Annotated in this window: 448 protein-coding genes, 33 pseudogenes, 4 riboswitches and 1 other annotated feature (1 of these 486 only partly in view); of the genes and pseudogenes, 129 read left to right on the forward strand and 352 right to left on the reverse strand. The window is 34.6% G+C overall.

Features of this window, described 5'->3' with window-relative positions; genetic code table 11:
- Positions 1 to 245 precede the first annotated feature (245 nt).
- From BGI23_RS14615 to BGI23_RS14670, 12 genes are all read right to left on the reverse strand, one after another.
- Complete coding sequence (locus tag BGI23_RS14615; protein WP_070806361.1) at positions 246 to 1,994, reverse strand: adenine deaminase C-terminal domain-containing protein; 1,749 nt, start codon at positions 1,992 to 1,994, stop codon at positions 246 to 248.
- A 639-nt stretch (positions 1,995 to 2,633) separates the two neighbouring features.
- Positions 2,634 to 3,272: a LysE family translocator gene (locus tag BGI23_RS14620; RefSeq protein ID WP_070806362.1), complete on the reverse strand. Its 639-nt coding sequence runs from the start codon at positions 3,270 to 3,272 to the stop codon at positions 2,634 to 2,636.
- Positions 3,265 to 4,026, reverse strand: coding sequence for a YqcI/YcgG family protein (locus tag BGI23_RS14625; RefSeq protein WP_070806363.1), 762 nt, complete (start codon positions 4,024 to 4,026; stop codon positions 3,265 to 3,267). Before BGI23_RS14625 ends, BGI23_RS14620 begins: the two co-directional genes overlap by 8 nt.
- A gap of 23 nt (positions 4,027 to 4,049) precedes the next feature.
- Positions 4,050 to 4,526, reverse strand: a complete 477-nt coding sequence (locus BGI23_RS14630; protein WP_070806364.1) for a YbaK/EbsC family protein — start codon at positions 4,524 to 4,526, stop codon at positions 4,050 to 4,052.
- 616 nt (positions 4,527 to 5,142) lie between these two features.
- Entirely contained in the window at positions 5,143 to 6,309 is a 1,167-nt protein-coding gene (locus tag BGI23_RS14635) for a serine hydrolase domain-containing protein (protein WP_070806365.1), read from the reverse strand.
- Positions 6,310 to 6,637: 328 nt separating this feature from the next.
- On the reverse strand, positions 6,638 to 7,144 hold the full coding sequence (locus BGI23_RS14640) for a DUF3902 family protein (RefSeq protein ID WP_000805739.1): 507 nt from the start codon (positions 7,142 to 7,144) through the stop codon (positions 6,638 to 6,640).
- 258 nt (positions 7,145 to 7,402) lie between these two features.
- Positions 7,403 to 8,128 carry a hypothetical protein gene (locus BGI23_RS14645; protein ID WP_070806366.1) on the reverse strand — a complete coding sequence of 242 codons (726 nt, stop codon included), beginning with the start codon at positions 8,126 to 8,128 and terminating at the stop codon, positions 7,403 to 7,405.
- A 15-nt stretch (positions 8,129 to 8,143) separates the two neighbouring features.
- Positions 8,144 to 9,253, reverse strand: a complete 1,110-nt coding sequence (locus tag BGI23_RS14650) for a DUF58 domain-containing protein (RefSeq protein WP_070806367.1) — start codon at positions 9,251 to 9,253, stop codon at positions 8,144 to 8,146.
- Positions 9,250 to 10,182: an AAA family ATPase gene (locus BGI23_RS14655; protein ID WP_070806368.1), complete on the reverse strand. Its 933-nt coding sequence runs from the start codon at positions 10,180 to 10,182 to the stop codon at positions 9,250 to 9,252. The genes BGI23_RS14650 and BGI23_RS14655 overlap by 4 nt, the downstream gene beginning before the upstream one ends.
- A 147-nt stretch (positions 10,183 to 10,329) precedes the next feature.
- Positions 10,330 to 10,623: a putative quinol monooxygenase gene (locus BGI23_RS14660; RefSeq protein ID WP_070806369.1), complete on the reverse strand. Its 294-nt coding sequence runs from the start codon at positions 10,621 to 10,623 to the stop codon at positions 10,330 to 10,332.
- Positions 10,624 to 10,662: 39 nt separating this feature from the next.
- Entirely contained in the window at positions 10,663 to 11,301 is a 639-nt protein-coding gene (locus BGI23_RS14665) for a nitroreductase family protein (protein WP_070806370.1), read from the reverse strand.
- An 18-nt stretch (positions 11,302 to 11,319) separates the two neighbouring features.
- A complete protein-coding gene (locus tag BGI23_RS14670) occupies positions 11,320 to 11,748 on the reverse strand; it encodes a MarR family winged helix-turn-helix transcriptional regulator (protein WP_000204166.1) in 429 nt (142 codons plus the stop codon).
- A gap of 264 nt (positions 11,749 to 12,012) precedes the next feature.
- Between BGI23_RS14670 and BGI23_RS14675 the strand changes: the two genes are divergently transcribed.
- Positions 12,013 to 13,956 (forward strand): elongation factor G, encoded by a 1,944-nt coding sequence (locus tag BGI23_RS14675; RefSeq protein WP_070806371.1) that lies wholly within the window; start codon positions 12,013 to 12,015, stop codon positions 13,954 to 13,956.
- Positions 13,957 to 14,001: 45 nt separating this feature from the next.
- On the opposite strand, the gene BGI23_RS14680 is transcribed toward BGI23_RS14675, so the two are convergent.
- Both BGI23_RS14680 and BGI23_RS14685 read right to left on the reverse strand, forming a co-directional pair.
- Complete coding sequence (locus tag BGI23_RS14680) at positions 14,002 to 14,646, reverse strand: alpha/beta hydrolase (protein ID WP_070806372.1); 645 nt, start codon at positions 14,644 to 14,646, stop codon at positions 14,002 to 14,004.
- 21 nt (positions 14,647 to 14,667) lie between these two features.
- Positions 14,668 to 15,135, reverse strand: a complete 468-nt coding sequence (locus tag BGI23_RS14685) for an NUDIX hydrolase (RefSeq protein ID WP_070806373.1) — start codon at positions 15,133 to 15,135, stop codon at positions 14,668 to 14,670.
- 191 nt (positions 15,136 to 15,326) lie between these two features.
- Between BGI23_RS14685 and BGI23_RS14690 the strand changes: the two genes are divergently transcribed.
- Positions 15,327 to 16,118, forward strand: a complete 792-nt coding sequence (locus BGI23_RS14690) for a DUF4240 domain-containing protein (RefSeq protein ID WP_070806374.1) — start codon at positions 15,327 to 15,329, stop codon at positions 16,116 to 16,118.
- A 65-nt stretch (positions 16,119 to 16,183) separates the two neighbouring features.
- Here the strand turns inward: BGI23_RS14690 and BGI23_RS14695 are convergent, their stop codons facing one another.
- The 10 genes from BGI23_RS14695 to BGI23_RS14740 all read right to left on the reverse strand — a co-directional run bounded on the left by BGI23_RS14695 (position 16,184) and on the right by BGI23_RS14740 (position 24,360).
- Positions 16,184 to 16,615, reverse strand: a complete 432-nt coding sequence (locus BGI23_RS14695) for an SMI1/KNR4 family protein (protein WP_070806375.1) — start codon at positions 16,613 to 16,615, stop codon at positions 16,184 to 16,186.
- 54 nt (positions 16,616 to 16,669) lie between these two features.
- Positions 16,670 to 17,695, reverse strand: coding sequence for an SDR family oxidoreductase (locus BGI23_RS14700; RefSeq protein WP_070806376.1), 1,026 nt, complete (start codon positions 17,693 to 17,695; stop codon positions 16,670 to 16,672).
- A 187-nt stretch (positions 17,696 to 17,882) separates the two neighbouring features.
- Positions 17,883 to 18,548 (reverse strand): ABC transporter ATP-binding protein, encoded by a 666-nt coding sequence (locus BGI23_RS14705; protein ID WP_070806377.1) that lies wholly within the window; start codon positions 18,546 to 18,548, stop codon positions 17,883 to 17,885.
- Positions 18,548 to 19,813 (reverse strand): ABC transporter permease, encoded by a 1,266-nt coding sequence (locus tag BGI23_RS14710; RefSeq protein WP_172801691.1) that lies wholly within the window; start codon positions 19,811 to 19,813, stop codon positions 18,548 to 18,550. Before BGI23_RS14710 ends, BGI23_RS14705 begins: the two co-directional genes overlap by 1 nt.
- A 2-nt stretch (positions 19,814 to 19,815) precedes the next feature.
- Positions 19,816 to 20,901, reverse strand: coding sequence for an ABC transporter permease (locus tag BGI23_RS14715; RefSeq protein ID WP_070806379.1), 1,086 nt, complete (start codon positions 20,899 to 20,901; stop codon positions 19,816 to 19,818).
- Between the two features lie 65 nt (positions 20,902 to 20,966).
- Positions 20,967 to 21,335: a hypothetical protein gene (locus BGI23_RS14720; protein WP_000838686.1), complete on the reverse strand. Its 369-nt coding sequence runs from the start codon at positions 21,333 to 21,335 to the stop codon at positions 20,967 to 20,969.
- A gap of 206 nt (positions 21,336 to 21,541) precedes the next feature.
- Positions 21,542 to 22,489 (reverse strand): serine hydrolase domain-containing protein, encoded by a 948-nt coding sequence (locus BGI23_RS14725; protein WP_070806380.1) that lies wholly within the window; start codon positions 22,487 to 22,489, stop codon positions 21,542 to 21,544.
- Between the two features lie 24 nt (positions 22,490 to 22,513).
- A complete protein-coding gene (locus tag BGI23_RS14730) occupies positions 22,514 to 23,416 on the reverse strand; it encodes an AraC family transcriptional regulator (protein WP_070806381.1) in 903 nt (300 codons plus the stop codon).
- A gap of 48 nt (positions 23,417 to 23,464) precedes the next feature.
- Positions 23,465 to 23,935, reverse strand: a complete 471-nt coding sequence (locus BGI23_RS14735) for a GNAT family N-acetyltransferase (protein WP_070806382.1) — start codon at positions 23,933 to 23,935, stop codon at positions 23,465 to 23,467.
- A gap of 17 nt (positions 23,936 to 23,952) precedes the next feature.
- Positions 23,953 to 24,360 (reverse strand): DUF3980 domain-containing protein, encoded by a 408-nt coding sequence (locus BGI23_RS14740; RefSeq protein WP_070806383.1) that lies wholly within the window; start codon positions 24,358 to 24,360, stop codon positions 23,953 to 23,955.
- A 96-nt stretch (positions 24,361 to 24,456) separates the two neighbouring features.
- Between BGI23_RS14740 and BGI23_RS14745 the strand changes: the two genes are divergently transcribed.
- Positions 24,457 to 24,924, forward strand: a complete 468-nt coding sequence (locus BGI23_RS14745; RefSeq protein ID WP_070806384.1) for an NUDIX hydrolase — start codon at positions 24,457 to 24,459, stop codon at positions 24,922 to 24,924.
- Between the two features lie 18 nt (positions 24,925 to 24,942).
- On the opposite strand, the gene BGI23_RS14750 is transcribed toward BGI23_RS14745, so the two are convergent.
- A complete protein-coding gene (locus tag BGI23_RS14750) occupies positions 24,943 to 25,854 on the reverse strand; it encodes a DMT family transporter (RefSeq protein WP_070806385.1) in 912 nt (303 codons plus the stop codon).
- 126 nt (positions 25,855 to 25,980) lie between these two features.
- Between BGI23_RS14750 and pdxR the strand changes: the two genes are divergently transcribed.
- Together pdxR and BGI23_RS14760 are read left to right on the forward strand one after the other, a co-directional pair.
- A complete protein-coding gene (gene pdxR, locus BGI23_RS14755) occupies positions 25,981 to 27,423 on the forward strand; it encodes a MocR-like pyridoxine biosynthesis transcription factor PdxR (RefSeq protein ID WP_070806386.1) in 1,443 nt (480 codons plus the stop codon).
- 80 nt (positions 27,424 to 27,503) lie between these two features.
- Positions 27,504 to 27,944 (forward strand): YaiI/YqxD family protein, encoded by a 441-nt coding sequence (locus tag BGI23_RS14760; protein ID WP_070806387.1) that lies wholly within the window; start codon positions 27,504 to 27,506, stop codon positions 27,942 to 27,944.
- Between the two features lie 76 nt (positions 27,945 to 28,020).
- On the opposite strand, the gene BGI23_RS14765 is transcribed toward BGI23_RS14760, so the two are convergent.
- From BGI23_RS14765 to BGI23_RS14790, 6 genes and pseudogenes are all read right to left on the reverse strand, one after another.
- Positions 28,021 to 28,335, reverse strand: a complete 315-nt coding sequence (locus tag BGI23_RS14765; protein ID WP_000368864.1) for a DUF3892 domain-containing protein — start codon at positions 28,333 to 28,335, stop codon at positions 28,021 to 28,023.
- A 79-nt stretch (positions 28,336 to 28,414) separates the two neighbouring features.
- Complete coding sequence (locus BGI23_RS14770) at positions 28,415 to 29,239, reverse strand: DUF2785 domain-containing protein (RefSeq protein WP_070806388.1); 825 nt, start codon at positions 29,237 to 29,239, stop codon at positions 28,415 to 28,417.
- Between the two features lie 128 nt (positions 29,240 to 29,367).
- A complete protein-coding gene (locus tag BGI23_RS14775; protein ID WP_070806389.1) occupies positions 29,368 to 30,039 on the reverse strand; it encodes a nucleoside/nucleotide kinase family protein in 672 nt (223 codons plus the stop codon).
- A 173-nt stretch (positions 30,040 to 30,212) separates the two neighbouring features.
- Positions 30,213 to 30,956, reverse strand: coding sequence for a metallophosphoesterase family protein (locus tag BGI23_RS14780; protein ID WP_000357648.1), 744 nt, complete (start codon positions 30,954 to 30,956; stop codon positions 30,213 to 30,215).
- Positions 30,957 to 30,969: 13 nt separating this feature from the next.
- Positions 30,970 to 31,883: pseudogene (locus BGI23_RS14785) on the reverse strand (aminoglycoside phosphotransferase family protein).
- Between the two features lie 14 nt (positions 31,884 to 31,897).
- Positions 31,898 to 32,695 (reverse strand): VOC family protein, encoded by a 798-nt coding sequence (locus BGI23_RS14790; RefSeq protein ID WP_070806390.1) that lies wholly within the window; start codon positions 32,693 to 32,695, stop codon positions 31,898 to 31,900.
- Positions 32,696 to 32,901: 206 nt separating this feature from the next.
- On the opposite strand from BGI23_RS14790, the gene BGI23_RS14795 reads away from it, so the two are divergent.
- A complete protein-coding gene (locus BGI23_RS14795; protein ID WP_070806391.1) occupies positions 32,902 to 33,804 on the forward strand; it encodes a sulfite exporter TauE/SafE family protein in 903 nt (300 codons plus the stop codon).
- Between the two features lie 19 nt (positions 33,805 to 33,823).
- On the opposite strand, the gene BGI23_RS14800 is transcribed toward BGI23_RS14795, so the two are convergent.
- Positions 33,824 to 34,285 (reverse strand): GNAT family N-acetyltransferase, encoded by a 462-nt coding sequence (locus BGI23_RS14800; RefSeq protein ID WP_070806392.1) that lies wholly within the window; start codon positions 34,283 to 34,285, stop codon positions 33,824 to 33,826.
- Between the two features lie 323 nt (positions 34,286 to 34,608).
- A riboswitch (Lysine riboswitch) is annotated at positions 34,609 to 34,801 on the forward strand.
- 112 nt (positions 34,802 to 34,913) lie between these two features.
- Here BGI23_RS14800 and BGI23_RS14805 point away from each other — a divergent pair.
- The 3 genes from BGI23_RS14805 to BGI23_RS14815 all read left to right on the forward strand — a co-directional run bounded on the left by BGI23_RS14805 (position 34,914) and on the right by BGI23_RS14815 (position 37,603).
- Entirely contained in the window at positions 34,914 to 36,380 is a 1,467-nt protein-coding gene (locus tag BGI23_RS14805) for an amino acid permease (RefSeq protein ID WP_070806393.1), read from the forward strand.
- Between the two features lie 113 nt (positions 36,381 to 36,493).
- Positions 36,494 to 36,799, forward strand: a complete 306-nt coding sequence (locus BGI23_RS14810) for an iron-sulfur cluster biosynthesis family protein (protein ID WP_070806394.1) — start codon at positions 36,494 to 36,496, stop codon at positions 36,797 to 36,799.
- A 33-nt stretch (positions 36,800 to 36,832) separates the two neighbouring features.
- Complete coding sequence (locus BGI23_RS14815; RefSeq protein ID WP_070806395.1) at positions 36,833 to 37,603, forward strand: DNA alkylation repair protein; 771 nt, start codon at positions 36,833 to 36,835, stop codon at positions 37,601 to 37,603.
- A 163-nt stretch (positions 37,604 to 37,766) separates the two neighbouring features.
- Here BGI23_RS14815 and BGI23_RS14820 read toward each other — a convergent pair whose 3' ends face one another.
- Positions 37,767 to 38,540 carry a MerR family transcriptional regulator gene (locus BGI23_RS14820; protein ID WP_070806396.1) on the reverse strand — a complete coding sequence of 258 codons (774 nt, stop codon included), beginning with the start codon at positions 38,538 to 38,540 and terminating at the stop codon, positions 37,767 to 37,769.
- A 328-nt stretch (positions 38,541 to 38,868) separates the two neighbouring features.
- Here BGI23_RS14820 and BGI23_RS14825 point away from each other — a divergent pair, with 328 nt between their 5' ends.
- Positions 38,869 to 39,630: a class I SAM-dependent methyltransferase gene (locus BGI23_RS14825; protein WP_070806397.1), complete on the forward strand. Its 762-nt coding sequence runs from the start codon at positions 38,869 to 38,871 to the stop codon at positions 39,628 to 39,630.
- 53 nt (positions 39,631 to 39,683) lie between these two features.
- On the opposite strand, the gene BGI23_RS28160 is transcribed toward BGI23_RS14825, so the two are convergent.
- From BGI23_RS28160 to BGI23_RS14845, 6 genes are all read right to left on the reverse strand, one after another.
- A complete protein-coding gene (locus BGI23_RS28160) occupies positions 39,684 to 40,820 on the reverse strand; it encodes a hypothetical protein (protein ID WP_070806398.1) in 1,137 nt (378 codons plus the stop codon).
- Positions 40,821 to 40,890: 70 nt separating this feature from the next.
- Positions 40,891 to 41,715: a YiiX/YebB-like N1pC/P60 family cysteine hydrolase gene (locus tag BGI23_RS14835; RefSeq protein WP_242066935.1), complete on the reverse strand. Its 825-nt coding sequence runs from the start codon at positions 41,713 to 41,715 to the stop codon at positions 40,891 to 40,893.
- A gap of 258 nt (positions 41,716 to 41,973) precedes the next feature.
- Positions 41,974 to 42,168 (reverse strand): hypothetical protein, encoded by a 195-nt coding sequence (locus BGI23_RS27525; protein WP_083322741.1) that lies wholly within the window; start codon positions 42,166 to 42,168, stop codon positions 41,974 to 41,976.
- Between the two features lie 166 nt (positions 42,169 to 42,334).
- Entirely contained in the window at positions 42,335 to 42,487 is a 153-nt protein-coding gene (locus BGI23_RS28165; protein WP_154696891.1) for a hypothetical protein, read from the reverse strand.
- A gap of 213 nt (positions 42,488 to 42,700) precedes the next feature.
- Positions 42,701 to 43,558 (reverse strand): DUF1259 domain-containing protein, encoded by an 858-nt coding sequence (locus BGI23_RS14840; RefSeq protein WP_083322742.1) that lies wholly within the window; start codon positions 43,556 to 43,558, stop codon positions 42,701 to 42,703.
- A 308-nt stretch (positions 43,559 to 43,866) separates the two neighbouring features.
- Positions 43,867 to 44,391 (reverse strand): NUDIX hydrolase, encoded by a 525-nt coding sequence (locus tag BGI23_RS14845; RefSeq protein ID WP_070806399.1) that lies wholly within the window; start codon positions 44,389 to 44,391, stop codon positions 43,867 to 43,869.
- Positions 44,392 to 44,585: 194 nt separating this feature from the next.
- Between BGI23_RS14845 and BGI23_RS14850 the strand changes: the two genes are divergently transcribed.
- Complete coding sequence (locus BGI23_RS14850; RefSeq protein WP_083322743.1) at positions 44,586 to 45,218, forward strand: CmcI family methyltransferase; 633 nt, start codon at positions 44,586 to 44,588, stop codon at positions 45,216 to 45,218.
- Positions 45,219 to 45,250: 32 nt separating this feature from the next.
- On the opposite strand, the gene lepB (BGI23_RS14855) is transcribed toward BGI23_RS14850, so the two are convergent.
- Both lepB (BGI23_RS14855) and BGI23_RS14860 read right to left on the reverse strand, forming a co-directional pair.
- Positions 45,251 to 45,772, reverse strand: coding sequence for a signal peptidase I (lepB, locus tag BGI23_RS14855; protein ID WP_070806400.1), 522 nt, complete (start codon positions 45,770 to 45,772; stop codon positions 45,251 to 45,253).
- A gap of 81 nt (positions 45,773 to 45,853) precedes the next feature.
- Positions 45,854 to 48,010 (reverse strand): peptidoglycan D,D-transpeptidase FtsI family protein, encoded by a 2,157-nt coding sequence (locus tag BGI23_RS14860; RefSeq protein ID WP_070806401.1) that lies wholly within the window; start codon positions 48,008 to 48,010, stop codon positions 45,854 to 45,856.
- Between the two features lie 279 nt (positions 48,011 to 48,289).
- On the opposite strand from BGI23_RS14860, the gene BGI23_RS14865 reads away from it, so the two are divergent.
- Positions 48,290 to 48,868 (forward strand): hypothetical protein, encoded by a 579-nt coding sequence (locus BGI23_RS14865; protein WP_070806402.1) that lies wholly within the window; start codon positions 48,290 to 48,292, stop codon positions 48,866 to 48,868.
- 47 nt (positions 48,869 to 48,915) lie between these two features.
- Here the strand turns inward: BGI23_RS14865 and BGI23_RS14870 are convergent, their stop codons facing one another.
- The 12 genes from BGI23_RS14870 to BGI23_RS14925 all read right to left on the reverse strand — a co-directional run bounded on the left by BGI23_RS14870 (position 48,916) and on the right by BGI23_RS14925 (position 59,170).
- Entirely contained in the window at positions 48,916 to 49,644 is a 729-nt protein-coding gene (locus tag BGI23_RS14870; protein WP_070806403.1) for an NAD-dependent protein deacylase, read from the reverse strand.
- Between the two features lie 75 nt (positions 49,645 to 49,719).
- Positions 49,720 to 50,367, reverse strand: a complete 648-nt coding sequence (gene pcp, locus BGI23_RS14875) for a pyroglutamyl-peptidase I (protein ID WP_070806404.1) — start codon at positions 50,365 to 50,367, stop codon at positions 49,720 to 49,722.
- Between the two features lie 16 nt (positions 50,368 to 50,383).
- Positions 50,384 to 51,346: a DUF979 domain-containing protein gene (locus BGI23_RS14880; protein WP_070806405.1), complete on the reverse strand. Its 963-nt coding sequence runs from the start codon at positions 51,344 to 51,346 to the stop codon at positions 50,384 to 50,386.
- 1 nt (position 51,347) lies between these two features.
- Positions 51,348 to 52,043 (reverse strand): DUF969 domain-containing protein, encoded by a 696-nt coding sequence (locus BGI23_RS14885; protein ID WP_000239802.1) that lies wholly within the window; start codon positions 52,041 to 52,043, stop codon positions 51,348 to 51,350.
- 23 nt (positions 52,044 to 52,066) lie between these two features.
- Entirely contained in the window at positions 52,067 to 52,828 is a 762-nt protein-coding gene (gene pxpA, locus BGI23_RS14890) for a 5-oxoprolinase subunit PxpA (protein ID WP_070806406.1), read from the reverse strand.
- A gap of 18 nt (positions 52,829 to 52,846) precedes the next feature.
- On the reverse strand, positions 52,847 to 53,836 hold the full coding sequence (locus BGI23_RS14895) for a 5-oxoprolinase subunit C family protein (RefSeq protein WP_070806407.1): 990 nt from the start codon (positions 53,834 to 53,836) through the stop codon (positions 52,847 to 52,849).
- Complete coding sequence (gene pxpB, locus BGI23_RS14900; protein ID WP_070806408.1) at positions 53,827 to 54,540, reverse strand: 5-oxoprolinase subunit PxpB; 714 nt, start codon at positions 54,538 to 54,540, stop codon at positions 53,827 to 53,829. The genes BGI23_RS14895 and pxpB overlap by 10 nt, the downstream gene beginning before the upstream one ends.
- Positions 54,541 to 54,554: 14 nt before the next feature.
- A complete protein-coding gene (locus tag BGI23_RS14905; RefSeq protein WP_070806409.1) occupies positions 54,555 to 55,307 on the reverse strand; it encodes an IclR family transcriptional regulator in 753 nt (250 codons plus the stop codon).
- A gap of 258 nt (positions 55,308 to 55,565) precedes the next feature.
- Positions 55,566 to 56,117, reverse strand: a complete 552-nt coding sequence (gene lepB, locus BGI23_RS14910; protein WP_000662493.1) for a signal peptidase I — start codon at positions 56,115 to 56,117, stop codon at positions 55,566 to 55,568.
- 23 nt (positions 56,118 to 56,140) lie between these two features.
- Positions 56,141 to 56,818: a copper homeostasis protein CutC gene (locus BGI23_RS14915; protein ID WP_000895095.1), complete on the reverse strand. Its 678-nt coding sequence runs from the start codon at positions 56,816 to 56,818 to the stop codon at positions 56,141 to 56,143.
- Between the two features lie 314 nt (positions 56,819 to 57,132).
- Complete coding sequence (gene spoIIP, locus BGI23_RS14920; RefSeq protein ID WP_061531413.1) at positions 57,133 to 58,263, reverse strand: stage II sporulation protein P; 1,131 nt, start codon at positions 58,261 to 58,263, stop codon at positions 57,133 to 57,135.
- A 202-nt stretch (positions 58,264 to 58,465) separates the two neighbouring features.
- Positions 58,466 to 59,170 (reverse strand): ArsR/SmtB family transcription factor, encoded by a 705-nt coding sequence (locus BGI23_RS14925; RefSeq protein WP_070806410.1) that lies wholly within the window; start codon positions 59,168 to 59,170, stop codon positions 58,466 to 58,468.
- Positions 59,171 to 59,239: 69 nt separating this feature from the next.
- Between BGI23_RS14925 and BGI23_RS14930 the strand changes: the two genes are divergently transcribed.
- Both BGI23_RS14930 and BGI23_RS14935 read left to right on the forward strand, forming a co-directional pair.
- Positions 59,240 to 59,710, forward strand: coding sequence for a DinB family protein (locus BGI23_RS14930; protein ID WP_000991278.1), 471 nt, complete (start codon positions 59,240 to 59,242; stop codon positions 59,708 to 59,710).
- 141 nt (positions 59,711 to 59,851) lie between these two features.
- Positions 59,852 to 60,210: pseudogene (locus BGI23_RS14935) on the forward strand (nuclear transport factor 2 family protein).
- Positions 60,211 to 60,344: 134 nt separating this feature from the next.
- On the opposite strand, the gene BGI23_RS14940 reads toward BGI23_RS14935, so the two are convergent.
- The 4 genes from BGI23_RS14940 to BGI23_RS14955 form a co-directional block, all read right to left on the reverse strand.
- Positions 60,345 to 61,493, reverse strand: coding sequence for an acyl-CoA dehydrogenase family protein (locus tag BGI23_RS14940; protein ID WP_070806411.1), 1,149 nt, complete (start codon positions 61,491 to 61,493; stop codon positions 60,345 to 60,347).
- Positions 61,494 to 61,645: 152 nt separating this feature from the next.
- Positions 61,646 to 62,278 (reverse strand): YdcF family protein, encoded by a 633-nt coding sequence (locus BGI23_RS14945; protein ID WP_000662223.1) that lies wholly within the window; start codon positions 62,276 to 62,278, stop codon positions 61,646 to 61,648.
- Positions 62,279 to 62,608: 330 nt separating this feature from the next.
- A complete protein-coding gene (locus BGI23_RS14950; protein ID WP_000425201.1) occupies positions 62,609 to 63,196 on the reverse strand; it encodes a GNAT family N-acetyltransferase in 588 nt (195 codons plus the stop codon).
- Positions 63,197 to 63,798: 602 nt separating this feature from the next.
- Positions 63,799 to 65,127 carry a YjiH family protein gene (locus BGI23_RS14955; RefSeq protein WP_070806412.1) on the reverse strand — a complete coding sequence of 443 codons (1,329 nt, stop codon included), beginning with the start codon at positions 65,125 to 65,127 and terminating at the stop codon, positions 63,799 to 63,801.
- A 243-nt stretch (positions 65,128 to 65,370) separates the two neighbouring features.
- Between BGI23_RS14955 and BGI23_RS14960 the strand changes: the two genes are divergently transcribed.
- Complete coding sequence (locus BGI23_RS14960) at positions 65,371 to 67,185, forward strand: S-layer homology domain-containing protein (RefSeq protein WP_070806413.1); 1,815 nt, start codon at positions 65,371 to 65,373, stop codon at positions 67,183 to 67,185.
- Between the two features lie 51 nt (positions 67,186 to 67,236).
- Here the strand turns inward: BGI23_RS14960 and BGI23_RS28970 are convergent.
- From BGI23_RS28970 to BGI23_RS14985, 5 genes and pseudogenes are all read right to left on the reverse strand, one after another.
- A pseudogene (locus BGI23_RS28970) lies at positions 67,237 to 67,449 on the reverse strand (aminoglycoside phosphotransferase); the annotation flags it as partial.
- 146 nt (positions 67,450 to 67,595) lie between these two features.
- Complete coding sequence (locus BGI23_RS14970) at positions 67,596 to 68,114, reverse strand: GNAT family N-acetyltransferase (RefSeq protein ID WP_000440840.1); 519 nt, start codon at positions 68,112 to 68,114, stop codon at positions 67,596 to 67,598.
- A 26-nt stretch (positions 68,115 to 68,140) separates the two neighbouring features.
- Positions 68,141 to 68,602 (reverse strand): DUF2691 family protein, encoded by a 462-nt coding sequence (locus tag BGI23_RS14975; RefSeq protein WP_000820159.1) that lies wholly within the window; start codon positions 68,600 to 68,602, stop codon positions 68,141 to 68,143.
- Positions 68,603 to 68,736: 134 nt separating this feature from the next.
- Positions 68,737 to 69,171 carry a ferritin-like domain-containing protein gene (locus BGI23_RS14980; protein WP_044793000.1) on the reverse strand — a complete coding sequence of 145 codons (435 nt, stop codon included), beginning with the start codon at positions 69,169 to 69,171 and terminating at the stop codon, positions 68,737 to 68,739.
- Positions 69,172 to 69,330: 159 nt separating this feature from the next.
- Positions 69,331 to 70,512: a YhgE/Pip domain-containing protein gene (locus BGI23_RS14985; protein WP_070806414.1), complete on the reverse strand. Its 1,182-nt coding sequence runs from the start codon at positions 70,510 to 70,512 to the stop codon at positions 69,331 to 69,333.
- 171 nt (positions 70,513 to 70,683) lie between these two features.
- Here BGI23_RS14985 and BGI23_RS14990 point away from each other — a divergent pair, with 171 nt between their 5' ends.
- Positions 70,684 to 71,301, forward strand: coding sequence for a TetR/AcrR family transcriptional regulator (locus BGI23_RS14990; protein WP_070806415.1), 618 nt, complete (start codon positions 70,684 to 70,686; stop codon positions 71,299 to 71,301).
- A gap of 55 nt (positions 71,302 to 71,356) precedes the next feature.
- Here BGI23_RS14990 and ppsA read toward each other — a convergent pair whose 3' ends face one another.
- Both ppsA and BGI23_RS15000 read right to left on the reverse strand, forming a co-directional pair.
- Positions 71,357 to 73,963, reverse strand: a complete 2,607-nt coding sequence (ppsA, locus tag BGI23_RS14995; protein WP_070806416.1) for a phosphoenolpyruvate synthase — start codon at positions 73,961 to 73,963, stop codon at positions 71,357 to 71,359.
- A gap of 152 nt (positions 73,964 to 74,115) precedes the next feature.
- Positions 74,116 to 75,318, reverse strand: coding sequence for a macrolide family glycosyltransferase (locus BGI23_RS15000; protein ID WP_070806417.1), 1,203 nt, complete (start codon positions 75,316 to 75,318; stop codon positions 74,116 to 74,118).
- Positions 75,319 to 75,653: 335 nt separating this feature from the next.
- Between BGI23_RS15000 and BGI23_RS15005 the strand changes: the two genes are divergently transcribed.
- The gene (locus BGI23_RS15005; RefSeq protein ID WP_070806418.1) at positions 75,654 to 76,511 is read left to right on the forward strand and encodes an MBL fold metallo-hydrolase; all 858 of its coding nucleotides are present in this window, start codon (positions 75,654 to 75,656) and stop codon (positions 76,509 to 76,511) included.
- A gap of 471 nt (positions 76,512 to 76,982) precedes the next feature.
- Here BGI23_RS15005 and BGI23_RS15010 read toward each other — a convergent pair whose 3' ends face one another.
- The 3 genes from BGI23_RS15010 to cotF form a co-directional block, all read right to left on the reverse strand.
- The gene (locus BGI23_RS15010; RefSeq protein ID WP_070806419.1) at positions 76,983 to 77,780 is read right to left on the reverse strand and encodes a cytochrome c oxidase assembly protein; all 798 of its coding nucleotides are present in this window, start codon (positions 77,778 to 77,780) and stop codon (positions 76,983 to 76,985) included.
- Positions 77,770 to 78,276, reverse strand: coding sequence for a DUF2243 domain-containing protein (locus BGI23_RS15015; RefSeq protein ID WP_000256787.1), 507 nt, complete (start codon positions 78,274 to 78,276; stop codon positions 77,770 to 77,772). The genes BGI23_RS15010 and BGI23_RS15015 overlap by 11 nt, the downstream gene beginning before the upstream one ends.
- A gap of 341 nt (positions 78,277 to 78,617) precedes the next feature.
- Positions 78,618 to 79,097 carry a spore coat protein CotF gene (gene cotF, locus BGI23_RS15020; protein ID WP_065484273.1) on the reverse strand — a complete coding sequence of 160 codons (480 nt, stop codon included), beginning with the start codon at positions 79,095 to 79,097 and terminating at the stop codon, positions 78,618 to 78,620.
- Between the two features lie 649 nt (positions 79,098 to 79,746).
- Between cotF and BGI23_RS15025 the strand changes: the two genes are divergently transcribed.
- Together BGI23_RS15025 and BGI23_RS15030 are read left to right on the forward strand one after the other, a co-directional pair.
- Positions 79,747 to 80,505: a YqcI/YcgG family protein gene (locus tag BGI23_RS15025; protein ID WP_070806420.1), complete on the forward strand. Its 759-nt coding sequence runs from the start codon at positions 79,747 to 79,749 to the stop codon at positions 80,503 to 80,505.
- A 91-nt stretch (positions 80,506 to 80,596) separates the two neighbouring features.
- Complete coding sequence (locus BGI23_RS15030; RefSeq protein WP_070806421.1) at positions 80,597 to 81,223, forward strand: LysE family transporter; 627 nt, start codon at positions 80,597 to 80,599, stop codon at positions 81,221 to 81,223.
- Positions 81,224 to 81,275: 52 nt separating this feature from the next.
- Here BGI23_RS15030 and BGI23_RS15035 read toward each other — a convergent pair whose 3' ends face one another.
- The 3 genes from BGI23_RS15035 to BGI23_RS15045 form a co-directional block, all read right to left on the reverse strand.
- Positions 81,276 to 82,619 (reverse strand): amino acid permease, encoded by a 1,344-nt coding sequence (locus BGI23_RS15035; protein ID WP_070806422.1) that lies wholly within the window; start codon positions 82,617 to 82,619, stop codon positions 81,276 to 81,278.
- Between the two features lie 14 nt (positions 82,620 to 82,633).
- Positions 82,634 to 82,786 (reverse strand): hypothetical protein, encoded by a 153-nt coding sequence (locus tag BGI23_RS28450; protein ID WP_000872949.1) that lies wholly within the window; start codon positions 82,784 to 82,786, stop codon positions 82,634 to 82,636.
- 208 nt (positions 82,787 to 82,994) lie between these two features.
- Positions 82,995 to 83,207 carry an alpha/beta-type small acid-soluble spore protein gene (locus tag BGI23_RS15045; protein ID WP_000069660.1) on the reverse strand — a complete coding sequence of 71 codons (213 nt, stop codon included), beginning with the start codon at positions 83,205 to 83,207 and terminating at the stop codon, positions 82,995 to 82,997.
- Between the two features lie 274 nt (positions 83,208 to 83,481).
- Between BGI23_RS15045 and BGI23_RS15050 the strand changes: the two genes are divergently transcribed.
- Positions 83,482 to 83,958, forward strand: coding sequence for a YndM family protein (locus BGI23_RS15050; RefSeq protein ID WP_070806423.1), 477 nt, complete (start codon positions 83,482 to 83,484; stop codon positions 83,956 to 83,958).
- A gap of 35 nt (positions 83,959 to 83,993) precedes the next feature.
- Here the strand turns inward: BGI23_RS15050 and BGI23_RS15055 are convergent, their stop codons facing one another.
- Positions 83,994 to 84,509, reverse strand: coding sequence for a DUF3231 family protein (locus BGI23_RS15055; RefSeq protein ID WP_000512122.1), 516 nt, complete (start codon positions 84,507 to 84,509; stop codon positions 83,994 to 83,996).
- Positions 84,510 to 84,797: 288 nt separating this feature from the next.
- Positions 84,798 to 85,010, reverse strand: a complete 213-nt coding sequence (gene sasP / locus BGI23_RS15060; protein ID WP_000002841.1) for a small acid-soluble spore protein, SasP family — start codon at positions 85,008 to 85,010, stop codon at positions 84,798 to 84,800.
- Positions 85,011 to 85,257: 247 nt separating this feature from the next.
- Here sasP and BGI23_RS15065 point away from each other — a divergent pair, with 247 nt between their 5' ends.
- Together BGI23_RS15065 and BGI23_RS15070 are read left to right on the forward strand one after the other, a co-directional pair.
- A complete protein-coding gene (locus tag BGI23_RS15065) occupies positions 85,258 to 86,391 on the forward strand; it encodes a zinc-dependent alcohol dehydrogenase (protein WP_070806424.1) in 1,134 nt (377 codons plus the stop codon).
- A gap of 235 nt (positions 86,392 to 86,626) precedes the next feature.
- Entirely contained in the window at positions 86,627 to 87,481 is an 855-nt protein-coding gene (locus BGI23_RS15070) for a manganese catalase family protein (protein WP_070806425.1), read from the forward strand.
- Between the two features lie 257 nt (positions 87,482 to 87,738).
- Here the strand turns inward: BGI23_RS15070 and aspA are convergent, their stop codons facing one another.
- Positions 87,739 to 89,169: an aspartate ammonia-lyase gene (aspA, locus tag BGI23_RS15075; protein WP_070806426.1), complete on the reverse strand. Its 1,431-nt coding sequence runs from the start codon at positions 89,167 to 89,169 to the stop codon at positions 87,739 to 87,741.
- A gap of 53 nt (positions 89,170 to 89,222) precedes the next feature.
- Positions 89,223 to 90,227, reverse strand: coding sequence for an asparaginase (gene ansA, locus BGI23_RS15080; protein ID WP_070806427.1), 1,005 nt, complete (start codon positions 90,225 to 90,227; stop codon positions 89,223 to 89,225).
- A gap of 183 nt (positions 90,228 to 90,410) precedes the next feature.
- Here ansA and ansR point away from each other — a divergent pair, with 183 nt between their 5' ends.
- On the forward strand, positions 90,411 to 90,788 hold the full coding sequence (gene ansR / locus BGI23_RS15085; RefSeq protein ID WP_070806428.1) for an HTH-type transcriptional regulator AnsR: 378 nt from the start codon (positions 90,411 to 90,413) through the stop codon (positions 90,786 to 90,788).
- A 313-nt stretch (positions 90,789 to 91,101) separates the two neighbouring features.
- A complete protein-coding gene (locus BGI23_RS28975; RefSeq protein ID WP_083322746.1) occupies positions 91,102 to 91,233 on the forward strand; it encodes an IS3 family transposase in 132 nt (43 codons plus the stop codon).
- A gap of 98 nt (positions 91,234 to 91,331) precedes the next feature.
- Here the strand turns inward: BGI23_RS28975 and BGI23_RS15090 are convergent, their stop codons facing one another.
- From BGI23_RS15090 to BGI23_RS15140, 12 genes and pseudogenes are all read right to left on the reverse strand, one after another.
- Positions 91,332 to 91,973 (reverse strand): nucleotide excision repair endonuclease, encoded by a 642-nt coding sequence (locus tag BGI23_RS15090; RefSeq protein ID WP_070806429.1) that lies wholly within the window; start codon positions 91,971 to 91,973, stop codon positions 91,332 to 91,334.
- A 166-nt stretch (positions 91,974 to 92,139) separates the two neighbouring features.
- Positions 92,140 to 93,555, reverse strand: coding sequence for an amino acid permease (locus BGI23_RS15095; RefSeq protein ID WP_070806430.1), 1,416 nt, complete (start codon positions 93,553 to 93,555; stop codon positions 92,140 to 92,142).
- Between the two features lie 133 nt (positions 93,556 to 93,688).
- Positions 93,689 to 94,507, reverse strand: a complete 819-nt coding sequence (gene proC / locus BGI23_RS15100; protein ID WP_070806431.1) for a pyrroline-5-carboxylate reductase — start codon at positions 94,505 to 94,507, stop codon at positions 93,689 to 93,691.
- Positions 94,508 to 94,820: 313 nt separating this feature from the next.
- Positions 94,821 to 95,168 carry a DoxX family protein gene (locus BGI23_RS15105; RefSeq protein WP_070806432.1) on the reverse strand — a complete coding sequence of 116 codons (348 nt, stop codon included), beginning with the start codon at positions 95,166 to 95,168 and terminating at the stop codon, positions 94,821 to 94,823.
- A gap of 39 nt (positions 95,169 to 95,207) precedes the next feature.
- Positions 95,208 to 95,357, reverse strand: a pseudogene (locus tag BGI23_RS28170) (DUF4046 domain-containing protein); the annotation flags it as partial.
- A gap of 235 nt (positions 95,358 to 95,592) precedes the next feature.
- On the reverse strand, positions 95,593 to 96,786 hold the full coding sequence (locus BGI23_RS15110; protein WP_070806433.1) for a Ger(x)C family spore germination protein: 1,194 nt from the start codon (positions 96,784 to 96,786) through the stop codon (positions 95,593 to 95,595).
- On the reverse strand, positions 96,783 to 97,874 hold the full coding sequence (locus BGI23_RS15115; protein WP_070806434.1) for a spore germination protein: 1,092 nt from the start codon (positions 97,872 to 97,874) through the stop codon (positions 96,783 to 96,785). Before BGI23_RS15115 ends, BGI23_RS15110 begins: the two co-directional genes overlap by 4 nt.
- 26 nt (positions 97,875 to 97,900) lie before the next feature.
- Positions 97,901 to 99,475 (reverse strand): spore germination protein, encoded by a 1,575-nt coding sequence (locus tag BGI23_RS15120; RefSeq protein WP_070806435.1) that lies wholly within the window; start codon positions 99,473 to 99,475, stop codon positions 97,901 to 97,903.
- 680 nt (positions 99,476 to 100,155) lie between these two features.
- Positions 100,156 to 101,100: a response regulator gene (locus tag BGI23_RS15125; protein WP_070806436.1), complete on the reverse strand. Its 945-nt coding sequence runs from the start codon at positions 101,098 to 101,100 to the stop codon at positions 100,156 to 100,158.
- A gap of 4 nt (positions 101,101 to 101,104) precedes the next feature.
- Complete coding sequence (locus tag BGI23_RS15130) at positions 101,105 to 102,421, reverse strand: ATP-binding protein (RefSeq protein WP_070806437.1); 1,317 nt, start codon at positions 102,419 to 102,421, stop codon at positions 101,105 to 101,107.
- 233 nt (positions 102,422 to 102,654) lie between these two features.
- Complete coding sequence (gene glsA, locus BGI23_RS15135) at positions 102,655 to 103,635, reverse strand: glutaminase GlsA (RefSeq protein ID WP_070806438.1); 981 nt, start codon at positions 103,633 to 103,635, stop codon at positions 102,655 to 102,657.
- Positions 103,636 to 103,759: 124 nt separating this feature from the next.
- The gene (locus tag BGI23_RS15140) at positions 103,760 to 105,184 is read right to left on the reverse strand and encodes an alanine/glycine:cation symporter family protein (RefSeq protein ID WP_070806439.1); all 1,425 of its coding nucleotides are present in this window, start codon (positions 105,182 to 105,184) and stop codon (positions 103,760 to 103,762) included.
- Between the two features lie 957 nt (positions 105,185 to 106,141).
- Between BGI23_RS15140 and BGI23_RS15145 the strand changes: the two genes are divergently transcribed.
- Complete coding sequence (locus BGI23_RS15145; RefSeq protein ID WP_070806440.1) at positions 106,142 to 107,293, forward strand: SLC13 family permease; 1,152 nt, start codon at positions 106,142 to 106,144, stop codon at positions 107,291 to 107,293.
- 261 nt (positions 107,294 to 107,554) lie between these two features.
- Here BGI23_RS15145 and BGI23_RS15150 read toward each other — a convergent pair.
- A pseudogene (locus tag BGI23_RS15150) lies at positions 107,555 to 107,814 on the reverse strand (cytochrome P450).
- A 341-nt stretch (positions 107,815 to 108,155) separates the two neighbouring features.
- Complete coding sequence (locus BGI23_RS15155; protein WP_070806441.1) at positions 108,156 to 109,313, reverse strand: serine hydrolase domain-containing protein; 1,158 nt, start codon at positions 109,311 to 109,313, stop codon at positions 108,156 to 108,158.
- A gap of 611 nt (positions 109,314 to 109,924) precedes the next feature.
- Here BGI23_RS15155 and BGI23_RS15160 point away from each other — a divergent pair.
- Positions 109,925 to 111,502 carry an FAD-dependent oxidoreductase gene (locus BGI23_RS15160; RefSeq protein WP_070806442.1) on the forward strand — a complete coding sequence of 526 codons (1,578 nt, stop codon included), beginning with the start codon at positions 109,925 to 109,927 and terminating at the stop codon, positions 111,500 to 111,502.
- A 310-nt stretch (positions 111,503 to 111,812) separates the two neighbouring features.
- Here the strand turns inward: BGI23_RS15160 and BGI23_RS15165 are convergent, their stop codons facing one another.
- The 11 genes and pseudogenes from BGI23_RS15165 to BGI23_RS15205 all read right to left on the reverse strand — a co-directional run bounded on the left by BGI23_RS15165 (position 111,813) and on the right by BGI23_RS15205 (position 124,323).
- Positions 111,813 to 113,141, reverse strand: coding sequence for an MATE family efflux transporter (locus BGI23_RS15165; RefSeq protein WP_255369091.1), 1,329 nt, complete (start codon positions 113,139 to 113,141; stop codon positions 111,813 to 111,815).
- An 883-nt stretch (positions 113,142 to 114,024) separates the two neighbouring features.
- Positions 114,025 to 114,132, reverse strand: a pseudogene (locus tag BGI23_RS27560) (small, acid-soluble spore protein, alpha/beta type); the annotation flags it as partial.
- A 114-nt stretch (positions 114,133 to 114,246) separates the two neighbouring features.
- Positions 114,247 to 115,833: a glutamate/serine transporter AimA gene (locus BGI23_RS15170; protein ID WP_070806444.1), complete on the reverse strand. Its 1,587-nt coding sequence runs from the start codon at positions 115,831 to 115,833 to the stop codon at positions 114,247 to 114,249.
- 821 nt (positions 115,834 to 116,654) lie between these two features.
- Positions 116,655 to 116,774 (reverse strand): annotated as a pseudogene (locus BGI23_RS28720) (transcriptional regulator); the annotation flags it as partial.
- A gap of 176 nt (positions 116,775 to 116,950) precedes the next feature.
- Positions 116,951 to 118,540 (reverse strand): bifunctional metallophosphatase/5'-nucleotidase, encoded by a 1,590-nt coding sequence (locus BGI23_RS15180; RefSeq protein ID WP_070806445.1) that lies wholly within the window; start codon positions 118,538 to 118,540, stop codon positions 116,951 to 116,953.
- A 550-nt stretch (positions 118,541 to 119,090) separates the two neighbouring features.
- Positions 119,091 to 120,731, reverse strand: coding sequence for a catalase (locus tag BGI23_RS15185; protein ID WP_000392241.1), 1,641 nt, complete (start codon positions 120,729 to 120,731; stop codon positions 119,091 to 119,093).
- 113 nt (positions 120,732 to 120,844) lie between these two features.
- A pseudogene (locus BGI23_RS27565) lies at positions 120,845 to 121,099 on the reverse strand (alpha/beta fold hydrolase); the annotation flags it as partial.
- A gap of 75 nt (positions 121,100 to 121,174) precedes the next feature.
- Positions 121,175 to 122,125: a magnesium transporter CorA family protein gene (locus BGI23_RS15190; protein WP_070806446.1), complete on the reverse strand. Its 951-nt coding sequence runs from the start codon at positions 122,123 to 122,125 to the stop codon at positions 121,175 to 121,177.
- Positions 122,126 to 122,399: 274 nt separating this feature from the next.
- Positions 122,400 to 123,425 carry a ParM/StbA family protein gene (locus BGI23_RS15195; RefSeq protein ID WP_070806447.1) on the reverse strand — a complete coding sequence of 342 codons (1,026 nt, stop codon included), beginning with the start codon at positions 123,423 to 123,425 and terminating at the stop codon, positions 122,400 to 122,402.
- A gap of 35 nt (positions 123,426 to 123,460) precedes the next feature.
- Positions 123,461 to 123,862 (reverse strand): hypothetical protein, encoded by a 402-nt coding sequence (locus tag BGI23_RS15200; RefSeq protein WP_000683223.1) that lies wholly within the window; start codon positions 123,860 to 123,862, stop codon positions 123,461 to 123,463.
- 74 nt (positions 123,863 to 123,936) lie between these two features.
- On the reverse strand, positions 123,937 to 124,323 hold the full coding sequence (locus tag BGI23_RS15205; protein ID WP_070806448.1) for a YflT domain-containing protein: 387 nt from the start codon (positions 124,321 to 124,323) through the stop codon (positions 123,937 to 123,939).
- Between the two features lie 446 nt (positions 124,324 to 124,769).
- On the opposite strand from BGI23_RS15205, the gene BGI23_RS15210 reads away from it, so the two are divergent.
- Complete coding sequence (locus tag BGI23_RS15210; protein WP_070806449.1) at positions 124,770 to 125,135, forward strand: YxeA family protein; 366 nt, start codon at positions 124,770 to 124,772, stop codon at positions 125,133 to 125,135.
- Between the two features lie 35 nt (positions 125,136 to 125,170).
- Here BGI23_RS15210 and BGI23_RS15215 read toward each other — a convergent pair whose 3' ends face one another.
- The 12 genes and pseudogenes from BGI23_RS15215 to BGI23_RS28730 all read right to left on the reverse strand — a co-directional run.
- Positions 125,171 to 125,881 carry an alpha/beta hydrolase gene (locus BGI23_RS15215; protein WP_070806450.1) on the reverse strand — a complete coding sequence of 237 codons (711 nt, stop codon included), beginning with the start codon at positions 125,879 to 125,881 and terminating at the stop codon, positions 125,171 to 125,173.
- A 103-nt stretch (positions 125,882 to 125,984) separates the two neighbouring features.
- The gene (locus tag BGI23_RS15220) at positions 125,985 to 126,440 is read right to left on the reverse strand and encodes a TspO/MBR family protein (RefSeq protein ID WP_070806451.1); all 456 of its coding nucleotides are present in this window, start codon (positions 126,438 to 126,440) and stop codon (positions 125,985 to 125,987) included.
- Between the two features lie 112 nt (positions 126,441 to 126,552).
- Positions 126,553 to 127,983, reverse strand: coding sequence for a cryptochrome/photolyase family protein (locus BGI23_RS15225; protein WP_044793055.1), 1,431 nt, complete (start codon positions 127,981 to 127,983; stop codon positions 126,553 to 126,555).
- A gap of 110 nt (positions 127,984 to 128,093) precedes the next feature.
- Positions 128,094 to 128,675 carry a PadR family transcriptional regulator gene (locus tag BGI23_RS15230; protein ID WP_070806452.1) on the reverse strand — a complete coding sequence of 194 codons (582 nt, stop codon included), beginning with the start codon at positions 128,673 to 128,675 and terminating at the stop codon, positions 128,094 to 128,096.
- Positions 128,676 to 128,751: 76 nt separating this feature from the next.
- Positions 128,752 to 130,275 carry an MDR family MFS transporter gene (locus BGI23_RS15235; protein WP_070806453.1) on the reverse strand — a complete coding sequence of 508 codons (1,524 nt, stop codon included), beginning with the start codon at positions 130,273 to 130,275 and terminating at the stop codon, positions 128,752 to 128,754.
- Between the two features lie 215 nt (positions 130,276 to 130,490).
- Positions 130,491 to 131,708, reverse strand: coding sequence for an NAD(P)/FAD-dependent oxidoreductase (locus tag BGI23_RS15240; RefSeq protein WP_070806454.1), 1,218 nt, complete (start codon positions 131,706 to 131,708; stop codon positions 130,491 to 130,493).
- A 175-nt stretch (positions 131,709 to 131,883) separates the two neighbouring features.
- Positions 131,884 to 132,909 carry an alpha/beta hydrolase gene (locus BGI23_RS15245; protein WP_000153200.1) on the reverse strand — a complete coding sequence of 342 codons (1,026 nt, stop codon included), beginning with the start codon at positions 132,907 to 132,909 and terminating at the stop codon, positions 131,884 to 131,886.
- Between the two features lie 409 nt (positions 132,910 to 133,318).
- A complete protein-coding gene (locus BGI23_RS15250; RefSeq protein WP_000991947.1) occupies positions 133,319 to 133,840 on the reverse strand; it encodes a carbonic anhydrase in 522 nt (173 codons plus the stop codon).
- Between the two features lie 72 nt (positions 133,841 to 133,912).
- On the reverse strand, positions 133,913 to 136,537 hold the full coding sequence (locus tag BGI23_RS15255) for a DUF2309 domain-containing protein (RefSeq protein ID WP_070806455.1): 2,625 nt from the start codon (positions 136,535 to 136,537) through the stop codon (positions 133,913 to 133,915).
- Positions 136,537 to 138,069 carry an NADH dehydrogenase subunit 5 gene (locus BGI23_RS15260; RefSeq protein WP_070806456.1) on the reverse strand — a complete coding sequence of 511 codons (1,533 nt, stop codon included), beginning with the start codon at positions 138,067 to 138,069 and terminating at the stop codon, positions 136,537 to 136,539. Before BGI23_RS15260 ends, BGI23_RS15255 begins: the two co-directional genes overlap by 1 nt.
- Before the next feature lie 617 nt (positions 138,070 to 138,686).
- The gene (locus BGI23_RS15265; RefSeq protein WP_000798157.1) at positions 138,687 to 139,049 is read right to left on the reverse strand and encodes a Na-translocating system protein MpsC family protein; all 363 of its coding nucleotides are present in this window, start codon (positions 139,047 to 139,049) and stop codon (positions 138,687 to 138,689) included.
- Positions 139,050 to 139,402: 353 nt separating this feature from the next.
- Positions 139,403 to 139,518: pseudogene (locus BGI23_RS28730) on the reverse strand (polysaccharide deacetylase family protein); the annotation flags it as partial.
- A 97-nt stretch (positions 139,519 to 139,615) separates the two neighbouring features.
- Here BGI23_RS28730 and satA point away from each other — a divergent pair.
- Positions 139,616 to 140,173, forward strand: a complete 558-nt coding sequence (gene satA / locus BGI23_RS15270; protein ID WP_070806457.1) for a streptothricin N-acetyltransferase SatA — start codon at positions 139,616 to 139,618, stop codon at positions 140,171 to 140,173.
- Between the two features lie 80 nt (positions 140,174 to 140,253).
- On the opposite strand, the gene menA is transcribed toward satA, so the two are convergent.
- From menA to BGI23_RS15345, 14 genes and pseudogenes are all read right to left on the reverse strand, one after another.
- Positions 140,254 to 141,165 (reverse strand): 1,4-dihydroxy-2-naphthoate polyprenyltransferase, encoded by a 912-nt coding sequence (gene menA / locus BGI23_RS15275; RefSeq protein ID WP_070806458.1) that lies wholly within the window; start codon positions 141,163 to 141,165, stop codon positions 140,254 to 140,256.
- 304 nt (positions 141,166 to 141,469) lie between these two features.
- The gene (locus tag BGI23_RS15280; RefSeq protein ID WP_070806459.1) at positions 141,470 to 142,465 is read right to left on the reverse strand and encodes a CgeB family protein; all 996 of its coding nucleotides are present in this window, start codon (positions 142,463 to 142,465) and stop codon (positions 141,470 to 141,472) included.
- Positions 142,466 to 142,749: 284 nt separating this feature from the next.
- On the reverse strand, positions 142,750 to 143,349 hold the full coding sequence (locus BGI23_RS15285; protein WP_070806460.1) for a DJ-1/PfpI family protein: 600 nt from the start codon (positions 143,347 to 143,349) through the stop codon (positions 142,750 to 142,752).
- Positions 143,350 to 143,404: 55 nt separating this feature from the next.
- Positions 143,405 to 144,388: a phosphotransferase gene (locus BGI23_RS15290; RefSeq protein ID WP_070806461.1), complete on the reverse strand. Its 984-nt coding sequence runs from the start codon at positions 144,386 to 144,388 to the stop codon at positions 143,405 to 143,407.
- A 56-nt stretch (positions 144,389 to 144,444) separates the two neighbouring features.
- Complete coding sequence (locus BGI23_RS15295) at positions 144,445 to 145,275, reverse strand: GNAT family N-acetyltransferase (protein WP_070806462.1); 831 nt, start codon at positions 145,273 to 145,275, stop codon at positions 144,445 to 144,447.
- A 138-nt stretch (positions 145,276 to 145,413) separates the two neighbouring features.
- Complete coding sequence (gene arsC, locus BGI23_RS15300; protein WP_070806463.1) at positions 145,414 to 145,818, reverse strand: arsenate reductase (thioredoxin); 405 nt, start codon at positions 145,816 to 145,818, stop codon at positions 145,414 to 145,416.
- Positions 145,819 to 145,843: 25 nt separating this feature from the next.
- Positions 145,844 to 146,884, reverse strand: a complete 1,041-nt coding sequence (gene arsB, locus BGI23_RS15305) for an ACR3 family arsenite efflux transporter (RefSeq protein WP_070806464.1) — start codon at positions 146,882 to 146,884, stop codon at positions 145,844 to 145,846.
- Between the two features lie 18 nt (positions 146,885 to 146,902).
- Positions 146,903 to 147,340 carry an ArsI/CadI family heavy metal resistance metalloenzyme gene (locus BGI23_RS15310; RefSeq protein WP_070806465.1) on the reverse strand — a complete coding sequence of 146 codons (438 nt, stop codon included), beginning with the start codon at positions 147,338 to 147,340 and terminating at the stop codon, positions 146,903 to 146,905.
- A 60-nt stretch (positions 147,341 to 147,400) separates the two neighbouring features.
- A complete protein-coding gene (gene arsR / locus BGI23_RS15315) occupies positions 147,401 to 147,706 on the reverse strand; it encodes an arsenical resistance operon transcriptional regulator ArsR (protein ID WP_070806466.1) in 306 nt (101 codons plus the stop codon).
- 447 nt (positions 147,707 to 148,153) lie between these two features.
- A complete protein-coding gene (locus BGI23_RS15320; RefSeq protein WP_070806467.1) occupies positions 148,154 to 148,831 on the reverse strand; it encodes a DUF1266 domain-containing protein in 678 nt (225 codons plus the stop codon).
- Between the two features lie 12 nt (positions 148,832 to 148,843).
- Entirely contained in the window at positions 148,844 to 150,124 is a 1,281-nt protein-coding gene (locus BGI23_RS15325) for a J domain-containing protein (RefSeq protein WP_046947398.1), read from the reverse strand.
- Positions 150,124 to 151,824, reverse strand: coding sequence for a molecular chaperone HscC (gene hscC / locus BGI23_RS15330; protein ID WP_070806468.1), 1,701 nt, complete (start codon positions 151,822 to 151,824; stop codon positions 150,124 to 150,126). Before hscC ends, BGI23_RS15325 begins: the two co-directional genes overlap by 1 nt.
- A gap of 507 nt (positions 151,825 to 152,331) precedes the next feature.
- Positions 152,332 to 152,915, reverse strand: a pseudogene (locus BGI23_RS28980) (MFS transporter); the annotation flags it as partial.
- Positions 152,916 to 153,072: 157 nt separating this feature from the next.
- Entirely contained in the window at positions 153,073 to 153,837 is a 765-nt protein-coding gene (locus tag BGI23_RS15345) for an SDR family oxidoreductase (RefSeq protein WP_070806470.1), read from the reverse strand.
- A 167-nt stretch (positions 153,838 to 154,004) separates the two neighbouring features.
- Here BGI23_RS15345 and BGI23_RS15350 point away from each other — a divergent pair, with 167 nt between their 5' ends.
- Complete coding sequence (locus tag BGI23_RS15350) at positions 154,005 to 154,445, forward strand: Lrp/AsnC family transcriptional regulator (protein ID WP_001178576.1); 441 nt, start codon at positions 154,005 to 154,007, stop codon at positions 154,443 to 154,445.
- 65 nt (positions 154,446 to 154,510) lie between these two features.
- On the opposite strand, the gene BGI23_RS15355 is transcribed toward BGI23_RS15350, so the two are convergent.
- Positions 154,511 to 155,716 carry a M20 family metallopeptidase gene (locus BGI23_RS15355; RefSeq protein WP_070806471.1) on the reverse strand — a complete coding sequence of 402 codons (1,206 nt, stop codon included), beginning with the start codon at positions 155,714 to 155,716 and terminating at the stop codon, positions 154,511 to 154,513.
- 88 nt (positions 155,717 to 155,804) lie between these two features.
- A riboswitch (SAM riboswitch) is annotated at positions 155,805 to 155,906 on the reverse strand.
- Between the two features lie 75 nt (positions 155,907 to 155,981).
- Positions 155,982 to 158,291 (reverse strand): AAA domain-containing protein, encoded by a 2,310-nt coding sequence (locus BGI23_RS15360; protein WP_070806472.1) that lies wholly within the window; start codon positions 158,289 to 158,291, stop codon positions 155,982 to 155,984.
- 111 nt (positions 158,292 to 158,402) lie between these two features.
- Here BGI23_RS15360 and BGI23_RS15365 point away from each other — a divergent pair, with 111 nt between their 5' ends.
- Positions 158,403 to 158,795 (forward strand): VOC family protein, encoded by a 393-nt coding sequence (locus BGI23_RS15365; protein WP_070806473.1) that lies wholly within the window; start codon positions 158,403 to 158,405, stop codon positions 158,793 to 158,795.
- 291 nt (positions 158,796 to 159,086) lie between these two features.
- On the opposite strand, the pseudogene BGI23_RS27575 reads toward BGI23_RS15365, so the two are convergent.
- From BGI23_RS27575 to BGI23_RS15415, 10 genes and pseudogenes are all read right to left on the reverse strand, one after another.
- Positions 159,087 to 159,266: pseudogene (locus BGI23_RS27575) on the reverse strand (IS4 family transposase); the annotation flags it as partial.
- Between the two features lie 139 nt (positions 159,267 to 159,405).
- Positions 159,406 to 159,879 (reverse strand): DUF1203 domain-containing protein, encoded by a 474-nt coding sequence (locus BGI23_RS15375; RefSeq protein WP_001245411.1) that lies wholly within the window; start codon positions 159,877 to 159,879, stop codon positions 159,406 to 159,408.
- A 263-nt stretch (positions 159,880 to 160,142) separates the two neighbouring features.
- Positions 160,143 to 160,739, reverse strand: coding sequence for a bifunctional transcriptional activator/DNA repair enzyme AdaA (locus BGI23_RS15380; RefSeq protein ID WP_000654824.1), 597 nt, complete (start codon positions 160,737 to 160,739; stop codon positions 160,143 to 160,145).
- The gene (locus tag BGI23_RS15385) at positions 160,723 to 162,009 is read right to left on the reverse strand and encodes an APC family permease (protein ID WP_070806475.1); all 1,287 of its coding nucleotides are present in this window, start codon (positions 162,007 to 162,009) and stop codon (positions 160,723 to 160,725) included. The genes BGI23_RS15380 and BGI23_RS15385 overlap by 17 nt, the downstream gene beginning before the upstream one ends.
- 415 nt (positions 162,010 to 162,424) lie before the next feature.
- A complete protein-coding gene (locus tag BGI23_RS15390; protein ID WP_070806476.1) occupies positions 162,425 to 164,500 on the reverse strand; it encodes a serine hydrolase domain-containing protein in 2,076 nt (691 codons plus the stop codon).
- A 696-nt stretch (positions 164,501 to 165,196) separates the two neighbouring features.
- On the reverse strand, positions 165,197 to 165,502 hold the full coding sequence (locus tag BGI23_RS15395; protein ID WP_061402481.1) for a monooxygenase: 306 nt from the start codon (positions 165,500 to 165,502) through the stop codon (positions 165,197 to 165,199).
- Between the two features lie 180 nt (positions 165,503 to 165,682).
- Positions 165,683 to 166,060: a DoxX family protein gene (locus BGI23_RS15400; RefSeq protein ID WP_070806477.1), complete on the reverse strand. Its 378-nt coding sequence runs from the start codon at positions 166,058 to 166,060 to the stop codon at positions 165,683 to 165,685.
- A 185-nt stretch (positions 166,061 to 166,245) separates the two neighbouring features.
- Positions 166,246 to 166,665, reverse strand: coding sequence for a MarR family winged helix-turn-helix transcriptional regulator (locus BGI23_RS15405; protein ID WP_070806478.1), 420 nt, complete (start codon positions 166,663 to 166,665; stop codon positions 166,246 to 166,248).
- A gap of 278 nt (positions 166,666 to 166,943) precedes the next feature.
- Complete coding sequence (gene cypD / locus BGI23_RS15410; protein WP_070806479.1) at positions 166,944 to 170,141, reverse strand: bifunctional P-450/NADPH--P450 reductase; 3,198 nt, start codon at positions 170,139 to 170,141, stop codon at positions 166,944 to 166,946.
- A 567-nt stretch (positions 170,142 to 170,708) separates the two neighbouring features.
- Complete coding sequence (locus BGI23_RS15415; RefSeq protein WP_070806480.1) at positions 170,709 to 172,187, reverse strand: DHA2 family efflux MFS transporter permease subunit; 1,479 nt, start codon at positions 172,185 to 172,187, stop codon at positions 170,709 to 170,711.
- A 445-nt stretch (positions 172,188 to 172,632) separates the two neighbouring features.
- On the opposite strand from BGI23_RS15415, the gene BGI23_RS15420 reads away from it, so the two are divergent.
- Positions 172,633 to 173,235: a hypothetical protein gene (locus BGI23_RS15420; protein WP_070806481.1), complete on the forward strand. Its 603-nt coding sequence runs from the start codon at positions 172,633 to 172,635 to the stop codon at positions 173,233 to 173,235.
- 237 nt (positions 173,236 to 173,472) lie between these two features.
- Here BGI23_RS15420 and BGI23_RS15425 read toward each other — a convergent pair whose 3' ends face one another.
- Together BGI23_RS15425 and BGI23_RS28175 are read right to left on the reverse strand one after the other, a co-directional pair.
- Positions 173,473 to 174,012, reverse strand: coding sequence for a hypothetical protein (locus tag BGI23_RS15425; protein ID WP_001100681.1), 540 nt, complete (start codon positions 174,010 to 174,012; stop codon positions 173,473 to 173,475).
- Between the two features lie 325 nt (positions 174,013 to 174,337).
- Positions 174,338 to 174,502: a hypothetical protein gene (locus BGI23_RS28175; protein WP_157441037.1), complete on the reverse strand. Its 165-nt coding sequence runs from the start codon at positions 174,500 to 174,502 to the stop codon at positions 174,338 to 174,340.
- Between the two features lie 401 nt (positions 174,503 to 174,903).
- Between BGI23_RS28175 and BGI23_RS28735 the strand changes: the two are divergent.
- From BGI23_RS28735 to BGI23_RS28860, 3 genes and pseudogenes are all read left to right on the forward strand, one after another.
- Positions 174,904 to 175,262 (forward strand): annotated as a pseudogene (locus BGI23_RS28735) (hypothetical protein).
- A 96-nt stretch (positions 175,263 to 175,358) separates the two neighbouring features.
- Positions 175,359 to 175,736, forward strand: coding sequence for a hypothetical protein (locus tag BGI23_RS15435; protein WP_070806482.1), 378 nt, complete (start codon positions 175,359 to 175,361; stop codon positions 175,734 to 175,736).
- Between the two features lie 16 nt (positions 175,737 to 175,752).
- Positions 175,753 to 175,851 (forward strand): annotated as a pseudogene (locus BGI23_RS28860) (ATP-binding protein); the annotation flags it as partial.
- A 181-nt stretch (positions 175,852 to 176,032) separates the two neighbouring features.
- On the opposite strand, the gene BGI23_RS15440 reads toward BGI23_RS28860, so the two are convergent.
- The 3 genes from BGI23_RS15440 to BGI23_RS15450 form a co-directional block, all read right to left on the reverse strand.
- On the reverse strand, positions 176,033 to 176,248 hold the full coding sequence (locus tag BGI23_RS15440) for a hypothetical protein (RefSeq protein WP_001104097.1): 216 nt from the start codon (positions 176,246 to 176,248) through the stop codon (positions 176,033 to 176,035).
- A gap of 371 nt (positions 176,249 to 176,619) precedes the next feature.
- A complete protein-coding gene (locus BGI23_RS15445) occupies positions 176,620 to 178,065 on the reverse strand; it encodes a L,D-transpeptidase family protein (protein ID WP_070806483.1) in 1,446 nt (481 codons plus the stop codon).
- A gap of 870 nt (positions 178,066 to 178,935) precedes the next feature.
- Complete coding sequence (locus tag BGI23_RS15450) at positions 178,936 to 179,358, reverse strand: YhfM domain-containing protein (protein ID WP_070806484.1); 423 nt, start codon at positions 179,356 to 179,358, stop codon at positions 178,936 to 178,938.
- A 151-nt stretch (positions 179,359 to 179,509) separates the two neighbouring features.
- Between BGI23_RS15450 and BGI23_RS28740 the strand changes: the two genes are divergently transcribed.
- A complete protein-coding gene (locus BGI23_RS28740; RefSeq protein WP_240332532.1) occupies positions 179,510 to 179,749 on the forward strand; it encodes a hypothetical protein in 240 nt (79 codons plus the stop codon).
- Positions 179,750 to 179,917: 168 nt separating this feature from the next.
- Here BGI23_RS28740 and cuyA read toward each other — a convergent pair whose 3' ends face one another.
- From cuyA to BGI23_RS27595, 13 genes and pseudogenes are all read right to left on the reverse strand, one after another.
- Positions 179,918 to 180,913 (reverse strand): D-cysteate sulfo-lyase, encoded by a 996-nt coding sequence (gene cuyA / locus BGI23_RS15465; RefSeq protein ID WP_070806485.1) that lies wholly within the window; start codon positions 180,911 to 180,913, stop codon positions 179,918 to 179,920.
- A gap of 329 nt (positions 180,914 to 181,242) precedes the next feature.
- A complete protein-coding gene (locus BGI23_RS15475; RefSeq protein WP_070806486.1) occupies positions 181,243 to 182,475 on the reverse strand; it encodes a DUF4073 domain-containing protein in 1,233 nt (410 codons plus the stop codon).
- Between the two features lie 593 nt (positions 182,476 to 183,068).
- Positions 183,069 to 184,214, reverse strand: a complete 1,146-nt coding sequence (locus BGI23_RS15480; RefSeq protein WP_044793106.1) for a hypothetical protein — start codon at positions 184,212 to 184,214, stop codon at positions 183,069 to 183,071.
- Complete coding sequence (locus BGI23_RS15485; protein WP_070806487.1) at positions 184,211 to 185,548, reverse strand: F390 synthetase-related protein; 1,338 nt, start codon at positions 185,546 to 185,548, stop codon at positions 184,211 to 184,213. Before BGI23_RS15485 ends, BGI23_RS15480 begins: the two co-directional genes overlap by 4 nt.
- On the reverse strand, positions 185,541 to 186,392 hold the full coding sequence (locus BGI23_RS15490) for an MBL fold metallo-hydrolase (RefSeq protein WP_000695247.1): 852 nt from the start codon (positions 186,390 to 186,392) through the stop codon (positions 185,541 to 185,543). The genes BGI23_RS15485 and BGI23_RS15490 overlap by 8 nt, the downstream gene beginning before the upstream one ends.
- Complete coding sequence (locus BGI23_RS15495) at positions 186,389 to 187,375, reverse strand: NAD-dependent epimerase/dehydratase family protein (protein WP_000783223.1); 987 nt, start codon at positions 187,373 to 187,375, stop codon at positions 186,389 to 186,391. The genes BGI23_RS15490 and BGI23_RS15495 overlap by 4 nt, the downstream gene beginning before the upstream one ends.
- Positions 187,372 to 188,535: an ATP-grasp domain-containing protein gene (locus BGI23_RS15500; protein ID WP_070806488.1), complete on the reverse strand. Its 1,164-nt coding sequence runs from the start codon at positions 188,533 to 188,535 to the stop codon at positions 187,372 to 187,374. Before BGI23_RS15500 ends, BGI23_RS15495 begins: the two co-directional genes overlap by 4 nt.
- Positions 188,525 to 189,514 carry a beta-ketoacyl-ACP synthase III gene (locus BGI23_RS15505; protein WP_070806489.1) on the reverse strand — a complete coding sequence of 330 codons (990 nt, stop codon included), beginning with the start codon at positions 189,512 to 189,514 and terminating at the stop codon, positions 188,525 to 188,527. Before BGI23_RS15505 ends, BGI23_RS15500 begins: the two co-directional genes overlap by 11 nt.
- A gap of 498 nt (positions 189,515 to 190,012) precedes the next feature.
- A complete protein-coding gene (locus BGI23_RS15510) occupies positions 190,013 to 190,846 on the reverse strand; it encodes a CPBP family intramembrane glutamic endopeptidase (RefSeq protein ID WP_001078407.1) in 834 nt (277 codons plus the stop codon).
- Positions 190,847 to 190,955: 109 nt separating this feature from the next.
- Entirely contained in the window at positions 190,956 to 191,750 is a 795-nt protein-coding gene (locus BGI23_RS15515) for a MerR family transcriptional regulator (RefSeq protein ID WP_070806490.1), read from the reverse strand.
- Positions 191,751 to 191,896: 146 nt separating this feature from the next.
- Positions 191,897 to 192,811, reverse strand: a complete 915-nt coding sequence (locus BGI23_RS15520) for a class I SAM-dependent methyltransferase (protein WP_157441038.1) — start codon at positions 192,809 to 192,811, stop codon at positions 191,897 to 191,899.
- A gap of 158 nt (positions 192,812 to 192,969) precedes the next feature.
- Entirely contained in the window at positions 192,970 to 194,127 is a 1,158-nt protein-coding gene (locus BGI23_RS15525; RefSeq protein ID WP_070806492.1) for an RNA-guided endonuclease InsQ/TnpB family protein, read from the reverse strand.
- Positions 194,124 to 194,723 (reverse strand): annotated as a pseudogene (locus BGI23_RS27595) (IS607 family transposase). The gene BGI23_RS15525 and the pseudogene BGI23_RS27595 overlap by 4 nt, the downstream one beginning before the upstream one ends.
- A 267-nt stretch (positions 194,724 to 194,990) precedes the next feature.
- On the opposite strand from BGI23_RS27595, the gene BGI23_RS15540 reads away from it, so the two are divergent.
- Both BGI23_RS15540 and BGI23_RS15545 read left to right on the forward strand, forming a co-directional pair.
- Positions 194,991 to 195,572: an ATP-binding protein gene (locus BGI23_RS15540; RefSeq protein ID WP_000819856.1), complete on the forward strand. Its 582-nt coding sequence runs from the start codon at positions 194,991 to 194,993 to the stop codon at positions 195,570 to 195,572.
- Positions 195,573 to 195,722: 150 nt separating this feature from the next.
- Positions 195,723 to 196,841 carry an LPXTG cell wall anchor domain-containing protein gene (locus BGI23_RS15545; RefSeq protein WP_070806494.1) on the forward strand — a complete coding sequence of 373 codons (1,119 nt, stop codon included), beginning with the start codon at positions 195,723 to 195,725 and terminating at the stop codon, positions 196,839 to 196,841.
- Positions 196,842 to 196,906: 65 nt separating this feature from the next.
- On the opposite strand, the gene BGI23_RS15550 is transcribed toward BGI23_RS15545, so the two are convergent.
- Complete coding sequence (locus BGI23_RS15550; protein ID WP_000202597.1) at positions 196,907 to 197,578, reverse strand: ABC transporter ATP-binding protein; 672 nt, start codon at positions 197,576 to 197,578, stop codon at positions 196,907 to 196,909.
- Positions 197,578 to 198,642, reverse strand: a complete 1,065-nt coding sequence (locus BGI23_RS15555; protein ID WP_070806495.1) for an ABC transporter permease — start codon at positions 198,640 to 198,642, stop codon at positions 197,578 to 197,580. Before BGI23_RS15555 ends, BGI23_RS15550 begins: the two co-directional genes overlap by 1 nt.
- Positions 198,643 to 198,827: 185 nt before the next feature.
- On the opposite strand from BGI23_RS15555, the gene BGI23_RS15560 reads away from it, so the two are divergent.
- Both BGI23_RS15560 and BGI23_RS15565 read left to right on the forward strand, forming a co-directional pair.
- On the forward strand, positions 198,828 to 199,451 hold the full coding sequence (locus BGI23_RS15560; protein WP_070807315.1) for an ArsR/SmtB family transcription factor: 624 nt from the start codon (positions 198,828 to 198,830) through the stop codon (positions 199,449 to 199,451).
- A gap of 217 nt (positions 199,452 to 199,668) precedes the next feature.
- On the forward strand, positions 199,669 to 200,928 hold the full coding sequence (locus BGI23_RS15565) for an MFS transporter (protein ID WP_070806496.1): 1,260 nt from the start codon (positions 199,669 to 199,671) through the stop codon (positions 200,926 to 200,928).
- 186 nt (positions 200,929 to 201,114) lie between these two features.
- Here the strand turns inward: BGI23_RS15565 and BGI23_RS15575 are convergent, their stop codons facing one another.
- The 3 genes from BGI23_RS15575 to BGI23_RS15585 all read right to left on the reverse strand — a co-directional run bounded on the left by BGI23_RS15575 (position 201,115) and on the right by BGI23_RS15585 (position 203,916).
- Entirely contained in the window at positions 201,115 to 202,491 is a 1,377-nt protein-coding gene (locus BGI23_RS15575) for a sensor histidine kinase (RefSeq protein WP_070806497.1), read from the reverse strand.
- A 1-nt stretch (position 202,492) separates the two neighbouring features.
- Positions 202,493 to 203,170: a response regulator transcription factor gene (locus BGI23_RS15580; protein WP_000781975.1), complete on the reverse strand. Its 678-nt coding sequence runs from the start codon at positions 203,168 to 203,170 to the stop codon at positions 202,493 to 202,495.
- A gap of 80 nt (positions 203,171 to 203,250) precedes the next feature.
- Positions 203,251 to 203,916 carry a YczE/YyaS/YitT family protein gene (locus tag BGI23_RS15585; protein WP_070806498.1) on the reverse strand — a complete coding sequence of 222 codons (666 nt, stop codon included), beginning with the start codon at positions 203,914 to 203,916 and terminating at the stop codon, positions 203,251 to 203,253.
- Positions 203,917 to 204,030: 114 nt separating this feature from the next.
- Here BGI23_RS15585 and BGI23_RS15590 point away from each other — a divergent pair, with 114 nt between their 5' ends.
- The 3 genes and pseudogenes from BGI23_RS15590 to BGI23_RS15600 all read left to right on the forward strand — a co-directional run bounded on the left by BGI23_RS15590 (position 204,031) and on the right by BGI23_RS15600 (position 205,672).
- A complete protein-coding gene (locus BGI23_RS15590) occupies positions 204,031 to 204,483 on the forward strand; it encodes a MarR family winged helix-turn-helix transcriptional regulator (protein WP_070806499.1) in 453 nt (150 codons plus the stop codon).
- A gap of 25 nt (positions 204,484 to 204,508) precedes the next feature.
- Positions 204,509 to 205,027 carry a spermidine/spermine N(1)-acetyltransferase gene (gene paiA, locus BGI23_RS15595; protein WP_070806500.1) on the forward strand — a complete coding sequence of 173 codons (519 nt, stop codon included), beginning with the start codon at positions 204,509 to 204,511 and terminating at the stop codon, positions 205,025 to 205,027.
- A gap of 22 nt (positions 205,028 to 205,049) precedes the next feature.
- Positions 205,050 to 205,672: pseudogene (locus BGI23_RS15600) on the forward strand (FMN-binding negative transcriptional regulator).
- A 195-nt stretch (positions 205,673 to 205,867) separates the two neighbouring features.
- Here BGI23_RS15600 and BGI23_RS15605 read toward each other — a convergent pair.
- Together BGI23_RS15605 and BGI23_RS15610 are read right to left on the reverse strand one after the other, a co-directional pair.
- Entirely contained in the window at positions 205,868 to 206,707 is an 840-nt protein-coding gene (locus BGI23_RS15605) for a YitT family protein (protein ID WP_070806501.1), read from the reverse strand.
- Positions 206,708 to 207,041: 334 nt separating this feature from the next.
- Positions 207,042 to 207,683, reverse strand: a complete 642-nt coding sequence (locus BGI23_RS15610; protein ID WP_070806502.1) for an ATP F0F1 synthase subunit alpha — start codon at positions 207,681 to 207,683, stop codon at positions 207,042 to 207,044.
- A gap of 448 nt (positions 207,684 to 208,131) precedes the next feature.
- Here BGI23_RS15610 and BGI23_RS15615 point away from each other — a divergent pair, with 448 nt between their 5' ends.
- The 5 genes from BGI23_RS15615 to BGI23_RS15635 all read left to right on the forward strand — a co-directional run bounded on the left by BGI23_RS15615 (position 208,132) and on the right by BGI23_RS15635 (position 212,327).
- Positions 208,132 to 208,602 (forward strand): hypothetical protein, encoded by a 471-nt coding sequence (locus BGI23_RS15615; RefSeq protein ID WP_070806503.1) that lies wholly within the window; start codon positions 208,132 to 208,134, stop codon positions 208,600 to 208,602.
- A gap of 285 nt (positions 208,603 to 208,887) precedes the next feature.
- Entirely contained in the window at positions 208,888 to 209,991 is a 1,104-nt protein-coding gene (locus BGI23_RS15620; protein ID WP_070806504.1) for a tetratricopeptide repeat protein, read from the forward strand.
- Positions 209,988 to 210,257 (forward strand): hypothetical protein, encoded by a 270-nt coding sequence (locus tag BGI23_RS15625; RefSeq protein ID WP_070806505.1) that lies wholly within the window; start codon positions 209,988 to 209,990, stop codon positions 210,255 to 210,257. Before BGI23_RS15620 ends, BGI23_RS15625 begins: the two co-directional genes overlap by 4 nt.
- A gap of 567 nt (positions 210,258 to 210,824) precedes the next feature.
- Positions 210,825 to 211,856: a S66 family peptidase gene (locus tag BGI23_RS15630; protein WP_070806506.1), complete on the forward strand. Its 1,032-nt coding sequence runs from the start codon at positions 210,825 to 210,827 to the stop codon at positions 211,854 to 211,856.
- A 75-nt stretch (positions 211,857 to 211,931) separates the two neighbouring features.
- Positions 211,932 to 212,327 carry a DUF3224 domain-containing protein gene (locus tag BGI23_RS15635; RefSeq protein ID WP_070806507.1) on the forward strand — a complete coding sequence of 132 codons (396 nt, stop codon included), beginning with the start codon at positions 211,932 to 211,934 and terminating at the stop codon, positions 212,325 to 212,327.
- A 485-nt stretch (positions 212,328 to 212,812) separates the two neighbouring features.
- Here the strand turns inward: BGI23_RS15635 and BGI23_RS15640 are convergent, their stop codons facing one another.
- Positions 212,813 to 213,682 (reverse strand): LysR family transcriptional regulator, encoded by an 870-nt coding sequence (locus BGI23_RS15640; RefSeq protein ID WP_070806508.1) that lies wholly within the window; start codon positions 213,680 to 213,682, stop codon positions 212,813 to 212,815.
- 138 nt (positions 213,683 to 213,820) lie between these two features.
- On the opposite strand from BGI23_RS15640, the gene BGI23_RS15645 reads away from it, so the two are divergent.
- Positions 213,821 to 214,396, forward strand: coding sequence for a LysE family transporter (locus BGI23_RS15645; RefSeq protein WP_070806509.1), 576 nt, complete (start codon positions 213,821 to 213,823; stop codon positions 214,394 to 214,396).
- A gap of 251 nt (positions 214,397 to 214,647) precedes the next feature.
- Here BGI23_RS15645 and BGI23_RS15650 read toward each other — a convergent pair whose 3' ends face one another.
- From BGI23_RS15650 to BGI23_RS15690, 8 genes are all read right to left on the reverse strand, one after another.
- Positions 214,648 to 215,022, reverse strand: coding sequence for a hotdog family protein (locus BGI23_RS15650; protein WP_070806510.1), 375 nt, complete (start codon positions 215,020 to 215,022; stop codon positions 214,648 to 214,650).
- Positions 215,023 to 215,109: 87 nt separating this feature from the next.
- Positions 215,110 to 216,357, reverse strand: coding sequence for a DUF1015 domain-containing protein (locus BGI23_RS15655; RefSeq protein WP_070806511.1), 1,248 nt, complete (start codon positions 216,355 to 216,357; stop codon positions 215,110 to 215,112).
- Positions 216,358 to 216,370: 13 nt separating this feature from the next.
- Positions 216,371 to 217,543 (reverse strand): 3-phosphoglycerate dehydrogenase family protein, encoded by a 1,173-nt coding sequence (locus BGI23_RS15660; protein WP_000490258.1) that lies wholly within the window; start codon positions 217,541 to 217,543, stop codon positions 216,371 to 216,373.
- 12 nt (positions 217,544 to 217,555) lie between these two features.
- Positions 217,556 to 218,638 carry a 3-phosphoserine/phosphohydroxythreonine transaminase gene (serC, locus tag BGI23_RS15665; protein ID WP_014481714.1) on the reverse strand — a complete coding sequence of 361 codons (1,083 nt, stop codon included), beginning with the start codon at positions 218,636 to 218,638 and terminating at the stop codon, positions 217,556 to 217,558.
- Positions 218,639 to 218,845: 207 nt separating this feature from the next.
- Positions 218,846 to 219,037, reverse strand: a complete 192-nt coding sequence (locus BGI23_RS15670) for a DUF378 domain-containing protein (RefSeq protein WP_000670803.1) — start codon at positions 219,035 to 219,037, stop codon at positions 218,846 to 218,848.
- Between the two features lie 89 nt (positions 219,038 to 219,126).
- The gene (locus tag BGI23_RS15675) at positions 219,127 to 220,194 is read right to left on the reverse strand and encodes a glycoside hydrolase family 113 (protein ID WP_000739779.1); all 1,068 of its coding nucleotides are present in this window, start codon (positions 220,192 to 220,194) and stop codon (positions 219,127 to 219,129) included.
- 201 nt (positions 220,195 to 220,395) lie between these two features.
- Positions 220,396 to 220,635: a cupin domain-containing protein gene (locus BGI23_RS15680; protein ID WP_000997182.1), complete on the reverse strand. Its 240-nt coding sequence runs from the start codon at positions 220,633 to 220,635 to the stop codon at positions 220,396 to 220,398.
- Between the two features lie 293 nt (positions 220,636 to 220,928).
- The gene (locus BGI23_RS15690; RefSeq protein ID WP_070806512.1) at positions 220,929 to 221,756 is read right to left on the reverse strand and encodes a helix-turn-helix transcriptional regulator; all 828 of its coding nucleotides are present in this window, start codon (positions 221,754 to 221,756) and stop codon (positions 220,929 to 220,931) included.
- Positions 221,757 to 221,988: 232 nt separating this feature from the next.
- Between BGI23_RS15690 and BGI23_RS15695 the strand changes: the two genes are divergently transcribed.
- Positions 221,989 to 222,186, forward strand: coding sequence for a hypothetical protein (locus BGI23_RS15695; RefSeq protein WP_000977599.1), 198 nt, complete (start codon positions 221,989 to 221,991; stop codon positions 222,184 to 222,186).
- Between the two features lie 113 nt (positions 222,187 to 222,299).
- On the opposite strand, the gene BGI23_RS15700 is transcribed toward BGI23_RS15695, so the two are convergent.
- The 4 genes and pseudogenes from BGI23_RS15700 to BGI23_RS15715 all read right to left on the reverse strand — a co-directional run bounded on the left by BGI23_RS15700 (position 222,300) and on the right by BGI23_RS15715 (position 231,139).
- Positions 222,300 to 224,690 (reverse strand): penicillin acylase family protein, encoded by a 2,391-nt coding sequence (locus tag BGI23_RS15700; RefSeq protein ID WP_000454365.1) that lies wholly within the window; start codon positions 224,688 to 224,690, stop codon positions 222,300 to 222,302.
- 99 nt (positions 224,691 to 224,789) lie between these two features.
- The gene (locus tag BGI23_RS15705; protein ID WP_070806513.1) at positions 224,790 to 228,209 is read right to left on the reverse strand and encodes a DUF4132 domain-containing protein; all 3,420 of its coding nucleotides are present in this window, start codon (positions 228,207 to 228,209) and stop codon (positions 224,790 to 224,792) included.
- 110 nt (positions 228,210 to 228,319) lie between these two features.
- Entirely contained in the window at positions 228,320 to 229,072 is a 753-nt protein-coding gene (locus BGI23_RS15710; RefSeq protein ID WP_044793143.1) for a DnaD domain-containing protein, read from the reverse strand.
- A gap of 290 nt (positions 229,073 to 229,362) precedes the next feature.
- Positions 229,363 to 231,139: pseudogene (locus BGI23_RS15715) on the reverse strand (S-layer homology domain-containing protein).
- A 610-nt stretch (positions 231,140 to 231,749) separates the two neighbouring features.
- Between BGI23_RS15715 and BGI23_RS15725 the strand changes: the two are divergent.
- Positions 231,750 to 232,190 (forward strand): DUF7832 domain-containing protein, encoded by a 441-nt coding sequence (locus BGI23_RS15725; protein ID WP_070806516.1) that lies wholly within the window; start codon positions 231,750 to 231,752, stop codon positions 232,188 to 232,190.
- A gap of 81 nt (positions 232,191 to 232,271) precedes the next feature.
- Here the strand turns inward: BGI23_RS15725 and BGI23_RS15730 are convergent, their stop codons facing one another.
- Positions 232,272 to 232,730, reverse strand: a complete 459-nt coding sequence (locus tag BGI23_RS15730; protein WP_070806517.1) for a hypothetical protein — start codon at positions 232,728 to 232,730, stop codon at positions 232,272 to 232,274.
- A gap of 285 nt (positions 232,731 to 233,015) precedes the next feature.
- Here BGI23_RS15730 and BGI23_RS15735 point away from each other — a divergent pair, with 285 nt between their 5' ends.
- Positions 233,016 to 233,723 (forward strand): DNA alkylation repair protein, encoded by a 708-nt coding sequence (locus BGI23_RS15735; protein WP_070806518.1) that lies wholly within the window; start codon positions 233,016 to 233,018, stop codon positions 233,721 to 233,723.
- Between the two features lie 79 nt (positions 233,724 to 233,802).
- On the opposite strand, the gene BGI23_RS15740 is transcribed toward BGI23_RS15735, so the two are convergent.
- A complete protein-coding gene (locus BGI23_RS15740; RefSeq protein ID WP_001071912.1) occupies positions 233,803 to 234,135 on the reverse strand; it encodes a DUF3895 domain-containing protein in 333 nt (110 codons plus the stop codon).
- A 357-nt stretch (positions 234,136 to 234,492) separates the two neighbouring features.
- On the opposite strand from BGI23_RS15740, the gene BGI23_RS15745 reads away from it, so the two are divergent.
- Positions 234,493 to 235,575 (forward strand): S-layer homology domain-containing protein, encoded by a 1,083-nt coding sequence (locus BGI23_RS15745; protein WP_070806519.1) that lies wholly within the window; start codon positions 234,493 to 234,495, stop codon positions 235,573 to 235,575.
- Positions 235,576 to 235,693: 118 nt separating this feature from the next.
- On the opposite strand, the gene BGI23_RS15750 is transcribed toward BGI23_RS15745, so the two are convergent.
- Entirely contained in the window at positions 235,694 to 236,152 is a 459-nt protein-coding gene (locus tag BGI23_RS15750) for a VOC family protein (protein WP_070806520.1), read from the reverse strand.
- Positions 236,153 to 236,416: 264 nt separating this feature from the next.
- On the opposite strand from BGI23_RS15750, the gene BGI23_RS15755 reads away from it, so the two are divergent.
- A complete protein-coding gene (locus BGI23_RS15755; RefSeq protein WP_000323209.1) occupies positions 236,417 to 236,827 on the forward strand; it encodes a DUF4279 domain-containing protein in 411 nt (136 codons plus the stop codon).
- 565 nt (positions 236,828 to 237,392) lie between these two features.
- On the opposite strand, the gene BGI23_RS15760 is transcribed toward BGI23_RS15755, so the two are convergent.
- The 4 genes from BGI23_RS15760 to phaZ all read right to left on the reverse strand — a co-directional run bounded on the left by BGI23_RS15760 (position 237,393) and on the right by phaZ (position 240,099).
- Positions 237,393 to 237,593 (reverse strand): NETI motif-containing protein, encoded by a 201-nt coding sequence (locus BGI23_RS15760; RefSeq protein ID WP_000166303.1) that lies wholly within the window; start codon positions 237,591 to 237,593, stop codon positions 237,393 to 237,395.
- A complete protein-coding gene (locus BGI23_RS15765; RefSeq protein WP_070806521.1) occupies positions 237,577 to 238,773 on the reverse strand; it encodes an MFS transporter in 1,197 nt (398 codons plus the stop codon). The genes BGI23_RS15760 and BGI23_RS15765 overlap by 17 nt, the downstream gene beginning before the upstream one ends.
- A gap of 114 nt (positions 238,774 to 238,887) precedes the next feature.
- The gene (locus BGI23_RS15770) at positions 238,888 to 239,121 is read right to left on the reverse strand and encodes a hypothetical protein (RefSeq protein WP_044793152.1); all 234 of its coding nucleotides are present in this window, start codon (positions 239,119 to 239,121) and stop codon (positions 238,888 to 238,890) included.
- Between the two features lie 60 nt (positions 239,122 to 239,181).
- Positions 239,182 to 240,099 (reverse strand): intracellular short-chain-length polyhydroxyalkanoate depolymerase, encoded by a 918-nt coding sequence (gene phaZ / locus BGI23_RS15775; protein WP_130983719.1) that lies wholly within the window; start codon positions 240,097 to 240,099, stop codon positions 239,182 to 239,184.
- A 174-nt stretch (positions 240,100 to 240,273) separates the two neighbouring features.
- Between phaZ and BGI23_RS15780 the strand changes: the two genes are divergently transcribed.
- The 3 genes from BGI23_RS15780 to BGI23_RS15790 all read left to right on the forward strand — a co-directional run bounded on the left by BGI23_RS15780 (position 240,274) and on the right by BGI23_RS15790 (position 243,265).
- Positions 240,274 to 240,690, forward strand: a complete 417-nt coding sequence (locus BGI23_RS15780) for a MarR family winged helix-turn-helix transcriptional regulator (protein WP_000343680.1) — start codon at positions 240,274 to 240,276, stop codon at positions 240,688 to 240,690.
- Between the two features lie 15 nt (positions 240,691 to 240,705).
- Positions 240,706 to 241,905: an MFS transporter gene (locus tag BGI23_RS15785; protein WP_001190334.1), complete on the forward strand. Its 1,200-nt coding sequence runs from the start codon at positions 240,706 to 240,708 to the stop codon at positions 241,903 to 241,905.
- A gap of 100 nt (positions 241,906 to 242,005) precedes the next feature.
- On the forward strand, positions 242,006 to 243,265 hold the full coding sequence (locus tag BGI23_RS15790) for a serine hydrolase domain-containing protein (protein WP_044793154.1): 1,260 nt from the start codon (positions 242,006 to 242,008) through the stop codon (positions 243,263 to 243,265).
- A gap of 420 nt (positions 243,266 to 243,685) precedes the next feature.
- Here the strand turns inward: BGI23_RS15790 and alo are convergent, their stop codons facing one another.
- Entirely contained in the window at positions 243,686 to 245,224 is a 1,539-nt protein-coding gene (gene alo, locus BGI23_RS15795) for an anthrolysin O/cereolysin O family cholesterol-dependent cytolysin Alo (RefSeq protein ID WP_070806522.1), read from the reverse strand.
- A 408-nt stretch (positions 245,225 to 245,632) separates the two neighbouring features.
- Between alo and BGI23_RS15805 the strand changes: the two genes are divergently transcribed.
- Positions 245,633 to 246,979 (forward strand): short-chain fatty acid transporter, encoded by a 1,347-nt coding sequence (locus BGI23_RS15805; RefSeq protein ID WP_046198436.1) that lies wholly within the window; start codon positions 245,633 to 245,635, stop codon positions 246,977 to 246,979.
- A gap of 40 nt (positions 246,980 to 247,019) precedes the next feature.
- Here BGI23_RS15805 and BGI23_RS15810 read toward each other — a convergent pair whose 3' ends face one another.
- From BGI23_RS15810 to BGI23_RS15825, 4 genes are all read right to left on the reverse strand, one after another.
- Positions 247,020 to 247,376: a group-specific protein gene (locus BGI23_RS15810; protein ID WP_070806523.1), complete on the reverse strand. Its 357-nt coding sequence runs from the start codon at positions 247,374 to 247,376 to the stop codon at positions 247,020 to 247,022.
- Entirely contained in the window at positions 247,373 to 247,948 is a 576-nt protein-coding gene (locus tag BGI23_RS15815; protein WP_001101678.1) for an NAD(P)H-dependent oxidoreductase, read from the reverse strand. The genes BGI23_RS15810 and BGI23_RS15815 overlap by 4 nt, the downstream gene beginning before the upstream one ends.
- A 23-nt stretch (positions 247,949 to 247,971) precedes the next feature.
- Complete coding sequence (locus BGI23_RS15820) at positions 247,972 to 248,361, reverse strand: SWIM zinc finger family protein (protein ID WP_044793163.1); 390 nt, start codon at positions 248,359 to 248,361, stop codon at positions 247,972 to 247,974.
- Positions 248,362 to 248,613: 252 nt separating this feature from the next.
- The gene (locus BGI23_RS15825; protein WP_000171478.1) at positions 248,614 to 248,871 is read right to left on the reverse strand and encodes a hypothetical protein; all 258 of its coding nucleotides are present in this window, start codon (positions 248,869 to 248,871) and stop codon (positions 248,614 to 248,616) included.
- A gap of 100 nt (positions 248,872 to 248,971) precedes the next feature.
- Positions 248,972 to 249,070: riboswitch (SAM riboswitch) on the reverse strand.
- A gap of 122 nt (positions 249,071 to 249,192) precedes the next feature.
- Here BGI23_RS15825 and BGI23_RS15830 point away from each other — a divergent pair.
- A complete protein-coding gene (locus BGI23_RS15830; RefSeq protein WP_000545001.1) occupies positions 249,193 to 249,384 on the forward strand; it encodes a hypothetical protein in 192 nt (63 codons plus the stop codon).
- A gap of 32 nt (positions 249,385 to 249,416) precedes the next feature.
- Here the strand turns inward: BGI23_RS15830 and BGI23_RS15835 are convergent, their stop codons facing one another.
- From BGI23_RS15835 to rraA, 7 genes are all read right to left on the reverse strand, one after another.
- Entirely contained in the window at positions 249,417 to 250,139 is a 723-nt protein-coding gene (locus tag BGI23_RS15835; protein WP_070806524.1) for a YwiC-like family protein, read from the reverse strand.
- Positions 250,140 to 250,322: 183 nt separating this feature from the next.
- The gene (locus BGI23_RS15840; RefSeq protein ID WP_000044896.1) at positions 250,323 to 251,024 is read right to left on the reverse strand and encodes an ECF transporter S component; all 702 of its coding nucleotides are present in this window, start codon (positions 251,022 to 251,024) and stop codon (positions 250,323 to 250,325) included.
- Positions 250,997 to 252,658 (reverse strand): ABC transporter ATP-binding protein, encoded by a 1,662-nt coding sequence (locus BGI23_RS15845; protein WP_070806525.1) that lies wholly within the window; start codon positions 252,656 to 252,658, stop codon positions 250,997 to 250,999. The genes BGI23_RS15840 and BGI23_RS15845 overlap by 28 nt, the downstream gene beginning before the upstream one ends.
- A complete protein-coding gene (locus tag BGI23_RS15850) occupies positions 252,631 to 253,509 on the reverse strand; it encodes an energy-coupling factor transporter transmembrane component T (protein WP_011733105.1) in 879 nt (292 codons plus the stop codon). Before BGI23_RS15850 ends, BGI23_RS15845 begins: the two co-directional genes overlap by 28 nt.
- 22 nt (positions 253,510 to 253,531) lie before the next feature.
- Positions 253,532 to 254,365 carry a DUF4430 domain-containing protein gene (locus BGI23_RS15855; protein WP_000048878.1) on the reverse strand — a complete coding sequence of 278 codons (834 nt, stop codon included), beginning with the start codon at positions 254,363 to 254,365 and terminating at the stop codon, positions 253,532 to 253,534.
- A gap of 57 nt (positions 254,366 to 254,422) precedes the next feature.
- Complete coding sequence (locus BGI23_RS15860) at positions 254,423 to 256,120, reverse strand: DUF4430 domain-containing protein (RefSeq protein ID WP_070806526.1); 1,698 nt, start codon at positions 256,118 to 256,120, stop codon at positions 254,423 to 254,425.
- 338 nt (positions 256,121 to 256,458) lie between these two features.
- Complete coding sequence (gene rraA, locus BGI23_RS15865) at positions 256,459 to 256,938, reverse strand: ribonuclease E activity regulator RraA (RefSeq protein ID WP_044793175.1); 480 nt, start codon at positions 256,936 to 256,938, stop codon at positions 256,459 to 256,461.
- A 200-nt stretch (positions 256,939 to 257,138) separates the two neighbouring features.
- On the opposite strand from rraA, the gene BGI23_RS15870 reads away from it, so the two are divergent.
- Positions 257,139 to 258,569: a YfcC family protein gene (locus BGI23_RS15870; protein WP_061184649.1), complete on the forward strand. Its 1,431-nt coding sequence runs from the start codon at positions 257,139 to 257,141 to the stop codon at positions 258,567 to 258,569.
- Between the two features lie 100 nt (positions 258,570 to 258,669).
- On the opposite strand, the gene BGI23_RS15875 is transcribed toward BGI23_RS15870, so the two are convergent.
- Positions 258,670 to 259,128, reverse strand: a complete 459-nt coding sequence (locus BGI23_RS15875; RefSeq protein ID WP_000415699.1) for a DUF2262 domain-containing protein — start codon at positions 259,126 to 259,128, stop codon at positions 258,670 to 258,672.
- Positions 259,129 to 259,395: 267 nt separating this feature from the next.
- Positions 259,396 to 259,770, reverse strand: coding sequence for a hypothetical protein (locus tag BGI23_RS15880; protein WP_012644490.1), 375 nt, complete (start codon positions 259,768 to 259,770; stop codon positions 259,396 to 259,398).
- A 440-nt stretch (positions 259,771 to 260,210) separates the two neighbouring features.
- On the opposite strand from BGI23_RS15880, the gene BGI23_RS28455 reads away from it, so the two are divergent.
- From BGI23_RS28455 to BGI23_RS15890, 3 genes are all read left to right on the forward strand, one after another.
- Positions 260,211 to 260,354: a hypothetical protein gene (locus BGI23_RS28455; RefSeq protein ID WP_172801693.1), complete on the forward strand. Its 144-nt coding sequence runs from the start codon at positions 260,211 to 260,213 to the stop codon at positions 260,352 to 260,354.
- 64 nt (positions 260,355 to 260,418) lie between these two features.
- Positions 260,419 to 261,177, forward strand: a complete 759-nt coding sequence (locus tag BGI23_RS15885; protein WP_000581356.1) for a MerR family transcriptional regulator — start codon at positions 260,419 to 260,421, stop codon at positions 261,175 to 261,177.
- Between the two features lie 13 nt (positions 261,178 to 261,190).
- Positions 261,191 to 261,847, forward strand: a complete 657-nt coding sequence (locus tag BGI23_RS15890) for a GAP family protein (protein ID WP_070806527.1) — start codon at positions 261,191 to 261,193, stop codon at positions 261,845 to 261,847.
- Positions 261,848 to 261,933: 86 nt separating this feature from the next.
- Here BGI23_RS15890 and BGI23_RS15895 read toward each other — a convergent pair whose 3' ends face one another.
- The 3 genes from BGI23_RS15895 to ybaK all read right to left on the reverse strand — a co-directional run bounded on the left by BGI23_RS15895 (position 261,934) and on the right by ybaK (position 265,027).
- Positions 261,934 to 262,950, reverse strand: coding sequence for an alpha/beta hydrolase family protein (locus BGI23_RS15895; RefSeq protein ID WP_070806528.1), 1,017 nt, complete (start codon positions 262,948 to 262,950; stop codon positions 261,934 to 261,936).
- Between the two features lie 12 nt (positions 262,951 to 262,962).
- Entirely contained in the window at positions 262,963 to 264,087 is a 1,125-nt protein-coding gene (locus tag BGI23_RS15900; RefSeq protein ID WP_070806529.1) for a helix-turn-helix domain-containing protein, read from the reverse strand.
- Positions 264,088 to 264,550: 463 nt separating this feature from the next.
- Positions 264,551 to 265,027: a Cys-tRNA(Pro) deacylase gene (gene ybaK, locus BGI23_RS15905; protein WP_044793177.1), complete on the reverse strand. Its 477-nt coding sequence runs from the start codon at positions 265,025 to 265,027 to the stop codon at positions 264,551 to 264,553.
- A 339-nt stretch (positions 265,028 to 265,366) separates the two neighbouring features.
- Between ybaK and BGI23_RS15910 the strand changes: the two genes are divergently transcribed.
- Entirely contained in the window at positions 265,367 to 266,677 is a 1,311-nt protein-coding gene (locus BGI23_RS15910) for a histidine--tRNA ligase (RefSeq protein WP_070806530.1), read from the forward strand.
- Between the two features lie 74 nt (positions 266,678 to 266,751).
- Here the strand turns inward: BGI23_RS15910 and BGI23_RS15915 are convergent, their stop codons facing one another.
- Both BGI23_RS15915 and BGI23_RS15920 read right to left on the reverse strand, forming a co-directional pair.
- Positions 266,752 to 267,231: a hypothetical protein gene (locus tag BGI23_RS15915; protein WP_070806531.1), complete on the reverse strand. Its 480-nt coding sequence runs from the start codon at positions 267,229 to 267,231 to the stop codon at positions 266,752 to 266,754.
- A 311-nt stretch (positions 267,232 to 267,542) separates the two neighbouring features.
- The gene (locus BGI23_RS15920) at positions 267,543 to 267,926 is read right to left on the reverse strand and encodes a winged helix-turn-helix transcriptional regulator (RefSeq protein WP_000340652.1); all 384 of its coding nucleotides are present in this window, start codon (positions 267,924 to 267,926) and stop codon (positions 267,543 to 267,545) included.
- A 109-nt stretch (positions 267,927 to 268,035) separates the two neighbouring features.
- On the opposite strand from BGI23_RS15920, the gene BGI23_RS15925 reads away from it, so the two are divergent.
- On the forward strand, positions 268,036 to 268,734 hold the full coding sequence (locus BGI23_RS15925; RefSeq protein ID WP_138321556.1) for an NAD(P)H-dependent oxidoreductase: 699 nt from the start codon (positions 268,036 to 268,038) through the stop codon (positions 268,732 to 268,734).
- Positions 268,735 to 268,884: 150 nt separating this feature from the next.
- Complete coding sequence (locus tag BGI23_RS15930; RefSeq protein ID WP_001997837.1) at positions 268,885 to 269,166, forward strand: DUF1292 domain-containing protein; 282 nt, start codon at positions 268,885 to 268,887, stop codon at positions 269,164 to 269,166.
- A gap of 47 nt (positions 269,167 to 269,213) precedes the next feature.
- Here BGI23_RS15930 and BGI23_RS15935 read toward each other — a convergent pair whose 3' ends face one another.
- The 6 genes from BGI23_RS15935 to BGI23_RS15960 form a co-directional block, all read right to left on the reverse strand.
- Positions 269,214 to 270,284 carry a pyruvate kinase gene (locus tag BGI23_RS15935; protein WP_083322755.1) on the reverse strand — a complete coding sequence of 357 codons (1,071 nt, stop codon included), beginning with the start codon at positions 270,282 to 270,284 and terminating at the stop codon, positions 269,214 to 269,216.
- An 81-nt stretch (positions 270,285 to 270,365) separates the two neighbouring features.
- Entirely contained in the window at positions 270,366 to 271,076 is a 711-nt protein-coding gene (locus BGI23_RS15940) for a hypothetical protein (protein WP_044793186.1), read from the reverse strand.
- 338 nt (positions 271,077 to 271,414) lie between these two features.
- Positions 271,415 to 272,173, reverse strand: coding sequence for an SDR family oxidoreductase (locus BGI23_RS15945; RefSeq protein WP_000716986.1), 759 nt, complete (start codon positions 272,171 to 272,173; stop codon positions 271,415 to 271,417).
- Positions 272,174 to 272,229: 56 nt separating this feature from the next.
- Positions 272,230 to 273,888 carry a putative ABC transporter permease subunit gene (locus BGI23_RS15950; RefSeq protein ID WP_070806533.1) on the reverse strand — a complete coding sequence of 553 codons (1,659 nt, stop codon included), beginning with the start codon at positions 273,886 to 273,888 and terminating at the stop codon, positions 272,230 to 272,232.
- Entirely contained in the window at positions 273,881 to 274,606 is a 726-nt protein-coding gene (locus tag BGI23_RS15955; protein WP_000570194.1) for an ABC transporter ATP-binding protein, read from the reverse strand. Before BGI23_RS15955 ends, BGI23_RS15950 begins: the two co-directional genes overlap by 8 nt.
- An 86-nt stretch (positions 274,607 to 274,692) precedes the next feature.
- Positions 274,693 to 274,887 carry a hypothetical protein gene (locus BGI23_RS15960; RefSeq protein WP_070806534.1) on the reverse strand — a complete coding sequence of 65 codons (195 nt, stop codon included), beginning with the start codon at positions 274,885 to 274,887 and terminating at the stop codon, positions 274,693 to 274,695.
- Between the two features lie 179 nt (positions 274,888 to 275,066).
- Between BGI23_RS15960 and BGI23_RS15965 the strand changes: the two genes are divergently transcribed.
- Entirely contained in the window at positions 275,067 to 275,426 is a 360-nt protein-coding gene (locus tag BGI23_RS15965; RefSeq protein ID WP_070806535.1) for a DUF3796 domain-containing protein, read from the forward strand.
- Positions 275,414 to 275,617 carry a helix-turn-helix transcriptional regulator gene (locus BGI23_RS15970; RefSeq protein WP_000896291.1) on the forward strand — a complete coding sequence of 68 codons (204 nt, stop codon included), beginning with the start codon at positions 275,414 to 275,416 and terminating at the stop codon, positions 275,615 to 275,617. Before BGI23_RS15965 ends, BGI23_RS15970 begins: the two co-directional genes overlap by 13 nt.
- Positions 275,618 to 275,664: 47 nt before the next feature.
- Here the strand turns inward: BGI23_RS15970 and BGI23_RS15975 are convergent, their stop codons facing one another.
- From BGI23_RS15975 to BGI23_RS27615, 4 genes and pseudogenes are all read right to left on the reverse strand, one after another.
- The gene (locus BGI23_RS15975; protein WP_070806536.1) at positions 275,665 to 276,627 is read right to left on the reverse strand and encodes a tubby C-terminal domain-like protein; all 963 of its coding nucleotides are present in this window, start codon (positions 276,625 to 276,627) and stop codon (positions 275,665 to 275,667) included.
- Between the two features lie 132 nt (positions 276,628 to 276,759).
- Positions 276,760 to 277,470: a YjjG family noncanonical pyrimidine nucleotidase gene (locus BGI23_RS15980; RefSeq protein WP_070806537.1), complete on the reverse strand. Its 711-nt coding sequence runs from the start codon at positions 277,468 to 277,470 to the stop codon at positions 276,760 to 276,762.
- A 155-nt stretch (positions 277,471 to 277,625) separates the two neighbouring features.
- A complete protein-coding gene (locus tag BGI23_RS15985) occupies positions 277,626 to 278,783 on the reverse strand; it encodes an RNA-guided endonuclease InsQ/TnpB family protein (protein ID WP_070806538.1) in 1,158 nt (385 codons plus the stop codon).
- A pseudogene (locus BGI23_RS27615) lies at positions 278,780 to 279,382 on the reverse strand (IS607 family transposase). The gene BGI23_RS15985 and the pseudogene BGI23_RS27615 overlap by 4 nt, the downstream one beginning before the upstream one ends.
- A gap of 390 nt (positions 279,383 to 279,772) precedes the next feature.
- Between BGI23_RS27615 and BGI23_RS16000 the strand changes: the two are divergent.
- Entirely contained in the window at positions 279,773 to 280,198 is a 426-nt protein-coding gene (locus tag BGI23_RS16000; RefSeq protein WP_070806540.1) for a DUF1648 domain-containing protein, read from the forward strand.
- Positions 280,199 to 280,236: 38 nt separating this feature from the next.
- Here BGI23_RS16000 and BGI23_RS16005 read toward each other — a convergent pair whose 3' ends face one another.
- Together BGI23_RS16005 and BGI23_RS16010 are read right to left on the reverse strand one after the other, a co-directional pair.
- Positions 280,237 to 281,259: a tyrosine-protein phosphatase gene (locus tag BGI23_RS16005; protein ID WP_070806541.1), complete on the reverse strand. Its 1,023-nt coding sequence runs from the start codon at positions 281,257 to 281,259 to the stop codon at positions 280,237 to 280,239.
- A 179-nt stretch (positions 281,260 to 281,438) separates the two neighbouring features.
- Entirely contained in the window at positions 281,439 to 282,161 is a 723-nt protein-coding gene (locus BGI23_RS16010; RefSeq protein ID WP_070806542.1) for a GNAT family N-acetyltransferase, read from the reverse strand.
- A gap of 123 nt (positions 282,162 to 282,284) precedes the next feature.
- On the opposite strand from BGI23_RS16010, the gene BGI23_RS16015 reads away from it, so the two are divergent.
- Both BGI23_RS16015 and BGI23_RS16020 read left to right on the forward strand, forming a co-directional pair.
- Complete coding sequence (locus BGI23_RS16015) at positions 282,285 to 283,124, forward strand: DUF2785 domain-containing protein (RefSeq protein WP_044793198.1); 840 nt, start codon at positions 282,285 to 282,287, stop codon at positions 283,122 to 283,124.
- Between the two features lie 17 nt (positions 283,125 to 283,141).
- Positions 283,142 to 283,591 carry an NUDIX hydrolase gene (locus BGI23_RS16020; protein ID WP_048556794.1) on the forward strand — a complete coding sequence of 150 codons (450 nt, stop codon included), beginning with the start codon at positions 283,142 to 283,144 and terminating at the stop codon, positions 283,589 to 283,591.
- Positions 283,592 to 283,650: 59 nt separating this feature from the next.
- Here BGI23_RS16020 and BGI23_RS16025 read toward each other — a convergent pair whose 3' ends face one another.
- The 5 genes and pseudogenes from BGI23_RS16025 to BGI23_RS16040 all read right to left on the reverse strand — a co-directional run bounded on the left by BGI23_RS16025 (position 283,651) and on the right by BGI23_RS16040 (position 287,316).
- On the reverse strand, positions 283,651 to 284,031 hold the full coding sequence (locus BGI23_RS16025) for a VOC family protein (RefSeq protein ID WP_000687562.1): 381 nt from the start codon (positions 284,029 to 284,031) through the stop codon (positions 283,651 to 283,653).
- Positions 284,032 to 284,092: 61 nt separating this feature from the next.
- Entirely contained in the window at positions 284,093 to 285,121 is a 1,029-nt protein-coding gene (locus BGI23_RS16030) for an ROK family transcriptional regulator (protein ID WP_000003022.1), read from the reverse strand.
- Between the two features lie 136 nt (positions 285,122 to 285,257).
- A pseudogene (locus tag BGI23_RS27625) lies at positions 285,258 to 285,376 on the reverse strand (MFS transporter); the annotation flags it as partial.
- A 167-nt stretch (positions 285,377 to 285,543) separates the two neighbouring features.
- A complete protein-coding gene (locus BGI23_RS16035) occupies positions 285,544 to 286,107 on the reverse strand; it encodes a maltose O-acetyltransferase (protein ID WP_070806543.1) in 564 nt (187 codons plus the stop codon).
- A gap of 210 nt (positions 286,108 to 286,317) precedes the next feature.
- Positions 286,318 to 287,316: a tryptophan--tRNA ligase gene (locus BGI23_RS16040; RefSeq protein WP_070806544.1), complete on the reverse strand. Its 999-nt coding sequence runs from the start codon at positions 287,314 to 287,316 to the stop codon at positions 286,318 to 286,320.
- 43 nt (positions 287,317 to 287,359) lie between these two features.
- Positions 287,360 to 287,569 (reverse strand) — a binding site (T-box leader).
- A gap of 153 nt (positions 287,570 to 287,722) precedes the next feature.
- On the opposite strand from BGI23_RS16040, the pseudogene BGI23_RS16045 reads away from it, so the two are divergent.
- Positions 287,723 to 288,039 (forward strand): annotated as a pseudogene (locus BGI23_RS16045) (1-deoxy-D-xylulose-5-phosphate reductoisomerase); the annotation flags it as partial.
- Between the two features lie 29 nt (positions 288,040 to 288,068).
- Here BGI23_RS16045 and BGI23_RS16050 read toward each other — a convergent pair.
- The gene (locus BGI23_RS16050) at positions 288,069 to 289,190 is read right to left on the reverse strand and encodes an AI-2E family transporter (RefSeq protein WP_000416969.1); all 1,122 of its coding nucleotides are present in this window, start codon (positions 289,188 to 289,190) and stop codon (positions 288,069 to 288,071) included.
- A 63-nt stretch (positions 289,191 to 289,253) separates the two neighbouring features.
- Positions 289,254 to 289,502 carry a GlsB/YeaQ/YmgE family stress response membrane protein gene (locus tag BGI23_RS16055; protein WP_000539717.1) on the reverse strand — a complete coding sequence of 83 codons (249 nt, stop codon included), beginning with the start codon at positions 289,500 to 289,502 and terminating at the stop codon, positions 289,254 to 289,256.
- A 137-nt stretch (positions 289,503 to 289,639) separates the two neighbouring features.
- Between BGI23_RS16055 and BGI23_RS16060 the strand changes: the two genes are divergently transcribed.
- The gene (locus BGI23_RS16060) at positions 289,640 to 290,101 is read left to right on the forward strand and encodes a GNAT family N-acetyltransferase (RefSeq protein ID WP_070806546.1); all 462 of its coding nucleotides are present in this window, start codon (positions 289,640 to 289,642) and stop codon (positions 290,099 to 290,101) included.
- 38 nt (positions 290,102 to 290,139) lie between these two features.
- Positions 290,140 to 290,282, forward strand: a riboswitch (cyclic di-AMP (ydaO/yuaA leader).
- A 98-nt stretch (positions 290,283 to 290,380) separates the two neighbouring features.
- The gene (locus BGI23_RS28460) at positions 290,381 to 290,524 is read left to right on the forward strand and encodes a hypothetical protein (protein ID WP_000945244.1); all 144 of its coding nucleotides are present in this window, start codon (positions 290,381 to 290,383) and stop codon (positions 290,522 to 290,524) included.
- Between the two features lie 55 nt (positions 290,525 to 290,579).
- On the opposite strand, the gene BGI23_RS16070 is transcribed toward BGI23_RS28460, so the two are convergent.
- Positions 290,580 to 291,335: a class I SAM-dependent methyltransferase gene (locus BGI23_RS16070; RefSeq protein WP_070806547.1), complete on the reverse strand. Its 756-nt coding sequence runs from the start codon at positions 291,333 to 291,335 to the stop codon at positions 290,580 to 290,582.
- 40 nt (positions 291,336 to 291,375) lie between these two features.
- The gene (locus BGI23_RS16075; protein ID WP_044793208.1) at positions 291,376 to 291,918 is read right to left on the reverse strand and encodes a CGNR zinc finger domain-containing protein; all 543 of its coding nucleotides are present in this window, start codon (positions 291,916 to 291,918) and stop codon (positions 291,376 to 291,378) included.
- 112 nt (positions 291,919 to 292,030) lie between these two features.
- On the opposite strand from BGI23_RS16075, the gene BGI23_RS16080 reads away from it, so the two are divergent.
- The 3 genes from BGI23_RS16080 to BGI23_RS16090 all read left to right on the forward strand — a co-directional run bounded on the left by BGI23_RS16080 (position 292,031) and on the right by BGI23_RS16090 (position 294,079).
- Positions 292,031 to 293,218, forward strand: a complete 1,188-nt coding sequence (locus tag BGI23_RS16080) for an MDR family MFS transporter (protein WP_000834876.1) — start codon at positions 292,031 to 292,033, stop codon at positions 293,216 to 293,218.
- Between the two features lie 167 nt (positions 293,219 to 293,385).
- Complete coding sequence (locus tag BGI23_RS16085; RefSeq protein ID WP_070806548.1) at positions 293,386 to 293,763, forward strand: hypothetical protein; 378 nt, start codon at positions 293,386 to 293,388, stop codon at positions 293,761 to 293,763.
- Positions 293,764 to 293,839: 76 nt separating this feature from the next.
- Positions 293,840 to 294,079: a DUF3923 family protein gene (locus BGI23_RS16090; RefSeq protein WP_000747689.1), complete on the forward strand. Its 240-nt coding sequence runs from the start codon at positions 293,840 to 293,842 to the stop codon at positions 294,077 to 294,079.
- 104 nt (positions 294,080 to 294,183) lie between these two features.
- Here BGI23_RS16090 and BGI23_RS16095 read toward each other — a convergent pair whose 3' ends face one another.
- From BGI23_RS16095 to BGI23_RS16110, 4 genes are all read right to left on the reverse strand, one after another.
- Complete coding sequence (locus BGI23_RS16095) at positions 294,184 to 294,732, reverse strand: DUF2179 domain-containing protein (RefSeq protein ID WP_000938438.1); 549 nt, start codon at positions 294,730 to 294,732, stop codon at positions 294,184 to 294,186.
- A gap of 198 nt (positions 294,733 to 294,930) precedes the next feature.
- Positions 294,931 to 295,344, reverse strand: a complete 414-nt coding sequence (locus BGI23_RS16100; protein ID WP_070806549.1) for an ATP synthase subunit I — start codon at positions 295,342 to 295,344, stop codon at positions 294,931 to 294,933.
- A 52-nt stretch (positions 295,345 to 295,396) separates the two neighbouring features.
- Positions 295,397 to 296,725 (reverse strand): hemolysin family protein, encoded by a 1,329-nt coding sequence (locus BGI23_RS16105; protein ID WP_000402271.1) that lies wholly within the window; start codon positions 296,723 to 296,725, stop codon positions 295,397 to 295,399.
- A gap of 119 nt (positions 296,726 to 296,844) precedes the next feature.
- A complete protein-coding gene (locus BGI23_RS16110; protein WP_000285640.1) occupies positions 296,845 to 297,252 on the reverse strand; it encodes a MerR family transcriptional regulator in 408 nt (135 codons plus the stop codon).
- A 276-nt stretch (positions 297,253 to 297,528) separates the two neighbouring features.
- Between BGI23_RS16110 and BGI23_RS16115 the strand changes: the two genes are divergently transcribed.
- From BGI23_RS16115 to BGI23_RS16135, 5 genes are all read left to right on the forward strand, one after another.
- On the forward strand, positions 297,529 to 298,323 hold the full coding sequence (locus BGI23_RS16115) for a glycosyltransferase family 2 protein (RefSeq protein ID WP_001997813.1): 795 nt from the start codon (positions 297,529 to 297,531) through the stop codon (positions 298,321 to 298,323).
- Positions 298,324 to 298,437: 114 nt separating this feature from the next.
- Positions 298,438 to 299,205, forward strand: coding sequence for a glucose-1-phosphate cytidylyltransferase (rfbF, locus tag BGI23_RS16120; RefSeq protein ID WP_000648792.1), 768 nt, complete (start codon positions 298,438 to 298,440; stop codon positions 299,203 to 299,205).
- A 1-nt stretch (position 299,206) separates the two neighbouring features.
- The gene (gene rfbG / locus BGI23_RS16125) at positions 299,207 to 300,262 is read left to right on the forward strand and encodes a CDP-glucose 4,6-dehydratase (protein WP_070806550.1); all 1,056 of its coding nucleotides are present in this window, start codon (positions 299,207 to 299,209) and stop codon (positions 300,260 to 300,262) included.
- Positions 300,263 to 300,274: 12 nt separating this feature from the next.
- Positions 300,275 to 301,498, forward strand: a complete 1,224-nt coding sequence (locus BGI23_RS16130) for a class I SAM-dependent methyltransferase (protein WP_000435755.1) — start codon at positions 300,275 to 300,277, stop codon at positions 301,496 to 301,498.
- The gene (locus BGI23_RS16135) at positions 301,495 to 302,418 is read left to right on the forward strand and encodes an NAD-dependent epimerase/dehydratase family protein (RefSeq protein ID WP_070806551.1); all 924 of its coding nucleotides are present in this window, start codon (positions 301,495 to 301,497) and stop codon (positions 302,416 to 302,418) included. Before BGI23_RS16130 ends, BGI23_RS16135 begins: the two co-directional genes overlap by 4 nt.
- Here BGI23_RS16135 and BGI23_RS16140 read toward each other — a convergent pair.
- Both BGI23_RS16140 and BGI23_RS16145 read right to left on the reverse strand, forming a co-directional pair.
- Positions 302,387 to 303,184: a glycosyltransferase family 2 protein gene (locus tag BGI23_RS16140; RefSeq protein WP_014481720.1), complete on the reverse strand. Its 798-nt coding sequence runs from the start codon at positions 303,182 to 303,184 to the stop codon at positions 302,387 to 302,389. The genes BGI23_RS16135 and BGI23_RS16140 overlap by 32 nt on opposite strands.
- A gap of 38 nt (positions 303,185 to 303,222) precedes the next feature.
- A complete protein-coding gene (locus BGI23_RS16145) occupies positions 303,223 to 303,597 on the reverse strand; it encodes an SH3 domain-containing protein (RefSeq protein WP_070806552.1) in 375 nt (124 codons plus the stop codon).
- A 201-nt stretch (positions 303,598 to 303,798) separates the two neighbouring features.
- Here BGI23_RS16145 and BGI23_RS16150 point away from each other — a divergent pair, with 201 nt between their 5' ends.
- Positions 303,799 to 304,683 carry a DMT family transporter gene (locus tag BGI23_RS16150; protein ID WP_070806553.1) on the forward strand — a complete coding sequence of 295 codons (885 nt, stop codon included), beginning with the start codon at positions 303,799 to 303,801 and terminating at the stop codon, positions 304,681 to 304,683.
- A gap of 45 nt (positions 304,684 to 304,728) precedes the next feature.
- Here BGI23_RS16150 and BGI23_RS16155 read toward each other — a convergent pair whose 3' ends face one another.
- Complete coding sequence (locus BGI23_RS16155) at positions 304,729 to 305,550, reverse strand: pentapeptide repeat-containing protein (protein ID WP_070806554.1); 822 nt, start codon at positions 305,548 to 305,550, stop codon at positions 304,729 to 304,731.
- Positions 305,551 to 305,745: 195 nt separating this feature from the next.
- Here BGI23_RS16155 and BGI23_RS16160 point away from each other — a divergent pair, with 195 nt between their 5' ends.
- Positions 305,746 to 305,922, forward strand: a complete 177-nt coding sequence (locus BGI23_RS16160) for a DUF1272 domain-containing protein (protein ID WP_001207874.1) — start codon at positions 305,746 to 305,748, stop codon at positions 305,920 to 305,922.
- Positions 305,923 to 306,082: 160 nt separating this feature from the next.
- Here the strand turns inward: BGI23_RS16160 and BGI23_RS16165 are convergent, their stop codons facing one another.
- The 8 genes and pseudogenes from BGI23_RS16165 to BGI23_RS27630 form a co-directional block, all read right to left on the reverse strand.
- Positions 306,083 to 307,144: a lactonase family protein gene (locus tag BGI23_RS16165; protein WP_157441061.1), complete on the reverse strand. Its 1,062-nt coding sequence runs from the start codon at positions 307,142 to 307,144 to the stop codon at positions 306,083 to 306,085.
- 127 nt (positions 307,145 to 307,271) lie between these two features.
- Positions 307,272 to 308,813, reverse strand: a complete 1,542-nt coding sequence (gene gntK, locus BGI23_RS16170) for a gluconokinase (RefSeq protein WP_070806556.1) — start codon at positions 308,811 to 308,813, stop codon at positions 307,272 to 307,274.
- Between the two features lie 130 nt (positions 308,814 to 308,943).
- A complete protein-coding gene (gene gntP / locus BGI23_RS16175) occupies positions 308,944 to 310,269 on the reverse strand; it encodes a gluconate permease GntP (RefSeq protein WP_070806557.1) in 1,326 nt (441 codons plus the stop codon).
- Between the two features lie 389 nt (positions 310,270 to 310,658).
- Positions 310,659 to 311,327, reverse strand: coding sequence for a fructose-6-phosphate aldolase (gene fsa, locus BGI23_RS16180; RefSeq protein WP_000667676.1), 669 nt, complete (start codon positions 311,325 to 311,327; stop codon positions 310,659 to 310,661).
- A gap of 51 nt (positions 311,328 to 311,378) precedes the next feature.
- A complete protein-coding gene (gene gnd / locus BGI23_RS16185; protein WP_001195912.1) occupies positions 311,379 to 312,272 on the reverse strand; it encodes a phosphogluconate dehydrogenase (NAD(+)-dependent, decarboxylating) in 894 nt (297 codons plus the stop codon).
- Positions 312,273 to 312,376: 104 nt separating this feature from the next.
- Entirely contained in the window at positions 312,377 to 314,371 is a 1,995-nt protein-coding gene (tkt, locus tag BGI23_RS16190; protein WP_070806558.1) for a transketolase, read from the reverse strand.
- A gap of 39 nt (positions 314,372 to 314,410) precedes the next feature.
- On the reverse strand, positions 314,411 to 315,895 hold the full coding sequence (gene zwf / locus BGI23_RS16195; RefSeq protein WP_000445343.1) for a glucose-6-phosphate dehydrogenase: 1,485 nt from the start codon (positions 315,893 to 315,895) through the stop codon (positions 314,411 to 314,413).
- A gap of 350 nt (positions 315,896 to 316,245) precedes the next feature.
- Positions 316,246 to 316,323 (reverse strand): annotated as a pseudogene (locus BGI23_RS27630) (glucose-6-phosphate dehydrogenase); the annotation flags it as partial.
- On the opposite strand from BGI23_RS27630, the pseudogene BGI23_RS27635 reads away from it, so the two are divergent.
- Positions 316,318 to 316,440, forward strand: a pseudogene (locus BGI23_RS27635) (zinc-binding dehydrogenase); the annotation flags it as partial. The pseudogenes BGI23_RS27630 and BGI23_RS27635 sit on opposite strands and share 6 nt — an antisense overlap.
- A 219-nt stretch (positions 316,441 to 316,659) precedes the next feature.
- Here the strand turns inward: BGI23_RS27635 and BGI23_RS16200 are convergent.
- From BGI23_RS16200 to spxA, 9 genes and pseudogenes are all read right to left on the reverse strand, one after another.
- Complete coding sequence (locus BGI23_RS16200; RefSeq protein ID WP_000158945.1) at positions 316,660 to 317,259, reverse strand: nitroreductase family protein; 600 nt, start codon at positions 317,257 to 317,259, stop codon at positions 316,660 to 316,662.
- Positions 317,260 to 317,742: 483 nt separating this feature from the next.
- Complete coding sequence (locus tag BGI23_RS16205) at positions 317,743 to 318,252, reverse strand: heme-degrading domain-containing protein (protein ID WP_138321501.1); 510 nt, start codon at positions 318,250 to 318,252, stop codon at positions 317,743 to 317,745.
- Positions 318,253 to 318,494: 242 nt separating this feature from the next.
- Positions 318,495 to 318,946, reverse strand: a pseudogene (locus BGI23_RS16210) (STAS/SEC14 domain-containing protein).
- A gap of 141 nt (positions 318,947 to 319,087) precedes the next feature.
- A complete protein-coding gene (locus tag BGI23_RS16215) occupies positions 319,088 to 320,407 on the reverse strand; it encodes an aromatic amino acid transport family protein (RefSeq protein WP_001014189.1) in 1,320 nt (439 codons plus the stop codon).
- A 1,010-nt stretch (positions 320,408 to 321,417) separates the two neighbouring features.
- The gene (locus tag BGI23_RS16220; RefSeq protein ID WP_070806559.1) at positions 321,418 to 322,101 is read right to left on the reverse strand and encodes a DUF3888 domain-containing protein; all 684 of its coding nucleotides are present in this window, start codon (positions 322,099 to 322,101) and stop codon (positions 321,418 to 321,420) included.
- Positions 322,102 to 322,195: 94 nt separating this feature from the next.
- The gene (locus tag BGI23_RS16225; protein WP_000987462.1) at positions 322,196 to 322,531 is read right to left on the reverse strand and encodes an IDEAL domain-containing protein; all 336 of its coding nucleotides are present in this window, start codon (positions 322,529 to 322,531) and stop codon (positions 322,196 to 322,198) included.
- 127 nt (positions 322,532 to 322,658) lie between these two features.
- Complete coding sequence (saiR, locus tag BGI23_RS16230) at positions 322,659 to 323,072, reverse strand: Rrf2-family transcriptional regulator SaiR (RefSeq protein WP_000093220.1); 414 nt, start codon at positions 323,070 to 323,072, stop codon at positions 322,659 to 322,661.
- Between the two features lie 160 nt (positions 323,073 to 323,232).
- Positions 323,233 to 323,367 carry a BA3454 family stress response protein gene (locus BGI23_RS16235; RefSeq protein ID WP_000573532.1) on the reverse strand — a complete coding sequence of 45 codons (135 nt, stop codon included), beginning with the start codon at positions 323,365 to 323,367 and terminating at the stop codon, positions 323,233 to 323,235.
- A gap of 47 nt (positions 323,368 to 323,414) precedes the next feature.
- The gene (spxA, locus tag BGI23_RS16240) at positions 323,415 to 323,810 is read right to left on the reverse strand and encodes a transcriptional regulator SpxA (RefSeq protein WP_044793224.1); all 396 of its coding nucleotides are present in this window, start codon (positions 323,808 to 323,810) and stop codon (positions 323,415 to 323,417) included.
- 287 nt (positions 323,811 to 324,097) lie between these two features.
- Here spxA and BGI23_RS29065 point away from each other — a divergent pair.
- Positions 324,098 to 324,163, forward strand: a pseudogene (locus tag BGI23_RS29065) (winged helix-turn-helix transcriptional regulator); the annotation flags it as partial.
- Positions 324,164 to 324,283: 120 nt separating this feature from the next.
- On the opposite strand, the gene BGI23_RS16250 reads toward BGI23_RS29065, so the two are convergent.
- Positions 324,284 to 325,021, reverse strand: coding sequence for a GntR family transcriptional regulator (locus BGI23_RS16250; RefSeq protein WP_000146301.1), 738 nt, complete (start codon positions 325,019 to 325,021; stop codon positions 324,284 to 324,286).
- Positions 325,022 to 325,053: 32 nt separating this feature from the next.
- Positions 325,054 to 326,115 carry an oxidoreductase gene (locus BGI23_RS16255; protein WP_070806560.1) on the reverse strand — a complete coding sequence of 354 codons (1,062 nt, stop codon included), beginning with the start codon at positions 326,113 to 326,115 and terminating at the stop codon, positions 325,054 to 325,056.
- Positions 326,116 to 326,248: 133 nt separating this feature from the next.
- Between BGI23_RS16255 and BGI23_RS16260 the strand changes: the two genes are divergently transcribed.
- Positions 326,249 to 326,665 carry an SRPBCC family protein gene (locus BGI23_RS16260; RefSeq protein WP_070806561.1) on the forward strand — a complete coding sequence of 139 codons (417 nt, stop codon included), beginning with the start codon at positions 326,249 to 326,251 and terminating at the stop codon, positions 326,663 to 326,665.
- Positions 326,666 to 326,709: 44 nt separating this feature from the next.
- Here the strand turns inward: BGI23_RS16260 and BGI23_RS16265 are convergent, their stop codons facing one another.
- From BGI23_RS16265 to BGI23_RS16280, 4 genes are read right to left on the reverse strand one after another with little or no spacing between them, the layout of a single operon-like run.
- On the reverse strand, positions 326,710 to 327,276 hold the full coding sequence (locus BGI23_RS16265) for an SGNH/GDSL hydrolase family protein (protein ID WP_070806562.1): 567 nt from the start codon (positions 327,274 to 327,276) through the stop codon (positions 326,710 to 326,712).
- 17 nt (positions 327,277 to 327,293) lie between these two features.
- Positions 327,294 to 328,121: an MBL fold metallo-hydrolase gene (locus tag BGI23_RS16270; protein ID WP_083322758.1), complete on the reverse strand. Its 828-nt coding sequence runs from the start codon at positions 328,119 to 328,121 to the stop codon at positions 327,294 to 327,296.
- 26 nt (positions 328,122 to 328,147) lie between these two features.
- A complete protein-coding gene (locus tag BGI23_RS16275; RefSeq protein ID WP_070806564.1) occupies positions 328,148 to 328,705 on the reverse strand; it encodes a DUF7010 family protein in 558 nt (185 codons plus the stop codon).
- 27 nt (positions 328,706 to 328,732) lie between these two features.
- Complete coding sequence (locus BGI23_RS16280; RefSeq protein ID WP_070806565.1) at positions 328,733 to 329,581, reverse strand: aminoglycoside phosphotransferase family protein; 849 nt, start codon at positions 329,579 to 329,581, stop codon at positions 328,733 to 328,735.
- Positions 329,582 to 329,756: 175 nt separating this feature from the next.
- Between BGI23_RS16280 and BGI23_RS16285 the strand changes: the two genes are divergently transcribed.
- On the forward strand, positions 329,757 to 329,966 hold the full coding sequence (locus tag BGI23_RS16285) for a hypothetical protein (protein ID WP_000801653.1): 210 nt from the start codon (positions 329,757 to 329,759) through the stop codon (positions 329,964 to 329,966).
- Positions 329,967 to 330,145: 179 nt separating this feature from the next.
- Here BGI23_RS16285 and BGI23_RS16290 read toward each other — a convergent pair whose 3' ends face one another.
- The 6 genes from BGI23_RS16290 to BGI23_RS16315 form a co-directional block, all read right to left on the reverse strand.
- Positions 330,146 to 331,045 carry a PhzF family phenazine biosynthesis isomerase gene (locus tag BGI23_RS16290; protein ID WP_070806566.1) on the reverse strand — a complete coding sequence of 300 codons (900 nt, stop codon included), beginning with the start codon at positions 331,043 to 331,045 and terminating at the stop codon, positions 330,146 to 330,148.
- An 11-nt stretch (positions 331,046 to 331,056) separates the two neighbouring features.
- Entirely contained in the window at positions 331,057 to 331,833 is a 777-nt protein-coding gene (locus BGI23_RS16295) for a GNAT family N-acetyltransferase (protein ID WP_070806567.1), read from the reverse strand.
- Positions 331,830 to 332,534, reverse strand: a complete 705-nt coding sequence (locus BGI23_RS16300; RefSeq protein ID WP_001264489.1) for an SDR family NAD(P)-dependent oxidoreductase — start codon at positions 332,532 to 332,534, stop codon at positions 331,830 to 331,832. The genes BGI23_RS16295 and BGI23_RS16300 overlap by 4 nt, the downstream gene beginning before the upstream one ends.
- Positions 332,531 to 333,094 carry a GNAT family N-acetyltransferase gene (locus BGI23_RS16305; protein ID WP_070806568.1) on the reverse strand — a complete coding sequence of 188 codons (564 nt, stop codon included), beginning with the start codon at positions 333,092 to 333,094 and terminating at the stop codon, positions 332,531 to 332,533. The genes BGI23_RS16300 and BGI23_RS16305 overlap by 4 nt, the downstream gene beginning before the upstream one ends.
- Positions 333,095 to 333,238: 144 nt before the next feature.
- Positions 333,239 to 334,732 (reverse strand): class I adenylate-forming enzyme family protein, encoded by a 1,494-nt coding sequence (locus BGI23_RS16310; protein WP_083322858.1) that lies wholly within the window; start codon positions 334,730 to 334,732, stop codon positions 333,239 to 333,241.
- Positions 334,733 to 334,875: 143 nt separating this feature from the next.
- Positions 334,876 to 335,409, reverse strand: a complete 534-nt coding sequence (locus tag BGI23_RS16315) for an NAD(P)H-dependent oxidoreductase (RefSeq protein WP_070807316.1) — start codon at positions 335,407 to 335,409, stop codon at positions 334,876 to 334,878.
- Between the two features lie 124 nt (positions 335,410 to 335,533).
- On the opposite strand from BGI23_RS16315, the gene BGI23_RS16320 reads away from it, so the two are divergent.
- The gene (locus BGI23_RS16320) at positions 335,534 to 335,857 is read left to right on the forward strand and encodes a winged helix-turn-helix transcriptional regulator (RefSeq protein ID WP_001072984.1); all 324 of its coding nucleotides are present in this window, start codon (positions 335,534 to 335,536) and stop codon (positions 335,855 to 335,857) included.
- Between the two features lie 193 nt (positions 335,858 to 336,050).
- Here BGI23_RS16320 and BGI23_RS28185 read toward each other — a convergent pair.
- Positions 336,051 to 336,851: pseudogene (locus BGI23_RS28185) on the reverse strand (ABC transporter ATP-binding protein).
- A gap of 355 nt (positions 336,852 to 337,206) precedes the next feature.
- Here BGI23_RS28185 and BGI23_RS16335 point away from each other — a divergent pair.
- Positions 337,207 to 338,409 carry an ankyrin repeat domain-containing protein gene (locus BGI23_RS16335; RefSeq protein ID WP_070806571.1) on the forward strand — a complete coding sequence of 401 codons (1,203 nt, stop codon included), beginning with the start codon at positions 337,207 to 337,209 and terminating at the stop codon, positions 338,407 to 338,409.
- A gap of 159 nt (positions 338,410 to 338,568) precedes the next feature.
- Here BGI23_RS16335 and BGI23_RS16340 read toward each other — a convergent pair whose 3' ends face one another.
- The 6 genes from BGI23_RS16340 to BGI23_RS16365 all read right to left on the reverse strand — a co-directional run bounded on the left by BGI23_RS16340 (position 338,569) and on the right by BGI23_RS16365 (position 346,997).
- Entirely contained in the window at positions 338,569 to 338,844 is a 276-nt protein-coding gene (locus BGI23_RS16340) for an ArsR/SmtB family transcription factor (protein ID WP_000662958.1), read from the reverse strand.
- A 230-nt stretch (positions 338,845 to 339,074) separates the two neighbouring features.
- Positions 339,075 to 342,422, reverse strand: a complete 3,348-nt coding sequence (locus tag BGI23_RS16345) for a trifunctional glycoside hydrolase family 18/polysaccharide deacetylase/glycosyltransferase family 2 protein (protein ID WP_070806572.1) — start codon at positions 342,420 to 342,422, stop codon at positions 339,075 to 339,077.
- 177 nt (positions 342,423 to 342,599) lie between these two features.
- Entirely contained in the window at positions 342,600 to 343,973 is a 1,374-nt protein-coding gene (locus tag BGI23_RS16350) for an anti-sigma factor domain-containing protein (RefSeq protein ID WP_083322762.1), read from the reverse strand.
- Positions 343,963 to 344,685 carry an RNA polymerase sigma factor SigI gene (gene sigI, locus BGI23_RS16355; RefSeq protein WP_014481722.1) on the reverse strand — a complete coding sequence of 241 codons (723 nt, stop codon included), beginning with the start codon at positions 344,683 to 344,685 and terminating at the stop codon, positions 343,963 to 343,965. Before sigI ends, BGI23_RS16350 begins: the two co-directional genes overlap by 11 nt.
- 554 nt (positions 344,686 to 345,239) lie before the next feature.
- Positions 345,240 to 346,001 (reverse strand): glycosyltransferase family 2 protein, encoded by a 762-nt coding sequence (locus tag BGI23_RS16360; protein WP_000136097.1) that lies wholly within the window; start codon positions 345,999 to 346,001, stop codon positions 345,240 to 345,242.
- Positions 346,002 to 346,343: 342 nt separating this feature from the next.
- A complete protein-coding gene (locus BGI23_RS16365; protein ID WP_070806573.1) occupies positions 346,344 to 346,997 on the reverse strand; it encodes a CPBP family intramembrane glutamic endopeptidase in 654 nt (217 codons plus the stop codon).
- Between the two features lie 671 nt (positions 346,998 to 347,668).
- On the opposite strand from BGI23_RS16365, the gene BGI23_RS16370 reads away from it, so the two are divergent.
- Positions 347,669 to 348,259, forward strand: coding sequence for a TetR/AcrR family transcriptional regulator (locus tag BGI23_RS16370; RefSeq protein WP_070806574.1), 591 nt, complete (start codon positions 347,669 to 347,671; stop codon positions 348,257 to 348,259).
- Between the two features lie 244 nt (positions 348,260 to 348,503).
- Here BGI23_RS16370 and BGI23_RS16375 read toward each other — a convergent pair whose 3' ends face one another.
- A complete protein-coding gene (locus BGI23_RS16375; RefSeq protein WP_001036213.1) occupies positions 348,504 to 348,761 on the reverse strand; it encodes a DUF3963 domain-containing protein in 258 nt (85 codons plus the stop codon).
- Between the two features lie 146 nt (positions 348,762 to 348,907).
- Positions 348,908 to 349,387, reverse strand: a complete 480-nt coding sequence (locus BGI23_RS16380) for a GyrI-like domain-containing protein (RefSeq protein WP_000801044.1) — start codon at positions 349,385 to 349,387, stop codon at positions 348,908 to 348,910.
- Positions 349,388 to 349,497: 110 nt separating this feature from the next.
- Between BGI23_RS16380 and BGI23_RS16385 the strand changes: the two genes are divergently transcribed.
- Positions 349,498 to 350,460 (forward strand): helix-turn-helix transcriptional regulator, encoded by a 963-nt coding sequence (locus tag BGI23_RS16385; RefSeq protein ID WP_070806575.1) that lies wholly within the window; start codon positions 349,498 to 349,500, stop codon positions 350,458 to 350,460.
- A 187-nt stretch (positions 350,461 to 350,647) separates the two neighbouring features.
- Here BGI23_RS16385 and BGI23_RS16390 read toward each other — a convergent pair whose 3' ends face one another.
- The 10 genes and pseudogenes from BGI23_RS16390 to hcp form a co-directional block, all read right to left on the reverse strand.
- Positions 350,648 to 351,019 carry a DUF805 domain-containing protein gene (locus BGI23_RS16390; protein WP_070806576.1) on the reverse strand — a complete coding sequence of 124 codons (372 nt, stop codon included), beginning with the start codon at positions 351,017 to 351,019 and terminating at the stop codon, positions 350,648 to 350,650.
- Positions 351,020 to 351,300: 281 nt separating this feature from the next.
- Positions 351,301 to 351,519: pseudogene (locus tag BGI23_RS16395) on the reverse strand (ABC transporter permease); the annotation flags it as partial.
- Positions 351,520 to 351,670: 151 nt separating this feature from the next.
- On the reverse strand, positions 351,671 to 352,036 hold the full coding sequence (locus tag BGI23_RS16400; protein ID WP_002003208.1) for a hypothetical protein: 366 nt from the start codon (positions 352,034 to 352,036) through the stop codon (positions 351,671 to 351,673).
- Between the two features lie 114 nt (positions 352,037 to 352,150).
- Positions 352,151 to 352,423, reverse strand: a complete 273-nt coding sequence (locus tag BGI23_RS16405) for a DUF4176 domain-containing protein (protein WP_070806578.1) — start codon at positions 352,421 to 352,423, stop codon at positions 352,151 to 352,153.
- Positions 352,424 to 352,437: 14 nt separating this feature from the next.
- Positions 352,438 to 352,629 (reverse strand): hypothetical protein, encoded by a 192-nt coding sequence (locus tag BGI23_RS16410; RefSeq protein ID WP_070806579.1) that lies wholly within the window; start codon positions 352,627 to 352,629, stop codon positions 352,438 to 352,440.
- A gap of 315 nt (positions 352,630 to 352,944) precedes the next feature.
- Positions 352,945 to 353,694 (reverse strand): ABC transporter permease, encoded by a 750-nt coding sequence (locus BGI23_RS16415; RefSeq protein ID WP_070806580.1) that lies wholly within the window; start codon positions 353,692 to 353,694, stop codon positions 352,945 to 352,947.
- A complete protein-coding gene (locus BGI23_RS16420; protein ID WP_070806581.1) occupies positions 353,695 to 354,456 on the reverse strand; it encodes an ABC transporter ATP-binding protein in 762 nt (253 codons plus the stop codon). It lies immediately after the preceding gene.
- A gap of 155 nt (positions 354,457 to 354,611) precedes the next feature.
- Positions 354,612 to 354,953, reverse strand: a complete 342-nt coding sequence (locus BGI23_RS16425) for a DUF1048 domain-containing protein (RefSeq protein ID WP_000889650.1) — start codon at positions 354,951 to 354,953, stop codon at positions 354,612 to 354,614.
- 75 nt (positions 354,954 to 355,028) lie between these two features.
- On the reverse strand, positions 355,029 to 355,349 hold the full coding sequence (locus BGI23_RS16430; protein WP_000429483.1) for a PadR family transcriptional regulator: 321 nt from the start codon (positions 355,347 to 355,349) through the stop codon (positions 355,029 to 355,031).
- 423 nt (positions 355,350 to 355,772) lie between these two features.
- Positions 355,773 to 357,059, reverse strand: coding sequence for a hydroxylamine reductase (gene hcp, locus BGI23_RS16435; RefSeq protein ID WP_070806582.1), 1,287 nt, complete (start codon positions 357,057 to 357,059; stop codon positions 355,773 to 355,775).
- Positions 357,060 to 357,503: 444 nt separating this feature from the next.
- Between hcp and BGI23_RS16445 the strand changes: the two genes are divergently transcribed.
- Positions 357,504 to 358,616, forward strand: a complete 1,113-nt coding sequence (locus tag BGI23_RS16445) for an RNA-guided endonuclease TnpB family protein (RefSeq protein ID WP_001126010.1) — start codon at positions 357,504 to 357,506, stop codon at positions 358,614 to 358,616.
- 137 nt (positions 358,617 to 358,753) lie between these two features.
- Positions 358,754 to 359,056 (forward strand): annotated as a pseudogene (locus BGI23_RS16450) (hypothetical protein); the annotation flags it as partial.
- 431 nt (positions 359,057 to 359,487) lie between these two features.
- Here BGI23_RS16450 and bla2 read toward each other — a convergent pair.
- From bla2 to BGI23_RS16465, 3 genes are all read right to left on the reverse strand, one after another.
- Positions 359,488 to 360,258 carry a BcII family subclass B1 metallo-beta-lactamase gene (gene bla2 / locus BGI23_RS16455; RefSeq protein WP_070806584.1) on the reverse strand — a complete coding sequence of 257 codons (771 nt, stop codon included), beginning with the start codon at positions 360,256 to 360,258 and terminating at the stop codon, positions 359,488 to 359,490.
- A 138-nt stretch (positions 360,259 to 360,396) separates the two neighbouring features.
- Positions 360,397 to 361,134, reverse strand: coding sequence for a glycoside hydrolase family 25 protein (locus tag BGI23_RS16460; RefSeq protein ID WP_070806585.1), 738 nt, complete (start codon positions 361,132 to 361,134; stop codon positions 360,397 to 360,399).
- A gap of 34 nt (positions 361,135 to 361,168) precedes the next feature.
- Positions 361,169 to 361,450: a MazG nucleotide pyrophosphohydrolase domain-containing protein gene (locus tag BGI23_RS16465; RefSeq protein ID WP_001028121.1), complete on the reverse strand. Its 282-nt coding sequence runs from the start codon at positions 361,448 to 361,450 to the stop codon at positions 361,169 to 361,171.
- A 117-nt stretch (positions 361,451 to 361,567) separates the two neighbouring features.
- Between BGI23_RS16465 and BGI23_RS16470 the strand changes: the two genes are divergently transcribed.
- Complete coding sequence (locus BGI23_RS16470) at positions 361,568 to 361,858, forward strand: DUF3784 domain-containing protein (RefSeq protein ID WP_000171750.1); 291 nt, start codon at positions 361,568 to 361,570, stop codon at positions 361,856 to 361,858.
- Positions 361,859 to 361,887: 29 nt separating this feature from the next.
- Here BGI23_RS16470 and BGI23_RS16475 read toward each other — a convergent pair whose 3' ends face one another.
- Positions 361,888 to 362,169, reverse strand: coding sequence for a hypothetical protein (locus BGI23_RS16475; RefSeq protein ID WP_000397697.1), 282 nt, complete (start codon positions 362,167 to 362,169; stop codon positions 361,888 to 361,890).
- 132 nt (positions 362,170 to 362,301) lie between these two features.
- Between BGI23_RS16475 and BGI23_RS16480 the strand changes: the two genes are divergently transcribed.
- Together BGI23_RS16480 and BGI23_RS16485 are read left to right on the forward strand one after the other, a co-directional pair.
- Entirely contained in the window at positions 362,302 to 362,496 is a 195-nt protein-coding gene (locus BGI23_RS16480) for a hypothetical protein (RefSeq protein ID WP_070806586.1), read from the forward strand.
- Positions 362,497 to 362,606: 110 nt separating this feature from the next.
- The gene (locus BGI23_RS16485) at positions 362,607 to 363,644 is read left to right on the forward strand and encodes a serine hydrolase domain-containing protein (RefSeq protein WP_070806587.1); all 1,038 of its coding nucleotides are present in this window, start codon (positions 362,607 to 362,609) and stop codon (positions 363,642 to 363,644) included.
- Between the two features lie 36 nt (positions 363,645 to 363,680).
- On the opposite strand, the gene BGI23_RS16490 is transcribed toward BGI23_RS16485, so the two are convergent.
- The 4 genes from BGI23_RS16490 to yeiL form a co-directional block, all read right to left on the reverse strand.
- Positions 363,681 to 363,929 (reverse strand): hypothetical protein, encoded by a 249-nt coding sequence (locus BGI23_RS16490; RefSeq protein WP_000666946.1) that lies wholly within the window; start codon positions 363,927 to 363,929, stop codon positions 363,681 to 363,683.
- A gap of 266 nt (positions 363,930 to 364,195) precedes the next feature.
- Complete coding sequence (locus tag BGI23_RS16495) at positions 364,196 to 365,239, reverse strand: flavin-containing monooxygenase (protein ID WP_070806588.1); 1,044 nt, start codon at positions 365,237 to 365,239, stop codon at positions 364,196 to 364,198.
- Between the two features lie 139 nt (positions 365,240 to 365,378).
- A complete protein-coding gene (locus tag BGI23_RS16500; protein WP_070806589.1) occupies positions 365,379 to 366,110 on the reverse strand; it encodes a metallophosphoesterase family protein in 732 nt (243 codons plus the stop codon).
- A gap of 21 nt (positions 366,111 to 366,131) precedes the next feature.
- Complete coding sequence (yeiL, locus tag BGI23_RS16505) at positions 366,132 to 366,824, reverse strand: transcriptional regulator YeiL (protein WP_070806590.1); 693 nt, start codon at positions 366,822 to 366,824, stop codon at positions 366,132 to 366,134.
- Between the two features lie 108 nt (positions 366,825 to 366,932).
- Here yeiL and BGI23_RS16510 point away from each other — a divergent pair, with 108 nt between their 5' ends.
- The 3 genes from BGI23_RS16510 to BGI23_RS16520 all read left to right on the forward strand — a co-directional run bounded on the left by BGI23_RS16510 (position 366,933) and on the right by BGI23_RS16520 (position 368,441).
- Positions 366,933 to 367,379 (forward strand): DMT family transporter, encoded by a 447-nt coding sequence (locus BGI23_RS16510; RefSeq protein ID WP_061130361.1) that lies wholly within the window; start codon positions 366,933 to 366,935, stop codon positions 367,377 to 367,379.
- Between the two features lie 13 nt (positions 367,380 to 367,392).
- Positions 367,393 to 367,857, forward strand: a complete 465-nt coding sequence (locus BGI23_RS16515) for a DMT family transporter (protein WP_070806591.1) — start codon at positions 367,393 to 367,395, stop codon at positions 367,855 to 367,857.
- 89 nt (positions 367,858 to 367,946) lie between these two features.
- Positions 367,947 to 368,441 (forward strand): hypothetical protein, encoded by a 495-nt coding sequence (locus tag BGI23_RS16520; protein ID WP_070806592.1) that lies wholly within the window; start codon positions 367,947 to 367,949, stop codon positions 368,439 to 368,441.
- 40 nt (positions 368,442 to 368,481) lie between these two features.
- On the opposite strand, the gene aiiA is transcribed toward BGI23_RS16520, so the two are convergent.
- From aiiA to BGI23_RS16540, 4 genes are all read right to left on the reverse strand, one after another.
- Positions 368,482 to 369,234: a quorum-quenching N-acyl homoserine lactonase AiiA gene (gene aiiA / locus BGI23_RS16525; protein ID WP_070806593.1), complete on the reverse strand. Its 753-nt coding sequence runs from the start codon at positions 369,232 to 369,234 to the stop codon at positions 368,482 to 368,484.
- 333 nt (positions 369,235 to 369,567) lie between these two features.
- The gene (locus BGI23_RS16530) at positions 369,568 to 370,431 is read right to left on the reverse strand and encodes a DUF4097 family beta strand repeat-containing protein (protein ID WP_070806594.1); all 864 of its coding nucleotides are present in this window, start codon (positions 370,429 to 370,431) and stop codon (positions 369,568 to 369,570) included.
- Complete coding sequence (locus BGI23_RS16535) at positions 370,421 to 370,984, reverse strand: HAAS signaling domain-containing protein (protein ID WP_070806595.1); 564 nt, start codon at positions 370,982 to 370,984, stop codon at positions 370,421 to 370,423. The genes BGI23_RS16530 and BGI23_RS16535 overlap by 11 nt, the downstream gene beginning before the upstream one ends.
- Complete coding sequence (locus tag BGI23_RS16540; RefSeq protein WP_001969260.1) at positions 370,971 to 371,300, reverse strand: PadR family transcriptional regulator; 330 nt, start codon at positions 371,298 to 371,300, stop codon at positions 370,971 to 370,973. Before BGI23_RS16540 ends, BGI23_RS16535 begins: the two co-directional genes overlap by 14 nt.
- A 310-nt stretch (positions 371,301 to 371,610) precedes the next feature.
- On the opposite strand from BGI23_RS16540, the gene BGI23_RS16545 reads away from it, so the two are divergent.
- Entirely contained in the window at positions 371,611 to 372,630 is a 1,020-nt protein-coding gene (locus BGI23_RS16545) for a zinc-binding alcohol dehydrogenase family protein (RefSeq protein ID WP_070806596.1), read from the forward strand.
- A gap of 48 nt (positions 372,631 to 372,678) precedes the next feature.
- On the opposite strand, the gene BGI23_RS16550 is transcribed toward BGI23_RS16545, so the two are convergent.
- Together BGI23_RS16550 and BGI23_RS16555 are read right to left on the reverse strand one after the other, a co-directional pair.
- A complete protein-coding gene (locus tag BGI23_RS16550) occupies positions 372,679 to 374,070 on the reverse strand; it encodes an amino acid permease (protein WP_070806597.1) in 1,392 nt (463 codons plus the stop codon).
- A 578-nt stretch (positions 374,071 to 374,648) separates the two neighbouring features.
- Positions 374,649 to 375,848, reverse strand: coding sequence for a multidrug effflux MFS transporter (locus BGI23_RS16555; protein WP_070806598.1), 1,200 nt, complete (start codon positions 375,846 to 375,848; stop codon positions 374,649 to 374,651).
- A gap of 362 nt (positions 375,849 to 376,210) precedes the next feature.
- Here BGI23_RS16555 and BGI23_RS16560 point away from each other — a divergent pair, with 362 nt between their 5' ends.
- A complete protein-coding gene (locus BGI23_RS16560) occupies positions 376,211 to 376,777 on the forward strand; it encodes a DUF5823 family protein (protein ID WP_070806599.1) in 567 nt (188 codons plus the stop codon).
- A 43-nt stretch (positions 376,778 to 376,820) separates the two neighbouring features.
- Here the strand turns inward: BGI23_RS16560 and BGI23_RS16565 are convergent, their stop codons facing one another.
- Positions 376,821 to 377,045 (reverse strand): hemolysin XhlA family protein, encoded by a 225-nt coding sequence (locus tag BGI23_RS16565; protein WP_000390460.1) that lies wholly within the window; start codon positions 377,043 to 377,045, stop codon positions 376,821 to 376,823.
- A gap of 317 nt (positions 377,046 to 377,362) precedes the next feature.
- Entirely contained in the window at positions 377,363 to 377,641 is a 279-nt protein-coding gene (locus tag BGI23_RS16570; protein ID WP_000865007.1) for a hypothetical protein, read from the reverse strand.
- 814 nt (positions 377,642 to 378,455) lie between these two features.
- On the opposite strand from BGI23_RS16570, the gene BGI23_RS16575 reads away from it, so the two are divergent.
- A complete protein-coding gene (locus BGI23_RS16575) occupies positions 378,456 to 379,199 on the forward strand; it encodes an SDR family NAD(P)-dependent oxidoreductase (RefSeq protein ID WP_070806600.1) in 744 nt (247 codons plus the stop codon).
- 112 nt (positions 379,200 to 379,311) lie between these two features.
- Here the strand turns inward: BGI23_RS16575 and bshB2 are convergent, their stop codons facing one another.
- Together bshB2 and BGI23_RS16585 are read right to left on the reverse strand one after the other, a co-directional pair.
- Positions 379,312 to 379,974 carry a bacillithiol biosynthesis deacetylase BshB2 gene (gene bshB2 / locus BGI23_RS16580; RefSeq protein ID WP_070806601.1) on the reverse strand — a complete coding sequence of 221 codons (663 nt, stop codon included), beginning with the start codon at positions 379,972 to 379,974 and terminating at the stop codon, positions 379,312 to 379,314.
- 15 nt (positions 379,975 to 379,989) lie between these two features.
- Positions 379,990 to 380,340, reverse strand: coding sequence for a YojF family protein (locus tag BGI23_RS16585; RefSeq protein ID WP_000407038.1), 351 nt, complete (start codon positions 380,338 to 380,340; stop codon positions 379,990 to 379,992).
- Between the two features lie 262 nt (positions 380,341 to 380,602).
- Between BGI23_RS16585 and BGI23_RS16590 the strand changes: the two genes are divergently transcribed.
- Positions 380,603 to 381,928, forward strand: a complete 1,326-nt coding sequence (locus BGI23_RS16590; protein WP_070806602.1) for an ArsB/NhaD family transporter — start codon at positions 380,603 to 380,605, stop codon at positions 381,926 to 381,928.
- Positions 381,929 to 381,999: 71 nt separating this feature from the next.
- On the opposite strand, the gene BGI23_RS16595 is transcribed toward BGI23_RS16590, so the two are convergent.
- The 5 genes from BGI23_RS16595 to BGI23_RS16615 form a co-directional block, all read right to left on the reverse strand.
- Complete coding sequence (locus BGI23_RS16595; RefSeq protein WP_001047304.1) at positions 382,000 to 382,227, reverse strand: coiled-coil domain-containing protein; 228 nt, start codon at positions 382,225 to 382,227, stop codon at positions 382,000 to 382,002.
- 99 nt (positions 382,228 to 382,326) lie between these two features.
- On the reverse strand, positions 382,327 to 382,878 hold the full coding sequence (locus BGI23_RS16600) for a GNAT family N-acetyltransferase (RefSeq protein WP_070806603.1): 552 nt from the start codon (positions 382,876 to 382,878) through the stop codon (positions 382,327 to 382,329).
- Between the two features lie 205 nt (positions 382,879 to 383,083).
- Positions 383,084 to 383,992, reverse strand: coding sequence for an iron-hydroxamate ABC transporter substrate-binding protein (locus BGI23_RS16605; protein ID WP_044793293.1), 909 nt, complete (start codon positions 383,990 to 383,992; stop codon positions 383,084 to 383,086).
- A 21-nt stretch (positions 383,993 to 384,013) separates the two neighbouring features.
- Complete coding sequence (locus tag BGI23_RS16610; RefSeq protein WP_070806604.1) at positions 384,014 to 385,030, reverse strand: FecCD family ABC transporter permease; 1,017 nt, start codon at positions 385,028 to 385,030, stop codon at positions 384,014 to 384,016.
- Positions 385,031 to 386,065, reverse strand: a complete 1,035-nt coding sequence (locus BGI23_RS16615; RefSeq protein WP_070806605.1) for a FecCD family ABC transporter permease — start codon at positions 386,063 to 386,065, stop codon at positions 385,031 to 385,033.
- A gap of 267 nt (positions 386,066 to 386,332) precedes the next feature.
- Between BGI23_RS16615 and BGI23_RS16620 the strand changes: the two genes are divergently transcribed.
- The gene (locus BGI23_RS16620) at positions 386,333 to 387,097 is read left to right on the forward strand and encodes a DUF817 domain-containing protein (RefSeq protein WP_070806606.1); all 765 of its coding nucleotides are present in this window, start codon (positions 386,333 to 386,335) and stop codon (positions 387,095 to 387,097) included.
- 124 nt (positions 387,098 to 387,221) lie between these two features.
- Here the strand turns inward: BGI23_RS16620 and BGI23_RS16625 are convergent, their stop codons facing one another.
- Together BGI23_RS16625 and BGI23_RS16630 are read right to left on the reverse strand one after the other, a co-directional pair.
- Complete coding sequence (locus BGI23_RS16625; RefSeq protein WP_070806607.1) at positions 387,222 to 388,259, reverse strand: DUF4003 domain-containing protein; 1,038 nt, start codon at positions 388,257 to 388,259, stop codon at positions 387,222 to 387,224.
- Between the two features lie 241 nt (positions 388,260 to 388,500).
- Entirely contained in the window at positions 388,501 to 388,956 is a 456-nt protein-coding gene (locus tag BGI23_RS16630) for a DinB family protein (protein WP_048550319.1), read from the reverse strand.
- Positions 388,957 to 389,148: 192 nt separating this feature from the next.
- On the opposite strand from BGI23_RS16630, the gene BGI23_RS16635 reads away from it, so the two are divergent.
- On the forward strand, positions 389,149 to 389,637 hold the full coding sequence (locus tag BGI23_RS16635) for a DinB family protein (protein WP_000902397.1): 489 nt from the start codon (positions 389,149 to 389,151) through the stop codon (positions 389,635 to 389,637).
- 205 nt (positions 389,638 to 389,842) lie between these two features.
- Here BGI23_RS16635 and BGI23_RS28190 read toward each other — a convergent pair.
- A pseudogene (locus BGI23_RS28190) lies at positions 389,843 to 390,181 on the reverse strand (CPBP family glutamic-type intramembrane protease); the annotation flags it as partial.
- 3 nt (positions 390,182 to 390,184) lie between these two features.
- Positions 390,185 to 390,379, reverse strand: a pseudogene (locus BGI23_RS28555) (LysR family transcriptional regulator); the annotation flags it as partial.
- 123 nt (positions 390,380 to 390,502) lie between these two features.
- On the opposite strand from BGI23_RS28555, the gene BGI23_RS16645 reads away from it, so the two are divergent.
- Complete coding sequence (locus BGI23_RS16645) at positions 390,503 to 391,468, forward strand: quinone oxidoreductase family protein (protein ID WP_070806609.1); 966 nt, start codon at positions 390,503 to 390,505, stop codon at positions 391,466 to 391,468.
- A gap of 65 nt (positions 391,469 to 391,533) precedes the next feature.
- On the opposite strand, the gene BGI23_RS16650 is transcribed toward BGI23_RS16645, so the two are convergent.
- The 3 genes from BGI23_RS16650 to BGI23_RS16660 form a co-directional block, all read right to left on the reverse strand.
- Positions 391,534 to 392,238 (reverse strand): histidine phosphatase family protein, encoded by a 705-nt coding sequence (locus BGI23_RS16650; protein WP_070806610.1) that lies wholly within the window; start codon positions 392,236 to 392,238, stop codon positions 391,534 to 391,536.
- A gap of 162 nt (positions 392,239 to 392,400) precedes the next feature.
- Positions 392,401 to 392,925, reverse strand: a complete 525-nt coding sequence (locus BGI23_RS16655) for a GNAT family N-acetyltransferase (protein ID WP_070806611.1) — start codon at positions 392,923 to 392,925, stop codon at positions 392,401 to 392,403.
- Positions 392,926 to 392,931: 6 nt separating this feature from the next.
- Positions 392,932 to 394,833, reverse strand: coding sequence for an endonuclease MutS2 (locus tag BGI23_RS16660; RefSeq protein ID WP_070806612.1), 1,902 nt, complete (start codon positions 394,831 to 394,833; stop codon positions 392,932 to 392,934).
- Positions 394,834 to 395,369: 536 nt separating this feature from the next.
- Between BGI23_RS16660 and BGI23_RS16665 the strand changes: the two genes are divergently transcribed.
- Both BGI23_RS16665 and pepF read left to right on the forward strand, forming a co-directional pair.
- Positions 395,370 to 396,161 carry an arylamine N-acetyltransferase family protein gene (locus tag BGI23_RS16665; RefSeq protein ID WP_070806613.1) on the forward strand — a complete coding sequence of 264 codons (792 nt, stop codon included), beginning with the start codon at positions 395,370 to 395,372 and terminating at the stop codon, positions 396,159 to 396,161.
- Positions 396,162 to 396,277: 116 nt separating this feature from the next.
- Positions 396,278 to 398,065 carry an oligoendopeptidase F gene (gene pepF, locus BGI23_RS16670; RefSeq protein ID WP_070806614.1) on the forward strand — a complete coding sequence of 596 codons (1,788 nt, stop codon included), beginning with the start codon at positions 396,278 to 396,280 and terminating at the stop codon, positions 398,063 to 398,065.
- 35 nt (positions 398,066 to 398,100) lie between these two features.
- Here pepF and BGI23_RS16675 read toward each other — a convergent pair whose 3' ends face one another.
- The gene (locus BGI23_RS16675) at positions 398,101 to 399,234 is read right to left on the reverse strand and encodes a serine hydrolase domain-containing protein (RefSeq protein ID WP_070806615.1); all 1,134 of its coding nucleotides are present in this window, start codon (positions 399,232 to 399,234) and stop codon (positions 398,101 to 398,103) included.
- Between the two features lie 258 nt (positions 399,235 to 399,492).
- Between BGI23_RS16675 and BGI23_RS28985 the strand changes: the two are divergent.
- A pseudogene (locus BGI23_RS28985) lies at positions 399,493 to 399,702 on the forward strand (hypothetical protein).
- 99 nt (positions 399,703 to 399,801) lie between these two features.
- Here the strand turns inward: BGI23_RS28985 and BGI23_RS16685 are convergent.
- Positions 399,802 to 401,022 (reverse strand): MFS transporter, encoded by a 1,221-nt coding sequence (locus tag BGI23_RS16685; protein ID WP_070806616.1) that lies wholly within the window; start codon positions 401,020 to 401,022, stop codon positions 399,802 to 399,804.
- A 106-nt stretch (positions 401,023 to 401,128) separates the two neighbouring features.
- On the opposite strand from BGI23_RS16685, the gene BGI23_RS16690 reads away from it, so the two are divergent.
- The 3 genes and pseudogenes from BGI23_RS16690 to BGI23_RS16700 all read left to right on the forward strand — a co-directional run bounded on the left by BGI23_RS16690 (position 401,129) and on the right by BGI23_RS16700 (position 403,252).
- The gene (locus BGI23_RS16690) at positions 401,129 to 401,980 is read left to right on the forward strand and encodes a LysR family transcriptional regulator (protein WP_070806617.1); all 852 of its coding nucleotides are present in this window, start codon (positions 401,129 to 401,131) and stop codon (positions 401,978 to 401,980) included.
- Positions 401,973 to 402,481, forward strand: a pseudogene (locus BGI23_RS16695) (DUF3916 domain-containing protein). The gene BGI23_RS16690 and the pseudogene BGI23_RS16695 overlap by 8 nt, the downstream one beginning before the upstream one ends.
- 93 nt (positions 402,482 to 402,574) lie before the next feature.
- Positions 402,575 to 403,252: a YdcF family protein gene (locus tag BGI23_RS16700; protein ID WP_070806618.1), complete on the forward strand. Its 678-nt coding sequence runs from the start codon at positions 402,575 to 402,577 to the stop codon at positions 403,250 to 403,252.
- A 43-nt stretch (positions 403,253 to 403,295) separates the two neighbouring features.
- Here the strand turns inward: BGI23_RS16700 and BGI23_RS16705 are convergent, their stop codons facing one another.
- The 5 genes and pseudogenes from BGI23_RS16705 to BGI23_RS16725 all read right to left on the reverse strand — a co-directional run bounded on the left by BGI23_RS16705 (position 403,296) and on the right by BGI23_RS16725 (position 408,395).
- Positions 403,296 to 404,240 carry a glycerophosphodiester phosphodiesterase gene (locus BGI23_RS16705; RefSeq protein ID WP_070806619.1) on the reverse strand — a complete coding sequence of 315 codons (945 nt, stop codon included), beginning with the start codon at positions 404,238 to 404,240 and terminating at the stop codon, positions 403,296 to 403,298.
- Positions 404,241 to 404,771: 531 nt separating this feature from the next.
- On the reverse strand, positions 404,772 to 405,563 hold the full coding sequence (locus BGI23_RS16710; RefSeq protein WP_070806620.1) for a hypothetical protein: 792 nt from the start codon (positions 405,561 to 405,563) through the stop codon (positions 404,772 to 404,774).
- Positions 405,538 to 406,191, reverse strand: coding sequence for a hypothetical protein (locus BGI23_RS16715; RefSeq protein WP_070806621.1), 654 nt, complete (start codon positions 406,189 to 406,191; stop codon positions 405,538 to 405,540). The genes BGI23_RS16710 and BGI23_RS16715 overlap by 26 nt, the downstream gene beginning before the upstream one ends.
- Positions 406,192 to 406,207: 16 nt before the next feature.
- Positions 406,208 to 406,555 (reverse strand): annotated as a pseudogene (locus BGI23_RS16720) (WXG100 family type VII secretion target); the annotation flags it as partial.
- A 220-nt stretch (positions 406,556 to 406,775) separates the two neighbouring features.
- Positions 406,776 to 408,395: an FAD-dependent oxidoreductase gene (locus BGI23_RS16725; protein ID WP_070806622.1), complete on the reverse strand. Its 1,620-nt coding sequence runs from the start codon at positions 408,393 to 408,395 to the stop codon at positions 406,776 to 406,778.
- A 466-nt stretch (positions 408,396 to 408,861) separates the two neighbouring features.
- Here BGI23_RS16725 and BGI23_RS16730 point away from each other — a divergent pair, with 466 nt between their 5' ends.
- From BGI23_RS16730 to BGI23_RS27665, 5 genes are all read left to right on the forward strand, one after another.
- Positions 408,862 to 409,266: an ArsR/SmtB family transcription factor gene (locus tag BGI23_RS16730; RefSeq protein ID WP_070806623.1), complete on the forward strand. Its 405-nt coding sequence runs from the start codon at positions 408,862 to 408,864 to the stop codon at positions 409,264 to 409,266.
- 110 nt (positions 409,267 to 409,376) lie between these two features.
- Positions 409,377 to 410,375 (forward strand): NADP-dependent oxidoreductase, encoded by a 999-nt coding sequence (locus BGI23_RS16735; RefSeq protein ID WP_070806624.1) that lies wholly within the window; start codon positions 409,377 to 409,379, stop codon positions 410,373 to 410,375.
- A gap of 178 nt (positions 410,376 to 410,553) precedes the next feature.
- Positions 410,554 to 412,020, forward strand: coding sequence for a protein adenylyltransferase SelO (locus BGI23_RS16740; RefSeq protein WP_070806625.1), 1,467 nt, complete (start codon positions 410,554 to 410,556; stop codon positions 412,018 to 412,020).
- 255 nt (positions 412,021 to 412,275) lie between these two features.
- Positions 412,276 to 413,370, forward strand: coding sequence for a response regulator aspartate phosphatase (locus BGI23_RS16745; RefSeq protein WP_070806626.1), 1,095 nt, complete (start codon positions 412,276 to 412,278; stop codon positions 413,368 to 413,370).
- Positions 413,370 to 413,507: a Phr family secreted Rap phosphatase inhibitor gene (locus BGI23_RS27665; RefSeq protein ID WP_000719639.1), complete on the forward strand. Its 138-nt coding sequence runs from the start codon at positions 413,370 to 413,372 to the stop codon at positions 413,505 to 413,507. Before BGI23_RS16745 ends, BGI23_RS27665 begins: the two co-directional genes overlap by 1 nt.
- Before the next feature lie 74 nt (positions 413,508 to 413,581).
- Here the strand turns inward: BGI23_RS27665 and BGI23_RS16750 are convergent, their stop codons facing one another.
- The 6 genes from BGI23_RS16750 to BGI23_RS16775 all read right to left on the reverse strand — a co-directional run bounded on the left by BGI23_RS16750 (position 413,582) and on the right by BGI23_RS16775 (position 418,159).
- Entirely contained in the window at positions 413,582 to 414,181 is a 600-nt protein-coding gene (locus BGI23_RS16750; RefSeq protein ID WP_070806627.1) for an FMN-binding negative transcriptional regulator, read from the reverse strand.
- A 134-nt stretch (positions 414,182 to 414,315) separates the two neighbouring features.
- Positions 414,316 to 414,843, reverse strand: coding sequence for a GrpB family protein (locus tag BGI23_RS16755; protein WP_070806628.1), 528 nt, complete (start codon positions 414,841 to 414,843; stop codon positions 414,316 to 414,318).
- Between the two features lie 23 nt (positions 414,844 to 414,866).
- Entirely contained in the window at positions 414,867 to 415,214 is a 348-nt protein-coding gene (locus BGI23_RS16760; protein ID WP_070806629.1) for a DUF4260 domain-containing protein, read from the reverse strand.
- 12 nt (positions 415,215 to 415,226) lie between these two features.
- Positions 415,227 to 416,195 carry a bile acid:sodium symporter family protein gene (locus tag BGI23_RS16765; protein WP_070806630.1) on the reverse strand — a complete coding sequence of 323 codons (969 nt, stop codon included), beginning with the start codon at positions 416,193 to 416,195 and terminating at the stop codon, positions 415,227 to 415,229.
- Positions 416,196 to 416,199: 4 nt separating this feature from the next.
- Positions 416,200 to 417,591 (reverse strand): FAD-binding oxidoreductase, encoded by a 1,392-nt coding sequence (locus tag BGI23_RS16770; protein ID WP_070806631.1) that lies wholly within the window; start codon positions 417,589 to 417,591, stop codon positions 416,200 to 416,202.
- A gap of 169 nt (positions 417,592 to 417,760) precedes the next feature.
- Complete coding sequence (locus BGI23_RS16775) at positions 417,761 to 418,159, reverse strand: DUF2871 family protein (protein ID WP_000737903.1); 399 nt, start codon at positions 418,157 to 418,159, stop codon at positions 417,761 to 417,763.
- A 257-nt stretch (positions 418,160 to 418,416) separates the two neighbouring features.
- On the opposite strand from BGI23_RS16775, the gene BGI23_RS16780 reads away from it, so the two are divergent.
- The gene (locus tag BGI23_RS16780) at positions 418,417 to 418,920 is read left to right on the forward strand and encodes a GNAT family N-acetyltransferase (protein ID WP_070806632.1); all 504 of its coding nucleotides are present in this window, start codon (positions 418,417 to 418,419) and stop codon (positions 418,918 to 418,920) included.
- A gap of 93 nt (positions 418,921 to 419,013) precedes the next feature.
- On the opposite strand, the pseudogene BGI23_RS27670 reads toward BGI23_RS16780, so the two are convergent.
- Positions 419,014 to 419,390, reverse strand: a pseudogene (locus tag BGI23_RS27670) (Tn3 family transposase); the annotation flags it as partial.
- A 47-nt stretch (positions 419,391 to 419,437) separates the two neighbouring features.
- Positions 419,438 to 419,740: a hypothetical protein gene (locus BGI23_RS16790; RefSeq protein ID WP_070806633.1), complete on the reverse strand. Its 303-nt coding sequence runs from the start codon at positions 419,738 to 419,740 to the stop codon at positions 419,438 to 419,440.
- Between the two features lie 358 nt (positions 419,741 to 420,098).
- Here BGI23_RS16790 and BGI23_RS27675 point away from each other — a divergent pair, with 358 nt between their 5' ends.
- The 3 genes from BGI23_RS27675 (at position 420,099) to BGI23_RS16800 (ending at position 421,015) form a co-directional block, all read left to right on the forward strand.
- Complete coding sequence (locus tag BGI23_RS27675) at positions 420,099 to 420,485, forward strand: transposase (RefSeq protein WP_172801694.1); 387 nt, start codon at positions 420,099 to 420,101, stop codon at positions 420,483 to 420,485.
- A gap of 4 nt (positions 420,486 to 420,489) precedes the next feature.
- Positions 420,490 to 420,708 (forward strand): transposase, encoded by a 219-nt coding sequence (locus BGI23_RS28990; RefSeq protein ID WP_369805088.1) that lies wholly within the window; start codon positions 420,490 to 420,492, stop codon positions 420,706 to 420,708.
- Positions 420,709 to 420,829: 121 nt separating this feature from the next.
- Positions 420,830 to 421,015 carry a hypothetical protein gene (locus BGI23_RS16800; protein ID WP_044793338.1) on the forward strand — a complete coding sequence of 62 codons (186 nt, stop codon included), beginning with the start codon at positions 420,830 to 420,832 and terminating at the stop codon, positions 421,013 to 421,015.
- A 39-nt stretch (positions 421,016 to 421,054) separates the two neighbouring features.
- Here the strand turns inward: BGI23_RS16800 and colA are convergent, their stop codons facing one another.
- Together colA and BGI23_RS16810 are read right to left on the reverse strand one after the other, a co-directional pair.
- The gene (colA, locus tag BGI23_RS16805; protein ID WP_070806635.1) at positions 421,055 to 423,970 is read right to left on the reverse strand and encodes a collagenase ColA; all 2,916 of its coding nucleotides are present in this window, start codon (positions 423,968 to 423,970) and stop codon (positions 421,055 to 421,057) included.
- 203 nt (positions 423,971 to 424,173) lie between these two features.
- Positions 424,174 to 424,851 (reverse strand): MgtC/SapB family protein, encoded by a 678-nt coding sequence (locus tag BGI23_RS16810; protein ID WP_001992971.1) that lies wholly within the window; start codon positions 424,849 to 424,851, stop codon positions 424,174 to 424,176.
- Between the two features lie 290 nt (positions 424,852 to 425,141).
- Between BGI23_RS16810 and BGI23_RS16815 the strand changes: the two genes are divergently transcribed.
- Both BGI23_RS16815 and BGI23_RS16820 read left to right on the forward strand, forming a co-directional pair.
- Positions 425,142 to 425,660 carry a GNAT family N-acetyltransferase gene (locus BGI23_RS16815; RefSeq protein ID WP_070806636.1) on the forward strand — a complete coding sequence of 173 codons (519 nt, stop codon included), beginning with the start codon at positions 425,142 to 425,144 and terminating at the stop codon, positions 425,658 to 425,660.
- The gene (locus tag BGI23_RS16820) at positions 425,657 to 426,574 is read left to right on the forward strand and encodes a GNAT family acetyltransferase (protein ID WP_070806637.1); all 918 of its coding nucleotides are present in this window, start codon (positions 425,657 to 425,659) and stop codon (positions 426,572 to 426,574) included. The genes BGI23_RS16815 and BGI23_RS16820 overlap by 4 nt, the downstream gene beginning before the upstream one ends.
- Before the next feature lie 21 nt (positions 426,575 to 426,595).
- Here BGI23_RS16820 and BGI23_RS16825 read toward each other — a convergent pair whose 3' ends face one another.
- The gene (locus BGI23_RS16825) at positions 426,596 to 427,504 is read right to left on the reverse strand and encodes a VOC family protein (RefSeq protein ID WP_070806638.1); all 909 of its coding nucleotides are present in this window, start codon (positions 427,502 to 427,504) and stop codon (positions 426,596 to 426,598) included.
- Positions 427,505 to 427,693: 189 nt separating this feature from the next.
- Positions 427,694 to 428,605, reverse strand: coding sequence for a VanW family protein (locus tag BGI23_RS16830; RefSeq protein WP_000488988.1), 912 nt, complete (start codon positions 428,603 to 428,605; stop codon positions 427,694 to 427,696).
- A gap of 376 nt (positions 428,606 to 428,981) precedes the next feature.
- Here BGI23_RS16830 and BGI23_RS16835 point away from each other — a divergent pair, with 376 nt between their 5' ends.
- Together BGI23_RS16835 and BGI23_RS16840 are read left to right on the forward strand one after the other, a co-directional pair.
- Positions 428,982 to 429,308, forward strand: coding sequence for a hypothetical protein (locus BGI23_RS16835; RefSeq protein ID WP_070806639.1), 327 nt, complete (start codon positions 428,982 to 428,984; stop codon positions 429,306 to 429,308).
- Between the two features lie 117 nt (positions 429,309 to 429,425).
- The gene (locus BGI23_RS16840) at positions 429,426 to 430,517 is read left to right on the forward strand and encodes a DUF3900 domain-containing protein (RefSeq protein ID WP_044793344.1); all 1,092 of its coding nucleotides are present in this window, start codon (positions 429,426 to 429,428) and stop codon (positions 430,515 to 430,517) included.
- Positions 430,518 to 430,756: 239 nt separating this feature from the next.
- Here the strand turns inward: BGI23_RS16840 and BGI23_RS16845 are convergent, their stop codons facing one another.
- The 8 genes from BGI23_RS16845 to BGI23_RS16880 all read right to left on the reverse strand — a co-directional run bounded on the left by BGI23_RS16845 (position 430,757) and on the right by BGI23_RS16880 (position 435,869).
- Positions 430,757 to 431,104 carry a hypothetical protein gene (locus tag BGI23_RS16845; protein WP_070806640.1) on the reverse strand — a complete coding sequence of 116 codons (348 nt, stop codon included), beginning with the start codon at positions 431,102 to 431,104 and terminating at the stop codon, positions 430,757 to 430,759.
- A 371-nt stretch (positions 431,105 to 431,475) separates the two neighbouring features.
- On the reverse strand, positions 431,476 to 432,321 hold the full coding sequence (locus tag BGI23_RS16850; RefSeq protein ID WP_070806641.1) for an exonuclease: 846 nt from the start codon (positions 432,319 to 432,321) through the stop codon (positions 431,476 to 431,478).
- Positions 432,322 to 432,510: 189 nt separating this feature from the next.
- A complete protein-coding gene (gene cspB, locus BGI23_RS16855) occupies positions 432,511 to 432,711 on the reverse strand; it encodes a cold shock-like protein CspB (protein WP_001179150.1) in 201 nt (66 codons plus the stop codon).
- A gap of 215 nt (positions 432,712 to 432,926) precedes the next feature.
- Positions 432,927 to 433,826, reverse strand: coding sequence for a WD40/YVTN/BNR-like repeat-containing protein (locus BGI23_RS16860; protein ID WP_044793350.1), 900 nt, complete (start codon positions 433,824 to 433,826; stop codon positions 432,927 to 432,929).
- 16 nt (positions 433,827 to 433,842) lie between these two features.
- The gene (locus BGI23_RS16865) at positions 433,843 to 434,286 is read right to left on the reverse strand and encodes a flavodoxin (protein ID WP_001062763.1); all 444 of its coding nucleotides are present in this window, start codon (positions 434,284 to 434,286) and stop codon (positions 433,843 to 433,845) included.
- 142 nt (positions 434,287 to 434,428) lie between these two features.
- Positions 434,429 to 435,049, reverse strand: a complete 621-nt coding sequence (locus BGI23_RS16870; RefSeq protein ID WP_000070938.1) for an acetate uptake transporter — start codon at positions 435,047 to 435,049, stop codon at positions 434,429 to 434,431.
- 86 nt (positions 435,050 to 435,135) lie between these two features.
- Entirely contained in the window at positions 435,136 to 435,531 is a 396-nt protein-coding gene (locus BGI23_RS16875) for an NUDIX hydrolase (protein ID WP_070806642.1), read from the reverse strand.
- A complete protein-coding gene (locus BGI23_RS16880) occupies positions 435,528 to 435,869 on the reverse strand; it encodes an ASCH domain-containing protein (protein ID WP_070806643.1) in 342 nt (113 codons plus the stop codon). Before BGI23_RS16880 ends, BGI23_RS16875 begins: the two co-directional genes overlap by 4 nt.
- A gap of 110 nt (positions 435,870 to 435,979) precedes the next feature.
- On the opposite strand from BGI23_RS16880, the gene BGI23_RS16885 reads away from it, so the two are divergent.
- Positions 435,980 to 436,537, forward strand: a complete 558-nt coding sequence (locus tag BGI23_RS16885; RefSeq protein WP_070806644.1) for a CatB-related O-acetyltransferase — start codon at positions 435,980 to 435,982, stop codon at positions 436,535 to 436,537.
- A 47-nt stretch (positions 436,538 to 436,584) separates the two neighbouring features.
- Here the strand turns inward: BGI23_RS16885 and BGI23_RS16890 are convergent, their stop codons facing one another.
- The gene (locus BGI23_RS16890) at positions 436,585 to 444,057 is read right to left on the reverse strand and encodes a DUF7507 domain-containing protein (RefSeq protein WP_070806645.1); all 7,473 of its coding nucleotides are present in this window, start codon (positions 444,055 to 444,057) and stop codon (positions 436,585 to 436,587) included.
- Positions 444,058 to 444,173: 116 nt separating this feature from the next.
- On the opposite strand from BGI23_RS16890, the gene BGI23_RS16895 reads away from it, so the two are divergent.
- The gene (locus tag BGI23_RS16895; protein ID WP_070806646.1) at positions 444,174 to 444,923 is read left to right on the forward strand and encodes a (S)-benzoin forming benzil reductase; all 750 of its coding nucleotides are present in this window, start codon (positions 444,174 to 444,176) and stop codon (positions 444,921 to 444,923) included.
- A gap of 35 nt (positions 444,924 to 444,958) precedes the next feature.
- Here BGI23_RS16895 and BGI23_RS16900 read toward each other — a convergent pair whose 3' ends face one another.
- From BGI23_RS16900 to BGI23_RS16925, 6 genes are all read right to left on the reverse strand, one after another.
- Positions 444,959 to 445,792 carry a GNAT family N-acetyltransferase gene (locus tag BGI23_RS16900; RefSeq protein ID WP_000615394.1) on the reverse strand — a complete coding sequence of 278 codons (834 nt, stop codon included), beginning with the start codon at positions 445,790 to 445,792 and terminating at the stop codon, positions 444,959 to 444,961.
- A 67-nt stretch (positions 445,793 to 445,859) separates the two neighbouring features.
- A complete protein-coding gene (gene argH, locus BGI23_RS16905) occupies positions 445,860 to 447,368 on the reverse strand; it encodes an argininosuccinate lyase (RefSeq protein WP_070806647.1) in 1,509 nt (502 codons plus the stop codon).
- A gap of 101 nt (positions 447,369 to 447,469) precedes the next feature.
- The gene (locus BGI23_RS16910; protein WP_000751358.1) at positions 447,470 to 448,579 is read right to left on the reverse strand and encodes a serine hydrolase; all 1,110 of its coding nucleotides are present in this window, start codon (positions 448,577 to 448,579) and stop codon (positions 447,470 to 447,472) included.
- A 117-nt stretch (positions 448,580 to 448,696) separates the two neighbouring features.
- Entirely contained in the window at positions 448,697 to 449,644 is a 948-nt protein-coding gene (locus tag BGI23_RS16915) for a nucleoside hydrolase (protein ID WP_155005152.1), read from the reverse strand.
- 106 nt (positions 449,645 to 449,750) lie between these two features.
- A complete protein-coding gene (gene panF / locus BGI23_RS16920) occupies positions 449,751 to 451,184 on the reverse strand; it encodes a sodium/pantothenate symporter (RefSeq protein WP_001104830.1) in 1,434 nt (477 codons plus the stop codon).
- A 3-nt stretch (positions 451,185 to 451,187) separates the two neighbouring features.
- Complete coding sequence (locus BGI23_RS16925; protein ID WP_000800722.1) at positions 451,188 to 451,466, reverse strand: YhdT family protein; 279 nt, start codon at positions 451,464 to 451,466, stop codon at positions 451,188 to 451,190.
- A gap of 272 nt (positions 451,467 to 451,738) precedes the next feature.
- On the opposite strand from BGI23_RS16925, the gene dhaS reads away from it, so the two are divergent.
- Positions 451,739 to 453,223 (forward strand): aldehyde dehydrogenase DhaS, encoded by a 1,485-nt coding sequence (gene dhaS, locus BGI23_RS16930; protein WP_042514765.1) that lies wholly within the window; start codon positions 451,739 to 451,741, stop codon positions 453,221 to 453,223.
- A gap of 50 nt (positions 453,224 to 453,273) precedes the next feature.
- Here the strand turns inward: dhaS and fabG are convergent, their stop codons facing one another.
- Entirely contained in the window at positions 453,274 to 454,014 is a 741-nt protein-coding gene (gene fabG, locus BGI23_RS16935) for a 3-oxoacyl-ACP reductase FabG (RefSeq protein ID WP_000395021.1), read from the reverse strand.
- 282 nt (positions 454,015 to 454,296) lie between these two features.
- On the opposite strand from fabG, the gene BGI23_RS16940 reads away from it, so the two are divergent.
- Positions 454,297 to 454,446: a YfhD family protein gene (locus BGI23_RS16940; protein WP_001035808.1), complete on the forward strand. Its 150-nt coding sequence runs from the start codon at positions 454,297 to 454,299 to the stop codon at positions 454,444 to 454,446.
- Positions 454,447 to 454,517: 71 nt separating this feature from the next.
- On the opposite strand, the gene BGI23_RS16945 is transcribed toward BGI23_RS16940, so the two are convergent.
- The 10 genes and pseudogenes from BGI23_RS16945 to moeA form a co-directional block, all read right to left on the reverse strand.
- Positions 454,518 to 456,371, reverse strand: coding sequence for a terpene cyclase/mutase family protein (locus tag BGI23_RS16945; protein WP_070806648.1), 1,854 nt, complete (start codon positions 456,369 to 456,371; stop codon positions 454,518 to 454,520).
- 99 nt (positions 456,372 to 456,470) lie between these two features.
- On the reverse strand, positions 456,471 to 456,896 hold the full coding sequence (locus BGI23_RS16950; protein WP_000447815.1) for a divergent PAP2 family protein: 426 nt from the start codon (positions 456,894 to 456,896) through the stop codon (positions 456,471 to 456,473).
- 77 nt (positions 456,897 to 456,973) lie between these two features.
- Positions 456,974 to 457,915: an EamA family transporter RarD gene (gene rarD, locus BGI23_RS16955; protein WP_070806649.1), complete on the reverse strand. Its 942-nt coding sequence runs from the start codon at positions 457,913 to 457,915 to the stop codon at positions 456,974 to 456,976.
- Positions 457,916 to 458,007: 92 nt separating this feature from the next.
- Complete coding sequence (locus BGI23_RS16960; RefSeq protein WP_000871341.1) at positions 458,008 to 458,256, reverse strand: DUF1294 domain-containing protein; 249 nt, start codon at positions 458,254 to 458,256, stop codon at positions 458,008 to 458,010.
- Between the two features lie 159 nt (positions 458,257 to 458,415).
- Positions 458,416 to 458,813 (reverse strand): annotated as a pseudogene (locus tag BGI23_RS16965) (hypothetical protein).
- Positions 458,814 to 458,855: 42 nt separating this feature from the next.
- A complete protein-coding gene (locus BGI23_RS16970; protein ID WP_070806650.1) occupies positions 458,856 to 459,080 on the reverse strand; it encodes a group-specific protein in 225 nt (74 codons plus the stop codon).
- A gap of 14 nt (positions 459,081 to 459,094) precedes the next feature.
- Complete coding sequence (locus tag BGI23_RS16975) at positions 459,095 to 460,144, reverse strand: P-loop NTPase (protein WP_070806651.1); 1,050 nt, start codon at positions 460,142 to 460,144, stop codon at positions 459,095 to 459,097.
- 131 nt (positions 460,145 to 460,275) lie between these two features.
- Positions 460,276 to 460,512, reverse strand: coding sequence for a molybdopterin converting factor subunit 1 (gene moaD / locus BGI23_RS16980; RefSeq protein WP_000628476.1), 237 nt, complete (start codon positions 460,510 to 460,512; stop codon positions 460,276 to 460,278).
- 4 nt (positions 460,513 to 460,516) lie between these two features.
- Complete coding sequence (gene moaE / locus BGI23_RS16985; RefSeq protein WP_000531873.1) at positions 460,517 to 460,981, reverse strand: molybdopterin synthase catalytic subunit MoaE; 465 nt, start codon at positions 460,979 to 460,981, stop codon at positions 460,517 to 460,519.
- Positions 460,962 to 461,373 carry the 3' portion of a molybdopterin molybdotransferase MoeA gene (gene moeA, locus BGI23_RS16990; RefSeq protein WP_048550204.1) on the reverse strand. Its footprint extends 896 nt past the window's final position, so the window shows 412 of its 1,308 coding nt (coding positions 897-1,308); its start codon lies beyond the right edge, outside the window; its stop codon occupies positions 460,962 to 460,964. Before moeA ends, moaE begins: the two co-directional genes overlap by 20 nt.

The following is a 461,373-nucleotide window of genomic DNA, read 5'->3' on the forward strand; positions in this document are numbered from 1 at the left end:
CAGCTATTCAAATTGTTTTAGCATTAAAATAATGAGTGGTAAAATAAGTAATATCCACATATTAATCCATCAATTCCTATGTGTCAAGTATGTTTTAAATATATATTTTCCTAATTTATCTATTTGCTCTCGTTTAAGGTTATTTTTGAGATTATTTATATGTAACCCCATTTATAACAATACATCTAAAATATAAAACTCCCCCACTTTACATAACTACTGTAGCGGAGGAGTTCTTTCTAATATCACTTTATCAAATTCACCGGCGAAGCAACTACCTTTCCACTTTTCACATCATATAGCCCTATAGGCGTTACCCGTATAAAAGGCAAGTGCGTCGCAGAAAAGAATAAAATTGTAAATGCTGGATCATCATACGCGTAGCCACGCTCTTGTAGTAATTTCACCATCTGTTTCTCTTCCTGTATTAATTCACTCATTTTTAAATTAGACATAATTCCGAGCAATGGTAATGCGATTTCATGTAATACTTCATTCTTCTCAGCTATTACCATTCCCCCGCCAAGCTCTTTTACTCTATGAAAAGCTATAAGCATATCTTCTTTTCTTTTTCCGATAAGAATGATGTCACCTGTACCAGAATAAGAGCTAGCAAGCCCACCTAGTTCTTTCGCAAAACCTTTCACAACTGTATTTACTCGCCAACTGCCATTACGAGCAATCATCATAAGGAAACATTCATCATGATCTGTGGACAATTCATCACAGTCTATGTTGATTTCACTAATATATGGTTTTGTAATAACGTTATTTAATAAGTGTATACCCGTTTTATTAGAGAAAATCATATCCTCTTTTTCTATGGACCAATCTAATGATAATGGAGTTACTTTACATTTACCCCAGTCTATATGTAATCCTTCATACGTATTTACACCGTCACGCTTCACCCATTTCCCCTTTGCAATAACGCTCGCTGGTACTGGATTTTCTTTACTTTCTAAAATATTGATATTAGCAATTCTACCTGTCGCGATTGAACCATGTATATGCTCCATATTATAATAACGAGCAATATTATAACTTGCCATATGATATGCATCTATTACTGGAACACCTTGCTTTATAGCAGTAGTAATCATTACATTCGTCATTCCGTTTTCATAAAAGGACGGATGAGAACCATCTGTTGTGAAAATGAATCTATCAAATTGCTTCACACCTAATTCCAGTAATTCCTTCAGTAAAACTTCTAAATCTGGTCGGATCGAAGAGTTTCTAAGAGGAACAGTGTAACCTTGCATAAAACGTGTTAACGCCTCTTGACCCGTCATCGCTTCATGATCACAGTCTGTACCTAACAGTTTTAATTTTACTAACGTTGCTTCAGATGCTCCTGGGAAATGTCCTTCTACTTTTTTCCGTAATCGCTTTGTTTCCTGCACCCAAGTTAACATTTCATCATCGCCATGTAATAATTTTGGCCATGCTGTTAACTCTCCTCCTTGAAGAACTGCTTCATGCTGTAGCCACTCTATTATTTCTTCACTATTAAATAAAGATTCCCCATTTTGCAATTCAGTTTGTCCATCAAAACGGCACCACCAATACATACTAGCTGGAATCTTTGTAAATTCATCTAATAAATAAAATGATTCTTCACGCTTTAATGTGAACAATAAAGTCAAATTATCATTAATAAAAGTTGTTGTCCCAAATTGCATCGCATGGTTCGCTAACGTCTCTGGATTATATAATTGATACGGATGTGCATGCGGCTCTATGTAACTAGGAACGACATACTTTCCATCACAATCAATAACTTCACATTCATGTAGTTGCTCTGGTATTTTTTCACCTACATATATAATACGATCATCATAAATCCAAATATTCGCTTGCATCCATTCACGTATATAGGAATTTAAGTATGTTGCATTCTTTAATAATTTGTGTGGACTTCTTGTACCGTCTATTATTTCAACATGTTCTCGCAATTGCTTGTTACTCCATCTAAACTGATTTTGTCCCAATGTATTTCACTCCAATGCTATATTAGTTAAGTCGAGAAATAATTAATCAAATAAATCATTTTTCATTCAAGCCCACTCAATACGTACCCCTATTATATTTAATAATTAAAAAAATAACAATTTTCAGAATAACATTCGTTTTATTGTTCACTTCTTCCTCATTTGAACATGAACATTTCTGTGAAGTTGTTTTACTGGATTTGAAAGAATAATGAATATTTCGTAAGAGCAAAAACGTGTCACCTTAATACGATGGCACGTTTTGTATTTTACATTATGATTAGTTTATACTATTTCGGAGCTGATTGATAAAGGCATAGGCTGCATTTGAAAACACTTGATTCTTTTTCCATATAATATTTAAGTTTGCTTCTAATTTAGGTTGTAATGGTTTAAAACAAAGTTTACTGCTTATATATTTATTTTATCACTCTTGTTAAAAATTTTATTTCTTCTTGTGAGAAGAGAATGTACCTATATATTTTTCTATAACGCAATAAAAAGACTTATAGAATGGTTCTATAAGTCTTTTACTATAAGGAATTAACCTATACTTATCAATTAACAAATTCAAAAACCAAAAGGTTCGCTATGAATAAAGTTCTAAAAAATAACTACCCACTCTAATTATCAATCATTTCATAATAGTCTATTAATCCCTCTTACTGCCTCGTAGCCAAAATATATTCCAAACAGAATTAAAACAATTCCTGCTACTATAGAAATCCATTTCATTACTGTATGATTAATAAATCTTCTACCAAAATGAATAGATGTAGCCATAAATATATCCCAAAGCATAATCCCAGCAAAAATGGCTGCACTATACCATAAAGCTTGTTCTTTTCCAATAGTATTCATAGCACTAGTTAGAACTGATCCATATATCCCTATCCAAAAAATAATATTTAATGGATTAGAAATTGCGATAGCAAACCCCGATAGAAAAGATTTTAAAGGATGTTCTTTTTCACCTGATGAAATATATTGAACTTGTTTAGTAGCTTCTTTCATGCTTTCATAGCCTAAATAAATCATCGTTACAAAACCAAAAATCCAAATAGAAAGTTGAGCAACTGGAGTTGTTAAATAAGTCGAAATACCAAAGTAAATTAAAAACATCATTACAACATCTGCTGACATTGCTCCAACTCCTACTAACCATGCACTCAAAAAACCATTTTTTATTCCTTTATTTATTTGAGCAACATTAATCGGACCGACTGGTGCAGACAACGAAATCCCTAATAATATATAACTAAATATCATGCTAATCATTTTTCTTCAACCCCGTAATAGGACATCTCATTACACTTTCTTCATTTGTTTCTGGTAACATATATTGTTTCCATTCAAAGGTTTCTTTTATTCCGTAATCCCCTATATCTGGATGCATTGGAATATCATCATATGCTAACAAACGTTTTCTAATCACTTTCCTTACTTGTTTCCCTTGTTTTGTATCACCTGTAATATCATCTAGAGTACCTCGAGGTTGTAACGTAATTTCAAGGCCTGTTCCTGTATATCTACTTTTTCTCTCAGAATATATTGGAGCCCTACAAACGACAAATATAGGTTCACCACCAAAACAAAATTCCCATTTAGCGTTATAAGGATCTATTGGTATTTCTGCATTCCATGGCTCCGGGTCATTTCTCATTAAAAATTGTAATACATTCCAAAATTGTTTTTTGTATTCTTCAGCCAGTAATTGTTTATTAGATGGTTTAAAAAATATTACTAAAGTAGTTCTCTTTGCAATTTGTTGATATGTTTTAATATATTCATAAATCCCATCTCTTAGTTTGAACAATTCATTTTCATCATAAGCCGATTTAGAAAATATATATCTAGACCAACCATGTTTCTCAGAATCTACTGCAAAATAACACGGAAATGGTTTAGATTGATCTAAAATGCTATCGTGAAAATTATTGTAAGATATAGTTTTCCACTCATCTAAAATCCCTTTATTTTGTTCTTCAATTATTCTCTTTTGATCGTATAAATACATTTTTGTAGTTGGCATTACTAAAATCCCCCCTAATATATTTATGATTTTTTCTCATATATTAAAATATTATTCTCAACAATATTTAAGATTTTATTTATACTTTTTGTAGGTATTTCAATTGTTACCTCAGGTATACCGGGAGATAACAAAAATTTATTATAGTTATAAATTTTTCGATCTATAATAAGTGTGATTTCATCTGAATAGCCAAATGGAGATACACACCCTGGAACACAAGAAGTTTTTTCTATTAACTCCTCGGCTGAACAAATAGAAATCCTTTTTCCAACCAAATCTTTCATAAGTTTTGAATCTAATTTTTCTCCTTCAACAGTTACAAATATGTAATAGTTATTTGATTTATCTTTTAAAAATAAACTTTTACTGGGCACACCTTCTAATTTAAACCTTTCTCTAATTTTTCTATCTGTTTCATAATCTAATATTGGCTCATATATATATTGTGTATACGATATAGCCGCTTCTTCTAACAGTTCTACTACTTGTTTATACATATTTATCCTTCCTTTGATTTCATTACAAAATTTGAAAAGATAGCCTTTTCTATTGCTGTTCCCGCTCCCTATTCTTTTTCACAATATATTCAATTATAGTTTACGACACAATTAATTTTGAAATAAAATACATATTTGTTATATAAATGGAACCAAAATACAAAACCTATATTAATCATTATTTTCATAATAGTCAATTATTTTGACACAAATCATAATTATCTATTTTTGTATACTTAATTCTATTTGTTATTAATTCATACGATAAAAGTACCTTATTATGTAAATTACGGAAATACATTTAAATATTTTTCAACAAAAATCAGAATTTGCTTATTATTAACTCCGAAATCTAAAACTACTTACCTTTGTATGTTGCAATATTTTAAAAATGTAAAAGTCACTATAAATAAGAAATATCAAATAAATATAATAGATTTATAGTAAAATGAAAAAATTTAAATACATCATTACTTTTCTTGTAACAGCACATAAAAAAACCGAATCATGGGAAGTAAATTGCTCATGAATCGGGATTTTTTAAGAGTATATTTTAATAACAATTAAATCACATACAAATCCTTATAAACCTCTATAGTAGAACTCTTTTCATCTATTATTTATTAAATTCAACTTGCATCATTTTATTAAACTGTGTAAGAATATCAACCGGACCTAAAGAGTTAACATTGACAGCAAATGTATGCTTGCCTCCAATTACTCCACCAGCAAAAGTCATATACCCAGGAATTTCTCCTCCGTGACCCCAAACTGAAACACCGTTTGGAAGTTTCGTCTCATAGATTCCAAGGCCATATGCATCACCAACCCCTTCTCCTTCTGTAGGAACTGTAGTAAGCATTTCTTTTAGCTCACGTTCCTTCAGTAACTTACCACCGAGTAAGGATGAAAAGAACTTATTTAAATCGTCTGCATTAGAAATCATATCTCCAGCTGAACTACCTATACTCGGGTTATAATACGTTACGTCTTTCAGCTCACTCGTTCCGTCAATTTTCAAATACCCTCGGGCATGATTATTTCCTGGAATAACAGTTGAATTCCCTGGTAAAAATGTATTTGATAAGTTTAGAGGTTCAATAATTCTCTTTTCAATTTCTTCCGCATAACTATTTCCGGTTATTTTTTCAATAAGCATTCCTAGTATTACGTATCCTGTGTTTGAATATGACCATCCTTTGCCTGGTGAAAAATCTTGTGGATAAGAAAGTCCAATTTTCACTATTTCTTCAGCTGTATACGATTTTCTTGTGTTCGTAAAGTCCGCATCTTTTGACTTTAAATATTCAGCTATACCACTCGTATGATTCAAAAGTTGACGTATCGTAATTTGATTGCCATCATATCCATTTCCTTGTACAAGACCCGGTAACCATTTTTCAATTGGATCGTCAAGTTGCACGCGATTTTCTCCTACTAATTGAAGAACAGTCGTAGCAGTAAAAGTCTTCGTCACACTAGCAATCCGAAAGCGATAATCTGATTTCATCGATTTCTTTGTACTTAAATCCGCCAAACCAGCAGTATAACTACTAATTCGTCCATTATTAAACGTCTTAGCTAATACCCCTGGCGCTCCAATTTGGATTGTTTCCTGCATGACCCTTTTCCAACCATTCCGATTCTTTTGATCATGTGCTTCTGACGAATTAGAAATATTTTGAGTAGACTCTGCTTTTACAGTAAAACCTGGTGTGAATACAGTGGTACCCGCTAATAAAACTGCCAAACTTGCTAACTTCATTGGATTACATTTTTTCATAAGATTCTCTCTCCCCTATTCATATCATTTTGATTCGAAATATACTTTTATCCTATATGATAAAACTCTCTTTTTTCTTATCCATTCCTTACAAAATACTTACGTTCAAAGTTTGATACGATCTGCTAAGAAAGAATTATGTATGAAAATAAAAAGGACATAAAAAATAAGGAAAGTTCCTTAACTTCCCCCGTTTTTATTTCACCTTAACTTAATTATTTTAAGATGATTCATTGTGTTCGTATTAGAATGAATCAAAAAAGAACGTGTTTACATAAAAAATGAAAACACGTTCTTTTTTATTTAAGCAATTAATCTATACTTACCTTTACCATCCTGCACTAGCGTTCATACCATTTCCGATAATAGAAAGTAATAGTGGCCATAATACTGGTCCTAACGTAAGAAATAAATTTAGCAGTATAAGTATTCTATATCTCCTAGGAATATGGTGATTTTTACGATTAACAAATACTAAAATCACTAATAATATTATCGTCATTACAAATAAAAGTAATACTAACAACCAATACCACACCATTAGACTGAGACTCCATGGCTGCAATAGCTCGTGTACAATACCAAAGGTGATTCCCAATACTGCAAAACTAAAAGTAGTAACTGTTGCTTTAATAAACAATTTACTTAATTTTTTATCGTATGTATACTTACAATATAAATCTATTAACACATATAAAGATAAAAATGCCATTAATACACCTACCCAAGACAATAACCAGTCTCCGCCTCCTCTAACTAATATAAACAGAAACCAACACATCCCTGCTGCAGAAAAAATAAAGGAAAGGAGTATGTTTTTCAATACCGGTTTCATTCTATTTTCACACCCTTACAAAAATTTAAACATAAATAATAATTTTTTATTTATATGCTACTCGTAATTATTTCATCTGTTTTTCATTCTATATTGATGAAATGAAGATAGCCTCACAAAAAATGTAACGAGCAATACTCTACTAAAGTAACCTTTTTCCATTGGTAGCGATATAAAAAAGTAAGTATACATTACCACGTAATTAAATATAAGTAAATAAAATTAATTTACAGTTAATTTTATTTACTTATATTAACTTCAAACCTTCCCGTCTCGCTCTATCCATTGCACAGTCTTTTCCACATCTAACTCCGTATACGTCTTTTCTCCATATCGGACAGACTCATATATCGGAATAATATCCCTCGTTCTACAAATTCTGCTTAACCATTGTTGCATCGTTTCATAGGACCTTCTCTGTTCGTGAAATGGTAAAGTTCTTTCCCATTCAACTAATGTTTTCCTTATCGTATCTTTAGGTAACGGCTGTTCAAACTGATGCTTCACTTTCTCGTTCTTTTCGGTTCTATCCGTATTTTCTTTTGTTATCGATTGTTTATCCTGTTGTATTTCTGATTTCGTTACCTTTTTTCTAACGGATTTATAAAGAAAATATATAATTATCCCTGCAATAACTACATAAAAAACTATACTAATCCATGAATTTGAAAGTATAGAAAATATGTGTCCCCATGAACTTTCCTTTTCAAAACCTTTAAATTTTTTACCTGTTGTCGTTCTCTCCCCATTATCTCCTACTTTTTTCTCTTCTAAAGGTGTTCCATAATCTTCAGTATCACCGTAGTTTATAGTTTCCTTATAATTTTTTTCAGATTTCTTTTCACTAAAAAAACGTTCTTTCACTATGTTTTGTACATACACAACACCTTGTGATAACGTTATCGCACTAACCGTAAAGAAAAATAACATTAAAACTCTAACACTCCACAACTTCACTTTCATATGCCGCGCTTTATTCACCATGACATAAGCCCCTTCTTATTCTTTCATTACAATCCATTTATTCGTTCTACTGTATTTCTTTGGTGAAGTACCAAGGATTAAAGGAATCGCATCCAGTTCCTTTCGCCGAAATCCAGCTGTGTAAAAATAAGAAGAAGTTATAGGTGTATCTTGATCCGATATTGAGGCAAGTACCTTTAATACATTTTGCAAATGTTTCCGATTATCACCATTTTTTATATGCAATAACCCGTTATCTTTTACACTATTGATCCATACTTCAAATGAACAGTTTTGCATAAGAAGTTGTTTACATATGCCTGCTGTTAATTCAATTAGTTCCTCTGTATCATTTCGCAAAGAAATACCACTTTTATTTTGCAAGTTGAGGTAAATCGCGTATTTATCTGATTGCGTTCGCTCGTACTTTTTCGCGGTTATCGTCCCTGTTTTCGCTGTTGCACTCCAGTGGATGGAACGAAAATCTTCATTTTCATAAGACTTTACCCCCATTACTTTCGTTTCATCATATAAGGGTGAAGACATCGCTTTTCGAAATCCTCGTGACCATTCTTGTAATTCAGGAACTTGTATTTTCGGAACAGCAGGTAAAACTAAATAAGACGGCGTATCAACTTGACTATATGTTATATGGTTCGTTATAAATCCAAAGAAATCGGTAATAACAATTTCAACTTCTTCCCATTTCACAATTCCTCTTTTTAACGCTACAGCTTGCAAATCAAATGAAACTGACTCCCTTCCTTTTACATTAAAGTTCATATAATAATTTGAACCTGTACTATGATTTTTGTTTATTTCATCATGATTCCAAGTTAGCTTATTTTCACATTTAAATCGAAATACGATATTAAGAATAGGAAATATCGACTTGTTTGAAATTTTAATTTTGCACATATTCGTTTCACCTATAAAAACGTTCGAATTCCCTTGACTGTATTCCCATTCAACACGAGAAACTTTACGCATGTACACATACATACCACCCATTAAAATTACATACAAAAATACGAGAGATAAAAGCAGTAGATTACTTGAAAATACACATAAAATAACGGCTACAACTGACATAACTCCCATTACGAAAGGCTCCGCTAAAGGTGTATACACAAGTTGTTGATTCATCGTACATTCTCCACCGGCACATTAATCGTATGAAGAATTTCTTTCATGATTTGTTCTTTTGTTGTTTTCATCTCCCCCTCAATCGTTAACGTTAAACGATGAGCGCAAATAGATGCAGCAAGTATCTTTATATCATCTGGTGTACAGTAATCTCTTTCATATAATATAGCCCGTGCTTGAATCGCTCTCATAAATGCCAACGTCCCCCGCGGGCTTACACCAATTTCAATTAACTCATGTTTACGAGTTGCCTCAATAATTTCAAGAAGATAATCTTGCACATCATTTCCTACTAATACTTCTCTTGCACGCTTTTGCATCATAATAATTTCTTCACTTGAAATAATAGAGTGTAACTTTTCTAACGGATCATTCATTTGAAACCGATTCATCATTTCCTTTTCAGCTTCTCTCGTCGGATAACCTTGTCGAATCGTAAGTAAAAACCGGTCTAATTGAGCATCTGGTAACGGAAATGTGCCCGCTGATTCGAGTGGATTTTGCGTTGCTATAACTAAAAAAGGTTCTGGTAATGAATGTGTCTGTTTCGCAATTGTAACAGTACGCTCTTCCATAACCTCAAGTAACGAAGATTGTGTTCTCGGTACAGCTCGATTAATTTCATCCACTAATACTATATTTGCAAAAATAGGACCTAGCCTCGTTTTAAAATCCGATTCCTTCACATTAAAATATTCAAGACCAATAACATCTCCGGGCAAAGTATCCGCTGTAAATTGGATTCTTTGAAATTTTGCGTCCACGCTTTTAGCCAAACTTTTCGCTAGTGTTGTTTTTCCTGTCCCCGGTACATCTTCTAATAAAATATGTCCTTTTGCTATAAGAGCAATGGCTGCCAGTTCAATTGATTCATCTTTTCCTATAATCACCTTCGAAATATTGTTAGTAATTTTCTTTAGTGTGCTCATATATTTACCTCCCGCCTTTGTTTATTCGGAAAATTAAGAATTATTATTTTCCAAATTATAACACATCACAGTAAAAGTAAATATATTCCTGTCATTATAAAAAAGATGACCTTAGCACTATAAGCTAAAGTCATCTTTTTCATTTTATTATTTTACTAACTCTCCATTATAAGCTTTTATATCAAGTGGAGCAGTTAACAACTGTTTTACTTTGCTAACGAAAGATGTGAAGTGTTCACTCGTATTATGACTCGCAACTGCCTCTTCATCTTTCCATACTTCTACCATCGTATACACATTTTCTTTTTCTACATCTTTATAAAGATCATAAGATACATTTCCACTTTCTTCTCTTGAACCATGAAGTAATGGTTGAACTTCTTCTAAAAATGTTTGTTGTTTCGCTGGATCTACTTGAAATGTTGCGTGAATAATAATCATGGTGTTTCCCCTCTCATATTTCACTTATTTCTTTTGAAATTACTTCCACTCAGCAACTTTTTCAACTGGAAGACGTACTGATTGGTAACCACTGTCAGCAGCTTTTCCGATTGAAATTAACATAACTGGTACGTAACGTTCTTTATCTAGTCCAAATGCTTCTGCGATTTGGTCTTTTTCAAATCCACCAATTGGACAAGTATCGTAACCGTGAGCACGAGCTGCTAGCATAAATTGCATTGCTACAAGACCACCGTCAATAAGTACAGTATCTTTCATTACTTCTGGTGTAACCATTGAGAAGTAAGCTGAAAGTTTTTTCATTTGGTCTTCTTTTACTTCTGCCGGCATGAAACCGCGCTCTACTGCTGTTCCGTAAATTTCTTCTGCGTTATCGAAGTTGTTTAAATCACCAAATAAAGCAATCATTGCTGAAGATGTTTCTACTTGAGATTGATTGAATTTCGCAAGTGGCGCAAGTGTTGCTTTCGCTTCGTCACTTTCAATCACTACGAATCTCCATGGTTGCATATTTACTGAAGATGGTGCAAGTGTTGCTTCTGTAAGAATTTCTGTCATTTCTTCTTTGCTAACTTTCACTGAAGGGTCGTACTTACGAATTGAACGACGTCCTGTTAAAATTTCGTTAAAATCATTTGTTTTTACTGAGTTAGTCATAGTTGTATTCTCCCTTTTTTATAATTCTTTTATATTTTCTTGAATGTGATTTAACATATTTAAAAGATTATCGCGTTCTTCCTCACTTAATCCTTTAAATGCAGATGCTGCAAAACGTTCTTTTTCCTCTTGAAACGCCTGAATTTTATTTCGTCCCTCTTCAGTGAGAGAAACTAACGTAATTCTGTTATCGTCTGGATTTTTACGTCTTACAATCATTCCGTTTGCTTCTAGCTGTTTTAAATGCCTCGTTATCGCAGCATTATCAATATTCACTTCTTGCTGAAGTGCTTTTTGACTAATTTCACCTACTTCAAATAATTGAAGTATAAGCTCTAATCGAGACTGGCTCATACCCGTACACCCTTCAAATTTCGAACTTACTTCTTTATTTAGAAAGTGTAATTTATATAAAATAATCGCTTCTTTTGAGCATGAACTTGTCAAATTAACCCTCCTTTACAATCAAAATAAAAACATTTGATGTATCAATAGTTGATATGTCAATTAATATAATCTATATCGATTTAGAATGCAAGCATTTTGTTTTCATTTTATTTTTTCCAAATTAAGACACTTTGTAGCGTTACAAAAAATGTAAATTACATTATAATAGTAATAATTTAAATGACTGGAGAGTGATTGTAATGCGGCAATACACAAATAGAAATGAGGAAATGAAAATGGAAAATGAAATGAGGATATTAATATATGACAACAATAAATATAGGGATTGTCGCGCATGTAGACGCTGGCAAGACGAGTTTGACTGAGCGTATTCTTTATGAAACGAATGTGATTCAAGAAATTGGCCGAGTTGATAGCGGAAGTACGCAAACTGACTCAATGGAATTAGAAAGACAACGCGGCATTACGATTAAAGCATCTGTCGTTTCTTTCTTTATTGATGATGTAAAAGTAAATGTCATTGATACACCTGGACACGCTGATTTTATAGCTGAAGTGGAGCGATCATTCCGCGTTTTAGACGGTGCAATTTTAGTTATTTCTGCCGTTGAAGGTGTGCAAGCACAAACAAAAATTTTAATGCGAACATTGCGGAAACTAAACATCCCGACTATTTTATTCGTTAATAAAATTGATCGTAGTGGCGCAAATACTGAAAAAGTTGTAAAGCAAATAAAAACGATTCTTTCAAATGAAACGTTCCCCTTCTATTCTGTCCAAAATGAAGGAACAAAGGAAGCTCGTATTATTGAATATAAATCATATGACGATTGTATAGAACGATTAGCACCATTTAATGAATCATTACTTGAGTCATTTGTAAATAACGAAATCGTAACGGACACACTATTACGAGAAGAACTTGAAAAACAAATACAACAAGCAAATCTGTATCCGATCTTCTTCGGTTCAGCACTGACGGGTATAGGAGTAACTGAACTACTTGAAAATATTCCATCCTTACTTCCAGCTAATAATCCGTCTCAAGATGAAGAATTGTCCGGTATTGTTTTTAAAATTGAACGTGAACCTTCTGGGGAAAAGATTGCATATGTAAGAGTTTTTTCTGGTCATTTACAAGTTAGAAAATATGTTAATATACAACGTGATGACGCTCTGGCACATAAAGAAAAGATTAAGAAAATATGCATGTTTCATAACGGAAATGCGGTTCAAGCTTCTATCGTTCCTAGCGGAGAATTTTGTAAAGTGTGGGGACTGAATAATATTAAAATTGGTGATATTATCGGTGAACGGACTGATTATATAAAAGATATTCACTTCGCTGAACCACAAATGGAAGCTGCTATTGAAGCATTACCAAAAAAACGAATTCATGATTTATACGCTGCACTTATGGAACTATGTGAAGAAGATCCACTCATTAAAGTGTGGAAAGACGATGTTCATAACGAACTATACATTCGCCTATTCGGTGAAGTACAAAAAGAAGTAATTGAAACGACACTTTTTGAGAAATATAATTTGCAGGTTACTTTTTCAAATACGCGAGTTGTATGTATTGAGAAGCCAATTGGCATTGGAAATTCCGTTGAAGTAATGGGTGAAAAAGCGAATCCATTTTACGCAACAGTCGGATTCAAAGTTGAACGTGGTGAACTTAATTCTGGAATAACATATAAGTTAGGTGTTGAACTTGGATCGCTTCCATTAGCATTTCATAAAGCAATTGAAGATACAGTATTTCAAACATTAAAACAAGGTTTGTACGGATGGGAAGTTACGGACATTATCGTCACGTTAACCCATACTGGTTATGCTAGTCCTGTTACAACAGCGAGTGACTTTAGAAACTTAACACCACTCGTTTTAATGAATGCTTTAAAGCAGGCTGAAACATGTGTATATGAACCAGTAAATGAGTTTGAATTAACTGTACCAGAGCATACAATTAGTACCGCAATGTATAAGCTCGCTGCTATTCCAGCGACTTTTGCAGAACCTATATTCAATAATGATTCCTACCAGTTAACAGGCTCATTACCTGTTGCGAAAACAGAACACTTTAAGCGAATGCTTCATTCATTTACAGAAGGAGAAGGTTTATTTACAACGAAGCCTGCTGGTTTCACAAAGATTACGGCTCCCTTCCCTACTCGAAAACGTGTTGATAATAATCCGCTGAATCGGAAGGATTATTTGCTGCATGTGCTTAAGGCTTATTAAAGTAAAAGAGGTGCAAATTGCACCTCTTTTGCATGTATTGATAGGTTAGTTTGTCCTAATAACTTCTTTAAGCTTTTCTATTATTTTCGCTATCGCTTTAATTGAATTCTCTGTTTCAAATTCGCCAACGTTTACAGAATGGTTAGCGTTTTTGACAACTTCGATCTGTAAATTCGTTTTATGTAACTGATCAATTTGATCTGCATTATATTGGTGATCTTTATCCCCAATAACTAAAAGCCCTTCGTGATGACTATGTAAAATAGAATCAAAAATAGATTCAAAAGTTAGTAAAGGTGTAAGCAATATCATTTTTGACTGCGTGAATTCTTCTCTCTTCATTAAATCATTTGCAATCGGAATGGTTCCGAGTGATTTCCCTAAAAACATCGTATCATTATATTGCTTATCTTTTAATACTTCCTTCATTATAGGATGAATATCACCCATCATTACTTTCGTTATTTCTTCCATTGGTTTATTCATTACTTGATCGTTATAAGAATAATGAATATGTACTACATCTATTTTATTTTCGAGCATAAGCATCGTCGCATAATAAAATAATGGTTTATCGTAATTGTATCCTGAACCTGAGAACATAAAGCATATCCTATTAGAACCTTTTTCGATATGTGTATATGGAATTACTTTGCTGTCTACATGAATCTCTTTTTTAATCCCCTTCACCTTTTTCTCCTCCGCATGCATTTACTTTTGTAAAACGATATGCTCTGTATGTACGAATACATCCTTTACTTTCTCTTTAATAAACGCTGGCTGTAAGTTATATGTATCTAACTCTTCTACCGGCACCCACTTAAAGAAATACGTTCTACCTTCTTCTTCCAAAATATATTGCTCTGCCCCATTTGCAGGTAATTGTTTTAGCTCTACTTCATAATAAAAACTAATTTCATGAAACTTTCGTTCAGAAAGTGTAAAGAAATTTTCTACCGACCATATTAATCTCTTCACCTCAATAGGAACGGCTAACTCTTCCGCAAGTTCTCGTTTTAACGCTTCTTCACTATTCTCTAGCATTTTCACTCTTCCGCCTGGTACGTACCAAAAATCTTCACCGTCACCTTGTAAAATGAGTATTTTATTATCCTGTTTACAAATTGCTCCGACTCGGTAGTTAAAACATGTTTCCTCTACTTTAAACGTAAGATCCATCTGTAATGCCCCCTTATATATTAAATATCGAATTATTAAAAAACTATTATATATGTACAAATAAGATTACTAAATTTGCCCACTTCATTCAATCATTTTCGAATTTTCCAAATCCTCATTTTCATCATTACAAGTGTATATACATATGTTACAATCACATTGCACACTAGAAAAACATGATGGGGGTACGAATGGAAACGTTATTAATCCAGCAAACTGAGAAATCAAATAAGTTTTGGAAAATCGTTGTGAAAGAAAAAGACTATGTTGTGTTTTACGGAAAAATCGGCACAGCTGGCAGTGTGAAAGCGAAAGAGTTTGAAACAGAAGAAGAATGTATGAAAGAAGCTAACAAACTAATTGCTTCCAAACGTAAAAAGGGATATACAGACCCGTGCCCTGGGGAAGATTACATAAAAGAAAAAACGATAACAGAAGAAGAATTTGGGGAACTATTTAATCGTGCCAAAACGAAAGGTGAAGACCAAGAAGAACAAATAGAATGGCTTACTTCCCACCTTGCTAAACGTACAGTACATGAAATTGTAGCTTTTGATACGCATATGCATCGTATATTAAAAGATTCCTATACCCCCCGTTTATGGGCAGCAGCCTATATTATTATGGGTGGCTGTTCAGATGATACTTTCGATTACTTCCGCGGATGGTTATTATATCAAGGGAAAGAGACATACGAATCTTGTATTGAAGAGCCAGAACGATTAATTCCTATTTTAGAAAATTTGAGTGAGTATGATGTTCCAGAAATAGAAGAACCTTCTTTATATTTCTGTTTCACTGTATATGCAGAAAAAACTGGTGACGAAGATGATACTTACTTTACACTTTACCATGTCTTATCTAGTGAAGAGTTTGATGATGTAGATTTTGAATTTGACTGGGATGAAAACGATGAAGAAGGTTTGAAGAAGATGTTTCCTAAGTTATGGGACATGTATGGGGAAGAACCAATTGAGTGGTAGGTTAATTATACGTAAAAAAGTGCCTTGTTTCTTTAGTAACAAGGCGTTTTTTCATGACACTATGTTTAAATAGTTATCTTCCCACTTTCCCACCACTTCATAAACGTTTCTAACGAAGGAGCAACCCAAGTTCTACTATCATTCTCATGATTCCATACATATATATCATCTCTTTGTACTATTCCATTCAAAATGGAATAACCAAACAAGTCACCATTTCCGCCATCAGCAAAAAATAATAAACAGTCAAAAGGCATATATAAATCCTTAAAATCAACTATATTTCTCATATTCATATTTTCAGTTTTAATTTTTGAAACAGACCAAATAAAGTCTCCATATTCACCTGCTATACCGTTTGTTTCTTGTAATAGCTGTGATAAGTCATTCGGTAATTCCACAAGTAAACATTTTTGTATTTCAATAAGCTCTTCCTTCGTAGCGGGATTTTTTAAGCTTAAGTTTGATGAAATACTATGAATGGTTTCTTTCCACATAACCTTTTCTCCTCCTTATGTGCAATCAACTATATTCAAAGAGCTCCTCTAAATTTATTGATACCATTTTTCTAACAATTCCTTCTCCCTTTCGCCTGAAATCCCTGCTTTTAATTCCCATTCCTCTATACTCTTCATCCACACATACACATCCATAACTGTATCTTCTAACCTTCTAAAAGTAAGCCCTGCTTTAATAGCACTATTGATACTAATAGAAAATCCACCTTTCCACGGCTTCGTTTCCCCTTCTAATGAAAAAGTTTCTGGAATCCATAAAGGCATTTCTGTCCAAGGCTGCACTTTATGTTCATTCATGAACGATTCCTCTATCCAAACGAATTCAGCATCACTATTCGTAACCTTTTTACACGTATTTAATAGCTCTTCCATCGTCAATTCATAATTTGGACCTGTAACATTGAATATACCTGCATTTTTGTTTTCTGCCATGTTTAGTCCCCAATTTGCGACGTCTTTTATATCAACTATCTGCACTGGACGGTCTTTTCTTCCTGGAACTAACACCTTACCTCCTTTTGCTATACGCTGAATCCAATATGGAAGCCGATCTGTATAATCAAACATTCCTGAAAGAAGTCCTGCTCTTACGTGTAAAACACGCCGAGGCCAATACTTCTCTGCTTCTTTTTCACATAATACTTTCAGCGCACCGTAATACTCATAAGGAGATACTTCACCATTTTCTACAGCCTTTATTTGCTCAGCCGTCGGTTCAGGTTGTAATATATAGTCTTCTTTTATATGATGCGGAATCCAATCTTTATATACGGAAAGGCTTGAGATGAATATATAGTGTTCAATATTATCTTTAAGCACTTCTCCAACATTTCTAATGTGATGTGGAGAAAACCCACATGTATCTACGACAACATCCCATTTTCGATTTTCTAAACTTGATACATCACCATTTCTGTCACCGATAAGCTGCTCCACTTCAGGAAAAATTTCTTTGTTTGTTCCACGGTTAAATAATGTAACTTCATGCCCTCTGTTCAAAGCCTTTTCTACAAATGCTCTTCCTAAAAATCGTGTACCACCTAGTATTAGAATTTTCATGGTTCTCCCCCATTCATCATTAAAAACCCTTTCTTTTGTTAAACGATTTTTTGCTACGGAAAGTTACGGGTGGGATGCAGATTTTCACTATATTTTTAGTTCTGTAAAATAAAAAGAAACCATTTTGAAAAGTTAATCATCATGGTTTCTAAAATAATATATAATTATTACCGGTCATTCTTTACCTTTACACAATCTCTCCATCAACTAACTCAATAATTCTATTACACTTATTCGCTACTTCCATATCATGCGTTACAATAATAATTGTTCGTCCTTCTTCATTCAGTTGTAATAGCAAATTCATAATTTCTTCTCCTGTTTTTCTATCTAAATTTCCGGTCGGTTCGTCAGCCAATATTAATTCTGGTTCACCTACTAACGCTCTTGCAATTGCGACGCGCTGCTGTTGTCCACCTGATAGCTCGTCCGGTGTTTTATACATATGTTCTTTTAAACCTACTTTTTCTAAATACAACTTCGCCTTAATTTTTCTTTCCCGTTGCTTTAGCTTTCTATATGTGAGTGGTAGCACTACATTATCCAGTACAGTATGTTCTTTTAACAATGCAAAATATTGAAAAATAAATCCAATCATTTCATTTCTTGTTTTATGAACTTGATTTGCTCTAATTTCAGTTAATGATTTTCCATTTAACGTATATTCACCCTCATTTGGCATATCAATTAACCCTATAACATTTAGTAATGTACTCTTCCCTGAGCCTGATCGCCCCATTACCGCTATAATTTCGCCCTTATTTATCGTTAAATTTATACCGTTTAACGCGAACGTATTGTGATTCTTATTACTATACACCTTCTTAATATCTTTTAGTTCAATTAACCCCATTATTCCATCCCACCTATTAATGTTTTCGGTTCAATTTTTCTAATAAATAAGAAGACAATTACATTCGAAACAATGATAATCAATAATAAGAAAAGAAATACTAAAAATAATATAGGCATGTCCAATTTAAAGTCTAATGCGGATACTGCTTTAAAATCCTTTGACATTTGCAGCAGATTACCATATCTCCATGAAAAGTAAGCTATTGACATTCCTAAGCCAGCTATTGCTACAATAATGTTTTCTATAACAATTTGAATAAACATTCCAAATTTACTTTCGCCAAAAACTATTTTTATACCAAATTCCCTCTTTCTCATCAAGATAGAAACGATAGTTGTTACTACCATTCCGACGATCGAGAATAGAATGAATAAGATTCCTACTATAAGTTGAGGTATTTCAGAATAACTATTAAGAGTAACATCTATATTTATTTCATCACCTAAATTTTTCAAATAAAACGTACCGCCGTTTCCTTTAAGTTGAATTGATTTTTCTAGTTTCTTTACATCTGCATCTTTTCGTAAATGCAAAACTGTACTTTGATGCAGTCTTAAAAACATCGCTTCATAATTTTCATATCTATCAGATGACATAGGCATTATCATTGCATAATCCAACTTCAAATAAACGTTCGTTGTATTATTATTTACGATAAATTTATTCTCTGGTAAAAAGCCTATAATTGTATATTGATTATTAATTGTATCCCCAACTTGAAAATATTTCTTAAAGTAAGAACCCATTAATACTTTTGTTTTTTCTTCACTATTTTTTGGAAAATCTTCATGCAAGAAACCCTCTTCAGGTTTTAAAGGTAAACCTAACAATTTATAGTAATTTTCATCAACAACAATTGTTTGAACAGTAGGTCTGTCATCGTGAAACGTTTTATGTTTCAAATCAGCAATCATACTATTTTGAAGTGGCCTATTACTTAATTCTATTTCAATTAAACTCTCCTCGTATGTACCATACGAAATCACATCTTTATTTTGATGAATTGTATTATAAACCGCTTGAATTTGCTCTTTATTAAATTGATCGCTTTGTAACCTATCTGTCGTCCTTTCAAAAGTAACTAAATATGTTTTATCCACATTTAATGCTGAGCTGGCTTTATCATTTAGATGGTGTAAATTATAAAATACATTAATTGAACTCGTTATAGTTGCTAATCCAAATGTAATCTGTATTAGAAGAAGTACGGAAAATAGAAATCTCTTTTTTAATGCTAGGAACGCACTTTTTATTCTCATCATTTTTACTCCTTTAACGCTTTAGCAGGTTCACTTTTAAGCACATATACAAATGGTATTACAGAGAGGATAAAAGCTATAGTAAGTGAAAAAAATACACACATTACAATATGAGTAGACTGTAAACTAATGCTATAACTTGTAAACTCTACAATATTTTCACTCAAAGTGCTAAAAATCCATTGTATGCATATTGCACAGGTTGATGCAGCGATTGCACATAAAAATAATTGACTAAATATAAAAATAAACAGATTTACATTACTTGCTCCCAAAGCTTTCCTTAACGACAGATTTTTTTTCTTCGTATAAATCCAATAATAACTTACTATTATACTGGTAATGAAAGCTATACAAAAAAGCCTAAATGGAAAACTAAGTAACTCTTTCACGGCTTTACTTGTGTTTTTTTCTTTCTCATAGTTCTCTTTTTCACTAATCACTTTGGCATTTATATCTTTATTGTTCTGTTTCATATGCTGTATGAAAGTTTCTATCTCTTCTTTAGGGTTTTCGTTAGAACGAACAATCATTTGGAATGTATTATCTTTTTGTATCATCTGTTTCACTTCATCTGGCATGTCATTTAGAGAGACGTAAATTTTAATATTATACTCATATCCAGTATTTTCTCCAGCTACGCCTTTAACTATATATTCCTTATTAAATAATTTTATTGTTTCCATATCCTTATAAATTTTCTTCCCCACTATTACACTATTTTTTTCATCTTGTCCCATCTGAGAACCTTTTAGCAAAGGTGGAGACCAATTTTTATTAAGGAGACCATTCATTGTTACTCGGCCGATATTTGGAATAGTAGTACGAATATCATTTGTAATAACACTAGCATTTTTAAAATCAGATTCTACTAACGTCTGAAACTGTTTGAAATTGATTTCCCCCATATTAGTAAGTTGAACGGAATAGTAATAATTAAAATAACCATTTTTTCTATCATAAAATTTCTCATCATAATAATCTTTCGTCGACATTGCTATAAGTATCGGCCATATTGTCAATACAAACGCAATAAATAACATAATGAATATTGTTTTGTTTACCACTATTTCTTTTAATACTAGATTCATATATCCTCCTCATTTTAAAAACCGTGAAAAAGGCATTTATCCTTTGTCACGGTTTTTGTTGATTGTTATCTAATTACCATTTCCTTAGAGGTATAGGCACTATCCCCTTTCATTACCCATTCATGACCCGAATAGCCAGTGGTAATTGGCCCTCTGGATGAAACTTTAACGTTCACACGATCTGTAATTTTAGCATTATTCTTTTCTACCTCTTTAGAAGACCCATCATCAAAGCTAGCCCTTACAGTCATCTTGTAAAAATGAGGTTCATTTGTTTGCGCAGTGTAGGCGTATCCTGTAGCCTTTCCTCCACTTCCGTCCCATTCCCCATAAGAATCCCAACTAATCGAAGCAAATGAAGCGGAAGAAACCATACCTAATAAACAAGCAGTAATCCCTGTAGTAGCTAAAGTTTTTTGAAGTAAGCTTTTCATATATCCTTAATCTCCTTTTTAAAATATTCACTTAAATATTTAAGTATTTTTAGGCCTTGTCCTCATTATACATAAAGAAAACAAGAAGATATTTAAAAATCCTAATATTTACATTATTTTACACAGAACTTACCTTCTCATGAACTTTCCTTCATAAAACAAAAAGATAGTATGAAACTCCCATTCACACCATCTTTTTGCTTCCGTTATTTATTTGATTCTGTATAAGGAAGAATATATTTCACAATCAATTCCCATCTATCCCTTACATTCGGTATGACTTCAGAAGCAATCACCACCACCAGTTCCTTCTCTGGAATACAACAAATCACATTCCCACCATCGCCCATTGCACAGTATGAAAAGATTCCAGCCTCTTCTCGTAACCACCATAAGTAACCATATTGATTTTGGTTCATTGTTGTCGATTCTTTTATCCATGGTGTTGATAGAATTTGTTTTCCATTATGAGTACCTTCATTCAAATACAGCTGTCCAAACTTAGCAATATCTTTAACCGTTAACGTTAGTCCCCAGCCGCCTGTCGAAATACCATTTGGATCATGAACCCATCCTTTTACATCTTTTCCGAATAAGTCATCAAATCCAAACGCTTTCATATTGTAGTTTGGAATTTCTCTCATACCGAGTGGCTGGAATAAGTATTCATTCGCAAATTCACGTGTATTTTTTCCTGTTACGCTCATTATGATTGCTGATAGTAAATGAGCTCCTGCAGATGAATATTTAAAAGATCCAATCTCTCCGCCTTGTCCAATTCTATTTAACGTATATTCTATCCAATCCTTTTGTGTACATAATTCTTCTAGCGATTCCTGCCAGTCTACGAAAGGATGTGGAGCTGTCATCGTAAGAAGATGCCCTACTGTTATTTCAGATGAATGAACGTTATATTCCGGAAAAAATTCTATTACTCTTTGATCAACGCTTTTTATATAACCTTTATCTATACATATCCCAATTAGCGCAGAGATTATCGTTTTTGTAACTGACGCTACATGAAATGTATCATTTGGTCCGTAATCGTTATAATATTTTTCAAAAATAATATTACCTTTCTGCACTACTAACATACCATTCATATTTTCATATTCTTCTTTTATAATCTGATCTAACTTTTCAGCAGTTTTCATTATTCCTTCCCCTTTAACCTATAATTAAAAAGGTTCGATAGGTACATATATATCAACTATATGTTTATGCTTTGGATGCTGCTTTGGATGCTGCTTTGGATCATTTCTATATACTTCAAAAGGATATGAGTCTCTTGGTTTATATCCGCTATTTGGTAGCCACTCACCATATATAAAGTCCCATGCTCTTTTATATTCATCTTGGAATATTTCAAAATGTCCTATTGCATACTTGCCTGAAGGTATTACCATTATTCCAATGTCGTTCGTTTCTATTGCAGATTCACCCGGAATTGTTATACATAAACTTGTTCTTAAATGATTGTCCTCCGTAAATTCATGATGATCGTGGTAAATGGTTAATACTTTCGTATCCTCAAATACATGATAGTTTTGCTTAGTTGCGTAATGAAATAGTTTCTCTATCATTTCCGGAAAAGCTATAGTTAACTCTTCATATGTACCGATATGTCTTATGTATGCGACGTTTATATTGTCTGCTGTTACAATTTCAACATTACCTCGAACCTTCTTACATTCATTGTATTGAGGAATTCCCCTTACGTCTTTGCAATTCTTGCTATTGTCGTTTCGATATTGAGACGGACTTACTCCGTAATAATTTTTGAATGTTCGGGAGAAAACTGCTGAATCTGTGAAACCAAAATGGTAAGCGATATCCGTAATCGTCATATCCGGGCGATATGTAAGTAGATTTGTTGCCCTTTCTAACTTCAAGCGATTCACATACCGAGATAACGGCTCGTCTACTGTTCCTTTAAAAATCCGATGAAAATGAAACTTTGAAAATCCTGCTACATCGGCTAGCTCTTCAATTGAAAGTGAATCATTTATGTGTGATTCTATATAATTTTGTACTTTGTATATGCGCTGTAAATACTCATTTCTATTTTGTTTACTCTCCATACTTCTAGCTCCTCACAACAAAAAGGCTAACTTTGTGCTAGCCTACTTTTACACATTTTTCAAAAATAAAACTCTACTACCGCCATTCCCGTCATAATTTGTATGTACCGATACACCCTCTATCTCATCATCCCCAGCCTCAATTTGAAAGCCAATCTCCTTATGAAACTGTATCGATTTTTTATTAACTGGTGATGTGATTGCTTTCACAACTTTACGGTTATTTGCACGAGCGACATCAAAGAAATAAGAATACAATGTCGATGCGATTCCTCTTCTTCTATACTTCGGATTTACCCCGATAAAATGAACGTACGCTTCCTCTTTATGCGTTTGCGAAAAGAATCCGCATAAGAAACCTAACGTTTCGCCATCTTCTTCAATGATAAAACTCGTTTCTTGAAAGTGAACGAAAAACAATTTTGGCAACATGGCAGCCATGTCTCTCCCGCCCCACCAATCATTTAAAACAGAATGAATCTTTACATAATCTTCCCCTTGGATGTTTCTTACTCGCATATGTTTCTCCCTCTCACTCACTTCATTTTTTCATAAATTTTAATGACTGTTTCTACTAATAGGATGAATACCCATATTCCGCAAAATACAAGAACAGACTGGAATAAAGAACCTAGCATAACAATACTTATTAAACCTAATTCTGGGCCTGAAATGGACATTTCATCAAATCCTATATTATGTATAAATGGACCGGTTGAAAAAGCCATAAAAATAGATGCTATTAAATAAATCACACTCATTATTTTTAATATTTTTATAGAAAGATACGAAGTTTGTTCTTGCTCCACTTGTGATAATTCGATTTCTCCACTCGCAATTCCTTTTTGCAAACAGTCTTCACATAAAAATTCTTCCTTAATTTTTTTACCACCATGCAATGCACCTGTAATTTCTTTACAGCGCGAACACTTTCGATTTATCATTTTGTTATCACTCCAACCTCGTAAGATTATACTTATACAATTTTATTTTTACCTTATTATCCCTTTTATGTATTTTATAGAGAGGTGACGTGTTTTATGATATCTAAACTTACTTTTGGCTGTAAAAAGCCTACTGAGCAATATGTATTACGACCTAGTTGTTATGCAATTATTTTTAACTCAACCTCTTCAAAGATTGCTATTATCCAAAAAGAAGAACGCTACTTTTTACCCGGAGGCGGTATGGAAGGTACCGAAACAAAAGATGAATGCTTACATCGTGAATCACTAGAGGAATTAGGATGGATAATTGAAGTTGAGCAGTATATCGGTAATGCAATGCGATATTTTTATGCTGAAAAGGAAGATACATATTATTTAAACGATGGGTTCTTTTATATTGTGAACATGGTACGGAAACAAACCGATAAGTGTGAAGAGGATCATATTTTAAAGTGGCTGTCTCCTTTACATGCTGTGGAACTTCTACTTCATGATCATCAAAAATGGGCAATTGAACAAGCGCTTTTATTACGAAATGAAAAAGGATCTCCTTCTATATGAAAGAGATCCTTTTTACTGTTAACTTACTTTTTTTAAATTGAGAGCTGGCTTTTTCATTCCGCCTTTTTTTACAACAAATAAACCGATAAAGATTATAAGCCCACCAACGAGTTGCATCATATTAATTTGCTCTCCAATTGTTACTGCCGCAAAGATAACTGCGAATAATGGTACGAGATACATATAAACCATTACTTTCGTTGAGCCTATTTGACTAATACCGACATACCACATTGCAAGTCCGAAGATAGTCGCAAAAATGATTGAATATGCTAGAGACCCCCAGCTTAGCATGTCTACCGGCCACGTTAATGTATTTACGTTAAATAAACAGTAAATAACGAGAGGTACAATTCCAATTAAAGTAGACCAAGATGTGACTCTCATTGCGGAATATTTTGTAATAAGAGGTTGTGCTAATATTGGATACCATCCCCACGCAATTGCTGCGACTAATCCGATTATATTTCCGAGCCACGCATACTCGTAAGTAGCTCCTCCTGTATGTCCGGTTAATAAAACGAATGCTGCACCAATAAAGGCTACTATTGAACCTATTTGTACTTTCATCGAGAAACGTTCTTGTTTGTGTAATACTGCTAATATCCCTGTAAATATAGGTGACATCGCAATTAATAATGAGGCGTTCGTTGCTGAAGTATATTTCACAGATAGCATAAACATCGTTTGATACATTGTCGTACCAACGATACCGACTGCTACTAATCGTAGCCAATCTTTTCTTTCAATACGTAATGAGCGTTCCATCATAAAAGTAATAAGTAATAATACCGGTGATGCTACTAAAAATCGTAAACTATTAAATTGAATGGATGACATAAATGCCACGCCATACTTTCCAATTGTATAATTTGCTCCCCATACCAACGCTACTGATACTAGGAGCCATTCCATTTGCCATCGTTTCATCCGAATCTCCCCTTCCATATTTAGCATAGTAAAATTGGCTGGATATATCACCGTCCAATTGGCTGTTTTTTTACCCAGCCAATTTGCTATACTGGATGTATATAAGAGAGACGGAGGCGTTTTTTTATGGAATGGAAGCTAGATAGTGACAGTAAAATCCCTATTTATCAGCAAGTTGTTGACTTTATTGAGAAACGCATTACATACGGGGAACTTCCTCCAGGAAGCTTCCTACCTTCCGAACGGAAATTAGCTACCCAGTTAAATGTAAACCGTAGTACGGTAACGACTGCTTATAATGAATTACGTGCTATGGGAATTGTAGAAAGTACGACTGGTAAAGGAACACGCGTGAGTACACATATGTGGGGCGTTTCTCCAACATTAACGCCGAACTGGAGGAATTTCGTAGAAGGTGGTACGTTCTTACCAAACTTGCCGTTACTTCGCCATATTCGGGCAGAAGTACAACAAAATGAAAATATTATTGATTTTGCAAATGGAGAGCTCGGTTGTAATCTCTATCCTCACGATCAACTACAAACGATTTTACGAGAACAACCGTTAACGCATTCATTAAGTTATGATCATCCACAAGGCTACCTCCCGCTCAGACAAGCGGTCGTAAAATATATGAAAGAATATTTAAAAGTTGAAGCTACTGAACAGTCTATTATGATTACATCTGGCGCACAGCAAGCACTTCACCTTATCGTACAATGTTTATTAAATCCAGGTGATGCTGTCGCTTTCGAAAGTCCATCACACTGTTATTCCTTACCGTTATTCCAATCAGCAGGTATTCGTATTTTCCCATTACCTGTCGATGAACACGGTATTAATCCGGATGATGTGCAAGAGCTATATAGAAAGCATCGTATTAAAATGATTTTTTTAAATCCAAACTTCCAAAATCCTACGGGCACAATGCTGCATCCAAACCGTAGAAAAAAACTATTATCGCTTTGTGCAGACTTACGAATTGCGATTGTGGAAGATGATCCGTCTAGTTTACTTACGTTAGAAAAGAAACAACCTTGCCCTACTTTGAAATCGATTGATGAAAATGGAACTGTCATTTACGTGCATTCTTTATCAAAGATGATTGCACCAGGATTACGAGTTGGTTGGCTTGTCGCTCCGCAGTCTGTAGTAGAAAGGTTATCCGATGCAAGACACCAAATGGAATTAGGGATGAGCATTTTCCCGCAGTGGCTTATGCAGCAGTTTTTTGAAACTGTACCATTTCAGTCTCATATCGTACCGTTACAAAAACAACTAGCAGAAAAAAGAGACGTTATCGTTCGCGCCCTAAACGAGCAACTTCACGATAAAATCTCTTTTTCAAATCCGACCGGTGGTATTTACATATGGGGAAAATTAAAAGAACCGATAAACGAAAAACAACTCATTATACAAAGCTTAAAACAAGAAATAGCCTTTATGCCGGGGAGTATTTTCGGCGCGAAAGATGGTTATATACGTTTATCTTATGGAAAAGTGGATATTGATCAAATTGAGGAAGGGATTTCTCGTTTACGTAAGGCTATTTTGGTTTGTGAAAAGTAACTTTAGATACAAACCCTCGTTTGACAAAACCTAAATCTACCATTATCATCAACACGAACCTAGTTATAGGAGTGATACCAATGAAAATCTATGTTGATGCAGATGCTTGTCCTGTAAAAGATGTAATTATTTTTGAAGCTACAAATGCAGAAATCCCTGTAACCCTCGTTACAAGCTTTTCTCATTATTCTAATGCAGAGCAGCCAAAAGGCGTGGAAACAATTTATGTTGATTCTGGAGCAGATGCTGCAGATTACCGGATTATGCAGTTAGCTAAAAAAGAAGATTTAATCGTAACACAAGATTACGGTCTTGCTTCGCTCGCTTTAGCAAAAGGCTGTATCGTGCTACACCATAAAGGGTATAAGTACACAAATGAAAACATTGAACAACTATTACAAACACGATATTTAAGTGCAATGGTTCGAAAAAGTGGTAAACGTACAAAGGGACCGAAACCATTTACAGCAGAAGATAAAGAAAAATTTAGAGCGCTCTTTAAAAGTTTGATCGCACTGTAGAAATGAACCGTCTATTTGTAGAGAAAGAAAAGAAGAGAATATCCAAATGAACATTCTCTTCTTAAGGCTTACCCGTTTAAAATGAAGGTAAATTATCTAAGTTATTTTCTTTTATTCCATCAGGTTCGCTACGTATAATATCTCTGCCATACTTATGAAATACGTCCACATGAGCTAACTTCCCTGATTTTGCTTCACTAAGAGCAGTCATATAATCTAACTCTCTCCCGCTACTTGTTTTAAACGCTATTAAATCTCCATCATCATTTTTACGAACGGCAACTATTTGTTCTGCTCCTGAATTAACTTCATTGTCTACTTCAAATTGAGCTTGCTCTTCTCCTTGATGTAAGTAATCATTATAAACTTTTTCAAAGTCTTTATTGTCCATAACCTTCACCTCCAACACTTTTTTTAGTATGGTTGGGAGGTGTTGGTTTTATGTACCTTATTCTTAGAAAAATGTATTTTTAATACCTACGCAAACCCTTCAAAGTTTCCAATATATCATCTGTAAAGGCTGTACTACCTTCTGTCTCTAAAACTCTGAAATAAAAACTTCTTAAGAAATTTCTAATATTTTGTACTAAAATATCATGCTGCGGATGTCGGATGTCTTCAACCGTTGCTATACTATGTAACCAGTTGCTCCACTCTTCTTCTGTTAAAAGATTTTGATTACGTAACGACATAATTGGCGTTACTAATCTCTCATCCTCAAAGTGTATGTAAACATAGTCATTTAGGCGAACTTTCTGACGAACAGCTGCAAGAATCGCATATGAAAACTCACGATTTTGTATGGTACGTGCTAACGCATCGAGCGCATCCGCTGCGTGTGCAGTAGAGTGTGCCCAGCCTTTTCCTTCTACGTAACCTCTTACATCTTCTTCTAAATATACATATTCCAGCACTTGTTCTGCTACACTGTACAGTTGTTCTTCGGATAACAACGGTTCTCTTTCATGAACAGATAAAATAAGTGGTGGAATTAATACGGAGAACGCACGTTTAAATACAGAATCTGTTCCCTTTTCACCAATTTTATAAAATAAATAATCAGGACTAATTGCTTGTAACATTAATCCTCGTAATTCTTTTTGTCTAAACACATCAGTTGTAATCCATGTGTGAAGCGTACTATAAATTAAATCATCCCGTAATTCAGCATCTGGTGATCCGATATAATCTAGCATCCACTGCGCATATGGATAAGCATCTACGTCTTCTGGTACAGCATAATTATTATTTTTAATTTGTAGTAGTTCTTCTTTTAATTCTATTACTTCATTCATTATATTTTTTCTCCCCTTTTTGCGTTTCTTATTGCCTTATCCCCCGTTTTTCACTTTCTAAAGCTAATATAATTATACGAGAATTATAACTATTAATAAAAGGGTATACATATACTTTTGATTGTGTATTACATTCGCTCTTGAAATATAAGTTCTGGATTTACTAAATCAGTATTCTGAAATACAACATCCGCACACTCTTTCGGATTATGCTCATCTATATACATCTTACAGGCCGCATGATACCTGTTTAAAAACATTTTTTCAGCTTTTTTATAACTTCCAAAAGCCTCTGTCTCCCGCTTCGCACCACGTTTTCTCGCAATCTCAAAATTTGTATCTACAAAGATTTTGTAATCAAATAAATACGCATAGTCTTTTTTTAATAGAAACGTTCCATCTACTATGAGTACCATATTGGGTTGAGCGAATATAGGCGTACTATATACAGGAATATCCGTTATTAAGTTATGAGAAATCGTTTCATACTGTAAATTCCCGTTTGGTCCTAAAGGCTTTAATAATCTTTCCTTGAAAGCTGTATAATCGTGTACATCTTCATAATACCCTCTTGCAGATTCTTTTCCTTTTGCATAGCGAATCATTCTTGGATTATGAAAATCATCAATGCTTGCGCGTGTTACTGGTAACCCCCGTTTTTTTATTTCTTCCGCTAATTCGTTTGCAAATGTTGTTTTTCCTGATGCTGTAATACCACTTACTCCAACTCTTGTTGGATGCGTTAAGTTTAGCTTTAATATGTGATCTGCAATTTCTTTGATTCGTTGTTTTCGATTCATGATATTCCTCCCTACAATTAGTTTACATAACATTATTATGGGTGGTATTTTATGTCACTATTTGTCGGTAAGTCGATATCCCTTGTCGAATCGTCGATATATCGAAAAAATCGTTGATATATTTTAAGTTATGATAGATATATTTGAAAAATCGTTGATATATTTTGATTAGCTTACTTTCCCTTAAATCCTCGATATAAAGCAGTCCGTAATTCTTGCTTGTATTCTTCAATTTCTGGCATATCGAGTTCTTTTGCTAGTCTGATAGCTAATTCAATATCATACGGTACACGTACGAGTTGGATGGAAAAGCTTGCTGCTTCTTTTTTATTGTAAGATCCTTCGAATATTAAATAAGAAGCTTGTGTAATTTCAAGCGGATTTCCTACGCTACCAGCGTTACATAACGTTTTGCCTCTGAAATTTTGAACGAATGCCTGGTGAACATCACCGTAGCAAACGACATCCGGTTTTCTTTCCCCTTCTATATTCTCTGTGAGCTCACTATTTTCGAACATACTAATACGTTCTTCTCTTGCAGCGTGTGGTTGAATTCTTTCATATAAACTTCTTGGTGAGGCGTGAAACATACGAATGAGTTTGCCGCTCATAAAAAATTCGATTGAAAATGGTAAGCTTCTTAAATAGTCATTTTGTTCTTCCGATAATTGTTTTTGATGCCATTTTAACGCTTCAAATTCAGTCGGTTTTGTTATAAAATCATCCCAGTTTCCCATTACGACTACTTCACATTCTTTACGAATGATTTCAATTGCTTCACTAGAATGAGGCCCTTTTCCGACTAAATCTCCAAGGCAAATTATGCGTTTGATTCCTCTCAATTTAATATCTTGCAGTACAGATTCTAAAGCTGGAATATTACCATGTATATCTGAAATTACCGCAATTTTGTCCATATGTATTCCTCCTTTATTTATTACATTCACTTGATTGGTACCATTTTGGAATATAGGATAAAAATTGATTATGATCATCTAAAATTCCGTTTAATCTTTCCTTCATATCATCTACTAAATGCGGTGTGCTTCGGTTTGTCCAAACGATATCCGCTGGGAATGTCATTGCTGCATATAATGAGTACAGTTTCCAAAAATGAAGTGATGGTTCCCCTCCGCAATAACCATGGACTTGTCCAACCGCAAATGGTTTGCTTATTCTTGTAGTAAAAATCGCTACGTTATAAAAATCGTGTATCGGATCGCCAAAATCATATCCACCAAAATCGATAACGATAAATTCCTTATTATGAATCATACTATTTGCTGGATGGAAGTCATCGTGTAAAAATGTAATTGGACGATTTTTTAATAAGTCTTTATGATTGTCTACAAAGGTTAATACTGGCTTCAAATCTAGAAAATTCACTTCGTAATTTGCTAATGCCTCTATGTATCTTTCGTATTTATTCCATCTAGATGTTTTCCATTTATTACTTGCACTTTCTTTTTCTATCGAGTGAATCCTCTTTAATACTTCTCCTGCTTTTCTTCCTGCATGATACTGTTCTTCCGCCGATAGCTTCCTTAAACCTTCTTGACCATTTACACCTTGGACCCATTCAAATACTTGAACACATTTATTTAATTCCTCAAGTTTTATGAAATGAATTAACTTCGGCGTTGGAATATGTAATAACTCTAATTGTTTCATATACGTATATTCTTCTTGTTTACGTTCAAAATAAACAGCATCACATACTTTTACAAAATATGTTACTCGATTTTATATTTCCCTTCATGTGAAAAACCTTTTGAAATAGCTGTACACTTTACAATTCGAGGCAATTCTAGTTTTCTCTCTATCTCTCTAAGTATTTCTTCCAAAGCGTTCACCTCTATTAATATATGTACAAACTACCTAACACTTCATACTCTCGTTTATTTTCTCCTTTACATTCCACTGCAAATGGATATTCACCATAATTCTTTATGTATTCTTGTACTAGACCTTCTCCAATCGGTTCACAAAACTGTACTTGAATGTCACCAAACGATACACTTTGACACTCCGCATTCCATTCTTCATTTTTCATGACTGGAGTTGCAGTTAGCTCCATGACTGCTTTCCATTTCCGTACTGTTTCTCGAACATTTTTTACTGCGTAATGGATTGTTTCAATTTGTTGTACGTTGTTTTTATGTTCAGTGATCGTGCCAATGTTACGTAAATCATTTCTTCTTTCTTCGTCCGTTTCATTCCATTGTATAAAGAAAGGTAATTTCGGTCCGTTCTTATCTTGCTTTACAAATAACATTTTCCATTCTAAAAGGCGGCCATCTTTTCTCATACGTTTCCCTTCAAATGGTCCTATTGTTTGTAAACCGTATTTACTAAACTTATCTGCTAATTCTTCAATGGCATCTGTTCGAATTGCGATTTGTAGCATCCCTTCGCCATCTTGTAATTTCACTACCGTTTCTTGTACTAACGGATTTTCTGCTTCTTTCGCTTTTTCTTCATGTTGAACTGCTAAAAATTCTATGTATGATAAATCAAAATAACTTAAACTATTCCAAGTACCCCAAGTAGTATGCTCTCCGCCTAGTGCCGTATGAAATCCAAGTTCCTGCATTTGTTTTGCCGCTTCCTCCGGTGTGCCATGAACTGCGTGAACGAGATGATCAAATCGTAACATGTCTTTCTCCCCTTTCTCTCCATCCTTTTATTGTATATTTTATTTTTCTTTCATTCAATTCAAAAAACTTTAAAACCCAGTTGATTTATACGATTAATATGTATTATAATGAAACAAATTTCAATATTGCTGATTGGAAAAACCAAAGGCACTTTTCTCACACGGGAAAAGTGCCTTTTTCATTTACTATTACAGGGGGATTTTTTATGCAGAAATTAATTGTCTTTGCTATTATTGGATTTTTCGCTCAATTAATCGATGGAGCGCTTGGAATGGCGTATGGGGTAACGTCTACCTCGCTTTTACTAATGTTTGGTATCGCACCGGCTGTAGCTTCCGCATCTGTTCATTTAGCTGAAGTTGTTACAACTGCCGCTTCTGGTGCATCTCACATCAAATTTGGAAACGTTGATAAATATACCGTTTCCAGGCTTACATTACCAGGAGCAATTGGTGCATTTGTTGGGGCATGTTTTTTAAGTAATTTACCTGGCGATGTCATTAAACCGTACATTTCCTTATTTTTATTTACTTTAGGGGTTTATATTTTATTACGATTCATTATTCAAAAACAAGTTGTTACTTCAAATAAACGTATGTCGGCTAAACAACTTGTTCCGCTTGGCTTATTCGCTGGATTCGTTGATTCAACTGGTGGTGGGGGCTGGGGTCCGATTACGACACCTGTACTTTTAGCAAGAGGAAATGAAGCTAGAAAAGTTATCGGATCTGTAGATACGAGTGAGTTTCCTGTTTCACTTGCCGCAACAATTGGTTTCTTCATCTCACTCGGCTGGGAACAAGTAAGTTGGGTTTGGGTATTTTCTCTCATGCTCGGTGGTATCGTTGCGGCACCAATCGCTGCATGGTTAGTACGCATCGTTCCTTCTCATTTACTTGGCGTATTAGTTGGTGGCCTTATAATCTTTACAAACATTCGTACACTGCTTACTACATTTAAAGTGGATCCAACGATTATTTCACTTTCTTACGTGGCAATTGGTCTTGTCGTTATTATTTCTATTTTCATTGCTGTTCGTAATCATTCCAAGCATTCTAACACACCGACAGCCGGATATCCGAATGATCAAAAACAGATGCTACCTTAATTACTAAAAACCGCTCAACTTACTTCGAGCGGTTTTTTTCTATTTTCCAATTCATCATTGTTTCTGTCGAATCTACTCTTTTCATATGTAACTTCTCTAACACACGAATCGAACCATAATTATCAAGGAGCGTCTCTGCAATAATCGTTTCTACCTCTCCTGTCTGAAAAGCCCAATCTATTAGTTCTTGTACAGCTTCTGTCGCATACCCTTTATTCCAGTATTTCTCAATAAATCCGTAACCAACTTCTACTGTATGTTCCTCATTTGGTTTCCCTTTAAAACCTATATCACCTAGAACGATTTCATCTTCTTTTCGAATGACATACCACGCACCCCAAGGTAGTACATCCTTATTTTGTTTTACATTTTCTACATGCCCTACAATATGTGGGCCACTATTATATCCTTGCTCGTTAGCAACGTGAATACTCTCTTCTGTACACGGCACTATATAGAGCCTTTCTGTTTCTAATTTCATTTTGATTTCCCCTTTTTTACTTATACGTTACTCTAATTATATCAAAAAATATGACCTGATTATGAATGTCGAATTATATTTTCTGAATTTTCTTTTAATTTTTGAAGGGTTTTTCAATATTTTTTGCGAAACATTTGTATAACAATTTTTTCTTTGCTTATTGTTACATAATAGTAGGTTCGGGTGGAGTTTTGCAAGCGTTTCCTATACAATAACCGATATTTTTTGATTTTTTCCTACAAAATATCTTGCAATATATTCAGAAACTCATTACAATTGCCATATATTAAAAATCTTAGCAATATATCAAATCCTCATCAATCCGATGAGGTAGAGGTTGCGACTTTTAAGAGTAAAACGGACGAGACACAGAGAAAGTCACCGACTCCGTTTGAAAGGAAAAGTTGCCGAAGTTTATATTTCTTCTCTGGAAATATGAGCTGGGGCTGTCTCCGAAAGGAACAGAACTGTCACGTTTACAAAATTACCGTGTAAACGTGGGGTGCTATCTTAACGGAAGGGTATGATGGGGTGGTTATTTGTGAAACGTTCCGCCAAATTCCTTTGGCGGTTTTTTGTATTTTTCTCCCCCGCTCCTTCCTATCTTACAAGAAAAGGAGTGTTGAACATGAATAGCGCAACGAATCAAGCTACCTCTAAAACAGAAACTACAAAAGGAAAAGGTGAATTAAGACGCGGTCTAAAATCAAGGCACCTTACAATGATTTCTCTCGGCGGTACAATTGGTACCGGACTATTTCTTGCCAGCGGTGGTGTCATCCATTCAGCTGGACCTGGCGGTGCATTAATTGCATACGCCGCAATTGGAATTATGGTTTACTTTTTAATGACAAGCTTAGCTGAACTCGCAGCTTACATGCCTGTTACTGGATCTTTTAGCACGTACGCAACAAAATTTGTTGATCCATCACTTGGCTTTGCACTTGGATGGAACTATTGGTATAACTGGGCCATTACGATTGCTGCTGAACTAGCTGCAGTAACATTAATTATGAAATTTTGGTTTCCTGATACTCCTTCCCTCATTTGGAGCGGATTATGTTTAGCTATTATTTTCCTTTTAAACTACTTATCTGTTAAAGGATTTGGTGAATCTGAATATTGGTTTGCACTTATTAAAGTAGCTACGATTATTATCTTTTTAATTGTCGGGTTCATGATGATTTTCGGAATTATGGGCGGCGAAACTGTTGGATTTAAAAACTTCACTGTTGCAGATGCACCATTTAATGGCGGCATCATGGCAATTATCGGTGTATTTATGGCAGCTGGTTTCTCATTCCAAGGTACTGAATTATTAGGTGTAGCTGCTGGTGAAACATCTGATCCAGAGCGTAATATTCCGAAAGCAATTCGCTCGATCTTTTGGCGTATCCTTTTATTCTATATCCTTGCCATTCTCGTTATCGGTTTATTAATTCCTTATACAACTGAAAGTCTTGCCGCAAGTGATGTAACAGTAAGTCCATTTACACTTATTTTTGAAAAAGCGGGCGTTGCCTTCGCTGCTTCTGTTATGAACGCTGTTATTTTAACGGCAGTACTATCTGCTGGTAACTCTGGTATGTATGCATCAACTCGTATGCTTTGGGATTTAGCTCGCCAAGGGAAAGCACCGAAGTTTCTTGGTAAATTAGATAGCCGCGGCGTACCTGTTAACGCATTAATCGTAACATCGATTGTCGGTAGTATCGCTTTCATTGCTTCTTTATTCGGTGACGGTGTTGTATACATTTGGTTATTAAATGCATCAGGAATGTCTGGCTTTATCGCATGGGTTGGAATCGCAATTAGTCATTACCGTTTCCGTAAAGCATATATCGCACAAGGAAAAGATTTAAATGACTTACCTTATAGAGCAAAATGGTTCCCATTCGGACCAATCTTCGCATTTGCACTTTGCGTCATCGTAATTTTAGGTCAAAACTACGGCGCATTTATGGGTGAATCAATCGATTGGAACGGCGTACTCGTTTCTTACATCGGTTTACCACTCTTCTTAGTACTTTGGTTAGGATACAAATTTACGAAAAAAACAAAAGTGATTCCGCTTGATAAATGTGAACTAAAATAAAGTGAAACGAGCAAACAAATTTGTTTGCTCGTTTTTTATTACAAACCTCTTTACTTCCCTATTTCTTCTGTTTTTGCAATAATAAAGGAAATATAAATAAAGGTTGGGATACAATGAACATTCGCATTACTGATGAAGCAATAGCAGCTATACATAGATTAGAACGTGAAGATAAAAAAATCATTCGCATTAGAGGGACAATGACAAACTCTTGTAGTATTTTCGTTGATGTCGATTTAATTTTGGATACATATGTTGCAGATGATGTTGTATATGAAGATGCAGACCTTATCGTACAAATGGATTCATTTACGAAAGACTACACTGGTGATACGGTGAAGCTTGATTATAAAACGACAGGTTTTAGTATTACGACTCCGAGTGAGACTTTAGTTTATGGATTGTCGATTAAAAAATAAAACTTGTTTTCAACTGACCACTGAGGTGAAAAAATGGGTAAATATGTTCCGCTAAAATTTTTGTTTAACGAAGAATTAGCAGAAAAAATGGCTGATTCTATTTGTAAACACGATCCTACTTTCTCTAAAAGAAACTTTGTGTCTTCCGTAACATGTAAAATTGAAAATTTAGAGTTAAAGCAGCGTATTGAAGTAATGGCAGATGAATTACATAATGCTTTACAAAAAGATTTTAATGAAGCAATACATATATTACTAAAAACGTTAGGCCCAGAAAATACAACAGAAGTAGGCACGTTTACAAACGGATATATGTACATGCCTATTGCAAAATACGTTGAAAAATATGGGCTTAACGATTTTGAAACCTCGTTCAACGCCATGTATGAAATAACGAAAAGGAATACTGCTGAATATGCCATTCGGCCTTTTCTTCAAACATACCATGAAGACACACTAAACATATTACAAAAGTGGATTCATGATGAAAACAGTCACATTAGAAGATTAGTTTCTGAAGGTACGAGACCTAGACTTCCTTGGGCTAAAAAAATAGGAGCTCTGAAAGGTGACTTTCAGTACAATTTACAGCTTCTTGAGCCTTTAATGAATGACCCTTCTAAATATGTTCAAAAATCAGTAGCTAATCATATTAATGATATTACGAAAGAAGATAAAGAACTTGTTTTTCAATGGTTACAGCAATTACGTGATAAACAGCATCCGGTTAATTCTTGGATTATAAAACATGGGTTACGAACGGTGATAAAGAACGATACTTTACCAAAAGATTTTTCTTTTTGAGTATTTCAAACAAAAACGCGTATGCTTCAAAAATGAAGCATACGCGTTTCTTTCTTTTAAATAAAGCAATAACAAACGAATTCCCTCAATTTTCCCCTTCTTCAATGAAAGGTCTATAGCATTATTTCAATGAAGGTAAACCACCTACAATTACTCATAAAATCTATCCCTCTTCCACTTCTACTTGCTTCATATAATATTCCATCGCTTCATTAAGCCATTTTTGTTCATTTTCTGCGAAAGGCGAAGGTATCATATTTTCAAGTTCTTGCATATCCAGTTCTTCCACACTAGTATTAGCTAACTTTTGTATCAAATCCTCATTAAGAAATGAAAAAGACTCTTCTATATATTCCTTTACCATCTCTTGTACTTTCAAATCCTCGACTGGTTTACCATATAATTGCTTAACCTTTTTAGATAATTGAATAAACGTTTTATCTAAAGCAATTTTATCTTCTTCTCGTTTTCTTGATAATTCTTCCACGATATCCGTTAACTTATGGCGTTCCATCCATTCTTTATGTGTATGTTCTGTATTCATACCGTAAATAAGACTAAATAATACTGTACTATCTATTTCACACTCCTCTTTGACTAACTTCATTACTCTTTTAATTGCTTGCATTGATTTCTCAATTTGTTCTTTTTCTCTTTCTAACAATTGCAAATGGAGAGACAAACTTTCATTCAAATCAACACCAAAACTTGATTCGTGTAACAAATTAGCGACTTTATCTAGACTATAGCCTAGAAATTTTAAACTTAGAATTTTTTGTAAGGTTATAATATCTTGATACTTGTAAATGCGGTGCCCTGAGGAAGGATTCTTTTCAGGTTGTAATAACCCGATTTCATCATAATAGTGCAAAGTAGGAATTGGTATTCCCGTTTTTTCTGAGAATTCTCCGATAGAAAACTTTTGATCCTTTTTCATCTAAATCCCCCTATTAAAATTATAAATTCATTATAAAACCTAAAGTAACTAGAGGTTCAAGAGATAATTAAAGAAAATTCAAAAATATAAAAGTGCATATAATCAATATGTATTGCGCAATCCCATTTTATGGCCCGATTATTGACTAGCATAACCTTCCCTCACAAATTCAAAGGACTTTCACTTACTTATCCCGAATATATAAATAACCATTCTAACAAGGAGCGAATTTATATGAATCTATTCGAACACGAAACGTAAAACCGCTTCTCTTTCATAAGAGGTCCTCCCTTTTTCTTTTCTCATCATATCACAGGAGGATAAAATTATGATACATGATCCATTATTTTTAACTTTATTAAAAAGTGCTAATACAAATTTTAGCGGTTGGGATTTCTCTTTCATTTCAGAAACGGGTCGAATGAAGAGCGAGCCTTTATCTTGGTCGTACGGCAGCACTGTTTTCCAGCTTATGCATCATACTAAATCAATGCTCGATATGGGTACTGGCGGCGGAGAGTTTTTATCTATGTTACAACCGTTCCCGCCAACTATATTCGCTACTGAGGGCTACGCTCCAAACGTGCCAATTGCCCGAAAGAAATTAGAGCCTTTAGGGGTTACTGTTGTAGAGGTGAGCGATGATACTGCGTTACCATTTCAAGATGGTCAGTTTGATTTCATTATAAATCAACATGAATCCTATGCTGCCTCTGAGGTAAAACGAATTCTTTCTCCAAATGGAGTTTTTCTTACACAGCAAGTTGGCGGTCTTGATTGCGCGGTACTGAATGAGCAGTTTGGCTCACCACTAAATAGCGAATTTGCAAGTTGGTCGCTTGAAGCGGCATGTAGTGAGTTAGAGGAAAATGGATTTACTATCTTAGATGCAAAAGAAGAATTCCCTTTCCAACGCTTTTATGATATTGGCGCTATTGTCTATTATTTAAAAGCGATTCCGTGGCAAATTCCTGATTTTACTGTCGAAAGATATTATGAGGAACTATATCGTATACATGAAATCATCTTGCAAAAAGGATATTTTGATGTGAAGCAACATCGATTTATCATTAAAGCGATTCGTGACTAACGGAAAAGAGGTGGCAAAGCCACCTCCTTTTTTGTTCCGTTTACATATATTCTCTACTCTTTCACCATAAGAAAAGTTATATCATCCCATTTCCTCTCTAATTGTAAAGTAGTCTTGTCAACGCTAGCCCCTGTTAACAAATCATATCCTTCAATCTCAGCTACCAATTGTTTCGTTTTACTCTTTGGATTCATATCTTTGTATAAGATGTATAACTTATTACCATGTACTTGTATATCAGAAATCCCTTTGTCCTCTCTAGTAATTTTTGTATTTTTGTCACTTTGTAATGAATATGTACGTATGATGTTCAAGTTCTCATCTAGCTCTTTCACTTTTTCATCATTATTTAAAATATACACCTTATCTTCAATCACCTGCACTAGAACAGGTATGAATTGCTTTTCGTCTAATATTGTTTCTTTTTCTACTACTCTAGTCTTTGTATTTACCATAATTAATTTAGGTGGTAACTTTTGATTTACATTATCACTTAGTACGAACAATAATTTATCTTTATACTTTTGAAAAATTATTTTTTGGGCAGTTGGTGCAAAATACACATTTTCATTAGGAATTTCAAATTCGTTTGTTTTTTTATTTGTGACCAAATCTATTTCTGAAATATATACTTTGTCTAGCGTTTGTGAAAATGCGTATATATGATTCTCAATAATATGTGCACCTTGAATCGTTCCCTTTAGTTCTACACTCTCTTGCCTTTTGTCACTATCTTTCCAATATACAAGTTCACTTGTATATCCCTTCTTTTCGTCTACCAATCCAATATTCACATCATAATATACATATCCTTGTTCTGCATGGATGAAATATGCCCCTGCGTTTACATCTTGTAATTCTTTAGGTCTATTGATCCCTTGTACCTTGCCTGTCTTATTTATTGCATAATGATTGTTATTTCTATTTGATGAAAAGTAGTATCCCTTTTCATCTTTTGCATTGCTCATCATACTTTGACCATCTACTTCCATCTTACTAATCGTATTTCCTTTCTTATCATATGCATATATGTAACCACCATCTTTCATTGCATTTGAATAGGATACTAGATAGTCCGCTTGTTGAATGTTTTTAAGTTCTTTACCACTATTAACATTTTTAGAACAACCTACAAAAAGAAACATTGTACATATTATAACTTTGACTAAGGAAATATATTTCTTTAGCATGTAATCACCTCACATATATAGTGAAAGCAATCGACAAATAAATGCCGATTGCTCTATAAAATATAGTTTATCAATTAGAATAGAAAATAGTAGTATTTGATGATTTTACTAATTCCATAGGTGTAACAACAGTATCCCAAGTAACATTATCAATATCAATACCCTGATTTTTCCAAGAACGCCATGCCAATTGAGAACAATAAAACTTATCCGTTCTATTTTTATCGAAGAATGACCAATTATACCCTTTTCCAATTTGCCCCTGAGCATATGAAGCTGCATTTAAATATTTTGTATTGTTAGCTCCCTTCACCCATAGACCATAAACTTTAGAACGGCCTTTCCATGTATTAGGGTAATATTGGACTCCATCTTTACCAGTTGGGCTCCAACTTTTTGCAAATGATTCTATTGTACGACTACTATCTTTTGATACGATCGCTGTGTGTCCTACACCGATAGAAGAACTTCCAGAATTAATTTCATAACTAACTAAAACATCCCCTTTTGTACCTAAAGCAGATCCTGCTAACGCAACAAGACCATTTAATTCATTTTTACTATATGCAGGATCATCAATTTTAGAATACAGTTCTTTCGCTTCTTCTGGATGTGTTGTTTTTAACTCATCAATCTCTTTCAAATCGTTTTCCGCTTTAATTTTCGCATCTTTTTCGAAAAACTCTTTTCCTTCTTTAGAAATTTCAACAAATTGTTTTACCTGTTCCAACGTCATGCCACTATCTTTCATCATCTGAATCTCATACTCTACTGACTTCGGCTGAATAACTTCCGTTTCAGCCCCATACGCAGTTTCAGCTACAATGCCTCCCCCAGCTAGTATTCCGCCTACTAATAACAACGGTACTATTTTTTTCTTTGCGACTTTCATCATAACAACTCCCATCCCTTGTGATAAGCGCTTTCTCCTATATTTTTAAGCGCACCTTCATATTACAGTAAAAAATGGTAAAAATATACTATTAGTTTTTTTCTCAAGAATTGTCAGGAAAACCGATCAATTTAATAATTTTTATATAAAAATGCAAATTTCATACTTTACTGTAAAGCAACACTACACTATTAAGAAATATTATATAGAATACTAAATAAAAAAAGAGTGCTTTTCTTCAAAGCACTCTTCCAAAGTAATTTACCACTCTTTACGTTCATCACAATCACAGTCACGATCATGGTTACGTCTACGACGACATTTATCACAATCGCAATCACGGTTACGTTTACAACGACATTCATCACAGTCTCTATGTCCGCATCTGCAAAACATTAAATCATCCCAAAATCTATTACAATTTCGAAAGCGTTTGAAATTACTATTACATCCCATAACTATAATTCCCCCCTCTTTTTAATAAGACTCATCTTATTCTATGTTTAAAAGTCAATAACAGCTTGTTTACTAGTCTATTTTTTCTACCCATCTTCCCTTAACAACAAATCAGACGCTAACCATGTAAAGGTTGCGCCTACAATCATCATTAATATTATTTTAATCAAAATAAAAACGGTGCTTTAATTTCGCCCATTTCTTTTATACATTTGATAATAGCTTGAGTCATAACTTTCCCTTCACCATTAAATTCTACTGTATCACCCTTATCCAAAAAATTAGCTGATACTACATTCTTGTTTCCTACTACTTTCACTTTCCTCCAAAATAAAAAGCACCCTCCCTGGGTACTATGTAATTGCTAATTATATTGTAATTCAAATACGGTACATGAAGTTTCATACTTCTTTCAGCTACCTAATATTGTTAAATTTATCTTCATTACATACTTTATTAAATAGTTAGAAGAAGAGCAAAAGCCCTTCTCCGTATACACAACGTGAATTGCAATTAAATTAACTTATTAAAACTAGCCCAAAAACGCAATCGCATTTTTCGTTTTTCTCGCAAATGCAATAGGATCTTCTACCGATTCCCAGTGAACATATATTAAATGAGGATTATCATCTAGCCAATGATTGTGAAATGCCGATACTTTAAAGCCAAATCTCAGAAGTTGTGAGATTAGTTGATCAGTCTGATCTTGAGTCGTTGCCGTTTCACCTAAACAAAGTGCAACTTCGGATGGATCGAGGGATTCGAACGAAAAAAGTTGATGTCCCACAAGAGGTGAATTTGCAGGTCTTCCAAAGATAGTCGCTCCAAAATTCACATTCCGCATAACAAAACATACAGGCCCTGGTTCAATTTCACCGTCACCACCTAGCGTAGCAGTAAATTCATCACATAATGCTTGAAATTCTGGAGATACTACAGGTGGTGGCAAATCTGGTGGTAATACTGGACCTAAGAAATCAATAGATTCTCTTGATTTTCTCGCAAATGCAATAGGATCATCTATCGATTCCCAGTGAATATAAAATAAACGGGGATTTTCATTTATCCAGTGATTGTGCAAACCTGATACGATAATACCGCGATTACGAAGATTAGAAAGGACTTGTTCAACCTGATTTTCAAAAGCTACAGTTTCCCCTAAACAAAGTGCATTTCCTGATTCATCAAGAGATTCAAACGAAAAAAATTGATAATTCACCAAAGGCGAATTTGATTTTCTTCCTAATACTGTTTCATCAAATATTCTAGTTCGAGTTACAGTACATACAGGTCCTGGATCAATTGAATGATCAGTACCACCTAGAATATCAAAAAATCGTTGACATAGATTTTCAAATGCTGGATCTACTTGTTGGTTTTCTATTTCCATAGTATATTCCTCCTAAAATTTTATAGGATTATCTTCCTAAAATTGCAAAAGACAATATATTCTATGCTAGCAATCTAATAACTCCTTAGACAATTGTGAAAGATTAATAGAGAACCATAGCAAATTATTCAATGTACAAACTATATTTTAAATTATGTTACACAATAAAGTTATAGACATATAATAAGGGGCACTTTAAACATGTCTTTTTCTCAGTTAAATAATGAGAGCAATCAACATATAAATGTCGATTGCTCTATTAAAATATTCTCTACTAGATTATAAGAGTGATTGTTTTCGTATTTTTTCTATTGAGAAATGAGTTGTTTTTCATACCGCCTGTTCGCATTATCTTCTGTCAAAAATGAAGTTGTGTAATGAATAATATTCCCGTTATCATACGTAAATATATGCTCTAACTTAGTTTCTTCTGTTAATACTATCGGTAAGTATTTTGGTAAATTGCTAACTACACCTCTATTATCCTTATTTAATATCCAATCAATTTCTTTCCATTCTAATAATCCTTCCGCCGTACTTACTGGTGTGTCCATATGTACTCCATCTGGCAGGTCAGCAAGGAATACGTACATTCCTTCACGCCCCTGAGGCTCGTCCTTGCTTTTAAAAACTACATTCCCTTTATACGTTACACTTGGAAAATCTATGCCTGTTTCCTCAAGCGTTTCTCTAATTATTCCTTCATATGGCGTTTCATTATCTTCAATTTTTCCACCAACACCATTCCACATTCCCATATTTGGCTTTTTATTTCTATTCAATAAGAGTATTTTATTTCCTTTTCTAATGAAACAAATTGTGTACTTATACATACGTTTCTTTCCTTTCTTTTTCCCCTCATCTAAAAATTTAAACAGCATTTTGATTAGACTTGCTGCATAAAAAAATTCTTATTATACAAACAACTGGTTTTTTAATGAGGTATTTTGCTCATTTTTATTCAAAAACATTCTCCTTACAATCATATCTCACATAATATATTGTACAACTTTCGTTTCAGAAAGGAGTGTTCAAAATCGATAACATAAGCAGCGAATTTTTAAAACAATTTTACGATAGTCGCGTCTGGTTATATGATACACATTGGCTTGGGATCCCCATTCTCAAACTTCCCTCTGATCTTTTTTTGTATCAAGAAATGATTTACGAATTAAAACCCGATTTAATTATTGAATGTGGCACTTGTTATGGTGGTAGCGCACTGTATTTAGCTTCTATATTAGATTTAATTGGAAAAGGTCACGTTCTTACTATCGATATATTTCCACAACCAAATCGTCCATCCCATGATCGTATTACGTATTTAACAGCTTCTTCTGTTTCAGTAACCGCTGTGCAAACAATATTAAGTATGCGTAAACCTGATGATGTGATTTTAGTTATTTTAGATTCAGATCATAGTAAAGAGCATGTAGCAAAAGAATTGTTGCTTTATAAATCTATCGTTACTAAAGGCAGTTATATTATAGTAGAAGATACATCTATTAATGGAAATCCTGTTTCTCCTGATTGGGGACCTGGCCCAATGGAAGCTGTTGAAGAATTTTTAGCTACAAACAACAATTTCATAATCGATGAATCTAAGCATAAGTTTTTCATATCATTTAACCCAAAAGGTTTTTTAAAGAAGATAAAGTGAAACGTTAATAAGTGGGGATAGAGAAGCCCCACTTATTCTATGATCTTCATTTTTGAAAAAGGATAATATACAAATTCCACTTTGCCTATTATATTATCTTCTTCAATATATCCTAAACCGTTTCGACTATCTCTACTAAGTTCACGATTATCTCCCATTACAAATAATTTATTTGGTGGGATTTTTGTCTTTTGAAAGTTATAAAACACTTGCGTATTATTGAATAAATCTTTATTTGTATACGGTTCTTCTTGTTTTTTATCATTTACATATACAGATCCATTCGTTATGTTAATTACGTCACCAGGAAGTCCTATTACTCGTTTTACATAATATTTCGATTCATCCTCTTCCTTTATAATGACAATTTCTCCATGCTCTAAATCGGAAAAGCGTACTGCTGCTTTATTTACAAATACGTAGTCTTCTTCATATAAAGTCGGTTGCATCGATTTCCCTTCCACTTTACATAAAGTAAAAGAATGATAAGCTATTACCAAAACAAACACGAAGAGTATGTATTTCCCCCAACCTCTCTTAATCTCCTGTTTCATATCCATTCCCACCTTATTCAAACGCTTTTTAAATCAAAAATATATCACTGCACCATATGTCTCAATGCAGTGATATTATTTTTACTGGGCCTTGTTCGGCTGCTCTACTGGGACTGGATTTCCACCTACTCTTTTCGCTTTCAATTCAAAATACGCATCCAAAATCTCTTTACCAATCGCGGAATTAATTCCTGATTTATCATCATTCACCCATGGTACAACAACTGAAAAAGCTACTTCCGGATCAGCATCATACGGCGCATAACCGGCAAGAGTTAAATTATAACATTTTTTTCGATTATTGTTTTCATCTCTTCCAATTTCACTTTCTCCACCATACACAGTTTCAGCTGTCCCTGTTTTTCCAGCTGGTTTATATGGTAATCCTTTAAACGTTGCAGTACCTGTTCCGTCATTCTCTTGAAAAACTCTTCTAAATCCTTCTTTTACATGATTAATATATGAAGTGTTCATATCTACTCGATTTAAAATAACTGGTTCAATAGATCGAATAACTTTTCCAACATCCTCTGGTCTATGTGGTTGCTCTCTCACTTCTTGCACAATTTGCGGTTTCATTCGGTAACCACCGTTTGCAATGGTTGAAATATATTGAGCAAGTTGAAGCGGCGTATATGTATCGTATTGTCCAATCGCATAATCAAGTAAAAAACCCGGTATGTTATCCGTTCTACCCATTTGACCAATCGATTCATTCGGCAAGTCAATACCAGTCGGTACACCTAAACCAAATTGTCTAAAATAGTAGCGCATTTTATTAAATGTCTCTTGTTTAATGTCTAATGGATTGTTTGGCACATAATTTATACCTGCCATCTTTAATGCTGTATTAAACATATATACGTTTGATGAAACTTGTAAAGCTCTTAAATCATCAATATCACCAAAGTCTTTCCACGATTTCTTCGGCTTAGAGCTTCCTTTAAAATACATGGGTGCATCAAAGAAATGCGTATACGGCTTAATTGTGTCAGCTTGATAACCGGCTAATAATGTAGCCCCTTTCACAGTTGACCCTAACTCATAAGAACTTGTCATCGTTCCTAAAGCATAGTCTTCTATTTGCATCCCGCCGCCATCTTTATTTACAATTTTCTTTCCTGCCATCGATAAAATTTGACCGTTTTTCGGATTCATCATTACAACGAATGCACGATCCATCATCGGCTCTGCAGAATGAAATGCTCGTAAATTCTTTTCAAGACTTCCCTCTACTTTTTTCTGTAACTCCATATCCACTGTTAACATTAAATTATTTCCACTTTTTCCTTCGGTTACTTTTTCTGTCCGGATAATATTTCCTGCTTTATCTGTAATGCTTCTAGACTGTTCTTTCGTTCCATGTAATGCGTCTTCATATTGCTTTTCGATGTAGCTCTTACCAATACGGTCATTTCGGTTATAATCACGCACTAAATAATAATCTAATTGTTCCCTTGGTAATCCTTCATTTTCAGTAGAAACGCTACCAAGGATAGAACGAAGTATTTTATCATTTGGGTATTCACGTTCCCAGTCTACTGTCGTATCTACTCCAGGCAAGCTTGCCAATCTTTCACTTACGACTGCATATTCATTTTGACTTACATCTTTTTTAACGATTTGCGGCGTCATTTTATATCCCGCATTCATTTTGCTTTTAATAGCTAGTACTTCTAGGTCTTCTTTTGAAAGTTCGCTTAATTCTTCTTGTGTAATTCTTTCCCTACGTAACTCTTCAACTTTTTTATCTAATTCTTTCCCTTCTATCTCCTGCTTCCTAAATTTACTCTCATCTTCTTTCGTTACTTTTTCTGCTGCCCGCTTTTCATTTAACTGCATCCAAAAATCTTTTTTATCTGTTTCTGTTAACTTGTCTATATCCTCTGGCGACATTTCAATTAACTGTGCTAACTGTCTTGCTACTTGTAAAACTTCTTTCGAATCTACTCCTTTCATTTTCGTATATGTAACGGTTCGTAGTGGTTTGTTATTTACAATCACCTGACCTTGTCGATCAAACATTTTCCCTCTAGGAACAGGTGTACTTACCGTTACGTCTTCCTTTTTGTTCACTTCATTTCTATACGTTTCTCCATCAATGATTTGCACTTTACCTAATTGAATTATAATAGCTGAAAATAAAAGAAAGACGATAAAAAATAGTACATTTAACCGAAAAGGAATATGAGTCTTTTTCTTTTTCGATTGTTTCTTCTGCTCCTTTTTCTGTCTCATTTCGCTCCCTCGCTTCATTCTATTAACATTTCTACGTAGAACCATTATGTATCAAATTTATTTATATGATATATATAGAATTTTATATTAATTATAAAAGAAATAAAAGATTTAATTTTCAGTTTTTTAATTTTATATCCTATTTATTACCATTCCCTTAAATCGTCATAACATGAATTTTCTTCTGAAAGAAAGCGTGTATAAGATTGTTTTTTCATACCATTCATTTACATTTCTCTGTATAGTAACATTAAAAGACACTACTAAGGAGAAAATGAAATGACAGATTCATTTACAATACATACTAATACATCATTTTGTTTAAACTTTATGATTTATATTCAAAATATGTATCTTAACCAAAAAGAGAAAAAGGAAAATTTGAGATTTCCTTACATAGCAAAACAAGTAAATTTCCCTACTGTCTTTGAAGATCATTTCAAGGAATTATGGCATATACTTCGTAAACAAATTGCTAACGACCGATATGATTTACAAATTTTTTATGAGGAAAATAATATCTTTTATGAGAAGCTTTTTGACACTCAATTATGTAATGAGGAATCCTTTAAAGAATTACTGTGTAGTTTTAAAGTATGGTGGACTAGCATAGCAGGTCAGCATTCATTAGAATGTTCTGTAAGTGGGTATAGTACGCAACTTTATAATGATTTAGTTTTATACTTAAAGCAAAACGAAATAGAACCTTTACAACAGCTACATATTAGTTTACTTTATGACGACTGTGTATTCGTTAAAGAAAACATTTCTTCCTATTCTGCTATTTTGCCAACCAAAACATTTTTTATAGGTTATAGAGATGTGGTTGCTACATTATTAAAATGTTTTAAACAGTGATTACCCAAATAAAAAACTGAGGTGAATACCTCAGTTTTTTCGATAACTTATTTTATTGAAGATACCCCTTCAACAAACGCACCAATCTTATTTTGAAAAACAAAATCAAAGTTATACTCTTGTCCTGTTAATTCTTCATTTACTAAAATGGTTGTTGCTCCTACTTCCCTCTTTGCGATTTCCGGGAATGAAGCAACAGGTTGTACTTTTAATGACGTTCCCATAACGATAAGCACATCTGTTTCATATAAACGTTTTATCGCATTTTGATATTGCGGCAATGTATCTCCGTATAAAACAACGTCTGGATTTAAAATGAAATTACACTTCTCGCAGCGCGGCACTTCATGATCTATCATATACTGCAAATCATACCCCGTTTTACACTTCGGACAATGTGCAGTTTGCAGTGTTCCATGTAAATCAATAACATGTTTACTACCACCTAATTGATGTAAACCGTCAATATTTTGCGTTAAAATCGTAATATCTTTCCCTTGTTCTTCTAATTCAGCTAAAAAGCGATGGCCACGATTTGGCTTATATTGATGAAACGTATTGATTTGAAATATTTCTTTATAATGCTTCCAAAATTCTTTCGGGCTTCGGTTATAGTACCCTCTTGATAAATACATCTCCACATTCGCATCAGCATACAATCCATTTGCTGAACGAAAATCTGGGATACCACTTTCCGTACTTGCACCAGCTCCTGTTAATACTGTAATTTTCTTCGCTTTTTCTAAAATCAAACGTACTTCTTCAAATTGTTGCACAAAAATCACCTCTATGTATATTGCTATACTTATTATACCAGTTGTTTACAGGAGGTGTCGTACAATTCATTCTACTTAATGCGTCGTGCCTCCAATTTCCACTATATCTACCTCAACTGTCGTCGTTACTTCAACTGCCAACTCTATCCCTTTACGAATAGTAGAAAGTGACATACTCGGTTGCCCTGGATAATTACTCGCTTGCTCTGGTAAAAACGGAATATGAATAAATCCGCCTTTCATTTTTGTATCATGTTTCTCTAGTTCATGCATAAGACCATAAAACAAATGATTACAAACGAATGTACCTGCTGTTTGTGAAACGGAAGCTGGTATGCCTTCTTCTTGAAGTCTTTTTACAATTGCTTTCATCGGAAGTGTAGACCAATAGGCAGCCGGTCCTTCTTCTACAACCGGTACATCTACCGGTTGATTCCCTTCATTGTCAGCAATTCTTGCATCATCAACGTTAATTGCGACACGCTCTATCGTAATATCTGGTCTGCCTCCAGCTTGTCCGATACATATAATCATTTCTGGATTTAGTTCTTCTATATATTCTTTTAAAGCTTTTATTGATTTATGAAATACGGTTGGGACTTGTTTACTAATAATCTTGTACTCTCCGATTGTTTTTTCATGCAAACTTTTTGCGACTTCCCAAGCTGGGTTGATACTTTCTCCTCCGAACGGATCAAATCCTGTTAGCAATACTGTTTTCATAGTTTTCCCCTCCTCATTAGAAACGATATACAAGGCCGTACATAATAAACATATTGATGATAAAGATGGAAAGAGCAATTGGTACTTGTGCTTTAATAACCGCATTTTTATCTTTTAGCTCTAAAAGCATTGCCGGAACGATATTAAAGTTTGCTGCCATTGGAGTAAGCAATGTTCCACAATATCCAGCAAACATACCGAGTGCTGCCATAATTGCCGGGTTTCCTCCGTGCATTTGAACAATTAAAGGTAAACCAATTCCGCCAGTAATTACGGCAAAGGCTGCGAATGCATTTCCCATTACGACTGTGAACAGCATCATTCCTAAACAATATGCCATAACAGCAACGAACGGATACTCTGTCGGTAACACTTGTCCGACTAGATCAGAAACGACTTGTCCAACGCCAGACTTCGCGAAAATACCGCCAAGTGCCGCTAACATTTGTGGTAATATAACAGCCCAGCCGACAGCTTGTAATAGTCTGCTTCCTTCTTGTACAGGCGTTGTTATTTTCGATTTTGTAATACGCATCGCTGCAACGAATGCAAGTAATGCCCCTAGTGCTAATGCTACTAGCGTTACTTTATCTGGATCAACAAGGGAAACATTTCCCCATTTGATTTTGCCTAACGTTAACGTACCGATAATTGTAAAAATAGGAATTAATAGTGCAGGCATAAAAATTTTATTTTTTAATTTCTCAGCATGTTTCACACGTTCTTGTACCGGTACTTCTTTCTCCTCTGATTTTGTTACTTTGTTTAGTGAAGCTAACACGACCATAGCGAGCACGATACAGCCAACGTAAAACGAAGGGATTACATTTCCGAATAAAAACGTAACTGCAAATAACGCCCAAAACAAGCTAGAACCAAATCGATTTGGATGTTGACGATCAAATGCAATACGAACAGCGATAAAGGCAACGATTATACCTAATACGTAATAGATTGTATCCATTGTAATAATATTCATCTTATATTGCCTCCTTCTCTTCTTTTTCTTTTGCTGTCATCGTTTTCGCTATATATTTATCAAATCTTCTAAATCTGATCCAGCTGACGATAAGTGCAGATATTGCAGTTGGAATACCCCAAAGTGCCATATCCCATACACCGACATGCATACCTACTGAATCGAAGAATCCTTTCATTAATAAAATGGCACCAGTTGCGATAAAAATGTCTTCTCCGAAAAACCAAGCAGTATTTTCCGCAGCGGCTGCATTCGCTTTAATCTTTTCTCTTAACTTCTCAGGAAGCTTACCGTATTTACCTTGCGCAGCCCCTTCTGCCATAGGTGCAACGAGCGGTCTTACTGTTTGTGCATGACCACCAATGTTCAGTCCAAGTGCTGCTGATGATTCTCTTATCGTAAAATATGACATTAATACTCTTCCAGTTGTTGCACCTTTTGATTTCGTTATAAGCGCTTCTGCTCTTTCTTTTAAACCGTAACGCTCTAAAATTCCGATTACAGGTAAAGTTAATATAATTGGCATAGACATATATCTATTTTCTATGAAAAATTTACCGAACATGCTAATGACATCATAAAAGCTTAATCCTGAAACCATACCAGTAACAATACCTGCAACCATAACGACTAATAGTGTATTTAATCTAAATAAAAAGCCCACTGCAACAAGTAATATCCCGATTAATTTCACCAATTCCAACACTTCCCCTCATTATTTTATTTCGGTGCGCATATAGAAATCTTATTATTTTCGAATGTTCTGTATATTTTGTTCGCAAATTGTACAGCTTTCTCTCCATCACCATGTAAACAGATCGTCTGCGCCTGAACTGCTACTTTCTCACCATTCACCGAATTTACATAACCTTCTTTCACCATTTGAAGCACTTGCTTTATCGCTTTATCTTCATTTTTTATAAGCGCATTTTCTTCCGTACGACTCGTTAATGTGCCATCTTGCTTATACGTACGATCTGCAAAAGCTTCTTGTACGAGAGTTATATTGTATTTTTCCGCAGCCTGTATAAACACCTCACTATTTGCTAATCCGTAAAGTAATAGACTTGGATTCATATGATGTATTGCCTTTGCGATTGCATCTGCAATTTCCGGATTAGTTGCCGCCATATTATATAGAGCACCGTGTGGTTTCACATGTTGCATCTTCCCGCCAGCTGCTTTTACAAAAGCGTCTAATGCACCAATTTGATATAAAACATAATCGTATACTTCACTTGCTGAAACGTTCATGTTCCTTCTACCAAATCCAATTAAATCTGGAAATCCGGGATGTGCCCCTATCGCAACGTTATGTTGCATTGCCTTTTCGACTGTTTGCCGCATAACGGACGGATCACCCGCATGAAAACCGCAAGCAACGTTTATAGAGGAAACGAACGGAAGAATTTCATCATCATTCCCCATTTTATAAGCGCCAAAACTTTCTCCTAAATCACAATTTAAATCAATTGTAGTCATGATACTTCCCTCCTGCACTCAGCTTCGTAAAGCGATGAACTTTTTTAATAGATTCATATTTACTTCTTTTTCTATGTACAATTGTTCCGCTTCTTCAAGCGTAATATTCTCAAACCATACATAGTCCCCTGGTTTTAACTGGGCAAGAAGAGGTAAATCTACTGAAATGATATTTCCCATTCTCGGATAGCCACCTGTCGTTTGCCTATCTGCCATTAAGATAATCGGCTGTCCGCCATTTGGAATTTGAATGGTCCCATATGTAACTGGACTCGATAAAATCTCTTTTTCAACGGCTCTATTTAAAATTTCTCCTTCAACCCTATAACCCATACGGTCAGCGTAATTAGATACTTTATACTCTTTCGTAAAAAAGGCCTTTTTGCTTTCTTCTGTAAATTGATCATATTCAAAACCAGTTATGACGCGAAGTTTAGGATACTTCTTATATTTTGGTAGTACGCTACTGCTAATTGCCCATTTCGTTTTTATTCTCTCATCTTTTTGTAAGCCTTGCATGAAACGATGAGCCATTTCTGATCTTTCCCCAAGTTGAAAATAGTCTCCTTTTTTCAGCATTCTTCCTTCCATACCACCAATCGCAGCACGTGTGTAAGTACTTTTGCTTCCCATCGTACGATCAATATGGATACCACCTGCAAAAGTCACATACGTTCTGCAACCACTTTTCACTTTTCCAAAGCAAAGCATACTACCTTCTTCTGCTAAAATGGGACGCCACAATGGAATACGTTCCCCATTCAATAACGGTTCCATATCCGCTCCACCAATCGCAAGTAAAGTCGTTTTCTTTATTAACAATTTCGGTCCCATAATCGTCATTTCGAGTCCCGCTTCATTTTCTTCATTACCAACTAACATATTGATCATCCGAAGTGCACTTTGATCCATAGCCCCGCCAACAGGTACGCCGTATTGTTGGTAATGAGATCGTCCTAAATCTTGGACTGTTGTAAACATACCTGCATGCAAAACTTCTACATCCATTCTTTAGCCCCCTCAAGTGATATGTACTCTTCCTTCGTTATTGGGATAAATCGTAAATACATACCGCTTTGAATAAAGGTCGGTGTTTCTTCTTCCGGATTAAATAAGGAGATTGGTGTTCGGCCAATAATATTCCATCCACCCGGTGTTTCAAGCGGATAAATACCTGTTTGATTTCCGCCAATCCCTACCGAACCAGGAGAGATTTGTAACCGCGGTATTTCTTTTCTAGGTGTTTCTAGTTCTTTTGATAGTCCTCCTAAATACGGGAACCCTGGTGTAAAGCCTAACATATACACAAAATACGTTGTTTCACTATGTATGCGAATGACATCTTCTACTTGTAAACCGTGATAATGTGCCACCTCTTCTAAATCAGGTCCATATTCTCCCCCGTAGCAAACGGGTATAGAAATATGTTTCACATCTCGTTTCAGCTCTTCCTTATACGTATCTAACATTCTAGCTATGTATTGGCATACGTAATCATACGGTCTTATCTTTCTATCATTTCCCTTCCATACTTCATACAAATTATAGTAAACGGCCAATGAAGTAAATGACGGAACGCATTCAATCATTCCTGTAAACGGATGTTGCTGCAACACTTGAAATAGTCGTTGTACTTTTTCGTATACATCCATCCCGATTTCTTCACCAAATGTAACAATAATTGCTTGATCCCCTAACGCAGAAAATTTCATCCTACTCCCTCTTTCTATGCCAAAAAGCCGAGTTCTTTCGAAATGCGATTCGCTGTCTCTTTCACCTTAGCGATAAAATATGAAATGTTACTTTCGCTGTACTCAATTGCTAATCCTGAAATACTAATGCCTGCTACAACCGTTCCGTCGCTTGCGAAAATAGGCGCTGCTATAGCTGCTGTATGATTTTCTAACTCCGAATAACTAATCGTATGTCCTTCCTTTTTCGCCATTTGTAACACTTCTAACAATTGTTCCTTATCTACGATTGTTCCATCTGCAAACTGTTTTAAATCCGTTTCCTCTATGTATTTCTGTTTCTTTTCCTCTGAGAAATACGATAGTAAAATTCTCGGACATGCACCAGCATAAAGTGGCGCTCTTCTTCCAACCGCTGTATATACACGTACAGGCTGAACGCCTTCCATCTTTTCCACATAAATCGCGTCATTACCATCTTGAATAATTAAATTAACTGCCTGCCCTAAACTATCTCTAAGCTCTTTCATATATGGAAACGCAATATTTCTTACTGATAATCTTTGTGATACAAGTTGACCAAACCGTAAAAAAACGACTCCTAAATGATATTTCCCCTTTTCGTTTTTTTGTAAAAACTCCATTTCTTCTAACGAGCCAATTAAACGATAAACAGATGTTTTCGGCATACTTGTAAGCTGAACCATCTCTGTTAAACTGAGTTCTTCATGCTCATAAAACAACTTTAAAATATCCATTGTCTTAACTGCCGTTTTATTTATACTCATTCTATCTCCTTCTTGTTCCGAATTACGGAACTTAAATTCCATTTTTCGAAACAAACATATAATTTTAAATTATAAAATATTCTTTCAATTCTATCAATATATTTTTCAGCTACTTAATCTTTATGTAAAGTGAATACAAAATAAATTTTAGAAATAATGATGCTTCTCTTTCAAAAGCTCAAGTTATAGCAAAACCAAACGTTTAAATAAATAGGCATAAAAAAAGTATGGAAGAATATTTCTCCCATACTTCTTTCTTTATAGCGCTCTTACTTGTTTCAACGGCCAGAAAACAGCTTGTCCTTTTCCGACAATTTCATCTTCTGAAATAAATCCAAACATACGACCGTCTTTAGAAACTTCACGATTATCACCTAATACAAACACTTGGCCTTCTGGCACTTTCGTTTTTCCTGTAATTTGTTCTAACGTAAAGTCTGGAGTTAATACACGGCCTGCTGCTTTTTCTTTAAACTCTTTTAAATATGGTTCTTCCATCGCTTTGCCGTTTACATATAAAACATCATTTTTATACTCAACTGTATCGCCTGGTAAACCAATTACTCGTTTTACTAAATCATATCCTTCTTTTCCATGGAAAACGATAATATCAAAGCGTTCTAATCCACTTATACTATAACCAATCTTATTGACGAGAACTCGTTCGTTATTTTCTAAAGTCGGCATCATCGATTCGCCTTGTACTAATGACGGTGTAAATAAAACACCGCGAATAATTGCGATTAATACAAGGGTAAATCCTATAGTTTTCGCCCATGAGAATAATTCTTTCTTCGTATTTTCCTTCATCGTTTCTCCTCTTTCTTAATTGTTTATTGTATGATTTGAACTAATTCTTGTACTAAATTAGGATCAATTTCAGCAAAACATGATTTCCCTTCTCTTACCGCTGTACCGACATGAGCTTGCGAAATTCCAGTTTCATTTAGCAATTGCTTTATATTTTCTTTCGTTACACCAGCTCCAACAACAAGTTGAATTTGACCCCCGCTTACCTTTTGCATATCTGTAAGCACCGGAATATTATCAACTATATTCCCTTGTCCACCTGAAGTTAAGACGTGAGTCACTTTATGAAACTTCTTTAACGTTCTCATCGCTTCTACTGGATTTTCTATGTCATCTATTGCACGGTGATATGTGACATTTATCCCATCTACCACAGATAATAAATCCACTAGTTTCTCTTCATCCACTTCATTTCTTTCATTTAATACACCTAATACAACACCAGCTACTCCTAATTTCTGAGCAACTACAATATCCTCTTTCATCATTTCAATTTCTTCTTCCGTATATGTAAAAGACTTCGCATGCGGCCGAATCATAACGTGAATCGGTATTTGTACTGCTTCTACCGCTTTTTTTATAAATGCATAACTCGGCGTTAAACCGCCTTCTGTATAAGATGAAATTAATTCAATTCGCTTCCCGCCAGCTCGTTCAATTCGTTTCACATCTTCTAAACATGTTGCAATAACCTCTAGCATGAGATGACCTCTTTTCGTGCTTTTTTCTTATTATACAGTAGGTGAAATAAGAAGCATAGTATTCTCCTATAAAACGATAAAAAGAAGAATGAAAAGAAAGATTTTTTCATTTGATAACATTTACTTTACGCTCATTCGTTTCCTCTCCAGAACCGGGGCCGTATTATTTATCCGCTTATAATGCAGATGGATTTGAAAGTAGTATGAGACTTCTGGTACAGCCTGAATAATAGGAAAAAGGAGTAACCTCTAGAACTTCATACTAGATGTCACTCCTTTTTATTTTATAAAAATACTAGGTTTCTCCTATATATTTAGTTATTTTTCTTAACTACTTCATTATAATAGTGGCTAAAGGCCTCTACTAATGCATCAACGGAAGCATACAGTTCTTCTGGTGTATTATCTACCCCTCCCATTTCAATAAGTAATGCATTTGGAGAAAGGTCTTGATTATATACTCCGTTCCCGCTTTTACGATCTTTAATAAAAATTCCTCGGCTTAAACCGTAATACTTCTCGTCTAAATATGAATTTATTGCCGTTACTATTTTTTTATTTTTTTCAAAGCTAGGATTCTCTCGTCCTAAAATAAAATAGAGCCTCGCATAATTCTTTCCGTTAATATTTTTTGTTGTAATATTTTTTCGTGCATCATCTCTATGAAGGTCCATTGGAAACATAATATTTTTATCTTGCGCTAATTTATCTTGTAATATTTGACGAGATCCTTTGTAAGATTGGGCCCAGTTTAAATTTTTATTTCGCAGAAAGTCCCTCATATTTGTCGTATCATGTGAAACCCCTATTCCTTTCTCTTCTAACTTTTGTTTTAAATAGTTTCCAACAAACGTAATATTCACTTCATTATTTGTACTAGAGGCATCATTAGGTTTAGTGGCACCTGGAATGAGAGGAATAAACGACTCCCAACTATGTGTATGATAAATAAAAACTTTATTTTCACCGTTATTTTGTGTATTTGAATTGTTTTCTTTCTCACTCTTTGGGTGTTTAACAGCAGTACCTTTATCTTGAATATTCTCTAAAGGAATGCTGGATTCTTCAGGAATGTTCGTATAATCTGTCCCTTCCCCTGCAATTAATATTTCCGAATAAAATTGATTCATATTAGGGAGTTCCCTCGTTAATAAACTACGGAGATCATTTACATTAATGTTTGTAGAAAGTGATAGTAAAAAAGATTCTAAAGACGCTCTTCCTTTTTCTTTATGAAATTCTTCTGCAAAATAACGATTTTCACTGCCTATCATATACATAAGGCCTTTCGTAGAATTCGTTCCTAATAATTGATTAACATAATAAGATTTAAATACGTTTGAATTACTAGAAATGAAGAATGAAGTGAGAATACATATAATTGTGAATAAAATACATATCATTACATACTTTATATTAAATACTTTCAGTTTCACTTTATTCATTTTATATCTCCCTTCATTTACTATATTCTTACGCATAATTTTCAATGAATATGATTACTAATTTAATAGAATCGTCTCAACTACTATTTTTTCAGCTAATCTCTTTCCGTAAAGCAAGTGAGGTTAATTTGCCGTGCGCAAATTTCACCAAAGATTTTAAAAGAAATGAAATAACCTGAGTCTACATTTGTATGGACTCAGGTTATTTCATTTCTTTATTTTCCATGTTAATGCCTAATTGGTCTTTCAAGAACTTCATACCTTTTTTTGTAAGATGGACAGCCCGATTCTTATCCGTTTTTGTAATCCATTCCTGTTCAAAAAATAGTTTTGCTATTGCAGATCCTAACCAACCAGAAATATGGTAGCGTCGTTCACTCCAATCAAGACAAGGTTTTGCAAATATCCTTCTCTTTATATTTGCCGTTTCAATATTTATCCCAAAATTCAGAAACCATTGTTTACCTTGTTCCGTTACAATGTATTCTCCTTCCTTTAAAATTATAAATTCCCTATGTAGTAATTTTTCAGTTATCTCTACACCGAGTCTGCCTGCAAGATGATCATAACAAGTTCGAGCATAACGAATTCGTTTTAGTTGATCCGATTGTTTTAAAGAACGAACTTGGACTGTTGGTGCAATTGTTCCTAACTTTTCAAGAACTTCTGCTACCTCTTGATTAGCAAGTCTATAATAACGATGTCTACCATGTTGTTCAACTGTAAGTAGATTCCCCTCTACTAATTTAGAAAGATGAGAACTAATCGTTGGATGTGACACTTTTGCCTTATAAGCCAATTCGCTAGCAGGTAGTGCCTGATTATTCATTAAACAATCTAAGATGATTGCTCTTGTAGGTTCAGCAATGAGTTTAGCTATATATGAGATATTCGGATATACATTCATATTTCGATGATACCCTAACTATTTAATTGATACAATTATTTTAAGTTTAATAGTAAAGGAGAATGTATTATGAATGCAATTGATCTTAGTATACTAAATTTAAAAGAAACGAGAAGGCGCTCAGAAAAATTATGGAATTCTCTTCCCGATACTTTTCTTAATTGGAAGCCTGATCATGAGGCTATGTCCTTTGGTGAAATGATTCGTCACGTATGGAGCTCAACTTTTTACTATCATATGATTTTAAAAAACAACGGCTCAATAAACGACGTACATATCCCGTATGATGACGAGCCGATTACTTGTGTTAAAAAAGAAATTGAATTAGCGCAATCATGTTTTGCCGATTTCATAGAATATGTTCAATCAATAAGCATAGCAGATCTAGATTCAAGACTTATTGATCGAAGCGATGTTGGCTATCAACGATATTTAGGCGATATGCTATTACGAATTGCTTATCATGATGCGGTCCATGCAGGTCAATTTTTACAATATTTACGAATGGTAGATTTGGAAAGACCTTTAATTTGGGATTAGATAAGACAAATGTTTACAACGCTTCTATACTGGCATTATAATAATACGCAGCCAATTATCTAACTAGTCAAAATCCTTTTCGTTAGTTAAAAAAAGAGCAGTTTAGTTGTTGTACAATAATTAATATATGGGGATGATCACGTGAAAAAGCACTCTGAATTAAAAAAGCATTTATGTGCACTAGAGGAAAAACTATTAGAACCTAAAACTCGTACAAATCCAGCTGAACTGGACAAGTTACTTGCAGACAATTTTTTGAGTTTGGAAGTTCAGGAAACGTTTGGTATAAGAAGGACTCTGTTGGTGGAGATGGACTTAGTGTAAGAGAAATGACTCTTTCTAATTTTGAAATATACCCTATATCGGACGATACAGTGTTGGCAACATATCGTGTAAGAGATGAAACTAGAATGCAGAATACTTTGCGAAGCTCCATTTGGAAACTGATAGAGGGAAGATGGCAAATGTTTTTCCATCAAGGAACACTCACAAAATCATGATGATTATTTATATTTAAACGCTGCATTTTAAACTAGTATATCAATCGAATAAAAGCACGCGTTCGATTACTAATCAAACACGTGCTTTCAAAACAACTATATTGTACATAAACAATAAAATTCAAGCTAAAAAACTACGACCGAAACACCGCATCTGCAAGCATAGATAGTGTTGCATCATCCATCGGCGGATTGTGTAGTCCTGCTCTAACGTTTAAATAGTAACGGTGAAGCGGATTTTTTTCTGATAAACTTTTTGCTCCTACGACGCGCATTGATTTATCCACTATGGATATCGCCGCATTTGTTACGGCGTATTTCACTGCCGCTAATTCTGCTTGCAGTGACAGTTTATCTTCTGCCTCATCGTATTTTTTCGCAATTTGATATAAAAAGACGCGAGCTTGCATAAGCTCGAGTTCTAATTCTCCAACTAATCTTCTAACATTCGGTAATAAACTAATAGAATGGTTTAAACTATTTGGTTTGTATGATCCCGCAAACTGAACTGCATAATTTCTTGCTGATTGTGCAATTCCTAAATAACATGCTGGTATATGTAACAACCAGCCAATACCCTTTTGTTTCACTTTCCCGCCTTTTACATCCGTAAAAAAACGGTTGTCTATCTCTACATTTTGTAAGACAAGGTCGTGGCTAGCAGTCCCTCGCATTGCAACGCTATCCCACGTTTCTTCAATGGATACACCGATTGTATTTCTTGGAATGACAAACTCACCAACTTCTTCTTTGCCCTCCATACTTGCTGAAATAATAAAATAATCAAGTACTGGCGCCATCGTTGTAAAAGTTTTCCTTCCATTTATAACCCACTTCTCGCCTTGTTGAACCGCTATTGTTTCTGGTTTACCGCCACGCGTCGGGCTCCCTGTTTTCGGTTCTGTTGCTGCCCTATTAAAGAGCGCCCCATTTCGCACTTCTTCGCAAAACCATTTAAACATCTCATCATTCCAAGAGCGATTTTCCGCTAGTTCTTTCACAATGCCAAGATGCCAGCCAATCGATAAGGCAGTAGCCCCGCAGCCTTCCGCAATTTTCTCTTGAAATAGAACGAAGTCATATAAAGAAATCGCACTACCACCAAATTCCTTCGGTAACGTTAATTTCGTATATCCGATATTTTTCAAATCATTTATATTTTCATACGGAAATGATCCTAATTCACTTAGTTGATGCTCCCTTTCCATGAACTTCGGAATCAATTTATTTATTTGTTCAATAATGAAAGATTGTTTTTCTGTTTCAACAAATGAGAGTGCCATACTATAATCTCCTTTATGCTCGATTCTTAAACCGTTCATTTTGTCATTATGATTATATGAAGCTACCTCTCTATTGTTTCACTATTCCGATAAAAATACAATGTTTTTGACTAATAAGAAAAGTTCCTATTGAAAAATAGATTCTTTCCTTATTAGTCTCCCTTCAATGCCTTTAATGGCAACGAGGTTACATATCCAATATATGAGAATAATTCTTTAAAGAAGAATGGGATTTCTGTATCTAACGTTTTATATGCTGATGTCGGCGTTGGTGAAGCATACGCTTCAATATTAATATGTTTTGCGATTCTCATTGCGCGTTTCATATGAAGTGGATCACTTACAATCGTGTATGTGCGTATTCCGTTCTCTATTCCAACTTCCTTCGCATTCTTTAAATTTTCTTCAGTGAAAAGGGATTTTGTTTCAATCAAAATATCTTCCTCTTTTACACCTTGTTTCATTGCATATACTCTTGCAGTACGCGCTTCCTCAAGCTCTGCCTCGAACTTTGTACCACCTGTAAAAATAATCTTTTTAATATTTCCGTTCTTATATAAAGAAATCGCATGATTAATTCTTTCTTTAAATACAGGAGATGGTTTTCCATTCCAAGAAGCTGCTCCTAGTACGATACCAGCATCCGTTTTCACGCTATCATCTGTTTTAAAACGATAACTCCAAATATCGTAAGCTGCATAACTTACATATAAAATAGCAGAACAAATCATTAGTAAAAATACTTGAAAGATTCGTCTTTTCTTACTCTTCTTATTTTCTTTCATTTGTAATTGCCTCCGTACATCATCCATACTTCTATAAAAAAACATTTATATCAAATCGTTTTGTTTGAGTTTATTTAAAAGAAGGAACTTTACTTGTTATTTATGTATAAAAGGGTTTTCATTTAAAATTGAGGATTATCAATTCATTTTCATTTGCGGTTTTCATTATATGTTTTAAATTCATAAGTTTATTACCATACAACTACATTGTAACGAATTTTTTCTCAGAAGGGAACGATGAAACAAAAGGAATTAAAATAAAGTAGCATTTTGTAAGAAAAAAGGTATATTTTTCATGTATCACAAACAATATACCTTTCAAAACACGAATTATAGCTTTTCTTTATACAACTCTAATTTTTCTAACAATTGTTTTTTCACATCTGGCCATTCACTCGAGATAATACTGTACACAACTGCATCTCTCACATAACCATTTGGTAATTTTCTTTCATTTCTAAGCACACCCTCTTTTACTGCGCCTAACCTTTCAATTGCTCGTTGTGCTTTTTCATTTCTTGCATCCGTCTTAATTTGTACCCTGAGCATATGCAGTTTTTCAAAAGCATACTGGAGAAGCATATACTTACACTCTGTATTGATACTCGTACGCTGGACACTTGGATGATACCACGTTTGTCCTAACTCGACTGTTTTATCTTCCACTGAAATATTATATAGACGTGTACTTCCTACAATCGTATTCGTCTGTTGATCCACTACAACGAAAGGGATTTGCGTACCCTTTCCATAACCTTGTATCGCTTTTTGCACATATTGCTGCATATCTTGCACACTATCCATTTTAGAGATTAAATACGCCCAAATATCTCGATTTCCTTCTACAATCGAAAACAAAGTTTCGACATCATTACCATCCATTAACCGTAGCTTTGCTCTTTCGTGAATCATTTCCATTTGTAAGCCCCCTTTTTCTTACTATATCATAGAAATATACATTTTATTATACAGATATTTAAATCAAAGTTTTAATACCTTCTTACATAATAATCGGCAAAAACCTCTAACAAATACCGTGTACATCCCATTATAGCAAGCCGAATTTATATTGGTTTCATTTCATGTAAGGTTTTTCTTTTTCTAAAGGTCTATATACGTTCTTTAAAAATTTGCATACCAAAAACGCTATTCTTTCTACAAAAAGATTCTTTTTTTTCATTTATGAATCAATTTTTCAGCTTAATAGTATGGATAATTCTGGATTAAACCCAAAAAATACTATATAATAATAAAGTGAAAATTTTACAGTTAATTCATATGGGGTAAATGGGAGGATATAAACATGCTAGATCAAATTACTTGGGGAACGCCAGGAAGCTTATTATGCTTAGGATTCTTTTTTGCAGGGTTAGGAATTTTCTTAAGAAGTATTACGTCATATTCGAAAAACAAATAAAACATCAAAAAAGTATACATTTTAAAGTATTTAATTGATAAAAACACTAAACAAAAGAATCCTTCCTTTTATAGAAGGATTCTTTTTTATACCTTTCCCCTTTTTAAAGCAACAAATAAGCAATCGGTGTAATGATAAGCAACGTTAATATCGTTCTTTGTACATAGAGAATAATAAGTTCCGATACTTTTAACGGAATATCTGTAGATAAAATACAAGGAATGGAAGCTGAGAAGAACAATATAGATGATACCGAAACAACCGCAATGACAAACTTTGTCACAAGTGGTGCACTTACAACTAAAAGAGAAGGTAAAAACATTTCTGCGATACCAACGGATGCCGCTTTTGCAGCTAGTTCTGCTTCTGGTAATTGTAAAGCCCACGTAAATGGATAGAAAATATAACTGATCCAATCAAATATTGGCGTGAATTTCGCTAAGACGATACCAATTAATCCTACTGACATAATAGATGGCAAAATTCCCATTGTCATAATAAAACCATCTTTTAAATTCAATGCGATATTTTTCATAATACCCGGTGCAGATTTCGATACTTCTAGCGCATCTTCCCAAGCACGCTCTAACATTTTCTCCTTATAAACGGGCTCTGGGAACCCTTCTTCTGTTACATATGTATCTGGTTTTCTACTAAGGGGTGGAAGTCTTACGGTGATAGCAGTTACGATGAATGTTACAACGAGAGTCGTCCAAAAATAAACATTCCATAAATGCATGATGTCTAATGTTTTTGCGATGATGATCATAAATGTTGCGGATACTGTAGAAAATCCTGTAGCGATAATGGCCGCTTCTTTTGTCGTATATTTTCCTTCTTTATATACGCGATTCGTAATTAATAAAGCCAGTGAATAACTTCCCACAAAGGACGCAACCGCATCAATTGCTGATCGTCCAGGTGTTTTCCATAACGGCCTCATAATCGGACGGCAAAACGTACCGATAAATTCAAGTAATCCATACCCGACTAATAATGCTAAAAAAGCCGAACCAATCGGAACGAGTAAACTTACCGATATTACTAGTTTCTCATACAAAAACGGCCCAACATCTGGCGCAAAGAACCAAGCTGGCCCTACTTTCAAACAATATAATACACCGAAAACGACGCCAACCACTTTTAAAATCGAAAAGCAAATATCTACGATAGATGTATTCCATTTTTTCGTATAAAACGGATAAATTGCACCCATTACCATAACGAGTAGTGCGTAATAAGGTACGACGCTCGGAACCGAAGCTCTAGTCCACGACACGATATGATCAATCATTATGGAAGAAGCGCCATTTATCGTAACTGGTACGAAAAACATAAACACCCCAACGAGACTAGCAAGTACAAACCGAAGAATGATGCTCTTCTCACTCCCTGTCTTAATTACATTCCTTTTTAATTCAATTTCACTCAAAATTCGACACCCCCCCATTTATCTAAATATTCTGTATAATTATATTAAATCCCTTCTTTTCATTTGAAAATGACACAAGCAATAATCTTACATTTTTATTGTCAGTCTCCAAAAATTATCATATAATATCTTTCGTATATGTTACATATACTCATTTCAAACATATATTTTGTAACTAAATTATTTCTTTTTTCAATTTACTCTTTAAATTAACCTACATAAAAATAGAAGGAGAATGGAAATTTGAAAACAATAAAAATAACTATGGCAAGTGCGTTGCTATTTGGTGCTATCATCGCTCCATCTAGTTCTTTCGCTGTGAGTGAAACTGTAACACAAAAAAATAATGCGCAATTGGAGAATTACGAAGACGAAGACGATTACTACTATCAATTTCCTGATGTTATTGGCTGGGCAAAGCCGTCCGTTGATTATTTAGTAAAGAAAAAAGTCTTATCTGGCTTACCAGACGGTACATTTGGACCTAATCTTGAAATTGATAGAGCTTCTGCCGCAATTATCATGGCAAAAATATTAAACTTACAAATAGACGCTTCAGCAAAGCCATCATTTAAAGATTCCCAAAAACATTGGGCTACTCCTTATATTGCTGCAGTTGAAAAAGCTGGGATTATTAAAGGCGTCGGGAATGGAAATTTCGAACCTTCTGGAAAGCTAACGAGAGCTGCTATGGCCTCTATGCTTGTTCATGCATATAACTTAGACAAAAAAGCCACTGAAAAACTACCTACTGTATTCCGAGATTTAAAAGGACATTGGAGTGAAAAATCGGCTAATCTTCTTGTTGCTCTTGGTATTTCACTGGGCTATGGTGGTAGTCATTGGTATCCAGATAACACGATTACCCGTGCAGAAGCTGCAAGTTTAGTTGCTCGCACAGACCAATCGAAAGATAAAGAAATTAAATTAAAGCAAGTTACTATGAAACAACATTATTTTATTTATCCTGAAACCTCTCTTCATTCAGGTATACTTGCTGAATATGCACCACAAACCGTTACTGTATTCGATGAATCTGAAAATGGATGGATTAAAATTGCTACGGATCATGGGTTAAAGTGGACACCATTAAAAGAGAAACAAGTATACATTGATAAAAACTTTGTTACCTTTGATAGACCGTCAAGAACAGGATACGTGGTTGGTAAATATCCCCCTCAAACTGTAACAGTTGTTGAAGAAAATAGCATCTGGTTAAAAATTCGCACCAGCGAAGGGCTTCAATGGATGAATCCATATTTAAAAGAGGGTGAAGGAAAAGAACTAACATACATACCACGAACATTTTTCGCTTACGATAGCCCTAATTTTTCTTCTAAAATATCTGGAAAGTATGCTCCACAAGGCGGCATCGAAGAATTAGCTATGGGAGATGACGGATGGGTACAAATTCGTACAGATAAAGGACCAAAATGGATAAACATGTCTTATCTCTTACGTCCAAAGCTCCTCTTAAATGTTCCTGCCATTAATCAATTGCCCGAACTACAAAAAGGAAGTGCAGTTGTTTCACTACAAATGCTTTTAGAATACTATACAGGACGTTCATTAAATAAAGTAGACTTTGCTAATCAAATGCCATTTGATACAACGAGATATCAGATGGAAGAAGGCGGAAAAATTACAGTTTGGGGTGATCCAGACATCGGATTCGTTGGTGACGTAAGAGGAATAAGGTATGGTTACTCTATTAACCCAGCACCATTGAAACAATTACTCGATAAACATGCAAGAGGTACAGATTTAACAGGACAGGATTTCTCTGTATTAGAAAGCTATGTACGTAATGGTAAACCAGTTGTAGCGTGGGTAGGAAACAAAATAACTGCTCCACAACTAGAACAAACTTGGAAAACACCTCAAGGAAAAACCGTAAATGGATACAGAAATGCACATACTATTATCATAACTGGTGTAGATGATCGTAACATTTATTATAATGACCCACTAGACGGTAAAAAAGACCAGCCAATGGTAAAATCCCGATTTGAGCACAGTTATAATCAAATGGGTAAAAAAGCTTTAAGTATCGATTAATCATATAAAAAAGCCTATTTTGATTGTATGATTCAAAATAGGCTTTTTCTATTACTGTCCATAATCATCCACAATTACTTGAATGACACGATACGATTCTTCTGCCACTATCTTATTACTACTCTTATTCGCATCATATGTAATTAACGCCTTCCAAAGTGCCCATCCTCTCGCTCTATTCCACGTTTCTTCATCTATTTGTAGTACTTCTTTACATATCTTTCTACTACTTTTATCAAAAAACGTCCATGACATCGCTGCATCACTTGGCAATCTTACACTCATCCCCTAAGTGAAATGTTCTGTTATCATGCCCACTAAACTTTACAGGTTTCACCTCTAAATGTGTCCATTCAGGAAACTGTTCCCCCTATTAATCTTTTAACTAAACCAGTATCAATTTGATTCATTTACTCTCCCCTTTTCTTTTGAAACTTACTAAATCCATCTGTACTGCCAACATATTCAAAACCATTGCTCTTATAAAAATCATTCAATATGCGATTATGCCCTACACAATCTAGTTTTAAAAACTCTTTGTCATGTTGTATATTCTCTTCTATCCACCGTAACATCCATTCTCCGATTTCGTTCCCCTTATACTTCCGGTTCACCGCAAATCTATGAATATATAATGAATTTGAAACTTCCTCTTTACCAAAAATATATTCATCCCATTCATTTTGTTTAGGAGATACTGTAACTGTACCGATAATTTCATCTTCTTTCGTAACCACATATGTATATTTCTCTCTTATACCTTCTAGTATTTCAGCCGTAGCCTCTCCGCCTAACAGATACTGCCACTGATCTACTTCTTTATGTTGTAGCCACTGCGCTACCTCTTTTAATAGAGTGATAATGTTATCACTTTCCTCTTCAGTAGCGGTTCGAATTGTGTATTCTTTCGTTATGGTGTTTCTCTCCATACTGCCGTTCCCCTTTCAATTTACTACTATACTGACAAACGTGTTCTACCATCATTTTCGTCTGTAACATATTCAACATAAAAACCTTGATTGAGTGCATTTTCATACATCAATTCAATCACTTTTTGATCTTTCGCATAAATTTGTATGTAATCGCCATCTGCTACTAATACGACTATCTCACACTTACTTTCCATAAACTCTTCATATGTTTCAATATCTAGTACTATTTCTCCTTTGAGATATGCTTTTAAATCTGCAAAAATAAGATAATATACGTTGTTTTTAAATAACCTGTTCAAATCCGATCCTTCCATTACACTTGGTTCTTCTGGAAATAACGCTTCATCCAATCCACCACGTGCTACTAAGTATGACTCCTCACTCCCTACCCACCAATCATATGAAGGAATATGAATTGGCTTTAATACTTTCCAAAGTAAATTATTATATTCATTTGGAATTTCTACAAAGATTCCTCTTTTCATATGTTTACTCCTAACATATTTGTTTCCATTTTTGTTTCATACATTATATACGAAATTCAGCTACTATATATAACTTGTATTTCATCACAAAAACCGTCCCACTACTAGTGAAACGGTTTTAATTCCTTAAGCATTCACTTCGTCTTCACAAAATAATATAAAAACCACACCGCATGATTTTGTTCATCGGCAGCTATTCTACGCAGTAACTCTTTCAAATGTGTATCTGATGTCTCATCTGCAATTTCCAAATAAAAATCCACTGTCTTCTGTTCATCTTGTATAGCGAATTCTAATCCTTGTAAGTACGTATTTGGACATTCTTCCGTAATTTGTGGTTTCGGCTGCTGACCAGTTACATTTGTATAGATTTGTACAAACTGATGAAAATGCTTTATTTCATCGTTACGAATTTCAAGAATTTGATTTCGTTCCGCCGCATTTGGGGCCATGTTAGCTAATTTTGCATAGCAATTTATAGCACTAAACTCTCCATTAATTGCTTTCTCAATATCACGAATCAGCTTATCATTTTGCCTATACCAATCATAATCATTCGAATTATACATCGTATCCCCTCCATTATTTCGCATAACATTTTATGCAATTTGAAATAGCAGGAGCATGTATTAAATAAGGAACCGCAAATCCAAACTCTTCTATTCCCTTTAACCTATAAGTTAATAAAAGATAAAAACGCTTCACTCCTAGTGAAACGTTCTTATCTTTTATGCAGTTACTTCCGCTTTATGTTCCTTTACTACACTACGTTTGAAAGCAGTCGCTAAAATAATAACGATACTTACTACGCCTATCCAAACGAGCACTGTTACAGGTGTACTCCAGCTTAACCCTTTTCCGAAGAAGAAGATTTCTCTAAGTCCTTCAATCATAAATCGCATTGGCAACCATGCGTACACCCAGTCTTGGTAAAATGGCGATAACATTTCCGGTGCTAATGATAATAACGGTGCACCGAAGAATAGTAAGAGAGCGAATACACCGATTCCCTTTAGTCCAACTAATGAAAGTACCGCCGATAGCATTAAGAAGAAACTAAACGATGTAATGGCTAAAAATAAAGCCGTATCAGTGAAATTCGAAATATTTAACCCTACCATACCATCCGCAATCCATGTAAGACCAAATCCAATGACAAGTGCCGCGACAGCCCCTGTAATAATTTGTTTTAGTTTTAATACGAAGTTTTCTTTTCTTGTGCCTACTGGCATTTTACTTATCGCAATAAAGATAAGTGCCGCGCTCGCTAAACTTGCAATCCATAACGGTTGAAATAAAGAAATTGGCGAATTACCGTTCGCACTATTTTTTCCGGTTTCATTTACATTTGTCACTTTCTTTGTAATCGGTGTTACTACATTTGAAACTTGATCTGCTGTTAATGTAGCTCCTTTTGCTTTCAGTCCTTCTAATATTTGTTTACGAACATTGTTGTTCATATTATCAACTACAGTATTTAACATTTGTCCTGCCATAGTTGATGCTGCTGTATTCATTCCTTGATTGATGAATATTTCTACTTCTGGCGAAGATGGCTGTGGTGTTCGTAATGATGCTTGTTTTGCGCTAAAGTCTTTCGGAATGACTAATGCTGCATAATACTCTTGTTTATTTAAACCTTTTTGTACGGATTCCTTATTTTTTACTTCTATCCACTTTATCGCAGATTCTTTCTCTGATTTTGATGTCTTTTTCATATTATCAACAATTGTTTTCCCCATGTTTATCTTCGGTTGATTCGGAATTTCTACCCCTTGATCTTCATTTACAACTGCGATTGGTAAGTTTTTCGGCTGAGGTTGAACGGTTGGAAATAATGTTAATGAAAAAATAAAAACTACAAGTAGGGCAATAACTGGTGATAACCATAAAAGTTTATTTTTAAACATTTTCTTTTCTCCTCCTATTATTTGATTTATAATAACCAACAACGTGTTGTTTATTTATATTTTGAATTATATGTTCGAGTTGAACCTTATACAATAATCAAAAATCGTGAATGTGTCGGTTATCATACACATTCTTGAAATGTGTTGGCTGAAATGAAGGAGGGACATTCTTTGCGAGATAGTAATTTAGATTTACGTGTTGTTCGTACGAAAACTGCCATACGAAATGCATTGGTGGAATTAATTGAAGAAAAAGGTTTTGACGCCATTACTGTGAAAGATATTACAACGAAAGCAAACATAAATCGCGGTACTTTCTATGCGCACTATCAAGATAAATTTGATTTAATGACAAAATGCCAAGAAGACATTATGTACGAGTTTTCTAACATTGCAAAAAAAAGATTCCCAGAAGTGATTGCAGATCTTGGATCAAATCCTTCCCCAACAATGCCATTTCTACTTATCACTTCTATTCTTGAATTTCTAAATGAAAATAGTGATTTTATGAGAGCTGTACTTAGCCCAAAAGGAGATTTATCTTTCCAAACAAAACTGAAAGACTTTATGTGGAAAACACTATTTGAAGATACGAATGGCGCTCTCATTGATAAAGAGAACTTACTCGTCCCAAGCCAATACTTAGCTTCTTATATGGCATCTGCTCATATTGGTGTTATTCAGCAATGGTTAAATAATGGACAAAAAGAAACACCTGAGGAAATTGCTCGTATTTTATCAACAATTGCAGTTCATGGCCCTTTTTATGCGGCTGGGTTAAAGAAATAAGTCAACTACATAATAAAGGATCATCCACTATAATAGCGGATAATCCTTTGTTTCATTACAACATTTCAATATACCCTTCTGTTCCATGTACCCGAATTCGTTGCCCATCTTTGATTCGTTTCGTAGCATTCTCCACCCCGACGACTGCTGGTAATCCATATTCACGTGCGATTACTGCTCCGTGTGTCATGAGCCCGCCAACTTCGGTAACTAACCCTTTTATAGAAACAAACAACGGCGTCCAGCCAGGGTCCGTAAATGCCGTAACCAATATATCTCCCTCTTCTAAATTCGCTTCTTCCATGTTTAAAATAACGCGGGCTCTCCCCTCAACTACTCCGGAAGAAACAGGCAGACCTACAATCGCGTCAGCTGGGAGGTTTTCTCGTTTATATTTACCTGTAATGATTTCTCCATCAGACGTCATTATACGAGGAGGTGTTAATTTTTCATATAATTTATAATCATTTTTTTGTTTTTGGATAAGCTCGTAATCTAGTTTATTCGTGCGAACAACTTCGTGAAGTTCTTCAAAAGTTAAATAGTATATATCATCGACCTCACGAATGACACCGTTTTGTACAAGTTGCTCAGCCTCTTTCAATAACGCCTGCTTATATATGAAATAACGATTAATCATGCCGTATTTTGGATATTCACGATAGCCAATAAAATTACGGATATTACGAATCATTCGCTTCGTTTCTTCTATCTTTTGTTTTCCAACCGGCAAGTGCTGCAATCGGTCTAATAACTCTTCTTCTTTATTCAAAGCTTCCTGCAGTCCTTTTTCAAACTTCTGCTTACTAGCACCCGCTTCAAAGTCTCTTATATTATTTAATATCATTGGGATAATGGTTGTTGGCTTCTCACTCCAGCGCGTTTTCGTAATGTCGATTTCGCCGCTACATCTCATTCCGTATTTATTTAGAAAAGCAACGATTGTATCTCGAGCTTTTTCTCCACCTTTATATTGAACAAGTTCATCTAAAAAGCTATCATCTTCTACATGTTGTAAATACGTAATAACTTCTGGATACGGACGAATTGCATCAGCAACATCCATTAATGCTAAACCCATCTCAGATGTAATATTATTTTGTACGGATTGAGAAAGCGTGTCCGCTGCATTCTTTTCGCCCAGCCATTGCTCCATTTTTTCATTTATCCATGTTGAAGCATTCATACCTGCCATAATGACAGCGATACTTTGCGGGTTAAATAATACTTTTTTTAATTGCTGAATATCTTCCAAAATAAAATCAAATACATCCACTCCTGATTTCAGTTGCATATTTTGTTTTAACTCTTCAAGTGATGCTTCACTATTCCTTATTAATTCCATAACGATTGCTGGATCATTTTCGATTTCTGGTTGCGAACTTACTGGTGGCTTACTTTTACTAGCACTCTTTTCTTTTTCTTCATCCGGTAATAATGTAATAAAATCATCTCGCTCGATTATAGTCGTTAATGCATCTCTTACAAGTGGATCCGATTTCCCTAAAGTGTTTATTAAATAATCTCTGCTAGCAGGTAAAGCTAATTGTTGCGTAGCATCTACAAACAGCCTGCCTCCCGCTTTACGCATAGGAGCATTAGTCGTTAACAAGAAAAAAGATAACCCTAGTGGTTTCATCGCATCGGTCATCATTTGTTGGTGACCAACTGATATATATACATGATTTCCCTCATCATTTTCTTCCGGAATTGGATATAAAGTCGTTATCGGACGACTTTGGACAATATAAAATGCATTATCAACTAAACACCATTCAATATCTTGCGGACAGCCAAAATAAGCTTCAATCTGCCTTCCAATCTGTACTAGTTGTAATATTTGTTGGTCAGATAGTGTTTGAATTTTTTGCTGAACCGAATCATTCTGTTTCGTCTCAGTTCCGCCCTCTTTTAAAGCATAAATAGCTAATTTTTTAGTTGCAATCATCTTATCGATGATTTCGCCTTCTTTTACTTTATAATTATCGGCAGAGACGAGTCCGGATACTAATGCCTCGCCAAGTCCAAAACTGGCATCGATTGATAACACCTTCCGGTTAGAAGTAATCGGATCAGCGGTAAATAAAATTCCTGAAGCCTGCGGGAAAACCATTTTTTGAACGACAACACATATAGAAACTTGATTATGTTCAAAACCATTTTGCATGCGGTACATAACTGCTCGCTCAGTAAATAAAGACGCCCAGCACTTTCTTACATGCTGTAAAATTGCGTTTTCTCCGATAATATTTAAATACGTATCTTGTTGACCAGCAAACGAGGCATACGGTAAATCTTCAGCCGTCGCACTAGAGCGTACGGCATACGCATGTTCATTTCCAAAGCGTGAGAGATAATGAGCTACTGCTTCCACTACATCAGAAGGGATTTGTACTGCCATAATGACTTCTCTAATCTTCTTGCTGATTTCACCAATTCGAACTCGCTCTTCACGTTTCAACTTTGTTAGCTGTTGCAACAAAGCTTGAAGCCCTTCATTTTGCTCGATGGCTTTTTCATATCCTGCCGTTGTAACACAAAACCCTTCTGGTACTTGTATTCCTTGCATGTTATATAACGTCCCTAAATTCAAACCTTTCCCACCAACAAGTGAAAGCTGTGTTTTTTCTATTTCCTGAAAATCGAAAACGAAAGAACTCATGTAACATCTCTCCTTACTATGCATGTGTTCTTGATTGTAGCAGTAGTACATGAGAAGAAACAGTCTATTTCGAATGTTATTTACGTGGTATAATTAAGTTAAGAAGAAAATAATAAGATGCCCCAGTTGCTCTGTTTTGCAACTGGGGCATCTTATTTAATACCCATCTTTAACTTAAATATTTCTATTATGTCAGCGGCTTTACTATATCCACCAGCATCTTTTAAAGTACATTTGATTTTATGACTCTTTTCTAAATATACATCATTATATAATACCTCCATTACTGTATTATATAATATCGCTGGAGTAAGGTTTTTTAGATTTAATTGTATGCCAGCTTTTAAATCTTCTATTCTTTGAGCCACTATCGGTTGATCTCCCATAACCGGTATAACGATCATAGGAACACCAAAATACAAACTTTCACTAGAACTATTCATTCCCCCATGTGTAATAAAAAGATTAGCCTGTTTCAAGACCTCTAACTGAGGCACATAATTATAAACCTTGAAATTATGTGGAACATTTTTCAATTGGTTAATGTCAATATGTTTTCCTACAGATAATATGATAGTAGCAGGAAAATTTTTAAATGTTTCAAAACATGTATAATAAAAATCCATTTGTTGATTAAATACAGTTCCCATAGAGATATAAATGAGTTTCTCTTCTTCCTTTTGTTTAAAAACAACTTCTTGTACGTCTTTCCGTGATGTAATAGAGGGTCCAACAAAGATATAAGAATCATCCAATTCCTCCACATCAGGTTGGAAAAATTCAGATGTATATACGATAGTAATATTTCCAGCACACGTCATTACATTTTTCTTTTCATTCATAGAAAAACCATATACCTTTTGCCACTTTTCTAGAATATGCGTAACTTCTTGATAAAGAGGTGACTTTTTGTCTCCTTCATTATAATTGTTCATCAAAGCATTAAATAACTTTTTCGTAACTGCAAATGTTGTACATGAAGAGATTTTAGGCAAATTTAACGCTTCAGCTATAATCCATCCGACTGCAAAATTGTTATCATATATTACGTAATCATACTTTTCTTCTTTCAGCTCTTCTATAACAATCTTTATTATGTTGTCCATGGATTTTACCATATGTAACAATAGTTCAGAGGGATTTATTTTTCCATTCATTCTTTCCAACATGTCTACTTTTTCTAAAAAATTTTCATATGGACGAAACGAAGCTCCTGTTTTTTCAATCTTCCCCTTATACTCCTCTACACAATAGTAAACGACTTCTTCTCCTCTTTTTACTAATTCTTCAATAAGAGCAAGAGTTGGGTTTACATGTCCTTCTCCTGGAAAATTAAACATTAGTACCTTTGCCATATGATAGTTCCTCCTCTCAAATTAAAAACTTTCTATAATCAAGTACGTTTCTCTCCTCATTTTAATAAGAGTACTTGTGATAGTAAATGTAATAAACGAGTAAGAAACAAAGTTGATATACTATAAATTCTCCAAAGGTGGATGCCTACTTCAAATGTATACTTTCTGAATTGCGACAGAAATAAGTTTGAATATGCACTCTATGTAAGTAAACGGAATGTGAAATACTAAAAGAAATGAATGAAATTGTATTTATAAAACGTCATCCTCCAAAATGGATTTTCAAAATTAGGGAACTATAATGTCGTATGAACATATAGTAAGGGGGAGAAAAATTGGACAATGAAATGAATTATGGAAGTGATTATAAGTTTATTCCGGCAATTTCAATTGAAAGTGGTCATGGCCTCGAAGTATTGCCTGATTTATTTTGTTACACGATTCAAATCGTCAACATTTGTTTTGTTGGACATCCGCATACCAATGATTTTATTTTAGTTGATGCTGGAATGCCTAAATGTGCAAATGAAATTATCTCTGTCACTGAGAAGCGATTTGGTACAAATAGTCGCCCAAAAGCAATTATTTTAACTCACGGGCATTTTGATCATGTTGGGGGAATAATTGAACTCATTAAGTATTGGGATATTCCAGTCTATGCCCATCAAATGGAAATACCTTTCCTGACTGGACTACAAAGCTATCCTGAACCAGATCCAACAGTTGAAGGTGGTATGGTAGCGAAAATGTCGCCTCTGTTCCCTAATGAACCGATTGATTTAGGAAATAGCGTAAAAGTACTACCTGCAGATGGAACTGTTCCTCATATGCCAGAGTTTAGATGGGTGCATACACCAGGACACACTCCAGGTCATATTTCATTATTCCGAGAAAAAGACCGAACATTAATTGCAGGGGACGCTTTTGTTACGGTGAAACAGGAATATCTATATAAGGTAATTACTCAAGAACAGGAAATAAGCGGTCCGCCTCGTTATTTAACAACAGACTGGAACGCTGCTAAAGAATCCGTTATTAAATTAGAAAAATTAAAGCCTCTAGTCACTGTTACTGGACACGGAATACCAATGTCAGGTGAATTGCTATCAACAAGCCTTAAAACACTCGTTCAAGAATTTGATAAAATTGCTGTACCTGATTACGGAAAATATGTAGATAAAAAGATACATTAAGCACAAAAACTTTAGTTTTTTACGTTAAAGAATTAAGATATTATACAAAATCATCATTCAGCTTTTAAACTTAATTTGTTTAAAAACTGAATGTAAGCAATATCTATATTCTAAAAATGGAAGTACTCTTTTGGAATAAAAATCGAGCTTTCGCACAAACTCTTTATAATAAAGTCTGCTTCTTACCCAGGCTTTATTCTTACCATTAAAGAGCAGTCATAATAAATAACTGCTCTTTTTAATTTCATAGTATAAGCTTACATTTTTTGTTCATACTATATTTAACCATGATATAGTTATACTCCTTAAATTCATGGATGTAATTTTCTCGCTGCAGTTAGCTTTTGCTAGCTGCTTTTTATTTATAAATTTTAAAAATGAAAATAAAATACTGATTTTTATCAAAGTTTCTTTTAAGTACAGTATGACCAAATTGCATTTCAAAGTTTTTAATTTCAAAAAATCTAATAATTACCATGAACTTAATACATTATTACCTTTTGTTCTCGATCTGCTGCCCCTAGACCATTGCAAACAAAGTATAAAAATTAGAACAATATCAATGAAATCCCCACCATAATACATCAGCACGCCCCCAATTTCAGCTTGTGCAGTAACTACACCAGCAGGCGGATGAGCATATATGTATTTTGATAATATCCCATGACCAGCTGATGCAACTATTAAAATTATTGACCGGTACATATAACTATATCTATGGGATATTGGATCAATATAAATCATTGATGTGGTAAACAAATATCCTGCAATAAAAACGTGGAAATGTATGAACAAATGAAGAAGTATACTTTTATGCATCATCGAGTATAAATTAGTAGTATAGAGAATCCATAGCCCTCCTAGATTAAGTAAGGTTGCGATAATGGGATGAGCAAGGATTTGTAGCGGCTTACTCTTTAATACACTTGAAAGACGTCGCGCTGCTTTCACATTGAGCGTTCGTAAAAAAAGAGTCATCGGAGCTGCTAATGCTATAAAAATTGGAGCAAGCATCCCAAGGAGTAAATGCACGAGCATATGCACTGTGAAGTCATTATGAGCACGATGAGCTAAGGGCCCAACAACTGCTATTGCCGCACAAATAAGTCCTAAAACCCAGAAGACACTTCGATATAACGGCCATCGTTTGTAATGGCGATTTGATAAAATCGTGGCTACTATATAAATGATTAACATAATTAAAATGAATACGAATAGTAAAATATCCAGTGCATTCCATATTCCATAATGAAGATGGTTATTGTTCATTTAAGCTTTTACCTCTCAATAATCTTTCATCAGTTCTTGTCTGAAAAACTAGCAGAATGCCAATTAAGAGCATTACAGTCGCAATTATATTCCATATTACGTCGTAGATAAGAACATTATCTACGTATCGAATCTGATGTATTTTCATTAGTTTGTGTTGAATTATACCGTCATATAATTGAAATCCACCACTACCAAGCATTAATCCGCTCCACCATCTTTTCAACCAAAATGCATTTCTACGACGAAGATCAGCAACCATAAATAGGGAACCAATCGTTGCGAACCAACTAAAAGCATGAAAAAGACCATCTGAAATGAGTCCAATATCTGTTGTAGATTTATCATAAAAATGGTGCCAATGTAGCAGTTGATGAAAAATAGTTTCATCTATAAAAGCTACTAACCCTAGGCCAAACAAGATGCCTGACCATAGATTACGGGTCAAATAAACAGAAGAGGTTAAATAGCTTGTATTATCGGTTTTAGTAACCATTAAATCCTATCCTTTCCACTAATGTATATTCTTATTTTTCCCAAAAGAAAAACGTGCTAAACATACTTAGCGCCAAAGGAAACTAATGTTCAGTTAGCAATATCGTATAGATACTTATTCTCTAGCATATTTAATATTTGTTTAAAACTCCCTAAAAAACTTTAAGAAGTTCACCATTCTACAATAGCGTTAGTATAATTTCTTTAGTATTTTCGAATGAATCTATATTTTTATCCTTTAATCAATTTATTAACAATGGAAATTACCATTTAGTCTTAACTATTTGATTTTCTATAAATAAACTATAGTTTTCCTCTAAAGATAATTTCCATATCTTCATTTTAATATTGCATTTGTATTGCCTTTTGCACATTTTGAACATCATTTTTTAATAGTTGCTTTAAATCGTAAGCTGGATAGTAACCACGTTCGTACATAAAGTTAAAAACCTGCGCATGTAATTGTATAGCGCCATTTATTTGGCGGGTTAAAACTTCTCTAAGTCGGGGTGTTGCAGTTTCAGTAATTGCGATTGCATAATTTCGAACGGATGTCTTTGCTAATCCAAGCAAATCTCCAGCGTAAAATCCAGTGTCATCACGATGCTGTGATTGAAATCCAGGAGCATACGGATAAAACTGTACTAACTCTTGGAGATTGTTTTGGATGGCATTTATAGCTTTAATATATAACGATTGAAGTGCTTGATCAGGTACATTTCTAACTGATTTTTTTAATTTGATTAAACCGTTCGCTTGGAATGCTACTAATTCATGTAAATCCAATGTTTCATGCCAAGCTAACTGATTAGGATAAGACATATATGTTCCCCCTTAATATTCATTCATGCTACATTATGCAAAAAAAATGTAAAAGGGGCCTATACTACATAAATTCATTTCAACCTAATTTATCATTACCTTCCATTTTCTATGTTAATCACCATAAAATAAACTTAATTCCTCTTCCCTACTTTTTTATATCCTTAATTTTAATTTTCAAAATGACTTCTTCGCCTTTACAATCTATAAATTTAATTTTTTCTTCCTTAAAAATCCCCACCATAATACATCCTTTCTCGTTTCGTTATAAACCATACTAGTTAGAAAATATAAATGTGAACATTGTACCTATATATTTTTTCAAATTTTATAGGTACTTAAATTTATACATGATTAGATTTTAACTATGAAAATAACTAAACTGTAGGGATTATCCATAAAATTATTTAATTTAAATAAAGTGAAACTTTAATCAGCGGGGGTTTTCTTTATCCCCACTGATTATTAGTTGAACCAATCGGACTTTTATGGGCAGTTGATCCCTTCTTTGCTTTCGCTGCATTTTGAGGTGGGGGTCTTACTGCCCATTAAAGCGGGATAAACAGAAAAAAAGTTATTTCAACTGTGTTAGTCACCTATTCCTAAATAATTAATAGGTTATATATTATGACTTAGGAGGGATAAAAAGATGACTATACTTTATGATAAGGACTCTTTACAAAAACATATTATTAACCTTCCAAATTGGCAACAAGAAGCTTTCCGTTCTTTTAAATTAAAAATGACAGATAAAGATAAACTGTTTCCTTGTATACCAGCTCAACACGGCTTTACAGCCAATCACCTCAGGTACGGGTTCATTGGTGATCCTAGAGATACGAATACTAGTGAGGATTTTGCTGCATTACTTAAAGAATATACTGAATGTTCTAGAGATACAGGTCAATACGCCTCACTTATTGTTTTTATTCATACACCAATAGATTTACTGCGAGAAACTACAGTTGAAGATTTTGAACATATGTATTGGTCTCTACTTAATACAACTAGTCGTTTGGACGAGATGGAATGGCCTACGCACATTCCAAATGACCCTATGGAGAATACTTGGGAATTTTGCTTTCATAATGAATCATATTTCGTTTACTGTGCTACACCTGCCCATGTCAATAGACAAAGTAGACATTTTTCATGTATGATGCTTGCTTTAACCCCTAGATGGGTTTTACAAGAAATTATGAATTCTGAGAAACGCAGTAGAAAACTAAAAAACTTAATACGTCAACGTCTAGCCGCTTATGACAAAGCTCCTATTCATCCTTCTCTGAAAGATTATGGTGAAAAAGATAATTATGAATGGCAACAATATTTTTTACGTGATGATGAAACCATCCCATCCAAGTGTCCATTTTCTCGAATCATAAAATCCTTTCATAAAAATAAGTAATTCACTCTGCTTTTTATTATTTAGTTGTACAAACTTTAACCACTGAATAGATTTAATATAGATCAAATTTAGTGGGAGGAGCATATTATACGTGGGCATATTTTTAAGCTATGTTTTCTTAGGTTTATCATTATCTGCTCCAATGGGACCTATAAATGCTGCGCAGCTAGAAAAAGGTATTAGGAGTGGTTTTTTTCATGCTTGGATCCTTGGCATAGGAGCCTTACTTGCAGATGTTATCTACATGGCACTTATTTATTTAGGGGTAATTCATTTCCTCGAAAAAGATATTATAAAACTTTTCTTATGGTCTTTCGGCGCTTTTGTTTTAATCTATACAGGCATTGAAAGTTTAAAAAATGCGAATCAAATTAGCATTAGTAATACTAGAAATGATGATTCAATTATTAAAAGCTTTTTTTCTGGTTTTTTTATGTCTTTATCGAATCCATTAACAATTCTATTTTGGCTTGGAATTTTCGGCTCGATATTAGCAAAAGCCGCTTCTTCCTATAATAAAGAGCAGCTTTTGTTATATAGCTTTGGTATTATTTTAGGTATTTTTATTTGGGATATTACGATGGCGAGTACATCTAGTATATTTCGTAAAATTTTGAATGCTCGTATATTGTCTCTTATAACAGTAGTATCTGGAATATCACTTATTATTTATGGAGTATATTTTGGTTTTCAAACTTACCAAATCATTTTTCAATAGCTTCTATTATTTAGTTGTTACATACTACTCATATTGCGTAAAAATAGATTCTTCATATAGCTGTATTCCTTTTCCTTGAGACAAAATGAACAATTATAGTAACAATAATAACTATTCCTAAAAACAACAAGCTCACTAGGAAACCAAAACGCGTTGTTTTTTGCAATAATGTCCCACTAACAGCTAGTGCAATCATTATAAGACCAATAATGCTTTTTATCTGCATCCAACCTTTTGGATTCATTAATCTCCAAAATGAAAGAAGAATGAGACTCCATGTATATAACAACATCAATCCAGCTGCAGTTGTTACATATTCATATATATTTTTCGGTAGTAATAAAGCACTAAGGATAGAGGAACCAAGTCCAATTATAATAAGAATTAGGGCTGGGAACGAGATATTTTTCTTATTTTTTTTAGCAAACATTGCAGGTGCATCACCTTCTTCAGCTAAGTTCATTAGTACACTTGTCACTGCAAATAATGAACCAACTAATGTTGAAAAACCCGCTAAAATTAATACTACATTTAAAATAAATGGCACATACGGCAAATTATAGTCTTGTAACGCTATTACAAAAGGGCTTTCTTTCGTATTAAACTGGTTTAATGGAACCATCATAATTGCCAACCCTAAAGAGACTACGTAAATAATCGTTAAAATCATTAACATTACTCTTCCTGATTTTTGTGCATCTTTAGGGTCTTTCAGTCTTATTGTCATTAACCCCATAATTTCGATTCCTCCAAATGCATAAAATGCATAAATTAGAGAGGACCAAGTGCCTTTTAATCCATTTGGGAACCAGTCTTTAAAATTCCGCGGAATTTGTGCTTTATATAAACCACCCTTTATAAATCCTAAAATAACCAAAATAGCAATTACAATAAACCCCATAATAGCAGCGATTTTTATAATAGCCATCCATTTCTCTAAACGTTCGAATATCTTTACCCCTATAAAAATAATTAATATAGCCGCTACTCCATATATAGTAGCAAATATCCATAAGGGTATTTTAGGAAACCAGTAGCGTGAAAAGATTCCTAACGCACTTAACTGACTACCCATAATAAGCAGTTCAGAACACCAATATGTCCATCCATGACTAAAACCCGCCCAATTTCCAAAAGCTTTTCTTGAATAAATGCGAAAAGATCCTTTTTGTGGATCTTCTACAGCCATTTTTGCCAATGCCTCAAATACAATATAAGTAGTAAATCCAGTTAAAATGAGAATGAGAATAATTGAAGATCCACCTATTTTAATACCTATACTGGATCCTAAAAAGAAACCGGTCCCTATTGTACAACCAATCCCAATAAGTGAGAGTTGCCACCATTTTAAATCTTTTTTTTCTTTCGTTTCGTTCTTAGCATCATGACAGGTCATATCACGATTCTCCTTTATTCATTTTGAGAATGCCCCTCATGATCACTTAAGTACTTCTCAGCAAGCTTTTCAACAACATCAGTGACATTATGAGCCTTTATTTTATGGTTTGCTACTAGTTCACTTCCTACAGAAATCTCAACTGTAAATAACGCTTCATATTTCATTTTCTCTGCCCCTTTCGCATCAAATATAATCTCTTATCTTTTATCCTTTATTTCACAAAAATTCATTATGTATGTAAAACCTCGAGAGTCTAAAAGTTAAACAAATAAAGTCGAAACGATTGTAACGCTACTAAGCTTATTTATTAAAAAAATGTATGAGAAAGGAGAGACGGCATGCCTCTCCTCTATATCCATTTCATATATAAAATTAACGAGTAACGCCACCGCCAAGTTGTTGCTCAGCTAATGATACAAGACGTTTCGTAATTTCACCACCAACAGATCCGTTTGCACGAGCTGTTGCATCTGCACCAAGTTGTACGCCAAATTCTTGAGCAATTTCATATTTCATTTGATCAAGAGCTTGTTCAGCGCCACGTACTAATAATTGATTGCTGCTTCCACTGTTATTGTTTGACATGTTCATTCACCTCCTTCTTTCTTTAATATGTTAAATTACATGCTAAAATATATAGCTAATTAATTGGTAATTACGACCGTGAATTCAAAGGTATAGTTGATCTTCTTTAAACTAAAAATAATCATGTATAGGAGAACGAAATACATCTTACGTGCCATGGGATATCATAAATAGACCTCCATTACAACATAAAACGGGTTAAGCTATTTAACAGCATAACCCGTTTTTAATGAAATATTTTATTCCATATACGTTTAGACAATGGAGGAAAATAATGAAACATATTGTTGCTTTATTAATTAAATACACAGCGATAACTGCAGTATTACTTATCGTACTTGGTATCTTTCAAGGTATTTCCATTCCTAGAGTATTGCTTATTTCTCTCTTCCTAACAGGAGTTGCCTATTTAATTGGCGATCTTTTCATTTTACCTAAATACGGAAATATGATTGCTACAATGGCAGATTTCGGCTTAACCTTCTTTGGAATTTGGCTTTTAACATCTTTATTTACTAATTTAGATGCTACTCGTAATATTGGATTTTCTTCATTTATAGCCACATTAATTATTGGCGGAATAGAGATTTTCTTCCACATTTATATGAAGAGGTTAGTACTGCGTAACAACGATGAATTAAGAAATCACAATCATATTCACCATGATAAATACGCTATGGAAATGTCAGATGAATATATGGATTCTTCCACAATAAATAAATCCAAGCTTAAGGATACATCTAAAAAATAAAAAAGTGGCCAACGCCACTTTTTTATTTTTGTTTATTAAGCTTGGTCAGAATTTCTTACATGTAATGGAGGTGGAACTACCCATCCCTTTTTCTTACTTAAACGTAGCAGAGTTACACCTGCCTGCGCTTTTTTCATATGAAATTGTCCGAATAGCATACCTACATCTTCTCGAAGACATTTTCCCATTACTTGACTACATGTCACAAGTCCAGCTGCTAATCCTGTAGAAACAGCTGCAGCAATTTCAACATCATTAATACGCGCTCCCGGAGGAATGTCTTCAATAGATGCAACTGGACGTTCTGGAGGCGCTGGCGGTAAAGCGACCCCATTAACTTTTAAAAGTGCCTTTAATTCTTCTATCTCCGAATTCATATCATTTTCAATTAAGCCTTCTAAAAACTTCTTCAAATCTTCGTCACCTGTGTGATTCATAAATACTTGATGGCTTGCAATTGCACCCTGTGCAGCAAGAAGATAACTCCAAATGTCAAATACTTCTCCGTAATGTAAAGGTTCATTTTGAGGATTTCCACTTAATATACCCATTTTTAAATTCCTACCTTTCGAAAATATCATAATAAATATTGATTTCAATATTGAAATCAAATTTTTAAGTATGCTTTTTCCTGCAAAGGATTTTCTACTATGCATGGAAAACACCTTTCCAACACCTTGTGTTTATTGTTTAGGAAAGTCGTTTACAAATTAAATACCCAAAGATTATGAAAGAAGATTATCAATAATCTTTGAGTGAGAATTCATTTACTATAAGTTTTTTTATACATACACAAAAGAAATTGATTTACATATCTACTATATTTTATGTCAATTCACTTAACGGTTCGCTCTACCACCAAGTTGTTGTTCAGCCATTGCTACTAAACGTTTTGTAATTTCACCACCAACAGATCCGTTTGAACGAGCTGTTGTATCCGCACCAAGTTGTACACCAAACTCTTGTGCAATTTCATATTTCATTTGATCAAGAGCTTGTTCAGCACCTCGAACTAACAATTCATTACGACTTCCACTATTATTGTTTGCCATATTATTTCACCTCCGATGTTTTTAATATGCTTCAAGTTATGAAATAATAATTATCCTTTTTATGGGAATTAGATTATGAATAAATATTGAGTTTCTTCTTAAAATAGGGCAGAAGACATAAGAAAGAAGAGTTACTATAACATACTGTCATAACAACACTATTTATAGATTCCTCTTTACTAAAGATTTCTGTGTTGCCAAGAGGATACATATAAATTATGAAAAATGATTCCTAAGGAGATATGAGATGAAAGCTGTAACCTATCAAGGACCAAACAAAGTACAAGTTAAACAAGTGGATGATGCAAAGTTAGAGAAAAAAGATGATATTATTGTAAAAATTACTTCAACTGCTATTTGCGGTTCTGATTTACATTTATATCAAGGCAACATGCCTTTACCTCCAGGGTACATTATTGGTCATGAACCAATGGGAATTGTTGAAGAAGTTGGTCCAGATGTTACTAAAGTAAAGAAAGGCGATCGTGTTGTTATCCCTTTTAATGTTGCATGTGGACATTGTTTTTATTGCCAACATGAAATGGAAAGTCAATGTGATAACTCGAACCCTCATTACGATTCTGGTGGATACTTTGGTTATACCGAGAAATTTGGTAATCATCCAGGTGGACAAGCTGAATATTTGAAAGTTCCTTTTGGAAATTTCACTCCATTTGTTATACCGGAATCATGCGAACTTGAAGATGAATCCCTACTATTTTTATCAGATGTTTTACCAACAGCCTATTGGAGTGTAATAAACGCAGGCGTTAAGCCAGGTGATACTGTTATCGTCCTTGGTTGTGGACCTGTTGGATTAATGACACAAAAATTTGCTTGGATGCAAGGTGCTAAACGTGTAATTGCAGTGGATTACTTAGATTACCGGATGAATTATGCAAAAAAGATTAACAATGTTGAGGTATTTGAGTTTACAAAATTCCCAGATATGGGAGAACATTTAAAGGAAATTACACATGGTGGTGCCGATGTAGTCATTGATTGCGTGGGGATGGATGGAAAAAAATCGCCTTTAGAATTTCTGGAACAAAAATTAAAATTACAAGGCGGAACTCTCGGCCCTATTCAAATCGCTACGAAAGCCGTAAGAAAATATGGAACAGTTCAAATGACCGGCGTTTATGGTGGCAATTATAATGCATTTCCACTCGGGGCATTTTGGGTTAGAAATATTAACCTTAAAATGGGACAAGCACCTGTCATTCATTTTATGCCGGAACTATTTGAAAAAATAACAAATAAAGAATTTGATCCAAAAGAGATTATTACACACAAAATCCCCCTTGAAGAAGCGAGCTACGGTTATCAAATTTTTAATAATCGTGAAAATGACTGTATAAAAGTCATTCTGAAACCTTGAAGCTACAATTCATTATTCTTAATGAAAAGATAAGATTACATTTCGTAATCTTATCTTTTTTATTAAATTCTAAGTATCTATTCCCCCATTTTCATCTCACATCGAAAATAGTTATTACAAAAAGATTTTGCATTTTGATGCAACACTTTATTGGTAAAAAAATGAATTCAAGTATTAAGTAACCAATTAACGGAAACGATAACAATGTTAACTAACTTAAAAAGAGGTGTACTTCATGTTTTATTATAAAGAGGAAATAATTAATATGATTAAGCCAGATAAACCAGATCCAGCTGCTGCAAAAGTTTTACAAGAAATATTAGGTGGGCATTATGGTGAAATGCGTACAATGATGCAATACTTCTTCCAAAGCTCAAATTTTAGAGGTAAAGAGAAGCAATATCGTGATTTACTTCGAGGTGTTTTTTTAGAGGAAATAAGCCATGTAGAACTTGTACAACATACAATTAATCAACTATTAACTGGATCTGGTGAACCTACACCAGGAAATGCAGGTGTTGACACAGCACCACTTGATGAAGCGGTTAAACATGCCAATCCTCATCACTTTATTGTAGGTGCTCAAAGTTCATTGCCCGTTGATGCAGCTGGCAACCCATGGAATGGATCTTGGGTATATAGCCATGGGAATTTAATTAGCGATTTATTAGATAACGTAGTACTTGAATCTACAGGTGTACTTCAAAAAACTAGAATTTATGAAATGAGTTCCAATCAAACCTTTAGAGAAACACTTGCATTTTTAATTGTACGTGATAATGCACATCAAAATGCTTTTGCAAAAGCTTTAGAGACACTTGGGGTTGAATGGGGCAAACTCTTCCCTGTGCCGAACTATGATATTAATAAATATCCAGAATGTAGAAAATATGTAGACATGGGATTCCATAACGCACAATTTAATTTCAGCTTAGATCCAACAAGAATAGGAGAAATATTCCAAGGTGAATCACCAAGTAGAAACAAAGGAACATTAACAGTAACTGACCCGCCAAAAGGTTTTCCTGTACCAGAACTTCCTGAAATGCCAAATGAGCATAGTCCTGGATTAAAAGATATGGGTCTTTAAGATCATTATGGCCAACTATTGATTCATGGTTGGTCATAGTTCTTTATAAAAATTCATGTAAGCTTGTTATTAATCTGATAGGATGTTTTAATATATCCTCTTTATTTAAATGTGATGTTGATCATATTTCTGCTCCTCTTAATTTTGTTTCTAATGAACCATTAGACGCCACTGTATACTTATAACATTCCTACTTCTATTCACATATAACATCCCTATATTGTAAAAAAGAGGAGGGGGCTTGTCCCCCTCTTCTTTTAATTTTTCTTTAAAAGAGTTGCTCCTGCAATCCCTGGGTGCGTCATTTCGAATGGATCTAGAATTAACTCTAAGTCTTCTTGTGACAGTACACCATTTTTCACACAAAGTTCTCGAACGGATTGCCCTGTCGCGATTGCTTCTTTCGCAACGCGAGCTGCTGCTTCATAACCGATATGAGGGTTCACGGCTGTAATAATTCCTACACTCTTCTCAACATACTCTTTTAAGCGATCTTCATTCGCTTCAATTCCTTTTAAGCAATTATCTGTAAAGGCACGGAAACCGTTATTCATAATACTAATTGATTGAAGTAAGTTGAAAACAAGTACTGGTTCCATAACGTTTAATTCTAATTGACCTGCTTCTGAAGCAAGGCAAATTGTATGATCGTTACCAATTACTTGGAACGCAATTTGATTAATTACCTCTGGCATAACAGGGTTTACTTTCCCTGGCATAATAGATGAACCTGGTTGACGAGCAGGTAGCATAATTTCCGCTAAGCCAACACGTGGACCTGATGCCATTAAGCGAAGGTCATTCGCAATTTTAGACATATTCATCATACATACTTTAAGTGCTGCAGATACTTCTGTGTATGCATCCGTATTTTGCGTTGCATCTACTAAGTCTTCTGCACCAACAAGTGGTAGTTCACTAATTGCAGCTAAATGTTTTACAACCGCTTCAATATATTCTGGATCTGCATTTAAGCCTGTACCAACTGCAGTTGCTCCCATGTTCACTTCATATAAGTGTTGACGTGATTGCTGAATTCGTTTCATATCACGTTCAAGTACACGAGAGTACGCTTTAAATTCTTGTCCAAGGCGAATTGGCACAGCGTCTTGTAAATGTGTACGACCCATTTTAATCACATGATCGAACTGTTCTGCTTTTAATTCAAATACATCGTGCATATAACCCATCGTTTGTAATAAACCTTCTAATGCGTTTAATGTAGCGATATGAATCGCCGTTGGGAATGCATCGTTTGTTGATTGCGCCATGTTTACATGACTATTTGGACTAATATAGTGATAGTCTCCCTTTTCCATTCCTAATAATTCAAGAGCACGATTGGCAATGACTTCATTGGCATTCATGTTCATTGAAGTACCTGCTCCACCTTGGATTGGATCTACGATGAAATGATCATGCCATTTTCCATCAAGAATTTCTTGAGCAGCTTCTGCGATCGCGCCGCCCTTGTTCAATTCCAATCTTCCTACATCTGTATTCGCAAGCGCTGCAGCTTTTTTTACAACTGCGAATGCTCTAATTAAACTTTCATGAATTTTGTACCCTGTAATCGGGAAATTTTCAACAGCGCGTAAAGTTTGAATTCCGTAATATGCCTTAATGGGTAATTCCTTTGCTCCCAAAAAATCCTTCTCCACTCGCATGTTCTTGTTTTTCATTGCCATTTTAATTTCTCCCCCATATTAAATATAAAATCTAAATAAATCATATGACGTCATTACCAATCCTTATCAGATTTTATTGTTAAATCATAGGCCAAAGGCTCTTCAATAATTTTTTTAATCTCTTCTAATTTATTAGTTTTTCCAAGCGTCCACATCAATTTAGCTATAATGGCTTCCGTATTCATATCTCCAGATAATATTACTTGATGTTGCGCCACTTTCCGTCCTACTTCATAGAGAAGTATGTCTTCTCCTTCTTCTAGGCATTGAGTAGTAATCACTACAGCAATCCCCATTTCAGTCAACTCTTGAATTTTCGAAAGCAAGTTCCTTCCTTCAAAAGGTAATCCACCGTTTCCAAAACTTTCAATAATAATCCCTTTATACAAATCTTTTAAACAATCAAATATCTCTGCCTTTGTACCTGGATACAATTTCATAAGAAAAACATCCGTACATAAATTAGTATCTATTGAAAGTTCATTATGTGAGGAAGTTGGCTTCCAATGATATTTCACTTCATCTTCATTTACCTCAGCAACATATGGAGAATTCACACTTTCAAATGCATCATAACTTTTTGTTCGCATTTTAACTGCTCTCGTCCCAATAATCACCCTACTATCAAAAACAATAAACACACCACCAACATCCTCACAGGCAAACCTAAGAGCATCAGCTACATTTTTCTTTGCGTCTGTCTTTTTAAAACTAATAGGTACTTGTGAGCCTGTTAAAACAACTGGTTTTCTTAAACCTTGAAGCATATAAGATAACGCAGAAGATGTATAAGCTAACGTATCCGTTCCATGTGTAATCACAAACCCGTCATAGTCATCATAGTGATTAAAAACAGCATTGGCTATTTCTTTCCAATGCTCAGGTTGCATATTGGTACTATCAATATTCATTAAGATTTTGCAATCTATTTCTAAGTTTCGAGAAGACTTCGAAAAATAATTCAATAATTCCTTAGCGGACAATCCTGGAGCAAGCCCTTCATTCCCCTCCACAGATGCAATTGTCCCACCAGTTGCAAGTAATAAAATTTTCTTCATACACAACCCCTCCATAAAATAAACAACGATATATCGTTCGCGTAATGCGTATTTATATTTATCATTATAGAACTTAATTTAAATTAATCAAGATTTTGTATTCAATACGCGTACTTTTTTCTATTCTCGATTCTTTTTCTATGTTATAATTAATTTAATAAAATTAGATGGGGTATGAGACGAATGCTGGAACGTTTATCTGAATTAAGAAAAAATCAAAAGTGGTCCTTACAAGAGACAGCAGATCGACTTGGGATTGCAAAAAGCACCTATGCCGGGTATGAAAATGGTTATAGATTACCTTCATTACAATCTTTATCAAAAATAGCCGATTTATTTGATACGTCTGCAGATTATATATTAGGTCGAATTGAATATTCACATCAAAACAAAGATGTAATTGATATTACAAGACTCCTAAACGATCCAGATCCAACACTTTTAATAGATGGAGAAGCACTGTCAACAGAAGAGATAATAGATTTTATTGCTTTTGTGAGAAGTAGACGAGAACTAAGTTCCAAGAGAATAGAAAATATTGAACCAACATGTAAAAGTTGATTCAATAAAAAACGAAGACACTGTACTCTTTAAACTTAGAAATACTTAGACAATTAATTTGTAAACGGTATATATAGGATTAGCTTTAGGAATATTATTAATCCGAATCTACTTTATTAACTTTATATTTATAAATTACATTTTAATATTTTTATATACAAAATATCCTTCCAAAAACAAGGACTTCCCGCTATTTTAGCGTTACTTGCCCTTTTATCAGTCATATAGAACTAAAACTTTTCAATAAAGGAACTCATTTGTAAAAAATACGCTATTCTTTCTGTAGATTTATAAGAAAGGATGGCGTTTTTGTATGTCTATTTCTGTATCGAAAGAATTTAGAAGTATAACAGATTTCAAACAAGACTTAGCAAAGTATATAAAGTACTATAATCATGAAAGAATCAAGAAAAAATCAAAGGGAATGAACCCAGTATTGTACTAGGCTCATTCCCTAGAGGCTACCTAATAAACCGACCTTTCTAACTTTCGGGGACACATTCTAGTTGAATTGCTACAAGCAACGAATTTACTACTTTAAAGTTAAGTGTTTAACCTTGAAGTACTTAAATTCTTTTTTCCAGATAAAGCATACATTATATCTTGATGCTTTATTGTCCTCTTATAATTATGTGGTATCGGGAATTTCTTTCGGTGTTCTTTCATTATAATTAAAGTTTGAAGTTCTATGCTCAATACTTTTGCGAGGACATGATAGTTATATCCATTGTTTAACAGAGAAATTATGTCATAAAACATAGTTTTTCCACCCACTAATTTTACTAATCTATTCTTTAACTCATCCCTTTTTTCTTTAGCTTCATCAATTTCTAACAACATGGATTTTTTATTTGTTTGCTTAATGTATTGAGTATATAACTCTGGGAATTCTTTTTGGACTTCTTTGTTTAATACTGGTTTATATTTAATCATATAAGTAACTTGTAACAATGAGCGTTTTAACAAACTATCTTCAATGAGATACGCTACTTTATTAAATAAATGTACATATTCCTTAATATTGGAATAACTATTAAAATGAGCTAATACTCTACTTTTTATACTAAAAGCCTTGCCTATATAAATAATATTGTCATTATAATCTTTAATAAAATAAATACCACTGTCATCTTTTTCTAATTCATTATCCAGTTCTTCTAGACTCATAAAATGCAATTCACTCATACTTTCCTCTCCTTATTAGTTTTAAATCATGAAAAACAGGCAAGGTTTCTAAAAAAGGCACTCAGCTGTCCTAGGATTTTTCATTTTATTTCTTGCTAAATGTCAAAAAACTGTTTCTATGTTACTCAACTATCAATATGATTATTAATAAAATTTTCTATCATTATTATCTCGCAATTTTATCATGTAATTTCGAGATCGTTTCCTCATTTAAATTACTGTGTTTTATCGAATAAAAGAAATATATGACCGCCCCAATAGTAATCCAAATACTAAAGTACAACCATGTTCTTAACGGTAAATTTAGCATTAAAAACACACAACAAACAATTGAAACGCTTGGTAATACAGGTACAAAAGGTACCATAAATCCACGTTTTAAATTTGGGTGAGATTTACGGAGAATAATAACTGATAGACAAACTAACGCAAACGTCACCAAACTACCTATATTAACTAAATTAACCAACTCTTTCAAATCAATAAACCCAGCTATTATAGAACTCCCTATTCCTGACAATCCAGTTATAAAAGTGGGTGCTCCAGTTTTCTTATTAACTTTCGCAAATGATTTCGGTAACAATCCATCACGACTCATTGCAAAGAATACTCGTGTTGCCGCATACATATTTGAAAAAATAACAGCCATAAGGCCAATTACAGCACCTGCAGCAATTGCACCAGCGACTTTCCCTTGTCCTACAACTTCCATTACATAAGCCATTGCCTCAGGAACATTTAATTCTTTATAGGAAACCATTCCTGTCATAACAAGGCATACCATAATATAAATAATTGTACATATGATTAATGATGCAATAATACCGATGGGAAGATTACGTTTCGGATCTTTTACTTCTTCTGCTGAAGTTGCTAATATATCAAAACCCGTAAAAGCAAATAAAATAGCTGCTCCACCCGTAAAAATCCCACTTAAACCGTATGGTGCAATTGGTATCCAGTTCGTTGGTTTTACATAGAATATACCAACTGTAATAAACAATAAAATCATACCAATTTTAATCAATACCATTATATTATTGATTCGTTTACTTTCCCTCGTACCACGGGATAACATCCATGCCAATATCAATGTAATAATTACTGCTGGTAGATTCACAATACCACCATGCGAAGGAATCGTTACTAAAGCTTTAGGTATCTCTAATCCAAATCCCTTTATTAAATTGTGGAAATAGCCTGTCCATCCAGCAGCGACAGCTGCTGTTGCCACGATATATATTAACAGCAATGACCAACCTACTAGATGAGCAACAAACTCACCAATTGTTGCATATGAGTACGTATATACACTACCAGACGCCGGGAGTGTAGAAGCAATTTCTGCGTAACATAATGCTATAAATCCGCATATAATTGCTGCAAGTACAAATGAAAAAATAACTGCTGGACCAGCATCTCTTGCTGCTACTAATCCAGTTAAGACAAGAACACCCGTTCCAACTATCGAGCCTACTCCTAACATAATTAAATCAAATGCTCCTAATGTTTTCGTTAAAGTCTTGCTTTGATTATGCTCTAACAATTGTGTAACGGATTTCTTTTTTAGTAAATTACTCATATTTTCTGTATCCCCTTTAAAATAAGGTTTGTTCGTCTCGTTAGTGTTTTATATAAATTTACTTAGTTATTAACTAGCCTCATAATATTTCTTTTACATTAAATAGATTTGAAATATTATATAAATTCGCTTCTCACTTACTAGTTAAACTAGACATTTCCATAGATTTTTGCATACAACGTTTCATAGCTGAAACGATAGCTGTTCTTAAACCTTTTTCTTCTAGCGTTACTACAGCTTCTATCGTCGTTCCACCTGGAGAACAAACCATATCCTTTAATTCACCTGGATGTATTCCTGTTTCCAATACCATTTTTGCAGAACCTAATACAGCCTGAGCCGCAAATTTATAAGCTTGTTTTCTCGGCATACCGCCAAGTACAGCAGCATCTGCCATGGCTTCTATAAACATATACACATATGCTGGAGAAGAACCACTAATAGATGTAACAACATCCATTAGTTTTTCATTTACGACCTCCGTCTGACCGAAAATATTAAATATGTTCAGTACCTCTTTTATATCTTTTTCTGTAACCATTTCATTAAAACATAACGCAGACATTCCTTCTCCAACAAGTGCCGGTGTATTAGGCATTACTCTAACAACTTTTAACTTTCTACCAAATTCATTCTCAGTGCTCTTAATACTTTTTCCTGCAGCAATAGTTACAACGATTACATCATTTTTTATTTGATCTTTTATTTGGTTAATTACCGATGAGTATAAATCTGGTTTGATTGATAAGATTAAAATGTCAGCACTGTTAGCGACTTCATTGTTGTTAGTAGTTATAGTTATGCCATATTCATTACTAGCATTTTTTAAATTAATGACATTTAAATCTGAACAAATTATTTGATCTGGAGAAACTATATTTTTTTTAATCATCCCACCTATCATAGCAATACCCATGTTTCCACATCCGATGAATCCTATTTGTTTATTCATAATAATTTGCTCTTGCTCCTTCTACTCTAAATTTTATTGATTTTGAAATTATTAGTCTAAATAAGGGCTACTACAATTACTGGGTTTATCAATAGAATTTCAAAATTCTCCTTCCTATAATGAGTTATGTTTTCGTATGTCGTTTACAAGCATACATAAAAAAATGAAGAGACTTTCTATTCATAGAACTATTAAAAACGAGAGTAAAACGGTGATAATTTTTATGAATTAATAATCTTTAACTATTTAACATTTTAAATAGAGCTTACATATCCCTCTAATAATTACTTATTTTAACAATTCGTAGTTGAATTTAAGGGAATGTATTTAAATTCCAAATAATTATCGCCATAGATAGTATGAAACAAAGTAATGCAGGAATTATCATTAAAATAGATTGTTTTGCTCGAAACATATGAGCATGAATAGCTCCGACCATAAGAACTGCTAATAATGTATTTGCTCCTAGCGCTAAGTATTGATTCCAAATACCACCGATTATACCTATTGCTCCAACAATTTCAACAAAACCAATTATAGACATAAACCATAATGAATATTGATATTGTTGCCAATGTTCTACCTGAAAAGATATACGGAAAATTTTTATGAATCCCCCTACTACAATAAAAATTGCTAATACTACCTGAAGAACAATCAACTTTTAAACTCGCTCCTTTTAAGACTTTGTTAATTTCTATTTTAAAATTGTTTCAATTAAATATTTTGTGACCCTTTTAGATAGCTCTCTATTGCTATCTTCTTTCCATGCATTCGGTGGAAACCTACTTCTTTTACCGTCTAATATTTCTTGATAGATTTCTTCTATTTGCACTGCTTTCGCTTGCACTTCAAACTCCCTCCTATTCAAGACATATAACGATTCCTCTTTCCTAACGTTAAATAAAACGCCAATAGTAACTATTGTGATCTACTTTTATAACACAAAAGAAATGTATAGGGTAAAATCATTTCTTTAATCTATAATAAGAAGGACATAAAAAAACAAAAAGTTACAAAAATTTTCAAATTAAAATTTTTGTAACTTTTTGTTTTTGTGTAAATATAAGGTCAATTTAGACGTCTCACCGTTTTAAACTTGATGCTCCATAATCTTGTATAGTTACATTTATATGATATTTAATCGGTAATTTACTAAATGTTCGATCCCAATCTTTTTTGACTTTCTCCCATGTTCTCGGGTGCTTAATTCTTAATTGGTTTCCAAAACCCGCAATATCGACTTGATATTCTTTTTGTATTTTTTTTGTAACATGATGTACTAAGTACTTTACTTCTTTTTCAATAGCTTTTTCTTCTCTTTTTAAAAATTCATTTTCAAAATCTTTTCCTGATTGCATCCAATTTTCAGACAAACGCCCTTCTGATTCAATGTTTACATCAAAGGAAATATTATTTCCGTTAACATGTGGTATGATTTTGCTTTTTATTGACTTTATTTCGTATATAATGAGTTTCTTTGATTCTTTATCAAAAGTTTTTACCACACCACCATTCCTTTTTCCGTTTATCCATACTACTCCTTCCAATTCCTGCTCATTTAAAAAGCCCATCAACTTTTTTGTCTTCCCTTTAATTACAGCAGCTCCTGCAAATTTTGTTTCTCCTTTTATCGAGATTACATTTTGCAAAAGAAAACTGGACCCTGACCGCATCTTTCCTTCCAATTTAGCGAGCGATACAGGAGGTAAAATCCTTGTTGTTCTATTTCTATTATCTGCAATTCCAGACAAACGAAATGCTGGGATTTCTCCTTTTTTGTTTGATTCCAGTACCTCCTTCGCTAGACCCTTGCTAATTAAGAGCATACAGCTAAGCCGAACTTCATTGTCACGGAGATACTGCTCAAGTAATTGTTCTAAACTGTATGTACGTACAAGATTATCACTAATAACAATGTTTTTTAAATGTGGGCTGAACATTGTGCTCTCTCTTTTCAATGAAAACTCACGAACAACTTGATGAATGGAATCACCGGTCTCAGAAACATTTATATAACGTTTTTGTTGTCCATTTCCTTTACTTTGTGCTTGCGAACTAACAATTTGATAAGTAGCTGTTATAAGATTTCTTTTAGGATAACCTCCTTCCTCATCCTCTTTCTCAATTGTTGAATCCTTCCCTTTATCTAGTGCTATACCTGCAGTTAAGCTCAACTCTTCTACTTCTTTACTGCTCCAACATCCTGTTAAAAATAGAAGCAAAAGCGTCCCTAACAAAGCCAAATAGAACCGCATATAATTAAATTTATGTTTCACACTACTCCTCCTTTTAATCGCGTAATAATAAGAAGAAGCAGTGGTAGTAAACCAAATAAAAATAATGCAACATTACCGAGCATATCTCCCAATTTAAGCAAGTCATTTATATTTTTCGAAGTCATAGCAATGATGTAAATGATTGGAATCAAAGCAAAAATAAACGGATGAATACTCTTTTTAAAGAGTTGCGCTAATCCTAATGCAGCTGCATAGTAACTAATCGTATAGGTAGCAAATATTTGCATAATCCATATTACAAGCAGTAAAGATTCAAAACGTTCAAATATCAATCCAGAAATTTCAAAACTGCGCATAAGGTCAATTGTCGGCCATGTTCTTGTTACAACCCCATCAATTGATAATGCACCAATGACCATTACAACAGTTATTACATAAAAGATTAACGGAATTGAAATTCCAACTAAAATAGCTTTTACTGCTTTCTTTCGTTGTTCCATAAACACCAAAAGAATTAACATAATTTCAGGACCTGTATATGCGAGAGATGTTGTTTTTATCCCATCTAACACTGGTTTAATCCCCAAACCTAATACGGGACGGAGATTATCTATCTCGAATATTCCGATACTCATAAAGGAAATGAGTAAAAAAACAAAAAAAGTAATAGGAAATATTATTTCAAACATCCGTGCAATCGAGTTAATACCACTCATAATCAAATAGAGACCTATCCACATAAAAGGCATAATAATGGCCCATGTGGGAGTTCCTTCGAGCAAAAAAAAGCTTATTACTGCTGCCATTGAACGAATTTGAAATGCTGAAGTTGTAAGAAAATACCCTATAATAAGAAAACTAAGAAACCTGCCTATCCATTTCCCTACAATATCTTGACTGTATTGATAAAATGTTTTATCTGGAAACTGCTGACTTAATTTGACCATAATTACTCCTGAAACCATTGCGAGTATCCCACCTAATATCACGCTTAGCCATACATCTGGTGTTTTCACTTTTTCCACAGATGCTCTGGGCAGAGTGAGGATCCCTGTTCCAAGTATGTAATTTACAATAATAACAACTGCTTGCGCAGTTGTTATTCGGTCTTTAGGTTCAGTAATCACTGAAGGCCACTTCCTTTCGTCATCAGCTACCTTTTGCGGATAGTTTTTTTAGTATGCATTATTTTCGGTCGACGTCTCATTATTTTTAATGGCATGCGAACCATAAAATCTTTCCAGTCACTAAATCGATACGGAACAGCAGGGCTAGTATAAGGAACGCCAAAACTTTTCAGTTTCACTAAATGACTGCAAAGTAAAAGAAAGAAGAGAATAACACCATACAAGCCAAATATCGCAGCACAAAACATAGCTACAAAACGAAGAATGCGTAACGTAATTCCCACACTATATTGCGGAATAGTAAAAGAAGAAATAGCTGTTACCGCAACAACGATAACCATTATTGGACTAACAATTCCTGCTTCTACGGCAGCCTGACCAATTATTAAACCGCCCACAATTCCCATTGCAGGTCCAATCGGTTTAGGCAGACGTAAACCTGCTTCTCGTAGAACTTCGATAGCTACTTCCATAATTAACGCTTCTATTAAAGCGGGAAAAGGAACTCCTTCTCGCGATCCGATAATCGAAATAGCGAGCTTAGTGGGAATTAATCCTGGATGAAATGAAATAAAGGAAATATACAGTGCTGGAGCAAATAATGAAACAAAAGCTGTCATAAAGCGTAATAAGCGGAGAAGCGTACCAGGAATCCACCTTTCATAATAATCTTCTGGTGATTGCAGCAGCATGCTAAATGTAACTGGAGCAATTAAAACAAATGGTGTTCCATCTAACAAAATAGCTACTCGACCTTCCATCAAAGCACTAATAACACGATCAGGTCGTTCTGTATTTTGAATCTGCGGGAAAGGACTGAGATAATTATCTTCAATGAGTTGCTCTATATAACCAGATTCGAGTACACTGTCTATATCAATTTTCTGAATTCTGTTGTTTATTTCTTCCACTAATTCTGTACTAGCAAGATCTTTAATAAATGCGATAACTAACTCTTTCTTTGCACGTTCTCCTACTGGTAGCTTTACTAATGATAAGTTCTCATCCGCACAATGCCGTCGTAAAAGTGAGGTATTATCACTTAATACTTCAGTAAAACCGACCCGTGGCCCTCTGACTAATGCCTCTGATACTGGTTCTTCAATGTTTCGTTTATTTGCTTTTGTTGTACCAAGAATAAACACATCTGCTAAACCATCAATTAAGAGAGCTGTTGAACCTATCAATACTTTGGATATCAAATCTTTTATGTAATGGACTTCTGCTACTTCACTAATTGTAAGTACTTTATTTTTAATATATTCTTTTGAAACAGTCCCCTCCACATAAGAAGATTCATTTTTATATTCGTCAGAAAAATCATCCATTAGTAACTTCATAATGTGTTTGTCAATGATCTCTTTATCTGATAGACCATCAACAAAAATGATCCCAGCTTGAATATCTGTGCGTCCAATATTAAACTTCCGAAAACGAACATCAGAATTATGTCCGATCTGTTGCTTTATAAGTTCTAATTTAGAGGCAAAATCATTTGTGAAATGAACGGTTGCATTTTGAGAAGGTTTATACTCTTGTTTCGTTTTACTTTGAATATTATTTTTCTTCACTTGTTTGTCTCTTGGCTTCCACCAACTCATTCTTCCCACTCTTTCTCTGACATACGAACCCAATGAAAAAATCTTGAGATAGTATACGGAATTAAAAACAAGATAAAAGCTTGTACAAAGACTTTCCAATCTGGAAGATAAGAAGTAATTATGTTCCACATGTTTATCACCCAATTTCTATACTCTGCTAGGATTGAGACTTCTAAAGAACGGTATGTACTTAATAAAAAATAACTGTAAGATTAAAGAGCAGAAAAGCAAGACATTATGCTTATTTCGTACCAATAACCTAATTAGTATAAAAACATTTCTGACCTAAAATACCATTTCCAATTATAATTTGTTAAATATTATCTCCTCTTCCTTTATATATATGCCTACATTTGAATTTCAAATAATATAAGTATCAATGATATTTTCTCTTAAAGAAAAAAGATGCTAGAAGATAGCATCTTTTTTTTAATTCAACTTACTATGTAGTTATATTTTATTTTGGAAATACTCGTTTTTTTAAATGAATATTAATGTGTAAAAAATACATATTCTTTTGTTCCAAGTTCATACACTTCTACCGAATCAATACGGAATTTTCTGATTTTAAATTCAATATGAAATAAAGGAAAATCCACTCTTAGAAAGACTATATAAAACAAATAACATGAAAACAACTATCAATCTATTAATTGAAAATACTAATGAGCAAGAGTTTATCATCTTAATTCCAAGTGTATTCGTTTTGCTTCAAAATAAAGAACTTGAATAAATTTTTTTGTATCAATACGAGCAGGTACTGTTGGTTCATTATTCAATTCTGTCATCTTTCTCCTTACGGTAGTAAAATCAAAAAATCTAGAAGCATAATTTTCGAACTTCGGGTTTAAAAAATCAGTAAGTCCAAGGGAAGCTAAATGGTTTAATGATTGATAAATTGCTCTCCGAATTCGTTGTTTGGAAGCTTCTATAAACCTTTTTAATTCGGCGTCTTCAGCTGAATCCCCAAGTTTTTTTTGAGCTAAATTCATAAAAATCTCTTTTAGTGAAGGAAAACCTTGTTCCAACGTGTTATCTTGTTCATATTTATATAAATAATCTAGCATATCCATTAAATCTTTACTTCCACTTTCACTGGCTATTCCTAATTCAGACAAAAGAAAATGAATGGAATTTTGAAAGTGATTAAAAGTATTTAAATGTTTTTCATTACGGTATTTTTCTTGCGCACTTGAATTACTATCCAATTTTAATACCATATTAAGCGATTCTTGAATGTTTTTTATCGATTTTTCCAAACGAATTCGTTCAATGACTTTCCGAACAACTGTTAAGACTTCAATCCGGTTAATTGGCTTAATAATATAGTATTCAACGCCAAGCGAATAAGCTTCAGCAATTAACTCTTTTGATTCTACTTGAGAAACCATGATGATTTTCCCTTTAAACGAAGGCTTTATTTGACGAATTGTTTTTATTCCATCTTGAATCGGCATTAACAAATCGATAAATAAAATGTCAATCTTTTTAAGGGTTGGCATGTGTTGCTCTAAAGATAAACCATCCTCAGCTTCTCCTATAACCTCTCCAAGATCTTCATCCTCGATAATTTGAGCCAACATTGAGCGAACCGCTTTTTCATCATCTACTATATAAAAATACATAGAATCACCCTTTCGAAATTATATGATCAATCCCTAATCTAATTATAAAAATTGATCCTTTTCCTTCGGTTCTGTCCTCAAGCGTAACATCACCTTCTAGTTGTTCGACCATTTCTTTAACATACGATAGTCCGATGCCTGTCGATGGATTGCCTAAATCATCATATTTAGAAGTAAAACCAGGCTCAAAAATTGAATCTTTATATTTTGAAGAAATACCTGAACCGTTATCTCCTACTCGAAATTCAACAAAATGATGGTCTTTATTAATGTCAATTGTGATGATTCCCATGCCTTGGATAGCTTCTACAGCGTTTGTAACGATATTATTTATAATAGATAAGATTGTATAAATATGATAATGAGAATGCACACCATCAATTTTATACACAAATTGGATGTCTTTCTCTAGCAACCGTGCGTATTTCGTATTTGCTCGTATAATGATGTTTACCAGTTCATGTACAGACATATAATCTGTAAAACTTTCATCAGAAATTAGTTTTGAAAGTCCCGCAAAAATGCGTTGGTTATCCTTTTTAACGTCATGGACCTCGCCAGCAATTTGTAATGCCTGTTGCCTTAAATCCCCAAACTGAAAATCCATCTGTTTGTGCTCAAAGGAGTCTAAAGTTTTATATAAATCATAAGATTTTTTTGTTATATTCTCAGCATCTTGTAATGTTTTTTTTAAATGAATAGCATCTTCATATAAATTAGAGATGAGCATGAGCATGTGCTCATTTTGCTTCTTTATATGTCTCTCCCTTGATTGTGCTTCATACAATTTCATCATATTGAAAAAACTTAGAACTATAAAACTATGGGAACATGCGATAACAATGATCTCATTTATTGCCTCGGATGTGATTGATGTTTTTAATACGAAATATTGAATCATTAATTCGACACAGTCTGACAGTATTTCAATCATGCAACCAATCAAACCAATCATTAGTGGTTGATGATAAAAACGTTTGATTTTTGCTAAATGAAAGAGATACGAATACGTAAAATAAAAGAAAAAACTAGGATAGTGAGTATGAAAAGCGGCTAGCCAATCCATATTTCCCTTTATAATGACATCCATTGAGATACGAAATACTACCACGACTATCGCTGTTAAAAAACCCGGTAAAAATGCTGGAATTCGTCGAAACAATAACAAAAAAAAGAAAAATGTTGGTGCACCAAAGCTCATTCTAAATGTTTCATTTAAAGGAAATGACTTTATTTCACCTACTAAGGGTACTGTAAGTATCATTAAAACGAGAATATAGATGTCTTTTTTTACTAAATTACTAAGATTCAAAATAATCACTTCTCACTTTCGCCTAACAGTCAGTATACAAACCTATTTGCATTAATACAACACTTACTCTATTTTTTTGAAAAACTGATAAATAAGATATAAACGAAAGCATTATAGATTGTGAGTATTCATTACACTCTTCTACTTTAGAAAGATACTTTATAACTCAAAAATGTTCAGACACAATATAAGGTCTGAACACTTTTGGACTCGCTCTAACACCAAAATATCTGTGCTCCTTTTTAAAATATACTTAAATCCCATTCTTTTGCAATATGTTCTAACAACATAATTCCTGGTAAACTATTCCCATACTCATCAATGGCTGGTCCGTAAATACCAATACCACATCCATCTTGGAACGATAAATCCTTCCTAGATTTTGAGGGAACAAGTGTCATGATTCCGCCGGATACCCCACTCTTAGCTGGTAATCCAATGAAAGCAGCAAATTTTCCAGAAGCATTGTACATTCCACAAGTAAGCATTAAAGCTTTTGTTAACCTAGCTACTTCTTTAGGGAGCACTTGTTCTTTGCGAATAGGATGATATCCATCCTGTGCCAGTATAAGCCCTATTAAGGCAATATCTTCTGTATTTATTTCAATCGAACATTGTTTTAGGTAAACCTCTAGTGTCTCCTCCACATCTGATTCTAGAAAACCGTTCTCCTTTAAATAGTATGCTAATGCTCTATTACGATGAGCCGTTTCCCATTCTGATTGAAATACTATTTCATTAATAGCGGGACGCTTCTCTATCATTTTTTCAATTAATACGTATATAGATTCTAATTTTTCTTGCACCGATGTCCCTGGCAAAAGTGAAGCTATCGTAATCGCTCCAGCATTAATCATAGGATTAAAAGGTTTTCCTGGTTTATGTATCTCTAAACGAATAATTGAATTAAAGGCATCTCCAGTTGGCTCTACGTCAACTCGTTCTAATACATAAGAAATACCGCGACTTAAACAAGCGGCTATAAAACCGATTACTTTTGATATACTTTGTAATGTGAAAGGTACCTTCCAATCTCCTGATTTTATCATTGTTCCATCTGGCTTTACTATACAAATACCTAACTGCGATACATTTATTTCTCCCAGAGCGGGAATATAACTGGCGCTTCGTCCCTTAGTTGCATACGTTCGATAATGAGCTACCCATTGATCTAAGCAAACTTTTTCTTGACCTTCAATTTGAACGTTATAATCTTTTATCATTTAAAAATATTCCCCCGTACTATTAACTTGATATAAAATAATTTTTTCTTTAATATCATCGATACTATTTGCACTAGAACCAAGAAAAATATTCAGACATATTGCAGTCTGAATATTTTTCTTATTACACACTTTTCTTTTTTGAAGTTTTCTCATAACTATCCCAACATTCAATATTTTCAAGTCCTTTAATGTTTTCTTTATAAAAAATAGGATCTTTACCAGCTTTTTTCTGGTTTATATAATCTTGTAACGCCGCAAATGCTACTTTTGAAAGTAAGGTAATAGCAATTAAATTAATAATAACCATAAAGCCCATAAATAAATCCGCTAAATCCCATACAATTTGGATCTTTGCAACAGAACCAAATACAATCATAGCCAACACACTTATTCTGTATATCATTAACCACACTTTACTTGTATGTAAGAAACGAATATTTGTTTCACCATAATAATAGTTGCCAATTAACGCACCAAATCCAAATAAAAAAACAAAGATAGCAAGACAACCCGATGCCCAAGGACCGATGTGTTCACTTAATGCTGCTTGTGTAAGTGCAATACCATTTAATCCCGGTTGTTTATATGCATCAGACAGCAAAATAATAAAGGCAGTGCTAGTACAAATGATTAATGTATCCGTTAATACACCAAATGCTTGAATCAGTCCTTGTTTCACCGGATGGCTTGTTGTTGCTGTTGCGGCAACGTTTGGTGCACTTCCCATACCAGCTTCATTTGAGAATAAACCGCGTTTAACTCCATTCATAAGTGCTGCACCAATTGAACCACCTGCTATTTGTTTAAAACCAAATGCGTTTTGAACAATAAGAGAAAAAACTTCCGGCATTTTTGATATGTTGGTAACTACAACAAATAATGCAACTCCAATGTATAATACCGCTAAAAATACCACCTTGTATTCAGCCATTTTTGCAATACGTTGTACACCACCAAAAATAATCGCAGCGAAAGCAATAGCCATGATTATCCCAACTGTTAGACGATCTGTACCAAATGAGTTTTGAAAAGCGATTGTAACTGTATTTGATTGTACTGAATTGAATACAAGACCAAAAGTAATTGTAATTAGAATAGAGAATAATACCCCCATCCAACGTTTATTCAACCCTTTTTCCATATAATAGGATGGACCACCGCGGAAACCAGTTTTATCTTTTACTTTATATATCTGTGCTAATGTGCTTTCAACAAAACTGGATGCTGAGCTAATAATAGAAATAATCCACATCCAAAATACAGCTCCAGGACCCCCTAATGCAATCGCAATTGCAATTCCTGTAATATTCCCTGTTCCAACGCGGGCTGCCATACCAATACAAAACGCTTGAAAAGGAGAGATTTGATCTTTAGAACCACTTTTCCCCTCCATTAATACACGGACCATCTCTTTTAACATTCGAAACTGTACAAAATTCAATTTAAATGTAAAATAAATTCCGCAAATAACAAGCATAATAATTAACAATTTAGACCATAAAAAATCATTCGTTGATCCAACTAAATCTACAAAAAACCTTTCCATATTATCACTCCATACCAAAAATTTATCTATTATAATCTATATAAAATCACCTATATTCCCTGGCATAAATACTTCATTCATATTCAAATACAACAAGGATAAAAATTTCCTATACTAATAGGATTGGTCTGTTTAAGCAAACATTACAATATGCAACTGTAAAACTGAAATTTTGAAGAATTTCACGTTTATACACCCGGTGCTCTATCCCCTTCTGTAAAACTAATATTCTTATCCACTAATGTTGTACTATTATGTTTGTTTCGTTTACCGGTGATTTACATTTAAATCATAATCATCAATAGTGATTAACTGTTTTTTTGTTAATTTTCTCAAGAACATGGAAATATCTCCTTTCTCACTACTAATCTCAAAAATAGGCTAGGTAAAAAATTCACAGAAAAACTATGAAGCGCTTTCAATCTTCAACTAAGAGAAGCTTGTCTTTAATTTATAATCAAAAGTACAGAATGTTACGAAAAAGTACAGGTTTTTATAAAAACAAAAAAATATTTTAAGGTTTTTCATCTAAAAAACACTGAGGTTTTGTGAATTTTATACAGAATTCAAACGTCGCGGATTCCGTTCTACCTAACCTTTGACAAGCTTCAATTTTCTTCATAAAAACATGCATACTTTTTCTCTTTTAGAACTTCATATAAAGTATTTGAAATCAAGAATCAACAGGATATTATAAGAATATTTAAAAAATAAAACATTTAATTTATTTATGGTATCATACAAAAAACATTTGTTTTCTCAATTAATCCCCCTAGTTGGGTTCGTCTATATTGCACATATTTACAACATTAAAGACACTAAGAAAAAAAGGATTTTGTTGAAGGGATGAAACATTGCAAAACTCTTATTTAGGACCTTATGACATCCTCTTTTCTAGCAATATCGAGTTATCCCAAAAAACGTATATTTACTAACATAGATTACAGGTGGTGTATTGTGAAAGAAATAGTATTCGTTCAAAATAAAAAAAGACTCCTTATGAAATTCGAATTTTTAAAAAAGGATTTAGTACTTACCATTTCACTGATACTAGCAATTGTAAGCTGCTTAATACATTCGCCAAAGATCGAATATATTAACTTTGAAGTGTTAATTAGCTTATTTAATCTAATGGTGGCCATTAAGGCCTTGGAACAGCTAAAGATATTAGACAAACTTGCCGTTGCGATTTTAAATAAATGCAATAACAGCAGGTCAATATCTATTATTCTAATTTTGTTATGCTTTATTTGCTCCATGTTTGTAACAAATGATGTTGCTCTCCTCACTTTTGTACCAATAACACTTGTCATTAGTAAAAAAACACAAATGAACATGATGGATACAATCATCCTGCAGACAATTGCGGCAAACATCGGTAGTAGCTTGATGCCCATGGGAAACCCACAAAATTTATACCTATATTCTTACTATGGAATTAAGCTCATCCCATTTTTAGGTTCAATTCTGCTTTTAGCTGTACTTGGAATTAGTTTATTATTTATATTTACTCAAAAACTTCAAAAAACAGATTTGAAAATAGAACTACCTGTTATTACCGTGAAAAATCGAAAAAAAGCTACCGTCTGGATTTTGATACTTATCACTATCATTGCATCTATTTTTGGTGTCATTAATTATTACATTGCACTAATAGTCACATTGATAGCGGCATTTACGTTAGATAGAAAGTTACTATTTAAGATCGATTACTTTCTTCTAATAACCTTTATCTGTTTTTTTATTTTCATCGGAAACATTTCACATTCGGATGCACTGGAGACATTTGCTCGCGCTAATTTAAGAGGAGATTCTTCATTCTTCTTTAGTTCCATATTTTTGAGTCAATTGATTAGCAATTTTCCTACTTCAATTCTTCTATCAAACTTTACTTCTGATTGGAAAGCTTTATTACTAGGAGTAAATATTGGAGGGCTTGGAACAATTATAGCATCTTTAGCCAGTGTAATTTCCTATAAACTATTCACTCAAGCCAATGGTAAAGAGAGTAAAGCTTATTTAATTAAATTTAGCATTTACAACTTTTCATTTTTAATCATACTTACATGTATACAATACTTTATGTTTAAATTTCTAAAAATTTTTTAAAAAATTGATTACTTTAGAAAAACCCAAATATCTCAGCATTCAATTGAGAAATTTGGGTTTTAATATAGGTATGTTTAAAGAGATACAACAAAGTTACCATCAATTTAAGATTTTGAGATGTTCTCAAAGCGAAAATCTTTTAGCTTTTACGTTATTTATTAGATTTCAGCTTATTTTTTATGTACTCAGTTATATAATAAATGACTGAATTTATAGGGTAATAACTTTCAATTAACAATAGAAATATAACTTATTTCAATGTTATTTCATTTTTGAAGTCCTCTTCACAAAATCCTTAATGTCCCTCAATTTTTTTCCGCTAATATTATCTTTGATGGTTGAATCTAGTTCAATTTCTAATTTTGCAAATGCTGCTCCTACACAATTATAGATACTTGATCCAAAAGCAAGATGCCTTGCAGTACCACTAAATGCCTTTTTAATATCAATGTCAGGACGATAAACGTTGAATTTATCAGATCTTTCAATACGTTAGAGTCACAATTCGTTGCACCAATCATACAGTAGTATCCACATAACTAGTTACATTCTCCTTTTTTCTATTGTTAATATCTTCGTAATAAAAGCTGTTAAACAGCAAAAGTGCGAAGTCTTAAATTAGACTTCGCATCTTATACAAATTTACAATCCGTGACGATACCAACACAAATGCAATACTATATACATACTAATCACTCATTATATCTGTTGCCCTTTTAATTGGCCAATGTAACCCCTTAGCCATCTCTCATGATTGGTTTGATCGTTTCTATATACTTAATCCCCTCTATACTCATTTCAACCGATAATCTATTCCGATTGAAATTACAAATGACAAAATTTTTTCGTTTTTCCTTTTTGCCTACTTGCTAAATTCAGCAAGTAAAATATCTTTAAAAAATTCCGGATTATTAATGTTTAAACTGTTCGAATTGATAGCGAGTGTATGTTTACCTCCAAGTGTTCCACCAACAAAAGTGGAAAACCCTGGAACGGCCCCCCTGTGTCCCCATACCGAGACACCATTTGGAAGCTTAATTTCAAGTATTCCAAGACCATATCCAGTTCCCTCTCTTTCTGTAGGAACTGTAGCAAGCATTTGTTTTAATTGCTGTTCCTTCAGTAATTTGCCACCTAGTAAGTAAGAGAAGAATTTGTTTAAGTCGTCAGCAGTAGAAATCATATCTCCATCCGAGCTACCTGGGTTAATATAAGTAACGTCTTTTAGCTCACTTGCTCCGTCTAGTTGCAAATAGCCACGGGCATGCTTTGTGCCTGGAATCACGCTTGAATTGCCAGGTAGGAATGTATTTGACAAATCAAGCGGTTCAATAATGCGATTTTCAACCTCTTCCGCATAGCTGTTTCCAGTTACTTTTTCAATAAGGATCCCCAGTAATACGTATCCTGTGTTTGAATAAGACCACGCCTTTCCTGGAGCAAAGTCTGGGGGAAGAGAAATCCCCATCTTTACAAATTCTTCAGCTGTATACGATTTTTTTATATCCGTAATATCAAAATCTTTTGAATTTATATAGTCAGCAATACCACTTGTATGATTCAATATTTGCCGGATCGTAATCTGGTTACCATCATATCCATTTCCTTGAATGACACCAGGCAACCATTTTTCAATGGAGTCATCTAGATTCAAACGGTTCTCTCCAGATAATTGCAGTAGCACTGTTGCAATGAACGTTTTCGTTACACTGCCAATACGAAAGCGAAAATCTGCTTTCATTGGTTTCTTCGTTCTCAGATCCGCTACCCCAGCGGTATAACTCCAAGTTTTACCCCCCTTAGAAATTTGAGCGAGTATTCCCGGGTATCCAAGTTGCAGTTCATCTCGCATTGCTTTCTTAACGGAAGTACGATCGCTTTGCGTACTTGTTTGTAACGAACTAGATACATTTTGCGTAGATTCTGCTTTTACAACTGATGTTGGTGTTATGTATAACAGGGAACTTCCACCTATTAAAAGTGCTAGACTTGCACATGTAATTTTACTGCTTGTTTTCATAAAAATTCCTCTCTTCTATTAAAATTGTATAGATAGTTGATAGCAGTGTCATATACGAACCACACAGCTATCCATTCTTCCAATGATGAAAAGGCAACAATGGTACTCATTATTTTCACAAAACACTCTTGTTACTGATTGTTATATATAGGCCGTACTTATCCCCCCCCTTCACGCCTCCTCATATTTTTATCCTACACATTGAAAATCTCTTTTTCCTTACCTATCCCTTACAAATTCCTTACATTCGAAATTGTTTCTATCATGATAGGATTGAAGTAGCGTCTATGCCCGAAAGTGCAAAAAAACAACGATGTTTGTCGTTTCGGTGTTTTTTTTTACGTTTTAAATATTGAATATTCTTTTTACTTTTAACAAGTTAAATTCTTGGTTTTTTCTAATGTGATTATTCTTCTTGCTATATCACACAAATGAAATTGCACTGCACGAACTATTCCTAATGTTGTTAAAACCACTTGTTTCTATTTATACAAAAGTACAGATAAATTGAATACGCGTCCAATCACAAGTTGCTATTTTCTAAGCTCAAAGTTTACCTCTTCAATAAGTGGAAATAATAGAACTATAAAACTTTGGATGGAGGATTTATAGTGAAGAATAACGATAATTATGGTGGAAAATTACCACATAATGCTGAATCTTACTGGACGAGCAGTATTCATTTACCTGAATACCCTTCCTTAGAAAATGACATGCAGGTCGATGTTATTATTGTAGGAGGAGGAATTACTGGCATTACTTCTGCCTATCTTTTAGTAAATGAAGGTCTAAAAGTCGCTGTTATAGAGGCAGACAAATTATTAAATGGAACAACTGGACATACGACAGCTAAAATTACTGCTCAACATGATATGATTTATGACGAGCTTATCAGATATACCGGAAGAACTACCGCAAGATTGTATTACGAAGCAAACATCGATGCTTTAAAATTCATTCAAACCACAATTAATAAACATCAAATCGATTGCGATTTCACTCAACAAGATGCTTATCTGTATGCCACAACAGAAGAATATGCATATAAGTTAGAAAAAGAAGCAGAAGCTTATAAAGAGCTTCATATTGAAGGTGAGCTTGTAAACAAACTTCCTATTGATTTAAAAATACATAATGCACTTGTTATGAGAAATCAGGCACAATTCCATCCACTTAAATATTTAGCCCATCTTTCAAATATAATTACAGAAAAAGGTGGATACATCTTTGAAAATACCACAGCAGTAAATATAAAAACAGGCGAGCAACCTGTGGTTCTTACCCGTGGAGGAGCTCAAATTACAGGGAAGTATATTCTCTCTTGTTCCCATTTCCCTTTTTATGAAGGTGCAGGACTTTACTCTACAAGAATGCATGCAGACCGCTCTTATATAATCGCCGCTAAGACAAGAACAGATTATCCAGGTGGTATGTATATTAGTGTAGATGAACCGACACGTTCTCTCCGTTCCACAACAATTAATGGAGAAGAATTTATTCTTATCTCTGGAGAAAGTCATAAAACAGGACAGGGTGGAGAAACACTAAAGCATTATGAGGCCTTGGAAATATTTGGCCAACAAGTTTTTGGACTTGAAAGAATTGCATATCGTTGGTCAGCCCAAGATTTAATTACACTAGACAAAATTCCTTATATCGGTGAAATCACATCTGATCAAAAAAACATATTAATTGCCACTGGATACAGAAAATGGGGTATGACTAATGGAACTGCAGCTGCTCTTTTATTCCGAGATATCATATTAAAAGAAAAGAACAAATTTCGGGAATTATATACTCCCTCCCGTTTCCATATGAATCCAAGTTTAAAGAACTTCTTAGTCGAAAATGCCAATGTTGTTGGTCACTTAATTAAAGGAAAGTTAGAAATTCCACAAAAATGTATTCGTGATTTATCTAACGATGAAGGGGCTGTCGTTGATATTGATGGACATAGAAAAGGAGCTTATAAAGATGCAGAAGGTAAGCTTCATATTGTAGATACAACTTGTACCCATATTGGATGTGAAGTTGAATGGAACAATGGAGAACGTTCTTGGGATTGTCCGTGCCATGGTTCGCGATTCTCATATACAGGAGAAGTACTTGAAGGGCCTGCTGAGAAACCATTACAAAAATACGATTATAAAATGATAGATAACCTTACTTCAGAAGACTCTGGTTACTAATTAAATTTATGTAAGCCAAAACAGCTACATAGTATGTAGCTGTTTTGGCTTTTTTAACCTCGTATTGTCTGTAATCTCAAATCGAAATATAATCTGTTCTATTCCTATCAATTTAAGAAATATATTCTTCCCCAACATGAAAAATTGAGTTGAACTTCTAAAGATAACTATGAAAGGATGAAATTGAATTTACAATTAAAACCAACATACTCCCGTTTGAGGGTAACTCGGTTTTATTCGTTTGATGATGTTATAGTCATACTCCTAAAACTGACAACTTATAAGAGAATATCATTTTTCCCCTTCTATTCTAACTAACAAGTCGTGAAATTCGTTTCTTCTTCCATGAAATTCTATAATATCCATATTGCAAAAGTAAACTTGCAATAAATGCTGCTGGATATCCAATCCATATTCCTTTTATACCAAGATTTGTATGATAAGAAAGGTAATAAGCAACAGGGACTTCTACAAGCCATATTGATACGACACCGATAATAGTGGGCCATAATACAGTTCCACTTGCTCGCATTGTCGCACCAATAATTTGAGCATGACCGAAAATTAAGTAACTCCAAAGTGTAATCATCACCAAACTATGCGCAATTTCAACTGTATTCGTGTTCGTTAAGAATAACGATAAGATTTCTCTTGAAAACAAGTAAATAAAAGCAATTAATATACCACCAATTATATAATTCATAATAATTCCAGCACGAATAACTTCCTGTAATCGGTTAAATTGTTTCCCACCAATAGATTGCGCAGCAAAAATAGATACCGTAATTCCAAGGCTAACCGCAGGCATCTGAACATAACTTGCAACCTGGTTTACAACCCCATATGCAGCAGTCGCATCAGAACCGAAACGATTCACAAATGCGATTACCGCAATCTCAGATAACGAAACAAGAATCATATTAATACTCGCTGGAATTCCAAGGCGTAATAATAGTTTTAATAAATTCCAATCCATACGAAGATATTTCCGTACGGTCTCATCTAATTGCAGTGGATGATTCTTCTTCTTTAAATACATAAGCATAACAATAAATGTTACAACGGTCGAGATAACAGAAGCATAGGCAGCTCCGTACACACCAAGTTTGGGTATTCCTAGCCAACCAAAAATTAGAATAGGTAATAGAATTATATTTAAGACTGTACTAACAATTAAGAAATAAAACGGTGTCTTAGAATCTCCTGTACCTCGTATAAACGTTGTATAGGAGAAATATAGAAATAAAACTGGCATAGAAATAAATAAAATACGCGCATACTGCACACTCATATCAATTATATTCTCTGGCGTACCCATAAAACGCATAATTTTCAGAGCAAATACATTTCCCGCTATTGCCAAAATAACGCCTATTATAAAGGTAAATGTTAATGTCGTACCAACAATGGCTTTTAAACGATCTTCATTACGGGCTCCAAATGCCTGACCAATTAAAATCGAACTACCCGATCCAATCCCAATTACAAATGAAACAAGTAAAAAGAATAATGGAAAAAATGCTGAAATGGCAGCTAATTCATTCACACCAAGCCATCGTCCAACTACCACCATACCAAATAATTGTCCAACTGATTGTAATATGTTACTTAAAAGCAAGGGAACTAGAAACATAGACATTGATTTCCATATTGCTCTCTCTCCCTTTTCTTGATTTTTTAATTTTTCACTTTTTTGAATACTATCTATCGATGATTTCACATTTGATTTCCCCTTTTATTTGGAGGAATTATGTTATTCCGAGAATAATACGTTAAGAATAAAAAAAATTTTTAAATTAACGTTATTATCTTATCCATAGATTTCCCCCTACGTAATAATGATTTTTGAGAATTTGTTTATCTATTCATTCTTTCTACCATTTATCTCTTTCCCCCAAAATTTTGCTATAAACGAAATGAAGCTTTACCTTTATAAAACCTATCCTGATACTTCTTCTAAGCAATAGTAAACATCTTCCTTACCTCTTTAAGTTAACTCTTCAACATCTACAGCAGTTAAATTAATTTGCGTTGCATCATTTATTTTAATAAAGTTATTTATATTATTAAATGTAATAAACAATTAGGAAGCGAAATTGGTATAAAACATGTCTTTTGTTATGTTTTTAACATCGTGAATAATTAATATTAGACCCTTGTTGCTTTGTTTGTTAGAGCAACTAACATAGATTACTGTTTTCAGTTATGTTGTATATTTTTTTAAAGACTTGTCCAAAATATAACTAACCTGTTTTAGAACAAATTGGTTACCGAGTAGTTAGCTTTTGCTAACTACTTTTTATTATTAAATATGTTCTCATCAAAATGATGAATTTCTAACTATTAGCTCAGTTCTTTCTATACAGAAGAGTAGTTTGTACTTTTACTTAAAATTCCTTGAAAACTATTTGAGCATAGATTTTTCCCATTAAAAAAGGAGAGATTATAATCCCTCCTTCTAATCCATACTAATCCCTCCTTCTAATCCATACACTACATAATTAGCGAGTGAATCGACCATCAAGTTGTATATTGAAATTTTGTGCGATTTTATATTTCATTTGATCGATTGCACTTTCAGCATCACGAATTAATAATTCGTTACGGCTTCCACTATTATTGTTTGCTATTATTACATATACTCGTTAATCTCCATGTCCATACTATTTAGCGACGGTAGTCCATGCCATTCGGATTGACCTCCAGCACATGATAAATCTATTTTTCTAATTTATGTATATTATTCAACTAATTCTACCATTAATCTTCTGTGCTACCTGTAGATCTTTTGTTTTAAATCCACTATTTATAGCCCATCTATAAAATAGAAATGAAACAATTGAAATAAGTACCATATCCCATCCATAAGTTATAATATTTAACCCACCAAATTTTTCACTTCCAATGTACGATATACAAATCATAAATAATAAATACCCTACAATCCATAATCCAGCTAAAAAATTCTTCTTAAATCCAACCCATTTTGTTTTTAATTGATAATAAAAATATATAGGTAAGCCCATAAGTATAATAAACATTACTTCTCCTGTTAACGGCCACCTTGCCCAATATAATGTTAATGATGCAAAAATGAACCCTAAAGGTGCGATAATGTTTAATCCTCTTATATAGAAAGGACGATGAAAATTAGGTGCAGTTTTTCTCAGGGTCATTACTGTTATTGGTCCAGTAACATATGAAATTAATGTAGCTACTGAAATCACTTCAGCTAAAACACCCCATCCTTTAAATAAAAATAAAAAAACAAAACAAATCATTAAATTAAACATCATGGCAAATCTAGGCACACCATATATAGGATGTAATTTCCCAAAAACTTTAGGGAAATATCCATTCTTCTCCATTCCGTACAGCATGCGTGATGTGGTTGCCATATAAGTAGTACCTGTACCAGAAGGGGATACAAAAGCATCTAAATATAATACAATAACTAACCAATTAATATTTAGTGCTATTGCTAAATCAGCAAATGGTGAATTGAAATTTAAATTCGACCATCCATTAATTATCATATCGGGATTTACAGCGCCGATAAAAGCAATTTGTAATAATACATATATTATAGTTGAAATTAAAATGGATCCTACAACTGCCCGAGGAATGGATTTCCCTGGGTTCTTTGCTTCACCAGCCATATTAATTGGACTCTGAAAACCATTGAATGCAAAAATAACACCGGATGTTGCCATAGCAGTTAATACATTTGACCAATTAGATACATGAAAGTCCTGATGACTAGTAAAGTTTTCTCCATGAAATCCAACGAATAGCAATGCACCAATTGTAAGACCAGGAATTATGATTTTAAATATAGTAATTAGAGAATTTACTTTTGCAAATAGACTAACAGTCCAATAGTTTAAAAAGAAATATATAATAATAAGTAAAGAAGCAGCTGCAAGACCTTTTGAAGTCAACATCCCATTGTCTACTAAATCCTTAGCCCAACTTGCCCACTCCCAAGGCCATGAACTCATATATTGTATTGAGGCTATAGCTTCAACTGGAATAACTGAGACGATAGCTATCCAATTAGCCCATGCAGCAATAAATCCTACGAAATCTCCATGTGAGTATTGGGTATATTTTACCATTCCGCCAGCCTCCGGAATCATGGCTCCTAACTCGCTATATGGTAAGGCAATAAATAATATTACAATCATTCCTAAGAGCCAAGAAAAGATAGCGGCCCCTCCTGATATTTTAGCAGCCTTCCATGCACCAAATAACCAGCCAGACCCTAAAATCGAACCAATCCCAGTCATTGTGAGTGCAAAGGTTCCTAGCTTGCGTTTCATATTTTTCATTTTTCACACGCCCCTCGTTTACAAAATAAATAGGATTTTTTTATTTATTAACCATTTATTCATGTATACTAGCCCCCTTTTTATTTAAAGTAAGAATACAAGTTTTATAGACTCATTCACCATAAAATTTGCTGTAATTTGAAACCATAACATTCATCTCCAATCAACTCTTTATATTGTATGTATACCCTTTATAATTCTCTCTAAACCTGAAATTTTTAACTATATTTGTTACGGAAAAACATCATATCTAGTATGCCTCTATATTAAGAATATTTTAGTTCTAATAGACGAAATTTCATCTTGTCTATGGTCTTAATTTGATAGGCGATACTACTCCCAGATGCACTCAAGTTAGATAAAAACCGAAGGAAACTATTATAGAAATTTCTACATTTCTTTCGAAACATATCGCTCCCTTCTTACCAAAAACTCAACTCTAATTTAGTGAATTGTTTAAGTGTATTGGGATAAATCTTCGGCAAATAATGACAACCCTTGTTTTTTATGCATATTCATAAAAAGCACGTCACCCTTTCTCATTAATTAAGAAAATGGTAACGTGCTTTTAATCCCAAGAATAGTCCATGATGGATGTGTGGCGGTACTCCATTGCTATCGAACAAAACAATGATAGTTGCGAACGAATTAGCAACTATACGAATTTCATCACTTATTACAAAAAACAAACTTAATTACGTCTGCTAGAATAACCCTTCCTTGATGGTTAATTCCCATTCCTACAACAAAATGACTCTTTAAATGGTAGACCTAATATTTTATTATATTGGTCCTAATCATCCCATAATTTCTTCAGCTTTTCAGTTTTCCATACTATAGTAAATTTCTAATCCCTGAGGATTTCCTCTTAGAACCCTCCCTCTCGTTTTATATAAGTGTTAAGAAACTGTTGATTGTGGAATATTTAAAATTTCGATCATTTAGATTACATTTAATGGGTCTTTTCTGCTTACTTCATTTTTTTCGGCATTCTGCATCTAGGCGGTATACCTATTAGCCACGGTAAAACTCTATTTCAAATCAAACAAATAGATTACCTGCACACGAAAAAGTATAGTGCACAGGTAATCTATTTGTTTTTGAGATTAATAAAAAACTAATTTATCTTTTGAATTCTTCCATCAATAATAGACTGAATTGGTTCTTTTGATTTTTTTATATAATCTACTAATGCTTCAAAATCAGTTGGTCCTGTTTCAGCATCTTTACCGTTTTTAAAGGATACAAATCCATCTCCACCTGAAGCTAGAAATGCGTTAGCAACGACGCTGTAAGTTTTAGAAGGAATCATTTCTTCTCCATTTGTTAAGCGAATACTTGTTACTTTTTCTCCATTAGGTTTGTTTGCATCCCAAGTGTATTGGATCCCTGAAATTTGAAGCATTCTTGTTATGTCTTTTTGCCATTGTTGATTTAAAATATCACGAATGTCTTGGCCTGTTAAATTTACTTTTATTAATTGATTTCCGAATGGTTGAATACCATATATCTCTCCCCATGTAATATCACCAGCATCTAAGTCATTACGAATACCACCAGGATTCATAAGTGCAATTTGAGATTGCATTGTTGCACGCTGAGCATCAGCAACTAAATTCCCAAGAGTAGATTCACCAGCCATATTTAGTTTGCGATCTAGTGGAGCAATAGACTTACCTACAACTTCATTAACAAGAGGTGCGATTTTTGCTTGATATTTCTCCATCTTTTTCTTTATTTTTTTATCAGGTTCCATGCCTTCATGGTAAGTTGTAACAATTTCTGCTTTTTTCTCAACAATATCTTGTGTTTTACGATCAATCTTTACATCAACATCAGCAAAAGCCATACCGTAAGAATTTGCTTGTACGACAAGTTTATTATTAACAGTTCCATTTACATAAGTGTGGCTATGCCCACCAAAAATAACATCGACTTCTGGATCAGTCTCATTTGCTAATCGGACGATATCACCATTTGTTACGCCGTTCCCATCTGTTGTCCCCCCGTTATGTGCAAGAACAACGATAGATTTAACGCCTAGTTTTTTTAATTGCTTTACGGATTTGTTAATAGCTTCAACTTCATCTGTAATTTCTACATTCTTTAGCATAGTAGGCATAACAAGGTTAGGCACATCCGTTGTTACGACTCCGATAAATCCAACAGGAACTCCTTGTACCTTTTTTATAGTGAATGGTGGTAAAAATAAACGACCAGTGGATTTATTATAGAAATTTGCGGCAACATATGGGAATTTTGCACCTTTAAATTTCCCTGTTTTCTCATGGTATCCACCATAAATAAGGCGGTTCATTTCTTCAACACCTTCATCAAATTCATGATTTCCTATAGTTCCAACATCGAATTTTAAATCATTTAGAAATTCAATGGTAGGTTCGTCTTGTAATAATGCTGAAACAGGAGTACTTGCTCCAACAACATCGCCAGCATGTACTTTTAATGTATTCGGATTTTGTTTTTCACGATCACGTAAATAAGCCCCTAAGTATTCGATTCCCCCTGCATCTTTATTGTTAATTTTTTTTACTGTGTCTAATTGCCCATGAAAATCGTTAATACCGAGCATTTGTACATCTATGTAGCGGTTTGGTTCTGTATTTGCTTGGGCTGAAGGCACAGCGAATACACTAGTAAAAGTAACTGTACTTAATGCTAAAGCAACTGGAATGATTTTTTTCAACATAAAATTTCTCTCCCCTAATTAAAATCTTACATAATACAATGTTATTTTAATATATTAAGAGGGTTATTTCTATAAAAATTCTACTAATTACAAAAATTAATAAGATTTTATCGTTTTCTGACAAAATATTTCTTTGTTTTGAGGATTATTCAAAATATTATCTTGATAGTAATATAGCAATCCACCTAAGAGACAAAAAAACTCTAATCCATAATTTTTAGCCGTTAAGAAAAATATTCAACTCGAAACTAATAGAGATTTATCAACCTAACATTTCAATATCAATATTTAAAAATGAGTAGAAATTTCGTTATAGAAGATTTCGATTCTTTAAATTAATTACAGTGGTCCACTACGCCGCATTTAAAAAGATGCTCCTGGATTTATCCAAGAGCATCTTTTATAAAGCTTTATTTTTTACTTGTTTATCAATTATCTTATGATATTTAATACCCCTCATATTTTTAAACAAAACTACTTAGTAATCGTATGAAAGGCTGCCTAACCATTTGTACGGCACCTCTAAGTATACTATTGTGCTTATGTCTAATTAATAAGGATCTGATTCATGGCTTTTCTTCACTGCATCTTTTGTTGCTTCGTTTGCAGCTAATGAACCTTGACCATATTTTGATTTACTTACTTCGCGGCCCGGAAGTTTGTTTTCCGTTTTAGCTTCTTTCATTTTCTTTTCAATACCTTCTTTAACACGACGGCCATAATCTTCATCAGCTTGTGTGAAGTGTTCAATCATCGCATTCTGAATTCTTTTGTCACATACTGCAAGTGCTTCAGATAGATTTTTAACCAATTCATTTCTTTCCCACTCCTCAAAACTACGATACGTGTGACCTGCTTGACCATAATTGTTAGGACGATCGATTGGTGCACTCATAGCAGCCGCATTGTAAGTTGGTTGGTGTGGATGGTGCTTTTCTTGTTTTGCATCTTTATAACCACCCAGCATAGATGGCTCATAGTTAATATGCGGATTTTCTCCAGACTCTTTCGGATTACGCATATCCATTTGACCACGATGTTGATTTGTACGGACAGGTGCTTTAGGTGCATTAACAGGTAATTGTAGATAGTTTGCACCAACGCGATAACGTTGCGTATCTGAATAAGAGAAAGTACGACCTTGTAGCATTTTATCGTCTGAGAAGTCCATGCCATCAACAAGTACTCCTGTACCAAAAGCAGCTTGTTCAATGTCTGAATGGTAATCAACTGGATTACGATCAAGGACCATACGTCCTACTGGTAACCAGGGGAACTGCTCCTCTGGCCAAAGCTTCGTATCATCAAGAGGATCAAAATCGAGTTCTGGATGATAATCATCCTCCATAATTTGTACAAATAGCTCCCACTCTGGATAATCTTTGCGCTCAATTGCTTCATATAAATCTTGTGTTGCATGACTAACATTCATTGCTTGAATACTGTTTGCATCTTCTTGTGTTAAATTTCGAATTCCCTGCTTCGGCTCCCAGTGATATTTCACCAATACCGCTTCGCCTTTTTCATTTACCCATTTATAAGTGTTTACACCAGATCCCTGCATATGGCGATATGTTGCTGGAATACCCCATGGAGAAAATAAAAATGTAATCATATGCGTTGCCTCCGGGGTACGAGAAACAAAATCAAACATTCTCTGAGGATTCGCCACATTCGAAACCGGATCAACCTTAAACGCATGAATCATATCTGGGAACTTCATCGCATCACGAATAAAGAAAATTTTTAAATTATTCCCTACTAAATCCCAGTTACCATCTTCCGTATACATTTTCACTGCAAAACCTCGTGGATCCCTTGCTGTTTCTGGTGAGTCCTTAGCTCCAGCTACTGTAGAAAAACGAACCATTAACGGTGTTTTTTTGCCAGCCCCCGAAAACACTTTCGCACGAGTATATTTTTCTACCGGCTCATCTCCAACTTTTCCATACGTTTCAAAATACCCAAATGCTCCAGCTCCTCGCGCATGTACTACACGTTCTGGAACCTCTTCTCGATCAAAATGAGAAATTTTTTCGATGAAATGATAATTTTCAAGTGTTGCTGGACCACGATTCCCAATTGTTCGGATATTTTGATTATCCTTCACAGGGTGCCCCTGTCGCGTTGTCAATGTCTCACGTTTCACGTCTTGTTCATCTAGAGAATTCATGTCCTGGTTTTCTTCCATAATTGAAAACCTCCTCAAAATTATTCACCTTTAGGTATTTCCATTTATTAGGAAAAATATGATAGAATTGCAAATTATTTATAATGTATCAATTAACAATGATATAGTTGTAATTAGTACTTTAAAAATAATAGGAGTGCTTCATTAAATTCTTTAGCATGCGTTGCATTTAGCCCATGTGGCCCCCCCTTTATTCACGCTACTTTAGAATTAGGAATTGCTTCATTTGTTAATTTCCCACTATATTCAAATGGTACAGTTGCATCTGAATCACCATGAATAACAAGGGTAGGTATATTAATCTTGGCTAAATCGCCTCTGAAGTCTGTTTTGCTGAAAGCAGCGATATCTCTATTGTAAAATCGAAATGATACTATCCCAATTAATAAATATTACTAACTATATATCTAGATTAATATCTGTCATATTTTTTATATACAAGATTAATTAGATTTAAAAAAAGATTTCTTTTTCTTTACTCGTAATAAATCACCTGTCCACCCTTTGAATCGCATATACATATACATACCTCCTGTTGTGAAAATAATAAATAAGAGAGCAATTAAATAACTATATTTCCATTCTAGTTCAGGCATATATTTAAAATTCATCCCCCACAATGCTCCTAAGGCCGTCAAAGGCGTACTTACAGCAGTTAATACAGTAAGAGCTTTCATAATCTCATTCCCACGATGTGAAGAAACAACTTCTTGTAAATGAATCATCGTGTCCAATTCTTCTTGGTACTCTTTAACAAGTTGTAATCCACGCTCTAATTTTACGTGTGTTTGTTTATAACAAAGGGTGTTTGTTAAGTTTTCTAACCAAGCTTCCTCCAAGCCTTGTAACACTTCTTGTATTAAGCGAAACACATGTGTATTCATAAATAATTCATGACGAATATGATAAATTCTTTCTAAAACTGCTATGTTATTATGATGATAAAAATCCCATAATACATTTCTAAAATTGTTTTCGAAATAGTCAACCTTTCGCAAGTAGTGAGATATAAAGATTGATAAGATAGCACATAATCCTTCAGCGGAACTATTACAATTTTTTACACTAAAAGAGGAATTATGTATTAATTTTTGGAAATCCTCTTCCTCTTTTTCCTGGACCGTTATCAGTATTCCATGAGCTACGAAATAATGAAGAAATTTTTGAATTTTGGCGTCCTTTTTATCTTGATCATATAAAAACGAACCATATACACAAGTTTGATTTGGTGATAACGTATAAACATATAATCCATTTTCACAAGGAGAACTTATTTTTTTTACAAATTGAGAGAAATAAGGTGTTACATCACGAGGGATGATAGAAGAAGGTTTTTCAAGTTCACTGGTTTTCACATGATACCAATCCCATTTCGGCATTTTTATGCATTCCATATTATTCTTCCTTTCTGAATAGTTTTATGTTTCATTGAATAGTATCCGTAATATGAAATTTATATGTAGGTATTCATGTCTTGGAGGAAAAGTTTTTAGATCCTCTACATTACAAACTAAATGGCATAGGAGGTCTTCTTCTGTTACAAGGAAGACCCCCTATATATTAGTTATTTGTATTCTCAATTTTAAACAGTTCCTCTATACAAGCACTTTTTATCTTTTCTTATTTATATGTGGCACGTCTATTCAACGAACTCCATTTCGGTCGTTATTATAATTTAGATTCATATACAGATTGATTGGTGATGTCGTCAAATACTTGACTTCCAATCATATAGTACCCATGAAGTGCAGCCTCTTTCGAAGCGTCTACCATACGGAAAGAAGAAATTTCACCTTGCATTTTTTCAATTCGTTTTTTGTGGAGATCTACTATTCCTCCTGTCCAAATAATAGTGTCATACTGGTCTAACTTAAATTGTTCTTGTAATACACACATAACGTCTTGGAAGTGTGTATCCAACTCTTTTTGAATCAAAGTATGAACCTGACTTGCCTGAGGATTTTCTTCTCGACCTCCATATCCTTTTTCTAATATGTTTGGCATGTCGTTAATATGCAAGTGACCACTTTCCCCCGCATGATTCTGCACGATATTCTTAATGTTTTTCAAAGGCTTGCTACATCCTAGTTCCGTCTCATAATGATTTAAAATGACATTCTGTTTCATATCTGTCATTTCTAATGTACGAAATCCGCCATCAATAATTAAGATACGATCTCGTTCCTGAATGATTCCCTCTTTTAAGAAATAAGCATGTAAAGCGACCGGTTGCTGAAGAATCAAAGCATTTTCCACCGTAATATGAATAAATTTGCCATCAATTTGTACGGAAGTTTCTTTTTTTAGTGCACGTTGTAATTGCTCATGCTGACTACCAAAATAAGTGACAGGAAGCCCGGTAACAACTAAAGGTAACACGACATTTTCTTTATAATCCTTTGCAATGCAACCAAATATTTGTTGTTTAAACTGTTCGCTTTCATAATAATTTTCTATTTCTTCTTCAAATGGAGGAAGAAATGAAGCATCAGATTGATGCGCTTCATTTCCCATGTAGTATGCAAAGTCTAAGTCTATAAAACTTACCTTTGTTAAATCTTCACTTTCATCATGATTAGGTACAGGGGCTAGTGTGGAAGCTTCACTCTTAACCGTCACCTCAGAATCTTCACCCTGTCGATATGCTCGCTTAGTAAAGCCGATTCCTACATCAATTGCATACAAAGATTTCATACTTTTTTCCTCACTTTCTATTTTTAGAATTAAATCTAAGCACTCTCTTCTTTCCCTTCTTTCACATATTTCTTTTCATTTTTCGTTTTTTCCCCGTCTATTTCCTTACTATTTTCATTTTTTTCGTAATCCTTTTCATCTTTTTTCTTTTTATTATTTTCGTTTTCTGTTAAATCTTTAATGGTAGAAATAACAACTGGTGTGGCTGTAAGCAGTTGTGGTAATGTTTGTTTTGCAACATTAGCTGCAGTTACAGAGAATTGTTTACTTGTCTCAGTTACCTTCTCTAATGTTTCCTTTATGTTTCCTTCTTGTAGTTTGTCTTTTACGTTTTTTCCTGTTGTTTGTATAGCTTTCCGATTTTCTTTTTTTAATAGGGAGACTATCACTCCGGTCGTAATCCCAATCACAGCATATTTAAATATTGTATGTTTCATTTTTCTCACCCTTCTCTACTTTTAATTTCTTCCATGCTACAACCTAAAATAATTACCTTACCTATTGCAATCTATTAGAGAGAATGATAGTTTTGCGGCTGCCTATCACTCGCTGTTAGTGTTTCATCTGTTACTAGGAGTAAAATTCTCCCTTGATCTAGTTTTTCTTCATATAAGTTAGCTTCCTCCTTCGACACCCCCATTTCTTCCATTTGATTTCGGAGCTCGTCCCCTTTTTTGGAGAAAAAGTTGATAATACTTGTGCCTAATCCTTGTTCTTTTACTCCAATCGTATTTGTGTTTGTATCATCCGCAATCTTTTTTGTTAGATGTTTTTCATGTGTTAAGACGTAAATGTCATCTTGGTGAATCCCTTGCAATTCTAGCTCTTTTACTTTCATAACTACTTCCTGTTCATTTTCATATTCATAAACCACCGGTTTTCTTTCATTCTTATGCATTGGATTTTTCCTCCTTTAGATTTTTTATTTTTTTATTTAGTTGTTATGTAATATGTAATACACCTATTTTAAAGATGTTAAACCTAAATTTTCAAAAAATTTTATGTAATAGGTTATTAATGTTTTTGAATATCCAAGCACTGTCATGAGAACTTTGCTTTCATAAAAGTGTTACAAATAACGATTTGTTTGGAAGGCAAGCCCATTGTTTTATAGAAAATTTCTATTTAGAAAAAGTCACAAAAGGAATACAAGATACTTTTTCGTTAATTAAATCAAAATAAAAAAACAGGTTATTTGGCTATTCATTCCGTAAGCTTAATACTCAAGTTAATCTTTTTCACACTGTTAAACTTTATTAAGAAAACCTTAAGGAATTTCCCTCTATATTTATAAGAATTTTTTTCTATACTGAATCATGTAAATGAACAAGAGGAGAAATGCTTATGAAGAAATTTATACTTTGCATACTAGGAATAGGCCTACCTATATACATACTACCTTTCATATTACGAGGGGATTTGGATAGATTTAATCCGATTGCTGAAGAAAAAAATGTATACGCCATTGCGAAGGGATATGGTGTTCCAGATTATCATCATAAAGGACGAGCTGTGTACTCACTAAAAGGTGTTGATGAATTAAGCAATGAAACAGAATATACAGTTGGAACGAACACACCTAATGATTTTATAAGAAAAACTTACTTGAAAATTCATGTAAAAGGAAAGTATGTGTATTCTTACGATATTATCGCTGAAGAGGATATTCCAGAGAAAATAAGAGGGAAATTGAAGATAGAAGTTAAATAAAAGAGCCGACTCGTATGAGTTGGCTCTCCCGTCTATCATTGTTTCAACAACCATTCTTCAATTACTTTCACTGTTTCATCTCGTTGTGCTTTTGGCGTAATTAAGCTCGCATTATCACCTTTTTGCTCACCATACATGCCAAAATGAGCATGGTTTCCACCTTTTATCATGTGCATAGTTGTATTCTTTGACATAAACTTTTTATTGTCCTCTATTTTTTCTACAGTTGCTAAAGCATCTACTTCCCCATAAATTGATAACATCGGAATCGCTTTCGTAGAGAAGTCATCTGCAGGATAAGAACCTAAGAAAATGATCCCATCTACCTTGTCTTCATGTTGAAAGGCATACTTAGAAATCATAGCTCCCCCCATTGAATGGCCCGCAACATACCATTTTTGAACTTCAGGATACTGTGCCATTACACTGTCTACTGCATTGATTCCAAGTATCGCTAAATTTAATGGTAACTTAGGCATTACTACAAAGTGTCCATCTTTTGCAAGAGCTTCTCCCAAGTAACTATAAGCCTCCGCTTCTACTTTAGCGCCTTGATAAAAAATAACCCCTATTTTAGCATCTTTCTCTCCAAAAATTATATTCTCTCCATCTTTTTTATCATCTACTAACGACAAAGCCTCTTTCGTTGGTTTGTAAGTAAACTGAGACCAAGTCAAAAACGTAATACTTCCTATAAGTAAAATACCGAGTAAAGAGTACAGCGTAATTTTTATCCATTTCTTCACAAAGATGACCTCCCTAAGATGTATATATTCTATATTTCAGATTTTCATTAGCACACATAAAAACTCGAGCATTTTTATTATGCTCAAGTTTTCATTTACGTCTTTAATTTATACTATAAATGCTCCAAGATAAATATGTAGCAAATGTAGCCCATAAAAAATATGGAATGAGCAACCATGTCGATACTTTAGATAAACTGGAAGAAACCGCTATGAGAAGTAACGTAGTAATAGCGACTAGTAAACAATCTACTGTTGCTAAAAATAAATTTTTTTGACTAAATTGAAAGTAGCTGAACGCTTGATTACACATGTAATTTAAAAGGAATATAAACCAAAATGTTTTTGGCTTACATCCATATTTGTTGTAAATCATTGCAACCGATAATGCAATAAGTCCATATAAGACAGCCCAAATCAATCCGATTGTCATACCAGAAGGTGTCCAAGACGGCTTTTCTAGCGCATCGTACCAAGTGCGATCAATAGGAAATAAAATACTAGAAATATAAAACAAACCATATGTTAGTAAAAATACTAGAATACTAGATTTTTTCATAAACATTCTCCTTTTTCAATAGAAGGTTTTAGAAACTCTATATGATTATTCAGTCCCTTTAATGGGTAACATTCTAATATTTAAATTTCAAATACATATTGTTTAATCTATTTTATGCGAACTCTTTCATACTTTTATATGCACAAAGCGCTCTCTCTCGTGCTGCCTTATGGTCAACAACTGGCAAAGGATATGTATGACCAAGCTTAATATTGGTCTTTTGTAAAATATGCTCAGGTGCTTCCCAAGGTTTATGTATATACTTATTCGGTATATCTCTTAATTCTGGTACCCATTTTCTTATATACTCTCCATTTTTATCAAACTTTTCTCCTTGTGTGATAGGATTAAAAATACGAAAGTACGGTGATGCATCTGCTCCACTTCCAGCAACCCATTGCCATCCCATTGTATTATTTGCAATATCAGCATCTAGTAGTGTATCCATAAACCATTTTGCACCTTCTTGCCACGGAATTAACAAATGCTTTACAAGAAAAGAGGCTACAGCCATTCTTGCCCGATTATGCATAAAACCTGTTTGCCATAGTTCCCTCATTCCCGCATCAATAAACGGATAACCAGTTTCCCCCTTCTGCCATACTGTTAATAACTCCTCTTCCTTATTCCATGGAAAATGTTCAAAGTTTTTATTAAGCGGTTTATATACTGTAAATGGGTAATGATATAGCAAATAATAAGAAAACTCTCGCCAAATCAATTGACGGATAAAACTATTCACTTGTTTTTCAAAAAGACTACATTGTCTTTCGGTACTTTTATCGATTAAGTAATGATACATCCACTTCACTGATATTTGGCCAAATGAAAGATAAGGTGCCAACATCGAATGAGCATTTTCATTTGGAAAGTCTCTTCCTTCACTATAAGAGGCTAATTTGCTAGAGAAAAATTTCTTACATGTTTTGTATGCCCCTTCCTCTGTAGGCTCCCACATTGCTTCCATATGAGATGTCCACGGTATAGTCGGCAACAAATGTAATTCTGAAACAGATAAACTTGCTGGTAAAGAGTTTCCTCCTTTTATACGCTGCACTTTACTAATAGGCTTAGGTATTATCTGCTTTTGAAATGCATTGTAAAAAGGCGTAAACACCTTATATTCAGTGTTATCTTTCTTTTTAATAACCCACGGTTCTAATAATAAATGTGAATTAAATTCCTTACAGGTAATACCTTTATCTTCTAACATCATTTTCATTTTTTGATTAAATTGTAATCTTTCCGGATCATAACAAATATTCCAATATACAGCCGTTATACCTAACTGTTCTATGAGAGAAAGTATTTCTTCCTGTGTATTTCCTTTACGAATTATTAAAGTAGAGCCCAATGCCTCAAGTTGCTTTTGAACATCTATTATAGCATGATGTAACCACCACTTTGACGCACTTCCTATTGAAAAAGTTTCATCATGTACATATACCGGAACAACCTCACCGGACTGAGCAGCTTCAAATAAAGCTGGGTTATCATATAAACGAAAATCTTTTTGAAACATAACGATAATTTTATTTTGCATGGCTATCCTTTCTCATTCTTAAAGCACAATTCATTCTTTATGAGAACAAGTACTTCTGTTATTTTTAAATAATTATGAGAATCATCTTTTTTATTTTATAATCTTCTTCACTATAAACATTGATTTTCTATCTCTCTAAGTACATCATTTCCTATATTATCTATCTTTTCATTTTTTACGTTATTATATAAACTCTGTAAAACTTTTAACTCTGTTCTTAAATGTAAAATGACACTAGATAATATATATAACTTAGCCACACTCTCTTTTCCACACTTCTCTTCATATACTTTTTGAAGGGTAGTAAGATATAACGTCAGTTGAGAAATTTTAATTTTTAGCTGTTCTAGAATTAATTGTTCCTCCCCGTATTGTGCAAAAAGTAACGCTTCATATATAGGACGATGCATATCCTCTTTCTTTATCATTTGCTCTAATAATAAATGCTCAAATTCTTGTTTCCCACTTTTAGTAATACCGTAAATAGTCCGTTCAGGGCGTTGTTCATTACGAATAATATCAACAACTTCTATAAAGCCCTTCTTTTCAAGTTGCTCAAATGTATAATATAAAGAGCCTTTTGTAATTTTTATATAATATTTCATTTCACTATTTTTTAAAAGTTGCTGGACTTCATACGGATGCCTATTTTTCTCCATAAGAAGGCCCAGCATAAAAAGCTTTGTATTCATAACTCTCCACTCCTTAATAACCTATACCAATAGTATAAGCTAAAAATAAGCAAAGAATCTTTTTGTTTTATAAAATTTATGACTTCAAATTCACTTTATTATCCTTTGTACCAGCTTTGACATTCCCCATAAATAATATTGCCATAAATGAAACGATAATGGGAATTAAAGCTAATAGAAATACAGTAGTAATTGAAGATGACATAGCGGCTATAATTTTTTCAAGAATAAAAGTAGGGATACTGGCCCTTATATCTGAGCGAAATATTGCACTTGGATCACCTAAATTATTTAACATGCTGGAACTGTGTTCTATTCCCTTAAAAGCATCCTTTAAATTAGCTGTAAAGGTACTATTTTGAATGGAGCCAAAAATCGTTACCCCAATTGTCATACCTAGTGAACGAAAAAATGAATTTGTTGAAGTAGCTGAACCACGGAATCTCGGTTCCATATTATGAATAGAAACTGTAGGAAGTAAAGAAAACGAAAATCCAACCCCAAATCCCGTTATAATCATGTATATCGTTAAAAGTGCACGGCTTGTTTGCGGATCCATCGTTCCTAATAAATACATACCTATCCCAAAGGATATTACAGATAATAACATTAAGTTGCGGTAACTAATTTTCGTTTGAAATATTCCGCCAATGGCACTACCTACGACAGAACCTAACATCATTGGTGTTAAAATTAATCCAGCATTAGTTGCTGTTCCACCATATACAGCCTGAACAAAAATAGGAATGAATACTGTTAAAATAACAAATGTTGCTCCATAGAAAAATGTAATAATTTGAGATATTGCAAACTCCTTACGCTTAAACATCCAAAATGATATGATCGGATCTTTCACTTTTCTTTCTACCAATAGGAAGCCAATAAAAAATACAATAAACGATGTAAATAACCCAATGATTTGTATCGAATCCCACTTAAACTCTTTTCCTCCTAATTCTAAAGCGAACATTAAGCTAATTACTGCTATTACGAGCGTTATCGCCCCCCACCAATCAATATTTTGCTTAGTAGGTGGATTATTTTCTTTATAAGCTTTTAAAATAAAAATTAATGACATTAAACCAATTGGAATATTGACGTAAAAAATCCAATGCCAACTAATATTTTCTGTTATATACGCGCCTAATAAAGGTCCTAATACACTTGAAGAACCAAATACGGCCCCTAATAATCCAGTCATTTTTCCTCTTTTTTCAATAGGAAAAATATCAAATACAATGGTAAAGGCGATTGGCATAAGTGCGCCCCCACCTATACCTTGAATTGCACGATAAATACTTAGCTGAACAATGCTTTGCGCAGTACCACATAATGCAGAACCAATTAAGAAGATTAATAAACCAAAAATATAGAACCTCTTTCTACCATACATATCAGATAATTTCCCAAAAATAGGCATACCAGCCATAACTGCAACCATATAAGCAGAAGTAACCCAGACGAATTTATCCAATCCACCCAAATCTGAGACAATTGTACCAATTGAAGTAGCAACAATTGTATTATCCATTGCAGCCATTAAAATGCCTAGCATTAAACCAGCTATTACTAAGCGTAAGTTGGTCTCTTTTGCAACCATACCTCTTTCCTCCTTTTTTCACACCCAACAGAATAAATAGTCTAATTAAACTATATACTCATTATAGTTTAATTAGACTATTTTTCAATAAAAAAATAAATCCCCCCAAAATATATTGGAGAGATTACAAATGTAGAATTACTTCCTATATAAAATAATTAAAACCGTTAAAACGATCACTTCTTTATACTACTTTGATTTTGCATACATGTAGCTTATTCATTTAGTTTTGGTCTAGTTTGTAAATATAAATTCAAATCTGGACTTGAACCGCTAATAATTACATCTCGAACAATTTTAGAAAGTGCCATACTATATACTAATCCATTATCTCCATACGCATAGATAAAGTGACAATTTGGAAACTCTTCATACATTCCAATTATAGGTAAACCATCATGAGTACCACCATAAAAAGCGCTTAAATAAAATTCAGGTTCAACCGTAATATTTGGAAAGAGCTTATTAAATTCATTCACTAATTTCTCTTTTTTATGGATTAATTTTGAATCTCTTTCTTGTGCAATGTTTGTATCTTCATCTAACCCACCTATAATAATCCTGTTATCTGCAGTAGTTCTCATATAAATATATGGTCTCGCAGTTTCCCAAATGAGAGTACGTTTATACCAAGAAGATAAATCTTCTACAGGATTAGTAACAATTGCATATGAGCTAATTAGTGTAGCGTTCTTTTCCTTTTTAAATTCCAAACCTTCATATCCTGCAGCCACAATTACTTTATCGGCAGTAATAGAATTGCCCCCTTTTGTATAAAAAACAGCACATTCTTCCGCTAACTTTTTGCCAACAATCTCCGTATCTTCATAAATGTGGACTCCTCTATTAGAAGCTTGTTTTAATAAACTATGTGTAAATTTATACGGGTTTATTTCACCATCGTTATACGTATAAATAGCTGCACGTTTTGTAAATGGATATCTCTGTCCAATTTGTTCTTTTGATAGCCAAGTCGCTTTAAAATCATGCTTATGTAAATAATACAGTTCTTTCTCTAATTTCTTTATATCCTCTTCATAACTTGCATAATATAAACTGTCACGTCGTTTAAAGTCAGAGCAATAAGGTGTATTTTGATCAGCATATTCAATATCATTAATAGCTTGTTCACATAATTTCATATGCTTAACTGCATACTCTTCTCCAAATGTATTTACAAGTTCAAAAAACATCTTGTCACCTAAATATTGAATAAGTGCTGTATTTGTAAGGTTACTTCCATGTCCTACCTTTCTTTTATCAACGACAACAATCTTTAAATCTGATTCACTTAAATAGTATGCGGATTGAGCACCGGAGCTCCCTGCTCCTATTATTAGTACGTCACATTTTATATCTTCTTCCAACCGAGGATAAGAAGGTGTATTAGAAAAAGTTGTGTTCCAATATAATTTCCCTGTCTGTAAATCCATTTAAAGTGCACCGTCCTAAATAAAATAGTTATATCCCCATCTGTATCTCCAAATCATTTTTACTATATACTTCTTATCAAAATTATTCTTGCTATCATTAAATTATTAGTACAATATGTTTGTCCACTCATATTTGGTATTAAACTAAGCTTATAAAAAGTTAATAGTATATATATTATTTATTTTCATTTAGAAATTTAAGAACTTGGTTAAAAGCTTCTTGACCTGCTGGAGTGTTCATTTTAAATTGAAATTCATGCGCTAACTCGCCAGAGATATTTTTATCAAAGAAAAGTGTATCTACAGGTACTCCTTTATTTTGTAAAGTAGAAGCTAATGCTTTAGCTTGCTCTTCAAATGATGCAGTATTTCCATCTGTAATGAACGTTGGTGGATAATCTTTTGTAACGTGTTGATAAATAGAGGCGATTTCCATTTCAGGTAATGTTTCAAACTTCTTTTTCCCAAAGTAAGCCCAGCCAGTAGTACGCATAAAGTCTTGCACTTCTTTGGATGTTTCCATTTTAGCTAATGCAGGCATATTATACGGACCGCAAAATAGCAGTATACCTTTAATTGTAGAAGGAGCAACAATAGCGTCGATTCCAGTTAATTTCGCATAATCTGGAGATGTTTGAATAGTAACGAATTGTCCAGATATTTGCGCTCCAGCAGAATCTCCGGCAAAATACAGGTCATCTAGTTTCACATTATATTTCTTTGCATTTTCTTTTATATATTCGTAAGCCTCACCAAGTTGTAGTACTGGTGTAGGATACTTTCTTTTAGGAGCAAGAGCATAATTTATATTTATTACTGTATAACCACGAGCAGCTAATTCTACTGCATAACCAGTAATGTCTGATTTATCTCCACCTACAAACCCACCCCCGTGCACCCAAAAAATAACAGATTTTTTTCCCGTAAGGTTTTTGGGATAAATAATATCTAATGTACCATCAGGAAATTTAGAATTATAATTGATATCTTTAACAATTCGTGTCTCTTTTAGAGCATTTTTATAATTGTTAGATTGAACAAACATTCCACCTTCAAATGCTTTTTTTATGAGAAACGCTTTTGGAATAGGTGAAACATTCCAAAAAACAACTCCCGCAATAATCAATCCGAAAACAATACAAATAGTTAGCAACATTCTTTTTTTCCATATTATTTTAGGTTTTAACTGTTTTATTGTCATAATTAAAGAATCTCCATTATTTTTAATAATAATCTTAAAATAAAGTGAAACTTTAATCAGTGGGGGTTTTCTTCATCCCCCACTGATTATTAGTTGAACCAATCGGACTTTTATGGGCAGTTGATCCCCCGCCTAACTTCTTTGCTTTCGCTGAATTTTGAGGTGGGGGTCTTACTGCCCATTAAAGCGGGATAAATCACAACATAAATTTTTATTTCCCGCCTGCTAATCCGTCCTTAACATTTCATCCAAAAGGTTATATATTTTTATTATGTACATATTAGATATCTCCTATAAAACACATTAAAAATTCAAACAAAAAGAGCAAAAGATCCCCATTTATAGAAGATTTCTTTTGCTCTTTGTAAAAGACATAAGTCCAAATAAAAGTTGCTTATCTATCGATAATTTACACATAAGAATGCATTTGTTTTACTACTTGATTAGCAGAAACTTCAACAACCGTTTCTTTTCCACCTGTTCTATCAATCTTGAAACCATGAACTTTAACATTAGAAGGCACTAACGGATGATGACGAATCATATCTATACTCTTCTCAATATTTTCACTAACATTTCCTTTTCCACTTAGCCATTCCTCAAGGCTACCACTTGAAAATTCAGGCATACAATTTTCAAAGAGATAGTCTAGTTCCTTGTTATTTTTTATAGAATCACGTTGAATTTGCAGATTAAATACATTAGTTTCTTTATCCTCTATTCCGACAACAAAAATTTCTTCCACATTTTCTTGATAAATAGCAATAATAATAGACCTCATTATATCTCCAAAAGGATGTACAATTACAGAATCACAGCTGTGTATAGTCAACATATTTTCTCGTTGAATGTTAGTTACTTGTTGGATAATAGGCTCTATTCCTTGTTCAATGTCTGTTAACAATAAAACCTTTTTATGCTTTGCATTCATATATAGCACTCCTTCTTCATGATTGTATTTATGAAACTTTTAAGCTAGTAACAATGATTCATTACATGATTTTTACCAGTTTTTCCAGCGTCCCTCTGGATCAACACTTGCAAGTCTGACCCATCCATTTTGAACTTTTTCTCGAAATGTGAAATCCTTATTTAGCAAGCGTTCTATATATTCAATAGGCGCTTGAATTACAATGAGTAAACGAAGTGGTGAGTGATACGTCTCACTATCTGACTGCATAACGGATTGCCAAGGTAAGCCTGATAACAAATCACTTGCATTTCCCTGCATAACACCGAGACCTGCCGTAACGGTTTGTGTTGTTTTGTTTCCACTACCATAATAATGAGGAGCTACAGTTGAAGCGTAATATTGTAGATTGATCCACTGCGCTACTGTTCCTGGTCCCGCTATGATGCTAGCTAATATATCGCCATTTTCATCCTGTTTCCAATCATAATTATGAAGGAAAGCCCTACCTTCTAAGTCGCAATCCTGAGTTAATTGACGTTGCCCGATAATAAAAGATGCATTACGGGCTAATCCCCATTCCGGACGTATTTCACTCCAATCTTCTGCAAATCGATGTGCCTCTTTACTCGGATTTTTTATTTTCGTTTTAAAATTAGGTAATTGCGTTAAACGCTCTCTATTTGCATGTTGGCTCACATTTGGCATAACCGACTCAATACGATCAAATGCTTCTTGCGCAGTTTCCGAAAGTTCTGGGACGTAAATCCATTCCAATTCATCCACTGTTGTTTTATGTTCAGCTGCTGCAAAAATGGTATCCTCAGGAATTTTAATACCTTCAGCAGACAACGCCTCTCTCACTTCTGGAAGATTACATAAAGTAGCGAAAACTCTTGCATTAAATCCTCCCGCTGCTCCGCCACACGCACCACACTCAAGCGCTGCAGCATAAGGATTGTTCGTACTTTGACTACTGTGGCCGCACATTACAACTAAAGGAGCGAAACCTTCTGTTAATCCCACCATTTTTAAAGCTTGACGCACATAGTTCACTTTTTCTTCTTTCGTAAAACCGATCGGTATCTCACAGTTTGTATCATGAACATGATTAAGCGAGAAAGTTGTATCAGGCTTTTGCAACATATTTTTACGAAGGTTACGAATGAAGCCACCTACTCTTCTTGGCACAAAACTCCTTGTCACCATTTGTAAACCAAGTAAAGGACCACTTACTTCAGGTAGCAACATACTTGTCAGTACGTTCTGTTTCATCGTTTTAAATGTATAACGTACCGAACTGCCTACCATCTTACGTTGTTCATAAGATTTACATTCATTTTCATCTGTGAGCTCTTTTATTTGATGTTTCGGTTTTAATATAACTGGCAAAGAAGGATGGCTGTCATTACTACCTAGTTCACTAGTCGCAATTGGTAACCCAAAGAAACCAGCTATTCCAAACGTTTCGAACGGACCTAATTTTTCAAGGTGGCGACGAAACGGTTCTGAACGTACATCAATACAAAATGCTAATTGAGCTACTACACGCTTTTTATCATGAGTTGCACGTTGCTTAGAAGCAATCTTCTCCCTTAATTGCTCTGCATGCGTCTGTTCCCAAGCTTCTAGCCAAAGTTTCTTGCGAGTATTTTCATCAAAGCGATAAGCGAATGCCAATAATTTACTTTGTTCAGTTGCAGACATTTGTAACCATTTCTCTATTGAAATATCCCCCCAATAGATCCAAGAAGCTATAAGTGGGACGATCGAAACTTTTTTCTCAACCTTTTGATTTTTTAAAGGTAAATACGGTTTTACAATGGCTAGCTCCATAGAAAGTCGAACTGCTAAATATTCTATGAGAAGTTCCTGTTCCTCAATTGATTGCTGTGAGCGCCATCGTATCATTCCTGCCCACCCAGGCAAAGCAAGCAAGTGCCCTTCAAGGTAAGCTTGCTTGTTAGATTCAGGAATTCCTAGTTCAAATAAAGCTCTTGTTAAAGCTACCTGAGCATCCTGTGGCCAATCTTTTAAAACACTACGTTCATTTTTACTAAGCGCTGGATCAAATGTAATAAGGTGATGCCACGCACGATACAAACCTTTCTCTCGATTTGGCATCGTCCAACTTGACCCGGAGTCATCCAAATATAATTTACACCATTTAATGATGTGATAATTAAGAATATCAGATAGGTTTTCACCCTTTTGATTCTCTATAAGTGAACTGATTAATTGCAAAGAAGAGTCTTTCATACTCCCTGTATTTATATAACTTATTTCTTCTGCTAATTTATTTAATTCTGGCGATGATAACAAACTAGAAGGTAATCTTTCTAACTTTAAAGCTTCTTGGCAAAAACGCTCCGCCTTCGCTCGCGGGATATGAAAAGATTGTGAATCAAGCCAACGAGACAAGCCAATTTGTAAAAATGATTCCTCAATCTCCCCTTTTGCCTTTGCCGAATGAATCATAGAAGCACTCGGATATATATCCACATTACGAATTTCTTTTAAGCAATCTGCAACTTGTTCAAATGATTGTTTTTCAAGCCCCATCCAAGGGTGATGAGCTGCAAATGTAGCAATCGGCCAAAGTGGTGCAATCACTCGGCTGGCAGATTCAACTAAATCATTTATATTATTTTCTTGTAGATCAATATTTTTATCTTTCTTTTTTAAAGTCTCTTTCCTTAATATTGACGGTATGCTCATCACGAATTACCTCCCTTTGATACATCATGTTTCAGATAGCTTGGATGACTTTCTACTGACTTTCGTCTCGCCTCACCTACCCGAACTGACCAAAGATAAAGTACAGCGGATAAAGTAGAAGATTGATTACGAGTAACGAAAGTACAAATAACACTACTAAATAGTAAGATACATATAACAAAGATAACGGCTGAAGCTGAAGGTTGAACATTTTGATACATGTCAGTATGCAACCATTTATAAAGAGAATTATGAACGGCAAAGTAAATGAGAGAAAATCCAGCTAAAATAAATACGCCAACAATTCGTCCCATTCTTCCCTCTCCAAAAACAACAAGCTGTTTCCATGAAAAGTATAATGACCATCCTAAAATGAACGCACTAACGAATTGATACCCCTCTCCAGAAGTCATAAACCAAAAAGTAATCGCTATAAATAATCCGAAAACGCGCCCAACCATAGTCCATAAATTAGACACCTTTTCATTAGATTGCTTCACTACCCCAAAACGTTGTACGGAAGAACCAGCTTGTAAAAACAGTGTAGCTTTAAACAAACCATGTAAAATTAAATGAATAATAGCCGCCAAATAGGCTCCTAATGCGCATTGAATAAGCATAAACCCCATTTGTGCAATAGTTGATCCTACTAGCTGACGTTTATAATCAACTTGAACTAGATTAATTCCTGTTCCGATTAAGACAGAAATACTTGAGAAAATTAGTAAAATGATTTGTGCAATATCATCATGGAAAAGAGGTGAAAACCTAGTTAACATGATACCGCCAGCATTTACTAAACCAGCATGCATAATAGCAGAAACAGGAGTTGGAGCAACAGCTGACTCAATTAACCATCTTTGAAAAGGCCATTGTGCTGCTGGAATCATCACAGCTACTATAATCAATAAGTTAATTCCTGTTTTCTCCAACGTTCCAAATTGAGCTACATTTTCATTCGTTACAACTGATGTTAACTGCCACTGTCCAGTGATTTGAAAAAGCCAAATGATAGCTGCTAGCAAGGCGATCCAGCTTATTGTAAATAAATAACTAGAAATTTTTGTTGCTTCGCTAACTACTTTCCATCCTTTATTTAGACCTATGAGTAAAACCAATCCAATAAGAGTTGCTCCCCAACAAATAATCATGAAACGAAGATCATTACTTAACCATGCGACTGAAGATACACCTGTAGTACATGTAAAAAGTGCAAAGTATTTTCGATATGAGCGATCCCCCAGTAAGTAACGTATAGAAAAACGTTGAATGATTAAACCAATTGTAAGAACAAAGAAAGCCATGAACCAAGCTAAAGTATCTAAATGCCAAGGCCCTACAACGCTATCTCCATTGTGATTAACAAGTGCGAGTAAAGAAACCAATGAAGGCAATGCAGCGATACCAATATGGATATGAACAAAACGTAAAGGCATCCTTGCATGTAAAAACAATAATCCACTTAGCCAAGAAGCACTAAGCGCCATAAAAAATAATGTTAACAGTGTTGATGAACTCAGCGAAATTAACATGTACAATACTCCCTTCTAAACGAAAATAACCTGTAAAAATTCCTTTTAATTTTCTTTCACTCTTTTTAGTACATCGTTTTTTCCCATAAAAAAAACCGACAACTTCCATAATTCAATGATTTTATATCATCATTGAATTATGGAGATTGTCGGTTTCCCTTCAACTAACTTCAATAAAGTTTTTTGAAGAGCTCCCATTTTATAGAGGATAATGTATGTATTACTCCTGTTAAAAAGAAAAGTATATTTCTGATCTCCTAGATTATGCAATCAATATATCAATTTATGTTATGCGCTATCTTTTCATTAAGAAACTTTTTCATTTAGTCAATATTACATATTAAAAAAATGCTAAAGCCTTAATTATAGCAAACAGTTAAAATAAGCATCTATTAATTTTTAAAACAATTATAAGATAAACCATATTAAGCAGTTTGTCAATTTATTTATCCGTTTTACGAATCAAAATTCATTATACATAAATAATTTCAAGTTTTCTTGTTTTCTAATCATTACCTTGTTAATAAGATAAAATAAAGTACACAACTTGTAGATTTCTTAATTACCTCACTGCATTTTTAGTGTATCTTCCACTACTCCTACAGTGATTTTAATTTTTAAAATTTCTCCTCAAGATTATGGAACAATTTAAAAATCATTACTCGTTCACCAGTACGAGAACTTATATCCGTATGAAAACTTTTTACTTCTTCTCCAGTTAATTCTAGTATAATCTCTTTCAAATCGTCAATTCCAGATTCAACTAGCTCCGAACGATTTTTCTTTATCGTTAGCATACCGTCTTTCGTTTCGCAAACAGTATACTCAGCCGGTGTTAAAATACCTTGTAAATTTACGATAATCATATCTCGTAATATATCTGTCTTAACGGATATAGACCCGCGTCCTAGGTAGTCCTTTTCCCAGTGCGTAATTGCTTTGCTTATCTCTGATTCAATAGAGCCTTTTGAGTTTTTCATTTATGTATCCTCCTTCAATAAAATAAATTTACAATAACAATATAATAATCTGGATTGATTTTATTTTCAATTATTGAGAACAATTTATAGGAATCGTTGTAGGATATCCTTTAGGATTAAACTAAGTTTTTATATTGCGATATACGTTTTTTTGATTATTCCCAATAAGATACTCTTACTATAAGGACTCTATTGCATAGATTTCTAAAAAGGACATTCCGGAGAAAATAAGGAAACTCTTGTAATGTAATATATAAACAAAAAAGCCGATTTCTTTATAAAATAGTAAATTGACTTTTGTCTTAGTTATTGATTTAGTAATAAAAACACTTTTTTAAAGAAATAGGCTTATACTATAGACATTGATTTTTCTGGAAGTTTAACGAAAATGACCCTCATCACTGTATATTCCAAATCCATACCCTTGCTCTTTATAAAATTTAATACTTTCAGGAAGAGCTTGTAATGATAGCCTTACTATTGAAATTCTATTATAATTTTGTAATTGGAATGAATTTGAATTACATAAAGAACCAGAAAAAACAATATGATTTGGAGGTATCACGATGAACCTTTTAATTAGAAAGTTAGAAAAAAACGATGTAGGCAATTTCCCGGAAATTGATGATAGTTTTATAGTGAATGCTCGGTTAATTCTTTCTCTTTCCAAAGTAAATAGACGCATAGAATATACAGTAGAAGACGTTCCAAGTTATGAAAAAAGTTATTTACAAAATCAATATGATAATGAAGAACTTGCTTACAATGACTATATAAATAAACAGAATCAAGTAATTTACATAGCACTGTTACATAACCAAATCATTGGATTCATAGTATTGAAAAAGAATTGGAATCACTATGCTTACATAGAAGATATAACAGTCGATAAAAAATATCGTACACTCGGAGTTGGCAAGCGGTTAATTGATCAAGCAAAGCAGTGGGCAAAAGAAGGCAATATGTCCGGTATTATGCTTGAGACGCAAAATAATAATATCGCAGCATGTAAATTTTATGAAAAATGTGGATTTGTAATTGGTGGATTTGATTTTCTTATTTATAAAGGTTTGGATATGACAAATGATGAAGTTGCAATGTATTGGTATTTTCATTTCAAATGAAACTGTTTTTAACATGAAGCAAAGTCAAAATAAAACCCCCAATCTCTCTAAATTAAAATTGAGAAACTGGGGGTTTTTATTTAAAACAAGTAACTTATTAGTAATCCTGCTGATAATAAGAAGCCGAAAATCGTATTTGTCATCGCTGTTGATTTCATGGCGATGCGCATATACCCGGGATCTTTTGCCCCTCTTCGGAAACTTTGAACGGCAGAGATTGGTTTTCTCAAACCTAGGAACATAACTAATGCCCAAGGGCTTATATAACCCATTAATACAATTACCGCGATCCATAAATAAGCAATGAAAAAGGCTACAGCTAGTGTTACTATTGCTTTTTCTCTCCCAAGGAGGATTACTAATGTCTTTCTTCCACCTTTAATATCTTCTTCGATATCTCGGATGTTATTTGACATGTTAATTGCACCGACTAAAATTCCAATTGGAATGGAAATCAATACACTTTCAGTCGTTATCGTATTCGTTTGAATAAAGAAAGCAATAAGTACAAAACATGTCCCCATTAACAATCCAGAAACTAATTCTCCAAATGGAGTGTACGCAATTGGTAATGGACCACCTGTGTATAAATACCCAACTGCCATTCCAATTAAACCGATGACGACTAACCACCAGCTGCTATTCATACAAATATAAACTCCAATAATTGCTGCTACTACATACAATAAAAGTGCAACTGTTAACACGTTTTTTGGTTTCAATCCATGACGGACAATTCCGCCACCAATTCCAACAGAATCAGCTGTATCTAATCCACGTTTGAAATCATAGTACTCATTAAATAAGTTCGTCGCTATTTGCAATGCTAAACATGCAACCATCATCGCAATAAATAAAAGCCAATCAATTTTGGCAACATAAAGTGATGCCACTGTTCCTAAAATTACAGGAGAAAACGTCGCCGTTAACGTATGCGGGCGCGTCATCTTCCATATTAATTTAGCGGAACTAATTTCTTTTTCTGTCCCCATAACTCTGTTCAATCTCCCTACATTTAAGTATAAATTACTAGCAGTATCTTTCTATCTGTTTTCTGCCACGCATCCATTATACCAAAAAATGAATTGGTGATAGAACTGTAATGCTCTTGCTTGTCCTTCTTATCACTCTTGAATTCAGTTTTTCAAAAAAGTCCGTTGCTCACATTCGAACAACGGACCTTTTTATAGCAACCAATTTAAAACATCTTCAGCAATCTCTTCTGGTCTATCCCAATGCATTAAACGCTTATCTTCAAGTATAATCGATGCTATTTCATGTAAGTTGATGGCTAGACTACATCTTCACGCCCCTCAAATTAATATAGTTTAATAATTGTATGATTCGTTTATCATATGTGTGGTGTTTCAAGGTCCTATCCAGCCCATTTTTTGCTATACGTTTTCTTTCTTGTACATGTTCCAAATAATACTCCGCTTTTTCTATAAACTCCGATGCGCTATTAAAAGTTTCTATTTCAACACCTGGTATGTAATGTTTTGCTACATCTGGGCGTATATCAGTTAACTGAAAAGAACCTACAGCATTAATTTCAAACGTCCTATTATTTACTGAATACGCTTGAATATTTGCAGAATTACAATTCAATTCCTGATCAATTAGTGAACGATGCAAATTTATATTGATTTTAGTAGATACATAAAATTGTAACGCATCTTCATACTTCGCAAGTGGCAAGAGTTGTATTTTATCCTTTAACCTTTCATAATTCTTTAACTTCTCCCAACCGAACCCCACAATTTTTGTGTTTTTTTCTGCTAAATATTCTGAAATAGAATCAACAAAGTTAATTCTATTTTCAAATGCTGTGCCTATAAAACTAAGATCATACTTATATGTATCTTCTTTAAGAGAAGGTTTAAATACCTCTTGATTTGCTGCTAACGGGAGATGAAATACATTGTTACATCCTAATCCTCTATAAAACTTGATACAATTTAAATCTTGCGTAAATATGTAGTCATAATACGGGACAAAATTTTGTGTTATATCCGTATAATAAGGATCATCTGTCAGCCAAAGCCCAGTAGTAAATCCTGCCTTTTTTAAGAATGGTATAATATGATAAAATTCTTCACTTAAACCGCTTAGTACCAAAATAAAATCTGGTTTCATTTTTAACGCGGTTTTTATAGCTTTTTCTGGACTCACCATAATAGTATCGCTGTTTACCTTTTGTAAACTATTCAAAATTGCTGCTTCGATCATTGGATAATAAAAAGGAATTCCCGATTGAATAAATAAAATTTTCTTAGGAGTATTGCCCTTCATGTCATTTCCCCCTATTTCTACATAATCAAAGCGCACGAAAATTAGCAGTCTTTATTTTTCATAACATCTTCCTTTACATGTATAAGCAACGTTTATGTCCATTATGTTGAACTCCCCTCATTTTAGAAGCTGTCACGAAAGGGAATAAAGTTAGGTTATATTCAGCCCAATTATTAAACATAGAGAATGAATACATAAAAAAAGAGCCTGCTCGTATGAATTGGCTCTTTCTCTTTTACAATATCTAATACGCTATAGAGTATAAAAACATGGTTAAGATCAAATTATTTCCAAACAACTCCCCGCCGCTCGTATTCCATTCTATATTCAACAGCAGCTGCAATTTTAGGACTTGCGAACTTTTCCGTAATCCAAAGAGCTAAATCAAGTCCTGAAGTAACTCCTCTTGCAGTAATAACATTCCCTTGATCTACAATTCTATAAGGAAGAAGTTCTGCTCCATATTCACTCATTTCACCCTGCGCCAAATGATGCATTGTTGCCTTTTGACCGTTCAATATACCGGATGCAGCTAGTAGCATACCTCCTGTACAAACTCCAGCAACAATCGTTCCTTCATTGTTCATCTCTCTAATCATTTTGGTTAAAGTACCAAGCTCTGCTTGCTTTCGTACCCCATGTTCAGCTTTATGATTCCAGCCACCACCAGGTACAATTAACAAATCTGGACGATTATCCATGCGTAAAAAATCATGTAGTTTCACCGTCACTCCAAACGAAGTAGTAACTTCTTGTTTTGGTTCACTTGAAACGAATTCAACTGTAAACGGAGCCCCTTCTTCTATCGCTCTTTTCAGTACTTCAAAAGGTGCAAAGGAGACGAGCTCCCCAAATCCATCAAACAATACAATTTGTATTTTCATTTTTAGAACACCTCATATCGCTTCTTATGTGAATCGCAAATTAGGAGAATGCATGTTATGTACAAATTAACAATGAAGATAGCCTTTCTCCTCTTACTCTATAAACTTCCAAATGTTCTTCTAATTCCCTCTCATCACTTAATACACTTAGCGCTTTCTTCACAAAATTCCAATTCAAACTACCGGATAGCCATAGTAACGAAGAAAGTCTTTTGTAATCATTTGATGTTACAATATTATGAGCCTTATACCCTTCTAAAAATGCACTAGCAACACTTGGACTTACTTCATGTGATTGTATTCCTTCTGTGCGAGAATACCACTTTAGTAAAAAGGCTAGTCCTTCAATACGATCAACATAGCCAATCGATTCAACATCTACAATTCCTTTTACCTTTTGACTTGAGTCCCATAAAACATTCAAAGGATTTAAATCTGTCTGTACGATAAACTTTAATTCACTCGTATATGCGCACTCTATATGATATGTAGCGAGATCTATATACTCTCGTAATTCTCCACATGTGCTTGCCTTAGTTTCTAGCATATGAATAAACTGGGTATACCCATCTAAATGAGATTTCTTTTGAAAAATCGAGCTTTGAAATGCGCAAGAAATATCATGAATCTTTCTTGCTTCCTTTCCAAAGGCTTTTGCAATATTTTCTGTAAAATGTGTAATATGTTCTCCCTCAATCCAATTAGACAATACAAATCTGTATTGTTCATAATCCCACGCGACAAGTGTAAATGGCTCTCCTGCCCTATTCTTGTTTATCTGCATAAAAGGAATTCCACGTTCGCGTACATAATACGTAAACCGTACTTGCTCTTTCAATTGTTCATTTGATAACGTCCCAAAGGCCGGATTGCTTGTTCGATGGCTATTTATAAACCGTGCGGAATATCGATTTCCATTTACGATGATTTTATAATGCAAATCTGTATGCCAACTGTTCTTATGTAATTCTTCTTCGACTATTAGTGAATGAATTTCTTTAAAGTAGTTTATTAATATGTTTTTTATTATTTGTTCCATACTATTTTCCTTTCATGTGAAAACCCTCGATGATAGTTTTTTAACATACACTTCATTTACTCAAAAGGAAAATAATAACCTACATAATTAAACAAATTTGTAAAACCTACATTTTCTACAACGGCCACAGAAGGCTTATTTATTTCCATGCAGTCCCAATATGGAATAATATTATTCTCCAAACATCCTTTTACGAAACTATGAGCTATCGTTTGAGCTAATTTTCTCCCTTGGTGATTTTCTATCGTTTCAATATCTATGCAATGTATATTGTCAAAGACGAACCCCGAAAAACAAACACTTACAATCATGTTTTCAAAAACTATGCAATAGCCTATTCCCTCGTTAAAAAATTCATCAGGTGAGGACCAAAACTCTAAAATTTTTGATTGTAAAAACTCAATATTCTTCAATACATTCCCTTGATTTTCATAGAGAGCTTTACTCATTTTTATCACTGTATACCCTTGTTCAATTTTAGGTTCATGATTCCCCTCATAATCCTCTTCCTTTAGCGTATACACTCTTTGATTCCAACTCTTTAATTTACGATATTGAAATATTTTTTCGATTGTTTTATTCCACTTTGAATGATTACCAATTGCTTCAAAGCAATTTAGTCCAGCCTTTCTCGCCTCAGGTTCTATCACATTATCAATAAAACGATTCATTTCATTATTAAACTTTTCATTTTCTGCACTTCCTATAAAAAAGAAGCCATCGTTATTCCCTAACCAAATAAGTCCTGATTTAGGAGAATAGATGTTATCTACAAATATACGACCAGGATTCACCCCTGCAATTACAGCCTTCACTTCTAATTGCCCTTTTCCATTTACTAAACCGTTACATTTATAAAAATCATTCATGTTTAACTCAGAAATCATATGTTATCCCCCCCCTGAAACTGCTCTATTCTAACTTTACCATCATGACAGAATATTCTCTATTCGTTTTCATAGTTGTTTTAAATCAATAAAAAAGAGCCAATCCCTATAAAATAGAAGATTGACCCTTTCCTTTATTTACTCACCTGTTTCAGAAAATCGTTTTATACGTTCACCAATTTCATCACGAACACGTTGAAATTCAGACCATTCTTTTCCTGCTGGATCATCAAATCCCCAGTGAACACGCTTCACATGCGGAGGTGTCGAAGGACAAACAGAATCCGCATGACTACAAAGCGTAACGACTAAATCAGCACGATTTAAAATATTTGCATCAATTATATCTGATGTTTGATTTGTTATGTCGATATTTACTTCGTTCATTGCTTTAATTGCGTTTGGATTCACTCCATGTGCTTCGATTCCCGCAGAATACACATTCCACTTATCCCCTAAATATTGTTTCCCCCATGCTTCTGCCATTTGGCTTCTGCATGAATTTCCTGTACATAAGAAATAGATTGTCTTTTTATTTTCCATGTTGTTTTCCGCCTTTGTTTTTAAATTATACTGGTTGGTCATGAAAATATTTACGCTTAAACCAAAAAGCGACGTTTACAAGTGCAATCATGACAGGGACTTCAACTAAAGGACCGATCACAGCTGCAAATGCTGCGCCTGAATGAATACCAAACACACCAACTGCTACAGCAATCGCTAATTCAAAGTTATTACTACCTGCTGTAAATGCTAACGTTGTTGTTACCGGATAGTTTGCACCAATTTTTCTTCCCATAAAGAAAGAAACAAAAAACATTACAATAAAATAGATTAATAACGGAATCGCTATTCTTACTACATCTAATGGCACGCTAACAATCATCTCTCCTTTTAAAGAGAACATAACGATAATTGTAAATAGCAATGCAAGTAGTGTAAGTGGACTAATCTTCGGTATAAACACCTTTTCATACCACTGTCTTCCTTTTAACTTAACGAGTACAAAGCGTGTCAACATACCTGCTATAAAAGGAATTCCTAAATAGATACATACTGATTTCGCTACTTCTATCATTGTAATATCGACAATAGCCCCTTCAATCCCTAACCATTCTGGAATGACTGTTACAAATACGTATGCATAAACCGAGAAAAAGAGCATTTGGAATACCGAATTAAAAGCGACTAAACCGGCCGCATACTCTTTATCACCATCAGCAAGATCGTTCCAAACAATTACCATTGCAATGCAACGTGCTAATCCAATCATAATGAGACCAACCATGTATTCTGGTTTATCAGAAAGAAAAATAATTGCTAACACAAACATAAGTACCGGACCAATAATCCAGTTTTGTACTAAAGATAGAACTAACACTTTTACATCTTTAAATACTCGGCCCATTTCCTCATAGCGAACTTTTGCTAATGGTGGATACATCATGACAATTAAACCAACAGCAAGTGGAATAGACGTCGTTCCAACTTGTAATGTATTCAGTCTGTCTACTACACTAGGGAATACAAACCCTAAACCAATCCCAACAGCCATCGCTAGAAAAATCCATAGTGTTAAATATCGGTCTAGAAAGGATAAGCGTTTCATTTTATTTTCCATCTCCTATTAACAACAAGAATTTTTAGCTACCTCATTTGCAGTCGTGCAACATGATGACTCTTCAATTTTGTGAACATCACTATGTGCTTTCGTATAAAAGAATTCCCACTCATTCCCATCAGGGTCTGTTATCCAAAACTTATCTTGTACTGCATAGCAACAAGTCGTATCCATTTCATCACGCGCAAAGAAACCTTCTTTTTCTAATCTTTCTTTATGTAATGTAATTTCTTCAGCTGTATCCACTTGGAAACCGAAATGATTTACCTGATTTCCCTTCACTTCATCTCGTACGTTCAGCGTCAAATTAAGTCCTGGCGTCTCTAATAAAAATTTTGCATAATCCGTTTTCACTTTAACTGGTGATACACCAAATACTTTTTCATAAAATTCAATAGACTTCTCTAAATTCGTAACGTTTATACCGACGTGAACATATCTCATACCTTATTCCTCCTCTTTACATATCATTAATCAATTTTTTTTGATTAATAACTCAAAATTTTAACAGCAACTACCTTTCCCTGTTTTTCTAAAGATACAGCACAATTCTTCTGATAATAAATTATTCACTTCCGCATCATTTAAATCATAATAACTCCACGTACCTTTTGTTTCTTTTACAATCAAACCTGCATCTAATAAAATCTTTAAATGATAGGACAACTTAGATTGTGTCATTTCAAAAATCTCTGTTAAATCACATACACACGTTTGGCCTCGCTGACAAAGTTCATACATGATTTCTAAACGCTTTTGATCCGCTAATGCTTTGAATTTTTTCTCATAAAGATGGAAATTTTGCGCCACTGTAGTTCACTCTCCCTTCATCAATTTTTTTTGATATTTATAGTATATAGGCTGTTGAGTTCTTTATGCAACTAATACATCAATTTTTTTCGATTAATATAACCTCCTCTTCTTTCACATCTTATAGAGAATACATCTGTAGTCTCTTACAAACACATCATTACATTTTAATATAATTACATAACAGAAAAAATAGTACGTTATCCTTACTATGGTTCTCGTAAATAGGATAACGTACTATTTTTATACGAAATAAGAAGTATCAACTCTAACCGAAGACTCTTTGAAACACCTTGTCATTTCTCTATTGCTTTAACATAAAACACTGTTATGGAACTACATTTAGATTTTCAAACGACCATATTACTACTTCTTCATCTGGTGAAGTAGTATTTATCATCAATCTTAATATCATACAGTCCAATTGTAAGGCTTTCCTCTCAAACATTATCCTTCCCTCATATCTGTAAGGAGGTCATTTTTCCATGCAATTGTATGCACATAAGAATCTTTAACTCTAAACATACCGAGTGTGTAAAAAATATTGTATTTATCTTTGCTTATGAACTCTATGTCCAATTTATTAAAGTGACTACCGATATGAAAAGCAAGAAAGTACTCATGCCAATCTGAATAGGAGTTTTGAGCAAGTTTTGCCGCTTGTATCATATAATGTTCCGCTTCTTTTTTAGATAAATAACCTAATCTTTTACCAATTCGACTTAAACAAATACACCATGCATAATCAAATGCAGCAATCCCAGCATCAGGTAACATGTGCAATGAGTAATTCACAACGTACATTTTTTCATCGTTTGATTGTCTTGGAAGTAATAGCTTTCGCTGTGCTTCTGAAAGAGGGGTTAATTGATTGTACATCGTTTGAAATTCTTGGCGTGATCCTTCTGTTAATAACCACTCAATCATTTCTTTCAATTGTGCTGGTTCGTTACTATCAAATCTTTGTAATTGTTTCTTCAAAAACTTTTTCCCAAGTATACGGTCTCTTATAAATGTAAATTCATATTTTGTAAAATAATGAATAAGAAAATAAGTACCCATACATATAGTAGACATGCTTCGTAAATATTGTTTTACCTGTTTTTTCTTTCTTGAAACGAACACCTAAGCTCCTCCTTACATTTTGATTTTCAGTCTATAAAACTTCCACGCTTCCCAAACAACTGGAAGAAGAAGGATATATTTGAAAGGTAATCGCGTAATAATAGCAAGAATAAAAAATAAAATATACACCCAAGTACGTCTTAAAAACATGCCACTATACATCAATATCCAACCAAATACATAAGCCATTGTAACCCCTGGTTTATTTGGTTTCTTTCCGCTTTGTGCCAAAAACGAATTGAAATATGATAGAAACTCAACATGGTTCCTATCTATTTGAAAAGCATCCTGCACTATTTTTTCAGCTTTCTCTATTTCTCCCGCTTTTTCTAAGCATTTTGTCATCATGAACATCGCATCCATATGCTCTGGGTAGACAGAAAGAAGATGTTCACAATCTTTGATAGCATCGTGAAATTGCCCAAGATTATGCTGAATACGGGCACGATATAATAATGCATCTGGGTCGTCTTTATCAATCAACAGAATATTGCTAAATGCTTGTAATGCTTTCTCCTTATTGTCTATACGTAAATAATAAATACCTTGCATACGTAATAATTCAGGGTCCCTTTGATACATTGCAAACGCACGATCCAGTTCTTCTTTTACATCTTCTAATTCATTCGCTATCAGTTTCCTTTGTATTTCTTCTCGTATATAGAAATACAACTCAAAATCTAAATCAGCAGTTTTTTCAAAGATATCATAACGCATTTCTTTTTCGCCGCTAATTCTTTCTAATAAAAATTGAATTGTATTTTCTCCATATTCATTTACTAAATCATTTCTTTGCTCGCTGAATCGAAATACTTGATCGATTAATTCCCAAATCGAATGTGGGAAGTGATAATGATATAAGAAAAATTCAATTAACTGATCTTGTAGTGCTGCTGCATATTGAACATCCCATATCACATCTGAACGCAATATTTCCTCCCAATTCCCCTGCTCTATCCGTGCAAAGAAATTATCATAAAGCGTCTCAACACTTTCCATGAATGTATAGACTGGATGCTCAGTAATTGTAGTAGTAGCAATTTCCGCATCACTGTCAGTCCATGGAGAAAATACATGTTCCCTATCAAGGGCATTCATATCATCTATTTGAATCGACGGCTTATCTTTCATATTTTTCGCACTTTTCACTGCCTCGTCAAACGCTTCTCTTAATTTTTGATATCCTTCTGGATCATCTTCTGGATGATGTATTTTCAGGAGTTTTGCATAAGCTTTTTTAATGACTGAAATATTGTCAGTAGGTTCAATCTCCAATGTATTCCAAATACTCATTAGCGATTTGCCCACCTTTCCATACTTTCAATATGTTCTTTTAATATACTGGAAGCTTCTTTAATCTTTTTATCATTTTGCGTTGTAAGCACGCTCTCAAATTGTTGCAGTAATATAGAAATCTTTTTGCGTTCATCACCAAGTGACTCTTCATAAAGCCTTTCGCACTTTGCAAGAAGAAGTCGATTTTCTTCTCTATCTCTCGGATGAATTTTAATATGTCTTAACTCTAAAAGTCTCTCTTCTATTTCTGCATCTGTAAGATTTCCAGCGTTTTGCTGGATGATCGTTCTTTTCTTTTCTCCAGTTGATGTACTTATTACCTCAACTTCAAGAATGCCATTAATGTCGTATGTATAACGAATATCAACCGACTCATTTCCAGCAGGAGCAGGAGGAATCTTAATTTTGAGCTCGCCCAGTTTTAAATTATTTACTACCTTACGGTTTTCCCCTTGATATACATCAATAGTTATAAATTGTTGTTTATCCTTTACTGTATAGAGTCGCTCCACCTTACTTACAGGAATTGGTGTATTTCTCTCTATAATAGGGAAGAAGTACCCAGACTCTGACTTACCATCTCCAAATTCTTGAACAACACTTGTTCCTAAAGAATATGGACAGACATCGGTTAAAATCACTTCTTCTAAAGCCTTATTTCGTTCTTTTAAGGCAACTTGAATTGCAGCACCTAAAGCAACTGTTTCATCTGGATTTATATTTGCATAAGGCATACGCCCAAACATTTTAGAAATAACAGATTTCACAAGAGGCATTCGAGTCGCTCCACCAATTAAAATGACAGCGTCTAAATCATTCGGGTTTAACGAAGCATCACGAAGAGCACGTTCAATCGGATAACGAAGACGTAACAGTAGCGGCGTTACAATCTTTTCGAATTCACCCCTATTTATACTTGTTTCATATGTTTGATTATGAATCACAACATTCATAGTTGCAGTTGACTCATTACACAAAGCAAGCTTACAGCGTTCTGCTTGTGTATAAATTAATGATAATGTTTTTGAATCAAGTGACTCTGGATCCAGTTGATGGGATTCTAAGAAGAAGGTCATTAAACTTTTCGTGAAATCTTCACCACCAAGATAATTATCACCCGCAATAGATTTTACATCCATTATCCCTTCAAACAATTCCAAAATGGAAACATCAAAAGTTCCTCCACCTAAATCAAATACGAGAAATTTTGTTTCTGATTGTTCTTGGTATAAGCCATAAGCAATTGCCGCAGCTGTCGGTTCACTAATGAGGCGTTCTACTGTTAATCCTGCTATTTCCGCTGCACGTTTCGTTGACTTTCTCTGCGTATCATTGAAATAAGCAGGGACACTAATTACAGCACCGGTAACCTCTTCATTTAAATACGCTTCTGCGTCTTGTTTTAAAGATTTAATAACAAAAGATGATAACTCTTCAGATGAAAAAGTATATGTACCCAGCTCATATTTTTTCTCTGTTCCTATAAAACGTTTAAAAGTTGCTGCTGTTAGTTGTGGATGAGTAATTAGTCGCTCTTTCGCAATACGCCCAACTAAAATTTCCCCCGTTTCATCAACGCTAACTACCGATGGTGTGAGAAATTCACCTAAAACATTTGGAATAAGTGTTGCACCATCTTCCGACCATGTTGCTACTAAACTATTAGTTGTCCCTAAATCAATTCCAATTATCGCCATACTAATCCCCTCTCTTTTTACTATATTTTACTATACCATTATAAATAGGAAAAGTATGTAAGAAACTAATAATACTAAACTTTCATAATATAAAAAACCTATTTTAACGTAGTTAATTGAAATAATATGTTAAATTATAAAAACGATGTTCATTTTATAATAAGATCGTTTAAAACTATCAATCATCAAAATTTTTTAGTTTGACCCAAAATGTAATTTTATTCCCAATTAATTCCTTAACCTTCCTCCCGTTCTGTTCTCATAAAAAGCGAGGGTAACCGCTACTCGCTCAAATTTCATTTACAAATAAACATATAAGGTACACTCTAAAAGCAATGTGTACGTTAAATCCCCTTCCTGAAATAATTCCATCCTGAACTTTATCACTTCTACAAAATTACACATAGAAAAACGCTATTCTCTCCTATGATTCAACGGAAAAAAATAGCGTTTTTAAATAGTATTTTATTAGCTTATTATTGATTTACAAGCTTCTTTACTAATTCATCATTCATTATGCATAGTTGTGTTTGAAATCATACGAAATATTTTCACATAGAAAACTGCACTAACAAGGGCACAAAGTAGTATAATTCCGAACACAACGCTTGGAGATAACCGTGTAGAAAATACAATCATAATAGGTGCAATAAAGTGCCCGATGGTGAATTGTAAATTAGATGCTGCCATATATTGTCCTCTAGCATTTTCAGGTGCATATTTACTGACAAAACTATGTACAACTGGCGAACGAATCAATTCGCCAATTGTTAATATTGCCATAAAGCCAAACAATAGCCATATATTCGTCGTTAGCTCTATTAAAAACATACCTGTTCCAAAACATTAGAGACAAGTAAAACATTTCGATCGCTCCAATTCTCAAAGTATTTTGCAATAGGTAAAGAACATAAAGCAAATAAGATTCCATTCAATCCCATCATCCATCCGAAAATTTGAGTATTACTCAAAGAGAATGAACCAGTATTCCATGAGAAAAGAGATTGTGTTGGTACAAATTCTTTTACATATAGTGCAAGGTAAAGATCGAGTTGCATAAAAGCTGTCATAATCAAAACTCCCGCAACTATCAGTCCAAAGAAAAAATAATAACATAAAGTGAATTTATTTTACAAATTAATATAGGAATCTAAACTTTGATTACAATAAATTTCCTAGTTATTTATAAGAATCTATTTTTGGGGATATCTCAATTCAGTCGCTTGATGTTCATAAGCTGTTTTCCTTCTATAAACAAAACCCACCAGAAACATCTATAATTTGCCCCGTTACCCAGCGGCTATCAGCAGAAGCAAGAAATGCTACTGCGTCCGCAATATCTTCAACTTGCCCGATTCGACCGAACACAGATGAATTCGTAGCAAAATTTCGTATTTCTGGATTATCTAGCAATTTCGCATTGATATCTGTCTTCGTATATCCAGGCATAATTGTATTCACTGTTATACCTCTTTCTCCAAGATGTTTAGCTAGAGGCAGTGTCATCGTATTTAATGCACCTTTACTTAAGCCGTATGCAATGGACCCTGTAAAACCAAGTCGTACTTCAGCTGATGAAATGTTAATAACGCGCCCTTCTGCTCGTAGTAACGGTAATGTTTGCTGAATTAAGAAGAACGGCGCCTTAATATTTACGGACATAATTTCATCAAAAATTTCTTCTGTCGTATTTTCAATCGTCCCTTGTGTACCTATCCCTGCATTGTTTACTAAAATATCAATCTCTAATGTACCAACTCTTATTTGTAATTCATTCTTTAATTGTTCTACTAGCTTTTTAACACCATCAATGGAATTGAAGTCTGCTTCAATTAAGAACGCTTTTCCTCCATTGGATTCAATCTCACTAATCGTTTCATCTGCAGCTGCTTTATTTCGACTGTAGTGAATTGCCACTAATGCACCGTCGTTTGCCAATCTCATCGCAATCGCACGACCAATTCCGCGACTCGCCCCTGTTACTAACGCTACTTTTCCATCAAGATTCTTCATTTTTTCCATCCTTCCTAAATTTCTGTTTAATAAAACCTATACTTATATTTTTATTCAAACAGCAATATTTTTAAATATAGATTTATAGGTAATTCAACTCGTTCACTTATGATATTATAGTTATAGTTTGTGATTCACTTTAAAAAATAAAATAAGGAGGCTGTACAATGCAAAATGCAGTAAAACTAGATGAAATCGACCATAAAATAATGAACTTGTTGTATGAAAATGCGAGAATTTCTGTTTCAGAAATAGGACGAATTATATCCATGACGCAACCGGCTGTAAAGGAGCGTATGAATAAACTTGAGGATCAAGGCGTTATAGCGGCTTACCGAACGAAATTTGAGCCTTCCAAAATTAATAAAAACATTCAAGCATTCATCATGTTTAAAACGAGCCAATGCACTGATTTTATCCAATATTGTAATGCCGTTCCTGAAGTAACAGATTTATATCGAATTAGTGGGGAGTTTAATTATATGATGAAGGTCATGAGCGATTCGATGGATTCCCTCGCTGCATTTTTAGACTCTTTAATGCAATTCGGATTATCATCTCCTTTAATTGTTTTAAAGAGTGAGTTTGAGGAGAAATTGTCGTTCTAATAAAGTGATCGGCACCAGCTTTCCAAAAAAGAAAAAGGAGTGGCTTATCCACTCCCTTTAACCACCTACCCCTGATTTCTCTGCGCCTCTCTAAACTCCTCCTTCACCTTCTCTAACAACCCTTCTTCCGTAATTAATCGATACGCGGTATTTGCTAGTGCTTTTGCTGATGTAATTAGAGCTTTGTCTCCTAATTCTGAACGTGCTGCTTCTCTAAATTCATTCGTATGTGCAATTAAATCATCTGGGCCGATTTTAATGTACGGGTGGATTGTCGGTATGACTTGGCTAACGTTTCCTGCATCGGTTGAACCAATACCAAATCTTTCTTTACGATTTACGTCTTCACCTTGTAATTCTAGTTCTTCGGCTACGACTTCATTAAATGTTTTTGTTACGAGTAGTTCATCGATTTCATTTTGGAATTGATGGATTTTTACTTTTGTTCCTGTTGCTAACGCTGCTCCCTGTGCAATGTTTTTTACTTTTTCTGTTACTTTCGCACATCTTTTTCGCGTCGCTGCACGGATGAAGAATCTTGCTGCGGCGTAGTCAGGAATAATGTTAGGTGCTTTTCCGCCTTCTGTAATAACGCCATGAATTTTCACATCTGACGGAAGTTGTTGACGAAGTGCGTTAATACTGTTGTACAGCTGAATCACCGCATCTAATGCGTTAATTCCTTCTTCAGGTGAAGCTGCAGCATGAGCTGTTTTTCCGTAAAAATGAAAATCAAGTGGATCGACTGCTAGTGAAGGACTCGTTGTTGCTGTCTTTCCGCTCGGATGAATCATAAGCGCCGCATCAATATTTTTAAATAAGCCTGCCTTTACATAACTCGATTTTGCGCTACCGTTCGGTCCTCCTTCTTCAGCTGGTGTTCCGAATACGACAACTTCCCCGCCAATTTCTTCAAGCGTTTCTGATAATGCGATCGCTGCCGCAACGCTAATGGTGCCGATTAAATTGTGACCACACGCATGGCCTAGTCCTGGTAAAGCGTCGTACTCCGCTAAAAATGCGATTGCTGGTCCTTGTTTTCCTGAACTTTTTCGCGCGATAAATCCCGTTTCATGTCCAGCTATATTGTGCTGCAACTGAAATCCTGCACTACCTAGTAATAAACTTAACGTTCTAGATGCATAAAACTCTTGGTTACCAATCTCCGGATTCGCATGAATATCATGACTTGTTTCTATGTACTTTTCCTTATTTCTTTCGATACTCTCTTCAATTGTTTTTCTTTGTGACGCTACTCCTGTCGCTTCCATTTTTCTTCCTCCTTTTATTTTCACGTAAAAAAGCCTCTTTCTAAAAGATAGAAAGAGGCTTCTGTATATACAGTCAAAATGAGCTTCTTTCTTATCTTTCAAGTTACCTTGCTGGAATTGGCACAGTATTCATAACGAATCCGCTGCCGAGGTATCATAGGGCCAGTCCCTCCACCTCTCGTGATAAGAATTTTCATAAAATTATATCAAATTACATTCATTCTAAGTTCATTTCAAATAAAAGTCAAGGAATTCCTATCCGAATTTACCGAATATCTAAAAATCCTTTTAATACACCAATGGTTTCTGGTGCTTGCAGTCTTGCACATACGTACGGAAATTCTGTACTACCTTCAAACATCATTTGAGATGTAAGGGGTGCGCCTGCCCAAAAGATTTCATCATCGATTACTAGGAACGGGAATGCTTTATTTTGTCTTTGTAACTTTACATTTTTCAGTGGAACTGGTCCATCACTATACACCGTTATTTGCGCATTTGTACGCATTAACGCTTGCCATACTCGTTTATCTACTTGTTTTGTACTTGGAAGCGAAATAATGATTTTTCGTTTTGCTGCTAAAATATCTTTTAATAGCCCTTTCGTTTCCTCAAGATTCATTTCCATAAACCAGCGTAATCGTTTCGATATTTTCCGTTCCCACAATTGTCTTGATGTCGTGCGATCATACACATCTCCGTGGCGTTCTATATGAGCCGTTAATTGTGACAACGCTTGTTTTCTAGAAAGGTTTTTTCGCATATAATGACAATCTGATAATTGAATGAACTTCCCTCTCGCCCTTGTCACAGCAACGTTGACGAGACGATGGTTTTTATGGTCAAAGAATAAAACGCCAGGTCGTTCTTGCGGATAACTATCTACTGTATCAAAAATCATCATATCTCTTTCAGATCCTTGGAACTTATGAACTGTCGCTGCTAAAACAGGTATGTTTTGATATTTCGTTCTCTGCAACATTTCTCTAATACACGTTGATAAAAAGCGAGACTGCGCTCTGTAAGGCGTCACAACACCAATGGATTGCACACCATCTAACAGTCCGATTAACATCATTTGCATTGCTACTAAACCAGACATAATGTTAAAACGAGATCCTGAAGCAGCGTCTTTTAACGAAAAAGCTCCCATTTGGCTCGTATCAAATAAAACACTTGCTTCATTTGCGAACGGCTGCAATTGCGCAAGTTCTTTACGTTCTGAAACAGACGGATGGTCATAAACTCTATTTTTATAAATAAATGAGTTTGTAAACTTAGATATATCCGCATGCATACGTCTTTGTTCCTGCAGCATAAACAGGTTCGGATGTGCTTCTGATTTATTAACAGACTCAACAATCCCAGCATGGTAAAACATATCTTCGCCAAGCCATTTTCGAACGAGTTCATGATTTGCCATCGCAATTGGAGGTAACTGTAAAAAGTCACCACAAACGACGATACGTTTTCCAAGTGAAGCAGCTAATGCAATTTGCGGAACAAACGCCATACTCACTTCATCTACGACAACTAAATCAAATGTACGCTCATAAATAAGTGAATCAATAGCACATTTCGATAAAGTCGCACCAATCACTTTCGCATTTTCAATGTATTCTTTTTCTACTTCTTTAATTTTTGCCTTTTGCTTTCGAAGGTCACTTTCAATCTCTTGTATACGCTTCTTATCAGCAGATGTCGCTTTATATGATAAAATCTTTTCACGAAGATCTTGTCGTGTCTCTTCTAAATAGAGTCTCTCCTCACCCCAAGACCCGTTCGTCGTTTCAACTAACTTCGACGCAAGTAACGTTTCATGATTTCGTATATGTTCGTGTTGACTATAACCGTAACGAACAATTTCACCAGGCGTCCATTTCTTTTTCTTTTCAATTTGCTTTGTTACTTCACTCATTAATACGTCCACTGCTGCATTACTATGAGCTAACACAAGTACCGACTTTCCTTTTTGATAATGAGCCGAAATAATACGTGATAAATTGTAAGACTTCCCTGTTCCAGGCGGTCCCCATACGTACGTTGTCGGATTATAAAACGAGCGATACGCCAATTCATTTTTCGGATTTTTCATCTTTTCCATATGTTTCGGACTGCTCGTTCCATCAACAAGACGCTTTATACGATTACGTTTTAGCTTATCTTTACGTGCATCTTTTAATCGCTCTTGTAGTTGCTCTAAAAGTTGCCACGGTTCACTGTATAAAACAGCTTCTCGTATTTCACCTTGTATATAATCATTTAACTTCAGTTCTATTTCTAATCCATGTACAGATAATACTTCCCCTGTCGCTTCCTCACCATCGAACTCAATTCGAATCGGTGAACCTTCAGGTAAGCTTACTTCTGAAATAAGCTGAAATACATATACTGTACTTTCATAATCTGTATATAAAAAACGACCGTTCATGATAGAAATTTTACTACCACCTATCGTTTTCCAATGTTTAATTTCATATGCTAATGCATAATGCCACTCTTTCATCGTTTCCGATAATGAAGGAGTTTGAGTAGGTGTATTCATCGTATAATCTCCTTCCTTCTCCCCAAACATACTTTCTCACTATACCATATAACACGCTAAAATTTGTAAGGTTTTTATCTTGCTTATTTTCTTAATTTTCAATAATATATTGTATATAATTTTCAGAAAGAAGGAATCTACATGCCAGTTAGAAGAATCGAACACGTCGGACTTATGGTTACAAACTTAGAAACATCAATCGCATTTTATGAAGAAGTAGTTGGCTTACAGCTCATTAAGAGAATGGGACACCCGAATCCAGACTTAAAACTCGCTTTTTTAGGTGTGGAAGAATCAAAAGAGACGATACTCGAATTAATTGAGGGCTATAACTCTTCCCTTCCGGCAGAAGGAAAAGTACATCACATTTGCTTTAAAGTGGATTCATTAAAAGAAGAAATCAAAAGACTCAAGAAACATGGCGTAACATTTTTACTAGGAGAAGAAATCGAAACATTACCGGATGGAACACGTTACATATTCTTCGCCGGCCCTGATGGGGAATGGATTGAGTTTTTTGAGACGGAGAGATAAAGCAAACCTTTATTTTGCGGGATAGAAAAGGAGCTGGAATTCCGGCCCTTGTTTTTAACTAGTAACAATGAAACATACCTCCAACCTGAGAATTCACCAAGTTTAAAAACATAATCATTTTGTTAGGAGGAGAGAATGGTAAATACAGTCTTTATTATTGTTTTTGGGATACCTATACTATTTCCAATTCTTTATGTAATCAAGAAAAAGGATTGGAATATAAAAACAGCTGCCTTATTTGTTGGAAGAATTCTATTAAGTATTGTCTATTTTATAAATGGAATGGTGTAAGGTTGTAGCGATATTTTGACTCATCCATATACATAAAGCGACTAAATCTTTTGTTTGGTATTTACTGGTTCGTTGTACGAAACCAACATCTCTAGCAAGATCCCGTAAGGTATTTGGAAATAAAAAACTTTGAATCTCTTGAGCAAATAGTTGTAATTCATCAGATACAGAAATAGACATACAAAAACGCCATCCTTTCCTATGATTCTACAAAAAGAATAGCGTATTTTTTCATTTTAGAGGAGATTTTGTTGAATTAGCTTGATAATGATTGGTGGTACCCCTTATAGGATAATAGAAGTTTGCATTTTTAATTTTTTCACACTCTATTAACAAGGCAGTTATAGCATCCTGGTTTAGCGTTAAGAATGTGAATATATTCTACTTCTTTATTATCAAAAATTCCATCTATATTTTCTCTTACATTTACACCTTCTGTAACCCTTGCTTCTACCATCATTGAGTCAGCATTGTAGCCGCGTACAGATAGATACCTATGATGTAACATATGCGGAATTTCATTTATATCTAGCTTAGCAGTAGTTGCTCCCTTTCGTATAAATATAGGACCACTTGCTTTATAAGGCGAATTAACACTATGATATTGGTAATTCAGTAAAATTACCTCTTCTCCTACCTCTGCATCCTTCAAACTTATCCTGCAAGGATATCCAGGATTTTTATTTGCTATTATTTTGACTGCTCCGATACTTTTTAATACTTCTTCATTCATTAGAAATAGGTTATTAAACTCCTTCTCTTGCAACGCAACGATTTGAAAGTTATTCCTCATATTCTACCCCTCCTTAATTAGTTGTTATAAAGCATTTCACTAATGATGCTACCACTAAAGTTCATAAAACTTGTTCAATAATCTTGCCCGTTTGTTGAGGATTGAATTAAAAAACTTACAATTCTATAACAGAGAAAAATGGCTTATTATTGTTCAATACAAAATTGTTTACTTTTAATCAATCAGTAATGATTTATCGAAAAATACGATGAGTACAAATCACTCTTGTTAATTCATGCTATCTTTTGTTAAAGAACGTGAATTCAGTCAAGTTCTTGGTTTACGGTATTTCCACTATGAAAAGCACGGAATTGACTCGGTGAAAATCCTGTATTTCTTTTAAATGCATTATAAAAGCTAGATACACTTTGATAGCCTGTTTGATAACCAATCTCTGTACTATTAAAGACCGTTGTCAAGAGAAGTTCCTTTGCTTTCTTAACTCTGATCCTTTCTAAATATATTCGAGGAGTATACCCTGTTCTTTCTTTGAAAATCCGATTTAAATGAAAACGACTAACTCCTACCCTTGATGCAATTTCATTTAAAGACATGTTTTGAACATAATTATTTTTTATCAATCGCATAGTATCTTCCAAAACGCATTCGAACGGATCGTATATTTTTATATTTAGATCTGATCGGCATCTTTTGCATGGGCGATAGCCTGCCCTTTGAGCTTCTTGCGCATTTGAAAAAAAGGATACATTTTCATAATTAGGAACCTTAGACTTGCAAGAAGGCCGACAGAAAATTCTAGTTGTCTTGACTGCGTAAAAGAATATCCCGTCATACGCTGAATCACATGTTACTGTTGCTTTCCACATGGTATCTCTGGAAAGGTTATTTTGATCCTTCATTAGATTTTAATCCTCCCTTGTAGGCGAAAATCTTATTACTCAAAATCATATAAATCGTATATATAGCCACGACAATTAACGGAACAAATATATACAATTGAAAAAATGGAATCACCAGCAAACATAAAATGAAAGAGATTAACGATGCCCACCATGCCGGTGTGTTCTTCCTAAATAATTTAACGCCTGCTGCCATTGAAAGAACATAAACTAGAATCCCAAGAGAAGTCGGTATAAACAAAATATCATCAAACGTTAGTGACAAAGCTTTTGTCACTAACACACCTGCTACCGAAAAACAGATAACAAACAATACCATCTGTCTTGGAATTTGAGTAGTTGCATGCAGCCTTGAGAAAAATTTGGGGAAAGCACCATCTCTGCTTAATGAATATCCTAATTGCGTTAGGCTGGCTACAAAAGCATTCGCTGTCCCTGTACAAATAATTAAAGCTAAAACAGCTGTAACGACTTTGGCACCTCCGCCTACTGTATCTCCCATTATAACACCAATAGGAGACAGGTTGCTTTCTTGACTGCCATACGTGGCCGTTCCAATAGTGACAAGGCTTAGCGCTAAAAATAATAATCCAATGACAACTGCACTAATAACTGCTCCTTTGACAATATCTTTTTCTGGCCTTTTAAAGTGCTCAGCCAGATTACAAATCGCCTCCCAACCGAAAAATGACCAAAAGATAACCGTTATAGCGTTCCCGACAGAAAACCATCCATTTGGAACAAAGGGATTAAAATTTCCCCATTGTATTCTTGGAAACGCCACAAATACAGCTGACGCTAAAAGAATCAGTAATAAAGAACTTAAAATCAATGCAACTTTACCACTAACATTTACGCCGTAATAATTGGAAACACCTGCAATTACCAAAATAAAGACGGCAATTAAAATTGTTTCAAAATGCGAAAATCCAAATGCCTGACTGACGTAAAAAGCACCAGTTAAAGATACAATCGTTTGACCAACTGCTGCTGTTACAAAGTAAAACCACCCAACGATATTGCCAAGATGATGCCCAAAAGAATTTCTAACAAAGGTTGCTGCTCCACCGGAATCAGGAAATATCCGTGCCAAACTAGCAAAGGAATAAGCAAGCGGAAAACTAATTATAATAACGATAAACCAGGATACAATAGATGCAGGGCCCGCTATTGAGGCCGTTACCCCTGATAAAAATAGGACACCTGATCCTAAAATAGCTGAAATGTATAACGCAATTCCTTGAAATAATCCAATGGCTTTATTTTTCATGATCTCCCTCCTTTTATAGGATTTAGTGTACTAGTAAAGGGTGGGGAATTCTTCTTGTTTTTTGCGGTTTAATTCGTTTAATAAAACAATCAAAAGCATTTTTATTATATTTCTTCTTCAACAATCTGGCCCGATTGTTGAAGAAAGTAGCCTGTTCCAATAAAGAACTTTATTGTTCAGTAAACAACTTGTCATGAAACCATAAAACGAACCGAAATTTTTCTTAAGAGTAGAAAATTCAGCTCGCTTTATGTTGGGATTTGCTTAGCGTATATTTTCGTTAAAACGTGGGCGGGATCCCATTGCTATTAAACTAAGAATTTAAGTGTAATAGCATTTAAGGGAATACTTAAGATACAAATAAAATATCTTTTCCAAGTGATACTGTTTTATTAAAGTCTACCCCGAGTTGTAACTAGTTCAATGCGACTGTAAATTCTGAGTTCGGTGCGCCAGCAAATACAACCGTTCCGTTCTCTGGTAGTTTCACTTTGTTATTGTCACTAACAACAGTAAAATTGACGCATACTCCATTCTCATCATACACCGCGAATGAACTTCCTGATGGCAACTCCACAGCCATCGTTTTTCCTGCTGCCTCTTGCGGAATCGTAAACCATTTCGCATGCCCATTTTTTTGCAGCGTAACTTTCGATAATTGACCTGTATCAAGGGATTTTACGTTAGATTCACTGACGTATAAAAAGCTGGCCATCTCCATATATTCAGTACCATCCTCTGTATAAAAATGAGCTTCCTTCGTATCCCGCCCATTCATCACAGGAATCTGAATTTGATGCGTCGCCGTATTCGGACCTGTAATTTTTTTGCCGTCCCAATACCCATCCTTGGTTGTAATTTGTGTGTTAAGAGGTATTAGTTGTCCTAGATAATTCATAGAATTAAATTTTTCGTTAACGAGGTAGAACTTGCCACCCTCACGCTTCGCCCATGTAGCAGCTGTTTTCTTCGGTAACACATTGTTTTCTAATTTCTGGGCTAAATAGTGAGTCAGCACATTTTGCCCCAATCCCGGTGATAATTCATATGTGCTCTCTCTCAAATAAACTTTTCCATTCTTCTCAGTGACAAAGTTAAGCTTGGAAGTACCCTTCTCATTTATAAAGCTTCCATCCGCCGTATATACATATTTTTCTTCCGGTTTAGTTGGTAAAAACAGTTCTCCCTTCTTCGTAATTTCTATTTTGAAATTGCTGAAGCTATTTCCATAAAATCCTGCTTTTTTTACCACGTCTTGGGGCACTGTAGCCTTGACGGGCTTGCCGAAGGATTTATCTGGTTTTATATCCTTAATTGTTCCTTTCTCTTTCAGCCTAGCTAGCAGTAATTTGTTTGCCAACAGTTGATTTGTCATGCTGCTGCCGCCGGAGGACAATACAGCTGCTGCCATCTTCTGTTCTGGAAGCACGACCAATGTAGCATGTTGCAGTATCGTATCCCCACCCTTAGTCAACGCTTTTATCCCATATTCACTGAATGGGTATAGTTTCACACTATCCCAGCCAAGACCATAGTTGAACATATTTCCGCTATCTCCCGGCCACATTCCTTTTTTATATTCTTCTTGTTCCATCGCCTTGACTGCTTTATTAGAGAGAATTTCTTTTCCCTGTCCCATAAATATTTGTGAGAATCGCACCACATCTTCTGCAGTAGAGGAGATTCCTCCCGTACCAATCAGATTTACCATTTCACTTGGAAGCTGTCCCTGGTATGACGGAGAATACTGTCCAGCCCGCTTTTTGTCTTCCCATTTGTCTTGCGATGTTATCGTATGATTCAGTTTTAATGGCTCTGTAAACTTTTGATGTAGAAATTCAGTAAAACTCATACCGCTGACTCTTTCTACCAAGATCTCAGCCAGCGTAAAACCGTCATTACAGTATACTGAGAACGCGCCAGGGTCTGCCTTCAAGTTTTGGTTGGACAATTGTTGCAACAAGATATCATGGGCATAAGTATCATTATCTTTAAATAAAAATGAATTATTGAACGTCGAACCTTGCAAACCCGAGGAGTGATTCAACAGCATACGCGGTGTAATATGCTTATATCGTTTATCTTTCATTTTGAAATCAGGAATATAGCGGGCAACAGGAGCATCCAAATCAACTTTTCCTTCGTCTACTAGTTTCATAACAGCCGCAGCCGTATATACCTTACTGGTTGAACCAATTCCGTATAGAGTATCTTTAGTTAGTGGTTCTTTCCCTTCTATGTCGTTCTTACCTGTCTGCCCCGACAAAATAAGTTTACCATTATCAATCAGCGCATACTGTACGCTAGTCGTCTCATAGGACTTCGTGAGCAGTGCAGCATTCTCTGCAGCAATCTTCTCCAAATCTTTGCTAGCAACTTCTTGGCTAGATACAACCGGAGTCTTACTGCTAGAAGACGCTATTGCTCCTGTTGGTAGGCTCATCGTTAGAGCCAAAGTAGCGGCTAACACCCCAGATAATTTATTTTCCATAAAAAATGCCTCCTTAGATAAATGATCAATTTCATCTTTTATTTGTTCAATTACAAACATCACATAAACTACTATTCTGGTTTTATCCATACTGTCGTAACAAACGGTAAAACCTCTCTTTTTCACATGTACGTTAGTACCATAAATGATTTTTTATTTAGAATGCGCTTATTACTAGTTTGGTTTTCGTATAAATAAATCCTATTTATCCTCCCTCTTTTGTGCTTCTCTATATTTGTATCCTACACAATAAAAATTTCTTTTTTCTTATGCATTTCTTACAATTTCCTTACGTTCAAATCACTTCTATAATTAGGTAGGTTTTATTTTAAAATCTCCAGGATAATAAATGCTTATATAATCCCACGATTTCATAGAAGATGGATTCATAACCCTGCGCCAAATCATCATACACATCTCTGCTATTTCCTTGGATTCTCCCCTCAATCTTTACAACAGTTCCAGACGGCATCAACACTTCTTCACGTTCTTATAACTAGTAATAACTAATCCACTCCTTACCTGAAAATAAATGAATATAGAAAAAGAGAGATAAGGTTAAAATACCTTTATCTCTCCTTTTATTTCACAAATTTTGCAAAGAATTTTTTTGTAAGAGTCCCCTCACCATCAATTTAAAAATAAAAAAGGAAGGGGATTATCCCCCTCCTTTTACGCTTGCTCCGACTTTCAAAATTATTTCGTATACCCACGATTCAGTTCCGTTAACTTTTCATTGATGTTAAAAATTTTCACTCTAATATCTTTTACACCAGCTGCTTCAAGTCTGTCCTTGTGCATTTCAGCATATTTTTCAGCATCTTGTTTTTCTTCAAATACATAAATGCCTCCAGCTTCTTTTGTTTCTTCATTCTCTGTCCATATTTTCCAGTGGAATCCTTCTTCTTCGTTAATACTTTTTGCTAAATCCCAAAATCCTTTTTCCATTTCTTCACCAAAAGGACCTTCAAACGGAAAATCAACTTGTAATAAATATGCCATCTTTGCTCACTCCTATTTTCAATATTTTTCAATTCGAATGCAGATAATATCTTAAATGAGTGCTGCTATTATTCCTGCACTCATTTGAAATTTCACCTACATTTTCAAAACCCCTTTTATAAAATAATTACAAAATGATAGCAACTTAAACGCATACAGTTTAACTGCTTTAGGTTATGTTTAAAAAATATGATACAAACTTATCCCTAAACTAAGAACAAACAAAACAAGCGCAGGCATTGCTTTCTTAAAAGGATCTCTCGCTAATACAATAAGAGTTAATGCAGCTGCAAGCATCGTACCACCTAACAACAATCCTGCTAATAAAGCTACTGTTGGAATCCAAATTCCTATTAACATTCCAATCGCTCCTACAATCTCAAAAGCTCCGGTTAAGAAATTAAAAAACGAAGGTAAACCAAATCGCTTAAACTCATCTGCCATTTTCCCAGATATAATTTTCGTTCCTGTCATTAAAAAAAACAGAAACAATACAACTTTTACTACATTGATTAATATTAAAATAGCAATCACATCTTCCTTATTTATTTGATACATTTACATGCTATAGCATATACAGTACGAAAATTTGACTGATACTAGGAAAAAACGTGATTCTGAATCAAATATTCTACAAAATAAAGCTATCTCCACCATTTCTTAAAACAAATTACATGCTATAGCATGTATAATACATAAAACAAAGTTTGTTCCTTATGAATAGCATCAATAAGGAACAAGTATTAATAGCGTGTATCATACAATTTGTTTAATAATGATTGTAATACTTTAATCTCTTCTTCGCTCAAATTACTCGTAACGAAATGGTGAGCGTCTGTCACGACAGGCAAAATTATTTTCTTTAACTCGTCGCCTTTTTCAGTTAAAAACAGGTTATGTGAACGTCGATCTTGCTCATTCAAATCCTTCTTTACAATCCCTTTTCTCTCCATTGACTGTATCATTCTTACGACAGTAGTTTGATCTTTATCAATCGCTTCTGCTAACTCTTTTTGAGTAGTGGCTCTTTGGCTACAAAGAACACTAATAATCCCCCACTGCTCTGGCGTAACTCCAAAAGGCTTTAATTTCTTCGTAAAATAATTCGTCATTTTCACATCAGTACGATGAACAAGATAGCCTATTAAATCATGTAAGTTCATATATCACCTCTATAAATTAATATATAAAAGAGTATAGCATACCAGTCAATTATTCACGGTAAATTTGCTTATTTCATTAATTATATGCTATAGCATATAATTATAGTAGGTCATTTTAATTGTCAAATGAATTACCTATTTATCTACAGTATCAGTCCAACTTACTAAAAATAACAAAATCCCGCATTCAATGAAAACACGGGATTGTTATAAATGAGTTATTCACTTATTCGAAAGAAGTTCATTCGTTACATATTACTTATTTAATTAAGAAACATTCATATACCAGCCCAAACATCTTTTCCATATCGTCCTTCCTCTTGCAAACGATCTAACCAATTCCTTGCTTCTTGTTCACTAACTTCATGAATTTCTTGATAGGCTTCACAAAGGGTATCTTCTACGTCAGGAGCCATTTTACTTCCATCACCACATATATAAAGATGAGCCCCATTATCTAATAACGAAATTAAATGGATTCTATCTTCTTTTATTATATGCTGTACATATGTTTTAGGATGTCCCTCTAAGCGAGAGAAAGCTGTGTGTAAAGAGATTAATCCCTCTCTTTCATCATTTTCTAGTTCTGTACGATAGAGATAATCCTTTTCAGGATGACGACAACCAAAGTATAGATGCGCTTCTCCTAAGTTCATACCTTTTTGCTTTTGAACGCGACGCGCTTGTAAGAATCCACGGAATGGTGCAATTCCAGTGCCTGGTCCAACCATGATAATTGGTGTTTCTGGATTTTCAGGTAATTGAAAGTTTGATTGTGGCGTTCGAATGAAACAGATAATCTCATCTTTATTATGACGCTGAGCTAAATAATTAGAAGCGACTCCTTCATATGTCCCTTCCCCACTCCATGCAGGCGCATTTACGACACCAACCGTAATGCTTAGACGATCCTGGGCAACGAGTGGAGAACTTGAGATAGAATAGTAACGCGGTTTGAGCGCCGGAAGAAGTTCTAAAAAGCGTTCAAATCGGATTTCACAAGCCTCATACTTTTCAAGAAGATCTAACATTGAAATACGTTTCTTTAATATTTGTTCTTGATAAACTCCCTCTTCCAATAATGATTCCAATTCCTTTTTATGAGGAGGGCATACTGTGAATGTCACCATTTCTCGTATTTGTGCTCGAGTGGCTGCTTCTTGCACTTCGACACTATAACTAAGAAGGTCAAATAAACGAACAGGACTGTCTAAAGGTATGTGATTTACACTGCGCCCACTTGCGCTTAATATGACTTGATCCTTCCCGTTTAATCCAAAGCGTTTTAAAATTCGGTTGACATTTTTCTCACTATTAATTGGTAGTACCCCAAGGTGGTCTCCTTCTTTATATGTAGCACCTTCTGGCAATGATATTTCAATATGTCGCGTGCTTCTTTCACTGCTAGATGATTGAAGTTCACGATTTTCTAATATAGATGCATAAACTGCTTCATATGTTCGCGCAAGAGGAGATCCTCCAAGACGGCTGACAAATTGCAGGCTCAAAGTACTGCGTTCTTTCTCCATGTTTTTGTTAAGTTCCAATCCAAATGCCTTCATCGCATCAGACCACATACTTTGTTTCCATTGCTCGAGCTGTTCCTCGAAATCACCACTTGCATCTGCTTCTCCGCGTTTAGAAAATCTTGTTGCTCCTTTTTGAGCCATTTGCTCATCAATGTATCTTGGAATTCGCTGATAAGTACTAGCCCAATTATGATCTCCACAACCAAAAACTGCGTATTGAACACCTTTTAGCTCATCTGGTTTTAATTCCTCCAACCATTGCACAAACTGTCCTGCATTACTTGGCGGTTTTCCATTATAAGAAGAAGTTACAATAAGAACCGCTCCTTCTTTCGGCAAACTTCCAATTCGATCGTTAAGAGCTGCCACTTCCGTTTGAACACCTTCTAAACTAGCTGTATCTGCTAGTTCTCTTGCAATACCTTCTGCTACCCCTGTATCCGAACCATACAGAACAAGAAGTGAAAGATTATCGGCTCCAATAATGGAAGGAGTCTTCTGAACTTGCTGCTTGGTTTCATGGTTTTTCAGTTTCTCCTCTGTAGGCGCAAGAACAGTAGTATGGCTAATAGTTTGATTTCGAGGTACAATCCTAATTTTAAAATCACCAGGCTTTAGCGTTAATGTTTGTTTTACGTCCAGCTGATAGTCTTCATAATCGATGAATTCAAAATGTTGAAGAAGCATTCCCATTACGAGTGTGGCTTCATGAAGTGCAAACTGCATACCGATACATGCTCTCTGGCCATTTCCAAATGGCTTATAAGCATGGTGAGGAACATTATCCAGCTCTTCAAATCGTTCAGGTTGGAATTCTTCCACATTGTCTCCCCACGCATCTTTATCCCTATGTAGCTGTGGAATAAGGACAGAAATACGATCTTCTCCTTTTTTAATTGGATATTTCCCACCAATCACTGTATCTTCTTTTGCATAGAGACTAAATGCTGGAGCAGTAGGCCATAGACGTAGCGATTCATTTAAAATCATCCGGATATACTTTAGTTTCATAACTTGTTGGTATGTTGGAGTGGGATCTGTTAAAACCCGGTCTACTTCTTCATAGGCTTTTTTCAATTTATCTGGATTCTTTAATAAAAAATAGATTGCAAAAGATAACAATCCACTTGTTGTCTCATGCCCAGCTATTAAAAAGGTAATAATTTGGAAACGAATATTTTCATCATCTAATTTTTCACCAGTTTCCGGATCCTGCACATTTAACATACGGGAAAGTAAATCATTTTCTTCCTGATTCCCACTACTTTTACGTTCAGCAATAATATTATCTACTAAAGAAAACATAGATTGAATATCATGCTGAAATTGACGTTTCGTTCTCCACATGAGTTTATCTTCTATATCCAGCCGCTGCAATTGGTGCATCGCCTCATCTAGAGCACGGCTCATGCTAGTGATAAAAGGATGAGAGGTCTCACGATAAAAGCTATTAAATCGGTAATTAAAACCACATAGACCAATTGTATCTAAAGTAAGGCGAGTCATATCCCCTGGGACATCTACATTTTCATTCGGATTCAGTCTTGCCCATTTTTGAACGAGTTGCACGGCAATATCGACCATCATAGCATGATAATCTTTCATTGCCCGTTGGCTGAATGTAGGCATCAAAATATTATGAGCTTTTTTCCAGTTAGGCTCGTGAGTCTCGCTTGTAAATAATCCGTCTCCAGCAAAGGCACGAACCTTTGCTAAAGCACCCTCTATACTTTTATCAAATCTTGTTTCATCACAAACTTCCGCTACCAGTTCATGTCCAGAAACGACAATGATGGTATCACTTAAAGTTTGAATTTGAAAAATAGGACCATACTCTTCTGCCAGCTTAATAAACGATAGAGTCGGTTTATCTTTATCGATTAATGGGAGATTCCCCAGCGGTCCATATGTTTTCGGCTGAGGAATGGCAGATACTTTTTTATCCATTACAAACACCCTTTCAAAAAAGCATGAAATAAAGTGAAACTTTAATCAGCCCTCACCAATTGGGCGAGCAGTTGCTCCCCCACCTAACTTCTTTGCTTCCGCTGAATTTTGAGGTGGGGGTCTTACTGCCCGGCAAATAGCGGGATAAAATATCCCAGTCAATAATAAGAACATAGCAATGAATCGCCTGGGATAAAGATATGTAGTTGATTACCTTATTTTATCTTTTCCCTAACTATTCACGATTATGATATTACTTATAAGGTTGGTAATCTAAACCGTCTATTGACATTAGATCTATACCTTGCAGAAAAAATAATATATTACAATGAGGCGTATTATTATAATGTTTATTAGAAATTGAGAGCTAAAGGTTGTAGTATTAGGAAAACCAGTGGTTTCTCATGTCAATTCAAACAAATACGATAAGCAAGTATACTCTGTTGCTAATGAAAAAGGATTTGATATTCATATCAAATCCTTTTTCATTCTGTGTAATTATTTCACTTTTTCTTTCAGCTCTTTTTCCCTTTTAGTAGAAATCATCATCTTGATTTTTATTTTGCTCTATCGATTTAACCTCTCAACAGCTTCCGGGCTTGTATCTACACGTTTAACGAAAAAAACTAATAGTAGCGCAACGACATTCATGCCAAGTGCTACATAGAATGAATGCTGAATTCCGGATAATAAAGCCTTCTGCGTTAACATTATCTTCGTAGCTTCTGTGAAGTTTGTTGGATCTACATGAGCCATTAAACTTTCAGCTTTTGTTTTTGTTACAGAATTCATAATGGTAACAAGAATAGCAGTACCAATTGAACCGGATACTTGTTGAGCTGTATTATTAACAGCTGTACCGTGCGGATTTAAGCGAGTTGGCAATTGATTAAGGCCATTTGTCATAAGCGGCATCATCACCATCGCCATCCCAAACATCCGCAGTGTGTAAATAAGAATAATATGTGTGTGACTAGAGTCGAGTTGTAGGTTTGCTAGCATATAAGTTGAAACGGCTGTAATGGAAAGTCCTACTATACCAAGAATACGAGGGCCATATTTATCAAATAGTTTACCTGTAATTGGTGACATAATCCCCATTATTACGGCACCTGGAAGCATCATCAGCCCAGAGCTCAGCGGTGAAATACCGCGAACGTTTTGTACATAAGCTGGTGTTAAAATCATACCCGAAAACATGGCCACTGCGTTGACAATCGCAATTACAGACGCAAGTGCAAACATTGGATACTTATAAACACGTAAATCCAATAACGGTTCATTCATTTTTAATTGACGGATAATGAAAGCAATAAGGGCAATAGCGCCTATGATTAAGGTTGTTACGACAACTTTATTCGTCCAACCATCGGAGCTTGCAGAACTGAATCCATATAACAAACCGCCAAAACCGACAGAAGATAATAGTAATGAAAGATAATCAAGTTTTGCATTTTTATTTTGTCTCATGACGTTCTCCGATTTCCAAACCCCTAACAGTAAGCTAATAATTGCTAACGGTAAAATCATTTCAAAAAGCAAACGCCAGTCATAATACTCTACAATATAACCTGATAATGTCGGTCCAATAGCTGGGGCTGTAATCATAACTAGTCCAAAAATCCCCATTGCTGTTCCCCTTTTTTCTCTCGGAAAGCTTACTAGCATAATATTCATTAACAAAGGCCCCATGACTGAAGAACCTGCTGCTTGAACCATTCGGCCAGTCAGTAATAAACCGAAGTTCGGTGCTACAGCCGCTAAGGCCGTACCAAGAGTAAAAATCATCATAGATGTAATAAATAAGCTCCTATTGGAGAAGCGTGTTATTAAAAATGCTGATGCGGGAATTAATATACCACTTACAAGCATATATCCTGTAGAAAGCCACTGGATCGTTGAATAATCTTCAATGTCTAAATCCTTCATTATTGATGGCAAGGCTACATTTAAAAGCGAGTTATTTAGAAATGAAACAAATGCCCCAATAAAAAGGATTACAAGCATTACATATGGTGGTTTTCTTTTATGTAACGTTTCACTCATAGATTGATTTGCCCCTTCATTATCAATTCCATTGATTAATTTAACTCGTTTGCATATTTGCACGAGAATTTATTACCCTTGCAGTATTTTGCCAAACTCTTCGAATGGATATTCTCTTTTTAGCAATTCTACTTACCCAGCTTAAAATTTTGAATGAATATGTAAACACGTTTGTTAACCGAAATTACATTAGGCTACAATAAACAAAAGAAGTGACTGAAAATACCCTTCTAAAATAAAGTGAAACTATACCCCCACTGATTATTAGTTGAACCAATCGGACTTTTGCAGGTAGCCCACAACAAATGGCGAGATAAATCAAGAAGACCACACACCCATTCCTTTAAATACAGGCTTGGAAATCTAGTTATGTAACCATCCATAAAAAGGAATATTACATAGGCTAAGTCTAACATTACATTTTTAAAGTAAGGGGAATAAGCTTATGCACCAATATTGGTATGTGAATTCAAAGGGAAACGAGGAACAATATAATAACCAAAATTCAATGTCATCATTATATTCACAGCCCCAAATAAATAAAACTGACGAAATGAGTGGTTTGAAGATTTGTGAGGATTGGAGTTGTCGCTTCTATCCAATTGGTTCGGATTCACCAGCCAATTATACGACTTTCACTCCCGAGCCTCCTCCCTTCTCTTTTGGTCAGCCAATCCATTATGCAGGGATGATGCCCCAAGGACATCCTGCTAATTGGACTCCATTACCAAGCCATGCAGGTTTTAATTATCAAAAACCTCCCATCCCCTGGGCCCAACCATTCAATCATACAGGGATGTTTGCACAAGGACATCTTGCCGCTTTACTATCACCGCCAGCTAAAGCTTTTAAATTCAGTAACAATAACTGGGGTATTTTCGGAAACTCTCCAGGATGGGGAGGACAGATAAGTCCCATGGGATGGGGGAATAACGGAGGTTACGGCCAGCCAGGAATGCTTGGAAACTTACTTACAGTAGGAAAAGGCACTATGAATGGAATTGGAATGCTTAGTAGTCTAATGGGTATGGGGAAGTTCTTTTTTTAGTGGATTAATTATTAACCCATAAACTTGCCATGAATGCTGTTGATTTGTAATAAAGTTTGATCAAAAGCATGCTACAAAATTGATTTTTCAATATAAAAAAACCAAATATTTTGAAAAATCTCAGTCAAAATGCTTGGTTTTTTTGTTGCTAGTGAATAATTTTTCATAAAAAAGTTTAATCATTTTTCTACCTGTGTTTGCTCAACAATCGCGCCCAATTGCGATATTATTAAATTGTTACCCTTTTTTCCTTTTCGGCCAAATAAAATTGCTTATGGCAATCAAAAGATCGATACCTAACACAAGTGTCCATACTTTTAGAAAGCCAGCCAACACTTCTGTTCGAGAAGAATCGTTAATTAAATAGATTAAGACAAATAAAATTCCGGCACCTATTAGAAAAGCAAGCACATGTTGTCCCCAGCTTTTAAAGTAGTGTTTCGCATAATCCATGCCAAATCTTTTAACTGGTTTCGCTCCTTGTTTCATCACATAATATTGAAAGCGTATATCAGCCCACTCAATCATACTCCTACCGAATGCGATTGAGATTCCAATATAAATAGCAGCTATTGCATGCACTTGGGTAGCAGTCGCACCACGATACAAGTCGACACCCGTAACAACTAATAAAATTAAATCAATAACAGGTGTTAAAGCTAGGAAAAACAATCCTAATTTATTTTTCTTAAGGATATATCGTGTGAGCAGACCTAAAGTTATAACAACCCAAAACCCTATTTCACAAGCAACGATCAACCATGCAATTACATTCACCCCAACACCCCCTTGTACAACGCAATTACTCGCTTTTCCTTAACAGTACCACAATATGGCCCTTTAGTGGAGTAACTTTATTGCCGCTCAACAGTTCCTTAAACGGTAATGAATCTATTCTATTACAAAAAAGATTATCAGAACCTAACGAAATCTATTATATAGTAAGACATTTTTAGAAAGTATAAAAAATACACCCTAAGGTGCCATCCTGCGACTTGAGAATCCTATCTATGTATGAAAAAAATTCGAAAAGACCGATATAAAAGAGAAGCTTCTAACTGTAATGTATGGAGCTCATATGGTATGAAGAATCTCCGTTATATTACTTTCTGATCAGTCTCGTTACAGCCATCCCAAGAAATCCAACACCCATTCCTATGAGCCATCCAGTTTGGGCATTACCTAACATAGCTCCCACTCCTCCGCCAAGAAACATACAGCCAACGAATACTAATCCTCCAATTCCCCAATTCGGTCGCTCCATCATTCATTCACATCCTTTCAGTAAAATATATGCTATTAGCTACCTGAACTTTCTTGCATAGGATGGTTAATTATTTTGCGTAGTTTTAGTACTTTCAGGGAATTCATAAAGTGCAAAAATTGGCCAATTTGAATGAATCGCAGACGGAGAATTTAATTTTTTCATACTATAATAATTTAAGAGTTGTGGAACAAATTTTTCTTCAACTAACGAGTTAATAGAAGTATAGAATTTCCCCACAATTCATGACTCATCCCATCGCTATCAAGTTAAGAAAAGCAACACCCCCAAAAACGAAAACGATATGCATCATTGACTACTGTAATGAGACGTTATGTTAATCTCACATAATTCGCACAAAGTCGCCCTTGCCAATGGTACAATTAAAGTCATGGAGAGGTATTATGGGAATTTATTTTGTAATAACACTACTTCTTATAAACGGCACTGCAATATTCTTATTTTCCTTGTCTGTTTCACCAAAAATTAAGGCTAAAACCTATCTTCAATAATGGTCTGTTTGGGGATAAATCTAATCATAAGTCCAGTGGCCTTTCTTATAGGTGGGATAGCTGATTATGCAGGTGCGGTGGCTAATTATGGGGCTTATTTTGCGGGTGAATCGGCAACAGCTCCTCCTCTAGTCAGTCGTACACTTTATTTTTTGGGAGGATTTCTCTTTATTCAGGGAATACCGCTTCTCATACTACTTGTAGCTTTTTGGAAGTTTGGAAAAGCAAAGAAAGCAAGTATAGAAGAATGAGTGGATGCCTTGTTAGACTAGGGATCCGCTTTTTCCTCACTACCAATAATAGGACTTTATGTCATACACTGGAGATAACATTAGAAAACTGTGAGGATGGTTACATTGATAAAATTTGTAATTAGTTATGCCGTAACTCTGTTTACTTTTATTTTTGGATGGTTCTTGATTTCATATATTTTTCATCCTAGCTTTATTCATCCAAACATTGTATTAGGATTCATTAAAACAATCTTTACTTATGGTAGTATACCAGCTCTTATAGCTTGTCTAATTGGGGAAGTGTTATACAGGAAAATCAAACGATGCAGGGAATTTCAATTTGGAATTCCTATATTTATAGGACTAGCAGCTCTCTATACACTTATACCATTTCTTTTTCTTTTTCCTTTTAATTTTTCGCATTTCTTTGATTTCGTTGCACCTGTTATTATGGGGGCCTTATCTTTTTATTTAGTACGTAGAAAAATATAATTAACTTCCGTTAACGAGAAAATGGATTGTAGAACTACATGGAGGAAAAATTACGGTTGAAAGTAAATTAAGAGAAGGCAGTACTTTTACATTTAAACTACCAATTGAAAAATGAGCATAATTTATGAGTGTCTGTAGCTCCACAATAAAGATTCTTCAATCTTTATATCAAAGTAACCGACGCATTTGAAACAGCATCGATTTTAACATTTTGGACAACCTGTTCTGTTAAGTTAATATGCATATGAAAAAATATATAAGGAAGCCCCAGAAATCCAAAGATCTCTGGGGCTTCCTTATATATTTAGCTCTTTTTGCTTTTTGTTTTGTTTATGTCTATACAGTAATTTTCGACTTATGAGAGAAATCAGTAATAAGATCAATATTAGTACGAAAAGTTGCATAAATGACAAATCAAAATATTTAGCACCTGTAACGATTAACAGTGTAGAAATTGTGCCTTTTACAATGAAAAAAATAATAACCCATAATCCGCCTTTTTTCCAGTTCATTTTATATTACCCTTTCCTACGTTTAAGTTCTTAAAAGATTTAGTAATAGTTCTTGAATGTGATACCTTAATAGAAATCTATTATATGAATATAAGAAATAGACTTTTTCACGAAAATCATGTCCAATTACATACGACGATTCCATCATAAATGAAAATGATATTCAGTGTCAATTTTATTGACTATTTGAAAACCTGTTTCTTCATCTTACTCTCTTTCTATTTTGTTTCTTATACGCAATAAACTCTTGTATTCAAACAAAAACACCTCCATTGCATTTGCACACTTTGTATGCGAATGCAAGAGGTGTTTTTTCATGTACCATCAGGTGCTTTATTTATTCATTTAAGTTCTTAATACGTAGCTATTTTCTAGTACACGATAACTGGATCATACGTATTCAAACTATCATACACAGTTTTTGCAACGTTAGGAAGAAGGTTTACACAACCGCCTGATCCTCCTGTTAAATAAGCATTACTTCCCCAATCTTTTCGCCAGCCGGCATCGTGGAATCCTTGACCGCTATTTGTGAATGGAACCCAGTAATCTACTTTAACTGCATAATCAGCTTTCCCTACTGCGCTGCCTCTTAGCGTATATGGTGTACGTTTGTATAGAACGTACCACACACCTGGTGATGTATCTTCACCCGTGCTATGTTTACCCGTTACTACATTTGTTGTAACGACTAGTTTGCCATCTTTATAAATCCAAATTTGTTGGTCTGCAATGGATACTTCTGCATATGTGTCTCCTATGCCATTATTCGATGTTGTTTTATAACCGATCCCTTCTTTCTCCCAACCATTCCCGTGAATGTTAGAAGCAGAAAGTGATTTTTCGCCTTTTTCAAAGGCTTGCCCAACTTGTTTTGTCTCTTTTTCCACATCTAGTGCCCAGCCGTATCCTTGTCCTTTTACTGATATAACCGAACCAGAATGTGTTTTAAAAGCAAAGTCTTTATGTAATGTAGATTTAGCCTTATTAATTTCAGCAACCTTATTCTTAATTTCGCTCGCATCGATTGTCACTTTCATATCCTTTGACATAGTGGCATTTTGAATTAAATCTTTCGCTTTTAATGAATACACTTCATCCTGCACTTTATAATCAACAGACTGCGTAAGAAGATTTTGTAATGCTTTCTCTTCTTTTTTGATAATTGGATCGTCTTCTTTAATAGGCTGTATGTATGCAGACTTTAAATGAATTTCGCTTTTATGCTTCTGCTTATCGTAATCTTTTAGTAAACTCGTAACGTCGTACTGTTTTCCATCAACGCTCTTCGAAATAACAATTTTTCCTTGTTCAAGCTTTGCCATAGCATCTTGAGGTGCTTTTAATTTTTCATTCATGGAAACAAGCTTTTCTTCTACAAGTTTTTTCATCGTTTCACTACGATACTGATTCGCTTCTTTCGATAACAATGAATACTCTTTTTCCTTTGAAGAAGGGAAAAATGTCCACTGACTTTTTAATAGTTTCTTAACTTGCGGCAAATCTTTTTCCGTCAGTTCCGTCTTTGTCTCTTTTTCATCTAAAATTTGTTGTTGATCAATATAAACTTTGTTTGCTAGTCCAGATGTTTTTAATTTCTGTATTGCCTCATCAGCGCTCATACCACCGACTTTTGTATCATTAATCGTAACATTTGAATTGAAGTGAGTTGCCTGATAATAGCTCATTCCTCCAAGGAGAAGTGCAAGTACACCGCCACCTGCTGCGATAAGCTTCCAATTTGTAAAACGTTTTTTGGATCTTACCCGTTTTTTCTCAACTTCTTCAACAGATTCATTTACTGTATTGTTGTTCATCAATCTTTCCCCCGTATACATTAACGTCAATTGATTTTAAACCAAAACCATTGAATAGTGTACCTTATTTTCCCTGAAATTTCATTGTTTTTAACTAGGTTTTATCTCATTTAATCGTTAAAAGTTAGATTTTTTATAGAAAGATATATAAATATGGTAGATAAAGTGAAAAAGGAACCACATCAATCGAGCTATTATGGGCCCTAGTATTCTCTGAATTTTGAAGAGTAGTACTCTCCATGAACTTTAACTTAGTGAAATAAATGTTAGTAGGTTCAAGTTAGAGGATAGCACCTTAGCATGTCTTCTATTTGTTAACATTTTATCGGATTTTTATAAATATAGAATTCCCCTATGCTTCCCGCTTTTCACCAAGGTTCACAACATCTACTATCAGCCTAACTCATTTCACCTTATGACCTTTTATCAGCAATAATTTTAAGTTTCTTTAAACTATTATATATGTTTGTACCACGCTTTATTGATACGTTCAACCTTTACAGGTGTTGAAGTTTTTGACTCATTCTTTGTTATAACCCTATTATTAGAACATCCTGCAATAATAAGGCAGCATGTAACCAATAAAACCAATAATATAAATTTATTCAAATAGCCACTCCTATATAAGCAAAATATTATATTGAGAAAATTAAACATACCATCGAATCTTTGTAAAAACAATATATTTACTAGTTTTATTATCCGTTGGCAGATTAAATCACACCTTAAGGAGCATGAATCCAATGTCTAATTTCCATTTTATCCGATTCTCAATGTTTATTCCAACATAAAAAGATAGCTATTATTGTTGAAAACTAATTATCTCTCAAAATGAAAAATATGAACTGAATCCCTATAATCCAATATAGTTTACTCAGCTAACTTTTCCCCTGTAACAATCCGAAACAAAGTAGCTGCATTTTTTTCTTCTAATTGAGCGTACCGATTACCACCCAAGATGATTTCCACTATATCCTTATTAGGGCTTATCCAAATTTGATACAACACAGCTTTCGCCTCTATTTTCGGATTTTTAAATTGAAAAACAAAATGATAATCAGCTGGACGCGAAATTTGCACTTTTTTATTTTCAAAATGAGCATCATTTAATATTTTCTTTACTTGCTGAACTTGTTTATTATCTGTAACTACCTTCAAATCTTCATATTTATTATCACCAATATTTTTTTGCACTTCGATTCTTTGATCTTCATTTCCTAGTATATTTGAACAGCCAGTTACTATTAATATACAGATAATAATAAAAACTAAAGACACATTTCTATCCTTCATATTCATCTACCTCATTTCATAACAATCCAGATCATTGTAAAATAAAGGTAATTGATTTATGGTTAAAAATATAAATAATATAAGGAAAGGAGTATGATCCATGCAGCTAAAAACATACACTTGAAAAAGCTATACATTTCTCTTTGCAAGTATATTCGTTACTATTAATCTCTTTCTTTTCACACCTATTTTAGACAGGGTTGGAGTAGAATATGTCGTGCCTTTCGCCTACTTCATATTAGCTTCCACTGTTATAGCAATCCTATTAGCAGTTATATCTTTTTGCAGTCGAAATGAAAGGAAAACTTTAGCGATTATCGGTTTATGTTTTACTCTATTTAATACAGCAATTATTTTATTCTTCCTTTGGTTCGGTTACCATTTCACTTAAGTGAAATATAAATAAACTCCATAAGCTACAAATAAAATTAATAAAATAAAAATTCCGAGCACCGTGTATATCATCCATTTTAAGTTTGAACTCATATACTCCCCCTTCTCACCCCAAATAATTCCATTATATAACAAAAAGCATTGGATACCCAATGCTTTTTCACACTTACGCAAATAAAGACGTATTCGCATATAAGGCTGGTGAACCACCTGAATGTACGAATAAAATGTTGTCCTCTTTATTAAATGTACCTTTTCTAATTAAGTCGATTAATCCCGCTACTGCTTTACCTGTATATACTGGATCAAGTAAAATACCTTCTGTTTTTGCTAACAGCTGCACTGCTTCCACCATTTCTGGCGTTGGTAACGCGTAACCTGGCCCTACATATTCATCAAAGCATGTAACCGCTTCGCGCGGGATAAAGTTTGGAATACCAACATGAGCTGACGTTTCATCTACAAGTTTTGCTACTTTCTCTTCTTGCTCTGCTTTTCCTCTACTTACGTTAATTCCGATTACTGGGATATTACTTTGTATTCCAGCAAAACCTGTAATTAAACCAGCGTGCATACCGCCGCTACCACTTACGCAAACGACTGAACTGAAATCAATTCCTTGGTCAAATGATTGCGCGATAATTTCTTGCGCACAAGCAACGTATCCCATTGCGCCAGTAGGATTCGATCCACCAACCGGAATGACATATGGTGTATTCCCTTTTTCACTAACTTCTTTTGCTACTTTATGCATCTCTTCCATAAGATCTGCTCCGTTCGGTACAACAATGACATTTTCAGCACCTAGTAAATGATATAAGAAATAGTTTCCATTAAAGTCTGGCTTCTCTTCTGGCTCAAGCCCTTCTTCTAATACAAGAATACATTTCATTTTCTCTTTCACCGCAGCTGCCAGTGTCAGGCGGCAATGATTGGACTGAATACCACCAGCTGTAATTAACGTATCTGCACCTTTTGCTTGCGCATCCGCAACTAAAAACTCTAACTTTCTCGTCTTATTACCACCAGCTGTTAAACCAAGTAAATCATCTCGTTTAAAGTAAATAGTCGGTCCACCAAGTGCCTCAGAAAAATTGTTTAATTTTTCAATTGGTGTATATGACTCTGTATATTTTTTTCTCGGGAATTTAGCTAAATTCATAAATAACGCTCCTTTTATACTTCTTTCACAATGTATGTAACGTTACTATTATTGCATGTAAAAATGATGAAGTCATCTTTCTGGGGTAAAAATGTGTTGGAATTCGGTTTTGGCGAATGGAATTGTATTAAAGGTTTTATCTTCAATACGGTACATGAAATTATAATAATGATTTTAACCATATTACGGTACATGAAATTTATATCGACGATTTTCAAAATATATCAGCGATTCTTAATTTATATCGGCGATTTTTCAAATATATCGACTTACCGACAAAAATCGACAACACAAAAAGACCCACTCATTAGAAAGTGGGTCCTCTCCAATCACTTATTTTCCGAAAATCGAAGAAGCTGCGTTAATCCTGGTTCTAAATTCATTTCGCCTTTATGTCGTACGTATACAATCTTGTTCCCATCAAATTTTGGAGGATTTCCTGGATTATACGTCAGCCACTCGTCCGTTCCTTCTACATTATACTCCATATACTCCGTTGCACCGACGATTACGTTTTTACTATCATCTGCCGTTACATTTGGTGCCATTTGTGCAATTTTCGAATCACTAATTAATAATTTCTTTATTTCCTTATCACGTTTGTAATCGTAAGCTGTCACCATTACATCGCTACCATATGCTTTCACTTGCAACCCTTGTTTGAATGAATAACCATCAGGAGCAGTCTTCTCTCCTCCATTTGGTCCAGCCGACATCCAGCCCGTTTCAATACCACCTGTATTTACAACTGTAAATCCTTTTTTATCTCCGCCTGCAATTTTCTTTTTACCAGCCCAGTCTGGCAAGTTTAAATCCCAGTGCGTGTGACTCGTAAAGAAAACAACTTGTGGATAGTCTTTTAATATATCATACAACTTATCGACATTTAAATAATCTTGTAAGTACGGTGATTGTCTTGATCCAGACACCGTATCGGGTAAAACGTGATGAGAAAAAATGAAAATCGGCTTGTTTTTATCTTTTTGGCTGTACTCTTCTAAATTTTGTTTTAACCAACCTAGTTGCTCATCACTCATATATACTTCGTCCCACATTTTTGAATCGTGGTATTTCATATATTTTTCAGTTCCTAAAAATAAAAGCGGATAACCGTCTAATTCTTTTTTATGATATACCTTTTCTTGTCCGCTAAATTGTAAATAGCGGTTAAATAGCGTTTCCTCCGTTACACCATTTGGCCATGTACTTTGAGATAGCTTCCCATCAGCTGTCCATTTACCAGCATAAAACTCATGATTCCCAACAGTTGACCATACATTCTCTGGATGCTTATTTTTGTTTAATACTCGCTTCACATCATCATATTGGGACTGTTGTCCAGTTGGCGTTATATCCCCATTCATAATAAGCGCTCTAGAAAGTGGCGTCACTTTGTTCATATCTTTTAATACGTGATCAAAGTCTCCTAAATCCCCTTGAATATCACTAATAACGTTAAAAGTTGTAGCTGATTTTCGAACTTGCTCTTTCCCTTCCGCATGTGCTGAAAATGTCGGTAATAATACCGTCATAACCACTAACGAAGCAACTGTCTTTTTCATACAAATTCTCCCCCTAATAATAGAATGTACAAACTGACATATTCTGCTTTCTCTTAGGTGCTTGTCCAATTCACATTATAAGGAGGGATTGTAAAGATAGATGGAGTAAAAAATTAAGTGTTTTTTAAAAGATTTTGTTGTTTTTTGCACTCCACAATTAGTGATTCACGCCAATCTAGCTTTCTAGCCTTTAACATTACATACATGTAAATTTTGATGTTAAATCTTTTCGTTTCATACGTTGTTTTTTATTACTTTTAATTTAAGGGTTTACTGATTTTTTATCCGAGGACAATGAAATTCATCAACAAGATAGACATGAGGTTATATTTATGGTTTCAGTTAATGTCCCTAAAATACTAGTTCGGTTAAGCAATTCGATATATTCCACACTACAAATATTTATTTTATAAAAAGAAGAACCCCAAACATTTTGAGTAAAATGTTTGGGGTTCTTCTGGCCTCCCTAAGTTTTTATGAAAAAGATTGATTATTTTATGTAGCCTACTAAAAAAACATTTTGTTCAATCAACTAACAGAACAAGATGAAACACTTATAACTCCTACAATTTACGAATCTTATCCTTTTTTGCTTAAAAGCGATGTTTTTTTGCCATCGGTTCTATATATGTATTTAATATCCACATTAATACTTTCCATACCTTTTGTTGGCTAGGTGGTAAATGAGCGTTATATACATAACTGTATTCAATTTGCTGTGTTGCACCACGATTTCGTTTGAACTCTCCAGCCCCAGCACTACAATGACAAATTAAATCTTTTTCAATAGAATCCATTGTAATAAGGAGGGACAGTATACGGTATAAACCTTGTTGCTGGTCAGTGTTTGTATGATAACCAAGGATCGGCGTTGTCATAACTCCATCCCTAATAAAATAAGCAATGACACCATCAATTGTGTCCCCTTTTTTTATGGCCTTTATCTCAAATAAACGATGCTGAAGAGCATTCCATAAATAAGCGGGTGTAAACATTGGGTTATGGGCAGAATATTTTTCAATATATAGTTGGTTGTATAGCTGAGAAATTTGTAAAATATCATCTTTTGTTAATTCCTCATTCGTAATAATTTCATAATTGCTTTTCTCTAATAAACTTTTATCATTTAGTAAATCTTTTCGTTTTTTTCGATTCATTTTTTTATAGTGTTTCGGATCAAATAAGTATATAGAACGAGACATAATTTTATTGTAACCGACTGTAGATAATGCTTCTGTCGTTGCGGGATATAATTTGTTATTTAAAGAGCGAAATAGAATGGTATGCTCTGGAAATTTCTCAACTAATACTTTCGTTATTTGTTCGATTTGTTGTTCGTTGATAGAGTGATACAGATTTGTTGAAAGCATCCAATTATTTACGACAATGACTTTATTAATATTCGTTCGTCTTAGCCAATTTCCCATAAAATGAATCGGATAGGTTAGTAGCTTCTCAAGCCATGGTTTTTTCAACTCCCATAGCTCTTCTAACGCATAAGATATGTAATGTGTATAAGGAGAACATACATATGAATTTTCGAACTCTGCGTTATTAAGAGTGACTGGTAAGATGAGATCATCAATTTCTAATAGAAAGAGTTGCGTGTTCACATTTTCAATAAATGCTGTAACGCCCTGTTGAAAAAGAGGCAAGAAACTATCTCGTACATACGCTCCATCTTTTTTGGATTCCCAATCAATGCTATGCAAGGAATGATCATCATGTAACTGAATCATTTATGTTCACCACGCCTTACAAAACTTTCTATTCTTTTTAATTTTTTATCATATACTTGAATATCGTAATGCGAAAAGAAAACATGCGGTATCGCACACTTTTTCGTAGACCATAGTGTATGTAATTCTTGCATTACCTTTGATTGACATAATTCGAGATTTTCAGGTAGTGCTTTAAGTTTAATTTCAATTTTATCTACGCTATGTTGTATTACTTTAAATTCTTGGATGTCACTAGATGCAAACAAAATTGCTCTTCTAATAAAATCTGGAAAAATAAATATTTCGCTATGATCCACTTCACTTATTCCAATAAATATATCGTCACATCGACCATCAATACGTTCTAATGCTAAGAAAGGTGAGCCACAGCTGCACGGCGTCTTTTTCTCAATTAATATGTCATTGAGACGATATCGTATAATCGGCTGTGTTTTCCTCATGAAATCAGTAATTATGGGAACAAATATCCCTTTCTCTTGATCTAAGTATTCTTTTTCAATATGAACGAGGTCTTCATTCATGTGTAATGTCCCATGCTTGCAGGTGGTAGCAAGAAAACCTTCTGTACATTGGTAAACTTGGTGTACTGTCTGCTTGAAAGTTGCAGAAATAAAGTCTCTATCAATATCTTCAAGCACTTCTGCTACAGAGATAATTTTCTTAGGACAAATTGTAATCAGTCCTTCTTGCTGCCAGTAAGCAATTTTCCGTAACATAGACGGAGGTGCAATTAAAATAGATGGCTTTACTTCATTTAATCGCGTGATATGCTGTTGAAACGAATCTAGTAAATCAAAAAAATGAAATGAGATTCGCTTATTTTTTGTCGCTTCGTATAAGTTGCTATTTGCACGTAAGAAAAAAGCAATCGTGTGTTTATGTAGAAGGCTAGAAGGAAGCACCTTTCCAATAATCGAGCCAGCCCACAACGTTTGTTCTTCCTCGGAAACGAGAAAAACCCCACGATTTCCACTAGTGCCTGATGATAAACCGACAGTTATATTACGAATGGTTGGTGAGAAATTCCGGGTCTTCTCTGCTTCAAATGCTATATGAAACGCTTCTTCCTTTGAAATATGGACTGTATTTAATGTATCAAAATGTTCCATCATTACTTCTTTATCAATAATGGGGAGTGCAGACAAATTTCCCTTTTGAATTTCATGTAAAAACGGCTTATATAACTGGCGATAAAAAGGCGACGCTTCTATCGTGAACAAAAGTTGTTTTTCTATTTGTCGTTTATGAAACTGTTCCAATTGTTTGCGATTTGAAAATCTCAAGCCATATTTTGTTTTCAAGTATTGCTTGAGAATCCGTAGTTTATTCATAGTACACCTCTGCTTTAATTTTATCCCATGTATGTTCACAATGCGTTGGTACAATTTCAATCTCAGATGATGTTTGTGATAAATGGTGTAACTTCTCAATATTCTTCCGGTAAGACTTTGGGTCGCTCGTTAAAAGGTTGGCAATCTTACTAGGAAATACAAGGTTTTGATACGTTTTACTTAGCCACACTGCGTCTGCGCAAAGAAAAACAATTTTATTACTCTGTAAATGGACGAATATACCAAATTGACCAGTTGCATGTCCTGTTAAGTCAACAGCAAATAATGAGCCATCATCAAATACATCATAGCCCTCTTCAAACTTTCCATATGTAGAAGGTAAGTTAAGAGATGGAGTTCGATCAATGAATGTCATCCTCTGCTCTAAATCCACTGGCAATGTATCTTTTAGGCACCCTTTTAATAGAGCACCAAATTTACTTCTCTTTTTAATATCCTCATAAGCTTTTGCGAAGGTTAATATTTTCGCTTTTGGAAAATCGGGTAAACCCGCTGTATGATCGCCATGAAAATGAGAAAGAATAATATATTTAATTTCTTCTGGCTGAATACCATCAAGAAGAAGTTGCTGTTTAATAGATTGCTCTTCCGTAAAATGAACAGGCGTCAGTTTTGCATATACAGAGTAAGGGAATTTTTTTGTCGCTTCTTTAAAGTGTCCTGCATATCCAGTATCAAATAAAATATATCCTAATTCTGGATGCTGGAGTAATCCTACTGTTGCTGGAAAACAGATTTGTTTCCAACTGCCCTTGGAGTATGCGATTTTTTCTGGATGTGTACAATATCCTGTATCATATAGCTTTAAAGATTTGATTTTCATTGTATTTTCCACCAGTCTACAAATTTTGTAATTCCTTCTTCTATACTGACCTTTGGAGCATATCCTAGTTCTTCTTTAGCTTTATCAATACTTAACGTCTGGCTTTTTGAAAGGACGCTAACAGTATACTTTGTAAGAATAGGTTCTTTTCCGAATAAAATAGTTTTTGAGACTCCTTCTAATATAGCCGCTAGTGTAAAAGCAGTTTTGTAGGAAATTTTTTTATATCGTACTTCCTTATCAAGGCGCTTCATTACATTTTCTATGACCTCATATAAATTGATACGTTCATCATTTGTTATATTGTACTTTTGCCCTAATGTATGTTTTGGGGAATGCATACAAAGAAGTAAAGCATCTACAACATTCTCAACATACGTAATATCAACAAGAACATTTTCTGTACCAATTCTCGGTAAAGCCCCTTTTTCACATACTTTAATAAGACGCGGAAGAATTGCGTTATCCCCTGGTCCGAATAAAGCACGCGGGCGTATTGTGATAACTGGTAAACCATGTACGAAAGCTTGATCAATCGCTTGTTCAGCTATGTACTTCGTTGTTGCATAATGATTTACAAACGTATCAGGAAGTTTCGCATTTTCTACTACATTTTGTCGCTCATCATAATAAAAATAAATACTTGGCGTTGATACGTGGATAAGGCGTTTTATACCATACTTTTGACTTCCCTCGATAATATGTTTCGTTCCTAACACATTCGCATTATAAAAATCTTCATATTTGCCCCAAGGGGAAGAAAGTGCGCCACTATGAAAAATATAATCTTTATCTTTACAAACTTGTACCACACGCTCCCTGTCTTCAAGAGGACAATGAACAAACTCGATCCCATTTTGTTCTAATACCTTACCGATTGTTTTATTTCTTCCCGTTGCCGTTACTTCATAGCCCATATTTTTCAGTCGAAAGGCGAGTTTTTGTCCTAGAAAGCCCGTTCCACCAGTTACTAGCATTTTCATAAATCTTCACCATCCCACGATATGTCATATGTTGTTTGCTCTAAAATAGTCCGTTCATGTTTATAACTTTCACGCCATAATTTATACATGCTAAAAAACTGATAAAAAAATGGTTTCCAATCATTGTGACGATAAACGATATCTGGATAAGAGCATAGAACTTTTAACCATCGTTTACGTTTTTCTTTACTTTTTAAATAAGGAAATCCATATAGAAGCATCGCTAACCGAATTGCACACTCCGAATTTTGTTTTGGAACGAATGAATTGTTTACTTTTTCATTAAAAAACGCGGGCAATATTTCCTCATCGAATAAATGTAATCCACTTGTACTACGTGGATTACATTCAATTGGAATCGCATCTCCATTCTCTGTAACGATAAAATCAAAGGCAATTTGTCCTGAGAAATTTAACTCTTTTACAATATGCGTAACAAACTGATCAATTTTAGAATGATTCATATGCTGAAACGCAATGGTAGCACCTAAGCCTGCCGTGAATTCCGTTTTATACGTAGAGTGAGCCAACACTTCCCCAGATTGTGCAATACTGTAGGAACAATGCTGCGTTCCTTGTATAAACTCTTGCATAATATAATTCGGCTTACGTATCATGCTTTCTTTTAGAGCAGCCTCTTTTATCATAAATTCCACTTTATCAGAAAACCGGGAGTAAATCGGCTTTAATACAAAAGGAGTATGAGCTGGTGTTTTGTGCATCATTGACCTTATCGCTTCTTCATTATTTATTCTATATGTTGCAGGTACTTGCCACCCTAAATTTTCTACGAACTGAATAAATTCCCACTTATTATGCAGTAATAAAAGTTTTTGAAAATCATCTACTAATACATGACAAAATGCACTTAATTCCCCTTTATATTTAGATATATAAAATACTTCTTCACACGTCGGAATAAGCAAATCTACATTGTGACGTTGAATAATGGATAGTAGCGCACGGATACTTTCATTTGTTTTCCACTTTGGAGATGGGATTTCATAAAAGTAATCCGTACTCTTTGAAACTTTACTTAACGGATAAGGAATACTATCTGCAATAATAACGGTATGTCCAGCGTTATGAAACAGTCTGCATAAATGCAAAGTTGCTGGTGCACGTGCTCCTGTAAGTAATACTGTTTTCTTAGTATTCAAGAAGGATGCCCCCGATAGAAAGTCCCGCAGAAGTACCTAATAATAATATTTTATTTCCACGTTGCACTTTCTTTTGCTTAATCGCTTCGAAAAGAGCGACTGGAATAGATGCGGAAATCATATTGCCGTAGTCTTCAAAAATAGTCATAAAGCGTCCTTCATCTACCCCTAATTTTTTACGAATGAGTCTCATAGCTGGTCCACTTGCTTGGTGAGGAACAATTAAATCAATATCGGCTAGAGAATAACCGGTATCCATAAGGAGCTTGTCGATAAACTTCATTAAATGCTTAGAAGATAGTTTAAAAATGGCTCTTCCATTCATATCGAACAAGAAGTCTTCTTTTCGTTCCTCACTATACTCCCTAGGATGAATCATCGTTCCACCGCCACGAATTTCTGATAAATGCGCACCAGAGCTATATGTTTCCATATGAGAAGCAATAATAGAAGATGAATGATCGCCTTTTGTTATGACAACAGCTGCCGCACCGTCACCGAATAAAATACTGCTTTCATTTTGTCCCCAATTTAATCCAACAGAAGAAATTTCAGAAGAAATAATAACAACATTTTTGTATCTCCCGCATTCAATTGCGTATGAAATTGTATCAAGTGCTGTTATGAAACTTAGACATGTTGAATTGATATCAAAACATGGAATACCAGAATGCTGTAGCCCGAGCTGTTCTTGAATAAGTGATGCAGTAGAAGGAATCGCCTGTTGAATCGTTCCGCTTCCGCAAATAATACAATCGATATCATCCCATGTTAACTTCGCATCTTCTACAGCTTTTTTTGCAGCCTCAGCCCCCATATAAGAAGACGTTTCCCCATCAACAAAGTATCGTGTTTTTACTCCAGCTTTTTTTAATGTCCAGCCTTCTGGTACGTCTAACATACGATCTATTTCAAGAGAATCTACTTTTCGTTTTGGAAGATATGTGCCAATTCCTTTTATACTAATATATCTTTTCATTTTCTATCGCCTCTTAATCTTTTTATAAATTTTAAAATTCCGTCATATATAACTACTGTTGTAGATAAATACAGATTTTATTGTAAAATTCTGCCATACCATTGTGTACATCTAATCCTACTTCTCTTCAAAAAAGAGCCAGTTCTCTACTTGAGAACTGGCTCTTTTTGCATGAGAATTCTTCAAATACATACTTTAGAAAAACACTTTTATATCAATTTAATTATATTATAACAATTATCCGAAAATAATTAATAGTATTTTTTGTAAATAAAAGTGAATATGTGGTATGAACTTACGTGAGAGGATCGTTTATTGAGCAGCAAATATAAACATATGGAACGTATATACATCTCATTTAAACATCTTCTATTTTCTCTTTTGTTTTCAAAAAAATGATTTCTATAATTGGATTGACAGAGCTTTAGATAGTAATGCCAAAGATATATATACCTACCATCACTAAATTTAATTTCCTTTTCTTTTATAGACACATCACTATGCCCTATAATACTTTCCATTTCTACTATTCATGTCTTCCGCTCCATACAAAACTCTCTTTGGATTTATAACAATCATTACAACTGCTACCACTAAATAAAATATCGCGTTATACATGATTAGATTTATTAAATTTCCGTTTATAATACCAATAAAAAAATTAAAGAATTGATGGATAATGATTGGAATAATTAAATTCTGATTCAAGTTGTAAAATGCAGTCATGACGATTTTTATAGATATGATAGAGATCATAAAAAATAGAATATATTTAATTAGGTCCATGCCAACAAATCCTGTAGTAAACCAAATAGGTAGGTGCCACATTCCCCACCAAAAACCAATAATTAGCGAAGCTTTTAATGGTGAATACTTCTTTTGAAGTTCAATTTGTGCAAAGCCTCTCCATCCTAGTTCTTCTCCCAATGGCCCCGCAAGAAAGTTTTTAACAAAAAAATAGATTAGCATTCCCCATGAAGAGACAGTAAAAATAGAGTCTACTTCACTATTTTTAGACACGACAAACAAAATCATTAGAAATATAAAAGTTTGAATCGCACTCATAATAAGAAGGACAGAAACTTTAAGTTTGTTCTTGAACTTGTCTTTTACAAATTGTATAAAGCTCTGACCGGGATAGATTTTTTTAAATAACACGGCAAAAGCAAAAGTTGAGGACCAAGACGATATACAAAACATTACATCAAAAACCCATGCTGGGAATCCTAGCATACTTATAGCTCCTACAAGCAAAAAAAGTGGCAGAAAAATGATATTGGTTAGTACGATAAAACTAGCTACTGGCTTTTTTAATTTCTTTTCTCTATTCATGCACAATCCCCATTTCAAACTAAGTATTTCGTAAACATAATAGTATTTATATTTACAGATACTTTCAGCTTAAACCTGGGGGTTACTCACAGGTCAATACATGTCTGCATTATTTTACAGGTGCATAAATTTCTAAAAATATACGCTCAAGTTCATCTTCATACGTGGTAAGTAATATATTTATATACACTAGCCCCAAAAGCTCATACCCTTGTTCTATTGCTGCTTTTCTTAAACTCGATTCCACGATATGATCAATACTCTTCCCACCAGTTGACCACCTTCCATCCTCAATAACTGTATACATACATTTTGGATGCGATAAAATTTCCCCTTCTAACTCTATGTCAAATTCCTCTACTTTTCTTACAACTATAAATTTATCTTCTATAATACCTTCCTCATTAAAACTTATAACTCTTCGTAAAGATGTTAAAGTAACTGCTTTTTTTAAACGATCCGTATTTTTTTTCAAAAATTCATACTCATCATACGCAGTAAAATGCTCTATTTCTCCATTTACTTCTAATGGCTCCATTTCTTTTACTACATATTTCCCTAGGAATTGCTCTATTTTTCCGCAATCTTCTTTTACAATTTGAAGCTTTTTTAAAAGGAGTTTTTTATATTCTATCTCCTCTAAAACTTCTTGTTCTTTCTCTTCCAACAGTGATTTTATTTCCTCTATACTCTTACTTTTTCTTAATTCCTGAATTTCTTTTATTTCGATATCCATTTCTCTATAGAAATTGACCGTTGTTATATCATATATATCAAAATGATTATATTTTCTATACCCATTCTCAATATCTTGCTTCGGCTTGACCAAATCTTTTTCCTCATAAAACTTTAAAGTATCTCTAGATACATCTAAAAATTTAGCAACTTGTCCAATTGTGTACATTACGTTCTCCTTTAGCATTACTACTTAATTTATTACATTCATACTTCATATTCTTTACATTATCGAATTTCCCTTCCTAGTTAATATTTCCCCCTTGTTGTCCCACAAAAAAAGCACAGAGATTTCTCCCTATGCCTACTAATCCTCTACTTCTTCACCGCATGCACATAATGCACCGTCTCAAAAGCTTTTAAATAATCGTTTCGTCCTTCAAAATAGAATGTATTTATGTCTTTTGGCGATAAGTGCTCATAAATGAGTAAGCCCGCCTTCTCTAACAGTGCTTCCATTTCGGCGTAAGAAAAACATGATTTCATCGGTTCTCCACCTACTGCAGCCATTTTTACCATATTTTCAACTCGATTGGACAACCCTTTTTCGGTAAATAAGTTTTCATCCGGATAATCGAAAACGATAGAGCTCCCTTCTGGAACCATCTCGAATAAACATTCTATTAAACTAGAAAGTTCTTCTTTCGTTAAATAGTACGTAACACCTAATAGACTAAAGAAAGTCTTTTTATTTTCAAATCCTTCATTCCGTAACTGTTCACTGGAAAATCCTTTCGTGAAATCCATCGAAATAAAATGAAGGTTGTTTGGAGTTTCAAGTTCTGCGTCTTTTATTCTCTCCCTCTTAAACTTTTGTGTAGAAGGATGATCCACTTCAAATATTTCTATTTCATTCTCTAATTCTCGATGTCTGAAACTGAACGTATCTAAGCCTGCACCGAGTATGACGTATTGTTTTGCTCCTAATGTAATCTCATGTAGTAATACTCTTTCACAATATGCCGCGCGTGCCAAAGGTGTTGGTGATAATTGAACTTGTGTAATCCATTTTAATATTTCTTGTGGATTGTCTTGAAACTTCTCTGCAATGTCTGTATTAAAAAAATGTATTCCTTGAACCATGTTCATTTCAATTTCGTTACGTTCTTTTTTTGAAATAAAATCTTTAGCTACATAATCATCAAAGATTTTAGGACGATCAAATTCACTGTGATACGCCCTTCCGAAAGCTGATACTAACGACGTTACACTTGCTCCACCTTTTTTCACGCACATACACTGCTACTAAAAATATAGACAAACGTATATTCTTAGAGTATTCCTGCTTCTACGTGCCCTGCCTCGCTAATCACTTGCTACTACAGTTTGCTGTGACACTCCACAGGCGTAAATTCCGATGTAGCCCACCGTACATATATACAATCTATTTACGTTAGTATTGTATATTTTTTTGCTTGTAAAAGGTTGATTGACGCATTTAAATCTCTATCTATTACATTGCCACATTCACATGTATATACTCGGTCAGACAGCTTTAAATCCGACTTTTTTTGACCGCAACATGAACACATTTTAGAAGATGGATAGAATCTGTCCGCTTGCCGTAATTCAATTCCATATTCCCTACATTTCGTTGATAACCATGTTTTAAAAGCATAAAAACATTGTTGCGCTACAACTTTAGATAGATGTTTGTTCTTCATCATACCTTTCACATTCAAATCTTCTACTGTAATAAACGTTGGCTTGGTTTTCACCACATTCGTTACAATAGACTTTACATACTCTATTCGAATATTCGCTAATCGAGCATGCAACTTTTGCACTCTAAGAACATTTTTATCTATATTCGCTCTTTTATTAGTAACAGATTTTTCACCTCTCTTTTTTAGATTTTCAAATTTACGTGATAAAGAGCGTTGTTCACGTTTTAACCGTTTTTCTATCTTTTTTACTTTTATTGTTTTGTTGATGTTTTCATGAACGATACCATCGCTACGTGTAGCAAAATCCTTCACTCCTAAATCAATCCCTAGACCTGTTTTATTGAGTGCTAACTTTGTTGCCATTTCTTCCAATTCGCAAAGTACAGATACAAAATATCTTCCTGCTCTTTGATATACTGTGCCACTCTTTACAGTTGCATTTTTAGGGATATACCCATATTCTTTTAACCTTACCCAACCAATTGTGGGGATTTTTACTCTATGCCTTTCTACTGTCCAATCTGTTTCGTTGTTTTTCGGAAAGTAGCACTTCACATCTTGCTTCTTCTTTTTTTTATATCTTGGAAACTGAGATAAACCTTTAAAAAATCGCTTGAAAGCTTTATCTCCATTCATAATCGCTTGTTTTACCGCTTTGCTCGACACTTCTTTAATCCACTGGTCACACTCTTTTGTATGAATATTGTTCAGCCATTTGGAAAAGTCATAGCCACTAAGAAATTTCCCCTCCGACTCATATGCCTCTTTATTTTTAGAAATATACAGGTTATATACATATCGACACACCCCAATAGTTTGACGGATTTTACTAATTTGTTCAGTTGTCGGTTTGATTTCTATTAAATATGCTCTTTTCATAAGTCTCCATCCTCCGACATTTTCTTTTTGTATTTTCTCAATCCATATATTCTACAGCTAAATACATGCATGATAGATATTAAATCCTGAACAAGTTCTTCTTGAGGAGATAGTTTTTCATTGTTAACAATCATAATTTCCACACCCATTTTACGAAGAAACTTTTCAAACCAATCATATCCAAAATGTACAAATCTATCTTTGTGTGCAATGATGATTGCCGAAATATTTCTTTCCATACAACTGTCAATCAGTTTATTCCACTGTTTTCTTTTGTAGTTTAATCCGCTACCAGTATCTTTGATAACTTCATCTACAATCATTCCTCGTGCATTTGCAAATGTTTTTAAAAACTCAACCTGATTTTCTAAATCATCTTTCTGACCTGGATTTGATACTCTTGTGTAAATAACTACTTTGCCTACTTTATTTTCTTATTGAATACCCATATATTCCTTATACTGTTCTTCTGTATAATATCTTCTTCCTTTTGGGTTTCGGTAAGCAGTTAAAAAACCTTGATTGTCCCACCTTTGCAATTTCTTAACAGAGACATTAAGCATTTCTGAAAATTCTTTTGGTTTATATTGTTTCATAATTACTTTTTATTATATATGCCTACTTTTGTCTATGTTTTTGTTTACTGTTTCTTTCTCCTTCATTTTCACAAAAAAATAGGGTCCCCCCGGCCAGGAGAACCCTATTATACACTTTATTTTTATATTGGTAAATTATAGCATAAATAAGTTTTTTTGTCAAGTTTCCAGCCTACTATCACTTCGGCACTTTGTATATTCTCTGGCAGGAAAATATTCAATCTACATTGAATATTCCAGACTATAACAACACACATGGAGGCCAATATGAAACGATTCGTCATTATTACGGTAGGAAAAACACACAGCGGTAAAACTACATTCGCAAAAGCTTTAGAAAAAGAGTTACCCCACTCTTTCGTTATGGATCAAGATAACCAAGCTGAATTTATTAACACGCATTACGAAAAATTACAGCCGGCTGAAGGCCCTAATACATTTAAGCACGGTCTTTCTAAATTCATTGTTGATTATGCGAAAGGACATACAAATTTACACCTTATTATTAGTAACTCCAATCGCAGTAAAAACGGAAGGTTATATTTACTAAACGAATTATTTCCACAAAATGAATATGTACGCATACTCGTTCATTTTGACATTCCAGATGATGTACTTTACGAAAGAGTGGCTCGAAGCACGCGAAATACGAATATTTTTAGAGGTGGATATGCTAGTTTCAAAGAAGTACTTGATCGACAACAAGCTGAATCACTTCACGAAGATGTCGTAGATCCTGTAGAAAACGAGGCTGATTATTTGTTTGTTATTCGCAATAGTAAAGATGTAAGCTTTACTATTGAAGAAATTGTTCATCTAGCTAAAGATTTATCCCCTACTCCAAAATAAGAGACTATAAGAATTACATAATGATAGATTATTATGCAAATCCTTCCTCTAAGCGCCTAACATAGTATATAATGATAAGATAATCTACTTCTATATGCTCATTTTTACACAAAACAGTTCATGCATATGAAAGAAAAGAGGTACAAAAATATGAAAACAAAACAAACAATCGCTGCGTCTACACTAGCTTTAGCAATGATTGCTGGCGCAAACTCTGCTCATGCGGAAGTAACTGATGCTACTCCTCAGCAAAGTACGGGAGATCGATTAGCTGAAATTAAGCAACATAAACAAGAGTTAGATGCGAAATTGCAGCAACACAAAGAAAACGTGGATCAAACATTGAATGAACTTAACAAAGTTAAGGAAAATGTTGATACGAAGGTGAATGAACTACACGAGCGTAAACAAGTTGCCGATGAAAAAATTAACGAAATTAAGCAACGTAAAGAAGAGTTCGATGCAAAACTTCAGCAAGACAAGCAAATCGCCGAAGATAAAATCGCTGAAATAAAAGAGCATAAAAAACAAGTAGAAGATAAAGTTGCTGAAGTGAAAGAACATAAGCAAAATATCGATAATAAGGTTAATGAGATTAAAGAACATAAACAAACTGTCGATGAAAAAGTGAATGAAATGAAACAACATAAAGAGAACATCGATCAGAAGGTTAATGAACTTAAGGAAGTAAAAAAACAAGTAGATGAAAAATTAGCTGAATTAAAGAAAGCGAAACAAACTGCTGAGGACAAACTTGCTGAGCTAAAAGAAAACAAACCGAATACTGGTAACACGTTAGAGGAACTTAAGAAAATTAAAGGCAATTTAGATAGCCTTTCCGCTAACTTAGAACTAGCTAAACAAGATGTAAAAAACAAACTAGCTGCATTACAAGAAGCTAGACAAGATTTAATCAATAAAATTAACGAGATTAAGCAATCGAAACAAACTGTTTCAGACGATTTATCAAAGAAAAAACAAGACTTAGATATTAAAATCAACGACTTTAAACATACTGAGAAAAAAATTGATGACAAATTAGCTGAGTTACACACAACGAAGCAAAATGTAGATAACAAGATCAACGAAGTATCTCAATCGAAACAAACAGAAACAAAGACTGGTACTACAAATGCAAACAATAACGCTAAAGAACTTCCTAACGCTGGTAGCGAGCAATCAAACAATATGGCTCTAGGAATGCTATCTGTATTAGGCGGCGCTTTATTACTTACTCGTAATAAAATTAAAACGTTATTCTCAAAATAAAGCCATTATACTTATTAGAAACGATTATACAAAGGCCAACCGTATGTACGGTTGGCCCTTTATCTTTATATTAATTGTCCATCTCTTAGCGTCAATATACGATCGCATACATCAAGCATTCTCTCATCATGTGTAATCATAATGGCTGCTTTTTGGCTCTCTTTCACTTCGCGTTTCATCATTTCTACAACTTCACGTGCACGTTTTGAGTCTAAACTTGCCGTTGGCTCATCCGCTAATATTAAATCTGGGTTGTTCATGAACGCACGAGCAATTGCTACCCTTTGTTTTTCCCCACCAGATAGTTGATTTGGATAATGATTTTTTCTTTCTCCTAATCCAAATGCCGCTAATAAATGATCCGCACGCTTTTCTGATTCTTGTTTGCTTTCTTTTTTCAGCTTAGCAATGTAAAGTAACTGTTCCTTCACATTTAAATATGGAACAAGGTTTGCAAACTGGAAGATGAAACCGATTTTTTTCAAACGAATATCTGTCATTTCCTTTTCTGATAACTGTGTAATATTTTGCTCACGAATATAAATATCCCCTTTTGACGGTGATAATAGTGCACCCGCGATTGATAATAACGTACTTTTTCCTGATCCAGAAGGACCGACGATTCCGATAAATTCTCCAGCTTTCACATCAAGTGATATCGGATGAAGGGCTGTTACTTCCGTATTCCCTTCTCCGTACACTTTACTTACTTTGTCTAATTTTAATAATGAAGTCATTACATCCCGCCTCCAATTGCCTCTAGCGCATCAACTTTTAATACTTGGTATAACGAAATAAGTGTTCCTAAAATACTAATTAAGATAAAGATTGCTGCATATTGTGCAATCATCGGTGTTGTTAATAAGAACGGCATACCTGCTGGTAAAATTTGTTCTAATCCTTGTACAAGAACGATACTGATTACCATCGCAACGACTGATAAGAATAACGCCTGCACGACTAAGCTATTTGCTAAATACGAATTCTTCGTACCGATTGCTTTTAATACACCTAATTGCTGTGTTTTTTGCAGTGTAATAACGTAGAAGAATACACCGATTAGTAACGCAGCGATAACTAGTAAGAATGCAATAATCATCGTTAATGTTCCTTGCTCTTCTTTAAATCCTGGAATACTTTGCAATACTTCTTTTTTGTCAATTACGTGTGCATTTTTAATCTCTTTATCTGTGTTAAGTGCAATTGCACTATAATCTTTTTGATTTGGTTGCGAAATAGCGCCCCATACGTCTTCATTTACATAAACGACTGGTGTATGGCTAAACATTTGATCTTTCGTAAATCCAACGATTGTAAATTCTTTCTTTGAAACAGGATCAATAATTGTATCCCCAATATCGATTCCTTTTTCTTTAATTGATTCGTCAGCAACCATTTCGTTATTTGCTGTACCTAATTTCTCACCTTTTACAATGTTCGGTTCTAAAAATGTATCGCGTTCACTTGAGAAAATAGCGATATCAACCTTTTTTGAACTATCTTTCTTTTCATACGTTGAAACTTTCACACGAAACGGAACGGCCTCTTTCTCGCCTACTTGATTTACTACGTTATCTACATCATCTTTCTTAATTTGTGAACGAAGTAATTTATTTTCCGCATCATCTGCTAAAACGAACTTATTCGCCTCCATATTTTGAATCGATGAAGCATTATCATATGATAGTCCATTTGCTAATCCTGAAATAACAAGAACTAAAAATGATAATAACACCATAATCAGTCCGATTAATCCGTATCTTAATTTTGATTGTTTCAATTCACGCAGAGCTAAAAACATTTCGCTCGCTCCTTCCTCTTTCTTTCTATGCACTTATCATAAAAAAGAAATATGAACGGAATATGAACAGAAGATTACAGAGAGTAAGATTTAATTTTCAGAAAGTATTGAAAATAAATAGAATCCTTGATACAATTCAGTCAAATAATATTGACCGAGTAATTTAATTCAAGGAGTTGATCATGTTGAAGCCCGTATTAACACTAACTACTTATAGCCAACTAAAAGCATTAAGCGATCCATTACGTGTCGAAATGATGATACGTCTATGCGAACGTCCTTATACTGGACAATTACTATCTGAGAAATTCGGCATTTCAAGGGCGAAAATTCATTATCATTTAAAAGAATTAGAAAAGAATGGGCTTATAGAGATCGTTTATACAGAAGAAAAGAATGGGATTGTTCAAAAGTTTTATCAATCTGTCGCTAAAGGCTTCACCCCTGCCGCAGATCTATTACCTCATTTAGAAATATTAAGCGAATCAGGTCGCCAAATCTTTTTACAAATGATAGAAAGAACGAAAAGCCAAATTCTCGCTGCACCAGAAGAAGCTTTTACATTACGAAAAGAAAGCGAAGATCCTGCTGATTGGAATTACGTTTCATCTTGCTGGGAGTTTGATGCTACGCCAGAACAATTTCAAGTGTGGGTGAAAAAATTTCATCAATTGATGGCTGAATTAAATGAAATCGCAAAAGACGCGGATAAAGCTCCAAATAGTAAATCTTATTACATTTCTACCACTGCACTTCAAATCGCAGAGAGAACAATGCAGCAATTTATTAAAGAAGAAGAAAAATCGTAATACGATTTTTTTTTACATAAACGGTCAATTTTATTTTACCGAATAAATTTATCCGACATTAACGGGCAGTAAAACTCCAACCTCAAAATTCAACTAAAAAAAGAAGTTAAGTGGGAGATTAACTTCCCGTAAACGTCCGATTGGTGGGGGCTGATAATCAGTGGGGATGAACCTCCCACTGATTAAAGTTTCACTTTATTATAAAGGAGTAGATTAAATGGACATATTGAAAAACCGGAATTTCCTCTTATTATTTTTAGGAAGAATTTTTACTAACATAGGAGATAGCTTATACTACGTAGCAGCAATGTGGCTCGTATATAAGCTAAGTGGTAATCCTTTTTATTCTGGATTGGCTGGTTTCCTTACGTTACTACCTTCTGCATTACAATTTCTTACCGGTCCATTCGTTGATAGATGGTCAATAAAAAACACCCTCGTCATCACACAAGTACTGCAATGCATTCTTATATTAATCATTCCTATTACACACTACTTCGACCTACTAACCGTCCAATTACTACTCATCATTATGCCAATCGTAGCTTTTATCGAACAATTTGCCTATCCCGCACAATCAAAAGCTTTACCACTTCTACTGCATAAAACACAATTATTAAAAGGAAACTCACTCTTCTCATTTGCGTATCAAGGCATTGATTTAATTTGCACGACGCTTTCCGGCATATTAGTAGCACTATTTGGCGCCATTACTTTATATTTGGTTGACTCCTTAACATTTGCGATTACAGCTCTTTTGTTCTTTTCATTGAAAATGCCACAGCAAACCGATACGGGCACATCACTTTCAACTAAACAATATTTCTCTGATTTAAAAGAAGGCTTTTCAATCGTCTTTCGTTCATTAATGAGCGTCTTCTTAATCGGTTCAGTTGTTGCCAATTTTTCTATCGGTATGACGATGGCGATACTCCCTTCTTTCGCTGATTCTTTAGGAGGCGTGAAATCATATGGCTTCTTCTTAGCTGCTATATCAGCAGGTAGTCTGATTGGTGCTTTATTCAGTTCATGGGTTGGCAAACGTAATGTTGGCCGCGCTTCTATTATTAGCTTTGCGACTGGTGCTATCTTTTGGTTTCTCTCTACGGTTGTACCGTTTCAATGGTTATCTATTTTCTTATTCGGCCTAGCTTGGGTACCGATTGGTGCAACCAACATATTATTTGCGACAATTAGTCAAATTTTAATTCCAAATCAATATATTGGCCGCATCAACTCAGTTATGCGAAGTATGGGCACAATCGCTATGCCGTTCGGTTCTTTAATTGGCGGATATGCTGCAAATGTATTTAGTAGCCAACTTATTTTTGCGTTCGCTAGCATCGGGATTTTATTTATTTCTCTCGTATGGCTACTTCATCCGAAATTACGAGCATTGCCGAAAGCTGATGAAATTACAGCGGATACCTTTGGGGTTCGGTTTAAGGAAGAGCGCGGGAAAGGTGCGGCTTTATAATAGGAGTTAGGGTACGTGAAATTTATATCGGCGATTTTTCAAATATATCAGCGCAACTCGAATTATATCGGCGATTTTCACAATATATCGGCGTAACTCAAATTATATCAGCGATTTTTCGATTATATCGATTTACCGACAAAAAACGACAAAAAGAAGAGGCCGTTTCCAAACAGCCTCTTCCCTCTATTTCGGAAGCTCCACCCGAACAGTCGTCCCTTCCCCTTTCGTGCTATAAACCGAAACAGTTCCGTTATGCAGTTCAACAATCTTCTGCACAATCGATAACCCTAAACCGCTACCTTCTACATTTCTTGCTCTTGCTGTATCTACTTTGTAGAAGCGATCAAAAATACGTTCCATTTCTTCTTTTTCCATGCCGATTCCGTTATCGGATATAGAGATGATAACGCTAGACTCTAACTCTTCGACGAAAAACTCAATAGTCCCACCATCATTTGAAAACTTAATACTATTCGTGAAAATGTTACTCCATACTTGATGAAGTAAGTTTTCATCGCCTTTTATGACGATATCCGGCACATCAAATTCAACAGCGATATCTTTTTCACGCCATTTCCATTCAAGCATAAAAATGACGTCTTTAATTTGCTTCTGTAAATTGAATTCTTTTATTTGTAACACTTTCTCTTCTTTATCTAATGAAGCTAGTGTAAGTAACTGTTTACATAAACTAGACATTCGCTTACTTTCGCCCTCAATAATTTGTAAGTAATGATTTCTTTCTTCTTCACTCATTTTTTCTGTTTGCAATGTTTTTGAAAAACCTTGTATAGAAGAAAGCGGCGACTGGAATTCATGTGAAACGTTCGAAACAAATTCTTGTCTCATTTCATCTAATTCTTTTATACTTTTCGTCATCTTTTGGAAGCTTGTAGATAACGTTCCTATTTCATCTTTTCGTTTTACATCTAATTCGATTTCATATTCACCACTCGCAATTTTTTGCGTAGCCTTCGTAAATTTACGAATCGGACGAACGATGTAACCTGCTGCAATCGCTATAAAGATAATGCTTAATAGTACGATAAACCCAAGTAATACCGCTAAGAAAATTCGCATCTCGCCAAATTGGTTTTGAATATCAGGACGAATAAATAATGCGTACTGTTTATCACCGTGCTTTAGCGGTACACCGACACTATTAATTAATTCGTTATCGAAAAATCCTGTAATAAAGAGGCGAGTCGGATATGTAGAAACACCGTTAAACGTTTCCCCTTGCAGTACTTTATGAACTGTATCGTCGCTAATAGACGTCTTACGAAACGCATTACCAATACGCTTTCCATTCTTTTGATCATCGACAATATAAATTTCATATCCTAGCTTCGCAATAGAATGTAAGTACGCCTCTTGATTTTCTTCGCTTTGCTTTTCATATAATGACTTAACTTCTTCCGCATACTTTAAAATCTTTTCACTATTATATGGCTTTAACTTCACTTGATAATATACGTTCGTTAATAAAAAGCCTATAATACTACTAAGTAGCATAATACCGACTGTCATAAATACAAATCTAGAATATAGTGATTTCATCTTATTTCAGCTCCAACTTATAACCGAGTCCGCGCACTGTCGTAATTTGAAAATCATCCGTTCGTTTTGAGAAACGATCTCGGAGCCTTTTCACATGAACGTCAACCGTTCGTTCATCCCCTTCAAAATCCATTCCCCATACTAGCTCAATTAACTCTTCTCTTGAAAATGTTCTCCCAGGATAACTAGCTAATTGTGATAATAATTCAAATTCCTTTAATGGAAGCAAAATCGTCTGCCCGTTACACTTTACTTCAACACCTTTACGATCAATTGTCGTCCCGTGAAGTGTAATTATGTCCGCACTCAGCATTTGATAACGGCGCAATAAAGCTTTCATACGGAAAATGACTTCAGCTGGTTCAAATGGTTTTACGATATAATCGTCTGTACCAGAAATAAATCCTCTTTCTTTATCGACTAACTGATCTTTCGCCGTTAATAAAATAACAGGAATATCATGATACTTACGAATTTCTTCACATAACGTATAGCCATCAACGAACGGCATCATAATGTCTACGATCGCAAGATGAATATTTTCCTTCTCTAATACTTCTTGCGCTACCTTTCCATCTTCTGCTTCAAAAACTGTAAACCCCTCTTTTTGTAAATGGTAATGTAACAACTCTCTAATATGCTTATCATCATCAGCTAATAAAATATGTATCATCTTCATTAAACCCTCTCTTGTTCATCCTTCTACATCACTACATTAAGAAACAATTGGATTTTTTGCAAGAAAAAGAAAAGGATTCCTTAGAAGATACTCTTGTTATCATTGTGGTCAGCTGCTTTATTTTTCTTATAACTTGGTGATGTACTCTGGTGTACGAATAAGTAATCTAATACTTTTTTAGTAAGTGGCATAAAGAAATTCAGTAATAGCCCACCTAAACAAACGGTTAATATAGTTCCAATACCAATTGGTCCATGTAAAATCGTTGCCATTATCAAGAACATAAGGTAAATAAATGTTCTTGATATAAAGATATTCGTTCTCGTTAATTCTTGTATGATTAAAGTTAATCGGTCAATTGGAATGGGAGCAAAATTTGTTTGTAAATATATCGCAGTTCCTAATCCTGTAATAACTAAGCCAATTCCAAAATAAATCATTTTACTGTACCATATTTCTGGTGTAATTAAATTACGTAATAAAAATAGCCACACATCAATACCAATGCCCGTTATGAATGCTGTTAACAACCCTAGTATCTCTGGTCTATGTCTTTTTAAAATTGAGTTACAACATATTAATAATAAAGCTATTATTATTTCCCAGCTTCCCACAGTAAGTCCCACATTTAAAGAAAGTCCTACTAAAAGCGCATCAAAAGGTGACGTTCCAAGATCTGATTGTATTGTAAAAGAAATACCAAGGGTTAATATTAAAATTCCTAATACATAAAAAATATACTTCATTTTAATCAACCTCTTCATCGTTATTTTTGTTGCATTTACAATAAAAATATTTTATATTAAAAATAACTTCACATTGTTGCATTTGCAACAAAAATAAAAGATAAGGAGTTCATTATGAAAGAAATTCTTCGTGAAATTGGCATGATTGCAAGGGCATTAGATTCTATTAGTAATATAGAATTTAAAGAATATGAGCTTACAAAAGGTCAGTATTTGTATCTTGTGCGAATATGTGAAAACCCAGGAATCATTCAAGAAAAGCTATCTGAGATGATAAAAGTAGATCGTACAACTGCAGCCCGGGCTATCAAAAAGCTTGAAATTAATGGATTTATCAAAAAGAAAGAAGATGAATCTAACAAAAAAATTAAAAAACTTTTCCCGACAGAAAAAGGAAAAAATGTTTATCCTTTTATTAAGAGAGAAAATGATTATTCCAATACTGTTGCATTAGAGGGATTTTCGGAAACAGAAGCGGAAACTATTTCTAACCTTCTTCAAAGAGTCAGAAAAAATATAGAAAAAGATTGGGAATTTGTAAAAAAGGGAAATAAGAGAGATTATTGATTATATAAAGGAGCGAACTATTAATATGACTACACATATAGAAAAGTGCACCCTTAAAGATATACACAAACTTCAAGAAATTAGTTATGAAACATTTAATGAAACTTTTAAACATCAAAATTCACCCGAAAATATGCATCATTATTTGGAAAAGGCATTTAACTTAAAGCAATTAGAAAAAGAACTATCCAATATCTCTTCTCAATTCTTTTTTGTCTACTTTAACGATGAAATTGCTGGATATTTAAAGGTCAATATTGATGATGCTCAGTCTGAAGAAATGGGCAATGAATCACTTGAAGTAGAGAGAATTTATATAAAGAGCTCCTTTCAAAAACATGGTCTTGGTAAATATCTACTAAATAATGCTATTGAAATTGCAATAGAACATAATAAAAAGAACATTTGGTTAGGCGTATGGGAGAAAAATGAAAATGCTATTGCTTTTTATAAAAAATTAGGTTTTGTACAAGCTGGCTCTCACTCCTTTTATATGGGCGATGACGAACAAGTTGACCTTATCATGATCAAAACACTCATATAACTTTTTTGAGAGGTGGGCTATTATGTATATTCCAAAGTATTTTAAAGTCACAAATGTTGATGAAATTTGGGATTTTGTTCAAAAAAACTCTTTTGGAACAATTGTCACAACAGAAAAAGAAAAACCAATCGCAACTCATTTGCCCTTTGGATTAACTAAAAAGGTGATGATTATTTTATTACTGGACATATGGCTTATGGGAACCCCCAGTGGAGAACATTTGAAACTTGTGAAGATGTCCTTGTAATATTTCAGGGACCTCACTCTTACATCTCTTCTTCTTGGTATGAAAATGAAGAAGTGCCAACATGGAATTATCAAGCCGTCCATATATATGGTAAAGCGAGTATTTTAGATAAAGAGGAATTAGTAGATGAATTAACAAAAATGTTAAAAAAATATGAGGAGCATCGTGAAAATCCAGTATTATGGAATAAACTTTCCCCTACTCTCTTAGAAAATGAACTGAAAGGTATAGTTGGATTTAAAATTAAAGTGGAAAACATCCAGGCTGCATATAAATTAGGTCAAAATCGAAATGAGAAGAATTATATTAACATTATTGATAAATTGTACGATGAAGGAAATCCAGATGCAAAACAAATGGCGGAACTCATGGGGAGTAGATTAAAAAAACACATATAATCCATTGTTATTCAACTCTCACATTTCCAAATTAAAGAACAGACTAGAGCGTTCTATCAGCAATTTTCTTTAAAATGTAAAAGATTGAACTTAAAGTGAATGGTGTTTAATTAAAAAAGAATCTATTTTGAAAAAGATGATTCAAAATAGATTCTCACGTTTTAGTATTTAGATTATTTTAATCAAAAACAATTTTTAAGCCTTCGAAATATCAACAAATCCTTCTCCGAATACATCACGAACATCGTGTATAGCGATGAACGCAGCCGGATCCGTAGTTTGAACAATCCTCTTTAGCTTCACTACTTCTTGCTTATTAATAACAACGTAAAGAATGTCCTTCGGCGTTTTCGTGTAATAGCCATGACCTGAGTACACAGTAACTCCTCTACCCATTAAGCTAGTCACCTTCCCGGCAATTTCATCCGGCTTATCGGAAATAATCGTAATGGCCTTTTTCGGATTTAAACCTTCAATTACAAATTCCATTACTTTCGTTCCTACATATAACATAATAATTGTCAGCATCAGCTTTTCTGCACCAATGATGAAATAAGATGAAAACGCAACGATTAAATCAAAGAACAGTAGACCGTAGCTAATGCTCCATCCTAAATATTTATGTGTCATCCTTGCTAAGATGGTAGTACCTGCAGTTGTTCCACCAACACGAATAATAAGACCAATCCCGCATCCGATAAATATTCCTCCAAAAATGGCATTTACGAGCATTTCATCGGAAGCAATCGTCCATCCTTCTGTTAAATGAAGAAATAGCGAGTTCGTAACTACAGCGATAATCGTATAAATCGTTGTGATTTTATTTAAAAATTTATAACCGACTATTAACAAAATCGCATTTAACATTAAATTGACTAAGCCTGGTGACCACTCAAATAAATAGTACGTAATAATCGTGATACCTGTTACTCCACCCTCACCAAACTCGTTCGGGATAACAAACAAATTGACACCTAACGCGAAAAGAAATGCACCGATAGTAATAAAAATAATGTCTGTCGTTCTTTTTTTCATACAGTACCTCACTTCTTATGTAAATATTTATTCTGTCATAAACTCTCACCATTATATCGTGGAATATTCAAATCGAACAGTGGTTTATTTTTATTTTAATATAGGATGATAAATCAACTTTATCCTATATCCACATGTAATTAAAAAAGGATAACAACTGTATTTATTATGTACTACACATAACGTTTTGATTTCACATACAATTGATGCTAAAAAATGAATATGAACCGTGAATTGCTTCATTTGTCTCAATAGCAGAATAAATAAAAAAGTACCCATCAAATGATTACTTGATGGGTACTGCATGGTACATTTATTATTTACAGGCATCTAATTAAGACCAAATCCAAACATCATCACTATTTTCAACGTTGTTTTTTACTTCATACACTTTTTCGATATGATCAACTGTGTTCCAGTTAATAGAAATACCACCCCATCCCACATACTTCATATCAATTTTCACTTTCTCACCCGTATGAAATACTTGTCCCTTTGTTAAGAAAACATCAATAATCACTTTCTTCCCGTTTAGCGATGGATACTCCACTACGACATATTTAGTAGCACCGTCTCCCTCATCTTCCATCGTTTCTACTTTTGATACTTCACCAATTACATAATCAGGTGAGCCATCTTCTTTCATGTGCATGCCTAACTTGTTTGTTGTATTTTCAATTGCAGTTGCAACCATATATTCTGTAAAATTACGCATCATAGATCCAGTAGCTTTTACTTCATCTCCTACTTTCACATTTGAAAATGAATCTATATATACACTAACAGGTTCTTCGTATTGCTTAGATTTTACGACAATTACACCGTTATCTACTTCTACTACTCGTCCTTCTAATGTTGAAAAATTCGATTCTATAGAAGCTGCATTCGCTTTTGTTAGTTCTAACCCTGGTAAATTCGTTCCTGATAATGCTGCGATTCCTAAAGCACCTGCTAAAATTAATTTTTTCATACCCATTATGAAACATCTCCATTCATGATGATTTTATTTTTGATTGGATACGACCAACCTGTAACTATTATAGTTACAGGTTGTAGGAAATAGCAACCCTCTTTCTTATGCAATGTTGCATACTGTACTTTTTAAATATACAGCAAGAGGGCTTTAATTTAATTCAAAGCTAAAATAACCTTATGACCACGGTATAAAGAAATTAAGAACTACTTTCGGTCCTAAGGTTAGCGAATACCTTTATAAAAACTCAATCAAAATTTATTCAACTAGTTGAATAATGAACCATGTCGAATTTTATTTTCATAAAATTCAAATTTCAAGGAGGTTTTACAAAATATTACACAGAATTATTCGTATATCGTAATATATTTGGAATTTTTTTACGATTCGTTTCATTTTATCTACCACGTTTAGACAAAATGAAATAAAACAATAAAAGGAGAGATATAGATTGAAAAGAAAAATTAGTACAGCTGTTGTAGGGTTATCAGTGTTTAGCTTTGGTCTTTTTGGTGTAAATATTGGGGATGGCGGCGTTGTAAAAGCTGAGCACGTTGAAACTTTTTCTCCGAAATTAGAAAGCCATGCTGATTTTGCTGCTCCGAAACTAGAGACACATGCTGATTTAAGCTCGAAATTAGATTCACATGGCGACATTTGGGCTCCTTCTTATAATAAAGGCGACGGTGGCGCTCCTGCTTTAAATGTTGGTGATACGCCGACTCCTAAACTTGAGAGCCATGCTGATACTCCTGCTCCAAAGCTTGAAGGACATGGCGATACTCCTGCTCCGAAGCTTGAAGGGCATGGCGATTTCCCTGCTCCGAAGCTTGAAGGACATGGCGATACTCCTGCTCCGAAGCTTGAAGGGCATGGCGATTTCCCTGCTCCTAAACAAGAAGCTCACGGTGAGACTATTTAACACAAAAATCCTAGCTATTGTAGCTAGGATTTTTACCTTCTTACCCTATTCACACCTCATGCATACTTTCTCAACTTTTATTTTAGCATTGTACATGTGGCATCATTTTATTAAGATTCTATAGTCAATTGTGTCCTTTTCTTCATAAAAACACATGGACTGACAGGTTTTACCGACCTATATAATTCTGAATATTTTTTATCAATAATAAATTCCATATAATTACTTTTCATTGTGTTACCATTATAGTTACAATTATATAAAAAAATATACAAGGGGGCTAATATGAACATTTCATTAAAGGGGCATACATATACAACAAAACATTTAGAAGCTTGGTACCATGCAATCTTAACGCAAAACGTTAAGGAAGCACAAATTCAGTTTCAAGAAGCTAAAAAAGAACATAAAGAAATGCTTTTGAAAGAAACAGAAACATTTCCACTTTATCACTTATATTACGCATTACTCCAGTTCCGACATACAGCTCTGACAGATGGACTATCAATCACGAAAGATAGTTTTCAAATCATAGAAGACCAAGAAAAACCAGAAGATAAACATTTATCTTATCTATATCATTATTATAAAGCGATTCACTTAACAGCTATCAATAAATATCAGGAAGCAGACGAATATTTCTTAAAAGCACAAACACTTTTATCCGGACACAGTCAAATTGAACATGCTGATTTCTATTACCGATTTGCAACTTATCATTATCATCAACAACAACCAAGTTTTGCGATTGTAAATGCTTCTAAAGCATTAGAAATTTTCGAATCGCAACACGGATGTGAAAGAAATATTTCTTCCTGTTTAAGTGTACTTGGTGCTTCTTATGTAGATGTAGGACATTTTGAACAAGCTGAGGAAAGCTATAACAAAGCGTTAGATATTCTTCAAAAATTAAATGAGGAATCATTACAACTTTTTGTGCGTGGTAATTTAGGACTATTATACGCAAGTCAAAATCTATCTGAAGAAGCAATCCGTCACTTGACGCAAGTCGTCGAAAAAATCCCATCTCACTACAAAGCCATATTCTTACTTGCACAAGAACATGAAAAATTAGGACTTATAAACAAAGCAAACCACTACATTGAAATAGGGAAACAACTTATTTCTGAACTTGGTAACGAAGAGTATAAACATCACTTTGCTATACTAGAAGTTTTCACGAACCAAAATGAATTAGATCAAATTGAACCGATTGTTTTAAAAGGAATTGAATACTTCAATAGAGAATCCTTATATAGTTACGTTTCTGAATATCTTGAAAAACTAGCTCTTGCGTTTTATAACAAACAACAACATGAGAAAGCAAGTTTATACTTTTTTAATAGTACAGTAGCAAAAAAATCAAATGAAAGAGGGTTAAAGAAATGAAAAAAACAATTGGTAAAATCGCTGTAGGTATTGCATTTACAGGTATTGCTGCATTTGGATTAAATGCAGGTTTCACAAATCAAGCTGGACACGCTCACTTCCCGTCTCCACCAGCTCCTTCTTTTTCTGAGGGCCATACTGGCGGCGCTCCTGCATTAAACATCGGCGACACTAGTGGAGCTCCTAAACAAGAAGGGCATACACATTTCCCTGCTCCGAAAGTTGAATCTCATGGCAATACTGGCGGCGCTCCTGCTAATTCTTAACATGGTACAGGTGTATAAGTCACCAAAATTAAAAACTATTTAGATTACTGTTCTTATATGTTTATAAGAAAACCATTCGATGTTATGTGGTTTTCAAGTCTAAAAATACACCTATTAGTTAGGTGTATTTTTATTTTATCTCTCTATCTAATAATTAAAGAATAATCCGCTAAAAATCCCAACAAAAAAACCGAATAAACTACTTATACTTCAGACACTTTAGCACCACGAACGTTGCGATCTTTAGTGATACTACGGTTCCTAAAGGCGTTAGCTTTCTTGTTTAGGAAAATCTGTAACCTCTCCATTCATGATGATTTTATTTTTGGATTGAATACGACCAACTTATAATCATTACAGTTACAGATTGCAAAAAATAGCACCCCTCTTTCTCATACAATGTTGCATACTGTAATTCTCAAATGCAATTCAACACTAAGACTGAATTCTTAAATCCCAGCAGGTAAACAGATCGATGATGAAGAAACTAATGTGATGCATCATATTTTTTCAAAGCTACAGTTTGTACAGTCGTAGTCCATTACATTATGTAGGAGCGGAGTTAACATGTTAAAAAAACCAAAGAGATTACAGCCAGGTGATATCGTGGCAACAGTAAGCCCTTCATGGGGAGGCGCAGGTGATTCTGAGATACGATGGCGATATGATCAAGGAGTAAAGAGATTAGAAGAAGTTTTCGGTCTTACCGTTGTTCCCATGCCAAATAGTTTAAAAGGTAGCGAATTCACTTATAACAACCCACAAGCTCGTGCGGAAGATTTAATGACAGCATTTCAAGATACGCGCGTGAAAGCAATTATCGCAAATATTGGCGGAGAAGATAGCATTCGCTTACTTCCCTATATAGATTTTAATGTAATCCGTGCAAATCCAAAAATTTCCATGGGATACTCTGACGTTACCATTTCACATTTATTTTGTCATAAAGCAGGTCTTTCCTCTTTTTACGGTCCAGCAATTTTGACCGACTTTGCTGAAAATGTAGAGATGGATCCATATACGGTTGAAATGGTAAATCGAACTCTCTTTTCAAATGAAACAATTGGCGAGATTCAACCAGCTCATAAATGGACAAGTGAGCGTTTAGAATGGATTGAAATAAATAAGGATACAAGACGTACGATGCAGCAAAACAACGGATATGAGTTACTTCAAGGCTCTACTACTGTACAAGGGCGCTTAATTGGCGGTTGCATTGAAGTACTAGAATTCGCAAAAGGAACGGAACTTTGGCCTGAGAAAAAACATTGGGAGGATAGCATTCTCTTCTTTGAAACTTCTGAAGATCATCCAGAACCAAGTTATATAAAGTATTGGTTGCGAAATTATGCCGCGCAAGGCATTCTGCAAAAAGTAAAAGGTATCATTTTTGGTAAACCAAAAGACGAAATGTATTATGAAGAATATAAACACGAAATACTACATGTAATGAAAGAATATAACTTAGGAGATTTGCCGATTCTTTATAATTTAAATTTTGGCCATACTGAACCGAAGTTTATTTTACCTTACGGCGCAATGGCAGAAATTGATTGTGGAAATGGATCGTTCTCTATTTTAGAAAGTGGCGTGGAGTGAATAAAATCACTCCTATGAGATATGAATGTGAATGGATACTTTTTAAAAGTATATAATTGGAGGGAGATTACGTGTATGGAAGTAACATTTACAGTAAGTAAATGGGATGAAAAACCAATCGATGATACAAAAAAAGATTTCCCTATTAATATTGCCCATGTTGAATATGATATTGATGGGGAATTAAAAGGAAAAGCTTTTGTTGAATACTTATTATATTATTTAGACTCCAATATAAATGATGGTCACTTGGCTACTGCTAAAATTTCTGGATTTTTACACTTTGAAGGAATTTATAAGGGACAACAAGGAACATTCACAGCTATAGAGCAAGGAATATTTGATAAAGGAAATTTAGATTCCCCAGGAACAATTATGAAAGCTACCGGTAACTTAGAAAATCTGAGAGGGTCCTATCATTATCAGTTTACAGGTCAAACTAGTAAACTAATTTTAGAGTTTGAATTTTAGCGAAATACCCTATACTTTAGTGGAAAGGACATTTCTTGTAATACTAGGAATGTCCTTTTTGTTGACGGGCTTATACAACTATACTTCTATTAGTTAAGAAAGAACAGAGTATATTACATAACATCTTGTTATCAGTATTCAGCAATGCATAAAATTTTCGTTATAGTGGAATGAAAAATCTAAACCCGAAAGACATGGCCCCCACCTATTCATTACTTTCCCTACTAATTAAAGAATAATCTGTAACTTTACTCATAATTTTGCCGCAGTTAAAATCATAAACTTTCCGAAAATCGATTGTTTTAGAACATATTTATCTAATTGTTCAAAGAAAATGGAAGCATAACTTTGCCATGAGCTAGTTATTAACCCAAAAGCTTGCCGAAAAAATAAGAGCAACTGCAACATTAAAGTAAAGGGATAATATTTACCTCCTTTTTATTAAGACCTCTAAAGTGAGTTTAAATTAATCTCCATTTGGAAGCTTATTCTAATACTAACTCAATAAATTTCTCGACTGCAGGAGACCGCCACTTGTTTGATTTGACTAAGAGATATGAGTACATGAATTCAAATTCTTCATAGTGTTCCATAACACTTAAAGATCCATTCTCAACCTCATTTTTGACGGTTATATAGGGAAGTGCAGCGAATCCTAAACCACTCATTACAGCTTGTTTAATTGCTTCTAGACTCCATAGCTCCATAGTTTGAAAATTGATTATCCTATTATTAGCTAGGTGCCTCTCAAACATAGAACGATAGCTGCATCCTTTTTCATTTGTTATAAAGTAATCAGTAAATTTTTTGTTCTTGTAATCATCAAAATGTTTTTTTGAGTTTGGACCTGTGATTAAAACAATCTCTTCTTTGTGTAATTGATAGCAATCACACTTTTCTAACTCTAATTTTGTCCAAATCATAAAAGCAACATCGACCTGTCCACTTGTCAGGTCTTTTTGATTTTTCCCACATGTTCCGTTACTTAATATAATTTTTACATCGGGATATTTAATTGAATACTCCCTCAAAATCGGCCCCAATCTAGAAATCGTTAATGATTCGGGTGCTGCGATTCGTAACTCTCCACTTACCTTATTCTTATAATTTTTCAGTTCGAATATACGGTTGTATGAATGAAGCAATTCATCAACTAGTGGAATTAATTCTTTTGCCAAAGCGGTTAATTTTAACTCTCGTTTAACGTAAGAGAATAATTGCCCACCAATCTCCTTTTCCAATGCTTGAATATGAGAAGTAATGGTTGATTGCGTATATCCTAATTTTATGGCAGCATTTGTATAACTTCCAACATCAACAATTGTTCGAAATGTAATAAGATGTCTTATTTCCATATATACTATCCTCCTCTTATCTATTCAAAAAAATGATAATGACTATTTATAATTTCAATTTTACTGATAGATAGACCTATATTACAATGAACCAGAGAATTTATTCAAATATTTTCATTGAAGGGACGAAACAACTAGATGAATCTTATAGCATTCCTTTCTTATTTAATTATTACATCCATTACACCAGGACCAAGTAATATTTTGATGATGAATGAAGCGAGAAAATTTGGGTTCAAGGGATCTATACATTTCCAATTTGGAATTATTTCAGGATTTGTTATTCTTGGTTTGATAACATCATTGTTAATAACAAGGATCTACTATTGGATTCCAATGTTAGAATCTTATTTTAAAATAGCTGGGGCTATTTATTTGTTGTATCTCGCATGGAAGATTGCTTTTTCTAAAAAAAGTAATAATGATACCAGTTATAGCCAACCCTCTTTTGTTTCAGGGTTAATTTTCCAAATTCTTAATCTAAAAAGTATCTTATATTTCTTAACTGCAATGTCAACTTTCGTACTTCCCTATCATGAGTCAAGTGTAGCTATTTTCTCATTTATATCCTTAACAATACTAATAGGTTGTGCAGGATTGCTTTTATGGTCCATTTGCGGTTCGGCTTTTAAAAGAGTATTTTTAAAATACGATAAGGTAGTCAATATAATCATGTGCTTGTTACTTATCTATTCTGCAATTACAATCTTTTAGCTAAAAATGTCATAAAAAATAAATCCTTTTTTATTTTTATGACATCTACTAGGTTTTATGTGGTTGTTGCAATTTAATGTATGTCAGAAAAACGAAGTTTGGACGCAAACTTCGTTTTTCTTTATATAGATCTTGTATCATCTCACTTCCCTTCCATACAGATAATTAGAAATAGTCTATTTTTGGAACTATAACTTTGCCACAAGGAAAAGAATTATAACCTTGCCGGAACGGCAAATTTATGGTTCAAATCACATAATCCCCGAAAAACTCCCCTTCATAACTTCTTTTCCACCCTGATTCCTACATATAAACATCGCCATAATCTTTGTACGATTTTTTTCATCGGGCTCAAATTGTTCAATGGTTACGTCACAACGAATTGTATCACCACTAAAGACAGGACGTAAAAATTCAAAGTCCATCTTGCGAGCTAATACGTTATAGTCACCACCAATTTTTGTAGGTAGAGTTGATGTTAACAGTCCTTGTACAACGAATCTCCCTTGCTCATCTGGCGTAACATGATGAACACCTTCATCTTTCGATACTTCCGTAAATAAAACCACATCCTCTTTCGTAAAAGTTCGTTCAAAGTTGATTTTTTCGCCTACTTGTAATTTCATCCCATACCCCTCCTCCAAAACGCTTTATAAATAAGAAAAACCGAAACTAAAAATCATTTCGGTTTTTCAAACTAATGAAGTCTATATTTATTTTAAAGAATGTACAAACAACCCGCTGCGCAGTTTCGGTTCAAACCACGTTGATTTTGGTGGCATAACTTCTCCAGCGTCTGCGATTGCTAATAAAGATTCTATTGATGTCGGATATAGTGAGAACGCCGCTTTATATGCACCGCTATTTACAAGACGTTCTAGTTCTTCTAATCCGCGGATTCCTCCGACAAAGTCGATGCGTGAATCAGATCGCGGATCGTGTATTTCAAGCACTTGGCTTAATAAATGATCTTGCAAAATAGATACATCTAAACCTTTCACAAGATCATTCGCATCAAACGTTTCCTCTTTCACTGTGAGCTTATACCACTTCTCGTTCACATACATGCCAAATGTTTTTGGTTCATTTGGTTTATACGGAGAAACAGATGCTTCTTCTACATAAAAGTACTGCGTAATTTGATTTAAAAACTGTTCCTCTGACAAGCCATTTAAATCTTTCACAACTCGGTTATAGTCCCAAATTGATAATTCATCGTGAGGGAATAAAACTGATAGGAAGAAATTAAACTCTTCTTCTCCTGTGTAATTCGGATATTGTTCTCTTCGCATAAGCCCTACTTTCGCAGCTGATGCGGAGCGGTGATGTCCATCTGCAATGTATAGATTAGGAATGTCTTCAAATACGTTTACTAGGCCTGCAATTACTTCTTCATCAGTTATTTTCCAAGCAACATGCCTAACGCCGTCTTCTGCTGTAAATGTATAGATTGGTGCATGTTCTTCTTTCCAGCTTGCGATGAAACGTTTCACTTCTTCTTTTGTACGATACGTTAAAAAGATAGGACCTGTATTTGCGTCACACACATCTACGTGACGAATACGATCTAGTTCTTTTTCATGACGCGTTCTTTCATGTTTTTTAATTGTATCATCTTCATACTCATCAATAGATGTACAAACGACAAGGCCTGACTGCGTTCTTCCTTGCATCGTCAGTTCATAAATGTATAGTGCTGGCTCTTCGTCTTGTATGAACACTTCTTCTCGTATAAAACGATTTAAATTTTCACCCGCTTTTTCATATACGCGATCATCGTACGGTGAAAGCGCTGGGTCTAAATCAATTTCTGCTTTATCAACGTGTAAGAAAGAAAATGGATTTCCTTTTACAACTTCTCTTGCCTCTTCACTATTTAAAACATCATACGGTAAAGCCGCAACTTGTGCTGCTTTTTCTTCTACTGGACGAATGGCCCGAAACGGTCGGATTTTTGCCAATTCCCTCTCTCCTTTACACAATCATTCGAACGGCTACAACACCTGTAATTTTGCTTATATTTTCCACAATGTTCTCTTTTATTATATCATCAATTCCGTTATCGATATCAATCATTGTGTACGCCCAAGAATGTTTACTACGATTAATCATATCGGCAATATTAATATGATGTTCTGCTAAACATCCTGTAATTTGTCCTACCATGTTTGGAACGTTTTGATGCATGATTGTAATACGTTTCTTTCCGATATACGGCAATTCTACGTTTGGATAGTTGACTGAATTACGAATATTTCCTGTCTCTAAATATTCACGTAATTGACGCGCTGCCATGACTGCACAATTTTCTTCTGATTCAGATGTAGATGCACCGAGGTGAGGCGTCGCTGTTACGTTTTTCATTTTAATCACATTTTCATTCGGGAAGTCCGTTACGTAATGTGCAATAATGTCTTCTTCTAACGCTTTTTGAAGAACCTTTTCATCTACAAGTTCTCCTCTAGAGAAATTGAATAAACGCATTCCTTTTTTCATTTTCTCTATAGCGTGTTCACCAATAATCCCCTTCGTTTGATTCGTAAGAGGAATATGCAGTGTAATATAATCACATGTTGCAAAAATTTCATCTAAACTAAATGCTCTTTGCACATGTGTAGAAAGGCGCCAAGCTGTTTCAACTGAAATGTAAGGATCATATCCGACGACGTCCATCCCTAACGCTAACGCATCGTTCGCAACTAAAGCACCAATTGCGCCAAGTCCGATAACACCTAGACGTTTCCCTGCAATCTCTGATCCAACGAATTGTTTTTTCCCTGATTCAACAAGCTGCGGTACTTCTTCACCTTCTAAATTTTTCGTCCAGCTTACTCCGTTAATAATGTTACGTGAAGACATAATAAGACTTGCGATAATGAGTTCCTTTACTGCATTAGCATTTGCCCCTGGCGTATTAAAGACTACAATCCCTTTTTCTGTACATCGCTCGACAGGAATATTATTTACCCCTGCACCAGCTCTCGCAATCGCCTTTAAATCTTTTGAAAACTCTTCTTGATGTAAAGAATAGCTGCGAAGTAAAATGCCATCTGGGTGGTCCATTCTCTCCCCTACTTCATAGCGCTCTCCGCTAAGCACTTGCAAACCTTTTTCTGCAATTTGATTTAACGTTTGAACACGAAACATATCCCCATCTCCCTATCTATTCTCAAGCTCAAATTCCTTCATATAATTTACTAATTGCTGTACGCCGTGTGCTGGCATCGCATTATAAATACTTGCGCGCATACCACCGACTGAGCGATGTCCTTTTAGTGTAACAAGTCCTCGTTCTTTCGCTTTTTGTAAAAACTCACTGTTCAGCTCTTCTGACGGTGTTGTAAACGGAATGTTCATAAGTGATCGATACGTAGGATCAACTGGTGAAGTAAACAATTTTGATTCATCTAAGAAATTATAAAGTAGTGAAGATTTCATTCTATTTTGTTCTTCAATCGCAGATACTCCGCCTTGCTCTTTCAGCCACTCTAGTACAAGTTTCGTTACGTAAATACTAAAGGACGGCGGTGTATTATATAAGGAGTTATTTTTACTGTAAGTTTCATAGTTTAACATAGTAGGACAAGAGCGATCTGCTCCCCCAATTAAATCTCTTTTTATAATTGCAATCGTTAAGCCTGCTGGCCCTAAATTCTTTTGCGCTCCCGCATATATAAGACCAAACTTCGAAACATCATATCGTTCTGATAAAATATTTGAGGACATATCCGCAACGAGCGGTACTTTATCTACATGTGGAATGTCCACATACTTCGTTCCCTCAATTGTATTGTTCGTTGTAATATGTACATAATCTAGTTTTTCATCGTCTAATAAACCATCCAGTTTAGGAATTGTAGTAAACTTCTCATTTTCAGAAGAAGCAATCACTTGTACTTCTCCAACTTTTTCAGCTTCTTGCAGTGCCTTTTTAGACCATGAACCAGTCAATACGTACCCTGCTTTTTTATACTTATTCATTAAATTTAACGGTATCATAGAGAATTGTAATGAAGCACCACCTTGTAAAAACAATACTTCATACTCATCAGGAATGTTCATTAATTCACGAAGCAAGCTACCCGCTTCATCTATAATACTTTGAAAATAAGAAGATCGATGACTCATTTCCATAATAGACATGCCTGTCCCGTTATAATTTACAAGCTCCTTTTGCACTTTCTCTAAAACTGGCAAAGGGAGTATTGATGGTCCTGCTGAAAAATTATACACTCTTTCCATCACCCAGATGACCTCCCTATTTCTCATTTTAATATTTTTTAAACTTTCTGAATTATAACCCACAATACAAGACACGGTCAATTTCTTTTCTAGTATTACGGCGTAAGACGCAATGGAATCGCTTGCAAGTGCCAATGTTTTTATAAACACACAAAAAAGTGTTAAGTACATAATCGTACTTAACACTCTAGTAATAAAGTATAATTGCTAATTGTCCGTGAAGAACCGATCAAAAATTTGATAAATTGCAGAAAGACCAATGAGCCAATAAATAGTGTCCACAAGCGCCGGCATAGAACCAAACCATTTCTCAACTACATTGTAATCTAACGCTACAAATAACCAATTCAAACCGCCAAGAATCACCAAAATTACTGTAAGGTACGACAAAAATTTCATGATGATTGCCCCCTAGGTGATAAGATGGTGAAAGGCCTTTCACTAGAAATATATGTGGTAAACTTTAAAACTTACCTATTTTATAAAAATTATTTTCGGTACCAGCCATTAATAACTGCTGCCGTTTCTTGACTATGTATTTGATACGCATGCGTACTATTATTAGATCCAATAAACCAAATTGAAAAGCCTTTAAAATATGGCTTCGGTTCTAATACATTACGGTAAGCGCGCCATCCGTTTAATTGTACGTCTTTTGAAAACACATTAGTAACATCTGGATTCCACGGATTTTGCAAGCCTAGTTCACGCGCTGGAACGTTAAATCCACCAAAGTAAACTGGCTTTCCTGTTGCTTTATGTAATTGTTCTAGTTGCTGAACAACATTCTGTCCACGATTATATACTGTCGTCGCAAACAAACTTTGCTTCACTTCTTCGTATGATGGATTTCTTTTTCCTGAAACTTCAAACCAACTATCGATACTAACAATGTCTACCTTCTTTAAATACGGACGGTTTATTTTCTCAACAAACTTCGCTTCATATGAAGGATCCCAGCTTGCTGTTAGCCACCAATTCATTTGATACAAAACATTTCCTTTATACTGCTGGCGAACAAAATCAATCGTATCGCTCCAATATCCTTCTGCATATTCCATATTCACGAAATTAGAAGCAATCTTGAGCCCGTACACATTGTATTTACTTGTAATCGAGTTAAAAATGTCTTGCAAAATAACCGTTTTCCAATTCCAGAAGAAATCATTAATATTACTTGGATTCCATTCCGTTTCTCCAACATTTCCTTGCTGAATATATGGGAACGGTTCCACTATAACTTGAATATTACGCTTTAATAATTCTTGAATTAAAATAATAGCCTGTTGCTTTTGCGCTTGATTAATTACCATGTTCGTAGAAGTCACATTCGGAATATCTACCTGAATTGGTACATTTACTGTATTTAAATTTAAGCGCTCTACATCAGCTAACACTTTCGCTACATTTCCAACTTCCCATACCGTTACATTTCCTGATTTGATTTTTCCAGATTGAACAGTATTTACATCTGCCTGTACATTTCCTTGAAAACAAAAAGAAAACAGCATAATAAACACTCCTAAAAAACTTATTAAACTCTTATTTTTCTTCACAACTTTCCCCCTATAATTTTTGGCTTTCTTGATTATTTTATACAATGTTTCATATATATTCCACAAAAAATCCAATAAATTTTTATTGATAAAAATGCTATTCATCCTTTATTCACATCTTATTCATACTAAGCTCCTAAAAATAGTAAGATAAATAAAAAAGGAACGGATTTCCGCTCCTTTTTTATCTTTTTACGATTATCAATCCATTTCCCTTTTAGGCTCTACCAACATGATGTGGGATTCCTTTTCAGTGAAAGGTTTATGCTCAACGCCTCTCGGGACAATAAACATCTCGCCCTTAGAAATTTTCACCTGTCCATCACGGAAATCGATGAACATCTCCCCTTCAAGCACAATAAATAGCTTATCCGTATTAGGATGCTCATGCCATATAAAATCTCCATTAGCTTTAAAAAGCTGAATTTGATCGTCATTCATTTCACTAATCACTTGTGGATACCAATAATCGTTAATTTTAGATAACTCGTCATTTAGTTTAATAGGTTGGTAATGGATAATGATCCCTCCTCATTTTCAACTTCCACTATATTACAGTAATCTAAGTAAAAAAGTCGTTATTATGCGTAAAAAGAAAATGCTCAGGCCAGAACTTTTCATTCAGATAGTACAAAGGAGTGATTTCAATGAAAGTACTTTCAATCCAATGTTTCCTTTAACTCTCCATAAGTATAGAACAGTGATTTTCAAATAAGAATGGACCCCTGTTGACATTAGTATGGATTATTGATGAACTTCTCGCGATATTTAGTAGGCGAAATGCCAACTCGCTTCTTGAAAACTCTACTAAAATAAAAAGGGTCTGCGATTCCAACAGCCTGCGCAATTTGTTGTACAGGCACACCACTTGTACATAACATTTTTTGAGCCATCTTTATACGATAGTTCAATAAATATTCTGCTGGCCCCATACCTGCATGCTTTCTAAACACGTAAGAAAGACGATTTCGATTAACATTATTTTGTTCTGTAAGCGTATGTATTGTAATATCATTATAATAGTATTTATGAACGTAACTAGATATTCGTTCGAATAAAGTATGCGATTCATAGCTATTCTCTCTATTGACAACACTTAATAAAGCTTCATTCAACGCTTCGCGAAACAGCATTTCGGTCTGAAACATCGAAATGCCTCCTCGCTGATTATACACATCCCAAAGACGCATAAGTAATTCGACAAGACGAGGAGATTGTCCTGTTAATAATTCAAAATGCTGATGAGTAAAGCCAGAATCTTCTCGTTCTGAATTGCTTATCCGATATAAAACAAGAATATATTCCCAGTTTATTTCACCAAGCATTTTATGGGCTAATGTCATTTTTGCACCCCCATGTATAACTTTTCCTGGGGAAAGGGTATACGGCGTACCATTAAATTGAAATTCCGTCTTCCCTGTAAGTGGAAATACAAATCCTGGGAAAGAATCTGTAGACTCAGCACAAGGCACACCTGGATTTTTAGCATAACGATATACTCCTTCTACTCGGAAAGGAGTATTGGCAAGATACTCTGCTAACTCATTCACGTCCAACTTCACAATGCAAGCCTCATTTCAATAATAGTTTTCTTGTAATTCGTGAGATTAATTGGTGTACATTCTAGGCAACGCTAAACTAAAAATAGTACATACGACTTAACAACATCTAGTTATTAACCTATAAATATATTGTTTTTCATTTATTGACAAAAGTATCCTCCCTATATTATTGATAATGATTTTCATTGTAGTTTGATAAAAAAACATTTGTCAAGTTGGATGGCCTAGAAAAATGATGAAACAAGGGGTACAGATAGACGGTTCTGTTGCAAATAATACCTGGCCTTTGTTAACTAAATCCCTCAAAACTGGAATGATCATGTTAATAGTTTTATTAGTTACAGCACTTGCAGCATGTAGAAATAATCGTAATCCTGAAGAGGTTGCTACAGCGTATTTCGAAGATGGAAACAGCCCACTATCAAATTAAATGATAGTAGGCTGGCTGTTAAAATTATTTAAGAACTGGGTTATGTTCTAAATGATAAGCTTTCATTATCAAAAAGATTATTACTAGTCCCCTCTACAAACAAAAACACCCTATTACTTCGGCTCCAAATTTAACACCTTCCCTTCTATCCCCTCCGTATTCAATGTAGTCGTATGATACGTGCCATTTACCCAATCATCTATTTGATCATGATACCAATCACTTCTAAAATGTCCTGATTGTCCTGGCCCTACAATATGATAACCGTTTGACATATCCTTCGTATCAATCACGAATCGCCAAGACGCTCCGTGATTGACAATACCGTTATCTCCGTAACTCGCCGCTTGAACAGTAACTTGACTTCCGCCAATTGGAACTGGTTTCTCACGATTAAATGCAAGTAGTGCTAACATACTAGACGATTTTGAGATTGGATGTGTAAAAGCAAGTTGGTGATAATCGCCCCACTTCCACTCCGTAACATCTGGTCCATATTCCTTCTGTAATTTCTTCATTACATTTTCGTACGATGTATGCACAACTTTTGTGAATCCTCCGTACTTCGTAAACCAAGCGCTCTTTTCTCCTGCTACTTCTTTTCGAATTAATTCATCAACAACTTGTGCCTTCCCTTCAAATAACTCCATCACATCTTTCGGAATTTCTTTTGAAAATAACGTATTTGAAATCTCCTTCATTAATAAATGGAATATTAACGGTGCCGCGTCATCTTTACTATCGTAAAAATTCCACTTCGTTAATTGTTTTACGCCTTCTTTCTCTACTTCATGTAAAGACGCTTTATTTAACTCTTTTAACAATATAGGAGCAAATTCTTTCCCATATAAATTTTTTTGATCCATCTGTAATTCTTCTAAATCTTTCACCGTATACTTTTCCTTCTCTTGTAAAAACTCTTGAATACGTATTTGCCTATATGGCTGCGCCCACGTATTACTAATATGATACGGATAATGATCATCTACAATTTTATTATTCGCAGTTGAAATAAACCCTTGTTTTGGATTGATTACTTTTGGAAGCTGATCATACGGAATATACCCTTCCCATTCATATTCATCTGTCCATCCTGGCACTGGCAGACTACCATCACCTTTTTTACGCACTGGTATATTTCCATTTGCTTTATAAGCAATTGTGCCGTCGTTTGATGCAAATACAAAGTTTTGAGTTGGTGTATGAAAATCTTGCAGTGCCGTTTCAAACTCATTCCAGTCTTTCGCCTTATTCATATTTAATACAGCCTTTAATTCAGCGGAAGGCTCCAAAGCAGTCCATTTCAAAGCAAATACTGTTTTCGTCTTCTCTTTCCCTTTATCCGCAAACTCTGAAATAACTGGACCATGCCTCGTAACGGTAACGTTATACGGTATTGTCTTTCCGCCTTTTACTTTAATAGACTCATCCACAACAGTCGCTTTTTCCCACTTATCGTTATATAGAAATTCATTTTCATTATTAGGATTTCTCTTCTCAATATATAAATCTTGCACATCAGGACCTGTATTCGTAACGCCCCATGCTATTTTGTCATTGTGTCCTAATATAACCCCGGGTACGCCAGCGAAAATAACGCCACTCACATGTAAATCTTTCATCTCAAGTTTCGATTGATACCAAATAGAAGGTGTCGCAAGTGATAAATGAGGATCATCCGCTAAAATTGGCTTACCAGACTCACTCTTCTCACCGCTTATAACCCAGTTATTACTACCATTAAACTCTGGTGGAATGATTGCTTTTGCAAAACTTTGTGCTACGTCTACATTTGTATTTTTCAGTTCAGCTAGCAATCTAGGGGCATCTTTCGGATATGTAGGAAACAGCTCATTTGCTTGCTCTTTCGGCAAATTTTTCAGCGCCCAATATCGAAACGCCTGTCCGTGCCAATGTCCGCCTAAATCAAACGCCATATACTTTCCAATCGTTAACGTATCCACAATTGACCATTCAGCAGGTTCATAGCCTAATATAGTAAACTCAACTGGCAATTTCTTTTCCACTTTTGCCTCGCGTATAAAGGCATTCACCCCATCAGCAAATGACTGCAGAGCAAATTTCGCTTCTCCATCATATTGGCTAACAGACGCTTCGGCTGCTCGCCGTAAACCGAGCGTTCGAAACAACTTATCTCGATCAATAGCTGCTTCCCCTACAACTTCACTTAACATCCCAGAAGCTTGCCTTCTACTTAAATCCATTTGAAATAATCGATCTTGCGCTTGTACATACCCTTGCGAAAAATATAAATCATGTGCATTTTCCGCTTTAATATGCGGTACACCTTTACTATCCCGCTTTACCGTAACAGCACGTTGTAAATCCTCTAGCTTTATCGTTCCATCTATCTTTGGCATAGATCTAAGTGTATATATGTTCAAAAAAATCGCTGTACAAATTATTAACAAAAGAACGATACTACTAGACCAAATGAAAATTCTCTTACCCCTAGTTCGTTTCTTCTTTATAACAACTTCCATATAACCCCTCCTTTCTCAAACTATTCGCTTCTATTTTGAAAGAACCTTTTAGAAAAATTGAAAAACCCCTTCATTTTCCTACAAATGAAGGGGGAATTTTTATCGTTTGTTACGCCAGCTTTCATTATGACCAAGATTTGAATCGGTCGCTACTTGTACATCATATAATATTTCACTAAAGAAATACTTATCTACTTCTTTTGGCACAATGCGTCTTTCATCATCAATTTCATCGTATTCATATGAACCACGATTCACTGTACCTGCTTTATAAAATTCAATGTCATACACACATATATCTTCTTCGTCTTCATAGCCAATTGGTGCTCCGCTAAATGACAGTTGTGCCCCTAATCCAGTGCGAGTATCTTCTTTATAAAACGTATAATACACACCGCCATCTTGAACTGATCCGCGAATCCATCCAAGTTTCGTCATCTTACCGAATAACGAGCGACCATTTAGTAAAATACCGCCAAATCTCTCAACAGTAACCTTATCATCTTCCTCTACTACAAACACAGGACGTTCAATTTGTAGAAATGGCTGGACAATTTTCGAGTTTTCCAGTTGCTCTTCCCACATTTCCTTTTCCGCTCTAGATAATTCTAACGGATGAATTAAACCGATTACAGTTCCAGATGAAACCTCATGTTTCTCTCCTATCATTGAGTAAAACGTACCATCTTCTGTATAACGGAACATTTTCAGTAACTTGCCTTCCGCATACTCACCCCAAATAAGTGAAGTGGAAAATTGCTTCATAATTGGATTTTCCAAAAATATCGATTTCCACGTATCATATGACCAATAGCGTTTTAATGATAGAGCAGCTTCCAGACGTTGTTTCTGCATGGAAAGAGCATTCCGAAGCTCTTTCTTTAAAGTGGCTAACTCTCTCTTAGCTAATTCAGCTTTTTCTATATCATCTTTTGTATTCGGCTTTGGAAGTGACTTCATACGTTTTCCTTCTTCTGTCTCTAATTCTATTTTTGAATCAGAAGTTAAAATAGCAGTAAAACATCTATTCCCAAAATCAATCTTCTTCTCCCCACGTATATTAAAGCCAAGATCTGGTACTAGTTGATCTTCCAGTTCTTCTTCCGTTATACCACGGGTTTTCGCAGCAAGACTTAATGCTTCTTTTGCCGCATTACGCACTTGTTTATGTTTATATTTAAATGCCATAGCATGAATAAACATAAGTGCAAGCTTAGATGAAGACAAACCTAGAGCACGAACAGCATCTGCTGCAATCTTTCCTCTCATATCTAGTACCCATTCATCGATTTGCTTTTTAAGTATACCGACCATTTTGTCATCACTATATATTCCATATAACGAAAGAATACCGCGTTTCTTCACATCTGCATCTTGAAAAATCCATATTTGATAGATTGCTTGCACATATTCTTTCAGGTCTTGTTCATTTAAAGTACTCCCAATTACTTCAGCTGCCTCTTTCTTTTCAATGACAGCATCTGAAATATACTGTTGTATATAAGCTAATGGAATTGTAGCATCCGCAATTTCATTTGAATGACGAAGACGGATTTGCGGTTCCTCCCCAATCAATTGCAGAAGTGAATTTCTTTTTTGTCCCGTTACGATACGGCTACAAAGTTCTTCTATATTTTCTGAGCTCCTCCCCACTTCAAGTAATGGAGCAAACTTCTCAGCTAAAGAGGCATTCTTCTTTTCTTTCAATGCTTCCTGTACGAGTTGTGTATATGTTTCAATCCTATACGCTAGTAGTATTTTCATCACATTTTCACGAACAATTTTCTTTTTATTATGAAGTTCAACTGCTACATCCTCTGCCGCTTCTATGTCTTTTGAAAGCAGTTCAACTATAGACTTACGTAATTTTTTAGATGAATCACCTAAGTTTTTAATTAAAACCGGACGTGTTTCAACCCTGTTATCTCTTGCTAATTCATTCAAAATATACGTTTTTGCCTCAGCAGAATACATATCAAATCGTTCCATTATGTATGCCTGTTCTTTTACAATGATCGTAACGAGCGCTTCCTTCGCTTTATTTCTCTCTTCTACATAATGTGAGACTTGCTCAACTGAATAATCAATCAGCTTTTCTTTACTTAGCCCGTAAGAAAGGAGATCTTCTATTATTTTTTCTGGTTCTATCCCTCTAGCCGAACATTCATACAGAAGTTCATATAAATAAACACTATATACATCTCCAAATTCCAGAGTGAGTGCCGCTTCTCTTTTTGCCACATCATCTATATCCCAAAGAAGTACAACTTCTAAAACTGGCATATCCCAATACATATTTCTATACTTCGGATTTTTAAGTATTTGCTTCATTTCATCAAATGACAATTTCCCGAGCAAATAATCACGATACGTATCCCGCACCGTAGACAACTTAAGTTGCAAAGCAGCGACAAAAAATTCCTCTCTCATTCTCCCTCTATTTAACTCATGTCCTTTTTCAGCTAACGTTCGGGCGATTATGAGGTAATTACTTTTACTTACATATTGTAAAGTACGTTGAACAAATTCAGGGTTTTCTTCCGCCACGGAGCATAACATTTCATATTCATACGTCTTACAGAATTCTTCATTATTTAAATCATGTTGCCTCAGACGGTGTGCAAAAAATCTTTCCTTAGAAATCCAAAACTGTTTACAAAAATTTTGAATTTCATCATATGTTTTTTTATTTACACTACCTGTTCGTTTATAGTTTTGAGGCTGATCGAGAGTTTGACACACGTAACGCGTAGCATGATTCATAAAACCCCAAACGTTTTTCTTCGCTACTATTTCAACATACCGCCTCGCAATATTTGAATACTGATGAATGCTAAATAATAGTCGCCAAATATATTCTGGTAAATTTCCACCTAAAAATAATTCCCTATCACTCTCACCTTTTATATATTTTTCAACTGCTTCAACCTTTACCTTTTCTCCATTCAAATTCAATATAAATTCAGCATGTTCTTCTAATCTCTCGTCCAATAAAGTGCTATATGTATAGAACCTCTCATAATCTACTTCAAACATTACGAGAAGTAACGATAATTGCTGCTGATTTGGTAAAGTGTGTAATTGTTCCTCTATATAGTTCGGTTTCTCTTTTGTTAACTCTTTAAGAAAACTATACGCCTCATTCACATAACTAGAGATATTAGTTAAATATTTACACGCAATTACTACCAGTTTATCCAATGGAAGTGCACTTTTCTCTAAATAAATCTTCATATTAGCAAAATCCACATACTTAAACCTTATTATAAGAACATTTAACAATTGCTCTCCTAACAAATAATAAAATAACCGAAAGACAGCTGGATCTTGTTTATATACTTTCCTAAAATCATTTATAAACTGATTTGCAAAATCGCTTCTATTTTGATCTCTAATTGTCGTTAGTTGTATATGATTTAAAATCTCTTCATCTTTCGTTTTTAAATAACGCAATGATAATTGTTCCTGCTCTTCTGTCATATGGACATATTGAAACAACTGAGCTGTATTTGTAGTCAAACTTTGTTCCCCCGCATCTGTTTATGCTTTATAAAAATACCCTTATTTACTTGTAGTATAGCATAAAACCAACCGAAACGAACATATATTCTATATTAAATTAATGTAAATTAAAACACACTACTCAAAACACTTCTCCTTCTCTCTAAACTACCCATCACACACTTCTCTCCACCATACTTGCTACACCAATTCCTCAAAATCCCCTTCACATAAGCAAACGTTCGCTTATTATGTTCAAACGCAATTTTAAGTGCCTCTAATACTTTCTCTCCTGAAAGTCTTCGTATCCATCCCATCAATTCCTTCACGATATATGGAGATAAACTACTTATATTTTGTTCGTAAAATTTGTAAACTTCACTATGCTGAGTATCCTCTTCACCTTCCTCATCTTCTATTTCTTCAACAACTTCTTGTAAACTACTATTCCCCTCTTCTTCGGGCATACCAAAATGCTGTAACAACAACGGAATCTTCCATTCTTCTTCCAGACATTTATGTAAAAACATATGTATGAATTCTTTATTTTTTACAGTTTTCAACTCACGTAACACACATTTTTCTACATTCGTATTTAAAATAGGGTTATAGTGTAGCCAATTTATGATGTATAACTCTTTCGTTTCCGCATCATATAAAATCTTGCCGTATTCCACAAATCTACTTAACAATTTCTCAACAGTTTCCATACTGTAACCTGTTTCCAGCTCTGCCACACGCTTTGGTAATACGTAAATTCCGCATTGCTTCGTTTTCGTACCAGTTAACAAATATATGTAAAAATAACGCTCCTCTGGCGTTAAATCTAATATGAATTCATCTTGCCAAAAATTCACTTGCACATTACGGTACACCGCCATATATTTACCTCCCCCTCGCACTTATAAAAAGGCAGATTTCAATCCTTCAATATACATATAGGAGTGAGGGCTTGGTTTTTGCAGTTGAATTCCAAATTTTTTTAACTACTACAACGACGGTTTTATTTTTTCGCGCTTTTTTGTTCTTGTAGTTGTTTTTGTTTTGTTTTTTCTTAGTGATTTATTACTTGGTAGGTGCTTATAAGGGGCTTGGAAGGGGCTTAATAAGGGCTTATATAAAAAGGAGCTGTTCCAAATTCTCATTTTGGATAGCTCCTTTATCATTCTTTCTATTTTTGACTTGCATCTAACATCTTCACTAAAAAGGCAGCTGCTTCACCACGAGTTGCTGTCCCTTTAGGATTAAACTCATTATTTCCAACACCAGTAACTACTTTTAAGCTATATAATCGTTGAACAGGCTGTTTATATGTGATCAAATGTTTATCCCTAAATGGCAATGCAACTAATTCACCTGTAACACCCTTATACTGTAATGCGTTGTCAATCATGATCGATGCTTCTTCACGTGTGATAGATGCGTTAGGATCAAAAATTCCGCCGCCACGACCGCTAATAATTCCTGCGCTTGCACTACGTTTAATACCACTATGAAGTGATGGATGCGCTTTGTTAATGTCTACAAATGACTTATCTCCTTCTGGTAGCTTTAGAGCATTTGAGATTAATGTTGCAAACTCAGCTCTCGTAACATTACGATAAGGCGCAAATACACCATTTCCTTCACCGTTCATAATTCCTAGGCTGTTCAGCTTACGAATGTTCCCTTCAAACCATCCACCTGTAATATCATCTTTTGGTTTTTGCACTTCTTTATGTGGCATATTATAGTTTATTTTAATCCAACTTGGGTTATAGAAAATCCACTCATCGTTACCTACTTTATACCAACCATTTTTAACTGCTAACACTTTGTAACGATCTCCGTTTGAAGCTTTACGAACGATATGATGTTCAAGTCCCGAACCACTACGTACGTTTATACCATCACCATTCACTACAAGCTCCATATTAGGTTCAGCTGGATTATATTCATTGGAATCAAATAACTCATTTCTTTCTTGTAAAGGCGAATCAATTTGTGCGTTAACATTTGCATACCATTGAATCCCTTGTACGAAGCCAGTCCAATTCCCACGGGAAATTAAAATATCAGGACAGTTTTTCCCGCTCCATTGTTGATGCCTATAAATGTGGTCCGCACTAATACCTTCTTTGTTCATTAAATAACCTGCAAGTCTCTTTGCATTCTCTAGCGCTTTATTGTAATCTCCATCTTGGTTAACCGCAATCTCGATACCGATTGATTCTCTATTTCCGGAACCATCGCCATCACCTGCATGCCAACCGTTTTCATTTGTTGGTAAGTGTTGATAAATTTGTTTATCGTCTACAGTAAAATGCCATGAAGCTGTTCGGAACGTACCTTCCGTTGCTTGTTTATACAAATATTTAGCATGATTTTCAGCATTTGCACCACGGGACGGTGTTTGCAGTCTCGTGAATTGTAATGTAGCGTGCTTTCATCGGATTTGCAGGGCGAATATCAGGATTTCCTGCTGGAACAATCCACTCTACAAACGGTGCACCTGCAAGTGTTCCATATTTCTTTGTAGTCATCGATGTACTATACTGAATAGCTCTTCGCTTTTCAACCGGCTTCATTTCACGAGTAGAGCCATCATTTCGACCGTCTACATGTTCAAATGCCTTTTCAATATTTGAAATAGCTTCATCTTCTGCTACTTCACCTTTTTTCGCTTCTTTCATTTTATGTAACTCTTCTGTTTCATTATGTTTATGCTTATATTCTTCTAGAAGAATTTTCTCATTCTCTGACACTTCTGCTTCATTAATTTGCATGTAATCTGGAGTTTCTAGATTGAAATTAGAATAACGTAATCCGTTCGTTCCACGTTCCCCTTGTGCAATACGAAGCTGGTCAGTATGAGATTTATTTAACTCTTCTGCTGATATTGATAAAGGTGCACTCCCTAACATTACTAGACTTGTTGATAGTGCGATTACTCGTTTTTTAATATTCATTGCTGTAATCGATACCTACACTGTTCGTGTAAATATCTCAACCTCCCTTTATTTTCTCATTCGTGAAAGACTATGAATCTACTATGTATAAAAATATGGTTATTCCGCCTTTTTATAAACACTGCATTTTATCCCCAGCAGGCGAATAATAGTTTCTAGAAAATCCCTTAACAGACATTATTTTATAACCAATTGCAATCGCCGTCAAAAGTACTTCTTCCCTTACACACCACTACTTCTCAAAAATAGATTCGGATACCTTTTACTGATTTTCTTCAACAAGAAGGATCTTTATAATTTTTCATAACTATCAAGTATCTATTAAATAAATCCTGTTTCTTTGTACTTGTTCTCTTTAAAAATATTAACATTTTTACATTCTTACGATAATATAGATGTAACCTTTTACATTGAAAAGAGTTTTATTTGGCAAAAACCCCTCATATTGATACCTGAAATGAAGAAGACCAAAAAATGATAAAAAAAACGAGAGTACATACGATATTCAGCAGATGGGATATATTTTGAAGGGCTTGAAAACATAGTTAAACTATTAAAACAAAAAGTACAAGTTTAATAGATAATACGTTAGTTAAAAGGGATGAACTGATTGTTAGATACGATTGTTTACGATAAAGCGAAGTACCATTATCAAGGTGATTTTCCTGAGGACTTACCAATTGATCAAGCTTTTGTACATACTGGTATGTTTTTAGGATGGATACTTGAACATAATTTATTTAGTGAAGAATTTGAAGAAGAGTCCCTAGACGAAATTAAACAGTTTAAACTTAGACAAATGACTGGCACAGAAATTTATATGAACTGGGATGGCGTTTTGGCAGACGACATGTTAAATGACGAAGGTAATCAATTCGCGATGTATTACTTTAATGATGAGGAATGGAAGTATATAAGTGATTACTCAGACGTTTTTATAGACGAAGAAACTCTCTACCACGTGAAAGATACTTGGGAAAACTATTTCAAATTAAAAGAAGTTATTGATAATAGCTATAATTTTTGGAAAGACAACTTACAAAAAAGATAATTAATAAAGTCGATTTCTTATCTCCATAAGGAATCGACTTTATTAATAGTAAATTTAAATATTTTTTCATTTTAGCTTCTATTACAAATTCCCTTTAACGTTTTCGACAATCTCGTTTATCGTATTTCGATCAAACTTATCACTAATTTCGTATGGCTCACGATCTCCTACTAATTGTACGCCTACGATATCATTACGGTCCTTACCATATTGTACTTCAATAATCGATCCACGCTCTATTTGTTTCCAAACGAGACTTGCTTCATCTTTATTATCTAAAATAATACAGTCCTCAATATTTTCATCAATCCCAATTAACTTATTATCATCCATATATCCAACCTCGTATTGTTGACGTTCTTTCGCTTTTCCGCTTACTACTATACCTTTGCTTCCATACGAATAATCCGTATAGTCCTTTTTCTCTGATTGTATCGCTTTCGGTTCTTTTGCTTCAGTTTTTTCAGTATTTCCACACCCCACAATCATACTAATTGGCATAACTACAGTTAATACTACTCTAGTAAATTTCTTTATCATTTATAACCAACCTCACATGTTTCACTTTACATTTATCCTCTTACCAAATAATAACATAATAATACCGAGAAAGAGCCAAAGATACAGGGAAACTTTAATCAGTAGTTTTTCATCCTAAAAATCTAGACTTTCAAGATCACTATCTGCACTATCGACAAATTATAGAAAGTAGACATCCTACTCACATAAGATTTAAAATTAGAAAGTATGGAAACATGATAAAAAATATAGGCTAGTTGTTCGCAATTAAAATGGTTTTTACATGAAGAAAGGAAGTGCACAGCTTTGGATTTTAAAACAGTTATGCAAGAGCTTGAAGCTCTAGGCAAGGAACGAACGAAAAAAATATACATATCTAACGGTGCGCAGGAACCAGTTTTCGGCGTAGCTACAGGTGCTATGAAACCAATCGCAAAAAAAATAAAAATAAACCAAGAGTTAGCAGAAGAACTTTATGCCACAGGCAACTACGATGCTATGTATTTTGCAGGCATTATTGCGGACCCGAAAGCTATGAGGGAGTCTGATTTTGATCGATGGATAGACGGAGCGTATTTTTATATGTTGTCTGATTATGTGGTGGCAGTCACTTTATCCGAATCAAATATCGCTCAAGAAGTTGCTGATAAATGGATTGCAAGTGGTAAAGAGCTTAAAATGTCTGCAGGCTGGAGTTGCTACTGCTGGCTTTTAGGAAATCGCAAAGACGATGAGTTTTCTGAAAGCAAACTTTCCGATATGCTTGAAATGGTGAAAAAGACAATCCATGATTCGCCAGAACGAACTAAATCCGCTATGAATAATTTTCTAAACACTGTAGCAATTTCCTATGTACCACTACACGAAAAAGCAGTCGAGATTGCAAAAGAAGTTGGTATAGTTGAAATAAAACGTGATAATAAAAAAAGTAGTTTGCTAAATGCTGCAGAGAGTATTCAGAAAGAACTTGATAGAGGAAGACTTGGTTTCAAGCGTAAACATGTAAGGTGTTAGATGATTAAAAGGGTGTCAATCTAAGTAAGATTGACACCCTTTTTTAATGAGAAAAATGAATGAATTCCCCCTGCACACCTTATCCGTTAAACATTTCTTCATTCAATTTATAAACCCTATCTCTTTTCTCATCACTTTTGACAAAAATAAGCTTTCCTTCTTTAACAAATCCTTCTAATAGTAAGCATACTTCTCCATATGCTTTCGGCTTATTCGTTGTGAATCTTTCATCTGATATTTTTCCAGCTCGTATTAATTGTTCACACAGCTCAAGTGCACTTATTTCTTCAGAATCCATTAATTCCAATATATCTCTTTGCAATGGTGATAAAGGTACTGGTATTTCAGCTACCTCCACCTTTTCTTTCGCGTTTTCTTCTTCAAATAAATCTTCAAATGAAATTTGATTCATTACTTCTTTTCCTTTCTAACGATTGATTTGTATAAAGCGTAGTTATTGTTATGTAGTACGTACCTTAATACATACATGTCAAACTCATGTACATCGTTTCATATAGTATATTTCGATTATACCAAATATACGTTCTGTTTTCTATCGTAGAATGGAAAACAGAACATTTTACTGTATGTATCATCATTAAATAACGCTGAATATCAATTATCCACATTTTTGGTTATATTATCAAAATTCCATCCACATTACGGAAATAAATGACAAATAATTATAACTTACATGTTACAATTACGATGCATGCATCGTAATGAGTATATTTAATAAAGTTAAATGAAACTGGGGAGGCTTGCGCAAATGGGGAAGAAAACAAGCAAAGCTAAAAATTTTTTCGGATTCGTAATCACCGCAGCACTAGTAACTACAACGATGGTAGGTACAGCTAATGCACAAACAACTACGAATAGCTATAAGGTAGCTAGCAATACGAACACTGTATTTACAGATGTACCAAAGGACCACTGGTCAAAAGATGCTATTGATTACTTAGCGGCAGCAGGGATTTATAAGGGGTATGGAAATGGGAAATTTGGTTTTGGCGACAATGTTACTAGAGGACAGGTAGCTTCTTTAGTCAATCGACATTTAGGTTTAAAAGTAGACGATAAACAAGGAAATATGTTTAGTGATATTACAAATCATATGTTTGAAAAAGATATTAAAGCCATTGCGCAAGCTGGAATTATGACAGGTGATGGAACAGGTACATTTCGTCCAGATGATGTATTAACTCGATATGAGATGGCAGTAATATTACAAAAAGCATTTCATTTAGAATCAAAAGAACAAGGAAAATTTAAAGACGTACCAAAAGGTCATTGGGCTTATGAAGCTGTAAATACACTGCGTAGTAACCGTATAGCACAAGGTGACGAGTCAGGTAATTTTAACGGAAATACATTTGTGAAGCGTGAGCAATATGCACAATTTTTCTATAATGCAATAGCAAAAAACAGAAATTATAATTTCAACATCAATTCAAAAGAAGAACTGAAACAAATGTTAACAACAGCTTTAGAGAATGGGACGTTTGGTCCATTTACATTAAATTCATTGCGTAAAGATATATCTGAAGTAAAAAAAGAATATGGAGTGCCTGATGTTTTGAAAAAAGCACCATGTACAGAATGTGATGCACCTAATATAGCGGTATACGGCGATTATAATATTGACATGTACCCTTGGGACGCTAGATATATATGGGTTAAAACGGATATTTCTATCGATGAATTAAAAGAGTGGTTTGGTGAGCCCGATTTAATCGGAGAGGATATGACTAGCGAAGGATTTATATATAATCGAGGAAGCTATTCTCTTTATTTCAGCTTCTCTGATGGTTATATTCAACGGGCTGAAATATCTAAACGTGAAGATCGTTAATACGTTACAAACAATAAAAAAATCCTTCAAGAACATGTCTTTTCTTGAAGGATTTTTTTGTCTCTATCTATTTAACATAATACAAAGCTATAAAACCCCTACTGATTAAAGTTTCACTTTATTCTTCTTGGTGCTCCGCTTCCCATTCACTTAAATACGTTGCATATTCTAATTCATCTGGATCATCATATAACATAGAAATAAACTCTAATTTATTTCCATCACAATCTAGAAAATATACGCTTGCAGCTGGCATCCACCTTTGGACAATTGGCTCTTCATTTCCTTTCCCCTGACTCCCTACTACCTCTATTCCACGATTCTCTAACCATAATTTAGAAATCTTTAAAAACTCTACATCTACACGAAAAGCGAAGTGTTTCATCTCAAAATCTTCATTACTATGTACTTCCCATAATCCAAACATTTGTTTTTTATTTTTTCCTATCCAAAAGAAAGCAACCGGCCTTTTTGATAGTTTTTTTGCTAATGTTAAACCTAACTTATTTTGATAGAAATCTATCGCCTTTTCTAAATTTTTCACATATAAATGCGTTTCATATATGCTTTGTATCATTATGATTCCCCCTCCCCTACATTCCAATTTTTTAAAAACATTTTGTTTTTATCATACAAATAAATACATTTGAAATCATCCTACTTTTGTATAATTCCCCCTTACTACAAAGGTATATATCTAGCATTATCATTTATATCCCAACACCAAAATTCAATCAAAAACACATTTACATTCTAGTAAATACATTCTTAAATTTTTATAATGTAATAAGAGTAACATCTTAACAATAGAGGAGGAACCGTTCTGGATAAAACTAAAGTTATGGCTTATTTTAGTATAACGGGTGATATATTCCCTGTTGAAGCAATTACCGACGCCCTAAATATCGAACCTACAAGAACTTATAAAAAAGGTGATATTGTCGCAAGACGTGATAATCCGAATCTTGTATCCACAAAAAAACTATATAGAAAAAAGACGGATTGGAATTTAAGCACTGGCTATCAAGAATCATACGATATAAATAATCAGTTGTATGTTATTCTAAAATCACTTGAAGAGAAAACAGAACCATTAAAACAGCTTAAGAAAAAATATGATTTAGAATTTCTATTTATGGTAGTCATTCAAATTGAGAATAACGAATCACCCGCAATGTATTTACAAAAAGATATACTTGATTTCGCTAGTTCGATTCAAGCAGAAATTCATTTTGATCTATATATTTACTAAAAATAAAAACGCTATTAATATTGAAATCAACAGCGTTTTCTTATATGACTAGATGTGTGAATTATTTTGTGAGAACAAAACAGATTCATTTTTCATTTCATTCTCAAAAACTGCATAGAGAATTCGCTCATTTTGATTTGCTTCCATTTTTGAACTCCACCTCGTTTGCACACTGAATTTTGAATTAACAAAAATCCAAAGCTAGTGTAACTGCTCTTCCAGGAAGATTTAACGTTACAATTACGCATTTTCTATACAAAAAAATATAACTATTTATAGTATGCTTTATGATATTATTATTTTCTTCCAAATGACAAAATTGATGACGTACGGATTAACCAGCACTCGGCGTATTTACCTATTTCCCTTTGCAAAATTTTAGCTTCTTATAGTTTTAGCTCTATAATCCATACCCGAACAACTAACTTCATCCTCTCTAGAAAATATCCATTCATTCTATTCAATTCCTAATCTACCTATTCCTTCATTACTCAGCAACAAAACAAGCCACCCAACTCAAATGAATTGGGTGGCTCTATACCACAAAAAGAATTTGCTATTCGGATTACTTCAATTTCCCCTCAAAAACAATCTTCCTACCGCACGGTTCAACTACTGTTTTACCGTCTTTCTTCACTTCATGAAAGATTGGCTCTTCCATGCGGCGTGACGGTGCGTAGCCTTCTTGTTCCATACGCGCTAAGCAGTCTGTAATTGTTTCGTTTTCGAGTACTTCAAATTTCTTTTTATTAGGTTGTTTTGTCATGCCCTAACCTACTTTCTATTTTTCTTGATGCGAATTGATTCTTCATGTAAATCATATATAACATTGCGAGAATTCCCATTATAATCATAACCGCAATAAAAAAGCTTGTATACTGTATTTTTTCTATAAATACGCCTCCTAATACAGGCCCCAGTATACTTCCTAAACTAAAGGCGATTCCAGATAATATATTACCTGCTGGCAATAAGTGTCTCGGTAATAAATCTGTCATAAATCCAAGTCCTAACGAGAAGCACGATCCAATGACCATACCCGCTAACAACATGCAGGCAAAGACGATCCAATAATATTGATCAAATACGGCTGCAAGCAAGAAAATGCCCGTACTTATGCAAAACGTCCACGTTAAAATACGATCCCTTCCGTATTTGTCACTTAATATACCGAGCGGAATTTGTGTAATAATGCCCCCAACTGCAAATGCTGGTAATAAGAAGGATACTTCTGAAACAGACCATCCTTTGCGAAGCGCGTATACTGGTAAGTTACTATTTAACATTGCTTCCAGTACGCCATATGCAAGTGGTCCCAGCAGTGCAATCCATCCTAATCCAACAACTTGTTTATAACGAGAAAATGATGATTCACGCTTCACTTCTCTTTCATCTTGCGCTGGGAATGCATTTTTTGTTGGTAATAATAACAGCCAACCTATTAAACAAAGTATAGTAGATATAATAAATGGCGTTGCAAGACCGTACTGAACAGTGCTTGCTAAATACGGACCGACGGCAAAACCAATTCCGAAGAATACACCGTATATCGATACTTGTCTACCTATTTTACTCGGATCCGATGTTGTCGTAATCCATGTTTGTGTTCCGACATGTAGCATATGATCTCCCACGCCAACTAGAAATCTAAGGATAAACCATACCCAAAATGAAAATGTTTGTGTAAAAAAGAATAATGAAATAATAACGAGAAACCCACCAATGACGATAATTGGCTTCATTCCAAACTTTTGCATCGGTTTTTCAAGAAACGGTGAGATCACTAATATCCCAATGTATAGTGCTGTCGCATGAATACCGTTAATACTTGAACTAACCCCTTCTTGTTCAAAAATCATTGCAATGGCCGGTAAAAGCATTCCTTGTGACAAACCCGAGATTGCCACAATCCCAACCATAATCCAAAAAGTAAAACGCATTGACATTCCCTTTCCCTCTCCTTCTCACGCTTTCCACTTTTCATTATAAACTGTTTCTGCAAATGCGTGTACGAATATTCGCAATAAAAAAGAAGCTAAAAGAATGAATCTTTTAGCTTCTTATCCTTCCCAAACTTGTGCTTTCACATTGTTATGGAATTGCTTGAAATACGGATGTTTATAAAAAGCAGTTTCATACACGTATTGCTGTGTACTAGTGATTGGTGGCTGCGGGTATTGCAGTTGTAAAGGAACTACAGCTGGTGAAACTTGCATATACAACGGAGCTATCATCATTTTTGTATACACATGATGATTATATGGAGAATGCGCAATTAAGAACGGATGGTGCATGGATAATCTCCCCTTTTACTTACAATGTTATAGTATATGCAATACCTTTCATTTCGGGGATTATTTCTGTTCTAACCAATCCTCTACATGCTTTATAAATACATCTAAACAATCAATAAACGGCGAATGACCGCAATCTTCTAATACCTTCAACTCTGCATTTGGCAAATGTTTTGCTAACTCCTCACCGACTACTTGGGGTACGACATAATCTCTGTCACCTTGTATGACGAGTGTTGGCGCTTTAATATGATGAATTTGCTTACTTCCCTCTACAACCCCATTATGTTCATCTGAAATATTAAATGTAATGAGCGCATAATTCACATCTACGAAATTACGTTGCGTTAACATATCGTCTAAATACTTTTCATAACGGTCTGGTTCAGGTTGATTATGTGTATATATTAATAAATTCCATACTGTACGGTAATATAATTTATTCATATTTTTTATCGCATCTAACACTGGTGCAATCTGTACGGGATCTTGTGCAATTTCTTCTTTCGTCTTTACTAAGCTTGATACGATTGGTTGCCCGTTTATATCCTTTTTAAAAATTGGATATCCCTTCATACCCACCGATTCTACTAAAATTAACTTTTCGACAAACGTTGGATGATTCGCTGTAAATTGCATCGCAACACCACCGCCCATTGACCAGCCCATTAATGAAAATTTCTCTAGTTTTAATTGATCAATAAATAGTTTTACATCTTCTGCAAAATCTTGTATTGAATCTATCGCTTTATTATATGTTGATTGACCAAATCCTCTTAAATCGAGAGCGTAAATATGGTATTGATCTTGCAGCTTTTCAATAACTAAATCAAAGTGTTGTGACGATGTCATGTTTCCGTGAATGAGTACAAGAATTTCTGCATTTTGCCTTCCAACTTCCTGATACGCAATCGTTTCTCCGTTCGATAGTGAAACAAACTCCATTGTTGCAGGCTTAATCATCACAAGTTCCCCCATTCTTTTTAATAGAAAGAAAATTCTTTACTTAATTAAAGAATAACATGCAGAATGTATGTTCTCAACAAAAAACCGATACGAAATTTTTACATAAATCAACATGTCTATTACTAGACAATTATAATAAAAAAGTATATAGTTAGCTAGGTAACTAATTTGAAAGGATCAAAATACATGGACGAAAAACAACATTTTTTTCACATTGTCAGCCAGACTTCTCGCAAGTTTACGAAGAAATTTAATGAACGCGTATCTCCCACTGGGTTATTTAGTGCGCAATGGGCTGTTATTTTCCGCATCAATCAAACTGGTTCTTGTACACAAACAGAGTTATGCCAGTATTTAAATGTTGAATCACCAACGATGACTCGTACGTTAACACGTATGGAAACGATGGGATGGATTATTCGTACAGAAGGAAAAGATCGCCGTGAGAAGCTTATTTCTTTATCAGAAACAGCGATAAAAATGATTCCGGTATGGCAAGAAGAAGTTGATACTTTCGAAGAAAAGACGCTAGAAGGTATTAACGAAGATGATTTACATCAAGCATTTCAAGTGTTACAACAAATTATTAAAAACTTAGATTAAATTGGAGGGATGACGATGCAAAGTGAGAAACTTTGGACGAAGGATTTCCTCGGAACTTGTTTTAGTAGTCTATTTCTCTTTTTAACATTTTATATGCTTATGACTACTTTGCCTGTCTATGTAATAGACGGTCTAAAAGGAAAACCTGAGGAAATTGGTTTAGTTGCAACTGTTTTTCTTATTTCATCTGTTTTATGTCGACCATTCACAGGAAAATGGCTCGATGATTTAGGAAGAAAGAAAATATTATTTATTTCACTTTCACTATTTTTAGCCGCTACCGTTATGTATTTCGGTGCACAAAGTTTATTTTTATTACTAGCCCTTCGCTTCTTACATGGTATTGGGTTCGGTATGGCAACAACTGCAACTGGTACGATTGTCACAGATGTTGCGCCAGCTCATAGACGAGGCGAAGCACTTGCCTATTTCGGCGTATTTATGAGTCTGCCGATGGTAATTGGTCCTTTTTTAGGTTTAACAATTATTTCTCATTTTTCGTTTACTGTATTATTTATCGTTTGTTCCGTATTTTCATTACTTGCATTTTTATTAGGACTACTTGTCAATATTCCGCATGAAGCACCTGTAAGCAAACAAAAACGAGAAAAAATGAAATGGAAAGACTTACTTGAACCATCTTCTATTCCAATCGCTCTTACAGGATTTGTTTTAGCCTTTTCTTATAGTGGTATTTTATCCTTTATTCCTATTTATGCAAAAGAGCTCGGTTTAGCTGATATTGCAAGTTACTTCTTTATTTTATACGCACTTGTTGTTGTCATTTCTCGTCCATTTACAGGTAAGATTTTTGATCGCTTCGGTGAAAACGTACTTGTTTATCCAGCTATTATTATTTTCACAATTGGGATGTTCATTTTAAGCCAAGCACAAACTTCATTTTGGTTCCTTGGTGCAGGTATGCTAATCGGTTTAGGTTACGGAACATTAATTCCTAGCTTCCAAACGATTGCGATTTCTGCCGCTCCAAACCATCGACGTGGTTCTGCGACAGCTACGTACTTCTCATTCTTTGATAGTGGTATTGGCTTTGGTTCTTTCATTTTAGGTATCGTCGCAGCGAAATCAAGTTACCATAATATGTATTTTATCGCGGCTATTATCGTTGCGTTCACTTTACTTTTATACTATGGATTACACGGACGAAAACAAAAATTCAAGAAACAGCGTACAGACGGACAAATATCCGCTTAACGTAAATAAGGAAAGTAAACTTATCCGTTTACTTTCCTTATTTTGTATTTCTTTCAATTGGAGCGTATACTTATAATAGAAATAAAAAGGAGGGACCGATATGAAACTTAAAAAATCTCCCCTACTCTTACTCATAATCACATTCATATTTGTAATTACAGGGCTCGGTTTTACATACTTCAAACATAATAAAACAATTCCGTCGAAAAATAATGTGACGAAAAAAAATTGGTTAGATGATCCGTACTTACGTTGGTCGTATACACATATGAAAGAATTCACTTTAATTAACGAGGTAAATCATAACCCAGATCAAGTTTCCCATTTCTCTACCGCTTTGCAAAACTTAGATGATTTTGCTGTAGAGCGTAGATTGGGAAATACAACTCCTCTAAAAAAACTTTTAGACGATAACAAAACAGATGCGTTTGTCGTTGTACACAATGGAAAACTTGTTTATGAACGATATTTTAATGGATATAACGAGAGTGAACCGCATGGCATGGCATCATTAGCAAAGGTATTTACCGGAGCAATAATACAATCTCTCGCTGAAGAAAACCGTATTGATTTAGAAAAAACAGCTGACACATATATAAAAGAATTAAAAAATACACCATTTGGAAAAGCAACACTACAGCAATTAATGGACATGCAAGTTTCTGTGGAATACCCCACTCACGGCTATGAACACCCAGCGTTAGAAAATCAAGATGCACAACTATATTTAGCGAGCAATATTTTACCTCGAGGTAAAAATTACGATGGCCCGATGAAAATTTATGATATGTTACGAGAAGCAGAAGAAACTGCACCGCCTGGTTTCGATTTTTCTTACGATAACGGATCAGCAGAAACACTCGCTTGGGTGATTCGAACGATCACAGGTAAATCATTAGCTGAAAATGTTAGCGAGCGCATATGGTCTCAAATTGGTATGGAAGAAAACGCGTATTACGTAACAGATGAAACAAAAGTTGAACAAGCTAGTGCTGGTTTAAATGCAACTGCTAGAGATATGGCTAGATTCGGGCAATTACTATTAAACAACGGGGAATATAACGGAAAACAAATTCTCCCTTCTTCTATTACTGAAGATATAAAAAATGTCCAAGAAGGTGAACTTGCAGTTGGCCCTGGCGCTTCCATTTCTTATCATAATCAATGGTGGATTCCGCACAATGAACAAGGTGCTTTCGAAGTGTTAGGTAGTTACGGACAAACACTTTACATCGATCCGAAAGCAAATATGGTAATTGTCCACTTCTCTTCTAACGCTACGCCAAGTAATGACATACATTCAACATACTCAAACATGTATGTTGATATTGCACATCATTTAGAAAAGGTTCCACATTAGTAGCAGCAGGAGTTTAAACCTTACATGTATGACTATTTGATTGAACACGCAATCTCTTGTGCTGAAACATCAATATATCTAACAAGGAGCTCTCTTCATAAAGAGAGCTCCTTTTCCTATTTCTTCTTTTCTGTCGGTTGACTTTGTTTAGCGAAATTAGATGAATCATCGAAATTTGGTTGCTTTTTACCAGCATTATTACTTCTACCTTTTCCCATATGTAATGCACCTCCCCTCCTCCTTACTATTCCCAATAAAAATATCCAAATGCTGATGCGCAATAAATTAATAATGAAAACTGATAACATTTAAAAATATGGTGACAAGATTTGCGAATTGATTATGATATATTTAAGAAACGCCGATCTACTTTCACTTAAGTAAAAAAATTGCCCTATAAACAGGGCAATTTGCTCCAACCTAATGATTAACATTAGCCGTTGGGTATAATGTTGTTCCTCCAATTGAAACCTTTATTTCATTTGTTAATGGAACATTTTGTTCATTAATAATGGTTCTCCACCATTCCCATGCAAGACCTGTACATTCTCTTGCTACGATTTTTATATTTTTTGAATTTGGTGGAAGAGGGATTACTGTAGAGTAATGGGCTGTTTTGTCTTTGCCACTACCTTCCCATGTTTTATGTGTTAGTACTTCTTTCCCATTTTGATCAAATGTGAATTCATCCCAAGATACATCAAATTGCGCAACGTAAGCACCGTAATGATCAAGTGTCATTTTTGCACTTGAATATTCTGTAGTTGTCGTCTCGATATAATCTGTATTGTTATGAACAGCAGCAGTTGCATTATCTTTTAAGAACGTGCTTGTATATGAAATTGGGTATGCTGGATTTTTAAAACTTAATTCAGCATTATCTTTAATGATATTTCGGATTTCATTGAAATCTTTTGTAACAACCTTGTTATGCTCTTTCGCATCTCCACCTAATACGACAGCAGTAAAGGTACTTTCTTCAAAAATATCTTTGTACTGTCCACTCGTTTCGACGCTGTTATTCTTAAGTAAAGCTTTAAAAGCAGCTTGTACATCTTTACTCTTAGATGTTGTTTCTAATTTTACATAAACCGTTCTACCATAAGCTACATTTGAAACCATAACAGGTGGAGCCGAATTACTTACTCCTTTACGAGTTAGTTCATCAAAAGTAACACTATTATCAAAGAGATCAGATGGATTATTAGGTAGTTCAGCACTTACAGTATAAAATATTTGTTTATATGCCGCCACCATCACTTTCTTTTCTCCATTTGCAACTGCATTAAAGTCAATATTTAGACTGTTATCAAGATATTTAGCATTAACATTGAGAGCACTTGCGATTTGTGATTTACTATAAACCATAGATTCTGTATACTGCATTCTTGCAGGTAACGTATGTGTTGTGGAATACTTTTCATTCCAAGTAGATACTAAATCATCTACTGCTCCAGCTACATTACCATATGTCGGATTTTGGACAGTGATTGTATTTTCTTTTCTCATACCAGGTAAGTCTATACTAATATTCAAAGGCTTTCTCTTAGCCACTAATAAACTCGGTTGATTGTCTGCAAAAGCTTTATTGGCAAGTTGTACAGCTCCTGGATACGTACGATTCGCTACAGAATCAATAATCGAAATATCGACTGGTGACGTTGTAAGTGATTTTTTCTCACGTTCCACTACTACAAATTTACCATTTGAATTGATACTTTCTTTCGGAACAAAACTCTCTACTTTATCACCATTTACAGCTAAAACCTCTTGATTATTATATGTAAGATTCCCTATACCAGTATCAATGCTACTAGCATTTTTAGTAATATCAGTTGCATGACCGGCTTGTGTTTCTGCGAAAGAAATAGATGAATAATTAAGAGTGCATAGACTAACTAATACACATGTAAGGAACTTTCTTCTCTTGGTATTTTTCTTAATATTCAGAAAAATCACCCCATTCTTTTTTTAGTAAGATATAATAATGATGGATACATGATAGCTAACGAATAAACTTACATAAACGCTTTTAAAAGTTCTTGAACTAAAGGAATTACTCCACCTAAAAATTTTAAAACTGCCATTGCGATTTCCATATTCCTTCCTCCTCTTTGCTGTATTAAGATGTATTGTATATTTATGCTTTCATTATAATAAGCTTTTACATTTGCATCAATTCATTTTTATATGCAATATTTCATATTAGGGAAAAAGCAACTTTTTCTGTCAGGGTGATGATGCTATTACTCTTCTTGAACATATTTCAATCCCTCTAAAAATATCAGAATTTTCTATTTTTAAAAAGGTTATGAACGAAACACCTCGAATAATTGTAATACATATACATAAGGAGGTTGATCTATTTTGTTTCGTTCTTTTACAAATGGTTGCGTCGCTTTAGTGCAACGCTTCTTGCCAGAACCGTTTATTTTATCATGTTTATTAACTGTTTTTGTTATTTTCTTTGGCATGTTTGCAACGCATCAAACACCTGTGGAAATGATTAATCACTGGGGTAATGGCATTTGGGGACTTCTCGCCTTTTCTATGCAAATGGCACTTGTACTCGTGACAGGATCTGCTTTAGCAAACGCTCCTCTTATAAAAAAAGGATTAACAAAAGCGGCAAGACTACCAAAAACGAATGGACAAGGTATTATTGCCATTTCAATCGTAAGTTTACTAGGGGCATACATAAACTGGGGATTTGGTATTGTTGTATCTGTTTTATATGCAAAGGAAGTAGCAAGACAATTAGAAGGATTAGATTATAGACTGGCAATTGCCTCTTCTTACTCTGGATTTCTCATTTGGCATGCAGGGCTTTCTGCTTCTATCCCTCTTACGTTAGCAACAGGCGGAGAAACGTTAATGAAAACGACAGCTGGAAGTATTAAAGAAGCGATTCCAATCACTGAAACGTTATTCTCACCATACGCCCTAGTTCCAGTTATTATCTTTTTAGTTACGATGCCTCTCATTAATAAGGCGATGCATCCAGATGAAAAACATACGATTACAGTAGACCCTAGCGTGTTCCATGAAGAAGCTGCCGCTCAAGAGGTAGGGAAAAATACGTTCGCTGAGAAAATGGAAAATAGTATCATTATTACACTTTGCGTTGGATTGTTAGGTCTCATTTATATTTTCAACTACTTTTATACGAAAGGCTTTAACCTTACGCTAGACATCGTTATTTTTATGTTATTAATTGCTGGACTCGTTTTCCACCGTACTCCGATTCAATATATTCGCGCTTTTTCAGACTCTACGAAAAGCGCTTCTGGCATTCTACTTCAATTTCCGTTTTACGCAGGAATTATGGGGATGATGATTGGAGCAAATAGTGAAGGCCTTTCACTTGGAGGAGCTATTTCGAATTTCTTTATTAGCATTTCAAACGAAACAACTTTCCCCCTCTTTACTTTTTTAAGTGCTGGCATCGTTAATATTTTCGTTCCATCTGGTGGTGGTCAATGGGCTGTGCAAGCACCCATTATGATTCCAGCTGGCGCTGAACTTGGTGTACCTGCTGCAAAAACAGCAATGGCCATTGCGTGGGGCGATGCTTGGACAAATTTAATTCAACCTTTCTGGGCATTACCAGCATTAGCGATAGCTGGTTTAGGTGCTCGTGATATTATGGGATTTTGCGTTGTGAACTTACTATATGCAGGATTTATCATAAGTCTATGTTTCTTATTTATTTAAACAAAAAGCTAGTTTTATACTAGCTTTTTTACATAATAAATCATTTATTTCCCATGCAATTTATCACGGTCTTCCACTCTATTATCTCCGTAAGATATAATGCCTCAAATGCAAAAAAATCTTCACATACTTTTTCAATCTGATGTGGATTTTCCCTCAAGAAGTTCCACTGTAAAGCTTTAGGAAGAAAATGCATTTCATACTCCTTACTTCCCCTTACTACTTCATCCACTTCTCTTTCACAAATTCCTCTTATTAAGTAATCATTTCTTAATTGTATTTGAATTTGCTGAAATGTTTCGCTACATTTCTTCAATTGAAGTAAACATGTAATATACGTTCGAAAAAGTTCATTATCATACCCACAACAGTTTATAATTCGATCGATTTCATTCATAATGTACGAGCCTTTTCTTCTATTTGTAATAACCACTTTTCCCGCTTCTCTCGTTTACTCGTTTTCACAGATTGAAAAACAGATCGTTTTATATCTCGAATGCCGCAAAAACGTAACACACCTCTCTTCATTATAATCCAATCTGCTGATCGATATAGTAATGCGACGTACCATAACGGTGAGTCTAACGTATTAATTACCCATGCCTTCTTACCTTTCAATAAGCCTTTCGGCAGGGCCCCTTCATATTTATAAGCAAATCCAGCTACGAAAATGCGATCAATAAACCCTTTTAAAATAGCTGGCATCCCCCACCACCATACTGGATATATAAAGAGAAGCGTATCTGCTTCTTCCACTAACGTTCTGTACCTGGCTGTTTCTTCTTCATTTACTAAATCACGTCTTTTCTTCTCTTCATTAAATACAAGGACTGGATCAAATTGCTCCTTATATAAATCAAGTACCGTAACTGAATGATTTGTTTCCTGTAGTCCTTTTTGCACATGATTTAAAATTGCCGCGTTAAAACTTGAAGGACTAGGATGAGCGTATACAATTAGTACATTCACTACAAAACAACTCCCTCTATAAGTTAAAGTTTCCCCTTCTTTAACATCTTCTCTACAATTTGTACGTTTTTTGAACTTTGCAATAAACGATTTAATACTGTGAGTAACTCTTCTTTTTCTAAATCTTTCAGTTTCTCCTTCACCGTACTCTCACCAGTGCCTTGAATATCATAAACAACTGCGGCCATATGTTTACAATAGTTTTCATATGGGCATTCGCAGCTACTTTCCGAAAAATCTTCCAGTTCAATCACTACTTCATAATTCCCTGCATTACCAGTCACAAACGCAAATACTCTATTATTATGTATTTCAACATCTTCTACATGTCCTTCTTCATAATATTCATAACCTCTATCAATAATGTGTTTCGGAATATACCTATATAACTCTTTTAATAAATAAGCGTACATAACAACACCTCTTCCTTTAATTCCCTTTTGACTTCTAGAGCCACTGCATGTTATTCTAATAACTGTCAAATAGCAAGTCTATATGACAAAACGACTGACACCTATTCGGCGAAGGTGTCTCTTTTCATTTGCAGCCGATATGAAGTGCCTCTTTCAGGCACATTCAATCTTTGACACTACACACTCAACACCATTCCCTGTATCAGGCTGCTTAAGCAGTCTTTTACTCTACATACTTCAAAAAAAGAGAGCTTAGCTCCCTTTTCTCGCCTTATAAAATACCCCTTTTTCCGTATAGAGATATTCATCAGCTAATGTAATTTTCCCATCCAGTTTCAGTTCATCTAATAGTCTTGATAAATAAAATTGATGTAACATCTTTTTCGTGAATTTTCCTTCATGATGCGAAACGATATGTTCTTGAATATCTAACAATGATATTGGCTTATCTTGCTCTATCATATATTCATAAACTGTACTACGCAGTTTTACGTATTTTTCGAGTGTCACAGTAATGCGCAACCCCTTTCTTCTTAATGTAAATTTTCGTAATCGGTTTTTTTGCAATAAAAAAACCTCTCCGATAAGAAGAAGTTACGTATATATCTTCGTCTTATCTCCCAGAACAAATTTGTTCTGCTGGAATTAGCACCTGCATCGCGGTTGCTGGGTTTCATCGGGCCAGTCCCTCCACCTCTCTGGATAAGAAAATATTCACTTAATTCTTACTATACGTAATTTCATATCAATTGTCAAACAAATATAACAAATTATATTTTCTTCTTTACTGTTCATACTATACATATATGAATATGCAAGGAGGATTATGAAATGCACGAAAATGCCCGCGGATATGTCCAAGACTCTTTTCAATCATTACAAGAAGCAAAACAATGTTTAGAAGCAGCACTACAGACTGTTGAAAAAGATTTTAATCGCGCTCGTATTGAACAATCTCTTTATGCAATCGAACAAGCTATTCAACGCTGTGACTACACCGTTCACATTTTAGAACAAGATTGAAAAAACTTCCCATCATAAGGTGGGAAGCTTTTTCAAATGGCATACTTCATAATTATTGCCGTTATGATTAAAAAATATACAGAATTCACAATTTCTAAAATCCCTACTTTTATAATAGAAATTTTTTTGCCATACAATATAATGGCTCGAATGACACTTGGTATAAAAATAAGGGAGCACCACGGATTAATAGCAAATACGATGACCGTTAACATGATATGATAACCCCAAGATATATAACGATACTTCGGATTATTTTTCTCACGTATCATCGTTTTCACATAAAACGTACTTCCTAAAAAATATAAAAATGAAATAAGCGCAATAAATAATGCTGTTTTATCTATCAGTTTCATTGAAAAATAATAACTAACTAAACCACCTATACAGAAAACAATAATTGCACTAACGTCATTTAATAATGCTCTTTCATTTTTTTGACGAGCGTAATACATATTTACTATAAAGAGTGGAATCATGACTATTACGAATAAAAGAATGCGCCATTCATATAATAGAGAAATCATCCCAAATATGAACGCAATAATAAAATATACAATTGAAGCATGTAAATACTCTTTTTTCCGTTTTTGTTTTATGTACATAAGAAATGGATACGTAGCTAAATAGATAAAGAACCAAGCTAAAAACAATGGAATATGATACATAGTAGGTTTCCCAAGTATGACACTTAATAGAAATGGTATAACAAGCATCGCCCATGCACCATGTTGCTTCGGAATAACTAACTTCATTAACTATACACCTCCCTTTTGAAAATAATTCTCACCTACTATTATACAAATAATTTTATATAGTAACGGATATATATTGGACTATTTTTTGACAATAAAAAATGCTCCTTACAATATGTAAGAAGCATGAAAGAGGCAAACGAATATGTAAGTCGCGACCCTACCTTATATGAGTATGCTTTTCTATACCATGTTATGCTCATCTAATATGCCATATTTCTTTTTAAATCTTGTAAGAATCGTAATCCAAGACGTACTAAATAATAGTAAGAAAACAACATTCGAAATGGCATGGCTCAAATCGAAATAAAAACTTGCGATATAATACGAAATGACTGTTTCCCACGTTGCCTCTCGTATAAAACCGAGAAGTCCCCAGAAATTCATAATCCAGCCAAATAAAAATCCAACAAACAATCCGTATAGTAGTCTTCCCCATAGCTTTTTCATTAAAAACGTATTACGTAATAATCCAGCTATAAAACCAATCATACCCCATGAAAACATTTGCCACGGCGTCCACGGACCTTGCCCTAAAAAGATATTAGACACAATCGCCGCTGTTGCCCCGATCATAAATCCAGTTTCACTTCCGAACACGATTGCAGAAACGATAATAACAAAAGAAGTTGGTTGTACACTTGGTAAAATAGAAAATGGTACTCTGCTTACTGCTGCAATTGCCGCTAACACAGCAACGAGAACAATTTCACGTGAAACAAATGCCTTTCTTTCAAAGCGGATATAGAACGGTAACATAATAACGACTAATAAAAACAAACTACTTAACATGTAATACCCATCCATGATAAGTGTAGTAAAGAGTAATGTGCCTATTATTACTGCAAAAATACATATTATGAATGCAACATATCGTTTGGACACGCTTCGTACACATCCTCCCACGTTAATGCATATGGCAATTGTTTTCGAATGAATCGATTGATAGATGTTGTATAAAAGAAGTTGCCACTAAAAAATTCTTTCGGTGCATCATTCATAATAACTGCTCCGTCAAATAACATCATACATTGATCAACGTATTTCGCTGCAAACTCAATATCATGCGTTGCCATTACAATTGTTGTACCTTCTTTTTGCAGTTTTCTAAATAGCTCTCCTACTCTTTCTTTCTTCCACGGATCTAGTCCCTTTGTCGGTTCATCTAGTAATAATAACGCCGGCTTTGATAATAACGTTGTACATAATGCAAGTAGTTGTTGCTCTCCCCCGCTACAATCATGTGGATGGCGTTCTTTAAGTGCATATAGCCAAAACTTTTTAAGCTGATGTTCTGCTATTTCTTTTCCTTGTTCTCCATATAATTCACGTGCTCGTTCATACACCTCGCCCCACACTGTATCAAATGTAAAATGATAATACGGATGCTGTGATACATACCCAATACTTTTAAATCGTTCTTTCGAATCAATTTTATGTATCACTTTCCCATTCCACTTTACTTTCCCTCTTCTCACTTTTTGTAACCCTGCTAAAATCGTTAACAGTGTAGACTTCCCTGTACCATTTTTTCCAACGAGAGCTACCCATTTTCCTTTTTCAATCGATACTGTTAAATCTCGTAAAATGAGCGGACTATTCTTTTCATATTGGAACGAAATATGCTCGGCACTTAAAATGACTTCTTGCTTTTCACTTTGTACTATTGGCTCATTTACATATGATATCGCTGAAAAATCATTCATTTTCATTTGTGCTTCTCGCACTGTAAACGGAATATCTTTCGCATTCCACTCTAAAAACAATCTTGGAATTTGCGGAATAAATGGACGGAACTTTTCTACTTCCCACATATTTGCTACAACCGTTTTCGGACTACCGTCATACACGATTTGGCCGTTACTCATACAAATAACGCGCGTTGCAAGTGGTATCACTTCATCTAAGCGATGTTCACTTAAAACGATCGTAATTCCAAGTTCTTCGTTAATACGTTTTAACAATCCTAAAAACTCTTTCGCAGCAATTGGATCTAATTGTGCTGTCGGTTCATCTAATAATAATAACTTTGGCTGCATAACTAATACCGCAGCTAAATTGACAAGTTGCTTTTGTCCACCAGATAACGTATGAACAGATTGGTGCAATAAATCTTGAAATCCTAAGAAGCTAATAAGCTCTGCTATTCGTTTTTGAATAATATGTGATGGTAACCCGATATTTTCTAAAGAAAATGCTAATTCTTGAATGACCGTATCCATTACGAGCTGATTTTCTGGATTTTGAAATACCATTCCAATTTCTTGGGCAGATAACAAATCCGGTACATTTTCTAATAAAGTACCATCATAATATGTATCCCCAGTACGCTTACCAATTGGAAGTAATTCCTTTTTAAAATGTTTTAATAAAGTCGTCTTCCCGGACCCTGATCCGCCGGCAAGTACAATAAACTCTCCTTTTTGAATAGAAAGAGAAATATGCTGTAACGCATATTCGTTTTCATCAGCATATACAAATGATAAATTGTTTATTTCTGCATGCGCCACCATAACCATTCCCTTCCTTCCATTATGATTGGTAAACTAATAAACATCGTAAATACGCCGAACATCATTCCATCGTATTGCTGAAATAATATAGATTCAACTCTCGGATAAATGATTAACTTTCCTCCGCCATACGTACTACATATAATAGCAACTATAAATAGAATACTTAAATAACTGAGAGTGTACCAATCGCGTTTTTCCATTCTATACCGAATATATGTCGTACGCTTCGTTACACCAAATCCACGCGCTTGCATAGAATCTGCTGTTTGCAGTGCATCTTCTAACGAACAAATTAATAGTACTTGCAACAATTGCATACCATTTTTAACCCGTTCCACTATGGAACCTGCATCTACTTGTACACCTTTTGTCTTTTGGACGAGTGTTATTTTCTGTAATCGCCTCATAAACAAAGGAACAAACCTCACCGTAATCATCGTTAACAATGCTACTTTCGGTGAAATTCTAGAAAACAAATATAAAAATTTATGACTTGAAATAATATCATTATACGAAGCAAACGTAAACATAATCGCAACTAGTAATAACCCCATTACTACTCCAAACATGATCGCCTCAAGCTTAATACGGCTATCACCTAACCAAAATAATGTAGTTCGACCTCTATGCGTTAATAACGAATTAAATAAAATGACCATCAAAAAGAAAACGATTGTGCTCGGTAACATCTTTCTTATCTTTTCGCTATTCCCTTGCATCACATTGATTATAACAATTAATAGTATTGCTCCAATTAAAAAAAGAGGATGAAGACACATCATACATAGTATCATCACCCCGATATAATAGAAAAAATTCACAAAAGGATGTAAAGAAGAAAAACTTATTTTCATAGTCCTTTACCGAATACCTTTCTTATTTTAATACATACACCCACTCAATTGTATCTCCTGGCTTCACTGTAACTACACCTGCACTATGGTTTGGAAACGCACCGTTCACACGATATTTCCATCCACTAGTATCTGTAATATCTTTTTCATATAAATCATTAATACCTTTTACGTAAATATCACCTTTAGATCCACTCGCATCCACATCTAATCCTGTACGCTGCAATACTTTATAAACAGTATCACCTTCTTGTACATCAACCTTTTTCGCAGCTAATAAGTATCCTTCATTACCTTTTACTGAGATAGTGACTTGTTTTGCTTTAGGTTCTGGTGGTACTGGTGGTACTGGCTTTGGTGGTGGTACCGGTGTTGGCGGAGTTGGTACACTATTGTTCTCTTCTGGATTTTTCTTTTGCTCCTGCTTCGGTGTTTCTTTCGGCTGATTCACAACCTTAGCTTCTTCTTTTACTTCTGGTGCTTTCGGTTGTTGCTGCTGTTGTGGTTTTTCTTCTTGTGCTTTTTGTTGTTCTGGTTGTTTATTAACAGCAGGCTGTTCCTCAGGTTTCTCTTCTTTCTTTACTTCCGGTTGTGCCTGTGGCTTTTCTTCTTTCGGCTTCTCTTCTACTTTTTGTTCTTGTTTCTCTTTTTGCTCTTCTTGCTTATTTTGCTCTTGTTCAGCTTGTTTTTCTTCCGGTTTTTCTTCCGGTTTCGCTTCATCTTTTTTCTCTTCTTGTTTTGCTACCTCTTCTTGCTTTGGTTCTACTTTCTTCTCAGGCTTTACAGCTGCCTCTTCACATCCGGCAAGTAGCCCAAGTGAAAGCAGTAAAGAAATAAACCATTTCACCTTACTCATGTTGTCTCTCACCTTTCATATTAAAAATTAGGAGCAAATGATTGCTCCTAATTTTTGTTAAGCTGCTTTACGTCTCCATAATACATATGCAGAAGCAATACATAATACACCCATACCTACTTCTGTCGCTGCACTATGAGAAGATGCTCCTGTTTTTGGTAACGTGCTACCGTTTCCTGACTTTTTGCTTTTAACCGGTTCGTTATCAACAACAACTTTTAAAGTGTCATCTTTCGTTTCTTGTTGTACTTGTTTTTGTTCTTTTTGCTCTTGTGGTTGTTCAGTAACTTCTTTTTCTACTACAACATTTTCTGAATCCACATTTGGTTTCGTATCGATTTCAGGAACAGATACATTTGACCAGTCATAAATCGATTTCCCAAGATCTTTAAACTGAAGTAAAGCTAATAATGCTTGCTCTGTAGCCATTCCGCTACCGTTTTGATCGCCTGGTAACCATTTAAATTCACCATTTGGAAGTTGATATGATAATAGGTTTTGCATTGCCTTATGAAGACGATTTTGATCTACATCTTTAACAAGCGATAATCCAATAATTGCTTGCGCAGTACTATTTGAATTTTCTTGTCCATCCGCTGAAAAACCACCATTTTGCAGCTGTTCATTATATAAATACGCAACAGCTTTTTGTATAGCTGGTTTCACATCTTCACGGTCTTGATAAGGAGCTAATGCTGATAAAACCATACCTGTTACATCAACGCTACTCGCACTGTCTTTACTGCTTGCACTATCATAAGTCCAGCCGCCATCTGTATGTTGTGCGTTTAAAAGTGCATCTACTAAAGCAACTCGATTCCATTTTGAATTCACTGGCACTTCATATTTCTTCGTATCAAATGCAAGTAAAGCAAATGTATAACCTGTAACAGAATTCACTTTATCTGATTCGTACAATTTTTGAACTAAATTATGTTCGCCTACCTTTGTTGGGTCTGCATTCATGGCATTCATCATAATAATCGTTCTAGCTAAATCTGTCGCTGAAAAACGATTAACGCGCTTTTCTACCTTTTCAGTTACAGCCTTAACATAATTTAATTTCGCTTCGATTGGTATATCCTTTCCAGAACGAGAAAGACCTAACGCTACCCAATCACTTTCAATTCCATCTTGTAACATCTTTTCAGATGTCTTAGAGATCGCGTCATTTACTTGTGCTGCTGGAACTTGAATGTTTTCTTGCTTTGGTTGTTCTGGTTTTTCTTGTTTTGGATCATCCGTCTTTGGTTCTTCTGGTTTTTCTTGTTTTGGATCATCTGTTTTTGGTTCTTCTACAGTTTTACAAGTACCAAATTTATCTAATGTTTGTTGTAATGTTTCTTGACTCATATTGTTCCAATCTGAAACAAATCGGAAAACAACAACATCTCCAGATTTTAATTTATAACTATCCGCTCCAACTTCTGCAGATTGATCATTTACATCATATAGCCAGCCGCTTGTAGCCCCAGCCATTAAGCCGTCAATGCCTTTTACATACGTTCCAAACGACATCGTTTCAGCTTCTACTTTGTCCCCCATGACTTTTTGCAGCAAGCTTAAAGCTGTTTCCCCATCTTTAATTTGCTCTTCTTTCGGACATAACATAATGCCCTTTTGTGATTCACCAATAATTGCAAGTTTTGCTGTATTTCCTTCAGCAAACGTAATATGTACTGTATTCGCAAAAGAAACAAATACAAGTGTAACTGCCATTAACGACGTAAGCAGCCATTTTTTTAACATTGCCATCCCAAAATTTCCTCCCTTACTACTATTCACACAAAAAAAGGCCCTTCAAGGGCGTGCAATTGACACTCTTTTTTTGTAAGTGTCGAACAAACTGTGCAACACCTCCGACCCGCATCATTCGCGGCTATATTTGTATAGGAAAAATAATTTTGTTCATGAACGTATCATTGTGATAACATTCACTTTTCTAGGCACAACTTACTTCCATTTAAGTTATCGTAAAACGATAAACCTATACATTCTGTTAATTTTAAATTTCTGTATTATTTTACTATTGACAAAGAATTTTGTCCATGCTTTATCGGATTTATTTTCTAAGAATAGTAACTTACTAACCTTTAACGATGCAAACTCTTTTCACTAATAATGACGCCATCTTCATCCGCATATACATATTCATTCGGCTTCCATTCTACTTGTCCAAATTGCAATGAAATATTCTTCTCGCCTTTCCCTTCTTTTACACTTCTATTTGGCATCGTTCCTAACGCTAAAATACCAATATTAATATTCTTTAGTTCACTAGAATCACGAACATATCCATTTACAATAATCCCTGCCAGCTTTCTTTTCTCCGCAATAGCTGCCAAATTATCACCAAGTAACGCACAATTCGTAGACGCACCGCCATCAACAACTAATACCGTTCCTTCTGGTAGTGTTTGCAATCCTTCTTTCACTAGTACATTATCATCCTTCACTTTCACCGTTGCAATTTTCCCGTGAAATTGTTCTTTCTTCCCAAAAGATCGAAAAGACTGACGACATATTTGCAATTCTTTTTCAAACTCATCACATAAATCCGTAGTTTTCCACATTTTTCCCCCTCTTTTCCTTATTCTTTCTATTTAACATATTCTTGGATTATTTTCGTTTCCCTGTCTAATGTTGCAAGAATTTGTATGTGCGGGAAAAGGACAGAAAAACTATTGCCTTACGAAGCCACCTTTATTATAATCTATTTCACAGATAAATTTCAGAATATTAAAAATTAATTAAGTGAAAAAGGAGGGGTTTTATGCAATTACAAACTGAAGTAAAAAAACAACCTAGTAAACGAAAGTTTAAAATGCCTGATGCGTATGTACTACTATTTTTTATTGCTTTACTATGTGCAATAGCTACTTATTTCGTTCCTGCTGGAGAATTTAAAAGAGTTACAAACGGGACTGTCACAACGACAATACCAGGAAGTTATCATTCTGTTCCACAATCGCCAGTAGGATTTGTTTCTTTTTTTACCGCTATTGAAAAAGGAATGACACTTGCTGCTCCGATCATCTTCTTAATTTTATTTACGGGTGGCGCTATTGCTATTCTTGAAAAAACAGGTGCTCTTGACGGTTTAATCTATCATGTTATTAACAAATTTCGTAATCAGCAATTACTTTTCATATGTATTGTCGCCGCACTCTTTTCCATTCTCGGAACGACTGGCATTATCGTTAACTCAGTTATCGGCTTTATCCCTATCGGCATCATCGTTGCCCGCACATTAAAATGGGACGCTATCGTCGGCGTAGCCATTATTTATTTAGGTACTTATGCTGGTTTTAATGCTACTATATTATCTCCTTCACCTTTAGGCATTTCACAAAAAATCGCGGAACTCCCAATGTTTTCAGGAATTGGTTTACGCACAGCAATTTATATCTCTTTTTTACTTGCTACCATTCTATATATTAATTGGTACGTAAAACGCTTAAAAAATTCGAATAAAGGAAGCATACTCGGAGATAACTGGTTTCCAAGTAATGCTCTTTCAAGTGAAAAAGAAGCGCAGAAAACAGAAGTTCCTTGGACAATACGTCATAAATTAATTTTACTCGTTTCAGCTTTATCATTAATTGCATTTTTAATCGGCGCTTTTCGTCTACATTGGACAGACGCAGAAATGACTGCTACTTTTATTTTCATCGCAATTACAGCTGGAATAATAGGTGGTATGAAAGCAAACGATATCGCTTCTACTTTTCTAGCAGGCTGCCAAAATCTCATATACGGTGCTTTGATCGTCGGAATGGCTCGTTGTATTTCAGTCATTTTAGAACAAGGAAAATTACTTGATACAATCGTTAACCAACTCGCACAGTCTCTCGAAGGACAAAGCCCGGTATTTGGCGTAATCGGTATGTATGTAAGTAGTGCCGCATTACATTTCCTTATTTCATCCGGTACAGGTGAATCTGTTATTTTTATTCCGATATTAGCTCCGTTAGCTGATTTCATGCACATTACACGCCAAGTTACAGTACAAGCTGTTATGCTCGGCGAAGGTGTAGTGAACTGCCTCAATCCAACTTCCGGTGTTTTAATGGGCGTTCTCGCAGCGAGCGGTATTTCTTATGGAAAATGGATTCGATTTATGGCTCCACTTGCATTCATTTGGTTTATTATTGGACTTATTTTTCTTATTGTTGGCGTGAATATTGAGTGGGGACCGTATTAAAACTATGAAACTTTCTCCCTATTATTTCACCGTTATCTTATAATAATGAAAAAAAGGATTGATTATAGTAATCAATCCTTTTCACTTGCATCTCTCAAAGCTAAATCTCTGCAGCTAATAAATTGTACTCATTGTCAAAAGAAGCATGGATTCTATGGCCACCAAATACATCTCCATCATTGTATTCACAATATATATCATTTTCTCTCATTACAATGTCCATAAGAGTAATAGATTGCTCAAATGTTTCTTTCGTCATATCATATTCTCCTGCATCTACAGCATCCCAATCTAAATGTTCATCATTCTCATCATATTCAGGCCAAAAATCATTTTTATACTCTATTAATTCTTCCGCTATAGCAAGCTTAGCTTTTTTATCAAATTCCTCTAAACATACATAAAGCTTTTCTGCTCTTTTCAGCATTTCATGTACTTGTACACGCTCATTTCTAACATCCAATTCCCAATGTACTTTTCCTTCGTTTTGTTCATATGTATGTAAAGTTTCATTAAAGATAAACATTCCAATCAATTCACTATTTATTGATTTTTCCATGATTTCATTTCCTTTCTATCCCTGAAAAAGAAACTTTAATTAGTTTGATAGACATGGGACTGAACTCCTAATGCTTTATTTTTATGCTGACTTTTTTCATGAAATAAAACTCAGTTATCAGTCTAAACCATTTTTTAGATTTAACAATAATATGTGTGCATTTGTAAAATTCCAATTAAGTTTGTTAAAAATGAAAAATTCTGAAGTTAGTATTTTATTAAATTTTATTTCAACCCAATAGCATTTTTATCCTTCAAATAGCCCCTTTTATTCTAATTTCTGCATTTCTTTCAGCCGTTCTATATCCTTTTCTGAAGCCTTTTCTATTTTATACAATTCATAGCTACCCTTTATCTCATTTATCACTACAAATTCGATTTCATTCCGAACATAGCTTTTCGTTTTTCCTTTTTTATAACCAATAACATTATCTAATATAGTTTCCCCACTATCTTTTTTATATAAATTATAGCTAACAGGTGGACGACCAATTACATACTTATTATCAGAAAATCCGACTATATCATCCCTTCCTAATCCTGTCGAAGCACTCCAGACAAACATAATCTGAAATATAGAATAAACAACAATACCGCATAAGAAAAAAAATAGGATTGATTTAAAAAATAACTTTACAGGCATGCTTCTCAAAAGACATTCCCTCCAATTTCACCTCAGGATAGCAAGAACAATACGTGAATTTTGTATGCTAAGGCACCAAAGTTTTTATAATGTTCCACAGCTAGTTTAAATAGTGCATCCTTACCTCAAAAACTATCGTAGAGAGTAGCTCAGCTTATGACCTTTCTCCCAAAATAAATACATAACTTTATTAAAACTAATCTTTCTACCCATTAACCACACCCCCGTATTATATATTTTAGTATAAATATTTTGGAACGATAAGCCCGCAAAATATTTTGAAATTAAATCTTCCGTTAGAGGGCGCTTTAAAGGTTTATATAAATGTATTAATAATAATCAAAAACACTTGAAGTTGACGTTGGGTCATTTTATATACTGTTAAGTAGCTACTATTTAGCAATTTCATAAAAGAAATTAGAAAAATAGGAGGTTTTCATATGAAACAGGGCGATATTATTATTTATGGATGTGTCATTATAGGTGCAGGTATTGGACTGCTACTGGATCATGGATTTCCTGGTGCACTAATTGGATTAGGAGCAGGCTACTTACTTAAAAATCCTCTTAGTAAAGAAGGTTAGAAGCGAAATAAGAAAATAATCGTTAAAGATAAAATCTTAACGTACAGAAAGGTAGGTTTATCAGTTGATACACATTAATAAAGTTGCAGAACTGACAGGCGTTACAGTAAGAACACTGCGTTATTACGATAAAATCGGATTATTAAAACCAGCATCCAAAACAGAGGGTGGCCATCGTTTATATACAAATGAAGAAATAAAAAAACTTCAGCAAGTTCAATTTTTAAAAAAGGTTGGATTTCCGTTACAAGAGATTAAACATATGCTCGACTTCAATGAGTGGGATTGGTCGGATAGTTTAAAGAGCCAATTATCTTATGTAATAAATGAGCAGAAAAATTTAAAGAAAATAGAATTATCCTTACGAGAAATGATAAATGGAATTGCGTTAGAGGGAGAAGAAAGCTGGATCGCGATTCAAAAAATCATGCAATTATCCAGCAAAGATAAAGAAATACAACAGTATTATCGCGAATCTGTATTTAAAGAAAAAGAAATAAAACTATTGGAAAAGGTTCCTAAAATGGCAAGTGACTGTTCTGATTCACTCGAATGGATTGCTCTCATCGGCCAGTTAAAGCGTTATATGAAGGATGGCCCAAAAGCAACGAAAGTTCAAAATATCATAAGACGAATGGAGGAAAAACGCTTAGAAGAATTTGAAGGTGAGGATGAATTTCTAAATAAGCTTTGGGAGATAAGGATGGCTCCCGAACAATCAGAGAAACTTAGTTTATATCCAATCGATCAAGATGTGCTTCAGTTTATGAACGAGGCATATGCCATTTTTATGACTAAAAAAAATAATCCTGAGCCGGAATAAGGGGGAAAGCACAATGGGTACAGAGCAACTTCTCCTAATAGGCGGATTAGCTATATTAGACACGCTAAGCCCTACTACAATAGGAGTAACAATATATCTACTTTTAACAGATAAAGAGCGTCTCACGAAACGTTTATTCGTTTATTTATTGACGGTAGCAGGATTTTATTTTGCTGTTGGCGTTTCACTCATGTTAGGATTAGATTTTTTGTTTAAGTTTATTTCTAGCTTATTTCAAAACCGAATCGTAAGCTGGTCGTTCTTCATTATTGGTGTCATATTATTCATTGCAAGCTTCTATATTCCACCTAAGAAAAATTCAGAGATCCCTTCACCAAAAACAAAAAGTATTTTTTCAATGATTGCACTAGGATTCACTACTACATTAATTGAAGCGGGTACTGCATTTCCTTATTTTGCGGCAATTGGCATACTTACTACTTCTAATCTATCATGGATAGAATGGTCTTCTATTTTAGCGGGATACAACTTTATTATGGTATTGCCCTCTCTCGTACTGTTTCTCTTCTATCTCCTATTTGGTCGGTGGATGCAAAAACCTCTCGAGAAGCTTCGAATGAAAATTGCTAATAGTACAGGATCGGCTCTATCATGGATTATGTGTATAGTTGGCTTCCTCCTAATATTAAATAGCCTGGATTATTTATAGGGTGTTTATAGAACCTACAATCAGGGGAATATGTTTGAAACTACAGAAGTACTTACACCTACTATTCCCCCACACCAGTCCGTCTTTTACAGGCAGTTACTCTCCCTTCCATCTTCCTCATATTCACCTAATTTTGATGTAAGAGTCCTACTACCGGGGATAAAATATGATTCCAGCCAATTTATAATTATTTCTTCCAGCTCTGGATGAAGTGGCTTTCTTGACCCTTCTTCATAATTCTTTTTAAAATCTAATGCTTTAAACTCACCTTCAAAAACTTTCAAACTATGATCCATATTTTTTATTACATATACTTCAGAATCACCTTTCACATAATCACTGATCCGCTTAGCTCTTCCAGGGTCAGCCTGAATATCTTTATCACCAGCGATAGCTAGTACTGGACATGTTACTTGTTGTAAATCTTTATAAATATCATGCTGAAAATGCTCTCTAAACCATTTTGCATTCATCGGTTTAAAACCAACTTTAATCGTATCTTTTTCTGTATTCATCATTTTCTCTTTTATTTTTTCCATCTGCTTTTCTCCACGTTTCTCCACATTGAGAAGACGCATTAATTTTCCTTTTATTCCTTTCTGCTCTTTTAGCTCTTTATAAGCAATTTCTCTTTGTCTTTTCGTAGCTTCTTCTAATGATTCCGCAGCTCCTGTAAGAAGGATGAGTCCATTAACTGGTGTTCTTGCATTTACTACAGTTGCCAACATACAACCTTCACTATGACCAGCTAAAACGATATTTTCTGGATCAACAAATGGTTGTTCTTTTAAATACGTAATCGTAGACTCTATATCACTAACTAAATCCCACATTCCAGTCTTCAGAAATTCTCCGTCACTCTTTCCTACTCCGCGCTTATCAAAGCGGAGCGTCACTACACCCTGTCCCGCTATTACATGCGCTAAATCTTTATATATGTTCGCCTCAAGCTTTAGCGGTACGATTGTTCCATCACGGTCAATTTCTCCAGATCCCGCGATAATAACAACAGCCGCATACTTCCCGTCAGCTTTCGGTTTAGTGAGTGTACCTTGCAAAGTAAACTCACTATTGATCGCTACTTCATATTCATCAAAAGTCATCATTTTGTCCTCCTATTCTTTTATATCCAATTTAAATTTCAAACTCGTTATTATATTTTTATACTCTCTTACATCTTTCATTGGAGCAAAAACTGGATTCTCTGCAATACTTTGTAACATACTTCGCTTTATAATCTCTTCATTTCTAACTGTTTTAGCGCCGAGCGGAAACTCTGCAAACCATTCATCAATCGCATCAAAATAGGAATCCCCATGTAAATGTAGACTATTTACTGTAAAGCTCGCCGCACAAACCGCTGCATATTTCCGTAACATTTCTAATGCTCTTTCAAAATTGCCTTGCATACAATATACTTGCGCAGCAGCATAGTATACTTTTAAAGTCATATTAGGATGTAATGTTTCTATTTCATATATATCTATTAACATAAAAGCTCTATTCAAAATCACCTCTACTTTTTCAACGCTTGAGGCATTTACTACTACATAATTCGGTATTGTCGCAACGAGTTGTATTAAATGTTGATACATACTAATTTGCATTATTTCATTCGCCTTTTTAGTATTTCCAAGCATTTGATACGCCTGTGCGATTAAATCTTCCTCTGGAACGTTAGGACGTATCGTTTCACCAAGCAATTGCAATACTTCATTCGGTTTATTGAGTATAAGATAGCAAGTTGCTTGAAACGATACCGCCTCTTTCACAAGAGAAACATCATCACTTTCTTCCTGAACCCTGCTAAAGAGATTCATTGCTTCTTCTAAAATTTCAATTCTTCTATCCGTGTCCTCCGTTAACATGTGATGATTAATAAAAAGTATTCCTATTTGAATTAATAATGGAAAACAAGAATAATATTTTTTTATGATTTTCCTGCACTCCATCATTACTTCATCAAATGGTTTTTCACTAAAAGCTTCCGCTAGTCTATGATATAAATTTTTAATATCTTCCTGTTCCATTTGCGGTTTATAACTGATTAGTTCATCTATACTTAGGTTAAAGTACGATGCTAGCAGTGGTAAAAATGTAATATCCGGATAACTCTGCCCCGTCTCCCATTTGGAAACAGACGCCTTCGTAATACCGATATACGCCGCTAACTCTTCCTGTGTAATTCCCTTTTCTTTTCTCTTATCCGCAATTACTTTATGAATGTTTATCTCCTTCACATCATCACCTCATACTTTTATTATATGCTTTTATTTCACACAAAATATGGATTTAAAGTCGACTTTCGTTAACAAAATCAACTGTTAGGAAACATGTCTCTAAAATCAAAGGCAGGGACATATTTGATATGTCCCTGCCTTTTTATTGTGGGGTACCGATACATGGCCATCTAGCTAAGATTGGGTATTTCTTGAACCCCTATTAAACACTCTCCCGTCACTTGTCTATCTTTAAGAGTAACTCTGCTTGTTTATTTAAAGTCCTCGCACCGAGGCTTTGTCGTCCCCAAAAATCCAAACAAACGATTCAGATTATATGTTTATATCAAACTGAACATTCAATCTTTATTTGGTTTATCCAGTTTGTAAATAAAAAAGGATAATCCGCCCTCATAATGGACTAACTATCCTATAAATCTTTATCTAAATTAAATAAAACTAGAACTTCTTTCCCTATGTATCATTATTTCGTTATCTCACCAAACTGCGCTCTCGTCACTTTCGCCAAGTCATCCACTTTAAGCTCAATTTGTATACCGATTTTCCCGCCGCTTACAATGATCGTTTCAAGCGATTGGGCGCTTTCATCGATACATGTAGAAAATAACTTTTTCATTCCGACTGGTGAACAACCGCCTCGAATATATCCTGACACTTTCGTAATATCTTTTACAGGAATCATTTCAATTTTCTTTTCACTTACTGCTTTTGCGGCAGCTTTTAAATTTAGTTCCTCATCTACCGGGATGATAAACACATGATAATTTTTACTATTTCCTTGAGCGATTAACGTTTTATATACTTCTCTCACTTCTCGTCCAATTTTCTCGGCTACTGATACGCCATCAATTTTTCCATCGTCTGGATCATATGACATCATCGAATATTCAATTTTTTCTTTATCTAATATTCGCATCGCATTTGTTTTATCTTTTTTCATAACGTTCTCCTTAAAAAGTTATTTCATATTATTAAGTTTTATTATACACCCTTTTCCATTTCTCCTACATAACTTCACGTATTTTTCAAAACTAAAAATATTGATAATTCAAAAATCATCTGATATAATTTGGAAAAACTTATGTTAAGGAGAGATTTGTAATGCAAAATTTTAATACTTCTTTCCAACTTCATCATCATACGTAACGCCGTGTATCCGAAGAAAAATTTTTCTTCGTGGGTACAGGGCTTTTCCTGTTGACCCACGAAGCGTTCATAAAGCTATGTGGGTATTTTTATACCTGCATAGCTTTTTTTAATTTAAAAAGGAGTGATTACAATGGAAATGAGAAATGTAAAAGGAACGAAAGACTATTTACCAGAGGAACAAGTACTACGAAATAAAATTAAAAGAGCGTGCGAAGACACGTTTGAACGATACGGATGTAAACCGTTAGAAACGCCGACATTAAATATGTATGAGCTTATGTCTTACAAGTACGGCGGTGGTGATGAAATATTAAAAGAAATATATACACTTCAGGATCAAGGAAAACGCGCACTTGCCTTACGTTACGATTTGACAATTCCATTCGCAAAAGTTGTGGCAATGAATCCAAACATACGCCTTCCTTTTAAACGGTATGAAATTGGGAAAGTATTTCGAGATGGCCCTATTAAACAAGGGAGATTTCGTGAGTTTATACAATGTGACGTTGATATTGTCGGTGTTGAATCTGTCATGGCAGAAGCGGAACTTATGAGCATGGCGTTTGAACTGTTCCGAACGTTAAACTTAGAAGTAACGATCCAATATAATAACCGAAAATTGTTGAACGGTATTCTCCAGTCTATTAACATCCCTACTGAACGAACGAGTGACGTCATTTTATCATTAGACAAAATCGAAAAGATTGGGATTGATGGTGTACGGAAAGATGTACTTGAGCGCGGAATTTCTGAAGAAATGGCTGATACGATATGTAATACCGTATTATCTTGTCTACAGCTTTCAATTGCTGACTTTAAAGAAGCTTTCAATAATCCACTCGTTGCAGATGGGGTAAACGAATTACAACAATTACAGCAATATTTAATCGCTCTTGGAATAAATGAGAATACGATATTTAATCCATTTTTAGCACGAGGACTCACAATGTACACAGGTACTGTATATGAAATCTTTTTAAAAGATGGCTCGATTACATCTAGCATCGGTAGCGGTGGTCGTTACGATAATATTATTGGAGCATTCCGTGGCGATAACATGAACTATCCAACAGTCGGTATTTCATTCGGTTTAGACGTTATTTATACAGCACTATCACAGAAAGAAACAGTATCATCTACAGCGGATATATTTATCATCCCGCTCGGAACAGAATTACAATGCTTACAAATCGCTCAGCAATTACGTTCTACCACTTCCTTAAAAATCGAACTCGAACTAGCGGGACGCAAATTAAAACGCGCCCTTAATTATGCAAATAAAGAGAATATCCCTTATGTGCTTATTATTGGGGAAGAAGAACTTAGTACAGAAACTGTTGTGCTGCGGAATATGAAGGAAGGTAGTGAGGTAAAGGTTCCGCTTTCTTCTTTAAAAGACAATACACTAAATAAGTATTTTAATACGCCTACTACGTTATGATTGTGAAGTGTCTTCAAAATGTAAATGTTAAAATAAAAAACTCCATTAAAAATAATGGAGTTTTTTCGCACAATTTAATTTTGTTTAAATATAAATGTCTGTTTATACTTTCTTTCCGCCTCACAGTCTTTTTGTCCATTTTCCAACACTTTAGAAGGCTTTTCTTGCCAAGTTATAATAACTTCAAGTTCATTAGACTGAACGGATATAGGAAAATTCGCATGATTAAAAGCAATTTCTTTACTTAACACATGATCTTTTTTAGAAGTGAAAAGTTCATACTTCGTTCGAGAATGTGGTTCATTTCGAAATACTTCAACGGTTACATGATAAGCGTCCTTCCCAATATCTTGAACCTCGAAACCATACGTATCAAAAACATCCTTTTTAGATGTAACTAAACTAGTTTTTTTATCAGGTTTCTTAATTTCTATTTTCCATCGATCTGACGTTTGAGAAACCGGCAACTGCTTTGGAGAAAAAGCATGAACAGTGAAAGAACTTCCAATTACGAAACAAAATATACAAAAGAAAGAAAAAAGTACTTTTTGCATTAGTATAACCTCCATTGTTTTAAGTTTTGAATTACTGTTCCCTAAAAGCAATGGATGTATTATGTATTAAACTAAAAGCGCCTTCCTACCATTATAGAATTACGTATACAAGTTTTTATATAGATGAGAGCAACTCAATAATTAGTTTACATAAAATAATTACACTCTACTCAAAACTACGCGTATTTAATATATTTGTGAAATTTGATAATAACCACCTGAAAACGCCAATAAAAAGAGGAATCAGCAGTGCAATAATATTATTTCTTAACATCACTTCTCATCCGTTCTCTCTACTATACCAAATTCAACTATTTACTATTATTTTGTGCATTCCTACTCTCCAAAACTTTCTCCATATTATGAGTCGCCCACTCCATCATTAATAGAATCATTGGACGAAGTGATTCACCAAGCTCCGTTAGCGAATATTCTACTTTTGGAGGTACTTCACGGTACACTTCACGATGTATAATGCCATCCGCTTCGAGTTCCCTTAGCTGCAATGTTAACATTCTTTGTGTGATATTAGGTTTTAATCTTTTTAATTCATTAAACCTCTTTGTACCATCTAATAAATGATACAAAATAACTCCTTTCCATTTTCCGCCAATAACCTCAACCATAGCTTCCACTGGACAAGAATATTTATTTAAAAACGGGTAATTTATATTATTTTCGTTTGAACAATCCATCATAAATCCCTTCCTCACCAATAGTATCTTTTTTGATACTATAACACATAAATGTGCGTACTTGTATCTATGTTACTTTAAAAATATAATTTACTTACAAAATAAATTAATGAAAAGAGGAACTTTTATGACAAATACAAAAGAAATTACAAAAGAGAAAATTATGGAGGCCTTTCATTTCAGACACGCATGTAAAGAGTTCAATCCCATGCACAAAATTTCAGAAGAAGATTTTCATTTCATTTTAGAAACAGGCAGATTATCTCCCTCTTCTTTTGGATATGAACCTTGGAAATTTATTGTCGTACAAAATAAAGAATTAAGAGAAAAACTACAACCGTATTCATGGGGCGCTGGTGGGCAACTTGCAACAGCTAGTCACTTTGTCATTGTTCTTTCAAGAAACATTAAAGATATGCATTATGATGCAGAGTATATTAAACATATGATGAATGATATTATTGAATTACCTGAAGACACTCAAAAAATTAGATATGAATTTTTCAAAAAGTTCCAGGAGACAGATTTTAACTTATTACAATCCGATCGTGCTGTATTTGATTGGGCATCTAAGCAAACTTATATTGCTTTAGGTAATATGATGACGAGCGCAGCTCAAATCGGTATTGATTCTTGTCCAATAGAAGGATTTGATAAAGAGAAAGTAGATTCTTTACTTCGTCAAGAAGGCATTATAAAAGACGATAATGTTGAAGTATCAGTTATGGTTGCTTTTGGTTACCGTAAAGAAGAGCCAAAGCGTGATAAAACAAGACAGACTATGGATGCAATTGTTGAATGGATTTAATAAGATAACATGCGCTCCTTATAGCTGCATACCCATACGAAAGAAGTAGAATTTAATTTTTCCTATGTATGAAATTGGTTTTTCATGGAAAACTATATTAGTATGTATGCAGTTTAAACACTCTATTTATTAGAGTTGGACAGGAGGAGAATGAATATGTCTGATATTGAAGTTGGCGAAGTGTTTACGCTTAGTGATGAGAATAACGAAGAGCAAGAAGTAGAAGTGCTCGGAGCGATGGATGTCGAAGGCGCAGAATATATTGCCGTTGCCTTTGTTGAAGATATCCAAACAGAAACCGAGGAAGACATTGATATTTTCTTTTTAAAAGTAGAAGAAGATAGTGAATTCTCATACATTGAAAATGACGAGGAATTTGAGAAAGTATCTGCTGCGTTTGAAAAGATTTTGGATGAGCAAGAGCAAGAATAGAAATGAAACACAAGAGGACGGATGCATATCCGCCCTCTTTTTATTTATCACGCATCCAAAGACTTATGTAGTAATTCCAGTACATCTTTCATCATAAAAGAACCGTCTTTTTTCACATGCTCAGCAAATTCAGAAACGAGACGTAATGTTTTTACACTCTCAACCGGATGCTCGCCTGATGCACTTTCAGCAGAAAGCATAACGGCATTCGTTCCGTCCAGTACAGCTTGAAACACATCCGTTACCTCAGCCCTTGTTGGAATCGAATGATCTACCATGGATTGAAGCATTTGGGTCGCTGTAATAACATATGTATTCGTTCGATTACATTCTTGAATCATCATTTTTTGCAAGAGCGGAATGATTTGAAACGGTAACTCAACTCCTAAATCTCCCCTTGCAATCATGATTCCATCTACTTCTTTACATATATCTTGAAAATTCTCGATCGCTTCCATCGTTTCTATTTTGGCAATTAAATTAGGTGACGTTTCTTTATACTGTTGTATGAAATCTCGTATTTCTTTTATATGACTAGGTTTTCTTACGAAAGAACATGCGATAAAATCAACACCTTCTTCTAAAAGAAACTGAATATCTTTTTTATCTTTCTCTGTAATAGCTGGTAAACGAACGATTGCGCCTGGTAAGTTCACCCCTTTATGAGATGAGATATTACCACCTGTTTTCACCTTCGTTTCTATTTTATCCGTACTTACTTTCTCAACGATTAACTCAACTTCACCATCATTAACTAAAATTCTACTTCCAACTTTCACATCATTCGCGATTCCTTCATAATCAACACTTGCTTCCGTACTACTCCCTGTAACTGGTTGCGTATGCAAAATAAAAGAATCTCCCGCCTGAAGTGTAATTTGTTCTCCTTTTATTTCACCTAACCTTATTTTAGGACCTTGTACATCGCCTAAAATTTTAATAGAATCATCTAACGATTTCACTAAACGAATGATATCTTTATGACTTTCATGCGTCCCATGTGATAAATTTAGCCGAACAATTTTCATACCATTGCTTATTAACTGCGCTAACGTTTCTTTATTATTACTTGCTGGCCCAATTGTACAAATTCGATCGATTGTCATTTTTATCACCATCCTTTTTCATTATGATTCCCATAAACCTTCATTACACTCTCCACATAAAAAAAGCCTACTCCCACAAGTAGGCTTTTGAAACTACGAAAGTTTTGTTAATAATTGATTTAAATCTTTTTTCGTTTTCGTCGTTAATGATTTCATTTTATTAATATCTATCTTTTCTTTCTCCGCTCCTACAATTAACGGATACATACTTTGTCCAATTGTTTTAGATTCAGCTGGGTGTGATGTTTCTAACTCTTTCTCAATTACATCCCACTTTGCATTAATTTGTTTTCCAAGTTTATTTACTGTTTCTAATTTCGGATTAGCAGCTAATTGCTTGTCTAAGCTATCAATTAATGCCGCAACTTCTTTTACATTTGTTTTCACCGCTACGTTTTTCTTCGGATCTTTCGTTGTTTTTCCGTCTGAGTTTGCACTTGTACTTTGATCTGTTGTTTTCCCACTAGTCGTTTGATCATTTGTTTTTCCTGTCGTCTCTTTTTCTTTTGTTTTTACATTCTCGTTTTGAGTTGACGTTTTACCGTTACTTTCTGTTCCTGATGATTCTTTCGTATTTTTTGCACCTTTATCTGTTTTTTCGTTGGAAGAAGTATTTGTTTCTTTTTCAGTATCTTTCGTTGTTTTTGACGCTTCATCTGCACTTGTCGTTTTTACTTCTCCTTCATTTTGCGCAGTTACTTGCTCTTTCTTTTCTGTTTCTTTATCTGCTGACGGACTACAAGCTGCCATAGTAAGCATTGTACCAATTGTTATCGATGCGATAGCGACCTTTTTCATTTTCATATAAATCCCCCTATGTTTACGTTTTTATCCTCCCCTTTACGATTCGATTTCCCCTTAAAAAATCCCTTTTCATACGAATTACCATCTTTCCGACAGTAATCTTCATAATAATACGTACAAAAACTGATAAATCAATTTGAATATTCGAGTTTCTTCTACTTCATTTTTCTTCTCTGTAGTAAAAGAAAAAGAGTATATTGTCACATGAAGAATTACGATCTTCATATGACGATATACTCTTCTATCAAATTTTTATCTTTCTTGACATTTTATTTATACAAAAAAAATAAAATTTTCTTTCGTTTTTTTGTTTCTCAACAATTGTTAACATAATATATTTATGAGTAACCACCATTCGAATGAATAACTTGCCCCGTAATCCATTTCGCTTCTTCACTTACTAAAAAAGATATTAAGCGCGCAGCATCCACCGGCTCTCCTACTTTACCTTGCGGGAACTTCCATACTAAATGATGCTTCAGCTCCTCTGTAATCCATCCTGTATTCGTCGGTCCTGGATCAACAGCATTTACTGTAATCCCCTTCTCCATCGCAACTGGTGCTACTGATTTTGTAAATGCTTCAATTGCTCCTTTCGTTGCTGCGTATGCTAATTCATCAGGCATCGGCCCTAGTGACTGTCCTGAAGTAAGGTTAATAATACTTCCACTCGCCTTGCTTGCATACTGTTTTATAAATAATGAACTTAATAACATAGTAGCCCGAACATTAACCGTATAATGTTTATCTAACTGTTCTACATTTAATTCCTCAATTCTCGTATGAGTAGCATACGCTGCATTATTAATTAAAATAGATGGATCGCCTAACCGTTCTGATACCATATAAAACAAACGATTTGGCGAATATGACTGCGATAAGTTGATTTCTGCCATTTCACATCGAACACCGTAACTTTCAATCTCCTCTTTCAACAAAAAGGGCTCTTTGTCATGCATTCCCCACGGCATCGCTTTATCATACTGAGACCAGTACGTGAAAAAAATGTCTATTCCTTTTTGAGCAAGCACCTTGCATACAACTGCACCAATTCCATTCAGACGAGTGGCCCCTGTTACAATTGCTATTTTCTTCACCTTTTCTCCTCCACCTATGGATAAATCCTCTGCACGAATACAGAGGATCTATCTTTTTATTCAATATTTGACAATATACGTTCTGCACCTAATTTTAAAATTTTAATAAAGATATAATTTACAATCGCAAACATTACAAATAAAACAATAAACATAACCCACAGTCCGACATGAAGGAAGAAGTATAATAAACTTACTCCCGCTACAATAACTAAAGCTATTAAAATATTAGCTAAAAAATTCCACAAAGTTGTATAGCGGCTCTTAAATAATTTCTGCTCTGTATCCCAATGTATATCTGCAGTTTGTGCATCCCAGCGTGTACCAATTAAATTAATTAACAGTAAGCCGTTCGCACTTAGTAAAAACCACAGTAACATGAAAACAGGAGAAATTCCCGCTACAACTGCCATCGTAATACCGAACACTGCTAAAATAATTACATTAATTAACCAAGCTGTGATTGCTTTTGCAAAAAAGATATCCGAAGCTTTTACAGGTAAATATCGATTCACAAACCAAGAGCTTCCATCACGTGAGAATGAAGTTGTTGCGATGACGTTACTTCCCATTAAGAATAGAGAGGCACAAAGGCCAACGCCAATTGCAAGACCTGCTGATTTTGGATTATCAATATATCCCGTGATCCATTTTAAATTCCCATCTTGCACGAATAAAATGAAGAACAACATAATCGGCATAACGAAAGTTTGTACGATACAATTTAAGAAAAATTGTGGTGTACGGAATAACGTTTTAAATTCTTTTTTCACATATGCTTTCAAATGTGAACTTTGTACCGTAGATTTCTGTAAGCCTTCTGCTGAAATGACTTCTTTTTTTGCTGTACTCGTTGAAAGTCCAATAACCCCTTTTAAATATGTACGCTCTGCAATGTAATAAAACAACACAAAAAATACAAATGAAATAACTGCAAAGATGATTACGTATAAAGGACCCTTCCAATTTGCATTTTCTACTAATGCTACTGCTCCAAAATATGTAGTTGGAAAATAGTTTGTCATTTGTACTAAAAGAGAAGACTGGTTGTTTGCAAGGTAATCCGCAATTGCATCTTCAGAAAACGAACTTTTATTTTTCCACTGCAAAAATACGTTAATTCCTACAATAAATAGTATACTTACGATTCCAATAAATATATTTCCTCGGTCTTTATTTTTCGCTATATTTGTATACCTCATAATAACTGTCATCAGTAACGAAGCTAGTACTAACGGCACAATCGGGAAGAGTAAGTAAATAAAAATCATATATATGTAATATGTAATAAACGCGCCACTTTTTAAACCGTACGTAATAAAGATTGGTAATAAAATAAATGAACTCATTACGTATTGTGTAATTAATACCGTTAAAAATTTGGCTGAAATAATTTGCGCTGGTTTTAATGGTAATGGTAATAACATTTCAATGTCATTGCTGTAGTAAAATACAGTTAAAATGTTCGTAATACTCATTAAAAATACCCATATACTCGCAATCGCAAGTCCCATTGCGATAATCATTCCTGGATCTTGCCCTAAATGTATCATTCCCTCATACATTGCATGCGTGATAGAACCAAACAGTAAAAAGCCGACAAATAAAATAGCTGCAAATGAAAATACGTACGCCCATCGCTTCTTCTTATCTGTTATAAAATCTGCATAATTTAATTTCAATAATACTTTCGTTAACGTCCAAATTTTACTCATTGCCCGTCATCTCCAAGAACATTTTTTCAAGTGATTCGTTGGATTTAAAATGATCTCTCATTTCATCTAAATTCCCTTTAAACTGCAGATTTCCCTTATTAATAATCGCGACGCGGTCACATAATTTTTCTGCCACTTCTAATACGTGTGTAGAGAAGAATACAATCTTTCCTTTATCCGCATGTTCTCTCATCATTTCTTTTAAAATATATGCAGATTTCGGATCAAGCCCCGTTAACGGTTCATCTAAAATCCATACATCTGGCTCATGCACGAGCACACCAATAATAACAATCTTTTGTCTCATACCGTGCGAGTAACTTTGAATTTGATCCGATAATGCATTATAAAGATCAAATTTCTTCGCTAAAGACTCAATTCGTTCTTGGCGTACTTCTTTCGGCACTTCATACATATCTGCCATAAAGTTTAAATATTCAATTCCCTTTAATCGTAAAAACATATCTGGACTATCTGGGACATAACCAAACGTCTTTTTCGCTTCCATCGGATTTTTCATAATATCTATACCGTTAATCGTAATCGTCCCTTTGTCCACCCCATGAATACCAGTAATCATCTTAATTGTCGTTGATTTACCCGCACCATTCGGTCCTAAAAATCCAAAGATTTCTCCGCTAGGCACTGATAAACTTAAATCTTTTACTGCATAGGTAGACCCATTATAACTTTTTGACACATTCGTAATTTCAATCATTACATCCAATCCCTTCCTTAATTACCAAATAACTATATTAACATTATAGCATACTTATATTTTTTTATTTTTGTATTTTTCAGTTTTTAACCTTTGAAATAAATATACAGACCTAATCCAACGATTAAAACGACAGCTAGTATCATATAAATCATCGTAAGCCTTCTAATATTCCCCTTTGTCGCTTTACTATAATTTGCATCACCCTTTCGCCCAATTAACACCGTCGCCACTACAGTAATGACTACAAGTAATACAACGATCATGATCCAAGTTAGCATACCTTCCTCCCCCTCCTTACAACCATTTTACAATATTATCCTCTTTATTTCGCAGTATATTTCCTCTTTTTACTATTATTATGAAAAGAATTGGAAAACTATTATTACTATACATTTTTATATGTGATATATTTATAACATAACGTGAATTATTTCTAACATTGAAAGGAGAATCTATCGTGAAAACAACTTGGATTAAATATTTAGGATTTCTCGGTTTCTTTGGCTTCCTCGGCTTTTTTTACGACAAAGGATTGTTTACTATGTTCTGTTTCTTCTCTTTTTTCACAACGTATAGAACGGTTCAACACGATGAACTATTTGAACAAATCGTCAATAAATCGTGCCGCAATGCCTTTATCGTTACGTTACTAACTACCGCTATCATTATGTTCATTGAAATGTTATTTCCAAACCCGGTGCTACAAGAAATTGATATCGCTCTTATTTTCGGCACACTTATTCTTACGTTCGGATTCTCTATGTTCTTTTACGATAAACCAGTTGATGAAATGGATGATGTACCATGGCGTTCGTAACGAAAATAAAAGAATACCGCGCCAAATTGAACATGACGCAAGAAGATTTAGCGAAACAAGTTGGTGTACGTCGTGAAACAATTAACCATCTCGAAAAAGGAAAATATAATCCTTCCTTGCAGCTTGCTCACGATATTGCGAGGGCACTTCATAGTACGATTGATGAAGTTTTTATTTTTGAGGATGAATAAAAAATACCGGCATTCTTTTCACAAAGAATACCGGTATTTTTCATTTATCACCCATACAAAACCGCATGAAATACGCCCAATAGTAAATATTGATCCTCTATATAACCCTCATCATATACATTCATCTCAATATCATACATATCTTCCTCAAGACGAATATTCCAATCTGCGATTACATAGCCATTTCGTAATAACTTTCCCATCCCAAAAGTAGTTTTATGAACAACATATTCTTCTTTCTTATATGTAAAGGTAAATAAGAAATTTGCATCCAATAACTTTCCGTCACATACAAGTATTTCATGCTCTGCATCATGATTATCTTTATATGTTACTAAAATTCTTCTTTGACGCTGCCTACTTACATCCTTTGCAATGACGCGAATATTGTCCTTACTATCCTTTATTTCATAAATGATATTACTACCGACTTTCGGAATGAAGTCTAGCACTCTCATCAACGTATTTTTATAATAGCCCCGTACTACGCCTACTTCTTCGCTTTCATTGTAAACCTCAATAGGCACCGTATCCGCTTTACTATCACACAGTCGTTTGTAAGAAAGCTGCATCACTCGCTCTCCTCTTAAGTACTGATCAAACGTCACAGGATATTCTATTGCGCGCAGTTCTTTATTTAACTCATATAAATAGCGTTGAACACTCTCCACTACTGTTGTAGTAGAGATACATTCCTGAAGCTCAAATTGTTGCCAGCTGGAAGAAACCCTCCACTGATTGTCCTCTTCATAGAAGAAACTAAGAATTGTCTCATCACGGTCAGGCGTTTCATAATTCATATGTACGTTCTGCCCGTATTGCACTTGCTCCATCCACTGTCCTAAATAAATGCCTAGCTCTGCAATCTTCATACGTGACTTTTGAAAAAGTACGCTGTCACTCACGCGAATCGTTATATCCCCTTCGATAAAGCCCTTTGCATAAGCATCATACCGTGGCTCATCCTTCTGTGGGATATTCTTGTCTAACTCAAATAAAAACGTTAACATCCTTTTTTCACCTCTAGTTGTTACACAGCTCTTTCCTAAATTGACCGCAGCAATTCAAAATATATCAACGATTTTTTCGATATATCGACGATCCGACAAAGAATATCGATTTATCAACAAATATCGACACAATTAAAATGAAACTACCTTTTCTTCCGCCACTTCTACAAGTTCTAAAATTTGCAGCAGACTCTCCACTTCATAAGTCGGCTTAACACTTGCCTTATTCTCTTTCAAACTCGGATTATACCAACACGTATCAATGCCGTAATCTTCTCCGCCTTTCATATCAGAAGTGAGCGAATCTCCAACCATTAGTACACTTGATTTATCCGTAATCCCAAACTTTTCAAACGCATAATCAAAAATCTCACGTGCTGGTTTTTGATGGCCAACCTCTTCAGAAATAATAATATGATCAAAGAAGTTACTTAAAGGCGAATTTCCAATTCTAGATTGTTGTACCTTCGTATATCCATTCGTAATGATGCCTAGCTTGCAATCTTGTAGATTCTCACATAATTGCACTGCACCTTCAATAAGATGTACTTCTTTCCCTAAATTTTCAAGATATACATCACTAAATTGCTGCGCATCTACTTCTATATTATGCAGTGCAAACAATTGTCTAAATCGATCTACCGCTAATTCACTTAGCGTAATCATTTTATTTTCTAAATCTCTCCATAATCCATTACTAATCTCTTTATAACTTGCAAGATAATCATTATAGCCTGTAGGCATACCAAATTGTACAAACGCATTATGTAATGCGTATTTTTCCGTTTCAGGGAAATCTAATAATGTATCGTCTACGTCGAATAATATAACTTTGTATTTCATGATGTTCTGCTACTAAAAATATAGACAAATGTATATTCTTAGAGTATTCCTGCTTCTACGTGCCCTGCCTCGCTAATCACTTGCTACTACAGTTTGCTGTGACACTCCACAGGCGTAAATTCCGATGTAGCCCACCGTACATATATACAATCTATTTACGTTAGTATTGTATATTCTTTTGCTTGTAAAAGGTTAATCGCTGCGTTCAAATCTCTATCCATTACATTGCCACAATCACATGTATATACTCGGTCAGACAGCTTTAAATCTGTCTTTTTTTGACCGCAACATGAACATATTTTAGAAGATGGATAGAATCTGTCCGCTTGCCGTAGTTCAATTCCATATTCCCTACATTTCGTTGATAACCATGTTTTAAAAGCATAGAAACATTGTTGTGCTACAGCTTTAGATAGATGTTTATTCTTCATCATACCTTTCACATTCAAATCTTCCACTGTAATAAACGTTGGCTTGGTTTTCACCACATTCGTTACAATAGACTTTACATACTCTATTCGAATATTCGCTAATCGAGCATGCAACTTTTGCACTCTAAGAACATTTTTATCTATATTCGCTCTTTTATTAGTAACAGATTTTTCACCTCTCTTTTTTAGATTTTCAAATTTACGTGATAAAGAGCGTTGTTCACGTTTTAACCGTTTTTCTATCTTTTTTACTTGTACTGTTTTATTTATATTTTTATGAGTTTTTCCATCGCTACGTACAGCGAAATCCTTCAGTCCTAAATCAATCCCTAAACCTACTTTATTCAGCATTGGTTTTACCCTTATTTCTGCTCTTTCACAAAGTACAGATACAAAATATCTTCCTGCTCTTTGATATACTGTGCCACTTTTTACAGTTGCATTTTTAGGGATATATCCACACTCTTTTAACCTTATCCAACCAATTGTAGGGACTTTTACTCTATGTCTTTCTACTGTCCAATCTGTTTTGTTGTTTTTCGGAAAGTAGCACTTCACATCTTGCTTCTTCTTTTTTTTATATCTTGGAAACTGAGATAAACCTTTAAAAAATCGCTTGAAAGCTTTATCTCCATTCATAATCGCTTGTTTTACCGCTTTGCTCGACACTCCTTTAATCCACTGGTCACACTCTTTTGTATGAATATTGTTCAGCCATTTGGAAAAGTCATAGCCACTAAGAAATTTCCCCTCCGACTCATATGCCTCTTTATTTTTAGAGATATACAGGTTATATACATATCGACACACCCCAATAGTTTGACGGATTTTACTAATTTGTTCAGTTGTCGGTTTGATTTCTATTAAATATGCTCTTTTCATAGGTCTTCATCGTCCGACATTTTCTTTTTGTATTTTCTCAACCCATATATTCTACAGCTAAATACATGCATGATAGATATTAAATCCTGAACAAGTTCTTCTTGAGGAGATAGTTTTTCATTGTTAACAATCATAATTTCCACTCCCATTTTACGAAAAAACTTTTCAAACCAATCATATCCAAAACGTACAAATCTATCTTTGTGTGCAATGATGATCGTCGAAATATTTCTTTCCATACAACTGTCAATCAGTTTATTCCACTGTTTTCTTTTGTAGTTTAATCCGCTATCCGCTACCCGCTACCAATACCTTTGATAACTTCATCTACAATTATCCCTCGTGCATTTGCGAAACTCAACCTGATTTTCTAAATCATCTTTCTGACCTGGATTTGATACTCTTGTGTAAATAACTACTTTGCCTACTTTATTTTCTTCTTGAATACTCATATATACCTTATACTGTTCTTCTATATAGTATCTTCTTCCTTTTTGGTTTCGCTAAGCAGGTAAAACACCTTGATTGTCCCACCTTTGTAATGTCTTAACAGAGACATTAAGCATTTTTGAAAATTCTTTTGGTTTATATTGTTTCATAATTACTTTTCACTATATATGCCTAATTTTGTCTATGTTTTTGTTTACTGTTTCTTTCTCCTCAACTAGTACGTTATTTACAACTTGTATTTTCTCATTAATCAACTCTTAAGTCGAATTTTTTCTTTTACAAACAGCTACTATCCAGAGATCTTACAGTTGTGTAAAACACACGAGTCATGTTATTCAAAAATAATTAATTGTGAAAACACTATAAGTTTGAGATAATTTGGATAATAGATTCAATTTTTAAACTGGCAATCCAGGAACTGCATTACTCTAGTTTTTATAGGAAGGGAGCGGGAAAATATAGTAAATTCATGGGAAAGACCTAAAATAAAAATCCGAAAAACAAAAAGCGAATGGGTTGGAGATATAATTGGATATTCATTGTTCTTTGGATCCATCATTTTTTTGATTATCATTTGGGGAAGATTACCTGAGGAAGTACCCGCACATTATAACGCATATGGGGCTGTAGATCGTTGGGGATCAAAGTGGGAGCTTTTACTTCTACCAGGAATAGGAGCATTCATACTCCTTCTCATGCAGACTTTAGAAAAGTTTCCAGAAGTTCATAACTATCCACAAAGACTGGATGAGTCAAATGCTAAAGAATTTTATTTAAATAGTAGAAAAGTGTTAAATCATTTAAAAAATGTCTGTTTACTTATTTTTGCTTTCATCCAATTTGAAACAATTTCAATAGCGCTAGATTGGAGCGGCGGTTTTGGAAAATTATTTTTACCGATATTATTAATCGGGACAGCTATTCCAATTATTATAGGCATAATAAGGCAACGAAAAATTTCATAATAGAAACAGGAGGCTAACCCAATCAGCCTCCCGAATTCTTATTTATCCTCTAACAATAACACTTTCATTTCCTCTAACGACTCTTTCGTAAAGCCAAGTGCTTTTTCAGCATACGCTTCAACTGAACCATATTGCTTCTTAATTTCATTAATCGCAGCTTGTAAATACTCAGCACGAGCTTCGAACATCGCACCTAATATCGCTCTACTCTCATCGTTTTGTAGTTTTGCACCTAAAAAGGCCATCATTTTCTCGTTTAACTTTTCACGGAAACCGTTACTTAGTAAATAATCTTCCATTACTGTTTTCTCTGGTACACCTAGTAAAAGTAATAATAATGCTGATCCAAATCCAGTACGGTCTTTTCCAGCTGTACAATGGTTTACTAACGGTAAGTTTTCCGGGTTTTGCGCTAAGTTTAAGAAGCTTACGAATGCCTCATTACCACTTACGAAATCTTGATTCATTTTCACAAGGTATTCACCTGGTTTCCCTAACATAGAAAGGTCACCAACTTGGAAAAACTCATTTATGTTCAAGTCTTTCGCTAAGTCTTGCATAACTGGTAAGCACACTTGACGAGCTCCTGTAATCTCAGGGTTTGGCTTATGCTTCACTTCAAAGTCTGTACGGTAATCGCAAATTAACTTTAAGCCAGACTTTTGTAAATACGCAATATCCCACTCTGTTAATCCTGCTAATTCTTCAGAACGGTATAATTTACCCCATTTTACTTTACGGCCTTCTGTCGTTTCATATCCTCCCATATCACGGAAGTTAAAAGCTCCTTGTAATGGCAATCTACGCTCAGCTACTGTCACTGCTTGTCCATTACTACCTACCAGTCTAAAATATGGACGCTCATTTTCGCTCGGGTTTTCAATTGTATATGAGGATTCTCCATTTACCGTTGCAAGTAATTCTCCATTTTCTTCAATATGATCTGGCGAAGTACTCCAGTAAATGCAAACTTCCTCTATATTATTTTCCCACTTTATTTGTAACGTATTATCTTCATTTCTTTCTACAGTTGCTTGTAACCAATGTCTTTGCTGCTCCATTCTTTCACCAACGCTTTCTCATATAATCGAATCTTTCCTTATTGTATTATAGGAATATCTATTTTGTCGTTCTCATTTTTCTTTTTATCTTACAAACAGGCAAAAAGTTCTTTTACTTGTTCATAAGTTGTACACGGATTGCCTCGAAATGAGTTCAAGAAAGTACATCATTCATCCTCCTAAAACACCCTCACATATCGCTCAGTACAACTTAGCAGCTGACATCCGTTCTTTTCAAAAACATCTTTCATCCACTCATTTTGTGCATTTGTCTCACCGATATAATAAGATGCTCCTATTTCTTTTAAGACAAACATTGCTCCTGTAAAGAATGCTGCTTCATACCCTTTATTTCGCATATTTGGAGCGACTGCGAAATACATGAGTTTTCCTTCTTCTAACGTACCTCTCTCAATATGCGGGATTACAATTCCAATCGGCTCTTCATTAATACTCGCGGTTAAACAATGTTCTTTCCACTGCTCCCCGATTTCTTGTAACATCATATTTACAAATTGATCATGAGCGATTTGTTCTCCAGTCGTTTCCTTCCAAAGAGAATAAAAAGCATCTTCTCCTACTTCTTCAATGAGCTTAAAATCAATTTCACTTTCTACATCTTCCACTTCATACATATCCTTACATACAATCATGTTTTCAGTAACATATTCAAATGAATACGTTTCGAGGTATTTTTTATACACATCATAATTAGGGCTTTTTGAAGAAATCTCAAAATGTAAGTTTTCAATTTCCTCTTTTTCAGCCTCAGCAACGCAATACTGCATGATTTCCTTTATTTGCTCTTCTGTAAAAACTTCTGCATTATTTTCTTTTATCATGATTGAAGAATCATTTCTTCTTATTTTAAAATGTTTTTCTAACTGTTCTATAGTCTTCATATACTTCCCTCATCTATGTCATACTTGAATTTCTACTTGTTCTCCTTGCATGAGCAGGATTGTCCTTGAATATATAGAATACTAGAAAACATCGCATCTTTAAAGTGCGGAGGAGGTTCTCCATTGGATATTACAGCATTGCAACAACAGTTAGAGCTTATACAACAAAATGACTATACGCAACTGCAACATATAGATATTAATGAGTTAACTTTGAACATGCTTCAGTATATCGGAACGACTGATAGTTACGTTCGTTACCAACTTATATATAAATGTTTTGCACATTTTATTCATCATGAATTCCTTATGGACGATCAACTAAAATTACTGTTGCAAACTTGTTTAAGTGATGAGTATTTATATTGTGACATATACTCCCCGCATTCAGATGGGGTTTTCACACGTTCTTACACTGTTTCGTTAATTGCGTTAATACTCCAATTCGCTAATTCGCACTACTTTTGTACGGAGGAGGATATCGAAGAAATAAAAAACAAACTCATTACATACACAAACTTAGAAACGGATTTTCGGGGCTATATCGAAAATAAAGGATGGGCTCATTGTCTTGCTCACGTATCTGATGCCTTTACGGAAATTGTTCATAATACGTATACAACTTTTGAATGGTACGAAGAGTTAATTCATTGTTTATTAAATAAAATCTTCATTCCATCTGACCTTTTTCATAATAACGAAGATGAACGCATCGTTACTCCTTTACTAGCGATGTTGTATCATGACTTTCCGCAAGACGAGTTAATTTCTATTATTCATAAAAAAATAAAAAGGCTTCCCCAAATTAGAAAACGCCTTTCGTTAAATGAATATTGTATTTTATGTGCCAACATTAAAACCTTTTTACGCACTTTATTTTTCAGAACGAAAGATGATCATAACTTAGCCTTTACAGCACGGAAAACAGAAAGAATGTTAAAAGAACTTCCTAATTATTATTAGCTATAAGGAGAACAACTATGGGGTATATCGAAGACATGAGAAATTTAGTAGGAAATCATCCACTGATTTTAATAGGTTCACACGCTATTATAGTAAATGAGAAAAATGAAATATTATTGCAGCTCCGTACAGACTTCAACCGCTGGGGCATCATTGGCGGCGCCTTAGAATATAACGAAACGTTAGAAGATGCTTTAAAGCGAGAAGTATATGAAGAAACTGGACTTATTATTAAAAATCCAGAACTATTCCGTACATACTCTGGACCAGATTACTTTCAAATCTATCCAAACGGCGATCAAGTACACGGTGTACTCGTTGTTTATATTTGCCGAGAATTTCACGGTGAGCTTGTATGTGATCAAACAGAATCAAAAGAATTACGTTTCTTTCCGCTTGATGAATTACCTAGTACTCTTCATCCAGTTATTGAGGGGATTCTTCGCGATTTTCATCACTCCAATTAAAGATAAAAATAAAACAGCCTCATCTCCCGTCATGATAATGCGAAATGAGGTTGTTCATGTTAGATCGTTATCTCAATCTGATTTCCTTCAGGATCACTTACTACACTTTCATAGTAACCATCCCCTGTAGTTCGTGGGCCGTTTAACACAGGGTATCCTGCTTCTTTTAATGTATTCGTTAATTCGTTCACTTTTTCTTCACTACCTACAGAAAAAGCAATATGTGCATATCCTATTGTTTGTGTTTGTAATGCATCATCTAACCCTACCTGCTTCATAAGTTCTAGACGCGCACCACCTTCAAAAGTTATAAAATAAGATTTAAATTGCTTTTTCGGATTATCATATAAGCTATTTTCTTCACCATTAAAATACTGTTTATAAAAATCACGCATTCCTTCTAAATCATTCACCCAAATTGCTACATGTTCAATTTTCATAATCGACACCTTTTCTTTTATGTTATTCAACTGACAATTGGATGCTTCATTGCCAGGACATTTAATTTTCTTTATTCGTTCTCGTAATCATAAGATCAAGTCCTAGACTTTTTAATCCATATAAATAATCTTCTTTCCAATTACTCACTGTTATTTTCGGAATATGTTCCGCCGGGATGTACTGCGGACAACTTTTTACAATTTGATCTATTACAAATTGATTCACTTCATCATCACAGAAGATAAAGGCATGAGGGTTAATAATAGCTATACATGTAGCGATTAAACGAGTAATAGCATCTATATTATATTCCTCTGGATTATTCGAATCTTCACTTCTCAAAGCTTGCAAGAAATTTTTATTATTATACTGCGGGACGAAAGATATCTCTCCTGAGAAAAATGTGCTTCCGCGTACGACATCTCCATTTACTATAATACCTGCACCTGGACCATTTTGACCGGAATACAAATATACAAGAGAGGAATTATCATAGTTTCCAGTGTTTTTATAATAACCAAGCACTGCAGCATTCATATCGTTTTCTATTACTACTGGTATAGAAAACTGTTCCTCCAAATGACTTTTCAAATTAAAATTTTGGAACTTTTCATATCCAGGAATATAAAAAATACGACCATTATCAACCGAACCAGGCACACCAATTGATATAGAGCTTATTTTCGGGAAGGTAGCGATAAGACCTTCAATATGTTTAGATAATAGATTTACGCCCGTATCAATTAACATACTTGAAGTACTTCCTTGTTCTTTTACTTCCCCTAAACAGTTGAAAATTGTATAGTTTGTTTCATTTTTTTCTAAAAATATCGCTAAACCTAACATATATTCTGGATTATATTCATATCGTTTCGCTCTTCTTCCACCACTTGAATCATCTAAACCAGCTAAAGTGACTTCACCGTCTTGTTTCATTTTTTCTATAAATTTACTTATCGTTGGAAAACTAATTTCTAATGTATTACTAAGCTCAACTTTCGTTGCACTACCTCGCTCTAGAAGAACTTTACGAATGCCGCGAAGGATCGTCTCTTTAATCGATTTTTGAGTAACAAATTGTTCACTCAAATCGCTCACCACCTTAATCAACATACTTATTAAACCCTTTTAATAAGTTGCGTTGACAATATATCATACATCATTTTCTAAAGCAATAGAGATGATATATTTCCGCTGCACGCACTCTCTGTTTTGCTTGATGCATTCATACAATTCCAGATAAGAGAACAAATAATAAAACAGCTAACAAGGTATTACGTATTCTGAATGATTCCCCTAGTATACCTAGCCGACTAAAAAGGCTGTATAACCGATGAGAGAAACTTACAGCAAACGAAAAAATCGGCAAAACAAATAAGAAAAAGAGCGTTTCAAGAAGTAAGTAATGTCTTCGTACGATTTTCCGCACTATTTTTCTTTATATGAAACATCTTTCACCTTTTCTATACGATACGACATCTGTTTATTCATGCACTCATAAAAAACGATTTCTACAAGTCTATCGTTTTAATAACTTTAGCTGGGTTACCTCCAACTACTACATTATTAGGTACATCTTTTGTCACAACCGCCCCTGAAGCAATTAGAGCGTTGTCTCCAATTGAAACACCAGGGTTAATAATAGCGCCCCCGCCAACCCAAACATTGTTACCAATCTTTACAGGCTTCCCATATTCTTTGCCAGAATTCCGCTCTACTGGGTGTAAAGGATGTGTAGCAGTGTAAATGTGGACACCAGGTGCAAACATACAATTATCACCGATTCGAACTTCACAAACATCTAAAATCACACAATTGAAATTTGCGAAAAAGCTCTTTCCAACATGGATATTGTAGCCGTAATCACAACGAAAATCAGGATTAATTTGCGCTTTCCCATCAGCTGAAGAACCTAAAAGCTGATTTAATAATGTAAAACGCCTCTCATCTCCTGTCTCCATCGCCTCGTTATAAAGGCGTGTTAAACGTTTTGCCTTCACCCTATCAGCTACTAATTCTTCGTCATCCGCAATATACATTTCTCCCGCTAACATCTTTTCTTTTTCTGTTTTCATAGAATCATCTCCTTCGTAATCAAATGAACCCTACTTATTAAACATCTTTATTAAGTGACTTTCATTATACTTATTAAACACGTTTAATAAGCAACCCTATAGTAGCATACTTTTTAATATATGCAACTAATAAGTTTCAAAAGAATATGCGAACTCCTTGCTTTACTCATCGATATGACGAATAAGTTACAGAGAAAAAAGAGGGAACGCTCAGTGCTCCCTCTCAAATCCAATCCGTTTCTTAATTTCTGTTAAATTTACCTTCGCAATAGTCCGCGCCCGCTCAGCACCTTTTTCCAACGCTTCATATAATAAATTCTGTTCATTCATATACATAGCATATTTCTCACGTGGCCCAGCTAATTCACGGTCTACAACGCGGAATAACTCTTTTTTCACATCGACCCATCCGATTCCAGTCTCATATTTTTCACGTAACGACTGCATTTCATCTTCTGTCGCAAATTCTTTATATATTGTATATAACGTTTCTAGTTCTTTCGGTTCATTTGGAAGTGAAGAATCTGTTTTGATTTTAAATATTAACTTGCGTAGTTTTTCTTTCTCTGCAAATAATGGGATCACATTCCCGTAACTTTTACTCATCTTTCTTCCATCAAGCCCTGGTAATATTGCACCCTCTTCTTGTATGACATACTCCGGAAGTGTAAATGTCGTGCCAAAAGTATGATTAAAATACGTCGCAATATCACGCGCAATTTCAATATGCTGAATTTGGTCTTTTCCGACTGGCACATGCGTAGCCTGAAATAGCAATATGTCAGCTGCCATTAAGATCGGATACGTATATAACCCCATATTCACTCCGGCATCGACCTCTAAACCCGCCTCTTTATTTTGCTCTACCTTTGCTTTATATGCATGGGCACGGTTCATAAGCCCTTTCGGAGTTAGACAAGCTAATATCCAAGCTAATTCTAGAATCTCTGGTACTTCTGTTTGCCGATAAAAAATAACATCTTCCCCAAGTCCAAGCGATAACCAAGTAGCTGCTACCTCTTTCGTATAACTACTAAACTGGCTCGGATCATGCACAGCATTTAACGCGTGATAATCTGCTATAAAATACAATGCTTTTCCTTCATTCTTCTTTGACATTTGCAACGCAGGTTTAATTGCACCAATATAATTTCCTAAATGCGGATAACCTGTCGGCTTAATTCCTGTTAACATTATTTTGTCACTCATCCTAACTCCTCCTTTCTCAAAACAAAAGAGCCCCTCATCCTAAAAAAAGGACGAGAGACTCCCGCGGTACCACCTTAATTAGCTATCTTTATAGCTCACTTCACACTTCAATAACGGGAAGTAACCGTCTTTACCTACTCATTTCAGTTAGAAGCTCCAGAGCCCATTCCATATTCATTCCTTGCTGATTCCCACCACACATCAGCTCTCTGAAAAGTTTCGAATATGTACTCTTCTCTTTCATCGCTTTTCGTTATTTTTTTACAGTTTATCACATTTCACTTCTGAACAAACCAAAATTTTCTATTTTATATAGCAGGAATTTCCACTTCAATTGTCTAATATTATATAGGTTTGCAGAAATACTCGAAACAACTTTGGAGGTTTTTTCATGGTAAAATATATATCCATTGAAAAATTAAATTTATTAAAAATAGGTAGTTTACATTTTGAAAAACCAGATTTAGAGAAGTTTCCTTGTCTACAATACGCATATGAATGTGGCAAAATTGGTGGTGCTACTCCTGCTGTATTAAACGCAGCAAATGAAATTGCGAATGCACTATTCTTAAAAATGAAATTGCCTTTTTCGATATTGAAAAAACAATTTACAAAACAGTTGAAGCCCATCATAACGTAAAAGATCCTTCACTAGATGCTATATTAGAAGCGGATCAATGGGCACGCCAATATGCACATCAATTGTTAATAAAAAAGAGCTAAAACAGATAATACTGTTTTAGCTCTTTTTCCTACGTATTCAACTTAACAAATCGATAACCGTGCGTAACTAACACTTTTAGTATCGCATATCCTGGAATTGCTAAAATAATCCCCATAATTCCAAATAAATTTCCGGCAGTTAAAATAATAAAAATGATAGTAATCGGGTGAATATCTAGCTTTTTCCCCATGACTTGCGGAGAAATAAATTTACCTTCTGCTAATTGTACAACCATCATTACAATAATTACCTTTAAAACCATCCCCGGCGAATCAATAAACGCAATAATTAACGCTGGTGTAATTGCGATAATTGGTCCTACGTACGGAACGATATTTACAATCATCGCTAAAATAGCGAGTAGTACTGCATATTTAATACCGATAATAAGGTAACCAATTAATAGCATAATACCGATAAATAAGCTAACGATAATTTGTCCTCTAATATACGAGCTAATCGCATAATGCATATCGTCTAGTATTCTCATCGCTGCTGGTCGTCTTTGTTCTGAAATAAACTTTAAAAAGTGATTTGGTAATTGCTCACCATCTTTTAAAAGATAGAACAATATAAACGGAACCATTACAAACGTTAAAACGACCTCTGTAATAGTACTTAAAAATCCAGTTACATTTCCTGTTACTGATGATAAAGATTTCGTAAAATCAACTGTATAGTCTTTTACCATACTCGCTACATCAATATTTAAATTCTCCTGAATTTTTCCTAGTAAATTACTTTCCCCAAATCTACGTGCTGCTCGTTCAATTTCATGACCGAAATACGGTAAGTTATCTATTAATGCATCAATTTGATCTTTAATAATTGGAATAACCGTTAAAACTAAAAACACAAATAATCCAATTACGATTAAGTATATCGAGGCTATTGATACGATTCTTGAAACACCTTTCTTTTCTAAAAGCGAAACGAATGGATGCAAAATGTAAAATAGTACGCCCGCTAATAATACTGGGAAGAAAATTGTTTTTAAAAAGACGATAAACGGTGTAAAAACAAATGATATTTTTGTTAGTAATAAAATATTAATGAACAATAATGCAAACCCAAGTAACACTGCTAAATAATTGTGTTCTCTAAAAAATTTTTTCAACTTATCTCGTTTTCTTAAACTTACTTTCTCCAATAAAACCACCTCTTCGAATGATGAAAAGCCCTTATATAGGGCTTTTTATCATAATATAACTCTTTATTTCCTTGCAGCTTTCACTACAAATGATACAATAAGAACGAGAACAATTGATCCTAATAAAGCTGGTACAATATGAATACCACCTAGTGATGGACCCCAATCTCCAAATAATTTACCGCCTAACCAAGCTCCTAATAAACCAGCAATTATATTTCCAAACATGCCAGCAGGAAAGTCTTTACCTGTAATAGAACCTGCAATTGCACCTATAATAGCACCAACTATTAATGTGATAATCCACCCCATCTTTAGTCCTCCATTTCTATTATAGTGTAATTCAATTTAGCTACTAACTTATTGTGTAACTATGTAATTATTATATCCAAAAAAGAAAAATCTTGTCAAATCTATGAAAATACAGCCAACAAGGAGGTTTCTATTCTATGATTCAAAAATTAATAACAACTTCTCACAAAACTGCAACTTCTATTTTAAGCATTCAAATACCCGCTTATGAAATTGAGGCGAAATATATAAATAGTACAGCTATCCCTCGCCTTTATGATACTGTAGCCGATATTCAATCTTGTGATGAAATTTTTTACGGCTATTTTTTTGAAGATACACTTGCTGGGTTTATTTCTTTTAAAATGGATGAAGAGGAAGTAGATATTCATCGTTTAGTAGTATCCCCCGATCATTTTCATAAAGGGATTGCAACAAAACTACTACTTTATGTATTTGACATGTTCTCCCCTTCCAAAACATATATTGTACAAACAGGAAAAGAAAATACCCCTGCTCTGTCTTTATATAAAAAACATGGCTTTATTGAAATAAAGGAGATCATATTACCCGATGGAGTGGTTTTAACTTCGCTTAAAAAATCAAAAAACAACAAATAGTTTGACTTATTAGTTTATTTATGTTATCTTTTACTTTATAAAACCTTTTGCTGAGTCCAAAATTTGGAGCGGGGGAACCATTTTTGTAGCTTTGCTACTTGGGGCGAATCTTATTTAAGTAGGGAAACTCTCACTTCCCGAGTCCGACAGCTAACCTCGTAAGCGTAATGGGAGAGGAAGGTGCTTTTTGCCTATGTTACACATTTTGCCTCCTTAATAATAAATATGGGATCGATACCAAATAAGTCACCTATATTTATAGAAAAGGAGAAATGTATAATGTTACGTTTATCTGATCACGCAATAAAAATGATGGAGCAAAGACTTCGACTCGAACAACATCGCACATATCAAGCAAATAAAATTGTAGATAACTTACATCACAAATACTTCTTTCAACATATTTTTCAACCGAAGAGATAAGTACTAACCTGTAATAAAATACAGCGTACACTGAAAAAAGTGTACGCTGTATTTTTCATTTTCTTGCCTTAATAATAAAAGTAGTCGGCACCATCCTAGCTTTATGTAAAGAATAATATTTCGTAGACGGCTCAGCTAGTTCTTCATCAAACAAGCTCGATGGTTCAGGCTCTTCTATTCTCTCAATTGTAAATCCAGCTCTATGTAACTCATTTATGTATGTACTCATTTTTCTTTTATATAACGTTGCTTGTACATTTTCCCCTTTAAATGTTTCAAACGTAATAGGAGTTTCTTCATGATAAGACGAGCTGAAAGCAATCTCCTCTGTTCCATACATTAAGTTTGAATATACGGGATGCTCCCAGCTAAAAACAAAGCTTCCTCCTGGCTTTACATACGAATAAATCAATTCCAACGTTTTTCTTAAATCTGAAGTCCAACCTAATGCATAAATGGAATATACAATATCAAAATACCCTTTCGGAATATCCACTTCCTCTTCCATTGCTCCACATATTAACTTTGGATTCCACGACTGTAATGTTTTATGTGCCGTTTCGATTTGTGTGCTCGAAAGATCGAGTCCCCACAATTCTTCTGCGCCATGTTCCGCCATATATTGCAGCGAATGCCCACTTCCGCATCCAATATCAAGTACCTTTTTACCTTTAATTGAATCGAACAAATGAATCTCATCTTCAGACGCTGTATACGGGCCATATTTCGGTAAACAATCCACTTGAAAGAAATAAGGTGCAACTGTATCCCAACACTTTTTATTTAAAGCTAACATTTGTGTACCTTTCATATGCTACATTCCCCCATCCATTTTCTTCCCCTACTATTAATTACACATTATAACCCCTTCTTCCTTTTCTCTTCGCTCGGTAATTTTTCACTTTTGCAATTGTACCGCATGCTCTGCCTCCTTCTTCACCAGCATACATACCGCACCATCTTTTGCTTCCGTTTCGCGAATGATCATAAAATACCCAGCGACAATCTGGACATGCTTTTAACCTTCCCCACAAATTTTCTTGAATCGAGATAAACACAATGCTTAATATTTTTGTATACACATTCTCTTCGTATACTGGTTCATATGTAATACCTTTCATATCTTCCTTTATATGTACATGAAATGGGTATTCCTCTAACCATTTTTGCAATGATCCCTCACCTTCAATTGCCGCCCGAATATCTTCTCGAAAACTTTTTAATTCTTCTATCGTATGAAATAGAAGCTCTTCATGAAAAGTTTCTTTCATAAATTTCTTTATATCCTCTTCTGTTTGCAGCAAATCAATTGGCTCTCTCGTATCGTTTGGTATTCTCCATGTATTTAAAAATTCCCGAATATATTCTAGTTCATTTGGAGCGTTTTGATTCAATTCGATCCACCTTCTTCTTAAAATTTACTTTTTTCTGACTTTATGTATAATTATAATATAAAATAGTTAACCATCAAATAATTTTACTGGTTACATAATTAGGAGGATTTCTATGAAAAGTTTCTCAACACCGATACGTTTCATGCTTATTTCTTCATTTTTTATGTCTTTTGGTTATTTTGCAGTATACGCATTTTTAGCTATTTATCTATTAACCTTTCTTCATTTTTCAACTTTTCAAGTCGGAACAGTGTTGACAGTTATAATAATTACATCACGAGTTATCCCTTTATTCTCAGGATTAATTGCTGACAAAATAGGCTATATCATTATGATGGTAGCCGGTTTATTTTTGAGAGGAATCGGATTTATCGCTTTAGGAATATGCTCTGATTTCTATACAATTTCTATTTCTTCTGCACTTATTGGCTTCGGAACAGCATTTTACGAACCTGCCGCTCGCGCTATATTTGGCTCACAGCCAGCTCATTTGAGAAAAAATTTATTTACATATTTAAACCTTAGCTTTAATTGCGGTGCAATAATCGGACCAATTGCAGGAGGGTTTTTACTCTTACTCGATCCAATCTATGCTTTCTCTCTAACAGGATCTCTTATGCTGATATTCGCTTTAATCTTTTACTTACTTAAAAATCACTTCCAAGTCACTACTGAAAACACGTCTATTACATTAGGAATACAGGCCATCTTACAAAACAAGTCTTTTCTTCTGTTTTCCTTTATCATGATTTTCTTCTATATTATGTTTACTCAGCTTACTGTCGCACTTCCACTTCATATGAAAAACATTAGTAATAGCAATCAACTTGCTACATTAGTCATTACGATAAATGCAATAACAGGCGTCATATTTATGGTGTTATTCCGAAAACTATTCCACAAATACAACACGCTTTCATTTATTAAATACGGTATTTTATTAATGGGTATTTCCTTTTTACTCATACCTTTATTTCAACACCCATATTGGCTATTTATTTGTGTAATTTTCTTTACAATTGGTGAAACACTCGTGTTACCTAACGCTGATATCGCTATTGCAAATTACAGTAATGAATCATATACAGCTACATTCTTCGGATTTTATCAACTATCACTCGCATTTGGTTTTATCATCGGTAATTATACCGGTACATGGTTTACATCCAACTTAAACGGAATGTATACAACCTGGCTTATTTTCGGCGGAATAGGGCTTATAGGTTTTATTTCACTTCATATTTTAAATATAAAAAAGAAGGGCTCTAGAGAAAATATAGACCTACTAGAAAAATACTGATACTCAACAATAAGTAAACTTTTCAATCTCTCTTAAATTGGATAGATAACCTGTTTTAATTTACATATTATGGTACAATTAATAAGAGTACGATCTAAACATTTACACTCCACACTAGCAGTCTAACAATGCCAAAATCAAAAATCACATAGAATCGGGGGGATGTTATGAAAAAGAAATTAATTGTTCTTCTATTCACCGGAATCATATTATCCGGATGTTCAGCTATTGCAGAACATTCTTTAGAAAATGGAAACGGCAGTATAGAATTATTAACACCAACGATTACAACAAAAGATAATGAATTAGAAATTAAGACCGAGGGCATTGATGAAAATAAAGTGACTTTTATTTATGTTGCGAATAAAAAAGTGTTGGAACAAAAGATAAAGAATGATGAATCCTACAAGCTTAACATTAAAGATATCAAACACGCTCATAGGACGGACTACAAACCAAAAGTTCAACTTTTGCAAACGAAAGATGATAATGATGATGGAGAAATAGTCACCTTCAAACAAGTTAGATATACAGTTAAAAACTAATTTTAAAGTTGTTTCATTATAAATGTAACGAACGAAAATATACTTTTAACAGTGGATACATATAAGGAGTGTTAACATGAAAAAACGATGGATTTCTTGGTGGATTGGTAACCTATTTTGGATTATCGTTTTTGGAATATGGGCCGCTATTATTTGGCTACGAGATGTTGATGGTGCTGGTGTTATTCAAACACCCGAAATTAAATCCATATCACTTATCGTTATATTAATCGCGTTTATCATACCTGTATTTTTTCAAATTATTTGGCTAATCATTAATTTGAGAATGAGTAAAAAAAATAATTATACGATTTAGTTTTTCAATTAACAGTAAAAAAGAGAGGAATCTATATCAAAATAGATTCCTCTCTTTTACATTTGGACTTATACTGCGCTTTTCATGCAGCACTACTCCTCTGTTTACGATGCATGTTCATCTTTCTTCTTCATTAACGCTCTTTTCTTCATCGCCTTCGTTAAATATCCACCTTTAAATGAGCGAATTTCATAAGAAGACATAAACGCTTTCGGTGCAATTTCATTAATAATTTCTAACAGTTCTTTTTCTCTAGAGCGCTTTGCAACGATATCTAAGCGATAACGTATCGAATTAATACCTTCACCTTCAAATACAGTAACGCCAAATCCAGAGTGACGTAATTCATCTACTAATTCATTACAACGGTCTAGTAAACTAACTTGATACGTAATATAACCAATTGCTAATTTATTCTCTATATAACCGCCTAATAACAGTCCCGCACTAAAGCCAATGACATAGGCAACGATGTTCATCCAATTTGATAAATCTTGAAACACAATACCTAAACTGACAATGTAAATAGCTCCTTCTAACAATCCTACGCCAGCAGCGGATCTTGTTTGATTCTTTACAAGCAAAATCGTACGGATTGTTAAAATGGGAACGTAAATAATTTGAAGCACAAAAATAAGTAGCGCTTGTAACATTGGTATCCACCTCTTTCAAAAAGTCTTTTGTCATGATAACATACATAACCTTTAGAAATCGATGGGTTTTTAAAATTTTTTTTATTATTTTTCATACTATTGAAAAACGTAAAAAAGAAGCGTATTATATTTGTCGTTAATTTGGTTACTTGTATCATTTCAATAAAATAAAAAAGGAACCGTATTAGGTCCCTCTCATCATAGCTCTATGTTTTTCGAAGTATGTTCCCTTTTCTTCTCTTCTTCTTTCACTAACTGCATATTTGCATAAGCTAAATTCGCAATCATTAAAAAGTGACCACCTAAAATGCCTGTACCAAATGCCCACATTTCCATTTCATGCTCAATTTCATACATGATGATAGCTCCTAAAATGGCAGCTGCAAATCGGTTTAAAACTCCTAATCCAGGAGCCTTTTCTTTCATTACGATACTTTTCCCTATTTTCTCTATTCTGCGAGCTAATAGCCAAAGACAATATGCACTTACAGCTAATCCAATTCCAAACCCTGTTACTTGTTTTCCAAACGGAGTAATCGTCCACATAAGTAGTAAACCACTAAAGATCACATACAATTGTAATCGATATACGCGTAAGGCTTCTTGAATCAAAATATCCGCTCCTAAGTTCTCATTTTTTGTACTTTAGAAGAAAAGCAGCAACTTACACAGTTGCTGCTTTCTCTTCTTCTTGTTCTTGTTCCATCTTACGAATTTCAACACGTTTAATTTGGTAAGCGTCTTTTTCTAACACTTTAAATTCATAACCTTCCGCCTCAACGTGTTGCCCTTCTTCGATTTCATGATTTTGCATCATAATCCATCCACCGATTGTATCCACATCATCTTCTTCAATGTGTAATCCAAATAAATCTTTCACTTCTGAGATAAGCACTTTTCCATCAACAATGATATGCTGCTCGTTCACATGTTGAATTGGTGGTGCTTCATCTTCATCATATTCGTCACGAATTTCGCCGACGATTTCCTCCAAGATGTCCTCAAGCGTTACAATTCCAGCTGTTCCTCCGTACTCATCATATAAAACAGCCATCGGAATTCGCTTCTTCTGCATTTGAAGTAATAAATCGTGAATTGGAGTTGTTTCCATCACTTCAATAATCGGACGCATATACGAGCGAATTGATGATAAATCTTTTTGATCCTCGGTCATATATCGAATAAAGAAATCTTTTACGTTGACCATACCGATAATATCATCTTTATCTTCTCCAAAAATCGGATAACGTGTGTATCGCTCATTTTGGATTACTTTCATGTGTTCTTCTACTGAATCTTCCAGGTAGAAACCAACGATTTCTGTTCGCGGTACCATAATCTCTTTTGCAATACGATTATCAAATTCAAAAATGTTATTTACATACTTGTATTCAGCCTGATTAATTTCGCCACTTTCATAGCTATCTGAAAGGATAAGGCGTAATTCTTCCTCTGTATGAGCTACTTCATGTTCTGAAGCTGGTTTTAAACCGAATAAGCCAGTTACAACACGCGCTGAACCGTTCAATACCCAAATAAATGGATACATTACTTTGTAGAACATCATTAATGGACCTGCCAATAATAACGTTACCCTTTCAGCCTTTTGAATTGCCATCGTTTTCGGAGCTAATTCTCCTACTACAACGTGTAAATACGTCATAATCATAAAAGCAAGACCAAATGTTAATACTGATGAAATAGAAGGGTTTAAGTTCCATTTCTCAAATAATGGGTGTAATAACTTTTCAATTGTCGGTTCACCTAACCAACCTAATCCCATAGCTGTAACTGTAATACCTAATTGACAAGCAGATAAATATTCATCTAAATTTGTTGTTACCTTTTTCGCTGCTAAAGCACCGCGTTTTCCTTCTGCAACAAGCTGATCAATACGACTTGAACGTACTTTTACAATCGCAAACTCAGCTGCTACGAAAAATCCAGTAAATGCGATTAAAATCGCAACCATGACTAAATTAAATATTTCCAATGAATCCCCTTAGTTAAAAAACTAAGGTGTCCACCTCCTGTATACTATAATGTTTTCTTATTTCTTTCTTAGAAAACATAGCCCGATACAAAAATTAAAGAGGTCGGATTTCACTTTTTCTATAATAATAGAGCAAGTGTCTGTATTAAAGCTGTCGTTTGACCAGATAAAGATTTCGATATTTTTTCACGTTGTGAATCAGTCAATCCATCTAAAAGCGGCTTTAATTCCGTTAGCTCTACTTCTAATCGATGAATATGGTCTGTCACTTCATTCACTTGTTTCGAAACGTGTTCATTGATACCGAGCAGCTTCTTCTTCTCCTCGATTTTCTCTTTAATCTCACAAAGCGGCATATGCATTTCTTTGCACTTCTCAATAAATTGTAATGTCTCAAATGCTGTTTCGTCGTAATAGCGATAATTAGATTGAGATCGCTCCGCTTTTAAGATACCTAGATTCGTATAATAATCAATCGTTCGTTTCGACACGTGAGCCATGAGAGCCAACTGTCCGATTCGATACACCTTCCCAACGATCTTCCCCCCTTGTTTATATTACTAACATCATACAATACATAAACTGTACAGTCAAACGTGACGGTTTATTATTCATAATTTATACACAATTCCACTTACCATTTTATCATTTTGTAAATTAACAATACATTACTTAATTCTTATAATCGAATTATTTTCCCCATACTACATTACTATGAAAATATCATCATAGAATCGCATATTCCTTTCAACCTTTTTTAATACAAAACATATGATAATAATATTTAATTAAAATTATTATTCATGCTATTGGAGGAGATTGAAATTACTAAAACTATTATCTCTCACTTTTATAATGAAGAGTATTTATTACCATGGTGGCTTATGCATCATACAAAAATATTTGATCACGGTATATTAATTAATAGAGGTTCTACAGATCGTTCCGTTGAAATTTGTAAATTATTTGCTCCCCACTGGGAAGTACGAGATTCAAGATTCCTTGAATTCGATCCCACTAATACTGATATTGAGGTAATGGAAATTGAAAGAGAAGTTTCAGGTTGGAAGATGGTATTAAATACTACAGAATTTCTTTGCTGTAACAATGTAGAAGAATTTTTCTCATCACTTCATACGTTAGGTCAAAATATGTATGCGATTAGAATGATTGTCATGATTGATAAGCATGATTACAATTATTCAAAACTAAGATATTCCATTCCTTTAGTAGAACAACGGTATCACGGGCTTTTTCCTTATAACCCAGAAATCGGCTGTGCCTGGAGATTTATACACAACCATCTTGATGGCGCATATTTACCAGGCAGACATTTTACGCGGCATCAACATGTCGTTTATAACTCCCCTTCATTCATTGTTAAATTTTACTTTAGTCCTTGGAACGAACATACAAAGGCAAGAAAATTACAAATTACACCCACCCTTTCAAAAAAGGGCGTTCGAATGGGACTTCAAACACATTATGGTCAATCCCCTGAGCAACTCGAAACTCGATTTTTAGAGCTTAGTAGCATAACCCAAGATCTTCGTAACCACCCTGAATATCAACAATTATTCCCTAAATTTAAACCTTAATATTTCTCACACCATCATTTTCCACACATTTTTACGCACTTAGTCAAAAACAAAACCATTTGTATACAATATGAATACTGTATATATTATAAATTTTTATTTTAGGAGGAAAAAATGAAAGCTGTTATTCTTGCTGGTGGATACGGGACAAGGATTGGGGAAGAAACACATTTAAAACCGAAACCTATGATTGAAATTGGAACAAAACCTATTCTATGGCACATTATGAGTTTGTATAGCCATTACGGTATTACTGAATTTATTATTTGCTTAGGCTATAAAGGATATGCAATTAAAGAATTCTTTCTAAACTACAACTTACACATGTCAGATTTCACGATACATTTAAGAGATAATACAATTACTAGCCATTCTCATCGTGTAGAACCGTGGAAAGTTACATTAATCGATACTGGTGTAAATACCGAAACGGGAGGACGAGTGAAAAGAATTCAAAATTTTGTTGGAGACGAACCTTTCTGCCTCACTTATGGTGATGGATTAAGTAACGTAAATATAAAAGAACTTATTGCATTTCATAAAAAACATGGAAAAATGGCAACTGTTACCGCCGTACAACCTCCTGGTAGATTCGGTTCTCTCATATTAGATAAACAGTCTGTAACATCTTTTCAAGAGAAGCCACTCGGGGATGGCGGATGGGTTAACGGTGGATTTTTCGTTTTAAACCCTGAAGTTTTCAATTACATTAGTGGAGATAAGTCTGTTTTTGAAACAGACACTTTAGTTCAGTTAGTAAACAAAAACGAACTATCAGCATATCAACATACTGGTTTTTGGCATCCGATGGATACATTGCGCGATAAAAATAAATTAGTCGAGCTATGGGAAAGTAATAACGCTCCGTGGAAGGTTTGGTAATATGGCTTCTTCATCTTTTTGGAATAAGAAAAAAGTATTTATCACGGGACATACTGGATTTAAAGGCTCTTGGCTCACCCTTTTCTTAACTTCTTTAGGTGCAGAAGTAGTTGGCTTTTCTTCTCATCCCCCATCGATTCCTAATCTTTTTGAACAATGTAACGTAGCAAAAGAGTGCATAACAATTAAAGGCGACATTACAGATTACGATTCTTTATTACACGCCCTAAAACATCATAACCCTGACATACTATTTCATTTAGCTGCCCAGCCAATCGTCACAACTTCATACAAAGATCCTATCGAAACATTTAAAACGAATGTTTTAGGCACTGTTCACGTATTGGAAGCTGCAAAACATATAGAAAGTATACGTGGCATCATTAATGTTACAAGTGATAAATGTTATGAAAATGACGGGAGCGGTAACCGGGCATTCGTGGAAATTGACCGGCTAGGAGGTTTCGACCCTTATAGTGCTAGTAAAGCTTGCGCTGAAATAGTGGCAACATCCTATCAAAAATCATTCTTCCACACTAATACTCAGAAACTCGCCTCAGTAAGAGCAGGTAACGTCATCGGTGGTGGGGATTGGGCAGAAGACCGATTATTCCCAGATGTCATTCGTGCATATTTACAAGATGGTACGTTAAATATTAGAAACAAACACGCTATTCGCCCGTGGCAACACGTATTAGATCCTTTACACGGCTATATCCTTTTAGCTGAAAAACTTTGGACAGACGCTGCATATGCAGAAGCATGGAATTTCGGCCCGTTGAACGAACCTAACAGAACCGTTCATGATGTCATTCAATCTGTAATAAAATTATGGAATAAACAACTAACAATCACTTCCCCCCCTACAAACACTCCTTATGAATCGCCTGTTTTAACACTTGATAGTACAAAAGCAGTAACTAAACTCGGCTGGACTCCTAAGTTATCAACAGATAAGGCTATCACTTGGACTGTTGATTGGTACAAAAAATATGCATCTGGTGAAAATATCGAATCTTTCACGCGACAACAAATTGATGCATTCAAAAATTTATAAGGGGGCTATAAAATGGAACAGAAAAAATGCCGTTTTTGCCACTCATTACTCAGCAACACTTTTTTAGATTTAGGTGTTTCTCCTCTCGCTAACTCATTTGTTTCTCCAGAAAACTCATATAAAATGGAACCATTTTATCCATTGCACACATTTGTTTGTCACTCTTGTTTACTCGTACAATTAGATGAATTTGAATCTCCGCACAATATTTTTCATGACTATTTATACTTTAGCTCTTACTCATCAAGCTGGCTACTGCATGCTAAACAATATGTAGAAATGGCGATTAAGCGTTTCTATTTAAAGAAAGACTCCAAGGTGGTTGAAATCGCGAGTAACGACGGGTACTTATTACAATACTTTCAAAAAGAAAATATCGAAACATTGGGAATTGAACCAGCAAAAAATGTAGCAGAAATCGCTATCCAAAAAGGAATTCCTACCGAAGTGAATTTTTTCAGCAACGACTTAGCAAAAAAATTACCGCAAGCAGATTTAATCATTGCTAATAACGTATTAGCACACGTTCCGAACTTACATGATTTTGTGGCAGGTTTAAAAACGTTATTAAAACAAGACGGAACAATAACAATTGAATTCCCGCACTTATTAAATCTCATATCCTTTAAACAGTTTGATACGATATACCATGAGCACTTCTCCTATTTCTCACTTATAAGCCTGCAAAAAGTTTTATCTCACCATCATTTACAAATTGTCGATGTAGAAGAACTTGCAACGCACGGTGGTTCCTTACGTATTTTTGTAAAACATCATAGTGACGAATCAACTATCCATTCTAGTGTTACAAAATTAATCCAAAAAGAAGTGGATCACGGGCTAAATACATTAGATTGTTATCTCCTTTTTTCTAAACGCATCGAACAATTGAAAATAAATATTTTACAGTTTTTTATCGAAGCGAAAGCTTTAAACAAACAAATTATCGGTTACGGTGCGCCAGCTAAAGGAAACACCCTTTTAAATTATTGCGGGATAGGAAAAGAATTTCTAGCTTATACAGTAGATAAAAACCCTCATAAACAAAATCTCCTTCTACCAGGAACCCGCATTCCAATAAAATCTCCAGAAGAAATAAAACGTACAAAACCTGATTACATTCTTATACTTCCTTGGAATTTAAAAGACGAGATTATGAAAGAATGCTCTTTCATTCGTGAGTGGGGCGGCAAATTTTTAGTAACAATACCAGAAGTTGAGGTAATTGAGCCATGAAAAAAATCCTTGTAACAGGCGGTAGCGGATGGATTGGTAAATATGTTGTACATTCTCTTATTCAAAAGGGCTATGAAGTGCACGCCACTTACAATACAAATAAGCCTTCCCATCTTTCTTGCCATTGGCATAAAGTCAACTTACTTTGCGATGAAGAAGTAAAAAAACTCATTTACGACATGAAGCCTAGTCATCTCATTCATTTAGCTTGGGAAGCAGTGCCGCCAGCGTGTTATGTATCTATCAATAATTACTATTGGCTTACGTCTAGTATCTCATTGATTCAACACTTCACAACATGCGGCGGAAAGCGAGTCGTCGTTGCCGGTACTGGCGCAGAGTATGAATGGTTTAACGGTGTATTGTTTGAAGATTCACCGCTTCTTTCTTATAAAACCCCGTATTCATTATGTAAAAATGCACTACACTCCTGGCTACAAACGTACGCTGAGCAATCAGGCCTCAGCATGTGTTGGGGCCGGATTTTTCATATGTATGGCCCTCACGAACAAGGGAACCGGCTCGTTTCTAACATTATCACTTCTTTATTAAAAAATGAGGAGGCACTATGTACACATGGAAAACAATCAAGAGATTTCCTCCATGTGAGCGACGTCGCTCATGCTCTCGTAACGATATTAGAACACGACGTTACAGGCACAATCAATATCGCTTCTGGTCAATCTGTACAAATTAAAGAATTAGCATCTATCATTGCGAAAAAGATAGGAAAAGAGCACCTAATTAAACTAGGTGCAATCCCTTTCTCTAAAGATGAACCTTTATTTGTCGGGGTTCATGTAGAACGTTTAAAAACTGAAGTAAACTGGAAACCGACATACGATCTAAATACAGGAATCGAAGAAACAATTTCATGGTGGGAATCATTTATACAAAAGCATAACGGTACGCATCACTAAAACGTAAATCCTTCGTCCCTCCTGCTAATTCCTTATACCATTCTTCTAATCTTTCCGGCGTAATAATATGGTGTGTACCCATCCCCCCATGCTTACTAGCTTCAGAAAGAGTCGGACCAATTTGTAACTTTCTCTTTCTCATCGCATCGTTCCACGGACTAAATCCAAACCATAATATACAAGCAAGAGGGGGATAAATCATAGATTCATGCGCGGATAAATGTCTTCCAACTGTATAACTTCCGTGTTCATGATTATGAATAAATCTACCTCTTCTCCATAGCGGCCAATCTTCTGGTAAATAACCATGAAATCGCTGTTTCATTAAAGGGAGTCCAAAGTTAAGGTCCGGATAACTGTAGTTAGGATCATCAACCATAATAAGCCCTTCTAGCCAATACATCCTCCCTCCCAATTCATTTAGTAATTTCCAAAACTGATTTTTATCTTGCACACAAAGAAACTCAGTCGTATTTAAAATCATTTTCCATCCTTGTATTTCTTGTTCTACCCTCATCACTTCATGATCCGTCGCATATGCATCAAACTCTGGATTTACAGAATCTCGCACTTCCCAATGCGGTGCGAATTTCTTACAAATCTCCACCGAACGATCTGTTGAGCCTTTATTAATTAAAATACCATGATCAAACAGTTTCGTATGATGAGCAAGCCACCACGGTAATAAATACTCTTCGTTATAAAAATGAGAAATAACGGTTGTAGTTATAATAATCTCCTCTTTCTCTATTAATCTATTTTTCATCCTACAACCAATATACTCATAAACTAAAAATATGTTTCCTATATTAATAACCAAATAGTATTACTAATATTTTGTAAGTTTTCCTTCGGTACCCAGCCATCCTCACCACCTGTTTTTTCACACCAAACCCATCCATTCAATTCTTCTAATCCAATCAATCTTTCTCCAATACTTACATTTAATTCTTTGGCAGTATATTGTTTCGTAATGATTCCTACATCAGTTGTATTTTTCATTATAAGTTGCTCCGGAACCCATCCTTTCCGGTCATATTTCTCTTCGTGACAAAACATCCAGTTTCCCCAATTTTCAGGACCATCGTAACTCTCTATCATTTTCACTACATCCCCCTCTTCTAAGCGAATTGGATCAGGATAATTGCTAATATGTGATTTTATCACGATATATTTCATAACAGCCTCCAATAATCAGAAAATTAAGTTATAATATCATTATAACTTAAGAAGGGGGAATACACATGTACTACAACACTTCATTCGAAAACGATCAACCTGTAGGCCGTCTATAAACTAAGACGGGCATTCATATAACACGTGCACTATGCCTCGTCTTAGGGACTCATCATACCCTAAAAATAGACGGAGGTACTTTACATGAAACAAACAATTTTAGGAGCTATATGTTTATCACTAGCAGCTAGTATATGGGGCGGTATGTATGTTGTTAGCAAATATGTACTCGACTTTATCCCACCACTAACACTCGTTTGGCTACGCTTTATCATTGCTTTTGTTGTTTTGTATATGATTTTAAAAATTACTGAGAAAAAGCAAAAGAAAACAGTAACCATTCGTAAAAAAGATTGGCTCCTATTCGCTTGGATTGGATTTATCGGATACTTCATTTCGATCACTTGTCAATTTATCGGAACAAAATTATCCGACGCTCATACAGGATCTTTAGTAACGTCAGCTACACCTGCATTTATCGTTATATTTGCAGCAATCATTTTAAAAGAAAAGCTAACCGCTCGTAGACTGTTATCTACTATAATAGCGACAATCGGTGTTATTATCGTAATCGGATGGGATATTGAAATTGGCTCCTATTTTATCGGTACAATCATATTAGTCGGGGCAGCTATTACGTGGGCTTTACTATCTATTTATGTAAAAATTGCTTCAGCTCGATTTTCATCTTTAGTGATTACAACGTACGCTATATTCTTTTCACTCTTTTTTATTACACCTTTTATGGTATGGGAATTTCAATCAAACCCAATTGAACATATGACCCTATATGTAATATTAGGCGTACTTTATTTAGGAATCGTCTCAACTGCAGCTGCCTTTTTCCTTTGGAATAAAGGATTAGAATTAGTAGATGCAAGCATCGGCTCGTTATTTTTCTTCTTCCAACCTATTATTGGGTCATTGCTTGGTTGGCTCTTATTAAATGAGACATTAAATAGTAACTTTTTTATTGGTGGTATTCTTATTATATGTAGTGTTTTTATTACTACTTTTGAAAAGAAATGAAAAATAGGCAGAGATACTTAATCTCTGCCTGTTCATATACACTCTTTACGCACTCCAATGCGATGGACGAGTCAATAATTTCGGTAATTTCGTATGTTTGTCCCCTCTTGCCGCATTCACTTGAACTTGCGTCAGAAAAATACTATTTGTAAAATCAGCACCACGAATATCTGCATCTCGCAAATCTGCTCCGATGAGATCTGCACCGCGTAAGTTAGCACCATTTAAGTTAGCCGCAATTAAATACGCTCCTCTTAAATTCGCTCCTTGCAAATCTTTCTTCTTCAAATTTGCTCCCATAAGATCTGCTCCGCGGTGAATGATTCGTTTCTTACACGCAGTATTCATTTCCTTCCAAACTAGCTCACTCGTTTCTAAAAGTAAAATATTCACTTCTGCACGATGTAATGGGATATTTACTTTCATTAACTCGTCCGCATGTAAATTCGAAAGTCGCTCCGTCTCTTCAATTGCTTTACTTAATTCTTTATGGATTGACTGTGTCGCCTTCAATAAAATAGCCTCATTTAAATACCAAAGCATTTCATGAAGCTGATGCATAACTGGAAAAGCATCATACATTTTCCTCGCGTGCTTAGCATCTTTCCGCCAATCTACCCCGTTAAATGTAACTTGAGAAATTTTCTGCCCAGCGCCAAAACATTCAAATACTGTACAACCTTTATAACCTTTTCCACGAAGATTTTTATGTATACTACATTTAAAATCTGATTGTAAGTTGGAACATGGTTTACCACCATCTTTATTCACTGCAAAATCTACCGATGCTGCGAACGGTAATGCAACGCAACATAGACCGAAGCATTTTTCGCAGTTTGCTTTTAAATGATCGTTATGATTAGTCAAAATGTATACCCCCCGTTGTCTTTTGACCATTTCATAATATTCTAACTGCACAAAATAATCAATTTAAAAATAAACGAGCATCTTTCATTTCAAATCACAACTTTATCATTCGATTTCCTTTCAATTGAAAAGGACTAACTCTAACCAATGAATTATAATTAAATTATAAATTTTCAAACTAAAAGGAGAATTACTATGGCACTACAAATGAAAACAAACTGTCAAATTTGCGATCAATCGCTAGAACAAGATTCTGAAGCATACATTTGCGTATATGAATGTACATTTTGTGCACCATGTACAGAAGAAAGACACAACGTTTGCCCAAACTGCGGCGGCGAGTTAGTACGTAGACCGAAAAAGAAACAATAAAAGCAAAGCGATATCGCTTTGCTTTTTTTAGGCATATGAAATTATATCAACGATTTTCCAAATATATCGAACACAAATTCAATTATATCAATGATTTTTTCAATATATCGACTTACCGATAAATAACAGCATCACTATCCTCATTCAGCTTCAACACAACTTAAACATTTAAAAACTTAACACAAACAGGCTCCGGCACAACAACATCAGATTGTAAAAGAGTTAGCTCACCTGTCGTTTCATTTCTTGAAAATAGCACAAGATTATGTGATTTTTCATTTGTAGCAACAAGAAACTTTTCAGTAGGATCTAATACAAAGTCTCTTGGCCAATTTCCTTCTGTAGATGTATGTGCAACAAATGTAAGCTGGCCTGAGTTTTCATCTACACTGAAAACAGCAATACTATTATGACCACGATTACCTGCATATACAAAGCGACCATCAGAAGAAATATGAATCGCACTTCCTTGATTATTTTTATCAAACTCTTCTGGAACAGTAGAAATATACTGTAATTCTGTAAATGATCCTTCTGCCGGATTATATGTTAACACAATAACTTCTGAACTAAGCTCCGTCATCACATACGCATACTTTCCATTTGGATGAAAAGTAATATGTCTTGGACCGCTCCCTGGATTTACAGATAAACGATTCACTTCTGTTAATGTACTATCTTTTATTTCATACGTAATTATTTTATCTATCCCTAAATCAACACCAACTACATATTTTTCATCAGGAGTATATCCCGCATAATGTGCATGTGGTTTTTCTTGTCTTTCTTTATTCGGACCTGAACCTTCATGTGCCATAATCGATGCGGCAGGATTTACAGTTCCATCTTCTTCATTAACTACAAAAGACTCGATCGTTCCTTTATGGTAATTCGCTGTAACTACCGCACGATTTCTACTATCAACACTCACATGACAAGGAGAAGCCCCTTCTACTACTTGTCTGTTTTCTTCTGTTAGCTCTCCAGTTTTACTATTAATCGAATAAGCAGCTACACCACCAGATTCGCCTTCCTTAACAACAGAATAGAGATATTCATTATTTCGATTAATCGTTACATATGTAGGGTTATCCAACTTGGCCGCAAGTGTTACATTACTAATTTTCTTTGCTTCCGTGTCTAACGTAAACTTATATATTCCTTCACTATTTTCTTTCGTGTATGTTCCAACATATCCAATAAACTCTTTGTTATCCTTCATTTTCATAACCCTCTCTCCCTATATTTTTCGTTCATCATACTTCTTAACATATTTTATGTTGAAAGAGTATCCTAAAAGAATTGGAGTACCTCTTTATACGTTACCATATTTTCTTGCAAAATAGCCTTTAAACCCACTTTTTTTGATACGCTGCTATACTTTCATATTCTTCTTCCAATTGACGGGACAGACGAATATAGATTGGTGTTAAATCTTTATATTTTTCCACACTTTTCATGTTTGGTTCATGGTGGAAATTCGCACCTACCATTTCAGAAACTACATGCAACGTATCTACTTCACCTAAACTATATAAACCGAGTATTGCAGCTCCTAAGCAAGAGCTTTCAAAACTTTCCGGAACATATACGTCTTGATGGAAAATATCTGCCATCATCTGTCTCCAAAGTTCCGATCTTGCAAAACCACCTGTCGCTTGAATTTTTTTCGGTTCACCAATTAGCTCTTTTAAAGCAAGAAGAACGGTGTATAAATTATAAATTACTCCTTCTAAAACAGCACGGATAAGATGTTCTTTCTTATGATGCAATCCAAGTCCAAAGAAAGATCCTCGCGCATTTGCATTCCATAAAGGAGCTCTTTCTCCTGCTAAATACGGGTGAAATAATAAACCGTCGGACCCCGGACTCACTTTTGCTGCTATTTCAGTAAGCACTTCATATGGATCTTTTCCTAAACGCTTCGCAAGCTCAATCTCTGAAGTGCCCAATTGATCACGAGCCCATCTGAAAATCATACCACCGTTATTAACTGGTCCACCAATTACCCAATGGTCTTCAGTTAAGGCGTAACAAAAAATTCTACCTTTTGGATCTGTTACAGGACGATTTGTTACAGCACGTATCGCACCGCTTGTACCAATTGTCACAGCAACAACACCAGGATCTATTGCATTTACACCTAAATTGGATAGGACTCCATCACTCGCTCCTACTACAAAAGGCGTAGAAACAAGTACATTCATCTCTTTGGCAAGCTCTTCATCTAATCCTGTTAAACTGTGCGTTGTTGGAACGAGTTTAGAAAGCTTGTCATCTGTAATTCCCGCAACATGTAAAGCCTCTTCATCCCATTTTAAAGATTCCAAATTAAACATCCCTGTTGCTGATGCTATAGAATAATCAATTACATACTCCTTATATAACTTATAAAAAACATACTCTTTAATAGAAATAAATTTATAAGTTTTTGCGAACAATTCTGCCTGCTCATTTTGTAACCAAACTAATTTCGAAAGTGGTGACATCGGATGAATTGGTGTCCCAGTCCGCAAATAAATTTCATGACCATTCCTATCATTCTTTATTTTCTCTGCCCAGCTTGCACTTCTATTATCTGCCCAAGTAATACATCTTGTTAACGGCTTTCCCTTCTCATCTACAGCAATGATACTATGCATTGCCGAACTAAAAGAAACACAAAGAATATCATGCGGCTGTACACTACTTGTCTGTACAGTTTCTTTAATCGTATGTATTACTGCACGAAAAATTTCTTCAGGGTCTTGTTCTGCTGTTTCCGGCGTAGGAGAATATAAAGGATATTCAATTCCATGACTTGCAATAACAGATCCATCAGTAGAAAATAGAACTGATTTTGTACTAGTTGTCCCAATGTCTACACCAATCATATATTTTGAGCTCACCATTTCTTCCTCCTAACAAAAATCCCTACAGTATCCTAATCATATAAGAACCATAAAAATATATTTATTTTATCTGTTCGTAACGTTATGTGCTAAAGTTGTCTCTCTTAATTCATATAATAATATCCTTATTTTAAACAAACATATCGAGTAGTAAAACTCCTCCAAAAGCGATAAATGAAAGTAACGTTTCTAATACGGTCCATGTTTTAAATGTTTCTTTCACTGTTAAACCTAAGTATTCTTTTACCATCCAGAACCCAGCATCGTTTACGTGTGAAAACATTAATGCTCCTGCACCTGTTGCAATGACGAGCAACTCTAAATTCACACCTGTCGTATTTTCAATGATTGGTGAAACGATGCCTGCTGCTGTTGTTAAAGCGACTGTCGCTGACCCTGTCGCAATTCGAATTAGTCCCGCTACTATAAATGCTAATACAATTGGAGATAGCGCTAAATGCTCAGACATTTGAGCAATAGCATTGCCTACACCACTATCGATAAGAATTTGCTTAAATCCGCCACCAGCACCAATAATCGCAACAATTGAACCGATTGGTAATAAACTATCTTCTGTTACCTTCTTAATAGCCTTTTTATCGATACCTTGACGAAATCCAAGAAAATAAAACGCTGCAAAACATGCAATCAATAACGCAATGATAGGACTACCAATTAATGTGATAATCTTCATCAAAGTAGTAGAAAGTGGAACATAAGGAGCCGCTGCAGCTAAAACCATTAACATAACTGGTAACAATATAACTAAAAATGAAACTCCTATTCCTGGTAATTTCGTTGATTTTGTATTTACACGAATCAATTCTGGCTCATTTTCAGGAATTACACGTTTATGAATCCATTTAGCGAATATAGGACCTGCAATAATCGCTGCAAAAAATGTAATAATGAGTGAATACAATAATACCTTCCCAAGGTTCGCTTTATAAATACCTATTGCAACGATTGCCCCTGGATGCGGAGGAACAAGACCGTGTACGACAGATAGCCCAGCAATTGCTGGTAACGCTATCAATAAAATATTTTGTTTCGTTGTTTTATGAATAGAAATTACTAACGGCAATAATATTAAAATACCTACTTCAAAAAACACCGGAATTCCAATAATAAAACCCGCAATTAACATCGCCCATGGTAAGTTTTTTATTCCGAAGGATTTAATAAAGAACTCTGCCACCTGCATTCCAGCACCTGACTCTGCCATCATTTTCCCTAAAATTGTACCTAATACTAAAATACCTACTAAATGCCCAAGAACACTTCCGACTCCCGTTTCATAAGCACTCACTATTTTATCCATTGGCATTCCAGACATAATAGCTAAAAACAAACTTGCAATCGTTAAACTAATAAACGCATGCCATCTCCACCACGATACCCCTAAAATAACAATTACAATTGATAATAATGTAATCATTAAAAGGTACATATTCATACGCAGTTCCACCCCTTTATGTAAACCCTTTCAAAAATGCTATACAATGAAAAGAACCTATATAGTTCTTTTTTGAGTAAAAATTTATATATCGATATACAAACCATCTTCACAACATAATAATTTATATAAAAAGAATCTCCCTTACCAGAGATACATGTTACCTACTCTCTCTGATAAGGGGATTTCTCTTTCATAATTGTAATGTTATTGTGATAAACGCTACGCGTAAGCATATTTTCCTTCTTCAAAAGTGAATGACACTTTCTTCTCTTGCTATTTTCACATAGTAAGACTCCAAACTCGGGATCCAAGTTAAACGATGAAGTTACCTAGGAATCTGTCCTCTCATGAAAAGCAATTTTCGGAAAGCCTCTCACTTTTATACATTATAATTTAGGTGCTTTCGCCCAATCTGCAGCGAACTTTTCAATACCTTGATCTGTTAATGGATGCATAGCAAGTTGTTCAATTACTTTATAAGGAATTGTTGCGATGTGAGCCCCTGCCATCGCTACACGAGTTACATGATCTGGATGTCTAACAGACGCCGCAATAATTTGTGTATCTAATTGATGAACATCGAATAATTCAGCAATTTTAGCAACTAATAATACACCATCTTCAGAAATATCATCTAAACGTCCTAAAAATGGAGAAACATACGTTGCACCTGCTCGAGCAGCTAAAAGTGCTTGGTTCACCGTGAAAATAAGTGTAACGTTCGTTTTCACACCTTTTTCAGTAAGGTAGCGACAAGCTTCTAATCCTGCTAGCGTCATCGGAAGTTTAATTGTAACTTTTTCATCGCCGCCGTTAATTTTAATCAGTTCTTCTGCTTGAGCAATCATCTCTTCAGCTGTAACAGCATCTGGCGTTACTTCTGCCGAAACCGATTCAACTTTAGGTACTGCCTGACAAATTTCTGCAATACGGTCTTCAAATTTAATGCCCTCTTTTGCTACTAAAGAAGGGTTCGTTGTAACACCAGCTAAAACTCCAAGTTTATATGCTTTTTTTATGTCCTCAAGATTTGCAGTATCAATAAAAAATTTCATGATCTATTCCCTCCATTTTTTAAACGTCAATGAGTTAAAATTTTAAGATGTTTATTTCTTTTCTACTGCATGTCCGCCAAATTCATTGCGCAGAGCAGCTACTACTTTTCCTGTAAATGTATCATTGTCTAATGAACGGTAGCGCATTAATAGAGACATTGCGATAACAGGAGTTGCTGTTTGAAGGTCTAATGCTGTTTCTACTGTCCATTTTCCTTCACCAGAAGAATGCATAACACCCTTAATTTCATCCAGTTTTGCATCTTTAGAAAATGCATTTTCTGTTAATTCCATTAACCATGAACGGATTACTGAACCGTTGTTCCATACTCTTGATACTTTTTCATAATCGTAATCAAATTCACTTTTCTCTAGAATCTCAAATCCTTCACCAATAGCAGCCATCATACCGTATTCAATTCCGTTGTGAACCATTTTTAAGAAATGACCACTACCAGCTTTTCCAGCATATAAGTATCCATTTTCTACAGCAGTATCGCGGAAGATAGGTTCAACAATGTCCCAAGCTTCTTGATCTCCTCCGATCATATAACAAGCACCATTACGAGCGCCTTCCATTCCGCCAGAAGTTCCTGCATCCATAAAGTGAATACCATCTTTCTTTAGTTGCTCATATCGGCGAATAGACTCTTTATAATGTGAATTACCCGCTTCAATTAAAATATCTCCTTTTGATAAAAGTGGTGTAACCTCATCGATAACAGAATCTACAACAGCGTGTGGTACCATTACCCAAAGAATTCTTGGTGATTGTAATGACTGAACAAGTTCACTTAAACTAGATGTACCTGTAGCCCCGTACTCTTTCATTTCTTCCACTGCACTTGCATTCAAGTCAAATGCTGCTACTTCATGTTTATGATCCATTAAATTTTTCCCTAAGTTTAATCCCATTTTACCTAAACCAATTAATCCTACTTGCATAATATAATTCCTCCTCAAATCATCTTTTATTACAAATTCATATCACTACAATCTGGAATACCTTGCAGCACTGATATGTACGGAAAGGTATTCACAGTCATAGCTTAAGAATTCAATACATTTTTTGTAATTTGAACAACATTTTCTGTCGTAAATCCAAATAGATTCATGACTTCAGCCCCAGTTCCTGAAGCTCCAAATGTTTCAATCGATAATATGTTTCCTTCTTGTCCTACATAACGCTCCCAGCCGAGAGATACGCCCATCTCAAGAGATACTCGTTTCGTTACAGAAGACGGAAGAACGGATTCCTTATATTCTTTCGATTGGCGATCGAATAACTCCCAGCTTGGCATTGCAACGATACGAACAGAAACTTGATCTTCTTCTAATTTCGCTTTCGCACTAGCAGCTAAGGATACTTCAGAACCTGTCGCAATGAAAATTACATCTGGATTTTCATTCGTTTGTGTTAATACGTAAGCTCCTTTAGAAAGATTCTCTATGTTCGCTTTCGTTTCATGAAACACCGGTAAATTTTGACGGCTCAGTACTAAAACGACTGGACCTTCCGTTTGCTGTAAAGCATACGCCCACGCACTTGCTGTTTCATTTGCATCTGACGGACGGATAACTGTTAAACCAGGGATTGCCCGAAGAGCTGCTAAATGTTCAATAGGTTCATGCGTTGGACCATCTTCTCCTACAGCAATTGAATCATGTGTAAATACGTACGTAACAGGTAACTTTTGCAATGCAGCCAGTCGAATAGATGGACGAAGATAGTCATTAAATACAAAGAATGTACTCACGAACGGTTTTACTCCTCCATGAAGAGCCAGTCCATTCGCTGCTGCGCCCATTGCATGTTCACGTACACCGAAGTATATATTTCGACCAGCATACGATTCTACTGCATACACTGCTTCACCTTTTATATCTGTCATCGTAGAATGAGAAAGATCCGCACTTCCACCGAAAATAGAAGGAATCGATTTCACATAATGGTTAATAGCTTCCCCACTTGCAACACGAGTAGAAATCGTTTTTTCAGTATCGAAGGACAAAATGTCTTTCGCTTCGATTAAAACCTCGCCTGTAATCGCTTTTTCTAATTCATCTGCTAGTGTAGGGTTTGACTCTCTGTATAAGTTGAACTGCTCATTCCAGCCATTTTCTTTTTCAATACCTTTTTGTTTCAGTTCATTAAAATGAGCTGTTACTTCTTCAGGCACAAAGAAGTCTTCTTCATAATGCCAACCATACACTTGTTTTGTTGCTGTCGCTTCTTCTACTCCAAGCGGATTACCATGTGCTTTGTTCGTTCCAGCAACTTTTGGACTTCCATAACCTATAACGGTTCTAATTTCTATAAGAGTAGGTTGATCCGTATTGTCTTTCGCTAATTGAATCGCTTTTGTAATCGCATCAACATCGTTTCCATCCTCAACTCTTACATATTGCCAATGTGCAGATTCTACCCTTTTCTGCATATCTTCAGAGAAAGCAATGTTTAATTCACCATCAAGTGAAATTTCATTTGAATCATACAGCACAATTAACTTGCCAAGTTTCATATGTCCTGCCATTGACATCGCTTCATAAGCGACACCTTCCATTAAATCACCGTCTCCAACTAAAGCGTACGTATTGTGATCAATAATAGAGTGAACATCCGTATTAAACTTCGCTGCTAAATGCGCTTCTGCCATTGCCATTCCGACAGCATTGGCAATCCCTTGTCCTAACGGGCCTGTCGTCGCTTCAACTCCAGAAGTATGACCAAACTCAGGATGTCCTGGTGTTTTACTATTTAACTTTCTGAAGTTTTTCAAGTCATCAATTGAAACGTCATATCCAGCTAAATGAAGTAGGCTATATAATAAGCTAGATCCATGTCCCGCCGATAAAACGAAGCGATCACGGTTAAACCATTTCGGATGATTAGGATTATGATTTAAATGATTCGCCCATAATGCATAAGCCATTGGCGCTGCTCCCATCGGAAGACCTGGATGACCTGAATTTGCCGCATTAATAGCATCAATTGATAACGTACGAATTGTATTCACTGCTAATTGATTTATGTTTTGTGTCATAGTAATCGTCCCCCTACATGCTTTCATGAAAGAAAGTACTTATTTTTTCGTTTCTTGATCTAACCACCATTTAAATCCACTTTCTTGCAATAATTCATTAGATGCCTCTGGACCATATGAACCAGACTCATATTCATGAAGTGGTAATAAGTTTTCTTCGAATGCTTCAAGAATTGGTTGTACCCATTCCCATGACAATTCAACTTCTCTCCAATGTGCAAAGAATGTAGCGTCTCCACTCACAGCATCATGAATGAGTCTTTCATACGCTTCAGGTACTCCCACATCCGCTTGCTCACAAGTAAAGTTAATACGGATCGGTTCAATTTCTCCATTTTTCAATGGATTTTTACTATTTAACTGTAATGAAACGTTCTCACCTGGGCTAATTTCAATTATTAACAAGTTAGGTGCTGCATTTGGATTACTATCTTGATATTGCTGTTTTAACGTATTTTTAAATTCGATTACAATACGAGTAGACTTTTCTTTCATTCGTTTACCTGTTCGTATATAAAAGGGAACGCCAGTCCAAAATGGATTATCGATCCACAAGCGAGCAGCAACAAATGTGTCTATATTAGAAGAAGGATTTACTCCTGGCTCCTCTTTATATGCTACAACTTGCCCGCCATTTATCTCACCTGCACCATATTGTCCGCGAATGATATGGTTTTGAACGTCTTCTTTTTTCACTTTACGAAGCGCCTCCATTACCTTTCGCTTTTCCTCTCGAATTTCACATGCATTAACCTTTTCCGGCAAATTCATAGCAGTCATCATTAATATTTGTAACATATGATTTTGAACCATATCTCGAATGGCTCCTGCCTGATCATAATATCCTGCCCTTTCTTCAACCCCAACTGTTTCACTCGCTGTGATTTGTACATTCGCTATATGTTCTTTATTCCAAATCGATTGTAAAACAGGATTTGCAAACTCTAGTGCTTCAAGGTTTTGAATCATCGGCTTACCTAAATAATGATCAATACGGTATATCTCGTCTTCTTCAAACGTGCGACTAAGCTTATCATTCAGCTCACGAGCAGATGTAAGGTCGTGCCCGAACGGTTTCTCAATCATTAGGCGTTTCCATCCATCCGTTTTATCAAGTCCACTTTCCTTAATATTTAAAGCGATTGTCTCAAAAAATTCAGGAGCAACGGAAAGATAGAACATTCTATTCCCTTTTATATGTAGTTCTTCTTCCCTTTCACGAACGACTTGTAATAATCTCTCATAATCTTCCGGCTTACTCACATCTAATGGACAATAACGAAAATTATCTAAAAAACCTTCGAGTTCTGGAGTACCTTCTTCTCTATGACGAGAAAACGTCTCTATTGATTCTTTTATTCTTTTTTGAAAATCTACATGAGATACTTCACGTCTCCCAAGCCCGATAACGGATATTTGCTTTGGAAGCTTTTGATCTCTATATAAGTTATATAGTGCGGGGTAAATTTTGCGTTTCGCTAGGTCCCCTGTCGCTCCAAATAAAACAAAGGTCATTGATTCCAATTTCAGTCCCCCTCTTGTTGTATAATCCTGGTCAATATATTAAAAATGAATTGTACAGAAGCTCATGTTTTTATAAAAAACAAAGAGTTATCAAATTCCAATTCTTTTTATACCTTTCGCTTTCTAATTGTCCCCAATATTAATAGTGGAAATTCAAAGCGTTTCTACCACGACTTACTTATTTATAATATTTTACGAAACAACATATATTTAATTACTTTTAGTAATTAAATAATATTATGTATAGTATATTAACCACATAAATTATTATCGTCAATAAAAATGTCTTACATTACATACTATTTATTTCGTAATACTTTTCTAAGTTTATCCTTAGTTACCACTCATTTTCAAAGATAATGATCGATATAAAAAATATCAGTTTCATCGAAATCTTCAATTAATTTTTCGTTAAACTCGTTAAAGGAAAACTTCGTCCATTGCTAGATTCGAAAACTTTCACGTTTGATGAAGTTGCACAAGCACACGAGTATTTGGAGTCGAATAATGCAATAGGTAAAATAGTGTTGAAAAATGTTTGGTAACTATAACTAGATAATATACATAATAATTTATGCTGTTTAGCTTATTAAGCGTAATGCGTAGATTAATTGTACAAATGTCAAACAAGGCGATCAAAAATGATCACCTTGTTCTTTTTAAAAATATAATAGTATTTTTCCGATTTCATCAATAGCATAGTCCTATCCCGAAAAAGAGCGAATAACTCTACTATAACTAAATTGTATTATTACATTTGAATATTACTTATGAAATTTCACACGTTCTTCAAGCGGTTGGAATTCTTTTTCACCTGGAGTAGCAGTTGGATTACCAAATGGCATTTGTGCAATTAGTTTCCAATTAGCAGGGACATTCCATTCTTGTTTTACCTCATCGTCAATTAATGGATTATAATGTTGTAAAGATGCCCCTAATCCCTCTGCTTCTAAACCTGTCCACACGACTAATTGGTGCATACCTGATGCTTGGTGTGACCAAATTGGGAAGTTTTCAGCATATGCAGCAAATTTCTCTTGAAGCGATTTAACGATAGCCTCATCTTCAAAGAATAGTACTGTTCCATAACCAGCTTTAAAGGAATCCATTTTTTGTTGCGTTCCTGAGAAATCTCCATCTCCAACTACTTTTCTTAATGTTTCAGTTGTAATATCCCATAATTTATTATGAGCTTCACCAAATAATACAACTAATCGCGCAGTTTGAGAATTGAAAGCTGATGGAGTATATTTCACAGCAAACTCCACGATTTCTTTAATTTTTTCATCTGATACTTGTACCTCTTTATTAATCCCATAGTAAGTACGTCTTTCTTTCAGTGCAGTATAGAAATCTTTTGTCATAATTCATTTCCTCCCAAGTTTTAATATTCTTCAAAATGATACATCTCGAAGATAATATGCGTTTAAATGAGTCCATTTTTAAATCATTGAACTCCATAACACCAATTGCCAGTCATTCTGAATCTAAACACACTACTTCCTTCGGTTGCTCTAAAAAATCTTATAACATCATTAATAAAATCTAGTGATCATTCGGTACTATTTTACCCATTCTCTATTCATGTATCCTGCGTGTTTCATATTTACACAAATATGAAATGTAGCTACTTTCCCCAAAAAATTTCCTCTTAATTTGGAACACCTTCAATTACAGAAATTTCGCAAACTTGAAAAAGATGATGTAATCCAAAGAACAGTGCATAATTCAAATACCACCTATAATAGAACCCTCTTAGCCGACTATAAGAAAAAATAATAAAAAGCCAAAAACGAACAATAATATGTTCATTCTTGGCTTTTACTTAACCATCACATTTACTTTTACTATTGCTTCAAATGATTTTTAACCGCTCTTACTACCAATTCGTGATCTTCTTCTGGTGGTAATCCTGAAACTGTTATCATTCCAATAACCCCTACGTTTTTTACTCTGATAGGAAAGCACCCACCAAACGCAGCATATTCCGAAGTATTTAAAAGATATTTTTCATTATATGAGATTCCAGTTATTTCACTTTGTATCTGCATATAATACGAGCTACGATCATGCAGGGAAACGACTCGTTTTTTACGCTCAATCCATTTCGTATTTTCCTCATTTGTCCCTGTCATCTTGAAATGAAATAATTGCACACCGTTTTTTGTTATATCAACAGCAATCACTTTACCCTCTTGCTTTGCTGTTTCAACGATAAATAAACCTAGTTGCAGTGCATCTTCATTTGTAAAAGAGGAAAATTGAAGTGTTTCCTCTTCTTTTAAAATTTGTTTACTTATTTCATTCAAATTTGAAGCGCTCATATCTTTATCCTCCTTAATCACTTTATGCCACATTCATATTTTTAAATTTATGTGACTCTATCGTACGACCTTTCAATATTACTAATAGCGTAAAGCGTATTCTCTTCTTCTTGGTGCTAATATGAATTATATTTAACGCATTAAAAATGTATGTCCTTTAGTACGAAACATTTCATATAGAAGTTTTCTACTTCCTTGATTCCGAGTGCAGAGACAACGAAAGCATTACATGCATAAAAAAACCAGTTGATTGAGCAACTGGTTCGCTAAAAGTGTCATATGGGATATTCATTCAACCAAACTACTGATTGTTCATAATCATCAAAAATTTTCACACATTCTTTTGTATTGGATTGTTGTAAATAATTCAGTATCTCCCCTTCTTCAAGGAGAAAGGCAATTGCCTTACTGTGATTCAAAATCGTTTCATTGAAAAATTTATCTTTCCATGCTTTTTGAACAGAAAAATGATCTGGCGTATATCCTTTTCTATCCACTAACAATTTGTATTTCCGTCCCTCGGAAATGAATTGCTGACATACCTGCTCGAAGTCATTAAACCATTCATAAACATCATCTGTTTTAATCTTGCCAATAAGACGGGTAACAATTATATCTCCTGAAACTGTTGTACTTATATTCGGCTTACTCAACTTGGAATCATCTCCCTTAGTTACAATTATGCGTAAAAATCTCATAAAATCAATAAGATAAAAATATTACGCAATAAAGCAACCTTTTGTACAAAAAGAGCCTATGTGAAAGATGACCTTTTATCACTCATTTAAAAAGGGACAAACTCTCCAAACGGAGAAGCCTGTCCCAAAATCGTTTTATTTTATTTTGTACTAGAACTAACAATCGTGAATTAGAATAATGACTTAATACTTGCTAAAACAGTAAGTACACCTACAATAATAACAAATACGTTACTCATTTTCCCTTTGTATTTAGCTAATACCGGTACTTTTTGAATCGCATACATCGGTAATAGACATAAGATAGCAGCAACTAAAGGACCGCTTAGAGAATCAATAAGTCCAAGAATACTTGGATTTGTATAAGCAACAAACCAGCATGATAATACAACGAAAGTAAGGATTATTGTCTTAATTGTTTTTTCTTCAATATCTTTTCCACGTGATTTACCAAACTTAATAATCATGTCACGCATTACTTCAAATGCTCCGATATAATGGCCAAGGAAAGACTTTGTAATAGCCACAAAAGCAATAATTGGAGCCGCAATCGTGATTACAGGCGAATTAAGCTCATTAGCAAGATATGAAAGAATTGATAAGTTTTGTTCTTTTGCCATTTTTATATCATCTGGAGTCAAGCTCAATGCGCTACTCCAAACGAAGAACATAACAACAGCGAATGTCATAATATAACAAACCTTTTGTATTTGCGCACATTTCGCATCAGTGGCTTCGATTCCATACGTAGCTCTCTGTTTCACAACAAATGATGAAATCATAGGTGAATGATTAAATGAGAATACGATGATTGGTAGAATCATCAATATCGTCCCAAAATAGCCTGTTCCTGTTGAAGCAGTTGAAACAGCTGAAAAACTAAGCATTGACGTATTCCACTGTGGAATTAAAGATATTGCGATAAACAGTAAAGAAACTATGAAAGGATACACTAACATACTCATTACCTTTACAGTAATATCTTGACCAAAATTCAGTATAGCGATAAGACCAAGAACTAATACAAGTGATAAAATAGCTCTTGGAGGTTCTGGCATATGCAATTGATGCACGATAAAACTACTTGCAGTGTTTGTAAGCGCAACCGAATACATTAGTACGATTGTATAAATTGAACCGAAATATACGATGTTAAAAATGATACTCGCTTTATTTCCGAAATACTCTCTAATTGTACCTGTGATCCCCTCATCAGCAGAATTAGAAGCGTATATCATTTTAGCAAGCGCCCTATGTGAGTAGTACATAACTGGATATGCAAGCAATGTAATTAGTAGTAAAGATAATAAACCACCTGAACCTGCATTAATCGGTAAAAAGAGCACCCCTGCTCCAATTGCAGTTCCAAATAGACTCAGTGCCCATGTAGTATCCTGCTTATGCCACTTTTTCGGATCTGCATATTGCTCATTTTTTCGTGCGGTATTTTCAGCTTGAACTTCTATTTTCTTTGCAGTATTCCCGTTCATATAATAACTCCCCCTTGTATCTATTCCTGCATCTCTCTTTGCACCTAACAAATATTCCCTTTCTGGAAAATGAATTCCTTACAAGTTGCCCCACATTGTATGTCCTTCATCATAATGAATCCAAATTGAAACATTCACTAATTAGCGTCCTAATATAATTGTTAGCGTTCACAAAAAAGTTTACTCGTAATATCCGCTCTTTATATAAAGACCCCTTAAGAGAACAATATGGAATAGACTTCATAAATACGTTGCAACATTTCTAATAACAGTGTATTACTTTAATGGTTTCTCTTTTTTACTTTTAACAGTAATTTTAGCTAAACCGGCCTCTCTTCATTTGCGAGGCGTTTCTTTCTCAATTCTATACATTACTTTCATAACTTCGGTAGCACTGATGATATTGCTTACACAAGCCACTGAAGCACATTACATACATTTCGCCTCAAATCACACACCTTTCTTACTAATAATCGCATTTTTTATATTTTCTCCAGAGATAATAAAATTTCTCTCGACGCCCTCATTATAACGTGTATATTTATAAAATTAATATTTTTATATTTTCAGAAATATTTAATAGGTATAATTTTATACGGATAATAATTTACAGTTAGCACGAAACCCTTATTCCTATCACTTAAAACTGAATGAATTAGCATAAAATACAATCATATATTACTTATTAAAGTTAGTCATTATAAAGATACTTACATTCTTCTTTGTTTTAAAAATTTATTTTAAACAAAAAAGATATTCTAACAAACAATTAATGTGGTTAAAAATAAATATCTCATTAAATATACAAACCAATTTTCAGGATATATATTATACCAATTGTATTGATATACATTTTTAGGAAAATACATATTTTAACTTGATGGTAACGAGAAAATCGCTAACATTTTGTAAAACCTAAACTAAGCGCAAAAATATAATAAGCTGCCCATATGGACAGCTTATTTACATAATAATCGTTATTAGGGGTGTACAAACAACTCAATGCAATATCATCTTAATTCTAGTTTTTTCAACTCTTCTTCAGGAATATCTCTATGTTTATACCGAATCGTTTTTACATCGTTTCCTTTTATACGAAAAGTAATTGTGTCCTCTCCATAAGGTGGATTATGCGCACCCTCAAAAGTTTGAATTTGAACAGTTACATAAAAAATATTGTTCGTTTTATCTGTTTTTATTTCAAGTATTTTTTCAGAACCTCGATACCAAAGTGTTGGTTCCTTATAATAGTTTTCAACTTCTTTACTTATTGGCTCTAATAAGAGATTCATGACTACTTCTTTTAAAAACTGTTTTGGTACAGGTATTCTGTTAATTTCCTTCCTTTTTACATCTATAATTCCCCAAAAATCACCACTCTTTTCAACAGTATAAAGAACATTCGTACCGTCTGCTTTCCAAAGATGAAAATAACCTTTATTTCCCTTAATATATAATCTTGGTTCATCAATCCACTCACCTTCTGTTTGAATTATCCCTAAAAACAGCTGAGTAAGTGGCGTTATCTTATAACCTAATTGATTAAAATCACCAAACGAATAAAGCTCATAACCGGTTAAATCTATGTCAAAGCTTTCATTTCTATTCTTTTCTATTTTTACAATTGCTTGAGCGGAAATACAGGGTAATAAAAAACTCAGAAAACATATGATGCTAATTATTTTTATTTTCATACCATCAATCACCTCTTTTATTAAAGTGCAACAAAAGAGATGATATTATTGCTTATTGCACGATTCAAACTATTAAAAGCCAATCATGTAATCTTTAAAACCCCTCGTTAACCAGCTCTTTTATCGAGTTTAATTTTGAAGAAAGCTCGATAAACCATTCTTCATCCCCCGTTAATAATGCAAGATCTATAAGATAGAGGATTTGTTCCTTATTTATTACCTTTGATTCAGGGAGTTTGTTAACGTGTTTACTAAAGAGTAAAATCGCTTCGTTTATTGTGTACTGGCCGTCACGTTTCACAATACTAACTGTAACTATATCCTCTACATCATCAAGTGATACAATATAACCAACTATTAATTCACCTTCATTTGATATTCCACGAACCCAATCTCCTACTTTTAAAACATGATTATTATTTGACATCATACTTTTTCACCTTCTTATAAATATTTTTTGTGCTGATAAAAAAGAAATAAAAACGAAATTAAACTGTAATATTTTTCATTACATTTAAATAGAAAGAACTTACGGCTCTATATAACAAGTAAGCCGCTTAACGTTCTTGATTGATAAGATCAACAACTTCTTTCATTGTATAGTTCTTTAAATATTTACCTAAATGTTCTTCCGCACCTAAGAAAATAGTGAACAGCACTTTTCGCATGTTTGAACCTACAATACATTGATCATTTGATTCTGGGCACTTAGGCTGCAACGCACCTTCAGAGGTTATTTGATAAATATGCCAAAGGTTAACTTCACTTAAATCTCGAGCGAAAATAAAACCGCCACCAGTCCCCTCTTTCGATTGTATAAACTTATGTTTTTTTAACAAACTTAGCACTTTGCGAATACGCACTGGGTGAACCCCCGCACTTTCTGAAATCGCATTACTTGTTGACATCCGGTCTGGCTGTAAAGCTAAATAAGTTAAACTGTGTATGGCCAAAGTAAAGTCGCTGCTCATTGTTTTCCTCCTACGATCAAAAATATTATTTCTCCTATATTAACATACTGTAGCCATAAATATTACAGATAGGTTAGTTGAACGTTAAAATATATAAGAACCACTTAGCATAAAGAAATAAATTCCTTAACTTTATTTAGCTTTTTAAATTAAAAATACATTAAACACTCCATTGTTTCTTCACTTGTTCTTCTGCCAATTGTTTAATTTTTGTCCATATCGTATCTTTACTTACAATAACATTTGTTTGATAATTTCTATCGTTATAATTGACTGTAACACATACTTCTATCATTTTCTGCTTCCTCCTTTCATACCACTTTCCCTAAAAAATATTACTTATTAATTAGCCAACTTTTGCAGTTCAATGTTTAAAAATGTTCGGACGCTACGTGGTAAAAATTTACGAATTTCTTCTTCGTTAAAACCAATTTGCAATCTTTTTTCGTCCAGCATAATTGGGCGACGTAACATTAGTGGATGCTCAATTATTAATGTATAAAATTCATTTAGCGAAAGCTCTTCTATATTTATATTTAAGTCTTGAAAAGTTTTGGATCTAGTTGAAATAATTTCAGTAGCACCCTCTTCTGTTAAACGAAGAATGGACTTAAGTTCATCCACTGTCATAGAATTGGATACGATGTTTTTTTCAGTATAATCAATTTGATTCTCCTCCAGCCATGCTTTCGCTTTTCGACATGAAGCACAGCTTGCTGTTGTATATAAAACCACCATATTTCACTCACTCCTTTAATGTTCTTTATAAAATGTACACTTTAAATATCGTTTATTGAAATGTATTAAAAAAAATTACAGTTTAGAATCAAATTCACGTAATGTTAGTTATTCGGCAATGTTTCGTTTATTTTTACTACTCGTTTCTTTGCATGCTTCTTTTATAAAATAGTTGAAACTACATTTTACAGATGATGATAACTCACTTCTTAAATCTATACTGTAATTTTAAACCTTACAGTTCTATTAATCAAATGTTAAGTCTTGGATTAATTAATCATTTTTTGTTAGAGTATTCTTTAACAGATTACGGTTCATCTTTAGGAGCCATACTTGATTCGCTCTGCACTTAGGGAGAAGTTCATCTTGAAAAAACGGGAATACGTCCATGCTTATTACAGCTGAATAATAATTATTCCTATCATATTAAAGACAGAAAATAGGTTGAAGCAATACGTGCCCCAACCTATTTTTTATGCCTCTTTATAACTTTTTGCGGTAATGACTGTTTCGAATTCAAAAGTTTCCGGCAGATGGTCAGCGTAAGAGTATTCAAAAGTTCGTCCATCGGTTAAATAGGCCACTTGTTCAACTCTCATTAGGAAATCTTGATTTGTTAAGTTCATAAACTGCCTTTCTTTATCATCTGGACGAACTCCTTTGACCCTAACAACGGATGTTCCCACTTCAAGACCAAGTTTATTTTGAATGTGCGAGTAGATCGATCCCTCTAAAACTGAAACTTCAACACCCGGTATGACCGAAATAGGCATCCATGTATGCTCCATAATCGTTGGAATACTGTGAATGATGCGGAGGCGGATGATTTTATATACAAAATCTTCTACTGAAATGCCCAATTTTTCAGCAATAATTTCATCGGCACCGACAATCGTAAACTCAATAATTTTACTTTCTACCTCGCTACCATAAACAGCTTTTGTACCTGTTAAAGTTTGAATCATTCGTGCTTTTTCCTGTTGACGCCAATCTTGAACGACAGTTCCACTTCCGCGCCGGCGAATGATGTAGCCGTCTCTCACTAACAGATCCAGCGCTTTTTTTATGGTAAGGACAGAAACATCGAATTCTTCAGCAAGGACGGGGCTACTTGGAATTTTTTCGTTAATTTTATATTCGCCGTCTAAAATTTGCTGTTTCATTTTTTGATAAATGCCGAGGTATTTTACTTGAGTTGATCCGCTTGCCATTTCCATACCTCCTTTATGCTGTATTCCCTCTTCTATTCATTCAAGTTTAAAGCCTCAAGTTTATAAATTGAAGGTGAAGGTGCAGCAAATCCGTTTTCTAAGATTTCAATATTCGTTACTGCTTCTTCATCTTTCACAAGCTTTGGTGCACCATTTACGATTGTTTCATACGCTGCATCATAGAAGCGACCGTAATCACCAAGCGGCGTTTTAATTTGTTTTTCAATCCAATCACCGTTTGCATTTCGATATTTCGCAATTCCATAGTACATCGGCGAATCTTCACCAAATCCTGCACTCTCAGGCATAATACCCGCTTTCAAATCATTTTCCTGCTGATCTTCACCGTATTTAATAAACGATCCATTTGTTCCATGAACGATAAAGCGCGGATAATCTTTTGCTACAACATGGTTCGTTTTCAGTTTAATTTTCAGCTGATTTCCGTAATGTAGACCAACATCGAAATAATTATCAACCGCACCTTCCACTTCATTATTACGAATATCGTATGTCACCGTATCTGGACGGCCAAACAATGAAATAATACGGTCCATCGTATGAATACCTAAACTGTAAAATGAACCTTCTTCTTTCGGACCTTCGTGATTGATGGAACCCGGACGGAAATAATCAATATGTGATTCAATCTCGACAATATCACCAAGGAATCCTTGTTCCACAACTTGCTTCACCGCTAAAAAATCACCATCAAAACGGCGGTTTTGATAAGGCATAACTACTACACCTTTTTCTCGCCCTAAAGCTAACAATTCTTTCGCATGTTCTACTGTATCGCAAAATGGTTTTTCAACGATAACTGATTTTCCAGCAAGTATAACTTTTTTCGCTAATTCGTAATGCGTATGTGCTGGCGTACAGACCGTCACCACTTGAATGTCTTTATCATTCAACAATTCGTCCAAATTAGTAGTGAAACTAACACCTTTTTCCTCATATGGAGCTGCTAATTCTTCATTTATTTGACGTACAAAAATCGTTTTTATTTTTATATTATTACGTGTGTTTACATAAGGTAAGTGATAGCGGTTAGCTGATTTTCCAAATCCAATAAAGCCCATTGTTAATGTCATGTTCTTCAACTTCCTTGCTCATAAATTTTCGTTTCTATATTTATTATATAGTTTAGTTATAAAAAGTATATAGTTTTAATTTATAAATTATATACTAAATAAAAAATTTAGGTTAAAAAGGAGCATAACAAATATGGCACACACTACTACATCTATGGAAATTTTCGGTTCACCTGAACAAGTATGGCAATTAATTGGAGGATTCAACTCCCTTCCAGACTGGTTACCTTATATACCTAGCAGTAAATTAACTGAAGGCGGTCGTGTACGTCACCTAGCTAATCCAGATGGTGATACGATTATAGAACGTTTAGAAGTATTCAATGAGAAAGAACGATATTACACGTATTCAATCATGAATGCTCCATTTCCAGTCACTAATTATCTATCTACAATCCAGGTGAAAGAAGGTACTGAAAGTAATACATCTTTAGTAGAGTGGTCTGGTACGTTCACTCCTGTTGAGGTTAGTGATGAAGAGGCAATAAATCTGTTTCATGGTATTTACAGTGATGGACTGAAAGCATTGCAACAAGCATTTCTAGATTGAGCTGTTAAAAACAATGAAAAGCAAAGCGATATCGCTTTGCTTTTTTATAAAATCCCTTTTAACTTTTCACCAATCAACTTCGCTACATACTCATAGCCTTCTATCCCAAAGTGCAAACCATCTTTTTCATCATTTTCTACAAACCTTTTATAATTCCGTTCCTGAATCATTTCGGCGTACAAATTTAGAAAATAGCTTCCTGTTTCTTTCGCCACTTTCTCTACCACGTCTGCATACTGACCGAGCACTTTATTTGTTCTATTGTGCTGTCTTTCCTCATCAACTGGCGCGGGACTAATAAGCAGTACTTTATCTGACGAAATCCGCTTCACAATCTTCTCTAAGTTTTCTTTATATACTTGTAATGATCCTTGTGAAAAAGAAACTGCATCATTCGTGCCAAGAAAAACTGTTACGAAATCTGGTTTATGTGATAATACATCTTCTTCAATTCTATGTAACGCATCGAACGTATTATCACCCGGAACCCCCGCATTTACCACCTTCCAATTCGGAAACATCTCTTGCAAACGCGGTGTTAACCTCGGCGTTCCATCAAAAAACGTTTCATCAGCTGTAATACTATCACCGAAGCATACTAACGTATTCATAAAGTCTAACTCTCCTTTTACGTATGAAATAACTTTCCTTCTACCGCCTTCATATATCTTTCAGCAGAACGTTCCACTGCCTCATTTGCATTTTCTTTTACTACACGATGAAAAGCATTGTATAAACGATTAAATTGTAACGGCTTTACTCGATTCACCATTTCTTCCACTTTTCTCGCTGGTAATGGAATTAAGTTTGGATAGCTGTACATAAAGCTTACCCATCGCTCATCTGCTACAACTTGTATAATATCGCCTGTTAACAAAATTCCTTTTCCGTCATTACCTTCTTCCCAATGTAAGACAGATCCTCCTTTAAAATGACCACCTAAACGATGAATGACCAATCCATCCGCTAATTGTAAAGACTCACCAGACCAATAAATAATACGACTACTCGGGCGCATCACCCACTCTTTATCATCTTCATGTATGTAAATTGGTACATCAAATGTCTCTGCCCATTCTACTTGCGTTGAATAATAATGAGGATGAGACAATGCAATCGCATCTAATCCGCCAAGCTCTTTTATTTTCGTAATTGTCATTTCATCTAAATAAGTAATGCAGTCCCACAGTAAACGATATGACTCTGTTTTCACTACATATGCCGTTTGACCGATCGCAAACCCTGGTTTTGTCGTAATACTATAAAGCTCATTTTCCTCTTCGATTATTTCATTTTTATATGTATCACCTGTTTGTAAGCTTTCTAGCGTCGTCCAAGACTGTCCTTTCGGATTCACATATTGCCTTTCTTCATCACAAATATGACAACTCACCGGTTCTTCTACACTCGCTGCATACTGCACGCCACACGTTGTACAAACAAAATTTTTCATCATAATTTCCCCTATCCCTAAATTTTTTATTAAGCTGATTTTTGCTGATACTGATTTGCTTTTTTGTTTTCAATTAATAAACTGATAAAAGTAAGTAAATAAACAACGCTAACTGATAATGGAATAACAGTAAATCCTTTTTCCGCAAAAAGAATCCCGCAAACTGACGTTACGAATACAGTCCCTACTGATAATAAACCGTAACTTTTACTTTCGTAAATCCATACGTACGGGATAAAATGAACACCTATTAACATCGCTACTACAAAAGGTAACCATTCTGGAAATTGAAAATAGGCAAGTAATACAAGTGGAATATTCAATACATTTATCCCACCAATTAATCCTGCCAAAACCCCTAACGGATTTCCTTTCGCAAACATATCAATTTTCAATATAGCAGCTATCATTAATCCAAAAGGAAACACACATCCCATACCGATTAAATATACCCACACCACTTGTTTTTCAGAAAGAACAAAGCCCGCTATACTCATAACTATCCAAAATAAAACACCAGCTAATATAATTGGCAAGCCTCTCTTCGTTTTTATTGCTAAATCCTTTTTCGCTTCTGAAACATTCATTTCACAATCTCCCCCAAAATATTTGTACTATAAAGTCACCTCAACCTCGCCCATCCAATAACGCCAAGCTACTAAATAATCTTCTAAATCTTTCGGGTGATGTCTTAAACACGTATCTATACGCAAATATAAGCCTATGACTATTTCTTCATATAAATTACGGTCTTTTTTATGAAACACACACTGTTTCATCGCATAATCAATCGTTTCTTTCGTTAAATCTTCCGGGGTTGAACAGAACGCATAAATTAAATCGTATATAGGATCTCCTAACACTGGAAAAGGATCAATTACACCATGTAGCATATTTCCTTGAAATATAAAATTATGAAACCCAAGATCACCATGCAGTAAAAATGGATGATTTATTCCAGTCCCTCTATTTGGGCTATTTGCTAACTTAAGAACTGTTCTATACTCTTCCTCACTTATGTAACGTCTTACATTTTCATAAGCTTCCATCACATTTTTCGTTAAAAATGCACTCCAAGATTGAACCGGACTTTCTTTCCATCCCCAGCCATCTATACGTGAAACTATTTCATACTTATTAATAACTTCTTTTACAAGAGTACTAAGCGTAATTCGTTTATGTCCTCGTCCGCACGAAGTACTACCTTCAAGGAAAGAATACACAATATATGTATGTAAAGGCTCTTTATACAAAAGCTTTGCAAACAAAGTATTTGCTTCATAAAAAGAAAGAAAATAAGCTTCTTCACGTATTACTTCCGCTTCATTCAGCTTTACAACGTATTTTTCGTCCAACAAATACACAGTACTTGTCGTTCCTCCGTTTAATACTTTTATGCTATTTGGATAATATGAAATAACTTTCTCCTTAACTAGTTGTGCAGCGATTACTGAAATGTCCATTCCCTCACCCTTTAATCCCGAAGATTCCCTCAATTCAAAAGACAACTTTACTATTATTTGACAAACAAATAGGAAACCCCTTCCAAAATCATAATATAACAAAAATTCATTCACTTTTACATTTCAAAAATAAGGAAATACTAACAACAACGTTACATACATATAGGAGGACAATATGAAACCTGAATTTTTAAAAGCTGTACATGATGCAATCGGAAATGTCGAACACATTCATATAGAAGAAAGCGGTGCCGACAGCTTACTTATCCATCATGATGATGCACAGCAGTTACAACAAGTCGCTAAAACGCTAGAAAATAACAATTTCCGCTCTGCTTTAAGAACAACTGGAGATGCTTCGTATATTGAAGTATTGAACAGATAGTGAAAGTCCGGATGTATGCCGGGCTTTCTTTTTTGTCCCGCATTAACGGGCAGTAAGACCCTCACCTCAAAATTCAACGGAAGCAAAGAAGTTAGGTGGGGGATCAACTGCCCGTAAAAGCCCGATTGGTTCAACTAATAATCAGTGGGGATGCCCCACCCACTGATTAAAGTTTCACTTTATATTGAAACTTCAAATTCTTTCACATACACCGCTGTTCCAGCAATATCAATTTGTAAATTCGCATTCCCTTCAACTTTCGTTACATACACCGTTACACGACCATCTTTATGTATTTCCTGTCCTTGTTCAACAATTAACTCCATTTCATGGTCAAAATCTTTTTCCAAATACATCGCATAATACGCCCCCATTACACCTGAAGCTGTTCCTGTCACTGGATCTTCTATCGTTCCAGCATAAGCCGATGAGAAATGACGTCCATGCATTTGTGCTAATTCATCATAAGTTTCTAGACAAATTGGGTGAATAGAAGCGTTAGGTATTTCTTTTAATACTGATGGAAACATCTCATTGTTAGGCTTCATTCTCTCACACGCATCTAGATTTTTAATCGGTACAATTACAGTCCAATTACCCGTACTTCCATATACAATCGGTAAACTTACATCTAAATCATTTACTTCTAAACCAATACTACGAGCTAATTCTTCTTTTGAACCTGCAAAATCTTTAAACTGAGGTGCTGCCTGCCTCATTTTAATAAAAGTTTCTCCATTTTCATTTACACCTATTTGTATCGGTAAAATCCCAGCCTTCGTTTCAATCGTAAGGTTACTTTTCTCTTCTAATAAACCTCTTTCACGCAAGGCAAATATTGTCCCAACTGTCCCATGACCACATAAATCCATTTCAAAACCAGGTGTAAAAAAGCGCATTCTTATATGTGCTACTTCTGAAGAAAGAACAAAAGTTGTTTCGTTAAATCCAATTTTTTCAGCAATACGCTGCATTTCCTCTTCTGTTAATCCATCTGCATCTAATACAATACCTGCTGGATTCCCCATATTCGGTTTATTCGTAAATGCGTCATAATGAAATACGTTTATAGTCTTCATTTTCTTTTCCCCTAACCCTCATTAAAAATTTTATAATAAAGCTCTATCTCCGTTTTCAACGAACAATTATTTCTCCAAAATATCCCCTGCATCTTTTCATTTGATGTATGTGTGCTCCCAATATAATACGTAGCCCCCATTTCTTTTAACATATGTAAACATTGAAGATGTAGTTGGGAAGCTACTCCTTTCCCGCGATAATAAGGCATTACTCCAAAATAAAATAACCGTCCTTCACTTACTGTTCCAGGTTCTATATGCGGTATGGACATACCAATTGGCTCATTTTTATTATAAAAAACAATGCATGACTTCTCCCATCCCTTACCTAACTCTGTTTGCACTGAATAAAAATGCTCATCGATAGTTAAAATTGAAGTTTGATTCCCTGAACCCGACATACATTGTTCCCAAATATATTTAAAATCTTTTTCCGATAACGTTCCTTCTGCTATTGATCGATATGTATATTGTCTTTGAAGCTCTTCTACATTGTTCAATTCTCTACATACTTCTATCTTTGCGGCATACAAAGAAAAACCGGCATCAAGTAACACTTTTGCGCTTGAGTTATGACTACTAAACCTTTTGTTTAATACAATACTTGCTCTTTTTAACTCCCAATTAAAACAAACCTCTTCAAATCTACTTATCTTTTCTTTATATGTTTGTACGTTATACAAAACATCTTCTTCTATTTCTTCAATCGTTACTGCCTTTGGTAAGCCATTTAATACTTTTTTAGAAGGGCCAAACAGATTCTGAATGATTGCAAGATCGTATATCACCACTTTATTTCACCTACACCTGGCTCAATAAACTGCCCTGAAACATCCTCATTTGAATCTGTTACCCAATCATATATATTTTTTGCTCCTTCAGCCGGGGTCATATTCGCATCAAAAGCACCAATTTCAGTCTTTAATTTTCCAGGATGAATGGCAGTTACACTTATTCCTTTATTCTCAAACTCTTGTTGTAAGCAGAGTGTTAGCATATTTTGTGCAGCTTTAGCAATTCGATATGAATATGAGAAATGGCCTTGCGGAAACTCTTTGTTCGCCATTTTATGCAATGAACCTAACCGAGAGGACACATTTATGATTCTCGGATGATCCGATTTAGCTAAAGCCACATATGTACCTTTTACAGCTCGAATTACACCTAAGCAATGAATATTAAATAAGTCCGTTAACTCTTCTGAATTCGTATGTAAAACCTCAGTCTCCTTTCCAGTAATTCCTGCGTTATTTATAACTAGATCAATATACTCTGTATATTCCTCAAGCTGTTTCTTAATTTGTTCTGTACTCTCATCAGCCGATAAGTCTGCTAATATAGGAAAACATCTACAACTAAACATTTGCTTCAATTGCGTTACCGCAACCTCAGTTTTAACTAATGGATAAACAATATGTCCATTTTCATGAAACACTTTTACTAACTGTAACCCTAATCCACGATTTCCACCTGTAATTAGAACTCTCATATATTCATCTCCTTATTTTTAAAATAAATAAGAAAATCCATCCACTTACCATTCTCTAATGAAAACGCCTCTCTCTTGCATTCAAATGAAAAGCCTGTTCTTTCCGCAAGACGTACTGATGGCTCATTATCAACACGTATATGTAATTCGATTCTATGAAAATGAAGATGATTAAAAAATAACGATACTGCAGCTTTCACACTTTCCATGCCATATCCATTTTTCCAGTATTGATTATGTATGGAATATCCCATCATTGCCCACTGATAATCCATACGTAAAATTTTAATCAGCTCTAGCTTACCAATATTAGCTCCGTCTTCTTTACGAAAAATACCTAATACGTACATCTCATCTCGATGTGCTGCTTCATCAAAGCCTCTAATCCATTCCGTGAACCATTCTTTCGTTGATGATGCCATAACTTGATAACCATCGTCATATTTATACTGCGATGGTAACCTCTTATGAAATCCGTCTAACCAACTTTCATAATCATTATTTTGGAACGGACGGATCATCAGTCTCTCTGTCTCTACCTGTAATAGCGGTAGCTTCATTTACATCTCTTCCCTTAATTAATATTTGAATATTCTTTATTATCTTACACAAAATACAAAATCTAGTAAATTATTATGTTTTGATAGACAAAAACCCAGTCATGCTTTATACATAACTGGGTTCTTCATCGTTTAATAACATTTTTATTTCACAAGAACTACATCCCTTAATTCCCTCTTCAACACTTTCCCTAAAGCGTTTTTCGGTAATTCTTCTACGAATACCACTTCTGGAATTTTGTAACTTGCTAATTTCTCCTTACAATACTGAATAATACTTTCTTCTGTTACTGTTGTTTCGCCATCCTTCACAATGTAAGCTCTTGGAACCTCTCCCCAAAAGTCATCTGGCACTCCAACTACTGCAACTTCTAAAACACCATGTATTTCATGAATAACATCTTCTACTTGGTCTGGATATACGTTGTCACCACCACGTATAATAACGTCTTTATATCTTCCCATAATATGCAGGAATCCGTCGTCATCTATCATACCTGCATCACCCATGTTAAACCAATTATCTTTTACTACCTTCTTTGTCGCCTTTTCATTATTCCAATACCCTTTAAACATGTATGGACTTCTTACATGAATCTCTCCCACTTCATTTGTTGTTAGTTCATCACCTGTTTCTGGATGAACAATTTTCACCTCTACATTTTTCAAGGTTTTTCCTACAGAAGACATCTTTTCTTTTCCCATCATTGGATGCCATGATGTTACAACCCAACCTTCTGTACTACCATAGCCTTGCACCATATAGATTCCTTTTTCCATATATTTTTGGATGAGTGTTTCTGGCACTTTTGTTCCACCGCTTTGTGCTACTTTAAAAGTAGAAATGTTACGTTCTTTTTTATTTAGTTCATCAAGCATATAGCTATAAACAGCTGGGAATGCAAGCATCGTAGTAATTTTCTCTTCTTCAATCTTATCCCAAATAAGAGCAGGATTCGAATCAGCTAAGAAGATCATCGTAACACCATGATAAATACAATTTAAAATAGAAAGCACACCACTCATATGAAACAATGGATGCACGGATAAAAAGCGTTCACCTGCTGGAATTTCTCTTTGTCCCGCAATCTCTGCAAAATAGTGATGTAAGTTTTTATGTCCAATTACACATGCTTTTGCCTGTCCAGTCGTTCCCGAAGTAAATAAGTAAATGGCATCATCCTCTTCATGCACTTCTACGTTCGGTTCTATCGTTGGTTGTTTTTGCAACTCTAATTCAAATGAACCAAAGCCTTCTTTTGTCGTTTGAATTACATAAGGAATTTCTTTAACAGCATCAACCTTTAATAACACTTCACTAAATTCTTCATCAATAACTAACACTTTTAATTTCGCTTCTTGTACAATCGTTTCTAATTCATAAACAGTAAGCTGATGATTTAGCGGAATACATACCGCTCCAATTTTTAAACTTGCCATCATAACACTTGGAAACGGGTGATTATTTTTGCATAGTATTCCTATACGATCTCCTCTTTGCACACCATTATGTAACAAATAGTGTGCAAGCTGATTTACTCGTTCATTATACTGTTGAAACGAATATCTTTTCTCTCCCCCTACAAGCGCTTCCAAATTTGGTGATTGCATTGCTCTTTTTTGTAATAATTTTTGCATCGTTCTCAAGTAAAACTCCCCTTTATATATGTTAGGTTTTTTATTTTACCAGATTAACTATTAATTTACTAAAGATTACACTTAGTGAATATAACAAGAATATAAAATAGCCATTTACTTCACAAGTAAATGGCTATTTTTCATTATATATTAGAATACTTCTTGTTCATTACATATTGCACATACTCAGGTGCACTTTTATCAATCTCTTCATCACTTAATTTATATTCGGCACCATATAAATAAAATGAAGGTATAAATTTCATGTCTGTATATAAGCAAGTAGCTTGAAATGGTTTCGTTAACTCATCCATCGTAATTCCGCTATTTTCATAATCTTTTTCTAATCCACCTATAGTAACTGCTACACCAAACTCTTTTCCCTTCACTTTATCCCCTTTTGATCCGTATGCAAATCCATATGTTAATACATCATCAAACCATTTTTTTAATAATGGCGGTGTGCTGTACCAGTAAAGCGGAAATTGAAATATATATCTGTCATGTTCTACTAATAACTTTTGCTCTTCTTCAATATTAAACTCCCAGTTTGGTGCCACTTTATATAATTCATGCACCGTAATTTCATCTGAATGTTTCTCAAGTTCTTCTGTCCATCTTTTATTAATTTTTGATTTTTCAATATGAGGGTGTGCTACAATTACAAGTGTTCTCATCATTTTCCATCCCCTTTATAAATGAATCAATCCTTTACATATTAGTATGAATGCATTACATATAATTGAAAAGTACGTACTTTCAGGTGCTATAGGAACCTTGAGGTACCTTTGGAGGTGTTATATGAATCAAAATGATAACTGTCCAATTGCAACGACGCTCGATGTAATCGGCGGAAAATGGAAAGTTCATATTTTATGTGTTTTGATGGATGGAAAAATGCGAACAAATGAAATCCGACGAGAAATCCCAAACATTACGCAAAAAGTTCTGACTCAACAACTTCGACAACTTGAAGCTGATGGAATTATCCATCGTACTGTATATCAAGAAGTACCACCAAAGGTTGAGTACACAATAAGCGAATACGGGAAATCTTTAATGCAAATTATGAATGAACTATTTGAATGGGGAAAAGATCATCAGCTCAAAAGATTACATGACTAAAAAGGCACTATATACTTTGTTTAATCCTCAATGTTTATATTTTGTGTTTTTATAAATTTTATTTTTATCGTTTTTGGGCTAACTTGTTTTCTTAGATTGATGGACGTGACCCCACATCCATCAATCTAAAAAGATATAATTAGAAAAATGAGATTTCTATACAATTTCGCATATAAACACTACTTCTACCTCATTAAACACTTGCCCGACTTTTTCTAATCTCAATTGTACGTAAACTATAAAGGAGCACACCTAAACCGAGAATTTTTTCGTTATTAGACGCATTAGAACCTAAGGTAATAGTAGGTACATTTAAACCCATAAACCTTTCACTCCATTCTATAGGCATATATCCCTGCTTACCAATTACTAATGTACGTCCATCTATTGTACGGAGAGTACTTTGAATAAAATCAAACTCAACTTCTACATCTGACAATTTTGTGGCTTTATCTGTCATCAAAGTACCTCGTATCATAGTAAATCCTTGTATCATTTTTTATTTAAACATACCAATTTGGTTATAATTGAAGTCATAAATTACCCAATCATATCCGTCCACTTCAGTATGAAAATAAGCTAGAATTTCCCCGTTACTCGTTTCTAATCCGTAAACATCTTTATTATGTAAAAAGGGTATTACTGAAAAAAGAATATTTGATGAAACCATCTTTGTTCCTGCTATATACTTACCATCAGGATGATATAAACCAAATTGCTTGTTTCGTTTTGGTAATTCTAATACAACCAAAGTATCAACATCCCAAAATGTTGCATTACTTTTTATCATATTCTTTTGTATCAACTTCCCTTTTCTTAACTGCCAAAATCCAATTCCAAAAAAGATAGAAGCAGCGATAACAAAAAAGATAAACTGCCCCCAATTAATATGTCCCCAATCTTCATATACAGCGCATAAAGCAAGAATAAAAATACCCGTCCCAATTAACAGTTTCATCTTTCCTTTTCGCTTATAGTAATCAAATAATTCCATTTCTATATCTTCACCCCTTATTTGTGGTTCCTAACTATTAATATATCAAAAACATATAATGCCCTCTATTCAAAAGTATGAGTTTCACTGCCTAGGTAATTTGTTACTCTTCATAATTATTAACTTAATAAATTTTATTTCTGTCAATTGAGTTTCCATAAACTTTGTAGATAAAGAACAGATAACTTAGTGAAAATGAAAGCCTTTTACCAACAAACTAAGATGAAATGTTATAATATATGTAAAAAAATAATTTTCAAAAAATTACATAAAGTGATATTTAAGATTAATAGTATGTTGGAAATTCCAAATAATTATAACGTTACCAGTTCAAATATTAATAGAGGTGAAATTATTGAAGAATCAATATATAGAAACACTTGTTGAAATCATGTTAAAGCATATACCCAATGCAGCCAACAAATCAATGTTATTTGCATTTTACAATGGGGTTGTCACGACGTATAGTTACTTTCATTATGAATCTATGAAGGTATTTGAACATGGCTCAGAAGGACTTCCATCTAATGAAATTATGGACAATATTCAAAGAGTACGCCATACTGGGGAATCCAACTGGACTGCCTTTGTTTTAACCGTTAAAAGAAATGGTTTATATGAAGTTGATTATTATGACGATTTAAACCCTACTTTAGAGTCCGGTTCTGCACTACTTTTGCTTGCATACAACCATTATCATATTGAACCAACCTCTGATTTTAGTAAATCACAACTAAAAAGCGCTATTAAAGCAGAGAGCTTTAAGAAAACGTTAAACTACGCGTGTATGAGGAATGACATAGAAACAGTTAAAAAAAAGTTAATAAACATTAAATTGTCTACATTAAATAAAAAAGGACCTGATAGAAAAACGCCCCTTCACATTGCTTGTTTAAATGAAAATATTGAGATAGTTACATTACTAGTTGAAGCAGGAGCAGATTTGAAGATTAAATATCATGGAGAAACACCTTTTGCCCTAGCATGCAGAAAAGGTAATGTAGAAATTATTAAATACTTAATTTCTCAAGGTGAAAATGCAAATGAAATCATGGTCGGAAAAGTCACTCCTCTTCATTTAATTAGTAGTTCTGGCAATCAAGAAATTGTTCATTATATTTTAGAACGTATTACCAATATAAATGCGGTGACAAACAGAAAACGTTCAGCTCTCCACTACGCAGTGGAGGATAACAATCTTGAAGCAGCAAAGGTTTTAATAGACAACGGTATTGATATGGAATTACTAGAAGAATACAAAAGGAGTGCATTAAGTCTTGCTTGCGACCGCAATAAACCAGAGATGGCAGGGCTGTTGTTAGAAAATGGAGCTAACATTCATAGTACAGGACAAGGAAAAGTTACACCGTTACATAGTGCATGTGAACGAGGCTTTATTGAAGTAGTTCGAGTGTTACTACAACATCAACCGAACTTGCATGCGAAAGCAACATTATACAGTATGCCAAGGAATGAAAATTTAAAAGAGACCCCCATTGAAACAGCTAAACGCCTTGGATACGATGAGATTGTCGGCCTTTTGAGCCCAAACTCCTGAGAAAGAATAAAAGCAAAATCAATATTTTTTTATTTTAGAGATAATACCATATCACCATCAAGCTAATAAAAAGATACTCCTTAAAAATAAAAAACGCTATTCTCTCTGTAAAATCATAGAAAAGAATAGCGTTTTTTATTTTGAAATAGAAGTCAGCATTTAAACTAAACATGCTAATATTGATTTTGTGCGATTATCAGTTACCTCATAATAAATTTCTAATCCTTTTCGAGTACCTGTAACCATTTTAGCAGCTTTTAATTTAGATAAATGTTGACTAATTGTACTTTGAGGCATTTGTAAATCCCCGTACATTGTTGTTACATTAGTTGGACCTTTTGCAAGCATTATTTTTACTAAGGATAAACGAACAGGATGCGCCAATACCTTTAGTACTTCAGAGATTTCTTCAAACATTTCTTTTTGTTCTTTCATCTTATTGCTCCCCTTTTATTTACATATTTATGTTATCCATATATATAATTCGAAGGTATATACGATTTTATGTCCGTCATTTAAAAAAAATATAAAAAAAACTTTTCCTCGAAACTAAAGGAGCATCTTTACATAATGTCTCACTATTAGAACTCTTATAGATACAGATGTATGTACTCTACACTCAGCTCACTAAAATCAATGAAAAAGAGAGCAGATAACCTGCTCTCTTAAGATGCCTCCTTATGTTCCGTGGAATGTTTTACACTTCCTATTCTCTTTAGCTTATTCCAACCTACCGCTACTCCTCGAATCGATGAGAATATAGATTTAACGACAACATAAGTCATAAATTGACGATAAATAAAGCGTTGTAAAATTAACCATACTAATGGTTTCGGATTCTCTTCCTCTAATTTAAATGCAAATAGAGATGCGAGAAGATCCATTAAAAAGAATACAAAATAAAATCCTAAAACTTTTAGCGGGTCACTACTAAATAACCCCATAATCATTAATATATCTGCAAAAGGAGCAATGAATTGCAGAACATATTGGAATAACCACATGTTAGGCAATGCAATAAACCCTAACGTTTTATGCTTTGAATTACATAACGCTTTTCGATGTTTCCAAAGACATTGAAGTGTACCATATGACCAACGATATCGCTGTTTAATGAGACTTTTCACATCTTCAGGTGACTCCGTAAAAGCATACGCTTTTTCTTCATATACAATTCTATGTCCTTGACGTAAAAATGTAATAGTAAGATCTGTATCTTCTGCTAATGTATCTTCGCTTAAATATCCAGATTCAACTACATTCTTCTTACGCCACGCCCCAATAGCCCCTGGAACTACTGTAATACAATTTAACTCATCAAAAGCTCTACGTTCTAAATTAAATCCTGTTATATATTCAACATGTTGCCAAGTAGTTAACAAGTTTCGTCTATTCCCCACTTTAACATTACCTGAAACTGCTGCTACATTTTGATCTTCAAAGTGTCTAACCATGAGAGAAATGGCGTCTTGCGCAATAATAGTATCCGCATCTAAAGTGACAATAATCTCTCCTCGCGATTGTTGAAACCCTAAGTTCATTGCCGATGATTTCCCGCCGTTTTCTTTCTGAATGAAACGAACTTTAGGGTGTTTATAAAATGTTTCTTGCATTACTTTTGACGTACCATCTGTCGATCCGTCATCCACAACAATAACTTCAAATTCTCCATACTTACTATCCAAAATTGAGCGAATCGTCTTAGCTATCACCTTTTCTTCATTATATGCTGCTATGACAACACTAACAAAAGGTTGATAGGACGAATGAATAGTGCGAGATAGCGTTTTTCTTTTCTGCTTCCATGCAAAATAAATTAAGAATACGAATCGAAAAATCCCTAATCCAATAGCGATATAAAAAATAGTTGTTAATATATGTTTAAAGTATCCCGCCCCTGAAAAGACAGCTTTATTGTAAAGTAAATACTGCTCACCCTCAGAAGAAACTGGGGGCATAATTTCATCACGTTCTTTATTCATTAAATCTGAAATTGTTACAAAACTATATCCATGCTTTTTTAAGTCTTTAATAATGATTGGCAACGCCTCTACCGTATGGGTACGATTCCCTCCCGCATCATGGAGAAGAATAATATTTCCCTCTCCCTTATAAACGGGATTAAGAGCACGCTTTACTAATTCATTTGTTGATGGTGTTGCCCAGTCCTCAGGATCCACTTTTTCTGCTACCATTGTATAGTTCATATTTTGTGCCCATAAAATAGGCAATATTTCATTTGAGGAATCCGGGTTAGCATCCGCTTCGTATGGTGGCCTAAACAAAACTGTAGAATGCTCAGTTATTTCCTGGATCAGACGTTGCGTCGTATTAAGTTCTACTTTTGTTCGTAGTAAAGACGTATCAGCTACGTTAGGATGCTTGAAAGTATGATTACCAATTTCATGCCCCTCATCGTATATTCTTTTCACAATACTAGTATTTAGTTGCGCGTTTTCACCAAGTACAAAAAAAGCAGCTTTTATTTTATTCTCTTTTAATATATCTAAAATTTCTGGCGTATATTTCGGGTCTGGTCCATCATCAAATGTTAATACTACTTGTTTCCCTTTCGGTTTTCCAGATCGTTGCACTTCGTATGCAGATGGTAAGGATTGATATACTTCATCTGTAAGATAACCATCTTTACCTACTTTAAAATCTCTCAATCCATTTTGCTTTTCATTCTCAATCTGTAAAATTTCACCTTGTCCAGAATAATTTACTTCATCTAAATTAGTGATTTTATGTAATACATCAGGATTTTTTTGTGCCTCAATCGGATTTTTTAAAACTTTCCATATTGTAGGATCTTCTGCACCTAATCTCCATAACGCAAACCCCTTTGCTTTGTTGTCCATTGCGATTTTCACTTGATTATAGAGAGTAACGCCGTCTAAGAACCAAGCAGTATGTTCTTTATCTCCTGTTTTATATCTAAAATAAGGATTTCCACTCATCTTATCCCATTGAATATTCATATCTGAATTATGAGCCATTTCCATAACTTCTGAAAAAGTTAAAGATTTCGCTGGTTCCTTACTATTTACTTTCCAATCATATCCATAGTTACCGAAAGCAACTATAAGTTTATTAGACGGAATATTCAGTTCTTTTAATGTATATTGAAACCATTTATTTGAAGCAATTGGTCCTGGCTCTCCTGCTCCATAGTGCTCATCGTACATCATTACAATCATTCGATCTATTATTTTTGCTAACCCACTATAATCAAAAGCCTTATCATTAGCTGGAACATCTTGTGTAACGAGCAAATCATGTTTATGAAAGACCGTAGTAAGTTCTTTCATAAAATTTGTTAAGTTTTCTCTATCACTTTCAGGTACGGCCTCAAAGTCAATATTAATACCCGCAAATCGATTCTTTTCAACTTGCTTTACTAAATCATTTATAAACTTTGTCTTTACATCATTTGAGGAATTCAGCAACTTATGAATTAGCCCACTATCCGGACCAGAAGCTTCCTCAGTATAGTTAGTTAGTAAAGGCATAATTTTCACTTGATTTTTTTCTGCTAACTTTACTATCTCAGGTTTTATCTCACTTCTAATCGTTAAATCTACTTTTAAATGATACCATTCTGGTACTAGCGTGGTTAATGAATCGATATTTTCTTTTAAAGAAGCGTTACTATTTTCATCCCAGTTTACATAAAAACCATACACTTCTTTACGTTGTTTACTATCCTTCGGCGAATTCACCAAATTTTTATTATCCTTCGTTTCGGTATTTGGTTTAAACTCTTCCTTCTTTAACTGCTGATCACTAAGTTTTTGATTAATTGGTACAAGTTTATTATCTTGTTGTATAGCGGTATTCATATTTGGAATTTCTGGTGTTGAAAAAATACTTTGAAAGAAAAAATAAAATACAATACTTACGCTCACTATTGAAATACATAGAAACGAAATAAAAGCTATATTTCTTCTTCCTTTCGGATCATAAAAAACAGGTTTTACTTTATCTTTCTCTTGTTGAATGTTTTTCTCCATTATATTTTTCACATACTCCTTCTTAATAGAACTATAGAATAATAAAGTGCAGCTTTAAGCAGCCCAACTCCCACCTAACTTCTTTGCCCTAGCCAAATTTTGAGATGGGAGTTTTACTGCCCGCAATAGTGAGATAACTCCTTTTCTCTTTAAAATGAATCTCCCACTTCTATATTTCTATTGATTCTTCTTTTCATTCCCTTGCTGGTGTCCTCTATTCTCTTGTTGAGATCCCCTGCCATTGTTTCCTTGCTCGTTTCCAACATTTTCTTTTTGGGATCCTCTTCCATTGTCACCTTGCTGATTCCCATTATTTCCTTGTTGAGATCCCCTACCATTGTCACCTTGTTGATTCCCATTATTTCCTTGGGGTACTCTTCCGTTGTTTCCTTGCTGATTTCCATTATTCCCTTGTTGGGATTCTCGACCGTTGTTTCCTTGCTGATTCCCATTATTTCCTTGGGACCCTCTTCCGTTATTTCCTTGCTGATTCCTATTATTCCCTTGCGATCCTCTTCCATTGTTCTCTTGCTGGTGCCCATTATTCCCTTGCGATCCTCTTCCGTTGTTTCCTTGCTGATTTCCATTATTCCCTTGTTGGGATTCTCGACCGTTGTTTCCTTGCTGATTTCCATTATTTCCTTGTTGGGATCCCCTACCGTTATTCTCCTGCTGATTCCCTCTATTTTGTTGCTGAGATCCTCTACCATTGTTTTCTTTTATGTGCTTCGTTGGCTGTTCCTCTATTTTCTTTTGTTCTTTATGCTCTGGCTTCTCATGTTGTTTGTCTTTTACAGAAGACAAACCTGGCGCTACATCAGGAGATGAATCCGGCTGCGATTGCACCTCTTCTTCGTTCTCTACCGGATTAGACGGCGTGGCGGGCGGCGTAACCGATTTGTTCTTCTCATTCTCTTGCTTTATATAGACACCTGTGCCCATTCCAGCTTTTCTAGCATTCTCTCGTACTTGCATCGTGCTATTTTGATATTCGACTGTAATATGTTTTAGCTCATATTCTTTCTTTAATTCTTTCATTGCCTTTTCCAACTGTAGTTCTAACGACTTGTCCTTTGCAACAGCTGTTAGCATAACTTGCTTATCATTCGTTAAATACTTATCCTCTTGACTCTGCTTTATAATTGTACGTATTACTTCTTGCAATTGTTCATTTTCCCATTGCTTCAATTCTTTTAAAATACGCCTTCCATCATCATTACAAGCTTGTAAATCTATAACGCGAAGATCCTTCGTTACGCTCACCTCTAAACTTGGATTTATATCAACTGAGACGTAAGCAAATACTTTTTCTTCCGGTTGGTTGTAGAAAAATAACAGCGCACATAGAAAACAAGCAACAAGTAATGATGCCGGCTTTAAGAAATAAGGGATTGAAAAACGCGATGCTTTTTGTTCTTGCTCATCAAATGAAATTTCCTCTCCAATCATGCAAGAATCCCCTTTTCTTTTACACGTAATAAACTCTCCATTTGGCGTTAAAACAACTACGCTATGTTTTTTTATATCCATCACAATTCCTTTATTCATCATGCTTCCCTCCCCTTATATAATCAAGAATGTATGTATAGTTGTTTGCGAAGATAATACACATTGCAATGATATATTTTCTATGCCGCTCCAACGTTTTACGACTTACCCTAACACGCGGTTCAATATGTTTAAGCGGTAACTTTTTCTTCCGGAACAGCTCCTCCATCATTTCCTCTTCTTTTATAATCATCTTTACAATTTCTATTAAGTGTTCACGCGTATCACGATGCTTAGGAGATTCTTTAGCAAGCTCTGAAAATGTGATTTTAAACTCAGCTAACACACTTTGAAAATGAAGAATTTCTTCCTTACGGTTACCATTTTCTATTTCCTTCATATACTCCGTAAGCGATACTTGCATTTCTAACATTTCCTCTTGCTCATCTTCTTTTAAAAAGACAAGGTTATGCTTAGACTCCTTGCGTATATAGTCAATTACATCTCTTTTTATAAGAAGATCAGCAAACGCTAGAAAAGATTTCCCTTTTTTATATGAATACTGTTCAATTGCTTCGTTAAACGCAAACAATCCAATACTATATTCATCATCCTGTTCTGTAATATATCGGCGGCAGACAGAAGAGATCGATTTTCTAATAAACGGCTGATACTGTACAATAAAAGCTTCTTTATCTTCTTCATTATTTTGTATGCTACATACGATATCTTCTATTTTCGGTTTTCTTAAGATCTTCATTACTAAACTCAACACGGGTAATCTCTCTCCCTCCTTCTGCTTGAAATAGAAAAATGGTCACTAAACAAGTGACCATTCAACCACATTTTCTTTAGGCTTGTCTTCTTGTTGTTCATATTTTTCAAAGCCAACTTTTCTATCGTTCTTACAGTTAGGCTTACATTCTACTCTACTTTCTTATTTTCTTCCGCTTGTTTTGCTTGCTCTGTTTCTATTTTATCTGCAATCCTTGAATAACTCTTCTCTATATCATTGGTAATTTCACCCTTTTATTTCGGATGCCCCACTTAATCTAGTAATTTTATTAACACGTCAGTATTCTTTCATAATCAGTTTTCTTCTATTTATTTTCTTCACTATACATATTCGGAGGAATATAAAGTTTTATGGGGGTCAAAAAATATTTTTATAAAAAAATAGATATTTATTTCAAAAATAAAAACCATTGATTTGAAAAAGGACTAATCAAATTGATGGTTTTCTTATCATATCTATTAAATTAAGTTAGGCTCTCATTATGTATAAGAAAATCTGCTGTTCTCACTATTTCCTGCCGCTTTTCTCCATCGTTATCTTTCTTGATTATCATAATATGTCTTATCTGCATACTTTTGATCATTTCCTTTTAGATAAGCTAATATTACTTTTGGATTTTTAAGTAAGGCCCAGTCTCCATATGTATCAAATCTTCTGCATGAAGTTATCATTCCATTTTTAATGGTACCGAATTTCTTATTATTTCGTTTTCCCCATTCTTTTAACCGTTTCGCGAAATCTGCATCTTCTGCCATAAGCATGTTTTCATTAAATCCGTTAATTGCCATAAAATCTTTTCTATAACACCAAAAAATCCCCACAGATATAGCTCCGTACTTAAAAAGTAAGGGAATTATAATTAGAATTGCAGAAAAGAATATTCCAAAAGACATTCTTTCGAACTTCCCATTCACCCCACCACCAATATATTTACCTGAAGATAAATATTTATCTACATTAGATAACAAAGACTCTGTCATTATCGTATCAGCATCTATAGTAACGATTATTTCTCCACTAGCTATTTCTGCCCCTGCATTTCGGATTTTAGATAAGTTTTTATCTTCATTTTTTAATGTAATACAATTATAAGATTTTGCTATTTCCTCTGTTTGATCTGTGCAACGATTTAAAACAACTATAACTTCCGTTTGTTCTTTATATGCCTCTGATGCTTTTGCAATTGAATCCAAACATTTTCTAATGTACTTTTCTTCATTATGTGCAGGGATTATAATAGAAAACTTCACATCTTTTTGTAAATCGCTTCCTGAAGATTCGTTTATTTCAGTCATGATATTCCCCCTTATTTTAGATAAATATCTGTTATACATAACATATATTAAAATTGATTAAGTTTTATTATAAAAAGAGTACTTAAAACAATATAGACATATTATTTTAAGTATAATAGGGCTACTATTAAGCTAACAAAACAAAAATTGACGTTGTATGAGCTTAACTTGTTTGCGAAGTGTTAGTCCCCTATATAAAAAAACCACAGTTTACACCCAAACTGTGGTTTTTTGAAGTACAAGGAATTACATGAATCATAAGTCACCGTCTAAATTGTACTCCTCATTTATCAATCTCTGTATCTAGTTTTTTAACTCTGTAACAGATGCAAGGCTAACTTCTTACAATATGAAACCAAGGCAATTGTTTAACATATGTATCGCTATGACATATGCAAGGGATCTTTTAGAAATTAGATAAGCAATAGTAAGTATCACCGCGCCTGGTAAATAAAATGCATAATCAGAAAGCTGGTTCGTATGAAGGAATGTAAAGATTAGAATCGAAATGATAGATGCAATAGCAGTACCAATATAATGTGAAAAGCGATTTATTAAAATATAACGAAATATAATTTCTTCAAGTATTGGACCTAGAATACCAAATACAAGCAATGTAAATATAAGAGGTACCTCCGCACCTGCTTCAAGGAGCTGTTCTTGGTTCTCTGGCTGATCAGTTGCTAGAAAATGCATAATAGAACTCTCAATAATCACCATAAGTAAAACCACCATAGGAATACTTACTATTTTCAAAATTGTTTTCTCTTTAAAATAAGTAAAACTTTGAATGATTTCTTTCCTAAAGAAAATTATTCCTACAATAGCAGGTACAGTAAAACCGATGGCACTAAGAAGAAATTCTGATTCAACTAAATTGACATTAGTTAAAAGTGATATGCCAAATAATATGAACAAGCTAATTTGAAATGGTACAAACAGTGTAAAGATTACTAACATAATAAGTTCTTTTTTATTCATTTTTATAAAGTTCATTTTATTATCCTCCTAATTAAATTACCTACAATCTTTAATTTTTCTTTCTTCATAAAGTTCTCCTTCCAAATATATTCATATAAGTTAACAGACCGAACGGTCCGGTCTGGAATATAATGATACTATAAGTTTCTAGTTTTTTAAACCCTTTTTACAAATGATTAATAAAATAGAAAAAAGAAAATATATTTATAAATCGCTTTCTTATTTACAATCAAATTCCAGTACTCATTAATTATTTCTTTTATAGAATGAAGTGATCAGGCTTTTATCCACAAGAACTGCGAGAGATATTATTATATAAGAAGTGAAAGTAGGAGTAGTTCAAACAGTTTAGCTAAACATATTGATGAAGATTATATATAATACTCATATGTCTATGCACTAAAATTAACTATATATTTTTACATTTTCTACGATTTTAGGTAAAATTAGTTGTCTAACATGACTAAATTAAACAATTGATCATGTTATTTTTAACAGAAAATTCATTTAAAAAATATAAATAATACAATTTGATTAACCTCTGTTCAAACTGTACAATTTGAGGTTTCCATAAGATAGGGATTGATACTATATTTTTGCTTCACACTTATTTATACTTACAAAAAAATAGAGGATAAACATTACCTGGAATATTAAGCTCGGTTTTATTAGGAGGACTAGAAAGCATGACTAAAGTTGATACGGTAAAAGAAAAGATTATTGAAACATCTTTATATTTATTTAATACTAATGGGATAACTCGCACATCCATTCAGGATATAATGACAGCTACTGAACTACCGAAAGGGTCTATTTATCGTAGATTCAAAAATAAAGAAGAAATTGTCCTTGCTGCCTACGACAAAAGTGGTGAGATTATGTGGGGGCATTTTCATAAAGCAATGGAAAATAAAAAGACAGCAATCGATAAAATCCTTGCAATTTTCCTTGTATATCAAGATGCAGCTAATAATCCTCCTATTGCTGGAGGCTGTCCATTGCTTAATAGCGCAATTGAAAGTACTGGCGTATTTCCAGAATTACAAAAAGCAGCAGCAAAAGGCTATGATGATACAGTAATGTTAATGGCTTCTCTCATAAAAGAAGGAATAGAGAAACAAGAACTTAAAGAAGAGATAGACATTATATCGCTCGCTTCTTTCCTTGCCTCTTCAATGGAGGGCGCTATTATGGCAAGTCGTGTATCTAACGATAATATACACCATCATTATTTTACTGAACAAATAAAACATCATCTTCTCTCTTATTCTAAATAAGTAAGAACTTGCATTGTTTTTATAGACTTAAATTAGATACCGCTCTCATAAACAGTATGTACTGTTTATGAGAGCGGTATTAGTTTTTAGCAAATATAGCTTTTTAACACTGTATATTACCCATCTATTTTTCACTTTAAAAAATATCCACTTTGGTGTCTTCATTTAAAGAATTATCTATCTCCTTTTTCCTACAGATGGACAAAATATTGGGCACTAAATGAACTTTCCCTGAAGTAAAGTTCTAAAAATACCCTAGCCATAGTGCTACTAAAACTACTACTAACAAAGCAAAACAAAATGTGATAATTCGAATCCACTTTTGTATATCATGAAAATACCTTTCTATAAATGCGGTGTAAGTAGAAAGCATAAGAAGTAGCACAATGAAAGTAAAGGATCCCAATTTATCGTTAAATTTTTCATTAGTAAATGTGCTTACATGGAGGAAAAGAAAAACAAATGTTACTATGAATAGCTCAAATAATCTTTTTTTATTCACTCCGCCACCACCTTACAATAATTACCTTTCATTCCAGTTTATCAGAACATAATGTGTAGTAGTATATGAATATTATACTCACGTCAAAAAGGCCAACAATTCAAGATTGTTAGCCTCTACATTCCATAATCATATCTTTTATCACTTTACTTCCTAACAACCGGAATCCACATTTCACCAAACACTAAACCGTTTCTTTTCCCCATCTCAACCGTCGTATTTGGTCCACCAACATAAGCAAACTCATTTGCATCTGGTAAAGCCTGACCGAAGGCGATGCCAGTAAGCTTATTACTTAGCTCTTCAGCTGTTTTGTCTTCCCCTTTTACTACTAAGTATTCTCCCTTCGGAAATTGGATTACTCTAGATTCTTCTTCTATTTGTGCTTCTGTCATGACACCCGCATAATACATCATCTTGTTATTCACCGCTTCGCTCACAGAAAAAATGTAATCATTTGTAGCTAGAGCTTTTAAAGTGTCCAGCCTTCCATCTTCTTTAACAGCCGACCAAAAGTCTTCCTTTTCTTTTTTTATTCCAACAAAATCTGTATATTCACTCTTAATTTCAGTTCCAATACCTAACACAATAAAGCTATCTTTTTCTTCAATCGTATAATTTTTCATATTCAAAACCTTCCTTCTTTTAAAATAAATCAAATGATTTATCTTTTCATCTGATGAGTTTATAATAACTTTAAATCATGTCAAAAAATGATACTGTTTAGGAGAACCAAATGAAAAAAGTTGAACGGATTAATACAATTATGCGGTATATCAACAACCGCTCCCACTTTACAATTTCAGAAATCATACGAGAATTTAACATATCACGATCAACAGCTATTAGGGACATTAGAGAAATAGAAGCTATGGGCATGCCACTTGTTGCTGAAGTTGGGAGGACTGGGGGATATTTTGTTATGCATAACTCTATCCTGCCCGTTGTTCGCTTTACTGATAACGAAGTGAAAGCTCTTTTTATTGCCTTTATGGCTACTAGAAATCAACAACTTCCCTATTTAAAAAGTCGTCAATCTTTAGCCGAAAAACTGTTAGGACTCATCTCAGAAACCCAGCAAGATGATATCGTTCTTTTAAATCAACTCTTGCTGTTTGAAGGGACCAACCCTCATAATCCTGATTTACTTGAGCTTTCTGATCTCCCTCACCCTATGTTAGAAAAACTCATTCAAATACTTCTTTTGGATAGACATTTATTGATTTCCATTAAAGAAGAGAAAGAAATCAAGTCTTATTCCATTTATCTATTACACCTGTATCAAGAAAAAAGTCAATGGATCATTGAAGGGTTTGACTTAAAAGAAGAAAAGAAGAGGATGTTTCCTGTCGATCATCTCATCCATATCGAACCATACACGACGAAAAAAAAGCTAAATAAGAAAAAGATTTTAGAAAAACTAAGTAAGAAGGATGAAGCGATTAACCTTGTACTTGAACTTGGTCCAAAAGCAATTGCCCAGTTCAAAAAATATCACCCTTTCAAAATTTCAATATCTTATACAAACCCTTACCAATCTACAGCTATTTTAAAAACATTTATCGATGTTCACAATTCCGATGAAGTGACAGAAATGACAAATTGGCTACTTTTCTTAGGGAAAGATATTACAATCAAGGAAATACCTGAAGAAGTATTAAACAATTTCCAAGAGAGGTTATGTTTATATTCAACATAAGCAGCGATCGGTTACACCTGAAAATATTGAATTTAATTCGTTACCAGTTGTCCATATTTTTAAGTTCCTAGGAAAAACATTGTATTTGCTGTCAAAGCTAAACGAAGCTTCTAAGAATAATACAATAAAAAGGTGTGAGCTAGCTTTTAGTTCACACCTTTTTATATTAGAGTTTCCTATAAATACATTAAATTGCTTGTTTTAAATTTAAATGTGGATTTGGTCCATACTTATTCTCACCTTCATCACTTTCAATGATACAAAACACAAGCAGAACCGCTCTTCCAAATGGCACCAAATTTAATAACTGCCACCATCCTGTTTTTCCACTATCATGTAATCGACGAGCTTCCACTGCCAAAGTAGGAACAATAAAAATTGCTATATATATCAAAGTAATATTAGCTCTTAAGTAAAAAGCAGACGAAGAATAAGAGGCCAAATATATTAATGACCAAAACGTAACCTTATTAACTAAAGTAAAAATCCAGTACTCTTTTCTCGTAGCTCTCCCACTAAATTTCGCATAGTTTTTGAGAGTATATAAATACCATCTCATTTGAACCGCTCCCTTTTCCATCCACTAAACAATTAAGTTATACATTATATACCTTATAAGTATAAATATAACATATTTAACCTTTGTTTTTATATAGAATATTCCGTTTATTTTTATGAAGCGTTACATACTATACTTCAAGGTATATGTACTCAATTTATTATTCTCCTATTTACTTTAAAACTACTACAATTAAGCGAAGTATGAATGTATTATTAAAGCACGGAAAATCTTCCCGTGCTTTTTCTAAAACGTATATAATTTCGGATGATTTAATTCACTTACCCTAACTGACGTTTAAATGCTTTACTAGCAAAAAAGTACGAGATAATCATAATCCCTACGCACCAAGCAAGTGCAATCCAAATATCGTTACCAACAGTCCCTTCATATAAAAGGGCACGAATTGCATTCACGATTGAAGTTACAGGCTGATTCTCTGCAAATGCACGAACAATTTTTGGCATCGATTCGGTAGGTAGGATGGCTGACCTAATAAAATGATGGGACACTTCTCTCATTTAAAACAATATAAAAAGACTAGCAATTCAAAGTAATTAAGTGCAGGTTACGGTCTAAAAAGCGTAATCTTAAATTTTTTTAATGCCTCTTGGTACCTAACCCCTTTTCATAGAAATTTCCCTCTTCAATTTAAGATGATTTTTTCCACTCTATTAAAAATTTCCCACCATGTTCTTCTGTTTTAACTTTCACTTTATATTTATCATCTTTAGAGACTTTAAGGATCTTTTCATCCTTACCATTATCAAACTCTAATATTGTCTTATCATTTGAATCCACAACATAAGCAACTACAGTTCCTTTCCTTGTTGTTTCATCAAAAGAAAACACCCAATTCTCACCTTTTTTAACTTCCATGTCGCGACTCGCGGAACCAGTAAACTCTCTGTAGTCTCCCAATATTCTATTTGAAGAACTTTTTACTTTTCCGCCAACAACTTTTCCTTCCCTAGAAGAACATCCACTGACAATTAATAAACAACAAGCTACTAACATTATACTTTTTATTAGTTTCAATATTAACTCTTCCTTTACTAAAAAATAAAGCGTACTAAAATGGCTGTCATTGACTGGGTCTATAATAATATTAATAAACAATTATAGTTTTTTCTATTTTTTAAAATCTTCACTCAGCTTATTTTCCTCATCATTGATATATCCAATAAAAACGATTTCTGATACATGTTCATGATAAAAAAACAAATTATATTCAGTTGAAATATTACCAATCGGATAATAACAAGCTACATAATCCCTCTCTTCTTTAGTTCTAGAATCCAATTGTTTTCTACCATAAATCATTACAATTTGTTCCCAATTTTTAAATCTTACAACTGAATCAATTGGTAACAATATTTCCTTCTCGATCTTTGTTGTCACCATCCCTTATCATCTCATTATTTAATAAAAAATTTACCGATTTTATATAAAATCAAAAAGCTAATAGGAACTGTAATTAAGTATATTAAAGAAAAAATAAGCTTTTCTTTAATATTATAAGTAGCATCAAAAAATGTTAGTATTATAGTTCCAAAAAAACAAATAATAAAAAGAACTGTTAAAATTTTTTTCAAACTCTCTACTGTCATTCAATACTCCCCTTTATTTTACTTCTACCTCAAAAGCTGTATCAACAAAACTTGCTCCAGGCCCCCAAGGAAGACTAATCTTAAATCCACTTGATCCAGCTTTCACTGAACCACCAACTTGTCCAAGTGTAGCTGCCCCTCCAATATGTAAATCATGATCTGTAAATGGAATATGAAAATCTATCCCCGTCTTTTTCTTAACATAAAGGTATTATACCGAAAATTGTTACATTAAGAAGAAAATAAATAAGAAAAGCACAGAAAATCTTCCGTGCTTTTTCAAACATATATATTACTTCAGATAACTTAATTCACTTACCCTAACTGACGTTTAAATGCTTTACTAGCAAAAAAATACGAGATAATCATGAACCCTACGCACCAAGTGAGCGCAATCCAAATATCGTTTCCAACAGTTCCTTCATATAAAAGAGCACGAACCGCATTCACGATTGAAGTTACAGGCTGGTTTTCAGCAAATACACGAACAATTTTCGGCATCGTTTCGGTAGGTACAAAGGCTGAACTAATAAATGGAAGAAAAACGAGTGGGTACGAGTAGGCTGTCGCCCCTTCCATAGACTTTGCCGTCAGCCCTGGAATGATAGCCAACCATGTTAGCGCCAATGTAAACACCCCTAGTATCCCAGCTACTGCAAACCAATCTAGAATATTCGCACTGGAACGGAAGCCCATTAAGAGTGCAACAAGAATAACAACTACGATAGTAAGTACATTCGCAACAAGAGAGGTTAAAACGTGAGCCCACAATATCGATGAGCGCTTAATAGGCATCGTAATGAAGCGTGCCATAAGTCCACTCTTTACATCCGTAAATAATCGCACAGAAGTGTAAGCGACACCGGATGCGATAGCCATTAGCAAAATTCCCGGCAATAAATAATTGACATAGTTATCGGTTCCTGTCTGTATAGCACCACCAAATACGTAAACAAACAACAGCATCATCATAATCGGTGTAATCGCTACTGTAATAATTGTGTCCGGGCTACGCATAATATTACGCATTAAGCGCCCAAGTAATACACCTGTTTTGCTTTTCATTTACCTCTCCTCCTTTTTACCAATGATCGCAAGGAATATTTCTTCCAATGTCGGCTGCTTCTCGATATATTCTACTTTTGCTGGCGGGAACATCTCTTTCAGTTCAGGAAGAGTACCTGTCGTAATAATTTTTCCACCATGTAAAATAGCGATACGGTCAGCTAATTGTTCTGCTTCCTCTAAATACTGGGTTGTTAGTAAGATGGTTGTTCCTCCACCAGCAAGTTCTTTAACTGTATCCCACACTTCAATCCGTGCTTCAGGATCAAGCCCAGTCGTTGGTTCGTCAAGAAAAATAACTGCTGGTGCTCCTATCAAACTCATCGCGATATCAAGTCGGCGCTTCATCCCGCCCGAATACTGATCTGCCCTCTGATTAGCCGCATCAGTCAGGCTAAATCTTTCAAGTAAATTGTTAGCGACTTGAGCGTGATTGGAAACACCACGTAACTTGGCGATCATTATCAAGTTTTCTTTCCCCGTCAACATGCCGTCTAAAGCTGCGAACTGTCCTGTCAAACTGATACTTTGACGAACATGATCTGGTTGGCGCTTAATATCAAATCCGCAAATACTTCCTTCACCGCCATCTTGTTTCAGTAGCGTCGAAAGGATGTTAACCGTTGTCGTCTTTCCCGCTCCATTTGAGCCTAGCAGTGCGAAAATTTCTCCACGCTGCACCTCAAAATCCACTCCCTTTAAGACTTCTTTATCTCTAAAAGCTTTTTTTAACCCTTTTACAGAAATCGCTGCATTACTCATACTTTTTCCCCCTTATAAAATTAAATTACCTGCACCCTCTATTTAGTACCACTGATAATCTGTATTACTTAGTAGTAGTTTAAAAATATAACTGAATAGCGATGGCGTTAGTTCACATTTATGACCAGCTAATCAGTCGGTATTACTTGTTACATTTATTTTTTTCTCAATTTCTTCATAATACTTTCATTCAAATCTTCACGATACTTAGAAACATACGTTTTAGCGTTTGCCACTAGTTCGTCAGCAAAGGATGCCACATCTTCCCCAGTAATATCTAGCACTTGTCTCCCTTCCGCTGCACCAGCTTCAAACAAATCGATTAATTCGTACTGAATGTGCAGCATATCCATTCCGTTGCCAGTCGAAAAATTCCACATGTAGTTTTGAATTTTCTTAAACACAAACTGATAGTCTTCTGGCAGTGCTGCAACACGTGCCATCATCATTCTGTACTCTTTTTTATCACCGATTAATTTTTTGAATATTTCCAACATCTTATTTTCCTCCTTTTTTATAAAGCAAAACAAGAAACTCTCCAAATATGAGCCGGAACATTTTATATTATGAGGCTAGTTTGACTTCAAGACGTTAATTTTTGAAGATACAAAATCCCATTTTTTCCAAAACAATTCAAGTTCTTGACGGCCTGCTTCATTTAATGAATAAAACTTACGAGGCGGCCCCATATCTGATGGTTTCTTTTCAATATTCACAAGCTTTTTCTTCTCTAGTCGTACGAGGATAGTATAGACCGTTCCTTCCACAACTTCGGTAAATCCAAGATCATTCAGGTGGCGAGTAATCTCATAACCATACGTTTCACGGCGGCTAATGATTTCCAGTACACACCCTTCCAGTGAACCTTTCAACATTTCAGTTAAATTTTCCATATCCTGATCCTCCTTTACCCCCTATTCTGTCTGACTTATATTCAGTATCACAGAGTACTAAGGCGAATTTTTACTGAATAGCTTTTGAGTAAAACCAAACTATTCAGTATTACTTATTACAACTACATTGTATGACTAAGTAGCGGTACATGTCAACTGATTTTCAAATTTCTTCTAAAATCCGCTATTACCTATTATTTAGTGAAAAGTTTTTTAAGAAACAACACTACTCAGTATCACCTATTACAACTACATTGTATGACTGAGTAGTTGTAAATGTCAACTCGATTTTTATATTTTTCTAAAATCAACTATTACCCACCCCGATAAAAAAAGAAAATACCCCAAAACAATAATTCTATATTTTTGTTTTGGGGCGCTATAAGCTAGCTCTTCTTCTGAATAAGACCAATCATCCTCTTGTTACGATAACATCATATCCATATCTTCTGCTGCAGTTGTAATTAATTTTAAACCGAATGTTTCTTGTAATACATCGAGCACGCCAGGTGAAATAAATTCAGGCGCCTTTGGACCGATGCGAATATCTTGAATACCAAGACTAAATAGTCCAAGTAAAATGGCAACCGCTTTTTGTTCAAACCATGATAGGACAATACTAACTGGCAGTTCGTTCACTTCACATTGGAAAGCATCTGCTAAAGCAGCCGCTATTTTCACTGTAGAAATTGAATTATTGCATTGCCCTAAATCAATGTAACGCGGAATCTCTGTACCAGGTACAACACCATAACTCACATCATTAAAACGGAATTTCCCGCAAGAAGTTGTTAAAATAACCGTTTCTGGCGGAAGTGACGTTGCTAATTCACGATAATATTCTCCGCCTTTTCCTGGTGCATCACAACCTGCGATGACAAAGAAACGCTTAATCTTCCCTTCTTTTACTGCCTCAATAATTTCAGGAGCTAATGATAATACTGTATTATGATGAAACCCTGTTACTAACTGTTCATCCGAATCCATATGTACTTCTGGAAGTTCAAGTGCTTTTTGAATCAATGGTGTAAAATCATCATTTTCAATTTTTTGTACGCCCTCTAGGCCTGCAATATCATATGAAAAGAATCGATCAGAATACGATCCTTTAATTGGCATAACACAGTTCGTTGTCGCTAATATGGCACCTGTAAATTTTTCAAAAAGACGTCGTTGATCATACCATGCCTTACCGATGTTTCCTTTTAAATGTTTATATTTTTTCAGCTGCGGATACCCGTGTGCTGGTAACATTTCCGAATGCGTATAAATATTAATTTCTTTTCCTTCTGTTTGTTTTAATAATTCTTCTAACGCAAATAAATTATGGCCTGTAACTACAATAGCTTTACCTTCTACACGGTTTTGTGTAATTTGTACAGGCTCTGGAACACCAAAGTGATTCGTATGTGCCTCATCTAACAACTCCATTACTCGTAAAGCCGATTTCCCAACTTTCATAGCCATATCAATATGTTCTTGTTCATTAAAGTTAGAATTGGTTAATGTCATATACAATGCTTCTTGCGTCGTAGCATCTACAAAAGCATCCGTATACCCTAGCTGAGCAGCATGCGTACGATAAGCCGCAATTCCTTTTAACCCAAACACAATCGTATCTTGTAAACTCGCAATCGTTTCATTCTTGCCACAAACACCCATTACTTTACATCCGCCTGTTGGCGTTTGTTCACATTGATAACAAAACATATCATCCCACCCTCTCCCAATCATTAATTACACCATAAGCATAATATCCATTGAAAAAAAGTGATGTGATATCAATCACAATAATATATAAAGATTTGTGACAGTTCACATTGTCGATATAATATTGTTACTGTCTTCTGGTATTCATACTTGCACATGATTTATTTGCACCATATATCGGTGCACTTTTAACATATTATCGGAAAGAAGTCTCCTTCCTCAGGCGTGTGAAAGACGATAGTCTAGCGGCAGGTGGAAGATGAATTTCGGTTTGGCGTAGCCAAACATTTGGTTTTCCTATTTATTTCGCCTCTGATATAATCATTCTTATAAGAGGGGAATTTTGGTATAATAATGAAAGTAGATAATAATCTTGTAGTGTTCAGGTTGTATAATCACCGTCATAGCTTATGGAAAATGAAGCGAAAAATGAGGTGAATGGATATGCCAAAGCAGAATAAGGCGTATAAATTTCGTCTGTATCCAACAGAAGAACAAGCACATCTCATACGAAAAACATTCGGGTGTGTACGTTTTGTGTATAACAAAATGCTGGCTGAACGAATAGAAGTATATGAAAAATATAAAGAGGACAAGGAAGAACTAAAGAAAGAAAAATTTCCTACTCCTGCAAAATATAAGACAGAGTATGAATGGTTGAAAGAAGTTGATTCATTGGCATTGGCCAATGCTCAATTAAACTTGCAAACTGCGTATAAGAATTTTTTTAGTGGTCAAAGTGATTTTCCTACATTCAAAAGTAAAAAGAGTAGAAAATCCTATACAACGAATCGAGTAAACGGAAATATTATGTTATTTCATGGTTATATCAAATTACCAAAGTTGAAAATGGTGAAACTGAAGCAACATAGAGAAATCCCGCCAAATCATATCATCAAATCGTGTACGATTTCGATGACACCTACTGGTAAATACTATGTGTCCATCTTGACTGAATATGAAAAAGAGATTGTACAAAAAGAAGTACAAAGTGTAGTTGGATTAGACTTCGCAATGGCTGAATTGTACGTGAGTAGCGAAGATGAGAAAGCCAATTATCCTCGCTTTTATCGTCAGATGTTAGAGAAATTAGCGAAGGCACAACGAGTATTAGCAAGACGTGTGAAAGGTTCAGAGCGCTGGAAGAAACAACGCATTCGTGTAGCGAAATTGCATGAAAAGGTCGCCAATCAACGTAAAAATTTTCTTCATCATAAGTCTAAAGAATTAGCTACGAGTTTTGACGTTGTAGCAATCGAAGACTTACATATGAAAGGAATGTCACGAGCACTTAGATTTGGTAAGAGTGTAGCGGACAACGGTTGGAGGATATTCACGACATTTTTAGCATATAAGCTACAAGAACAAGGAAAACAGCTTGTAAAAATAGATAAATGGTTTCCCTCTACAAAAATGTGTAGTAATTGTGGAAATAAAAAAGAAATGCCATTATGTGAACGCACGTATGCTTGTTTGTGTGGACTCACAATTGGCCGTGACTATAACGCAGCGATCAATATCAAAAAAGAAGCCATCCGATTATTAGTGTTGACATAAATAGTAACAAAATAACCTTTGGAACAAGGGAGTTAGCTCGGCTGTCCTAGGGCAAATTCGTTAGCTATCAAAAGTAGCGATGAACCGAGAATCCCCCACTCGGGGTAAGCTCGTAAGAAGTACTAAGTGGCGGGTAGTTCACGAAGGTACAAAAAGTGGTCAGTTCCTTTACCTTTCAAAAAAGTGAATCTCCAAATTTAATAAATATTATCGAGCTTAGAGAAACAATAAAATCAAAAGGACCAAGTCCCACTTCAACTGTAAGAATCTATTATGGGAAAAGAGGTAGCATTTTAGAAAAATATAAAGAGGTCACCCTTAAGGAAATGTATACGACAGACAACTTCAATATCAATTGGAGAAACGATGAACAAGTACAGGTAGAAGTAATAGAGGAAAATGTAGTAACAACTAACATCGTGATTGATGTGTCAAAGTAAGTTTTTTTCATATGTTATAACTGTTTTCTACCTGGCACTCGAGAGATACATAGTATTTACAAACGATAAGATTTATTGACATGATGAGCCCCTACTTTCTTTACAATACATTTACATCATCTTAACATTGTTTACATTATTTATATGATATATTTATATGGAATCTACTTAATAAATTTCATGTACATTGTTATCTTTATAATCTATTATCTGATTGATAAGAGATTATGTTATATTTTCATACCAGGGGTGAATGAGGATGACTGAAACTTTAAAAACACTTATTATGCTTGATGCTACTTACGTTGTTATCGCAATTATGACGGTACTGGTATTTGTATACTTGGAATTAAAATCTCAGTAACGTATGCATAGCTTCGCATTTAAATATAGTTAGAAGAAAGCGAGGAGAAATTGTTTCTCCTCGCTTTTTATTTTAACAAATCTAATGTATGTAAAAGTAATCCTCTGTCCCCTACTTCTCCATGACCAGGTACTACCAAATTTATATTTCCATATCGCTTCAGCACATTCTCAATCGATGTAGACCATTCATTTACATAAGCATCAGTAACGTTTCCTAAATCTTTCGCGGACGCAGACTTCACTAAACAGCCTCCAACTAGCATGTTGTATTGTGGTAACCATACGACGATATTATCTTCTGTATGTCCTTTTCCTGGATAAAACGTTTCTATTTTCATATTTCCAAACTTCAATTTCGTAATTGCTTGTAAGTCTCCAATTGGTTCTTCATATCCATTTTTCTTTGCTAGTTCCGCAGTCAATGCTGTACTATGAGCTTTAATGCCCTTTTCTTTCAACGTTTTTATTCCGCCAATCCGATCAGCGTGTGCATGTGTAATAATGACATCCGTTACACGCTTCTTAAATTTCTTTTCTGCCATCTCTATTAATTCCTTCGTTAACTTATCATCCCAAGAAGAATCGACAAGTACTAATCCTTTAGAAGTATTAAGGATTAAACCGTTCGAAGGAACTGCTTCTCCGTTAAAATAACCTAACTCCGTATGAACCCAAACATTTTTGTTTAACTGAGAAATTGAAATAGTTCCTGTCTCATTTTTTATTACTTTATGCTCTACCGTTCGTTCTGCTTGTACAGAAGAAATTGTACTAACAATTGGAGTTATTCCTAGTAAACTAACACATACCCCTAATTTTAATAATGTATTTTTCATTTTCTCCACCCTTTCTTTCAAACGAAATATTTATTACCTATATTAGACAATTCATCTTCAGTGTTTGTTCCATCTTTACTTGCATATTTTTTATGTATTTAACAAAAAAAGTGTACAAAATGTTGTACACTTTTAAACTTAATCTTTCATTCCATAATTCTCAAACTCTTCCTCATTCCCATAAAATACATTCAAATCAATATACTTCTCTTTCCCATTATAACCATTTAATCTCCCGCGGTTCGTGTATTGCCAAAACGTCCATTTCCTCTCATCAGATAAACTCGGTTTTGTAAAGACACTGCGAATCCATATATCACATTGAAGATACGCATTCTTTATATACAAATCATATGCCTCTTGAGTTGCATACAATATTACTTTCTTACCGTAATGTTTTTCTAGCATTTCAATCATAACCGACAACTCTTTCACAACATCTTCACGCTTAGGCGGATTATCTTTTTTGTTAGCGTAAAACTCAACATCAATTACGGGGGGCAATGCTTGTTTATATTTTGGAACAGTTCGTATAAATTGCTCTGCTTGTGTTTCACCCTTACTCTCAAAACTAAAAAAATGATACGCTCCGACGCGCATGCTTGTCTTATTCGCATTCGCCCAATTTTTCAAAAAGTATTTATCCACAAACGAGCTTCCTTCAGTAGCCTTTATAAACGCAAACTTCATATTTTGCTTTTCCAACTCTCTCCAATCTATATCCCCTTGATATGACGCAACATCTACACCTTTTATTTCATACTTATCCGCACTTATTTGATTCGGAATAAATATGCCGTGAAAAACTAAGTAAGCGACAACACTCATTACACTAATTAAGGTAAAGACTCCTCCTATAATAAGCTTCTTTTTCATTCGTATCCCCCATCTTTACACATTAATATTCCACTTACCATTCACGTTTTTCATTTATCCTCATTTTTTCTTCAAATGCTTTCTCCAAATCAATTTCTAACTTATTTGCTAAATCACATACATTCCAAATGACATCAAACATTTCTAAACCAATCTCTCTTTTCGAATCTTGTATTTTATCACGCTTTAGTATAACTTCCGCTAACTCACCTAATTCCGCCATCGTATACATCGTACGCTCTTCAATGGTTGTATCCTGAAATCCTTTTTCTTTACTGAAATTTAATACATATCTCTGGAATTCCACAATATTCATACTTAATCTCCCTTCATGATACATACTCCGTTTTTCTATTACACTTAAAATGTATTTTGTTAAATTATAACATTCATACTATAATTTATTTATAACCCTTTAATGGAGGTGTTTTCAATGACTCTCTTCGCTTCCCCATCATTATTCATACTAGCAATTATTTCATTTGCACTAGCCTATTTCATCGGAGTTAAACAATACACTTGGCTCTTATCAGGATTTAATGAACAGCGTGTGCCAGATAAAGGTAAGTTATCAAAAATAGTTGGTCTTTATAATTTAATTGCCGGTGCTATTGCCACAATTGGTAGTGTCTTCACTACTCCTAATGTCAAAATCTTATTTCCTGTCATTATAATCGGCCACATTATAATCGCTGCTTATGTAAATACACGCATGGTGCATTGAAAAAAGATCACCCAAATGGATGATCTTTTTTATAATTTATCAACATACTGCTTCGCTTCTAATAAGGAAAAACCAAAAGCTTCTCTTACTCTCTTAACTGCTGTAACTGTTTTTCCTTCTTCCATAAGCTGGCGCAACTCTTTATTAATTTCAGGTTCTCTATCTACAATTCCCATTTCTTTCGAAATTAGCTGTAATCTATCTTCCATCCTCTTTAAACGTGCATCCGTTTTCTTTTCAATTTTATTTAACTTTTCAACGATATAAATAAACCCAAAGATCGCTATCGGTATGATCATCCAAAATTCCATGACTATTCCTCCTCACTAGCTTTCATTTGTTTTATTTCACTAACTTATGTAAATTTTACCACTAAACACATTTAATGTATAATAGTATTATACAACATTGTTGATAAACCTTTTATTTTAGGGGGACACTTTATGAAAAGATTTTTAAATACGCTACTACAATTTGTAGTTCTTTCAATTGCACTACATGTATTATTTGATATCGTTGGCTGGCTTGTTTTCAAGGCGCCAATTCAAAACAAACAAATCATTATTTCATTAATTACAGCCTCATGGCTTATGTACATGTACCGCGATAAATTTTTTAAAACATTCACTTCGAATTAACTAAAACACTTCATCTTTGATCGATGAAGTGTTTCTTTTTCTCTCATTCTCTCTATTTACTACTGGATAATAGAACTAACATTCTGTCTTTTTTGAAGAAAGGAGTCACTATGAAATTAAAAAGTAACAATATATACGAAAAAATGAACCAATATTCCGTTGTAGGTTTAAGTCTTGCTGTTATACGCGACAGCAAACTAGATGAAACAGCTGCTTTTGGAACGCTTGAATCCGGAACTAATAGAACTGTCACTATAGATTCCATATTCAATTCTTGCTCAATTAGTAAATTCATCACTACAATGCTCGTAATGACGTTGTCAGATCAAGAAATCGTGCATTTAGAAGAAGACGTAAATGATAGACTCATATCTTGGAATATTCCTACCAATCTCTTTGCTTCACAGAAAAAAACTACTTTACGAAACTTATTAAGTCACCAATCTGGAATTATTGATCCTCCTAATAGCTTTGAACATTATCTACTTGCACATGGGCAACCAAGCATGTCTAAACTCCTTGCCGGTAAAACACCATATTGCTCCATACCGATAGAAGTAACTTATAAACCAGAAAGTGAATTTCACTACTCTGATGCAAACTTTTGTATAATCGAACTACTACTTGAAGATATAACTGGAAAGCCATTCAACCTTTTACTAGAAGAATATATATTTCAACCGCTGCAAATGAAGAATAGTACAATCTTCTCTCCTGAAGACATAGATAAAACCGATGCTTTTGCTTGCGGACATAATAAAGATGGCACCGTTACAAATGAGAAGTATCCATTTTATCCATTCGCAGCTTCTTCAGGTATTTGGACAACACCAACTGACTTATCAGCTTTAGTTATTGAAATCATTCATTCCTTGCAAGGAAAGGGTAAACTAAAACTTTCTCAAAAAACAGTACAAGATATGATTTCTCCTCAAGGTTGCTCAAAATGGACGGGACTAGGTGTTTTTCTGGATGATTCAAATGAAGACTTACAAATATATTCACTCGGATGGGGCGTGGGATTTCAATGTATGCTCGTATGCTATCCATACCGAGGTAATGGTACTATTATAATGACGAACGCAGACTTAGGTGTTCATCAAATAGAAGGGATTATTGGTGAGATTTTAAAAACGTTATCCTTATAATGAAAAAGAAAGAAGCTGTTCCTTTCAGCTTCTTTCTTATATAACATTTTTCGCAACAATTTTTATATGTTCTGGTGCAATAATCTCCGTTATACTTTCTTGGAAATCTTCCTGTAACATTTCTTCAATATGTTCTAGCTGCACTTCAACATGTGTGCATTCTAAATTATGTATATTTAAAAGTGCATAATGATCTTTTTTCTTTATTACTAAATATTGATTTTCTTCTGTTACAAGTACAGAACCTAATCGTACTCCTAGTAGGCGTTGATCATCAAACTTCACAGCCATCCCCCCTTACTTTATATGTAATAAAATAACATTTTATGTAATCTATTCTTTATAAACTATATCACAATTTATTAAAATATAAATATCATTTTGCTTTTTACTAAAAAACCCCTATTCTTTTATATATTTCGATACAAAAAACTTTCTCAACACGAAATTAGAATTTTCAGTTTTTATCCTTTTGAAAATCTATTATAATAAAGTTAATAAATGTTTGACCTCTCCTAATTCATGTACATATGGATGATCAGTAGTCGCTGCTACTGATCTATTTTTTTGATTTCAGAAAGTACATACGCCGCATCCTTTCCTACACCACAAATAAGTGCAGAACCTCTTTGAGACTGCCATGGCAAGCCGATATAATACAATCCTCCTACTGGACTTATCCCCTTTACATGGTTGGGAAGTCCATTCTCATTCACTGCCTTTTCAATTTCAATCCATTTATAATTCTGAATAAAACCTGTTGACCATATAATACTTTCTGCACTATATGTTTCACCGCTCTGAAACATAATGTTATTTTCTGATGCACTTACTACTTTTTCCTGTAGTTGTATTGCTCCATTACGAATGAGTTCCTTACCTTCAAATCCAAAAATAGGATCTTTTCTTTTCTGAAACCATTTCCCCCTCTTGGTACTAACTTCAGCATACAATAAACCTAATTTTTCTAACCAATTGAAAATACTTTTTCTAAAAAGATGTAACGGTAAAAACGTTAAAGGATGACTAATAGACATTGTAACTTCATGAGTTTTTGCAAGTTCTACTGCGATTTGCATCCCTGAATTCCCACCACCTACTACTAGTACTTTTCCCTTAGGAATTTGTGATGGTGATTTATATTGTGATGAATGCATTTGAAAAACATGTAATGATAGATTTGCTGAAACTGAGGGAATAAACGGTTGTTGAAAACCACCTGTTGCGATAATAACTTTTTTCGTTTGTAAAATTTCTGTAGGAGTATGTAATTCGAATATATCTCTTTCTTTTTTTATTTTAAAAACTTCAGTTTGCAATTGAACCGGTAATTGAAAATGCCTTGCATATTCTTCTAAATACGTTGCCATTTCATCTTTACATGGAAATCCCTTTCCTTCTCCTTTTACTACCATACCTGGTAAACTACTATATTCTCTCGGTGTGAAGAGCTGTAAAGAATCATATCTGTTTCTCCATGAATCACCAATTCGGTTTCCTGCCTCAAGTAATAAAAAATTATATCCCTCTTGCTTCAAGTAATATCCCATTGTTAATCCAGCTTGACCCGCTCCAATAATAATTAGGTCTTTCACTCTAATCCCTCCTTCTATTAGACATATGAATAATTGTTCATATGTTCATACGTTTCTATTATCATAACATTTTATTTTTACATCATTCAATATTTACTCAAAATAAAAAAGGGGAGTTTACCATTAAGTAAACTCCCCTTCATTCTACCTTCCCAGTCTTTAGCGCCTGTGCCCAGTCATGCCTTTCCTGTTGAACAGCTAATCCAGCTGCTTCTTCCCAATTATAAGGAACTGAAAATTTTTCAATTATCCACTCTCCAAAAACCTCTTCTATCACTACATATTTTGCGTGCGGAGTTCCCGACTCCATTTTATGTACAACAGGTAATTCATCTTTGTATGCAGGAAGTCCTACACTCCCTGGATTTATAACTATCTTACCGTTTGCCAAATAAACAACTCTAGGAATATGCGTATGACCACATACTATTATTTTTTGTTCTATATTTTGGAGTTGATCCATTATATTTTTTTCACTCTTTAATACTGCACCATTTTCGTCCATTTCTTCTAGTAAATACACCTCATCTGAAGTTAGTGTACCATGACAAAATAAAATATCGTCAACAATGAATTGGAAAGGATGTTGTTTTAACCAATCTATATGATTTTCTGTTAATTGATTTCGGACAAAAGTTAGTGTAGCAGACTGTTCTTGTATAGGTTCCCAAAGCATGCGATCACAGTTGCCCTTAATATGTATCATCTCGTTATTCATTAATATTTCAATTGTCCCTAAAGGATCTAACGGCCCATACACGCTATCACCTAAATTAATTATCATTTCGACCTTGCGACATGCAATATCTTCTAATACGGATTTCAAAGCGTGACTATTTCCATGAACATCTGAAATGATCGCTATTTTCATCTAAATCCCCACTTTAATATATTATTTATAAACATCTGCCGCCAATTCCCTCAAAACATCCAAGTTTACAACTTCAAAGCATCCATCGTTTTTCTTTATAATCTCTTTATCACAAAAAATATTTAATGTACGTAATAGATGCCGATAACTCGTTCCTAACAATTCAGCTGTTTCCGTTAAATTCCCACTAAATACAATTCGATTTCCGTGCTGCACCGCTCGTTCTCCTGCTGCCAACATGTAACTCGCAAGTCTATTTTCAAGTGGATATAGTAAATTAATTGTACTATTTTTTGAAAGTCGGTTTAATTTATGTGCCAACGATCCGCAAATACATCGTAAAAATTTTGCATCATGAAATAGTTGATTTCTCACTTTTCCTAAAGGTAAACCAACACAATATGAATCTGCCATTACTTGTACGTTTGAAGCAGTCTTTTGAGAATGAATTAACTCCACATCTCCTAACAGCTGCAAGCTATCATAAAAGCATAGTAATACAGCTTTCCCGTTACTTAATGTATTAAACGCTTTTGCTTTTCCTTCAACGAAGAAAAACAAATAATCTATCTCTTCATTTTCTCTACAAATAAACTCATTCTTTTTAAAAAATATAAGTTCCATATACGGTTTCATATCATTACTAAAAAAGGAGTCAATGTTATTTTGTTTCATATACTCTGCTAATTTAATTGAATTACATATTTTCTTCATAGTCCCCCACCTTTACAACTCATCCCCATTGTAATCAAAATTTTCTTCCTCCACTATGACATATGTCATAGTAATACACAATTTCAGCATGATACAGTCATTACAAATATGAAATACAAAGGGGATATTACATTGTATAACTTTCTTTCTGTTTTTATTGGCGTGCTTATCGCCGTTATGCTTCCATTGAATGGGATTTTATCTGAGTTAATTGGCAAGTATACAGCAAGTGTTGTCATTCACTTTGTCGGTTTAATTGCAGTTATTTTCGTTTTAATCATAAACAAACATAAAATCCATTTTGATAAAAGTATTTCACTTTTTTTATATAGCGCTGGAGCGATTGGAGTATTCACTGTTCTTTTTAACAATATAAGCTTCTCCGTCCTTGGTGCCTCTATTACGATCGCATTAAGTTTACTCGGTCAATCCATTGCTTCCATCGTTATTGATCATTTCGGTTTATTAGGAATGAAAGTTGCAAAGTTTGAAAAGAAAAAACTAATTGGATTATGTTTCATCTCTTCTGGAATTATAATCATGACAATTTATTAATGGGGGCAAGAAAATGTTATATGTTACGATCGCTATTTTAGCTGGTGTTTCTATCGTCGTTGCTAGAATTATTAACGCGAATTTAGCAAAGAAAATTGGGAATTGGGAAGGCACATTTTTTAATTATATTACTGGCTTATTTTTCTCTATGTTATTTTTAATTTTCAGTTCAGATTCAATGTATATTCCAATGCATACGTTACAATCCATACCTATCGCTGTATATTTAGGCGGATTAGTAGGCGTTATCGTTATTTCATTATCGAACTATATCACTCCTAAAATATCAGCATTTTATTTAACGTTACTCATCTTTATCGGACAGTTATTTGCAGGGACTATCATTGATTTCTTCCTGACAAATGAACTCTCAACCGGAAAGATTATCGGCGGTGTTTTCGTATTAATTGGGCTTACTTACAATTTACTCGTTGATCGCCCTCTTAAAACTGTTAAGAATAGCCACGTTCAACTATAATACTTTACGCTTACCTATCATATATTAATAGAAAAGCTCTTCATACGAAGTAATAGAGAGGAGAATATTCTATTAAGAAAATTATTTTACTGCTTTGTAGCACATTGATTATTTGTGGAATCGTATGGTTTATAAACTCTGGAAAATCTATTCAAAATCTCTATACAGCAAATAAGCCTAAGAAAAAAGCTACTATTATTTCCACTCAAAGGGATCCAAATGAGCCCCCTGTCTTTTTAGGAAAACAGGAAATAAAAGATATACATGTCGAATCCATTAAAACAAAAAAGGATCTCTTCCTCACAAAAACAGATGAATTAAAAACGTTTATTAATAGTATGGATACTGCAAAAAAAGGAAAATTAACATTAGATGAAGAAGGATCAGATTTAATAGATTGTGATATGTGGATTACTTTCGAAGATGGAACTTATAAAAAATATTTCATATGGGTAGTTGATCATCACAGTAGCGAAGTGATGATTGCTCAGCAAGATACTCCTGATGATGTAAACCTAACGTACTATCAATTAAATGAAGATAGTTCTAAAAAAGTATATAACTTATTTAAAGAAATTATTTAAACGAAAAAGTCATGAGTGAATAAGCTCATGACTTTTTGCACTATATATATTCAGGGAACACTTTACATCCCTTTTCCTGTTCTATATCATGTCCAAAGAAAACAATCGGTTTCTCTTTCATCACAACTTCTTTTAAACGTTTAATTGAAGATAAGGCTAATTCCGAATCAAATCCCGCAAACGGTACTTCATCTTCAAAATTCTCTTTCGTATAAGATGCATCAATCGTTAATAATACAGGACCGGATTTTTCCGTCTCAATTAATAATGACTGATGCCCTGGAGAATGTCCTGGTGTATACAATAACCGAACACCAGGTACCACTTCATAATCACCTTCAATAATTTTGTAGTTTAAATCTGGTAGTATGCACTCTTTCAAATATTCCTCTCTATGCTGCGCTGCCTCATATTCAGCACGTTGTATAATGATTGGCGTATTCAAAAAAGCACCATTTCCTCCTGCATGATCAAAATGCAAGTGCGAACTAATAATATATAGGAGATCATCTGGCTCATACCCTGCACGTTTTAAAATAGTTGCAACTCTATCTTCTTCAGTCATTTTCGGTAAAATCTGTCCTTCTGCAAATGTACCGTTAAAAAGCCCTTCATTATTAACTGCACTTTCTGGCATACCTGTGTCTACTAAAATAGGACCTTCTTCCGTCTCCAAAAGATAACACCAAACCGGCAAGTTTAATAGTTTTCCCGGTGTTAACGCACTGTTAACAGACGAATGATCCAACATACAACGACCTGCTGGGATGAAATAAAGTTTCTTTACTGTCATTATGTATCCACCTTTACATTTAGTTTTGGATAAAGTTCACAGTAAAAAATTCCTCCTGTTAGAAATAAACTCCTTCTCTTCCTTCACTGTTTCAATTATTATTTTTGAGTCATTCACAAATTCTCCTTACACTTTTAATTACTATTCATTATTTCTCTAAGAATCCAGAGTAATAAATCAACTGTTTGTATTTTGTAATACGAAAAAGATACACACTTAAACGAATGTTACAAATAAAAGAACCGACTACCTATACGTCGAGAAAAGGAGTCGGTTCTTTTATTTATTATTGCTCTTTATGTGTGGCGAGCTGAGATGATAAAAGATAATATACTATTGTTTTTTCACTGTAATATTTCCGTTATGTGTGTTTAATTTAATTACATTTTCTCCTTTTCCAATAACCGTATTTCCATTATATTTATCAAGTATATTCGCTCTGCCATTGTCAACAGAAACATTAAATTGAACATTAGTTGGTTCTTTTTCAGTTTCAATATTAATTTTTCCATTGTGAGTCGTAAAATTGAGATTTCGATCCAGTTCATTCGTTTTCAGAGTAAGACTTCCATTTTTAGTTTGCCCCTCTATTTCACCTTCAACATGGTCTAGCATTATTCGTCCGTTGTTCGATTTCACATGAATATTTTGTGTCAATACATCTTTGAAATCCATAATTCCATTGTTTGTTTCCGCGATAATTTTTGGCGAATTGATTTCTCTTAATTCAACACGTCCATTGCTTGTATTGATATTAAAATTTGTTGCGTTTAGTTTTTTAGCAGAAACATAGCCATTATTATTGGAAACTTTTAATGATTCATATTGTTTTTCAGGTAAATACACATTTAATGTTAATGGCGCCCACACTTCAGAAATATTAAAGTTGAACCAACTCTGTTGTTTTTCTTTATAAGAAATAAGAAGCGTTGAATCTTTCTCATCCGTAGCTAATTCCCTTTTTACATTAGGATTAACTTCGCCATCTAATTTTACTTTCACGTTACTACCTGTTGTAGGGTTGATGTTAACACGAACATTATTCGTATCGATAATGACGCTTGACACATTATTATTAATGACCTTTTCTTCTGAAATTGGTACCGCAGCAATTGAACGATAAGTAAATAAACTTCCGATAATACCAATAATGAAAATAATACCTGCAATGATTGAGAAATTCTTCTTATTTATCATGCTTCAAACCACCTTTTACTAGTGCTATATTGAACTTTAAATAACGAACAAATCCTTTCGTTGCTAACTTCGTTAAAAATAACATAGCAATAACAATGAAATATCCAAGTCCACAAAGTGCTAAAGAAACGAAAAGATTAAATAACAAGAATGTATTTGGATGTATAATCGTATCAACTAAAACAAGTAATGGTGCACCTAAAAATGAGATACCTAGAACCCATCCTGAAAAAATCAATGCCGCTAATGTAATTGCAGGTGCAAGTACGATTAACAAATTGAAAAAACCTAATCCAATTACTGCCCAAATTGCACGAAAAACATTTCCTGTTGTTGCACTTGTTGTTACTTTCTCAATATGATAATCTGCTAATAACTCTTTGGCGATTTGAGCTGGAGAACCTAATGAAGCTACAATTTCTTCTTCACTTTTCCCTTCCTCTAATCCGAAAGTAAAATGTTCTTCATAATCTTTTAAAATATCTGCACGCTCTTTATCAGATAACCTTTTTAGAGATATATTTAATTGTTGTAAAAATTTATCTTTCGTCATTACGTACACCTTCTTTAATTAATTGATTGACACCTTGTGAGAACTCATTCCATTCCTCCAAAAGTTGATACAAATACGTTCTACCTTTATCCGTTAGTGTATAATACTTTCTTGAAGGACCCTCTGAAGACTCCTGTAAATACGTGGTAAAATATTCTTCCTTAGTTAACCTTCGAAGAAGAGGATAAACAGACCCTTCTGATATTTCAATTCGATTAGAAATATTTCGAACTAATTCATATCCATAACGGTCTTGCTTATCAAGTAAGACAAGAACACAAAGTTCTAAAACTCCTTTTTTAAATTGTACATTCAATATTCATTCACCCTATTCTAATTGATGTTCACTACTATTTATTGTTCAGTACTGTTTTATAATAAGTAACCACAAGTATAATATAACACTCGGTATTGTTCATTGCAAGGTACAATGGAAAAATAAGTATAACTTTCATCCGACGCCTATAAAATCAAAACGATGGCGGATCCTCTCCAGTTACACGGTACTACATGATGCTGAAACAGGCCTTTTACAAAATAGAAGGGACTTAACTTTTTTACATAATGACACTCCACCTACTATAATAAAAGAGTAAATGACTCTTACTTTAATGGAGGGAATACAAATGAAAGCAATTGGTTTACATGAATACTTACCTATTGAAGAAGAAAACAGTTTAATTGATATGGAAGTTGAAAGACCTGTTGCTACAGGGAGAGATATACTCGTTAAAATTAACGCTATTTCCGTTAATCCAGTTGATACAAAAGTTCGATCTCCAAAAGAGAAAAAAGAAGAGGTAGCGAAAATACTTGGCTGGGATGCGAGTGGTGTTGTTGTACAAACCGGCGAAAATTGTACGTTATTTAAAGAAGGCGACGAAGTGTTTTACGCTGGAAGCATTACGAGACAAGGTACATATAGTGAATACCACCTCGTTGATGAAAGAATCGTTGGTAAAAAACCAAAAACGTTAAGTGATGCTGAATCTGCAGCACTTCCGTTAACAGCTATTACAGCTTGGGAAGGTTTATTCGAACGTTTAGGTATTGATTATAATAAGAAAGATACGAACTCCTTTAAAAACATTTTAATTATAGGCGGTGCTGGTGGTGTAGGTTCAATTGCCATTCAACTTGCGAAATGGGCCGGACTAAATGTTATCACAACTGCATCCCGCAATGAAACGATACACTGGGTTGAAAAATTCGGTGCCGATTATATCATTAACCATCACCAACCTTTACAAGAACAAATATTAGAGTTCGGGCTAAAAGATGTAGATTATATTTTCTGCCTAAACAATACAGATCAACATTGGCAAGCAATATGTGAACTTATTAAACCACAAGGAAAAATTTGCTCTATCGTAGAAAATGAGCACCCTCTTGAGATGGGCATTTTAAAAAGTAAAAGTGCTACACTCGTTTGGGAGTTTATGTTTACAAAAGCGATGTATGAAACTGGAGACATGATCACGCAGCACGAACTATTAAATAAAGTAAGCGAACTACTAGATGAAGGCATTTTAAAGACTACTTTAAATGAAACATTCACACCAATTAACGCTGAAAACGTAAAGAAAGCACATGCCCTGCTTGAAAGCGGAAGTACAATTGGGAAGATCGTTTTAGAAAAGTTTTAATAGTAAAAAGTCCGATTTCTAAATAAGAAATCGGACTTTTTACTATCTTTATTTACTTGAAATCTCTTGATCATTTTGAACGTCTAACGGAGTTCGCTTCCCTATTCCGAAAGCATAGAAACTAATTGTAACGATAGCTAAGAAAATGATACCTACAATTAATGAAATGCGCGTATCATCGTTAAACCACATTCCGATTAATACCATAATTAAAAAGGCAATTGTTAAATAGTTTGTAACAGGAGCAAATGGCATTTTGAACGGATGATCCTTCATCTCTGCCCCTTTTTCTTTTCTAAAATTAATTTGACTAATTAAAATAACGAACCATGGTACCATACCAGGAAGTACGCTCGCACTATATACATATACGAATAAGTTTTTCGGTGCGATATAACTTAAAACAACACCAACCGCTAAACCGATAATTACACCAACTGTACCGAATAAAGGTACACCATTTCCAGAAAGTTTCGTGAAATATTTCGGTGCCTGTCCATTTACACCTAACGTATACAACATACGACCCGCACTATAAATACCACTATTACAACCAGACATCGCCGCTGTAATAACAACGAAGTTAATCAGTCCAGCTGCTGCCGTAATACCCACCTTCGCAAAAGTTGCTACGAACGGACTACCAATTGTACTTAATTGATCCCACGGATACACAGTTACAATAACGAAAATAGCACCGATGTAGAAAATTAAAATACGCCAAATTGTACTTTGAATCGCTCTTGTAAGTGTCTTCTTCGGATCCTTCGCTTCACCAGCAGTAATACCGATTAATTCTACACCTTGATATGCTCCAACTACAAGTGATAAAGCAAAGAAGAATCCTGAGAAACCACCTGTAAAGAAACCGCCATTTGACCAAAGATTTGATATACCAATCGCTTCTCCGCCGTTACCAATTCCAAAGAAAATAAGTCCAAATCCCGCAATAATCATTAATAGAATCGTAACAATTTTAATCATCGCAAACCAAAATTCAAATTCACCAAATGACTTAACAGAAATTAAGTTAGCTGCGCCAAGAATAACCATTGCAATTACACCTGGTATCCAAGCTGGTAAATCCGGGAACCAATATTGCATATACGCCCCAACCGCGATAATCTCTGACATCCCAACGATGACCCACTGGAACCAGTTACTCCACGCTGTCATATAACCAGCTAACGGGTGAATATACTTATGACCGAACGTTGCAAATGATCCTGTACTTGGCTCCATATACAACATTTCTCCCATGGCACGCATGATGAAGAAGATAAAAATACCTGCAATTGCATAAGCAAGCATAACCGACGGACCTGTCCATTTAATTGTGCTGGCTGATCCCATAAACAAACCAACACCAATTGTTCCGCCTAAAGCAATCATTTGAATATGACGTGCTTCTAAACCTCTTTTCAATTCTTTGTTTGCCACTTCACTTCCCCCTCTTAGATGATTCATAGCCGCATTTTAAAACAAGATGCTTTCCCCTAATTCTTTTCGGCCCTGAAAATGATGAAGCAAACGTCATTTTACACTAGCTTTAAAGCTATCCTAAAATCGCTTTTTGCCCCTAATAAAATTCTCAAAACCTTTCATCTTCCAATATTCTATAAATCTTAAAATTACTTACCTTATATTAATTCATTAATCTGAAAAATTCAATTATTTTTTCAATAAATTAATACGCATGATTACGTTTAATTTTTAACTGAATTAACAATAAAATACATCTATTCAATATGATTCCGGCATGAATATTATTACAATATAAATAACCGAGGAGAGTATTTCTTCCTCGGTTTCACATCCCATGCACTTCAATCTTTATAGTTGACAACGTAATTTCCCACACGTCCGATTCATATACCAACCAGAAATTTAATATATTAATAAACTACTAATTTCTTTAGTCCAGCCCAATTTTGAGGCAGGAACCTTACTACCTCAAAACAGTGGGATAAAATATAAAAGGGTCTCATTTTTAATGAGACCCTTTTACCATTTCATATTTAAATCATCTTTGAAGGTTGTTTCCCTAAAATAAACACTTTAGTAAACACCATCATGATAACTACTATAGCTAGGAAATAAAGTGGCATCACTAGTAACGAGCCCGTATGCAGATGGCTCATTCCCCAAATTGTCATCGTTACTATTACATAGTAGCCTAAGCTAAACAATGCTCCGGCTGTACCAATAACATCTTGAAAATCTACTAATGCTAAACTTAAACAGTTAGGCAACGCTACTCCAATTCCTAATAGCAAAATAAACATCGCTACTAAAAATACAATCATATATATAATGTTTGGATTTGATCCCAGTGAAGTAATAACAGACAAAAGAATAGCTCCCCCTGTCATTACAAGACAACCGATATATATAATTTTCTCTGGTTTATACGTGGCAAGCAATCGTTTGGAAACTTTCGCTCCAATAATAGAAGCAGAAGCAACAACGATTCCTAAAAATCCATACATACTAGGCGATAACTGAAAGTATTCAATAAAGATAAATGGCGCTTCTGCATAATAGCTAAATAAAACACCATTCGCTCCTCCAATTAATAACCCGTATGTTACTACTTTTGGATTTGTAATTAACCTCTTCAAGACTGAAAACACATTTATTTTATTCGTTATTGAGTCCGTCTTTGTTTCCGGAAGGGAAACAAAAGTATACAGCAAAATTCCGACACTCATAACTACTAAACTTAAAAATACGATTTTAAATCCAAACATTTGATCAAGAAAACCACCAATTAACGGTCCTATCGCTGGTGTAAAAGCAATGACTGCCGAGATTTGAGCAAACATAACATGCCTCTTATGCCCTTCTACACTTTCACGAAGAATCGTTTGCGTCACAACTGATCCTGCACTTGCTCCAAACGCTTGAATAAAACGACTTACTAATAAAACTTCAATGGAATTTGTAATAAAGCATAAGAAACTCCCAACGCCATATACGACAATTCCAAGTAACATTGCCGGGCGACGGCCAATTATATCTGATAACCATCCAATAAAAAATACACCTAAAGCAAATCCAGCAAAATACACACTAAGCGTTAACTGTACCTCATTATTACTTACATGTAACGCCTTTGAAATGTCCGGTAAAGACGGTGTGTAGATTGTTTCACTAATTTGCGGAAATGCGACAAGAATAATCATTAACAAAAGTGATGGTACTGAGACTTTTTTCATTTTTCATACCCTCCTATAACTTTGAAAATCTCAGAAATAAAAAGACTTTCTTTAGCTACGGAACAGGAGGGGCCATTATAGAAATTCGATCATAAAACAACAAAGCAAACACCTCAATTACGTATGTTAATACTTATAGGAGGGTAATATTAACATCGATTTTTAAATATACTTTTTCAATTATATTACATATTGTGTTTCTTTTTCTAGTGCTCAGCCTTGAAGGATTGTTAAAAAGATAACTTGATGTAGCCACCTTTTTATGGAATAATTAGAAATATTTTGAATTAACAAATTTAATTATTAAACGATAGACTAGCATATTTTAATGTCACAAGCTTACAAACAGGAGGACTTTCGTAATGATTGAAATTTTAAGGACAGTAATAAATTTCCTAATCTCTCTATTCTCAGGAGAATTACCAATTGTATATTATGTATGGATTATTAGCCTATTCCTGATTCAAATAATCCAATCTACTCTGAACCACAACTTCTTTAACAAGAAAGACAATTTCAGCACTTATATATCGGAAGGATTACTTGCTTTTATTATTTTATTGTTTGGAGGAATATTAGTATCTAAGTTACTTGCTTACATAATAGACGACCCTACTATTAGTATGACGAATGTAACACATTATTTTGTTTCTCTTATCATATTAACTATATTTGTCTTAATAACCTGCGTTAAAGACTTTATAGAGACATCTATAAAGAATAAAAATATATCTCTTTTTAGCTTTTTAGTAATTTCCTTAATAACAAGTATACTTTCATTCAAGTTTTTATCACCTTTAATTGAAGGTTCTTTTTCTCTTTCTAAATCTTTTATAACTACTTTAATCATTCTTGTAACTATATCAATCCCTCTATTAATTTCCTTAGAGGATAAGTATGCAGATGAAAAAGAAACGGAAAATGTATAGCTTCTTATTTACATAAAAGAAAGAGGGAGCTCCCCTCTTTCTTTTAAATCATCCCTTTTAATATCAATCCTAAAACTGACATTATTATCGTACTAATAATAATACGCAAAATCCAAGTTGTGTTTGTACTTATTTTTTCTAATTGCTTATTAATTGTTGCTATGTCTTTCTCATTAATAGTGGTACGCGTTTCTAAAGCACGAATGTCTCTCATAATTTCTTTTTGGTCGGCCTTGAGACTGTCAATTTTAGCATAAACATCTTCCATATATTCACACCCTCTGTTCATCTTAATAGAAAAATCTATATATATTATGAGACAACCCTCTTACCGGTGAATAATTCCGTATATGTGCGCACCAAATTATTTGTACAATCTAATTGAATTACTCACATGTTTCCACTCTTCTATTTATAAATTAGCGTTAAGATACATTAAAATTAGAAAAGGTACCCCTTGTTTATTTAACAACAAACAATGTGCAATCCAACATTCGGAAGCACCTACGATAATTTCTATTATTTTCATATTTACAACTCAATATAATCCGTATGATTTTCTGAAGAATCCACTTTTTGAACTGCTTAAAGTATACTAATATGAATACGAAATAGCTGTATTGATAAACTCTCTAGAACAATAAATATACTGGCGGAAACGGACCTATACCCGATATTTTTTCCAGTAACATGAATGGTTATTTCTAATAAATGCGTTTGTATACCATTGTTTTCAAAAATTTCATCCTCAACCTTTACAATATCTGCTTCACAATCTACTTCTTTAAAAGTTTTCAATAATTTTGTTTCTAATAAACTACAATCAAAGTTTTCATCTTTTATTACGGCAAATTTAACCTTCATATCGATTTCCCCATTTTTAATAAACTAAAACCATTAAATCTATATAAATATATATTATTCTATTAAATAATTCAAAATATACGCTTCTTACATACATTATTAAAAATCAGTTCTAAAGAATTAAATGCAAAAAGAAATTTAGTATTAGGCGTTCCACTAATCTTTGGTATAATTCGTCTCTTAATTATCTCGCTCATTGCGCTTTTTTTCTTTTTCTCCCTATTTCAACTGAACTTTGCGTAATAATGCATATTTCAAATACATTATTTCCTTTCACTCATACTTTTATCATTAAGTTTTTATTCACAAATCCGTAACACATATATATGAGTTATCATGATAAAATTAGTTTATTCACAAGAAGAAGTTATTCTTAATAAATCAATAATTTTTAATACCCTGTTTAAAGCCTTGCCCCCCTGCAAGGCTTTTTCCTATTTAACTAGAGTAGTAGTTTTCGTTATGCCTCTTCTCCCTGTGTTCCTTACCCTACAAAGAATACTGAATGTTTATTTTAATTTTTCAGCATCCGCACTCACTCTGTTCGAGAGCTCTTTACCAATTATTCAATCTAATGATAAAATTTACAAAATTAATATTTTCATCCATCACTGTATCAAAAAGTACAATAAAGTAAAACTTTAATCAGTGGGGGTTTGTTCATCCCTCACTGATTATCAGCCTTCACCAATCGGGCTTTTACGATTAAGTAAACGCGAGCTTTTTCTTCTATCTACTTACTATTTAAGGTTGATAGTTTAATAACAAGATTTAAAAATTCGACTTAAATTCATTGATGAATGGAGAGGTTTATATGAAATTAAAAGACAAAGTAGCAATCATAACTGGTGGTGCAAGTGGAATTGGCGAATCTACTGTTCGTCTTTTTATCGAAGAAGGTGCAAAAGTAGTTATTGCTGACTTTTCTGAACATGGAAAAGAACTATCAGATGAATTGAATGCACATGGATATAATACGTTATTTATTAAAACTGATGTAACAAAAGAAGCAGATATTAAGCAGCTAATTCATGAGACAGTAAGTACATACGGTAAATTAGATATTATGTATGCCAATGCCGGCGTTGCTGATGATGCACCGGCAAACGAATTATCCTATGAAAAGTGGAAAAGAACTATTGATATTAATTTGTCTGGGGTATTCCTTTCTAATAAATATTCGATTGAACAATTTCTTAAACAAGGTACAGGTGGTGTCATCGTTAACGCTGGTTCAATTCATAGTTTTGTTTCATTACCTACCCCAACAGCATACTCCTCTGCAAAAGGCGGTGTGAAACTATTAACTCAAAATTTATGTACTGCCTACGCTAAATATGGAATACGTATTAATGCGGTGTGCCCTGGTTATATTCACACCCCTTTACTCGGTAGTGTTAATCCTCAACAGAAAGAATATTTAGCTTCACTTCATCCGCAAGGCAGACTTGGAACACCAGAAGAAGTCGCTAAAGCTGTCTTATTTTTAGCAAGTGATGATGCTAGTTTTGTTAACGGTACAACACTTCTTGTTGATGGAGGCTATACTGCACGTTAATTTAAAAATTTTGAAGTACCCTAAGAAATATATAGTCTTCAACAAGAAAAAGCACCGTCACAAATGACGGTGCTTTTTCTATGTAAGAGCTACTAGAAGATTCCCTTCTAGCCTACTCCCATTTATAAGTCCAAAATTGTTCAAGTTGCAGCCATTTTAATGTTGCTGCATCTTTATTTTTGATTTTTGCATGTGTTTCTTCTAACATCGCTTCTGTTTGTGAACGATGCGCACCTAGTGCAGCTAATTTATGTTCAAATACTTCACTAATATTGTTTACAACATCGGGCTCACCGAGTACTGCTTCACGATTTTTCGTAATCGCAACCGCATGAATAACTGGACGTTCTTCTTTTGGCATACGTGATACAGCGCGAACGGCAGCGCGGCCAAATGCATCATGATCTGGATGTACGCCGTGCTCTGGATAAAATGTAATAATTCGAGATGGATTTACTTCTTGAATAATCGCTTCAATTTTGTCTGCAACGAAATCAACATCTTCAAATTCTAACGTTTTATCATGGAAACCAAGCATTCTTAAATCTTTGATTCCCATCGCTTCACATGCATCTTTTAATTCTTTTTCACGGATATTCGGAATCGTTTCACGGTTAGCAAATACGTTCTTACCCATGTTACGTCCCATTTGTCCTAAAGTACCGCACGCATACGTTACAGGTACTCCTTGATCTGTTAATAAGCGAATTGTTCCTCCCGCCGCAAATGCTTCATCATCTGGATGCGGAAATACAACAAGTACATGTCTCTCCATAAGTTTCCCTCCTTCTTACTTAAATGGCGTTAAGCTTAACTCAAGTGCAACTGCTAAACGACCTTGATTATCATGCCCTGCTAGTAATAAACGATCTTTATCGTCTACTTCCCAGTGCGTAATACCTTCAGCATATACCCAGCCGTGATCCATCTTTAAACCAACTCGGTATGGGTTTGTTCCAGTTATTTTCCCGCGCTCAAAGCGAATAATTGCATTTCGAATGAATGCTCCAACTGTCATCATCTTTTCATTAAAGTGTGACGCGTACGCTCCGTTCGTCGTTTCTAAATGAATATATACATCTTTATTTACAAAACGTTCAATTTCATTTTGAATAAGAGAACTATCTTTTACTATTTCCATCGGAATTCACCTCTTTAAACCATTTTACGCAAAAATAATGTAAATTGCTATCTCTATATTAGAGGACAACGCCCACTTTTCCTAATAATTTGCACTGTGTTTCTTCATTTTTTTATATCATATGTCAAATCATCATTTTTTCCTTCACTTTGTTAAATAGTTTTCTTTCTTTTTTGAATTTGCTACAATATATTTTATCCCGTATTTATACAGCGGGATACATTTCAACAATTGAATACATACTTTAAAGAAGGTGACATGATTGGAACAATCAGCACATGAAGTAGCAAATTGGCAATATTATTTTGCAATTGCCGTATTTTTAATCACGTACGGATTTATTATTTCTGAGAAATTGAATCGTGCTGTAATCGCACTATTCGGTGCTGCTATTATGATTATTTTTGGAGTTGTAGATTTACATATCGCTTTCACATCACATATTCAATGGGAAACGATTACCCTTTTAATCGGGATGATGATTCTCGTACATATTACGAGTCAATCAGGCATATTTGAATTTGTGGCCATTAAAGCGGCAAAAGCAGCTGGCGGAAAACCAATCCGCATTTTATTATTGCTATCCCTATTAACTGCTGTCGGATCTGCATTTTTGGACAATGTAACGACCGTCTTATTAATCGTACCTGTTACACTATCCATTACACGTATTTTAAAAGTAAATCCTGTTCCTTATTTAATTTCAGAAGTACTATTTTCAAATATAGGCGGAACAGCAACATTAATCGGTGACCCACCTAATATTATGATTGGATCAGCAAATAAGCATTTAGACTTTAATGCCTTTTTACTTAACTTAGCTCCTATTGTAATTATTATTTCTATCGTGACACTTGGCATTATTTACTTCCTGTATCGTAACAAACTAAAAACAACACCTGAGCAAATCGAAAAATTAATGGCATTAAATGAAAAAGATTATATTAAAGATCAAAGCCTCCTTTTAAAATCCATTTCGATTTTAGGACTAACTATTTTAGGCTTTGTACTTCATTCCATTATTCATGTAGACGCTGCGGTAATTGCAATGACAGGTGCTACACTTCTTATGTTAATTGGCGTGAAAGAACATGATATTGAAGATGTATTTGCCCACGTTGAATGGGTAACCATTTTCTTCTTCGCTGGACTATTCGTTCTCGTTGGCGGATTAATTGATATCGGACTTATTTCTTCACTCGCAAAAGAAGTACTCGACGTAACAAACGGTGATATCGGTTTCGCTGCCGTACTTATATTATGGGTATCAGGCATCGCATCTGCGACAATTGACAATATCCCATTTGTCGCAACGATGATTCCGCTTATTCAAGATTTAGCTACAGGACTCGGACTATCTGTAGACTCTCCACAAATCGAAGTACTATGGTGGGCGTTATCACTTGGAGCTTGCTTAGGAGGAAACGGAACATTAATTGGAGCATCCGCAAACGTAGTCGTTGCTGGTATTGCTAAACGTGAAGGACATGCTTTCTCTTATATGGACTTCTTAAAGATTGGTTTACCGTTAACAATCATTGCATTACTATTATCACATGCTTACATTTATTTACGTTATTTAATGTAAAAGTTGTATTGCATGAAATTATATCGTCACATACAAAAGGTATGCAGCATAATGCTGCATACCTTTTTTCATCACCAAAATATACCGATAATTGCTAACCCACCTAAAATCATACCACCAATTTGTCCAACGATTGTTGGCGATAATTGAACACCTTTTCTCACTTCAACAACCGGTCTTTCGTGCCTTAGTTGCTGCACTTCGCTTTGAAGTTGATGTACACTTCCGTGTAATTCTTTAATTAGTTCCTTTAATTCAGCGACTTCTTCATTTACTGGTTTTGCTTTTTCTAAATTCATCTCACATAGCTCCTTATAAATGCAATCAGTACACTGTAAAAATTCGCCAATTATTATTATATCTCCTGCATACTACATATATAATTTCGAATGTACTTTCTAACCTTGCAGCTCTATCCATTCATCCCGCAATATCCCCATAATCATGCGATCAAAACACTTCCCATCTCTTTGCACTGCTTCTCTCATACAGCCTTCCATTTGAAAACCCATCTTTTTATACAACTCAATAGCAGCTTTGTTATAAGAAATAACATCCAGACCGACACGGTGTAAATTCAATTCATAAAAAGCATACTTTAAAATAAGATGGATTGCTTCTCTTCCATATCCCTTACCTCTATCATTTGCATCTCCTATACCAATTGCTAATAACCCTGTTCTGTTATTCCACTCTATGCCATGAATTGCAACAAAACCAATTAAACGATCATCTTGAACTGTCCTCAACATGAAAGATACACTATTCGATCTCCGTCCTTTTAATAGCCCATCACTTGCTATTTCATTTAAAGATTGCGGGAATGCTACATCTGTATCAACATTTCTTAAATACTCACTATCTTCTTGCCACATAGCCATTACTTCAACATCTTTTTCTCTCATAGCTGATAATTTAATCGTTTTATTTTGAAAAAGATTCATCGTCATTTCAAACTCCCCCTTTATTAAATAACGGGGATAATTATTCGAGCCTATTTACCCCCTCGTTTCATAAACGGGATACTTACAATAAGCGCTGACATTGGCACATCTCCTCTACGTTAAATTAAATTCATTGTATAATTTTTCATTTATTCTAACAATAAAAAAAGACCCTCTAAATTTAGAGGATCTTCCTAACGACGAATCGATATTATTTCGTAAACATTTTCTCCGCTTCATCCATTGCCATTTTGTTACCTAAAGCAGAATAGTCAAGCCATGGTTGGTCATTAATAATGTATACGTGCTTGCCTTTAACTGCTTTTAAGTCTTTCCAGATTGGTGTTTCTTGAAGTTGTTTAAATGCAGCTTTTGCTTTATCGTCTCTGTTTACAACAACGAAAATAGCATCTGCATCAAAGTCAGGTAATACTTCTTGTGAAATGACTTCGAAAGGACGGTTTCCATCGATTTTCTCTACACCATTTGCAGGTTGTAATCCTAAGTCTTGGAATAAAATTGGTCCCATCGGTCTTTTCGTGCTAAATACTCGTAATTCTTTTGCAGTAACGCGAATTGCCATTACTTTTTCGTTATTACCTAACTCTTTATCTATTAAACTTTTTACCCGTTTTGCTTGCTCTTCGTAATCTTGAATATATGTATCCGCTTCTTTTTCACGGTTTACAAGTTTACCAACTTGTTTTAAATGGTCTCTCCACGTACCTTCATCTAAATTGAAAGAATGTGTTTTTGCAATTTTTTCGTATTTCGCTACATCTTTTCCAGCGTATTTTTCATCCACATAAATTTCAGATGGCTTTAACTGAAGTAACGCTTCCATATTCGGATCTGTTACAACACCAAGTTTTTTCGTATCTTTCAGTTGTTCTTTTGCATGCGGTAAGAAATCTTTTAAATCTCCACCAATTACAGAACCTACTGGTGTAATTCCTAATGCAAGTAAATCATTTGTTAAATGAATAGACATTGAAGCAATTTTTGGGTCATTACTTTTTTCCGTTTTTTTCGTTGCCTCTTCATTAGATTTCGTTTGACCACATGCTGCTAATACTAAAATACACATGATGCTAAATAAAATAGTAAGTTTCTTTTTCATATGTTCTCCTCTTTGAAGTATTTATTTTGTTTTTGTAAGTAAATAAAGAAAATACGGTGCTCCTAATGCGGCCACTACTACACCAGCCGGAATAGAGTTTGGCTCAAATATAGAACGACCTATCGTATCTGCTAGCACTAAAATAATCATTCCGATAATGCCAGCTAGTGGAAGGAAATGTTGATACGTAGTACCTACTAACTTTCTTGCAATATGCGGAGCAACTAAACCGATAAAACCAATCCCTCCTGCCATCGATACACTCGCGCAAGATAATCCAACCGCTGTAGCTAAAAGTAGTAACCGTTCTTTTTGAACAGAAACACCAAGTCCTGCTGCCACACTATCACCTAGTGACAATGCATTTAACGTTTTAGATTTTAGCCATGCATACGGGGTTAGTATGAAAATCCAAGGTAATAATGCAAGGACATGAATCCAATCCCTTCCCCACACGTTACCAACTAACCATCTAGAAGCGAATGTATACGTCTCATCATTTAACTTGAGAGAGAAAAATAACGAAATCGCACTAAATCCAGCTGAAACAGCAATACCAACGAGAATAAGTCTAATAGGAAGTAAACCTTTTGATCGATCACTCGCAAGTATAATAATTAAAAATGCAGCTAGCACTCCTCCGCCAAATGTAAATAACGGTATTAAAATCGATGCATTCTCATTAATTGAATGAAAGAAAGTAACGAAAATAATTAGTCCGAAAGATGCACCTGAATGCAATCCTAAAATACCAGGATCTGCAAGGGCATTACGTGATAACCCTTGTAAAATCGCACCAGAAATCCCAAGGCCAATGCCAGCTAACATTGTGATTATAATTCTTGGCATACGATAATCGTATAGCACGGTTACACTTTCAAAATCACCATGACCGAAAAGCGTTTGAATTACTTTGAGCGGTGCAATGCTAAGTGTCCCCGTATTTAAGCTAAGCAAAATGACAGCGATACTAATACAACCAAAAATTGTAGTTACAGTAATGGCTCTTTTTTTATCTGTGTTAATAAGACCCTTCACTTATAGCTCCCTCCCAACTTTACGTGCTATATAGAGGAAGAACGGAACTCCAACAAGAGCCACCATAATTCCTATCGCAAGTTCTTTAGGAGGATTTACTGTTCTTGCCCCTAAGTCAGCTAAAACTAATAACATGGCTCCTACAAATGCTGACATAGGAATAATGAGGCGATAATTCACACCAACTAATTTTCTAGCAATATGCGGGATAACGAGTCCTACAAATCCAATAGAGCCAACAGCTGAAACAGATACACCTGCAAGAATGACTACTATAATCATCCCTAGTATTCTCGTTCGGTTCGTTTTTACTCCTAAATTCGTAGCGACATCATCCCCCATTGATATGAGTGAAATAGACCGCCCTAAAATTGTCGCAAAAACAATGGTTATGAGAATAATAGGAACTAAAAATTTCAAGTGTTCCCACTTAACCCCTGCAACACCACCAGCGTACCAAAAAGCTAAATCTTGACTTAAGTCATAATAAATCGCGACACCTGAACTTAACGAATGTAAAAGCGCAGCCATAACTGCCCCAGCGATCGTTAATCTCATCGGTGTTAATCCGCCTGATGTTGCTGATCCGATAATAAAAATGAGCACTGTACTTAAGACCGCTCCAATGAAGGAGACAATCATTAAATAGGAATACGGCATATGCGGGAAAAAGGCAAAACTAAGTGCTACTACAAACATCGCACCTGCATTTATGCCAAGCACACCTGCATCCGCTAAAGGATTTCGTGTTACTCCTTGCATAACAGCGCCAGCCACTGCAAAAGCGGCTCCTACAATTGCTGCACCAATTACCCTTGGGAGCCTTAATTCATAAATAATTTGGTGCTGCGTTAATTTCGGATTATAATCAAAAACCGCTGTCCACACCGTTTGCAACTGAATATCCTTTGCACCAAATGCGACGGCCAAAAATATAGATCCAATTAAACATATAATTGTTAAGCTCATAAAACATATGAACTTAATATGTATCCAGCGGTTATTGCCAACACGTATAGTAGACTTATGTAACATGTTTCATTTCATCCTTTATATTCAGTTGTTTTTTATAATTATTTTTTATTTATAATCAATATTGATAACAATTATCATTTTCATTTAGATATTATATCCCCACTTTTTTTAAATAGCAAACTATTTTTTACTTTGTTACATATTAAAATACTTATTACAATTCCCTTCTAAAACTTACAAATACATGCAAAATAGACTACTGGTTTATTTTTTAAATTATAGTATACTTAGTCATTATTTTGATTTTTCTAACAAAAAGGAGATACAATGTTCTATATAAAACAACTATTACATTTCACTTACGAGCAAGCATTATCCTGTTTATTCCCAGTCGTTATTTTCTTAACACTAGCCCTATCAAAAATCATTTCTATCCCAGGGTTATACCGCTATGATTTCATACTCATCGTATGTCTTCTTATGCAGTGGTTTATGTACAAGACTGGCCTTGAGACGAAAGACGAATTAAAAGTAATTACTGTCTTCCACCTCATCGGCCTTTTACTAGAAATATATAAAGTTCATTTCGGTTCATGGAGTTATCCGGAAGAGGCGTATTCAAAGGTTTTTGGAGTTCCACTTTACAGCGGCTTTATGTATGCAAGTGTTGCAAGTTACATATGCCAAGCGTGGAGAAGACTACATTTACAAATGTATCATTGGCCGAAAGCTATTTTTGTAATACCTCTAGGAGCAATGATTTACTTCAATTTTTTCACACATCATTTTCTATACGATTTTAGATGGTTCTTAACCTTACTTCTATTCATCGTTTTCTTTCGAACATTTGTGGAATTTTCATTACGAGGCGTTACATATAAAATGCCGCTCGTTCTCTCCTTTTTTCTTATCGGATTCTTTATTTGGATTGCAGAAAACATCGCAACATTTTTCGGTGCATGGCAATATCCAAACCAACGGGAAGCTTGGAATCTCGTTCACTTAAGTAAAATCAGCTCATGGTTTTTACTCGTTGTTATTAGCATTATGATTGTTACACAACTCAAACATTTGAAGCAGTTGAAAAGATAATACTGATTATATAAAAATAGTTAGCCCATCACTCATTAGAGGGTGATGGGCTTTTTTTAGTAATATTTTTTAAACCATCCTTATCAAAGGCGTTATAATTTACAATAGCATAAGCAGTTGCACATTATGAACTACTACTAGCAGAAGATGTTGCTACAGATGAAGCGGCAATTGTTGCCATCATAGCTGCCTGTTGTGCTTGGATGAGGACTTCTATCATTGTTTGTAAACCTGTGTTAGTAGCTTTACTTTCCTCACCTTTCTGACTTACGAACAGTTGAATAGCAATAAGAATATTCGCATCTGTATGCCAACGGAATAATTTCTCCCCCTGCAGTTTTTCAATCAACGCTTTAATAGCATAAATCTCTTTTTCTCCATCTTCAAGTAACGCTAGTAGCCCTATGGCTGGGTAATGCATCTGTTTCACTTTTACCTTTTCTTTTTTTAACGAATTCCATATGTTTGTACATGTTGCAACTAACATTTCTTCACGAACATCCTTCTTTAGTGAGAGGATATGACTTAAAAACTGAAGATCATTCCCTTTACGCAAACCAGCTTTCGCTAGTTTCTGATACAGACGTTCCACTCGGTCCATGAGTGTTTCTACATTCTCTGATTGTCCTGCTAGTAAAACTGCAAGTGGGTAATCATTTGTACTTGTAAGAAAAAGGTGATCCTCTTTCATACGTTTATATACTTGCATCGAACGCTGAATGTGCGTGCCATGCTGTTCATTTTCTTCTGTTAAAAGTACAGCTGCTGCGAGATAAGTAAATATACTTCGGCTAAAACCACCAGCGACCAATTGTTCATATAAATCTAAAAAATCCCGAAAAGCTTTCTTATAATCTGTAAAGTGAATATCTAATGTTGCGGCCACTACAAAGCGATGATAAGACTTTAAGTATGAAAACATCCCTACCTCATTCTTAATATAACTACTAATTTCTAAAAAACGTCCGAGATCAAGCAATTTATCACTACTTGTATACATAGCAGCAATCATCATTCCTGTTCGAGAATCACTCGTTTTCCATTTTAATTCTCCCTTTAACTGTGAATATGCATGTATATATTGCTCTAGCTTTTGTTCTAATGTAATCATAGTATTCACCCCTATTTCTAGTTCCTCTCTATTATTATACGTATATTCCATATTTAGGAATACTATATTTCATAATCACACCATAAAAATTAGAAGGTTTCTTTATCCTAATAGATTGGTTTCTTGTCCTTCTTCATCAGTAGCACGATGATAATCCCTAATCCTTCAAGAAGTTATACAAAAAAGGTAGATAATAATTTATCTACCTTTTTTGTGAAAAATAAGAGTGTAACTATTTACAACTCAATTTTGACAAAACTACTGTCATTTCGTTTGTTATATGCAATTCAAACTAAAGAGCCTTAATAATACGTTCCATTGCTTTCATCTGACCAATATGATCTGCTTCATGATAAAGCATCATACCGTAAAGCTCACCAACTGTTTCTAGTCCTAGGAATGGCTCTGGCAGTTTATTTTCAAATGCTTCTGCTGGAATTTCTTTAATACGTTTTGCTTGTTCTTTTAATTGGGCCATTAATACTTCTAATGACGGTCCTTCTGTTTTCCATTTAGATGGTCTTGATCCATATCCAAACATACCTGGATATTCAGTTGGCAATTGTTTAAATTCTCTTCCGAACATGAAAGTCTCTGCTGCTGTTAACACGTGTCCAATATGCCAACGAATTGTATTGTTAAAGCCCTCTGGCTGCGTATCCGCAGTTTTATCATCTAGCGTCTCCATAAATGTAAGTAATGCACCGCGCGTTATTTCAAATTGTTTTAAGCCAACTAGTCTATTCATTTTATCGTTCCCCTTCTTGATGTACAATTTATTCTGAACTAAAAATGTTCAATTCATTAACGTTTTACCTTGTTTAATCTATCAGAAACAATAAAAAAATACATCTAATATGCTTATTAAAAATAATAAAAAGGTTCACTCCTCGTAAATATAGAATTACTTACTATGTAAATAAAAGAGGAGTGTATTTTCATGTTACATATTTTAAAACAACAATATAATCTTATTAGCTCTACAAGAGAAACTCTATTTTCGTTTTTGGAAGAAATCCCACTAGAAAAATTACATAGCACTGTTCCGAATTTCGGGAGCGGTAGCATTATAAAGACACATATTCATGTAGCCGATTGCTATCGATACTGGCTTGGATCATTCGCATTTAAACAAAAGCGAGCAGATTTTTCATTCGCTAGCGATTATGAAATTGAGCATGCAGATGTCACGAAAGTACGTGCTAGATTTAAGTTAGTAGATGAAACTGTACAACGTTTTTTAGATGAATACAATGACCGTTGGCTCGAAAATATAGCAAATGAAGTGAAATGGCAAAAAGAACCTTGGAGTACAACACCGCTATGGCTTTTAACTCATACAGAGACGCATGAGTTTCACCATAAAGGACAAATTGTATCAATGACTCGTCACCTTGGATATACTCCTCCTGATACAGATCTTAGTTAATTCTAACAACTCAACTACTATAACTGTCGTTAGCATTGTTTATATACGAAAAGGCTCTTCATTCTTTTTGATGTTGTTTATAGTTCTGCAATTTTTTTGCGGCACAAACTTGTATTATATTTTAATTATGTTTGTGTCGTGTTCTTATTGATTAGTTTAATATCCATTAAAAAATATATTACTATTTTTCCTTCTATTATTTGAGTTACTTAATCAATAAGAGGTTCTTTCTTTTTATTACGACTTTATATAAAATAAAAACGAAAATTCCGAAAATTAAAGTTGGAATTACTGGTAACACTTTGTCATTTGGCACATACACACTCCAAAAAGAATTAAGAAGCGCACGAAAAATTAGACACATAAAAATACTTTTAGTTGCGTTAAAAATTGTAGTAAGTAAGAAAGACACAGCCATTGTCGTAATTATGAAGGCTATAAAATCCCTTTGAGTTTGATTCGTGCCTGGAATAAACCATAACGGCCAGTGCCAAATAGCCCATATACCACTCACAATAACCGTACTTAAAAATACCGAAAACCTTTATTGAAACTTCCTACCTGCTTCCGTTAAAAAAAGACGTTTTCCTAATCTTTCAAATAACGGCGTACCTAACTCAGCTTCTAACGTTTTAATTTGCGCCGTTACACTCGATTGAGCAAAGTTTAATTTCTTCGCAGTTTGTGTAAAGTTCAAAGTATCTGCCGCTATTTTAAATGTAATTAATTGTTTTATCTCCATTTATCATCCCTCTTTTCAATCGCAATTCTCGATTGATTTCATCGAAATAATCTTCTTTGTCTATTGATATTTGTATTGTATGATAAAGAGCATCGACAAACAATATAAATGGAGGTATTCCATATGAAAGCACTTTGTTTCGAACAGTTTGGAAGTCCAGGTGTACTACAATATAAAGAAATACATGATCCAATCATAAATTCAAATGAAATTCTTGTCCGCACCAAAGCAATCGGTTTAAACTTTGCTGATATTTATAGACGGCGCGGTGATTATCATCTCGCTGGCAACCCGCCATATGTATTAGGTTATGAAGGGGCTGGTATTGTTGAAAAAGTAGGAGCTGACGTTACAAATATTAATCCTGGAGATCGCATTGCATTTGCTGATGTCCCATTTGCAAATGCAGAACTAGTTGCCGTTCCATCAGAGAAAGCAATTAAGCTTCCAGATTCTATCTCTTTTGAAACAGCCGCTTCAGTATTATTACAAGGCTTAACAGCACATTATTTAACGAAAGATAGCTATGAAATAAAACAAGGTGATATAGCTTTAGTGCACGCTGCAGCTGGCGGTGTTGGGCAACTTCTTATTCAAATGATTAAACTGCTAGGCGGAAAAGTAATCGGTCTAACTTCATCAAACGAAAAAGGAAAAGTAGCCACATTAGCTGGTGCCGATCACGTATTTTTATATACGGAATCATGGGCTACGAAAGTACTTGAAAGAACAAATGGTACCGGGGTAAATGTTGTATATGAATCAGTAGGCTCTACACTTGAGGAAAGTTTTAACGCTACTAAAGTTGGTGGTACTGTCGTATTTTTCGGAATGGCTGGCGGTAATCCTGCTCCCGTTGATCCACGTATGCTTATGGATACTTCAAAAACTTTAACTGGCGGAGACCTTTGGAACGTGCTTACTACTTTTGAAGAACGAAAAAAACGCTCTACTCAATTATTTGATTGGATCGCAAGTGGAAAATTAAACATTGCAAGTCCTACTACATTCTCTTTACAAGACGGTGCCCGTGCTCATAAATTATTAGAGAGCAGAAAAAGTACAGGGAAGATTTTATTAATCCCATAATTCATAAAATAAAAAGGAAGCTAGATTTCTCTACCTTCCTTTTCTTATCTCTATTTGAGATATTTTTATATTTCCACACTTTCTTTCCCTTTTGCAACATAACTCATATCTCCAACTGACTCGACTGTATATGTTCCATCTTGATATACAATCTTCGTCACACTAGCATTTTCCACTCCAAGTTTTGTTTTACTACTGTCTAGCATTTCTATTAAGGTAGTAATCAACAGCCCATGAACGACAACTAAAACGTTACCGCCGCCATCTTTAGCTGCTTCTTCACTAATTTTATCAATCTCTGCTTTTATACGAGTAGAAAATAATTCCCAATCTTCCGCCTGTTTCGTAGGATCTGCTGCTCTAATAAGATCAATAACTTCTTGAATAGAAAACTTCATAAGTTCTTCTGGTGATGCAACACCCGCAGCTTTTCCAACCGCATCCCACATATTATCAAGTTTTTCACCTTCAAAAATACCAAAATTTAATTCTCGTAATTTTTTTCTTTGCTCAAGTTTCAATTTTGATTGCTCACTATATTTTAATACTAAATTAGCAGTTTCAATCGCGCGGCCGCTATCACTACTATACGCACTTGTAAAATGAATATCTTTTAATCCCGTTCCTAAATTAGAGGCAACTTCCACACCTTTTTCTACTAACGGAGAGTCTGCCCAACCTTGCGCGCGATGGTTCGTATTTAATATTGTTTTACCATGTCTTGTAACATATAACGTAACTACGTTGCTATCTGTTTCTCGAGTCTTCATTCTTTTTTCTCTCCCTTTACATTTCTATATCAATTTTACCACCAAAATTATTCATTGAGCAAAATATATGTAAGTAGCTTCACTTAATAAAAAACGCTACCTTTCTGTATATCCATACAAAAAGATAGCATCTTTTATGATTACATTTCTTAACCGATACTCCTACTCAGCAAAAGCACTCGAATATTGTACAACTCCTTTTACACTTTCAAGAGCATTTTCTGTTAATTCCATTACCATAAACACTTCTTCAGGCACTTCAAATGGTGCTTTTATATTCCACTCACTTGCTTTCTTAAAACCAAATTTCGGATAGTACTCTGGATGTCCTAATACTATAACTGATCCGTATCCAAGTTCTTTCGCTTTTTCTAAAGCAGCTACAATAAGCTTTCCACCAATCCCTTTCTTCTGATGGCCCCTAGCAACTGATACTGGTGCAAGCGCTAATGAATCTACAGAAGCTCCATCTTGTTCTATCGTAATTTTAGATAACATAATATGACCGACTATTTCTTCATCTACTGCAACGATTGATAACTCTGGAATAAATGCGTCACACTCTCTAATACATTTTACAAGTTCATGTTCCTTTTTATCACTAAATTCTTCATTTAAAAATGCTTGCTGTACAACTTCTTCTGTTTTTCTATAATCGGTTTGTCGTTCTTGTCTAATCGTTACCATTTTAACTTATCCTCTATTTTTTCTTATTTCTTTTTGGATTTTACGAAGTGCTTTTTTCGATCCCCGCTCAATATCATGTTGCATTTTTCTTTCTTTATAATCGACAAATAGCGTATTTAAATCGTATCCCTCTGGATATAATTCTTTTGCTGATACCTCTAAAGTAATACGTTTTACATTCACTTCAATGAATTCACCGTTATAATATACAACGACGTTATAGAAGTTATCTTTTTCCTTATAGATGATACCAAAATCATCATGATCCAATAAATTTACACGGTCGCCAATTTTATACTCGTAATGATTTTCTCTTTTTTCTTGCAGGAATTTCGGCTTTCTAATTTTACTTTCATTCAGTTTTTCTAGAGCGTATTCTTTATTTTCCATATACTCTTTCGCTCTTTTCAGTACACGTTCTCTTACGTTCATTTTATTTGCAATCCAAAGTGCATTACTTTCACCTGATTTACCGATCACTAATTTATAAAGCGGTTCTAGCGTCTCACTATTAAATTGCATTGCTGCGTTCATGAAATCATCGTGCATTTCTGAGAAGCGTTTAATTTCACCGTAATGCGTACTCGCAACTGTAATACATCCTGCAAGATAAAACTCCTCTAAAATAGAAATTGCAAGTGCTGCTCCTTCATTCGGTTCAGTCCCGCTTCCTATTTCATCAAACAATAGCAACGTATTATTATTTGACATCCTCATAATCTCAGATAAATTTTTCATATGTGATGAAAATGTACTGAGTGCATTTTCAATACTTTGATTATCACCAATATCTACAAATACATTTTCGAAAATAGCAATTTCTGTTTCTTTATCTCCGGCAATATGCAACCCTGACATTGTCGCTAATGTTAACAATCCAATCGTCTTTAACACAATTGTCTTCCCGCCCGCATTCGGCCCTGTAATAATTAAACTACGATAGTTTTGACCGATTTCAAAGTTTAATGGTACTACTTTTCCACTTAAAAGCGGATGCTTACAATTTACTAAATGAACGTAGCCATGATCATTTAACTTCGGCTCTATTCCATCAATCGATTTACTAAACTTCGCTTTCGCAAACACCATATCATACTGACTAATTAATTCCATATTAATTTTTATATGATAAATATTTTCTACTACCATTCCTGATAAAGTCGCTAAAATTTGATATTCTTCCATTGCTTCTTCTGCTTTCAAACTTGCGAGTTCCGCATTTAACTTTGTAACCGTATGCGGTTCTATAAATACAGTAGAACCTTTAGCGGAAGCTTCAACTATACTTCCCGCAACTTGATTTTTATAAGAAGATTTAATCGGAATCGTGTACCTATCGTCCTTCTTACTAATAAAGAACTCCTGAATATACTTCTTATTTGCACTGCTATTTAAAAACTTCGTTAAACGTTCTTTTATTTTCCCATCTACCGAATCCATGTTATTTCGAATTCGTTTTAACTCTTTACTAGCGGCAGAATCAATACTATTTCCTTTTATTGAAAAGTTAATTTCCTCTTCAATACTTTTAAATTCAGTCATTGAATTTGCATAAGAAGCTAATACTGGCGCAAAAAATTCTTTATCTAACATAAACTTTTTAATCTTTCTACATCCACGTAAAAAGTCTGAAACACTTACTAATTCTTCTGGATCTAAAATCATCCCTTTTTCTAATTTTTGAATTGTACTAGCAATATTTGAAATACCGAAAAAAGGCACATGCCCTTCCGCATCTAATATAGCTCGCGCTTCTGTCGTTTCATTCAAGCGATTCCTTACTACTTTTATACTCGTACTCGGCTCTAATTTATTTATTAATTCTTTTCCTAATCCACTTACACAATAAGATTTCACTATATTCTTTAATTCGTTATATTGTAACTTTTCAAAAGTCATCGTATTCATTTTGTTTCTCCTCACTATGATTGATTTCTATCATAAATGAAGATACCTACTCATTAGATTCCAATGAGTTCTACATTATTCAATTACCATTTTTAAACATTAAAAATATACACAAAAAAGCTGCGGGGATACCGCAGCTTTTACATTTACAAGGCATGAGTAATAACATATGGGGAAATAAACCATAAAAAACGGATGGCAATCCCCTTATTACACGCTTTATAAAGTATTGTAGGTATCTTCATAGGTATCGAAATAAATCCATGACAAAATTAGGGGTATGGTATACATAAAAATCCCCTGTTCTTATCCGATTTATTTCATTCAATTTTTCCTATTTAGTACCTACCGCACTCACAAAAAGCACCTCTCATTATTTTATATTATGGTCATTGAAATCTAATTTACTGAAATCATCATACTATATGTATAGCAAGAAGTAAAGGTGTCATACTTTAGTCGTACGCACATATGCAGATGTTTCCTCTTGCAATATTAGATACAATATATATAAATCGTTTAACGGAGGGGTTTCTATGACAGACTTTCAAAAACAATTTTTCGCACGATTACATATAGAAGAAAAAGACAAAGTTTCATTTGAAGATTTACCTAACATTATGTACGCGATGGCACAAACTGTCCCATTTGAAAACTTAAATGTTCTCGAAAAGAATTTTAAGGAAATATCAAAAGAAAATCTAAAAGAAAAAATTTTAGTAAACAATCGTGGTGGTCTTTGTTATGAACTCAATCCTACTATGTATTATTTCCTTAAAGATGCTGGATTCGATGTTTATCTCGTTTCAGGAACAGTGTATAACGCTGCAAATTCCATATGGGCTGTTGATTCCGGACATATCGCAACCGTTTTAAAACATCATAATGAGCTTTATTTAATTGAAGTTGGATTCGGATCATACTTACCGCTTGCACCTGTTCCTTTCTCAGGTGAAGTCGTTCAATCCGTTACAGGAGATTATCGTATTCATAAAGAAATGACCGAAAAAGGAAACTACATGTTAGAGATGCGTAAAAATAATGAGTTTTTGGATCAATCTTCTACTGATGATTGGACGTTAGGCTATGCATTTTATATAGAAGAAGTGGATGAAAAAAAAGCAAATGCAGCACAAAAAATTATTGTTGAACATGATGGCTCACCATTTAACAAAGTACCTCTTATTGTAAAACTAACTGAAGATGGGCATGCTTCTTTAACGAAGGATAGTCTAACAATAGCGAAAACCGGTAAAAAAATGAAAGAAAAAGTTACAGATGTGCAATATAAAAATCTTTTACATTCAAAATTCGGAATTACATTATAATTTGTTTAGCCTTGCCTTTTAGCAAGGCTTTTTAATTTTCAGCAGGGATTTTTTGCAATTTGTTGTATTTCATAGTTATATAGGAATATAACTACATATTTAGAAAGGAAATGATTATGACTGAACTTAAAGAGCGACTACAAGTAGATGAGAAAGAGAAATGGGATTTAACGGATATTTACGATACCATTGAAGATTGGGAAAGCGATTTTCATAAAATTGAAGTATTAACGAATGAATTACACGAGTTTAATGGAAACATTCACGATGGCAATAGTTTATTAGCCTATTTAACAAAGAGCGAAGAAATATCTAGCATACTATCTTTAATGTTTGCTTATGCACGATTACAGTCTGATCTTGATACGCGTGATACTGACGCTCAATCTCTTGTTGATAAAGTGTCACAATTGCACGTGAAAGTAAGTGCGGCTAAATCTTTCTTTTCTCCATTCTTACTTAGCGTAGATGAAAACACATTACACACTTATATAGAAGAAGCTGAAGGCTTACAATATTATAAAGAAGATTTATTTGAATTATACCGTTATAAAAAACACGTATTGAATAAGGACCAAGAAGAGGTTTTATCACAAATGGGCGAAGCACTTTCCTCTCCTCAGCATACATACGGCATGTTAAATAATGCAGATATACTATTTGGTGAAGTGACTACTAATGATGGAGAAAAAGTTACTTTAACACGAGGAATGTATGCAAAGTTAATAGAAGATGAGAACCGCGAAAAACGTAAAGAAGCCTATAAAGCTTACTACAAGCCATATGTTCAATTGAAAAATTCTATCGCTTCTACTTTATCTGCTGCTATTAAAAATAATGTTACTGTTTCTAAGCTAAGAAAATATCCATCAGCGTTAGAGAAATCATTATTTGGCGACATGGTTCCGAAAGAAGTATATGAAAATTTAATTGAAACGACGAAAAAAAACATTCAATCTTTACATACATATAATGAACTTCGAAAAGAGAAATTAAATGTCGATGAACTAAGACAATATGACTTAAGTGTCGATTTAGTAAAAGGTGTAAAACAAGACATTCCATATGATAACGCGTTTGACATCATGATTGAATCACTAGCTTCTTTAGGTGAAGACTATATTGAAACATTAAAAAGCTTTAAAGATAAACGTTATATTGACGTAAGAGAAACGCCAGGAAAACGTTCCGGTGCTTATAACTTTGGTGTATACGGCGTTCATCCTTTCATTCTTTTAAATCATCATGATGATTTAAATAGCCTTTTCACTCTTACTCATGAATGTGGACACGGTATGCATACGCACTACTCACACGGATACCAACCAAGAATTTCTGCACACTATACTATCTTTGTCGCAGAAGTCGCTTCTACAGTAAATGAAGTGCTATTAATTCATCATTTATTAAAAGAAGCAAAAGATGCTAACGTACGTAACCATTTAGTAAACCATTTCATTGAGAAATTTAAAGGCACTTTCTTTACACAAATCATGTTCGCTGAATTTGAAAAAATCACGCATGAAATGGCACAGCAAGGTAAACCATTAAATGCTCAAGTCTTTAGCGAAGTTTATGAAAACTTGTTCAGAGAGTATAATGGCGACTCCCTCGTATTTGACGAAGAAGTAAAATACGGATGGGCTAGAATACCGCATTTCTACCGTCCATTTTACGTATACAAATACGCAACTGGATTCGCTTCTGCAATCCAAATTGCCGATAAATTATTGAGCGGCGATCCAAATGCTCAAAAACATTATATTGAATTCCTTAAAGGCGGAAGTTCTGACTATCCATTAAACTTACTGAAAAAAGCTGGTGTTGATTTAACTACGCCAGAACCGATTGAAAGTGCATTACATCGTTTTAGTGAACTTGTTAAAGAGTTTTCAACTTTATAAAAAAGAAGAGCCTCTCGCTAGAGGCTCTTTCTCTTTCATGCTCCCTTTCCTTCTATTAAATCATTCGCCATTTTCCTAAACTCTTGATTAAATGCATCATTCATACCATTTTGGACGTTAGAGAACAATATGACAAACGTTCTTTTATCCCAGTTAAAATTATTAAAAGTATTCCAGCCTGCTAATACCCCGTGGTTATGATAATAATCTGGATACGTATAGAAACTAAATCCATATTTTCTTGCAGGTGATGCAGTAAACATATCTAATACACTTTGTTTAGATAACAGTTTTCCATTCATAATAGCCTCATCTAGCCTTTTCATATCTTCAACAGTCGTATACATTTCACCACATCCATACAACCAGTTCATTTTTAAGCGGGGTGCAGCTATTAATTCATTATCTTTTCTCGTATAACCTTCTGCTAAAAAAATATCTTCTGGGAGAGTTGCCCCCATTCCAGATTCATGCATTTCAACAGGAGTGAAAATATTTTCTTTCACGTATTCAGCGAGCGGTTTATTCGTAATTTTTTCTACAATATACGCAAGCACCATATAATTATAGTCTGTATATTTCCATCCTGTCCCTGCAGGAAATTGTAACGCTTGCGAACCAATCCACGTTACTAACTTTAAACGTGACGCCGCATCCACCCTACCTTTTCCTTGATCTGGTAACCCTGATGTGTGCGTTAATAAATTTCGTAACGTAATATTTTTATCTGCCGGAAACGATGGAATATACTTATTTACATTGTCTTCAATATTTAATTTTCCTTTTTCTTTTAGTTGCATAATAGATATTGCAACGACCGTTTTCGTAATAGAACCAATACGATATTTCGTTCTTGGCGTTGTTACTACTTTATCTTTCACATTCGCATATCCATAACCTTTTCGTAAAATCACATGATCTTTACTAGCTACAAGAACGCTCCCATTAAATCCTTTATCTTTTAAATATTGATCTAGTTTTCCAGCTACAGCTTCATAGCGTTTTTTCTCAGTTGCATCAACTTCTTGCATATCGTCCTTTTGCTTACTATTTAAATTAGAAAATGCCTTTATATCATACTTCTTACCTTTATTTGCATGTATGAGTGCAACGACACTCCCACAAAAAATAGCAAAAACAAAGAAAACGATTAACCATTTCTTTAGCATAATAGGAACCCTCTTTTATATAGTTTCACTTAACGTACATCCATTCTGTTCTATATCTTTTAATTTTTAAATATTTTATAATACTACCTATTATTCACCTAAATGAACTAGATTCCTTTTTCTCATATTCAGTTTTTGACTACTCTCTATTGTATTTCTTTCTTGCAAAATTTCCACCTTACAATCGGATGCACCCTACTATAATTTCAACATCTTATGTAACATTTGTTACACAAGATAAGAAACGGAGTTGTTACGATGAAAAACACAGATAGAAACAATCGTTTAGATGATATGACGTTTCATTATCCTACAATAAAATATAGTTATAATTTAATATTAAGTAAAATAGATTATAACTTTAAAAGGAAATGATGCTAAAAATTTTCAAACAAAATAAATCATGTAAATAACGATAAAGAAAAACAAACCATTATAGCTAAAATTACAGGCAATGAACTTCATTGAAAATGAATCTCATTTATACTTTGATTATACAACAAATAAAAAAAGAAATGTCGCTCACTCGGCATTTCTTTATATTTTCTTCATAAAAAATTTACATTGCTAACTTTCTTTTATTTTTTTGTTTTTTCTATATAAACTGACTGCCGAGATACTTAACAATACTACTATACATAACCACGCATACGTATACCCTTTCTCATCCACAATATAACCAAATAAAACAGGGGCAACAATAATTGCAATTTGATTTATTGTAAGTGCTACACTCACTGTTATTCCTACAAATTCTTCACTTGCCAATTCAGCAACTTCGGCTATAAAAAGACTAAACCATCCAATTGAAAAAAATCCTAACAATGCACTTACACTATAAAAGATTCCACTCGTTATTGTATGTATACTTATTACTAAAAATAAAATCAAACCGATAGAAGCGCATACAGCTATAAATAAAGGTATACGCCGATTCCCCTTATACAACACATCACTAATAGTTGCTAATGCAATACGACCAATCATTCCAGAAAAGAACATAACTGAAAATACTGTTCCGGCTACAATAGATGTAATCGATTGTTCCCCTGCTAAAAATTTCATGAAGTGTCCAACTAACACCATTTGTAATGAAATCATGCAAATACCCGTTATATAAATTGGATACAACTCTTTTTTACAGATCACTACTTTTAGCTCCATCCAAAAGGAAATTTTAATATGTCCTTTCCTCGCTTCCTCCTCAACATATGGCTCTTTATAAAACATAAAAAATAATAGCCCTCCAATAATACAAATGCATGCAATACTATTTATCGCGTAAGTCATATTATATTGTATTGTTAGAAACGGGATTAGCACTCCCGCTAACGCGCCACCAATCGGTATACCAGCTTGCCTTATTCCCATCGCTAACCCACGATTTTCTTTTCGGAACCATTTTAAAATCACTTTACTTCCTCCTGGCTGGGAAACACTATAAAACATTCCTATTAATAAAAGTACAAATAATAACCCATTAAATCCACTTACTATATTAGTCAGCAAAAGCGAACTCCCTAGCAAAAATGAACTGATAGAAATTAATATTTTTTCATTATATTGATCAAGTAGCCGACCGACAAAAAGCATACAAAATAACGGTCCAACATTTACAACACTTACTAATAATCCACTCTCCGTATTCGTAAGTGCATATTCTTCTTTCCAAAATAAAGCGAAAACCCCGATACCATACGTTATAAGTGTCGCTGTTGTTTGAGCAATCGTCGCAACAATTAACATAACCCATTTATAAGTACTATTCACCCTTTCTTCAATCAACATAATAATCCCTCCCCCTTCCATTGTATGAAAGTTCTGATATCATATAAAATAAAGATTCATCATATAATCCATCAAAAAAATTGATACCTTTTTGGAGGAATGATACGTGGACATAAAAGATTTAACTGTATTTTACGAAGTCGCGAAGGAAAATAATATTTCTCACGCAGCAAAAAATTTGAACTACGTGCAATCAGGCGTAACGATGCGTATGAAACAACTAGAAAATGAATTAGGTGTTCCTTTATTTTACAGAAACGGAAAAGGTGTAACTTTAACTTCTAACGGTGAGATTTTATTAACATATGCCAAACAAATTATCCACTTAATGGATCAATCTATAAAAGCGATTCAAAGTAATGGAACTGAACCAAAAGGCACTTTAAAAATTGGGTGTACAGAATCTACAACTGCGGTAAGGCTCCCCTCTATATTAACGGCCTACTATGAGAAGTACCCAGAAGTCGAATTGATTTTAGAAACAAATACGACTGAACAACTAATTAAGCTTGTATTAGAGCGAAAACTAGATGGAGCGTTTATAGCTGGCTCTACTCAGCATAATGAACTTCATACAACTGTATTTCGTGAAGAAGAATTAGTTCTCATTAGTAAAAAACCTCTATCCTCTCTTACAGACATAGAAGATATGAATTTACTCGCTTTTAGTCACGGGTGTTATTATAGAAGTTTATTAGAAGACTGGCTTCAAGAAGTGGGGATCTCCCCTAAACGAGTATTAGAATTTGGAACAATTGAAGCGATACTTGCATGTGTAAAATCAAGTATGGGCGTAGCGATTATGATGAAATCAATTTTAAAGGAGCATGAACATGACGTATCATTCAATCCTTTACCAAATAGCTTCAAAAAAGTTCCTACTACTTTTATTACTAGAAAAGATATATTTCGCTCAGCTGCATTACAAAAATTTATGGAGATGACTCACAATGCATGAAAAGAAAATACGTGGGATGAAACGAAAAACAAACGCTATGATAAAACAAATTGAGGAACATACAAAAACGTTCCCTTCTACTTTCTATAACGATGAATATTGGTATATGCCTTTACCAGTTTCTCAAGCTTTTATCGAGTCTCATAAAACACCTAGAAAAGTAAAACGATTATGTATACAAACCTTATTAAATCAAGCAAACCATTTAATAAAAATAAAACCGAGCGATACACATACATATCGAGTTGTTGTTTTCATTTCTATAGAAAGTTTGTGGAATTCGCAAATTATTATATTTAAAAATGAAAGGTACTTTCATAATTTCTTTAATAGAAATAGTGAATTTCAAAAGTGATCCCTCTTTCAAATGAGTCTGAGTTTTGGGAGACATGGGGAATTTCAATTTTCTCTACTTTCCAAACGTTTCACTTTCAAGAAGTCATTTATGATGAGGATGCAATTGATAAAAAAGAGATTTGGTTTATTGGAGAGTTATCTTAAAAGGGGTACTTTTAAATGAAAAGCTTCCCTTTTTCCACTTATTAAAATCGCCATATAATGAATTTGTCATTTTATTATATAGGAGGTTTTCAAATGGTAATACCTAAATATCCTGATGTCCCTCCTCTTACGAAAAAACAAATCGATCAAATTACAGAAATGACTTTTCTAAAAGAAATAACAGCACAAAAATGTGATGTCATTTTCGTTTTCGGCGGTTCTCACCCGGGCAATTGGCAAGCTCCTCTAGAAGCTTATCGACAAGGTTTAGGAAATCAAATTATCGTTACAGGTGGTACTAGTTTACATGGCATGAAACATCCGAGCTGGAATTACGGGGATTTGTCAGAAGCAGAAGTAATTGTAAATAAATTAATGGAACATGGCGTACCAAAAGACGCTATCATGTTCGGGAAAAACTCTCTCCATTCTATCGCTAATGTAATGGAAGCGAAAAAGATTTTTGATTTTACAAAGATTAATCGGCTACTATTTGTATGCAAAAGTTTAGGCGCTGGTCGGCAATATCGAGTATTAAAAAAACATTTACCTAAAACTATTACGTGTATCCCATATACATTTGATACAAGTTTCGATGGTGAGTTTATAATGAATAGATATAATTGGATGGAAAATGAAAAAAGTCGCTCTATGATTTTTGGAGAATACTTGAGAAATGTTTGTTACGGTAGAAAAGGTGGTATTGAGCCACCTGAAAATGAGGTTGAAGGTTTAGAAGAATATGTATCCTACTACTATAATCTAGCATAATAGAAAAAGGTATACCAAAACCTCGGTATACCTTTTCTCCTATTTATTTTTCTTTTAACACACTATGTAATCGATCAGGATAATTTGTAAACATTCCTGTAGCACCCCATTTCATTAACAATCTCATATCTGGTTTCTCATTAATTGTATAAGGATGAATTAACAGTCCATTTTGCCTAGCCATTTTCATATATGACTCATCAATAATTAGTTCCCCGTTATCATTACGTAAGTTTGGTCCAATACCGACTGCATACTTTTTAATTTCTTGAAAATCATCATTCGTTACACTTTTCGGCTCATGTGTAATCCCAGACCATTCAACAATCTCATTGTTTTCATTTGGATAATACCAAAGCAGTTGAACTAACGGAATATTTCTATTCATACTATGAATCTTTGTTAAACTATCTTTACTAAATGATTGGATCATAACACGGCTTGAAGACATGTTTTGACCTACTAAATTATATTTATTTAATAAAGCTAATAATTTCTCTTCCATTCCTGGATACACGTCTGGTGATTTCGTTTCAATGTAATACTTCATGCTTCTTCCGTACTTTTGGAAGATTTCTTCAAGAGTCGGAACCTTTTGACCAACATACTCTTGCTTAGCCTTTTCTGGATAAGCTTTATTAAACCAAGATCCTGCATCTAAGCTCTTTATTTCACTTAACGTTTTATCTCGTACTTCACCTGTTCCATTTGTAGTGCGATCAACTGCTGTATCATGCATTGCAATTAATTGGCCATCCTTAGTTAATTGAATATCTAACTCCAAATAATCCGCTTTCATTTTTTTCACAAGATCATAAGAAGCAAAAGTATGCTCAGGTGCATGTCCACTTGCTCCGCGATGTGCAATATTTAAAAACTTATTCGTATTCCATTCATGCTTCCCTTCTACTTTCGCATGAACAGCTCCCCCAGCAAAAATACTTCCCGTCATAAAGAAAATAACTAAAACGCTAATAATTTTTCTCATCCTTCTAACCCTTCCTACGTTGTAAATTTCAACAAGTTAATAAGATTTACACGAAATAGAAGATACACTTTCATTATTTTTATAAGCCTATATTAAAATTCCAATCTTACAAATACAATTCTCCTATGTTATTACTATACTATTTATTTTGCATATCCCTCCTATTCACATGTAACTTCCTATTGATCACATTTCATCAATAAAAAAAGCCATAAATTATTTAGAAGACACTTCTGTATCCCTAAATAAATTTATGGCTTATCTCAAATATCTCCGGCCTCAATTAACTTGTCGAAATTAATCATACCAAACCTATTAAATTTTGCAAATATTATTTTTCCAGTACAGTGAAGCTTTAATCAGTATAAGTTATATATCTATCTTATACTAATTAGTATTTGAACACATCGAATTTTTCCGAACAGCCTGATTCCTATCTAACTTCTTTAATTTCCATTCATACAAGATAAAATTCTATTGTCATTTGACATGATATTTACGTAAATCTAAGTTTTACTTAATTACAAATTCTTAATTTCGTATATCCGTTCTTGTAAGTTTAGGTTTCTTTTGAGAATGTGGTATATTTACATGTCCCGAAGCAGCCACGGATTGTCTCCTTTCCTTCCTTGACAGTTTAGGCTTCTTTTGAAAATATAATTCTTTTAAATGTCGCGAAGTAATACCTTGTTTTTTGAAATCAAAGTAAAAATACAAATGTGTACTTAGCGCTAGGAAAACAACTGAAATAAATGAAAAAATAACGATTAGCACAATCGCCATAGCTTTTTGGCTCAAAATTCCAATACTAACTTGACCAATCATATAACCTAAACTTGAAAAAAATACAATTTTAGGGATTTTTACATTTTGATCCGTTGTCCCTCTTAAGCGGGCTGTAAAATATTTAATCCAGAATAATTCAGATTTATAAACAATTAAACTATATGCAATAAGCGATAAAATAAAAAATAAAGGCGACTCTATTTTTACGAATTCGTAAGCTAACTTTTGCACAGCTATAAAACTACAAAATGAAATACTAAATGAAACAAATCCAGAATATAGTAAATGTTGCAACTGAGGCTGCCGGGGCTTATAAATGGAAACCCAAATCCCCCATAGATTACATATCACATAAAATGGTAAGGCTACGTAGGAGTATATATTGAACGGTGGAAATATGAATAAAATGATAAGTAGCATAAAATTCATGATAACCCACATAAAGGCCCCTACTACATTCCTTATATCAAATGGTATTAATATTCGTATACAATTCACTATGTTGTTGCCATTATATTTGTCCATTATGCATCCCATCCATTTCCTTCCTCTTCAAATCAACATATACCCATATATATACTCCAGATATACTAAGCACAACAGCAAATAAAGAAAAGACTAAAATTAAGACCGTCGCTAAACCGTTTTGTGATAATGTACCTATACATATTTGTCCAATTACATATCCCAATCCTGATAAATAAACAATTGGAGAAATTTTTATATTGTCATTTTCCTCATTGTTTAATCGCCTTAAAAAACTTTTCATTCCAATTGAAATCAATTTATAGATTGTAAGAATGTAAAGCAGAAAAGTAACAATAAAAAACAGAGGTGTTTCAATTTTAATAAAAGTATATGCAATCTTTTGAATCACTATAAAGCTTCCAAAAGAAAAAGTTATTCCCATAAATCCATTATATAAAATGTGTACCAACCTTGGCTCATTTGGTTTATAAAAAAATACCCATCCCCCCCATATATTAGCAGTCAAAAGAAAAGGTAAAATTATATATAAGTATATAGTAAAGGTTGGAGGAAATAAAAATGGGGTTAAAATCATAAAATTAATAACTACCCACACCATAACAACACTCGATCTTACACTGTCAGGCATCAATTTCTGAATAATTTGTTCCGTGCTCTTTCCGTGGTATTTTTCCATATTAATCTCCCAAAAACTAAAAAATTTTATCTAAAGCTACTCCGATTCCAGTTTTAACTTTATCTTTTATCGAATCCTGTTTACCATCATGATTCCAATCACCTTTATTAAACTTAATTCCATCTGTTACTATACTAGCTCCTATAGAAACACCCAAGCCAATACAAGCCCCAGCAACAGTTCCTACAGCTGCGCCTACTTTGGCTCCCGCAAAGGCACTTACAGCAGTTGTACCAACCCCGATTGCTGCATAGCCTAAAGCACTTGTTTTTAATTCCAATGAATCTTTAAGAAATTCTTTTGTTGATAAAATATGTCTTTTTACATCGTCTATTTGCTTTACTTCGGCTAGAGGTAATGTAGTATGTAATCTCTAGGAAATATAATACAATAAAAAAATGATTCAATCTATTAATTGCCAACACTTATAACTAAAAAATAGAAAAATTCTAATAACAACAAAGAGAAAGGGAATTAATTTACATATATTTTTATAATAGTAATGTCTCTTCACTACACAATCTTTATTTTTTAAGCTAAAAAAAGAAGTATCGTCCTATATAAGACAATACTTCCTTAGTTACTTAAAAATCACATAATAAATTACCCATTACCTCTTCAAGCACTACATCTAGATTTACTACCTCTTTTTCCGAGCGCCATCCTATAAAACCATCTGGTCTAATTAATACAGCTCCTCCATTCTCTATTCCATATAATTTGCTAAAAATATCTTCTTGAGCAATAAAGTCTCCCCTTAAACCAACGCTATAAAATTTTATATTTATTCCTAATGTAGATAAAACATTCTGTACACACTCAGCCCAAGTACGATTTTCTGCTATAGTAAGTAATACAAAATCGTTACCTAATAAATCAAGTATTGAAATTTCTTTCCCATCATATGTTCCAAAAAAGTGTGGCGCTCGCGTTCCAGGTCTCCCGTTCAACTTTACGCTATCCATTCTATGTGGAGTGACTGAGTCATCTATAATCGCCTCTGAACAATACTGATATCCAACTGTAACAGCTAAACCATCCATATTATTCAAACGGCCTTCCTCTCTATTCGCAGCACGGAACAATAAACTACTCGCATACTCCGTCGTTAATTTTGCAACAGGATACCTCTCTTCATGATATGTTTCTAACAATTTTGGATTTGCCTTCCCTTTTATAACAGCCGCTAATTTCCAAGCTAGATTGTGCGCATCTTGTATTCCTGTATTGGAACCAAACCCTCCTGTTGGCGGCATAATATGTGCAGAATCACCAACTAAAAAAATGCGATTATCTTGAAATTTTGTAGCAGTACTTTCAGCCGCTTTCCACGGTAAAACACTTACTACCTCCGGCTCAACATTTGTGCTTCCAATTGCGGTTTGAATAATTTGTTTACAACGTTCTATAGTGAAATCTTCTGGTCGCTCTCCTTTTAATGGATCGTAGGATACATGGTAAATCCATCTTCTTTCGTTATCAACTGTAATAAGCGCACCAAGAACTTCAGGATGAAGTACCATAGTAAAACCAAATGCATCTCCTTGCATAAACCCACTTAAATCTGCTTCAAAATAAATATTCATATAATAGCCACCGATTGTACCTCGTCCCTCCGTACTTATCCCTAGCTGCTCACGTATTTTACTTTTCGCTCCATCTGCTGCAATTACATAGTCACAATGTATGACACTTTCTTTTTCTGTTTCACGATTCCGAATCGTTGCTATTACTCCATGCTCATTTTGTTCATAAGAAACCAATTCATGATAAAAAGATAATTCTCCGCCTAATGTTCTCGCTTCTTGTAACATCATCTCTTCTAAAGTAATTTGATAACAAGCAGTTTGTTTTGATGGACTAATCTCTTCTATTTTCTGAAGTAACTTTTCATCATTTTCATACTGATTCGCCCTCATTTGTGCCAATTCTTCCTGATTCGCCTCAGCTATTGTATGAACTGCTATTCTTCCGCGGCAATTTTCTAATGCTTTACCCGCCGATCTAATTCTTTGTTCTAAACCTAATTCTCGAAATAACTCCATCGTACGAAAAGTGATTCCACCTGCTTTCGGATGAATTGCAGTAGACGTATGCCTTTCAATAAGCAAGTATTCAATATTATGTTTTGCAAGGAATAACGCAGAAGCTAATCCTGATAATCCCCCTCCGACAATTAAAACTGGTACATCATTCGATTCCATATACTTATCCTCCACATCATTGTTCTGAGCTCAGTGATATAAATATAATCAAAAAAACAACAAAGATATAGACTTATATTTCATTTTAAATTATCATATAGATAGATTACGCCCCAAATTACTTTTACTTTTTCATACATCTATAATCTGCTTGAATTATGCATGTATGAAAGAGTAAAACGAAACAACTCACTTCAAAATAATAAAAACATGATAAGCGGTCGTAACCCTATAAATTATATAGGGTTACGACCGCTTAATTTTTTGTTCAATGACTTAACCATCCTCATCTGTAAACAACGTATTATTAAGCCTTTTCTATCTCCTACCATTTTCAACTCATAAAATTTCATTCGTCTCGATTTTCTTTCCCAATATTGCAGTTCATACAACAATCATGTAGCATTACCGTATCGAATTAATGGTCCATCGTCTTAAACCTTTCGACTCATTACCAGGAGGTATAGTGATTAAAATGAATAAACAAGAACAATTAAATGTTATAAAAAAAGATTTTATTGATTCTCAAAAAGTGTTATTGGCAATTGGTGATGAAACACGTCAAGCTATTTTGTTAGTTCTCATGGAAACGGAATGTCAAACCGGATTACGTGTAGGAGAAATTACGAAACAAACACACCTTTCTCGACCAGCGGTATCACATCACCTTAGAATTTTACGAGAAGCCGGTATTATTTTAATGCGAAAAGAAGGTACCAAAAACTTTTATTATATTGATATACGTACAAAATTAAGTTTATTAAAAAATCTTGTATTAGATATCGAAAAGCTATTGCACAACTTTTATCCCACTTTAACGGGCAGTAAGACCCCCACCTCAGAATTCAGCGAAAGCAAAGAATTTAGATAGGGGTCGGGCTGCCCATAAAAGTCCGATTGGTGAGGGCTGATAATCAGTGGGGGATGAAGAACCCCCCACTGATTAAAGTTTCACTTTATTAAAATTTGGAGGTATAAGAAATGAAAGCGATGATAATTGATAAGTACGGAAAAGTTCCAATGCGCATGGCAGAGGTACCTATTCCTGAAATAAATGAGCATGAAGTGCTCGCAGAAATTCATGCAGCTAGTATTAACCCAATTGATTTTAAAATACGCGATGGAAAAGTAAAGATGTTACTTAAATATGAAATGCCCCTAATCCTTGGGAATGACTTTGCTGGTGTCATCATAAAGGTTGGATCCAAAGTAACTCGTTTTAAAGTCGGTGATGAAATATATGCACGTCCAAGAAAAAATAAGATTGGTACTTTCGCGGAGTATATAGCCATTCATGAAGATGATATATCTTTAAAACCGAAAAATTTAAGTTTTGAAGAAGCTGCTTCAATTCCACTTGTTGGCTTAACATCATATCAAGCATTACATGACATTATGCAATTACAAAAAGATCAAAAGATTTTAATTCACGCTGGATCTGGTGGTGTTGGTACTTTCGCAATTCAGTTAGCAAAAATAATGGGCGCTACCGTTACAACAACTGCTAGTGAAGCTGGTTCCGATTTAGTAAAGTCTCTTGGCGCAGATCAAATTATTAATTACAAAACAGAAAAATTTGAAGAAATACTAAAAGATTATGATGCAGTATTTGATACCATTGGTGGTACAACACTTGAAAAATCATTCAATATTATAAAAAGCGGCGGCAACATTGTTTCCGTTTCAGGAATGCCAAATGCTCGTTTCGGTAAAGAATTCGGTTCAGGATTTTTCAAAACATTCTTATTTTCATTAGCAAGTAAAAAACTTACTGCACTTGAGAAAAAGCATAATGCTCAATATTCATTTTTATTTATGAAGCCAAGCGGGGATCAATTACGTATTATCGCAAATTATATTGAAGCTGGAAAAATCAAACCGGTAATCGATCGCGTTTTCCCTTTTGAAGATGCGCAAAAAGCAATGGAATATTCAGAGGCCGGAAGAGCAAAAGGAAAAATAATTGTAAAAATGAAATAATAATAAAGACTCCATTTTCTTCAAATGGGGTCTTTATATTTACTGTTAAATAGACATAGTGCAGTGAAGTCCTTACAATAGATTGCAAGGGGAAATATCATATTATACTTTTAGCTAATTTTACAAAGAATACATACGTACAAATACATAATAAAAAAATAAACAAGGAGGAGATAAAATGACTAAAAATAATGAAGCTGGTTGGAATTTAGACCATAGTTATACAACTTTACCACAATCATTTTATACAGAAATCCCCCCTACTCCTGTAAGTTCACCGGAGTTAGTTAAGCTAAACCATTCACTTGCGATATCTCTTGGCTTTAATCCTGAAGAATTGAAGAAGGAAGCCGAAATCGCTATTTTCGCTGGTAATGCACTCCCAGAAGGAGCTCGTCCATTAGCTCAAGCATATGCCGGTCATCAATTCGGACATTTTAATATGTTAGGCGACGGTCGTGCTCTTTTAATTGGTGAACAAATGACTCCTTCAGGTAAACGTTTTGACATTCAACTAAAAGGTTCTGGTCCTACTCCGTATTCACGCCGCGGTGATGGTCGCGCTGCACTCGGTCCGATGCTACGTGAATATATTATTAGCGAATCTATGTATGCACTTGATATTCCAACTACCCGCAGTTTAGCAGTTGTAACAACTGGTGAACCAACCTATCGTGAAACAAAGTTACCTGGAGCTATTTTAACTAGAGTAGCAAGCAGCCATATACGCGTCGGCACATTTCAATATGCTGCAGCTCGCGGTTCTATCGAGGATCTTCAATCACTAGCTGACTATACAATAAAAAGGCATTATCCAGAAATTGAAGCTCATGAAAATCGATATACTGCATTGCTACAAGAAGTCATTAAAAGACAAGCAAGTCTTATCGCAAAATGGCAACTTGTTGGATTTATTCACGGCGTAATGAACACTGACAATATAACGATTAGCGGTGAAACGATTGATTACGGCCCTTGTGCATTTATGGACAATTACGACCAAGGAACTGTATTTAGCTCCATTGATACACAAGGTCGCTACGCATATGGAAATCAACCATATATGGCCGCATGGGATCTCGCGCGACTAGCTGAATCTTTAATACCAATCCTACACGAAGATGAAGAAGAAGCATTAAAGATTGCTCAAGACGAAATTTCAAAATTTAGCGTACAGTATGAAAACCAGTGGTTCCTTGGAATGAAAAAGAAATTAGGACTATTTAGCAACGAAGAACAAGATCAATCACTTATTGAGCAACTTTTAAAAATGATGGAGAAATTTAAAGCGGATTACACAAATACATTCCGTTCATTAACTCTTGATACGTTAGAAAATACGCCTCTATTCGATAGCCCTGAATTTAAAGAATGGTACAAACTGTGGCAATCTCGATTAGAAAAACAAGAAGAATCGAAAGAGAATGCCTACGAAATGATGAAAAATAATAACCCATCCATCATCCCAAGAAACCATCGCGTAGAAGAAGCACTAGAAGCTGCTGTTACAAATGGCGACTATAGCGTAATGGAGAAACTTCTTGAAGCTCTAGCAAATCCTTATGCGTATTCTACAGATCAAGAAGAATACTGCGTTCCACCTGCGCCTACGAATCGTCCTTATCGTACTTTTTGTGGGACTTGATGGTTTAATATGTAAAAAAGGTGTGTTCATACAAATTGTGTGAACACACCCTTTTTATATTCCCACCTCTCAACTAGAACTTTAAAATGCCCCTCCCCGATTCCCTTTCTTTACTCCAAAACAAAATTAACACTATTCCAATCGGCTTACTGAAAAGTTTGTTAAACAAATATTGAGAAATAAAAACCATATTTCTAAATATTGTTATTTTTGACACTATATTTTATGAGAATATTCAAAAAGCGAGGGGATTTCATGAACGTTCAACTACAAGGTAATGAACAAATTACAAAATTATTTAATGACTGGTATAGGATAATATTGCAACATCAAACAATCGAAGCAACAAAAATTAAAAATGATATTGAAGATAAAATCTCTAATTCTGACAAAGATACTAATCTACTATTGTATTATTCACTTTTAAATTTTAGATATGAAGTTTTAACTAATGGTTTAAATATTACAAAAGATGCTTTTAATAAAATTGATTCCTATCCAATACCAGAAAATAATTGTCTTACTTATTATTATCACTTCTTTAAAGCCATTCATAATACAATTCTTGCAGACTATAATGAAGCTAAAAATCATTTCGAGAAAGCAGAAAAACTTTTAAAATATGTGCCTGAAGAATTAGAACTTGCTGAATTCAATTATCGTATCGCCTCTTTTTATTACCAAATATACAAGCCATTATTAGCTATTAACTACATACAACAAGCTAAAATTTTTTTCTCTACACACACCGGATATGAAGTTAACTTAGCTGCATGTGACAATGGTTTCGGGCTATCTTGTCTAGATTTAAGACAATTTGAACAAGCTGAAGAAAGTTTCAACTCCGCTATCGATATTCTTAAAAAGAAAGGCGAAGAATCATTACTTTTACGTACAAGAAATAATATTGGTTTACTGTACGCAAACCAAAACCTTTCTTCTTTAGCAATTCGTCATCTATCAGAAGTTACTGAAAGTATGCCGAATCATTTTAAAGCTCTTTATCTACAAGCAGATGAATATTTGAAATTAGGTGAAAAAGAATCTGCATCTCAATTTATTGAAAGAGGTTTATCCGTCTGTAACAAACTAGAAATTAAAGAATATCAATATCGATTTAAAATCTTAGACGAGCTTTGTAAAGAATCAAATACAATTGAAATAGAAAAAGTAGTTTTAGCAGGAGTTTCTTATTTCGAAACAGAAGAGTTATGGGAATGCATCGAAGAGTATACAGAAAGAATAGCAAATAAGTTTTATGCAGAAGAAAATCACTTCAAAGCAAGTAAATATTTTTATTTAAGCAATCAAGCACGTAAAAAATCATTAGCTAAAGGGGCGTTAAAATAATGAAAAAAATTGGTTTAACACTATCGGCAATAGCATTGACATTAATTTTGAGTTTTGGATTTAGTCATAATTCCAAAGATGTGGCCTTAAATAAAGGCGATACATGGTCTCCAGCATACGGGCTTAAACAAGCATAACAAAAATTCGTGCTAATAATTAGCACGAATTTTTAATTTATATAAATTTAACGCACACATCCTTTATATAATCGTTAATCTTTCATCAACTCAGCAATCCCCTTACTCCCCTCACTACCAACTTTCTCAAGTTCCTCCACAACTAATTTCTGTCTCTCTACAGAATGATTTTGACTTAACTTCGCTTTTCCTTCTATTTTATTTATCTTTACTTTGAACCCAACTATTCCCTTACTTAATCCTACCATATAATTCGGGTCTACATCATTAAGTGAGTAGGCGCTCTCTGGATCTTCATACTTATGTACTAACTCTTGAAGAGAATCTATTAATTCCTGTTCATCTTCAACAAATTTTAATTCACCATATACATGCACTGCAACGTAATTCCATGTTGGTACTGCATTGTTTGTTTCATACCATGACGGAGAGATGTAACTATGTGGTCCTTGAAATATAGCTAGTACTTGCTGAGTCCCAATATCTTTCCACTGTTCATTCGGCCGTGCGAAGTGACCATGTAAAGTAAGGGTCTCTCTATTTAATAACAATGGTAAATGCGTTGCATATGGTTCCCCATTATGTTGAGAAAATAACGTTGCAAAGCTATTTTGTTCCATTATTTCGTACTTCATTTCTTCATCTTGTATTGCGAAATATTTTGGTATATACATAAACTCCCTCTTTTCCGGTCTTTTATTTCTCATTATATTTAAGTCTTGTGGCATTCAACAGGGCCAGTTTGTATTTGTTTTATAATGGCAGCGTTCTATTTCAAAAGAATAGGCAGCATGTATTCCATGCCGCCTTAGTTTATCTTTTCTAATATATTTGTAATAAATGCCGTCTTACCTTCACTATAGCTCGTTCTACTTTTTGTCTCTCTTGCTAACTCTTCCTTTAAATGTCCATATTCAACAGCAACACCTTCATGTTCACGAAGATAATCCCGAAACGCTATATGTCTTCTTAGCTCTTCACTTTCTTTATCACACACATACAAATGATGTTCCATCCAATCTGCACTTTCTCCGTCCCACGGAACGAAAGCGCCCTTTCTGCCGAACGCCTCTCTCCCTTTGTAGCTCCATTCTGCCTGATGATAGTATCCTATCGCTTCAAGCTTTGTTACTACTTTAGGAAAAAAACCATAATCTTCTATTACAATATCAATATCTAATATTGATTTTGCTGCAAGCCCTTTAATAGATGTACTCCCAACATGTTCAATGGATAAAATGCTGTCTTCCATTACATCGTTAATGAGAGTTTGTAGCTTATTAAATTCACTTTCCCATTTGATGTTATATTCTTCGATAGTAATTCTTTGTTTCAATGTATCCCTCTTCTCAAAAGCAACTATAACCTTTGAATATGAGTATCTTTAAAGTGCCTCTCATATTTCAATCCATATCCAAACATTCGATCCATTCCAATATGTGCTGTCCATATTAAACCAATCATAATAACTATATCTATCTTAAAATAAGCACCTATGATAACAATTAATATCGATATGATATATGTGTGAAATAAATTATAAATGTTAGCCCCAACATGATTATTTATACCATACGCTAACATTGATAAATCCGGAGCTAAAAGGAACAGAAAAAATATTATCCAACTAAATTCATATAATGAATACGTATAAATCGCGGCCAAGAATACAACTAAGCCTTCAAAATGTACAATACGCTTTTGCATTCTTTATCATTCCTATTTTTCTATATTTACCGATAAAGTTTCATCACTGAAAGTATCCTTTGCATTTTTTGACCAGATGGTTGCTAATATTGGTCCTGCAATGTTATGCCATACTGCAGCTAATACACTTGGGAGTGCGGCAACTGGTCCAAAATGTGCAGTTGCTAGCGCAACACCTAAACCTGAATTTTGCATTCCTACTTCTATTGAAATAGCCCTTCTTGTCCCTTCGTCTAGTCTAAGTATGAATGCTGTTATATATCCGAGTAAAAAACCGAAAGCATTATGGAGCATAACGGCAATAAAGATAAGAAGGCCTGAAGAAGTAATACTACTTACATTTGCTGAAACTACCGCTGAAACAATAATGATAATTGCTAAAACTGATATGAAAGGAATAACAGTCATTCCTTTCGTAACAGTTTTCGGGAAAAACTTCTTCACTACTAATCCTAAAATAATAGGTATAATAATAACTTGTACGATAGAAAGAAACATAGACATAGGATTAACCGGCATCCATTGTCCTGCAAGTAATAGTAAAATAAGAGGTGTAGCAATTGGTGCTAGTAACGTTGATAATGATGTCATTGCAATAGACAGCGCTAAGTTCCCTTTTGCTAAATAAACCATAACATTTGATGCGGTGCCACCCGGTACTGAACCGAGCAACACTAATCCAGCTGCTAATTCGGCTGGCAGATTCATAACGTAGGCTAGTACGTATGCGACAAGTGGCATAATAATAAACTGAGCACATACACCGATAATAACTGGCAATGGTTTTGTAGCAATGATTTTAAAATCAACAGCCTTTAACGTTAATCCCATCCCAAACATAACAACCCCGAGTAAAATCGTTATGTAACTATTTAACCCGAGAAATGGAGCGGGAATAAAATACGCAATAGTTGCAATACAAATAACCCAAAATGCAAAATACTTTCCAGCTATATTACTTATCGCTTCTAGTACTTTCACCCGATCAGCTCCTATCCTTTAATTGAAACACCTTATTCGGATTCAAAATATTTTGCGGATCAAGAGCTTTCTTTATTTTTTCCATTACGAATAATGCCGCCCCATGTTCTTCTTCCTGATACTTCCGTTTTCCAATACCAACGCCATGTTCCCCTGTACATGTTCCTCCTCGTTTAAGAGCATATAGAACGATACTTTCATTTATTTCATCTGCTTTTTCCACTTCTTCTTTATCGTTTGGATCAACCATCAAGAGCACGTGGAAATTCCCGTCTCCTACATGACCAAGAATACCACCAACAAGACCATTCTTTTCTAATGTCTCTTTCGCTTGTTGGATAGCTCCAGCTAATTCTGAAATAGGTACACATACGTCTGTACTCATAAGCTTTTTACCAGGATAGCTATGAACGTAAGCATATGCTAGATTATGCCGTGCATCCCATAATTTATTTCTCGCTGCAGTTTCCGTTTCAAAAGCAACTTCTTTACATTTATGATCAAAAACAATTTCCTTCGTAAATTCAACATCTTGCTTTAACCCTGCTTCATTACCGTGAAACTCTAAAAACAATGTAGGTTCTTCTCTGTAACTTGTTTCACTATAATGATTGACTTGTTTCATAGATAGTTCATCAACGAGTTCAATTCTCGCAATCGGAATACCCGCTTGCAATATGTTAATAACAGCTTCTACTGCATCATTTATAGTTGGAAACGATGCTCTCGCGGCCATAACATGTTCTGGTATACCGTATACTTTTAATGTTAACTCCGTAAAACATCCAAGTGTCCCTTCTGACCCTACGAAAATACCATTTAAATGATAACCTGATGATGACTTCGCTGCTAAATTCCCAGTATGTATTACTTCTCCATTAGCAAGAACGACTTCTAAATCACGAACTTGATCACGCATAACACCATACTTCACGGCTGTCGTTCCACTCGCATTTGTAGCAGCCATTCCCCCTAACGTTGCATCTGCCCCTGGATCTACACTAAAAAACAAACCGTATTTCTTCAATTCTTTATTGAGCTGAGAACGAGTCACTCCTGGCTGTACTTTCACCAGAAAATCTTTCTCTCTTATTTCAAGAATTTTGTTCATTAATGAAAAATCAACCGTAATTCCCTTTTCATAAGGGATTACATGTCCTTCTAAACTAGAACCTACCCCAAACGGAACGACAGGTGTCCCGTGCTCACTCGCTATTTTCATTATCGTGCTAACCTCTTCGGTCGTTTTCGGAAAAACTACTACATCAGGTAAACTACTAGCATGATAAGATTCATCTTTACTATGTAACTCTCTTACTGTTGTATTGATTACTACTCGATCTTCGGGAAGTACACCCTTTAATTCATTTACTAAACGCTCTACCGTTATTTCCATCTTACACTCTCCTACTTTCTATAAATTTGAATTACAAAATATGTTAACTATTTTATACATAATAATCCGAAAAATTAAATAATTCAAGTTTTACATGTACGAAATTCATTTCTTACTTTCGAATAAAAAAAGAACTTGCAACAATTACTGCAAGTTCTTTTCTATAAAACTATATTTTAAATGACTTCTTTATTAACAACATAAACCAAATTAAAGTAAATGCCATCAGCGAATGAGAAAACCCAACAATATAAGTTAACCCTTTAAAGTCCGCTCCATTTAACTGAAGAAGCCCTCTTGCTGCCAATGAACCTAACATTAATATTAATGCGATATTATGTACAACAAACCACTTATTAAAACTTTTCGCTTCATGAAACGCGAATACTTTTGCTAATCCTAAAGCAATTAAAAAGAAGAAAAAGCCGAGTACAAGTGTATGTGTATGTAAAAGGTTTAACAAAGTAGATCCTACAATCCCTTTATACTTTCCATACTCCCTAGCGAAAATCCCTGATAATAAACCGATAATCAAATACGTAAACGATGCATTATATAATTTCTTCATTATGTACCTCCTTGAGTAGAATGTGTAGTGTGTCATATTTAGTAATAATGATAGTTATATAGTAAAAACTCCTAGTCACCTAGGAGTCATTGTATAAGCATCTCACTCTTTACAATCAATTCTAATTATAAAATATCCCTTTATACAAAACAAACGAACTTTATGTGAACAATCCGGGCTCTTGTAAAATATGTTGCGATTTTGTATTACACAATCCATACTAATGATTATAAATGTTAAAGGTGGTGCAGTAGATTGTGATAGTTCTTGAAACGGAACGACTCGTTCTTCGCTGGTTTCATCTAAAAGATGCTCCATTTATTCTCGAGTTAGTAAACGATCCTGCATGGATTCAGTATATCGGTGATAAAAGGATTAAAAACTTAGAAGATGCAAAAAAATACATCTTAAACGGACCCGTTGATATGTATAATAAAATTGGCTTCGGCCTTTACTTAGTAGAACGAAAAGAAGATCTCACTCCGCTCGGTATGTGTGGCCTTATTAAAAGAGATTCATTAGAAGATGTTGATATCGGCTTTGCCTTTTTAGAGAAATTCCGTTCGAAAGGATATGGCTACGAGTCAGCTTCTGCTGTAATCGAATACGGAGTACAAAAACTAGGTCTGAAACGAATTGTAGCCATTACTACTACTGATAATATCCAGTCAGGAAAGCTTTTAGAAAAAGTAGGATTGAAGTTCGAAGAGATCATTTCGAACTCAGGGGAAGATTTAAAATTATTCGGCTATAACGCGTAAAAAGATTTTGAAAGAAAAACCCTTGATCTATCTACGCTAAGCAGAAAATCAAGGGTTTTATTTATATTCTAAGAGGCGTAATGATCCAATAGAATGCTCTTCAATATGTAAATCTGTTTCGTGATGTAGTAAACCATCAATGACATGAACGGCATCCCTAGCATTCGGATTAATCACTTTTGTATGAAAGCTAGAGAATTGATCACTCATAAAGCGATAAAGTGAAACTTTAATTAGTGGGGGTTTTTTTCATCCCCCACTGATTATTAGCCTTCACCAACCGGACTTTAATGGTTAGCACCTTTACCTGTTCCGTGATGTGGATTTGCGTCTGCATGTAAAGATGAACCCCCCATTTGCATGCCCATCCCATCTGAAGACGAAGTGGTACCATCTCCCCAATAAGAAGCTAAATCTAGTTGGTGCTGGTAATTTACTAATGTTGCTTGTGCCTTGTTCATTGAATCTTCACCACTCGTTTTTTATCGGACTTCTTTTTACTGTACTTTTATTTTCTTTATGAGTTATTAGAAAAATAATTGTCTATATAAGTCTTTATTTTTTCAAAATCCTTTTCCATAAATAAGTTTGCGGGTACTTCAATTATTGGAAGATTATTTTCATTATCAAAAGGTGGACACGGTTTGGGAACTACCAAATAGTCAACTGAGTTTTTATCCCTAATATAATTAATCGAAACATCATAATACTCAGAAAAATATTCCTTCAAATCATCCTGATTCCTTAAAAATGGTAGAGAAAATATTGAACCATAATTTATACCAGCGTCGACAATTAATACAAAGCATATTTTTTTCATGATACACCCTCCTCGTATAATAAGTTTTAAGTTAATAACTGTTCCTTGAAAATTAAATAGTTTTTATCTTCAAGAGCTACATCAAAAAAATGATGTATGGGTAAAATTTAGTCTTGGATACCAGAGGGTTTCCCTAAATAATGGAAGTGCAGAAATGGATCCATCGGGAATATGCTTACTCCTCCTGTAGTTCGAGCACGTTAAAAGACTGCGACCCAGACCAAAATGCACTACATACGCACAAGCTGTATTGGTTTCCTTTTTCATTATATTCAATTAAATTATATCATCATTTTACATAAATTTACAGACTTTGTTTTTTATTTTATTGGTAAACTTATGCTTAGCATGAATTGGAGTGCTTTGGATTGAATTAGCGGTGCCTCGTCAACGTTGTACACAGTGCAATTATACATTTACTTTCGATTACGGGTTAGGGTTGATTCGCTCTTCAACAGCCTCATTTCGTCGTGAAATTGTACAGCGTTGTAAGGGGCGCGCTTTGTCAGATGTTGCCTGCCAATATAACTTGCCTTACACCACGTTAAAGCGCTGGTTTTATTGGTATGCACCTGAACAATTCCATGATGAAATAGCTACTCGAATTTGTGTAGATGAGTTTGCGATTCGTAAAGGGCACACGTATGCAACAAGTGTGCTAAATGCAGATACAGGGCGTATTTTAACTGTCGTTCCAAATCGTAATCAAGAGGCAATCGAAACAGGCAAAAAGACAATTAGCTGATTGGATAAAACGCTATCAATTCCATGTTTGCGGTGCGGTTGCGAAAATTGTGAAAAGCTTCGTATTACGTGAGAAAGCGATGCTCGATACAATTGTGTCACCTTTATCCAATGGAATCATGGAGGGAACAAACAATAAGATTAATCTTGTCAAACGGCGTGGGTTTGGCTACAGAAATGATGACCATCTTTTCTTGCGCATTCGCTTAGAAACAGAACGTTAATTTTATCAACCCCATCTTTTGGTGATGATCCTTTCATATCGCATTTTTGGTACTTTATAGAAATAATTCTTCCGTTTATAAATTTATTATATTAATATATTAAATAAAGAGGTGAGAATAAATGGGACAACCACTATTTTTATTAGTTCTTCAATTCATTACATTTATATTAATTATTTGTATCTTATATGGAATCTTGTATAATGTCGTATTGAATTTAAATATGCCTAAATGGACTGCACATATGGTAGCTACGTTATTTTCTCTTGGTAGTGCCTATCAAGCTTTTGTAAATTTTTTTGTATAACACGCAACAAAAAGGTCGCCACTCACGGCGACCTTTTTACTATTTCACTTCTACCGTATAATTCCCTGTTCCCCCGCCATACTGATACACATGTAAATAATATTTCCCTGGATACGTGTAGTAACTTCCTACTAACTTATTTCCTTCTTGCTGGGCATACGTAACATAATTATTTAAATCTGCTTCCGAATAAAGAACCCAATTTACTCCAATATTATTTTCCTTCGTTACATTAATTTGCAGGTTTTTCGCCGTTTCCACATTTATTTCAAAGTAATCACTCGTATCACCGTTTCCTAAACTAGCACGTAAAACTTGATTGAATTGCAGTTTATTTGCTGTCTGGAATGAGTTATTCGGCTCTTTTTCTACACTATTATCTTCTTTCTTTTGAACCGTTACATTCGTTGTAACAGTATTCGTTAACCCTTTATCATCTGTTACTGTTAATTTTGCCGTATATGTTCCTTCTTTTGTGTATACATGAGTCGGATTTTGTTCATTACTTACAGTACCATCACCAAACTCCCATTTATAAGCAACAATTTTTCCATCTTCATCTTTCGATCCATCGCTTTTAAACGAAATTGCTGCATTTACATTTCCGCTATATGGGCCGTTTATAACCGCAACTGGCGCTTTATTCACAGCGCCTTCTTCTGTATTAATACCATGGAATACAACATCATACTCAAATTGTCCTGATGCATTCACACGATAATTCACGAAGTACGCTGTTACTGTTTTATAGCCTGTCCATTCTTTTGCACTTAAACGTTTTAACGTATCATTTACGTTTTGTGTAATTGATTTCCAGTCTTCATATTCTCCTTTTGCAGTCGTACCTGTATATGTTCCTTGTAGTGTAAATGTATGAAAGAACTGTGATTTGTTTTTCTTAACCGATACATTACTTAATTTTGCTTCTGCTGTAATTTCTGCTGCAATATCTGAAACTGGTTTCGGTGCGTGCGTCGCTAAATAATCATCTGATACTAATGGAACATTATATTTCTCACGGTTATCTACTAACATTTGCATATAGTCTTGATACTCTTTATTTAAATTCGCATCTTTACTTAAAGCAGAGCGGTATGCATCATATGCTGTTACATCATTTTTTCTAATAAGATCATGAATTTTGTCAAACATATCATATCTCTTATTGTACATGTACGATTGTAAAGCGAAGGAATAATTATAGAAATCCCACGTCCCATACTTTGCATTTAACGTTCTCTCTGCCGTATAACGGTCTGCTGGATTTGAAGATATTCCTCCTATAATGCTCTTTCTCGGTACAACATTATCTGTTCTCGTTGCACCTGCAAAAAACTCCGCATTCCCTTCTTCAAACCAAGATAATCTCTCATTCTCATACATCTTCCCTTGTCCCCAAAGTCCTGGTACTTCATATCTACCTTGTAAATAATGCGTGAACTCATGTCGGAACAATTCTTCCAAACTATAAATGCTTTCTTCTGGCGTACGTTCATAAGTAAAGAACGTACCTGTTCCTTCTATATAAAGACCGCCGTTATTCGTTTCATACCCGTATAATTGACGGTTAAATTGATATTCAGCTGGGCTATTATAAATAACCATCGTTAATACATCATCAGGATTGCCTTTTTCTAACGGCTGGTCACTTTCAACCGTACGATGGAATTGTGCCTTCACTTCTTTTGCCGCCCAATATAGACGTTTTACTTTTTCCTCAGTCACCTTATCTCCAGCTTTTAACACAATTGCTCCATCATCGAACGTATACGTTTTCGGTAAATATTTTTTCTTACCATCTTCTCTTATTTGATCTAGATCAACCACTTTACCATTCGCATCTTTCCCGCCATAATTCGTCGCAATTTGCTCAGCAGCTACGAAATATTGCTCACCTAAATACGGATAGATTTTCATGGCATCTGTTACAACTTGCAACCCTTTCGTCCCTGTACTATGGAACGTACCAAGTCTACCTGTATAATAAATACCATTATTAATAAGCCAACCATTCTTCTCTGTCACCGTTCCAATTAAAGCAAAACGACTTAATTCATTAATATAGCTATCAATTTTTTGATACCATACTGTATCTTTCGGTGCTTTTCTCGTATCGTACAAATATGATTGAATATCGTAATCAACACCTTGCATAATATCGTAAATCGCATTTCCAGCTGAAAGATTATCTACCAATGTAGAAAAATTATCATTATATTGTTTAAAAATCTTCGCAGCTGATGTGATCGTTTCCACATCACTTGAAGCATTTCCAATTAATTTTCCATATAATGAGACAACTCTATTTTGTTCTAACGTACCGAGTTTAAAATTCGGGTTATTCGCAATCGTTTTTAGTGCAGGTAAGCATTTATCATGATAGCTTCGCTCATTTAGTTTACTTAATTCTGTATGATAAAATCCTAAATAAAAACCAGATCGTAACACCTCTACTAAAGTCTCAATCCCTTTTGAATCATCTTTCGTATAAGCTTGTCCTTGCTGGTTCAATTTATCAATAATTACCTGCATTCTACTATCATTTTGATAGAATGCAAGACTATCCTTATTAAACTGAAATAGCCCAGTAATTTGCTCCCAATCAATTGTTACAAGTAAGTCCACTAACTGCTGATTGCTCAATTGATTTAATTCAGCAATTGTATACGTTTTCGCTACAGCTAATTGCTTACTTTCCTTTTTCACTTCAGGCGGTCTTTGTGACAAATCAGCAAATTGTAGCCTTTTCTCAAAAGACTTATTTTCCAACACTTTTGATGAATGAGCTAATTCTTGCACTGGTAATTGTAAACCAATCGGCTCCATTTTGAGCACATTCCGGTATGAAACTTGCTCTCCCTTTGTACCTTCTGCCAATGCGTCCCCTTGAAAACTCCCTAATATAAAACTAGCAAAACTTACCCCTACTAACACTTTTTTTGAATAGCCTTTCATGCTCTCCCCTACCTTACATTTTTTAGTGTACCGCACCATTATTTTACTATTTTTACTTTTTATACTGTATTGAGAAAAAATAAGGTAACGTTCACACATGTATCCATACCATGCAAAATTAACACTTGACTTTATGTGCGTTTTATATCAAAAAAAGATAGATAATAGCGAAATTCCCGCTACATCTATCCTCGTTTTCAAAACTATGATTTTAACTTTATGAATGTAACTTCTGGTAATGTTTGCATATGCTGAATAAACTCATTCTTTTCTTCTGACGATATATTTTTCAGTTGCATCCCTACCTTATAAACAGTTTCTATCCCTTGCTGTGAAGTTTCCACTTCATATGAAAGTATTGGAATTCCTTTCACTTGTAGTGTTTCTAATATTTGTTGTACTGCTTCATGTTTATTTATACACATTTGCACCGTTATATTTTGTGGAAATAAAAATTGCACCTTAAAAATACGACTTACAATCTCTAAACCAATTAAAACGAGAATCGTCGCTCCAATTCCTACTACATACATACCAGCACCAATTGCTAATCCAATTCCTGCTGTGGCCCATAAACCAGCTGCTGTCGTTAATCCTTTCACCGCCTGCTTTTGAATAATAATTGTCCCTGCACCTAAAAAGCCTACACCACTAACAACTTGTGCTGCAATACGGCTTGGATCAAGTGCCATATGTTCTTCATTCATAATATCTGAAAAAGCATATTTCGAAACGACCATTATTAATGCACTCCCTACCGCTACTAGGAAATGTGTTTTTAATCCCGCCTCTTTTGATCGAATTTCCCTTTCAATACCAATTATTGCTCCTAACAAACCAGCAACACCGATTCGTATAATGAAATCAATATTTACACTCACGAGCCCTTCCCCCTTTCATTCATTATAGATAGATAAAACAAAAATTATCACACACATCCATTTATCGATATGAAGGAATACTACTAAAATACACTTAATACCTCGGCTATTTTATGTTAATATTTTAAATATTAACATAAAATGAATAACTTCTAATTTTAAACCTCTACTCATTTTCTTAAAAAACAAAGGTGGATTACATGAAATGAGGTTGAGAAAGTTTAGAAAACGTTTTCATTTTATTTCGTATTTTTTTACAAATACTATATGAATAAAGGAGCTTGCCAACAATGAACGTCTCTTTGCTTACACCTACTACCGATTTACAAGACGAATACTTAGATTTTTATAACGAATGGAAAGATAGCGGTGAAACGATGATTCCGTGGGTTATTTCAAAAGACCCTTCTAACTTCCCCGCTATGGTGCAAGAACTACTCGATGCACATAACGGAGTAAACCTTCCCCAATCTTGGGTACCAGACTCTACATATTGGCTCGTTACAGATAATAATAGAATTGTAGGAGCTGTTAATATACGCCATAGTTTAACCGAACATTTATTTAACGCTGGCGGTCATATCGGTTATGGCATTCGCCCTTCTGAAAGAAGAAAAGGTTATGCTACGAAGTTATTAGAATTATCCCTAGAAAAAACTAAGAAATTAAACATCACGAGAGCACTTGTCGTGTGCGATGAAGTAAATACTGCTTCAGAAAAAACAATTTTACATAACGGCGGGCTTCGTGATAAGGATTTCATTGAGGAAGATGGGAATGTAGTAAGACGTTTTTGGATTGAGCTATGATGAAGTCCTCCAATGAAAATAATCTTGTTATAGAGAAGTATAGTAAAAATAATGAGCTACAAGTAAAACAACTTATTGATTTATACAATGAAGAATCGTACGTATTTCACTTATTACGAGATAATAAAACAAAATGTGCGTATGTTGTCTACTATAAAAAAGATGTAGTAGGCATCTTTTTCACCTGGGGCAGTAACTTCCATCCATACTGCACATACTTTCGAATATATACGAATCCTTTCTATGCAGAGCTACACATTGAAGAATTTTTATTAAACGAGATTCAAAAGCGAGAAAACTTTAAACTCCCATTACAAACCTCTATATGGGAAACATCAGCTCATTTAAAAACATTTTTTGAAGAACATAATTTTACGGAAATCCGAAGAACATATATGCCGATATTAGACTTACAAAAAATAGTTTCTATCGATATAGTCCCTAATTCAAATTATCATGTACAAACTTTATCGAACATCGTATCAAATAATAATTTATTAGAAAAACTAGCCTACTTAGTAAAAGAAAATTATGAGCAAACCCACCTAGCAAATCCCGTTGCCTCATTCCCACTACAAACTTGGCAAGAGATGATTTTAGCTGATGACGTACTACTAGATGGGAGCTTTCTCATTATAGATGAAGAGCATCAAATTATGGCATACTCTTTCCTCCATACATCAGAAAAGGATAATACGGTAGAACTAGGATGGTGCGGAACTCACACGAAAGACGATTTATCCTTACTAAAACTGCTCGTTTTCGAACAATTTATGTATGCAAATAAACATGGCTATTCTTTCATTCAAGGTGAGTTCGATTCAACAAGTATATATGCAATGGAGATATTAAAATCCGTTCCTTTCAATCCTTGTGCTACCTGGATTACGTATCAAAAAGAAATCGGAAGGTAATTATATACCTTCCGACTTCTTTTATGCTGTTTCTATTTCAAACTGTACTGTAATACCACTCGGGTCTACTACAGTAAATCCAGTTAAAATCTCATTTATTCCATGTTGTTTTTCTATTAATCTTTCTTTCACTTCATCTAACGCTTCTTTATGCGGCAGTACTATCGTATACACTTTTAATCCAGTTGCATATGCCGGTGGGTGCGGATTATTTACTCCGTTCCACGTATTTGCACCTATATGGTGATGATATCCTCCTGCAGAAATGAATAAGCAGTCATCTTCGCGTTGTTGCACTTCAAACCCTACTGTCTCTACATAAAACTCGTGTGACTTCTCTACATCAGCTATTCGTAAATGTACGTGTCCAACGACAGTATTAGCAGGTAATCCATCAAATTCATAATCAACAAGCGTTGCTAGTTCTTTTAAATCAAGCGGGGTACTTCCTCCTGGCCCTTCTCCCCATTGATCGCGCGGACGATCCGCATATATTTCAATACCATTTCCCTCTAAGTCTTGTAAATAAAACGCTTCGCTATACGTATGATCACTCGCACTATTAAACCTTGAAATTGGTAAAATTTCATTTGAATATGTATAACGCCCCTCTTGCTCAGCTGGACTATCAATTACATTCTTATTACGAATCACACCAAATAATGCCGACGCAAAAGCCTCACGAGTCGGAACCAAAAAGGCTACATGATATATACCAGTCGTACGCGGCTCTTGCAGTACCCCGTCCTCTAACTTTTCAAGAACAAGTAATGTATTTTTTCCACCTTTTCCAGATAAATATGCTTTATTCCCCTCTTGCTTAATTACTTCTAAGCCTACAACATTCTCATAAAAGGCAATTTGACGTTCTAAATTTATCACCTTAAATTCAACATGACCAATACGTGTTTTCGGATGAATTTGTACCATAAATAACTCCATCTCCTTATCCCAATATTCTTCCATTACATATAACCGTTACTATGAAGGATACAACTAAAATCACCCTATGTAAATAAGAAAAGTCAGAATTTACACTTATTTTTATATTCATAATAAAAAGTCACCTCTTCTAACTTTCAGAAAAGGTGACTTTACAAAAATAGTCTGTTCTAATTCTTATCGCATTTTATGTACTTCAGCAACTAACTTTCCGCCCTGAATGCCCATATAAAGTTTCACAGGTGCATCATTCGTGTTTTCAAACACTAAATCTAAGTATGGATATGCAATTGTAGCATCTCTTCCTTGTGGAACGTAACCTACCGTTTTAGAATGTGTTGTTCTCTCTACCATTTTCAAACCAGCTTGATCTGCCGCATTGTATAATGTTGATGATGTTTGACAAACACCACCGCCATATCCATCTACTAATTTACCATCTACAATTTCTTTTCCTAATTGATATCCTTTATCTGGCGTTGTATCACCAATTAATGCATTGAAAGAGAAACGGTCTCCTTTTGCTAATACAACTCCATTTATGCTCGCTGCTGACAAACGAATATTTTCAATACGGCCACCTGTTGAGCCACCTAAATTCGTTTCATATCTACCAATTACCGTACCACTTCCTTGCGCATCACTTAATGTTGCAGTAGGCTTCTTCTCAACAATAGGTAATTGATAGGAAGAATCCCACATACCTACGTTTAATAATTTATCTACTAATTCTTTTTCCATTAATTCATAAGAAGGTTTCCCTTCTTGCCAACTTCCATCAGATCCTAGACGTGAAGGGACCATCTTTTTGTCAACATTTTTCCCAACTTCCCTAGCAACCTTCTCAACTGATTTTTTAAATTTCGCTTCATCTTCAAAATAACCTAGACTCGACAAATCTAACTTTTTCACTTCCGTACCTGTACGACCATCTACTAAACTAATAGAATCCTGTACTTCTGCTTTAGCCTCTACCGTGTGGCCACCAATATCACTTACTAATGCAACATCACTTACTTTTGTACCACAGCCACTCACTACAGCTACACATAAAACCCCAACTAATATACCCTTTACTTTACGGAACAATATACTCTCCCCTTTTCCCCAATACTACTTTTATGTATTATTTCATTTTTATGTATGTTTTGTTACAATCATTTTACAATATATTTATAAATTGTTACAAGTTATTTTTTACTCTATATAAATTACTCTTTTCTTTTCCAAATGTCTATACATATTTACATAAAAGTTTGAGTTTGATAGAATTGTAACCTTTACGTAACCTCTCCCTATTATCCAGTATATACCATAAAACGAGCGGAATACAAATGTAAAACTCCATATTCGTATTTATAAAAAACATCCTGTGAACATAAATAGGTATTTGCCGTGCCACACTCCGCTTTTACACATACATTATGGTGAATTAACCTATTTTAAAGAAATGGAGGATGTTTTTATGTACCCCTACAATCCATACGATCCATATAACCAAAATGGTTATCAGCCTCAATATGATTTACAGGCACAATACCAACAATATATAGATCCAACAGAACAAGTTAATCCATATGATCAAACTCGACAATTCCAACTTCCAATCTCTTTTCCTGGTACTGGAAACCGTCAGCTAGAAAGACGAGTAAATGAACTGGAACAAAGAGTACGTCAATTAGAAAACACGGTTGAGCGTCATACACGTAGATTAAACCGCTTAAACCAACGTTTACGTACAGTAGAAAACAGACTGAACATTCCATTTTCAGCATTAGAAGACGGATTTTAATTTCGGAAATAAAAAATATATGAAGGAAGGGGGCTTCCCCTTCCTTATATAAATTGACGAAAGTTTTTTCCATCTCTATACTGATAAGAGTTAATGAAATGAAACAAGGTGATAAATATGGATTTTGAAATAAATTATCTTTCCTTTTATGTTGTACAAGTAGAAGGAAAAGGTGAAGCTGTTGATAAACACTACAAACATTTTCAAACATTAGACGCTGAAGAGTATGAAGATAGCTCCTTAAAAGAATTTTTGAATGGAGAATTATTAAAAATTTCAAAGAGAAAAGTAGAACGTCATGCGAAAACAGAACAAGCTCCGACAAAGATCGGTCGCTTTATTGTAGAAGAAGGGCACGAACTTGATTCAAACCCTCATTACAACTTATTTAATCGCATCCGCTTTGCAGAAACGAAGGAAAACTTCAAAGATATGAGCGAACCTCTCGTTTATACATATCTTGACACAAGTGCTGTACGCGGTGGTGTATTTTTAATTGCGCAAGCAAAACTACGCAAATACTTTGATGATCCATTCGTTTTCGTTATGAAATGTGACTTCGAGCCGAAAGTCGCTTCCATTTCCGATGAATCCACACTGATTCGTAACGTTGAAATGGCCATCACAACAAAAAATATGAAATCTATCCAATATCCGTACATGCCCGAAGAAGGTATGGTCGAAGTGGGCGAGCTAAAAATTCACCAAGCATCACACGCACGTTACTTTGAAGACTTCTTAAAATTCGTCGAATACGAACGCTCTATGCCTGAAATTATGAAAACACAAGTAATGGACATGGTATACGACCAAATTGAAGATGTATTTGAAGAAGGTACGGAAGAACGCGAACAATTCGACCAAGCAATGGAAGTATGGGCTGCCAGTCCGAAACGTGAAATTATGGAACAATTTTCAACCGAAGAAGTAATGGAGGCTACCGCTCAAATCGTCGAGCATGCTCCTGAAGTGGAATTAAAGCTAAAAGCAGACCATATCTCTGTAAAGGCCCTACTTGCTGATTTCGGGGATCAAATACATATCGCAAAGGTAAATGACCGATACGTATTAATGATTGAGGCTGATACACTTACATTTGAGAAAGGCTTCTCTCCTATTGAATTTCTGAAGCCGGATGAATTGCAAGACGTAATTGAGCGGATTGAGAATAAGCAGCAGTATTCTTATGATCCAAACGGGATTGAATAAACCATTCTATATCCCTATTTTTACAGAGCACTATTAACAAACGATCTTTTATTTGGGACATATTTGAAAGTTATGTAAAAAACCGATTCTACTAAGAATCGGTTTTTCTGCTTTATAATAAAATATGCTTATTTTTGATCCAAGAGGACATTTGTCACAGGATTCAGTAGATTTGTTTTTTGTTGTACAAGTGTATTTCCATTAGAGTAGTCACTATGTATATTGGTAAAATGAAATTTTCATTTTACTACCTCAAATTTATTGTACTCGTAAAAAGATAATTGAAAACGATATTTTGGATGCTCTCTCATCCAATCGTAAGCTTCTTCTAAAATATCCATTTTGTTTTGTAAGTCATTCAATTCACTACATTCGTTCCTTTTCTGTTTGCATAGCGGACAGAATCCATTCACTATTTCAATACTCGTCGCCCTAATCGTTTTACTTTCTAAATCAACTACTAAACGAAGAAGAAAAGAATGCTCTTCTTTTGTAGTCACCGTCATTTCAGCAATCCCATCCTCATTCCAAAAGACTCCGTTTAATTCCATCTGTACGTTGACGTCTTTAATATCTAAGTCTATCACTATCACACCCACCTTGTCTAAAACTCTTATCTTACTCTTCTATTTTAATCTTTAACACACCACGACTTAAAGAGATATTAAGCTTTTTTCCAATTCTTCTTCTTTGCTATGAAAGGAAGTGTAATTACCGCTAATAGCGTGGTAAATATTATCCCAAAAACTAAAACTGTTACAATGTTAAAGATTGCTTCCATTCAACTTTACCCTCTTTCATTTCTATGGGCTCTAATTTTATGAATATATTAAAAAATTTCTTACCACACCTTAAATTTCAAAGTAGCACAACAAATCAATTCCTATTTATATGAATACTTTATTCATCCATCAATACAATGACAGTAAATTTATGTAGCTAGAAATAGAGAAGAATGTCATTTAACCTCTGCATTCTTCTCCATCTCAGCCAAATACCTAATCTGCCTTTCCGCTTTTCTAACCGCCGTACGAAAATGTTTTTTCAGAAGTTCTATTGTAGGTTCACTTATATAATATCTTTCCGTTATACTTTCCCACGTGTCACTACTTTCAAATGTACTCCAAACGAAAGGACGCTCAGTATTTTTTCTCATTTCTTTAAATACCCATTTTCGCATCTTTTTTTTCGCTTTTTCTGTTAGTTTTCCGTTCTCTACAAGTTCAAGTTCGCCATGTCTTTTATACCTTTTAGTAATATCTCTCTCGCTATATGCTTTAAGAAGTATGTTCGCTGTATTCTCAGCATCGGCTAAAGCTCGGTGCTGCTTCCCTTCCCATATTAAACCGAGCTGTTCTACTGCAGATTGTAAACTTGGTGTATGCTCAAACAATTCTTCATACGCTTGAAAAACAAATTTTTGTAAATCAATTCTTCTTTCTTTTTGCATACAAGGGCATTCTACACTATGTAACGTACAATCATGAGATAGAAATCGATAATCTTCTTTTCCCCATGTAACAAATATAGAATCTTCTCCGATAAACTGAATAAATTTTTCTATAATTTGCGGGAATTTCTCGACACCAATTAAATCTTTCTTTGTAATTCCCGTTAATTTTGTCGTATGACGAGTAAGTCGTGCCCCCGGTTTTACTAACTCCGAAAATTCTCCAATTACCTCCATTGTACTTGCTTCTATTTTTACAGCTCCGATATCAACTATCTCTGACGGATCTTCTGATTTATATGGCCTAAAATTTCTCTCTATATCAAACACAATAAAATGTGTAGCGTTTTCCAATTTATTTACCTCTTTCTACATTCCTTTTCACACACATACTTTATTTTCAGTATTTATTTATTCATACACTTTATGCATGTAATACTTCATCTAAAAAACGAAAATTCAATCTCATTATGCTATGTACATAGGAGGTTATTCAATAAAAATGCAAAAAAAAAGAAGGGCAAGCCCTTCTTTCTTCCACAATTACTTCTTGTTAACGTTTGTAGCTTGAGGTCCACGGTTACCTTGTTCTACTTCGAAAGTAACTTCTTGACCTTCTTCTAAAGTTTTGAAACCTTCGCCTTGGATAGCTGAGAAATGAACGAATACGTCTTCTCCGCCTTCAACTTCGATGAATCCGAAACCTTTTTCTGAGTTAAACCATTTTACTTTACCGTTTTGCATGTAAAAAATCCTCCTACAATGTACCTATATGTACATATTCATTTTCAACCACTTTACAAAAATAAGTCAGACATTAAAAAAACTGCAACTCTGAGGAGATTTAACATTGCTATCCTCCTCGGAAGTTACAGCTCATTTAAATCTCTATATTATTAAAAGTAAAATGGTTTAAATATAATATATCATATCAATATAATAAAAGCAAAGTTTTTTTGCTATACAACTTTTTTCTTCCACTGCATCGCTTTTGATTCACCTGATCCAGCTACAAAATAGGCTTCTTTTTGGTTCACAATGCGCCAGCCATGCCCTTTAACTGAATCACATACTGTTACAATTCCTTCTTCTAAAAGTACACGACAAACAGTACTAATCCCAGCCTTATTTTGCGTTGACGTTGTATATAACACATGTTGATCTACACTTAAGTCTAAATAGCTACTTGCTTTCTGCTCACTTTGACATGTGTGCCAATATGGTTTTTCACTCTCAATACTTTCATTTATTTTACAAAAAGAAATATTCCCGCTAATGCCTTTGCATGATCCACTGGCTGCTACTAAATAAGAGTTGTGTAAAGTCAACGCTGAGATCATTTGATTCATCACGATTTTAATCCTCTTTAATTTACGTGTCTCCAAATTAAAGAGCCAAACACCACCATATTTAGCATGTATTTTCGTACCGATAAATAAGTAATGTTTATATAAAAACAACGATCGAATAGATGGTGCTCCGCCACCATATCCAAGAAATGGATGAATGGTTTCCCATGTCGAACCAAAATCATTCGAATGATACAACGTTTTATCTCCATGAGCAATGACAGTTCCTTCTATATTACTACATACATTCCAACTCGTTGCCTTTGTTGGAAAACGTTGAACCGTCCAATTCTCTCCACCATTCATACTACGAATAAAAATTCCTTCGTCACCTACACCATACACTACATTATCTTCGCTATGTAAATCCCTAATTCGTTTTTGAAAACCATTTAAAATTTGTTTCCATTCTCCGTCTTGTTCAATAAATAAACCATTATATGTAGTAGCTAACATAAGCTTCCCATCTCTTAACTTTGTAATAGCGGTCGCACTTAACATTGTCTCCACGTTGACACTCCCATTCTTAGAACTTCTCAGCAAATGCAATTGCAAAATTACTGCATTTTTCAACATCCTCTTCATCTTCTGGAGCTAGTTCGATTTTCAATCCTTCTTGTACAAGCTCTGCACCGCGTTCTACAAGCCTTTCTTCAAATATCGTTACCGCTTCACAAAACAGTTCATACGCCGTATCACCTGATCCAAATACCGCTACTTTCTTCCCTGATAAATCTATATTTTCTAAGTCCTCATGGAAATCTTCCGCTTCAAATGGCAATTCACCATCGCCCCACGTATAAGATCCTAAAATGATTCCATCATAAGCTAATAATTCTTCAGCATCCATGCCTTCCATTTCTTGCAATACCACTTCATGATCAAAAGCATCTAAACTAACTTTAATTAAATCAGCAATACTCTCTGTATTTCCTGACATACTTGCATAAGCTATTAAAATTTTCGCCACTTTGGCATCCCCCTCTAACGATAAATGATTCTCATTCTCATTATATTAATAATGATAATCAACTTCAATTGTATTTTTTATTATTTCTGTTTACTTCATAAAAAAAAGCACAGATGACTATACAATCATCTGTGCTTTTTTATTACTTTTTAAAAATACCAAACGGCTTTCCAACTGGTAAAACAACTTTTCCGAAGTGTGTGTTTAACACTGCTGCTGCTGAACCATAGAAAGATAATAATGAAATAAGAAGTTCAGAATATGCTGCTAAATTATGCATTGCATGCGGCATAACACCTAAAGTACTTAATGAAAGACCGATAAATAAGAAATCAATAAGGACGAAAATCATAAATAATACTTTATGTGTTTCCATTGCACCAATTGTCATAAATATTGTGAAAATCAAATATCCGATAAAGGCTACACCAAGCTGTTTTGAATCTGCAGCTTGTGCTAATTTTTCGCCAAATACTCCAAGTTGAATTAACCAAGTCATTCCAACACCTAACCAAAATAGGCCATACGCACCGAATGCTGTTGTACCGAACGTATTGTTATGCTTTGCATCGTGAATGCACGCAAAGATTTGTGCAAATCCTCCTAAAAAGATTGCCCATGGTAATACAAGAGAAACGCCATCCGTTAAGCCTAACTTTTGAGATGATGCTACAAGTGTTACCATCGCTAATCCAAATAGACCAATTCCAGATGGATCTGCTGTTGTCATTTTCACATGATGTGTAGTTGTTTGATTGCTCATATAAACCTCCTGATTATAAACATACTCGAATACAATACTTAAATCAGAAGGCTATGTCAATGGTTTTTTTTGTATGTTGTCAGACCTTACTTTTTATAATGATTACCTATACTTCCGACCACTTCATACGGTTTTATATTCACTTTTTCCAACTCTTGTATCGGCAACCATAACGGAATATAACTCCCTCTATCTTTTATTTCAAATTCTTCAGCTTTACCACTTCCGAAAACTCCACCTATAATATGGGCATTAAAATAATACTCCGTACCCTTATACTCCACCTCTGCAATTAGATGCTCCACTTCTATATGTACCCCTAACTCTTCATAAGCCTCTCGCTTCGTTGCTTCTTCGGGTGTTTCTCCTTCTTCAATTCCTCCACCTGGAAAAACATAGTACGTTTCATCTTCTCGGATACGTTTTATAAGAGCAATTTTCCCTTCCTGCACAATGATAGCCGCGCCGCGATTTCTTATCATTTTATTACCTCAATACGGATCGCAACTGTTCCCCACTTTTGTTCTTGTTCTTTCGTATATATTTTGTATGTACTTTCTAACATTTCCTCTAAACTATCATTTTCACAATCCAATAATTTTTTATCAATTTGTTCGTACATTGCTTGAAAGTTTTTATATCGTTTTATCTCCGTTACTTTTACAGCCATCGTTGCTGCTGTCGTAAGGTTCGTAAATACAATATGATCGCCTTGTTTTATGAGTTGACGCTTTTTATCGTATAAGCGCACTTCATACACTTTTTTTCCTGATTGAATTGACTGAAAAGGTTTATTATATAATCCCATTTCATATCTCATACATTTCACTCCCATTTATTTATTTTACCTATTAACACTGGTCACCTTACTACACCTTGCATATAATATTCCACGCTTATTTCTTGATTGAGAAAGAAGGTTGAAGAATCATGTTATATTTAAATCAAAAACCTGAATATAGTAAGTATGATATCGGTGATTATACTTATAGTAAAGTAGGTCCAACTATTTTTTCTTGGAATGATGAAACGAAATTAAAAATAGGTAAGTTTTGTTCATTAGGAGAAGAAGTTGTTTTCATACTTGGCGGAGAACATCGCGCGGACTGGATAACGACTTATCCATTTAACGCTCTTTTCAGCGAAGGAGCCCATATTACTGGTCACCCCTCTTCAAAAGGTGATATTGTAGTCGGCAATGATGTATGGATTGGTTATCAATCCTGCATTTTATCTGGTGTTACAATTGGTAACGGGGCCATCATTGGGGCAAAGAGTGTTGTTACAAAAGACGTACCTCCATATGCAATTGTAGCTGGTAATCCTGCAAAATTTGTTCGATATCGTTTCCCGCAAGAAACGATTGACAAACTAGAGAGTCTAGCATGGTGGGACTGGGATATTTCTGTTATAAAAGGAGCTATTCCATTTCTACTCTCCAACAAAATCAAAGAATTTTTCAACTCATCTGAAAATTCATCTAAATGACTCATACAAAAAGAGCATCTTTCTCTTTCAAGATGCTCTTTTTGTTTTTATTTTTTATGTCCGTGCAACTGATTACACGGTGAACATTGAAATGGAATTTTATCTAAGCAATTAAAGTTAGTTTCACAAATTTGTTCAATCGTTGGAACGAACGGAATGACGACCATATTACTTTCTACCATTTGTATAACAGGTGGCAATACTGTGCCTACTTGATGTTCGAAACGAATACTTGCTTGATTTATATAATTCCCCGAACCACTTGGGGCACTCTGAATTACTACTTGGAACGAAACTGTTCGTGCTTCACCTAGATTTAAATTCCCTATAAGAAATCCTGATACCGGGCTTACATTTGGTACTGGTGTATTATCAACCGTTACACTTCCAAGGACAAATTGAACACTACTATCCAACATATCTTGAAAACGAATGTTTTGTATTGCTGTATCCCCCGTATTCGTAATAACTGTCGTAAACGTAATAACGTCTCCAATCGTTGCTGTTTGATGGTCTGCCGTTTTTACGACTGTCGTTGAAACATTTTGAGGAATAAACGGAATAACAACTGTATTGCTATCGCCTTCAACTACTACAGGCGCTTCATTTGGATTCACAGTTGCAAACCCATTCGCTATAGCAGTATTTGTAACTAAATTATTTATTTGTCCTCCTGTTATGACGACTTGGAAATTAATAATTGCTGCATCATTTGGCTGAAAATCACCTAACGGAATGCCTGTATTCGGGTTGGCAAATGGAAAAGGTACATCATTTACCGTTACCGAGCCATTTATAAATAGCGTATTCGGATCAATGATATCCGTTAAAACAATATTCGTCACAGGAACTGTACTATCATTTATAACAGCAATTCCATAAGTGACAACATCTCCTACCATCGCTACTTCAAAATTCGCTCCTTTTGCAACAAATAAGATTGCCGTATTTACCGTCACGATAACTGTATTGCTCATATCCATCACTGTAACCGGCGGTTCTCCTGGTACTAAAATATATTCTGCTAACGCCCCAGCAACGTTCACTACTGTACCACCATCTGGAAAACTTGTAATCGTAGCTTCATATGTTACTAGTGCCGTCTCACCGACTGGAATGTCTGGTATCGTAAATCCAGCCTGCGGATTTAACCCTGGCTGTGGAACTCCATTTATCGTTACACTATTTAGAACAAATTCAGCTTCCTGAGATAACACGTCTATAAATTGAACATTCATCGCATCAGCCGTACCAGTATTTAATATACGAACTGTATACGTTACCGTTTCTCCCACTCCAACAACCGAATGATCTACTTCTTTCAACATATCTAAACTACCTCGATTTACTGGTGTGACTGTCGTATTACTTGAGTTCGTAATGGTAAACGGTGGTTCTCCTGGAATCAATTCGAAATTACCAGTTACTCTCGCTGTATTCATAATGTTACTAGAAGGCGGAATTGCGATTACATTTACTTCAAATGTAATTACTATACTGTCCCCTACTGCAAGATTTGGTAATGAAAAGCCTACAAATGGATCTAAACCTACTTGCGGAATTCCATTTATTTGTACACTTCCAGGAACGAATTCTAAACTAGGTAACGGAACATCAATAAACTGAACATTCGTCGCTATTACCGTTCCCGTATTTGTAACTTGCACACTATAAGTTAACGTATCCCCTAATCGTGTTGCTTGCTTATTTACGGTTTTTATAACATTAAATCTTCCTCTATTTACCCTTGTTATTGTCGTATTACTCGGTTCAGTTACTACAACCGGCGGCTCTCCTGGTACTAAAGTAAAGCTTCCTGTTATATTTGCAACGTTCGTAATGGTTCCTGATGACGGGATGTTTGTAACTGTCGCTTGGAACGTCACGATAACTGTTTCACCAACTGGTATATCTCCAACTCCAAAACCAGTAATCGGATTTAAGTTTGGTTGCGGGGTTCCATCTATCGTTACACTATTTGGTATAAATGACGCTCCTGCTGAAATCGTATCAATAAACTGAACATCATTAGCTGTTACCGTTCCTGTATTCGTTATTTGAACTGTATACGTTAATACATCTCCAACGAGAGTAGCAGCCCTATTTACTTGTTTAATAACATTAAATCTTCCTCTGTTTACAGTTGTAAGTGTTGTATTGCTCGGTTGGTTTACTACAACTGGTGGTTCTCCTGGGATTAGTATAAAGCTTCCCATAACATTCGCGGTATTAGCAATTGTTCCGTTTGATGGGACACTGACAACTGTTACTTGGAACGTAACTTCTACACTTTCACCTGGGCTTATATCTGGAAGCGGCAATCCATTATTAGGATTGAATCCAGGTTGTAGCACACCATCTATCGTTACACTATCTGGTATAAATGTGATTGAGGACGGTAATACATCACTATATTGAACATTCGTCGCTACCACTGTACCTGTATTTTGAACTACTGTTGTATATGTGATTGTATCACCTACTGCAACAACCGGCTGACTTACTGATTTTAAAACATTTAAACCAGGTTCATTAATTTCTGTTAATGTCGTATTACTTGTTGTTGTTTCTGTAATAGGCGGCTCCGTTTCACTTACAGCAAATGCAGCTGTAACGTCTACAAAGTTAACAATCGTTCCACCCTCAGGTATGCTCGTAACCACTTCCTGATATGTGACAAGTACAAAATCGTCTACAGAGATATCTGGAACTGGAAAACCAATGAAAGGATCTAATCCTGGTGCCGGCACCCCATTTATGCTCACACTTCCCGGTACAAATGCTACACCGGCGGAAGTTGTATCTATAAATTCAACGTTCGTCGCTGCCACTGTGCCATTATTAAAGATTAATACATCATACGTTAATATTTCTCCTACAGTCGCTACTTCTTTATCTACTAGTTTTAACGGGAAAATCGAAGCTATATTAATTGTCGTTACGACTAAATTCGTTAATATTGTTTGTGTAATTGGCGGTTCCTGCGGATTCGGTTGTGAAGTAAACGTAACGTCAGCATCATTTAATATAACTTCATTATCTGGAATTTCCGTAATCGTCACTTGGAACGTCACAGAAATACTCGCTCCAGCATTTAATAGTGGACTAACTGTAAAACCTATTTCTGGATTTAAACCAGGTTGCTGTATCCCGCCTATCGTTACACTATTTGCTACAAACGCCGTCCCTTCTGGAATGACATCTTGGAAGAGCACATCTGTAACAGGGATGATTCCTACATTTGTTATTAACACTGTATACGTTAATACATCTCCAACAGCACCAGCGGCAATATCAACTGTTTTTGTTGCTGTTACTTCACCAGGAGGAGGTAACGGTATCGTAACTACTGTCGTATTACTTGAATTTGTCGTTGTTACAGGAGGCTGTAAAGGATTTAATAAAAAAGTGGCTGTAGCAGATGCCGTATTTAATACGGCTCCGCGCGTGGATGGCGCAACTACTGTTACTTGGAACGTTACAGTCAATGATGTTCCAGCTGCGATATTGGGAAGCGGAAAACCTATATTTGGATCAAACCCAGGTTGAGGCGTTCCATTTATCGTTACACTATTTGCTACAAATGTGGTTTCTTGAGCAATTGGATCAATAAAGGAAGCATTCGTTGCTGTTACTGTACCGTTATTTCGAATGACAACAGAATACGTGTAAGTTTCTCCAAGTGCAGCTTGTTGTACAGATGAAGATTTTTGTATATTTAATCGAGCTGTATTTACTTGCGTCACTACAAAGTTACTATTCGTAACAGTCGTTATTGGAGGGTTTGCTGGATTGATAAGAAAACTTGCAGTAACGTTCGATTGGTTTCTTATATTTCCACCGCTCGGAACACTCGTCACTGTAACTTGAAACGCAATCGTAGCCGTTTGCCCGACCGGAATATTCGGTACCGGGAAACCTGCCATAGGATCCGCACCTTGCTGAACGACTCCGTTTATCGTCACACTATTTGCTACAAACGCAGCACCAGACGGAATTGGATCTTGAAAAATAATATTCGTTGCAGGAACTGTTCCTGTATTTTGAATGCGAATCGTATATGTTAACGTATCTCCTACTCCTGCTTGCGTTGTATTTACACTCTTCATTACATTAAGTGATCCTACATTCACTCGCGTCACTACAATATTACTAATCGTTACAACTGTAATTGGTGGCTGGAGAGGACTTACTTGGAAATCAGCAGTAACATTCGCATTATTCGGAAGAACTCTATTTGATGGTACACTCGTGATTGTCACTTGAAAAGTAACTGTTACCATCCCTCCGACTGGAATATTAGCAAGTGGAAATCCAATTGTTGGGTTTAAACCTGGTTGAGGCGTTCCATTTATTATTACACTATTTGCTACAAACGTTGTTCCAGATGGAATTGGATCAAGGAATGACACATTTGTCGCTGCTACCGTTCCACTATTTTGTATACGAACCGTATACGTTAACGTATCTCCTACTCCTGCTTCAGTAGCGCTTACACTCTTCCTTACATTTAACTCTGAAGAATTCACCACTGTCATAACAGTATTACTTGGCACCGTTACAGTAATTGGTGGTTCTGTAGGATTTACAAGAAAATCTCCAGTTACATTCGCATTATTTACAACATTATTTCCTTGTGGAATTTCATCAATTAATACTTCAAACGTAACAATTACACTCGCGCCAGTAGGCAAATTATTTAATGGGAATCCGAATTCTGGATCTGCCCCTTCTTGTAAAACTCCATTCACAAAGACACTGTTTTCAATAAATAATGTACCTTGTGGAATTGAATCTTGGAAAAATACATTTGTAGCTGGTACACTACCTGCGTTTATGACTTCTATTGTATATACTAAAATATCCCCTACCGTTGCAACATCCGTATTTACTGATTTCACAACTTCAAAGTTACCTGATTGTACAGTTGTATTCACAACATTACTCGGAACATTGATTGTTACGGGTGGTTCACTCGGATTCACTTGAAAACTTGCTGTTACATTTGCTTGATTTAAAATATCTTCATTTTCTGGATCCTGTACAATTAATACGTCAAATGTGACTACAACTGTTTGAGCCGCAGGAATATTCGGAAGAGAAAATCCTGTATTCGGATTCAATCCACTTTGCGGTACTCCATTAATTGTTACAGAATTTGCAACAAATGAAACAGCGGAAGAAATAGCGTCTTGGAAAAATACATTTGTTAACGAAACGTTTCCTGTATTTTGAACGGCAATTGTGTACGTTAAAGTGTCCCCTACTGCCGCTTGCGTTGTATTCACTTCTTTTATTACATTTAAACCGCCTGTATTCACTTGTGTCACAACTGTATTCGTTTGTCTATTAATCGTTATTGGTGGTTGATTTGGAATAACGACGAAATTAGCAGTTACATTTCCGCGATTCGCAATCGTGCCTCCTGATGGCGTCGATGTCACTCGTACTTGAAAAGTCACTATCCTACTTCCGCCGGGAGAAATATTTGCTACCGTAAACCCAGTCGCTGGATTTGCTCCTGATTGTGAAACCCCATCTACAGTTACACTATTCGCTATAAAAGTTGTTCCAATTGGGATTGGATCTTGAAAAATAACATTCGTCGCAAGTACATTTCCTGTATTTTCAATTGTAATAGTGTACGTAAGAATGTCATTCACTGTCGCAAAAGCTCTATCCACTGTTTTTCTCGTTCTTATATCAGCTATATTAATAGTAGTAACTACCGTATTACTTGTCGCTTGCCCTGAAACTGGTTGTTGACCAGGTACTGGAGTAAAGTTAAAGGTTGCACTCGCACGATTCGGAATTGGATTGACAAGCGGATTAGATGTTACTCGAACTTGAAAGCGCACTACAGTCGTTTGCGAGGCATTAATACTTCCTAGATTAATACTACTTGCTGGATTTGCTCCTGGACGTACTATCCCATTTACCGTAACACTATTTGGAACAAATGTTGTTCCACCAGGGATACTATCGACAAAAATAACATTATTTGCAGTGACATTTCCATTATTCGTCACATTAACCGTGTATGTTAATACATCATTAAGTGTTGCCGTCTGTAAATCTACAGATTTTTGCATACTTATAGTTGCTTGATTCACTGTCGTTTGTACTGTATTTGAAGAAGACGTACTTGTAATAGGTGGACTACCGACGAAAGGACGGAATTGATATGACACCATTGCGCGATTTGGAATAGGATTTGGGTTCGGAAACGATGTTATTCGTACTTGAAATGTAACAATTCTTTGCGTATTATTTTGGATTGTACCTAAATTAATTCCAGTAGCAGGGTTCGCATTCGGCTGCGTTACTCCCCCTATCGTTACACTACCTGCAACAAACGTCGTTCCGCTCGGAATACTATCACGTAATACAACGTTTTCTGCACTTCCTGTTCCTGTATTTGGGACCGTAATCGTATAAGTGAGAGTATCCCCTACCCCTGCGACTGTTCTATTGACCGATTTAACAGGATTAATAATTGGACCTGTTGCATCAATTTGAACACCAAAACCAGCTGCAGCGTATCCATCTCCATTTGTAACGAATCGAACAGTTGCTGACGTTTGATTGTTTACTAAAGATGCGGAGGCATTTACATTTGTAATATCCCACCCTTGTCTTCGGACAGCCAAAGCTATCCCTAAAGGCTGATTCAAATCTCCAAACGTTCCAGTTGTATCTAACTCTCCAATGTCGTTACAAATTTGTGATTGAAAGAAATTATTTGCGGGGTTTCTCGGGCCAGATAATGCAACTGTAGCATTCGCATTCGGTCCAAAGCGAAGTTGATCTCCAACTATGTTAGAATCACCTTCTTGAGCAGTTACGAGCACTCGCCCTGTTACAGATCCTGTCGCTGGGGTAGCAAATCCTGAAATAGTAGCATCAACTGGTGGTGATGAAGCATCAATAATTTCTTGACCTGCATAAACTGACAAATTCCGCAGTGGCAAACTTGCATTTTGATACACAACCTCAAGTGTCCAACCAGCCGAACGACTAATAGTTGGATCAAACGAAGTTCTTGCAGCTGGCACTGCACCTGTAGTATAAGTTCCTGCCCCACCTGCACTAACAAGATTTGTTACATTGGCAGAGCGTGCATAATAAAACTGATTTCCTACTGAACCTTGCTGTGCGGTAGCAGGATCTGGCGTAACAGAAAACGTCCCTGCTGGCGTTGTAAATGTAATGTTATCATTTAAAAATGGTAAAACATCTTCCGTATCAGTCCGGAAAGTACCAGCCCAAACTAATTCTGCATATAACACACTGCTTCCCGCTGGAAGGTTTAAAATTGCACTTGAAGAATTCAATTGCCATTCATCTGTTGTCCCTGCTGGGAACCCTGGTACTTGCAGCGCTGTATTTACCGTTGTAAAAACAGCAAGTGTACCAAAAATATTACCTGGTGCAGGTGATGTAGGGCTAAGTCCCAGCGTATTCCCAGTAAACGTGACGGCACCAGGCACTGTTGTCGTAAACCGATTTATAAAAGGCACACAATCATCTCATTTCAATTATAGTAAAAATTGCTCTATACTATAAAATGTAGACAAACTATACAATGTACGTTGTCCAACAAAATTCCGCACATATGAGAGGAGTTTATAAAACTATGCGCTACGTTATTATAACAGGAACTTCACAAGGTTTAGGTGAGGCTATTGCCACACAATTGTTAGAAAAAAATACAACTGTCATCTCTATTTCTAGAAGAGAAAATAAAGAGCTTACGAAACTCGCAGAACAATATAATAGCAATTGTGTTTTCCACTCTCTAGATCTTCAAGATGTACATAATTTAGAAACGAACTTTAACGAAATCATTTCGTCTATTCAAGAAGACAGTGTATCTTCTATTCATTTAATTAATAATGCGGGTACAGTTGCTCCTATGAAGCCAATTGAAAAAGCTGAAAGCGAACAATTCATTACAAACGTTCACATTAATTTACTTGCTCCAATGATTCTTACATCTACTTTCATGAAATATACAAAAGACTGGAAAGTAGATAAACGCGTTATAAATATTTCATCTGGCGCAGGAAAAAATCCTTATTTCGGATGGGGCGCTTATTGTACGACGAAAGCTGGCGTAAATATGTTTACACAATGCGTTGCTACTGAAGAAGTGGAAAAGGAATATCCAGTAAAAATTGTCGCTTTTGCACCTGGTGTTGTTGACACTAATATGCAAGCACAAATTCGTGAAACAAATAAAGAAGACTTCACAAATTTAGATCGATTCATCGCATTAAAAGAAGAAGGAAAGCTATTATCACCTGAATACGTTGCAAAAGCTATTCGTAACTTACTAGAAACCGAAGACTTCCCTCAAGGCGAGGTTATTAGAATTGATGAATAACAAAAAGGCGTGCTATTTTAGCACGCCTTTTTGTTCTACTTCTCTAAAAATATAAGCACAGACTCTGCAATTTGTTCATAACCAATTTCTTGATAAATTTTATTCGATGTTGGATTTGCCAGGTCCGTATATAATGTCGTTGTTTTGTAACCTTCATCTAACATACGTTGACTAAGTGCCGCTACACAATTAGATGCGTATCCCTTTTTCCTTTCTTCTTTCGGCGTATATACGAAATTAACTGTTATATTATTTTTAGTTGGACGTGTTTTTGCTGCTACAGAAACAAGTTTTCCATCTACTTCTAGACCAAATAAACGATGATTAGTAATTAATGTATGTGCCGTTTGTTTTGCTTCCTCTTTCGTAGTAGGAAGATTCACATCTTCGCAAAATTGGTATATCCACTGTTCTATTAATGTTAGCTCATCACTATTTACTTCTCGAAAGACTTCATCTCCGTTCCACTTTTTCTTCACTTGTTTTAATTCATATATACCTTGCTCCATCGCAACAGTAGTTTTCTTATTTGCTAACACTGCAATCTCTTCGGCTAATCTCTGTACAATTTTCTTATTACCGATTAATCCAGGAACATTTGGATATACTTCCGCTAATTTTTTTGCAAGTTCCACGATGTCCTCTTCCGCAATTTCAGACGTAGCAACAATAATTTGTTTCTTCTCTTCTGTTTGAAGAAATACAACCGCAATTTCTTCTCCTTGTTTCGCTATCCCCATAAATATCGGTTGGTGGACCATTTGTAATACGCCTAATATGAGATTATTTTCCTGCTCATTCTTTTCTAGAAATGGTGTAACCTCTTCTTTAAAATTAACAATCTCTTCATATACATGCAATTGAATCATCGACAATCTCTTCTCTCTATTTATAGTTTTATTAAGGTATTGGCGATTAATTCACTAAATCCCTCTTTTACGATTCAATAATATTCGAAGCTAACGTATTCAAATTATTTTCAGCTTGTAAAATACTCTGTTTTTCCTTTTCAAATCCCTCTTCTTCTTGTCGAAATGACTCTTTTCGATTGTTAATCATGCGCTCCATTTCTTTTTTACTCGGCCCACCGTATACATTTCTTTTTTGTATAAAAGCTTCTGGCGATATAATTTCTTTCCACTCTTTTTCTAATAAAGTTATATTAAATTTTTCTTGTAAGTACATATTCACATCTTTCAAATGTAATTCATGAAGCTCCTTTTTCTGCTCCAATAACATATTTGCAATAGCACTCGCTGCATGATGCGCATGCCGAAATGGAATGTCATAGTTTTTTGTTAAAGCATCTGCGAAATCAGTTATCGTAATTGCATGTTTATAGGAACGATTTTTCAACGTTTCTTCCTCAACCTTCATCGTTCGAATAACTGCATTCATAATAGAAAAAACACGAATAGTCTTTTCAATCCCTTTATATAAGTATGGCTGCAAGTCATCCTCTGTATCAACAATATCACCAAATGGTGTATTATGAATCATTTGAAATACTGTAAATGCTTCTCCTAAAGCACTACTCGTAATTGCACGGGCGTGTTCAATGGAAACTGGATTTCGCTTTTGCGGCATAATACTACTAATTTGCACATATGGCTTCGCCACAGTAATACCATCATATTCTTTCGTCGCTAATAGTAAGAAGTCATGGATCCATCTGCTCGTATTCGTCATCATTACCATAAGTAAAGAGCTAACTTCTAATAAATAATCCGCTCCAGCAACTGCATCATATGAGTTCTCAATTACATTTGTAAACCCAAGTAACTCGGCAACTCGCTCTCGTTTAATTGGGAAACTTGTTGTAGCTAGCGCAGCGGCTCCCATTGGGGACTGATTTAAAAGTTTGTACGTTTTTTTCATGCGTTCTAAATCTCTCTGCATCGTATCATAAATCGCTAACGTATAATGACCAAATGTCGTTGGCTGCGCTGGTTGTGTATGGGTATAAGCTGGCATAATCGTTTCCTTATGATCAGCAGCAAGTTGCAATATACTCTCTTGCAATAACAAATGATGTTCCATTAATCGTAATACATACCGTCTTAAACTCATGCGATACATCGTGACACCCATATCATTTCTACTTCTACCAATATGCATATTACTTACAAAATTGCTTTTTGCTTCTTGAGAAATTAAATGTTCCACTAAAAAAAAGAGATCTTCATGCTGCTCTGTATAGAGCAATTGCTCTTCTGGCATTCCCTCTACCTTTTTTAACGCGTATAATATAACTTTAGCTTCTTCCTTTTTCATTAAATTTTCTTCCATCAGCATCGTAATATGCGCTTTATGCACTTGAAACATATCTTTCAATAAGTAATTTCGTTGAAAATTAAATACATGTTGTAATACACAATCCACATATGTTTTCCCAGGGAAATCAGCGCCTTCACTCTTTATAAACTCTTCTTTACTTTGTTTCATCACCTTTTCCCCTTTCACCTAAGTATTACTACCCATCATACCCAGAGATAGCAAAAAAGTGCTTGTACACAAAAATAAACTCGGTGCTCTCTGCACCGAGTTTATTTAATAAAAGTCGCATCATACTTATCACTTTGCAACACTTGGAAATGCAAGTTTGCTAAATGTTTCCGTATTTCTGCACTGTCGTCCTCATTTAAATTATTTGCTAAAAACACTATTTCTGTACAGTTCCCCCGTTTATCCATCGCATAAACTGCTTTTGTAACTGTCCATGGCGTATAGCCGTTTTTTTGCCCTGCATGTCTAAATGTTTTACGGTATTTCTTAGCGCTCATATCTGTTTCAACGATGTTAGCCCATACTTTTTCTTCTGCTTCTGTCAGTCCACCCTTATGATTTGCCTTTTGAAGCAGTACCATATAATCGTTTGCAGAAGCAGCTGGCAATCGATCTGACCAAATTTTATCGTAACGTTCCTCTAAATAAAGAGGAATTTCCTTCTGTAATAATGGTCCCTTCTTTTTTAAGCGCTCATGAATAATCATCGCATATTGACGATATTGCTCTTGAGACATTTCTTTTAACTTTTTCTCTATTTTATATTTCGGAACGTGTAGTTCTTTATGCAAATATCCTGGAATGTATAAAGATGAAACGATTGGAAATAGCGGCTGATGTGCTGGAAGCGATAAACTTTGTAAATTCCGATTAATATTATCTAATCCTAACACTTCCATTAAATATTCAGCATTCGCATTCGAACTAAACTTAACCATTCCTTTTGCCACTTCTTCTAAAGAAATCGCTCCTTCAGTTATCTTACCTGTCTTCTCCAAATACCTTTGCCATCTATCTTGCGCACCACCATCTGTATTCGGTACATAATACCGATTCACATCATTTATGGAAACAAAACTAGACGAATCAATTTTCCCTTCCGTAACTTGTTTCGTAAATTCAAGCGCCACAATTAATTTCATTGTACTAGCAACTGGCAATACAACATTCGGATTTACAGAATAAACGACTTTATCATTTCTTTTTACTAGAAGCGCGCTATTTTTTTCATCTTTATGTTCTTCAATAAAGGATGCGATATACTGCGCATCATCATTATTCGAACTCCAAACTTTTTTCACTAAAAAATTACCCGATATTAGCAAAACGAAAATACCCACAATCACTGCGCATACTATAGTTTTTTTCAAGTAAAATTCCTCTCCTATTGTGTAGCTCTTCTCTATCTATCTCTTACAAACAAAATAATGGAGATGATTATTTTAGTAATCATCTCCATTATTTTAACTTGTATTCTCCCATTATGTCTACGTCATAATTTTAACGAAATCTTCGAGGAATTTTTTATAGTGTAACGACCAACCAATTCGAACCCAATTCTTTAAAGCTTTTGCATCAGGTTGAGGACGAAAATCAGCAATACTCTCTCCTTTTGCAATCCCTACTGTATCTACATCGACACGGCGGTATACATAGTCCAAAATAGAGGGATTTGCCGCAACCATCATTGTAACGACGTCATGTACTGGACTCCCTGTTATTTTCGGATTTAATTTTCTATAAGCTTTATAATAATACGTAAAAATCGGTTCAATTAATTTATTAAAACTCGTTTTAGAATGTTTCGTAATATACTTTACCATCTCTGGCGTAATTATAGCTTCAGATGTAACATTAAGCGGCACCAATGTCACATTCTTGGCATTTTGCATTACTAATTGTGATGCAATAGGATCACCATGAAAATTCGCTTCTGCGACTGGTGTCACATTGCCAGGCATTAAAAAAGCACCGCCCATTATATAATATTCCTTCACATACTTCATCAATGGTTTTTCTAAAATAAATGCTGTCGCAAGTGTCGTTGACCTACCAGCATCAACTATAATTAATTCTCCTTTATATTTTTCAAGTATGTCAAAAAACTCACAAAAAGGCTTTATATTTGGAGAAAGATTTTTTGGCGGTCGAATTGGTCCTAAACCTTCCGCCCCATGAATTTCTGGATAATACGTTGTAATATCTCCAGATAAAGGGATTTTCGCACCATTAATAACAGGTATGTCTTCCCGCCCTGCCAGTTGCAATAAATATGCCGCATTACTTGTCGCCTTTTCTTGCGTTACATTTCCATATCCAGTTACTACACCAACAATATCAATATCAGGATGTAACAATCCATACATAATTGCCAAAGAGTCATCAATTCCCGGGTCTCCTAAAAACAATACTTTTTTCATCACCCTCAACTCCATCCCCTCAATTGTTATTAATTTATGAATATTCACAGGATTACAGAATAAAAAGAACAAATTTATACGAAAAAACGCAGTCCTCTAAGGACTACGTTCTCCCACTAACCTATACTGTTTTCTTTACAGCACTCATACTTCCAACGATATAAGCGATAAGCGCAAAACAAATTGGGAAGACAACTGTATGTATACCGAACGGATTTGGATAGAAAAGATGGATACACATATATGAGCTTACCCCAACTAAAATAGATGCAAGCGCTCCTGTTGCATTTCCTTTCCTCCAATATAACCCTAATACGATCGGCCAAATGAATGCTGCTTCTAATCCACCGAAAGAAAATAAATTCAACCATATTAAAAAATCAGGTGGTTTAATTGCTGCTGCATAAACGAGCAGTCCTACGATAGCAGTAATCCATAAACTTCCTTTTCTAATCGTACTATCTGCCGCATCTTTATTTATGTAATTTACGTATATATCTTTAATGATTGATGAACTTACAAGTAGCAATAACGAGTTTACTGTAGACATAATCGCTGCCATTGGTGCAGCTAAGAAAACCCCAGCTAACCAAGGTGGCAACACTTCCATCGCGAGTAGCGGCATTACTTTATCTGGTACCGTTATACCTGGAAGTACGACTCGTGCGAACACACCCGTTAAATGCATACCAATCATAATTGTACCGACAACAATCGTACCAATTATTAACGCTTGATGCATCGCTTTTGAATTTTTATAAGACATGGCACGCACACTAATTTGCGGTAAACCGACAACGCCAATTCCAATTAAAATCCAAAATGATGTCACATATGATTTCGTTAAACTGCCATCCGCTCCAAATGGTGTAATTAAATTCGGATTGATTTGAACAAGTTCCTGCATAATCTTTTCAATTCCGCCACCGGCAACGACAGTAGCGATTAAAATGATTGTCGTTCCAACTAACATAATGATACCTAATAACGTATCTGATAAAGCAACTGCACGAAAGCCACCAATTAATACGTACACAAGTACAGAAAAAGTAAATAAAAATAGTGCTGTTGTATAAGAGAGACCCGTTAGTGACTCAATTAATCGACCACCGCCGACCCACTGAGCTACTGTTGCTGAAAATAAAAAGATAATAATACATAACGCAGAAAGTATGACAACTGCTTTATTATTGTATCTTCCCTTTAAATAATCAATAAGAGTAATAGCTTCCATCTTCCTAGCGATAATTGCAAACTTTTTACCGATAACTGTTAAAACGATATACCCTGTTACAACTTGAATCGCAGATAACAATACCCATCCAAGCCCCATATTGTATGCTATACCAGGGCCACCAATGAAGCTACTAGCACTACCGTACGTAGCAATCATTGTCATTGCTAATAATAAACCACCGAGCTCACGCCCACCTAAAAAATATTCTTGCAAAAATTTATTATGGGCAGTCGCTTGTACACGTCTTGAAGCATATACACCAATTAAAAATACAACGATAAACGAAATTATCATTGGAATGATTACATACCAATTCATCTATTATTCCTCACTTTTTTCTTCCTCATCGAGTGAAATATCTTGAAATACAAAACGAACAACTAAACTAAGTAAAATAACCATAACGATAAATCCAACGATACAGCTATAAAAAAACCATGCTGGAAAACCAAATACATATGTATATTCACTTGGATTTTTACTACCAAGCCCATAAGCAAATCCGTACCATATTATAAAATTGATAATAGCAAGTCCAAGACCAATTAACGCTTCTCTATGGGCAATTCGAAAGCGTGGATCATCATGATAATTCTTCATTTTCTCCCTCCTCTCACGAGGTATTATTGTACCATTGTTCTTCTAGTTTTTCCTACTAGAAAGCAAAAACAAGCAGGATTTTTTATAATTATATAGAAGATTCTCTTACATTACATATTTTTTACAATTGTAACACAAATGAAATTTGAATTTTCAGTATTTGTTAATTATGATTTAAATTAGAGGCTTTCCATCTAGTTCCCACATCCTTGACTTCGGAATAAACGCCGTCTCGTACTGCGTTTACATTATATTTTCAAGGGGGTTATACAATGAGTCAACTAGCTGTAAATCTTCATGAAAAAGTAGAAAAGTTTCTTCAAGGTACAAAAAAGTTATATGTGAATGGATCTTTCATTGAAAGCGCTTCCGGTAAAACATTTAACACACCTAACCCAGCAACTGGCGAAACACTTGCCGTCGTTTCTGAAGCTGGTCGCGAAGATATTCATAAAGCTGTCGTCGCAGCTCGCATGGCTTTTGACGAAGGTCCTTGGTCTCGCATGAGCACTGCTGAGCGAAGCCGGCTTATGTACAAGTTAGCTGATTTAATGGAAGAACATAAAGAAGAGCTTGCACAGCTTGAAACGTTAGATAACGGAAAGCCAATCCGTGAAACAATGGCAGCAGACATACCACTTGCAATTGAGCATATGCGCTATTATGCTGGCTGGGCGACGAAAATCGTTGGTCAAACAATCCCTGTTTCCGGTGATTACTTTAACTATACACGTCATGAAGCTGTTGGTGTCGTTGGTCAAATTATCCCTTGGAACTTTCCACTTCTTATGGCAATGTGGAAAATGGGAGCAGCGCTTGCTACAGGATGTACAATCGTTTTAAAACCTGCAGAACAAACTCCACTATCTGCCTTATACTTAGCTGAATTAATTGAAGAAGCTGGATTCCCGAAAGGTGTTATTAATATCGTTCCTGGATTCGGTGAATCAGCTGGACAAGCTCTTGTTAATCATCCACTCGTTGATAAAATTGCATTTACTGGCTCTACTCCAGTCGGTAAGCAAATTATGCGCCAAGCATCTGAAACATTAAAGCGCGTTACACTTGAGTTAGGCGGTAAATCACCAAATATCATCTTGCCAGATGCTGATTTATCTCGCGCGATTCCTGGTGCACTTTCTGGTGTTATGTTTAACCAAGGACAAGTATGCTCTGCTGGATCACGTTTATTTGTTCCGAAGAAAATGTATGATAATGTCATGGCTGACCTTGTCCTTTACTCTAAAAAATTAAATCAAGGTGCTGGCTTAAGTCCAGAAACTACAATCGGTCCTCTCGTTTCCGAAGAACAACAAAAACGTGTAATGGGCTACATCGAAAAAGGGATTGAAGAAGGTGCTGAAGTACTTTGCGGAGGAAGTAATCCATTTGATCAAGGCTACTTCGTTTCTCCTACAGTATTCGCTGACGTAAATGATGAAATGACGATTGCAAAAGAAGAAATTTTCGGTCCAGTTATTTCTGCTATACCGTTTAACGATATTGATGAAGTAATTGAACGTGCAAATAAATCACAATTCGGCTTAGCAGCTGGTGTGTGGACAGAAAATGTTAAAACAGCACACTACGTTGCAAGTAAAGTACGTGCTGGTACAGTATGGGTAAACTGTTATAACGTCTTTGATGCAGCATCTCCATTTGGAGGATTTAAACAATCCGGTCTTGGTCGTGAAATGGGATCTTATGCATTAAATAACTATACAGAAGTGAAGAGCGTTTGGCTTAACTTAAATTAAAGAGAAAGAACCTGACCTATCCGGTCAGGTTCTTTTCATTATGTATGTCTTTAAACTTGCAGTCCCCCGCTCACATTTAATACTTCTCCTGTAATATAGGATGCGTATTCTGATGCTAAGAAGGCAGCTGCGTTCGCAATATCTTCTGGCGTTCCAATTCTACCAACCGGAATCGCGCCGACCATCTTTTCTTTCACTTTATCTGGTATCGTTTTTGTCATATCTGTATCCATAAATCCTGGGCAAATCGCATTACACGTAATACCGAAATTTCCAACTTCTTTCGCTGCCGTTTTCGTTAAACCTACAACGCCTGCCTTCGTAGCTGCATAGTTTGCTTGACCTATGTTTCCTTCTCTACTAATTGAAGATATATTAATAATACGTCCATACCCTTGTTGTCTCATGTAAAGCAGCGCTGGTTGCATACAATAAAAAACTCCAGTTAAGTTCACTTGTAATACTTGTTCCCAAGCAGACTTCTCCATTTTATGTAACATTGCATCCCTTGTAATCCCAGCGTTATTCACCAAAATATGTAATGTTCCGAATTTTTGAACCGCATATTCAATTAGCGACTTTGCTTCATTTTGATTACTCACATCACATCGATATAAGCTCACTTCATATCCTTCATCCAAGAACTCACGTGTCGTTTTTTGTAATTTCTCTTCATTTACATCGCTAATTAATACTTTCGCCCCTAGTTTTGCATACACCCTTGCAATCTCTTTTCCAATTCCCTGTGCAGCTCCTGTTACAACAGCTGTTTTCCCATTTAAAAACTCCATCCCTATCCCCCATTTCTATTACTTATACTGTATATTTCGGCTTTTTCCTTTCCAATTCCTCTTTGCATAAAAAAGTCTATTTGTGTCAAACTAACTTTGCAACGTCGCATAAAGTGAAACTTTAATCAGTGGGGGTTTTCTTCCCCCCACTGATTATTAGTTGAACCAATCGGACTTTTATGGGCAGCCCGACCCCCACCTAACTTCTTTGCTTTCGCTGAATTTTGAGGTGGGGTCTTACTGCCCATTAAAGCGGGATAAAGTGCAAGGAGATTGTGTCGAATGAACAAAAAAAATTTCAAACAAAACAAAGCTACTGATGGCATTGATGTAGAGTTCTCTCGTGAACTTGCTGACCACAATGACTTAGAAGCAAACGCACGTGCAAATGCCGCTGATGCACGTCAAAAACGCCAGTCAACAGAAAAATAAGGAAGCACAACCTTATTCTTTTCAACAGGGACCTACTACCGGGCAAAATAAACCGAGAGATATCTCTCGGTTTATTTTCTATATTTTTTTATATAATGTGCCAAAGTAAGTAAGGGATATATATGGGCGTAGCTATGATATCTAATATAAAACGCACCTGGTAAACCTGTTCCAGTAGGATATCTTTCATTCACATAAGGATTCGAAAGCAAATATGAAACACCTTTTCGAATAGCTGGCGTTTCTGTATCATAGTAAGAAATGAGAGCATCTAACGCCCATGCAGTTTGGGATGGTGTACTAAATGGTAAAGTAACGAACCTTTTCTCCACACTACTGTGGCATGATTCTCCCCAACCACCATCTTCATGCTGTATATGTTCAAGCCATAAAGATGCTCGTTTCAATGAAGGATTGCTAGACGGAATTCCGAGTGACCGTAAACCTGTCATAACAGCCCACGTACCATATATATAACAAATCCCCCATTTCCCATACCATGATCCATTTTCCTCTTGTGCATTCATTAACCAATTTATCGCACTTTGTTTTTGTTTCTCAGGTAATTCATTTTGCGTATATGTCCCAAAAAGCTCTAACACTCTTCCTGTAATATCTGGTGTGGAAGGATCTGTAATCATATCACTTGCATTTTCGATTGGTATATTTGCTAATAATTTGCTCGTCACACCTTTTTCAAACGCTCCCCAGCCCCCATCATTATTTTGTAATCCTTTAACCCAATCAATCCCTTTCTGCCAAGCATTATTTACCTTTTCATTCTCTCTACTTCTTGCCAACACTCTTAGTACAGCGGTTGTATCATCAACATCTGGAACTGTCGTATTTACATCCGAAAAACCCCAACCGCCAGGAGTAAGTGCGGGAGCATGTACGCTCCAATCAGCTTTTTTTGTATGCTGTTTTTTTAATAAATATGTTATTGTCTGTTGAATCATCTTGTGATCTTTCGGAACGTGTGCCTCTTGTAACGCATAGCTGAGTAAAGCCGTATCCCATACAGTTGAAGGAGAGTTTTGCAAGTGACTCCCTCTTTCCATCTTCCATATATAAGATGTTATCCCAGCTATAGCCTTTTGAATCAGTGATGATTGAAGCGAATGCCCTAACGCAAGTAAAGCATAAATCATATAAAACGAGGCAGTTGCGTAACTATATAACGTTCCATTTTCATCAATACGCGCTTTCATAAATCGTTCGACTTCCTCATACCCTTTATGATGTAACGAGAGTGGATACGAGATAATTTGTTTTACATCACTTAATAACGTTTGAAACAACGGAGACCGATCCTCCCGAAACCATTCCCCGCCCCCGCCCGCAATGTGATTTAAATTTGGCAATAACTTTTTCCCTACTCGAAACCTTTTATTTAAACACAGCATCATCGGAATTAAATGGATACGTGCTGAACTACTCAATTCAAATATACTGAGGGGGGAATCATTTTGTAGAAACATGATTGGTGTTGGTACATGAAAGAGTGAAGGATATTCATATTCTCCATGAATTGCTAATAAAAACTTTGTCATAAAATGAGCACGCGCCACGCCTCCGCGTTCCTTAATAAAATTTTCCGCTCGCTTCATATTCGCATCTTCTTTTGTATATTTTTGCGAAGCAAGTAAGGCAGCATAAGATTGAATGGTAGCTGATAAATTACCTCCCACTTCATCTTCATACAATTTCCACGTTCCTTCATTTGTTTGAAGTGATGCTAACCTTTTTACAAACGGTTCTATCTCTTTATCTCTACCTAATAATTTTAATAAAAAAATCATATGGCAATCTGTTAATGGAGCTCCTTCAAAACAAAATCGCCACGTACCATCTTGCCGTTGCATCGTTTGAAGTGCAGTTGCTCTTCTCGCTATTTCTTCATGCACTTTTTCATATAATAACAAGTTACTCACCCACCCTTTCGAAATCCGTATAACGATATTCAAGAAAGTAGCTGAATATGTATGAATACAAAGAAAAGCAGAACATATAAGATGCTCTGCTTATAAACAATATCCTACTCCGACAATAATCCCTAATAAAGCACCAACTACTACTTCATACGGCGTATGCCCGACAAGTTCATTTAACTTCTTATATTCTGTTTGTCTACCGTGAAAAAACTCATTCAATATTTTCGCCTGTTTACTTACTGCCAGCCTTACTCCTGAAGCGTCATACATAACTATAATGGCAAAAATAGCAGCAATTGCAAATAAAGTACTTTCCACACCTTCCACAACGCCAACACCTGTCGCCAGTGCTGTAACAGTTGAAGCATGAGAACTTGGCATCCCACCTGAAGCGAAAAACTTTGCAAAATCAAATTCGCCCGTTTTAAATAATTTAAAGACTACTTTCGTTAATTGTGCTAAAAACCATGAAATTACAGCGGCCATAAGCGGATCGTTATGTAAAATCGTTTCCACGTTCTCAGCTCCCTACTAGCTATAATGGAAATCCTATAGTATCAGTATAAAGAAAAATGCGTAGAAAATACTACGCATTACGATACTTTTGCTGATTTATTTTTTATAAATTTCGGTTGTTTCTGCACTAAGAACTTTGTTTTCGCTACCGAGAATACAACTAATGCAACCCATATACAGAAAAATGCAATCATATGAGTAGATGTGAAATGTTCACCAAATACGAATACACCTAAAATCAAACTAATTGTTGGTGCAATATATTGTAAAAACCCTACCATATAAAGCGGAATAAGTTGGGCTCCTTTTGCAAAATAAAAAAGTGGCAATGCTGTAACAATGCCCGCCCCTATTAATAGTAATATCGATAACATTGAAATCGAGCCAAATGAGCCGAAACCATGTACTCCTGTCATTACTAAATAAATAATCGCAAACGGCGTCACTAACATCGTTTCCATCGTAAGTCCAATTGTCGCATCATAGTTTAACAATTTTTTCGTTAATCCATATAATCCAAATGAAAGGGCAAGTGATAAAGAAACCCATGGAATAGCCCCGAAACGTACTGTTAAAATGATAACCCCTACTCCAGCTAAACCAACTGCAACGTATTGCCAAAAGTTTAACTTTTCCTTTAAAACGACTGTACCAAGTAAAATACTAATAAGCGGATTAATATAATAGCCAAGACTTGCTTCAATGACATGATTATGATTAACGGCCCATATGTAGACAAACCAGTTTCCGCTAATCAAGACTGAAGCTATTGTTAACGACATTAATAATTTAGGTCGTTTAAAAAGATTCACGAACTCTCCAATAAACTGACGAAATCTCTTCGTAACACCTAATACGATTAACATAAACACGAATGCCCAAACGATGCGGTGTGCTAATATTTCATCTGCTGGGACTTCCTCAACCCATTTCCAATAGATTGGTAGTATTCCCCACATCGTATACGCACCAGCCGCATATATAATCCCTTTTTTTTGCTCTGCTGATTGACTCCCCATCTTCCTTTTTCTCCTCTTCTCATTTTTTCTCTATTATACGTTCCCACGTGCTCACTTTACCAATAATCAATCTGCATTTCTTTCGACATTTCTCATGCAACGAATAATAAACATACCGTTATTACAACAAGTAACGGTATGCCGAAAACAAATTTCTTTTTATGAGTTTTATGATGAAACATATACATACCAATCCAAGCTCCAACTGCTCCCCCAGCTGCTGCTGATAAAAACAACGTACTTTCTGGCGTTCTCCACTGTTTCTTCTTCGCTTTTCGTTTATCAAGCCCCATAAGGCTAAAAGCTATAACGTTAATCATAATAAAATAAATCCATTTCATCGCTTTCTCCCCCTATGAAAAATTCGCTTAATGGTAACATGAAAAAACGATGGAAACAACTGAAGAACACTTTTTATTAATTCTTTACCTTCATATTTACATAGCCAATCAAAAGACTAATTATAGCTATTAAATAGAAAGATGTTATGGGCAAGATCCTTATATTTCATTCCCTTCACCCACTACTATAGCATCGAAAAAACTTCTCTCAATCACTTTTTCATCAAAGTGAAGAACTACAATTAGCCCTACATATAAAGAAACGAAATTTAAAAACCATTCCCCATTATCATCCTTATTAGCTAAACATTAAATATCTCTTGAAATTGCATACGCTCGTCTATAGCAACAATCGGTCGCACGCCAAAATATTTCAATACAAGATGTAGGTTTAGCTGTACGGATAATGATAAAATATATTTTAATAGCTTCTTATAATGAGCAACATTTTTTTGACTATATAACTTCACAAGCTCTTGATGTAAAGTAGAAATCGATAATTCTTCACCAGTCATTTTTGTTGCTTCTATCGTTTCAATCATCTTCTTCATATTCATTACATTTACCCCTCCTGTTACAAAACAAAAGCCAAAGCGTATTTATTTTATAATCAGCAATAATTGAGTATTTCTCGTCTCTCTTTCTTCTTCACTAACTAAGTCATACTTTTTTAGAAGATGAAAGACATCATTTAATATTTCCTGTGAATGATTACCTTGCAAAAATCCCTTTACCTCTTTAAAAATCACTTCCGATAAAAAACTCTTTTGGCTCTCAAGCTTATTCATTACATCTTCAATAGAATGATCGATATTACACGCCATAAAAAATTCCTCCTCTATCCTTTATAAATAATATCTTCTGCTAACGATGTAAACACTTCTCCAACAAGAGAATCTTCATCATATACAGATGAATCGCTATTTTCTTCACGTTTTGCAAAAGGTACTTGTGCGATTACTTCTGTTTGCAATTGTTCTGCTAACATTTCCCCGCCGCCTTTTCCGAACAGATAATTTTTCGATCCATCTTGTTCTTCATAATAAGCCATGTTTTCCACAATACCTAAAATCTCGTGTTTCGTATGTTTTGCCATTACGCCTACTCTAGATGCTACGAATGAAGCTACATTATGTGGTGTTGTAACAATAATTTCTTTCGCCTGCGGAATCATTGCTGCAACATCAATAGCAACATCTCCTGTACCAGGTGGTAAATCAAGAAGTAAATAATCTAATTCTCCCCAGTGCGTATTCGCAAGAAAATTTTGAATCCATTTATTTAACATCGGTCCGCGCCACATAACCGGATTATTTCCTTCTGTAAAAAATCCCATAGACATAATTTTAACACCGTGACTAATAACTGGAATTGCTGTTTGATCAATCATCGTTGGTTTTTGATTCGTTTCCATCATAGCTGGAATGCTAAAACCATATATATCTGCATCTAATATCCCCACTTTTTTGCCCATACGAGCTAAAGCTGTTGCAAGATTAATTGTTACAGTTGATTTTCCGACTCCACCTTTTCCGCTCGTTACAGTAAGAAATTGTACTCCTGAATCAGGACGAAGCATGCTTGGCATACCAGTTTCTGTTCTACTATTTTTCTTTAACTTTTCTGTTAGCGCAGCTCGTTCTTCTTGTGTCATAGAACCAAACGTCAAATCTACTTTAGATGCACCTATTGCATGCAGAGACTCTTCCACATCTTGTTGAATTTTTGCTTTTAACGGACAACCTTGAATCGTTAGCACTACTTCAAGTTTAACCTCTGTTCCATTCATTTGTATATTTCTAACCATGTTTAACTCTACAATACTTTTGTGTAAATCTGGATCCTCTACATGTTTTAACGCATTCATTATTTGTTCTTGAGTAAGCATAGAACTCATCCCTTCTCGTATTCTAATTTATCCGACTTTAACTAATAATCAGTGGGGGATGAAGACCCCCCCCCACTGATTAAAGTTTCACTTTATATACAACATCTTCTTGTCATTGCGAGAAACACTTATTATCCACCACTAACAGGCGGGATAAATGCGACGATATCTCCAGCTTGTATCATCTCGTCATTCGTTACAAACTCTTCATTAACAGCCACCATCACTCTATCAAGCGATTGTAAACTATAGTTTGCTTTGAGCCATTCTTTTAATTGCTGCACTGTCATTTCTTGTTTTTCTGAAATTACGAATCGATCTAATCCGACTTCCTCACGCAAATTTGCAAACAGTAAAATTGTAATCATTTTCTCATTCTTCCTTCTTCGGTTTTCCTGCTGGATATGGTGTATTTTCAAGTTGATCGCCAATCCACATCGTCCCATCTTCCCAAAATTCTTTTTTCCATATTGGGACGATTCGCTTTATACGTTCAATTGCGTATTCATTCGCTTCATAAGCTACTTTACGATGCGGTGATGAAACTGCAATGACTACCGCAATATCCATTATTTCTAGCCGGCCTACTCGGTGAGTAATTGCTACTTTTGCATCCGGCCATCTTTCACTAATTTCTTCACCAATTCTCATAAGTTGCTTTACTGCCATTGGTTTATATGCTTCATACTCTAAATGTAGCGTTCGTTTTCCTTTTGTTAATTCTCTCACTGTACCAATAAAAGTTGTAATCGCACCTGCGTCTCTTCTTGCAACCTTATTTGTTACTTCTTCAACTACAATCGGTATATCTACAATTTCAAATAGCACTTGTCCCATTAGAATCACCTCTCACTTTATAAAATGTCCAAGGCCATTCACTACCTTCGTTATCTTCCAACAAGAGAACATCTACGAACATATCTTTTTTATACCCTCTCGTACCACCTGGAAGTACAATAAATATATTTGTCTCTGCTAGAGAAGAAACTGAGCTAGATTTATCAAACCCTGACGGATAAGCGATTAACTGCCCTTCGTTATATGTTAGTTTTCCTCGTACAAATCTTGTAAATGGATTTGGCTTTAGAAAGTCTTCTCCTAATAACGCTTTTTCTCTTTTTACATGTGCTTTTTCACTAAACATATACGTCCGAATACAAGGTCTTACAAATAATTCAAACCCTACGTAACAAGCAGATGGATTTCCTGATAATCCAAATAATAACTTG

The sequence above is a fragment of the Bacillus sp. ABP14 genome (genome assembly GCF_001831375.1).
GTDB lineage: Bacteria > Bacillota > Bacilli > Bacillales > Bacillaceae_G > Bacillus_A > Bacillus_A paranthracis.

Excerpts from the sequence above, each read along its gene's own strand:
- BGI23_RS14620 (WP_070806362.1), bottom strand. The coding sequence starts at position 3,272 with ATGATTAGCATGATATTTAGTTATATATTATTAGGGATTTCGTTGTCT.
- BGI23_RS14625 (WP_070806363.1), bottom strand. The coding sequence starts at position 4,026 with ATGCCAACTACAAAAATGTATTTATACGATCAAAAGAGAATAATTGAA.
- BGI23_RS14630 (WP_070806364.1), bottom strand. The coding sequence starts at position 4,526 with ATGTATAAACAAGTAGTAGAACTGTTAGAAGAAGCGGCTATATCGTAT.
- BGI23_RS14635 (WP_070806365.1), bottom strand. The coding sequence starts at position 6,309 with ATGAAAAAATGTAATCCAATGAAGTTAGCAAGTTTGGCAGTTTTATTA.
- BGI23_RS14640 (WP_000805739.1), bottom strand. The coding sequence starts at position 7,144 with ATGAAACCGGTATTGAAAAACATACTCCTTTCCTTTATTTTTTCTGCA.
- BGI23_RS14645 (WP_070806366.1), bottom strand. The coding sequence starts at position 8,128 with ATGGTGAATAAAGCGCGGCATATGAAAGTGAAGTTGTGGAGTGTTAGA.
- BGI23_RS14650 (WP_070806367.1), bottom strand. The coding sequence starts at position 9,253 with ATGAATCAACAACTTGTGTATACACCTTTAGCGGAGCCTTTCGTAATG.
- BGI23_RS14655 (WP_070806368.1), bottom strand. The coding sequence starts at position 10,182 with ATGAGCACACTAAAGAAAATTACTAACAATATTTCGAAGGTGATTATA.
- BGI23_RS14660 (WP_070806369.1), bottom strand. The coding sequence starts at position 10,623 with ATGATTATTATTCACGCAACATTTCAAGTAGATCCAGCGAAACAACAA.
- BGI23_RS14665 (WP_070806370.1), bottom strand. The coding sequence starts at position 11,301 with ATGACTAACTCAGTAAAAACAAATGATTTTAACGAAATTTTAACAGGA.
- BGI23_RS14675 (WP_070806371.1), top strand. The coding sequence starts at position 12,013 with ATGACAACAATAAATATAGGGATTGTCGCGCATGTAGACGCTGGCAAG.
- BGI23_RS14685 (WP_070806373.1), bottom strand. The coding sequence starts at position 15,135 with ATGGATCTTACGTTTAAAGTAGAGGAAACATGTTTTAACTACCGAGTC.
- BGI23_RS14690 (WP_070806374.1), top strand. The coding sequence starts at position 15,327 with ATGGAAACGTTATTAATCCAGCAAACTGAGAAATCAAATAAGTTTTGG.
- BGI23_RS14695 (WP_070806375.1), bottom strand. The coding sequence starts at position 16,615 with ATGTGGAAAGAAACCATTCATAGTATTTCATCAAACTTAAGCTTAAAA.
- BGI23_RS14700 (WP_070806376.1), bottom strand. The coding sequence starts at position 17,695 with ATGAAAATTCTAATACTAGGTGGTACACGATTTTTAGGAAGAGCATTT.
- BGI23_RS14705 (WP_070806377.1), bottom strand. The coding sequence starts at position 18,548 with ATGGGGTTAATTGAACTAAAAGATATTAAGAAGGTGTATAGTAATAAG.
- BGI23_RS14710 (WP_172801691.1), bottom strand. The coding sequence starts at position 19,813 with ATGATGAGAATAAAAAGTGCGTTCCTAGCATTAAAAAAGAGATTTCTA.
- BGI23_RS14715 (WP_070806379.1), bottom strand. The coding sequence starts at position 20,901 with ATGAATCTAGTATTAAAAGAAATAGTGGTAAACAAAACAATATTCATT.
- BGI23_RS14720 (WP_000838686.1), bottom strand. The coding sequence starts at position 21,335 with ATGAAAAGCTTACTTCAAAAAACTTTAGCTACTACAGGGATTACTGCT.
- BGI23_RS14725 (WP_070806380.1), bottom strand. The coding sequence starts at position 22,489 with ATGAAAACTGCTGAAAAGTTAGATCAGATTATAAAAGAAGAATATGAA.
- BGI23_RS14730 (WP_070806381.1), bottom strand. The coding sequence starts at position 23,416 with ATGGAGAGTAAACAAAATAGAAATGAGTATTTACAGCGCATATACAAA.
- BGI23_RS14735 (WP_070806382.1), bottom strand. The coding sequence starts at position 23,935 with ATGCGAGTAAGAAACATCCAAGGGGAAGATTATGTAAAGATTCATTCT.
- BGI23_RS14740 (WP_070806383.1), bottom strand. The coding sequence starts at position 24,360 with ATGATAAATCGAAAGTGTTCGCGCTGTAAAGAAATTACAGGTGCATTG.
- BGI23_RS14745 (WP_070806384.1), top strand. The coding sequence starts at position 24,457 with ATGATATCTAAACTTACTTTTGGCTGTAAAAAGCCTACTGAGCAATAT.
- BGI23_RS14750 (WP_070806385.1), bottom strand. The coding sequence starts at position 25,854 with ATGAAACGATGGCAAATGGAATGGCTCCTAGTATCAGTAGCGTTGGTA.
- pdxR (WP_070806386.1), top strand. The coding sequence starts at position 25,981 with ATGGAATGGAAGCTAGATAGTGACAGTAAAATCCCTATTTATCAGCAA.
- BGI23_RS14760 (WP_070806387.1), top strand. The coding sequence starts at position 27,504 with ATGAAAATCTATGTTGATGCAGATGCTTGTCCTGTAAAAGATGTAATT.
- BGI23_RS14765 (WP_000368864.1), bottom strand. The coding sequence starts at position 28,335 with ATGGACAATAAAGACTTTGAAAAAGTTTATAATGATTACTTACATCAA.
- BGI23_RS14770 (WP_070806388.1), bottom strand. The coding sequence starts at position 29,239 with ATGAATGAAGTAATAGAATTAAAAGAAGAACTACTACAAATTAAAAAT.
- BGI23_RS14775 (WP_070806389.1), bottom strand. The coding sequence starts at position 30,039 with ATGAATCGAAAACAACGAATCAAAGAAATTGCAGATCACATATTAAAG.
- BGI23_RS14780 (WP_000357648.1), bottom strand. The coding sequence starts at position 30,956 with ATGGACAAAATTGCGGTAATTTCAGATATACATGGTAATATTCCAGCT.
- BGI23_RS14790 (WP_070806390.1), bottom strand. The coding sequence starts at position 32,695 with ATGTTACGATTTGATCATCTCGTTCACGCAGTTCATGGCACACCGGAG.
- BGI23_RS14795 (WP_070806391.1), top strand. The coding sequence starts at position 32,902 with ATGCAGAAATTAATTGTCTTTGCTATTATTGGATTTTTCGCTCAATTA.
- BGI23_RS14800 (WP_070806392.1), bottom strand. The coding sequence starts at position 34,285 with ATGAAATTAGAAACAGAAAGGCTCTATATAGTGCCGTGTACAGAAGAG.
- BGI23_RS14805 (WP_070806393.1), top strand. The coding sequence starts at position 34,914 with ATGAATAGCGCAACGAATCAAGCTACCTCTAAAACAGAAACTACAAAA.
- BGI23_RS14810 (WP_070806394.1), top strand. The coding sequence starts at position 36,494 with ATGAACATTCGCATTACTGATGAAGCAATAGCAGCTATACATAGATTA.
- BGI23_RS14815 (WP_070806395.1), top strand. The coding sequence starts at position 36,833 with ATGGGTAAATATGTTCCGCTAAAATTTTTGTTTAACGAAGAATTAGCA.
- BGI23_RS14820 (WP_070806396.1), bottom strand. The coding sequence starts at position 38,540 with ATGAAAAAGGATCAAAAGTTTTCTATCGGAGAATTCTCAGAAAAAACG.
- BGI23_RS14825 (WP_070806397.1), top strand. The coding sequence starts at position 38,869 with ATGATACATGATCCATTATTTTTAACTTTATTAAAAAGTGCTAATACA.
- BGI23_RS28160 (WP_070806398.1), bottom strand. The coding sequence starts at position 40,820 with ATGCTAAAGAAATATATTTCCTTAGTCAAAGTTATAATATGTACAATG.
- BGI23_RS14835 (WP_242066935.1), bottom strand. The coding sequence starts at position 41,715 with ATGATGAAAGTCGCAAAGAAAAAAATAGTACCGTTGTTATTAGTAGGC.
- BGI23_RS27525 (WP_083322741.1), bottom strand. The coding sequence starts at position 42,168 with ATGGGATGTAATAGTAATTTCAAACGCTTTCGAAATTGTAATAGATTT.
- BGI23_RS14840 (WP_083322742.1), bottom strand. The coding sequence starts at position 43,558 with ATGGAAATAGAAAACCAACAAGTAGATCCAGCATTTGAAAATCTATGT.
- BGI23_RS14845 (WP_070806399.1), bottom strand. The coding sequence starts at position 44,391 with ATGTATAAGTACACAATTTGTTTCATTAGAAAAGGAAATAAAATACTC.
- lepB (WP_070806400.1), bottom strand. The coding sequence starts at position 45,772 with ATGAAACAGGAGATTAAGAGAGGTTGGGGGAAATACATACTCTTCGTG.
- BGI23_RS14860 (WP_070806401.1), bottom strand. The coding sequence starts at position 48,010 with ATGAGACAGAAAAAGGAGCAGAAGAAACAATCGAAAAAGAAAAAGACT.
- BGI23_RS14865 (WP_070806402.1), top strand. The coding sequence starts at position 48,290 with ATGACAGATTCATTTACAATACATACTAATACATCATTTTGTTTAAAC.
- pcp (WP_070806404.1), bottom strand. The coding sequence starts at position 50,367 with ATGAAAACAGTATTGCTAACAGGATTTGATCCGTTCGGAGGAGAAAGT.
- BGI23_RS14880 (WP_070806405.1), bottom strand. The coding sequence starts at position 51,346 with ATGAATATTATTACAATGGATACAATCTATTACGTATTAGGTATAATC.
- pxpA (WP_070806406.1), bottom strand. The coding sequence starts at position 52,828 with ATGACTACAATTGATTTAAATTGTGATTTAGGAGAAAGTTTTGGCGCT.
- BGI23_RS14895 (WP_070806407.1), bottom strand. The coding sequence starts at position 53,836 with ATGGATGTAGAAGTTTTGCATGCAGGTATGTTTACAACAGTCCAAGAT.
- pxpB (WP_070806408.1), bottom strand. The coding sequence starts at position 54,540 with ATGAAATTTTCTGCGTTAGGGGATCAAGCAATTATTGTTACATTTGGT.
- BGI23_RS14905 (WP_070806409.1), bottom strand. The coding sequence starts at position 55,307 with ATGAGTATAAATAAAACGGCAGTTAAGACAATGGATATTTTAAAGTTG.
- lepB (WP_000662493.1), bottom strand. The coding sequence starts at position 56,117 with ATGAAGGAAAATACGAAGAAAGAATTATTCTCATGGGCGAAAACTATA.
- BGI23_RS14915 (WP_000895095.1), bottom strand. The coding sequence starts at position 56,818 with ATGCTAGAGGTTATTGCAACATGTTTAGAAGATGTGAAACGAATTGAA.
- spoIIP (WP_061531413.1), bottom strand. The coding sequence starts at position 58,263 with ATGAATAAAGTGAAACTGAAAGTATTTAATATAAAGTATGTAATGATA.
- BGI23_RS14925 (WP_070806410.1), bottom strand. The coding sequence starts at position 59,170 with ATGAATGTATATCCGAATATCTCATATATAGCTAAACTCATTGCTGAA.
- BGI23_RS14930 (WP_000991278.1), top strand. The coding sequence starts at position 59,240 with ATGAATGCAATTGATCTTAGTATACTAAATTTAAAAGAAACGAGAAGG.
- BGI23_RS14940 (WP_070806411.1), bottom strand. The coding sequence starts at position 61,493 with ATGGCACTCTCATTTGTTGAAACAGAAAAACAATCTTTCATTATTGAA.
- BGI23_RS14945 (WP_000662223.1), bottom strand. The coding sequence starts at position 62,278 with ATGAAAGAAAATAAGAAGAGTAAGAAAAGACGAATCTTTCAAGTATTT.
- BGI23_RS14950 (WP_000425201.1), bottom strand. The coding sequence starts at position 63,196 with ATGGAAATGATTCACGAAAGAGCAAAGCTACGGTTAATGGATGGTAAT.
- BGI23_RS14970 (WP_000440840.1), bottom strand. The coding sequence starts at position 68,114 with ATGGAGAGAAACACCATAACGAAAGAATACACAATTCGAACCGCTACT.
- BGI23_RS14975 (WP_000820159.1), bottom strand. The coding sequence starts at position 68,602 with ATGAAAAGAGGAATCTTTGTAGAAATTCCAAATGAATATAATAATTTA.
- BGI23_RS14980 (WP_044793000.1), bottom strand. The coding sequence starts at position 69,171 with ATGTATAATTCGAATGATTATGATTGGTATAGGCAAAATGATAAGCTG.
- BGI23_RS14985 (WP_070806414.1), bottom strand. The coding sequence starts at position 70,512 with ATGTTTAAAAATAAACTTTTATGGTTATCACCAGTTATTGCCCTACTT.
- ppsA (WP_070806416.1), bottom strand. The coding sequence starts at position 73,963 with ATGAGTTCTTTCGTTTTCGATTTTCAGGAAATAGAAAAAACACAGCTT.
- BGI23_RS15000 (WP_070806417.1), bottom strand. The coding sequence starts at position 75,318 with ATGGCAAAGGTACTAATGTTTAATTTTCCAGGAGAAGGACATGTAAAC.
- BGI23_RS15010 (WP_070806419.1), bottom strand. The coding sequence starts at position 77,780 with ATGAACAATAACCATCTTCATTATGGAATATGGAATGCACTGGATATT.
- BGI23_RS15015 (WP_000256787.1), bottom strand. The coding sequence starts at position 78,276 with ATGGTTACTAAAACCGATAATACAAGCTATTTAACCTCTTCTGTTTAT.
- cotF (WP_065484273.1), bottom strand. The coding sequence starts at position 79,097 with ATGTCTTATCCTAATCAGTTAGCTTGGCATGAAACATTGGATTTACAT.
- BGI23_RS15025 (WP_070806420.1), top strand. The coding sequence starts at position 79,747 with ATGACTATACTTTATGATAAGGACTCTTTACAAAAACATATTATTAAC.
- BGI23_RS15035 (WP_070806422.1), bottom strand. The coding sequence starts at position 82,619 with ATGACCTGTCATGATGCTAAGAACGAAACGAAAGAAAAAAAAGATTTA.
- BGI23_RS28450 (WP_000872949.1), bottom strand. The coding sequence starts at position 82,786 with ATGAAATATGAAGCGTTATTTACAGTTGAGATTTCTGTAGGAAGTGAA.
- BGI23_RS15045 (WP_000069660.1), bottom strand. The coding sequence starts at position 83,207 with ATGTCAAACAATAACAGTGGAAGCAGCAATCAATTATTAGTACGTGGC.
- BGI23_RS15050 (WP_070806423.1), top strand. The coding sequence starts at position 83,482 with ATGAAACATATTGTTGCTTTATTAATTAAATACACAGCGATAACTGCA.
- BGI23_RS15055 (WP_000512122.1), bottom strand. The coding sequence starts at position 84,509 with ATGGGTATATTAAGTGGAAATCCTCAAAATGAACCTTTACATTACGGA.
- sasP (WP_000002841.1), bottom strand. The coding sequence starts at position 85,010 with ATGGCAAACAATAATAGTGGAAGTCGTAATGAATTGTTAGTTCGAGGT.
- BGI23_RS15065 (WP_070806424.1), top strand. The coding sequence starts at position 85,258 with ATGAAAGCTGTAACCTATCAAGGACCAAACAAAGTACAAGTTAAACAA.
- BGI23_RS15070 (WP_070806425.1), top strand. The coding sequence starts at position 86,627 with ATGTTTTATTATAAAGAGGAAATAATTAATATGATTAAGCCAGATAAA.
- aspA (WP_070806426.1), bottom strand. The coding sequence starts at position 89,169 with ATGGCAATGAAAAACAAGAACATGCGAGTGGAGAAGGATTTTTTGGGA.
- ansA (WP_070806427.1), bottom strand. The coding sequence starts at position 90,227 with ATGAAGAAAATTTTATTACTTGCAACTGGTGGGACAATTGCATCTGTG.
- ansR (WP_070806428.1), top strand. The coding sequence starts at position 90,411 with ATGCTGGAACGTTTATCTGAATTAAGAAAAAATCAAAAGTGGTCCTTA.
- BGI23_RS28975 (WP_083322746.1), top strand. The coding sequence starts at position 91,102 with ATGTCTATTTCTGTATCGAAAGAATTTAGAAGTATAACAGATTTCAAA.
- BGI23_RS15090 (WP_070806429.1), bottom strand. The coding sequence starts at position 91,973 with ATGAGTGAATTGCATTTTATGAGTCTAGAAGAACTGGATAATGAATTA.
- BGI23_RS15095 (WP_070806430.1), bottom strand. The coding sequence starts at position 93,555 with ATGAGTAATTTACTAAAAAAGAAATCCGTTACACAATTGTTAGAGCAT.
- proC (WP_070806431.1), bottom strand. The coding sequence starts at position 94,507 with ATGAATAAACAAATAGGATTCATCGGATGTGGAAACATGGGTATTGCT.
- BGI23_RS15120 (WP_070806435.1), bottom strand. The coding sequence starts at position 99,475 with ATGAGTTGGTGGAAGCCAAGAGACAAACAAGTGAAGAAAAATAATATT.
- BGI23_RS15125 (WP_070806436.1), bottom strand. The coding sequence starts at position 101,100 with ATGTATTTTTATATAGTAGATGATGAAAAAGCGGTTCGCTCAATGTTG.
- glsA (WP_070806438.1), bottom strand. The coding sequence starts at position 103,635 with ATGATAAAAGATTATAACGTTCAAATTGAAGGTCAAGAAAAAGTTTGC.
- BGI23_RS15140 (WP_070806439.1), bottom strand. The coding sequence starts at position 105,184 with ATGGAAAGGTTTTTTGTAGATTTAGTTGGATCAACGAATGATTTTTTA.
- BGI23_RS15155 (WP_070806441.1), bottom strand. The coding sequence starts at position 109,313 with ATGAAAACAAGCAGTAAAATTACATGTGCAAGTCTAGCACTTTTAATA.
- BGI23_RS15165 (WP_255369091.1), bottom strand. The coding sequence starts at position 113,141 with ATGTCTATGTTTCTAGTTCCCTTGCTTTTAAGTAACATATTACAATCA.
- BGI23_RS15170 (WP_070806444.1), bottom strand. The coding sequence starts at position 115,833 with ATGAAAAATATGAAACGCAAGCTAGGAACCTTTGCACTCACAATGACT.
- BGI23_RS15180 (WP_070806445.1), bottom strand. The coding sequence starts at position 118,540 with ATGTTGAAAAAAATCATTCCAGTTGCTTTAGCATTAAGTACAGTTACT.
- BGI23_RS15185 (WP_000392241.1), bottom strand. The coding sequence starts at position 120,731 with ATGGAAGAAAACCAGGACATGAATTCTCTAGATGAACAAGACGTGAAA.
- BGI23_RS15190 (WP_070806446.1), bottom strand. The coding sequence starts at position 122,125 with ATGGAATGCATAAAAATGCCGAAATGGGATTGGTATCATGTGAAAACC.
- BGI23_RS15195 (WP_070806447.1), bottom strand. The coding sequence starts at position 123,425 with ATGAAATCTTTGTATGCAATTGATGTAGGAATCGGCTTTACTAAGCGA.
- BGI23_RS15200 (WP_000683223.1), bottom strand. The coding sequence starts at position 123,862 with ATGAAACATACAATATTTAAATATGCTGTGATTGGGATTACGACCGGA.
- BGI23_RS15205 (WP_070806448.1), bottom strand. The coding sequence starts at position 124,323 with ATGCATAAGAATGAAAGAAAACCGGTGGTTTATGAATATGAAAATGAA.
- BGI23_RS15210 (WP_070806449.1), top strand. The coding sequence starts at position 124,770 with ATGAAGAAATTTATACTTTGCATACTAGGAATAGGCCTACCTATATAC.
- BGI23_RS15220 (WP_070806451.1), bottom strand. The coding sequence starts at position 126,440 with ATGAAAAAATCTAGTATTCTAGTATTTTTACTAACATATGGTTTGTTT.
- BGI23_RS15225 (WP_044793055.1), bottom strand. The coding sequence starts at position 127,983 with ATGCAAAATAAAATTATCGTTATGTTTCAAAAAGATTTTCGTTTATAT.
- BGI23_RS15230 (WP_070806452.1), bottom strand. The coding sequence starts at position 128,675 with ATGAATACAAAGCTTTTTATGCTGGGCCTTCTTATGGAGAAAAATAGG.
- BGI23_RS15235 (WP_070806453.1), bottom strand. The coding sequence starts at position 130,275 with ATGGTTGCAAAAGAGACCAACTTACGCTTAGTAATAGCTGGTTTAATG.
- BGI23_RS15240 (WP_070806454.1), bottom strand. The coding sequence starts at position 131,708 with ATGGATTTACAGACAGGGAAATTATATTGGAACACAACTTTTTCTAAT.
- BGI23_RS15245 (WP_000153200.1), bottom strand. The coding sequence starts at position 132,909 with ATGACAATAAAACAGTTAAAACCTAAAATAATATGGAAAAAAAGAATG.
- BGI23_RS15250 (WP_000991947.1), bottom strand. The coding sequence starts at position 133,840 with ATGAATGCAAAGCATAAAAAGGTTTTATTGTTAACAGACATTGAACAA.
- BGI23_RS15255 (WP_070806455.1), bottom strand. The coding sequence starts at position 136,537 with ATGAGCATACCGTCAATATTAAGGAAAGAGACTTTAAAAAAGAAAGAT.
- BGI23_RS15260 (WP_070806456.1), bottom strand. The coding sequence starts at position 138,069 with ATGTTAATTTCGCTGAGTTCATCAACACTGTTAACATTATTTTTTATG.
- BGI23_RS15265 (WP_000798157.1), bottom strand. The coding sequence starts at position 139,049 with ATGAAAAACTCAAAAGGCTCTATTGAATCAGAGATAAGCAAAGCAATT.
- satA (WP_070806457.1), top strand. The coding sequence starts at position 139,616 with ATGAACCTTTTAATTAGAAAGTTAGAAAAAAACGATGTAGGCAATTTC.
- menA (WP_070806458.1), bottom strand. The coding sequence starts at position 141,165 with ATGGGGACAGAAAAAGAAATTAGTTCCGCTAAATTAATATGGAAGATG.
- BGI23_RS15280 (WP_070806459.1), bottom strand. The coding sequence starts at position 142,465 with ATGAAGGGCAATACTCCTAAGAAAATTTTATTTATTCAATCGGGAATT.
- BGI23_RS15285 (WP_070806460.1), bottom strand. The coding sequence starts at position 143,349 with ATGAAAATACAAATTGTATTGTTTGATGGATTTGGGGAGCTCGTCTCC.
- BGI23_RS15290 (WP_070806461.1), bottom strand. The coding sequence starts at position 144,388 with ATGGAACAAATAATAAAAAACATATTAATAAACTACTTTAAAGAAATT.
- BGI23_RS15295 (WP_070806462.1), bottom strand. The coding sequence starts at position 145,275 with ATGATTTCTGAGTTAAACATGAATGATTTTTATAAATGTAACGGTTTA.
- arsC (WP_070806463.1), bottom strand. The coding sequence starts at position 145,818 with ATGGAAAATAAAAAGACAATCTATTTCTTATGTACAGGAAATTCATGC.
- arsB (WP_070806464.1), bottom strand. The coding sequence starts at position 146,884 with ATGAAACGCTTATCCTTTCTAGACCGATATTTAACACTATGGATTTTT.
- BGI23_RS15310 (WP_070806465.1), bottom strand. The coding sequence starts at position 147,340 with ATGAGATATGTTCACGTCGGTATAAACGTTACGAATTTAGAGAAGTCT.
- BGI23_RS15325 (WP_046947398.1), bottom strand. The coding sequence starts at position 150,124 with ATGAGTATTTGGAATACATTGGAGATTGAACCTACTGACAATATTTCA.
- hscC (WP_070806468.1), bottom strand. The coding sequence starts at position 151,824 with ATGGCGATAATTGGAATTGATTTAGGGACAACTAATAGTTTAGTAGCA.
- BGI23_RS15345 (WP_070806470.1), bottom strand. The coding sequence starts at position 153,837 with ATGAAGAATCTTGATGGAAAAGTAGCGTTAGTAACAGGGGCGAGTCGC.
- BGI23_RS15350 (WP_001178576.1), top strand. The coding sequence starts at position 154,005 with ATGCAAAATGCAGTAAAACTAGATGAAATCGACCATAAAATAATGAAC.
- BGI23_RS15355 (WP_070806471.1), bottom strand. The coding sequence starts at position 155,716 with ATGGAAGCGACAGGAGTAGCGTCACAAAGAAAAACAATTGAAGAGAGT.
- BGI23_RS15360 (WP_070806472.1), bottom strand. The coding sequence starts at position 158,291 with ATGTTTGGGGAGAAGGAAGGAGATTATACGATGAATACACCTACTCAA.
- BGI23_RS15365 (WP_070806473.1), top strand. The coding sequence starts at position 158,403 with ATGCCAGTTAGAAGAATCGAACACGTCGGACTTATGGTTACAAACTTA.
- BGI23_RS15375 (WP_001245411.1), bottom strand. The coding sequence starts at position 159,879 with ATGAGGAATAACTTTCAAATCGTTGCGTTGCAAGAGAAGGAGTTTAAT.
- BGI23_RS15380 (WP_000654824.1), bottom strand. The coding sequence starts at position 160,739 with ATGAAGGATCAAAATAACCTTTCCAGAGATACCATGTGGAAAGCAACA.
- BGI23_RS15385 (WP_070806475.1), bottom strand. The coding sequence starts at position 162,009 with ATGAAAAATAAAGCCATTGGATTATTTCAAGGAATTGCGTTATACATT.
- BGI23_RS15390 (WP_070806476.1), bottom strand. The coding sequence starts at position 164,500 with ATGGAAAATAAATTATCTGGGGTGTTAGCCGCTACTTTGGCTCTAACG.
- BGI23_RS15395 (WP_061402481.1), bottom strand. The coding sequence starts at position 165,502 with ATGGCATATTTATTACAAGTTGATTTTCCGTTTGAAGGTCCTTTTGGT.
- BGI23_RS15400 (WP_070806477.1), bottom strand. The coding sequence starts at position 166,060 with ATGTATCAAATAAATAAGGAAGATGTGATTGCTATTTTAATATTAATC.
- BGI23_RS15405 (WP_070806478.1), bottom strand. The coding sequence starts at position 166,665 with ATGAACTTACATGATTTAATAGGCTATCTTGTTCATCGTACTGATGTG.
- cypD (WP_070806479.1), bottom strand. The coding sequence starts at position 170,141 with ATGGATAAAAAAGTATCTGCCATTCCTCAGCCGAAAACATATGGACCG.
- BGI23_RS15415 (WP_070806480.1), bottom strand. The coding sequence starts at position 172,187 with ATGAGTGAAACGTTACATAAAAGAAAACCACCATATGTAATGCTTGTA.
- BGI23_RS15420 (WP_070806481.1), top strand. The coding sequence starts at position 172,633 with ATGCACCAATATTGGTATGTGAATTCAAAGGGAAACGAGGAACAATAT.
- BGI23_RS28175 (WP_157441037.1), bottom strand. The coding sequence starts at position 174,502 with ATGATGGAGCGACCGAATTGGGGAATTGGAGGATTAGTATTCGTTGGC.
- BGI23_RS15435 (WP_070806482.1), top strand. The coding sequence starts at position 175,359 with ATGGTTACATTGATAAAATTTGTAATTAGTTATGCCGTAACTCTGTTT.
- BGI23_RS15440 (WP_001104097.1), bottom strand. The coding sequence starts at position 176,248 with ATGAACTGGAAAAAAGGCGGATTATGGGTTATTATTTTTTTCATTGTA.
- BGI23_RS15445 (WP_070806483.1), bottom strand. The coding sequence starts at position 178,065 with ATGAACAACAATACAGTAAATGAATCTGTTGAAGAAGTTGAGAAAAAA.
- BGI23_RS15450 (WP_070806484.1), bottom strand. The coding sequence starts at position 179,358 with ATGAAGGATAGAAATGTGTCTTTAGTTTTTATTATTATCTGTATATTA.
- cuyA (WP_070806485.1), bottom strand. The coding sequence starts at position 180,913 with ATGAATTTAGCTAAATTCCCGAGAAAAAAATATACAGAGTCATATACA.
- BGI23_RS15475 (WP_070806486.1), bottom strand. The coding sequence starts at position 182,475 with ATGAAAAAGACAGTTGCTTCGTTAGTGGTTATGACGGTATTATTACCG.
- BGI23_RS15480 (WP_044793106.1), bottom strand. The coding sequence starts at position 184,214 with ATGATTCAGTTACATGATGATCATTCCTTGCATAGCATTGATTGGGAA.
- BGI23_RS15485 (WP_070806487.1), bottom strand. The coding sequence starts at position 185,548 with ATGAATAAACTACGGATTCTCAAGCAATACTTGAAAACAAAATATGGC.
- BGI23_RS15490 (WP_000695247.1), bottom strand. The coding sequence starts at position 186,392 with ATGAAAATCAAATCTTTAAAGCTATATGATACAGGATATTGTACACAT.
- BGI23_RS15495 (WP_000783223.1), bottom strand. The coding sequence starts at position 187,375 with ATGAAAATGCTAGTAACTGGTGGAACGGGCTTTCTAGGACAAAAACTC.
- BGI23_RS15505 (WP_070806489.1), bottom strand. The coding sequence starts at position 189,514 with ATGAAAAGATATATTAGTATAAAAGGAATTGGCACATATCTTCCAAAA.
- BGI23_RS15510 (WP_001078407.1), bottom strand. The coding sequence starts at position 190,846 with ATGAATAGAGAAAAGAAATTAAAAAAGCCAGTAGCTAGTTTTATCGTA.
- BGI23_RS15515 (WP_070806490.1), bottom strand. The coding sequence starts at position 191,750 with ATGTACACAATTGGACAAGTTGCTAAATTTTTAGATGTATCTAGAGAT.
- BGI23_RS15525 (WP_070806492.1), bottom strand. The coding sequence starts at position 194,127 with ATGAAAAGAGCATATTTAATAGAAATCAAACCGACAACTGAACAAATT.
- BGI23_RS15540 (WP_000819856.1), top strand. The coding sequence starts at position 194,991 with ATGAAACGATTCGTCATTATTACGGTAGGAAAAACACACAGCGGTAAA.
- BGI23_RS15545 (WP_070806494.1), top strand. The coding sequence starts at position 195,723 with ATGAAAACAAAACAAACAATCGCTGCGTCTACACTAGCTTTAGCAATG.
- BGI23_RS15550 (WP_000202597.1), bottom strand. The coding sequence starts at position 197,578 with ATGACTTCATTATTAAAATTAGACAAAGTAAGTAAAGTGTACGGAGAA.
- BGI23_RS15555 (WP_070806495.1), bottom strand. The coding sequence starts at position 198,642 with ATGTTTTTAGCTCTGCGTGAATTGAAACAATCAAAATTAAGATACGGA.
- BGI23_RS15565 (WP_070806496.1), top strand. The coding sequence starts at position 199,669 with ATGGACATATTGAAAAACCGGAATTTCCTCTTATTATTTTTAGGAAGA.
- BGI23_RS15575 (WP_070806497.1), bottom strand. The coding sequence starts at position 202,491 with ATGAAATCACTATATTCTAGATTTGTATTTATGACAGTCGGTATTATG.
- BGI23_RS15580 (WP_000781975.1), bottom strand. The coding sequence starts at position 203,170 with ATGAAGATGATACATATTTTATTAGCTGATGATGATAAGCATATTAGA.
- BGI23_RS15585 (WP_070806498.1), bottom strand. The coding sequence starts at position 203,916 with ATGAAGTATATTTTTTATGTATTAGGAATTTTAATATTAACCCTTGGT.
- BGI23_RS15590 (WP_070806499.1), top strand. The coding sequence starts at position 204,031 with ATGAAAGAAATTCTTCGTGAAATTGGCATGATTGCAAGGGCATTAGAT.
- paiA (WP_070806500.1), top strand. The coding sequence starts at position 204,509 with ATGACTACACATATAGAAAAGTGCACCCTTAAAGATATACACAAACTT.
- BGI23_RS15605 (WP_070806501.1), bottom strand. The coding sequence starts at position 206,707 with ATGAAAAAAAGAACGACAGACATTATTTTTATTACTATCGGTGCATTT.
- BGI23_RS15610 (WP_070806502.1), bottom strand. The coding sequence starts at position 207,683 with ATGGGTATGAAAAAATTAATTTTAGCAGGTGCTTTAGGAATCGCAGCA.
- BGI23_RS15620 (WP_070806504.1), top strand. The coding sequence starts at position 208,888 with ATGAACATTTCATTAAAGGGGCATACATATACAACAAAACATTTAGAA.
- BGI23_RS15625 (WP_070806505.1), top strand. The coding sequence starts at position 209,988 with ATGAAAAAAACAATTGGTAAAATCGCTGTAGGTATTGCATTTACAGGT.
- BGI23_RS15630 (WP_070806506.1), top strand. The coding sequence starts at position 210,825 with ATGTTAAAAAAACCAAAGAGATTACAGCCAGGTGATATCGTGGCAACA.
- BGI23_RS15635 (WP_070806507.1), top strand. The coding sequence starts at position 211,932 with ATGGAAGTAACATTTACAGTAAGTAAATGGGATGAAAAACCAATCGAT.
- BGI23_RS15640 (WP_070806508.1), bottom strand. The coding sequence starts at position 213,682 with ATGGAAATAAGACATCTTATTACATTTCGAACAATTGTTGATGTTGGA.
- BGI23_RS15645 (WP_070806509.1), top strand. The coding sequence starts at position 213,821 with ATGAATCTTATAGCATTCCTTTCTTATTTAATTATTACATCCATTACA.
- BGI23_RS15650 (WP_070806510.1), bottom strand. The coding sequence starts at position 215,022 with ATGAAATTACAAGTAGGCGAAAAAATCAACTTTGAACGAACTTTTACG.
- BGI23_RS15660 (WP_000490258.1), bottom strand. The coding sequence starts at position 217,543 with ATGTTTCGTGTTCAAACGTTAAATCAAATTGCAGAAAAAGGTTTGCAA.
- serC (WP_014481714.1), bottom strand. The coding sequence starts at position 218,638 with ATGGAAAGAGTGTATAATTTTTCAGCAGGACCATCAATACTCCCTTTG.
- BGI23_RS15670 (WP_000670803.1), bottom strand. The coding sequence starts at position 219,037 with ATGAAATTTTTGTCGTACCTTACAGTAATTTTGGTGATTCTTGGCGGT.
- BGI23_RS15680 (WP_000997182.1), bottom strand. The coding sequence starts at position 220,635 with ATGAATGACGATCAAATTCAGCTTTTTAAAGCTAATGGAGATTTTATA.
- BGI23_RS15695 (WP_000977599.1), top strand. The coding sequence starts at position 221,989 with ATGATGAAACAAGGGGTACAGATAGACGGTTCTGTTGCAAATAATACC.
- BGI23_RS15700 (WP_000454365.1), bottom strand. The coding sequence starts at position 224,690 with ATGGAAGTTGTTATAAAGAAGAAACGAACTAGGGGTAAGAGAATTTTC.
- BGI23_RS15710 (WP_044793143.1), bottom strand. The coding sequence starts at position 229,072 with ATGGCGGTGTACCGTAATGTGCAAGTGAATTTTTGGCAAGATGAATTC.
- BGI23_RS15730 (WP_070806517.1), bottom strand. The coding sequence starts at position 232,730 with ATGATAAAGAAATTTACTAGAGTAGTATTAACTGTAGTTATGCCAATT.
- BGI23_RS15740 (WP_001071912.1), bottom strand. The coding sequence starts at position 234,135 with ATGAATCAAATTTCATTTGAAGATTTATTTGAAGAAGAAAACGCGAAA.
- BGI23_RS15745 (WP_070806519.1), top strand. The coding sequence starts at position 234,493 with ATGGGGAAGAAAACAAGCAAAGCTAAAAATTTTTTCGGATTCGTAATC.
- BGI23_RS15750 (WP_070806520.1), bottom strand. The coding sequence starts at position 236,152 with ATGATACAAAGCATATATGAAACGCATTTATATGTGAAAAATTTAGAA.
- BGI23_RS15755 (WP_000323209.1), top strand. The coding sequence starts at position 236,417 with ATGGCTTATTTTAGTATAACGGGTGATATATTCCCTGTTGAAGCAATT.
- BGI23_RS15760 (WP_000166303.1), bottom strand. The coding sequence starts at position 237,593 with ATGACAAAACAACCTAATAAAAAGAAATTTGAAGTACTCGAAAACGAA.
- BGI23_RS15765 (WP_070806521.1), bottom strand. The coding sequence starts at position 238,773 with ATGTCAATGCGTTTTACTTTTTGGATTATGGTTGGGATTGTGGCAATC.
- BGI23_RS15770 (WP_044793152.1), bottom strand. The coding sequence starts at position 239,121 with ATGCACCATCCGTTCTTAATTGCGCATTCTCCATATAATCATCATGTG.
- phaZ (WP_130983719.1), bottom strand. The coding sequence starts at position 240,099 with ATGGGGGAACTTGTGATGATTAAGCCTGCAACAATGGAGTTTGTTTCA.
- BGI23_RS15780 (WP_000343680.1), top strand. The coding sequence starts at position 240,274 with ATGGACGAAAAACAACATTTTTTTCACATTGTCAGCCAGACTTCTCGC.
- BGI23_RS15785 (WP_001190334.1), top strand. The coding sequence starts at position 240,706 with ATGCAAAGTGAGAAACTTTGGACGAAGGATTTCCTCGGAACTTGTTTT.
- BGI23_RS15790 (WP_044793154.1), top strand. The coding sequence starts at position 242,006 with ATGAAACTTAAAAAATCTCCCCTACTCTTACTCATAATCACATTCATA.
- BGI23_RS15810 (WP_070806523.1), bottom strand. The coding sequence starts at position 247,376 with ATGAATGAAATCGATCGAATTATAAACTGTTGTGGGTATGATAATGAA.
- BGI23_RS15820 (WP_044793163.1), bottom strand. The coding sequence starts at position 248,361 with ATGTACGCTTATTTATTAAAAGAGTTATATAGGTATATTCCGAAACAC.
- BGI23_RS15830 (WP_000545001.1), top strand. The coding sequence starts at position 249,193 with ATGCACGAAAATGCCCGCGGATATGTCCAAGACTCTTTTCAATCATTA.
- BGI23_RS15835 (WP_070806524.1), bottom strand. The coding sequence starts at position 250,139 with ATGAAGTTAGTTATTCCGAAGCAACATGGTGCATGGGCGATGCTTGTT.
- BGI23_RS15845 (WP_070806525.1), bottom strand. The coding sequence starts at position 252,658 with ATGGTTATGGTGGCGCATGCAGAAATAAACAATTTATCATTTGTATAT.
- BGI23_RS15850 (WP_011733105.1), bottom strand. The coding sequence starts at position 253,509 with ATGAAAATAAGTTTTTCTTCTTTACATCCTTTTGTGAATTTTTTCTAT.
- BGI23_RS15855 (WP_000048878.1), bottom strand. The coding sequence starts at position 254,365 with ATGAGTAAGGTGAAATGGTTTATTTCTTTACTGCTTTCACTTGGGCTA.
- BGI23_RS15860 (WP_070806526.1), bottom strand. The coding sequence starts at position 256,120 with ATGGCAATGTTAAAAAAATGGCTGCTTACGTCGTTAATGGCAGTTACA.
- rraA (WP_044793175.1), bottom strand. The coding sequence starts at position 256,938 with ATGTGGAAAACTACGGATTTATGTGATGAGTTTGAAAAAGAATTGCAA.
- BGI23_RS15870 (WP_061184649.1), top strand. The coding sequence starts at position 257,139 with ATGCAATTACAAACTGAAGTAAAAAAACAACCTAGTAAACGAAAGTTT.
- BGI23_RS15875 (WP_000415699.1), bottom strand. The coding sequence starts at position 259,128 with ATGGAAAAATCAATAAATAGTGAATTGATTGGAATGTTTATCTTTAAT.
- BGI23_RS15880 (WP_012644490.1), bottom strand. The coding sequence starts at position 259,770 with ATGCCTGTAAAGTTATTTTTTAAATCAATCCTATTTTTTTTCTTATGC.
- BGI23_RS28455 (WP_172801693.1), top strand. The coding sequence starts at position 260,211 with ATGAAACAGGGCGATATTATTATTTATGGATGTGTCATTATAGGTGCA.
- BGI23_RS15890 (WP_070806527.1), top strand. The coding sequence starts at position 261,191 with ATGGGTACAGAGCAACTTCTCCTAATAGGCGGATTAGCTATATTAGAC.
- BGI23_RS15895 (WP_070806528.1), bottom strand. The coding sequence starts at position 262,950 with ATGACTTTTGATGAATATGAAGTAGCGATCAATAGTGAGTTTACTTTG.
- ybaK (WP_044793177.1), bottom strand. The coding sequence starts at position 265,027 with ATGAAAAAAGATAAAACAAATGCGATGCGAATATTAGATAAAGAAAAA.
- BGI23_RS15910 (WP_070806530.1), top strand. The coding sequence starts at position 265,367 with ATGGAAATGAGAAATGTAAAAGGAACGAAAGACTATTTACCAGAGGAA.
- BGI23_RS15915 (WP_070806531.1), bottom strand. The coding sequence starts at position 267,231 with ATGCAAAAAGTACTTTTTTCTTTCTTTTGTATATTTTGTTTCGTAATT.
- BGI23_RS15920 (WP_000340652.1), bottom strand. The coding sequence starts at position 267,926 with ATGGATTGTTCAAACGAAAATAATATAAATTACCCGTTTTTAAATAAA.
- BGI23_RS15925 (WP_138321556.1), top strand. The coding sequence starts at position 268,036 with ATGAAAAGAGGAACTTTTATGACAAATACAAAAGAAATTACAAAAGAG.
- BGI23_RS15930 (WP_001997837.1), top strand. The coding sequence starts at position 268,885 with ATGAATATGTCTGATATTGAAGTTGGCGAAGTGTTTACGCTTAGTGAT.
- BGI23_RS15935 (WP_083322755.1), bottom strand. The coding sequence starts at position 270,284 with ATGGTGATAAAAATGACAATCGATCGAATTTGTACAATTGGGCCAGCA.
- BGI23_RS15940 (WP_044793186.1), bottom strand. The coding sequence starts at position 271,076 with ATGAAAATGAAAAAGGTCGCTATCGCATCGATAACAATTGGTACAATG.
- BGI23_RS15950 (WP_070806533.1), bottom strand. The coding sequence starts at position 273,888 with ATGAGTAAAATTTGGACGTTAACGAAAGTATTATTGAAATTAAATTAT.
- BGI23_RS15955 (WP_000570194.1), bottom strand. The coding sequence starts at position 274,606 with ATGATTGAAATTACGAATGTGTCAAAAAGTTATAATGGGTCTACCTAT.
- BGI23_RS15960 (WP_070806534.1), bottom strand. The coding sequence starts at position 274,887 with ATGCTAACTTGGATCATGATCGTTGTATTACTTGTAGTCATTACTGTA.
- BGI23_RS15970 (WP_000896291.1), top strand. The coding sequence starts at position 275,414 with ATGGCGTTCGTAACGAAAATAAAAGAATACCGCGCCAAATTGAACATG.
- BGI23_RS15975 (WP_070806536.1), bottom strand. The coding sequence starts at position 276,627 with ATGTTAACGTTTTTATTTGAGTTAGACAAGAATATCCCACAGAAGGAT.
- BGI23_RS15980 (WP_070806537.1), bottom strand. The coding sequence starts at position 277,470 with ATGAAATACAAAGTTATATTATTCGACGTAGACGATACATTATTAGAT.
- BGI23_RS15985 (WP_070806538.1), bottom strand. The coding sequence starts at position 278,783 with ATGAAAAGAGCATATTTAATAGAAATCAAACCGACAACTGAACAAATT.
- BGI23_RS16005 (WP_070806541.1), bottom strand. The coding sequence starts at position 281,259 with ATGGAGCAGCAAAGACATTGGTTACAAGCAACTGTAGAAAGAAATGAA.
- BGI23_RS16010 (WP_070806542.1), bottom strand. The coding sequence starts at position 282,161 with ATGAAGACTATAGAACAGTTAGAAAAACATTTTAAAATAAGAAGAAAT.
- BGI23_RS16020 (WP_048556794.1), top strand. The coding sequence starts at position 283,142 with ATGGGGTATATCGAAGACATGAGAAATTTAGTAGGAAATCATCCACTG.
- BGI23_RS16025 (WP_000687562.1), bottom strand. The coding sequence starts at position 284,031 with ATGAAAATTGAACATGTAGCAATTTGGGTGAATGATTTAGAAGGAATG.
- BGI23_RS16035 (WP_070806543.1), bottom strand. The coding sequence starts at position 286,107 with ATGAAAACAGAAAAAGAAAAGATGTTAGCGGGAGAAATGTATATTGCG.
- BGI23_RS16040 (WP_070806544.1), bottom strand. The coding sequence starts at position 287,316 with ATGAGTGACAAAATAATGTTAACAGGAATTAAGCCGACAGGTTATCCG.
- BGI23_RS16055 (WP_000539717.1), bottom strand. The coding sequence starts at position 289,502 with ATGGGGTGGATTATCACATTAATAGTTGGTGCTATTATAGGTGCAATT.
- BGI23_RS16060 (WP_070806546.1), top strand. The coding sequence starts at position 289,640 with ATGATTCAAAAATTAATAACAACTTCTCACAAAACTGCAACTTCTATT.
- BGI23_RS28460 (WP_000945244.1), top strand. The coding sequence starts at position 290,381 with ATGTTACGTTTATCTGATCACGCAATAAAAATGATGGAGCAAAGACTT.
- BGI23_RS16070 (WP_070806547.1), bottom strand. The coding sequence starts at position 291,335 with ATGAAAGGTACACAAATGTTAGCTTTAAATAAAAAGTGTTGGGATACA.
- BGI23_RS16080 (WP_000834876.1), top strand. The coding sequence starts at position 292,031 with ATGAAAAGTTTCTCAACACCGATACGTTTCATGCTTATTTCTTCATTT.
- BGI23_RS16085 (WP_070806548.1), top strand. The coding sequence starts at position 293,386 with ATGAAAAAGAAATTAATTGTTCTTCTATTCACCGGAATCATATTATCC.
- BGI23_RS16090 (WP_000747689.1), top strand. The coding sequence starts at position 293,840 with ATGAAAAAACGATGGATTTCTTGGTGGATTGGTAACCTATTTTGGATT.
- BGI23_RS16095 (WP_000938438.1), bottom strand. The coding sequence starts at position 294,732 with ATGTTACAAGCGCTACTTATTTTTGTGCTTCAAATTATTTACGTTCCC.
- BGI23_RS16115 (WP_001997813.1), top strand. The coding sequence starts at position 297,529 with ATGCTATTGGAGGAGATTGAAATTACTAAAACTATTATCTCTCACTTT.
- rfbF (WP_000648792.1), top strand. The coding sequence starts at position 298,438 with ATGAAAGCTGTTATTCTTGCTGGTGGATACGGGACAAGGATTGGGGAA.
- rfbG (WP_070806550.1), top strand. The coding sequence starts at position 299,207 with ATGGCTTCTTCATCTTTTTGGAATAAGAAAAAAGTATTTATCACGGGA.
- BGI23_RS16130 (WP_000435755.1), top strand. The coding sequence starts at position 300,275 with ATGGAACAGAAAAAATGCCGTTTTTGCCACTCATTACTCAGCAACACT.
- BGI23_RS16135 (WP_070806551.1), top strand. The coding sequence starts at position 301,495 with ATGAAAAAAATCCTTGTAACAGGCGGTAGCGGATGGATTGGTAAATAT.
- BGI23_RS16140 (WP_014481720.1), bottom strand. The coding sequence starts at position 303,184 with ATGAAAAATAGATTAATAGAGAAAGAGGAGATTATTATAACTACAACC.
- BGI23_RS16145 (WP_070806552.1), bottom strand. The coding sequence starts at position 303,597 with ATGAAATATATCGTGATAAAATCACATATTAGCAATTATCCTGATCCA.
- BGI23_RS16150 (WP_070806553.1), top strand. The coding sequence starts at position 303,799 with ATGAAACAAACAATTTTAGGAGCTATATGTTTATCACTAGCAGCTAGT.
- BGI23_RS16160 (WP_001207874.1), top strand. The coding sequence starts at position 305,746 with ATGGCACTACAAATGAAAACAAACTGTCAAATTTGCGATCAATCGCTA.
- BGI23_RS16165 (WP_157441061.1), bottom strand. The coding sequence starts at position 307,144 with ATGAAGGATAACAAAGAGTTTATTGGATATGTTGGAACATACACGAAA.
- gntK (WP_070806556.1), bottom strand. The coding sequence starts at position 308,813 with ATGGTGAGCTCAAAATATATGATTGGTGTAGACATTGGGACAACTAGT.
- gntP (WP_070806557.1), bottom strand. The coding sequence starts at position 310,269 with ATGAATATGTACCTTTTAATGATTACATTATTATCAATTGTAATTGTT.
- fsa (WP_000667676.1), bottom strand. The coding sequence starts at position 311,327 with ATGAAATTTTTTATTGATACTGCAAATCTTGAGGACATAAAAAAAGCA.
- gnd (WP_001195912.1), bottom strand. The coding sequence starts at position 312,272 with ATGCAAGTAGGATTAATTGGTTTAGGTAAAATGGGATTAAACTTAGGG.
- tkt (WP_070806558.1), bottom strand. The coding sequence starts at position 314,371 with ATGACACAAAACATAAATCAATTAGCAGTGAATACAATTCGTACGTTA.
- BGI23_RS16200 (WP_000158945.1), bottom strand. The coding sequence starts at position 317,259 with ATGACAAAAGATTTCTATACTGCACTGAAAGAAAGACGTACTTACTAT.
- BGI23_RS16205 (WP_138321501.1), bottom strand. The coding sequence starts at position 318,252 with ATGTGGCATAAAGTGATTAAGGAGGATAAAGATATGAGCGCTTCAAAT.
- BGI23_RS16215 (WP_001014189.1), bottom strand. The coding sequence starts at position 320,407 with ATGAACGGGAATACTGCAAAGAAAATAGAAGTTCAAGCTGAAAATACC.
- BGI23_RS16220 (WP_070806559.1), bottom strand. The coding sequence starts at position 322,101 with ATGAAAATAAAAATAATTAGCATCATATGTTTTCTGAGTTTTTTATTA.
- BGI23_RS16225 (WP_000987462.1), bottom strand. The coding sequence starts at position 322,531 with ATGATGTCAAATAATAATCATGTTTTAAAAGTAGGAGATTGGGTTCGT.
- saiR (WP_000093220.1), bottom strand. The coding sequence starts at position 323,072 with ATGAGCAGCGACTTTACTTTGGCCATACACAGTTTAACTTATTTAGCT.
- BGI23_RS16235 (WP_000573532.1), bottom strand. The coding sequence starts at position 323,367 with ATGATAGAAGTATGTGTTACAGTCAATTATAACGATAGAAATTATCAA.
- spxA (WP_044793224.1), bottom strand. The coding sequence starts at position 323,810 with ATGGTGGTTTTATATACAACAGCAAGCTGTGCTTCATGTCGAAAAGCG.
- BGI23_RS16250 (WP_000146301.1), bottom strand. The coding sequence starts at position 325,021 with ATGGCAAGCGGATCAACTCAAGTAAAATACCTCGGCATTTATCAAAAA.
- BGI23_RS16255 (WP_070806560.1), bottom strand. The coding sequence starts at position 326,115 with ATGACATTAACAATGGGCTTTATTGGATTTGGAAAATCAGCTAACCGC.
- BGI23_RS16260 (WP_070806561.1), top strand. The coding sequence starts at position 326,249 with ATGGCACACACTACTACATCTATGGAAATTTTCGGTTCACCTGAACAA.
- BGI23_RS16265 (WP_070806562.1), bottom strand. The coding sequence starts at position 327,276 with ATGAATACGTTAGTATGCTTCGGTGATAGTATTACAGCTGATGAAACG.
- BGI23_RS16270 (WP_083322758.1), bottom strand. The coding sequence starts at position 328,121 with ATGATGAAAAATTTTGTTTGTACAACGTGTGGCGTGCAGTATGCAGCG.
- BGI23_RS16275 (WP_070806564.1), bottom strand. The coding sequence starts at position 328,705 with ATGAATGTTTCAGAAGCGAAAAAGGATTTAGCAATAAAAACGAAGAGA.
- BGI23_RS16280 (WP_070806565.1), bottom strand. The coding sequence starts at position 329,581 with ATGGACATTTCAGTAATCGCTGCACAACTAGTTAAGGAGAAAGTTATT.
- BGI23_RS16285 (WP_000801653.1), top strand. The coding sequence starts at position 329,757 with ATGAAACCTGAATTTTTAAAAGCTGTACATGATGCAATCGGAAATGTC.
- BGI23_RS16290 (WP_070806566.1), bottom strand. The coding sequence starts at position 331,045 with ATGAAGACTATAAACGTATTTCATTATGACGCATTTACGAATAAACCG.
- BGI23_RS16300 (WP_001264489.1), bottom strand. The coding sequence starts at position 332,534 with ATGAGAGTTCTAATTACAGGTGGAAATCGTGGATTAGGGTTACAGTTA.
- BGI23_RS16305 (WP_070806568.1), bottom strand. The coding sequence starts at position 333,094 with ATGAAGCTACCGCTATTACAGGTAGAGACAGAGAGACTGATGATCCGT.
- BGI23_RS16310 (WP_083322858.1), bottom strand. The coding sequence starts at position 334,732 with ATGCAAAAATTATTACAAAAAAGAGCAATGCAATCACCAAATTTGGAA.
- BGI23_RS16315 (WP_070807316.1), bottom strand. The coding sequence starts at position 335,409 with ATGAGAACACTTGTAATTGTAGCACACCCTCATATTGAAAAATCAAAA.
- BGI23_RS16320 (WP_001072984.1), top strand. The coding sequence starts at position 335,534 with ATGAATCAAAATGATAACTGTCCAATTGCAACGACGCTCGATGTAATC.
- BGI23_RS16340 (WP_000662958.1), bottom strand. The coding sequence starts at position 338,844 with ATGAAAGAACAAAAAGAAATGTTTGAAGAAATCTCTGAAGTACTAAAG.
- BGI23_RS16345 (WP_070806572.1), bottom strand. The coding sequence starts at position 342,422 with ATGGAGAAAAACATTCAACAAGAGAAAGATAAAGTAAAACCTGTTTTT.
- BGI23_RS16350 (WP_083322762.1), bottom strand. The coding sequence starts at position 343,973 with ATGATGAATAAAGGAATTGTGATGGATATAAAAAAACATAGCGTAGTT.
- BGI23_RS16360 (WP_000136097.1), bottom strand. The coding sequence starts at position 346,001 with ATGACTGAAATAAACGAATCTTCAGGAAGCGATTTACAAAAAGATGTG.
- BGI23_RS16365 (WP_070806573.1), bottom strand. The coding sequence starts at position 346,997 with ATGAACTTTATAAAAATGAATAAAAAAGAACTTATTATGTTAGTAATC.
- BGI23_RS16370 (WP_070806574.1), top strand. The coding sequence starts at position 347,669 with ATGACTAAAGTTGATACGGTAAAAGAAAAGATTATTGAAACATCTTTA.
- BGI23_RS16380 (WP_000801044.1), bottom strand. The coding sequence starts at position 349,387 with ATGAAAAATTATACGATTGAAGAAAAAGATAGCTTTATTGTGTTAGGT.
- BGI23_RS16385 (WP_070806575.1), top strand. The coding sequence starts at position 349,498 with ATGAAAAAAGTTGAACGGATTAATACAATTATGCGGTATATCAACAAC.
- BGI23_RS16390 (WP_070806576.1), bottom strand. The coding sequence starts at position 351,019 with ATGAGATGGTATTTATATACTCTCAAAAACTATGCGAAATTTAGTGGG.
- BGI23_RS16400 (WP_002003208.1), bottom strand. The coding sequence starts at position 352,036 with ATGTTAGTAGCTTGTTGTTTATTAATTGTCAGTGGATGTTCTTCTAGG.
- BGI23_RS16405 (WP_070806578.1), bottom strand. The coding sequence starts at position 352,423 with ATGGTGACAACAAAGATCGAGAAGGAAATATTGTTACCAATTGATTCA.
- BGI23_RS16410 (WP_070806579.1), bottom strand. The coding sequence starts at position 352,629 with ATGACAGTAGAGAGTTTGAAAAAAATTTTAACAGTTCTTTTTATTATT.
- BGI23_RS16415 (WP_070806580.1), bottom strand. The coding sequence starts at position 353,694 with ATGAAAAGCAAAACAGGTGTATTACTTGGGCGCTTAATGCGTAATATT.
- BGI23_RS16420 (WP_070806581.1), bottom strand. The coding sequence starts at position 354,456 with ATGAGTAATGCAGCGATTTCTGTAAAAGGGTTAAAAAAAGCTTTTAGA.
- BGI23_RS16425 (WP_000889650.1), bottom strand. The coding sequence starts at position 354,953 with ATGTTGGAAATATTCAAAAAATTAATCGGTGATAAAAAAGAGTACAGA.
- BGI23_RS16430 (WP_000429483.1), bottom strand. The coding sequence starts at position 355,349 with ATGGAAAATTTAACTGAAATGTTGAAAGGTTCACTGGAAGGGTGTGTA.
- hcp (WP_070806582.1), bottom strand. The coding sequence starts at position 357,059 with ATGTTTTGTTATCAATGTGAACAAACGCCAACAGGCGGATGTAAAGTA.
- BGI23_RS16445 (WP_001126010.1), top strand. The coding sequence starts at position 357,504 with ATGCCAAAGCAGAATAAGGCGTATAAATTTCGTCTGTATCCAACAGAA.
- bla2 (WP_070806584.1), bottom strand. The coding sequence starts at position 360,258 with ATGAAAAATACATTATTAAAATTAGGGGTATGTGTTAGTTTACTAGGA.
- BGI23_RS16460 (WP_070806585.1), bottom strand. The coding sequence starts at position 361,134 with ATGAAAAAGAAGCTTATTATAGGAGGAGTCTTTACCTTAATTAGTGTA.
- BGI23_RS16465 (WP_001028121.1), bottom strand. The coding sequence starts at position 361,450 with ATGAATATTGTGGAATTCCAGAGATATGTATTAAATTTCAGTAAAGAA.
- BGI23_RS16470 (WP_000171750.1), top strand. The coding sequence starts at position 361,568 with ATGACTCTCTTCGCTTCCCCATCATTATTCATACTAGCAATTATTTCA.
- BGI23_RS16475 (WP_000397697.1), bottom strand. The coding sequence starts at position 362,169 with ATGGAATTTTGGATGATCATACCGATAGCGATCTTTGGGTTTATTTAT.
- BGI23_RS16480 (WP_070806586.1), top strand. The coding sequence starts at position 362,302 with ATGAAAAGATTTTTAAATACGCTACTACAATTTGTAGTTCTTTCAATT.
- BGI23_RS16485 (WP_070806587.1), top strand. The coding sequence starts at position 362,607 with ATGAAATTAAAAAGTAACAATATATACGAAAAAATGAACCAATATTCC.
- BGI23_RS16500 (WP_070806589.1), bottom strand. The coding sequence starts at position 366,110 with ATGAAAATAGCGATCATTTCAGATGTTCATGGAAATAGTCACGCTTTG.
- yeiL (WP_070806590.1), bottom strand. The coding sequence starts at position 366,824 with ATGAAGAAAATATGTAATTCAATTAAATTAGCAGAGTATATGAAACAA.
- BGI23_RS16510 (WP_061130361.1), top strand. The coding sequence starts at position 366,933 with ATGAAATACAAAGGGGATATTACATTGTATAACTTTCTTTCTGTTTTT.
- BGI23_RS16515 (WP_070806591.1), top strand. The coding sequence starts at position 367,393 with ATGTTATATGTTACGATCGCTATTTTAGCTGGTGTTTCTATCGTCGTT.
- aiiA (WP_070806593.1), bottom strand. The coding sequence starts at position 369,234 with ATGACAGTAAAGAAACTTTATTTCATCCCAGCAGGTCGTTGTATGTTG.
- BGI23_RS16530 (WP_070806594.1), bottom strand. The coding sequence starts at position 370,431 with ATGATAAATAAGAAGAATTTCTCAATCATTGCAGGTATTATTTTCATT.
- BGI23_RS16535 (WP_070806595.1), bottom strand. The coding sequence starts at position 370,984 with ATGACGAAAGATAAATTTTTACAACAATTAAATATATCTCTAAAAAGG.
- BGI23_RS16545 (WP_070806596.1), top strand. The coding sequence starts at position 371,611 with ATGAAAGCAATTGGTTTACATGAATACTTACCTATTGAAGAAGAAAAC.
- BGI23_RS16555 (WP_070806598.1), bottom strand. The coding sequence starts at position 375,848 with ATGAAAAAAGTCTCAGTACCATCACTTTTGTTAATGATTATTCTTGTC.
- BGI23_RS16560 (WP_070806599.1), top strand. The coding sequence starts at position 376,211 with ATGATTGAAATTTTAAGGACAGTAATAAATTTCCTAATCTCTCTATTC.
- BGI23_RS16565 (WP_000390460.1), bottom strand. The coding sequence starts at position 377,045 with ATGGAAGATGTTTATGCTAAAATTGACAGTCTCAAGGCCGACCAAAAA.
- BGI23_RS16570 (WP_000865007.1), bottom strand. The coding sequence starts at position 377,641 with ATGAAGGTTAAATTTGCCGTAATAAAAGATGAAAACTTTGATTGTAGT.
- BGI23_RS16575 (WP_070806600.1), top strand. The coding sequence starts at position 378,456 with ATGAAATTAAAAGACAAAGTAGCAATCATAACTGGTGGTGCAAGTGGA.
- bshB2 (WP_070806601.1), bottom strand. The coding sequence starts at position 379,974 with ATGGAGAGACATGTACTTGTTGTATTTCCGCATCCAGATGATGAAGCA.
- BGI23_RS16585 (WP_000407038.1), bottom strand. The coding sequence starts at position 380,340 with ATGGAAATAGTAAAAGATAGTTCTCTTATTCAAAATGAAATTGAACGT.
- BGI23_RS16595 (WP_001047304.1), bottom strand. The coding sequence starts at position 382,227 with ATGAATTTAGAAAAAGCAAAACCAGTAAATGAAGAAGTCGCTGAATTA.
- BGI23_RS16600 (WP_070806603.1), bottom strand. The coding sequence starts at position 382,878 with ATGACGATGAATCTTTTTCAAAATAAAACGATTAAATTATCAGCTATG.
- BGI23_RS16605 (WP_044793293.1), bottom strand. The coding sequence starts at position 383,992 with ATGAAAAAGAAACTTACTATTTTATTTAGCATCATGTGTATTTTAGTA.
- BGI23_RS16615 (WP_070806605.1), bottom strand. The coding sequence starts at position 386,065 with ATGTTACATAAGTCTACTATACGTGTTGGCAATAACCGCTGGATACAT.
- BGI23_RS16620 (WP_070806606.1), top strand. The coding sequence starts at position 386,333 with ATGTTCTATATAAAACAACTATTACATTTCACTTACGAGCAAGCATTA.
- BGI23_RS16625 (WP_070806607.1), bottom strand. The coding sequence starts at position 388,259 with ATGGAATATACGTATAATAATAGAGAGGAACTAGAAATAGGGGTGAAT.
- BGI23_RS16630 (WP_048550319.1), bottom strand. The coding sequence starts at position 388,956 with ATGAATAGACTAGTTGGCTTAAAACAATTTGAAATAACGCGCGGTGCA.
- BGI23_RS16635 (WP_000902397.1), top strand. The coding sequence starts at position 389,149 with ATGTTACATATTTTAAAACAACAATATAATCTTATTAGCTCTACAAGA.
- BGI23_RS16645 (WP_070806609.1), top strand. The coding sequence starts at position 390,503 with ATGAAAGCACTTTGTTTCGAACAGTTTGGAAGTCCAGGTGTACTACAA.
- BGI23_RS16650 (WP_070806610.1), bottom strand. The coding sequence starts at position 392,238 with ATGAAGACTCGAGAAACAGATAGCAACGTAGTTACGTTATATGTTACA.
- BGI23_RS16655 (WP_070806611.1), bottom strand. The coding sequence starts at position 392,925 with ATGGTAACGATTAGACAAGAACGACAAACCGATTATAGAAAAACAGAA.
- BGI23_RS16660 (WP_070806612.1), bottom strand. The coding sequence starts at position 394,833 with ATGAATACGATGACTTTTGAAAAGTTACAATATAACGAATTAAAGAAT.
- BGI23_RS16665 (WP_070806613.1), top strand. The coding sequence starts at position 395,370 with ATGACAGACTTTCAAAAACAATTTTTCGCACGATTACATATAGAAGAA.
- pepF (WP_070806614.1), top strand. The coding sequence starts at position 396,278 with ATGACTGAACTTAAAGAGCGACTACAAGTAGATGAGAAAGAGAAATGG.
- BGI23_RS16675 (WP_070806615.1), bottom strand. The coding sequence starts at position 399,234 with ATGCTAAAGAAATGGTTAATCGTTTTCTTTGTTTTTGCTATTTTTTGT.
- BGI23_RS16685 (WP_070806616.1), bottom strand. The coding sequence starts at position 401,022 with ATGTTGATTGAAGAAAGGGTGAATAGTACTTATAAATGGGTTATGTTA.
- BGI23_RS16700 (WP_070806618.1), top strand. The coding sequence starts at position 402,575 with ATGGTAATACCTAAATATCCTGATGTCCCTCCTCTTACGAAAAAACAA.
- BGI23_RS16705 (WP_070806619.1), bottom strand. The coding sequence starts at position 404,240 with ATGAGAAAAATTATTAGCGTTTTAGTTATTTTCTTTATGACGGGAAGT.
- BGI23_RS16710 (WP_070806620.1), bottom strand. The coding sequence starts at position 405,563 with ATGGGATGCATAATGGACAAATATAATGGCAACAACATAGTGAATTGT.
- BGI23_RS16715 (WP_070806621.1), bottom strand. The coding sequence starts at position 406,191 with ATGGAAAAATACCACGGAAAGAGCACGGAACAAATTATTCAGAAATTG.
- BGI23_RS16725 (WP_070806622.1), bottom strand. The coding sequence starts at position 408,395 with ATGGAATCGAATGATGTACCAGTTTTAATTGTCGGAGGGGGATTATCA.
- BGI23_RS16735 (WP_070806624.1), top strand. The coding sequence starts at position 409,377 with ATGAAAGCGATGATAATTGATAAGTACGGAAAAGTTCCAATGCGCATG.
- BGI23_RS16740 (WP_070806625.1), top strand. The coding sequence starts at position 410,554 with ATGACTAAAAATAATGAAGCTGGTTGGAATTTAGACCATAGTTATACA.
- BGI23_RS16745 (WP_070806626.1), top strand. The coding sequence starts at position 412,276 with ATGAACGTTCAACTACAAGGTAATGAACAAATTACAAAATTATTTAAT.
- BGI23_RS27665 (WP_000719639.1), top strand. The coding sequence starts at position 413,370 with ATGAAAAAAATTGGTTTAACACTATCGGCAATAGCATTGACATTAATT.
- BGI23_RS16750 (WP_070806627.1), bottom strand. The coding sequence starts at position 414,181 with ATGTATATACCAAAATATTTCGCAATACAAGATGAAGAAATGAAGTAC.
- BGI23_RS16760 (WP_070806629.1), bottom strand. The coding sequence starts at position 415,214 with ATGCAAAAGCGTATTGTACATTTTGAAGGCTTAGTTGTATTCTTGGCC.
- BGI23_RS16770 (WP_070806631.1), bottom strand. The coding sequence starts at position 417,591 with ATGGAAATAACGGTAGAGCGTTTAGTAAATGAATTAAAGGGTGTACTT.
- BGI23_RS16775 (WP_000737903.1), bottom strand. The coding sequence starts at position 418,159 with ATGAAGAAATTATATAATGCATCGTTTACGTATTTGATTATCGGTTTA.
- BGI23_RS16790 (WP_070806633.1), bottom strand. The coding sequence starts at position 419,740 with ATGAAAAAAATATGCTTTGTATTAATTGTCGACGCTGGTATAAATTAT.
- BGI23_RS16800 (WP_044793338.1), top strand. The coding sequence starts at position 420,830 with ATGGGACAACCACTATTTTTATTAGTTCTTCAATTCATTACATTTATA.
- colA (WP_070806635.1), bottom strand. The coding sequence starts at position 423,970 with ATGAAAGGCTATTCAAAAAAAGTGTTAGTAGGGGTAAGTTTTGCTAGT.
- BGI23_RS16815 (WP_070806636.1), top strand. The coding sequence starts at position 425,142 with ATGAACGTCTCTTTGCTTACACCTACTACCGATTTACAAGACGAATAC.
- BGI23_RS16820 (WP_070806637.1), top strand. The coding sequence starts at position 425,657 with ATGATGAAGTCCTCCAATGAAAATAATCTTGTTATAGAGAAGTATAGT.
- BGI23_RS16825 (WP_070806638.1), bottom strand. The coding sequence starts at position 427,504 with ATGGTACAAATTCATCCGAAAACACGTATTGGTCATGTTGAATTTAAG.
- BGI23_RS16835 (WP_070806639.1), top strand. The coding sequence starts at position 428,982 with ATGTACCCCTACAATCCATACGATCCATATAACCAAAATGGTTATCAG.
- BGI23_RS16840 (WP_044793344.1), top strand. The coding sequence starts at position 429,426 with ATGGATTTTGAAATAAATTATCTTTCCTTTTATGTTGTACAAGTAGAA.
- cspB (WP_001179150.1), bottom strand. The coding sequence starts at position 432,711 with ATGCAAAACGGTAAAGTAAAATGGTTTAACTCAGAAAAAGGTTTCGGA.
- BGI23_RS16870 (WP_000070938.1), bottom strand. The coding sequence starts at position 435,049 with ATGAGCAATCAAACAACTACACATCATGTGAAAATGACAACAGCAGAT.
- BGI23_RS16875 (WP_070806642.1), bottom strand. The coding sequence starts at position 435,531 with ATGATAAGAAATCGCGGCGCGGCTATCATTGTGCAGGAAGGGAAAATT.
- BGI23_RS16880 (WP_070806643.1), bottom strand. The coding sequence starts at position 435,869 with ATGAGATATGAAATGGGATTATATAATAAACCTTTTCAGTCAATTCAA.
- BGI23_RS16885 (WP_070806644.1), top strand. The coding sequence starts at position 435,980 with ATGTTATATTTAAATCAAAAACCTGAATATAGTAAGTATGATATCGGT.
- BGI23_RS16895 (WP_070806646.1), top strand. The coding sequence starts at position 444,174 with ATGCGCTACGTTATTATAACAGGAACTTCACAAGGTTTAGGTGAGGCT.
- BGI23_RS16900 (WP_000615394.1), bottom strand. The coding sequence starts at position 445,792 with ATGATTCAATTGCATGTATATGAAGAGATTGTTAATTTTAAAGAAGAG.
- argH (WP_070806647.1), bottom strand. The coding sequence starts at position 447,368 with ATGAAACAAAGTAAAGAAGAGTTTATAAAGAGTGAAGGCGCTGATTTC.
- BGI23_RS16915 (WP_155005152.1), bottom strand. The coding sequence starts at position 449,644 with ATGGAGTTGAGGGTGATGAAAAAAGTATTGTTTTTAGGAGACCCGGGA.
- panF (WP_001104830.1), bottom strand. The coding sequence starts at position 451,184 with ATGAATTGGTATGTAATCATTCCAATGATAATTTCGTTTATCGTTGTA.
- BGI23_RS16925 (WP_000800722.1), bottom strand. The coding sequence starts at position 451,466 with ATGAAGAATTATCATGATGATCCACGCTTTCGAATTGCCCATAGAGAA.
- dhaS (WP_042514765.1), top strand. The coding sequence starts at position 451,739 with ATGAGTCAACTAGCTGTAAATCTTCATGAAAAAGTAGAAAAGTTTCTT.
- fabG (WP_000395021.1), bottom strand. The coding sequence starts at position 454,014 with ATGGAGTTTTTAAATGGGAAAACAGCTGTTGTAACAGGAGCTGCACAG.
- BGI23_RS16940 (WP_001035808.1), top strand. The coding sequence starts at position 454,297 with ATGAACAAAAAAAATTTCAAACAAAACAAAGCTACTGATGGCATTGAT.
- rarD (WP_070806649.1), bottom strand. The coding sequence starts at position 457,915 with ATGGGGAGTCAATCAGCAGAGCAAAAAAAAGGGATTATATATGCGGCT.
- BGI23_RS16960 (WP_000871341.1), bottom strand. The coding sequence starts at position 458,256 with ATGAAATGGATTTATTTTATTATGATTAACGTTATAGCTTTTAGCCTT.
- BGI23_RS16970 (WP_070806650.1), bottom strand. The coding sequence starts at position 459,080 with ATGGCGTGTAATATCGATCATTCTATTGAAGATGTAATGAATAAGCTT.
- BGI23_RS16975 (WP_070806651.1), bottom strand. The coding sequence starts at position 460,144 with ATGCTTACTCAAGAACAAATAATGAATGCGTTAAAACATGTAGAGGAT.
- moaD (WP_000628476.1), bottom strand. The coding sequence starts at position 460,512 with ATGATTACAATTTTACTGTTTGCAAATTTGCGTGAGGAAGTCGGATTA.
- moaE (WP_000531873.1), bottom strand. The coding sequence starts at position 460,981 with ATGGGACAAGTGCTATTTGAAATTGTAGATATACCGATTGTAGTTGAA.